Source organism: Azospirillum doebereinerae, assembly GCF_003989665.1.
In the GTDB taxonomy this organism is placed as follows: Bacteria; Pseudomonadota; Alphaproteobacteria; order Azospirillales; family Azospirillaceae; genus Azospirillum; species Azospirillum doebereinerae.
In genome coordinates this window covers 167754-616306 of sequence record NZ_RZIJ01000001.1, presented here as the reverse complement: position 1 = coordinate 616306, position 448553 = coordinate 167754, and the positions used below count along the sequence as shown (strand labels likewise).

Sequence of the window (448553 nt, the reverse complement as noted above, 5' to 3'; positions counted from 1 at the left end):
AACCCGGGGCTTGAGGTGCTGGACGTTCCCGCCGTCGCCGCCATCGCGCACGAGGCCGGGGTTCCGCTGCTGATCGATTCGACCTTCACGACGCCCTATCTGTGCCGGCCGCTGGCGCACGGCGCCGATCTGGTCATGCATTCCTGCACGAAATGGCTGGGCGGCCACGGCGTCGCCATCGGCGGCGTCATCATCGACGGCGGCACCTTCGACTGGGAGGCGTCGGGCAAGTTCCCGACCCTGACCGAGCCCTACGCCGGCTACCACGGCATCGATTTCGTCGAGGAATACGGCCCGTCCGCCTTCGTCATGCGCGCCCGCGCCGAGGGCCTGCGCGATTTCGGCGCCTGCCTCAGCCCGATGAACGCCTTCCAAATCCTCCAAGGCGTGGAAACCCTGCCGCTGCGCATGAAGGGCCACATCCACAACGCCCGCAAGGTGGTCGGCTTCCTGGAATCCGAACAGTATTCCGAGAAGGGCAGTGTCGCCTGGGTGTCCTACCCGGAGTTGGCGGACCACCCCGACCACGCGCTGGCCTCGAAGCTGCTGCCCAACGGGACCGGCTCGATGATCGCCTTCGGCATCAAGGGAGGGCGTGACGCCGGCCGCCGTTTCATCGAGGCGCTGTCGCTGTTCTCCCACCTCGCCAACGTCGGCGACGCCAAGTCGCTGGTCATCCACCCGGCCAGCACGACCCACGCGCAGCTCGACGCCGCCGCGCTCGCCGCATCCGGCGTGGGCGAGGACATGATCCGCCTGTCCATCGGGCTGGAGGATTGCGAGGACCTGATCGACGATCTGAAGCAGGCGCTGCGCGCCGCGACGAAGGGCTGAGCCGGACCATGGAACTGACCGTCAACGGACACGCCGTCTTCGCCCACACCGGCGGCCGGCCTTTCGACCCGGCGCGCCCAGCCGTCGTGCTGATCCACGGTGCCGGCATGGACCACACGGTGTGGAGCCTGCAAAGCCGCTTCCTGGCCCATCACGGCCGCTCGGTGCTGGCGGTCGACCTGCCGGGCCATGGCCGGTCGGGCGGCGGGCCGCTGGCCTCCGTCGCCGAACTGGCCGACTGGGTGCCGGCCCTGCTCGACGCCGCCGGGCTGCCCCGGGCGGCGCTGGTCGGCCATTCGATGGGCGCCCTGGTGGCGCTAGACACCGCCGCGCGACACCCGGACCGCGTCGAGTCCCTGGCCCTGCTGGGCGTCGCCGAGCGCATGCCGGTCCATCCCGACCTGCTGGCGGCGGCCGCCGCCGGGGAACCCTCGGCCGTCGAGCTGGTTGTCGGTTGGGGGCATGGTCCGCGCGGCCACACCGGCGGCAACCCGACTCCCGGGCTGGCGTTGATTCCCGGCAGCCGCCGTCTGATGCGGGGGGTGGCTCCAGGCGTGCTCGGCGTCGATCTCGCCGCCTGCAACGCCTACGTGCAGGGTGCGGCCTCGGCCGAGGCGGTAGTGTGCCCGGCATTGTTGCTGCTGGGGGCACTCGACCGCATGACGCCGGCCAAGGCCGGGCGGTCGTTGGCGGCGCGGATCAAGTCGTCACAAGTCGTCACACTTCCGGCGACAGGCCATATGGTGATGACCGAAGCTCCCGACGCCACGATCGACGCCTTGACGCCGTTTCTTGGTCTGCGGCGGGGTTGATTGCTTTTTGGGGGCGTTCGCGTGAGGGTCGATACAATCCGTTAATCTTTGCGATGTTAGCGTTGTCGTGACTCTTTCCGGGGGCGGCGGGTTGGCTGGAGTGCGGTGCCGCTTCGGAGGGTCGGGCCTTTTAGGTTGATCGTCCGGAGTGCGCTCGTGCAGGTCAACGAACGATCGATTCGCGCCTTGATGCGGAACGCCACCGACGTCGCGGCGGTGGTGTCGCCGGCCGGGATTCTGCTCTACGCCAGCGACGCGGCGGCCCAGGTGCTCGGCTACACCCCGGAGCAACTGGTCGGCCGCGCTCTGATCGACCACGCCCATCCGGACGAGCGCGCCGACGTGGAGCGGCGCATGGCGGCCCGGATGGCCGAACCGGACGGAAGCGCCGGCACCGCCATCTTCCGTTTCCGCCACGCCGACGGCCGCTGGCGCTGGCTGGAGGCCACCGCCCACAACCAGTTGGACGAGCCGTCCATCAAGGGGCTGGTGCTGAACATCCGCGACGTGACCACGCAGCTCGACACGGCGAACCGGCTGCGCGCCAGCGAGTCGCGCTACCAGAGCCTGGCCGAGTCGGCGCCGGTCGGCATCTTCCAGACCGACGCGGCCGGACGGATCGTCTTCGCCAACGCCCGCTTCGCGCTGATCGCCGGGCTGCCGCTGCCCCGTCTCCTGGGCGAGGGCTGGCTCGACGCCGTGCATCCGGAGGATCGCGCCAAGGTCGCGGCGGAATGGACGCAGGGGCTGGACGACGAGACTGCGGGCCGTCCCAACACGCCGCTGCTGCTCGATTTCCGTTTCCGCGCCACCGGCACCATGACCGACATGCCGGTGCTGTGCCAGCGGGTCCGGATGGCGGAGGGCGGCTTCACCGGCACGATCACCGACGTCAGCGAGTACGTCCACACCGTCAAGGCGCTGGCGGCGTCGCGGGCGCGGACCGAGGCCATCCTGGGCGCCGCCGCCGACGCGATCCTGACCATCGACGACAGCGGCATGATCCACAACTTCAACCGCGCGGCGGAGGCGATGTTCGGCGTGTCGTCCGGCGACGCGATGTGGCGGCCGGTCGATTCGCTGCTGCCGCAAGCCTGCCTGCGGGAGGAGGACGGGCAGCCGGTCGCCTTCGCGCCGGGGCAGACCACGGCGGTGATCGCCCGCTCCCGCGCCGCCGAGGTGCGCCGGGCCGACGGAAGCGTCTTTCCGGTGGAGATCTCGGTCAGCGCCAGCGAGGTCGAGGGGCGGCGGCTCTACACCGGCATCATCCGCGACGTCACCGAGCGCCAGCGGATCGAGCGCGAGATCATCGCCGCCAAGGAGGCGGCGGAGGCCACCGACCGCGCGAAGTCGATCTTCGTCGCGACGATGAGCCATGAGCTGCGCACTCCGCTGAACGCGGTCATCGGCTTCGCGCAGCTGATGGAAATGAAGATGCACGACCCGCGCGCGCTCGAACGCTGCATCGAATACGCCACCTCGATCCGCATGTCGGGCGAGCAGTTGCTGGCCATCATCGACGACATCCTGGACATGGCGCGGGTCGAGGCCGGACGGCTGGAGCTGTCCGAACAGCCGCTCGACCTGTCGGTGGTGCTGGCGCAGGCGGCCTCGCAGATGGACTTCCAGGCCTCCCGCATTCCGGTGACGGTCGCGATCCAGTTGGCTCCCGATTTGCCGCCGGTGCGCGGCGACGACCGGCGGCTGTGCCAGGCGCTGTGCAACCTGCTGTCCAACGCGATCAAGTTCAGCCCGGTGTCCGGCACCGTCATCGTGTCGGCCGGCGTCGCCGCCGACGGCTGGCTGGAGATCGCCGTGCGCGACACCGGCATCGGGTTGGAGCCCAACGACATTCCCAAGGCGATGACCGCCTTCGTCCAATTGGACCAGTCGATGACCCGGCGGTTCGAGGGTCTGGGTCTGGGGCTGCCGCTTTGCCGGCGGCTGGTCGAGGCGCATGGCGGCGTGCTGACGCTCGACAGCCGGCCGGGGGAGGGCTGCACCGCGACGATCCGCCTGCCGGCTTCGCGCATCCTGACGCTGGACGAGTTCCTGGCCGGGGTTTGAGGGCCGTCAAAACCCGGATTCCGCGCAACGAAAAACGGCGCCCCGATCTCTCGGGGCGCCGTTCTCGCTTTCAGACGGGTGTTACGCCGCCTGCTGGGTCAGGGCGGGGGCCGGTTCCGCGTCGATGCGGGCCGGGGTGCTTCGGGCCGCCTCGATCGGAATGCTGCGCGGCTTCATCGTTTCGGGTACCTCGCGCGCCAGCTCGATGTGCAGAAGACCGTTCAGAAGCGACGCGTTGGACACTTTGATGAAATCGGCCAACTGGAAGCGGCGCTCGAATGCGCGCCCGGCGATACCCCGGTAGAGGAATTGGCCCGAGGCCTCCTCCTTCTTAGCTTTTCCAGTAACGGTCAACGAGTTCTGATGGGCGGTGATGGTCAGGTCGTCCAGGCCGAAGCCGGCGACGGCCATCGTGATCCGGTAGGAGTCTTCGCTCATCTTCTCGATGTTGTATGGCGGGTAGGCCGCGGTCGCCTCGTCCCCGGTGGTCGCGGTCTCCAGCAGACGCGACAGGCGGTCGAAACCGACGGTGGAACGGAACAGCGGCGAAAGGTCGTAGCTACGCATGACATATCCTCCAAGAGAGCGATACAGCGGATGGGAACCACCGTCCTGGTCGGTCCCCGTTGCGGTCAATTCCGGCGAGCCCCGTCTGGGCGCCCGCCGGATGAGCGAGAGATAGCGGCGGGCTTTTGCGGTTCAAGAGGGCGGAGAAAAACTTCGCGCGGCCCGCTCAGGGTTGCACGCGGTGGCCGCTCACCCATTTTTAATCAGTTGCGGCAAGGCTCAAGTCCGGGCCGGATCGCCGCGGGAGGGGTATGGCTGTGATCGCTTCGCACACCTTCTTCTTCAATGGTCCGTATGACGAGACCATGGCGCTTCTCATCGAAGCCCGGAACTACATCGCCTATCACGACATGTCCGAGCATCGGAAACTGTCGCCCCAGGTGCGGTTGCAGATTTCCTACGAGTCGATGCGGGTGACCAGCCGGCTGACGCAGGTGATGGCGTGGCTTCTGGCGCAGAAGGCGGTCCACGCCGGCGAGATCTCGCGGGAACAGGCGGCGAGCGGCGATTTCTCGCTGTCCGGCGGCGAGATCTGCTCCGATCCCTCCGGCCCCGACAACCTGGATCTGCCGGCGGGCCTGCGCAGCCTTCTGGAGCGCAGCCACAGCCTCTACATGCGGGTCGAGCGGCTGGACACCATGGTGCGCCAGGACGTGGAACGCGCCGCCGAGGCTGAAGCGGCCGTCGGCTGATCCTGCAGGGGCGAGTGCCCCGTTTTTCGAACACGAAACGACGCCCCCCCGAACGCGAAAAGGGCGCCCGACAGCTTCGGGCGCCCTTTTCGTGTCGCGTCGAACAAGGCTTACTTCTTGAGGCCGAAACCGGCGAAGCGCTTGTTGAACTTGGCGATCTGCCCGCCGGTGTCCAGCAGCTTCTGAACGCCGGTCCACGCCGGGTGCGACTTCGGGTCGATGTCGAGGCGAATGGTGTCGCCCGGCTTGCCCATCGTGGAGCGGGTCTTGAACGAGGTGCCGTCGGTCATGACGACGTTGATCTCGTGGTAATCGGGGTGAATGTCAGTCTTCATGGCCGGGGTTCCTGCTAAACGAGCGGCGTCTATATCAAACCCCCCCCCGCGATGCAACCCCGATCCGGTCCTCCCCGCGCTTCGGGACCGCGCAATTCGGCGTGGTGTGGCTTGTTGAGGGGTAGGCCGCTTGCTATATGCCGGCGGTTCGCGTCCAATCCGCCGCCTGCCCCCATCGCTTCCTCGGGAAATCCGGTGTCTCGTCGATCCCCTCTCGATATCAACGACGCCGCGGCCGATGGCCGCCGGCGCGATCTCGGTCCCCTGCGCCGTCTGGTGCCCTTCCTGCTTCCCTACAAGTGGCGGATCGCCGGGGCCATGCTGGCGCTGACGGTCGCCGCCGGAACCGTGCTGGGGCTGGGGCAGGGCATGCGGGTGCTGGTCGACCAGGGCTTCGCGGCCGGCGACTCAGGCCTGCTCGACCGCGCGCTGCTGGTGCTGCTGGGCGTCATCGCGCTGATGGCGGCGGCCACCTACGGGCGCTTCTATCTGGTCAGCTGGATCGGCGAGCGGGTGGTCGCCGACATCCGCAGCGCCGTCTACGACCATGTGCTGACGCTGTCGCCCGGATTCTTCGAGACGACCAAGACCGGCGAGATCCTGTCGCGGCTGACCACCGACACCACGCTGCTGCAGGTGGTGGTGGGATCCTCGGCGTCGATTGCGCTGCGCAACACGCTGATGTTCCTGGGCGGGACCGGCATGCTGCTGGTGACCTCGCCCAAGCTGACCGGGCTGGTGGCGCTGGTGGTGCCGCTGGTCGTGGCCCCGATCGTCCTGTTCGGCCGCCGCGTCCGCAAGCTGTCGCGTGACAGCCAGGACCGCATCGCCGACATCGGCTCCTTCGTGGAGGAGACGCTGGCGGCGATCCGCACCGTGCAGGCCTACACCCACGAGGCCATCGACCGCACCCTGTTCGGTCGCCGGGTGGAGGACGCCTTCGACGTGGCGGTCGGCCGGGTGCGGGTGCGGGCGCTGATGACGGTGATCGTCATCGTGCTGGTCTTCGGCGCGGTCGGCATCATCCTGTGGATCGGTGGGCATGACGTGCTGTCCGGCCGGCTGACGCCGGGCGAGCTGTCGGCCTTCGTCATCTACGCCGTCGTCGTCGCCGGGTCGGTCGGCGCGATCAGCGAGGTGATCGGCGACCTGCAACGCGCGGCCGGCGCCACCGAGCGCCTGTTCGGTCTGCTCGCCGTCGAGTCGGAGATCCGCCCGCCGCTGTCCCCGGTGGCCCTGCCGGTTCCGGCGCGGGGCGACTTGGCCTTCGAGGGCGTGCGGTTCCACTACCCCTCGCGGCCCGATTGGGCGGCGCTGGAGGACTTCACGCTGAGCGTCCGTCCGGGCGAGCGGGTGGCGCTGGTCGGGCCGTCGGGCGCCGGCAAATCCACCGTCTTCCAATTGCTGCTGCGCTTCTACGACCCGCAGGCCGGCGGGATCCGGCTGGACGGGGTGGACGTGCGCGAGGCCGATCCGCTGGACGTGCGCCGCCGCCTGGGCCTCGTGGCGCAGGACCCGGTGATCTTCTCGGCCAACGCCTGGGAGAACATCCGCTACGGCCGACCCGACGCCAGCGACGCCGAGGTGCGCGCGGCGGCCCAAGCGGCGCACGCGCTGGAGTTCCTCGACGCGCTGCCCGAAGGCTTCGACACCTTCCTGGGCGAGAAGGGCGTCCGTCTGTCGGGCGGCCAGCGCCAGCGGCTGGCCATCGCGCGGGCGATCCTGCGCGACCCGCCGGTGCTGCTGCTGGACGAGGCGACCAGCGCGCTCGACGCCGAGAGCGAGCGCATGGTGCAGGACGCGCTCGACCGGCTGATGCACGGGCGCACCACGCTGATCGTGGCGCACCGTCTGGCGACCGTCCTGACCGCCGACCGCATCGTCGTCATGGACCACGGCCGGGTCGTGGAGACCGGCACCCACGCCGAGCTGGTGGCCCAAGGTGGCCTCTACGCCCGGCTCGCCGCGTTGCAGTTCGACCGGGCGGAGGCGTAGTCGGCGGACGCCGTCAGCGCGTCAGCCGCTTCATCAGGCTGGACGTGTCCAGCCGGTTGCCGCCCATGGCCTGGACGTCGCCATAGAACTGGTCGACCAGCGCGGTGACGGGCAACGTGGCGCCGTTGCGCCGGGCCTCGTCCAGCACGATGCCGAGATCCTTGCGCATCCAGTCCACCGCGAAGCCGAAGTCGAACTTGCCGTCCAGCATGGTGTGGGCGCGGTTCTCCATCTGCCAGGACTGGGCGGCGCCCTTGGAGATCACGTCCACCACCTTGTGGCCGTCCAGCCCGGCCTGCTGGGCGAAGCTCATCCCCTCGGCCAGCCCCTGCACCAGCCCGGCGATGCAGATCTGGTTGACCATCTTGGTCAACTGCCCGGCCCCCGACGGTCCCATGTGGACGACCGAGCGGCCATAGGCGGCCATCGCCGGCTCGGCGCGGGCGAAGGCGTCGGCGTCGCCGCCGACCATCACCGTCAGCACGCCCTTCTCCGCCCCGGCCTGACCGCCGGACACCGGCGCGTCGAGGAAGAAGACGCCGCGTTCGCGGGCCAGCGCGTCCATCTCGCGCGACACGGCGGCGGAGACGGTGGTGTGGTCGGCGACGATGGCGCCGGGGGCGACCGCCGCGATGGCCTCGCCCGCGACGGCGCGCAGGTCGTTGTCGTCGCCCACGCACAGGAAGACGATATCGGCGCCGGCCGACGCCTCCGCCACCGTGGCGGCGCTGCGGCCGCCGTAGGTCCCGACCCACGCCTCGGCCTTGGCGGCGGTGCGGTTGTAGACGGTGACGTCGTGGCCCGCCTTGGCGAGGTGGCCGGCCATCGGGAAGCCCATGGTGCCCAGCCCGAGGAAGGCGAGCTTGAGGGGGGCGGTGCTGAGGTCGGACATGATGCTCTTCTCGGAAGGTTGTTTATTGGGACGCGGCTTTTGTTTTGGCCTCCAGGGTAGGGCGCCCGCGCGTCCGGAGCAAATCCGGACTTAGCCGGAACGGAGTGCGCCAAAGGTCGCAAGCGGTTGTCGCGTCGGGATGTTTGTCGCGGACAGGCGATGTGCTAAACCAGGGAACCGGTGCGCCAAGCGCCGGCAAGGCCAGGGATCAAGACCAGGGGAAGGAACACCGCATGACGAACAAGTCGGGTTTTCAGGACGCGCCGCCGGATGACCGTTCGGAGCTGACCCCGGAACAGGAAAGCGCCATCCGCATCGTCGCCAACAACCTGCACCGCCTGAACGACGCCGTCGTCAAGGCGGTCGAGGCCGGCATCACGGTGGAGCTGATGCGCACCGCCCGGTACCACAACGAGGCCGGCAACTGGGGCGACCAGCTCACCCCGGTGATCCGCCCCGGCAAGTAACCCCGGCGCCTTAATCGTCCAGGATTGGACGGGATTGGGCGCCCAGGGTTTGGAAAAGGGCCTTCGTCCGGTCGGACGAGGGCCTTTTTTCGTATGCACGGGTTTTACGGAAGAGGCACTGGCGAAATCGGAGCGGCGGCACAAGCTTGATGGGGACAGCCCTGCACAGTGTCACCCCGCATTGCCAGCGAGAGGCCCGCCATGTCCGATCCGCGCAAGCCCGACGAGAACCAGCCCTCCGCCCGCGACGTGCAGGCGATGTGGAGCATGCACCGTCTCGAGGCGCCGACCTTCGACGATCTCACCAAGGGGCTGTGCCTGGGGCTGCTGTGGTGCATGGCGCTGTGGGCGCCGATGTTCCTCAGCGCTCTGACCTGACCGCCGCGGCCTTGGGCGAGGTCGGCGCCGGCGACGCCACGATCGACCGGATGCGCGCGGCGAGTTGGTCGGGCCGGAAGGGCTTGGCGAGCACGGCGGCGGTGTCGGCGCCCATGGTGGCGAGCGACTCCGGGCTGTAGCCGGACGCCAGCAACACGCGCAGATGGGGCCAGCGCTCCTTGATGCGACGCGCCAGATCGATTCCCGACACGCCATGGGGCATGACCACGTCCGACACCACGATGTCGAAGGCTTGGTCCTGCTCCAGCACCTCCAGCGCCGCGACGCCGTGGTCGGCGGTCTCCACGATGAAGCCCTCCTGCGTCAGCCCTTCCACCGTCGCCATCAGGACCAGCGCGTTGTCCTCCACCACCAGCACCCGCAGGGGCTTGGGCGCTTCGGCCGGTCTCTCGGACAGGGCGGGCGGCGGCGCGGCGGGGGCCTCCGGCGACAGGGGCAGGTCGATGCGGACGCGGGTGCCCTCGCCGGGACGGCTCTCGATGGTGGCGTTGCCGCCGGACTGGCGGGCGAAGCCGTAAACCATCGACAACCCCAGCCCGGTGCCCTTGCCGACCCCCTTGGTGGTGAAGAAGGGGTCGAAGGCGCGGGCCTGGACCTCCGGCGGCATGCCGGTCCCGGTGTCGGCGACCTCCAACCGGGCGTGACCGGCGACCGGGCTTGGCCGCACCGACAGACGGATGCGGCCGCCGCCCGGCATGGCGTCGCGGGCGTTGAGGACGAGGTTGAGGGTCGCCAGTTCCAACTGCACCGTGTCGACGGCGATGGGAAGCGGCACCGGGGCGACGTCCCATTCCAGCGCGATGTCGGCACGGATCGAACGTTCGAGCAGATCGCCCATCCGGTGCAGGCTGTCGCCGAGATCGACCACCGCCGGGTTGATGGCGTCCTGGCGCGAGAAGGACAGCAACTGCCGGGTCAGCTTCTCCGCCCGTTCCAGCGCGGTGTTGGCGCCGTTGAGGAAACGTTTGGCCTCTTCCGGCAAATGGCGGCCGAGCAGATGCAGGTTGGTCAGCGCGGCGGTCAGCAAATTGTTGAAGTCGTGGGCGACGCCGCCGGTCAGCTGGCCCAGCGCCTCCATCTTCTGGGATTGGCGCAGGGCCTCCTCCAGGCGCTGGCGGTTGCGCACCTCCTCGGCCCAGAGCCGCAGCGTCTGCGCCTCGGAACGGGCGCGGGCATAGGCCAGCCAAGCGATCAGCGCCAGCGCCAGCGTCGCCGGAGCGACGAAGGCGGCGTCGAGCGCCATGTTGCGCCACCACATGCCGGCGACCAGCGAGGCATCGACCGCGTAGACGACGTAGACCGGGAAATCGCCCACCTTCTTGTAGGCGTAGAAGCGCTCCGCCCCGTCGTTGTAGCTGGTGTTGAGGAAGACCCCTTCGTCGGGCCGGGTCTGGATGGCGAGGAGAAGGCCCCGGTTGGGGGGCAGCGTCAGCGCCTGGTTCTCGTCGCGGATCATCGGGTAGCGGACCAGCACCTGCCCGTCGCCGCGCACCAGGGTCACCGCTTCGCCCCGGTCGGCCAGGACCCGGTGGTAAAAGCTGGCGAAGTAATCGGGATCGACGGTGGCGTGGATGATGCCGTCGAAGGCGCCGTCCGGGCCGCCGGTGGCGGTGCGGCGGCGGCTGAGGCTGAAGCTGCGCCGGCCGGTCGCCTTGCTGACCATCGATTCGCCGATCAGCAGGCCGGCGTCCGCTTCCTGTTGGGTGCGGAAATAGGCACGGCCGCCGATGTAGGCGTTGCGGGCCGGGAAGACGTTGCTGGCGTTCCGGATCAGCCCTTGCGGGTCGGTGACGGCGAGGACGCCGATCTGGTTCAAATCCTCGTTCAGCGTCTTCAGGTAACGGTGCAGCGGTTCCGATCCGGCGATTTCGGGCCAGCCCATGCCGCGCGTGCGCTCGTCCACCCGGTCCAGCGTCATGGCCATGGTGTCGAAGACCTTCAGCACATGCTCGTGCAGGAGCAGTGCGGTCTTCCGGCTGTTGCGTTCGACCTCGGCCCAGGAATCGCGGTGCTCGCGCCAGCCGATCCCGGCGAACAGCACGAGCGGCAGCGCCACCGACACCACCAGCAGAAGGCGGAGGAGGCGCAGCGACCCGGTGCGGCCGGCGGCGAGGCTTTCAAGCTTGCGGGAGGGCATCACCGTCCGTGGATGAGGGTGGCGGGGCGGCGCGAAAGGCTTCGACGCCGGCCGCCGCCGAGTCTCTGGATCGCGATTCGGGAGACACCATGGACGATGGTGACGGCGCGGGGCAATTCAGACTTTCCGGGGGTGCGGACTCTTCAGGAGTCGCACCCGCAGGTCCGCGGCAGCCGACCCTCGGTCCAACGGCGGCGGCGGGTGTCGTCACCGTCCTCCTCGGCCGGGCGGGGCAGGCCGCAGGCCCCGGCCAGCAGGTCGCGCAGGTGGTCGAGATGGGCGGCGGTCAGGATCGCGACCCCCGCATAGAAGGGCTCGCGGCACCGCGTCGCCACCCGGCTGCAAAAGCCGGGAACCCAGCGCAGCGGGTGCTGGTCGAGGAACAGAGTCGCGTCGGCCGCCTGTCCATGCTCCAGCAAGGTCGCCAGCAGGTCCAGTTCGGACACCAGGTGGTCGGGCGCGGGGCCGGCCGCCAGCGGCGGTTCGTTCAGCGGGAGGTTGTCCGGCGGGAGGCCGTCCAAGGAAAGTCCGGCGCGCTGCCGCCAACGGCGGAGCGAGTCGGCCAGCCCGGCCACCGGCTTCCCTTCCCCGGTCATCCAGTCTCTCTCGGCGGGGTGGGCACGATAGCCCAGGCTGCGGTGGATGGCCGTGAAATCGGCGCGCAGCGGGGCGATGCACTCCTCCGTGAGCGGGTCGGGCAAGTCACTGACCACCTCGTCGACCAATGCGATGGCCTGGAGCGCGTCGTCGCGGTCGAGCATGAAGCCGAAGCCCCCGCGCAACGGCGCGGCGCGCAGCCCGGCCAGGAACTCCACCGTCGGCTCCGCACCGTGGAAGCCGGTCAGACGGCGCAGCCCGGCGGCGGCCGGCGCGAAGGGCGGGACCGGCGGGGTGACGCCGTCGAGACCGAAAGGGGGTTCGGCGGAGAGGCGTTCGGCGGTGCGCTCCAAGATCGATCCGTTCACGCTCTTCTCCCGGCGGCCGATCCGGGATCGGGCCGGGGTCGGACTGCATCAGAACGCCGCACGGCGTTGCCCGCCATGCTCTTTTTTTCCGCCGCCCGGCCGGCTGCGCCAAGGCGGTACCCGTAGGCGATCTTATCAAGCGCTTTTTCTACCAAAACGAGGGTGCTTCGGTCAACGTCGGCGGCGTCTACAGGCGCCGTTGCGCCAAGCCGTTGACGAGGTCGCTGCGCACGGTGAAGTGGGCGATGCTGCGGCCGTCCGGGATGTCCTCGCTGGAGATTCGCTCGATGCGGACCGCCACGTCCCAGCCTGCCCTTTCCCAGGCGGCGCGGATGCTGCGGGCGAGTTCGCGGGCGCCCTTCTCGGTGAAGCCGTTGACCTTGCCCCGGCAGGGGCCGGGGTAGAAGCGTGGATGGTGCTGGGGCATGCGGAGTTCCTTTGTGTCGCGCTGTGTGTCGCGAGACAAGGAATAATCCATTATGGATTTATAATCCAGAAAAACCCTATACCGAAGAGGTATCCCCTCAGGGTTCTTGAAGCCCGACCACGGTGTGGACGGTGTCGAGGTCCTCGTCGGCGACGGTGAACTCGCGGTCGTCCGGCTGGTATTCGCGCAGGACGACACCCTCGGGCGCGCGGCGCACGAACTCCTTCACCAGAACGGCCTTGCTGCGCTTCACGACGACAACCCCAGCCCCGGCCGCCGGTGGCTTGTGCGGGTTGACGTGGAGAAGCTGGGCCGGGCGGAAACGCGGCATCATCGACTCGCCCACCACATACATCGCGTAGGGATCGCGGGCGTTCTTCAGATAGTCCGGCTTGGCCACCCAGTCGATCGGGCCGTCCTCCAGGAACATCTCCTGGTCGACGCCGCCGCGCGCCGCCGCGCGCACCGGCATCGGTTCCGCCACATGGTTCGCCGCGGGCATCGCACGGAGCAGCGGAGGCGAGGAGGCGCGCGGACGCACGGGCGCGGGCGCGGGCGCGGCGTCCAGTCCCAGCAGCAAAGCCGGCTCGACCCCCAGCGGACGCGCCAGCTTGACCGCCCAATCGACGGTCATCTTGCGCTGGCCGGTTTCCAGCTTGTTGATCTGCGGCTGCGAGGTTCCCGCCAGCTCCGCCAGCTTCTCCTGGCTCAAGCCGGCGGCCTGCCGCAATTCGCGCATGGTGGACATGGGCCCTTTCATACCGGATCGGTTTGAAAAAGTCCAATACGCCGCACCCAATCCACTTGCGTGTAAAAACCGGATTGGGTTAAACCGTTACGGTATGACGCTCGACGATTGGCTCACCCGCACCGGCACCAAGGAAGACGCTTTCGCCGCCAGCATCGGCACCAGCCAGGCGGCGGTCAACCGGTACCGCCATGGCCTGCGGGTGCCGCGCCCCCCGGTGATGGCCCGCATCGCCCAGGCGACCGGCGGTGCCGTGACCGCCAACGATTTCCACGGCCTGAGCGGCTGATGGGGCGGGCCGGCGCTTTCCCCGGCCATCCTGCCGCCCTACCATGGCGGCGGATCGCCATTGGAGACCGTTGGAACGATGCCCACGCCCATGCCCTTGCTGCCCCAGGAGATCGCCCCGGTGACGCCGCAGCAGGCCGCCCTGACCGACCGCCACCTGACCAGCCGTGGCGACGCGCTGATGGCGTATTTCCTGGCGCTGCGGGCGGAGACCGACGCGGCGCTGGCGCCCCGGCTGCCGATGGCCGCCGGGCAGGCCTACCCCTATGGCCGGTGCGAGGAGATCACGCGCGACCTGTTCGCCCGGCTGGCGTCGCGCGTCGCGCGGCCGGTCACCGCGATGGACCGGGCCGTGCGCGAATTCGTTGCGGCCGGTGGCATGGTGCGCACCGTCTGGGGGGTGCTGCGCGAGCGCTACTTCCAGAACGCCATCCAGTTCGGTGGGCTGTACGTGGACGTCTCCAACGACACGGTGGTGGTGACCAAGCCGAAGGTGGAGATCCTGCCCATCGCGGAGTCCGGTCTGGTCTCCCCGCGCAGCCTCGCCCATTTCCGCGAGACGGCCGCGCTCTACTGGGGGGCGTCGGTCTACGCCAACCATCTGGCGCCGTCGCTGGCGCCGCTGCTGCCGATGGTCTCGGCCAGCCCTGGCAAGCTGCTGCCCGGCCTGCAATCGGCCTGCGACTACATGATCGGGCTGATGTGCTGCGACGCCTTCCAGGAGGCCGAGGCGTGGCTGCGCGACGGCCCGCCGCCGCCGCCGGACGTGGCGGAGGCCGTGCTGGCGACCATGCCGGAGGATTTGCGCGCCGCCGCCGATGGGCGGAGGGAGGCGGTGGCCGCCTGCACGCAGGCGCGGGAGGCCGGCTGCGCGACGGACAAGGCGTGGCGCGACGCGCGGGTGATGGATTACCTGCGGATGATGGACGCGCGCGGCCTGCCGGCGGAGGCGTCCGGCGCGCCGTAAGGTCGGAAACGCCGTTTTCTGGTCCGGGGCGGCGCCCCGGAAAGGCGGCCGGGGAAAAACGGACCCGGAAACGAAGAAGGGCTCCCAAGTTTCCTTGGAAGCCCTTCGTCTTGCTGGTCGGAGTGAGAGGATTCGAACCTCCGGCCCCTGCCTCCCGAAAGCAGTGCTCTACCAGGCTGAGCTACACTCCGTTCAGGTCACCGGCTGACTTGGTGATGTCCGCCGGTGGCCGGGGTTATAGGCGGTCCCGCTTGGGCGCGCAACGCAAAAAAGCGTCATGCGCCGAAAAAAGATGCGGGCCTCAGAAATCGCGGTCGATCACGAAATCAATGACTTCCAGAAGGGCGCGCTTGATCGGGCTGTCGGCGAACAGGCCCAGGCTGTCCCGCGCGATGGCGCCGTAGTGGCGGGCGCGCTCCACCGTGTCCTTCAGGGCGTTGTGGCGCGCCATCAGGGTCTGGGCGTGCTCCAGGTCGCCGTCCTTCTGGTCGAGCTCTTCCATGGTGCGGCGCCAGAAGGCCCGCTCCTCGTCGTTGCCGCGCCGGAAGGCCAGCACGACCGGCAGGGTGATCTTGCCCTCGCGGAAATCGTCGCCGACCGTCTTGCCCAGCTTCCCCTGCAGGGCCGAGTAGTCCAGCACGTCGTCCACCAGCTGGAAGGCGATGCCGAGATTCATGCCGTAGTCGTACAACGCCAGTTCTTCGGCCATGGGGCGTTCGGCGACGACGGCGCCGACGCGGCAGGCGGCGGCGAACAACTCGGCCGTCTTGCCCTTGATGACCTCCAGATAGGCCTGCTCGCTGGTCTCCGTGTCGTTGGTGGTGCGCAGTTGCAGCACCTCGCCCTCGGCGATGATGGCCGAGGCGCCCGACAGGATGCGCAGCACGTCGAGCGAGCCGACCTCCACCATCATCTCGAAGGAGCGGGAGAACAGGAAATCGCCGACCAGCACGCTGGCCTTGTTGCCGAACACCGCGTTGGCCGAGGCCAGCCCCCGACGCAGGTCGCTCTCGTCGACCACGTCGTCGTGCAGCAGGGTGGCGCTGTGGATGAACTCCACCACCGCCGCCAGCAGCTGGTGCTTGGTCCCGGAATAGCCGCACATGTTGGCGGCCGCCAGGGTCAGCACCGGGCGCAGGCGCTTGCCGCCGGCCGCGATCAGGTAGCCGGCGAGCTGCGGGATCATCTCCACCTGCGACTGCATGCGCTGGATGATGATCTCGTTGACGGCGCTGAGGTCTTCGGCCACCAGAGCGGTCAGGTCGTCGAGCGGGGAAGACTTGCGCCGTTTCGGCTCGAAGTTGGTAACGACCGCCAAGGTCGACTCCACAGGTGATTGACGCCAGGAATTGCGGTAGGGAGCATAACGGCCTAGCCTCTTCGGTCAAGTCCGCAGGGCCATGCTCTTTCGTTGAGTCCATGACAGAAATTCTCCGAACCACCGACCCTGTGCGGCTGTCCTGGCTGATCGCGCTGCTCGCCGACGCCGGAATCGACGCCGTGGTGCTCGACACCCACACCAGCGTGCTGGAGGGCTCCATCGGCGCCATCCCCCGCCGGCTGGTGGTCGCGGAGGAGGACGCCGCCCAGGCGCTGCGCGTGCTGAAAGAGGCGGGCGAGGCGTGAGCGGGCCGGCCGACCTGCCTCTGGATGAGGCCGCGCCGACCGATTTCCTGCTGGGCGGCCGGGTCCGTCTGCTTCAGCCCGAGGAAGGCTACCGGGCCGCCATCGACCCGGTGTTCCTGGCTGCCTTCACCGCCGCACGGGACGGTGAATCGGTGCTGGACGCTGGCACCGGCACCGGGGCTGCGGCGTTGTGCCTCGCCGCCCGGCTGCCGGGCGTGTCGGTGGTCGGGCTGGAGCAGCGCGCGGACGCCGCCGCTTTCGCCCGCCGCAACGCCGCGCTGAACGGGCTGGAGGCCCGCGTTTCGGTGGTGGAGGGCGATCTGCTGGCCCCGCCCGACGCCCTGCGTCCCAGCTCCTTCGACCGGGTGATGATGAACCCCCCCTACCTGCGCGCCGACGCCGCCAGCCCCCCGCCCGGCGCCTGGAAGGCCGCCGCCAATGTGGAGGGCCGGGCGCGGCTGCCCGACTGGCTGCGCTTCGCCGACGCCATGCTGAAGCCGCGCGGCATGGTGACGCTGGTCCACCGCGCCGACCGGCTGGACGACATCCTGGCGGCCCTGCGCGGCCGCTTCGGCGCCGTGGTGGTGGTTCCGCTGTGGCCGAGGGCCGGGCAGGAGGCCCGGCGGGTGCTGGTCGCCGCGCGCAAGGGGGTGCGTTCGCCGGCCCGGCTGACGGCGGGGGTGACGGTCCACGACGCGGACGGCCGCTACACCGCCGAGGCCGAGCGGATTCTGCGCGGGGCCGCCGCGCTGGAGCTTTGAAACGCTGGGGTTGCGTCCCCATCTGTCGCGGCATGAGCCTGCACTCCCTCCTCGCCAAACTCCCCTTCGGCCCCTGGCGCAACGCCGGGCCGGTGGTTTCCGTCGTCCGTCTGTCCGGCGTCATCGGCCAGGGGGGCGCCTTCCGCCCCGGCCTGACGCTGGCCGGGGTCGCCCCGCTGCTGGAACGCGCCTTCGCGCCGAAGGGGCAGGCGGCGGTGGCGCTGATCGTCAACTCGCCGGGCGGATCGCCGGTGCAATCGGCCCTGATCGCCAAGCGCATCCGCGATCTGGCCGAGGAGAAGAAGCTGCCGGTCCTGGCCTTCTGCGAGGACGCGGCGGCGTCCGGCGGCTATTGGCTGGCCTGCGCCGCCGACGAGATCTGGGCCGACGAGAGTTCCGTCGTCGGGTCGATCGGCGTGGTCTCGGCTGGGTTCGGCATGCACGAGTTGCTCGAACGCCACGGGATCGAGCGGCGGCTTTACACGGCCGGCGACAAGAAGGTGCTGCTCGACCCCTTCTCGCCGGAGCGCGAGGACGGGGTGGCTCATCTGAAATCCATCCAGGCCGACATCCACGACGCCTTCAAGGCGATGGTCCGAACCCGGCGCGGCGCCCGGCTGACCGGGCCGGAGGATCTGCTGTTCTCCGGCTCCTTCTGGGCCGGGCGCAAGGCCAAGGAGCTTGGGCTGGTCGACGGGTTGGGGGACCTGCGCGGCGTGCTGCGCGGACGCTTCGGCGACAAGGTCCGGCTGCGGGTGGTGCAGGCGGAGCGCGGTCTCATGCGCAAGCTGGGGATGCGCGCCGGCCTGGGCGGTCCGGCGCTGGATGTCTCGCTGGGCGCCCAATCCCTGGCCGAAGCCCTACCGGCCGCCGCCGTCGCGGCGGTGGAGGAGCGGGCGCTGTGGTCGCGGCTGGGGCTGTAGCGCGTCCGGCTTTCCGCTAGAGTGCCGCCCTTCGAGGACGGGGGCGGCGATGACCGGGGCGTTGATTTTTCTGGTTGGCGGCGCGCTGGGCGGGTTGATGCTGGGCGCGCTGGGCGTGGGAACGGCGTTGATCGCCGTGCCGCTGCTGACGCTGGTGCTGCCCTGGCTGGGCGTGCCGGCGGAATCGGCGCCGCTGACCGCGCTGGCGACCTCGATGGCGGTGGTGGCGGTGACCTCCGTGTCCTCCGTCCTGTCGCACCACCGGCTGGGCAACGTGGAATGGCCGGTCTTCCGCGTCACCATCCTGGCCAGTCTGGCGGGGGTCGCGCTGGGCAGCGCCGTCGCCACCCATCTGCCGGCGGCGGCCCTGCGGCTGGCGGTGGGCGGGTTCCTGCTCTACACGGCGTGGCGGATGGTCGTGGGCGGCAAGGCGAAAAGCAACATCCCATCCGCCGGGATGGCCGGGGCCGGGGCCTACCGGCTGGGCGGGGCGCTGATCGGCGTCGCGGGCAGCTTCATCGGAGCCGGCGGCGGTGTGCTGATGGTCCCGTTCCTCAGCGGCCGGGGGCACGCGATGACCCGCGCGGTGGCGACTTCGACCGCCATCGGCCTGCCGGTGACGGTGCTGGGCGCCATGCTCTACACCGGCCTTGGCCTGCGCGACGGTGTGCATCTGCCGGGGCAGATCGGCTATCTGCACCTTCCGGCCTTCCTGGAGATCGGCGTCGCCAGCGCGCTGACGGCCCCGTTCGGGGCGCGGCTGGCCTCGCGGATTCCGGCGGCGCTGCTCAAGCGGATCTTCGCCGTCCTGCTGGTGCCGCTGGCGTTGAAGATCGCGGTCGGCTGAGAGGCCGCGTCAGGTCCGATCAGCGATCCGGCAGGATCAGCGGCAGCGGCGGGCCGATGGCGAAGCCGGCGGGGGAGGGGTGGCGTTCCTGGATGCGCTTGCGGGCCTCGTCGGGCGTGTCCGCCACCAGGGCGTAATGCCTCACGCCGGTCCAGGGCGCCGTGTCGTCCTTGGCCTCGACCGCGACGTACCAGAGCGGCCCCTCGGAGCGCGGAACCCGGTCGGCGCAGTGGAAGACCATCGGGGCGTTGCCGTCGCCGGACTCGGCGTCGGCCTGCAGGGCCTTGACCTCCGCCTCGGCCACGGCGACCTGCTCGCGGAGTTTGGCCGCCGTCTCCTCCGACTCGATGCGGCGCAGCGCGGCGAGCTTGCCGTAATTGGCGTAGACGTCCAGCCGCTCGACCAGCGCCGTCAGCTTTTCAGACAGCCGGTTGGCGCGGAGGCGCAGATAGCGCTCCCCCAGGAGGCCCACGGCCATGGCGGAGGTCGCGATCAGCGACCACAGGATGACCATCATGACGCGAGCGTTCCCCGGCCGTCGCCCGCCCGACCGCCGGCTTCCCCCTCCGGCGCGCCGACGGTCACCCCGACGGCGTCGTTGAAGACGGTCCGGGTCAGCATCTGGGCGGCCGGGAAATCGGCGGCCCAGACCTCCACCCGGTTCTCGAAGGCCCAGATCGCGGGATGGACGACGGCCTTGGCGTCGGGGCGCTGGAGGAAGCCGGGTGCCATCGACAGGGAGAAGGCGAACAGGCTGCGCCCCGGCTCGCTACGGCCGATCTCGTGGGTGAAGCGGCGCGAGGTGTCGGTGCGCTTGCGGCCCCGGCGCCCGAGGATCAGCTTCTGCGTCGCCAGATCGGCCAGCGAGGCGCGCAGGCGGTCGATCTCGGCCTGGAGCGCTTCCAACTCATTGGCGCGCTGTTCCAGCTCCTCGCGTTCGGCCATCAGCGTCGCGCCGGCCTTCTTGACCTCGCGGTCCTTCATGTGGATCAGGGCGCGGCGCCCAGCCAGGAACAGGATCGCGCCGGCCACGCAGAGGACGGCCACGAGAAAAGCGAGACCGTCCCTGCCCATGCCCCCGAACCCCTCCGCCACGGCGGACCCATGGCGGAGCCCATCGCCAAACCCGCCCGAATGATGGGCGCAAACTAATACGGCGAGGGGCGGAACGGCGTTTCAGGAATTGCAACGAAATGCGACGCCCGGCCAGGGCGGGGACCAACAGGAAAGGCCGGGCGTCGCGCGCTCGTCGTCCGCTTACTTGCGGTTCGCGACGGCGGTTTCCGCCGACTTCACCAGATCGGGGCCGATCTGCTTGGCCCATTTGTCGTAGACGGCCTGGGTCGCCTTCTGGAACGCCTTCTGCTGGTCGGGGGTCAGCCGCACCAGATCGACGCCCTGTCCGGCGATCTCCTTGAGCAGGCTGTCGTCCTCGGCCGAGATGCCCTTGCGGGAGATGGCGACCTCCTCGGCGGCGGCCTGGACGGCGGCGGCGCGGACGGCCTCCTGGTCCTCCTTCGACCAGCTGTTCCAGACTTCCTTGCCGACCACGAAGATCAGCGGGTCGGCGACGTAGCCCCACAGGGTCAGGTGCTTCTGGCCCAGCGTCGGCAGCTTGGCGGCGGTGAAGATGGTCAGCGGGTTTTCCTGCCCGTCGACGGCGCCGGTGGACAGCGCCGGCTGCGCATCGGCCCAGCTCATCTGCGTCGGGTTGGCGCCCAGCGCGGTGAAGGTGTCGAGGTAGAGCGGCGAGCCGACGACGCGGATCTTCAGGCCCTTGAGATCCTCCGGCGCCTTGATCGAGCGCTTGGAGTTGGAGATCTCGCGGAAGCCGTTCTCGCCCCAGGCCAGCGGCACCACGTCCTTGGTGGCGAGCAGGTCGAACAGCTGCTTGCCGACCGCCCCTTGGGTCAGGGCGTCGAGCGCCTTGTGGTCGGGCATCAGGAAGGGCAGGGAGAAGAGGTTCAGCTCCTTCACCTGGGGCGACCAGTTGATGGTCGAGCCGACCGCCATGTCGATGGTGCCCTGGCGGAGCGCGGTGAACTCCTTGGTCTGGTCGCCGTTCACCAGGGAGGTGCCGGGGTACATCTTGACGACGATGCGGCCGTTGGTCTTCTCCTTGACCAGCTCGGCCCAGCGCTCGCCGCCGACGCCCCAGGGGAAGGGCTTGCCCAGAACGGTGGAAAGCTTGTACTCCGCCTTGTAGTCGGCGGCGCCCGCCGAACCCGGCAGCAGGGCCGGAAGCGCCAGAGCGGCCAGCGCGAGGCCGGTGAGCAGAGTCTTCAGCGATTTCATAGTTGTTTCCTCCCAAGCGCCCTATACGAAAGATACGGACCGGGATGGTACAGAGCCACGCACGGGACTTGCACGCGGAATTCGACGCAACCGTCAGCAAGACGGACAATGCGGCCATGCGCAAGCGGCTGTTCTCGTTCGCCGCCGGGCTGCTGGTCGCGCTGGCGTCCGCCGCCTCCGCGCAGACGGGAGCGGCCCAGAACGTTCCGCTCGGGCCGAACCCCAGCGAATGCGAGATCCAGGCGGCGCTTCTGGGGACCGTTGGCCCCGGCTGCCCCCCCTTGCGGATGCGCCGGCCCCCGGCCCCCGGACCGGACACGCCGGCCCTGGCCCCGGCGGCCCCGGCTGCCCCGGCTCCGCCGGTGGCGAAGCCCGACGCGGTCGCGCTTCCGGCGCTGACCCCGCCGGTGGACATCGCCAAGCCGGAGCTGCGGGCGGCCTTCCGGGTGGAGTTCGCGTTCAATTCCGCCGTCATCCGGGACGAATCGCGGGCGATCCTCGACCGGGTCGGGGCGGTGATGGCGGCGCCGGAGACCGGGGCGATGCGGTTCCGCATCATCGGCCACACCGACGCGGTCGGCGGCGACCGCGCGAACCTGACCCTGTCGGAACGGCGGGCGAAGGCGGTGGCCGCCTATCTGGTCGAGCACCACCGCATTGCGCCGGACCGGCTGGAGGCCTCCGGGCGCGGCATGCGGGAGCTTTTGCTGCCCGACCAGCCGAAGGCGGCGGCGAACCGGCGGGTGGAGATCGTCAATTTGGGGGAATAGGCGGGATCGTTTTGGCGGCTCAGGTGTTCGCTTCGGGATCGGCCAGCCGTGCGGCCACTGCGAACGGAGCCTCACCCATGCCCCAATCCGTCCTGCGCATCGACCGCAACCGGATCGCCGACGACGAAATCGGCAAGCCGGCGATGTTCGGCACCATCCTGTCCGGCGACCCGCGCGAGATCCACCGGAACCTCTACGATGGGGACGGCGGACGTTTCGCCTCGGGCGTCTGGCAATGCACGCCGGGGGTGGTGGCGATGAAGGATTGGCCCTACGACGAGTTCTGCATCCTGCTGTCCGGCCGCGTCGTCATCACGCCGGAGGGTGGGTTGCCGCAGGAATACCGGGCGGGCGACGCGCTGGTGCTGCCGATGGGCTTCACCGGCACCTGGGATATCAAGGAAACCGTGCGCAAGCACTACGCGGTGCAGAAACGCCAGACCGCGCTGGCCCGGCTGAAGACACGGGTGCGGGGCTGGCTGGGCAGCGGTGCGCGGAAGGGCGTTCCCGAAGCGGCGTTCTGAGGGGGCGTTTACCCCCACCCTAACCCTCCCCCGCTGGGCGAGGGAGGGGACTGCCGCCGAACGCCGAACAAGCATCCTGCCCCTCCCCCGCCCAGCGGGGGAGGATGGGTGGGGGCAAACGGGCCTGTACCCTCTAGGCACGGGCCCCGCTCGCCCTCACACCGCCCGGCTGTGGCGGCCGGCGCCGCTGGCGAGGTGGGTGTCGAAGCGGGCGGCGACGATCCGCATCAGCGGGCGGGCCGCCTCGGGCACCGACACGCGGCGGCCGTCGATGGCGGCGACGCCGTCGGCGACCAGATCGTCCATCGCCGCCAGATCGGCGTCGAAGGCGCTGGAGTCCAGCCCATGCGCGATGGCGACCTCCCCGGCGTCCACCGACAGGTCGCACATCAGCCGCATGATCAGGTCGCGGCGCAGGCGGTCGTCGTCGGTCAGCGCGATGCCCTTGGCGGTGGGCAGGCGGCCCTCCTCGATGGCGGTGGCGTAGTGGTCGAAGGGCACGGCGTTCTGCACGTAACCCTGCGGCAAGGCCCCGATGGAGGACGCGCCGAAGCCCAGCAGGGCGTCCGCGTCGTCGGTGGTGTAGCCCTGGAAGTTGCGGCCGAGCCGCCCCTCCTCCTGCTGGACCGCCAGCTCGTCGCCGGGGCGGGCGAAATGGTCGAGCCCGATGGCGCGGTAGCCGGCGTCGCCCAGCGTGTCGGCGATGGCGGCGAACTGCTCCCAGCGGCCCAGCGTGCCGGCCAGCACGGATTCGTCGATCTTCTTCTGATGGGTCTTCATCCACGGCACATGGGCGTAGCCGAAGACCGACAGGCGGTCGGGCGCCATCTCCAGCGCGATTTTGGCGGAGCGGGCGACGCTCTCCACCGACTGGTGCGGCAGGCCGTACATCAGGTCGAGGTTGACGTTGGCGATGCCAGCGTCGCGCAGCCAGCTCAAGGCCTGTTCGGTCACGGCGCGCGGCTGGACGCGGTTGATCGCCTCCTGCACCGTCGGGTCGAAATCCTGCACGCCCAGCGAGGCGCGGTTCACGCCCGACCGGCCGAGCGCCGCCGCCATCTGCGCCGTCAGGGTGCGAGGGTCGATCTCGATGGCGAGTTCGGCGTCGGCGGCCACGTCGAAGCGCGTGCGCAGCAGCGCGATCAGCGTCTCGAAATCGTCGGGCGCCATCATGGTGGGGGTGCCGCCGCCGAAATGGATGTGGCGCACCCGCAACCGGCCGGGGATGCGGTCGGCGACCATGCCGATCTCGCGCCGCAGATGGCCGAGATACTCGGCGATCGGAGCGTAGCGGGCCACGATCTTGGTGTGGCAGCCGCAGTACCAGCACATCTGGTGGCAGAAGGGGACGTGGAGGTAGAGCGACCCGGACCGCGTCAGGTCCATCGCCTCCAGCCAGCCGCCGTAGACCCCGGCATCGACGGCCGGGGTGAAGTGCGGCGCGGTCGGGTAGCTGGTGTAACGCGGCACCCGCAGCCCGTCGTATTTGGCGAGCAGGGCGGGATCGACGGAGGCCGTGCGGGACGGGGCTGCGGTCCGGGCGGCGGCGGGGGAAAGAGCGGGAGCGTCCATGGGCGACAGAGTGCCGCAGGGGGCGCCCTCCCGCCTTGATCCACGTCAAGCTGCCAAAGCGGGACTCAGCGGCCGGCGGAGGGCTGGCCGAGCCGGCCCTCCAGATGCTCGAACAGCAGGTCGACGTTCATCCGGTTGGCCTTGAAGGCGATGTCGAAGATCGTCCCCAGCACCGGGATCGAGCCGAACAGCCAATCCACCCCCACGTTGCCCACCATCCGCAGCAGCAGCGACTTGGGCAGGCCGAAGCGCGAGGCCTCCAGGATGATGTAGGCCGAGACGACGGCGGTGACCGTGTCGCCGGCCACCGGGACGATGCTGGCGATGCCGTCCAGCCCGATGGGGATGCGGGTGCCGGGGATGCGCCAGCGGGTGTCCATCAGGCGCGACAGCCGGCGCAGCCGTTCCAGCCGCTGGAAATCGATGGGGATGGGCGCGCCCGCGTCGGTGCGCGGCGGGGCGGCGGTGAAGGCACGGCGGCGTGTGCGGATGGCGTCCATCGTCGATGTCCCCCGAGGAGGCGGCGTCGCCCTTGTCCAAGGGGACGGTCCCGCCTGTGAACAACCCCGGGAACGAGCGGCGGTTCCTTCGCCGTGCGAGTCTTGACCCAAGGTCTAGGAGGCGACGGCGACCGGCCGGGTCCGGCGCCCCTCGGCCGCCCGCAGCAATGCGTAGCCGGCCAGCGCCGAGGCCAGCGATCCGGCCAGCACGCCAAGCCGCACGGCGACGGCGTGGGCGGGGTCGGGGAAGGCCAGCGTGCCGATGAACAGGCTCATGGTGAAGCCGATGCCGGTCAGCACCGCGACGCCGTGGACCTGCCGCCAGGACGCCCCCGCCGGCAACCCGACCAAGCCGAAGCGCACGGCCAGCCACACCGCCAAAAAGACGCCCGCCTGCTTGCCCACGAACAGGCCGAGCGCGATGCCGAGCGGCACCGGGGCCAGCAGGCTGGCCGGCGTGATCCCGGCCAGCGGCACGCCGGCGTTGGCCAGCGCGAAGATCGGCATGATGCCGAAGGCGACCCAGGGGTGCAGCGCGTGCTCCAGCCGGTGCAGCGGCGCCTCGTTCCGCTCGGCCTCGCCTTGTCCGCCGCGCAACGGGATGGCGAAGGCCAGCGCCACGCCGGCCAGCGTCGCGTGGATGCCCGATTTCAGCACGCACACCCACAGCACCAGCCCCAGCAGCAGATAGGGCGCCAGCGACCGTACCCCGGCCCGGTTCAGCAGCCACAGCCCGGCTCCGGCCAACGCCGCCAGCCCGAGCGCGGCGGGCGCCAGCCCATGGCTGTAGAAGACGGCGATGATCACGATGGCGCCGAGATCGTCCATGATGGCGAGCGCCAGCAGGAACACCCGCAGGCTCGGCGGCACCCGCCGGCCCAGCAGCGCCAGCACGCCGACCGCGAAGGCGATGTCGGTCGCCGCCGGGATGGCCCAGCCTCGCAGAGCCCCCGGTTCCGCCTGGGCGAAGGCGCAGTAGACCAGCGCCGGCACGACCATGCCGCCCAGCGCCGCGATGCCCGGCAGCATGGCCTTGGCGCGGCTGGACAGTTCGCCCTCCAACGCCTCGCGCTTGATCTCGAGCCCGACCAGCAGGAAGAAGACCGCCATCAGCCCGTCGTTGATCCACAGGATCAGCGCCTTGTCCAACCCGACCCCGCCGGCGGTGACGGCGACGGGCATCGCGAGCAGCGCGTCGTAAAGGGGCGCCGCCGGGGAGTTCGCCCAGATCAGCGCCGCTGCCGCCGCGATCATCAGGACCACGCCGCCGGCGCTTTCGGTCTTCAGGAAGCCGCCGAGACGGGTCAAAGCCATCGTTTCCACCTTTCGGGATGTTGGAGATCTGCCCAAAGGATGTAAGCGCTTGGGACTTCCGTTGAAAGCCGAAGCGGCCGGACGGGGCGGCGAAATGACGCGCCGGGACCGGAAAGTGGTTTCTTCCGCAATCGCTTGCTAAAAGAACGTTTCCAAGATTCTGACGCTGTTCAAGGGGGTATGCCTTTTTTCGTCTGGCGAAAATCGGTGAGTCTGTGGATAGTATCGGTCATCACAAAGAAGAGTGCCGGGACGACTTCGGTCCGCGAGCATGAAGAGCGGCTGCAATGAACGGCCAGCTCATAGGGAAGGATCAATCATGACCCCATTGTATTGCGCCTGCTGCGGGCGTCCCTTTGCGCGGACCTCGCCGCGTGGGCCGGCGCCGCTCTATTGCTCGCGCGATTGCCGGCTCCAGATCGCGACGCGCCGCCGCGTCTGGACGGAAGTCGAGCGGAAAAGCGTCCCGGACGAGCGGAAAGTTGGCCTGTGGGACCGCATGCGGGCCGAATGGACCCGTCCCGATCCGGGCTTCGCCCAGCCCTCGCCCTTGTGAATCAAGACGTTGAAGAAAGAGCGTCCCGCTGATTGTCGCTCGGCTGTGGTTTTATCGAAGAAACCGGCGGCCCCCCTCTACAACGGCAAGGCGCGCACCCCCATCTGGTAGGCTCCTTTGGCTCTGACGGCTGTTGCGATCATGAACGAGAACACCCGACCTACCACCATGCCGGCGAAAAGCACCACCCGCACCGCGACCGCCGTGGCGGTCGCCCTGATGATGGCCCTCTCCGCCGGCACGGCCGACGCCCGCGCCGGCAAGAGCAGTTCGTCGGGCAGCCGTGGCGCGCGCACCACCGAGGCTCCGGCCGCGACCTCCACCGCGCCCAACACGGCGATGCCGATGGAGCGGTCGGCCGCCCCGGCCGCGCAGCCGGGCATGCAGCGCCCCAACGCGGCCCCGGCGCAGGCCGGCGGCTTCTTCCGGGGCGGCGGTTTCATGACCGGCCTGATGGGCGGCCTGATCGGCGCCGGCATCGGCGCGATGCTGTTCGGCGGCGGCTTCTTCGAGGGGCTGGGCAGCTTCGCGGGCATCCTGGGCTTCCTGCTCCAGATCCTGCTGGTCGTCTTCCTCGTCCGTCTGGCGATGCGCTTCTTCCGCAACCGTTCGCAGCCCCAGCCGGCCTCCGCCTCGATGGGCGCGCCGCTCGGCACCGGTCCGAACCCGGCCTACGCCGGCGGCCCGCTGAACCGCGATTCGGCCGATCCCCGCCAGAACGGGTCGATGGGCGGTGGCGGACTGGGCGGCTTGGCCGGTGGCGCCAACCGCCGCCAGCAGCCTGATGAACTCGGCGTCCAACCCGCCGACTACGAGGCGTTCGAGCGTCTGCTGGTGACCGTCCAGACCGCCTACGGTCGTGAGGACGTCGAAACCCTGCGCGGGGTGACGACGCCGGAAATGCTGTCCTACTTCACCGGCGACCTGTCGGAGAACAGCAGCCGTGGCGTGGTCAACAAGGTGAGCGACGTCAAGCTGCTGCAGGGTGACCTGTCGGAAGCGTGGCGTGAGGGCAACGCCGAATACGCCACCGTCGCAATGCGTTTCTCGCTGGTCGACACCACGGTGGAACGCGCCAGCGGCCGGGTCGTGGAAGGCAACGCCAACCAGCCGGTCGAGGCCACGGAGCTGTGGACCTTCGTCCGTCCGCGCGGCGGCCAGTGGCAGCTGTCGGCGATCCAGCAGACCCGCTGACGCCTGTTCCCCTGCCTGTTGTACGACGAACGCCCCGGCCTTGCGGCCGGGGCGTTTTCGTTTGGGCGCCGGTTGCACGCAAGCCGTGCCGGCTCATATCGGCGGCGAACCGGCACGGTGCCGGGGACTGACTTCCGTATCGGGAGGAGGGCGAGGGAAGGGAGAGGGATGAGACTCCGGGCGCCGCGCAACCGCCGGGGCGGTTGGAGCGTGTCTTATGAGATCCGGTCCCCTAAGGAGCCGGTGCCCGGATCGGGGCCGGGAATCCACCGGCCAAAGACATGAGCGTTCGTTATGAAAAGCGGCGTGTCGGCCGCTGTCGGAGACCGGACAGCGGCCCGTGTCGCCTTTCGCTCAGTAGTCGGTGGCCCAATCGGGTTCGCGGCGGGCGAACGGAACGTCGTCCTCAGGATCGGTCATCCAACGCGGATCGTCGGCGTGCAGCGGCAGTTGCCGGGCGAATTCCGTGGTGTCCGCGTCGCGGCGTTGCTTCAGCAAGCGGTCGGCCAAATGTGCGGGCAGCATGGCAGGGGTCTCCTTCTGAGCGCCGGGAGGAAGTCGGGAACGGCCCTTTGGTCGTCCTTGGCTCCGCCCGTCCTGTTTGCCTGAAACCTATCACGCAAGTTCCAGGCCAGCCGTGAAACGCATCACACAAGGTCCATCACACACGATGAACCCTCTACAAAAGGTTTATACGCACGACGATGTCGTCGCCCGCGACGGCCGGTCTCGTCGTTTCGACCGGCCAGGAAGAGATGTGGTTCCCTTCCGCGCCGTTCCAACCCATATTCGCGGTTATCTCCGTTCAAGGATTGCGTACCTCCCATGCACAGCGCCACCCCTCCCGAGTCCTGCCCGACCTGCCTAAAACCTAATCACCTGTGCATTTGCGAGGCGGTGGAGCCGGTCAAGAACGGCGTCTTTTTGCTCATTCTCCAGCACCCGCAGGAAAAGCGCGAAAATTTGGGCACCGCACAGATCGCGCATCTCCAGTTCGCCAACTCGGCCCTGAAGGTCGGCCTAAGCTGGCCGAACCTGAAGCGCATCCTGGGCCGGGAGGTGGATTACAAACGCTGGGGCGTGTTGTATCTCGGCCCGGTGAAGGCCGACAATCCCGCCGCCAAGGCCGAGATCGCGGTCGTCGACCGCAACGGTGTTCCCCAGCAGGACAGCCGTCAGGTGCTGGCCGACCTGGAGGGCGTCATCGTGCTGGACGGCACCTGGAGCCAAGCCAAGACCCTGTGGTGGCGCAACGCGTGGCTGCTGAAATGCCGGCGCGTCGTCCTGCACCCGGAGTTCCAGTCGCTCTACGGGCAGGCGCGCAAGGAGCCGCGCCGCGAAAGCGTCTCGACGCTGGAGGCCAGCGCTTTCCTGCTGTCGCGGCTGGAACGCGACGCGGGCATCATGGATCGCGCGCTGAAGCCCTTCGCGCTGCTGCTGAAGAAGATCCGGACGCCACGCCCGCGCGCCGCCAAGCCCGGCGCGGAAGCCGGTGGCGCCGACGTGGAAATGGACGCCGGGGAGAACGGCGCGGAAGGCTGAGTCCGTTCGGCGCACCTCCTTCTTTTCCCCGTCCGATCGGGATCCGCGTGCAACCAACCGGCACCGGGGCCGTTGTTACAGGTGAGAGCGGCCGGACGAACCCCCCGGCCCACCGCCAACACAACGGAGGGAGCGCGTCATGAAAGGTATCCTGCTGTGGCTCGTCGGCTTGCCGATTCCCATCATCATCCTGCTCTACATCTTCAATGTGCTGTGACCGGATGATGTCATACGCGCACGGTTGACGAAGACGGGACGGGACGTGCCAAATGCGCCGGTCCGGGCGCGCTCGCGCCTCGGACCGACCTTTGGGAAGAGAGCATCATGGCCAGCGATTTCGTCCCCTTCGGCCTGACCGTCTGCGGCATCGAGGAACTCTGCGATTTCGGCGGAGGCAAGGTCAGCCACGTGCTGTCCATCCTCGACCCCGACCACCCGGAGCCGACCGCCTTCGGCGATTACGGCGAGCACGAACGGCTGGAGCTGCGCTTCCACGACATCATCGACCCGACGCGCGGCCAGATCGCCCCGCAGAAAGCCGACGTGGAGCGCATCCTCGCCTTCGGCCGCGACCTGCTGTCCGAGCCGGTGGATTGTCGGCATTTGCTGGTCCATTGCCACGCCGGTATTTCCCGCTCCACCGCCGCTTTGACCATGATCCTGGCGCAGGCCCGGCCCGAACGGCCGGCGGCCGACGCCATGGCCGCCGTGGCCGGCATCCGCGCCAAGGCGTGGCCCAACCTGCGCATGATCGAATTTGCCGACGACCTTCTGGGCCGCAAGGGCGATCTGGTCGAGGCCGCGCGCCAGCGCCATCACACGCTCGGCAGGCAGCGGCCGGAGCTGGTCCAGTTCATGATCGACAACGGCCGCATCCGCGAGGTCGAGGACCTGATCGACTGAGCCGGCCGCAACCGGCCGCCGGTTCAGCGCTCGGCAAGCGCCAGCTTCAGTCCGAGGGCGACCAGCGTCGCGCCCAACGTCCGGTCCAGCCACTGGCCCAGCCGGCGGCTGGACCGCAGCCTTGCGGACAGCCGGTCGCCGAGCAGCACTATGGGGGTCTCGATCAACGCCGCGACGGCGATGATCAGCACGCCGTGCAGCAACAGCTGCGCCCACACCGGGCCGGCACCCCCGACCACGAATTGCGGAAGGAAGGCGAGGAAGAAGATCGCCACCTTCGGATTCAGCAGGTCGATCAACGCACCCTGACGGAACACGGACCACGGATTGGGTTCCGCCGGCGCGTCGTCCGGCCGGAACCCGCCGCCGCGCGACCGCAACGCCTGCACGCCGATCCAGAGCAGATAGGCGACGCCCACCCATTTGACGGTGGAATAGGCGAGGGCGGACGCGGCGAGGATGGCGGAGAGGCCGGCGGCGGCGAGCAGGACGTGACCGAAGGCTCCGGCCCAGATCCCCAGCATCGCCGCCGTTCCCGCCCGCACCCCGCCCTTGACCGTCTGGCCGAGGATGAAGGCCATGTCCGGTCCGGGCGACAGGTTGAGCAGCACGGCCGCCGCCAGGAAGGCCGACCAATGCGCGGCGTCGTACAGCGGCACGCTGCCCCCCTCAGCGGATCGGCGCGGTGACGACGTCGGCGGCGGTTCCCACGGCGCTGGCGGTGACGCTCACCGCCGAGCCGGCGACGCTGGCCGCTCCGCTGACGACTCCGCAGCCGGCCAGCAGGGGCAGGGCGAGCGCGGCGGCGGACAACGCCAGGATCCAACGGTTCATGATCAAGACTCCACAAAAGGAAACGGTGGCGATTGGACCACGCCAATCGCCACCGTTTCGTTAATCGCCCCTCGCCGTTTTTTGGATGGCCGTTTCGGGGCGGCTCAGAATTCCTTCCAGTCGTCGTCGTCGCTGACGCTGTGGGTCAGCACGTTCCCGGCAACCTGGACAGGCGGGCGGGGCGCCGCCACCGGGCGCAGGGCCGGCTTCGCGGCCGTCTTGGCGGCGGCCTTCGCCGCCGAGGCGGGGCGGGTCGCGGCGACGGTCCGGCGCACCGGGGTCGCCGAGACGGCGTGGTTGGCCGCCATCCGCATCGGGGCCGCGTTGACGGTCTCCAGCTTGAAGAAGCCGATCAGGCCCTTGAGGTCGCCGGCCTGTCCGCTCATCGCCTGGGCGGCGGCGGTGGTCTCCTCGACCAGGGCGGCGTTCTTCTGGGTCATCTCGTCCATGCTGGCGACGGTCGCGTTGATCTCGTCCAGCGCGGTGGCCTGCTCGGCCGAGGCCGAGGCCATCTCGGCGATCAGCGTCGCCACCTGATGCACCCCCGACACGATGCCGTTGAGCGCGCCGCCGGCCTTCTTCACCAGATCGACGCCGTCCTTCACCTGGGCGTCGCTGTCCATGATCAGGCCCTTGATCTCCTTGGACGCCTGAGCCGAGCGCTGGGCCAGTTGACGGACCTCCTGCGCCACCACCGCGAAGCCGCGCCCGGCGTCGCCGGCCCGTGCCGCCTCCACCGCCGCGTTCAGCGCCAGCAGGTTGGTCTGGAAGGCGATCTCGTCGATCACCCCGATGATGTCGGTGATCTTACGGCTCGACTCCTCGATCCGGCGCATCGCGTCGATGGCCGAGCCGGTGACGCCGTTGCCCGATTCGGCGGCGGTGCGGGCCTCGGACGCCATGATGTTGGCGCGCTGGGCGTTGTCGGCGTTGGAGCGCACGGTGGCGCCCAGCTCCTCCATGCTGGCGGCGGTCTCCTCCAGCGAGGAGGCCTGCTGCTCGGTCCGGTCGGCGAGGTCGGAGGAGCCCAGCGACACCTCGGCGGCGGCCGACGCGATGGTGTCGGCGGCCTGGGTGATCTGGCCGACGATCTCCGCCAGCTTGACCGAGGTGGCGTTGACGTCGGTCTTCACCTGCTGGAAGGCGCCCTGGTAGTCGCGGGTGACGCGGCTGTTCAGGTCGCCCTGGGCCAGCGCGCTCAGCACCTCGCCCAGGTCGGCGATGACGCTTTCCACCGTGTCGGTCAGGCGGTTGATGCCGTCGGACATGGTCCGGTAGAAGCCTTCCTTGCCGTTCAGGTCGATGCGGCGCTCCAGGTCGCCCTTCGACACGGCGTCGATCAGGCCGGCGATCTCCTCGCCGATGGCCTGCTCGCGCTGGCGCTGGGCCTCGGCGGCACGGCGCTCGGCCTCCAGCCGGTCGCGCTCGGCCTCGTCCATGCGCTTCTTCTCGATGGCGTTTTCCTTGAAGACCTGGACGGCCTTGGCCATCTCGCCGATCTCGTCCTGGTTGGCCAGGGCGGGGACGGTGACGGTCAGGTTGCCGGCCGCCAGATCGGTCATGGTGCCGGTCATGCCGACCACCGGCTTCACGATGGAGCGCGCGGTCAGGTAGGCGATCAGCATGCCGATGACGAAGGCGCCAATCGCCAGCCCGGTGACCAGCGTCACCGTCTCGGACGTGTCCGACTTCATGGTGTTCTGGACCTGGAGCCGCGAGTCGTTCTGCGAGGCCACGGTCTTGTTGACGAGGTCGGCGAACTGCTCGGCCTCGTCGACCATGGTGGTGAAGGCCAGGGTCTGCGCCTCGGTCACCACGGTGGACAGGCTGTTGACGGTGTCGAGATAGCGGGCGCCGAGCTGCGCCGAGTCCTCCGCCAGCCGCTTGCGGGCCGGGTTGGCCTGGCGGTCGGCGAAGGCGGTGATCGCGGAGCGGAAGTCGGCGTTGCGCGTCTTGACCTCGTCCAGCGCCTTCGCCGAGGGGGTGGCGAGGAAGTGCAGCGCGCTGATCCGCGAGACCATCAGCTTTTCCATCACGACCCCGGCGCCGGAGGCCGACTCGAGGTCGCCATCGGCCATGCCGCTGGCCATGATCTGGCTGATGTTCTCACGCGCCTTGGAGCCGATCGGGAGCAACTCCTCCTCGTACAGCCGGTCGCGGCGCTCGCGGATGTCGGTCAACTTGGTGAAGTTGGCGGCGTAGCTGTCGAAGATCTGGATCATCCGGTCCAGGTTGGCGCGGCGGCCGGGGTCCTGCGTCGCCTCGCGGATGGAACGCAGGGTCTGGCCCAACTGCTTCTGCTGGGCGCGGGTCGGCTCGATCAGCGCGTTGTTGCCGGAGAAGGAGTAGTTCACCACGTTGCGCCGCATGTCCGACACGTCGCCGTCCAGCTCGCTCAGGCGCAGCGAGTTGTCGGAGATCGCGGCGTAGCGGTTGAACCCGGCTTCGACGCCGGTCAGCGCGCGGACGCCGAAGACCGCGACCAGCCCAAGCAGGGCGAGAATCAGCAGGAAGCCGAAGTGGATGCGGGTGCCCACCTTGAAACGGCCGGCGAAACTGGCGTTCTGCATGGTCGGAAATGCCTTGATCTGCGGTTCGGGTCGCGCTGCGGTACGGACACAGACTAAGGTAATATGGTTTCCAGTCCGTTGCCAAACGCTGCGGAAAAGCCGAATTGCCGCATATTCCGCCGATCAGCCCATGATCTTTCGGTGTCAAGCGGGAGCCAAATCGGCGGACGGCCCTTTGACGGCGGCGGCGCGGCTCCTAGGTTAGGCCCGTCCGGGTGTTGCCCGCCCCTTCCGTTTCCAGCCGCGATTGCCACGCCCATCATGCGCAGAACCCTGCCGTCCTCCGGCACTCCATCCCCCGAAGACACCGCCTTCCAGCCCCGTCCCGGCGGCGAGATGGCGGCGGTCCGCTCCCTGATCCCCTACATCTGGCCGCGCGACTCGGTGGAGACGCGGGTGCGCGTGGTCATCGCCATGCTGCTGCTGATCGGGGCCAAGGTCGCCAACGTCTACGTGCCGGTCTTCTACAAGCACGCCATCGACGCGCTGACCCCCGGCAACGTGCCCGGCGGGGTGCTGTCCATTCCGGTCGGGCTGATCCTGGCCTACGGCTTCGCCCGCGTCACCTCGCTGGTCTTCGCCGAACTGCGCGACGCGGTCTTCGCCACGGTGGCGCAACGCACCATCCGCCGGGTCGCCCTGTCGGTGTTCCGCCATCTGCACGCGCTGTCGCTGCGTTTCCATCTGGAGCGCCAGACCGGCGGGCTGACCCGATCGCTGGAGCGCGGCACCCGCGCCATCGAGGCGCTCCTGCGCTACGCCCTGTTCTCCATCGTGCCGACGCTGGTGGAGATCGCGCTGGTCTGCGTCGTGCTGTGGACGATGTTCAGCGGCTGGTTCGCGCTGGCCACCTTCGTCACGGTGGCGGGCTACATCCTCTACACCTTCTTCGTGTCGGAATGGCGCATCCAGTTCCGCCGCGTGATGAACGACACCGACAGCGTCGCCAACACCAAGGCGATCGACAGCCTGCTGAACTACGAGACCGTCAAGTATTTCGGCAACGAGGAGCACGAGGCCCGGCGCTACGACGGCGCGCTGCAATCCTATGAAAAGGCCGCGGTGCGCAGCCAGCAGAGCCTGTCGCTGCTGAACGTCGGGCAGTCGGCGATCATCTCCGCCGGTCTGGCGGTGGTGATGGGGATGGCGGCCAACGGCATCGTGCGCGGCACCATGTCTCTGGGCGACTTCGTGCTGGTGAACACCTATCTGTTGCAGCTCTACCAGCCGCTGAACTTCTTCGGCGTGGTCTACCGCGAGATCAAGCAGTCGCTGACCGACATCGAGGCGATGGTCAAGCTGCTGTCGGTCGGCCGCGAGGTCGCCGACGATGCGGACGCCAAGCCGCTGGCGGTCGACGGGGCCGAGCTGCGCTTCGAGGGGGTGGAGTTCGGCTACGATTCGCGGCGGCCGATCCTGAAGGGTGTTGGCTTCACGGTGCCGGCCGGCAAGACGGTCGCCATCGTCGGGCCGTCGGGGGCGGGGAAATCCACCATCAGCCGGCTGCTGTTCCGCTTCTACGACGTCAACGGCGGGCGCATCCTGATCGACGGGCAGGACATCCGCCGCGTCACCCAGTCCTCGCTGCGGGCATCCATCGGCATCGTCCCGCAGGACACGGTGCTGTTCAACGACACCGTCTTCTACAACATCGCCTACGGCCGCGCCGGGGCCAGCCCGGCCGAGGTCGAGCAGGCGGCGCGGCTCGCCCACATCCACGACTTCGTGATGGCGCTGCCCGACGGCTACCAGACCATGGTGGGGGAGCGCGGGCTGAAGCTGTCGGGCGGCGAGAAGCAGCGCGTCGCCATCGCCCGCACCATCCTGAAGAACCCGGCGATCCTGCTGTTCGACGAGGCGACCAGCGCGCTCGACACCCACACCGAGCGCGAGATACAAGCGAATCTGCGCGAGGTCAGCCGGGGCCGCACCACGCTGGTGATCGCGCACCGCCTGTCCACGGTGATCGACGCCGACGAGATCCTGGTGCTGGAAGCCGGCCGGGTGATCGAGCGCGGACGCCACCTCGAGCTTCTGGCGGCCGGCGGCGCCTACGCGTCGCTGTGGGCGCGGCAACAGGAGTCCAGCCAGGGCCCGGCACCGGTTCCCGGCGTCCTGGCCCCCACTTGAACCTTTCGGAGCGCATGAATGGGTCCGGCGAGGCAGGCGTTGCGCGAGGCGACGCACGACATCCACGAGCGTCTCGACAAGGCGGCTGTCCTCCAGCCGCTGGTCCGGCCGGACATCACGGCGGCGGAGTACCGCAAGGCTTTGAGTGTCCTCTACGGCTTCCACGCCCCGGTGGAGCGCGCGCTGGGCGGCGACGACGTTCGGCTGGGGCTGCTGCGCGACGATCTGACGGTGCTGGGCGCCGATCCGGACACTCTGCCGGAGATGACGGACCTGCCGCCGCTCGACAGCCCGGCGGCCCGGCTGGCGGCGCGTTACGTGCTGGACGGTTCGGCCCATGGCGGCCGGGCAATGCTGCCGGGGATCAGCCGCGCGCTGGGGCATGACGCGACGCGCGGGGCGCGGTTCCTGGCGTCGGACGGGCTGGACATGGTGGGGGCGTGGAAGGCGTTGATGGTTCGGCTGGAGGAGGAGCTGGCCGATCCGCAGCCGCGTGATGTCGCGTGCGGAACGGCGGTCGCGCTGTTCGGGGCGCTGGAGCGATGGGCGGCGGAGTACGGGCTGCCGGAGTGAGTGAAGGCAGGGGAGGGTTCGGTCCTGCGCCCCCCGCCCTCCAAACGCTTTATCCGATCCCCGCACCAAGTTAGGCTGGCGGGCATGACGACGATGACCATTCCGACCGCAGCCCCCGCCATGCCCGATCCCGTCCAACTCGCCGAGGCCGTGCGCGCCGGGGATCGCCGGGCGCTGGCCCGCGCCATCACGCTGATCGAATCGACGCGCGCCGACCACCGGGTCGTCGCCGATGCCCTGCTGGCGGCGCTGCTGCCGCACACGGGCCGTTCGGTGCGACTCGGGATCTCCGGCGTGCCGGGGGTTGGAAAGTCCACCTTCATCGAGGCGTTCGGGCTGCACGTCATCGGGCTGGGCCACAAGGTCGCCGTGCTGGCGGTCGATCCGTCGTCGCAGCGCACCGGCGGATCGATCCTGGGCGACAAGACGCGGATGGTCGATCTCTCGCGCGATCCGGGCGCCTTCATCCGGCCCTCGCCGGCCGGGGCCACGCTGGGCGGGGTCGCGCGGCGCACGCGGGAGGCCATGCTGATCTGCGAGGCCGCCGGCTTCGACGTCATCGTCGTCGAGACGGTGGGGGTGGGCCAGTCGGAGACCGCCGTGGCCGACATGGTGGATTTGTTCATGCTGCTGCTGCTGCCGGCCGGCGGCGACGAGTTGCAGGGCATCAAGAAGGGCATCGTCGAACTGGCCGACCTCGTGGTCGTCAACAAGGCCGACGGCGACCTCGCCGCCACCGCGCGCCACACCGTCGCCGATTACCGCCACGCCCTGACCCTGCTGCGCCACGGCGACTGGCGGGTGCCGGTGCTGAGCTGCTCGGCGGTTCACAAAAGGGGCATCGACGCGATCTGGGACACCATCGGCGAGCACAAGGCGATCACCGAGGGCAACGGCCAGCGCGCCACCCGCCGCGCCGAGCAGGCCCGCGCCTGGCTGTGGAGCGAGATTCGCGAAACGCTGATCGACCGATTCCGCGCCCACCCGGCGGTGCGCGCCGACCTTGCGCGAATCGAGGCGAGCGTGACCGAAGGCGCCACCATCCCGACCACGGCGGCGCACGCGCTGCTGGCGCGTTTCCTGGGCTGAGTCGCAGGGCGGAACGACAAGCGGAGCTTCGGGCGAATAGTCCGAACCGCTTATGCTGCACCGCAACAATCCTGTTGCGCCCCACCACCCATGCGGGTACTCTGGCGCGGGCGGGAAAGGAGCGTCTGTAAGACGCTTGGGCGACGGTTGCCCGCGGTCTCCTGGGGTTTGCCGGAGCGGCCTTTCCGTTTCCGCCAACCTGTGTTCGTCTACGGGAGACACGCCATGACCACCAATTTCCTCAATCTCTTCGCGCAGGCCGGCACGCTCGCCAAGTCCAACGCCGAGACCGGCGCCGCCAAGTCGGCCCGCGTCGCCGGGCTGGTCCAGGACGGCTACCGCCGCTGGTTCGACGGCGTCACCGCCTCGGTGAGCGACGCCAGCCGTCTGGCCGCCGGGCTGGGCAAGGCCCGCTCGCCGGCCGATCTGGCCGCGCTGCACCGCGAATGGCTGAGCACCACCCAGGCCCGCGTCACCGAAGGCGTGCAGGGCTTCCTGGACGTGTCGGCCAAGATCGCCGCCGAGGTGTCGGTCGTTCCGCTGCCCGTCAAGACCGCCGCCGCGCCGGTCCCGGCCCCCGTGCCGCCCGCCGTTCCGGCCTTGATCGCGGCCCCGGTTCCGGCTCCCGCTCCGGTCGAGGTCCCGGTCGAGGTCCCGGTCGAGGTCCCGGTCGAGGTCCCGGTCGAGGCTCCGGAACCGGCCCCAGTGGCCGAGTCCGCCCCGGTCGAAGCCGCCCCCGTCGTCGAGGCGGCGCCCGAGCCGGTGGTTGAGCCGGTGGCGGAAGCCGCTGCTCCGCAGTCGTCGATCATCGCCGCCGTCGTCGAGGATCTGGCGTCGGCCGCGCCGGCCGCGGTGAAGCCGCCCGAGACGGTGCTGGTGGCGCCGGCCGCGAAGGGGCCGCTGCGCCGTGGCCCCAAGACCACGGGGTCCAAGTCCGCGATCAAGGCCGCCTCCTCCGTCGAGTGAAGAGCGCCGCCGCGCCGTCTCTGCGTTCGCGCGAGAGACGGCGCGCGGTTCGACTCCGCGCCGACTCCGGTTCGCCGGGTTTGTTCTCGCGGATCCGTCCTTGACGGCTCCTCTTTTGTTCGACTATATAGCGGCCTCCTTCGGGCGGCTCTCCGTCCGTTACCGGGTTTCATTTGCTAAAGTAAAGGATTAGTCCGATGGCACGTCGGTGCTCCGTGACTGGCAAAGGCACGCAGTTTGGCAACAACGTCAGCCATGCCAACAACAAGAATCGCCGCCGCTTCCAGCCGAACCTCCAGGACACCTCGCTGCTGAGCGACGCCCTGGGCTCGCTGGTGCGTCTGCGCCTCTCGGTCCACGCGATCCGTTCGATCGAGCACAAGGGCGGCCTCGACGCCTTCCTGCTCGACGCGAAGGACGCGGTGCTGAGCGACGACGCCCGTCGCGCCAAGCGCCGCATCGCCAAGGCCACGGAGAAGGCCCAGGCCGCCGCGGCCTGACCCCATCCGCGTTTGGTGCGCTGACAAGGCGGGATGGTTCGCCGTCCCGCCGGCAGAGTTTTCAGGACGCCTACAGGACGAATCCGACTCCCGGTCGAGAGCGGCGCGCGACATCCGAAAGGGTGCCGCGCGTTTCGTCGTTTCCGGCTTTCTTTTTTGGCGCGGGGGAGCCTCACTCCTCCAGCAGGTCGTCCGGACTTTCGGCGTCCACGATGCGCCGGGCGATCTCGTAGCCGAATCCGGCGCGGCCCAGCGCCGCCATGTCCTTCTCGCGGTGCGCCGCCCGCGCTTCCGGCAACCGGTACACGCCCAGACGCCGCCGCTTGGCCAGCGCCAGCGCCGCCGCCAAATCCACATCCGGCCCGACGTCCTCGCGCAACGACTCCAGCGCCTTGTCGGTCTCGTCGCGGTCGATGCCCTTGGACGCCAGCTTCTGGGCGATGGCGCGGGTGGAGGAGCCCCGCCGATGCAGGCTCTCGGTCCGCATCCGCGCGTAGGTCTCGTCGTTCAGCAGGCCGCTGCGGACGTAACGTGCCAGCAGATCGTCGATCCAGCGCGCGCCCTCCTCGGGGTCGGTGCCGTGCGCCTGGGCGGAGAGCTTGACCTTGCGCATCAGCACGTTGCGCAGGTTGGCGGTGGAGCTGGCGAATCGCTCCAGGTAATGCAGCGCCGAGTTCTCCAGATACTGCGCGGTCACCAGCCGGACCGGCTTGGCCGCGCGCGGACCGGAAGATTTTTGGCCGGCGGGTCCTTGTCCGAAGGAGGAGCGGCGCGGCGGATCGTCACGGGTCATGGCTGTCCTTGTGGCGGCGGTGGTTGCCGGGCCGGGCGGAGGGCCGTAAAGTCCGCCGCCCCTATGTGAATCGTGAAGCGATGACCCATCCCCTTCCTCCCATGCCGCGCTCCGTCGGTTCCGTCAACTGGATCGGGCTGTGGACGCTCTACGCCCGCGAGGTGCGGCGCTTCGTCAAGGTCCACCAGCAGACCGTCTGGGCGCCGGTGGTGACGACGCTGCTGTACTACGCGGTCTTCGCCCTGTCGCTCGGATCGGCCGTGCGCATGATCGGTCCGGTGCCCTATCTGGAGTTCCTGGCGCCCGGCCTGATGATGATGGCGATGGTGCAGAACGCGTTCGCCAACACATCCTCCTCCGTGGTGATCGCCAAGGTCCAGGGCAACATCGTCGACATCCTGATGCCGCCGCTGTCGCCGATGGAACTGGTCAGCGGCTTCGTGCTGGGCGGCGTGACGCGCGGCCTCGTGGTCGGGCTGGTCACCGGTCTGGCGATCTGGGCCTTCGTGCCGCTGCACATGCCGCATCCCGGCTTCGTGCTGTTCCACGCGTTGATGGCCTCGATGCTGCTGTCGCTGCTGGGGCTGATCGGCGGCGTCTGGTCGGAGAAGTTCGACAACATCGCCGCCGTCACCAACTTCGTGGTGACGCCGCTGTCCTTCCTGTCGGGCACCTTCTATTCGCTGGATTCGCTGCCGGCCGCCTTCTGGTGGATCGCCCATTTCGACCCGTTCTTCTACATGATCGACGGCTTCCGCTACGGCTTCGTCGGCCAGACCGACGGCTCGCTGTGGCTGGGCGTGGTGGTCATGCTGGGGGTGAACGCGGCGCTGTGGTGGCTGGCGTGGCGCATGTTCAAGACCGGCTACCGGCTGAAAGCCTAAAGCCGAAGACGTCGCAGGACGTTCCGACCGCAATCCGTTGACAGGACCGGTCGTTCTCCGGATATTTGCCGCTTCCCGGCGGGCAGAAATGCCGCGCCGGGCTTTTCCGTTTTGGGAGGCCAGAGCCGTGATCCCCGTCGTTATGCCCACATACGCCCGCGCCGATGTCGTTTTCGAGCGTGGGGAAGGTCCGTACCTTTACGCGACCGACGGGCGACGATTCCTGGACTTCGCCGCCGGCGTCGCGGTGAACGCGCTGGGTCACGCGCATCCTTACCTGATCAAGGCGCTGACCGAGCAGGCGAACAAGCTCTGGCACACCTCCAACCTGTTCCGCGTCGCCGGGCAGGAAAGCCTCGCCAAGCGCCTGACCGAGGTGACCTTCGCCGACACCGTGTTCTTCACGAACTCGGGCGCCGAGGCGTGGGAATGCGGCGCCAAGACGATCCGCAAATACCATTACGAGAACGGCAACCCGCAGAAGACCCGGATCATCACCTTCGAGCAGGCCTTCCACGGCCGCACCATCGCGTCGATCTCCGCCGCCAAGCAGGAGAAGCTGGTGAAGGGCTTCGGCCCGCTGCTCGACGGCTTCGACCAGGTCGCCTTCGGGAACCTGAACGAGCTGCGCAACGCGATCACGCCGGAGACCGGCGGCATCTGCGTCGAGCCGATCCAGGGCGAGGGCGGCATCCGCACCGGCTCGGTCGAGTTCCTGCGCGGCTTGCGCGAAGTCTGCGACGAGTTCGGCCTGCTGCTGTTCTTCGACGAGATCCAGACCGGGGTGGGGCGCACCGGCAAGCTGTTCGCCCATGAATGGGCCGGCATCACGCCGGACGTCATGGCCATCGCCAAGGGCATCGGCGGCGGGTTCCCGCTCGGCGCCTGCCTGGCGACGGAGCGCGCGGCGTCGGGCATGACCGCCGGCACCCACGGCTCGACCTACGGCGGTAACCCGCTGGCGACCGCCGTCGGCAACGCCGTGTTGGATGTGGTGCTGGAACCGGGCTTCCTCGACGGCGTGCAGCGCATCGCGGGCGTCCTCCAGGGCCGCCTGAACGACCTGATCGCCAAGCATCCGGCCTTCTTCCTGGAACAGCGTGGCCAGGGCCTGCTGCTGGGCCTGAAGCTGGCGCCGCCGGTCGGCGAGGTCGTGGCGAAGCTGCGCGCCAACGGCCTGCTGTCGGTCCCGGCCGGCGACAACGTCGTGCGCCTGCTGCCGCCGCTGATCATCACCGAGCAGCAGGTGGAGGAGGCCGTCGCCATCCTCGACCAGACCGCGCGGGAGTGGACGGCATGAGCAACGTCCGGCATTTCCTCGACGTCGACCGGCTCGACACCGCGACCCTGCGGCGCATCCTCGACGGCGCCGTCACCATCAAGAAGAACCGGCCCGCCTACGCCAACCTGCTGGCGGGCAAGACGCTGGCCCTGATCTTCGAGAAGCCCTCGACCCGCACCCGCGTGTCGTTCGAGGTCGGCATGCGCCAGCTCGGCGGCAACGTTCTGGTGCTGAAGCCCGACGACATGCAGTTGGGCCGCGGCGAGACCATCGGCGACACCGCGCGCGTGCTGTCGCGCTACGTCGACGCGGTGATGGTGCGGACGACCGGCGAGGAGCGCGTCCACGAACTGGCCGCGCACGCCAGCATCCCCATCATCAACGGCCTGACCGACCAGACCCACCCCTGCCAGATCATGGCCGACCTGATGACCTTCGAGGAGCATCGCGGCCCGATCGAGGGGCGGGTGGTGGCCTGGACCGGAGACTGCAACAACGTCGCGGTCAGCTGGGCGCACGCCGCCGTGCGGTTCGGCTTCGAGATCCGTCTCGCCTGCCCGCCGCAATACGCCGCTCCGCCGGCCCTGCTCGCCTGGGCGAAGGCGGAAGGCAAGGGCCGCGTCGTCGTGACCGAGTCGCCCGAGGACGCGGTGCGTGGCGCCGAATGCGTCATCACCGACGCCTGGGCTTCCATGCACAACACCGACGACGTGGACGAGCGCACGGCCACCCTCGCGCCCTATCAGGTGAACGAGGCGCTGATGGGTCTGGCCCATCCCGAAGCCCTGTTCATGCACTGTCTGCCCGCCCATCGCGGGGAGGAGGTGACGGACGGCGTGATCGACGGCCGCCATTCGGTGGTGTGGGACGAGGCGGAAAACCGCCTGCACGCCCAGAAGGCGATCCTGGCCTGGTGCATGGACGCGCTGGTCTGAGGCTTTCCCTCTCCCGAGGCGGGAGAGGGCCTGATCCAGGGGGCAGGGACCATGCATGGGTGCCCTGCCTACCTTGATTCGGCGATGAGACGCCACGATCTTGCGCCTCACGCCCGTTCTATCCCTTGGTTTTGAGGAATCTTTCATGGACGATCCTTCCGTCCGTCCGCTCACCGACGATCTGGTGCTGCCCTTTCAGATCGAGGCGTCGCGCCTGCGCGGCCGTCTGGTCAAGCTCGGGCCGGCGCTGGACGAGATCCTGACGCGCCACGACTACCCGCCGACCATCGCCCGCTTCCTGGCGGAGATGACGACGTTGGCCGCCCTGCTCGCCAGCATGCTGAAATACGAGGGCATCTTCACGCTCCAGACCAAGGGCGAGGGCGCCGTCCGCATGATGGTGGCCGACGTCACCTCGGTCGGCGACATCCGCGCCTACGCCCAGTTCGACGAGGCCGAACTCGCCAAGGCGGAGCGCGACGTGGACATCGCCCCGGCCGCCGCGCTGCTCGGCAAGGGCTACATCGCCTTCACGGTCGACCAGGGTCCCGACACCGACCGCTACCAGGGCATCGTCGAGCTGTACGGCAAGACGCTGACCGATTGCGTCCAGCACTACTTCCGTCAGTCGGAGCAGATCGACACCGGCCTGTCGGTGTCGGTGGACCGCGCCGTCAACGCGGACGGCACGCCGGGCGCGTGGCGGGCCGGCGGGCTGATGGTGCAGCGCCTGCCGCAGGAACAGAACGTCCTGGCGTCCGACGATGAGGACGACTGGCGCCGCGCCATGGCGCTGATGGCCAGCGTCACCGGCGACGAGCTGCTGGACCGCGAGCTGCCGGCGGGCGATCTGCTCTACCGCCTGTTCCATGAGGACGGCGTGCGGATCTACCACGAGAACGCCCTGCGCTTCGGCTGCCGCTGCTCGCGCGAGCGGGTGGAGACGATGCTGGCCAGCCTGCCCCGAGAAGAGGTGCAGGAGTTGAAGATCGACGACGGCCGGGTCGAGGTGACCTGCCAGTTCTGCTCGACGCATTACCACTTCACCGACCAGGATCTCGACCGGGTCTATGGCGCCGGGGCGTAGGACCCGGCTTTTTCTCCCGCCGGGGCGCCTTTTCGGCGCTCCACTTTTGCGCAGTGTCCCCCCGGTGGCCTTTCGCGTGTCCTGACTGTTGGACGTTCGATCAGCAAAAGGCCGGACCGGGGAGACGCCATGAACACGCTCAGCCACCACGACGGGGCCCTGCGCTTCTCCTACGCGGGCGCGGACGGGTGCCGCGTTCATGGCCTGCACGACCCGGTCGAGGCTGTGCTGACGCTGCGGGTGACCGGTCCCGGCGGCCGGCTGATTCACGAGGACAATCTGCCCTGCGACGACGCCGGACGGCTGGTCGCGGCGCTCGCCGAATGGGGCGAGGTGCCGGAGCCGGTGCGCGCGGCGCTGACCGGCCTGGGCGGGAACGCCCTGCTGCTGGAAACGGCGTTTGGCGGCGCCGTGCGGGCGTCGGTGCGGCGGCACGGCCTGCGGGTTGGCGTCGTGTTCGTGGACGAGGCCGGCGCTCCTCTGGCTGAATTGCGGGCCGGCAGCCTCGACGCGCTGGAGCGCAAGGCCGGGCGCCTGCTGCGCCTGTCACGGACGGCGCGCCATGTGCTGGGCGGCTGGCTGTCGGCCGAGCCGCTGTGGCTGGCGGCGATGCTGCTCGGCGGGCCGTTCCTGGGGGCGCTGCTGACCAGCCTGCAAACGGGCGGGCTGCCGCCGGAGCAGATCCTCTTCACCGCCTACGCCGGGGCGGGCGGCGTGGTCGCGGCCTTTGAACTGCTGCGCGCCGGCTACGCCGAGTGGGTGCAGGCCCCGCCCGAAGGCTTCCCGCACGGGTGAGGCGGGGGGCCTACCGGACGCCCAGCAGATCCAGCGCGGCGGCGAACAGCGGCGTCGATGGGTCGGCCAGACGGTCCACCGCCGTGAAGTGATCGGCGTCGGGCTCGACCAACGTCCGGACCTCGTGGCCTCGTTGCATCCAGGCGGCGGCGTAGTCGGCCTGCTGGCGGTGCATCTCGGGGCTTTCCTCGCCGCCCAGCGCCAGGACCAGCGGCGGTGCCGTTCCCTCCGGCACGCGGTTCAGTGGGCTGAGGCGCTGCGCGGTCGGGCCGTCCAACTTGAGATCGACGTTGCCGCTGAACAGCCGCAGCGCCTCCAGATCGTAGATGCCGCTGAGGCAGAGGCCGCCGGCCAGACGGCTGTCCGACTCCGACGCCAACAAAGCCGTCAAATGGCCGCCGGCGGAGTGGCCGGAGAGAACGATGCGTGTCGGATCGACGCCGTGTTCGGCACCGTGCTCGAACAGCCAGTCCACCCCGCCCCGGACATGCCCGATCAGCGTCTCGAAGGTCACGTCGGGGCACAGGCCGTAGCCGATCAGCGCGACCGACACGCCGCGCGCGACGAAGGGGGCGGCGAGCACGGCGAAGATGTCCTTTGACAGCGCCCGCCAGTAGCCGCCGTGGACGAAGGCCAGCAGCGGGGCGCCGTCGCCGGCCGGGAACAGGTCGAGACGCTGGCGGGGGTGCGGGCCGGTCGGAATGTCGAGCAGGGCATTCGGGGAGCGGCGCGCGGCCGTGCTGTCCTCGGTCCAGCGAGCGATGACCGCGCCATGTCCGGGGACCATGGCGCGGAAATTGTACTGCCGCTCGATCTCGGCGGCGTCCATGCCGCGGTAGCGGGGCGCGTCAGACACCAAGATAGCGTTCCTTCAGGCTGGGGTCGGCCAGCAGCGCGGCGGAGTTGCCGCTCCAGGCCAGCCGGCCCTTTTCGATGACGTGATGCCGGTCGGCCAGACGCGCCAGCGCCGCCACCGTCTTGTCCACCACCAGAATCGCCTGCCCCTCGGCCTTGAGCTGGGCGAGGCAGGTCCAGATCTCGGCGCGGACCAACGGAGCCAGCCCTTCGGTCGCCTCGTCGAGGATCAGCAGCTTCGGGTTGGTCATCAAGGCGCGGCCGATGGCGAGCATCTGCTGCTCGCCGCCCGACAGGTTGCGGGCGAGGTTGCCGGCGCGCTCGGCCAAGCGGGGGAACAGGGCGTGGACGCGCTCGACCGTCCAGGGGTGCTTGCTGGCGTGGCGGTCGGCGGCGGTGGCGATCAGGTTCTCGCGCACGGTCAGGGTCGGGAAGACCTGCCGGCCCTCCGGCACCAGCGCGATGCCGGCCCGCGCGATGCGGTGCGGCGGCTGGCCGGACAGCTCCTTGTCCTCGAAGCGCAGGCTGCCGCCGGTCGGGCGCATCAGCCCCAGGATCGAGCGGATCGTCGTCGTCTTGCCCATGCCGTTGCGGCCCATCAGGGTAACGACCTCGCCGGCCCCGACCGATAGCTCCATCCCGAACAGCACTTGGCTCTGGCCGTAGGCGGCGGTCAGGTTCTCGATGCGCAGCAGGGTGGGCATCACACCGCCTCCAACTCGTCGCCGAGATAGGCCTTGCGGACGGCGGCGCTGGCGCGGATGGCGGCCGGTTCGCCGGTGGCGAGCGCCGCGCCGCGCACCAGCACGGTGATGCGGTCGGCCAGCGCGAAGACCGCGTCCATGTCGTGCTCCACCAGCAGGATGGTGACGCCGCCCTTCAACTCGCCCAGCAGTTCGACCATGCGGGCGGACTCCTCCGGCCCCATGCCGGCCATCGGCTCGTCGAGCAGCAGCAGCTTCGGCCCGGTGGCGAGCGCCATGGCGAGTTCCAGTTGCCGCTTCTCGCCATGCGCCAGGGCCGAAGCGAGGGTGTCGGCGCGCGGGCCGAGGCCGACCCGCTCCAGCACCGCGCGGGCCGGGTCGCTCAAAGCGCGGTCGCGGGCGGCGTCGCGCCAGAAGCGGAAGCTGTGCCCGGCGTGGGCCTGCACCGCCAGCGCCACGTTGTCGAGCGCGGAGAAGCTCGGGAAGACCGAGGTGATCTGGAAGCTGCGGGCGAGGCCGCGCTGCGAACGCTTGTGGACGGGCAGGGCGGTGACGTCGCGGCCGTCGAACAGGATGCGGCCTTCGTCGGGCATCAGCTCTCCGGAAAGCTGGCCGATCAGCGTGGTCTTCCCGGCGCCGTTGGGGCCGATCAGGGCGTGGAGTTCGCCCTTCGCCACGCTCAACGACAGGCGGTCGGTGGCGTTGAGGCCGCCGAACCGCTTCACCAGGGCGCGGGTTTCCAGAAGCGGGGGGGCGGTCATGGCGCGCGGCTCCCGGCGACGACGCCCCACAGGCCCTTGCGGGCGAACAGCACCAGCCCGAGCAGGATCGGGCCGAGGACGATCTTCCAGTGCTCGCCGAGACCGGCGTGGACAAGGTTCATCGCCTCCGGCACGAACTCCTCCAGCAGCAGCAGGGCGGCGGCGCCCAGCACCGGGCCGATCAGCGTGCCGATGCCGCCCAGCACGACCATCACGATCAGGTCCCCCGACCGGCTCCAATGCAGGTATTGCGGGCCGACGAACATGGTGGCGTTGGCGAGCAGCGCGCCGCCCAGCCCGGCGAGCGCCCCGGCGATGACGAAGGCGGCCAGCTTGTAGCGGGTGACCGGATAGCCCAGCGCCCGCATGCGCCGCTCGTTGTCCTTGGCGCCCCGGAGGACGCGGCCGAAGCGGGAGTTCACCACGCGCCAGCAGAGCAGCAGCGCGGCTATGAGCAGGCCGAGCGCCGTGTAGTAGAAAATCGTGTGGTCGGCGATGTCGGGGCCGCCAGGGAAGGTCGAGCGGCTCCACAGCGCCACGCCGTCGTCGCCGCCATACGTCTTGAGCCCGGTCATCAGGTAGAACAGCATCTGCGCGAAGGCGAGCGTGATCATGATGAAGGGCACGCCGGTGGTGCGCAGCGAGATCGCCCCGATCGGCAGCGCCGCCAGCGCCCCGGCCAGCATGGCGAGCGGCCAGACGATGAAGCCGTTGGTCGTGCCGGGCCAGCCGAACAGGGTCGATCCATCGGCCTGATGGGCGAACAGGATGCCGACGGCGTAGCCGCCGATCCCGACGAAGGCCGCATGTCCGAAGCTGACCATCCCGCCGAAGCCGAGGATCAGGTCGAGGCTGACGGCGGCCAGGGCGAAGACGAGGATGCGGGCGCCGAGCCGCAGATAGAACGGCTCGTCCATCCAGGCCGCGAAAGCGGGCAGGGCGAGGGCGGCGAGCAGCAGGACGATCAGGGCGATGCTGGGGCGGGTGGGGGGCATGGAGACTTGGGTGGGTGCGGCGGGGGGTAGGGTTTTTATTTGTCCACAGATGAACACAGATAAACACAGATTTTATTTGATTTTAAAGTCTGGGTTGAGGACACGTTGGATTCCGAGCTTCGGGGTTCCGAAATTCAGGATCAGGCCCTTGGGCAATCGGCTGGCCTTGAGGTAGTTCAGGGTTTGGCTGAGATGGGCGCCGGTGATCGACTCTGTGGCTTTCACTTCGACGATCACCGAATCGGCGACGACTAGATCGGCCACATAGCGTCCGACCAAAGCGTTCTTATAATGGATCCTATGCTCGACCTCCTCCCGGACGGAGAGGTTGCGCAGAGTCAACTCATGAGCCAGGGATTTCTTATAGACAGATTCCAGAAACCCATGGCCGAACGTGTTGGAAACGGCAAAGGCTGCGCCAATGATCTCCGCAGTCAACGGGTCGGATGGCGAGCCGGTGCGATCATCATAAATCATCTGTGTTTATCTGTGTTCATCTGTGGACAAACAAAAATGCTTTGCATATCTGCGAATTATCCAAGAATTATGAGATTCGTCTGCCCGCGAGAGCCAGCGAACACTATGAACGAGCAACAAGACAGTGGAAAGGGCAAGCGCGATGAAGGCCAAGAACGCGGTGGTGCTGGTCAGCGGGGGACTCGATTCGACCACGGTGCTCGCCATCGCCAAGCATGAGGGCTACCGGGTCAACGCGTTGAGCTTTCGCTACGGCCAGCGCCACGCCGTGGAACTGGAGGCCGCGCGGCGGGTGGTCGCGGCCATGGGAGTGGAGCGCCATGTCATCGCCGACATCGATCTGCGCGCGTTCGGCGGTTCCGCCCTGACCGACGCCATCGACGTGCCCAAGCACGATCACGCGAGCGATCTCGGTGGCGGCATCCCGGTCACCTATGTGCCGGCGCGCAACACGGTGTTCCTGTCCTTCGCGCTGGCCTGGGCGGAGACTCTTGGCGCGCAGGATCTGTTCATCGGGGTCAACGCGATGGACTACTCGGGCTATCCCGACTGTCGGCCCGAATACATCGCCGCCTTCGAGACTCTCGCCAACCTCGCCACCAAGGCCGGGGTGGAGGGCACCAGCCGGTTCACGATCCACGCGCCGCTGATGACGCTCGACAAGGCCGGGATCGTCCAGCGCGGGTTGGAACTGGGCGTGGACTACAGCCTGACGCATTCCTGCTACGACCCGGCGCCGGACGGCACCTCCTGCGGCGCCTGCGACAGTTGCCTGCTGCGCCTGCGGGGCTTCGCCGAGGCCGGGCTGGCCGACCCCATCGCCTACGCCAAGCGTTAAGCCGCCGGAAACAGCCCCTTGGGCCGCACCGCCAGCACCAGCGCCATCAGTACGTAGATCGCCATGGAGGCCGCCGCCGCGCCGGCGGCGTTGGCGCTGGCGGCGTCCATCACCAGACGGAAGGTCGCGGGCAGCAGCGCGCGGCCCAGCGTGTCCACCACGCCGACCAGCAGCGCCCCGGCGAAGGCGCCGCGGATCGAGCCGATGCCGCCGATCACGATGACGACGAAGGTCAGGATCAGGATCTGCTCGCCCATGCCGACCTGCACCGCCAGCACCGGCCCCGCCATCGCCCCGGCCAGCCCGGCCAGCCCGCAGCCCAGCGCGAAGACCAGCCCGAAGAGCAGCCGCACGTCGACGCCCAGCGCCATCACCATCTCACGGTTGGTGGCGCCGGCCCGGATCAGCATGCCGACCCGCGTCCGCGATATCAGCAGCCACAGACCGGCCGCCACCGCCAGCCCGGTGCCGAGGATCGCCAGCCGGAAGGCCGGGTATTTCAGCCCCCACAGATCGACGGTCCCGGCCAGCGCGGCGGGCGGGTTCAGGAAGATTGGCACCGGGCCGAACAGGATGCGGACCAGTTCGTTGAAGAACAGGATCAGCCCGAAGGTCGCCAGCACCTGATCGAGATGGTCGCGACGGTAGAGCGTGCGCAGCGCCACTACCTCCACCGCCAGCCCCAGCAGCGCGGTCAGCAGCACGGCGACGGCCAGCGCCGGCAGGAAACCGCCCAGCATCGGCACCAGCGCCGCCGTCAGATAGGCGCCCACCATGTAGAAGGAGCCGTGGGCGAGGTTGATCAGGTCCATGATGCCGAACACGAGCGTCAGCCCGGCCGCCATCAGGAACAGCATCACACCCAGTTGCAGCCCGTTCAGCCCCTGTTCGGCGAGAAGAAGGAAATCCATCATCGTTGGCCGGCGGCGCCATCCTCACTTCATCGCGCAGTCCTTGGCGTAGGCGTCGGCGTGGTCGGTGAAGACGGTGCCGGCCAGCTTGTTGGTGACGGCGCCGTCGGGGCCCTTCACCACCTCGCGCAGGTAGACGTTCTGGATTGGGAACTGGTTGTTGTTGAGGCGGACCGCGCCGCGCAGCCCGTCGAACTTGGCGGTCTTCATCGCGGCGCGCAGCGCGTCCTTGTCCTTCAGGTCGCCGTTGACGCCCTTGACCGCCGCGTCGATCAGCACCGCCGCGTCGTAGCCCTGGGCCGCGTACATCGACGGCAGGCGGTTGAACTTCGCCTTGAAGTCCTTGACGAACTTGGCGTTGGCCGGGGTTTCCAAGTCGGGGCTCCACTGCGCCGAGTTCTTGGCGCCCAGCGCCGACTCGCCGACCGCCGCCAGGATGTCCTGGTCGAAGGAGAAGCCGGGGCCGAACAGCGGTGTGGCGCCCTTCAGCCCGGCCTGCTCGAACTGCTTGATGAAGTTGATGCCCATGCCGCCGGGGTAGAAGGCGAACACCGCGTCCGGCGCCGCCGCCTTCAGCTGCGCCAACTCGGCGGCGTAGTCGAGCTGGCCGACCTGGGTGTAGACCTCGCCCGCGACCGCGCCCTTGTAGTAGCGCTTGAAGCCCGACAGCGAATCCTTGCCCGCCGGGTAGTTCGGCGCCAGCAGGTAGACCTTCTTGAATCCGGCGTCCTGGACATGCTTGCCCATCGCCTCGTGGATCGTGTCGTTCTGGTAGGCGACGTTGAAGAAATACGGGTTGCACTGCGACCCGGCCAGCTGCGACGGGCCGGCGTTGGGGCTGACGAACAGCGTCTTGCCCCCGGCCAGCGTGGGCATCATGGCGAGCGCCAGATTGGACCACACCACGCCGGTCACCACGTTGACCCGGTCGCGCTCCACCATGCGGCTGGCGAGGCCAACGGCGACGTCGGGCTTCTGCTGGTCGTCGGCCTCGACGATCTGCGTCTCCTGCCCGCCCAGCTTGCCGCCAAGATGCTCGGTCGCCAGCGCGAAGCCGTCACGGATGTCGATGCCCAGCCCGGCGCCTGGCCCCGACAGGGTGGTGATCATGCCGATCTTCAGCGGATCGGCGAGGACCGGGGAGGCCAGCAGCGCGAGGGCGGACGTCAGGGCGACAGACGTCAGGGCGAGAAGCGAGCGGGTCATCGGCGGTCCAGCCTCCAGGGTCGTGGGTGGGGTTGGGAAAAGGGCGGTATCACGCCGCCCGAAGACTCATGCGGCGCGGCGTCCGGTCTCGCGCCCGGTTTCCAGGCGGCGGGCCTGCTCGCGGTCCGTGCGGCGGGCGTCGGCCCAGGCGCGCGCGGTGGTCGGGCGGCCCTCGGCGTCGATCAGGCCGCGGGCGAACAGCTCCTCGGCGTGGCGGATGAAGAAGGCGGCGGTGCTCGGCCGCTCCCAATGCTCCATCCAGTTCTGCTCCAGGAAGGCCAGGATGCCGGGCTGGTCCAACTCGACCTCCCACAGCACGCCCAGCAGGGAGGTCTGCTGCTCCTCGTGCATGCAGTCCTCGAAGCACAGGCGCTTGTCGGCGCGCGCCTCCTTGCGGGCGGTGGTCTCCGGGCCGGGGCCGAGGCCGAAGTCGATCAGCGTGCGCCGCTCCGGGGCCGCGCACAGCCAGTGCGTCATCTCGTGGACGATGACGGTCGCCTCGACCTCGGTGCGGATGACCTTGCCGTCCCACATGAAGGAGCGGCTGGGCGGCTCGTCCAGCGTGTCGATGCCGTGGGCGTGGGCCAGCCGCACCGCCTCGGCGCGGTGCAGGGGCGTGTCGACGCCGCCGCCCTCCTCCTCGGCCGGGCGCACCGGCCAGGTTCCGGCGATCCGCCGGAAGGCGGCCAGCGCCTGCGCGTGGCCGTCCAGATGGGCCTCGAAGGCGGCGATGGCCTTCGGCATGTCGTCGGGGGCGATGGGGGTCAGGATCATGCCGCCTATGTGCCGAAAGGGCAGGGCCGGGCGCAAGCGGAATGTCGCCGGTTTGCAGGGTCTTTGCGGCTTCGCCTGGGAAGACGCCGATCCTGCGCTGCGGAATAAAGCGGAGCGGGGTGTGTTGGTGTCGGGAAGCGCCGAGGACGAGCGTTTGGCGGGTGTTTCACGGTGACCGTTTTTTGTGCCGATCCGATCACAAGAGAGGCGTTTTGAACATTCCCATGGATCGTGATATACGCCGAAGGGCGTGCCGGCCGGCCGGGGCCGCCGCCGATTCCCCGCCTTTCCGGTTCGCGACGCACTGACCCAACAGACGGCTGGCCATGTCCCTTTCCGACGCGCCCTCACCGGTCGCACCGGCCGCTCGCGGCGAACCTGCGCACAGGACGGGCCGTCCGTCGCGCACCCGCCTGTCGGTGGTCATTCCCTTCTACAACGAAGGCCCCAACATCGCTGCCCTGTTCGAGCGCCTGACCCCGGCGCTGGACGGGCTGGGGGTGGACTGGGAGGTCGTCTGCGTCAACGACGGCAGCCGCGACGACACGCTGGACCGCCTGCTGGACGCGCACGACCGCGACGGCCGGGTCAAGGTGGTGGATCTGTCGCGCAATTTCGGCAAGGAGCTGGCTCTGTCGGCCGGGCTGACCCACACCACCGGCGACGCCGTGGTGCCGATGGACGCCGACCTCCAGCACCCGCCCGAACTGCTGCCCGCCTTCCTGGAGAAGTGGCGCGAGGGCTACGACGTGGTCGTCGCCGTGCGCCACGCGCGGGTCGGGCAGAGCCTGCAGCACCGCCTGTTCGCCCGAATGTTCTATTGGATCTTCGACCATCTGTCGGAGGTCCGTCTGCCCCGCGAGGTCGGGGACTTCCGGCTGATGGACCGCAAGGTGGTGGAGGTCATCAACCGGATGCCGGAGCGCACGCGCTTCATGAAGGGCATCTTCGCCTGGGTCGGCTTCCGGCAGGCCGCCGTCCCCTACGAGCAGGGGGAGCGCGCCGGCGGCGACACCAAATGGGGCTTCCTCAAGCTGCTGCGCCTGTCGCTGGACGGGCTGACCGCCTTCTCCACCTTCCCGCTGCGGGTGTGGAGTCTGGTCGGCATGGCGCTGTCTGGGGTGGCCTTCGTCTACATCCTGATCCGCCTGCTGCGCACCCTGTTCTTCGGCATCGACGTGCCCGGCTATGAATCCCTGCTGGCGGCGGTGCTGTTCATGGGCGGCATCCAATTGATGACGCTGGGGATCATCGGCGACTATCTGGGCCGCGTCTTCGCCGAGGTGAAGGGGCGTCCGCTGTTCATCGTCCGCTCGGCCCATGGCTTCGAGGATGAGGACGGCGACGGGTTGGGTGGCGATTTGGGCGGGAACCGGCGGCGATGAATTATCAGGCGAAGCGGCCCCCCCTGCCGGATGCGGCGGCGACGGCGGCGGAGGTCCGGCCGCGCCGCGAGGGCGCGCTGTGGGACGATCTGACCCGCGCGCTGCTGCTCGGTCTGCTGATCCTGGCCTCGCTGACCTTCCTCAGCTACGGCATCAGCACCGACGAGGAGGTGCAGCACATCTACGGCAAGAAGCTGCTGTCCTACTACATGAGCGGCTTCCAGGACCGGTCCGCCTTCCATTTCAAGGATCTCTACCTCTACGGCGGGCTGTTCGACCTCGTGACGGCGGTGCTGGTCCCGGTCTCGCCCTTCGAGGAGTACGAGACGCGGCACCTGCTCTGCGCGCTGGTCGGCGTGCTGGGCATCGCCGGGACATGGCGCTACACCCGGCTGCTGGCGGGGCCGCGCGCCGGCTTCGTCGCGGCGGCGCTGCTGGCGCTGAGCGGCGTCTATTACGGCGCGATGTTCAACAACACCAAGGACGTGCCGTTTGCCGCCGGCATGGTGTGGACGCTGTATTTCGCCACCCGCATCCTGAACCAGCTTCCTAGGCCCAGCCTCAGCGCGGTCCTGAAATTCGGCCTCGTGCTGGGGCTGACGCTGTCGATCCGCATCGGCGGGGTGCTGGCCGGCTTCTACCTCGCGCTCGCCATGCTGCTGCATTTCGCGCTGGTGGCGCGGCAGGAGGGGCTGCGCTGGGTCCTGCACGACGCCCGGCTGGCCTTCGTGAAGCTGCTGCCGGCGATCCCGGTCGCCTACGCCATCATGGCCTTCTTCTGGCCCTGGGCGGTCCAGCGCCCGCTGAATCCGTTGGAGGCGCTGCGCGTCGTCTCGCATTTCCCCATCGACATCCAGACGCTGTTCATGGGCCAGATGGTCCATTCGAACGACCCGCCCGCGCTCTACCTGCCGGTCTATCTGGCGGTGAAGCTGCCGGAGGCGGTGCTGGTCGGCGTCGCCGCGGCCATCGTGATGGCCGCCGTCTGGCTGCTGCGCGGCGGCGCGGGGCGCACGGGGGCGTTCAAGCTGGTGCGCTATCTGCCCCTGGCGCTGGCGGGCTTCCTGCCGATCCTGCTGTTCATGCTGTTGCGCCCTTCGGTCTACAACGGCATCCGCCATTTCCTGTTCCTGGTGCCGCCGATGGTGGTGATGGCCGCCATCGCCGCCGACCGGCTGTGGACGCTGGCGGAGCGCGGCGGGCGGGCCTTCGGGCAGGGCTTCGCCTCGGCGCTGACGGTGGTGGCGGTGCTCTACGCGTGGCAGCTCGGCACCATGCACCCGAACCAGTACGTCTATTACAACCAGCTCGTCGGCGGGGTGCGCGGCGCCGACGGCCAGTACGAGCTGGATTACTGGGGCAACTCCCTGCACGAGGCGCTCCAGGAACTGATCGAGTATGTCGAGCGCGAGAACGACGGCCACCCGCCGCCGCGCCAGTACACGCTGACCGTCTGCGGCAACACGCTGGCGGTGCGGTTCGAGCTGCCGCCCTGGCTGCGGCTGGTCAACGGGATCGAGCCGGACTGGCGCAAGGCCGACTTCTTCCTGGCCTTCACCCAGGCCAAGCGCTGCCCCTCGCTGCTCGACGGCCACCCGATCTTCGAGATCGCCGCCGACGACGTGCCGCTCTCCATCGTCAAGGACCGCCGCCCGCCCCCGGCGGAGATTCCGACGGAATAAACGAACCTTACGGCGCCGCCCATGGCACCGGGGTTAATCCGATGCTGCGGCGCGGCGCCCCTTCGCCTGATCTCCGTCCGCACGCATACCGGCGGGCCGCTCCGCTTCCCACTCTCCGAACTCGGTCTTCCGGTGCGGAGGAAGAGGAATGCGGCGGCTGTCGGTCGAGCGGTTGAGGGGCAAGCGCTTCTGGGTCGGAATCCTGGCGGTTCTGGCGCTGTGGAGCGTCCCGCTCGGCCCCATCGAGGCGGTCGGTTACGACCCCCTGCGCGAGACCGTGTCGGCCCTGGTCGACGACCGGCTGGCGGCGGCCGGGCCGGGCGGGCTGGTGGTCGGGGTGATCCGCGACGGCCGCAGCCTCGTCGTCGGACGCGGCGACAGCGGCCGGCCGGACGGCGCGCCGCCCGACGGGCGCACCCTGTTCCAGATCGCCTCGCTGACCAAGCCGTTCACCGGCACCATCATGGCCGAGTTGATCCGCACCGGCCGCGTCGGGGCGTCGGACCCGCTGGAGCGCCACCTGACCCGCGCGTCGCATGTGCCCGATTTCGGCGGGCGCCCGATCCGCCTGCGCGATCTGGCGACCCACACCGCCGGCCTCCCCAACGTGCCGGAGACCGCGCGCTTCTCCTGGAGCCGTCTGGAGGACCCGCGCAACCCCTACAAGCCGCTGAGCCGCGACGAGGTGGCGTCCTGGCTGTCGGGCTACAGCCTGGCCGTGGCGCCGGGCACCCGGTTCCGCTACTCCAACGTCGGCATGGCGGTGCTGGGGGAGGCCCTGTCGGCGGCCTCCGGTCTCTCCTACGAGGCGTTGCTGAAGCGGGTGGTGACCGAGCGGTTCGGGATGAAGGACACCACCCTGCGCCTGTCCGCCGAGCAGCGCGCCCGCAAGGCCGTCGGCCACGCGCGCGGCCGGGCGGTTCCCGATTGGGAGGCGCCGGCGATGCAACCCTCCTTCGGGCTCTATTCGACCGCCGACGACCTGCTGCGCTGGCTGCACGCCAATCTGGGCGATTGCCGGACCGCGAGCGGAGACGCGTGCGACGCCGGGACGGAGGCGACGCTGGCGCTCGCCCAGTCGGTGCAGGTGGACGGGCGGACCCTGGTCGATCCGGGAGCGCTGGGGCCGGGGGCGATGGCGCTGGGCTGGTTCGTCGCCTGGGCCGACGATGGGTCGCCGATCCTCTGGCATTCGGGATCGACCGGCGGCTTCAACGCCTACATCGCCTTCTCGCGCGCCCATCGCTGGGCGGTGGTGGCGCTGACCAACAGCGACCCCGACCGCGTCACCGCCGACAGCGTCGTCACCGACATCGTCCGCCGTTTCGAAGCGCGCTCGGAGGTCGCGGCCATCGTTCAATAAGACATCCAGGAGGACGGCGCACCGGCCGGCCTGTGTTGCATCTCAGGCGGCCCGGACGTCGGCGAGGAAGGTCTCGACCTCGTGACGGAGGGTTTCCGCCTGCCGCGACAGCGCGTTCGAGGCGTCGAGAACCTGGGCCGCCGCGGTTCCGGTCTGGGTTGCCGCCTGATTCACCTGCGCGACGTTGGTGCTCACGTCCTGGGTGCCCTGCGCCGCCTGCTGAACGTTGCGGGCGATCTCCCCGGTGGTCGCGTTCTGCTCCTCGACGGCGGCGGCGATCGTCGAGGTGATCTGGTTGATCGTCGTGATGGTCTGGCCGATGCCGTCGATGGCCGACACGGTCGCCTGCGTCGCGCCCTGGACGCCGGCGATGTGCTGGGCGATCTCCTCCGTCGCCTTGGCGGTCTGGTTGGCGAGCTGCTTCACCTCGCTGGCCACCACCGCGAACCCCTTGCCGGCCTCCCCGGCGCGCGCGGCTTCGATGGTGGCGTTCAGCGCCAGCAGATTCGTTTGGCTGGCGATGTCCTGGATGAGCTTCACCACCTCGCCGATGCGGTCGGTGGCCAGCGCCAGCCCACGCACCTGTTCGGTCGTCTCCTGGGCCTGACGGGTGGCCTGGGTGGTGATGGCGGTGGATTGGGAAATCTGCCGGCCGATCTCCTGGATCGACGCCGCCATCTCCTCGGTGGCGGCGGCGACCGTCTGGACGTTGGCGGTCGTCTGCTCGGCGGCGGCGGCCGACGCGGTCGACTGGAGGTTGGTCCGTTCGGCCAGCGTCGCCATCGACCCGGCGGTGTGGCTCAGTTCGGTGGCGGAGGAGGCGACGTTGCCCAGCACGCGGCTCACCGTCGCGTCGAAGCCCTTGACGAGGCGATCCATCTCGGCCGTGCGCCGTTCCTTGACCGTCCGTTCCGCGTCCTGTTCGGCCTCGATGCGAAGGCGCTCGATGGCGTTGGCCTTGAAGACGACGACGGCGGCGGCCATCGCGCCGATCTCGTCCCGCCGGCCATGGGCCGGAACCTCGACCGTGGTGTCGCCGCCGGCGAGGCGCCCCATGGCATCGGTCATCGCGTTGACCGGGCGGGTGATGCCGCGGGTCAGGGCCAACGAGATGGCGGCGCCGATCGCCAGGGAAATCAGCGAGATGGCGATCATGGTCTGGCGGGTGGACACCACGTCCTCCATGGCGGCCGCGTGGGAGCCGGCCATGGCCTGCTCCTGGCTGGACCGGATGGCCGCGATGGTGTCCTGGATCAACTGGCGGTTCTCCGCCATGGCTTTGGTGTCGGCGATGCGCTGCGCGACCACCTTTTCGAGTGTCACGGTCGCCACGGTGTAGGTCGCGACGTCCGCCTCGATCGCGTGCAGCTTCTCCAGAAGTTGCGGCGCTTCCGTTTCAAGGCGCTCCAGCCGTTCGAGCGGCTCGCGCAGGGCGTCCAACTCGATGGCCGAGAGCATCATTTCCGACGCTTCGTTCGTCGTCAGGAACTTGTACACGTAGAGTTGCCCACGCAGCAGATGGTCCTGCGCGGCGGCGACGGCGGCGACGGACTCCTGGTGTCCGGCGGCCTGCATCTCGCCCACGATCTCGGTCAGCATCTGGCGGATGCGCGTGTCGGTCGGCGCCAGCACGTCGTTGATGATGCGCTCACGCTCCTTCAGGCCGGCGTCGACGCTCTGGACATAATTCGCGTATGTTTTTTCCGCGTCGACCACGGCGGCGAACAGCGTCGACCAGTCCGGGTCGGTGATCGCGCTCTTGGCGGTGTCGATCGACCGCCGCCAATCCTGGTTGATCTCCCGCAGCTTGTCCCTGGTCTCGTCGCTCTGGGCGATGATGACATCGCCGATGCGGATTCCGGATTCCTTGGCCTTGGTTTCCACGTCCCGGACGAGGAGGCTGGTGCTGTTGATCCGGGAGAATTCGCTGAAGCTCGTCTCGATCCCGTTCAGTTTGACCCACACCACCCCGATCAGGAGCAGAGACAGCAGGATGACGGAGGTGAAGCCAAGGGCGATACGCGGACCGATGCGCAGCGAGGTCAAGAAGGTCGGCATATCATGGCTCCTGTGTATCCCAAAGCGGCGCTTTGTCGGCCGCCTGCTCTTTCGGCGAGATGTTTTCGGATACAGCAAGTGAATTAAAAATTCCTAACGGCAGGCAGGAAAAATTATTCGCTAAATTTATCGAATTTTATAAGTTTATTCGATTTCCTCTTGGAGGATCTGAAAGAGACCTCACGCTGGAAAGGGCGCTTTGCACTGTTCGACCGGTGCGCGGAAGGCCCGCCACGTCGCCGGAGGACGCGGACCGTCACGCAGAGAGGCCTCGCGTCGAACAGGGGTCAGTGCAGGCGTCGGGGCGGGGCGTCGGGGCGTTCCACGTCGGCGCGGGTCTGGGCGATGGGGCCGGCCTGGTGGTGGACGAGACGCCAAGCCCCGTCCTCGCGCGCGAACAGGTTGGTCGCGGCCAGGGTGGCGCCGCCCAGCATCTCCTCGCAGAGCACCAGCGCGGTGTCGCCGTGCAGGGTCACCCGCTCGTTGCGGGCGTGCGCGGTCACGCCGGTCGGCGTGCGCAGCACGTCGCGCCAACTGGTCAGCACCGCGTCGCGGCCGAACAGGGCGGCCCAGCCGGGATGGATGCAGGACACGGGCAGCCGGTCCGCCCACAGCGATTCCATGGCGGCGATGTCGCGGTTCGTGAAGGCCCGGTAGAACGCTTGGTTGAGAGCCAGCAGGGTGTCGCGGTCGGTCATGACGGTGTCCCGTGGAGCGGATGGCCTCGCGCCCGCCGGAGCGTCGCCCTTTCGCTTGTAGAGAAGACCGACCGGCGCCGCAAGCGCCGGTCCGGTCTGGAACCACCCCGCTGCTGGGACAATCTCAGGCGGTGAGATCGACGCTCTGGGCCTTGGCGCCGGTGGCGGCGGCCGTGGCACCGGTGGAGGCGCTGGCCGTGGCGGCGGACTTGCCGTCGGTCAGGCCCGGAACCGGCACCGACATGTCGAGCTTCAGGTGGGTGACGCCGTCCTTGCCGGTGGTCGGTTTCAGCACCGCGAGGCCCTTAAGCCCGTCGCCGCCGGCCTTCGACGCCATGTCGTTCAGCTTGCCGAGGATGTTTTTGATCTCGTCGTCGCTGAAGCCTTCGGCGCGGACGATCATGCCGGTCGACTTGCCGGTCGCCGTCGTGGTGGAGGCGCTGAACCCCATGCCCTGTCCGCCGCCGGCCTGGAGCCGCGCCTCGTCCTTGCGGAAGTCCAGCGTCGACTTCGCGAAGGAGATCTGCACCTTGCGGTCGCCGTCCTGAATGCTCAGCTCGATGCCGTGCGATTCGATGGACCATTGCGACCGGGCGGTCTGCATGTCCACCGCCATGCCGCTGAAGTCCATGTCGCCCAGCTTCGACTTCATCGCGTCGCCGAAACCGGCGGTGGCGTCGTCGATGCGGTTCTGCGGCACGCCCAGCGAGCCCAGGATGTCGCCCAGCCCTTGCTTCATCGTGTCGATGGCGCTGCCGAACACATCGGCGAGGCCCTTGCCGTGATCGAGCGCGCTCTGCATCAGCCCCTGCGCCTCCTTGGCGCGGTCGAGGCTCTTGCCGGTGCCGCCGCCGCCCGCGTTCTTGGCGGCGTCCTTGGCGCCCTGGCCGGAGAGGCTGTCGAGCAGCGATTCCATCGATTCGCTGATCGTGTAGGCCGGCGCGTTGGAGAGGTTGCCGATCTTCTCGGCGACATCCGTCTTGGCGTCGCTTTTGGCCTCGGTCGAGGTCTTTTTCGCCGTACCGGTGGCAGCGGCGTTGGATAAAACGTTGGTTTTTCCGGTCGGCCCGGACAGCTCCGCGTAATACATGGAATGCCCCCGCATGAAGATATATCCCGCGTCCGACAGGTTGATACCGATAGCCTTTACCAGACGTTAATTTCGCAGAATTTTCGCAATCGCCAGTAGAGCTTAGTTTTAGAACGAATTAATTTGGGGGATGAGGGGGGTGTGGCTCTCGCGCCGTCGCCGCCGTTTGGGCGCGCAATGCGGCTTCCGGCCCTGGATGCCGCTGAGAGGCTTTATAAAAACGGTCTCGCCCCGGAAATCGACGCCATGGCCGAACGCCGTTTTATCGGCATCGCTTGATCCGGGTTGGCGATGCGCGTGCGGACGAAGGGAGGCGCTTTCCCTTCGCCCGCGATCGGCGTTTCAGCCCAGCGTCATGCGAATGATGATCGCGATCATGCTGAAGGCTCCCAACACGGCCGGCAGGACGATCCAGGTCGGGTGGAACAGGATCGCCAACGGCATGATCAGGATCAGGATCATCGCCGGAAACACGACATACGGAGAGTTTCCCCAGTTGCTCAGCAACCCGGCGGGGTTTTCGTCTTCTCCAAGGTAAGCATCGGCACTGACAGCTTGGTCCGTCATCTCATACACCCAAAGAATTTATGGTTTTCCCCTGGTCCCGCTCTGCGGCGGGACGAGGGTACATACGCCAGGGTGCTTTGGATGGCGAGTCTGGACTTGGGGCTGGTCTTTAAAAATTTAGACCCTTAAGCAGCTTCGGTGAGGGCCAGATGCGGGCGCCGCGCCGCCGACTGGATGGTGAAGGGAGCGCGGACGCCGCCGTTGAACAGCTCGGCGCATTCCAGGGCCTTCAACAGGCGTTCCTCCGGAGCCAGCCCGGCGGTGGAGGCGAGCGAGCCCAGCGCGTAGTCGGCGCCGCAGCCGATGGCGTGGTAGCCGCGCACCGCCTCGCCGACCTGATAATCGGACTGCACGGTGAACAGGCGGCCCTCGCAGCCGACCATGAAGGTGCCGCCGGTCTCGACCTCGTTGGAGCGGTGGGCGTAGCCGCCGTCCTTCAGGCAGCCGCGCACGGCATCGACGAAATCGACCACCATGTAGCGGAAGAGGTCGAGGTCCGGCTCGCGCGGCGGCGGCTCCAGCCGGTAATGCAGCAACTGGCCCATGCGGAAGGAACTGGTGAAGCCGATCAGGCAATCGCCGTTGCGAAACACCTTCGTGTCGGCGCGGACCGTGATGTCCAGCCCGTTCACCCCGGCGCTGTCGCCGCCCATCCACACACGATCGCCGTCCACCAAGCCCACAATGCAGGTCATCGCCACCCTCGTCTCAAGAAAAACGGAACTGAGGGCAAGGGTGGGCGAGGACGGTTAACGAACTCTTGCCAGCGCTTTGCGCAAGAAGAGGTAGATCTACCTCTTTCGATGCTTGGGCTTGACCGTCAGCGAGCCAGTGTGATCAGGGCCTTGACTGTATTTTCTGCTCCCTCGGCGATCTCGGCCAGAGTGGACTCCAGCATGTAGCAGGGGGAGGTCACCACCTTCAGCGCCTCGTCGATCACCACCTCGCCGGCGGCGGTGGCGCGGTGCCGGGCACCCAGCTTTTCCACGGCGGCGGCGGTCTCGGTGTCCTGGCCGATGGTCAATTCGACGCCCTGCTGGCCCAGCAGCGCCGCGAGGATAGTCGGTGCGATGCAGAGCGCGCCGATCGGCTTGCCGGCGGCGCGCAGGAGGGCCACCGCCGCGACGACCTCCGGGTTGACCGTGCAGTCCGCCCCCTTGAAGGCGAAGTCGCTGAGGTTCTTCGCAGCGCCGAAGCCGCCGGGGATGACCAGCGCGTCCACCGCCTCGGCGGTGAAGGCGGAGAGCGGCTGAATTTTGCCACGGGCGATGCGGGCGGATTCGACCAAGACGTTGCGGGTCTCGCCGCTCTCCTGGCCGGTCCGATGGTCGACGACGTGGGCCTGATCGATGTCGGGGGCGTAGCAGACGGCCTCCGCCCCGGCCCGGCTGATCGCCAGCAGGGTGCAGACGGCTTCGTGTATCTCGGATCCGTCATAGACGCCGCAGCCCGCCAGCACGACGCCGATGCGCATGGTCTTTCCGGTCATGGTCTCGCTTCCCAGTGAGTTGGAGTGTTGGGCGCAAAATACCCGATGGCCGGTTGTCCGCCTACGGGTCCTGCAACCCCTCTTCCTCCGCGTGGCTTTCGAAGCGTGGCGCGCCGTGCTAGGACTGGCCGCTTCCCCTTCCCAAGCGAGCCGATCCGTCCCATGTCCACCGCCGTCCGTTTCGCCCCCAGCCCGACCGGCCGCATCCACGTCGGCAACGTCCGTCTGGCGCTCGTGAACTGGCTGTTCGCGCGCAAGACCGGTGGAACCTTCCTGTTCCGGCTCGACGACACGGACGAGGAGCGCTCGACCCAGGAGTTCGCCGACGGCATCGCGCGGGATCTGACCTGGCTGGGTCTGGACTGGGACCGCTTCGCCCGTGAGAGCGACCGATACCCGCGCTATGACGAGGCCGCCGCCGCGTTGAAGGCCGCCGGCCGGCTCTACCCCTGCTACGAGACGCCGGAGGAGTTGAGCCTCAAGCGCGCCAGCTTGGTGTCGCAGGGCCGCCCGCCGCTCTACGACCGCGCCGCCCTGCGCCTGACCGACGCCGATCGCGCGCGGCTGGAGGGGGAGGGGCGCAAGCTGCACTGGCGCTTCAAGCTGACCGCGACCCCGGTCGAGTGGACCGACCTTGTGCGCGGCCCGGTGCGGTTCGATGGCGCGGCGCTGAGCGATCCCGTGCTGATCCGCGAGGACGGGCGCCCGCTCTACACGCTGACCAGCGTGGTGGACGACGCCGATTTCGCCATCACCCACATCATCCGGGGCGAGGACCACGTTGCCAACACGGCCGTGCAGATCCAGATCTTCGAGGCGCTGGGCGCCGCCGTCCCCGGCTTCGCCCACCTGCCGCTGCTGACCGACGCGGGCGGGCAGGGGCTGTCGAAGCGGCTGGGCAGCCTGTCCATCGGCAGCCTGCGCGACGACGACGGGATCGAGCCGATGGCGCTGTCGAGCCTGCTCGCCAAGCTCGGCACCTCGGACCCCGTCGAGGCGCGGTTGACCCTGGACGAACTGGTGGCGGAGTTCGACCTGTCCAAGGTCTCGCGCGCCACGCCGAAATTCGACCCCGAGGATCTCGCCCGCCTGAACGCCCGCCTCCTGCACCTGACGCCGTTCGAGCGGGTGGCGGACAAGCTGGCGGCGCTGGGGCTGGCCGGGGCCGACGCCGCCTTCTGGGAGGCGGTGCGCCCGAACCTCGCCCGGCTGGCGGACGCGGCCGACTGGTGGGCGGTGACCCACGCGCCGGTGACCCCGCTGGTCGAGGACGCCGCCTTCCTGGCCCAAGCCGCCGCGCTGCTGCCCGAGGAGCCGTGGGATCTCGGCACCTGGGGGGCGTGGACCGCCGCCGTGAAGGGGGCGACGGGACGCAAGGGCAAGGAGCTTTTCCTCCCTCTGCGCCGGGCGCTGACCGGCCGCGACCATGGACCGGAATTGAAGAACCTGCTACCCCTGATCGGGCGCGCGCGCGCCTTGCGCCGCCTAAATGGCGAGACCGCCTGAACCCCTGTCTTCGGAGATTTGCACCGTGCCGTTGGACCTCTACAACACGCTGACCCGCCGCAAGGAGCGCTTCGAGCCGCTTCGTCCGGACCATGTCGGCATGTATGTCTGTGGCCCGACCGTCTACGACACGGCGCACATCGGCAACGCCCGGCCGGTGGTGGTCTTCGACCTGCTGTTCCGGCTGCTGACGCGGCTCTACCCCTCGGTGACCTATGTCCGCAACATCACCGACGTGGACGACAAGATCATCGACCGCTCGCGCGACAGCGGGGAGTCGATCGACGATCTGACCCGGCGCACCACCGATCTGTTCCACGCCGACATGGACGCGCTGAACGCGTTGCGCCCGACCATCGAGCCGCGCGCGACGCACCACATCACCCACATGATCGCGCTGATCGCCACGCTGATCGAGCGCGGCAACGCCTACGCGGCCGAAGGGCATGCGTTGTTCTCGGTGCCGTCGATGCCGAGCTACGGGCAGCTCTCGCGCCGCTCGCTGGACGACATGATCGCCGGCGCGCGGGTCGAGGTGGCGCCCTACAAGCGCGACGCGGCCGACTTCGTCCTGTGGAAGCCCAGCGCCGACGACCAGCCGGGTTGGGACAGCCCGTGGGGCCGGGGCCGTCCGGGCTGGCACATCGAATGCTCCGCCATGGCCAAGGAGCATCTCGGCGTCACCTTCGACATCCACGGCGGCGGGCTGGATCTGATCTTCCCGCACCACGAGAACGAGATCGCCCAGAGCCGCTGCGCCCACGGCACCGACACGCTGGCCCGCACCTGGGTGCACAACGGCTTCGTGACCGTCGAGGGCGAGAAGATGTCGAAGTCGCTCGGCAACTTCTTCACCGTGCACGACCTGCTCGACGAGTTCCCCGGCGAGGCGATCCGCCTGACCCTGATGGGTGCCCAGTACCGCCAGCCGCTGGACTTCACCCGCGACGGCATCCGGCAGGCCAAGGGCACGCTGGACCGCTGGTATCAGGCGCTGCGCGGCGGGCCGGAGCCCTTGGCGTCGGATCTGCCGTTCGACGTCCTGGCCGCGCTGGAGGACGACCTCAACACGCCGCTGGCGATTTCCCACCTGCACGAGCTGGCGACCGCCGTGAACAAGGCGCAGAGCGACGCCGAAAAGGCGGCGGCCAAGGGCGCGCTGCTGGCTGGCGGCGCGCAGTTGGGTCTGTTGCAGCAAGACCCGGAGGCGTGGTTCCGCTGGGCGCCGAAGGGCGGGGCGGACGGGTTGTCGGACGCGGCGGTGGAGCAGCTGATCGCCGACCGCAAGGCGGCGCGGGCGGGCAAGAACTTCGCGGAAGCCGACCGCATCCGCAAGGAACTGGCCGACCAGGGCATCGTCCTGGAGGACGGCCCGCAGGGAACCACTTGGAAGCGGGCGTGACATAGCTGTCGCGGGAAACTGTCCATCGGCGCTCTTGACCGGCGCGCGGGATGGGGCAATATCGGGGGTGGGCGTACCGGGGGGCCTATTCCCCGATACGCCCGCCCGATCAGCGGTTCAGGTAGTCAAGGAATGCCTTGATCACCTGCAACAGCAGGATCAGGAGAGTGAGGATCTTTTCCATCCTCAGCACCTCCCAGTGTGCAGCGGCGGTGGCGGCCTACCCGCCACCGCGTCCGCGCCGCCAATCCATTAGATCCTGCGGTTGTGTGCAAGGGCTGGGCGTGTCCTGACCGTTGTCCCTGTTGTCGCGGGTGCGCCCGATTCGGCGAATCATTCCTTGAACGCGACCTCGCGCTGGCGGCGGAAGTTCGGCAGCAGGATCAGGGCCAGCAGCCCGGCGGCGACCGCCAGCAGCCCCGCGCTGATCGGCCGCGTCGCGAAGACCGTCACGTCGCCTTGCGACAGCAACATCGCGCGGCTGAGGTTCTCCTCCAGCAGGGGACCCAGCACGAAGCCCAGCAGCAGCGGCGCCGGCTCGCAGTCCAGCTTCTTCAGGACATAGCCGAACACCCCGAAACCGGCCATGGTGATGACGTCGAAGACGTCGTTCTTCAGGCTGTAGGTGCCGATGCAGCAGAAGACCAGGATCGCCGGGAACAGATAGGCGTAGGGCACCCGCAGCAGCCGCACCCACAGCCCGATCAGCGGCAGGTTCAGCACCACCAGCATCACGTTGCCGACCAGCATGCTGGCGACCATGCCCCAGAACAGCTCGGGCTGCTTGGTCATGATCTGCGGACCCGGCGTGATGCCGTGGATCATCATGGCGCCGATCATCAGCGCCATCACCGCGTTGGAGGGAATCCCGAGGCTGAGCATCGGGATGAAGCTGGCTTGGGCGCCTGCGTTGTTCGCCGCCTCCGGCCCGGCGACGCCCTGGATGGCGCCATGCCCGAAACGGCCGGGATCGCGCGCGACCTTCTTCTCCAGCGCGTAGGCGGCAAAGGCGCTGAGCGTCGCCCCGCCGCCCGGCAGGATGCCGAGGATCGTGCCGAGCGCCGTGCCGCGCACCGCCGCCGGCCATGCCTCGCGGAAGTCGGCCAGGCTGGGCCACAGCCGGGCGATCGGCGCCGGGGACACGCCGCGCCCTTCGGTCTCCTCCAGGTTGATGATGATCTCGGCCAACCCGAACAGCCCCATGGCGAGCGGCACGAAATCCAGACCGTCGTAGAGCTGCGGGATGTCGAAGGTGAAGCGCATCTGGCCGGAATTCACGTCGGTGCCGACCATCGCCAGCAGCAGTCCGACCAGGATCATGGCGATGGCCTTGACCACCGACCCGTGGGCCAGGATCACCGCGCCGATCAGGCCGACGAGCATCAGCGCCACATACTCCGCCGGCCCGAAGGCCAGCGCGATCCCGGCCAGCGGCGGCCCCGCCACCGCGATGACCAGCGTGGCGACCACCCCCGCGAACAGCGAGGCGAGCGCCGCCGTGGCCAGCGCCACCCCGGCCCGGCCCTGGCGCGCCATCGCGTGGCCGTCCAGGCAGGTCATGACCGAGGAGGACTCACCCGGCAGCTTCACCAGGATCGCCGTGGTCGATCCGCCGTACTGCGCGCCGTAGAAGATGCCGGCCAGCATGATCAGCGCGCCGACCGGCGGCAGGTAGAAGGTGATGGGCAGCAGCAGCGCCACCGTCGCCACCGGCCCGATGCCGGGCAACACCCCGATCAGCGTGCCGATCAACGTGCCGAGGAAGCAGTAGAACAGGTTCATCGGCATCAGCGACACGCCGAGGCCGAGCCAGAGATTCGCGAAGACGTCCATCACGGCCAGATCTGGAGCGGCAAGCCCAGCCCCCAGGAGAAGATTGCGACGCAGCCGGTCGCCAGACCGGCCCACAAGGCGGTGAAGGGGGCGGGGCGCAGCGGCCGGCCGGCGAAGCCGCCGATCCCGATCAGCGCCAGGATCGCCAGCACCAGACCCAGCCGGTCGAGCAGGACGGCGAAGGCCAGCACCGCCACGGTGATGGCGACCGAGGGCCGCCATGCCCAGCCAAAGGCGACCGGCCCGTCGGCGGTCACCGCGCGGACCATCGTCGCCAGCCCCATCGCGAGCAACAGGACGCAGACCAGGCGCGGGAAGAAGCCGGCCTGCATCGCCGCCAGCGTGCCGGCCTCCCAGCCGCGCGCCAGCCAGAATCCGCTCAGCGCGATGACGCTGATCAGGAGGCCGCCGGCGAGATCCTGGGGGGAGCGCAGCCTGTGTGCCATGGCGTTTCGTCCGTTCCGTTCCTGCGACGGGGTCATGCCGCGGTGATGCGGGTGATGAAGGCCTCGATCTCGTGGTCGAGGCGGTTGAAGCTGCGCGACAGCTCCTCCGTCGTGTTCTGCACCGCGCCGGCGGAATGGCCGGTGGTCTCGGCCGCCTGCTGGACCAGACGCATCTCCTGCATCACCGCCATGGTGTCGGAGGCGGCGCGCTGCGAGCGTTCGCTGATGTCGCGGGTCGCGGCGTCCTGCTCCTCCACCGCGGCGGCGACGGTGCCCAGCGATTCGTCGACCTGACGGATCGTGCCGACGATGGCGCGGATGGCGTTGACCGCCGCGTGGGTGGCGCCCTGGACGGCGGCGATCTCGGCGCCGATCTCCTCGGTCGCCTTGGCGGTCTGGTTGGCGAGGCTCTTGACCTCCTGGGCCACCACGGCGAAGCCCTTGCCGGCCTCGCCGGCGCGGGCCGCCTCGATGGTGGCGTTCAGGGCCAGCAGGTTGGTCTGGCCGGCGATCGACTGGATGAGGCCGACGACCTCCTCGATCTTGCGGCTGGCCTCGCTGAGGCCCTGGACGATGCCGTCGGTGCGCCCGGCCTCGTCCACCGCGCCGCGCGCCAGCTGCGCCGACTGGGTGATCGAGCGGGTGATCTCGTCGATGGAGGCGCGCAGCTGCTCGGCCCCGGCGGCGACGCTCTCGACCTCGCTGGTCGCCTCCTGCACGGAATGGGCGACGCTGTCGCTGTGGTGGCTGGTCTGCCGGGCGTTCTCCAGCATCGAGCTGGCCTCGTCGCGCACCGATCCGGCCGAGCGCACCAGCTCGCCCATCATGCCCTTGACCGACGCCTCCAGATCGTTGGCGAGCGAAGCCATGGCGGCGCGCCGCTCCTCCTCGTTGCGGCTGCGCATGGCGTCCTGCTCGTGCGACAGCTCCTGCACGCGGATGGCGTTCTCCTTGAACACCTGGACCGTGCGGGCCATCTGGCCGATCTCGTCGCCGCGCTCGGCGGCCGGAATCTCCGAATCGAGCTTGCCGTGGGCCAGTCGCTCCATCGCGCCGGTCAGCCGCACGATGGGCCGGGCGATGTTGAGGCCGATGAACAGGGCGACGCCCACCGTGATCGCCAGCGCCGCCACCGCGACGACGGAGAAGGCCTGGGTCGTGGTGTCGACCGACGCGCTGACGACGGTGTAGGCGTCGGTGGAGCGCTGGCGCTGGTAGGTCAGGTATTCGCGGCTGGTCGTGTGCAGCCGGGTGTAGGCGGCCTGCACCTCCTGGAGGAAGTCGAGCGGATCGACGCCCATCTTCAGCAGGTCGAGGAAGCTGCCGACCTTGGCGAGGTAGGTCGCCGTGTCGGCGCCGAACCGTTCCAGGAACTTGGCCTCGTCGCCGGTGTCGGCGCTGCTCTGTTTCAGCGTGTCGGCCTGCCCCTTCAGCTTGGCCAGGAAGCCGCTGAGCGACTTCATCTCCTCCTCCACCGCCTTGGGCGAGGCGTTCGCGTTGCTCAGGATGACCGTCCGGTACATCCCGGCATGCGCCACGGTCAGCGTGTCGGTCAGCCCCTGGATCTCCGCCTCGCGGGTGAAGGAGCGGTTGAACAGCGTGTCCAGCAGGCGCGACTGCTCGGTGATGGCCGACCAGCCCAGCAGCGCGATCACCAGCATGCCGATGATCGCCGTCGTCGCCGGGATCGCCATCTTGACGGGGATGTGGAAGTTGTTGAGGAGGGTCATGGGGCACCTGAGTCGGCGGACGGCCCGGTGATGGACCGCAAGGCGTCGCCTTGAAGCGGGGGGACGGGGAGTGGCGAGGGCAGGGCGCGAGGGTTGTGGCCGGCGTGCGGCGGAACCGGCTCCGCCGCCACGACGCCGCCAGCCGCCAGAACCGGGACGCTGAACCGCATGTCCGTCTCCCCTTCTCCTGATCGGCCGGTGTGATGCGCAGCGGACGCTTCACAATGGCTCGTCGATGGTGCCGTTGAAGGCCTTGCCCGTTGGGTATCTGAAACGGAAAGTATTTTCCAAAGATTAACGATTGGAAATTTTCTTTCGACAATGCGGTTACATAAAAATTTATCTTTTTAATTTAGCACATCGCCCGTCACCTCAAGTCATACTCCGATATTCATTTCAAAATGAAGATTATTACCTTGATTTGGCTTTTTGAAAAACGGAGAAGCCGCACCAAGAAAAAGGGAGAATTTGCCGGAAGCTTCTCCGCAAATCCTGAAGTCCCGGCGGCTTGATCGCATTAAGATAGAGGCTATCAGAACAATTTTCCCGCATCAATAGCAGAGCCATTCAAATTTCTGCTCTTCGCTGCGTGACGGCTTTTTCGATCCCGTTCAGGGGTGTGGATGCACTTGAAGTAAAGGGATGATCATTCGTATGATGACAAAATGCCGCGCCGGGGCGTCTCGGCGCGGTGGGCATGGAGGGCGGGTCAGCCGGTCGAAACCATGAAGGCGACGGAGATGGAGATCGGCGACAGCAGGGTCGAGATCAGCAGCGACATCGACACCACGTCGCGGCCGGCGTTGTAGCGCTCGGCGAAGACGTAGGCGTTGATGCCGATGGGCAGCGCCGCGGCGGTGACGGCCGGGGCGACCCATTCCGGGGGAAGCAGGAAGACCTTCGACGCCAGCAGCCAGGTCAGCAGCGGGTGCAGCCCGGTCTTGAGCAGCGCCACGACGGTGGCCGGCAGGATGGCGCCCGTCGCCGGGCTGAAGGCCAGCGAGGCGCCGAGCGTGAAGCAGGCGCAGGGCAGGACGGTCTGCGCCATCAGCGTGAAGCTCTTCATCGCCATCGCCGGAATCGGGATGTGCGCAAGGTTGGCGGCGAGCCCGAGGACGACCGACAGGACCAGCGGGCTGAGCAGCGTGGCCCTGGCCGCCGCCAGCGTCGCCCGCAGCGGTCGGCCGCCGGCCGAGCGCCGCGTCTCGGCCAGCATGGTCGCCGAGGTGAAGAGCAGCGGCGACTGGAAGACGATCAGCAGCAGCACCGGCACCGCCACCGCCGGCCCGTAGGCCTCCATGATGATCGGCGAACCGAGCAGCGCGATGTTGGAGAAGGACCCGGCCAGCCCGATGGAGGCGACATCGTCCCGCCGCCCCGCCAGATGCATCCACAGCCCGCCGGCCGCGAAGACCGCCAGGGCGGCGATGTAGAAGGACCCCAGCACCGCCCATTCCAGCGGATCGGGAATCTCCGCCCGCGCCATGCTCGAAAACAGGAGCGCCGGCAGGGCGTAGATGCCGAGAAAGCGGGACAGCCCCTGGACCATCGGATTGGTGAACCCGCGATAGCGCGCCGCCCAGTAGCCGAGCGCGATCAGCGCGAACATCGGCAGGACGATCTGAAGAATCAACGACATGGACGACGGACCGTGGGCAGGGGGAGGTGCTGGGCGTTCCTTGGCCTGACCCCCCGGTCAGACGCGCTCGCACTCGACGATTTCCAGCGGCGGCACGCCCAGCACCTCGACCAGCGTGTCGCCGGCCTCGATCCGCGCGGTCCACTGGCGCTCGCGCTCCAGCAGGGCGAGGCTCTGCTTCAGGGCCTCCTCCGCAAGGTAGAGCGGAACCACGACGACGCCGTCCTCGTCGCCCAGGATCACGTCGCCCGGATTGACCGGCACGTTGCCGACCGAGGCGGTGACGTCCATCTTGCCGCCGAAATTCTTGTGGGGGCCGCGCGACACCGCCCCCTTGGCGAAGACCGGGACGCCCAGGGTCCGGATCTCGTGCAGGTCGCGCACCGATCCGTCGACCACGAGGCCGCCCAGGTTGCGGCGCTTGGTGCAGCGCACGACCCATTCGCCGGCCAGCGCCACGTCGTCCAGCCCGCCGCCGGCCACGACGATCACCTCGCCCGGCTCGGCGAGGCTGACGGCGTGATGCACCATGCTGTTGTCGCCGGGCATCGACACGACCGTGCGCGCCTGCCCGCACAGCCGCATGCCGGGGACCATCGGCTTGATGCGCGAATCCATGCTCTGGCAGCGGTTCAGGGCGTCGGAGGCGACGCTGCTGGGAACGATCGCCCATTGGGCGAGCGTTTCGGCGGACAGCCGAGGGTAATCGACCAGATAACGTTGCATAGCCATGTTCGTGACCCTTTCGCGTTCGTGACGGAGCGAAGCGGATCGGCGGAAGGCGCCCGGCAGGCGGCACGCCGTCGAGGGCGGGCGCTGCCACGGTGAATGGACGGGCGTGCGTCCGTCCGTTATTCCCATTCATTCCATCATTCGAGAGGAGAACGTTTGGTGTTCCCATCCATGAAGCCGAATTTTTGGCGATACGCACAACCCTGAGAGCGCTTCGAGCGAAATGTTTCGATTTTGAAGTTTATCAATTCCGGCGTGCACCCGCAAGAGGATTGCCAAACGGTAAATTCGGCTTGGGAAAGCCGGAGGGTGGAAAAGAAGAAAATCCAGCGCGGTTTCTCACGCCGCGCGGGGCGGCGGCGGGGCGGTTTCGGGAATTTGTCCTGCGATTGCCCTGTGCGTTGGTTGCCGTGGGCGGCGATTCGCGGGCCGTCGGCCGCCTTCCATTCCGGGGCGACATCCATACGATTGCATGAGGGTGGGGCGGCATTGCCGAACGGCGGCGGGGGATGGGCGTCGTTCGGAAGGCAGGGCCGCGCGGCCCGGACAAGCGAAAGGCCGGCACCCGTGAAGGTCCGGCCTTTTGGTTCGCGGTCCAGCGCGCTGCGGAAGCGCCGGATAAATTTGGAGCGGGCGAAGGGATTCGAACCCTCGACCCCAACCTTGGCAAGGTTGTGCTCTACCCCTGAGCTACGCCCGCGCTCCGTATCCGCCGTTCGATCCGTGCCGTCCGCTGTCGCGTCGGCGACCGGTCCAACCGGCGGCGTGCGGCGGACTATACTCATCGCCGAACGCAATGCAAGCGTCCTGTTTGCGTTTTTGCGGCGTCTGGACGAATTTCCGCCCGCCCGGTAGAAACGGCGTCATGGACACCGCCCCGACCCACGACACGGCAGCGCCCCCGGAAGCCGAGGCCCCGTTGCCGACCACCCCGGAGCAGTTGCTGGCGCGGCTCGACGCGCTCGGCATCGCGACGGTCACCCATTCCCACCCGCCGCTGCATACGGTGGAGGAGAGCAAGGCCCTGCGCGGCGCGCTGCCCGGCGGCCATTGCAAGAACCTGTTCCTGAAGGACAAGAAGGACCAGCATTGGCTGGTGGTGGCGTTGGAGGACGCGCGGGTCGATTTGAACCGCCTGGACAAGGCCATCGGGTCGGCCCGGCTGTCCTTCGCCTCCCCCGACCGGCTGTGGCGCCATCTGGGGATCCGGCCCGGATCGGTGTCGCCCTTCGCGCTGGTCAACGACACCGGGCAGCGGGTGAGGGTGGTGCTGCAGGCGGCGATGATGAGCCACGACCCGCTGAACTACCACCCGCTGTTGAACGACCGCACCACGGCGATCCGGCCGGACGATCTGCTGCGCTTCATCCGCGCCTGCGGTCACGAGCCGGCCGTCGTCGCGTTCGGGGAGGCCGAATAGGCCACGACAGTGCTTGCTTGAGGCGGCGTGCACGCTCATCTATGACGGCAAGACCGACTTGACGTCACGAACGGGACCGATCGCCATCATGTTCTCAATTCCGCCCTCGAATCCGCCCTCGTCCGCCCCCAAATCCGCCGCCCCCGCCGCCGGTGCGGGTGACGTCGTCAAGGACAGCAGCGACCGCGCCTTCATGGTCGACGTCATCGAGGCGTCGCAGAGCGTGCCGGTCATCGTCGATTTCTGGGCGCCCTGGTGCGGCCCCTGCAAGCAGCTCGGCCCCGTCATCGAGAAGGTGGTCCGCGCCGCCAAGGGCGCCGTCCGGCTGGTGAAGATCGACACCGACAAGGATCCGATGATCGCCTCGCAGCTGCGCGTGCAGTCGATCCCGGCGGTCTTCGCCTTCTTCCAGGGCCGCCCGGTCGACGGCTTCATGGGCGCCAAACCCGAGTCGGAGCTGAAGGCCTTCGTCGAGAAGCTGGTGAAGCTGGCCAAGTCGGCCGGCGCCGGCGCCGACGACCCGCTGGAGGAGGCTCTGCTCCAGGCCAAGGAGATGGTGGAGGAGGGCGACCTCCAGGGCGCCATGGATCTGTACAGCCAGATCCTCCAGGCCGATCCGGAAAACGCCGCCGCCTATGCCGGTATCGTGCGCTGCTTCATCGCGGCGCAGGATCTGGAGAAGGCCCGGACCATGCTGGACCGCGCCCCCGAAGGCATCGCCAAGGACAAGGAACTGGCCAACGTCCGCGCCGAGCTGGACCTGTTGGAGCAGGCCGCCGACGCCGGCCCGATCGCCGAATTGCAGGAGGCGGTCGACGCCGCGCCCGACGACCACCAGGCGCGCTTCGACCTCGCCATGGCGCTGTTCGCCGCCGGCCGGCGCGAGGAGGCGGTGGACGCGCTGCTGCACATCGTGCGCCGCGACCGGACCTGGAACGAGGACGGCGCCCGCAAGCAACTGGTCAAGTTCTTCGAGGCCTTCGGCCCGACCGACCCGCTGACGGTGCAGACCCGCCGCAAGCTGTCGACCATCCTGTTCAGCTGAGGCCGGTCTGTTCGTCGGGCGAAGGGGTTCTATCTGATTGCTCATGAACCGGAACCCTTTCGACCCGACCTTCGACCGCCTGCCGCGGACCCTGCCGATCTTCCCGCTGGCCGGCGTGCTGCTGCTGCCCCGCGCGCGGCTGCCCCTGAACATCTTCGAGCCGCGCTATCTGGCGATGGTCGAGGACGCGCTGCGGGGAGAGCGCATGATCGGCATGGTCCAGCCGATCGACCCGGAGTGCCGCAAGCGCGATCCCGCCGTCTACGAAACTGGCTGCGCCGGGCGGATCACAAATTTCTCCGAGACCGAGGACGGGCGTTTCCTGATCACGCTGACCGGCGTGTCGCGCTTCGCCGTCCAGCGCGAGATCGAGGGGCAGCAGGGCTACCGGCGGGTCGCCCCGCGCTGGGACCGCTTCGCTGGCGATCTGGAGCCCGAAACCTGCGGCGAGATCGACCGTGGCCGCCTGCTCGCCGGGCTGAAGACCTATTTCCGCGTCCAGGGCCTGTCGGTCGATTGGCAGGCCATCGAAACGACGCTGGACGAACGGCTGGTCAACTCGCTGGCGATGATCTGTCCGTTCAGCGCCAGCGAGAAGCAGGCGTTGCTGGAGGCGCCCGACCTGCCCGAGCGCGGGAAGCTCTTGATCGGGCTGGTCGAGATGGCCATTCTCGACGGCCATGGCGGGGACGGCGCCATCCCCCGTCATTGATGCCCGCCGTTCTCCAACCCCATCCCTGATGCGAGACACCGACATGCCGACGCCCGACGACACCATCAGCGATTCAAAGGGCAGCGATTCCAAGGGCAGCGCCCGCGTCGATCCCAAGCTTCTGGAAATCCTGGTCTGCCCGCTGACCAAGGGGCCGCTGCGTTACGACGCCGAGCGCAGCGAACTGGTCAGCGAGCGCGCCAACCTGGCCTACCCGATCCGCGACGGCATTCCGATCATGCTGATCGACGAGGCCCGCAGCCTCGACAAGGGAGCCGCCTGATGACCGAGGAGCGGTTCGCGTCGGACCCGTTCGGCACCGTCCATTGGCCGCTGGAGATCCGCCTGAAGAGGGAGGAGAAGCGGTTGGAGGTCGATTTCGACGACGGCCGCTCCTTCTCCTACCCGGCGGAGTTCCTGCGGGTGGTCAGCCCCTCCGCCGAGGTGCAGGGCCACAACGCCAGCCAGAAGCAGACGGTGGCCGGGCGCCGCCATGTCGGCATCGTCGGGGTGGAGGCGGTGGGCAACTACGCCGTTCGCATCCTGTTCGACGATCTCCACGACAGCGGCATCTTCTCGTGGAAGTACCTGCACGAGATCGGCGAGGGGCAGGACCGGCTGTGGGACGAGTACCTCGCCGAACTGGCCGCGAAGGGGTTGAGCCGGGAGCCGAAGCGGCGCTGAGGTCCGTTGATAATGCGGCACGGCATGGCCCTCTCTTCGGGAGGAAGAGAGGGCCATGCCGTGCCGCTCAACGCCTTCCTCTTGCACATTCGCATAAAATTTTATATAAAAACTGATCGAATTGGAGCGGTTCGGGCGCGGAGGGCATCATGGCAGCGACCGGTTGGATCGGAGGGCGTCTGGAAGGCCGCCGCCAAGCCGCCCGTGCCCAAGCGATCCACCAGCACCGGGTCAACGCGAAGAAGCGGGCCTGGATGCGCGACCTCGCCCGGCTGATGCTGGTCGCCTCGATGCTGATCCTCGCGGTGCTCGCCGTCGAGATCGGGCGCAAGGCGGTCACCGTCCTCAACCACGCCAGCGCGCCCGGCAGTGTCTCCGCCATCGGTTGATCGGGCCGGCGGACGGTTTCGTCAGGACAGCACGACCACGTAGCGCTTGACCGTGGTGGCGACCACCGTCCAGCTTCCCTGGAATCCCGGCTCGATCACGAATCGATCGCCGGGCGTCAGGGTCCAGGACCGGCCGTCGTCGTGGGCGACGACGCTTTCGCCTTCCAGGATCTCGCAATACTCCCACTCGTCGTAGACGATGCGCCAAGCGCCGGGCGTGGACCGCCATGTGCCGGCGAAGCGCTTGCCGTCGGCCGACTCGTAGGCGTTCCAGGTGGTGAAGACCGGCGCGCCGGACAGCAGGCGGTCGGGGGCCGGGGCGCCGGTCTCGGGTGCCGCGTCGGCGGGCAGGGTGGACAGGGTGGTCATGGGTCGCTCTCTCCTCACCACGCCGCCAGCAGAGGCGGCAAATCCAGGACGCTGTCGATGCGGCGATAATGCTCGTCGGGCGGCTCGGCCTCCTCGTGCGCCCAGGTGATGGCGTAGGGCACATGGACGGCGTGGGCACCGATGGACAGCACCGGCAGGATGTCCGAGCGCACCGAGTTGCCGACCATCACGAAACGCGCCGGATCGACGCCGTGACGGGCGAGGACGCGGCGGTAGGTCGCCGGATCCTTCTCGCTGACGATCTCCACCGCGTCGAAGCGCTCAGCCAGCCCGGAGCGGGCGATCTTGCTCTCCTGGTCGAACAGGTCGCCCTTGGTGACCAGGATCAGGCGGTGGCGGGAGGACAGCGCCTCCACCACCTCGGCGACGCCGGGCAGAAGCTCCACCGGGTGATCCAGCATCGCCTTGCCGAACTCGATCAGGCTTTGCAGGTCGCGGGCGGGGACGCGCCCGTCGGTGACGGCGATGGCCGTCTCGATCATCGACAGGACGAAGCCTTTGATGCCGTAGCCGTAGACCCGCAGGTTCGCGCGCTCCGCCTCCAGCAGCCGGCGGTCGAGGTCGGCCGGGTCGGCGGCGTGGGCGAGCAGGGCGCGGAACCGCTCCTGCGTCATGGAGAACAGCGACTCGTTGTGCCAGAGCGTGTCGTCGCCGTCGAAGCCGATGGTGTCGATCATGGTGAAGCCATATGGTCCGTAAGCAAAACAAAGCATGACGCAAGACGGGCTACCCTGTCCAGCAAGTCGATTATTGTGGGTGGTACGGACGATAAGGGTCCGGAATGACAGTTCTGCCACAGCAAGGTGACATTCCTTAGCCAGTTACTCGCTGCCTGCAAAGCGGGCATGTTGCCGAAGGGGGTGGCAACATGCCTGATTAAAGCGTAATTATCTTTCCACACACAGAGGGCGTGATCGCCCTTCCGGCGGACCCCTCCGACAACAAGACAATAGGAATCACACCATGGCCACCTTCGCTCATACGGCTGACACCGCCCGCGGTTCTTCTTCCTTCGCCCATGTCGTGGAAACCGCGTCCAACATGCTGGGTCTGTGGCGCCAGCGCATCGTGACCCGCCGTGAACTCGGCCGTCTCGACGAGCGCATGCTGCAGGACATCGGCTTCAACCGTCTCGACGCCGACCAGGAAATGTCCAAGCCGTTCTGGCGCGAATGAACGCTTTCGCCAGCAAAAAGGGCCGCCTCCGATAAGGAGAGCGGCCCTTTTTCATGTCCGGACGCTGTGAAGTCTTGAAGCGTCCCTTCGATCCGCCGGCCGGGATGGAACGGCCGGCGGATCGTTGGACGCTGAACCAGCGGGGCCGAAGCCCCGCACAGATCAGATGCAGTAATGCTTGAGCGGCTCGAAGCCGTTGAAGCAGACGGCCGAGTAGGTCGTCGTGTAGGCGCCCGTGGCGTGGATGCGGACCCGGTCGCCGCACTTCAGATCCACCGGCATCTTGTAGTCGGCGCGCTCGTAGAGCACGTCGGCCGAATCGCAGGTCGGACCGGCCAGGATCACGGCCTCGCGGTCGCTTTCCAGATCGTCGCCCAGCACCTCGATCGGGTACTGGATCGCCTCGTCCATCGTCTCGGCCAGACCGCCGAACTTGCCGATGTCGAGGTAGACCCAGCGCTTGGGATCCTCGGCCGACTTGCGGGACACCAGCACGACCTCGCTCTCGATCACGCCGGCGCTGCCGACCATGCCGCGGCCGGGCTCGACGATGGTCTCGGGCAGGTGGTTGCCGAAATGGGTGCGCAGCGAGTCGAAGATCGCCTGACCGTAGGCGGTGCATTCCGGCACGTCGGTGCGGTAGCGGGTCGGGAAGCCGCCGCCCAGGTTGATCATGCCGAGGTCGACGCCCAGCACCTCAAGCTCGCGGAACAGCTGCGCCACCTGGAAGATGGCGTGGTCCCACTGCATCAGGTCCTTCTGCTGCGAGCCGACGTGGAACGACACGCCGTAGGGCTGGACGTCCATGTCGCGGGCCTTCAGCAGAAGCTGGCGGGCCATCGTCAGGTCGCAGCCGAACTTGCGCGACAGCGGCCATTCGGCGCCCTCGCCCGAGGTCAGGATGCGGCAGAAGACGCGGGCGCCGGGGGCGGCGCGCTCGATCTTCTCCAGTTCCGGCTCGCTATCGAAGGCGAACAGGCGCACGCCCAGCTCGAAGGCGCGGCGGACGTCGCTCTCCTTCTTGATGGTGTTGCCGAAGGAGATGCGGTCGGGCGAGGCGCCGGCGGCCAGCGCCATCTGGATTTCCGGGACGGAGGCGCAATCGAAGGCCGAGCCGAGGCGGGCCAGGAGAGCCAGGATTTCCGCGGCCGGATTCGCCTTCACCGCATAGAAGATGCGGGCGTCGGGAAGGGCGTCGTGCAGATCGTTGTAGTTCTGCTCGACGACGTCCAGATCGAGGACGAGGCACGGGGTCTGCGGGCGCTGCTCATCGAAAAAGCGCGCAATCTTCTGGTTCATCTCAGTCTCCTGGGACGCAAGATGATGGACGGGAAAAGGCGGAGTCGGGGAATCGGAGCGGCCCAGCGCTCGACCGATCAGCAGCGGTTTATCGCTGATCAGGCGCTCGGGCCGCCGATACTGGATTGCCCCGGACAGGACCGTGTCATGCCCGTACAGACCAGAGGTGTGAAATTTCGGAGACGGGTGAGCACGCGCCCACCCGCAACAACATGAACCATCGTAACCTCCAAGTCGCCGCCTTGTTTAAGGGACGGTCGGGGATCACGCGTTACGTCGTTGCATAACCACATCTCGGGAAATCGAGGGGCGGGCCAGCGGCACGTGCGCTTGCGAGTTCGCGTTACATAGAGCCATCGCCCCCGGAATCAAAGTGAAAAATGCGCAACGGGGCAAAAAATTGGCGGGCCTTGGAGAAGTCACAAAAAATGGAGTGTTTTCATGGGGTTGTCTGAAGTTTTGACGGCCGAGGAGATTGGTTTGCGCTTGCTGGCCGCCGCCTTCTGCGGGGCGCTTCTGGGGTTGGATCGCGAGATGCGCGGCAAGGCGGCGGGGTTGCGCACGCACACGCTGATCGCGATCAGCTCGGCGCTGACGACTCTGGTGGCGCTGGAGTTCTGGATGGCCCATCCGCAGGACGAGGGGCGCAGCGATCCGGTGCGCGTCATCCAGGGCGTCGCCCAGGCGGTCGGCTTCATCAGCGCCGGGGTGATGTTCCGCTCCGGCGACACCGTGCGCGGGGCGACCACGGCGGCGGTGATCTGGGTGGCGGGTGCGCTGGGGATCGCTTGCGGGGCCGGTTACTATCTGCTGGCCGGGATGGCGCTGGGGATGTGCCTGGTCGTCACGGTCGTCTTCACCCTGCTGATGCGCTGGTTCCCCGACATCGAGGAGGCCAAGGCCGCGAAGCGGGCGGCGCCGTTGCGGGTCAGGCGGGTCGCCCGTCGCCCGCGGGGGTGACCAGCAGGCGGTGCGCCAGCATCGCGCCCAGCGCGACGACGCCGATGGCGCCCATCATGGGAAGCTGGGTGCCGTCGTCCAGATGCCCGACCCCGATGCCGATGACGGCGGCGATGGCCATCTGCGCGAAGCCCAGCAGAGAGGAGGCCAGCCCCGCCATGGTCGGGTAGGGGCCGACCGCGTTGGCGGTGGCGTTGGGCAGGGTCAGCCCGCTGCCCAGGATGAAGAGGAAGACCGGGCCGACGATGGCGGCGATGTGCTCCACCCCGGCCAGCGCCAGCGCGCCGCCGGCCAAGCCCCCCGCCAGCGACACGGCGGTGCCGGTGCGGATCATCCGGGCGCCGCCGACCTTGCGGGTCAACCGCCCCGCCAGGAAGGACCCGACGATGTAGCCCAGCACCACCGCGCCGAAGCTGAGGCCGTACTGTGCCGGGGACAGGTGCATCCGCCCGATCAGCACGAAGGACGAGCCGGAGATGAAGGCGAAGATGCCGCTGTAGGAGAAGGCGACCACCAGCACGTAGCCGATGAAGACCCGGCTGCGCAGCAGCATCAGGTAGTTGGCGGCGAGCCGGCCGGGCTGGAGCGCGTCCTCGTCCCGGTGGGTGTTGGTCTCGGCCAGCAGGCTCCACACCGAGGCCAGGATGACGAGCGCGAAGATCACCAGCACGACGAAGTTGGCGCGCCAGCCGAACCACTCGGTGACCACCCCGCCGAGGATCGGCCCGACCGCCGGGGCCAGCGCCATCGCCATCGACATGTAGGCCAGCACCGTCGCCGCGCGGTCGCGCCCGAACACGTCGCGCACTACCGCGCGGGCCACCACCGGGCCGCAGCACGCCCCCAGCGCCTGGAAGAAGCGGGCGACGATCAGCCCGTGGATGTCCGAGGCCAGGGCGCAGGCGGCGCTGGCGGCCAGATAGATGGCGACCCCGACCAGCAGCGTCGGCCGCCGCCCGAACCGGTCCGACATCGGCCCGTAGACCAGTTGCGACACCGCGAAGCCGACCAGGAACACCGAGAGCGTGAGCTGCACGGTGGCGATGTCGGTGCCGAACACCCGCACCAGCGTCGGCAGCGACGGCAGATAGAGGTCGGTGGACATCGGACCGAAGGCGACCAACGCCGTCAGCAGGACGCGGATGACCAGGGAGTCGGAGCGGGGCATGACAACCGGCGGGCAGGGGGCGGGTAGGGCGGAGCGCGCCGGGGGGGCGGGACGGACAAGGCGCGGGACGCACTGTATCGGATGAAACATCCCGCGCCGCAACGGCGACGTGGCTTCAGCCGTAGCGCAGCAGGCGGGTGCCGTTTGCCTTCAGCCAAGCGCGCGGGGCCTCGACTCCGGCGGTCAGGCTGGCGCACAGCGCCCAGAAGCGGGCGGAGTGGTTCATCTCCCGCAGATGCGCCACCTCGTGACCGACCACATAGTCGAGCACCGGCTCCGGCGTCAGGATCAGCCGCCATGAGAAGGACAGTCGGCCGGTCGAGGAGCAGCTTCCCCAACGGCTCCGGGTGTCGCGGACGGTGACGGCGGCGACCCGTGCGCCGAGAAGGGCGGCCTTGTCCCGCGCGCGGGCCGCCAACTCGCGCTTGGCTTCCTGGATCAGGAAATCGCGGACCCGGCGGGGGACGTGCTCGGCCTGACCGCCGACGAGGATCGCGCCCGACTCGATTCGGGTGGCGCCGCGCAGTTCGGGGGTGTGGCGGATCGGGTGCTCGACGCCGAGATAGGGGACCGAGGCACCGTCCTGGAACGGCAGGGAGGGCGGCAGGGCTGCCATGCGCGCCCGCAGCCAGCCGTCGTGGCGGCCGATGAAGTGCCGGGCGTCGGCTTCGGACACGCCGACGGGGATGACCACCTGCACCAACCCCCGGCCGGGATCGACCCGCAACGTCATCCGGGTGGCGCGCGCGCTCTCCCGCAGCTCCAGCGGCACGGGCAGCCCGGCAACCTCCAGCGCGCGCGGCGGTTTCGGCGCCTGGGCGGGCGAGCGCCTGGAGCGGCGGAGGGGGGACGGGCGGCGGGACACCATGGCGTCTTATAATCCGCTTGGGGGGCGCGCGCCAATCCTTGGGACCATTTCCGGACCCGCCGCGCGGGAGGTGAGGCCTACGCCCTCCGACCTGTGGCCTATCAGCTTCGGCGCGCGCCTATCCCATGGGATGGACTCAGGTCACATTTGACACGAACGATTGAGGCACAAGATAAAGCAGAGGTAACGCGACGGTCTTTTCCGCGTGGCTCCCAAATCATCACCGAGTGTACGCCCATGCCTCTCAACGAAAGTCATACGACGAAGCGCGAGGATTGGTTGGATGCGCTGCTGTCGTCCAACGGCGCGCCGCACGCGTTGCTTGATGCTGGGGGGCGGTTGCTTGTGGTCAACCGCGCCTTTGCCGCCGCGCTCGGCCAACAGCCGGACGACGTCGAGGGCAAGAGCCTGGCCGAGGCCGGCATCCCGGCCGCCGCCGCGCAGACCGTCGAGGCGCAGCGCCGCCGGGTGGCCGCGACCGGCGCGCCGGTGACCTTATCCGGAATTATGCCCACTGGGATGCTGGCCGGCACGCTGACCCTGACTCCGGTGCGGGACGCCGACGGGACCGTCACCGCCGTGGCCGCGATCGGCGACGCCGACGCCGCCAAGCTGGCCGTCGCGCAGGCGGAGACCGCCCAGGCCCGCGCCGACGCCGAGCGGGCGCGCACCGCCAAGGGCAAGTTCCTGTCGGCGGCGAGCCACGATCTGCGCCAGCCCTTCCAGGCCATGCATCTGTTCCACCATCTGTTGATGGGACGGCTGACCGATCCGGCCAGCATCGAGCTGGGCAACAAGCTGGAGCAGTCGATCATCGGCGGCGAGACGCTGCTGCGCGCCCTGCTGGACGTGTCGGCGCTGGAGGCCGGTCTGGTCGTCCCGCAGCCGCGCGCCTTCCCCATCGACGAGACCCTGGCCCAGATGCTGGAGGAGTTCGGTCCGGAGGCGGAGGCCAAGGGCCTGCGGCTCAACGTCCGCCCGGCGGATGTCGAGGTGATGAGCGACCCGGTGCTGCTGGAGCGGCTGCTGCGGCCGATCCTGTCCAACGCGCTGCGCTACACCGAAAAGGGCGGGGTGCTGCTGGCGACGCGGCGCCGGGGGGGGCGCCTGCTGGTCGAGGTCTGGGACACCGGCGTCGGCATCGACCCCGCCAACCACGTGGCGATCTTCGAGGATTTCCACCAGCTCGGCAATCCGGGGCGCGACCGGCGCCAGGGGCTGGGGCTGGGGCTGGCCATCGTTCGGCGGCTGGCCGAGACGCTCGGCCATCCGGTGACGCTGCGCTCCAAGCCGGGGCGAGGGTCGGTCTTCGCGGTGGAGCTGCCGTTGGCCGAGACGTCCGGCGACGAGGACGACTCGGACGACGACGAGGCCGACACCGGGGCGGACGGGGACTCCTCGGCCGACAGCGGCACCGTTCTGGTGATCGAGGACGACGCCATGCAGTTGGAGGGCATCGGGCTGCTGCTGCGCGGCTGGGGCTACGACGTGGTTCCGGTGCGCGGCATCGACGAGGCCGTCGCCGGGTTGGACCGGATGGCGCCGCCGGACCTCGTGCTGTCCGACCTGCGCCTGTCGGGGCCGGAAAGCGGCATCGACGCCATCCAGGCCGTCCGCGCCCGCTGCGGGCGGCGGGTGCCGGGGGTGATCGTGACCGGCGACACCGACCCGGACCGGCTGCGCAGCGTCGACCGCTCGGGTTTCCGGCTGGTCCACAAGCCCTGCGACCCGGCGCTGCTGAAGGCGCTGCTGGCCCACACCCTGACCGCCGGACGCCGGCCGTTGGCGTAAGGGGGGAGGGCGGCGTGGATCGTCCAGAGTCGTGACAATCCACACGGCTGATTGACAAAATGCCGCCCCCACGCGCAGGGTGACCTTAACGGGAACCTCAAGGTCCCGAACAAAAGCATTGGGGAGGTTTCCGCCATGCCGGATCGGCCGCACGCCGGTTGGTTTTCCCGTCGTCATGCCCAGCCCTGCCCCGCGCCGTCCGGCGGCGGGGTGTTCGGCGCTGCCCCGGTCTGCCTATCCCCCGGCATACGCCCTTGTGCGCTTGCCATGGAAACTTCATGAAACCGTCGCGGGACGGCAACCCGTTGCCCTCATTCCAGACAACCGCGAAACCAAACCGGGACAGGGAGTATCACCGCATGTTGACCCGCCGCACGCTCGGCCTATCGACGGCCGCCTTCGCCCTTGCCGCCGGCCTGTCGGGGATGGCCCCGACGATGGCCCAGGCGCAGCAGAAGACCGTCGTCGAGTTCTGGCACGGCCTGCCCCAGCCGCTCGGCGGCCAGCTCGAAGAGGTCGTGAAGGGCTTCAACGCCAGCCAGGACAAGGTCCAGGTCAACGCCTCCTTCAAGGGCAGCTACCCGGAAGCGATGCAGGCCGCCATCGCCGCCTTCCGCGCCGGCAACGCGCCGCACATCGTGCAGATGTTCGAGGTCGGCACCGCGACGATGATGGCCGCCGGCCCGGCGATCAAGCCGGTCTACCAGCTGATGCAGGAGACGGGCGCCACGGTCGATCCCAAGGCCTACATTCCGGCGGTCAGCGGCTACTACTCGTCCAAGGACGGGAAGATGATGGCGCTGCCGTTCAACAGCTCCACCAACATCATGTTCTACAACAAGGACGCCTTCCAGAAGGCCGGGCTCGACCCGAACAAGCCGCCGGCGACCTGGCCGGAGCTGATCGCGGCGGCCAAGGCGCTGAAGGCGTCGGGGGCATCCTGCCCCTTCACTACCTCCTGGCCGACCTGGGCGCAGTTCGAGCAGCTGGGCGCCATCCACGACACCCCCTTCGCCTCGCAGGCCAACGGCTTCGGCGGGCTGAACGCCGAGCTGAAGGTCAACGCGCCGCTCTACGTCAAGCACGTCCAGACGCTGGTCGACATGCAGAAGGAGGGCACCTTCCGCTACGGTGGCCGCGACAACAAGCCGGACGGCCTGTTCCCGTCGGGCGAGTGCGCGATCATCCACGCCTCGTCGGGCCTGCGCAGCCGCATAGCCAAGGAGGCGACCTTCGCCTGGGGCGCCGCCCCTCTGCCCTACTGGCCGGACCAGATCAAGGGCGAGCCGAAGAACGGCATCATCGGCGGCGCGGCCTTCTGGGTCATGACCTCGCCCAAGCGGACGCCGGCCGAATACAAGGCGGTGTCGGAGTTCTTCACCTACCTCGCCAAGCCCGAGGTGGACGCCAAGTGGCACATGGACACCGGCTACGTCCCGGTGACCTTCAAGGGCTTCGAACTCGCCAAGGCGGAGGGCTTCTACGAGAAGAACCCCGGCGCCGACGTGCCCGCCGCGCAGCTGACCCGCACGCCGACCACCGAGAACACGATGGGCCTGCGCCTGGGCAACCTGCCGGAAATCCGCAACATCATCCAGGAAGAACTTGAGAAGGCCTTCCAGGGCCAGCAGCCGGTCCAGCAGGCGCTCGACACCGCCGTGCAGCGCGGCAACGTGGTCCTGCGCAACTTCGAGCGCGCGAACAAGAACTGACGATAAAACGCCCTCTCCCCCGGGCGGGAGAGGGCTGTTCCCAAAAAACGAGGCCGGATTTTGCAGCGTCGCGTGATCTTCGACAACAAGCTCCTCCCTTATCTGCTGCTCGCGCCGCAGGTGGCGGTGACTCTGGTCTTCTTCATCTGGCCGGCGGCGCAGGCGATCTGGCAGTCGGTCCACATCCAGGACGCCTTCGGCCTGCGCAGCGAGTTCGTCTGGTTCGAGAATTTCCAGGTTGTGCTGAGCGACCCGAACTACGTCGGCACCGTCAAGACCACGGCGATCTTCAGCGTCGCGGTCACAGCGCTGTCGCTGGGCGTGGCGCTGCTGCTGGCGGTGCTGGCCGATTCCAAGATCAAGGGGGCGCGTGCCTACAAGACGCTGCTGATCTGGCCCTACGCGCTGGCGCCCGCCGTGGCGGCGGTGCTGTGGATGTTCATCTTCAACCCCGAGATCGGGTCGCTCGGCCGGCTGCTGAACCGGCTGGGCTACGACTGGGACTACCGGCTGAACGGCGACCAGGCGTTGACCATGGTTGTCCTGGCTGCGAGCTGGAAGCAGGTCTCCTACAACTTCATCTTCTTCCTGGCGGGGCTCCAGGCCATCCCGCGCTCGGTCATGGAGGCGGCCAGCATCGATGGGGCCGGGCCGGCGCGGCGGTTCTGGTCGATCACCTTCCCGCTGCTGTCGCCGACCACCTTTTTCCTGCTGGTGGTCGACATGGTCTACGCCTTCTTCGAGACCTTCGGCACGATCCACGCCCTGACCCAGGGCGGTCCCGGCAAGGCGACGGAGACGCTGATCTTCCGCGTCTACCAGGACGGCGTGGTCAACAACGACCTGGGCGGCTCCTCGGCCCAATCGGTGATCCTGATGGTCATCGTCATCGCGCTGACCGCGGTGCAGTTCCGCTTCGTCGAGCGCAAGGTGCATTACGCATGACGACTTTATCGCAATCCGGGGGCCGCCGCCTGATCGACCTCGTGCCCCACATCGTGCTGATCGTGGGCGTGCTGATCTTCGCCTTCCCGATCTACGTGACGCTGATCGGATCGACCTGGGATTCGGCCACCATCGGGCGCGGCAACCTGCCGCTGACCCCCGGCGGCGAGGCGCTCGTCAACTACGGCCAGGCCTGGAGCGAGAGCCACGGCGCCCGCGCCTCCTACACGCCCGTGCGGGTGATGCTGCTGAACAGCCTGGTGATGGCGCTGACCATCGCGCTCGGCAAGATCGCCATCTCGATCATCTCGGCCTACGCGGTGGCGTTCTTCCGCTTCCCGTTCCGCATGGCCTTCTTCTGGATGATTTTCATCACGCTGATGCTGCCGGTCGAGGTGCGGATCATCCCGACCTACAAGGTCGTCGCCGATCTCGGCCTGATCGACAGCTACGCCGGGCTGACCATCCCGCTGATCGCGTCGGCCACCGCGACGCTGCTGTTCCGCCAGTTCTTCCTGACCATCCCGGACGAGCTGGTGGAGGCCGCCAAGATCGACGGGGCGGGGGCGTTGCGCTTCTTCGTGGACGTGGTGCTGCCGCTGTCGAAGACCAACATCGCGGCGCTGTTCGTCATCCTCTTCATCTACGGCTGGAACCAGTATCTCTGGCCGCTGCTGATCACCAACAGCGCGGACATGGAGACCATCGTCATCGGCATCACCAAGATGATCGGCACCGGCGAGGCCGCCAACGATTGGAACCTCATCATGGCGACGACCGTGCTGGCGATGCTGCCGCCGATCGCCGTGGTCGTCCTCATGCAACGCTGGTTCGTCAAGGGCTTGGTCGACAGCGAAAAATAGCGGACAGCGGGAAGTAAGAAGAACATGGCAACCGTAGACATCCGAAACGTTCGCAAATCCTATGGCCAAGTCGAGGCGATCAAGGGCATCGACGTCGCTGTCCGCGACGGCGAGTTCCTCGTCCTTCTGGGGCCGAGCGGCTGCGGAAAATCCACCCTGCTGCGCATGGTCGCCGGGCTGGAGAGCATCACCGGCGGCGAGATCGCCATCGGCGGGCGCGTGGTCAACGAGCTGGACCCCAAGGACCGCGACATCGCGATGGTGTTCCAGAACTACGCGCTCTACCCGCACATGACCGTCTTCGACAACATGGCCTACGGCCTGAAGATCCGGGGCATCCCCAAGCCGGAGATCCAGACGCGGGTGGCCAAGGCCGCCGAAATCCTGGAGCTCGGCCGTTTCCTCGACCGCCGGCCGAGCCAGCTCTCGGGCGGCCAGCGCCAGCGCGTCGCCATGGGCCGAGCCATCGTGCGCGAACCCTCGGCCTTCCTGTTCGACGAGCCGCTGTCCAACCTCGACGCCAAGCTGCGCACCCAGATGCGCGTCGAGATCAAGCGCTTGCAGGACCGGCTGGGCATCACCAGCCTCTACGTCACCCATGACCAGGTCGAGGCAATGACCTTGGCCGACCGCATCCTGGTGATGAACCATGGCGTCGCCGAGCAGATCGGCACGCCGCTGGAGGTCTACCAGCGGCCGGAAAGCCTGTTCGTCGCCGGCTTCATCGGCTCGCCGCCGATGAACGTGCTGGACGCCCGCTTCGACGCCGACGGGCGGGCCGTCGCCATGCCGGGCGGAGCCGTGCTGCCGCTGGACCGCCCGCGCCCGGCCGACGCCGGCCGCGCCGTCAAGCTGGGCATCCGGCCGGAGCATCTGGCGCTCGACGCCGCCCCCGGCGCGTCGTCCATCCTGGTGGAACTGGTCGAGGCGCTGGGCGCCGACACGGTGGTCTACGGGCGGCTGCCGGATGGGGAATCGCTGGTGATCCGCATGGCCGGCCTGCCGTCCTGCCGCGAAGGCGACCGTCTGGCGGTGGCACCGCAGCCGGGGGCGCTGCATTTCTTCGACGCCACGACCGGGCGGCGGCTGGGCGAGGCGGCGTGACGGGAAGGGCTGGTCCGGCGGGGCCGGGCGCGCTAGCTGTAGGGGCGTCGACCACCCTCATCCCCGTGGGAACACCAAGATCATGAAGCTCTACTACAAGCCCGGCGCCTGCTCGCTCTCGCCGCACATCGTCCTGCGCGAGGCCGGGCTGCCCTTCGACCTCGTGAAGGTCGATCTGGCGAAGAAAACCCTGGAGGACGGCAGCGATTTCCTGGCCGTGAACCCGAAAGGGCAGGTGCCGACGCTCGGCCTCGACGAGGGCGGAATCCTCACCGAGGCGGCGGTGACCGTGCAGTACATCGCCGACCAAGCGCCCGGCAGCGGCCTGATCCCGGCGGTCGGCACCATCGGGCGCTACCGCGTGCTGGAATGGCTGAACTTCGTGTCGAGCGAGCTGCACAAGACCTTCAGCCCGCTGTTCCGCCCCAACACGCCCGACGCCTACAAGGAGATCGCCAAGCAGACGCTGGCGGCGAAGTTCGGCGCGATGGACCGGCATCTGGAGGGCAAGCCCTACCTGACCGGCGAGACCTTCACGGTGGCCGACGCCTACGCCTTCGTCGTGCTGGGCTGGGCACCGCGCATCGGCATTCCGCTGACGCCTTGGCCGAATTTGGAGGCCTTCGCGGCGCGGGTCGGTGCCCGTCCGGCGGTGAAGCAGGCGCTGGCCGCCGAAGCGCAGGGCTGAGCGGAAGCCGGGTCATGAAAAAGGCCCCGTCTCGCGAGAGACGGGGCCTTTTTCTGTTGGTTCCTACGACGCGATCACGCCGCGCTGGTCTTCTTCTTCAGCGGGGTGTCGCCGCCGGTCGGGCGCGTGGCCGCGGCGTGGGCCTGCGGGCGCCGGTCGTGGCGGTTCTGCTGGGCGCCGGGCTTGGGCGTCTTGCTGGCCTGCGGGTGGCTGGCCGGCTTGGTGCCCTGGGGCGGCCGGGCCTGGGCGGGCTTGGGTTGCGCGGGCTTGGGCTGGGCCGCACGGGGCTGCGCCGGCTTGCCCGCCGGGGCGGCCGAACGGTTGGCCGCCGGCTGCTGCTGGCCGCGTCCGCCGCCCTGGTTCTGGTTGCGGTTGCTGCCGGGCGCCTTCGGGCGGGGCGGCGGCTTGGACGAGGCGTGGATCTGCGCCACCTCCACCGCGTGGAACGGGTGGGTGTTGTCGATCGGAATCGGCTGGCGGATCGTCTTCTCGATGTCCTTCAGGTAGCCGACCTCTTCATGGTCGCAGAAGGACACCGCGCTGCCGGTGGTGCCGGCCCGCGCGGTCCGGCCGATGCGGTGGACGTAGCTTTCCGGCTCGTTCGGCAGGTCGAAGTTGATGACGTGGCTGATGCCGTCCACGTCGATGCCGCGCGCCGCGATGTCGGTCGCCACCAGCGCCCGCAGTTCGCCGGCGCGGAAGGATTCCAGCGCGCGGACGCGGGCCGACTGCGACTTGTCGCCGTGGATCGCGTCGGCGGCGATGCCGGCCTTCTTCAGATGCTCGGCCACGCGGTCGGCGCCGTGCTTGGTGCGGGCGAACACGATGGTCCGCGCGACCTTGCTGTCGAGCAGCAGGTCGGCCAGCAGGCGGCGCTTGTCGGCGCGGTCCACGAACAGAACGCTCTGATTGATGCGCTCCACCGTGGTGGATTGCGGCGTGACCTCGATGCGCTCGGGGTTGGACAGGATGCTGTTCGCCAGCTCCGTCACCGCCTCGGGCATGGTGGCCGAGAACAGCAGCGTCTGGCGCTGCTTGTTCATGACCGCGACCACCTTGCGGACGTCGCGGATGAAGCCCATGTCGAGCATCCGGTCGGCCTCGTCGAGGACGAAGACCTCGATCGCGTCGAGCTTGCAGTGGTTCTGCGCCATCAGGTCGAGCAGCCGGCCCGGCGTGGCGATCAGCACCTCGACGCCGCGGGTCAGCGCGGCGATCTGCGGGCTCTGGCCGACACCGCCGTGGATCACGGTGCGGCGGATCGGCAGATGCTTGCCGTAGGTGGCGAAGCTGTCGCCGATCTGGAGGGCCAGCTCGCGAGTCGGGGTCAGGATCAGCGTGCGCGGCGCCTTGGCGGCGACGCGCTTCTTGTTCTCGAACAGGCGCTGGAGGATCGGCAGGGTGAAGGCGGCGGTCTTGCCGGTGCCGGTCTGGGCGAGGCCGAGAACGTCGCGGCCCTGCAGCAGCAGCGGGATGGTGCCGGCCTGGATCGGCGTGGCCGTGGTGTAGCCTTCCTCGGCGACGGCGCGCAGAAGAGGCTCGATCAGGCCGAGGCCGGAGAATTCAGTCATGGATAGGGATGGTCCTGGTCACCAGAATGGGGGCCGCGCCAATAGGGAGCGGCCGGGCTTGCGCGCTCCGCGGCGGGATGGCGCGGAGCCGTCGGGCGGCGGCGCACCGACAAGGGCGCGGTCCTGGTGCCATCCGACTCCGCACACATAGGGCGGACGGCTTGTTTTGGCAAGAAAACTCGGTGGGAGGCAGGCGTGCGCCGCTGGGACAAGGAAGGGCGGGCGGGGGTGCGGCCGGGTGGCGGCGCCTGTGTCGATTGGCCGCACCCCTTTGGCGTCAGCTCTTTTTGATGACGCCGCAGCCGATGCGGTCGCCGGAGTTGCCAGCGGGCTGGCTCAGATAATCGTCGGGCTGGGCGTGGACGACGATGGCGGTGCCGCCCTGCTTGAACAGGCCGTCGGCGCCGTCGGTCAGCGAGACCATGTGGGTGATCGCCTCGAACCCGGCCTTGCCGGCCTCGTTGGCCCAGATGTTGGGAAGCTCGCCGTAGTGGATCGCCTGCGCCTCCAGCCCGTGCTTGGACCCGGCCGCGCCGAAATGGCCGCCCGCCGCCGCGAAATTCGGGGTGCAGGCGCCGTTTTCGTGGATGTGCAGGCCGTGCCAGCCCGGCGTCAGGCCCTCCAACTGGCCGTGCACCACGATCCCATGGGGAAACTTGGTGAAGGTGACGGTGCCCAGCGCCTTGCCCTGCGCGTCGGCGACGGCGGCCTGCGCGGCGGGAGCCGGGGCCGGCTGGGCCGGCTGCTGGGCGGCGGCGGGCAGGGCCGCCAGGGTGGCGAGGGCGATCAGGGCCGGGGCGATGGCGTTGCGAATCATGTTCGTGCGTCCTCCATTCGATTGTTGCGACTTTCGCGTCGCGTCAACACCGCGCTGGGATTGCGAACGGTTTTCAGTATGATGGGGTTTCGGAAACCAAAGACCAAGGTATCGTTCCGATGACGTCGCGGCTGGAAGCGTTGTGTGTCGAAAAGGGATTGAAGATGACCGGGCAGCGCCGGGTCATCTCGCAGGTGCTGTCGGAGGCGGACGACCATCCCGACGTGGAGGAGGTTCATCGCCGCGCGGCGAGCATCGACCCGCGCATCTCCATCGCCACGGTCTACCGGACCATGCGGCTGCTGGAGGACGCGCAGGTGATCGAGCGCGTCGATCTCGGCGACGGGCGCGCCCGCTACGAGGAGGCGTCGGCCGACCACCACCACCACCTGATCGACACCCGCACCGGCCGGATCATCGAGTTCGCCAGCCCGGAGCTGGAGGCGATGAAGGAGCGCATCGCCCGCGAGCTCGGCTACAAGATCGTCGGGCACCGGCTGGAGATCTACGGCGTGCCCTTGGACGAGGAGGATGAGCGTCAATGACCGATCCCCGCTATCTCGGCGACGAGCCGCCTCCCTTCGACGCGCCGGCCTGCCGCGACGCGGTGCAGCGCTGCTACAGCGGCCTGTGCCGCTGCGGCCAGCCGGAACGCTACGCGCTGGAGGCGGCGGTCACCGTCTACCGCTACCACCACCCGGAAAGCTCGCCGGTCCAGGCCGAGACCATCGTCAGCCATTGGCTGGCGGGACCGGTCCGGCACTGAGGGCCGCCGCGCGTTTATGAAAATAGTCCTTGATCTGATGGGCTGAAAATCCTAAAACGGTTCCTGTCAAGGCGACGGGTCTCCCCCCCCTCAAGACCTTCCGCCTTCGACGCTTTGCCAACCTCCCCTCAAGCCTGTCCTGAAAAGGGCTGGCCGGACAACCGAAAGGCCCGGCCGGCCCTTTTCTTTTTCGCGTTCCGCCCGCGGCCGGTTGCGTTCCAAGCGACACCGACAACCGGGTGGCGGGACGACCTTTCCCCTGGACGGGATCCGCAGGAACGCGAAAGGAATCATCTCCCATGTCCACCACGATCGCCGAGGCGTTCGTCAAGCAGTTCGAGCGCGAGGTCCACGAGGCCTACCAGCGCATGGGCTCCAAGCTGCGCAACACGGTCCGCACGAAGAACAACGTGCAGGGCGCCTCCACCGTCTTCCAGAAGGTGGGCAAGGGCGTCGCCTCGACCAAGTCGCGCCACGGCGCCGTCCCGGTCATGAACCTGGACCACACACCGGTCGAATGCCCGCTCTACGACTTCTACGCCGGCGATTGGGTCGACCGGCTGGACGAGCTGAAGACCAACATCGACGAGCGCCAGATCATCGCCGGGGCCGGCGCCTACGCGCTGGGCCGCAAGACCGACGAACTGCTGCTGGCCGAGCTGAACACCTCGACCCGCTTCGCCGGCGGCGACACCGACGGGCTGACCCGCTCCAAGGTGCTGGAGGCCTTCGAGATCCTGGGCGAATCCGACGTGCCCGACGACGGCCAGCGCTTCGCGGTGGTCGGCTGGAAGCAGTGGAGCCAGCTTCTCGGGATCGAGGAGTTCGCCAGCAGCGACTATGTCGGGCCGGACGAACTGCCCTGGCGCGGCACCCAGGCCAAGCGCTGGCTCGGCACGCTGTGGATCCCGCATTCCGGGCTGAAGGCGACCGGCAACGTGCGGCTGTGCCACTGGTACCACAAGACGGCGGTCGCCCACGCGGCGGGCGCCGACGTGAAGACCGACATCAGCTGGCACGGCGACCGCGCCGCCCATTTCGTCAACAACATGATGAGCCAGGGCGCCGCGCTGATCGACACGGCCGGGGTCGTCACCCTGCGCTGCCTGGAGAGCTGAGGCGAAAGCTCAGTTTCGCGTGCCCCCTCCCCATCCCTCCCCCGCCTTCGGCGGGAGAGGGGGCAGGACGCTTGTCGGCGTTCGGCGGCAGTCCCCTCTCCCGCAACGCGGGGGAGGGTTAGGGAGGGGGGCAACCGCACCTGCGCCCGCACAGACTTGCCGACCCCACACCGATTCCCCTCTTTCCGGAGACACCATCCATGGCCTACGCGTCCAAGGATTTGAGCGTGCTCGCCTACGCCAACGGCTTCACCCTCTGGCACTACACCACGGCCGACCTCGCGGCCGACGTGGACACCACCGGCTATTTCAACGGCGCCAGCGACCTGCTGCGGGTCGGCGACATGGTGCTGGCCAACTGCGCGGTCGGCGGCTCGCCGTCCGGCGGCGTGCTGGTCGTCGCCACCAACGCGGCCGGGGTGGTGGATCTCGCCAACCTGACCCCCTTCGGCACCGCCAACAGCGACTGAGGACCACCCCATGAGCGTGCTCACCAGCGGATGCCGGGACAGCCACGCCGCCGACGGCGTCCGGGTCGCCTTCGCCTACGGGTTCCGCATCCTCGACGCCGCCCACCTGACGGTGACGCTGCGTTCGGCCGTGACCGGGGCGGAGACGGCGCAGGTGTTGAACACCCACTACACCGTCACCGGCGTGGGCGCGCCCGGCGGGGGCACGGTGGTCTTTCCAGCCCCGCCGCCGCCGGGGCACAGCGTGGTCATCGTCCGGACGATGGCGGCGGGCGATCACGGCTATCCGGGTGTGACGGCCGACCAGGCGTTCGACCGGCTGGCGCTGCTGGCCCAGCAGGCGCAGGACGCGGCCAACCGGTCGGTGCGCTTCCCGGAAGGCGATAGCCCGTCGCTGTCGGCCCGGCTGCCGAGCAGCCCGGAACGCGCGGGCAAGGCGCTGGCCTTTGACGCCAACGGCAACGTGGCGCTGGTGTCGCTGGCCTCGCCGACCTTCGACGCCGGCTTCGTGGAATGGGCGGAGATCCGCAACACGCCGCGCACGCTCTCCGGTTTCGGCATCCTCGACGGCACCCCGTCCTCCCATGCCGGGAGCGGCGGGGCGTCGCACGCGGTGGCCAGCGCCGGGGCCGACGGTTTCATGAGCGCCGCCGACAAGGCCAAGCTCGACCGCTTCGGCGCGCAGGGGCCGTTGCGCGGTTGCCTGCTGACGCTGGCCGAACCGCAAATGTTCGGTCCCGGCCTCGGCGATCCCAACGCCGGCGGCCGCATTGTGTGGAGCGCGGTGGTGTGGGACAGCGACGGCTGCTTCCGGCCGGAGACGCCGACGCGGGTGGTCACGCCGTCCTGGGCGCGCTTCGTCCGCCTGTCGGTGCAACTGGAGGTGTCGGCCGCGATGAACGGCCGCCGGGAGTTGACCATCCGCCGCAACGGCGGCGTGGAGTATCCGGGCCGGACGGTGATGCGGTGCTGCGGCAACGGCACGGACTGGAACGTCCTGCCCAACGCGATCACGCCCTGGCTGCCGGTGACGGCGGGCGACTGGTTCGACGCGCATCTCGGCCAAACCTCCAGCCTCGCCTTCGAGTTGCCGGCGTCCGGCGGCACCTGGATGCAGGCCGAGTTCGCCTGATTCCCCTTTCCACCCTTTCCGGAGATTTCCGCCATGGCCCTCACCGCCATCGGTCTGTGCGGCCGCGCGCTCATCAAGGTGGGCGCGACGGCCATCGCCTCCTTCGACGACGGCTCGGCCGAGGCGGAAGTCGCCTCGGCGCTCTACGGCCCGGCGCGGGATGGGCTGCTGTCCGCAAACGCCTGGAGCTTCGCCACCGTGCAGGCGAGCCTGCCGCGTCTGGCGGTCGAGCCCGTCGCCGACTACGCCAACGCCTTCCAGCTTCCCGCCGATTTCCTGCGGGCGCTGGGGGCGGGCGGCGACGGGCGGGGACGGGGCGTCGGCTACCGCATCCTCGGGCGGACGCTGCACTGCGATTCCGACCGCGTCACCCTGACCTACATCGGGCGCCCGGCAGAGGAGGATTTTCCCGCCTTCTTCGACCAGGCGCTGATCGCCCGGCTCGCCGCCGAATTCTGCATTCCCCTGACGGAAAGCAGCAGCCGGGCCGAGCTGCTCGCTTCGCTGGCCGAGGCCGAGTTCCGCCGCGCCCGCCAGATCGACGCCCAGCAGGACAACCAGCCGGGCTTCGAGGATTTCACCCTGATCGACGCCAGAAGCTGAGGGAAAGGAGGCTCCGATGGGACGGCTGCAACAGGTCAAGACCAACTTCACGGCCGGCGAGATCTCGCGCCGGCTGCTCGGGCGCGGCGATCTGCGGGCCTACGACAACGGGGCGCTGGCGCTGCGCAACCTGTTCATCGACCCGACCGGCGGGGTGACCCGGCGCTCCGGCCTCGCCTTCGCCGGGCTGGCGCGCGGCGACGGGCGGCTGGTCGCCTTCGAGTACAACACCGAGCAGACCTATCTGCTGGCCTTCTCGGCGGGAAGGATCGACATCCACAGCGGAGCCACGCGCGTCGCCACGGTGGAGTCGCCCTGGACCGCCGCGCAGCTGGCCCAGATCACCTGGACGCAGAGCGCCGACACCCTGCTGGTCTGCCACCCCGAGGTCCCGCCGCGCACGCTGACCCGCAGCGCCGGGGGCGCCTGGACGCTGTCGGACTGGGCCTATGCGGTTAAGGACGAGCTGGTCCGGCTGCCCTTCTACCGCTTCGGCGACCCGGCGGTGACGCTGACGCCTTCGGGGACCACGGGGGCGGTCACCGTCACCGCGTCCGCCCCGGTGTTCGACCAGCGCCACGACGGCACGCGCATCCGCATCAAGGACAAGCAGCTGCTGGTCACCGGCGTGGTCTCCGCCACCCAGGTTAACGCCACCGCGAAGGAGGCGCTGGCCGACACGGCGGCGACCACCGACTGGGAGGAGCAGTCCTTCTCGGCCCTGCGCGGCTGGCCGGTGTCGGCGGCCTTCCACCAGGACCGGCTGGTGATCGGCGGGTCGCGCGACCTGCCCAACCGGCTGTGGCTCTCGCGCTCCGCCGACATCTGGAACTTCGACCTCGGCACCGGGCTGGACGACGAAGCCATCGAATTCGGCATCCTGTCCGATCAGGTCAACGCCGTGCGCGCGGTGTTCTCCGGCCGGCATCTGCAGGTCTTCACCTCGGGCGCCGAGTACATGGTGACCGGCGACCCGCTGACCCCGCAGAACATCCAGGTCAACCGGCAGACCCGCATCGGCTCGCCGGTCGACCGCAACATCCCGCCGCGCGACGTGGATGGCGCCACGCTGTTCGTCCCGCGCAACCGGCGGGAAATCCGCGAATTCCTCTACACCGACACCGAGGCCGCCTATCAGGCCAACGATCTGGCGCTGCTGGCCCGCCATCTGGTGGTCAACCCGCGCGACCAGGATTACGACCAGACCCGCCGCCTGCTGTTCGTGGCGATGGAGGACGGCTCGCTCTGCACGCTGACCGTCTACCGGACCGAGGCGGTCACCGCCTGGACCCGGCTGGAGACGGACGGCGCGGTGCGCTCGGTCGCGGTGGTCGGCGACGAGGTCTATCTGCTGGTCGACCGCGCCGGGACCTGGACCATCGAGCGTTTCGACGACGCGCTCAACCTCGACGCGGCGGTGGTCGCCGACAGGACGGAGCCGACCGCCGTCTGGACCGGCCTCGGCCATCTGGAGGGACGGACGGTCGCCGTGCTGGCGGACGGCGTGGCCCGTCCGCCCGCCATGGTGCAGGCCGGCAGCGTCACCCTGTCGCCGCCGGCCCGCCACGTCGAGGCCGGGCTGCCCTACAGCCACCGCATCGTGCCCCTGCCGGCCAATCTGGTCGGGCAGGGGGCCGGGGCCGACCGGGTGCGGCTGGTCGCCGTGACCTTCCGGCTGGAGGACACGGCGGCGTTGCGCGTCGATCTCGGGCGCGGGCTTCAGGATTTGCCGCTGCACCGGCTGGGGCCGCAACCGGCCGACGGGGTGCCGCCGCGCGTGTCGGGAGACCGGCGCATCCGGGCGCTGGGCTGGCGGCGCGACATCGACGTGCCGCTGTGGCGCATCGAGCAGGACGCGCCGCTGCCCTTCACGTTGCTTTCCGTGACCATGGACATGAAGGTGAACGACTGATGGGTGGAATCACGCCCCTGGTGACGACGGCCCTGCCGCTGGCGGGGACGGTCCTCAACACCGTGCGCAGCGTGTCGGACAGCTCCGGCAGCGCCGCCGCGCAGCAGCAGGCGGCCGCCCAGGCCGCCGCCGAGCTGGAGTACAAACGCCAGCAGGACGCCGCGAAAGCCGCCGCCGCCGCGCAGGCCCTGGAGTACCAGCGCCAGCAGGAGGCCGCCGCCGCCGCCGCCGCCCAGGCCGCGCTCGACCGCAAGTACCAAGAGGAGGGCACCGCCGCCGAACGCAGCGCCGCGGCGGCGGCGGCGGCGCGCCAGCAGCAGGCGCAGTTGGAGGCTGAGGCACAGGCCCGCGAATGGGCGCGCCAGGATCTGCTGCGCCAGCAGGAGCAGGAGCTTCAGCGCCAGCAGGCCGAGGCCGCCCGCATCGCCGCCGAGCAGGCCCGCGCGCGGGAGATGGAGTCCTATCAGGCCAGCCAGGAACAAACCCTGGCCCAGTTACGGGCGAGCCAGGAGACCGCCTATCAGACGCAGGACAAGGACGCGCAGACCCAGCTTGCCCAGCTGACAGCGGCGGCGGACGCGGCAGAGAAGCGCCGGGTGGACGCCCTGCGCCAGTCGGTCGCCAAGACCCGCGCCAGCATGGGCGCGCGCGGCGTCAGTTCCGACGCCGGTTCCGGCGAGGCGATCCTGCTCGGCCTGACCAACGACACCGAGAGCGAGCGCAAGGACTCCCAAACCGTCGACCAGCTCAAGCGGCAGGCGATCCAGCAGACCCTCGACGCGGTGAAGCGTCGCAACCTGCTGGAACAGGCGCAGCTCGCCGACCGGCAGAAGCTGGAGTTCATGAGCAAGTTCTTCTGATCCCATCGCCTGACGGCGCCGGCAACGCGGAGCCACCGATGACCAGTTCCCTTTCCATCCCGCGCGGCACCCCGCGCGTGCAGTACGTCGCCGACGGGGCGCAACGCGTCTTCACCTACCCGTTCCCGATCTTCGCGGACGACGACCTTCAGGTGTTCCTCGGCGCCGCCTTGCAGAACACGGGCTACGCCGTGGCGGGGGCCGGCGCCTCGGCGGGCGGCTCCGTCACCTTCGCGCAGGCTCCCGAAAACGGCACGGCGGTGCTGCTGCGCCGCCGCCTGCCCATCGAGCGGACCAGCGGCTTCCTCGACAGCGGGCCGCTCCCGGCCTCCGCGTTGAACGGCGAGTTCGACCGGCTGACCGCCGGGTTGCAGCAGGTGGCCGGCGACCAGGACCTGATGCTGCGCTACGCCGACACCGACCTGCCGGCCTCGCCCCTGCTGCCAGGGCGCGCGATCCGCCAGGGCAAGCTGCTGGCCTTCGACGGCGCCGGCAACCCCACCGTCCGCCCGCCGGTGGACGAGGAGGCGCTGTCCACCTACGTCCCGCCGGGGACGGGCGCGGTCAGCCGCCCGGTGCGCGACAAGCTGTCCGACGTCGTGTCGGTCAAGGACTTCGGCGCGGTCGGCGACGGGGTGGTGGACGACACGGTGGCGATCCAGGCGGCGCTGACCTCGGCCAAGGCGGTGCACGTGCCGCCGGGAACCTACCGCATCACCAACACGCTGACGCTCGCCTATGGCAAGACGCTGAGCGGCACCGGCCAGACCTCGATCATCGCGGGATCCTCCGACGCCTTCGATCTGGTCCACATCCCGGACGGCTACGCGACGTTGTCCGGCCTGCGGCTGGAGAACGGCAAGGCCGGGGTGCGGCTGTTCGGGCGCGACGGCCCCTGCGTGCAGAACACGCTCAGCGACCTGACCCTGTGGGATCCGCAGGTCGGGCTGCTGTTCGACGGCTACACCGACCCGAACCTCCCCTGCTATTGGAACAACGTCGCGCGCGTGCTGGTGGCGCGGCCGTCGCGCCACGGGGTGTGGCTGACGCGGAGCGGGGCGGGCGACACGCCCAACGCCAACCGCTTCCACTGCGTGCGGGTCTATTCGCTGTCGGCGCCGATCTCCGGCAGCGGCTTCTTCGTCGAGGAGGGCCGCTACAACAACGCCTTCGTCGATTGCGAGGCCAATCTCTCGACCATGGCGCAGGCCTGCTTCCATGTCGGTGCCGTCACCGACAAGACGCTGATCCTCAACTTCTACGCCGAATCGCTGGGCGGCGTGCCCAACGTGCTGCTGGAGGCCGGCTCAGTCGAGACCTCGATCCTCAACCTGTTCTCGGCTTCGGCCGGGCCGGCGATCCAGGACCGCTCGGGCGGGCGCTACACCGCGCTGAACGCCGGCTATCCGGAAAAGAACCGGCTGGAGCACAGCCGCGTCACCCAGCTCACCGTCGAGGCCCTGCGCTTCGACACCGAGTATGTCGAGCCGCTCCAGGGCGGGCGCGTCGATCTTGACCTGACCAGCTCGGTCTACCTGATGAGCGCCTATGGCGGGCCGGTGGAGGCGCGGCTGCCCAACGCCGGGGCGGCGAACGGCCATTCGGTGACGATCAAGAAGACCGACGCCTCGGCCAACGTCCTGACGATCACCGAGACCGGCGGGCCGGGTCCGGACGGGCGGAGCGTGGCGCTCGGCAACCGCTACGATCTGGTGACGCTGGTGTCGAACGGGGCGAACTGGTGGATCGTCGCCGCCAACCGCCACCCCGGCAACGCGCGCTTCGTCGAGGCAAGCGGCCTGTTCGAGCCGGACCTGAACCAGTCGCTCTATCTGGTCAGCGCCTGGAGCGGCGCCGTCGAGGTCCGCCTGCCCAGCCCCGGCGCCGCCCATGCGGTCGGCCGCACGGTGACGGTCAAGAAATCCGACACCAGCGGGAACCGGGTCACCGTCACCGCCCAGGGCGGCGGCGGTCCCGACAGCGAGGCCATCGCGCTGACCGGCCAGGGTCACGCGGTGACGGCGATGTCGAACGGCGCCGGCTGGCACATCCTGGGACGGAACCCGTGATGGAGGAGGGCAAGGGATTCCACGCCTTCGTTCATGACTGGAACAGCCGGTCGGACCTGAAGACCCCCACCCACCACCGCGAGATGGCGGAATGGCTGGAGCGGGAAAGCCGGGGCGGCAACCGCCGCATGCTGCTGATGGCGTTTCGCGGCTCGGGCAAGTCGACGCTGGTCGGGCTGTTCGCGGCGTGGCTGCTCCACCGCGACCCCAACCGGCGGCTGCTGGTGCTGGCCGCCGACCTCAAGCTGGCGAAGAAGATGGTGCGCAACGTCAAGCGCATCCTGGAGCGCCACCCCGACACCAGGCACCTGAAGCCGCCTGCCCGCGACCGTGACCAATGGGCCGCCGACCAGTTCACCGTGGTCCGCCCGATGGAACTGCGCGACCCGTCGATGGCGGCGGCCGGCATCGGCGGCAACATCACCGGCAGCCGCGCCGACGTGGTGATCTGCGACGACGTGGAGGTGCCGCGCAACGCCGACAGCGCCGCCAAGCGCGCCGATCTGCGAAGCCGGCTGTCGGAGCTGGAGTATGTGCTGGTCCCGGGCGGCGCGCAGCTCTACGTCGGGACGCCGCACAGCTACTACACCATCTACGCCGACGAGGCGCGGGCCGAGGCCGGCGAGACCCGGCCCTTCCTCGACGGCTTCGCGCGCAAGGTGATTCCGGTCTACACCGAGGACGACGCAGGCCGGCGCCGCTACGCCTGGAAGGAGCGGTTCGGCGAGGCCCACGTCAACCGCATCCGCAAGGCCACCGGCCCGAACAAGTTCACCAGCCAGATGCTGCTGCGCCCGGTGAACGTCGCGGACGGCTTCCTCGACGTCGACAGGCTCGGCCGCTACGACGCCGAGCTGGACTACCGCGAGGCGCTGGGCCGCGCCGTGCTGACGCTGGACGGCGTGCGGATGGCGTCGGCGACCTGCTGGTGGGACCCGGCCTTCGCCCGCCCGGTGGGGGAGGGTGCGCCGCGGGGCGACGGCAGCGTGGTTGCCGCGCTGTTCGGCGGCGAGGACGGGCGCCTCTACCTGCACCGGGTGCTGTATCTGCGGGTCGATCCGACGGCCTGCGACAGCGAGGCCGACCAGCAATGCCGGCAGGTCGCGCGTTTCCTCGGCGACCATCACCTGCCGTCGATCCGGGTCGAGACCAACGGCATCGGCGGCTTCCTGCCCGGCCTGCTGCGTGAGCGGCTGCGCAAGGACAGGCTGGCGGCGTCCGTGATCGACCACGCCAGCCGCACGCCCAAGGCCCGGCGGATCCAGGAGGCGTTCGACGCCCTGCTGGCCGACCGCCGGCTGCTGGCCCACCGGCTGGTGTGGGACACGCCCTTGATCCGCGAGATGCGCGAATGGCGGCCGGATGGCTACACCGGTCCCGACGACGGCCTGGACGCGGTCGCAGGCTGCCTGACGGCCGAACCCCACCGGTTCGACCAAGTTGGCGGCTCTCCCGTTCGGCGCGCCGACTGGCGCGGTGCTGGCACCGTGGTGGCCCCGTCGGACTGGGAACTCTGATGGAGACGTGGCAGGAGGCTGCGGAGCGGAGGCAACGACGCCTCCAAACCCTCAATCCTCCAGATGGTCCCGCACCAGGATCTCCGCGATCTGCACCGCGTTCAACGCGGCGCCCTTGCGCAGATTGTCGGCCACGCACCAGAACGCCAGCCCGTTCTCGACCGTGATGTCCTCGCGGATGCGGCTGACGAAGACCGGGTTCTCGCCGGCCACCTCGACCGGGGTGATGTAGCCCTCGGCCGCGCGCTGGTCCAGCACCGACACGCCGGGGGCGGCGCGCAGGATCTCCGACGCCTCCTCCGCCGTGATCGGCTGCTCCGTCTCGACATGGACGGCCTCGCAGTCGCCGATGAACACCGGCACCCGCACGCAGGTCGCCGTCACCTTGATCCTGGGGTCGAGGATCTTCTTGGTCTCGACGTTCAGCCGCCATTCCTCGTTGGTGTAGCCGTCGTCGAGGAAGCGGTCGATCTGCGGGATGACGTTGAAGGCGACCTGCTTGGGGAAGACGCTCTTGACGACGGGGTCGTTGACGAAGATGGCGCGGGTCTGGGTGAACAGCTCGTCCATCGCCTCCTTGCCCTCGCTCGACACCGCCTGATAGGTGGAGACGACGGCGCGGGTCACCGTGAAGCGTTCGTGCAGCGGCTTCAGCGCCAGGGTCAGCTGGATGGTGGAGCCGGTGGGGTTGGCGACGATGTAGCGCTGCTTGTAGCCGGCCAGCACCGACGCGTTGACCTCCGGCACCACCAGCGGCACCTCGGGGTCCAGGGCGAAATGGCCGGACATGTCGATCACGACGCAGCCGGAGGTCGCCGCGCGCGGCGCGTACAGTGCCGACAGCTTCGGATCGACGGGTGAGAAGGCGACGTCCACGGTGGAGAAGTCGAATTTGGCGACGTCCAGCACCTTCAGGACGTCGTCCTCGCCATAGGAGACCTCGTGCCCGACCGCGCGGTCGGTGCCCAGCGCGATGACCTGGTCGGCCGGGAAGTTCCGCTCGGCCAGCGTTTGCAGGATCTCGCGCCCGACGTTGTCGGTGGCGCCAATGACCGCGACGGTGTAGCCCATGACGGCGGTGTCCTTCTGACAAAAGAAAAGGCGAAGCCAAGACGAAAGGAGCTAGGCGCTTTCAGTGCGAATTGCAACACGACCGCCCCGGCGGCCTCACGATGAATTGCGCGGCCGCCCGCGCTGTGACACGGTGGGATCCACCCTTCGCCCAACGACTCCGCAGCCTTTCCGCATGCCGCCCATCGAGGACATCATCGCCAAGGCGATCAAGGACGCCGACAAGTCCATCTTCAACGAGGACTACGCCAAGCAGGCGAAGGCCGTCACCGCCGCCCTGAAGAAGGCCGGCTACGAGGTGGCGCCGGTCAAGCCGCCCGAGGGTCTCGTCGAATGGGCCAAGGAAAACATACCCTTCGGCCGTCTGCGGCCTTCGGAACTGATCACCCAGATGTACTCGATGATGGTCGAGAACGTGCGGCGCTTCGACAAATAGCAATCTCCAGTCATCACGGCAGTCGTCCGACGGCGGAACTTGCTGGTAATACCACGGCTTGGGAAGCCCGTTTCTTTTCAGCCACTTCCCGTGCGGCCCAAAATTGCCGCAGCGCGGTGCCCCGCCGTTGACTCGGGTGCGGCGGGGGCGTAATTCAATGCGCCAACCAATCGGACGGACAACCGTCCCAATCAGGGCATGCACCACCCAGCCGCCGCGGCGAGGCAACCGTACCTGTTGAACCGCGACCGGCCGCCGAACAGAGGACGACGCAATGGCAAACGGCAGCGGTCGGCCGCTCTCCCCGCATCTTCAAGTCTACAAACTCCCGTTGACCGCCCTGATGTCCATCGCGCACCGCATCACGGGCGTGGGGCTGGGCGTCGGCACCCTGCTGCTGACGTGGTGGCTGGTGGCCGCCGCCGCCGGCCCGGAGGCCTTCGCGCGCGCCCAGGGCTTCATCGGGTCCTTCTTCGGCCTGCTGCTGCTGTTCGGCTGGTCGGCCGCGCTGTACTACCACCTGTGCAACGGCGTCCGCCATCTGGTCTGGGACGCCGGCAAGTCGTTCGAGCTGACCGACACCGCGCGCGCCAACCAGATCGTCCTCGGCGCTGCCGCCGTGCTGACCGTGCTGACGTGGATCGTCGGCTTGGCCGCGTGGTGAGGAGAGAGAGCATGGCATCCAACACCAAGACCCTCCGCTCGCCGCTGGCTCATGTCCGTGGCCTGGGTTCCGCCAAGCACGGCACCGAGCATTGGTGGGGCCAGCGGCTGACCGCCATCGCGTTGGTTCCGCTGACCGTCTGGTTCGTCTTCGGCGTGATCCGCCACCTCGGCGCCGACCACGCCGCCTTCCTCGCCTGGATGAAGTCGCCCTTCTCGGCGCTCATGATGATCCTCACGGCGGCGGTCACCTTCCACCACGCCCAGTCGGGCCTCCAGGTGGTGATCGAGGACTACATCCACGTCGAGTGGCAGAAGCTGGCGTTGCTGATCGCCGTCAAGTTCCTGTCCTTCGCGCTGGCGGCGGCCTGCGTGCTCGCCGTCGTCAAGATTTTCATCGGAGCCTGACGAGCATGGCGACCGCCTATCAAATCATCGACCACACCTATGACGTCGTCGTCGTCGGCGCCGGCGGCGCCGGTCTGCGCGCCACCTTCGGCATGGCCGAAAAGGGGCTGAAGACCGCCTGCATCACCAAGGTGTTCCCGACCCGCTCGCACACCGTGGCGGCCCAGGGCGGCATCTCGGCCGCGCTCGGCAACATGGGCGAGGACGACTGGCGCTACCACATGTACGACACCGTGAAGGGGTCGGACTGGCTGGGCGACCAGGACGCCATCGAGTACATGTGCCGCGAGGCCATCCCGGCGATCATCGAGCTGGAGCACTACGGCGTGCCCTTCTCGCGCACGCCCGAAGGCAAGATCTACCAGCGCGCCTTCGGCGGCATGACCGCGCAGTACGGCAAGACCCAGGCCTACCGGACCTGCGCCGCCGCCGACCGCACCGGCCACGCCATGCTGCACACGCTCTACCAGCAGTCGCTCAAGCACGAGGCGGAGTTCTTCGTCGAGTACTTCGCGCTCGACCTCATCATGGAGGACGGCGTCTGCAAGGGCGTGCTGGCCTGGAACCTCGACGACGGCACGATCCACCGCTTCCGCGGGCAGCTCGTGGTGCTGGCGACCGGCGGCTACGGCCGCGCCTACTTCTCGGCGACCTCGGCCCACACCTGTACCGGCGACGGCGGCGGCATGGTGCTGCGCGCCGGCCTGCCGTTGCAGGACATGGAGTTCGTGCAGTTCCACCCGACCGGCATCTACGGCTCGGGCTGCCTGATCACCGAGGGCGTGCGCGGCGAGGGCGGCTACCTGACCAACTCCAACGGCGAGCGCTTCATGGAGCGTTACGCGCCGTCGGCCAAGGATCTGGCGAGCCGTGACGTGGTCTCGCGCTCGATGACCATCGAGATCCGCGAGGGTCGCGGCGTCGGCGAGCACAAGGACCACATCCACCTGCACCTGGAGCATCTGCCGCCCGAGGTCATCCACCAGCGCCTGCCCGGCATCGCCGAGACGGCCAAGATCTTCGCGAACGTGGACGTCACCAAGGAACCGATCCCGGTCCTGCCGACCGTCCACTACAACATGGGCGGCATCCCGACCAACTTCCGTTGCGAGGTCGTCACCCCCACCGCCGAGAACCCCGACCAGGTCGTCCCCGGCCTGATGGCGATCGGCGAGGCGGCCTGCGTGTCGGTCCACGGCGCCAACCGCCTGGGCTCGAACTCGCTGCTCGATCTGGTGGTGTTCGGCCGCTCGGCCGCCATCCGCGCCGCCGAGATCGTCAAGCCGGGCCAGACCCCCTCGGTCAAGGACAGCAGCACCGACGCGGCGCTGGAGCGGTTCGACCGCATCCGCAACGCCAAGGGCTCGATCAAGTCGGCCGACCTGCGGCTGGAAATGCAGCGGACGATGCAGAACAACTGCGCCGTCTTCCGCACCGGCGAGGTGATGAGCGAGGGCGTCAAGCTGATCGACGCGACCTTCGCCAAGAAGAACGACATCTCCATCAGCGACCGCTCGCTGGTGTGGAATTCGGATCTGGTCGAGGCGCTGGAACTGGACAACCTGCTGTTCCAGGCCGTCGCCACGCTGCATTCGGCGGTCAACCGTCCGGAGAGCCGGGGCGCCCACGCGCGCGAGGACTACCCGAACCGCGACGACGTGGACTGGATGAAGCACACGGCGATCTGGGTGGGCGAGGATGGCAAGACGCGGTTCGACTACCGCCCGGTCCACCTCTACACCCTGACCGACGAAGTCCAGGTGTTCCCGCCCAAGGCCCGCGTGTACTAAGCACCGCTCAAGGCAAGGATAGCTAACATGGTCGAATTGAACCTGCCAGCCAACTCCCGGGTCGGTGTCGGCAAGACCATCAACGTCGCGAACGGCGCCAAGCGGGCGAAGACCTTCAAGATCTACCGCTGGAACCCGGACGACGGCCAGAACCCGCGCGTCGACACCTACATCGTCGATCTCGACAAGTTCGGGCCGATGATCCTCGACGCGATCATCTACATCAAGAACCAGGTCGACAGCACGCTGACCTTCCGGCGATCCTGCCGCGAGGGCATCTGCGGCTCCTGCGCGATGAACATCGACGGCACGAACACGCTGGCCTGCCTGAAGGCCATCGAGGACGTGAAGGGCGACGTCGCGATCTACCCGCTGCCGCACATGCCGGTGGTGAAGGATCTCGTCCCCGACCTGAAGCACATCTACGCGCAGCTCGCCTCGATCAAGCCGTGGCTGCAAAGCCAGTCCCCGGCGCCGAGCCGCGAGCGGCTGCAGTCGCCGGAGGACCGCGCCAAGCTGGACGGCCTCTACGAGTGCATCCTGTGCTTCTGCTGCTCGACCTCATGCCCCAGCTACTGGTGGAACGGCGACCGCTACCTCGGCCCGTCGATCCTCCTGCAGGCCTACCGCTGGATCGTCGACAGCCGCGACGAGATGACGGGCGAGCGCCTCGACAACCTCGAGGATCCGTTCCGTCTCTACCGTTGCCACACCATCATGAACTGCACCAAGGCGTGCCCGAAGGGTCTCAACCCCGCCAAGGCCATCGCCGAGATCAAGAAGCTGATGGTGGTCCGCCGCTGATTTTTCGTCAGCGACGCGATCCGGAGACACGGCGAGGCGCCCCGCAAGGGGCGCCTCGTTCGCGTTTGGAGGCGTGGCGTCAGCGGAAATCCGGATCCGTCGGCTGCGACGGCGGCAGGTCGCCGCCCGGCACCGGGGGCATGGTCGTGCCGGGGCCGCCCGGATCGGGCAGGTCGGGGTTGTCGGTCAGCGGCCCGTCGAAGTTCGGGACATCCTCGTTCGGACGCGGTTGAGGACGGGGAGGGGCGGCGCGCAATGGCTGCGGGCCGGGGGTGGGGGAAATCCAGGACATTGTGGCGGGGCTCCTACGGTTGGTGCGTGTCTCACCTCAACAACCGCCGGGCAGCCCGGACGCTCCCATCCGCATCGGTTGACCCGTGGCGATGAGGGGGTATCCTCTTCGGGGGAACGACCAAGAACGATTCACATCAAGCGAGGGAAGGAAACGGCATCATGGGCGGTACAACGGGTCAGGCGTGGAGCTGGGTGCAGGGCGAATGGATGGAGGGGAATCCCCCGATCGTCGGGCCGCTGTCGCACGCGCTCTGGCTGTCCTCGGTGATCTTCGACGGGGCGCGGTTCTTCCAGGGTGTCGCCCCCGACCTCGATCTGCACTGCGCGCGGTCGATCCGCTCGGCGCTCGCCATGGGGCTGGCGCCGATGGTGACGGCCGGCGAGATCGAGGAGCTGTGCTGGGACGGCATCCGTCGCTTCCCCAAGGACGCCGAACTCTACATCCGCCCGATGTTCTTCGCGGAGGAGGGCTTCGTCGCCCCGGATCCGGAGACGACCCGTTTCGTCCTGACCATCCACGAGGATCCCCTGCCGGCGCCGACCGGCTTCACCGCCTGCGTCTCCTCCCGCCGCCGCCCGCCGCCGTCGATGGCGCCGACCGAGGCCAAGGCGGCTTGCCTATACCCCAACGCCGCGCTGGCGTTGACCGAGGCGCGCAAGCGCGGCTTCCAGAACGCGGTCATGCTCGACGCCATCGGCAACGTCGCGGAGTTCGCGACCTCCAACCTGTTCGTCGCCAAGGACGGGGTGGTGCGGACGCCGGTGCCCAACGGCTGCTTCCTGAACGGCATCACCCGCCAGCGCGTCATCGCCCTGCTGCGGGCGGACGGCTTCACCGTCGAGGAATGCACCCTGACGCCGAACGACCTGTTCGACGCCGACGAGGTGTTCTCCACCGGCAACCACGCCAAATGCGTGCCGGTGACCAAGGTCGAGGACCGCGCCTTCGCCCCCGGACCGGCCTTCAAGCGGGCGCGGGCGCTCTATTGGGAATACGCGTTCCGCTGAGCCGCAGCGCGACGGCGGCGTGGCGGTGATGCGCCAGCGTGGCGGCCAGCCGGGCCAGCCACGCGTCGCTGGCGCTGTCCGCCCAGGACAGGAGTTCCCGGCGCCGGGCGACGCCCAGCCGGGCCTCGGCCGCCAGGGTGTCGTGCAGGGCGAGGATGGCGGAACGGCGCAGGGCATCGGCACGCGCGGTGCCGCCAAGCCGCGCCTTGCGCAACGCCCCGGCGGGGGCCGGGCCGTCGTAACGGCGATGCAGGGCGTCGAGGTCGGGTGTGGGCGCGTGATCCATGCGGCGGAGGGTAGCCCCAGCCGGGGCGAGTTTAAAGGATTATCATCCTAATTAAGATTGCCGGGGTGCGCCCCCGCTTGCCCCCACCCTGACCCTCCCTCGCTGGGCAGGGGAGGGGACTCGCGCTAAACACCGACAAGGTTCCTACCCCCTCCTCTGCGAAGCGGGGGAGGGATGGGGTGGGGGCAACCGTCACCGGATGCCCACAATCCTGCTTAGGACCCGACACCCTTTCCAGAAAACCGGAATCTTTATTGGCTGGCCCAGATGATCCGCGCCATCCAGGCGATCTCGGTGCGCGGGATGCTGCGGTCGGGGTGGGCGCGGTTGATCGACAGAAGCTCGATCTTCGTCGCGGTCTCGCGGAGCAGTTGCTTGGCCATCACCTCGCCGCCGCGCGTGCGGACGACGACGCGGTCGTTGCGGCGGATCTGCGCCGCCGGGGACACGATGATGGTGTCGCCGTCGCGGTAGACCGGCTCCATGCTGTCGCCGGCGATTTCCAGCGCGTAGGCCGACGGGTCGCCGAGGTCGGGGAACATCAGCTCGTCCCAGCCGCTGCCGGCCGGATAGCCGGCGTCGGTGAAGTAGCCGGCGCTGCCCGCCTGGGCGTAGCCGATCACCGGAACCCGCTGCAACGATCCCGGCCCGGCGCTCTCGCCGATCAGGCTGACGAACTCCGACAGGGAGGCGCCCGTCGCGTCCAGCACCTTGGAGATGCTTTCGGTCGAGGGCCAGCGCAGCTTGCCGTCGCCGGTGGTGCGCTTGCTCTTGTTGAAGGTCGTCGGATCCAGCCCGGCCCGCCGCGCCAGCCCCGATGCCGAGAGCTCATGCGTCGCCGCGAGGCGGTCGATGGCCCGCCAGATGTCCGTGTGTTTCAACATGGGACGATAATCTCATAATCCGAGTCGGCCGTCCCTAGGAACTTTTTCATAAAACCGTTGACCGAGGAATTTAATCGGAACATAAGGCGAACGCAAGCGCCACCAAACCGCGAGGGATCGGACCCCAAGGTCTGATTTCGCGAAACGCTGGTGGCCGGAAAAGCTTTCGCGCGCAAGCGCTCCTCAGCCAGGGAGACGACCATGCCGTCCCAGTTCGCCGCATTCTCCGCCGCTGCCTCCACCGTCGTCGGCACGGCCTCCACTCCCTACAGTGCAGAAGGCACTCCTTTCGACAGCGGTGAGGAGGCGTGGTTCTGGTCGGTCCAGGCGCAGGACGCCAAGACGGCGGGGGCGCGGGTCGTCGCCGGGCGCGGTCTGGTGCAGCGTCCCTGCGAGCCGGCCGACATCCTGCGCGTCGTCGACCGGCTCTACCGCAACCGCCAGCTCATCCGCGACCATCTGCACGTGCTGGTCCACTACGGCCGCCGCCTGAGCGCGCCCGACCCCGGACGCCACCGGGAGCAGCGCGCCCATCTGTTGTGGCGCGAGGCGTTCGACCGGGTCACCCCGGTGCTGCGCCAAAAAGGCATCGCACGATGAGCGAGGCCCCCGCTCCCGCCGGGCTTCCCGCCCCGGCGGCCTGGGTGGTGTTCCGGGGCGATGCGCCGCTGTGGTGGTTGCGGGCGCTGCGGCCGGGCTTCCGCCACTGCCTCGCCTTGCTGAACGACGGACGGCATTGGGTGGTGGTCGATCCGCTGGCGCCCTTCACCGACGTCGCCGTGCTCGACCTGCCCGCGTCCCACGACGTGCCGGGTTGGTACCGCGACCTCGGCCTGACGGTGGTCGCCGCCCCGGTGCGGCGCGGCCTGACCCGGCCGGCGCCCTGGGGACCGTTCACCTGCGTCGAGGCGGTCAAGCGCCTGCTCGGCCTGCACGCCCCTCTGGTGCTGACGCCCTGGCAACTGCACCGCCACCTGACCCGCTCCGATTCCAGCGTTTAATGGAGGCCGCCCCGATGCCCGATGCCACCGCCCCGAAACGCCGCCGGGGGGCCGAGCCGTCCGAACCGGAGGCTCTGCTCGACCGCTACCGCGCCGCGCGCGAACGCCGCTCCGTCTGGGAGAGCCATTGGCAGGAATGCTACGACCACGCGCTGCCTAACGGCCGGCCCTTCCGAGGCACCGGCACGCCGGGCGAGCGGCGGGTCGACCGCCTATTCGACGGCACCGCCCCCGACGCGGTGGAGCAACTCGCCGCCAGCCTTCTGTCGGAGCTGACGCCGCCCTGGTCGCGCTGGTTCGGCTTCCAGCCCGGCCCGGCCCTGACCGGCGCGGAGCGCGACCGCGTGGCGCCGATGCTCGACCGTGCCGCCGGGATCGTTCAGGCGCATGTCGACCGCTCCAACTTCGCGGTCGAGGTGCATCAGGCCTTCCTCGACCTCGTCACCGTCGGCACCGCCAGCCTGCTGATGGAGGAGGCCGCCCCCGGCTCGCCGTCGAGCTTGCGCTTCACCGCCGTGCCGCTGGCCGAGGCGGTGCTGGAGGAGGGGCCGGACGGTCGCCTCGACGGCACCTTCCGCCGCAGCGAGGCGACGCTGGCCCAGATCCTCCACCGCTTCCCCGCCGCCGATCTGCCCGGCGAACTGCGCGAGCGCGGCGCCGAGGAGCCGGACGCGCGCTTCCCCCTGGTCGAGGCGGTGCTGCCCGATGGCACCGCCTACCGCTGGGCGGTGGTGCTGGACAGCGGTCTGGCCGATCCGTCCTGGCTGGCGCAGGGGCGCTTCGCCCAGTCGCCCTTCGTCAACTTCCGCTGGCTGAAGGCGCCGGGCGAGACCTATGGCCGCTCCCCGGTGATGAAGGCTTTGCCCGACATCAAGACCGCCAACAAGGTGGTCGAGCTGGTGCTGAAGAACGCCTCCATCGCCGTCACCGGCATCTGGCAGGCCGACGACGACGGGGTGCTCAACCCGGCGACGATCCGGCTGGTGCCGGGGACAATCATCCCGAAGGCGGTCGGCTCGGCCGGGCTGACGCCGCTCGCCAACCCCGGCCGGTTCGACGTGTCGCAGCTGGTGCTCGACGATCTGCGCGGGCGCATCCGCCACGCCCTGCTGGTGGACCGGCTGGGCCCCATCGAGCAGGCCCGGATGACCGCCACCGAGGTTATGGAGCGCTCCGCCGAAATGGCCCGGCTGCTCGGCGCCACCTATGGACGCTTGCAGGCGGAAATGCTGACGCCGCTGCTGCTGCGCGCCGTCGCCATCCTGCGTCGTCGGGGCGAGATCCCGGACATCGCGGTGGACGGCCGGCTGGTCGAACTCCAGCACCGTTCCCCGCTGGCCCAGGCCCAGGCGCAGCGCGACGTGCAGGCGACCCTGCGCTGGCTCGACACCGCGCGGAAGCTGGGGCCGGAGGCCGCCGCGACGGTGGACGCCGCCGCGACCGCCCGCTGGCTGGGCGAGGCCTTTGGCGTTCCCGCCAAGCTGATCCGCGCCGAGGAGGACGCCGCACCGGCGATCAAACCGGTGCCCGTTTCCCCGCCCGCCGCTGCTCCCGCACCCACGCCGGTTCCGTCTCCGCTTCCCACCCCGCTGCCGGTGGAGACGCCCCATGGCTGACCCGATCGGCTGGGAGTGGCTGGACGGGACCGCCGCCGCTCCGACGAGCGGCGCGGACGACCCGTCCCCCAGCTTCGCCCGCTGCTTCGCCGGAACCGATGGGGCGCGGGTGCTGGCGACGCTGAAGGCAATGACGCTCGAACGGGCGCTTGGTCCCGACGCCAGCGACGCGGCGCTCCGCCATCTGGAGGGCCAGCGCCAACTCGTCGCCGCGATCCTCGCGCTGACGGCGCGCGGCCAGACCCGGTGAGCCTCCCCCAGCCTTTTCCCGTTCTTTTCTGCCTGCATGGAGTGCCCGATGGCCGACAATCTGCTGCTCTCCACCGTCCCCGCGTCCGGTGCCGCGCTTCCCGCGCCCCCACCGGTGCCGGAGAAGTTCCGCGACCCGCAGACCGGCGCCGTGCGCGTCGAGGCCCTGCTGAAATCCTATCTGGAGCTGGAACGCCGACTGTCCGCCGCTCCGGCTGCTTCTGAACCACAAGCCCCGGCACCGTTCGATCCCGCCGCGCTCGACCCGGTCCAACTGCGCCGCGCGCTGGGCGCGCCCGACACGCCGGAGGGGTATTGCGTCGCCTGCGACCATGGCCTGTTCGAACCCGACGCCGAGATCAACGGCCGCCTGTTCGAGGCTGGCTACACCCCCGCCCAGGCGCAGCTTCTCTACGATCTGGCGGCGGAGCGGATGATGCCGCTGATCCAGCACCTCGCCGCCGAGTTCCAGGCCGAGCGCGAGGTCGAACGGCTGGTGTCGCGCTTCGGCGGCGAGGAGAAATGGCGCGAGGTGTCCCGCCAACTGCTGTCCTGGGCGGGCAAGAACCTGCCCGCCGCCGCGGTGGAGGGGCTGTCGACCACCTACGAGGGCGTCATGGCGCTGCACTCCATGATGTCGGGCACCGAGCCGGCGGCGCTGTCGCTGCCGGCCGGACGCGCCTCGGGCGGCGACGGCGAGGCGGAGTTGCGGGCGCTGATGCGCGACCCGCGCTATTGGCGGGAGCGCGACCCGGCGGTGGTCGGCCGCGTCACCGAGGGCTTCCAGCGCCTCTACCCCAGCCGGGGCTGAGCCCGGCCGGCGCTTTGGGTGCGGCGCCTTGCGATTCCCGATTGCATTCCATTCACACATGCGGATGGAACGGGACCGCGAGGCAAAGCGCCGCACCCGCGCGTCGCAAGGCGGATCGGACCCGTTTATATTGCGTGCGCGAAGAAGAATGCGATTGCGCGGCAGACCTGAAAAAGCCAACTTGACCTGCTTGTAGGACACCGTCCGCGGAGCGGACGGGCAGGGGAGCGCCACCAAAGCCATGACGCTGCGCCGGAAGATGCGCTGGCTGACCTGGGTCGGTCTGATCGGCTGCCTGATGGCGGCGATCCCAGCGCTTTACCTGCTGCGCCACGGCCTGATCGCGGAACGCGAGCGGACGACCGGCGCGCTGGTGACCTCCTCCACCACCATGCTGCGGGAGCTGAACGCGGGCGTGGAGGCCGGGGCGGTCGCGCGCGACGACGCGCAGGCGCAGGCACGGCTGGCCCTGCGCGCGCTGGCCGGCGATCCGTTCCACGTTGCGGTCTTCACCGACGGGGTGGTCCCGCCCGGCTGGCCGCCGGTCGAGCACGCGGTCGTCGCCCAGGGGCGTTTCGAGCCGTGGGGATGGACCGTCGTGGCGGCGGGCAACCTGGACGATCTCGAACGCGCCTTCGTGACGGAGGCGCTGGCCTTCGGGCTGTTCCTGTCGGTCCTGCTGGTGGCGAGCTGGCCGCTGTCGGTCTTCCTGTCGCAGAACGTCGTCGGCCCCATCGAGGGGCTGTCCACCCGCATGCGGCTGCTGACCGAGGGGCGCACCGACGTCGACATTCCCGGCCGCGACCGCCGCGACGAGTTCGGGGCGATGGCCCGCGCCATGGAGTTCTTCCGCCGCTCCGCCGTCGCGCTGATCGAGCGCGACGAACGCATGGCCGGCATCATGAACAACGTCGGCGAGGCGATCCTGCTGCTCGACGCCGAGGGGCGGATCGAGCAGCACAACCCGGCGGCCGCCGCCCTGTTCGGCGTGCCGGCGGCGGGGCGGGCGGACGGGCTCGGCGGCCGGTCGCTGGCCGGTTTGTTCGCCGAGGCGGACCGCCCGCGCATCCAGTCCCTGATGACGGACGTGGACGCCCGCCCGGCGCGCGCCGAGGCGCTGGTGGTCGAGCGCCCCGGCGGGCGGATCGAGGCGTCGCTCGCGGTGTCGCCGCTGGTGGTGCGGGGCAAGCCGGGCTTCGTCTGCACGCTGACCGACGTGACGCAGCGGCTGCGGCACGAGCGCGAGCTGATGCGGCTGGCCACCCGCGACCGGCTGACCGGGCTGCCCAACCGCGCCATGGTCGAAACCCTGCTGGAAGCGGCGGTGCAGCGCGGACGCCGCACCGGGGGGCGTTTCGCCGTGCTCTGCCTGGACCTGTCGCGCTTCAAGCTGGTGACCGACACGCTGGGCCATCAGGCCGGCGAGGAACTGCTGCTGGAGGTGGCGCGGCGCATCGCGGCCTCGCTGGGACCCGCCGATCAGGTCGGGCGCATCGGCACCGACGATTTCGCCGTCATCCTGGAGCGGGTCGCCGACGATTCCGAGGCCGCAGCCGTCGCCGAGCGCATCCTGGCGGCCTTCGACACCCCGGTGACTCTGGTCGGCAGCGAGCATTACGTCCGCCCCTCCGTCGGCATCGCGCTGTTCCCCGACCACACGGAGGAGCCGCACGAGCTGATCCGATCCGCCGACACCGCGCTCTACGCCGCCAAGCGGCTGGGCGGCCGGCGCCACGCCTTCTTCCGCAAGGAACTGGCCGACCAAGCGCGCCGCCATCTGGCGCTGGACGGCGACCTGCGCTCGGCCCTGGCGCACGGGCAGTTCCGGCTGCACTACCAGCCGAAGGTCTCGCTGATCGACTTCGCGCTGGAGGGGTTCGAGGCCCTGTTGCGCTGGGAGAATCCGGGGCAGGGCATGATCTCCCCCGGCGAGTTCATCCCGGTGGCGGAGGAGACCGGCTTCATCGTCCCGCTCGGCGACTGGGTGCTGGACGAGGCGTGCCGGCAGCAGCGCGCGTGGCTGGACCAGGGGCTGGACCCGGTGCCGGTGGCGGTCAACATCTCGCCGCGCCATCTGCGCCACCGCACCGCCGAGGATTTTCGGCGCATCGTCGACCGCCACGGTCTGCCGCCGGGACTCATCGAGCTGGAGATCACCGAGGGCGCGGTGATGCAGGATCTCGACCACGCGCTGGCGGTGCTGGGCGCCTTGAAGGCGATGGGCATCCGCGTGGCGGTGGACGATTTCGGCACCGGCCATTCCTCGCTCAGCTATCTCAAGCGGCTGCCGATCACGACGCTGAAGATCGACCGCTCCTTCATCAACGGCGTTCCGCTGGAGCGCGAGGACGCCGGCATCGTCACCACCATCATCGCCATGGCCGACATGCTGGGGCTCGACGTGGTGGCGGAAGGCGTGGAGAAGACCGAGCAGGCCAATTTCCTGCGCCACCACAACTGCACCCTGGTCCAGGGCTGGCTGACCGGCCGCCCGGTTCCGGCCGACGCGGCACTGGATCTGCTGGCCAAGCGGCTCAGAGAGACGGCGTGACCGTCGTCGCTTCGCCCGCCGCCTTGCGTGGGCGGGGGGCGGTCAGTTCGGCCAGCGTGACCGGGCGGAAATTCCAGACATCGACGCCGACGTCGATCTGACGGGGCAACGGCTTCAACTGGCCGTGGCTGTGGCCGTGCAGGTTCAGGGACTTCCTGTGCATGCCGTTCCAGGTGCGGAACGGGTAGTGGCAGAGCACCAGATGCGTGCCGTCCAGCGTCAGCTCGGCGTAGTGCCGGACCTCGGCCCAGCCGGGCAGGGCCAGCGTGGCGGGGCCGTCGTTGTTGCCGGCGATCAGGCGCTTGACGCCGTTCAAGCCCTCCAGCCGTTCGGCCATCGCGTCCGGCGTCAGGTGCAGGGCGAAGTCGCCGAGGTGCCAGACTTCGTCTTCCGGCCCGACCACGGCGTTCCACCGCTCCGCCATCGCCGCGTCCATGGCGGCGGTCGTCTCGAAGGGGCGGCGGAAGCGGCCGCGCGCGCCGCCATGGCCGAAATGCGTGTCGCTGGTGAAGAAGACGGTCATCGGTTCGCCTCAACGCGCCGGAACGGACGATGTTCCAGCCCCGGCGCGTCGAGATCGTCCACTCAATGCTTGTGGTCGCCCGCCGCCGGGTCGAGGAAGCGGTGCATGTGGACGATGTAGTAGCGGATGTGGGCGTCGTCGATGGTCTGCCCGGTGGCGCCGCGCCACGCCTTGTAGGCTTCGTCGTAGCTCGGGAAGATGCCGACGATGTGCAGCTTGGACGGATCGACGAACTGGTCGGAATCCGGACGCACGAGTTCGCCGCCGAACACGAGGTGGAGAAGCTGTTTGTCGGGCATGGTCTCGGGATCCTTGAAGTCTGGGGGGCGGATGCGCTGCATTCTCATATCCGCCGCTCGGGCGCGGCATCAAGCCCGTTGACTCCCGGTTCGACCTTTGCCACCACCCAAAGGCGGGGTTTCCAGGACAAGCCCTGAAAAAATCCAGGTCCAGCCCCAGATGAAGGGCGCTCAAACACAGCGAGGAACCAGCCATGGCAAGTGGTCATACCGCGACTCGGGAGCAACGCACCCGCGAGGTCCCTGTCTGGGACCTGCCGACCCGGCTTTTTCATTGGTCGCTGGCGGTGCTGGTGGCGATCGCGGTGCTTTCCGCCAAGATGGATGTTCTGTGGGTGCATATGTTGGCAGGGGAAGCAATTCTGAGTCTTGTGCTTTTCCGTCTGGTCTGGGGCGTGGTCGGCAGCCAGACCGCCCGCTTCGCCGATTTCGTGAAGGGACCGCGCGCCATCCTCGCCTATCTCGGGCGGAAGGGAACGGGCGGCGCGGCGGCGGAGGGCGCCACCCTTGGACACAACCCGCTGGGCGCGCTGATGGTGGTGGCGCTGCTGCTGGCGCTGGGGATCCAGGCGGTCAGCGGGCTGTTCACCAGCGACGACGTTCTGATCGACGGGCCGCTGGTGCCGCTGGCCTCAAGCGCCGTCGTCGGCGCGCTCGGCACGCTGCACCGGTTGCTGTCCGACGGCATCCTGATCCTGACCGGGCTGCACGTGCTGGCGGTGTTCGCCTATCTGCTGGTCAGGAAGGACAACCTGATTCGCCCCATGGTGACCGGCCGCAAGACGGTGGCCACCCCGGTTCCGGCGCCGCGCCGCGCCTCGCCGGCCCTGGCGCTCGCCATCCTGGCGGCGTCGGCCGGGCTGGTCGCCTTTGTCGTGCGGGCGGCGGCCTGAGGAAATTTTCTTAAGCCGCATCGGCATAAAAAATCCCCCGGAGGTTGTCTGCGACAATGCGCGCGCCGTGGTTGCCGGACGACGAGCTTAGAATGGCTCCAGATTGCTCCGCTTCAACTAGGACGCAGCTTCGATTTCGGACCAATCGACCCTCACCCGGTCGAAACGCTGGGTTGTGGGTTCAATCGGCTGCGCCGGGGGACACCGACCATGACACACACACTCAAGGCCTTGGCCGTAGGCACCGTGTCGGCGATCGGCGCGTTGCTGGTCGCGGGGAGCGCGCTGGCCGCCGACCCGCTGATGGACCGTGCCCGCGACCTGTTCAAGCCGCTGCCCGCCTCGATTCCCGTGGTGAAGGACAACGCCGTCACCCGCGAGAAGATCGATCTCGGCAAGATGCTGTTCTTCGAGCCGCGCCTGTCGGCCAGCGGCATCTTCTCGTGCAACTCCTGTCACAACCTCGGCCTCGGCGGGGTGGACGGGCTTGAGACCTCGGTCGGCCACGGCTGGCAGAAGGGGCCGCGCAATTCGCCGACCGTGCTGAACGCGGTGCTGAACGTCGCCCAGTTCTGGGACGGCCGGGCCGAGGATTTGAAGGCCCAGGCCAAGGGGCCGATCCAGGCCGGCGTCGAGATGAACAGCACGCCCGACCGCGTGATGGCGGTGCTGACCAGCATCCCGACCTACAAGACCAAGTTCGCCGACGCCTTCCCGAACGAGAAGAATCCGGTCAGCTTCGACAACGTCGCCAAGGCGATCGAAGCCTTCGAGGCGACCCTGACCACCCCCGCCGCGCCCTTCGACCAGTTCCTGGAGGGCAAGGCCGACGCGCTGAACGACCAGCAGAAGGCCGGGCTGGCGCTGTTCATGGACAAGGGCTGCTCCGCCTGCCACAACGGCGTGAACATCGGCGGGCAGGACTACTTCCCCTTCGGCGTCATCGAGAAGCCGGGCGCCGACATCCTGCCGCCGGGCGACAAGGGCCGCTTCGCCGTCACCAAGACCGCCGACGACGAGTATGTGTTCCGCTCGCCGACCCTGCGCAACGTGGCGCTGACCGCGCCGTACTTCCATTCCGGCAAGGTGTGGGATCTGCGTCAGGCGGTGGCGGTGATGGGGTCGAGCCAACTCGGCGCCAAGCTCAACGAGACGGAGATCGACCAGATCACCGCCTTCCTGCATTCGCTGACGGGCCAGCAGCCGCGCGTCGAGTACCCGATCCTGCCGGCCAGCCTGCCGACCACCCCGCAGCCCATGCTGCGCTGAGGAGGCGCGCGCCGCTTGCCTCCTCCCTAACCCTCCCCCGCTTTCGCGGGAGAGGGAACTCCGCCGAACGCTGACAAGGATCCGGCCCCCTCTCCCGCAACGCGGGGGAGGGATGGGGAGGGGGCAAGCGGACGCAGGCGCTTTCTCAAGCGCGGGGCGCGTGCTTGTTCAGGATGCGCTGGAGCGTGCGGCGGTGCATCTTCAGGCGGCGGGCGGTCTCCGACACGTTGCGGTCGCACTGCTCGAAGACGCGTTGGATGTGTTCCCACCGCACGCGGTCGGCCGACATCGGGTTGTCGGGCGGCTGGGGCAGGGTGCGCCCGTCGGCCAGCAGCGCCGATTCCACCGCGTCGGCATCGGCCGGCTTGGGCAGGTAGTCGACCGCCCCCGCCTTCACCGCCGCCACCGCCGTGGCGATGTTGCCGTAGCCGGTCAGCATGACGATGCGGGCGTCGGGCCGCGCGTCGCGCAGCGCCGCCACCACGTCCAGCCCGCTGCCGTCGCCGAGCCGCAGGTCGACCACCGCGAAGGCGGGCGCCGATTCCTGCGCGACCTCGATCCCCAGATGCACGCTGTCCACGGCGACGACGTTGAAGCCGCGCTTTTCCATCGCGCGGGCCAGCCGCGTGCGGAAGGGGGCGTCGTCGTCCACGATCAGGAGGCTGCGGGTCACGTCGCCGGTGAAGGTGAGCTTGACGGCGTCTCCCGACAGCAACTCGTCGTTGGTCTTGGCGTTGTCCACCGCTAGTCCTCTTTCTTTGCGTTGATTGTGTTCCAGCGTACGGAAATCCGGGCGCCACCGCCCTTGTTGTTTCCGTACATGACGGACGCGCCGGTCTTCTCCAGCAGCGTCTGCGCGATGAAAATGCCCAGCCCCATGTGGCCGGACTGGCCGGACCGCTCGCCGCGAACCGACAGATAGGGTTCGCCGATCCGCCCCAGCAGATGGGCGGGAAAGCCCGGCCCGTCGTCCATCACCGTGACGGTGACGCTCTGCCGGTCCCACGCCGCCGCGACCGTCACCTGACGGCGCGCGAACTGGTGGGCGTTCTGGATGAAGTTGCCCAACCCGTGGATGACCTCCGGGCTGCGGCGCAGAACGGGTTCCTCGGCCTCGCCTTCGGGCTGCGGTTCGACCGTCAGGGTAATGTGGCCCAGCCGGTGCGGGGCGGCGGCGGCCTCGATCAGCGTGGTCAGCGGCAGCCGCTCGAACGGGTCGCCGCCGTCGGCCTCGGGCTTGCGCGCCAGATCGGCCAGGATCTCGCGGCAGCGCATCACCTGGCTCTGCAGCAGCTCGACATCCTCGCCGTAGGGGCTGTCGGGCGGCAGGTCGTGCGCCAGCTCCTTGGCGACCACGGCGATGGTGCCGAGCGGCGAGCCCAGCTCATGCGCGGCGGCGGCGGCGAGCGCGCCCAGCGACGACAGCCGCTGTTCCCGCGCCAGCGCCACCTGCGAGGCGGCGAGCGCGTCGGCGAAGCGCCGCGCCTCGGCGGCGACGCGGAAGACGTAGCCGGCGATGAACAGCGCCGACACCGACAGCGACAGCCACACCCCGAAGGCGTAGAGCGGCGCCATGCTGCGCACCGGCTCCTGCCACGGCAGCGGGAAGTGCCACAGCGCCATCGCGGTCAGGCAGATCAGGTTCAGCCCGGTCAGCAGCACCGTGCTGTAGCGCGACAGGATGGCGGCGCCCACGGTCATCGGCGCCAGCAGCAGGATGGCGAAGGGGTTGCTGAGGCCCCCGGTCAGGTAGAGCAGCAGCGTCAGCTGCAGCATGTCGTAGCTGAGATACAGGGCCGCGTCGCGGTCGGCCAGCCGCAGCCGTCCGCCGCGCTGGGACATGGCGACGACGTTCAGCAGCGCCGACGCGCTGACGGCGGCCAGCACCGGCCCCAGCGGCAGCGGGAAGGCCAGCACCAGATGGACGAAGGCGACCGTCGCCAGCTGCCCGAACACCGCGACCCAGCGGATCAGGATGAGGGTGCGCAGCGTGATCCGCCCGTCCGGGTGGGACCATTGCGGCGGCATCGGCACCGTGGCCGGCAGGCTGGAGACAAGAGCGATCAAGACGGCGTTCCCCCGGAATGTCCCGTTGCCGGCCGCGTGGACCGCGGCTCTGGCGTGTTTTTGGTGTTCGGCTTGCGGATGTCCGACCCGCCGGTATACGACCTAAGGGTGTTCAGCCCGCCCTGGCGTTTCGGCCGCGGGCGGCCATATCCTGTCCCCATGACTGAGCCCACCCCTTATCCCCGGCCCGCCGGGGCCGCTGAGGCCGCCCCGCCTTCCGTCGCTCCGGCGCCCGCCATCGCCGCGACGGCGCTGACCAAGCTGTTCCCGACGCCCGGCGGCGGCACGGTGACGGCGGTCGATTCCCTATCCTTCACCGTGGCGCGCGGCGGTGTGACCGGCCTGCTGGGCGGGAACGGGGCTGGAAAGACGACCACCATCTCCATGCTGCTGGGGGTGCTGCTGCCGACCTCGGGGCGCGTGGACATTCTCGGCGTCGACATGGCGCGCCATCGGCATGCCGTGCTTCCGCGCATGAACTTCTCCTCGCCCTACGTCGAACTGCCCCATCGGTTGACGGTGCGGGAGAACCTTACCGTCTATGCCCACCTCTACGGTTTGACCTGCGTCAAAAAGCGCGTCCAAGAGCTGGCGGAGCAGCTTGACCTGGCTCGATTTCTCAATCGTCCGTCTGGCGGACTGTCGGCCGGCCAGAAAACGCGGGTGGCCCTGGCGAAGGCCTTGCTGAACGATCCCGAGGTCCTGCTGCTCGACGAACCGACCGCCTCGCTCGATCCCGACACGGCGGATTGGATCCGCACCTATCTGGAGCGTTACCGCGCCCGCACCGGCGCGACGATCCTGCTGGCCTCGCACAACATGCTGGAGGTCGAGCGGCTGTGCGACGACGTGCTGATGATGCGGCAGGGGCGCATCGTGGACCGGGGCGCGCCGGCGGCCCTGCTGGCGCGCTACGGCCGGACCTCCCTGGAGGAGGTGTTCCTCGACATCGCCCGCGCGCGGACCACGGCCACCGGAGCGGACACCAAGGCGGAGGCCGACGCGGCGGAGTGACGGGACGGACCTCCGCCCCCGCCGCGACCGCGCCGGACGAACCAGAAGAAAGCAGCCCCGAAGCATGCCCCACGACGCCATCCCCCAGAGCGGCATCCACCCCGCCGCCGACTTCTCCCTCCGCCGGGTCGGCGCGATGGTGCTGCGCTACTGGTATCTGCTGCGCGGGTCCTGGCCGCGCATCCTGGAGCTGGCCTATTGGCCGACCATGCAGATGATCCTGTGGGGCTACATCAACCAATTCATGGCGTCCTCCAGCGGCTGGGTCGCGCAAGGGGCCGGCGTGCTGGTCAGCGCGGTGCTGCTGTGGGACGTGCTGTTCCGCGGGCAACTCGGCGTCTCGGTCTCCTTTCTGGAGGAGATGTGGTCGCGCAACCTCGGGCACCTGTTCGTCAGTCCGCTGCGTCCCACCGAATGGATCGCCTCACTGATGGTGATGAGCCTGCTGCGCACCCTGATCGGCGTGCTGCCGGCGGCGGCGCTGGCGATCCCCTTCTTCGGCTATTCGGTGTTCGGGCTCGGGTTCCCGCTGATCGCCTTCTTCGCCAACTTGATCGTGATGGGCTGGTCGCTGGGCCTGCTGATCGTCGCGCTGATCCTGCGCTACGGCATGGGGGCGGAGGGGCTGGCCTGGATCGTCGTCTTCATGCTGGCCCCGGTCAGCGCCGTCTACTACCCGGTCACCGTGCTGCCCGGCTGGCTGCAGACCGTCGCCTGGGGGCTGCCGTCCTCCCATGTCTTCGAGGGCATGCGGGGGCTGCTCTACGGCGGAACGCTGCGCTGGGACCACTTGGCCTGGGCGACCGGGCTGAACGCGCTCTACATGGTGCTGAGCGTCGGCGTGTTCCTCTACGGCTTCCACCGGGCGCGGGTGCGTGGCGCCTTGCTGCAGACCGGGGAGTGAGCCGGCCGTCCGGCCCGGCGCTCCAGTGCGCCGAACGTCTCGCCAGCCGGTGTGCGGCCGTGTTAGGGTCGCCGCCGTTTTTCGACCAAGCCCGGTGCCCGTCATGAAGCTGTCCGAGATCGCCGCCGCCCTGGATGCCCGCGTCGAGGGCGACGAGACCATCGTGATTCGGCGCGCCGTCCATCCCTCCGAGGCCGAGGGGCCGGAGGATCTGGCCCTCGCCATGGACAAGGACCTGCTGGCGCTGCTGCCCGGCAGCAAGGCCGTCGCCGCCGTGGTGGCGGAGGGCGCCGAACTGCCCGACTCCATCCGGGGCCGCATCGTGGTGAAGCGCCCGCGCTACGCCATGGCCGGGCTGCTCGACGTCTTCGAGAAGCCGGTGCACGCTGAGCCGGGCGTCCATCCGCAGGCCTACGTCGCCCCCGACGCGGTGGTGGCGGACGGCGTCTCCATCGCGCCTTTCGCCTACATCGGGCCGCGCGCCCGCATCGGCGCCGGGACCATCGTCCTGCCGCACGTCACGGTGAGCGCCGACGCGGTGATCGGCGAGGGCAGCCTGCTGCATCCCGGCGCCCGCATCGGCGAGCGGGTGGTTCTGGGCGCCCGCTGCATCATCCATCCCAACGCGGCGGTCGGCAACGACGGTTTCAGCTTCGTAACGCCCGAACCGGGCAGCGTCGAATCGGCCAAGACGACCGGCCGCGTCGTCGGCACCAACGTGCTGCTGCGTCGGGTCAACTCGATCGGCACGGTGATCCTGGGCGACGACGTGGAGATCGGCGCCGGGGCCACCATCGACCGGGGCACGGTGACGGCGACCCGCATCGGCAGCGGCACCAAGATCGACAACCTCGTGCAGATCGGCCACAACGTGCAGATCGGCACCAACTGCATGCTGTGCGGCCATGTCGGTGTCGCCGGCAGCACGACCATCGGCGACCGCGTGGTGCTGGCCGGCAAGGTCGGGGTGGCCGACCATGTGAAAATCGGCAGCGACGCGGTGGTCGCGGCCAATTCCGGCGTCGGCACCGACATCCCGGCCAAGCAGGTCTACATGGGCTATCCCGCCGTCCCCCGCGCCCGCGCCTTCGAGCAGTACAAGGGCCTTGCCCGGCTCAAGCGCCTGTTCGCCGAGGTTGCCGACCTGAAGAACCGCCTCCACGCGGTCGACGGGCAGGGCAAGGCCCCGGCGGCGCCCGCCGAGGCCGGGCAGGACTAGGCCCACCCCTTAATCTTTGCAACCCCATTCCTCACGCACCGCACCCGAACCCCCATGACCTCCGGCCAGAACCCGACCCTTCCCTCCGTCCTCGGCGGCCCCGCCGTCATCCTGGTCCAGCCGCAGATGGGCGAGAACATCGGCGCCTGCGCGCGGGCGATGCTGAACTGCGGGCTGACCGACCTGCGGCTGGTCCGCCCGCGCGACGGCTGGCCGAACGAGAAGGCCACCGCCAACGCGTCGGGCGCCGACCTCGTGATCGACAACGCGCGGATCTACGAGACCACGGCCGAGGCGGTCGCCGACCTGGAGGTCGTCTTCGCCACCACCGCGCGCGGCCGCGACATGATCCAGCGCTTCGTCACCCCCCGCGTCGCGGCGGAGGAGATGCGCGCCCGTCACAGCGCCGGCCACCGCGTCGGCGTGATGTTCGGGCCGGAGCGCACCGGGCTGGTCAACGACGACCTGACCTACGCCCAGACGCTGATCACCGTTCCGCTGAACCCCGCCTTCGCCTCGCTGAACCTCGCGCAGGCGGTGCTGCTGATCGGCTACGAGTGGTTCCAGACCGGCGATCTGCCGCCCGAGCGCTTCCTGCACACCGGCGCGACCCGCCCGGCGACCAAGGCCGAGCTGGTGAACTACTTCGAGCATCTGGAAGGGGCGCTCGACCGCACCGGCTTCTTCACCAGCCCGGCCAAGCGCCCCTCGATGGTTCGCACCCTGCGCAACGCCCTGGAGCGCATGGAGATGACCGAGCAGGAGGTCCGCACCTTCCACGGCGTCATCGCCGCGCTGACCGGCAAGCGGAAAGGCGCGCCCTAACCCGCGCGTCCGGCTATACTCGGCGTCCATGGACTATGCCTTGCAGAACATGGACGTCGGTTTGGTGCTGCTCGACACCGGGCGGCGGGTGCTGGCGATCAACCCGGCGGCGGCGCGCATGCTGGGAAATCGCGTCGGCGGCCCCCCGAACGGCCTCGTCGGCGCCTCGCTGCACGATCTGCACCCGCCTTCCCACCGCGCCAAGGTGGAACTGTTGCTGGCCGCCGCCAACGACCCGGCCGCCCCGGCCTCGGCCTGCTCGATGATGGTGGCGCTGCCGGACCGGGTGCTGGTGCTGAAGGCGTCGGCGCTGACGCCGGGGGATGGCGCCCCGGTGGATGGCGCCCTAGTGAACGGCGTCCCGGTCACCGCGCTGGTGCTGATGGAGACGACCCGGCTGGCCAACGCCGCGCCGCCGCCCACCGCCGTTCCCGTCGAGCCGTTGGTCAAGCTGCCGGTGGAGAAGGGGCAGGGGCTGGTGCTGCTCGACCCCGCCGACGCGGTCTACCTCCAGGCCGACGGCCATTACACCAAGGTCCACACCGCCGAAGGGAGCTTCCTCTGCACGCTGCCCCTGTCGGAGTTGGAGGCCCGGCTCGATCCGCGCGGCTTCGTGCGCACCCATCGCGGCTACATCGTCAACCTGCGCCACGCCCGCGCTGTGGAGCGCCGGGACGGCCGCGCCGTCTTCATCATGGCGGCCCCCGGCGCGCCGCGCGTCCCGGTCAGCCGAGCGCGGGCCGAGGCGTTGAAGAAACGGCTGGCGCTGTAACCGTTTCCGGCTTTCGTTTTCCTGGGCGCACCCGCCCGATCAACCCGCTTGCGGTGGCGGCGCGGCGCGGCCCATACTACGCCCAAAGTTGTAAAGCAAGACCGGGCGGGCAACGGCGATGATGGAAGCAACCTCGACCGTGGGAGAACCGGCGGCGTTTTCGCCGTCCCGGCTGCGGCCGATTCTGCTCGCCACCTTCGGGTTGATCGCGGTCTTCGGGATCGGGTTCTGGGGCGCCGTCACCTGGAGCGACCGGGCCGAGGCGCTGCACCACGCCGAGGAGCAGGCGCAGTCCTCCGCCCGCATTCTGCAGGAGCATGTGCGCCGTTCGGTCAACACCGGCGATCTCGCCTTGGCCCGCGTGCTGGACCAGGTCCGGTATTACGGCATGGACGGCCTCGCGACCAACCGCGAGATGTGGCAGTCGATGCACGAGATGGTGGACAATCTGCCGGAGATCGCGGCGGTGTGGGTCCATGGCGCTGACGGTCACAGCCTGATGACCAGCCGCCAATACCCGGCTCCAACGGTCGCCGTCTCCGACCGGGCCTATTTCCGCCTTCACGCGGCGGGCGCGGATTTCCAGGTCGGGGAGCGCATCGTCGGCCGCATGACCGGCCAGCCGTCCTTCGTCGTCAGCCGCCGGATCGCGGCGAACGGACGTTTTCTGGGCGTCGTTCACGCCAACGTCGAGATCGACTATTACCGGCATCTGTTCGAAAGCCTCGACCTGGGGGCCGGGGCCTCCATCGCGCTTTACCGCGCCGACGGAACGCCGGTCCTGCGCTTTCCGGACACCGAGCCGCTGGATGGCCAGGACGGGCGCGAGGCCGTGCGCCGCGCCATCCGTTCCGCCACCGAAACCTTCCCGGTCGCCGCCCCGGTTCCGGGCGGCGTGCGCATCGTCTCCTACCAGCGCGTCCCGGAGCTGCCGCTGGTCGCCGTGGTCGGCCTGTCCGAGGCCACCGAACTCGCCGCGTGGCGGGAGCGGGCGGTGCGCGGCGGCGTCTTCGTCGCGCTGGCGGTGTTGGCCTGCGCCGGGCTGGCCTTCGCCGCCGCCCGCAGCCTGGAGCGCGAGACCGTCGGCCGCCGCCGCTTGGCCGCGGCGAACACCGACCTCGACGCCACCGCCCGCCGGCTGGAGGAGGCCAACCGCGCCTTCGCCACCGCCAACCGGCGGATGAATCTGATCCTGCATTCGGCGTCGGACAGCATCTGCGGCGTCGACCGCGCCGGCCGCATCACCTTCGCCAACCCGGCGGCCTCGGCGCTGACCGGCTACGCCAACGACGAACTGCTCGGGCAGAGCCTGCACGCGCTGATCCACAACCGGCGCGCCGACGGCAGCCCCTACCCGGCGATCGAAAGCCCGGTGACCGAGGTGCTGCACAGCGGCGAGACCCGGCGCGGGCTGGAGGACACCTACTGGACCAGGGCGGGCGAGCCGCTGACGGTGGAATACACCGTGTCGCCGATGATGGAGGACGGCCGGGTCGAGGGGGCGGTCGTGGTCTTCCACGAGATCGCCGAGCGCAAGCGCGCCGAGGAGGCGATGCAGAGCGCCCGCCTCGCCGCCGAGGCCGCCAGCCGTTCCAAGAGCGAGTTCCTGGCCAACATGAGCCACGAGATCCGCACGCCGATGAACGCGATCCTCGGGCTGATCCACCTGCTCCAGCAGACCGAGCTGTCGCCGCGGCAGGGCGACTACGTCCGCAAGGTGCGGGTGTCGGCGCAGTCGCTGCTGGGCATCCTGAACGACATCCTCGACTTCTCGAAGGTCGAGGCCGGGAAGATGGAGTTGGAGCGGGTCGAGTTCCGGCTCGACGAGCTGTTGCAGACGCTGGCCGTCATCATCGGTTCGGCGGCGCAGGAAAAGGACATCGAGGTCCTGTTCGCGGTGGCGCCCGACGTGCCGCTCGACCTGATCGGCGACCCTCTGCGGCTCCAGCAGGTGCTCATCAATCTCGCCGGCAACGCCATCAAGTTCACCGAGGCGGGCGAGGTGGTGGTGACGGTGCGGGCGCGGGCGGTGGCGGACGACCACGCGGTGCTGGCCTTCTCGGTGCGCGACACCGGCGTCGGCATCACGCCCGAGCAGAAGGGGCGGTTGTTCCAGGCGTTCAGCCAGGGCGACAGCTCCACCACCCGGCGCTACGGCGGGACCGGGCTGGGGCTGGCGATCTGCACGCGGCTGATCGGGCTGATGGGTGGCGTCATGGACGTGGACAGCGTCGTGGGGCAGGGCAGCGACTTCCACTTCGACGCACGGTTCGGCCGTCCCGCCGCGCGCACGGCCCGCCCCGCCGCGCTGCGCCCGGTGCCGCGAGACCTGTCGGTGCTGGTGGTGGACGACAACCCGACCGCGCGCGAGGTGCTGACCGAGATCGCCCAGACCTTCGGCTGGTCGGTCACAGCCTGCCGCAACGGATTGGCCGCGCTGGAGGAACTGGAACGCGCGGCGGGCGCGGGGCGGCCCTACGATGTCGTGCTGATGGACTGGAAGATGCCCGAGATGGACGGCATGGAGGCGGCGCGCCGCATCCGCGCCGATGCCCGTGCCGGGGCGCCGATGATCATCGTCATCAGCGGCTATGGTCGCGAGCGGGTCGGGTCGCTGTTCGAGGAGATCGGGGTCGCCGGTTTCCTGGTGAAGCCGGTCACCGCCTCCACCCTGCTGGACGCGGTGACGGTGGCCTATTCCCAGAGTCCCGGCGCCTCCCTGCCGCGCGCCTTGCCTGATCCGATGGGGCCAGGTGCGGCCGGGTCAGCGCTGTGCGGAGCGAATTGGGACGTCAACCGCGCCCTGCGCGGACGCCGGCTGCTGCTGGCCGAGGACAACGTCATCAGCCAGGAGGTCGCCCGCGAGATCCTGGAGCGGGCCGGTGCCCGCGTCACCACCGCCAACGACGGGTGGCAGGCGGTGGAATGCGTGCGCCAGTCGTCGCAGCCCTTCGACGCCATCCTGATGGATGTGCAGATGCCGGGAATGGACGGGTTCGAGGCGACTGCGGCGATGCGCGCCTTGCCCGGTGGCGATTCCCTGCGGATCATCGCCATGACCGCCAGCGCCCTGCCGGTCGACCGCCAGCGCTGCCTCGACCATGGAATGAACGACCACGTGCCGAAGCCCTTCGACATCGCCCAGTTGTTCGAGGTGCTGACCCGCTGGATCGGACCGCCGCTTCTGGCGGTCGCCCGCTGCGGCGCGGCGCCGGTGGCGCCCGTGAAGGCCGCCGCCCGTGCCGACGGGCTGCCCGACCGGTTGCCCGGCATCGACCTCGCCGACGCGCTGAACCGGCTCGACGGCGACGCCGGGCTGCTCCGCCGCTTCGTCGCCGAGTTCGCGCGCGGCTATGGCGGGGTGGCCGACGGGATCGCCGCCGCGTTGGAGCAGGGTGACCTGCCGCGCGCCAAGGCGTTGAGCCACGAGTTGAAAAGCGTCGCCGGCAACATCGGCGCCCGCCGCCTGTCCGACGCCGCCGACGCGGTGCAGATCGCCGCTTACCGGGGGGATCCGGCGGCCGTCGGCCTGCAGGTCCCGGTGCTGCGCGAGGAGCTGGCGGCGATCATGAAATCGGCGGCCCTGCTGTCCGCCGCGCCGCTCGCCGCCAAGGCGCCGACGACGACCGGCCCGCTCGACCGCGCGGCGCTGGAGGCCGCCTTTCCGCCCTTCGTCACACTGTTGCGAGACAGCAACTTCGCAGCGGCGGAAGAGTTCGCTATTCTGGCGCCGTTGCTGGCGGACTGGGTCGATCCTTCCACGATGAAAGGTCTGACCGCCGCCATCGACAGCCTGGACTTCACCAAGGCGCTTGGGCTCGTGCAGCGGATTGCACGGGACCTCGGCCTTCCGACACCGACGGTCTGAACCCGCCCATGGCCGACCCGCGCCCGAAAATCCTGGTGGTGGATGACATCCCGTCCAACGTCCATGTGCTGAGCCGCATCCTCAAGGACGATTACGACATCTACTTCGCCACAGACGGCGAAAAGGCGCTGGAACTGGTGCAGCGGCGGCTGCCCGACCTCGTCCTGCTCGACATCATGATGCCGGGCATGGACGGTTACGAGGTGTGTTCCCGCATCAAGGCCGATCCGGCGACCAACGACATCCCGGTCATCTTCATCTCCGCCAAGAGCGAGGTGGAGGACGAGACGCGCGGTCTGGAGGTCGGCGCCATCGACTTCATCACCAAGCCGATCAGCCCGCCCATCGTGAAGGCGCGGGTGCGCAACCATCTTCTGCTGAAACGGCAGGCCGACCTGCTGCGCAGTCTGTCCTTCCTGGACGGGTTGACCGGCATCGCCAACCGCCGCCGTTTCGACGAGACGATGGAGCGGGAGTGGCGCCGTTGCGCCCGCATCCAGCAGCCGGTGTCGCTCGTCATCCTCGATGTCGACCATTTCAAGGCCTACAACGACCAGTACGGCCACCAGTCCGGGGACGAGTGTCTGCGCGCGGTGGCCGAGGTGCTGGCCGAGCGGATGAAGCGCCCCTGCGATCTCGTCGCGCGGTATGGCGGCGAGGAGTTCGTCTGTCTGCTGCCGGAGACGGAGAATCGCGGGGCGGCGCAGGTCGCGGAGTGGCTGCGCGCGGCGGTGGCCGATTGCGGCATCCCGCACGCCAACTCGCCGGTGGCGCCGCACGTCACCATCAGCCTGGGCGTCGCCACCATGGTTCCGGCGACCGGCCGTACGCCGGACCAGTTGGCGCAGGCGGCCGATCAACTGCTGTATCAGGCCAAGCGGGCGGGCCGGAATCGGGTGCAGGGCGCCACCGTTCCGGCGCTTTGAAGGCGGCTTCCGCCGCCCCGCCCGTGTCAGTGCGTGGTGGCGCCGGTCCCGCAGGAGCCGCCGCCGCACCCGCAACCGCCTTCGGGCGCCAGAACCCGGATGGCGCCGCCCGCCGTCGCCAGCACGGCGGCCAGCGGCAGGCCGGTCGCCTCGGCCACCGCGCCCAGACTGGCTTCGAGCGGCAGCCCGGCTTCGGGGCCGAAGGCCGGGTGCAGCATCGCCAGCCGTCGCCGCGCCACCGGATCATGCGCGTCCAGGTCGGCGAGGCTGGTGTCGGCGGTCACGTCGAGGCTCATGCTGGGCTTCCTTGATCTTTGCTCACGTCCTTTTGCCCCTCCCTGACCCTTCCCCGCTTCGCGGCAAAGGGACTGCCGCCACTCTCCCCTCCACCGTCATCGGCGGGGGAGGGGGCTCGCGCAAGCGGGTGGGAAGGGGGGCGGCGCGTTTATCGTCTTACCACGTCCCCGCCGGGCTGCGGTCGCCGTGGGCGCCAGCCGCCGGCTCGTGATGGGCCAGCCAGCGCTCGGCCTCCAGCGCGGCCATGCAGCCCATGCCGGCCGCGGTCACCGCCTGCCGGTAGACCTTGTCCTTCACGTCGCCCGCCGCGAAGACGCCGACGACGTCGGTCGCGGTCGAATCGGGGGTGGTGACGATGTAGCCGGCCTCGTCCATTGCGACCTTGCCCTTGAAGACCGCCGTCGCCGGCTCGTGGCCGATGGCGACGAAGACGCCGGCCGCCGGGATGACGCGGGGTTCGCCGGTCTTCACGTTCTTCACGCGCACGCCGGTGACGCCGCGCGGGTTGCCCAGGCTGCCATCACCCTCGCCGACGATCTCCTCGACCGCGCTGTCCCACACCACCTCGATCTTCGGGTGGCGGAACAGGCGGTCCTGCATGATGCGCTCGGCCCGGAAGCTGTCGCGGCGGTGGATGACCGTCACCTTGGTGGCGTGGTTTGTCAGGTACAGCGCCTCCTCGACGGCCGAGTTGCCGCCGCCGATCACCGCGACCTCCTTGCCCCGGAAGAAGAAGCCGTCGCAGGTGGCGCAGGCCGACACGCCGGCCCCGCGGTAGATCTCCTCGCTGGAGATCCCGAGCCAGCGCGCCTGGGCGCCGGTCGCGATGATGACGCTGTCGGCGGTGTAGGTGTCGCCGCTGTCGCCCTTGCAGACAAAGGGACGCTGGGTGAAATCGACCTCGGTGATCAGGTCGAAGACCATTTTCGTGCCGACGTGCTCGGCCTGCTTCTGCATCTGCTCCATCAGCCACGGACCCTGGATCGGGTCGGCGAAGCCGGGGTAGTTCTCCACGTCGGTGGTGATCATCAGCTGGCCGCCCGGCTGCATCCCCTGGACCATGAGCGGCTCCAGATTGGCTCTGGCGGCGTAGATCGCCGCCGTGTAGCCGGCCGGGCCGGCGCCGATGATGAGGACCTTGGTGTGATGGGTGCTGGGCATGGGCGTCGTCTCGGGCGAAGAGGGAACGGTCAGAAACCGAACATATGGTCGAGGCTGAAGGCGCTGTCACCGGCGGCAAGGCAGCCATGATAGCCGAACAGCCGGCAGGTCGTGTCGCGGATCAGCACATAGGCGTGGTCGCCCGCCGCCGACCGTTCCGCCTCCGTGAACGTCTCGCTGGCGCGCCAGTAGAGCGAGCCGCCGCAAGGGATCGCCACCTTCCGCCGGGCGATCTCGACGCCGTCGCGCCGGGTCAGCACCAGGCCGGTGTCGGAGGTGGCGTGCCAGGGCGTGGAGGCCGGGTAGACCAGATGGCAGAGCGTGTCCCACGGCGTGCCGAGCCGTAGGAACAGCCGGGTCGACAGGCCGGGCGGACGGCCGTGGTAGCTCTGCGGCTCGTCGCGATAGACCATCGCCATGTTGAACAGGTGGCTGCCGAAGCTGGTCTCCGCCACATGGCCGGTGTTCACGTCCTCGTAACGAACCAGCGCGTGCAGCCAGCCGTCGGCCATCGTTCCGGCTTCGAAATCATAGACCAGTTCGACATGCCCCCAGCCGCCGGGCAGGGCGGTTTTGCCCAGCATCGCGGTCACGTCCAGCGCCACGCTGTCCGTGCGCTTGAGGTTGCCGAAGCGGTGCTCGGCCAGGGCGGCGCCGTCGCGGTCGTAGACCACCGCCTTGACCGGCAGTTCGGTCTGCGCGGTGCTCATCGGCGTCGGCAGCAGGATGGTGCGCCAGCGCGCGACCGGCAGCAGCGGGGCTGGCAGGATGTGGCCCTTGCCGATGGCGCCGCCGGTCAGAACCGGCAACTTCGGGTCGGGCTTGAGGTCGGTGCGTTCGACGTTGGCGTGTGCGATGCGGCGGCGGCCGCTTTCGGCGAGGATCTCGTAACGGGGCCGGACGAAATGCTTGCCCGCCTGAATTTCGAACTGCAACGGCCAGCGCGCGTCGGGAAACAGGTCGCGGGTGTCGAGCGCCACGGTGGCGAAGGGCGGGATCTCGCGGTCGAAGGCGCGGACGTCGTCGGAGCCCATCGGGTTCAGCCCGACCGCGCCCGCCGGGATCGGCGTCGGGTGACTGTTCTGGATCCACAACGACACGCGCTCGTCCTCGCGCGGGGCGGGCAGGCCGGCGTAGAGTTCCGCCGGCCACGCGTTGGCGTCGTGGGTGCAGGACAGCACGGTCCCGTCGTCGCCGTAGGTGTCGAGCGCGTATTTCACCACGTCGTGCCCGGCGGCGCCGATGACGTGCAGGAACAGCGTGCCGCAGAAGTCGCCCAAGCCCAGCCGCTCGCGGACCTGCCGGCTGTCGATCACCACGGTGCCGTCGCTGGGCGGCATCGCCTCGGTCCATTCGGCCAGCGGGCGCCCGTCGCGGTCGAACAGGCAGGCCCACAGCCGGGTGCCCTTGGCGCCGTAGCGCGGCCAGTAATTGGCCGAAACGATGCGGGTGTGCTGGCCGTCCTCGTCGCGGAACCAAGCGAAGTTGGTCGCCCAGTTGTACTTGGACAGGTAGTGGCCGGGGTTGTTCAGCATGTCCTCGGGCACGCGCATGGCGTCCAGCGAGACGACGCCGACCTCCCTCGGGATCAGGTGGGCGATGTGACCTTCGCAGCGCTGGGAATCGAAGGCGACGACGAAGACGGTGCGGGCGCCGCTCTCGGGCAACTCCGTCACCGCCCGGGCGGCGTGGCCGAACACCTCGGTGCCGACCCGCTCGACGTTCTGCACGTAGACCCCGGCCACCGGGATCGCCGACAGGTCGTAGAACTCGGCCAGCCCCGACAGCAGGCCGAGCGGGTCGTAGAAGGCCACCGGGCCGAAGGAGGCCAACCGCGCCATCAGGATCGCCGCCTTGGGCGCCGCCAGCGGGTGGCCTACCGCCTTGAAGAAGCTGGAGCCGCCGGTGACGTTGGAAAAGGTCTCGATCCGAAGGGGCATTCTGACACACGCGCGAAAACGACCTGGGGCGTCGGTTATAGCCCATCGGTAAGGAGGCGGGACAGTGCTTTGTCCCGAAGGGGTGGGTGCGGCGCGTTCCTCGTTTTTCTCCTTGTCGAAGATGCAGTTTCGATATATCTAAGTTTCCGATATATCGAAACTGCATCAAGAGAGGGTCTCATGCTTCGTCATATGTTTCACGCCTGCGGGCGCCGTTTTTCCCGGCCGGACTTCGAGGATGAAGGCGGTCATGGCCATGGGCACGGCCGTGGCGGCCACGGCCGTGGCGGGCGGGGCGGCTTTGGTGGATGGGGCGGGCGCGAGCGCGGCGAGCGCCGTGTCTTCGACCAGGGCGACCTCCGCCTCGTCCTGCTCTGGCTGATCGAGGAGAAGCCGCATTCCGGCTACGACCTCATCAAGTCCATCGAGGATCTGGTGGGCGGCGCCTACAGCCCCAGCCCCGGAGTCGTCTACCCGACGCTGACCCTGCTGGAGGAGCAGGGCCACATCCGCGTGGCCTCCAGCGAGGGCAACAAGAAGCTCTACGCGATCACGGAGGAGGGCTCGGAAGCGCTCAAGGCCAGCGCCACGACCGTCGCGGCGATCCGCGAACGCATCGCCCACGCCCGCGCCCGCCATGGCGGGGAGCGGTCGCCCCAGATCGTCCGGGCGATCGAGAACTTCAAGCTGGCGCTGCGCCTGCGGCTGTCGCGCGGCGACCTGACGCCCGAGCAGACGCAGGCCGTCGCCGCCGCCATCGACGCCGCCGCGCTGGCGGTCGAACGGTCCTGAGCAACGCAACGCTTTACGAGTAGCGGAGAATCAGAGCATGGCCGCAACGACCACGCGCATCGCGACGACCAACGGGCGCCGCTACATGATCCAACTCTGCAAGCACTGGGCGCACAAGTTCGCGGTGACCCAGGAGGGCGACCAGGGCGTCGTGCCCTTTGCGGAGGACCGCCGTTGCCTGCTGGCGGCCGACGATGCCGGGCTGGGGATCACCATCGAGGCGGACGACGCCGATGCGCTGCCCCGGCTTCAGGAGGTGGTGATCGACCATCTCAAACGCTTCGCCTTCCGTGAGGAGCTTGGCGAGTCGGTTTGGACGCCGGTGGGGTGAGGGCCTTTGCCCCCTCCCTGGCCCTTCCCCGCTTGTCAGCGGGAGAGGGAACTGCCGCCGAGTGCCGACAAAGGTTCGGCCCCCTCTCCCGCGTAAGCGGGGGGGGGGATGGGGAGGGGGCCAGCCTGCCTACCGGCCGCCCGCCTTTAATACCCCTTCGACTCGACGCCGAAGACGCCCTTGGCCCAGGCGCCGATCCGGTGGCGCATCTGCTCGTGCCAGATGTAGACGCCGCCCTTGACCCAGTTCATCTGGATGGCGCGGCGCTGGCCCTCGAACGGGTAGTGGCCGTGCCAGGAGGTGTCGCTGCGGCGGAAGCACATCAGCGTGCCTTCCTCCGGCGGGACCTCGGCCGCGTAATCCTCCAGGTTCTGCGAGCGCAGGATGCGCAGCCGGCCGCCCGAGGCCTCCCAGGGCGGGTTCATGTAGATCAGCACGGTGATGACCTTGCTGGCCGAATCCGGGTGGATCTTGCCGTCCGTCGGGCGGCACATGCCGCGCGCGGTGAACATGGTCGGGTATTTCGACAGGTCGAGGTCGAACTTGTCGGAGAAGGCCTTGCAGACCTCCGGCCCCTTCAACTCCGCGATCATGGCGTCGAAGGCCGGCCCCTGCGGGAAGACGCCGAGCGGGATCGAGCCGGGCTTGTCCACCTTGGGGTAGTCGCGGTGCAGCGCCTCCAGATGCTCCTTCTTCACGAAGCCCGGAACGCACAGGAAGTCGTACGGGTCGTGCTGCAGGGGCGTGGCGCGGAACTTGTCCAGATCGAGCATGGACATCGCAGGAAATCTCCCAGGGGGCAGGTCGGTCAAGAGGACGCTATTAATCACGCAATGGGCTGGTCGGGGAAGCACAGCTCTTGCCGCGCCCGCCATTCCGGCGACACGTAGTTCACGATGATCGACTTGCGCACCCCGTCGATGGGCCGCTTGGCGAAACCGTGCCACGTGTCGGCGCCGGGGATGAAGATCAGCCCCTCGTTGAAGGCGTAGGGCGCTCGGGCGACGATTGTCCGCGTCGAGTCCAGCACGTCGGTGCCCCAGTCGGCGCAGTTCGGCCCCTTCGAGAGATAGACCAGCATCGTGTATTTCTTGACGCCGATGTCGGTGTGCGGCTCCAGCCAGAAGCCGTCGGTGTCCTGGCAGTATTCGATGCGCAGGCTGGTGCCCGACAGATCCACCGCGCAGGTCCGCTGGATGGCGTCGGTGACCGCGCGATCCTGGAAGGCCTGGGCGACGGCCTCGCAGACCGGGTGCTTGGCGCGGTTCTCCGCCCCGAAATAAGTACGCGAGGCGTTGTTGGTCTCGCGCTTGCCGTAGGTGTCGGACACGCGGGGCGGTCCCCAGGGCAGCGCCGCGATGGCGTCGGCGGCCTCCTCCGGCAGGGCGTCGGCGAGAAGCCAGTGGCGGTAGGGCTGCGCGAAGCTCCGGCTGCCGTCCAGGCAGCGCAGGAAGCTCTGGGAAACGGCGGCGGGCGTGGTCATGGGGCGGGTCATCCGGATCGGGACGGCAAGATTTTAGGCAAACCGGGCGCTTTTATGGCACGGAGCACGGCGACGGAGCGCCGCGAAATCGGTGACTTCGCGGGGTGCGCCGTTCGGTCGCGGGATCAATGCGTGTGGTGGCGCGCACGGTGCACCGCAAGGCGGTGGCGCAGCTCGTCGGCGACACCGCGGGTGTCGTCGAGCAGCGGGTGGTCCCAACGGTCGAGATTGCCGTCGAAGGGCCGGGTGATGCCGTCCTTGTACAATCCCTCGTGGAAGGCGCGGAATTTGGGCGACCCGCCCTCCAGCTCGATCACGTAGACCGGCTTCCCGGTGGAGCAGGCCTCCGAGGTCATCGACACGCTGTCGCAGGTCACCACCACCACATCGGCGAGGCCGAGATAGCCGAAATAGGGGTTCTCGCCGGTGCCGTCCCACACCTCCGCCGGCAGGCCGGACAGGCGGGCGCGCAGGATCGCCTCGTTGTCGGCCCCGGTGCGGCGTGACGGCGTCACCATCAGCCCGGCGCCATGGGTTCGCGTCAGCCCGGCGAGCTTTTCCGCCACCGCGCCGGTGATCGCCGGGGTCAGGCTGTAGACGCCGTTGTTGCCGCCGATCAGCACGGCGATGCGCGGGTGGGGCAGATGGGCCAGGCGCGGGGCGAAACGCGTCGCGGCGTCCGCCAGGATCGACGGGGTGACCCGGTGCAGTGCGCCGCGCGTCACCAGGACGTTGTCGCCGCGCAAGCGATCGTGGCGCGGGACGACGACGAGGTCGAAATGGCGCGGCGCGATCTGGGGATCCTGGATCTGCACCGTGAAGGTCCGCCCGCGCGACTGGCGGCGCGCGGTCAGCGACGGGGCGATGCTCTGCCGTCCGGTGGCGATCAGCAGGTCGGGCCAGGGCGGCTCGATGGGATCGCCCTTCGGCCCGGCGGCGAAGCGGTTGCCGACCCGCAGATAGGGGCTGAGCTGGCGCCACGGGCTGCGCAGCGACACGCGCTTGACGACGGGGGTCAGGCCCAGCGCCTCGGCCAGGCCGATGCACTGGTTTTCCATGCCCGGCTTGCCGTCGGACACCACCCAGCAGGTGAGGTGTTGCATCATGTCTCGGAATGTTGGGGAAGCGAAGGGAGAAGGCCAAAGCGCGGCATCAGGGTCGCGCGCCCTTGCGGGGGTTTCGGTCTTGGCGTAGACACCATCACCGTGTAATATCCTTTCTCCAAATCACCCCCGGAGCGACCGAGTAAACCATGCGGCGGGTCAAACTCGACCGAATTGACCGGCGTATTCTGCGCGATCTGCAGAACGACGGTCGGATGACCAACGTGGAGCTTGCCCGGCGTGCCGGCATCTCCGCTCCGCCCTGCCTTCGCCGCGTTCGCGCGCTGGAAGAGGCGGGATTCATTCGCGGCTACCACGCGGACGTCAACCCCGACGCGCTCGGGTTCGGCGTCACCGTGTTCGCCCAGGTGGGCCTGAGCAGCCAAGCCGAAGCGGACCTAAAGAAATTCGAGGAGCTCGTCAACAGCTGGCCGTTGGTGCGCGAGTGCAACATGCTGGCCGGCGAGTATGATTTCGTGCTGAAGATCGTCGCGGAGGACTGGGACGATTACCAGCGCTTCCTGACGCAGAAACTGACCTCGGCGCCCAACGTCGCCCATGTCAAGTCGGCGCTGTCGATCCGCACGTCCAAGCATGCGCCCGGCGTTCCCATCGACGTCGATTCGCCCGACATCCCCGAGGGGACCGAGGACGACGAGGACGAGGATTTCGTCGAGGAGGAGGCCCCCGCCCGCGCCACCCGGCGTTGAGCGGACCGGCCCCCATCCAAAGCGTTTTCTAAAGCGTGGCGGCGGCGAGAGTCTGGATCAGACCCGCCGCCGCACCCGCCAGCACCACCCAGTGGATCGCGATCCCCCGGCGGACCAGCGCGTAGAGCGCCGCCAGCATGATCGCCCAGGCTCCGGCATCGGCCTGCCCGCCCGGCAGCAGCACGGCCAGCCCCAGATAGACGCCCAGGTTCAGGATGACGCCGACCACCGCCGCCGCGATGGCCGCCAGCGTGCCCGCCGCCATGCGGTTGTGGATCAGCCGCTCCACATAGGGCGCCCCGGCGAAGATGAACAGGAAGCAGGGCAGGAAGGTGACGTGGGTCGTCAGCGCCGCGCCCAGCACCCCGGCCCACAGCGGGGACAGCGCGCCCGGATGGTTCCAGCCGGCGAAGAAGCCGACATACTGCGTCACCAGGATCAGCGGCCCCGGCGTGGTCTCGGCCAGCGCCAGACCGTCCACCATCGCGTGGGGCGACAGCCAGCCCCGGACCTCCACCGCCTGCTGCGCGATGTAGGGCAGCACGGCGTAGGCGCCGCCGAAGGTCACAAAGGCCGCCTTGGTGAACAGCGCCGCGATCCCCAGCCAGGGGTCGGACCCGAACACCAGCAGCACGGCACCGACCGGGACAGCCCACAGCAGGACGAACAGCAGCGCCAGCACCGGCAGACGCATCGGCTTGGGCTCTCGGTCCGTTGGGAGGGCGGCCATGCCGGCGGGGGCGTGCGGATGGGTGAACCAGTCCTTCCCGCGCCACGCGGCGGCCCCGCCGACCGCCGCCGCCGCGCCGATCACCAGCGGAAAGGGCAGGCCGAGCACGGACAGGCCGAGGAAGGCCGCCGCCGCCAGCGCCACGGCGGCCGGCCCCTTCAGCGTGCGCCGGCCCATCCGCCAGACGGCGGCGAGCACGATGGCGACCACCGCCGGCTTGATGCCGTCGAAGACCGCGCCGACCAGCCCGATGTCGCCATGCGCCGCCGCCAGCCAGGACAGACCCAGCAGGATCAGCGCGCCGGGCAGCACGAACAGCCCGCCGGCAACCACCCCGCCGCGCATCCCGTGCAGGCGCCAGCCGACATAGGTGGCCAGTTGCTGCGCCTCCGGCCCCGGCAGCAGCAGACAGAAGTTCAGGGCGTGCAGGAAACGGGTCTGGTCGATCCAGCGGCGGCGCTCCACCAGCTCGCTCTGCATCATGGCGATCTGCCCGGCCGGACCGCCGAAGCTGGTGAGGCCCAGGCGCAGCCAGTACAGGCAGAAGGCGCCGAAGGGGGGAGGGGTGTCGGTCATGGTGCGGTGTGTGCCCGGCGTCTGCGGAACGTGGACGCGACCATAGCGCGGGGCGCAAAATTCACCCAGCCCTCCGCTCGGGCTCCACGGCTCGGAGAGGTAGTTTTCCGCCGCAGGGGTGCTACACTATCGCAGTTGCGAGCGCCGCCGTCGGGGCCGGCGCCGGGTGCCGGGGACCTTCGAGGATGATGGCTTCTACCCTGCGTCGTGTGGCGGTGTTGGGGATGGCGGCGTGGGCGCTGGCCGCGTATGCGACGCCCGGAGCCGCCCACGCCGCGTCGGGCGTGCACGCCGAGGAGATCGTCCGCTTTCCCTCGCTGGACGGCGACCTGACCGGCGGGACACCGACCCGGCTGACCGGACGCCTGCTGCGCCCGGCCGGGACCGGACCGCACCCTTCGGTGGTGCTGCTGCACGGCTGCGGCGGGCTCTACGCCAAGACCGGGCGCGTGGCCCCGCGCCATGTCTGGTGGGCGACGACGCTTCAGCAGCAGGGCTACGAGGTGCTGATGGTCGACAGCTTCGGCCCGCGCGGGGTCTCCGACCTCTGCACCGCCAAGGAGCGCCCGGTCCGCGCCTCGGTCGAGCGCAAGCGCGACGCCTGGGCGGCGCTGGCCTATCTGCGCAACCGGCCGGAGGTGGATCACGGGCGCATCGCGCTGATGGGCTGGTCGCAGGGCGCCGGCACGGTGCTGGCCGCCTACGGCGCCGGCGAGGACGGTCCGGCGGGCGGCGAGAGCGGTGGCTTCCGCGCCGCCATCGCCTTCTACCCCGGCTGCAAGACTCCGTTGAGCGACGAGGACTGGCAGCCCGACGGGCCGCTGCTGATGCTGGTCGGCGAGAAGGACGACTGGAACCCGCCGGACAGCTGCGTCGATCTGGTCAAACGCGACGCGGTGAAGGAGCGGACGGAACTGGTCGTCTACCCCAACGCCTATCACGGCTTCGACGCGCCCGACGTGCCGGTGCGCAAGCGCCAGGATCTGGCGACGGCCCCCGGCGGGGCGGCGCATTTCGGCACCAACGAGGACGCGCGTAAGGACGCCATCGAGCGGGTGACCAATTTCCTGAACGAACGCCTGCGCGCCGGGGGATGACGTCGAGGCGGCGCGGCACACCGCCTCAGTCCCCGGCGTGCCTCAATCCAGCGAGAAGATCTTCGTCCCGACCCCGTTGTCGAGCAGCACGGTCGCGAACAGGGTCAGGATCGGGATCAGGAACATCAGCCCGATGACGCAACGGACCAGCAGGTCCTTGCGGCGGGCCGAACGGCACAGCGGGCAATCGTCGGGACCATGCCCATAGTCGGAACCGCAATAGGGGCAAGCGGTGGTGTCGCTCATGATGACTCGGGCTTTCGCAGGTGTCCTCACCCGCGAAAGCGGCAGAACGGCGGTCATTGTGGGGCAAGATCGCCGCAATTTGTCATGAAATCCCTGTCATCCGGTGCGATCCGGGTCGCTGGCGTGGCTCAGGCCGCCCGTTCCATCGGGACGAGTCCAGCGACCAGGCGGCGGAACTGCTCGGCGAAGCGTGGCTGCTCGGCGGCCGGGATGGTGAAGGTCAGATGCACCGTCCGGCTGTCGAGCGAACGGATCGTCGCGGCCACCCCGCCGTCCAGGCCGGGCAGCGCGAGGCGCACGCCGCCGCCGGGCGCCAGCCCGGCCAACAGCTCGGCCGGCAGTCCGCCGATCTGCGCCCCGCCTTCCGAGGCGTTCTCCACCGTGACGGCGGCGTCGCGCCCGGCGACGGACAGCCGACCGGGGCGGTTCAGCGCGTAGCGGGCGGAGTGGCGGCGGTTGACCTCCGGCGTCGCGGTGCGGATCACCTGGACCAGCGCGTGGCGCAGCTTGTCGACGCTGCTCGCCACCTGACCGGACAGGTCGTTGACCGCGCTGGCGCGCTCGCCGGTGGCGCTGGCCTCCGAGGACACGTCGGCGATGCGGGCGGCGACCTCCTGCGCGGCGCTGGAGGTCTGGGCGACGTTTCGGGCGATCTCGCCGGTCGCCGCCTCCTGCTCCTCGATGGCGGCGGCGATGGTGGTGGACACGCTCTCCACGTTGCGGACGCGGTCGGCGATGACGCGCACCGCCTTCACCGCCTCGGCCGTCGTCGACTGGATGGCGGCGATCTGCGATTCGATCTCGTCGGTCGCCCGCGCGGTCTGGCCGGCCAACGCCTTCACCTCCGACGCTACGACGGCGAAGCCCTTGCCCGCCTCGCCGGCGCGGGCGGCTTCGATGGTCGCGTTCAGCGCCAGCAGGTTGGTCTGCCCGGCCACGTCGTTGATCAGGGTCGTCACCTCGCCGATGCGGGTCACGGCCTCGGCGAGGCGCTTGATGGTCTCCTCGGCGCGGTCGGTGGCGCTGACGGCCTCGCCGGTCATCGTGGTGGCGGTGGTGATCTGGCTGGCGATCTCGCGGATCGAGGCGCTCAGCTCCTCGGACGCGGCGGCGACCGTCTGGGCGTTCGACAGCGCCTGGGCGGCGGCCTCGGCCACGGTCTGGCTGTTGCCGCTGACCGCGCGGGCCGACGAGGCCATGCCGGTGGCGTTGTCGGCCATCCGGCCGGTCTGGCTGGCGATGGCGTCGACGGCGCTGCCCGCCTCGCGCTCCACGGTTTCGGCCATGCGCTGGAGGGCGTTTTCCTTTTCCCGCTCGGCGCGGGTGCGGTCCTCGTCCTGCTGGCGGCGCAGGCGTTCGGCTTCCTGGGCGTTGTCCTTGAACACGCGGAGCGCGCGGGCCATGGCGCCGATCTCGTCGCGGCGCCCGTCGTCGGGGATGGCGACGCTCAGGTCGCCCCGCGCCAAGGTCTCCATGGTCCCGGTCAGCGCCGTCACCGGCCGCACCACCCGGCGCAGGATGCCCAGCACGCCCAGCACGATGACCGCCAGCACCACCGCCGACACCGTCCACACCGACGTCAGGAAGCGGTCCTCGCGGTCGGCGGCGTCGGCCTCGGTCGCCTCGTTGTAGCGGTTGGTCTCGGCGACGATCTCGTCCACCACCGCGCGGTGCTCGGCGTAGGCCTTGGCGATCAGCGCGTAGGAGGCGCGGGCCGCCGCGTCGTCGCGCTTGGCCAGCGCCGGCAGGAACTTGCCCTCGACCTCGTTCCAGAACCGCATCACCGGGGCGTGGGAGGTGACGATCAGCTTGTTGCGCAGCCGGTCCTCGAAGCTCTCCCTGACCCAATACTCGTGCCGCTCGTCGTAGTCCTTGCGCAGTTGGGCCAGCCGCTGCCGTCGCTGTTCGACCGAGGCCGGGTCGTTCAGCGCCAGCGTCGTTTCCAGATAGGCTTCGATCACGTATTCCGGCGGGGGCAGGATGTCGGCGATCAGGTCCTTGCCCAGCACGATGCGGTGGTAGATCGGCCCGCCGACCTTCAGCTCGTGGATGGCGAGCCCGCCAACGGCGACGGCGGCGAGGAAGCCCAGCGTGACCAGCATCCCGAACAGGTGGGTCAGCGCGGCGATCTTCAGGTTGTTGAGCATGTGGACGGACCCCGGCGAGAAAACGGCACGCCTCTCAACTCTCAGAGCGCGCGGGGGCCGGCAAGAGAAAAAGCTGTGGCAAAGGATTACAGGAAAGACATGCCGGTCCGGCGGACCGCACGCAACAAAGTCAACTTGGTGTTGATGCTTACCCGACGGGGGTGTGCTCCGGAGTTGCCGGTCGCGTCACATCATGATCCCGGCGCCGATCCAGCCGACCACGACCAGAACCACCAGCATGATCATCGCCGTTCCGATCACGGCGTTGGAGCGGCGGATCGCGCGGCAGTTCGGGCAGCCCGGCTCGTCGGCGGGGTAGGGCTTCTCGCAACGCTCGCAGCGGACGGTCGATTCCGTCATGGCGGTCCTCGTGGCAGGGTTGGGAAACGGCGCGGACCCTAGCACAGCGGCAGGGCGCTTCCCCAGCGACTTCCAAGGGGGAGCTCAGCCCGGCGGCACCACCCGCAGCTCCGCCGCCTGGAGCCGGCGCGGGCTGTGGTCGAGCGGCTCCAGCAGCGGCAGTTCGGTCCCCTCGGGCGCGGCGTGCAGGTCGCGGAAGCGCCGGGCGGTCACCAGCACGCGGGATTCCAGCGTGCCGACCGCCCCGTTGTAGCAGCCCACCGCCTTGTCGAGCTGCGATCCCAGCCGTTCCATGTGGTTGCCCAGGTCCGACAGCCGCTTGTACAGCTCGCCCCCCAGCGCGCTGATCTCGCGGGCGTTGTCGGCCAGCCGCTCCTGCCGCCAGCCATAGGCGACGGCGCGCAACAGGGCGATCAGGGTGGTCGGGGTGGACAAAATGACGCGGTGGTCGATGCCGGCCTCGATCAGCGCCGGGTCCTGTTCCAGCGCGGCGGAGAAGAAGTTCTCGCCGGGCAGGAACAGCACCACGAATTCCGGGCTGTCGTCGAACTGGTCCCAATAGCCCTTGGCGCCGAGCTGCTTCATGTGCTCGCGGACGTGGCGGGCGTGGCGGGCCATGCCGTCGCGGCGCCCGGCATCGTCGGCCGCCTGCACCGCGTCGAGATAGCCCTCCAGCGGGGTCTTGGCGTCGACCACGATGGTCTTGCCGCCGGGCAGGGTGACGACCAGATCGGGACGCAGCCGGCCATTGCCGGTGTCCACCGTCGCCTGCTCCAGGAAGTCGCAATGGTCGAGCATGCCGGCCATCTCGCAGACCCGGCGCAGTTGGATTTCCCCCCAGCGCCCGCGCGTCGCCGGGCTGCGGAGCGCCCGCACGAGATTGCCGGTTTCCGAGCGCAGTTGCGTCTGGCTCTCCACCAGCGACAACACCTGCTGGCGCAGCCCCTCGTAGGCGCCGGCGCGGGTGTTCTCCATGTCGCGGATCTGGCGGTCCATGGTCTCCAGCGACTGGCGCACCGGGTCGACGATGGCGGCGATGGCGGTCTGGCGCTTGTCGAGGTCGCCCTTCGCCTGTTCCTGGAAGCCGGACAGCGTCTCGCGCGCCAGATCCAGGAAGCTGCGGTTGTTGTGGCTCAGCGCGTCGGCCGACAGCGCCTTGAAGCTGTCGGACAGCGCCGCCTGCGCGCGTTCCAGCAGCGCCAGCTTCTCGGTGGAGGCGGTGCGCTCGGCCTCCAGCTTGGTCGCCAGATGGGCGTGGCGCTCGCGGGCGTCGGCGACCTCGTTCTGGAGGCGGGCGATCTGGTGGTCGCGGGCCTCGATCTCCTCGCGCAGGTCGTCCTCGACCCGTTCGGCGAGGTCCAACCGTGTGGCCAGTTCGGCGTGCAGGGCGGAGGCCGCCGCCGCGCTGCGGCCCGCCGCCGCGCCCAGGATCGCCCAGGTCAGTCCGCCCCCCAGGCACAGCCCGGCCAGCAGCCCCAGCGCCAGGGACACCGCGTCCACCGCGACCTGCATGAAACCTCTCCGGACAGGAACCAAGGCGTTTGGAACCGGCCCAGCCTACAGGAACGAATCGCGAATTGGAACGGGGCGCGAACGGAGGCGGAGCCTTGGGAACTGCGGCGTCTTCCCCGCTTGCCCAGCGGAGGCCCCCGCGCCATATCGGTGCGCATGTCCGACGATTCCAAACCCTGCGCCTCCACCCCTTGCGGCGGGCCACGCGTCCGCGCCATTCCGCCCGGCGAGGACCGGGAGCGGCTGACGTGTCCCGATTGCGGCTACATCGCCTACCAGAACCCACTGATCGTGGTCGGCTCGGTCGTCACCTGGGAGGACGGGCGCATCCTGCTGTGCCGCCGCGCCATCGAGCCGCGCAAGGGCTTCTGGACCCTGCCCGCCGGCTTCATGGAGGAGCGCGAGAGCACCGCCGAGGGCGCCGCCCGCGAGGCGTGGGAGGAGGCGCGGGCGCGCATCGCCGTCGGCCCGCTGCTGGCGCTCTACGACATCCCCCGCATCAGCCAAGTGCAGTTGATCTTCCGCGCCCGGCTGCTGTCCGACGACGTGTCCGCCGGTCCGGAAAGCGAGGAGGTCGCCCTGTTCGCCTGGGAGGACATCCCATGGGGCGAGCTGGCCTTCCCGACCGTCCATTGGGCCTTGCGCGAGCACCGCGACCGGCTGGGCCGCGACGACGGCGCCCCCGCCGTCAACCCGACGCCGGACGCGTTGGCCCGCTGGGACCGGATGCTCTGACCGCCCTTCACTCCGGTGCCGTTACTCCGCCGGGAATTTCGCCACGACCTCCTGGGTTCCCTCGCCCCGGCGCACGGTGATCGGCAGCCAGGTTCCCGGCGCCTGACGCTGGACGATGGCGGTGAGGTCGGCGGGGCGGCGGATCGGGTTGCCGGCGGCGGTCACCACACGGTCCCCGACGTTCAGCCCGGCGGCGGCGGCGACGCTGTTCTCCAGCACCGAGCCGATCCGCACCCCGTCCGCCGTCGGTTCCAACTGCACGCCCAGGCGTGGGCGCGCCGCTTCGGCTGGCTCCTGCGAGGGGCCGAGTCCGAACACGGAGTCGGCGACGCGGCCGTCCAACTCGGCGCAAGGGCGGTCGGCGTCCCAAGGCAGCAGCACCACCGATCCGGGGAGTCCCAGATCGTCGAGTTGGTGCGGCACGCCGTTGCGGTGGTCGGCGTGGCCCTCGCCCAGGATGGCGACCACGGCGCGGCCGGTCGTGCGGTGGGTCTCGGCGATGCGCTCGGCCATGGCGCGGTCCCAGACGGTCTGTGCCTCGATGAAACGCTGGGCCGTCTCGGGGGCTGAGTCGGGGCGGTTGTGGGCGGCCAGGGTCTCCAGCAGGCGCTCGCGGTAGGCGGCGAGCGGCGGGGCCGGGATGCCGACGCCCTCGCGCTCGGCCTCGGGGATCGACGCCCAACCCTCGCGCGCGACGCGGGAGATCAGGCCGCGCTCGACGTTCAGTGCGACCACGGGCAGCCGGTGCATCCGGGCGAAATGCAGGATCGGCAGGTAGAAGTTCGGGTCGAAGCCCCAGACGCTGCGCCATTCGCTTTCTGCCAGGAAGGTTGCCTCGCTCAACTCCCCGGCCACCCAGCGGTCGAGCGCCGGCTGGAGCCGGCGCGGCAGCATCTCCAGCCCCACCGCCAGATCGGGGTTCAGCGCGTGCAGCTTGGCTAGGGTCTGGAGCTGCCAGCGGTGGTGCTCGGCCTTGTCGTGCTGCTCGCCCAGCAGGACGACCGGCTGCTCGGCGGTCCGGCGCAGCAGCGGCGCCGGCTCCAGGCGCTTGCCGGTGCTGTCGGCCCAGGCGCCGGGCGCGACGCAGGCGGGGGCCGCGTCCTCCGCACGCAGTGGAAGAGCCGTCAGCAGAAGCAGGGCGAGCAGGGGAAAGCGGCGCACGGGGCAGCTCCGTCGTGAGGGCGTGAGCCCAAGGTTGGGCGTAGCCGGGGCGGCGTCAACGACGCCGTCGCTTTCACGACCGGGCATCGAAGCGGCGCCGCCGACCGCCGGGACCGGTCGGGCGACGCCGCTCCGGGCGGCAGGCTGCTACCAGCCGCCGGCTGCGAGCATCGCCGATCCTTGCGACAGCCGGGCGCTGACCGTGTAGCCGGCCAGATCCGTCCCGCTGCCGCCCATCAGCGCGTTCACCGTCAGGTAGTAGGTGCCGCTCTGCGTCGGTCTGTAGCGCAGGCTGTCCTGGCCCGTGGTGTAGTTCAAAAAGTCGAGGGTGGTCGTGCCGGAAACGGTTTTGCCCTGCGCGTCCTTGAGGAGGAGACCGGCACCGGCTCCTTCTCTTTGCAGATCGAAGTCGTAGCTCTTCCCGGCTTGCAACGACACGGCGAACCAGTCGCTGTCCTCATCCCCACCGCTGAGGGGGCGGTAATCGATGTGCCCCTTGGCGCTGCCGCCGATCGCCAGATTTGCGGTCGTGCCGGCGTTGCCGGCGATGTCGTCCACCATGCCGTTGTCCGTGGCCCGGATGGCGTAGGAACCGATATCGTAGCTCGTCACATCCATATAGAAGGTGCTGGTCGTGCCGGCGGTGTAATTGTAGATGAGATGGCCGTTGCTTTTCTCCGGCAAGCCCAGCCACGCCAGTTGGTCGAATGAGCTGCGGAGCATGAAATAGAAGTCGGAGCTGGTGGGGGTGACGTCGAACGTGTAGTTCCGGCCCTGCTGCAGCAATATGGCGATGTAATCCTCGTCTCCTTTCTTTTCGATGGAGCCGGTGATCGTCGAGTTCATGGTCGTGCGGCCGGCCGTGCCGGCGCTGTTGCCGTAGTCGTCGGAAAAGTCGAGGTTGGTCGCCACCCGCTCGGCCCGGACGGTGTAGGGGCCGAGCCCGTTGGCTTTGCCAGGCCCCGAGCTCGGGGTGGAGTCGTATTCCAGATAATAGACGCCGGTCGTTTCCACGGTGACCTGCGGCGTGCTGCCGAAGGTCAGCACGGACGGTTGATAGGAGCCCGTGGGCACCCGCTGGCCTTCCATGTCGTAAAGCCGGAGCCAGGGGATGGAGGCATAGGTGTCGACGGAGAAGCGATAGGTCGCCCCTTTCTCCAGGGTCACGGCGAACCAGTCCTTGTCGAAGGCCTTCTCGGTGACCCCGCTGGCGGTGCCGCCGATGGTCAACCGCCCGGTCGTCGCCGTGTTGTCGGCGAAATCGTCCTTGGAGCTCTCCCGGCTGTCTATGGAGAACTTACGGCCCTCGCGGTAGCCGTATGTGATGTAGTGCTGGCTGGCGGCGCTGGCGTTGGTGCCGAAGGCCGCCGCGAGGTCGGGGTTGGCGGCGAGATACGCCGCAGCGTCGAAAAGGTTGGTGCACCGCCCCTCGGACTGGCCGAAGTTCAGCCAATGCCGGGCGGCCTCCTCCTGGTCGGGGCCCAGCGCGGCGAGCAGGTCCGGGTTGGAGGTCAGGTAGCCGGTGGCGTCGAAGCCGGACTGGCTGCGCCCCTCGAAGCGGCCGTACCGGATCCAGTGCTGTTCGGCCGCCGCGGCATCGGTGCTGAAGGCGGCCGTAAGGTCCGAGTTGGACGCGAGGTATTGGAAGGGGCTGAAGGCGGTGCCGCTGCGTCCCTCGGCGATGCCGTGATCGGTGTAATGCCGGGCCGCCGCCTGCGTGTCGGTGCCGAAGGCGTCGGCGAGGTCCGTGTTGGAGGCGAGGTAGCGCAGTGGGTCGAAGCCGTTGGCCGTTAAGTCACTGTTGGGCGTTGAGGTCATGGTGCACCCGTTTTTGGTGTTTGCTCTGTATTTGCGATAATTACTAAAGCGGGATGGTTTGTGGATTAATGCATCCATTCGTAGCGTGCATGAAAATCCATTACGGTATCAAGGGCATTCCGTTTCGTGCGCAGATCGCATTTTGCGGTTCCGCGCGGGGTGGAGAGCCTCCCAAGGTTTTGGAAGCCCGCCTCCTTTCGCGTTGATAGTCCGCCGTTTGCAAGAAAAAGCCCATTTTCCGCTTCGGCTTTGAGAACCGGTAGGCTCTCAACGGCCGATCCCGTTTGCGCGCCGGATCGCTCGCGACTCTTTCGCAACCGCGTGAAGCGCGCTAGCATGGCGTTATGCCGCACCGTAAGACCGTCATCCTGACCGGCGCCAGCCGGGGTATCGGACACGCCACCGTCGCGCGTTTCAGCGCGGAGGGTTGGCGCGTGATCTCCTGCTCGCGCGAGGACGTTCCGGCGCATTGCCGGCGCGATCCCAACTGGACCCACCACATCCCGACCGACCTGTCGGACCCGGCCAGCCGCGCCGCCTTCGTCGAGGAGGCCAACCGGGCGCTCGACGGCGGGCCGCTCTACGCGCTGGTCAACAACGCCGGCATCTCGCCCAAGACGCCGATCAAGGAGCGGCTCGGCTGCCTGAACGGCTCGCTGGAGGGCTGGCACCGGGTGTTCGAGCTGAACTTCTTCGCGCCGCTGGTGCTGGCGCGTGGGTTCGCAGCGCCGCTGTCACGGGCGAAGGGGGCGATCGTCAACGTCACCTCCATCGCCGGCCACGCGGTGCATCCCTTCGCCGGGTCGGCCTATTCGACCTCCAAGGCGGCGCTGTCGGGGTTGACGCGCGAGATGGCGGTGGAGTTCGCCGAGATCAACGTTCGCGTCAACGCGGTGGCCCCCGGCGAGATCGAGACGGCGATGACCGGGCCGGAATACGACGTGCTGATCCCGCGCATCCCGCTCAAGCGCATGGGCACGCCGGAGGACGTGGCGGCCGTGGTCTTCTACCTGTGCGGCCCCGACTCGGGCTACGTGACGGGGACCGAGATCTTCATCACCGGCGGGCAGCACCTGTTCTGAGCCCGCCGGTTTCCGACCATGGCGGCCGTGCGCAAGAGGAGCTCCTCCTTTGGGGTTGCCTTGTCGGAACGGCGGGGAGCGCCGATATTCCGATCATGACCGCATCACCGTGGCTTCCCCTTCGCCGGCTCGTCCCCCTCGCCGCCCTGACGGCGCTGGCCGCCTGCGCGCCGTCCGAGTTCCGCGACGACGCGCCCGGTCGCGCCCAGGCCTTTCCGCCGGTGCGCACGCAGACCCTCACCCCCAGCGCTGGCACCCCCAGCGCCGCGCTCGACGCGCCGGGCCAGACCGGCCGCCGGACCTGGAGCCAGACGCAGGGCGTCCCGCCCAAGGCGGCGCCTTCACGCCCGAACGACGACGATCCGCAGCCCCGTCGCCGTCGCGGCAGTTCCTCACCGCCACCCGATCCGGCGGCGCTGCCCCAGCCGCCGCGCCCGGTGCCCCTGCCGCCGGTGCCCTCGACCCAGGCCGCCACCGACGCCTTCAAGCGCGACCTGATCCGCCCGGAGGTCGACCGCATGCGCACCGACGACGCGATGGGCCGCCTCGACCCTCTCGGCCAGCGCGACCTGATGCGGCGCGAGAACGACTTGCGTCAACTGGGCGACCCGCTGGCGCGCTAAACCTTGACCGTTCGCCCCCGCCCCGCCATACCCGCCCCGAAGCGAGAGCGAAGGGGGACAGGGCATGACGACGGTGACGGGCGCCTTCGGGACCGGGCTGACCGAACCGGTGTGGGTGCTGCAGCACCTGCTGGGTTTCCTCGCCATCGGGCTATGGGCCGGGCAGACCGGTGGGACCGCCGTCTGGCAGGTGCCGGTGGCCGCCGTCACCGCAGCGCTGGCCGCAGGGCTCGCGGCGCAGATGGGGGTTCGGTTGCCCTACGCCGGGCCGGGGCTGGCGGCGGCGCTGATCGTCATGGGCGGGCTGGTTGCGCTGGCGGTCAAGGCGCCGGTGGCGCTGGCGGTGCTGCTGGCCGCCGTCGCGGCGGTCTTCCACGGCCATCCGCACCAGGGATCGCCCCTGTTCTGGAGCGGCTTCGCCGCCGGGTCGCTGCTGGTGTCCTGCGCCGGGCTCGGCCTGTCGATGGCGGTGGCGCAAGCCGAGTCGGGCCGCGCCGTGCAAATATGTGGCGGTGCGGTAGCAGTCGGCGGCGTTCTCGACCTCGTCGGCGTGATTTAACCGTTCACGGCTTGAAAAGCCGCCGCTCTGCGGAGATCTTGGAAAGGACGATTTCCTTTCCCTCGTTCAAGAACGGGATGAGCCGTTGCCCCGCGCAGGAGACAAAGCCCGTTCCCCGGCCCCCGGCCTTCCGGCGGTCGCACCCTCGCGCCGCGCCGTCCTTGCCGGGACGGCGGCGCTGGGTCTGCTGCCGGTCCTGAAGGCCCCGGTGGCGGCGCAGGAGCTGCGCTATTTCCGGCTCGGCACCGGGACGACCTCGGGCACCTATTTCCCCATCGGCGGGCTGATCGCCAACGCCATCTCCAACCCGCCGGGGTCGCGCGCCTGCGACCGGGGCGGCAGCTGCGGGATTCCCGGCCTGATCGTGGTGGCGCAGGCGACCGTCGGCTCGGTCGAGAACATCGAGTTGCTGCGCTCGGGCGCGATCGAGGCCGGATTCGCCCAGGCCGACGTCGCCTATTGGGCCTACAGCGGCACAGGCAGCTTCACCGGCAAGCCGGCCTTCGAGGGGCTGCGCTCGCTGGGGATGCTGTACGCCGAGGCGATCCAGATCGTCGTCCGTTCCGACGGCTTCATCGACCGCATGGCCGATCTCAAGGGCCGGGCGGTGTCGCTGGGCGAGGAAGGCTCCGGCACGCTGGTGGAGGCGCGGCTGATCCTCGACGCCTACGGTCTGTCGGAGACCAGCATCACCCCGGCCTACCTGAAGCCCGGCACGGCGGCCGACCGGCTGGCGAAGGGCGAACTGGACGGCTTCTTCATGGTCGGCGGCTTTCCAGTGGCGGCGGTCAGCGACGTGGCGGCGCGCGTGCCGATCCGCCTCGTCCCCATCGACGGCGAGCCGGCCGAGCGCCTGCGCCGCACCCTGCGCTTCTACCTGGAAAGCGAGATCCCGCCCGAGGCCTATCCCGGCACCGCCCGCACCCCGACGCTGAGCCTGGGGGCCGAACTGCTGACCCGCGCCGACCGCGATCCCGAGCTGATCCACGGCGTGGTCAAGGCGCTGTGGCACGAGAACACCCGCCGCGTCCTGGCGGAGGGGCATCCCAAGGGCCGCAGTTTCGACCCGGCCAAGGCGGCGGTCAACGTGTCCATTCCGCTGCACCCCGGCGCGGAGCGCTACTACCGCGAGGCTGGGCTGCTCGGCAACGCGGCGAACGAGACCGACGCCCGCGCGCCCACTCTCGAACCGCCGGCCGCCAAGCCCTGATCCTGCTTCAGAGATCCAGCACCCAGGGTTCCTCCTTGGCGGCGGCGCTCCATTCCTGCATTGCCGGCAGGTCCAGCACCGCGCCCATATAGGCGCGCGTTCCGGGCTCCACCGCCACGCCGTAGGTGGCGAAGCGCCCGACCACCGGGGCGAACATCGCGTCGGCGATGGAAAAGCGGCCGAACAGGAACGGCCCGTCCTGCCCGAAGCGGGTGCGTGCATCGGCCCACAGGGCCTGGATGCGGGCGATGTCGGCAGCCGTTTCGGGCGTCAGCCCCTCGCCGGGGCGGTCGCGCTTGAGGTCCATCGTCATGGTGGTGCGCAGGGAGGCAAAGCCGGAATGCATCTCCGCCGACACCGAACGGGCGACGGCGCGGGCGTGTGCGTCGTCCGGCCACAGCCCGGCGGCCGGGGCCAGCTCCGCGATGTACTCGCAGATCGCCAGCGAATCCCAGACGACCCGCTCCCCGTCCATCAGGCAGGGCACCCTGCCGGAGGGCGAATGGGCGCGGATGCGCGCCGCCGTGTCGGGCTGGCGCAACGGCACAAGGATCTCGCGGAACGGCAGTCCCGCCTGCTTCAGCGCCAGCCAAGGGCGGAGCGACCAGGAGGAATAGGCCTTGTTCGCGATCAGCAGGGTCAACTCGGTCATGGCGGGCTCGGTTCTTGTGCGGAACAGGGGGGCCGAGCATGCCGGGCGGCCCACCCCGTTGCAAGCGCGGGGCGGATGGCGGGACCAAAAGAAAACGCCCTTCCCCCGCGAGAGGGAAGGGCGTTTCCGGTCTGGTTCGGATCGAAAACGGCCGCCTCAGCGGAACTCGACCGTCACGATCTCGTACAGCTTCGAGCCGCCGGGCGTGGAGACCTCCACGCTGTCGCCGACCGACTTGTTGATCAGCGCGCGGGCCAGCGGCGCCTGGATCGACAGCAGGCGTTGCTTGATGTCGCTCTCGTCCTGGCCGACGATCTGGTAGGTCGTCTCCTCGTCCGTGTCCTGGTCGGCCAGGGTCACGGTCGCGCCGAACTTCACGGTGTCGCCCGACAGCTTGCCGGGGTCGATGACCTCGGCCCGGCTGATCTTGTCCTCAAGCTCCAGAACGCGGCCTTCGATGAAGCTCTGGCGTTCGCGGGCGGCGTGATACTCGGCGTTTTCCGACAAGTCCCCATGCTCGCGCGCCTCGGCAATGGCCTTGATGACCGCCGGACGTTCGGAAATCTTAAGGTGCTTCAATTCCTCCTGGAGGCGGTTGAAGCCCGCCGCTGTCATCGGAACTTTTTCCATCTGTTCGGTCCATCACCGCTTGCAGTCGTTCGACCTGTCCAAAGCGACATCAAGGACAAAGACGGCGCGGAGGAGGTCCGCCGCGCCGTCGTCCGTCCTTAATACGATCCGCTAAGGTACGACTGCAACGGGGCGACTTCAAGGCTGCCGTTCCGGAGTGCGGCAATTGCTTCCACCGCCGCGCGCGCGCCGGCCACCGTGGTGTAGTACGGAACGTTGTAGGTCAGCGCGGTTCGCCGCAGGCTGAAGCTGTCCGACAGCGCCTGCGCGCCCTCGGTCGTGTTGATCACCAGATGGACGTCGCCGTTGATCATCGCGTCGACGATGTGCGGCTGGCCCTCGGCCACCTTGTTGATCGACTCGGCCGGAACGCCGGCATCGGCGAAGACCTTCGCGGTGCCGAGCGTGGCGAGAACGCGGAAACCCATCTCGTGCAGCTTCTTGGCGATCACCGCCAGGGCGGGCTTGTCGCGATCCTTGACCGACACGAACACCGTGCCCTTGACCGGCAGGTTGACGCCGGCGCCGAGCTGCGCCTTGGCGAAGGCCAGGGCGAAATTGTGGTCCAGCCCCATGACCTCGCCGGTCGACTTCATCTCCGGACCCAGCACGATGTCGACGCCGGGGAAGCGGGCGAAGGGGAACACGGCCTCCTTCACGGCGGTGTGCGGCGGGGTCGGGCCGTTCAGCTTGAAGGCCGACAGCTTCTCGCCGGCCATGACGCGGGCGGCGATCTTGGCGATGGCGGTGCCGGTGGCCTTGGCGACGAAGGGCACCGTGCGGCTGGCGCGCGGGTTGACCTCCAGGATGTAGACCATGCCGTCCTTGACCGCGAACTGGACGTTCATCAGCCCGACGACCTTGAGGGCGTGGGCCAGCGCGTCCGACTGGCGGTTGATCTCGGCGATGGTCTCGGCCGGCAGCGAATAGGGCGGCAGGGCGCAGGCGCTGTCGCCCGAATGGATGCCGGCCTCCTCGATGTGCTCCATCACGCCGGCAACGTAGACGTCGGTGCCGTCGCAGACCACGTCCACGTCCACCTCGATGGCGTCCTGGAGGTAGCTGTCGATCAGCACCGGGTTCTTGCCCGACGCCTGCACGGCGGTCGCCATGTAGCGCTGGAGCCCGGCGACGTCGTGGACGATCTCCATCGCCCGGCCGCCAAGCACGTAGGACGGGCGGATGACGACCGGGAAGCCGATGCGCGCGGCGACCAGCTCGGCCTCCTCCAGGGAGCGGGCGAGGCCGTTGGCCGGCTGCTTGAGGTTCAGCTCCTGCAGCAGGCGCTGGAAGCGCTCGCGGTCCTCGGCGAGGTCGATGGCGTCCGGCGAGGTGCCGAGGATCGGGATGCCGGCGGTCTCAAGGGCCTGCGCCAGCTTCAGCGGGGTCTGGCCGCCGAACTGCACGATGCAGCCCAGCACCGTGCCCTTGCGCTGCTCGACGCGGACCAGCTCGATCACGTCCTCGGCGGTCAGCGGCTCGAAATACAGACGGTCGGCGGTGTCGTAGTCGGTCGACACCGTCTCCGGGTTGCAGTTGACCATGATGGTCTCGATGCCGGCCTCCTGAAGGGCGTAGACGGCATGGACGCAGCAATAGTCGAACTCGATGCCCTGGCCGATGCGGTTGGGACCGCCGCCCAGGATGACGACCTTGCGCTTGTCGGTCGGATCCGATTCGCACTCCGCCTCGCCCGAGCCGTCGGTCTCGTAGGTCGAGTACATGTAGGGCGTGGCCGACGCGAACTCGGCGGCGCAGGTGTCGATGCGCTTGAAGACGGGCGTGACGCCGGCCATGCGGCGCGCGGCCGCGACCGCCAGCTCGGTGCTCTGCGCCAGCTCGGCCAGACGGGCGTCGGAGAAGCCCATCTGCTTGAGCGCCAGCCAGCCGGCCTTGGTCGAGGGCAGGCCGTTGGCGCGGATCGCCGCCTCGCGGTCGACGATGGCCTTGATCTGCTCCAGGAACCAGGGGTCGTACTTGGATGCGCTCTGGACCTCGGCGACGGTGAAGCCGTGGCGGAAGGCCTGGGCGATGACCAGCAGGCGGTCGGGCGTCGGCTTGGCCAGCGCGCCGCGGATGGTCGAGCGGTCGGGGTTGCCGTCGCCGATCTTCAGCTCGTTGAAGCCGGTCAGGCCGGTCTCCATCGAGCGCAGCGCCTTCTGCACCGATTCCTGGAAGGTGCGGCCGATCGACATCGCCTCGCCGACCGACTTCATCGAGGTGGTCAGCAGCGGCTCGGCGCCCTTGAACTTCTCGAAGGTGAAGCGCGGCATCTTGGTGACGACGTAGTCGATCGTCGGCTCGAAGCTGGCCGGCGTGGTGCCGGTGATGTCGTTGGTCAGCTCGTCCAGCCGGTAGCCGATCGCCAGCTTCGCCGCGATCTTGGCGATGGGGAAGCCGGTCGCCTTGGAGGCCAGGGCGGAGGAGCGCGAGACGCGCGGGTTCATCTCGATGACGATCAGGCGGCCGTTGGCCGGGTTGACGGCGAACTGCACGTTCGAGCCGCCGGTGTCGACGCCGATCTCGCGCAGCACCGCGATCGAGGCGTTGCGCATGATCTGGTATTCTTTGTCGGTCAGCGTCAGCGCCGGGGCGACGGTGATCGAATCGCCGGTGTGGACGCCCATCGGGTCGATGTTCTCGATGGCGCAGATGATGATGCAGTTGTCGGCGCCGTCGCGCACGACCTCCATCTCGTATTCCTTCCAGCCCAGCACCGATTCCTCGATCAGCACCTCGCCGACCGGGCTGGCGCGCAGGCCGCCGCGCACGATGTCCTCGAACTCCGCCCGGTTGTAGGCGATGCCGCCGCCGGTGCCGGCCAGCGTGAAGCTGGGACGGATGATGGCCGGCAGCCCGACCAGCTCCAGCGCGTCCATCGCTTCGTTCAGCGTCTTGACCATGCGCGACTTGGGCGATTCCAGGCCGAGCTTGTCCATGGCGTCGCGGAACAGGATGCGGTCCTCGGCCTTGGCGATGACGTCGCGCTTGGCGCCGATCATCTCCACGCCCAGCCGCTCCAGCGTGCCGTCGTCGGACAGCGCCATCGCCGTGTTCAGCGCGGTCTGGCCGCCCATCGTCGGCAGCAGGGCGTCGGGACGCTCCTTCTCCAGGATCTTGGCGACGACGGCCGGGGTGATCGGCTCGATGTAGGTGGCGTCGGCCAGACCGGGGTCGGTCATGATGGTGGCCGGGTTGCTGTTGACGAGGATGACCCGGTAGCCTTCCTCGCGCAGGGCCTTGCAGGCCTGGACGCCGGAATAGTCGAACTCGCAAGCCTGCCCGATGACGATCGGACCCGCGCCGATGATGCAGATGGATTTGATGTCGGTGCGTTTGGGCATGGGTCGATCCGGTTCCAGGCTGTGGTCAGCAGAAAACCCCCCAGACGCCGGAAGCCGGAGACGGGGAGCGGGGATGGGCGTGTCGTGCAAGGCCCCCTTATAGGGGGTTCGGGTCCGGGGGGGAAGGGGTGGCATGGATGCCACCATCGCATGACAGGATCTCAAGGACGCCCCGCCGCCCTTGAACCCTGCCCGAAAGGGGGGCATCAATTCAGGCTCGCCCTTTGGAGATACGACCCCCCATGAGCCACGCCTTCGCCAAGGACAGCCGCGCCTGCGCCGCCTGCGTCTCGTGGGGGGGGGAGCGTGTCCTGTCGGACGACAGCACGCTGGTCCGCGTCGCCCGCCACGGCGTGGAGGGGGAGTGCCGGACCGCCAGCAGCCAGGATTACCGGAAGGTCACCAAGGGCTATCACACCTGCGCCGCCTGGGCGCCGCTGCCGATGCTGAAGAAGCACGGCGGCCGGCTGGGCCACGCGCCCGTGACCGCCGCCGCCTCGGTCCCGCGCGCGGTGGTGACGCCGGTTGCCGCTGCCGTGAAAGCGTCGACGGCCGCCGCCGTGGCGGTTCTGGAGGCCGAGCCGCCGCCGCCCTGCCGGGCCGACCCGCTGGACGTGGACCAGACGCCGCAGGTCCGCGTGCTCTACACCCATTGGCTGCGGCTGCGGCGCAAGCGCGCCATCCCGCTGGCGACAGAGATCGACACCGCGCAGGTGCGCGAGACGGTGCCGCGCATCTGCCTGATGGAGCCGACCGCCGACGGATCGGATTTCGTCTACAAATCCTGCGGGCGGGCGTTGCAGCGCCGGCTCTCCATGCGGCCGACAACCCGGCGGGTGACGGAATGCCACCCGGAGCAGGCGGCGCAGCGCTGGCTGGGCGACCTGCGGGCCTGCCTGGACAGCGGCGAGCCGCGCTGCCTGATGGTGCGCGACGATCCGATGCTGCCGGGTATCCGCTTCGTGGAGTTGCTGCTGCCGCTGGCCGACGTCGAGGGTGGCCGGGCGACCCGCGTGCTGGCCTACCGCCACGTTCCCGGCGGCTGAGAGGGGCCGGGGCGATGACCGGGGATGGAGCGCGCGGGCCGGGACTGCCGGGGCCGGAGATCGGGCCCGAAATCGTCGGCGTCTGGCCGGCGGCGGTGTGGATCGCGGTCGGCACGCTGGTCTGGCTCGGCAATCCCGACCGCTTCGCCGGCTGGAAGGGCGGCGTCTACTACGTGCTGGGGACGGGGATCGTGGCGCTGGTCGGCGGGCTGGTCGGCCTGTCGGCGCGGCGCGCGGTTGGCGGCATCCAGGAACGCCTGCTGAAGGAGGTCCGCCATCGCGGGGATCTTGCGACCTGGGGCGTGGCGCTCGGGATGCGGCTGCTGGTCGGGCTGTTCGAGGCCGTCGCCGTGACCCTGTTGGCCCTGACGGCGGTGGACGTGCTGGGGTGATTTTCCCCTTCCCCACCTCGTTCCCCCTCTCCCACCCGGGGAGAGGGTTGGGGTGAGGGGGATGCACCGCAGAAACCTTCGGGATGTGCGAAGACCCTCACCCGGCTGCTGGCGCAGCCACCCTCTCCCGCAAGCGGGCGAGGGTTACCCCCTCACCCTGACCCTCTCCCCAGGGGGGAGAGGGAAAAGAAAGCGCCAGAGAGGGAGCAGGAACGCTCACTTCGCGCTGGTCTTCATGCTCCAGCCGGGATCGACGCCGTGCATGTCGGGCAGACGGTGGGCGATGCCCTTGTGGCAGTCGATGCAGGTGTTCTGCCCGGTGAACAGATAGGTCTGGTGCATGTTCGCCGCGCGCGGAGCCTGCCGGGTGATGTCCATCGATTCGGCGCTGTGGCAGTTGCGGCATTCCAGCGAGTTGTTCTCCTTCAACCGCTTCCACTCGTGCTCGGCCAGCTCGCGGCGCATCCCGACGAACTTCTCGCGGGTGTCGATGGTGCCGAAGATTTTGCCCCAGACTTCCTTGGACGCCTGCATCTTGCGGGCGATCTTGTCGGTCCAGTTGTGCGGGACGTGGCAGTCCGGGCAGGTCGCCCGCACGCCCGAGCGGTTGGTGAAGTGGATGGTCTGCTTCAACTCCTCATAGGGGTTGTCGCGCATCTCGTGGCAGCCGATGCAGAAGGCCTCCTTGTTGGTGGCCTCCAGGACGGTGTTGAAGCCGCCCCAGAACATCACACCGGCGACGAAGCCGCCCAGCGTCAGGAAGCCCAGGCTGAAATGCACGCTGGGCCGCGCGAAGACGCGCCAGCACAGCAGAAGGAAGTTCCGGAGCGCCGCCATGTCAGTGCCCGCCTTCCTTGCCCGCCGTCCCCAGCACCGCGTCGAAATCGCGGAAGCTGTTGCCGACGATGGGCTTGGCGTCGGTCTGCGGCACGTGGCACTGGGTGCAGAAATAGCGGCGCGCCGACACGGTGCCGAGCGTCTGCCCGTCGCGGTCCTGGAAATGCGTGACCGAGACCATCGGCGCCTGCGAGCCCTCGACGTTGCGGCGGTCGTGGCAGGTCAGGCACTTGTTGATGTTCAGGTCGATCTGGTAGTCGCGGATGGCGTGCGGGATCAGCGGCGGCTGGTCGGCGTAGTTCCGCACGCGCTTCACGTCGTCGACGATCTCGCGGGTCGTGCTCTCGGCCTGGACGTCGAGCGTGATGGGGTGCGGCCCGGAGGACACCTTGGGGCCTTGGTAAGCCGGGCCGGAGGCGGGGGGAGGACCGTCCGCCGCGATCACCCCGGTGACCAGGGCGGGGGCGGCGGCGAGGAACGCCAGGGCGGCGATCAGGAAGCGGGTCTTCATGACGGGTCTCCTCACGCGCTCAGGACGGGGGTGATCTTGACCGCGCATTTCTTGTAGTCGGTCTGCTTGCTGAGCGGGTCGGTGGCGTCCATCGTCACCTTGTTGATGAGCACGGTGTGGTCGAAGAAGGGCACGAAGATCAGGCCGCGCGGCGGCTTGTTGCGCCCGCGCGTCTCGACCCGGACCCGGACCTCGCCGCGCCGGGAGGTGACGCGCACCTCCTGCCCGCGCCGCACGTTCAACTGCTTGGCGTCGTCGGGGTGCATGTAGGCGACCGCGTTGGGGACGGCCTTGCGCAGTTCCGGCACGCGCAGGGTCATCGAACCGCTGTGCCAGTGCTCCAGCACCCGGCCGGTGCTGAGCCAGAACGGGTAGTCGGCGTCCGGCGCCTCGGCCGGCGGCTCGTAGGGCAGGGCGAAGACGTTGGCCTTGCCGTCCTTGTTGCCATAGAAGCGCATGCCCTCGCCGGCCTTCACGTAGGGGTCGGAGCCCTCGCGGTAGCGCCACTTGGTCTCCTTGCCGTCGACCACCGGCCAGCGCAGGCCGCGCTCCTGGTGATACTGGTCGAAGGACGCCAGATCATGGCCATGGCCGCGCCCGAAGGCGGCGTATTCCTCGAACAACCCCTTTTGGACGTAGAAGCCGGCCTGCTTGGCCTCGAAGTTCTCGTAGTTCGCGTCGAGGTCGGTCAGCGGGAAGCGGTCGACCTGCCCGTTGCGGAACAGCACGTCGTAGAGCGACTTGCCGCGCAGTTCCGGCTTCTTGTTCAGCAGCTCCTCGGGCCAGACCTCCTCGATCTGGAAGCGCTTGGAGAACTCCATCAACTGCCACAGGTCGGACCGCGCGCCGTCCGGCGCGTTGACCAACTGGTGCCACAGCTGCGTGCGGCGCTCGGCGTTGCCGTAGCCGCCCTCCTTCTCGACCCACATGGCGGTGGGCAGGATGAGGTCGGCGGCCAGCGCCGTCACGGTCGGGTAGGGATCGGAGACGACGACGAAGTTCTCCGGGTTGCGGTAGCCGGGGAAGGTCTCCTTCGCCGTGTTCGGCGCCGTCTGCATGTTGTTGGTGCACAGCACCCAATAGGCGTTGAGCTTACCGTCCTTCAGCATGCGGTCCTGCTGGACGGCGTGGTAGCCGACCTTGTCGGGGATCGTCCCCTCCGGCAGCTTCCAGATCTCCTCGGCGTGGTGGCGGTGTTCCGGGTTGGTCACCACCATGTCGGCGGGCAGCCGGTGCGAGAACACGCCGACCTCGCGCGCCGTGCCGCAGGCGGACGGCTGGCCGGTCAGCGAGAAGGGGCCGTTGCCGGGCTGCGAGATCTTACCCGTCAGCAGATGGATGTTGTAGACGAGGTTGTTGGCCCAGACCCCGCGCACATGCTGGTTGAAGCCCATGGTCCACAGCGACATGACCTTGGTCTTCGGGTCGGCGTACAGCTCGGCCAGCGCCTCCAGCCGGTTCTTCGGCACGCCCGACAGCTCGTGCGCCTTGTCCAGCGTGTAGGGTTCGACGAACTTCGCGAACTCCTCGAAGCTGATCGGGTCGGATTCGGTGGCTTTGGCGGCGTTCTTGGCCTTCTGCTCCAGCGCGTGCTCGGGGCGCAGGCCGTAGCCGATGTCGTCGCGGCCGCGCTTGAAGTTGCAGTGCTTGGCGATGAAGTCCTGGTTGACCCGGCCGGTCTTGATGATGTGGTTGGCGATGTAGTTCAGGATCGCCAGATCGGAGCCCGGCGTGAACACCATGCCGATGTCGGCGAGGTCGAAGCTGCGGTGCTCGAAGGTGGACAGCACCGCCACCTTGCAGCCGGGGTGGCTGAGGCGGCGGTCGGTGATGCGGGTCCACAGGATGGGGTGCATCTCCGCCATGTTGGAGCCCCACAGCACGAAGGCGTCGGCCTGCTCCATGTCGTCGTAGCAGCCCATCGGCTCGTCCATGCCGAAGGTCCGCATGAAGCCCACGACCGCCGACGCCATGCAGTGGCGCGCGTTGGGGTCGAGGTTGTTGGAGCGGAAGCCCGCCTTCATCAGCTTGGACGCCGCGTAACCCTCGTAGATGGTCCACTGGCCCGAGCCGAACATGCCGACGGCGGTCGGACCCTTCTTCTTCAGGGTCTCCTTCCACTTTTCGGCCATGATGTCGAAGGCGGCGTCCCAGGAGATCGGCTGGAACTCGCCGTCCTTGTCGAATTTGCCGTCCTTCATGCGCAGCAGCGGCTGGGTCAGCCGGTCCTCGCCGTACATGATCTTGGACAGGAAATAGCCCTTCACGCAGTTCAGACCCCGGTTGACCTCGGCCTTCACGTCGCCATGGGTGGCGACCACGCGCCCGTCCTTGACGCCGACCATCACGCCGCAGCCGGTGCCGCAGAAGCGGCAGGGAGCCTTGGACCAGTTCAGCTTGGCGCCTTCGCCGGTGAGCAGGGTGCCGGCCGAGGCCGGCAGGCTTATGCCGGCCGCCGCGGCGGCGGCAGCGGCGGCTTGCGCCTTCATGTAATCGCGGCGTGACAGCAGCATATGGGAAACTCCTGGGCCTTGAGGCTTTGCCTGGGCGTGGGTGGGGTTGGCCGGGGCGTGGACGGGGAGGCGCGCGGGCTTAACCCGCCGGCGCCTCGACCGCGTCCGCCGGCTCGTAATGGTGGAAGACCATGGTGGTGGTGTGGACGCCGGGAACGGCGTTCAGCGTCGCGATGTGGTCGAGGACCTCGTGCGCGCTGCCGGTGACCAGCGTCACCACGGCCTTGCCGTTCTCCGCCGCGCACCAGTCGAGCCCGGCGATGGCGGCGGCGGCCTCGCGGAGCGACTCGGTGCGGTCCGGGTTGTGCTGGATGACGAGGCTGGAGACGTGGATCTCTGGCGTGCGGGGCATGATCGGCACTCAGTGGGTCAGGATCTGGTACATCCAGATGGAAAAGCCGTAGGCGCCGACGCTGCCGATGGCGATGACCGGCCAGACGAGGACCGACAGCGCGAGGAACATCAGGGTTTCCGTGCGGCGCGTGGGACCGGAGGATGCGTTCGGTGTCGGGTTCGACATCATGGGCGTGCTCAATCCGTCAGGGTGGATCGGCCCCGAGGTATGAGGCCATATCGGTCCTTAGTATTGGTCCTTTGGCACCTTTTGAAATTGACCCAAGTCAAATGGGGGCATTCTCCGCCCATCGCGAAGGCGCGTCGTCCTGTCGCAGGATTTCGGTCAGGCCCTGTGGAATCGGCGGGCGTGGCTTGAAAAATCTGGTTTTTCCCATGCCCGTCATGGATTCTGAACGGGGCCTTGCCATCGTTCATCCGCTGGGCGAACGGATGGAGAAGAGTCCATTCCTCACGAGAGTTTAATAAAATCCTAGGGAACAGCGGCTATGTCAGCCCTGTAACAGCGACGGGAACGGGCATGGTCCGGACGGACGGACGACGGCGTGGATGGTGGAGGACGACGGCGGCAGCCGCGCTTCGTCTGGCCGCCGTTCTGCTGCTCGCCGTCCTGCTGCTGCCGGAATTCGGCACGGCCCGCGCCGATCCGGCCCCGCCGCTGCGTCTGACGCCCGAGACGCGGGGTCTCTCGCTGTCCGGGCATCTCAGCCGGCTGGTCGACCGTGACCGCGCCCTGTCCTTCGCCGACACGCTGGCGGCCGATGCCGAGGGACGATTCGTTCCGCGCCCCGACCTGCGGGGGGTCGGCCAGACCCGCGACATCCATTGGTACCGGCTGGATCTGCGCCGCGAACCGGGCGCGCCGGCCGACTGGATCCTGGAACTGGGCGAATCCTACATCGACCATCTCGATCTCCATGTGCCGCTCCAGGAGCGGGCGGTGGTCGAGTCGGACTTCCGCGTCATCCGCATGGGCGACTTCGTGCCCTACAGCCAGCGGCCGTTGCAGACCCGGCTGCACACGACGCCGCTGACCCTGCCGGAGGGGAGGACGGTCACCGTCTACCTGAAGGTCGATTCGGTCAGCGCGATGAACATGTCGGGGACGCTGTGGACGCCCGCCGCCTTCGTCGCGCGCCAGACCGAGGTGCTGCTGTTCCACGGCATGTTCTTCGGCGTGCTGGCGATCCTGGTGATCGCCTACACGGCGCTCGGCCTGATGCTTCAGGATTCGGGGCTGCTGGCCTACACCGGCTACGTCGCGACGGTCTTTTTCTACTATCTGTTCGCCAACGGCATCGCGGCGACGATCCTGCCCGACAGCCCCGGTTGGCTGATGAACCTGGAGGTCGGCGGCAGCGGCTTCCTCGGCGTGGCCGCCGCCATCGTCATGTGGGACCGGGTCCTCGACCTGAAGGCCAGCTTTCCCCGTCTGCACCGGGTCTTCCTGGCGGTGGCGGCGCTGGCGGTGGCGGCGATCCCGGCCACGGTGATGCCGTCGCTGTTCAGCACGGTCAACCCGCTGCTCAGCGTGGTCGGCAGCGTCCTGATGCTGATCAGCTTCGTGCTGATCGTCGTCCTGATCCGGCGCGACCGTCAGGACGTCATCCTGCGCTTCTACCTCGCCAGCACCCTCACCTCGGTGGTCGGTGTGTCGCTGGCGCAGTTGGCGATGCGCGGCGGCATCCCGGTGGACGCCCTGCCGATGGACCCCTACCAGCTCTCCTCGGTGGTGGCCGTGTCGATCCTCGGCGCCGGGATGACGCTGCGCCTGCGCCGCCTCCAGACCGAACGGCTGCGCGCCGAGCAGCAGACCGCCTTCGTCATCAAGCGCGCGGAGGAGCAGCGCAATTTCATCGCCATGCTGTCGCACGAGTTCCGCTCGCCGCTGGCCTCCATCGACAGCGCCGCGCAGATGATCGGGATGACCGGCGGCATCGCGGACCCGGCGACGCTCAAGCGGCTGGACCGGGTGCGCGCCACCACGCGGAAGCTGGTGGATCTGGTGGAGATGTTCCTGTCCTCCGACGCGCTCGACCAGGGCGCGCTGGCCTTGCGGCCGGAGCCGGTGCCGCTGGGGTCGGTGCTCGATTCGGCGCTCGACGGGCTGACGGCGGCGGAGGCCGAGACGCGGGTGACCCTGTCGGTCGAGGCGCCGGACCGTCCGGTGCGGGTCGACACGCAGTTCCTCGGCGTGGCCTTGAGCAACCTCGTGCAGAACGCGCTGCGCTACTCCGCGCCCGACACGCCGGTCGCGGTGACCGCGCGGGAGGAACCGGGCGGCGTCGCCATCAGCGTCACCGACCAGGGGCGCGGCATGACCCCGGAGGAGGTGGAGCGCATCGGCTCCATCTATTTCCGCGCCGCCTCGGCCAAGGGGACCAAGGGCTCGGGCGTCGGGCTCTACCTGACGCAGAAGATCGTCGCCGCCCATGGCGGGACGCTGGGGGTGGACAGCGTGATGGGGGCCGGCTCGGTCTTCACCATCCGCCTGCGCGACGACGGGCTGCCGCCGTCGCCGCAACTGGCCGAGTAGCTCAGTAGAGCGTCTTGGGAATGCGCTCGGCCAGGGAGCGCTCGTAGGCCTCGCCGCCCTCGCGCCCGGCGCTGGCCTCGGCCAGCAGCGCGCCGGTGGAGGGCAGGCTGGCGCGCGGCACCTGCACCGCCGGATCCCACAGGCGGGAGCGCAGCAGGGCGCGGGCGCATTGGAAGAACACCGACTCGACCGTGACCGCCAGCACCGACTTCGGCGGCTTGCCGTCGACGGCGAAGCTCTCGCACAGCGCCGGGTCCGCGTCGATGACGGCGCGGCCATTGACGCGCAGCGTCTCGTTCACCCCCGGCACCAGGAACAGCAGCCCGACGCGCGGGTCGGCCAGCACGTTGCGCAGGCTGTCGATGCGGTTGTTGCCGCGCCGATCCGGGATCAGCAGGGTCCGCTCATCCGCCACCCGGACGAAGCCCGGCCCGTCGCCGCGCGGCGAGGCGTCCAGTCCCCCCGGTCCGCTGGTGGCCAGAACGAAGAAGGGCGACGCCTCGATCAGCGCGCGGTAACCGGGGGTGAGCTGCGGCACCTCCTTGGCCAGCGAGGGAGCGCCGGGTTCGCCGTAGAGGGCCTCCAGCGTGGCGAGGTCGGTGATCGGTCGGGTCATGGCGCCTCAGCGGTCGAGCAGGAAATAGACGAAGTCGATGACCGGCGCCTTCAGCCCGAACTGGCTCAGCAGCGTGTGGGCCTGCCCCCGGTGATGGGTCTGATGATTGAAGACGTGGGTCAGCACCGGGGCGAAGGGCAGCTCGAACGGCGTGCCGGCGGTGTTGCGGTAGGCGAGAATCGTCTCGAACCGGTCGTCGGGCAGGGCCTGGACCATGCGGAGGATGCGCTCGTCCTCCGCCTCGCGCGCGGCGTGGAGGTCGTCGAGGCGGTCGTGCAGGATTTCGGCGAGCGAGGAGGGTTTCGGGCCGCTTCCCTCGATGCGTTCCAGCCAGATCCGGTCGGCGACCAGAATGTGGTTCAGCGTGCCGCACAGCGAGCCGAAGAAGGCGCCGCGATCCTCACGGAACTGCGCGTCGGTCAACGCCGAGGCGGTATCGTAGAGGCGCCGGTTGGCCCAGCGGTTGTAAAGGGCGAGGCGCTCGAAATGGGGTTTGGGGTGCATGGTGGGGTCCATCGGGTGCGGCCACGGTTGCCCCCACCCCATCCCTCCCCCGCTGGGCGGGGGAGGGGGCGGGAACTTTGCAAAAATCCGTCGGCAGTCACCTCCCCCTCCCAGCGGAGGAGGGTCAGGGTGGAGGCAGCCGCGGCTGGACTTAAACCCCCGCCCGCTTGGCTGACAGACCGGCCGACGACATGAGCACTTCGCGCTTGCCCTGGTGGTTGGCCGGGCCGACGACGCGCTCGGTCTCCATGCGCTCGACCAGCCGGGCGGCGCGGTTGTAGCCGATCTGTAGCTGGCGCTGGATGAAGCTGACCGACACCTTGCCCTCGCGCACCACGAGGTTGACCGCCTGCATGTAGAGATCGTCGCCCGACATCCCGCTGGAACCACCCTCGTCGTCTTCGACCGCCGAGGCTTCCTCCTCCTCCTCGGTGATGGCGGTGACGTAGTTCGGGGCGCCTTGCAGCTTGATGAAGTGGACGATCTCCTCGACCTCGGCGTCGGACACGAAGGGACCGTGGACGCGGGTGATGCGCCCGCCGCCCTGCATGTACAGCATGTCGCCCTGGCCCAGCAGTTGCTCCGCCCCAGCCTCGCCCAGGATGGTGCGGCTGTCGATCTTGCTGGTGACCTGGAAGCTGATGCGGGTCGGGAAGTTGGCTTTGATGGTGCCGGTGATGACGTCCACCGACGGGCGTTGCGTCGCCATGATCAGATGGATGCCGGCGGCGCGCGCCATCTGGGCCAGACGCTGGATCGCCGCCTCGATCTCCTTGCCGGCGACCAGCATCAGGTCGGCCATCTCGTCGACGATGACCACGATGTAGGGCAGCGGCGTCGGGTCCTGCGGCGTCATGTCGAAGACGTTTTCCGGCTCGCCGGGCGGGGTGGCGCGGCGCGGCATCTTCTCGCCGGCTGCGATCATCTCCGTCATGCGGGCGTTGTAGCCCTCGATGTTGCGCACGCCGAGCTTGGACATCGCCTCGTAGCGGCTTTCCATCTCGCGCACGGCCCATCGCAGGGCCACCACCGCCTTCTTGGGGTCGGTGACGACGGGGGTCAGCAGATGCGGGATGCCGTCGTAGACCGACAGCTCCAGCATCTTGGGATCGACCATGATGAAGCGGCAGCGCTCCGGCGGCAGCCGGTAGAGCAGCGACAGGATCATCGTGTTGATCGCCACCGACTTGCCCGACCCGGTCGTGCCGGCCACCAGCAGATGGGGCATGCGGGCGAGGTCGGCGACGATCGGCTCGCCGCTGATGTCCTTGCCGAGCCCGATGGCGAGCTGGGCCGTGGTGTTGCGGAAGGCGTCGTGGTCGAAGCTCTCGCGCAGGTACACCATTTCGCGCACCGGGTTCGGCAGCTCGACGCCGATGACGCTGCGGCCGGGCACGATGGCGATGCGGGCGGTGACCACGCTCATCGACCGCGCGATGTCGTCGGTCAGGTTGATGACGGTGGCCGATTTGGTGCCGGGCGCCGGCTCGAACTCGTAGAGCGTCACCACCGGGCCGGGGCGCACGTCCATGATTTCGCCGCGCACGCGGAAGTTCTTGAGGACGGTCTCCAGCATCCGCGCGTTGCGGGCCAGCAGGGCCTCGTCGTGCTGCTGCGGCGGTCGCGGCGGCGGATTCTGCAACAGCGTCACCGCCGGCAGCGAATAGACGGTCGGGTAATCCTCGTCGGACTCGTCCGCAACGCTGGGTGCGGCCTCCTCCTCGCCCTCCGCTTCGGGAACGGTGTCCTGTGCGCTTTCCGGCTCCGATTCCGCCTCGGCGGTCGGCGCCTCGACCGGAATCTCGACAGCAACCTCGGCCGGGGCGCAGGGCGCGGTCTCCTCGGCCTCGGCCTCGGCCGGTTGTTCGCGCGCCTCGTAGGCCCATTCGACCCCCGACAGGAAGGCGAAGCCGGCGACCACCGCAAGCGCCTCGTCGGCGAGGTTGGTCGAATAGACGGTGCCGGCGCGCGGCGTGCCCGGCAGAACCTCGACGTCCCACATCAGGCGGCCGTCGCCGCGCGCGTTGGGGATGAGGTTGAAGGGGCGCCCGTTTAGCGCGCACCACAGGTTGAACTCGTCGGCGGTGACCACGCCGGCCTGGGTCGGGGGGGCGGCGAGGTGCGGCATAGGCGGCGTCATGCCGAGGCTCCCGGCTTTTGAACGGTGATGGGCGACAGGGCGGGGGCGTAGCCGCCGCTGGGCTTGACGGTCAGCTCGTAGGTGGCGACCAGCAGCTTGTCGATGGTGACGCCGTCGCTCGACATCGGCAGGACCAGCCGCTCCCAGCTGCGCCGCCGCCCGTCGAAATCGGCGGTGTGGACGCGGGCGACGGGCAGCCGTTCCCGGCGCACCGATTCGTATTCGGGCTGGAGGATCGCGCGCTGGTCCGGCGGCAGCTCGTCCAGCGTGGCGCCCAACCGCGAATGGCCGAAAGCCGCCGCCAGCGCCTTGCCGTAATAGGAGTAGACGAAGGCGCCGGGCTCGTCGCCGTCGCTGTCGAACACCTCGAAGACGACGATGTTATCCTTCCACGGCCGCAGATCGGCCGGAGCGATGCTGCTGGGAGCCGGCGGGCGGCCGGAGGCGCATTTGGTGAGCCAGAAATCGAGCAGACCGCTGAGGTACGGCGTTGCCAGCTCGGTTCTTTTCTGTGTCATCGACAATCGCAGCAGGACGGGCGGCGCCCCGGGTGCGTGACGCCGCGGGAGCTTTCAAGGACCGCCCGAACCATACCCGGAAGCCAGCCCGCCGCGCAACCGCAAGGGCTTACCCCGGGCGGTCGGGGGCGGGGGCGGGGAGCGTCATCAGGCCGCGCAGCTCACGCCCGTGCCGCCCAGGCCGCAATAGCCGTTGGGGTTCTTGGCAAGATACTGCTGGTGATAGCCCTCGGCGTAGTAGAAGGGCGGCGCCGCGCGGATCTCGGTGGTGACCGGTCCATAGCCGGCCGCCTTCAGCCGCTCCTGGTAGGCGTCGCGCGTCGCCTTGGCGGTCTCCAACTGTTCGGCGGTGTGGGTGTAGACCGCCGAGCGGTACTGGGTTCCGACGTCGTTGCCCTGGCGCATGCCCTGGGTCGGGTCGTGGGCCTCCCAGAAGGCGCGCATCAGATCCTCGAAGCTCACCTTGGCCGGGTCGTAGACGACGCGCACCGCCTCGGTGTGACCGGTGCGGCCGGAGCAGACCTCCTCATAGGTCGGGTTGGGCGTGTGGCCGCCCTGGTAGCCGACCGCCGTCACCCAGACGCCGGGGATCTTCCAGAACTTGCGCTCCGCCCCCCAGAAGCAGCCCAGCCCGACGTCCACCATCTCCAGCCCGGCGGGGAAGGGCGGTTGCAGCGGGTTGCCGTTGACGTCGTGGCGGTCGGGAACCGGGATCGGCTCGCTCCGGCCCGGAAGCGCCTCGTCCGGTCCGGGCAGGGTCGTCGGCTTGCGCAGAAACTGCCCCAGCATGCTGGTCTCCGTTCTGATGATCGTCCGTTGGGATGACCCCTTATGTCGGGTCGTCGCACCCCGGAAGCAAGCCCGAGCGGAACGGTCGGGAACCCCACCCCGCCCCTCGTGTGTTCATTCAAGGAACGACCCTTAGAAGCATGGAGACGACGACCATGGCCACCGCTCAGCCCGCGACCGCCCAGCCTGCCACCGACGCGACCATCCAATCCCTGATCGATCAGGGCCGCCGTTCCGGCAACCGCCTGAGCGCCGAGGCGTTGGGCGCCAGCCTGCCCATCGAAACGATGACCCCGGAGGAGATCGCCGTCGTCGTCGAGCGCATCGAGACCGCCGGGGTCGAGGTGGAGTTGGACGACTCCCGCCTGATGCGCGGACGGGGCGCGGCGCCGGCCGGCGACTACCGGCGGGGCGACGGCGTGGTGGACATCGCCAACCCGGCGGCTCCGGCGGTGTCGGCCCCCGGCGCCGTGCCCTCGCGCCACGGCTGGGCCGACGACGCCGGCAGCCACGCGCACGCCGCGCACGGCCACGGCGCCGTCCCGACCTGGGTGCGCGGCGGCGTGGAGATGCTGCCCTTGGCGAGCATCGTCGGCGTGGCCGTCGTGCTGCTGTTGGCGGTCGGCGGCCACCACTGAGCGGGGCTTCACCCTCCGGCGGTTGCCAAACCGTGAATGAGGATGGCGGCGGTGGCGGCGACATTCAGCGACTGGACCCGGCCGTTGCCGGGGATCGTCAGCACCGTGTCGCAGGCGGCCAGCGTGGCGGGCGGGATGCCGTCCTCTTCGTTGCCCATCACCAGGGCGACCGGCTTCGGTCCACCCGTCAAGCCGCCGGCGTCGACGCTGGGCCGCTTGGGATCCAGCGCCGTGCCGAAGACCCGGTGGGTCGCCCGCAGACGCTTGAGCAGCACCGGCAGGTTCGCCGCCTGGTAAAGCTCGACCCATTCGAAGCCGCCCTCGGCGACGCGGTAGGCGGCTTCGGACGGGGCCGCCTGCCCCGGATGGTCGGACAGCACCACGCGCGGCAGCCCGAAGAAGGCGGCGGTCCGCAGGATGGCGCCCAGATTGTGCGGGTTGCCGACGCCGTCGAGGATCAGCAGAGGCTCGCTCCAGCGCTTGGCCGCCTCGGTGTCGAAGGCCGGCAGGACGCGCGGCGCCATCAGGGCCACGACGCCGCCGTGCAGCACGGTGCCGGCGACCTTCGCCAACTCCTCGCCCTCCACCATGCGGTAGGGCTTGCGCGCGGCGGCCATCGCCTTGCAGAAGCCGCCGACCGCCGGTTTCAGCCGCTCGTCGAAGAACAGCCGCTCGACCCGCTCCGGCTCATGCGCGAACAGGGCCGACACGGCGGAGAGGCCGGAGACGCGGAACAGCTTGGCGCGCGGCTCCTCCAGGTGGGAGGCGGGTTGGGGGACTGGCGGGCCGGGCGGCCGGGCGGCGGCTCGGGGGCGGTGGGGAAGGGGCGGGCGCCCGCGCGGGGGCATGTCGGTCCTGTCGGGTCGTTGCGACGTTCGGCCCGCGCTTTTCACCACGAAGGCCGGACGGACACAAAGACTTTCACGAGGAGGATGGCGGAGGCTACAGCAGCTTCACCACCAGGAACCCGCCGATCAGCGCGGCGGCGAAGACGCTGGTGACCAGGGTCAGCCGCTTCTCGATGAAGGCACGGATCGGTTCGCCGAAGAAGTACAGCAGCGCCGCGACCAGGAAGAAGCGCATCGAGCGCGAGATGACCGATGCCCCGATGAACACCCACAGGGGAAGGTGTGCCACCCCGGCGGTGATGGTCAGCAGCTTGTAGGGGATCGGCGTCATCCCTTTGATGATGAGGATCTCGGCGCCGTAATCGACGAAGGTCTGACGCAGCGCCTCGAACTTGTCGGTCAAATGGTAGAAGTCGATGACCCAGCGGCCGACCGTCTCGTACAGGAAGAAGCCGATCATGTAGCCGGCGATGCCGCCGACCACCGAGGCCAGCGTGCAGATCGCCGCCAGCTTCCACCATGCCCGCCGGTTGGCGATGACCATCGGCACGAGCAGCAGGTCCGGCGGCAACGGGAAGAACGAGCTCTCCGCGAAGGACACGGCGGCCAGCCACTTGGTCGAATCCTTCGAACCGGCCTTGGCCATGGTCCAATCGTACAGGCGCTTCAGCATGCGGGTCGCCGCCTTCGTCAGGTCTCGGGTCCGGTCAGGCCTCCGTTGTAGCCGCGCCGGCCCGGCCGCGCCAGATCCCAAAACGATCGTTCCCGGATGGGGATGGATCGTCGGAGGCGGTACCTCCTTCATCGGTGTGTGGGGAGCGTTTTCCGCAGCGGGCGGGCACATCGTCGCCCAACTTGCCGCCGCTGTCCGGGTTCGCGCGCGACTTCACGGTGTCGATTGGTTTTCGACGTCGGACCTATCGCCTGTGAGCGTTTCAAGAGGATGCGAAAAGGCGTGCCTTTAAAATTATTGGGATGTATGATTGATAATAATTTCTCTTTTTAGGAGGTTTAAAAGATTATGAAAGTTAAGAGAAGGGAATTTATTGTTGGTGTCTCCGCCCTTGCGGGCCTCTCCGCCTTTCCCGTTGCCCCGGTGCGTGCGGCTGCGGCAAAGCACACCCGCTACAACGTGACCAGCGAACAGGGCAAGGCGATGCTGAAAAGCTACGCCGTCGCCATCGAGAAGATGGTGAACCTGCCGCCCACGCATCCGCACAACTGGTTCCGCAACGCCTTCGTCCATTTCATGGACTGCCCGCACGGCAACTGGTGGTTCTACGTCTGGCACCGGGGATATGTGGGCTTCTTCGAACAGACGGTGCGATCGCTGAGCGGCAACCCGAACTTCGCCTTCCCGTACTGGGACTGGACGCAGACCCCGGAGATCCCCGAAGGCATGTTCGACGGCGTGCTGACGCCGGTGGACAAGGCGTTCCAGCCTTACACCAAGGATCTCGACACCTTCACCGCCTACATCAAGCCGACGATGCAGGCCTATTGGAACGGGCTGAGCAAGGCGCAACGCCAGCAACTCGACGCCCGTGGCTACACCGATTTCAATCTGCTGTGGAACGACGTCACCGGCTACGACCCCAGCACGGGCAAGATCGTGCCGGGCAACCAGGGCTTCGCCGCGACCGAACGGGCGCGCTATCTCAGCCGCGACAACCCCAAGCTCGACGACAAGACGGCGCACGCCTGTTCGCCGGACGTGATCCGGGCCGGGCTGGCGCCGACCCTGTTCCACAGCCCGGACGTGGCCGGCAGCTTCACCAGTTCCAAGACGCCGTCGCACAACACCATGCCCGGCAAAGGCACGAGCTTCTCGGTGCTGGAGGGGCAGCCGCACAATCTGGTGCACAACGGCATCGGCGGCGTCGGCCCCTGGAATCCGGGTCCTTATGGCAACATGACGAACTTCCTGTCGCCGGTCGATCCCGTCTTCTTCCTGCACCACGCCAACATGGACCGGCTGTGGAGCGTGTGGGAGGGCAAGCAGCGCAAGCAGGGCCTGCCGGTCCTGCCGACCGACAAGACGGAGCTGGACCAGTTGGTGCGGGAGCGGTTCCTGTTCTTCGTCCGGGCGGACGGAACCTTCGTCACCGACGGCAAGGCCGGGGACTATTTGAGCACCGACCGGTTTGAGTATGATTACGCGCCGGGATTCGGCGATGGGGAAGGGATGCAGGTCGCTGCGGCAACCGCCCGGAAGCCTGGCCGGCCGGTCAAGGGGACGGTGAAGGCAGGGGTCGGCTCGGTCACGCTGGCTGGCGCGCCGACGGGGCCGGTGGTCGCGGCGGTCACGGTGCCGCGCTCCGCCGACCCGACCGCCGCGCGCGAGTATGACGTGCTGGTCAACGCCCCGGCCGGTGTGACGGAGGCGGGGGCCGACAGCCCATACTACGCCGGGACGGTCGGCTTCTTCGGGCCGGCGATGCCGGGCATGGCGCACGACGCGACCTTCGCCGTACCCTTGCCGCAACGCCTTCAGGCCATGACGACGCTGAACCAGACGAACAAGCAGGCCTCTGCCACGTTGGAGTTCCGCCTTGTGCCCGCTTACGACAAGTCCGCCGCCGCGCCGGCCGTCAAAGCCGTTTCGGTGCACACGCTCTAGGATCTTGGCGTCGGTCGCCACGTCGGTCGCCGTCATGCTCGCGGTGCTGGCCTTCCTGGCCCGGCCTGCGGCGGCGGACGACGTGGTGACGATCGCCCTGCCGCAGGCCCTGCGTCCGGGCGAAACCGCGTTCGTGCAGGTGACGGTGGGCGTCATCGTCCGTGGCCAGGAGGTGGAGGTGACGACGGCCGACGGTCGCCCCATCGGGACCGTCTCCCCCTTCGGCATCCGCTCCGGTGGGGAGGCGGGCACCTACACGATGCCCGTGCCGGCCGACGAGATCCGCGACGGCAGACTGTCGTTGCGCTTGCTCATCACCCAATCGAACGGCCCGCCCCGTCCACCGACGGTGGACGAGGTCAAGGGCGTGACGCTCTCGGTCGTCGGCACGCGGCCTTGACGCGCGCAAGGCTTGCTTTGCACATCCAGCACGAGCCTTGGCATAAGCTATTGATTTCATTTAAAAAGATTGCCAAGGGCGCAGTCCGCCCGCTTGATCGCGATGGTTTTCGCGGACCGGGTGAAGGAATTCGTCGTCGCCCTGTCACATCGGATCGTCCCGTCTCGTCATGAAGGAGAGTGTGCGGCCGGTTTCGCGGGTTGGCCCAGCCAATCCGCGTTCTGGCCATCAACGCTCCTCCTGTTTTTCATCGTCAGGACGAGAGAATTCGAATGATCAGGACATTTTTGTGCGCGGCGGCGCTGACGGTCGCCTCCGCGACCATGGCGTTGGCCCATGACGCCCCCGGCGGTGCGTCGAAGGTGACGCTGGTCTACGAGCACGCGCTTCCCAACGTCCCCGGCAAAAGCATCAAGGGCGTGCTCGTCGAGTATCCGCCGGGTGGTTCGTCCCCGGCGCACATCCATGCGAAATCCGCCTTCATCTACGCGACGGTTCTGGAGGGCGCGGTCCGCAGCCAGGTCAACGACGGGCCGGCGACCGTCCACCGCGCCGGCGAGAGCTTTTCCGAGATGCCGGGAGATCGGCACGGCGTCAGCGAGAACGCAAGCCACAGCGAACCGGCCCGGCTGCTCGCCGTGTTCGTCGTCGACACCGACGACACGATCCTGACGACGCCCGACACCAGCAAATGACGCCGGAACGCTCCGCCTTGGGCGGCGCGTTCGCAAATCATGAATGGAGATGACGATGCCCCCGCGTTTGACGAACACATTCAAGGCCGCGCCCGAAGCGATCAAGGCGATGATGGCGGTCGAGGCCAGCATCCGGGCCAGCGGGCTGGAGTACAGCCTGCTCGAACTGGTGAAGATGCGCGCGTCGCAGATCAACGGCTGCGCCTTCTGCATCCACATGCACGCGACCGATGCACGGGCGCATGGCGAGACCGAGATGCGGCTCTACATGCTGAACGCTTGGCGTGAATCGACGCTGTACAACGCACGGGAGCGCGCGGCCCTGGCCTGGACGGAGGCGTTGACACGGGTGGCTGAAACGGGCGCGCCGGACGCGGATTACGATCTGGTCAAGGCCGTGTTCACGGAAAGCGAGCAGGTCAACCTGACCCTGGCGATCGGCTCCATCAACCTCTGGAACCGGCTGCAGATTGGCTTCCGCGCAGCCCATCCCGTGGATGCTGCCCGATAGGGCATCACCATCGTCGGGGTGCATCGGCTACGGCCGGTTCGCCCCGACGTGCGGTCGCCACCAAATCAAAGCGGATTCCGCCAGAATGCTCCAAGTCCTCGTCGAACCCGACGCGATGTGAAGCATCCAGCGTCTGGAAAGGTGCACTCTTGCGCGAAATTTACCAACTTTTGAGGGAATTTTCTCTGGATTTATACCCATCTCTGAATTATGGAATTTGGCGAACGGATGAAGGTGCCATGCCTATTGCGCCAAAAATCCCTCGGTGACGCCAACTTTTCAATTTCTGAAAGTGATGAGGGAGAAAGTTCCATGTCCGTGACGCTGTTGAAGAACGCCACGCTTGCCGTGACGCTTGTCTTGGGCTTGGCCGCCTGCAAGCAGGAGCGCCCGAACACCGCGCTCGATTCTACCCCCGTGGCGCAGGCGGCGACGCCGGTGTCGATCAACGCGGGCGCCATCAAGCTCAGGGCCACGGTCAGCCCCGAAGAGGTCATCCTGATCGACAACGGGCAGCAGCGGACGATGCAATACCTCACGCCGCAGATGCGCACCGCCGTGCGCGCGATGGGCTTCGGCGGCGTCGGGCAGTACGCGGTGCTGCGCGGCAAGCGCGCCACGCTGCGCCTCGCCGGCAAGCAGCCGCTGTTCGTGTTCGCCATTCCCAGCAACGCCCAGCCGGAGAGCTATTTCACCCTGGCGAGCTTCGCGGTGCGCGACAATGGAACCCGTGAAGTGATTGTCGGTGGGGGCTATATGAGCTATTCCACGGGCGTGCATCAGGATCGCATCGTTCCGACCTCGTCCCAGAAGCTGCCGGACCAGTCGAAGGCGCCCAAGGGCTATGTGCTGTACGCCGTGGCGCCCGAGGTGGCCATGAAGGACGGGGAATACGCGATGATCTTCTACAACAGCCAGGTTCGGGGTATTGGTTTCGCGTCGACCCTGGACAGCTATTTCGATTTCGGCGTGGGCAACTGACGACAGGGCCGGCCGGTGAGGGTGGGGGCGCCCGTGCCGGCCGACCGGGGCAATGCGAGGTGGCCGTGGGGGAAGGGCTGAGGATTCGGGTGGGTGCGTGGCGCGCCTGGGCGCCGGGGCGGGAAACGCCCGCGGCGTGGTCCGATTGGGCCAACGGCGGGACGGGCGGGGACGCCGCCGTCACGAGCGACTCCGCCGCCGCGCCGGCCGCGCTGCCCATGATCCTGCGCCGCCGCGCCACGCCGATCGGCCAGAAGCTGATCGGCGCGGCGCTGGCCTGCGGCGACGCCGCGCGCACGGCGCGCTACGTGCTGGCCTCCCGTCATGGCGAGATGACGCGCACCGTTGGCATCCTCGACGCCTTGACTCAAGGGGAACTGCCGTCTCCGGCGGAGTTCAGCATGTCCGTCCATCATGGGCTGGCCGGGCTGCTGTCCATCCACACCGGGAACCGCGCGGGGCACACGGCGCTCGCGGCCGGGGCGGACAGCTTCGGCTACGGCCTTCTGGAGGCCGCGCTTTCCCTGCACGAGCGGCCGAAGGAAGCGGTGCTGCTGCTCTACGGCGACGCGCCGCTGCCCGACGGCTACGCCGCTTTCGACGGGGCGGAGGAGCGGCGCCCCCTTCCGCTCGCGCTGGCCATCGCGCTGGGGCCGGCGGATGGCGGGACGGACACCATCACGGTCGGCACCGTGGCGCGCCCGGACACGGATGCGCAAGATCCGTCCGCGTCCACCGCTCTCGATTTCCTGCGCTTCCTGCTCTCCGGCGCGGCGTCGGCCACCTCCGTGGGGGCGCGGCGGACCTGGGCGTGGCGCCGTGGTGCTTGAGCGGCTGAACTTCCTGTGGCGGCTGGTGGTGACGGGCATCGCCTTCGCGGTCATCTTCGCGGGCGGCGCGCTGATGGCGCTCACCGTCTTTCCGCTGATCGGGCTGTTCACGCCGCCGGGTCCGGCGCGGCGCGACCGCAGCCAGCGCTTCATCCACCACGCCTTCGGCTTCTACGTGCGGATGCTCCACACGCTGGGGCTTCTCCATCTGGAGGTCGTGGGGGCGTCGAAGCTGCGGGATCCCGGTGGCCGGCTGATCGTCGCCAACCACCCGACGCTGCTCGACGTCGTGCTGCTGATGGCGCTGGTGCCGCGCGCGCAGTGCATCGTGAAGAAGGAGCTTTGGGACAGCCCGTATCTGGGGCGGGTGGTGCGCGGGGCCGGCTACATCCGCAACGACCTCGAGCCCGAGGCGCTGTTGGAGGCCTGCCGCGCCGTGCTGGACGAGGGCAACAGCCTGATCGTCTTCCCCGAGGGGACCCGCACCACCCCTGGAGAGGCGGTGCGGTTCCGCCGGGGCTTCGCCAACATCGCCACTCTGCTCGAAGTCGAGATCCAGCTCGTCACCATCACCTGTCGGCCGCCGACCCTGATCAAGGGCGAGAAGTGGTGGATGATCCCGCCGCACCGCCCGCGTTTCAAAGTTGACATAGGCCAACGCCTGGACGCCAAAGGTTGGTTCGGCTATGAGTACCGCTCGCTCGCAGCCAGGAAATTGGTTCGCCAAATCGAAGAGTATTACACGGAACAACTTGCCAATGGATGAGCTTGAGCTTGAGGTCAAGACGCTGATTGTAAACGCTCTTAACCTTGAAGACATCGAACCGGAAACGATCGACAGCCAGGAGCCGCTGTTCGGCGACGGCCTTGGCCTGGACTCCATTGACGCCTTGGAGCTGGGGGTTGCGCTTCGCAAGACCTTCGGCATCAAGATCGAATCGGTGAACGACGACGTGAAGGCGCATTTCGCCAACGTGCGCAGCCTTGCCCAATTCATCCGATCTCAGCGAGCGGAGTAACGTGATCATGCTGTCGCGCGAAGACGTCTATGAAAAGCTCACCGGCCTGATCCAGGAGATGTTCGAGGTGCCGGCCGAAAAGCTGTCCCTCGACGCCCGTCTGTTCGAGGATCTCGATCTCGACAGCATCGACGCCGTCGATCTGGTGGTGAAGCTCCAGGGGCTGACCGGCCGCAAGTTCAAGCCCGAGGAGTTCAAGAGCGTCCGCACCATCGGCGACGTGCTCGACCGCGTCCATGCGCTCTTGCAGGAATAAGCGCTTTCCGTTCGGCATGGCGGCGCTGGCCGCCATCGGTCTGGCCTATCCGGGGCTGGTCTACATCGGACGCTCGGCGCTGCCGCCGCTCGCTTTCGTCACCATCGCCCTGGGCCTGATCGGCCTGCGGCTGGCCTTGGCGCGGACGGCCCTGTGGCGGGCCTGGCGCCTGGCTCTGTGGGGAGCGGCCGTTCTTGTCGCCGTCCTCGCGTTGTTGGACCAGCACCTCGCGGCGAAGGCCTACCCGGTGGCGTTGAGCCTGGGGGCCATGGCCGTCTTCGCCGCCTCCCTGTACAGCCCGCCCAGCGTGATCGAGCGCTTCGCCCGCCTGACCGAACCCGATCTGCCGGCGGAAGGGCAGGCCTATTGCCGCGTGGTCACCATGGTGTGGACCGTCTGGCTATTCGTCAACGCCGTGGTGGCCGCCGGCCTCGCTCTGGCCGGCGAGGACCGGCTGTGGGCCGTGTGGACCGGCGTCGTCGCCTATGGTGTCATGGCGCTGCTGTTCGGCGGCGAGGTCGTGGTGCGCCGTTTCGTGCGCCAACGCCACGCGGGCGCCTCGTGATGCTCGATCTTTCGCGCCTTCTCGTGGCCCCCCCCGTCTCCGACCGCCCGGTCGCCGAGAGCGGCGGGCGGCTGATCGGCATGGGCCAATTCGCGGCCGACGTCGCGACCAACGCAGAACGGATCCGCGTTGCGGGGTGTCGGCGCGGGCTGCTGGTCACTCAGGATGCCTATTGGGGAGCGGTGGGGCTGTTCGCCCTGTTGCACGCCGGGGCAGAGGCGGTGCTGCCGCAGAACGGCCAGCCCGGCACGCTCGCCGCCTTGGCCGATGTCCGGGACCGCGTGATCGGCGACGCGGCGCTGGACGGGACGGGCGACGCCCTCCGGCTCGAACCGGGCGTGGCCCGGACGGCTCCCGCCCTGGCGCTGCTCGATCCCGAGGCGCCGTTGTGCTTCTTCACCTCCGGCTCCACTGGCCGGCCCAAGCCGGTGCGCAAAACCCTGGCTCTGCTGCAACGCGAGGCCGAGGCGATCGAGGCCCTGCTCGGTTCCGTTGTGCCGGCCGATGCCTGGGTCCACGCCACGGTTCCCCACCAGCACGTCTACGGCATGGCGTTTCGGCTGTGCTGGCCGCTGGCCACCGGGCGGCCCTTCTCCGGCACCGCGCACGCCCTTTGGGAAAGCGCTTTGGCGGCGCTGGACGGCGGCTCGGTCCTGGTCACCAGCCCGGCCCATCTCGCCCGGCTGGAGGGCATCGCGCCGTTGCCGCCCGGCCGCCGGCCGAGCCTCGTGCTGTCCGCCGGCGCGCCGCTGTCCGACGAGGCGGCGGACGCCGCCGCTCGCGTGCTGGGCACTGTCCCCACGGAAATCTTCGGCAGTTCCGAGACCGGCGCCGTCGCCCATCGCGCGCGCCGGCTTCCCGATCCCGCGTGGCGCCCGCTGCCGGGCGTGACGGTCGGGCGTACGGAGGACGGGCGCCTGCGGGTCCGTTCCCCGGCGGTTCCCGGCGACGGCGTCCATGTCGGCGGCGATTTGGTGGACCTGGACGGGGAGGGCGGCTTCCGCCTGCTCGGCCGGGCCGACCGGATCGTGAAGATCGAGGGCAAGCGCGTCAGCCTTCCCGAGATCGAGGAGCATCTGCGGCGCCAACCCTGGGTGGCCGACGCTGCCGCGCTGCCGGTTGGCGATATGGCCCCGCGTCTGGCCGCCGTCGTGGTGCCGAGCGCCGAAGGGCGGGCGCTGCTGTCGGAGATCGGCCCGTTCCGCTTCGGCCGTCTGTTGCGGCGGGAACTGGGCGCAACCCAGGAACCGGCCGGGCTGCCCCGCCATTGGCGCTTTGTCGATGCCCTGCCGCAGGGCGTGCTGGGCAAGCGGGTGCCGGGCGACCTGCTCAGGCTTTTCAAGGGAGACGGTGCCATGATGGCCGAAACGACCGACGCCCAAACGAGTGTCGCTGAAGCGCGCCCGCAACGGCCGACCGAGCCCGAGATCCGCGCGGTCCGCAGCGGCGGCGAGGGGGTGGAACTCGACCTTTACCTTCCCGGCGACCTCGCCCAGATCGACGGCCATTTCCCCGGCCTGCCCATCGTCCCCGGCGTCGCGCTGATCGACTGGGCGGTGACGCTGGGCGCGCGGCACGGCATCCCCGTCGCGGTGGCGCGGGACTTCCAGGTCAAGTTCCGCCGGGTGACGGTGCCGGACAGCGCGGTGACCCTGTCGCTGCGTCATCTGGCGGCGCGGCGCCGGCTGGCTTTCGAATACCGCGCCGGGGACGAGACGCTGACCTCGGGCACCATCGCCCTGGAGGATCCCCCCAAGGACGGAGGCGACCAAGCATGATTTCGGCGACGGTGGCGATCCAGCCCCAGTTCTATCACCTCGACCCGATGCAGGTGGTCTGGCACGGCAACTACGCGCAGTTCCTGGAGCAGGCGCGCTGCGCGCTGCTGGAACGCATCGGCTACAGCTACCCGGAGATGGCGGCGTCGGGCTACATGTGGCCGATCGTCGACATGCGGCTGAAATACGTCCGTCCGGTGCGGCTGGCCCAGACCATCCTGGTCGAGGCGACGCTGGTCGAATACGAGAACCGGATCAAGGTCGACTACCGCATCCGCGACGAGAAGACCGGCGAGCTGCTGAACAAGGCGCACACCGTCCAACTCGCCGTGTCGGTGGAGACGGGCGAGCTGTCCTTCGACTCCCCCCCGGTGCTGATCGAGAAGGTGAGGGCCTTGCTGTGACCCGTCTGTTCGCTCTGATCCTCGCCGGGCTGCTGACGGCCACGGCGCTCCCCACCCGCGCGGCGGAATCCCCCTCCAGCGGCATGTCCACCATCGTCGAGGGGCAGGTCCTGCGCGGGCGCTTCGTGCAGGAGCGCTTCCTCAAGGGCTTCCAGGCCCCGCTGAAGAGCGAGGGGCGTTTCCTGCTGGCGCCCGGCCGGGGTTTGGTCTGGCGGGCGGAGACCCCCTTCGCGGTGACCACGGTGATGAGCCCCGCCGGCCTGTTGCAGGAGGTCCGGGGTGCCGAGACGATGCGGCTGCCCGCCGGGCGGCTGCCCTTCATGTCGAAGCTGTACACCATGCTGGGCGGCGCGCTGACCGGCGACTGGAAGGCGCTGGAAAGCGCCTTCGCCGTCACGCGCGAGGGCGACGCCAAGGCGTGGCGGCTGATCCTCACGCCCCTGAAGGCCGAGGACCCGACGACGCCGATCCGGGAAATCCGGGTGAAGGGCGGACGCTTCGTCGAGGAGGTGGAGGTCGTCAAACCCGACGGCGACCGCGACCGCCTGATCTTCCTCGACCAGTCGCTCAGCACCGAGCCGCCGGCCGGTGAGGACGCGCAGTCGCTGAGCGCCGCGGGCCGGCTGTGAAACGGAACGCGCCCCGGATTGCGGCGCTCGTCTGGCTGCTGGTCGTCGCCGTCGCCGGGGTCTATCTGGCGGGCCGAGTCCACGCCGGTCTGTCCTTCCGCACCGATCTGCTGGCCCTGCTGCCGCGCGAGGAGGTCGATCCTGTCCTGCAACAGGCCAACGAGACGGTCACCCGCTCGCTGGCCCGGCGGGTCGTCGCGTTGGTCGGCCACGCTGGCCGCGACGAGGCCCGCGCCGCCGCGCGCCGCCTGACGGACGACCTGTCGGCCACCGGCCTTATCGAGACCGCCGGGGGCGGCTTCGACGGCGACCGCATGAAGCGGATCGGCACGCTGTACTTTCCCCATCGCCAGGGGCTGCTGTCGCCCGGCGACCGGGCCGCGCTGAAGGCCGGGCAGGGCGAGGAGGTGGCGATCCGGGCGTTGTCGCAGGCCTTCGGCTTCGTCGGTCTGGCCGACGCCGGGCTGCTGCGGACCGACCCCTTCCTGCTGCTGCCGTCCTTCTTCACCAGCCTGCCGTTCCCGCTGTCGCGGCTGACGCTGGACGAGGGCATGCTGACGGTGGTGGAAGGCGGGACGACCTGGATCCTGGTCAACGCCGTGCTGCGCCGCGACCCCTTCGAGCTGGCGGCGCAGGACGCGGTGGTCGGCGCCTTCGACCGCTCGGTCGCCGCGCTGCGGGCGCAGACGCCGGGGGTCGAGGTCAAGCGGTTGGGCGCGGTCTTCTTCGCCCACGCCGGGGCCAGCACGGGTATGCGCGAGGCGACCATCCTCACCACCCTGACCATCGTCGGGGCGGTGCTGATGATCGTCGCGGTGTTCCGCCGGGTCGCTCCGCTGCTGCACAACGTGTTGGCGCTGGGCGTCGGGCTGGGGTTCGGCATGGCCGGCAGCCTCGCTTTGTTCGGAGAGCTGCACGTCGCGACCCTGCTGTTCGGCAGCAGCCTGATCGGCGTCGCGGTCGATTACGGGCTCTATTACAGCGGCAGCCTGTTCGATCCGGCGCTGCGAACCCCGCGCGAGCGGCTGCGCAGCATCATGCCCGGCATCACGCTGGGGCTGGTCACCGCGCTCAGCGGCTACGCCTCGCTGATGCTGGCGCCCATGCCGGGGCTGCGGCAGATCGCCGCCTTCTCCATCCTCGGGCTGCTCGCGACCTACGCCACGGTGGTGCTGTGGCTGCCGCTGCTCGACCGCGCCCAGCCGGCCCGGCATGGGCGGGGGATGCTTTGGGCGGCCGGGCGGCTGGGAGCCTTCTGGGACGTCGTCCTGGGGGCGCAGCACCGCCGGACGCGCGTTGCGCTCGCGGCCTTGGTCGTCGCCGCCGGGGGGACCGGGCTTTTCCTGCTGCGCTCCGACGACGACGTGCGGCGCATGCAGTCGCTCTCGCCCGGGCTGGTCCGCCAGCAGGAAGAGGTCCAGCGGCTGATCGGTGCCGGCACGGCGTCGCAGTTCCTGCTGGTCCAGGCGCCCGACACCGAAACCGCGCTGCGCCGCGAGGAGGCCGTCGTCGCCACGCTGGAGCGGCTGAAGGGGGAGGGCGCGCTGGCCGGCTACCAGATGCCCGCTGCCTTCGTGCCCTCGGCGGAGCGGCAGCGGGAGAACCGCGCGCTGGTGCGCGACGTTCTGGAGCAGCCATTGCTGGAGCGCCAGCGCGCCCAGCTCGGCCTGCCCGCTCCCACGGAGCCGGCGGTGGCCTCCGACGCGCCGCTGACCCTTGACGCCGCCTTGGCGGGGGAGACGGTGCCCTTCCTGGGCGAACTGGTGCTGGCGCCGGGGCTGCATGTGGTGGCGCTCCAGGGACTGACCCGCCCTGACGCCGTGCGCGCGGCGCTGGCGGGGGCGGAGGGCGTGCGGCTGGTTGATCCGACCGCCGACTTCTCGGCGCTGCTGGCCAAGTACCGGCAGCGGGCGCTGCTGCTGACCGGGCTGGCGGCGCTGCTGATGGTGCCGGCGCTGGCGTGGCGCTACGGCTGGCGCGGGGCCGCCGGGATCATGGGGCCGCCGGTCGCCGCCGTGCTGCTGACGCCGGGGCTGCTGGGGCTGGCGGGGCAGGATTTCTCGTTCTTCCACGCCATGGCGCTGGTGCTGGTGTTGTCCATCGGCATGGATTACGCGGTGTTCTGCGCCGAGGGCGGGACGGCGCGCCGCCCGATCACGATCCTGTCGGTGTTCCTGGCCTCGCTGATGACGCAGCTGTCCTTCGGGCTGTTGAGCGTCAGCAGCGCCTTCGCGGTGCACGGCTTCGGCCTGACCATGCTGGTCGGCATCCTGCTGGCCTTCCTGATGGCGCCGCTGGCCGGGCGTTGCGGGCCGCGCCGGGCGCTGCGTTCTGATGCCAACGCATCCGTTTTGATGTAAAGGTCGGCCGCATTCGCGGTGCCGAGGATGGTGGGTAAAGGGTCATGACGTCGAAAAAAGGGCTTTTGGCCCTCCTGTTGCTGCTCGGCGGCTGCGCCGGCCTGCCGCCCGCCGCCGGGTCCGCCGCCGGGGACGACCCCCGCGCGCCGCTGGTTGCGCCCGACGCGCGGATCGCGCTGCCGCGCCCGGCCGACCTCGGCCGCAGCGTGGAGGTGGCGCAGCTCATCACGGTGCGGCGCGAGGGTCAGACCTTCGCGTTCGAAGGTCACATGAGCGTGACGCCGGAGGCGTTTACCCTGGTCGGTCTCGATGGCATGGGCCGGCGGACGATGACCCTGACCTGGACCGACGCGGGCATCCAATCCGAAAGCGCGCCCTGGCTGCCCGATGCGGTGCGGCCGGGCAGCATGCTGGCCGACATCGTCCTGCTCTACTGGCCCGACGCGGCGGTGCGCAAGGCGCTGGCCCCGGTGGGCGGCACGCTGGCGTCCGACGACCACACGCGCAGCATCCGCGTCGGCGGGCGCGACCTGATGGAGGCCAAGCACAGCTGGAGTTCCGGCGGGCCGTGGACCGGCACCCTGCACTATACCAACCGCGCCTGGGGCTACGAGATCGACGTGCAGTCGGTGGAGACGCCCCGGTGACGCGGGCAGCGTTCGGCATTCCGGCCATGGGGCTGGCGACGCCGCTCGGCAAGGACCGCGCGACGGTCGCGCGCGCCCTGTTCGCGGGGAGCCGCGACGGGCTGGTGCCGCGCGACGACCTGATCCCCGGCCGCACGGTCCGGGTCGGCGCGGTGGCCGATCCGCTGCCGCCGATCCCGGCGGCGCTGGAACCGCTGGGTTCCCGCAACAACCGCCTGATGCTGGCCGCGCTGGAGCCGATCGCCGACGCGGTCGGCGCGGCGGCGTCGCGCTTCGGCCGCGACCGGATCGGCGTGGTGCTCGGCACCAGCACCTCGGGCATCGCCGAGGGGGAGGAGGCCTTCGCCGCGCTGCGCCGCGACGGGTCCTGGCCGCCCGGCTTCCATTACCGCCGGCAGGAGACCGGCGCGCTGGCCGACTTCGTCGCCCGCGTCCTGGGCCTGACCGGCCCGGCCTACACGGTGGCGACCGCCTGCTCGTCGAGCGGCAAGGCCTTCGCCTCGGCGCGGCGGCTGATCGCGGCGGGCCTGTGCGACGCCGTCGTCGTCGGCGGGGCGGACACGCTGTGCCGCATGACGGTCGGCGGCTTCACCGCGCTGGAGGCGGTGTCGGCGGATCTCTGCCACCCGTTCAGCGCCAACCGGGACGGCATCACCGTCGGCGAGGCGGCGGCGGCCTTTTTGCTGACCCGCGAGCCGGCGCCGATCCAGCTTCTGGGCGTCGGCGAAAGCTCCGACGCGCACCACGTCAGCGCGCCCGACCCGGAGGGGCAGGGCGCGGAGCGGGCGATGCGCGCGGCGCTGGAGGATGCGGGGCTCGCGGCGTCGGACATCGCCTGGATCAACCTGCACGGTACCGGCACCGCGCTCAACGATTCGATGGAGGGCAAGGCGGTCCACCGGATCTTCGGCTCCACGACGCCCTGCGCCTCGACCAAGGGGATGACCGGCCACACGTTGGGGGCCGCCGGGGCCTGCGAGGCGGCCTTCCTGTGGCTCGCCCTGTCGGCGGAGGACAACCCAGACGGGCTGCTGCCGCCGCATGTGTGGGACGGCGTTGCCGATCCGGCGATCCCGCCGCTCGCCCTCACCGGACCGGGCGCCAGGCTGGATGGTCCTCTGGCCGACCCGCGCGCGCGGGCGGCGATGCTCAGCAACTCCTTCGCCTTCGGCGGCAGCAACGTGGCGCTGGTGCTGGCGCGGGGGGATTGGTCGTGACGGCGGAACTGGCGTTGGAACTCCTGCCCTGCCCCTGGCCGATGGAGCAACTGCTGCCCCACGCCCCGCCGATGATTTTGCTCGATCGGGTGCTGTCCCGCCACGCGGCGCGGCTGACGGCCGGCGTGACGGTGCGGCCGGACGCGCCCTTCTTCCGGGCCGGGCGCGGCATCGCCGCCCACATCGCCATCGAGTGGATGGCCCAGGCCTGCGGCGCCTTCGTCGGCGCCGTGGCGCTGGAGGCTGGCGGGCCGGTGCGGCTGGGCTTCCTGCTGGGAAGCCGCGACTTCCACGCGGCCCGGAACTGGTTCCCGGAGGGGGAGACGCTGACCGTCTCGGTCGCGCCGCACTACCAGGACGGCGAGATGGCGGTGTTCGACTGCGTCGTCGCGACGCAGGACGAAACCCCGGTGGCGACGGCGCAACTCACGCTGTACCAACCCGTGGATGCGGCGGCGTTGCTCGCCAGCCAGGGCGTGAGGATGAAGTGATGACGAAGACGATCCTGGTCACCGGCGCCAGCAAGGGCATCGGCCGCGCCGTGGCGGTCCGGCTGGCGCGCGACGGCTTCACCGTGGCGGTGCATTACGGCCGCGACGCCGAGGGCGCGGCGGACACGCTGGCGACGATCCAGGCGGCCGGCGGCGAGGGGCGGGTGCTCGGCTTCGACATCGCCGACCGAGCCGCCTGCTTGGCCGCGCTGGAGGCCGACATGGCGGCGCACGGCGTGCCCTACGGCGTGGTGCTGAACGCCGGCATCGCCCGCGACACCGCCTTTCCGGCGATGACGGACGAGGATTGGGATTCGGTGCTCGGCACCAACCTCGACGGCTTCTACAACGTGCTGCGGCCGCTGGTCATGCCGATGGTCTCGGCCCGGCGCGGCGGGCGGATCGTCACCTTGTCCTCGGTGTCGGGCCTGATGGGCAACCGCGGGCAGGTCAACTACAGCGCCGCCAAGGCCGGCATCATCGGCGCCACCAAGGCGCTGGCCATCGAGCTGGCCAAGCGGAACATCACGGTCAACTGCGTGGCGCCCGGCGTGATCGAGACGCAGATGACCGAGGACGCCCCGCTCGACGAGGCGCTGAAGCTGGTGCCGATGCGCCGCGTCGGCCGTCCGGAGGAGGTCGCGGGGGCGGTCTCCTTCCTGTGCTCGGACGACGCCGGCTATGTGACGCGGCAGGTGATTTCGGTGAACGGGGGAATGTTCTGATGCGTCGCGTGGTCGTCACGGGGATGGGCGGGATCACCGCCCTGGGGCAGGATTGGCCCACCATCCGCGCCCGCATGGAAAAGGGGGAGACGGCCGTCCGCAGCATGCCGGAATGGGACCGCTTCCACGGTATCAACACCCGGCTGGCGGCGCCCGTGCTGGACTTCGAGGCCGGGGGCCGCTACCCGCGCAAGAAGACCCGCACCATGGGGCCGGTCGCGCTGATGGCGGTCTACGCCGCCGAGCGCGCGCTGGCCGATTCCGGGCTGCTGGACAATCCGGTGGTCCGCTCGGGCCGCACCGGCATCGCCTTCGGCTCCTCCTTCGGCAGCCCGGCGCCGGTCATCGCCTTTGCCGAGCTGATGACGCAGGGGATGTCCAAGACCCTGAACGCCACCAGCTACATCCAGATGATGAGCCACACGGCGGCGGTGAACATCGGCCTGTTCTTCGGCGTCACCGGCCGCATCATCCCGACCTCCAGCGCCTGCACCTCGGGCAGCCAGGGCATCGGCTACGGCTACGAGGCGATCCGCTGGGGCAAGGCCGACGTGATGATCGCGGGCGGCGCCGACGAGCTGGACGTCACCGAATCGGCCGTGTTCGACACGCTCTACGCCACCTCGACCATGAACGACCAGCCGCATCGGTCGCCGCGCCCCTACGACCGCGACCGCGACGGGCTGGTGATCGGCGAGGGCGCCGCGACGCTGATCCTGGAGGAGCGCGAGCACGCCCTGGCGCGCGGCGCGCGCATCCACGCCGAGGTGGTCGGCTTCGCCTGCAACTCCGACGGCAACCACGTCACCCAGCCTCAGGCGGAGACGATGGAGATCGCGCTGCGCATGGCGCTGGAGGACGCGGGGCTGGGCGCCGAGGCCATCGGCTTCGTCAGCGGCCACGGCACGGCTACCGAATGGGGCGACATCGCCGAAACCAAGGCCACCCACGCGGTGTTCGGCGGCGGCACGCCGCTCCACTCGCTGAAGAGCTATTTCGGCCATTCTCTGGGCGCCTGCGGGGCGATGGAGGCTTGGCTCGGCATCGAGATGATGCGCGAGGGCTGGTTCCCGCACACCGCCAACCTCGACGTGGTGGACGAGCGCTGCGCCCCGCTGGACTACGTGATGGGCGAGGCGCGCCGGGTGGAGACCGATCACCTGATGTCCAACAACTTCGCCTTCGGCGGCATCAACACGTCGCTGATCTTCCGCCGGACGTGATGCCTTCTTTTCAAGCCGGGAATTGAAAATGACGCGATTTCAGACCATCGCCCTTTCCGCCACCCTGCTCACCGGTCTTTGTGCCGCCGTCCCCGCCTTGGCGCGGGACGAGCACAAGCTGTTCGGCATCCAGGACGCCCTGACCACGCCGGAGGCCCTCGAGCGTCTCGACAAGGGCGTTAAGCTCTATTTCGGCAAGCAGAAGACACCGAAGGTCGTCAAGACCATCGGCGAGTGGAAGACCAACAAGAAGACCAACGCCGTCGGCAAGTCCGACCAGAAAGCCTGCGAGTGGGTGTTCCTGAGCGCCGTGATCGCCCTGCAGGAGCGTGCCCGCCAGGAGGGCGGCAACGCGGTCGTGAACATCAAGAGCAACTACAAGAACGTCGAGCAGAGCAGCGACACCGAATACACCTGCGGGGCCGGGTCGATCATGGCCGGCGTCGCCCTGGTCGGCACGGTCGTCACGCTCGGCAAGTAAGCGGAAGCGGGAGGGAGCAGCTACGCTTGCCCCCTCCCTAACCCTCCCCCGCTTCGCGGGAGAGGGGACTGACGCCGAGCGCCGCCAAGCATCCGACCCCCTCTCCCGCCGAAGGCGGGGGAGGGATGGGGAGGGGGTAACCGCAGCAGGATTTCCGCAACTATGCTCAGGGCTTCTCCGGACCGGACGGCGCCCAGAAGTCGAAGAAGTTGAACCATTGCAGCGGCGCCTTGAGGCAGTGATGCTCGAACCGCGCCGCGTAGCGGGACGCCAGCTCGGTCAGCGCCTGGTCCTTGTTGCGGCGCGGCAACTCCACGCGGTCGGCGAACTTCTCGAAGCTCACGCGGTGGCCGTCGCCCTCGCGCAGGCAGAACATCAAATAGACCGGGCAGCCCATCAGGGCGGCCAGCACGTAGGGACCGTGCGAGAACGGGGCGTCCTCGCCCAGGAAGGGGACGCGGCTGGTGCGGCCCTGTCCGCCCACCGGGGTGCGGTCCCCGGCGATGGCGATCCATTCGCCCCGCTCGATCCGGTCCTTGAGGGCGATGGCGGTCTCCGGGCCGATCTCGGTGACCTGGATGGTGTGGTCGGCCACGTCGGGTCGGACCGAGCGCAGCAGGCGGTTGTAGTGCACGGCGTGCCGGGTGTGCAGCAGAACGTTGATGTTCTTGCGGAACTGATCGGCCAAGCGGGCGCGGGACAGCTCGGCGTTGCCGAGATGCGAGACGATCAGAAGCACGCCCTTGCCCTCGGCGGCGAGACGGTCGAGATCCTCGTCGCCCTCCACCGTGATCGGGCCGATGCGCTCCGGCGCCGACCACGCGATGAAGACGTTCAGCGCCTTGTCCGCGAAGCTCATATAATGGCGCAGCCCGTCCCGCCAGCGCGGCGGCGGCCGCCCGCTGCGCGCGTTCACCCGCGCCAGATAATCCAACGAACTGCGCCGCCCCTTGGAATCGCTCAGGTAGAAATAAGTGACGACCACGCCCAACAAAGCCATGCAGCCGGGGCGGCCGAACACCGCGTAGATCAGCTTGGCGAGTTGCATCCCCAGATAGGCGCCGCGCTCGCCGAGCGCCGCCCAGTGCCCGCTGCCCTCCCTCGCAAGAGCGGGCGGACGGTTGCGCAGGATGCTGGGGAGGCGCAGGAGCAGGGTCAGGCAGAGCCGCGTGTGCATCACGGTCAGCAGCCAGTTGTCGCGCAGCATCCGGAAGTTCGAGGTGTTGCCGGTCGGGTAGGCCACCTTGACCGGAACGTGGAGGGTGGGGACCCCCCGCCAGAACAGCCGCACCATGATTTCGGTGTCGAAGTCCATGCGCCGGCCAATGCGTTCGCGGTCGGCCACGTCCAGCGTCGCGGCCACCGGGTAGACGCGGAAGCCGCACATGCTGTCGGCGATGCGCAGCGACAGGGTCTCGACCCAGACCCAGACATGCGTCAGCCAGCGCCCGATCCGGCGGGCGCGGGGAACCGATTGGTCATAGACCGGGCGCCCGCTGATCAGCGCCTCCGGATGGGCACGGGCGGTGTCGAGCAGGCTGTCCAGGGCGTCGAGGTCGTGCTGGCCGTCGGCGTCGACCTGCACGGCGTGGCTGTAGCCCTGCGCGGCGGCGAGCCGCAGCCCGGCGACGACCGCCGCCCCCTTGCCCCCGTTGGTCGTCCGGCGCAGCACCTGGACGCCGTTGCCGGGGTCGTGGAACGCGGCGATGGCGGACTGCGACGGTTCGTCGCTTCCGTCGTCGACGACGATGACGGGCAGGCCATGGCCGCGCAGGGTCGCCAGGATCGCTCCCAGAACCGTGTGGTGGTTGCGGCTGGGCACCACGGCGCAGGGCTTGAAAGTCATGCTCACTCCGGAACGGGATCGGCGTTCGACGCCCCCGGACGGCGGGCAGCCCGTGGTAGCGCAGCCCCCACGGAGCGTCAAGGCGCCGGAGAAGCGCCGGGAGCGCGCAAATTCTGGTGTGGGCGCCCGGATGTGGTGTAGGAAAAACGCAGGCATCGATCTTTCGGTTTCACCGTCGCCCCGGACTCCATGCACAGCCTCCGCTCCTCCGGCCGCGCCTCCTCGGCTTGGCCCATGCCCGTGTTCGGACCCTGGCCGGCCGAGGACGACCGGCACCACGTCATCGTCGTCGGCGCCGGGATGGGCGGCCTGTCGGCGGCGGCCGTGCTTGCCCGTCGCGGGCTGAAGGTGCTGGTGGTCGAGGCGCACGACCGCCCCGGCGGGTTCTGCTCCTCCTGGGTCCGCAAGGTGCGCGGCCGGGACGGGGTTCCCGGACGCTACGTGTTCGACGCCGGGGTGCAGGACATCGGCGGCCTCGGCCCGCGCGGGCCGCTGCGGCGGCTGCTGGGCGAGTTGGAGCTGGACGGGTGCATCGACTGGCGCCGCGTGTCCCACCGCTACGTCCAGGGCGGGGTGCAACTCGACATTCCCGACGACCCGGCGGAACTGGTGCCGCGCCTCCGCGCCCTGTTCCCGGCGCAGGCCACCGGCATTGCCGGCTTCTTCGCCGAGATCGCCGCCGTCTACCGCGACCTCTACGCCGACGTGGACGAGACCGGCGGGGTGCCGACGCGCCCCACGACCTCGGCGGCCATGCTGTCCTGGCCGGCCCGCCACCCGCACGCCTGGCGCTGGATGCAGCGCTCCTACGGCGAGATGCTCGACTCCTTCCTCACCGACGACCGGTTGAAGGCGCTGCTGACGACCATCGCGGAATACGTCACCGACCGGCCGGACTGCCTGAGCGTCGCCGAGATGGCCCCGCTGTTCGGCTATTACCTGGAAGGCGGCTACTACCCGGCCGGTGGGTCGCAGCGGCTGCCCGACCTGCTGCGCGCGATCGTCGAGGAGCAGGGTGGGCGCGTGCGGCTGAAGACCCGCGTCACCGACATCCTGGTGGAGAACGGGCGCGTTGCCGGCGTCGCCACCGCCGGCGGCGTCATCCACCGCGCGCCGGTGGTGGTGGCGAACGCCGACGTGGTCGCCACCCTGACCGACCTGCTCGACCCCGGCCACCTGCCGGCCCGCCTCGCGCAACGGCTGCGCGGCCTGCGGCGCGGCCCCTCGGCGGTGCTGGTCAGCCTCGCGCTGGACACGCTGCCCGACCTGCCGCCGCGCGTCTTCCTGACCGCCCAGGGGCTGGAGTTCGGCATCGGCAACCCGAGCGTCATCGATCCGTCGCTCGCACCGCCGGGCCACGCTGCGCTCACCATGCTGCGCCTGCTGCCGGAGGACGAGGCGGCCGGCTGGTTCGGACAGAACACCGCCGACTACCGCGCCCGCAAGGAGGCGGTCACCGACCGCCTGATCGCTGCGGCGGAGACGGTCATTCCCGGCTTGCGTGGTCACATCCTCTACCGGCAGACGGCCAGCCCGACGACCTTCACCCGCTACGCGTCGACCCGCAACGGCAACATCTACGGGGCGGCGCGCGGCCAATGGTGCCCGCCGATCACGGCGCCGGTTCCGGGGCTGATGCTGGTGGGCGGCGGCGTCCAGAACGGGCCGGGGGTGGAGGCCGTGGTGATCTCCGGGATGACCGCCGCCAACCGCATCACCGGCGTTCTCGGCGAGGCCGGGAACGCGGAAGGCGCGTCCGCCCTGGAAATGGCCTCCTGACCGGAGCCTTTTCCGCTCAACGCTTCGCGGCGGTCCGGCCGAACGCGCAGCCCTTCGCCGGGGTCAGCAGCAGCTGCGGGCAGGCGCGGGCGCGCGCGTCCGCCCCGGAGGGCAGCGGGGCGTCGGGCGCCAGCACCCAGCTCGCGATGTCGGCGCTGACCCGGTCGCCGTTCAGCGACCGCATGAGCAGATGCCGCCCCCCCTCGTAGAAGGCGAGCTTGGGTCCCGGCGACGACTTCGTCGTCATGCGGCGCAGGAGCGCGGCGATGCCGTCGCGGGGCACATGCCCGTCGAGGTCGCCCAGCAGCAGCAGGGTCGGCAGCGTCACCTTGGCCGCTGATGCCTGCGCGTCGCGCATCAGGTCGACGATCCCGGCCAGCGTGTCGAAACGGGTCTGGTGGATGATCAGCTTGTCCTCGCGGATGCGCTTCAAGGCGACGGGGTCGTCGGTGGAGGCGTTCTTCGTGGATAGCGGCGGGGCGGTCCAGCCCGGCGCCAGGGCGCCCATCACCACCGAGGCGGCGCGGACCACGGCGGCCCGCGCGCCCACGCCCCAGATGGCCGGGGCCGACAGCACGAGGCCCGACAGCAGCCCCGGCTCCGCCCGCGCCGCCGCCAGCACGGCGACGGCCCCCCCCATGCTCTCGCCCAGGAGGAAGACCGGAATGCCGGGGTGCCGCGCCCGCGCCAGCCGGGCGAGCACGAGGGCATCGCCGGCCATGCGGTCGCCGCCGTACCAGCGGCCGCGCCGGACGGCTTGGCCGAACCCGCGCTGGTCGAGGGCGTAGGTGGTGATGCCGGCCTTCTCCCAGAGGCGCGCCGGCCGGTCGAAGACGTTGCCGTAGTCGTTCATGCCGTGCACCGCGACCACGACCGCCCGCACCGGTCCGTCGGCGGTCCAACTGTGGAGCGGCAGGCTCACCCCGTCGTCGGCCGTCAAGGTGTCGGCGCCCAGAGCGGCGCCCAGGATGTAGGGTGCGGCCGCCGGCGCGGCCGGTACGGCCGGCGCAGAGGCGGCGCTGGACGCGGGCGGTGACCTCGTCGGCACGCAGGCGGCGAGCGCCGCCAGCAACAGAACGGCAAAACCGGTCTTGAACACGCGACCAATCACCAAGCCCCGGCTCCCAATTCGGAAAACTCACGCTCAAGTGACGGTTGTTTCGCAAGGATCAACCCAGGCGTCATTCAGAATTTTGGCATAGACCGCTCCGTGGGAGCGGCGGGCGCGGTGTGGCATCCGCCTGGGAAAGAGAAATTCCGTGTGGATGCTCAAGTGAAGTTGTCCGAACAGGCAACACCAGGCCGAATGACGTAAGAGTATCGATGCGTGGCTCCTGTGAAGGGTTACAAATTCCCCGTCATGCGCGGCTTGCCCACGCGTCCCATCTTACATTCCCGGTCGAAAGGAGTACGATCGTATCTTGAACCGCCACTCATCGCCGCGAGAGCCTCATGCCAGCACAAACCGGAGATATTGTTTTCTTTCCAGGCAAGGCCGGCCACATCGGCATGTTCTATGATCGGGACCGAATCATCCACGCCACGAATTCCGAGAATTTCCATCTCGTCGACAATCTGGTGACGGATGGCGGCAAGATGGGCTACCGGACGAACAAGGCGTTCCGCCCCCCCTGGTCGAAGCTGGCGGCGGGGCAGGAGGAGATCCGCAAGGCCGAACTGCGGCGGATCGCCGACAAGATGAAGGACATCTCGACCTATGGCCTGTACCGCGCGTTCCGCCTCTTCGCCGGCAACAGCACCTTCGGTCCCGAGGCGGAAAAGCGGCTGAACAAGTACCGCGCGCGCCTCGACGGCACGGCCACCGACGCGGACCGCAAGTTCATCACGCACATCACCTGCTCGGAAGCGGTGATGCTGACCTACCAACTGGCGTTCCCCAACCGCGAAGCCCCGTTCTTCATCCTGCTGGACGCGGCGCACACCATGCCGTCCACGCTGGTCAACTGGCTGCAGAAGAACGGCTGGGAGGCGGTCAGCGTCTAGGGGGACGAGCTCGTTTGCCCCCACCCCGGCCCTCCCCCGCTGGGCAGGGGAGGGGGACAGGAGCTTTGTCGGGATGCTGCGGCAGTCCCCTCCCCCGCCCAGCGGGGGAGGGTTAGGGAGGGGGCAACCGTGGCCGCATTCACCCAATCCCGCTCAGGGAAGCTCCGCCATCGGCGCCAGCGTCTTCGCCAGCACCACGAGGTTGCGGTTCCCGTTCCGGCGGTAGGCGGCGTGGTCCATGGTCTTCCGGACCAGGAACACACCCAGCCCGCCGACGCGGCGCTCGTCGATGTCGGCGCTGAGGTCGGGCGGCGGCGCCTCCTCGAAGGGGTTGAAGGCTTCGCCGTCGTCCTCGACCTCGGCCCGCATCTCGGTGCCGTCGGTGCTCAGGCGCACATGGATGTCATGCGGGCCGCCGTCCTTGTAGCCGTAGGACACCGTGTTGGTGATCAGCTCGTCGAAGCAGAGGTTGAACGTGAAGGCGAGGCCGGGCGGCAGGTCGTTGCGCTCGATGAAGGCCTCGACCTCGGCGGCGAGCCTCTCCAGCTCGGCCAGATCGTTGACCAGCACCAGCTCGACCCGGTTCTCATTGCCTTCGCCCATGCCGCCGTTCCCTTCCGGTTGATCCCGAACCCCAAAGACCGCCGCAGCCCGGCTCCCCTCAATCCACCCCGGCCACGGCCCAGCGGCGCAACGCGCTCACGGCGATGCGCTCCACCTCGGTCCATCCCAGGCTGCCGGCCATCTCGGCCAGCGCGACCAGCCGGGGGCGGGCGCCGGTGTCGCCGACCGGCGCGTTGCCGAGATCGGCGGTGAGGCCGGCGACGAGACCGTAGAGCATGCTCGACAGCCCGCGCATCAGCGGCGCGCAATCCGCCGCCGTCAGCCGCGTCGCGAACAGGTAAAGCTGCCCGACGCCGCGCAGCCGGGCGGCGAAGCTGTCGGCGGAGCCGCCGCCGGCCGCCACCTCGCCGCGCAGTTCCTCCACCGACAGGGTGGCGAAGCGGCCGGCGGCGGCGATGAACTCGGCCACCGCGTCCTGCGGCAGGCCGCCGGTGGCGTGCGCTTGGCCGCCGGTCTCGAACAGGCGCTGGGCCATGACGATCAGCTCCTCGATGTTGGCGAGGATGATCGCCACGCCGAAGCGGGCCAGCCCGTCGTTGCCGTCGGTGCAGGCGCGCAGGATCTGGGTGACCTTACGAATGACCTGCACGGCGAACATCAGCATCGCGGTGCGGCTGTTGTTCAGCTCGGCGTCGGCCCCCAGCTCCTCCAGCGCGTGCTGGAGGATTTCCAGCCGCAGGAAGTCGAGCGAGAGCATCTGGATGTCCGGGTTGTCCCCGTCCATCAGCACCATGTTCAACTGGCCGGAATAGAGGAAGAAGCGGCCCGACAGGTCGAAGGCGATGCGCGCGGCCGACATCCGCGCCCGGTCGGCGGCCGGCGTCCCGGCCAGCGCGCGGGTCAGGGCCGCGAACAGGCGCACCATCGGCATCCAGTCGCGCCGCTGGGCCGAGGGCAGGGCGCGCGGGGCCGGGGTCGCGGCGACGATCAGCTCGGCCAGCGGCTCCACCCCGGCGCCGAGCAGGATCGACTGCCAGCGCGAATCGTCCCCCTGGCCGGCCGGCCAGTCGCGCAGCAGCGCCAGCAGATGGCCGAGACTCCGCTCGTCCAGCGGGGTGGCGGGGATCGCGCGCAGCGCCGCCTCCACCGCCGCCGCCAGCGTGTCGCGGTCGAGGCGGGGCGCGGCCGACGTCTCGGCGTTGAGCAGCGTCGCCTCGGGCGCGGCCTGCGCCACGCGGGCGGTCGTTCCGGCGATGGCGAGGGCGCGGCGCAGCGCGTCGGCGAACTCCCCGGCGCTGGCGTAGCGGTCGGCCGGCGCCTTGGCCAGCGCCTTGAGGATCAGCGCGTCGAAGGGCGGCGGCAGGTCCGGGTTGCCCTGCGAGGGCGGCGGTGGCTCGACGAACAGGATCTGCTGCATCACCGTGGCTATGGAGCCAGAGAAGGGCCGCCGCTGCGCCAGCAGGTAGTAGAGCACGATCCCGGCGGAGAACAGGTCGCTGCGGGCGTCGGCCTTCTCGCCGCGCAGCACCTCCGGCGCCATGTAGGCGGGGGTGCCCAGCAGTTCGCCCGTCTGCGTCAGGTCGGAGGAGGAGACCTGCGCGATGCCGAAATCGGCCAGCTTGGGCGTCAGGTCGTCCTGCACCACGATGTTGGCCGGCTTGATGTCGCGGTGGATGACGTTGCGGGCGTGGGCGAAGGCCAGCGCGTCCAGCACCGCCAGCATGACGGTGCCGGCCTCCCGCGTGGACAGGCTGCGGTCGCCGTCGAGAAAATGCTTCAGCTCGTTGCCGCGGATCAGGTCCATGGCAAGGTAGGGCGCGCCGCCCTGTGCCGCGTCCAGCGCGCCGTAATCGCGCACGCGGACGATGTTGGGGTGGTCCAGCTTCATGCCGATCTGCGCCTCCCGCCCGAAGCGGGTGAGCACGGCGTCGCGCTCGGCGGCGGCCAGCAGTTCGCCGCGCAGCAGCTTCAACGCCACCTCGGCGCCGTCGCGCCCGTCGACGGCGCGGTAGACGACGCTCATCGCCCCCTGGCCCAGCACGCCGGCGATCCGGTAGGGGCCGATCGGGCCGGGCAGGGCCAGGGTCACAGCGCCGTCGGGCATCGGAAGTTTTCCATCAGGTTTTTGCCGAAGGGATTGTTGACGCTGTCGGCGCGGATGGCGAACAGCGCCTTGCGGGTGCCGACCGTCACCGCGAAGGTGAAGCGGTCGGGCTGCGGCGTGGTCTCCAGCGTGCCGTCGGCGAGGAAGCGGAACAAGGCCCACGGACCCTGGCGCGACAGCCCGGCCGGCTCGCCCGGCAGCGGCGGGCCGAAGCCCAGCCGCAGGCTGCTGGTGCCCTCGGCACCGGGCCACTTCATCACCTGCGGGCGGGGCGGGCCGTGCTGGTAGATCAGCATCTGGCCGTCCACGTCGAGCGCCACCTGGGTCGCCTTGGCGTCCAGCTCCACGGGCGTGATCTCGAACACCACCTTGGGGGCGGTGGCGCCGGCCGGGAACAGGCTGTCGCGGATGCGGGCGGCGCGCTCGAACTGCTCCAGCACCACCGGCGCGATGCCGAGATCGACCTGATCGACCTTCTGCCACGCCCAGGGGGTGACCGTCATGTCGACGAAGGGCCGCAGGTTGGTGTTGAAGAACTGGTCGATCATGCCGCCGGGCGCGAAGAGCCGGGCGAAATCGGCGTTGGTGACGTCGACCGGGCTGGTCCGCACCATCGGGAAGCGGTTGTCGAGCGCCGCCTTGCAGAAGGGCAGGACGGTGGACTGCCACGCCTTGTTGATCTGCGCCCGAGCGCCACCGACGCTGACCGAGGCCGAGGACTGCGCGACCGTGGCGACCATGCCGTCGATGGGGGCGGGCAGGTCGCGGGTCAGGCCGCGCAGCTGGGCGATCACCGCGCCCCGGTCGCCGCCGGCGCCGCTGAGGCCCGCCAGCAGCGCGCCGTTCTGGTCGGGGGAATTGGCCGCCCGCGCGATCTGCTGGTAGAGATCGCCCATCAGCTTCAGGATCTCGTCCAGCTTGGGCGGCGCCCCGTTCTCGCCCTGCACCAGGGTGCGGAGCGGCTGGAAATGGTCGTTGATCGGCTGGCCCGGCGGCGGACCGGCCGGCTGCAGCGACACCCCGGCCAGCCGCGCCAGATAGGCCGCGTTGGTCCCCGAGGCGTCGAGCGCCTTCTCCGCCGCCTGGGCCTGCTGCGCGACTCCGGCCAGCGGACCGCCGGCCACCGGGGCGGCGGGGCCTCCGGCAGCGGTGCCCTTGTCCTGCGGGCCGGGGGCCAGCGTCGTCTCGCGCACCATGGCGGTCAGCCACAGCTTGAGCGGCGATTGCGGGCCGGACAGGCTGTTCAGCACGTCGGCGGCCTGGTTCAGCCCGCGCAAGGGCACGATCACCACGTCGCCCAGCACCTCGTCCCACTGCCGCGCGTAGCGGTCGAGGTAGACGGCGAGGATGCCCTTCTCCAGCGTCTGGGCGCTGGCGAGCGCCTGCGGGCCGCTGCTCGGCTGGCCCAGCACCCAGTTCTCCTCGACCAGCGCCTTGGCGACCTTGGGCAGGGCCGGGAGAACCGCCTTGTGGAAGCCGTCGTAGGTGTAGAGGCCCGGCACCCCGTCCGACAGCGGCTTGCCCGACGGGCGGATCAGCACCCGCCCGGCCAGCGGCCCGGCCTGATCGACCAGACGCCAGTCGGAAAGGGCCTGAATCTCCGGCCGGTCGCGCAGGATGGCGAAGCCGCGCTCGGCCAGTGGGTAGCGGGTCAGGCTGACGCGGGCCTGCTCGACCAGATCCTCGTCGGACGGCAGGGCGGAGAGCGGCGCCGCCAGCAGCGCGTCGAGATGAAGGCGGAGATCCCGCCGCGCCGTCTCGTAGGCCGGGCCGGGCAGCGTCGCCAGCCAGTCGAGCGCCATCCAGTCCGACACCAGCGCCTTGTCGAGCGGCCCTTTGCCGGCCAGCATCAGATAGACCTTGAGCGCCTGGAACAGGTATTCCGGCCGGCCGCGCTCGCGGCGCAGCTGCTCCTCCAGCCGCAGGAAGACGCGCGGCAGCAGGGCGGTGCGCAGGGCGCGGTCGTAGACGGTCCCGCTCTGCCGGCCGAGCCGACCGCCCTGGTAGAGGCCGCCGGTCATCTCCAGCGGTGGCGGATCGGCCCAGCCGGCGGGGATGGCGCGTAGCGTGTTCAGCGGCGGCACGATGGCGGTGAAGTCGGTGTCGTCCACCTTGGTCAGCGAGCGCGGCGCGGTGGTCAGCGGCTCCAGCTCGGCGGCGGCCTTGGCGGCGGCGGCGTCGACCCCGGCGACCAGCGCCGCGTTGTTGGTGAAGCTGTTGGCCCAGAAGCCGGCCAGCCCCAGCCCGACCAGCAGCATCGCCAGCATCGCGCCGCCGCGCAGCAGGCGCCGTCGCCGCTCCATCCCGCCGTCCAGCCCGACCAGCCCGGCCTCGGCGAACACCACGTCGCGCAGGGTGCGGGTGAGGAAGAAACTGCGCCCGCCGCTGCCCGCCGGCAGCACCGGCCGGTCCAGCCCGAAGGAGCCGGCGACCAGCTCGTTCAGCCGGTCCACCGGCTGGCCGTCCTGGGTGCCGCTGGTCAGGTAGACGCCGCGCAGCAGGGGGGAGGATTCGTAGCGGTTGGGCTCGAAGATGACGCCCAGCAGATCGGTCAGCGCCGGTTTCAGCGCCGCGATCTGGGCCGGGAACAACGTGTCGAGCGAGCGGCGTTGGATGTCCGATTCGGCGTGGACGCGGTCGAGCACGCGCCGCGCGATGCGGTTGGTCAGCAGGTCGAACTCGACGGCGAAGCGGTGGACCGGGGCGTCGCCGTCCTTGCCCTTGCCGTCGTCGAGCGGGAAGGTCACGCCCCAGACCTGCTCGCGCTCCTCGCGGCTGAGGTCGTCGAAGAACTCGGCGAAGCCGGCGATCAAATCGGCCTTGGTCAACAGGACATAGACCGGCACGCGGGCGCCGACCTGCCCCCGCAGCTCCTTCAGGCGCAGCTTGAGCTGTTCGGCGTGGCCCTTGCGCTCGGCCTCGCTCCAGACGGCGAGGTCGGACAGGCTGACCGCCAGCAGGATGCCGTTCACCGGTTGGCGCGGGCGGTGCCGCTTCAGCAGGCCGATGAAGTTCTTCCACACCTTGGCGTCGATGGTGGGCTGGCTGTCCTGGGTGACGTAGCGTCCGGCGGTGTCGATCAGCACCGCGTCGTCGGTGAACCACCAGTCGCAGTTGCGGGTGCCGCCGAAGTTGCGCAGCGCCGCCCGTCCCATCTCGGGCGCCAGCGGGAAGCGCAGGCCGGAATTGGCCAGCGCCGTCGTCTTGCCGGCCCCCGGCGCCCCGATCAGCAGGTACCAGGGCAGTTGGTAGAGATAGCGCTGGCCCCAGCCGCCGCCGAAGCGCGCCTTGCGCAGCTGCTCCAGCGCCTCGCGCAGGCCGCCGCGCAGTTGGTCGGTCTCCTGGCCCACCGCGTCGGCGTCGGGATCGGCCTTGTCGGCACGGCTGCCAGCGGTGGCCAGCGCCTTCACCATGCGGTCGTTGGCGCTGCGGTGGCGGTAGAGCGACCACTGCATGGCGAGCGCCCAGACCAGCAGGATGCCGAAGACCACGGCCAGCCGGATCGTCGGATCCTCCAGCGGGAAGGCCCCGGCGACGGCGACCAGCGGGCCGAGGAACCAGACGATGGCGGCGAGGCAGAGCGCGCCGACCAGCGTCAGGAACCAGCGGGAGGTGAGGACGGACAGGATCGTTTTCATGGGATCAGGGAGCCAGCACGATGTCGATGCGGCGGTTGGCCTGCCGGCCCTGCGGCGTCGTGTTGGGGGCGATGGGGTCGGCGTCGCCGCGCCCCTCGGCGCTCAGGCGGCCGGCGCCGCCCAGCTTCTCGGCCAGCAGCTGGCGCACGCCCTCGGCCCGCGCCTCCGACAGCTCCTGGTTGGAGGGGTAGCGCAGGGAGCGGATGGCGACGTTGTCGGTGTTGCCGATCACCTGGATGCGGCCGGATTCGGTGCGGAACGCCTCGGCGACCCGGCCGAAGACCTCGCGGTAGCGCGGATCCACCCGGTCGCTGCCCGACGCGAAGACGTTGAGGCGCGTGCGCACGATGACCCGCCCGTCGCTCTCGCCGCTCACCTCGACCAGACCGGCCTTGACGTCGGCGGCCAGGAAGGCGGCGACGCGCTGCACGACGGTGCGGCTGGGCGGCGGAGCGGGCAGGGTGGCGGGGGCGGTGACGCGGGCGATCTCCACCGGTTTGTCGGGCATCAGGGCGAGGAGCCGGCGTTGCGCGGCGTCGGACTGGTCGGCGAGCGCGAAGACGAACCACGCGTAGAGCATCGCCAGCAGCGCCGCGACCAGCAGCGCCGGCAGCCACAGCGGGATCGCGGCGGCCAGCGGGCGAAAGCCATCGGCCACGCCGCGCCAATGCACCGACAGGTCGCGGTCGGCGTCGCCGCGCTGCTTGCGGATCACCCGGTACAGGCGGTCGCGCAGCCGTCCCAGCTCGCTGTACCCGCGCGGCATGACGCGGTACTTGCCCTCGAAGCCCAGCGACAGGCAGAGGTAGAACAGCTCCAGCTCGATCAGATGGCGGTCGGGCTGGTTGGCCATCTGGTCGAGCAGGTCGAAGAAGCGCTCGCCGCCCCAGGTCTCCTTCTGGATGGTGGAGACCAGGCTCTTGTGCGCCCACAGGCTCTGCCCGCCCCAGGGGGTCGCCAGCACCACGTCGTCCACCGTCGCGCAGAGCGCGTAGCCGGCGTTGCGGATCTGGGCGGCGGACAGGCCGGCGCGGGTCGCGGCGGCCTCGAAGTTCTGCACCTCGGCGGCGACGCGCTCGCGCAGCGACTCCACGTCGCGGTGCTGGGTCAGGTCGCGCACCCGCACCACCACCGACAGGATCGGCGCCGCCGCCGTCACCAGCGGGTTGTCGCTGACGGCGGCCAGCGCGGTCAGCGTCGCGTCGTCCAATGGGCGGTAGGCGCCGCCGTAGGACAGCGGGGCGGAGGCTGGCGCGGTCGCCGGTGCCGGCTTGGGCGCCGTGGGGAAGGCCGAGGGCGCCGTGAAGGCGGAGGGTGCCGTGAACGCGGACGGGGCGGCGAAGGGGGCCGGGGTGTAGCTGGTCTGCGACACGCCACCCTGCCCGAAGGCGGGGGGCGCCAGACCGGCCGGGTTTGCGGGCGCGCCGGGCGGCGCCGCCGGGTCGGCCGGGCGGCGGAACGCCTGCATCGGCTGCATCACCGTGGCGTCGATGTCGTCCGGTTCCTCGAACGGGTTCTTGTCGGGCGGCGGCCGGGGATTCATTCCGTCGCTCCCCCGGTCTTGAAGGGCGAGGAGGGCTTCTCCTCCGGCTCGGCTTCGGGCGGGGTCAGCGTGACCTTGCGGGCCTGCACGTCCAGCCGCCACTGGTTCTTGGTGTTGGGCAGGATCGGGGCCATCGCCCGCCAGCCCGCCTCCTCGTAGGCGCGGAAGGCGGCGGCGACGGCGATGGTCCGGGCGTCGGGCTTGGGCGCGATGGCGATGGTCTGGCTGCTTTCGGGCGCGACCGCGATCTCCTGCCGGTCGAGCAGGGTGGGGCCGAGCGTCGCCTTGTCCTGGTCGATGATCTGGAAGAAGTCGGCGTTGGCGAAGGCGTCGCTGGGGCCGAGCTGGTAGACGCGCAGCATCACCGGCGACGGGCGGTCGTTGGGGTCGGGGTTGAGGTCCTTCGCGCCGGTCACCGTCAACTCGACCGTGGTCGGCGTCGGCGGGGGCGGCGCCGACCCGCAGGCCGACAGCGCCAGCGGCACGGCCAGCGCAAGAGGAACGCCCAGGGACAGGGAACGCGCCGCCGTCCGTCGCCAAGCCCAGCCGGCCATCCTGCCCATCACGTCCGTTTTCCCATCATACCAACGGGTATAACAGCGCGCGGACGGATGGTCACCCGGAACCAAAGGGGGTGCGGTGACAATTGCTTGGCCGGCGGCCTGTCCGGCGGCTCCGATCGCTTGGCGGTCCTCACCCGACACTCCTCACCCGATGACGCCCAGCTTGCGCCAGACCGGCAGGCTGTTGCGCAGGCACCAGCCCATGCTCTCGTCGATGGCGTTGCGGCTGGCGTCGTCGGCGTTCTCCGGCGCCGACAGCCGCTTCATCGCGTGGACGACCAGCGCGTCGACCTGTTCCGGCACGCCCTCGCACAGACCGTCGTAGAGCAGGGCCTCGACCACGCTGACGTGCAGCCCGGCTCCGCCGACCGAGGCCGCGAACGCGCTGCTCTTGCGCCCCTCGCTGGTCGCCAGCTCGGCGGCGGCGGCGCGGTTGTGCGCCAGCACGGACGGCAGCGGAGTCACGCGGTCCGCCGGTTCGAGCACCGGCAGCGCTTGGGCGGAGCCGGTCAGCATGCCGGCGATCTCCACCGCCGACAGCTTGCCGCCGGCCCGGCGCACCTCGGGCAACTCCATCAGCTCGCCGATCCGGCGCGGGCGTTCGGCCAGCGCGTCGAAGATCGGCTCATAGTGTTTGGCCTCCAGCGTCGCCTCGCCGAGAGGCACCTGGATCGTCGTGCGGGCGTCGGCACGGGGCACGATCAGCGCCATTCCCATGTCGGCCAGCAGCGCGTCGCGCTTGGCCACGCTGATGCGCCGGGCGCCGCGCACGAACACGTCGCGGCGGAAGGGGCGGCCGACGCAGTAGTCCTTGAAGGTCTCGCGCAGGCTGGGCACGCCGATTCCGTCGAGCGCCGTGCGCTGCTCGGCGGTGAGGGCCAACTCCGGGTAGTTCTCGAACAGGGTGGCGGAGCCGGCGTAGGTCAGCTTCGCCTCGCCCAGCTCGCGGGCGACGTCGACGTGGTAGAGCGGGTGCCAGCTTCCGTTCAGGTATTCGTGCGCCAGATAGACCGACTGGTCCGTGGCGCTCTGCGTCTTGCTCTCGCCGCGCAGCTTGGCGAACATCGCCTCGTCGCCCAGGATCTTGGCCCCGGCCTTGAAGAGCGATTCCGCGAAGTCCAGCCCGGCCTTGACCTGCCGGTCGCTGCGCTCGTGGACCAGCCCGGAATACTCGTAGAGCAGCCGTTGCAGCGGCATCATCGGCGTCCAGCCGGGCTGCGCGTTGTAGCTGACGTAGACGATGCCGCCGGGCTTGAGCTTCTTCGACAGGAAGCGCGCGATGGCGCCCCGGTTCATCGGGCTGACCCAGCTGTAGACGCCGTGCAAGGTGACGAAGTCGAACTCCGGCAACTCCGGCCCCGTGCCGTCGGCCAGATCGGCGAAGCTCGCCTCGTGGAAGGCGATGTTGGTCAGCCCGGCCTCGGCGGCGGCGTCGCGGGCGCGGGCGATGTGGGCCGGGTGGAAGTCCACCGCGTGGAAGCGCCCCTTCGGGTTGGCCGCCGCGAACAGCGCCACCGTTGTGCCGTGGCCGCAGCCCAGCTCGCAATAGTCGAAGCCGTTGGCGGTCGCGGGCGGGGCGATGCCGTTGATCAGGCAGCTCAGCGTCAGATGCGCCGGCCCCTGCTCGCGGTAGAAGCCCGGCAGATACTCGATGTCCGACACATAGCCGGCGCTCCAGTCGCTCATGGTGTCCTCGGTCCTTGCGGCGTCATGGCGGCGTTGCGCCCCCTTACAAATCCTGCATCGGAAACACGGCGTCGCTGCGCTCCACCGGGCTCGGCGCGTGCAGCACCCAGCCGTTCCAGCCCAGCCGCGTCGCGTCCTGGTCCTCCGAACCCGCCGCCAGTCGGGCGGCCGGCACATGCGGGGCGTCCAGCGTCACCTGCAGCTCGAAATCCAGCTCCGGCCCGACGTAGAGCCGCACCAGATCCTGCAGCTTCCGGAACTCGCGCCCCTCGGGCATGAAGTCCTGGAACTGGGCGCGGTTCAGCGGGCCGATGCGCAGGCGGAACTTGCCCTGGACGTCCCAGGCGCGGTCGCCGGCCAAGGCGTCGATGCCGAGCCGGCAATGCTGCCCCTGCGGGTCGCCCAAGGATGGCAGCCGGGTCTGCCCGTCCGGCGCCACCGGCAGCCAGCTTCCGACGAAGCAGTCCACCGCCACCGGGCGGCCCAGGAAATCCGACAGCAGCCCCTGCAAATCCGCCGCCGAGCGCGGCCCCCGCGCCATCAGGCCGGAGTAGTGCAGCAGCGTTTCGTCCTCGACCGCCAGCCGCTTGGTCAGCGACGGCGAGCCGATGCCGACGAAGCTGGACACGGCGGTGGTCACCGGGTCGGGATCGCGCCCGTCCAGCCCGCGCTCGAACGACACCGGCAGGCGGTACTTGGCCCAGGCGCGGTAGAACAGCGACAGCGAACGGTGATGGAAGACGTCGAAGAAGTCGCGCAGCGACCGGTTGCGCTCGCGCAAGGACCGGATCATCAACTCGGTGTAGTGCTGCGGCAGCACGCCGAGCGGCCCGACCAGCCCCATAAAGGCGCCGACGATCTGCGGCGGCTTGCCGTCCACCCCGGCCTCCGCCCCCGTCACTTGGTTGCCGGGGAAGGTCAGCGAGGTCTCGGCGCGCAGGCGCACAACCTCCTCGCGCGGGTCGTGGTCGTGGCCCACGGCGCGGCGCGGCGCCGTGCGGCGGTCCCGCGCGTCGCGCTTGGCCTGCCATTCCAGCACCCGCACCGCCTGGAAGAAATCGAAGCGGTGGGGGGTGCGGAACAGGCGCTCGACTACAGAAGCGGGCGGTTGCCGGCGCGGGCGGGCCATGTGCGCAGCACTCCGGTGCGTCCCTTCACCGTGGCGGTCAGCCGGGTGAAGGAGTTGATCGAGCAGTAAAGCCCCAGGAAATGGTCGAGGATCATGCCGAGCAGGAACATGCCGCTGCCGCTGAAGCGCTGCGGATCGAACTCGATGGTCACGTCGATGCCCCGGCACAGCGCGTCGCCCCAGGCGACGTCGCCCGGCCGTGAGGGCGCCCGTGCAGTGCCGCGCTTGGTCGACACCGACAGGATGCCGTCGGCGATGCCGCGCGTCTCCGCCGAATCGCGGAAGTCGTAGAGCCGCAGGATCTCGCGCAGCGCCTCGGTGCCCTCCTCGCCGCCCGAAAGCGACAGGTGATTCAGCAGCAGGTGCGAGATCAGCCGCCAGCGGTGCCCCTGCCGTTCGGCGATGCGCAGCGTCGCGGTCGGCGGGGTCAGGCAGGACACGCCGGCGACCGCCGCCATGCCTTCGGTCAGCTTCATGTAGGGGTGGCCGCCGCCGTAGGGCAGTTGCCCCGGCAGGTCACGGTTGAGGCAGGTGGTCTCCACCGACAGCACCGATTCGGCCGGGCTGGACGGGTCGAAATCGAGGTCGACCAGCGCCAGATGCACCTCGGTCCCCGGATCGCGCCCGCCGGCCGGGCGGCGGCTGGCGGTGTAGTAGGTGCGGGTCACCGATTCCACGCCGCCGTGGCGCAGCCCGTAGAAGGGCAGGAAGCGCCGCTGCTGGCCGGCCGGGTCGGTCGCCACCACGCCGTCCACCGAATGGACCTCCAGCGCGCCGGGGCGCCTTGCGTCGGCGACGACCCGGTGCTCGTGCTGGGTCTGGGTCAGCGCCACCGGCTCGGCCCGCTGGCGGAACAGGTTGACGACCGGGGTGCAGCCGAGCGCGATGTTGTCCTTCGACACCGCGCGCTCCAGGTCGCCGTCGGTGCGGTTCAGGTAGACGAAGATCTCCAGCCGGTTGCCGGCCCGCCGCAGCACCTTCGACGACAGGTCGAGGTCGAAGAAGAGGAACTTCTCCGGGAAGGCGAAATACTCGGTCAGCAGCCGGTAGCCCTGATGCGAGCGGGCGGGGTAGGGCAGCATCCCCTCGTCGTCGGCGAAACCGACCGGGCGGATCGCGTCCGGGCCGAGGATCACCGCGTCGGGATCGCGGGCGTCGTCGGCCAGCGCCACCGACAGCGCGTTGTTGAACAGCAGCTCGTGCAGCGCGTAGACCTGCTGCGGCTGGCCGCGCAGGAAGAAGCGCAAGGAGCCCGGTTGCAGGCCGGCGAAGGTCATGTCGGGCGCGCGGCAGCGCAGGGTCAGCCGCAGCGCCGCGACGGCGTCGGCGCCGCGCGGGTTGGGCGGGGCCACCAGCGGGCGTCCGGCCAGCGTCGCCTGTTCCAGCTCGATCGGCCAGAGCGTGGTCGGGTAGACGGTGCGGAAGCGGCAGGTCTCGCCGCGCAGGGGTTCCGAATCCAGCTCGGTCCCCTTCGGCACGGTGTAGGGGCCGGTCAGGTCGGGGCTGCCCTTCATCTGCACCACCGCCATCGACGGCACCGGCGCCAGATAATGCGGGTAGAGCACGTCGAGCAGCGTGTCGACCAGTTCCGGGTATTCGTCGTCCAGCTTGCGGCTGATGCGGGCGTTCAGGAAGGCGACGCCTTCGAGCAGCCGCGCGACGTGGGGATCCTCCACGGCGTCGGCGCTGAGCCGCAGCCGCCCGGCGATCTTCGGGTGCGCCTCCGAGAACTCCGCCGCCATGCGGCGCAGATAGGTCAGCTCGCGGTTGTAGTAAGGGAGAAGTTCGTCAGCCACGGGACTTGCTCGTCACGGAGACCATGTTGGAGGTCGGGTCGACCAGCGAATCGAAGACCATCGGCTGGGGCGCCGGGTCGGCGTGGATCAGCGCCTCGATCCGGAAGCGCAGCGTGCGGTCGGCCGGGTCGCTGTTCTCGACCATCGTCACCGACAGCCGGGCGAAGCGCGGTTCCCACCGGCGGATCGCCGCCTCGATCTGCGCCACCACCTCGCGGCGGCGGGCGTCGGTGGCGAGGTTCTCGCTCAGCAGATCCTGGCAGCCGTAGGCGAGGATCGAATCCGACAGCTCCGTCAGGTCGCCCGGCCAGCCCAGCACCCGCCGTCGGGTGTTCAGCAGGTTTTCGAGATCGCGCCGGATCGACGCCCGCAGATCGGCCAGCGTGTGCGGGCGCGGCGTGGCGGTTTCCGGCGAATCGTCGAGCAGGCGGTCGAGCACCGACAGGGTGATGGACTGGTTGCGATCCAAAGGCGGCGACCTTTTTGTGGCGGAGTGCTGGCGCTTGCCCCCTCCCCATCCCTCCCCCGCTGCGCGGGAGAGGGGGCAGGAGCTTTGCGGGAGTAAGGCGGCACTCCCCTCTCCCGCCGAAGGGGGGGGAGGGTTAGGGAGGGGGCAAAGGCGCCTTTACGACGCCCCCGTGAACTCCAGCGTGCCGAGCTGCATGATGGGAACGCTCTCCTCGCCGACCAGGAAGCAGCGCTGGCCGACGCCACGGATCGGCGCGCCGTCCGCCTCCAGCCAGTCGGTGGCGCGGCCCAGCTTCAGCGCGGTCTCGGCGTCCGCGGGCGCGCCGCCATAGACCGCCGGCAGGTAGACCTCGCCGTCCGGACCGCCGCGCACCACCATGTGGGCCGGTCGCCACAGCAGATCGCGGGCGCGTTCCGGGGCGCGGAACTCGACCAGCTCGACGCTCTCGGTGGGGATCCAGAAATACTTTCCGGTGCTGGTGTAGACCTCGAAGAAGCCGCCGGTCACGTCGTCGAGATCGCGGAAGTCGTCGAAGGCCGCGCCGTCGTGGCTGCCGGCGGCGGGCGGGCGCAGTTCCTCGGCCTGGGACAGCTTGGCCAGCGCCTCGGCGGAATCGCCGGCGCGCAACGCGACCAGGGCTTCCAGATGCAGGCGGAGATGGTCGGGCGGCGGCGCGTCGATGAACTCGGGCAGGCGGCCGTCGGCGAAGAGCTGGCGGCGGGCCTGGTCGGCGCGCACCAACTGGCGGAACAGCGCCATCGTCACGGCGATCTGCGGCTCCTGCGTGCCGATGGTGTCGAGCTGCAGGTCGGCGCGGTCGAGGTTCCCGGCGAAGCTCAGCAGTTCGGCCAGGAAGACGCGGTTGTCGATGTCTTTCGGCTTCTTCTTGAGTTCGCCGTTCAGGGCGGTGATCGCCTCGTCGAGACGGCCGGACTGGAAGAGTTGGGCTGCGGTTTCGCTCATCGTTGTCTCTCTCCCCCGATCAGGCGGGTCCGTTTTGAGCCAGCTCGGTCACCAGCTTGAAGGTCGAGAAGACCTGATCGAGCTGAAAATGCGGCCGAAGATGAATGACGCATTGGTAATTGCCGGGCTTGCCCGGCATGGGGCGAACCAGGATGCTGCCCTCGCGCAGCGGGTAACGGGCCTTCTGGTCCATGCTGGCGTCGTCGTTGCCCAGGCAATAGCCGTGCAGCCAGCGTTGCAGGTCGCGCTCGCACTCCTCGGGCGAGCCGAAGGAGCCGACGCGGTCGCGCACCATCACCTTCAGGAAATGGGCGAAGCGCGCGATGCAGAACATGTAGCGCAGCATGGCCGACAGCCGGGCGTTGGCGGTGGCGGCGCCGCTGGTGTACTGCCCGACCCGCTGGACCGACTGGTTGCCGTAGAAGACCAGATAGGGCGTGTCCTTGCAGCGGCTGACCGGGATGAAGCCGAGATCGTCGAGATCGCGCTCCAGATGGTCGGAGATCGCCACCTCCACCGCGAATTTCTGCGCCACCCCGGCGGCGTCGGTGCCGAAATCGGGGACCACCAGCTCGGTCGCCAGCCCGCCGCCGACCACGTCGCGCTGGGCGCCCCGGATGTCGGCGAACCAGCCGTGCTGGAGGAAGGAGCGGATCAGCACGGTGCCGAAGGCGTAGACCGCGTTGCCCCAGCAATGGTCCTCCAGCCGCATGCCGCCCTCGCCGCCGACCGATTCCTCGCGGAAGCGGAAGCCGTGGCGGGCGCGCGGGTCGTCGCCGTAGGGCTCGCGCATCAGCACGCGCGGCAGCGCGACGCCGAGGAAGCGCGAATCCTCCGTCTCCTGGAACCGTTGCCAGCGCTGGTACTCGGCCTGCCGCAGCACCGATTTCAGGTCGAGCGGCAGGCCCAGCTCGTGGAAGGTCTCCAGCCCGAACAACTCGGGCGCGGCGCCCAGGATGGCCGGCGCGAAGGCGGCGGCGGCGACCTGCGCCAGCCCCTTGAGGCCCGAGACGTCGTCGGTCGGGTGGTCCTTGGTCGGCCGGTGCTGCACCGCGTAGTCGCAGAGCAGCACGCCGAAGGGACGCCCGCCCGGCATGCCGAACTCGTCGCTGTAGATCTTGTTGAACAGGTGGCTCTGGTCGAACTCGATGGCCCGTTCCTGGTCGCGGCAGACCTCCGGCCAGGTGACGTTCAGCAGGCGGAGCACGACCGATTCGACCGATTCCGACTGGCGGACCAGCGCCTGCGCCCCGCGCCACGACGATTCCAGGGCCTGGAAGCGCTTGTGGTGGAGGATCGCGTTGACCTGCTCGCTCAGCAGCGCGTCGATGGCCGCGATGTCGCGGTCCAGGGCGGCGCGCAGCCGGTCGAGCGAATCCATGACCGCGAGCGTGGGGCCGAACCACAGCCACAGCGCGTCGCCGGACCCGCCCGCCGCCAGGAAGGCGTCGAGCGGGCCTGGATCGTCGCGCTGGAGCGCCATGTCGACGACGCGCAGGCGCAACGGCCGTTCGATGACCGTGGCGTCCGCGTCGTCCATTCCGGCGTCCGGCGTCACGTCGCCGCCGTCAGCCGGCCTGCGGGATGCGGGCGACCATGCGCATGGAGGTGGTCAGTTCCTCCATCTGCAGCCACGGGCGCATCCAGGCGACGGCGTTGTACGACCCCGGCTTGCCTGGGATCTCCTTCACCTGCACCTTGGCTTCGGCCAGCGGGTACTTCGCCTTCATCTCCTGACCGGCGGCCTCGTTGCCGTTGACGTAGTTCAGGATCCAGCGGTTCAGCCAGGCCTCGCAGTCGCTCGCCTCCATGAAGGAGCCGATCTTGTCGCGCGCCATGATCTTCAGGTAATGCGCGAAGCGCGAGGTCGCCATGATGTAGGGCAGGCGGGCGGAGATCGCGGCGTTCGCGGTCGCCTCCGGCCGGTCGTACTTCTTGGCCTTCTGCGTGGTCTGCGCGCCGAAGAAGACGGCGTAGTCCTGGTTCTTGTAGTGGCAGAGCGGCAGGAAGCCGAGCTTCGACAGCTCCGCCTCGCGGCGGTCGGTGATGCCGATCTCGGTCGGGCACTTGGCGTCGCTGTCGCCGTCGTCCGAGGTGAAGGTGTGGAAGGGCAGGTTCTCGACCTTGCCGCCGCCCTCGGCGCCGCGGATGGCGGTGCACCAGCCGTATTGCGAGAAGGCGTTGGTCAGGCGCTGGGCCGCCGCGTAGGACGAGTTCATCCAGCAATAGTCGTCGTGGCCCATCGACCGGGCGACGCCGCCCTCATACGGAGCCTCCTCGTACGAGAACTCCTCGATCGGCTTGGTGTTGGCGCCGTAGGGCAGGCGGGCGAGCACGCGCGGCATGGTCAGCGTCACGAAGCGGCTGTCCTCGCTCTCGCGGAAGCTGCGCCACTTGGTGTACTCGACGCTGTCGAAGATCTTCTCCAGGTCGCGCGGCTTGGACAGGTCGGTCATGCTCTCGAAGCCGAACAGCTTCGGGCTGGCGGCCGAGATGAAGGGCGCGAAGGCGGCGGCGGCGACGTTCGAGACGCCGCTCAGCAGCTCGATGTCGTCGGGGTGGTTGGTGAACTCGTAATCGCCGACCAGCGCGCCGTAGGGCTCGCCGCCGGCCATGCCGAACTCGTTCTCGTAGATCTTCTTGAACAGGCTGCTCTGGTCGAACTCGGCCGCCTTGGAGATGTCCTTGTACAGGTCCTTCTTGGAGGCGTTCATCACCCGAATCTTGAGATTCGAGCTGGTCTCCGAGTTCATCACCAGATAGTTCAGGCCGCGCCACGAGCCTTCCAGCTTCTGGAACTTCTCGTGGTGCATGATGGCGTTGAGCTGCTTGGAGATCTTGGCGTCGATCGCGTCGATCGCGCGGTTGATCGTCAGGCCCAGATTCTTGTTGAAGGTGACCGTTCCGGCCAGCGCTTCCTGGGTCAGCGTGCGCAGCAGCTCCTGCGCGCGGTCGGGCTCGGTCTGCTTGGTCGCGGCGATGGCCTGGTCGAGGATCGACAGGGCCGAACCTTCGGCGACGGAACCGGTCGCGCCGGCTCCCTGGGCGTGAGCGTCGCTCATGGGATCAACCCTCCTTCTTCTCGTCGGTGCCGAGCTGGCCGCTGAGCGCGCTCAACTCCTCGGTGTTCTGCAACACGCGCTCCAGCAGCCCTTCCAGCTCTTCCGAGCGGTCGGCCTTGCTCAGCAGGTCGCGGAGCTGGTTGCGGGTGTCGAGCAGCTTGCGCAGCGGCTCGACCTGCTGGACGACGCGGGCCGGCTCGAAATCCTCCATCGACTTGAAGGTCAGGTCGACGCCGAGCTGGCTGCCGTCCTCGGCCAGGGTGTTGTCCACCTTCAGCTTCAGGCCGGGCGTCATGCGGGCCATGACGTCGTTGAAGTTGTCGCGGTCGATCTGGATGAACTTGCGGTCCTTGAGCGGCTTCAGCGGCTCGGTCGGGTCGCCCGAGAAGTCGCCGAGCACGCCGACGACGAAGGGCAGTTCCTTGACGATCGCCGCGCCTTCGGTCTCGACATCGTAGGTGATGTGGACGCGGGGCTTGCGCACGCGATCCAGCTTCTGGTGGATACTCGCCATCTGATCCAATCTCCCTGCTCACGCCGTGTTAGGCGATGATCGTCAATACCCGGATTGCTCGGCCGGCGGCGGCGCCTTGGCGCCGGAGGCGACGAAGAACAGCCGCCGCGTCTCCTCGTCGGTGATGAGTTCCTGCAAGAGTTCCGGCAGCGTCATGCGGCCGCGCCGCACCACCTCCTCCAATGTGTAGGACATCGGGGAGTGGGGCTCCGTCTTGCGGAAGAAATCGGCGATCTGCAAGAGGGCGCGGAAGGCGTCGTCGCGTGTTGTGACAACGCCGCCGATCGCGGCCTTGGCCGTGGCGGCCACCGCACCGCCCGCCGCGCCGCCGTCCCCGCCGGACGGACCGGCGGCGGCCTCGGCCAGGGGCGCGTCGTCGGTCAGCGTCGCCAGACGGTCGCGGGCGGCGTAGTTCACCGCGTCCAGCGCCGCGCTCAGCACGTTGCGGATGTTGCCGGCGGGCGGCGCGTCGTAGCCGGCCTTGTCGTAGAGCGCCTTGCCCAGCGCCTCGAACTCGTCGATGGCGCCCTGGATGTCCTCGACCAGCGTGCGGAACTCCGAGGCCGGGGTCTCGCGCACGCTCTGCTCGAACTGCTCCCAGGTCACCGCGCCGTTGTCGATCCGCGCCTGGCGGCGGTTCTCGTCGGTGATCTTGGACAGCTCGATGGCTTGTTCGTAGTGCCACAGCGCGTAGGGCGTGTCGCCCAGCGTCAGCGGCACCTTGCGGATCGGCTGGATCAGCGTGCCGTCGGCGGATTCACCGTTCAGGCCGGTCAGCGGGCCGACGCGGGTCTCGATCCCGTCCTCGTCCGGCGCGGGGTAGAGGTTGTCCCAGAACTTCTCGACCAGACCGCGCGCCAGGGCGAAGCCGTCGCGCAGGCCCGCGAAACCCTGGGCGCGCAGCAGCGCCTCGATGAACCAGGCGGTGACTTCGAGGTCCTTGGCCTGGGTGCGCAGGATGAGGGGCGAGACGTCGAGGATCGTGCGCCATTCCGGCAGCAGGGCGCCGGTGTCGTCCTCCACGTCCATCGAGCGCTCGGCGGCGCGGGCGGCGCTGCGGGCGTCCTTGACGGCGTAATAATCGGTGGATGCGTTCTCGCGGAGGTCGATCCCCGTGTCGGGATCTCCCTCAATGGCTGCGAGCAGTTCCTCGATGTCGAAAAGCTGCGGTGTCGGCATGAAGGAAGGCACCCTTTCCGCATTCGTATGAAGAAAGTAAGGGCTTTGGCAGCAGGGCTCCGAAGAGACGGAGCAGCCGCTTCCGCAAAATTGATAGCGTTACTATTCTCGGATACACAAGGTGAATCGTTCGGACAAGGGCATCCGTAAGAAATATTGCATTTGCGTAACAAGCCAGCGGTTTGGGTACCTCGACGGGCTTGACGAATCGATATTGCGCAGGGATGCTAACCCTCAACGCCTCCGGCCAAAACCCGTTCGGGACGCCCCATTCCATGACTCACGCCGTGACGATCGAAAAGCGGGATGCCTCCGGGCGTCTGATCGCCCGTTTGGCCATGGCTGGCGGCACGCTGAACGGGCCTTGCGTCTTCTTCGCCGAGGATGGGGAGACGGTGCTGTCCACGGCGGTCTTCCGCGACGGGCGGCCGGTCCTTCCCGACCCGTTGCCCGGTCCGACGCCCTCCGCGCTGCCGCCCCGGCCGCCGGTGGCGGCGGGCGATCTCCTGTTCTGACCCGACCGGAGACCCGACGATGCCTCCCGCCGCCCGCCTCGGCGACATGATCAAGCAGGACGCGCCGCACTGCCACGCGCCCATCCACCCGCCGGCCCTGGTGCCGGCGCCGGCCCCGCATCCGGGGCTGCCGCTGGCGATCATGCTGGGCAGCCCGACCGTGCTGATCGGCAAGATGCCGGCGGCGCGCGTCACCGACATCTCGGCGCCCTGCATGCTGCCGGGCTGCGTGCCGGCCGGGCCGGGGATGATCGCCAAGGGATCGGCGACGGTGCTGATCAACAATCTGCCCGCCGCCCGGATCAACGACATGACGGCCCATGTCAGCTGCGTCGCCCCGATCCCCGGTCCGGTGGGCAAGGTGCTGCCGCCCGGCTGTCCCACCGTGATCATCGGCGGCTGACGGCATGCGGCTTGGCCATTTCGAACGCCTCAACCCCGTCTGCCCGCACTGCCTGTGGACGCGCGGCACCGCCGTGCCGCTGGCGCTGGGCGTGGTGGAGGCGGAAGTGGCCGGCCCCGAGGGTGGCGACGTGCGCTGGGGCACGCTGCTCTGCACCGATCCGGGCTGCGCGATGGAGTATCCCATCGTCGACGGCGCCCCGGTCCTGGTGCCCGACCCGCGCGGCTGGATGGCGGCGAACGGCCATCTGCTGACCACCCGCGCCGACATCCCGCCGGTGATGGAAGGGGTGCTGGGCGACGCCTTCGGCCCCGACAGCGCCTTCAACGCCACGCGCCAGCATCTGTCGAGCTACGGCTGGGACCATTACGGCGACCGCGACCGCCAGCCGGGCGGCGAGGCGGAGGCCGCCGGGTCGGTGGTGCGCTGCCTGTCGGCGGGGCTGGGGCGGCTGGGGCCGCTGCCCGCCGGTCCGATCCTCGATCTGGGCTGCGCCGCCGGGCGCACCAGCTTCGAGCTGGCCGGGCGGACCGACGATCTCGTGTTGGGGCTGGACCTGCACTGGCCGCTGCTGGCGCTGGCGCGCCACGTGCTCGACACCGGCGAGGCGGTCTATCCGTTGCGCCGCTCGGGCATCGTCTACGAGCGCCGCCGCGCCGAGGCGCGCTTTCCGGGCGCCGAGCGGGTGGATTTCTGGATCGGCGACGCCCTGGCGCCGCCCTTCGCGCCGGGGAGCTTCGCGCTGGTCACGGCGATGAACCTGCTCGACTGCGTCGCCTCGCCGCCGGCCCTGTTGCACGCCATCGACCGCGCCGTGGCCGAGGGCGGCGGCGCCCTGCTGGCGACACCCTTCGACTGGGCGACCCAGGCGACGCCGGTGGAGGCGTGGCTGGGCGGCCATTCCCAGCGCGGCGACGACGCCGGCCGCTGCGAGGCGGTGCTGGCCCGGCTGCTGACGCCGGGCGCCCACGCGCAGTCGGTGACGCGGCTGCGGCTGGACGGCGAGCCGCTGGAGGTTCCCTGGACGGTCCGCATGCACGACCGCGCCCGGATGCAGTACGCGGCGCATCTCGTGGCGCTGCGGGCATGAGCATGACGGAATTTGAACGCAAGTCCCGCCGGCCCATCGGCCGGACGGATCGGACACACACACGCACACGCGTGAACGAGGGGGTGGAGTGATGGTGGCGGTCGATCTCCAAAGCATGATTTCGCGGCTGAATCCGCTGTGCCGGCGCACGCTGGAGGCGGCGGTCGGGCAGACTCTGTCGCGCACGCATTACAACTGCGAGATCGAGCATTGGCTCCTTCAGTTGGTCGGCGCCACCGACGGCGACGTTTCCGCCGTGCTGCGCAACTACGAGATCGACGCCGGGCGCCTGTCGGCCGACCTGACCCGCGTGCTCGACAAGCTGAAGACCGGCAACAGCCGGGCGCCGGCCCTGTCGCCCAACCTCGTGCAGCTGATGCGCGAGGCGTGGGTGCTGGCCTCGCTGCAATACGGCGAGGGGGCGGTGCGCTCGGGCCATCTGCTGGCGGCGCTGCTGTCCGATGAATCGCTGGCGGCCCAGGCGCGCGACATGTCGGGCCAGTTCGCCCGCATCACCGCCGACGTGCTGCGCCGCGACCTGCCCAAGATCGCCGCCGAAACGGCCGAGGCGCGGACCTCCGCCCCGGTGGCGGCGGCCGGCGGTGGCGGCGCCCCCGCGGCCGGCGGACCGAAGGTGGGCGGGGCGACGCCCAACCTCGACCAGTACACCATCGACCTGACCGCCCGCGCCAAGGAGGGCAAGATCGACCCGGTGCTCGGCCGCGACGCCGAGATCCGCCAGATCATCGACGTGCTGACCCGCCGCCGCCAGAACAACCCGATCCTCACCGGCGAGGCCGGCGTCGGCAAGACGGCGGTGGTGGAGGGCTTCGCGCTGCGCATCGCGGCCGGCGACGTGCCGCCCGACCTGCGCAACGTCCGCCTGATGTCGCTCGACCTCGGCCTGCTCCAGGCCGGCGCCGGCATGAAGGGCGAGTTCGAGAACCGCCTGAAGGGCGTGATCGACGAGGTGAAGGGCTCGACCCAGCCCATCATCATGTTCATCGACGAGGCGCACACCCTGATCGGCGCCGGCGGGCAGGCCGGGCAGAACGACGCCGCCAACCTGTTGAAGCCGGCGCTGGCGCGCGGCGAGATGCGCACCATCGCCGCCACCACCTGGGCCGAGTACAAGAAGTACTTCGAGAAGGACCCGGCGCTGACCCGCCGCTTCCAGGTGGTGAAGGTGGAGGAGCCGACCGAGCCGGTCGCCATCGACATGATGCGCGGCCTGACCGCGACGCTGGAAAGGCACCACAAGGTCCGCATCGTCACCGAGGGGCTGATCGAATCGGTCCGCCTGTCTAGCCGCTACATCCCGGCCCGCCAGCTTCCCGACAAGGCGGTCAGCCTGCTCGATACCGCCTGCGCCCGCGTGGCGATGAGCCAGACGGCGACCCCGCCGGCCATCGAGGACCGCCGCCGCACCATCCAGCTCACCGAGACGGAGCTGGCGATCCTGGAGCGCGAGCAGGCCATCGGCATCGAGCACGCCGAGCAGGTGGGCGAGCTGAAGGCCCGCGTCGCCACCGTCACCGCCGATCTGGCGGTGCTGGAGGAACGCTGGGCCAAAGAGCTGCAACTGGTCCGCGCCATCAACGAGGCCCGCGACCAGTTGTTCGAGGCGCATGAGCAGGCCAAGGCCGCCGCCGCTCCCGAGGCCGGCGCCGCGCCGGAGATCTCGCCGGCCGCCGCCGAGGCGGAAGAGCAGAGCCTCAACGCCCGTCTGGCGGCGTTGCAGGAGGAGCTGACCACGCTCCAGGGCGAGGACCCGCTGGTCAAGGTCGCGGTCGACGGGCAGGCGGTGGCCGAGGTGGTCGCCAACTGGACCGGCGTGCCGGTCGGCCGCATGGTCTCCAACGAGATCAAGACGGTGCTGTCGCTGGCCGACCGCATGAAGGAGCGCATCATCGGCCAGGACCACGCGCTGGACGCCATCGCCCAGGCGATGTGGACCAGCCGGGCCAAGCTGACCGACCCGCGCAAGCCGATCGGCGTCTTCCTGATGGTCGGCACGTCGGGTGTCGGCAAGACCGAGACGGCGCTGACGCTGGCCGACCTGATCTACGGCGGCGAGCAGAACGTCACCACCATCAACATGACCGAGTACAAGGAGGAGCATAAGGTCTCGCTCCTGCTGGGCTCGCCTCCGGGCTATGTCGGCTTCGGCGAGGGCGGCGTGCTGACCGAGGCGGTGCGCCGCCGGCCCTACAGCGTCGTCCTGCTCGACGAGCTGGAGAAGGCCCATCCCGGCGTGCAGGACATCTTCTTCCAGGTGTTCGACAAGGGGACGATCAAGGACGGCGAGGGCCGCGACATCGACTTCAAGAACACCGTCATCATCATGACGTCGAACGCCGGCACCGACCTGATCCACAAGCTCTGCGCCGATCCGGAGACCGCGCCGGACGCGGAAGGGCTGCTGGAGGCGCTGCGGCCCGAGCTGCAGAAGAGCTTCAAGCCGGCCTTCCTCGGACGCTGCACGGTGGTGCCGTATTTCCAGCTCTCCGACGAGAACCTGTCGAAGATCGTCGGCCTCCAACTCAACCGCATCCGCAAGCGCGTGGTGCAGAACTACAAGGCGGAGTTCACCTATTCCGACGAACTGATCCAGAGCATCGTCGGCCGCTGCCAGGAGGTCGAGAGCGGCGCCCGCAACATCGAGACCATCCTGAACCGCACCCTTCTGCCGGAGATCTCGTCCCGCATCCTCGCCCGCATGGGCGAGGGCGAGCCGATCGCCCGCATCCATGTTTCGGTCGATGCCGGAGACCGTTTCGTCTACGACATCGCCTGATCGCCCCGGGGATCCGCGCAAATAACGGCGGGCGGTGACGCCCGTCACAGCGCAGGTCCCGGTATCTTTCGTAAGAAAACACCACCAACGAAATCGTCACCCAACACACCCGAGGAGACTTTCATGGCGATCTACATCAAGTACGACGGCATCGACGGCGAAGCGACCCACGACACCCACAAGAAGTGGCTGGACGTCGGTTCCCTCCAGTGGGGTGTCGGCCGCGCCATCAGCACCCCGTCGGGCGCCACCACCAACCGCGAAGCGTCGGAGCCGTCGGTCAGCGAAGTCACCATCACCAAGCTGATGGACTCGTCCTCGCCGAAGTTCTTCGTCGAGTCCTGCACGGGCGCGGCCGGCAAGAAGGTGCAGATCCACCTCGTCACCACCGGCAGCCCGGGCAACACCTACGCCGAATACACCCTGACCAACGCCCTGGTCTCGGCCTACTCGATGTCCAGCGGCGGCGACCGTCCGTCGGAGTCGATCTCCATCAGCTTCACGAAGATGGAGTACAAGTTCATCCCCTACGACGACAAGAACAAGGCCGGCACGCCGATCTCGGTCTCCTACGACCTGTCGACGACCAAGAGCGCCTGATAACGGGCGGGTTCGCCCCCCCCGTCCCCGCCACGGCCTTCGCCCTTCCCTGGGCGGAGCGGGGGCGGGCCGGGGACGAATCCCCCGTGGGCGCTGATTTAGCCCCTCTCCCCTTGCGGGAGAGGGGTTGGGGTGAGGGGTACGCAAACCTCTTCTTCGCCTTTGGCGAACACCCCTCATCCCAACCCTTCTCCCGCAAGGGGAGAAGGGCTTAAATCAGTTCTTGTCAGGCGTACACCTCCCCACCGCATCACTTCGAAGGACCGTGGATCGCATGTCGGACGTGCCAACCATCTCGCAGGCCGGCCGGCTTCTGTCGCTGGCGTCGCCGCTGGGCACGGATGTCCTGATCCCCGTCGCCGTCGAGGGCGAGGAGGGGCTGTCGAGCCTCTTCCACTACACGATCAGCCTGATCTCGTCGGATGTGGCGATCGCGCCGGGCGACATCCTCGGCAAGTCGTTGACGCTGTCCATCGCGCGCAAGGGCGGCGAGCCCCGGATCATCAACGGCATCGTCAAAACCTTTGCCGCCGGCCCGATGGCGCTGCGCGGCTACCGCCGCTACACGGCCGAGATCGTGCCGACCCTGTGGCTGACCACGCTGCGCTCCGACTGCCAGGTGTTCCAGGACAAGAGCGTCGTGCAGATCGTCGACGCCGTGCTGGCCGATTCCGGCGTGACCGAGGTCAAGAAGCAGGGGCTGTCCGGCACCCACAACCCGCGCCCGGTCTGCGTGCAGTACCGCGAGACGCATTTCGACTTCATCGCCCGCCTGCTCCAGGACGAGGGCATCTACTTCTATTTCCAGCACGAGGCTGGGAAGCACACGCTGGTGCTGAGCGATTCCGCCGCCGGCTACACCGACTGCCTCGACAAGGACGTCATCCACGCGGCGGCGACCCAGGCCAACACCCTGCTGATCGACGGCTGGTCGCACGGCCAGTCCTACGAGACCGGCAAGTGGACGCTCAAGGACTACAATTTCGAGACGCCGAGCACCGACCTGACCGCGACCACCACCACCGTGCTGAGCGTCGCCGCCTTCAAGTCGCACGAGCGCTTCGACTATCCGGGCGGGTACACGCTGAAGGCCGACGGCACCGCGCTCTCCCGCCTGCGGATGGAGGAGACCGAGACCGGCTACGACCGGGTCGAGGGCAGCGGCACCTACCGGGGCTTCCTGGCCGGCGGCAAGATCGAGATGACCAGCCACGCCGTGGCGTCCGAGATCGGCCAGGGCTATGTGCTGACCTCCGTCGCGCTCTCCGCCCAGGACGAGAGCCATCTCGGCAACAGCGGCGCCGCGCCCCAGTTCTCCAACCGCTTCACCGCGATCCCCGACAGCGTCGTGTTCCGCCCGCCGCCGGTGCCGCGCCCGCGCACCCACGGGCCGGACACCGCCACCGTGGTCGGCCCCAGCGGCGAGGAGATCTACTGCGACAAATACGGCCGCGTCCGGGTCCAGTTCCATTGGGACCGCAAGGGCGCCAACGACGAGACCAGCTTCGTCTGGATCCGCGTCGCCCAGACCATGGCCGGCAAGAACTGGGGCACCATCTTCACCCCGCGCGTCGGCATGGAGGTGGTGGTCGATTATCTCGGCGGCGATCCCGACCGGCCGCTGATCACCGGCTGCGTCTACAACGCCGAGAACATGCCGCCTTACACGCTGCCCGACAACAAGACCCAGAGCGGCATGAAGACCCGCTCCAGCAAGGGCGGCAGCGCCGAGACGTTCAACGAACTGCGCTTCGAGGACAAGAAGGACGCGGAGGAGATCTACGTCCACGCCCAGAAGGACTTCAAGCGGATGGTGGAGAACGACGACAGTCTCCAGGTCGATCACGACCAGACCATCACCGTGAAGAACGACCGCACCGAAACGGTGTCGGAAGGCAACGAGAAGGTCACCATCACCAAGGGCAACCGCACCGTCACCGTGTCGGAGGGCAACGACACCCACGAGGTGACCAAGGGCAACCAGTCGCTGACGGTGGGGGAGGGCAACCGGACGGTTACCGTCTCCAAGGGCAACGACACCCACACGGTCAGCAAGGGCAACCGGGCGGCCACCGTGTCCCAGGGGAACGAGACGCTGACGGTGTCCCAGGGCAACGTCACCCAGGACGTCAAGCAGGGCGATTATTCGCTGAAGCTCGGGATGGGCGACGCGTCGATCAAATGCACCGCCGGGTCGGTCAAAATAGAGGCCGGGACGGCGATCGAGTTGAAGGTCGGTGCCAACAGCCTCAAGATCGACCAGATGGGCGTCACCATCAAAGGGTCCATGGTCAAGCTCACCGGCGACATGCAGGTGCAGATCAAGGGGGCGATGACGCAGGTCAACGGCGACGCCATGGTGCAGATCAAGGGCGGGGTCGTCACCATCAACTGATGGCCGGTCAGGGTTGGTGTCCGGTCACGACGCAACGGTGGTTTTTCGAGCGGGGTTCGGTCAGGTGGACATCGGGTTGTTGCCGAAATTGCGGTTCGCCCACGCGGCCCAGGCGGTCGCGGGGCTGGAGCTGTCGCCCGAGGCGACGGCGCTGATGGCGCCGAACGTCGGGACGGCGCCCTTCCTCAAGGCGCTGATCGAGGCCGAACTGTTCGTGGACGCCATCCGTCTGCTGGGCATGGCCCTGCCGCGCCGCGAGGCGGTGTGGTGGGGCTGCCTCGCCGCGCGCGGCGCCCTGGCCCCCGACGCGGCGCCGGCCGACGTCGCGGCGCTGGAGGCGGCGGAGGCCTGGGTCTACCGCCCGACGGAGGAGAACCGCCGCGCCACCTTCGCCCCGGCCGAGGCGGCGAACTTCCAGACCGCCTGCGCCTACGCGGCGATGGCCGCCTTCTGGTCGGGCGGTAGCCTCGCGCCCCCCGACGCGGCGGTGGTGATCCCGCCGGGCGACGGGCTGACCGGCACGGCCGCCGCCGCCGCCGTGCTGATGGCCGCCGCCGCCGTGCCCAAGGAGGCGCCGGCCCGCCAGCGCGCGACGCTGGTCCAGGCGCTCGACATCGCCAACGGCGGCAGCGGCAAGGTGGGGGCGTGACGCCATGAAGCTTCGACTGACCCTGATCCAAGGCCCACCCTCTCAGGGCGGCGATCTGACACGCGATCTCGGCACCGGGCGGCTGGTCATCGGGCGCGGCGTCGAGTGCGACTGGGCGTTGAGCGATCCGGAACGGGCGCTGTCCAAGACCCACTGCATGGTCGAGTTCAAGGGTGGCGTCTACGTCGTCATCGACAGCTCGACCAACGGCGTCTTCCTGAACGACGCCGGAGCGCCGATCGGACGCGGCAATTCGGCGGTGATCGGCGACGGCGACCGGCTGCGGCTGGGCGGCTACGTCATCCGCGCCGGCTTCGCCGCCGACGAGGCGCCGCCCGCCAACGACCCCTTCCTGGCCGTGCTGCGTTCCGGCGACACGCCCGCCGCCTCCGGTGGCTTCGGCGGTCCCCCGGCGGCGGACGACCCCTTCGCGCCGTCCTACGGGCGCGGCGCCGTGCCGATGATGCCGATCCCCGAGGACGACGACCTGTTCGGCGAACGCGCGCCGCGCGCCGACGGCGGCTGGGACAGCGGCGGTGGCGGCAGCGGCTGGGGCGTGGGCGGGGGAGGCGGCTCCTGGCAGCCGACCGCCGCCGGCAACGAGGCGGAGGCGTCCTGGCCCAAGGCCGGTCAGGTGGATTTCGCCCCCGACGACCTCGGCACGATGCGGGTGGCGACCGACAGCTCCGGCATTCCCGACGACTGGCTCGACGAGCCGCTGAGCCCCGCCGATTTGCCGTCGTCCCAGGCTCCATCCCCGTTCCAGGCGCCGCCGCCCGCTCCGGCAGCCTCCGCGCTGCCCGACGACTGGGACGACGAGCCGCTGGTGCCGCCGGCCTTCGGCCGCGCGCCCGCGCCGACGCCGTTCCCCGCCGCCCCGGCCACCACCCCGACCGCCGACCAGACGGCGCTGACCCGCGCGCTGGTCGACGTGGTGATGGGCCTCGTCCGCCGGCAGGCGGCGCTGGAGGCAATGCTCGGCCTCGACCCCGACGACACGCTGGCGCAGGGCGATTCCCCGCTGCGCCGGGCCGTCGGCGCCGACGACGCGCTGGCCCGCCTGAGCGCGCTTCCCGCCGGGGAGGCCGAGGCGCTGCTGCGCGCGGTCACCGACGACGGCGCGGCGCACCAGTCGGCGCTGCTGGCCGCCATCCGCGAGCTGGCCGGCGAGACCACCGACGGTGACGCGCGCTTGGCGGCGCTCTACCGGCGCCTGCTGCCGATCCACCGGCAGGTGCTGGGCGGATGAGCGGCGCCCGGACTCCGACACCGAACCCGACACCGATTCCCCGTTCGTACAAAGGAACGCGCCCATGAGCTGGGACGACAAGGTCATCTGGTCCGAGGGGATGTTCCTGCGGGCGCAGCATTTCCAGCAGCAGGACCGCTACGTCGAGCGGCTGGTGCGCGGCCGCGTCGGCGGCATCCGGCCCTTCGCCTGGGGCATCACCGAGCTGACCATCAACCGGGAGCTTCTGGCCGTCGGCAAGTTCGCCGTGCTGCGCTGCAAGGGCATCCTGGAGGACGGCACCCCGATCAACATCCCCGAGGACGACGACCCGCCGCCCCCGCTCGACCTGCCCGAGACGCTGGGGTCGAGCATCGTCTACCTCGCCTTGCCGGTCCGCCAGCGCGGCGGCGTCGAGTTCGAGGTGGGCGAGAGCGCCGATTCCGCCACCCGCTACGTCGGGCAGGAGGGAGAGACGGTGGACGCCGTCGCCAATTCCGCCAGCGTGTCGCGCATCCGCACCGGCAAGCTGCGTCTGCGCTACCGGCTGGAGCGGCAGGAGCGCGCCGGCTACCACTGCCTGGGCCTCGCCCGCATCCAGGAGGTGCGGTCCGACCGCCACGCCACGCTCGACGAGCGCTACATCCCGCCGGCCCTCAACGTCGCGGCGCTGGTGCCGCTGTCCGGCTACGTCACCGAGATCCAGGGCCTGCTGGGCAGCCGGGGCGAGGCGCTGGCCGCCCGCGTTTCCGGCTCTGGCGCGCGGGGGGCGGCGGAGATCGCCGACTTCCTGATGCTCCAGGTCGTCAACCGGATGGAGCCGGTCGTCGCCAACCTCGCCCGCATGCCCGACATCCACCCGGAGCGCCTGCACGGCTTGGCGCTGGGGCTGGCCGGCGAACTGGCGACCTTCACCGCCGCCAACAAGCGCCCGCCCTCCTTCCCGCCCTACCGCCACGACGACCTCCAGGGCACGCTGGAGCCGGTGATCGCCGAGATCCGCCGCTCGCTCAGCGCCGTCCTGGAGCAGACCGCGATCCCCATCGAGCTGCAGGAGCGCAAATACGGCATCCGCGTCGGCACCATCGCCGACCGCACGCTCATCACCACGGCCAGCTTCGTCCTGGCGGTGCGCGCCGACATGCCCGGCGAGGCGCTGCGCCGCAACTTCCCGGCCTTGGTGAAGATCGGCTCGGTCGAACAAATCCGTGAACTCGTCAATGTCCAATTGCCCGGAATTCGAGTAAGGCCATTGCCCGTCGCGCCCCGCCAGCTGCCTTATCATGCCGGTGCTGTGTATTTTGAGCTGGAACGGGGTAGCCCGATTTGGAAACAGCTTGCAACCTCGGGCGGAATCGCGGTTCATCTGGCGGGTGACTTTCCCCAAGTGGCGATGGAGCTTTGGGCGATCCGTGGCTGATCCAGCGCGACATTCCGGAGTGGCAGGTTCATGAGGGTTGGCGGTGTCCTGGCGCTGCGCACCGGCGCGGTCATCGCGGCCACGGTCGCGCTGGCCGTCCTGCTGTCGGTGGTCCTGTCCGCGCTGAAGTTCGAGCAGAAACTGCGTGACGTCACCAGCTCCCGCCTGCTGGTCGTCGCCGACGAGATGCGGCGGCGGGTCGAGTACGGGCTGACGCTCGGTCTCGACCTGTCGGAGTTGGTGGATCTCCAGGCCCAGGTGGAGCGCGCCGCGTCCGGCGAGGAGATCCTCGGCGTCGAGGTGGTGGACGACCGCGACACGATCCTGTTCGCCGGCGACCGCGCCGCCATCGGCCAGCCCAACCCGGTGCGCTGGGAGGACGGGCTGGCGCTCTCCGGCGGCACCCGCCAGCAGATCGTCGGCGACGCCCTGATCCTCGGCGTCGGCGTCCGCAACAGCTTCGGCCAGACGGTGGGGGAGGTCGTGCTGCGCTCCTCGCTGGGCGGCTTGCGCGGGCGCATCGCCAAGGTCGAGAGCGACCTCGCCGCCGGAATCCTGCTTCTCGTCGCGGTCGCGGCCGTGGTCACCCTCGTCGCCGTCTTCCTGGTCGTCCGCCAGGGCGGCGGGCGGCGCGGGCTGGCGGCCGGCGCGGCGCCGCTGGGCGCGGTGCGCCAGCGTCTCGACCACGCCATCGGCGAGGCCGACCGGGCGATGGACTCTTTCGAACACGAACTGGAGTCCGTGGCTCCGCGCGGAGCGGTCCGATGAGCGGCGCCGAAAAGACGAAGAGCGTGCGTGACCCCATCGGCGCGCTGGTGCTGCGCCTGACCATCGTCACGGTCGCGGTGCTGCTGCTGGCCGCCGGGGCGGCCTCCTGGCTGTCGCTGCGCGGCTTCGATCCGCTGTTCCAGCCCGAGCTGGCCCGCAAGGCGCAGACCGTCGGCGGTCTGCTCGCCTCCCAGGTCAACCGGGGGCTGGAGGCGCGCATCCCGCTGAACAGGATGCCGGGCCTCGACGCCCTGTTCGCGGCCGAAGTGGGGCGGCACGCCGACATCGCCTACGTCGCGATCACCGATTCCTCGGGCCGCATCGTCGCGGCGTCCGGCAAGCCGCTGGAGGGCCTGTCCACGCTGGATCCAAGCCGTCTGGCCGGCGGCGCCGACGGCCGGCTGGCGCGCGGCTTCATCGACAACGACCAGATCCTGGGCGATCCGACCGGTCCGGCCGGTCGCCTGCACGTCGGCGTCGACAGCGCCTTCCTCGCCAAGGCGTCCACCGATCTGGCGCTCGACGTGCTGTCGGTCGTCATCGTCTCGGTGCTGCTGATCTTCGAGGTGCTGCAACTGGTCGTGAACCTCGCCATGCGGCGGGTGCTGACCCTGCGCCTGCTGGCCGACGGGGCGCAGGAGGGCGACTTCCGCGCCACCCAGCCGGCCACGGCCGGTCAGGACGGCGACGACAGCGGCGTCCGCAAGGCGCTGGACGCGGTGAACGCCCGCTACGCCGCGCTGGCCGCGCGGGTCGGGGAGCTGCGTCGCTCGCTCGAGCCCGGCGATCCGCGCATCGTCCGGGCCGAATCCGGGCTGGCGGATCTCGCCCGCCGCTTCCGCTTCCGCGACCCGGCCTCCACCGCCGCGCCGCCGCCGCCGCTCAACCTCGTCTTCCTACGGCTGCCGGTCTTCCTGTTCTGCCTGTCGGAGGAACTGTCGCGGCCCTTCCTGCCGGCCTACGCCAAGTCCTTCGCGACCGAGGTGCCGTGGTTGACGCCCGACCTCGTGGTCAGCCTGCCGATCACGATGTTCATGCTGATCTGGGCGCTGTCGCAGCCGGGCGGCGCGCGCTTCTCCGAACGCTGGGGCCGTTCGCGCTCCTTCCTGGCCGGGGCGCTGCTCGGGTCTTTCGGGCTCGCCATGACGGCCTTCTCGACCTCGCTGCTCGACCTGATGCTGTGGCGCTGCTTGACGGCGCTGGGCTACGGGCTGGTGCTGATCACCGCGCAGGGCATCGTCATCGACCACACCACGCCGCGCAACCGGGCCGGCGGCATGGCGATGTTCATCGGCGCGCTGCTGGCCGCCGGAGTCTGCGGGCCGGTCAGCGGCGGCATCATCGCCGACCAAGCGGGCTTCCGCGCCACCTTCCTGCTGGGCGCGGTGCTGGCGCTGGGCGCCGGGCTGTCGGTCAGCGTTCTGCTGCTGCGCGGCCGCGAGGCGGGCACCGGCGTGGCCCGCCCGCCGATGGGCAGCGTCGGTCCGCTGTTCCGCAACCTCCGCTTCTCGGCGCTGATGCTGCTCAGCGCCATCCCGACCAAGATCGCCTCCACCGCCTTCCTGTTCTGCCTGATCCCGCTGCTGCTGACCGCCGACGGCGCCAGCAAGTCCGAGGTCGGGCGGGTGCAGATGATGTATTTCGTCGCCTTCATCCTGGTGTCGCCGCTGGCCGCTAGCCTGTCCGACCGCTGGCAGGCCCGGCGCGGCTTCATCGCGCTGGGCGGCATCGGCACGCTGGCGAGCTGCCTGCCGATCCTGGCGACCCAGTCCTTGTGGGGACCGCCGCTGGCCATCGCGCTGTTCGGCCTGTCGCAGGCGCTGGTCGGCGCCCCGCAGCTGACCCTGGTCTCGCAGATCGCCCGCGAGGGTGGGTTGTCCGAGACCTCGGCCATCGGCTGGTACCGGCTGATCGAGCGGCTGGGCGGAGCGCTCGGCCCCGTCGCGGCGATGGCGGTGGCGGTCGTCACCTCCTACCGCGAGGCGATGCTGGGCATCGGCCTGCTGTGCGGGGCGAGCGCGCTTCTCTTCTGGATCCTGTTCCGCACCGGACGGCCCCCGGCCCCCGCCGCCCGCCCGCAGGAGGCTTGAGCGTCATGCATTCCGACGATTCCTTCCGTCTCGACCGCCGCCGCCTGCTGAAGCTGGCCGCCGCCGGTAGCCTCGCCCTGCCGGGGGCCTCGCTCGCCGGCGGCGCGCTCGCCGCGACGGTGCCCGACAAGACCTTCCGCATCACCATGGTGCTGGGCCGGGGCGAGAGCGACAACGAATTCGGCTTCAAGGATTATCTGGCCCGGCGCGGCATGAAGACGGAGTTCACCATCCGCAACACCGGCGGCGACATGTCCAAGCTCCCCGCCATCATGGAGGAGATCAAGGACACCAAGCCGGACCTGATCTACAGCTGGGGTACGCCGCAGACCCGCGCCCTGGTCGGCCCCTATGACGGCGCCGACCCACGCCAGCACATCACCGACATCCCGGTCGTCTTCACCTTCGTCGCCGCCCCGCTGGACGCCAGGATCGTGCCCGATCTGGCCAAGCCGGGGCGCAACGTGACGGGGACGATCCACATCGCGCCCATCGCGGTGCAGATCAACACCATCCTGGCCTACCGCCCGCTCAAGCGCATCGGCGTCGTCTACAACCCCAAGGAACGCAACTCGATCCTGACGCTCGAAGGCTTGCGCGCCGAATGCGGACCGCGCGGGCTGGAACTGATCGAGGAGGCGGTGCCGCTCGACGGCCGGGGCGAGCCGATCTCGGCGGCGGTGCCCGACGCGCTGGCCCGCGTCGCGGCGCGCGGGGCGGAGATCCTCTACATCGGCCCCGACACCTTCATCGCCTTCCACAACCGGACCGTCGTGGCGGCGGAGGCCCTGCGCCACCGCCTGCCGACCTTCTCGGTCACCGAGCTGATCGTGCGCACCGACAAGGCGATGCTGGCGCTGGCCAGCAGCGCCTACGGCATCGGCCGCTTCACCGCCTTCAAGGCGGCGCAAATCCTGTTGGACGGAGTCAGTCCCAGCGCGATCCCGGTCGAAACTTTGAAACGATTCTCGGTCATCATCAACATGCCGACGGTGCGCGCGCTGGAATACTACCCGCCCATCGGCCTTCTGAACTTCGCGGAGATCATCGAGACATGAGCGGCCGGAGCTGCGCCTCAACCCTCCTCGCGCCCGTTGTGATGCCGCGGGGCGACGCGGCGCGCGCCGTGGCCGGCGCCCGGCTCGCCGGGCTGGCCCGGGGGCTGCCGGATGGGCTGACCGTCCGCATGATGGATCTGGACGATTCCAAGCGGCTGGGCGATTTCCGCGTCCGCGTGGTGGCAACGTTGGAAGATCCCGACCATTACCGCATGGCGGGCGAGGTCGGGGACTTCGTGGCCGATCATCTCGGCGACAAGGGCGTCACCGCCGGTATCTTCCGCGACGGCCGGCTGGTCGCCTACGGCGCCCTGGGGCTGCCGGGACCGAAGGATCCCAACCGGGGCCGTGACCTCGATCTGCCGGAGGAGGAGCTGTCGCTGGTGGCGCACATGTCCTCCGCGATGGTCGATCCGGCGGAGCGCGGGCGCGGCCTGCACCACCGTCTGATCGACTGGCGGCTGGAGGTGGCGGAGGCGCTGGGCTGCCGGCATCTGGTGACCACCGTCAGCACGCGCAACCACCGCAGTTGGGGGCATCTCGCCGGGCATGGCGTCTACCCGAAGCGGATGCTGCGGGTCGGCGGCGATCTGGTGCGGCTGCTGGTCCACCGCGATTTCCAGAGCACCCCGGTCTTCGACACCGCCACCGCCGGGCTGGTCGCCATCGAGGCGCTGGCGGGCCGCTGGGACGTGTTCGAGCGCGGCCATGTCTGGGGCCGCGTCTCGCTGGGCGAGGGCAACGACCGGCGCTGGTACGCCCTGCACGGGCGGGCGCGCTGATGCAAAGCCCCTCTCCCCTTGCGGGAGAGGGGCTTGACAGAGGTTCAGGATTCGACGGGGAAGGGAACGGCCGGGATGGGATCGGGAAGCTTCGGGTCGCGCTTGGCGGCGCTTGTGGCGGTGGCGGTCTTCGTCGCCGCCCTGTCCGCCGTCGCGCTGTGGACGCGCGAGCAGGCCCGCCGGCTGGACGACGCCGTGACCTCCCAGGTCAACTTCGTGCTGAGCGAGACCAAGGCGGCGCTGGAGGTGCAGTTCAACCTCGGGCTGGCGCTGGCCGACCTGCCGCAGGTCGACGGGCTGCTGGCGCGCGCGCGGGCCGCGTTGCCGGCGATCCGCTCCGTCGCCGTGCTGGACGAAACCGGGACCGTCCTGTTCTCCACCAACGCGGTGGAGGTGGGGGAGGAGATCGGCGCGCCCGCGCCGTCGGACGGACCCGGCGGCAACCCCTTCTGGTCGCAGGAGCGCGAGGGGGAGAGGGTCTACGGCGTCGGCCTGACCACCAGCTTCGACACCGTCGCCGGCACCATCCTGCTGCGCCTGCCCGCCGGGGCGATGGCCGAGCCGATGCGCCATTACGCCCTGACCCTGTCGATCGGTGCGCTGCTGATCGCGGTGCCCATCGCCTTCTTCGGTTGGCTCGCCGGCCTGCGCCTCGCCCGCGGGCCGCGCCGCGCCCTGTCCGACCTCGCCGTCGTGCTGGAGGGGCTGGGCGACAACGCGGCGGCCAGACCGCTGCCGGAGCCGTCGCGCTCGCCGGGGGGCCTGTTGGGGGGCTCGCTGGGCCTGCCGGCCGGCGCCTTCGCCGAGGCGGTGCGCAAACGCCTCACCATTCTCGATGGGGCGGAGCGGGAAGTCGCCCGCCTGGATGAACTCGCATGACCGCCGCCGTCCTTCGTTCCCACCGCCGCTTCACGCTGGGTCTGCCGGCGGTGATCCTTCTGGCCGCGCTGCTGGCGATGGCCGGGGTCGGGTTGCTCGGCACCCTGCTGGCGCAGGAGCAGTTGGGCGAGGCGCGCGCCGCCAAGGCCGCCGCCGTCGCCGAGGCGGTGCAGCACGATCTGGAGCGCGCCATCGGCTACGGCATCCCACTGGAGCGCATCCAGGGGGTGGAGGCCTATCTCCAGGGCATCGCCGGGCGCAACCCGGACCTCGGATTCCTGGCCGTCACCGGCACCGGCGGGGCGCGGCTCTACGGCGCGCCGGTGGCCGACGCCGCGCGGCTCGACGCGCTCGCCGCCTCGCTGCGCGGCGAGGCCACCCCGGCGACCCGCGCCGCCACCCTGCAACCCATCGCCCGCGACGGCTTCCTCATCGTCCGGGTGCCGGTCCGCATCGGCCGGGGGGCCGCCGAGGGCGGCGGCGCCGAGACCGTGCGGCCCAATGCCGGCCATGTGCTGGTGGGCGTGCAGCCCCGGCAGGTGCGCGGCCAGATCCTCGGCGAGCTGGTGGCGGTGGCCTGCGGCGCGCTGGCGGTGCTGGTCCTGCTGGCCGAGGTGGCGGGGGCGCTGTCCCGCGCCAGCTTCCGCGCCCCGCTGGTCCGGCTGGCGCGGGTGATGGAGGAAGCCGCCGGCGGCCGCTTCACCACGCTGATCGGCCGGCGCCCGCGCGATCAGGTCGGGCGGGTGCTGTTCGCCTTCAACGCCGCCGTCTATGGGCTGCACGACCGTCGCCAGCGCTTCGCCGCCCACGCCGAGGAGGTGCGCAGCGCCGTCTTCGACCCCGAGGTGGCCGGCGCCGTGGAGCGCGCCCGCGCCGACGCCCTGGCGGCGCTCGGTTCGGGACTGGAGGTAGCGCCCCGCCGCGTGGTCGACGCCCGCAGCGACGACGCCCGTCCCTACGCCGCCCTGGCCGCCACCGCCGCCACCCTGGCGGCGACCGCCGGGCTGGTCGTGGCCGGGCCGCTGGGCGGCCCCATCACGACGGTGGCCGGGCTGCTGGCCGCCGCGCTGGTCGGCGGCTTTGCCGGCTTCGCGGTGCCGGCGTACTGGCGCCGCTGGGCGGCCCTGCTGGCGGTGGTCGGCGCCGCGCTGGCCGCCGGGCTGCTGCTGCGCGGCGGGCCTTGGCCGGGTTTGCTGCTGGGCGCGCTGTGCGGCGGCGTGTCCACCGGTCTCGCCGTCGCCTACGCCCGCCGTCAGGTGGGGGAGGGGACGCCGCTCATCGTTCGCGCCGCCGCCGCCGGTCTGTTGGCCGCCGGGCTGTGGGGGGAGGCGGTCGGCTGGGACGCCACGGCGCTCGCCGCCTCGGCCTTCCTTCCCGTCCTGCTGGCCGCGCTGATGGCCCGCTCCCTCGTCGTTCCGCGGACCTGAAAGGCCGAAAATGCTGCTTCAGACCCGCATCATCCTGCTCGTCCTCGCCACCGTCGCGGTGGTGGCCGGGCTGCTCCTGGGCTTCGCCGGCCTGCGCGAGGACGCCGCCGAGCAGCGCGCCCGCGACCTCGAACTGGCGCGCCTCGGCACCTCCTGGCAACTGGCCGTGGCGGAGGCGGCGGGCCGCATCGACCAGAGCCTGGGCCGGCTGGTCGGCGATCCCGAGATCGCGCGGGGGCTGGAGGCCGACGACCGCAACGCGCTCGACCGCCGCATGGCGGCGCTGCCGCCCAGCGGCGGCACCGGCAACGCCATCACCGACCTGAACCTGCTGTCCGACGGCGGTGACCTGCTCTACAGCTCCGACCCCGCGTTGAACCCGGCGCCGCTGCTGAACCGCGCCACGCTCGACACCATCCTGTCCGGCCAGCGTCTGGCGCGCGGCGTCCGCATGGTGGACGGGGAGCGGCTGATCGTGGTGGCCGGGGCGCCGATCTACGCGGGCGCCGGGGCCGGCGGGGCGACCAACGGCAGCGGTGCCGTCGGCGCGGCGGTGGCCGGCATGGACTTCTCGGCGGCGCTCGACGTGCTGCGCCGGACCACCGGAGCGCGGATCTTCGCGGTGGCGCGCAACGGCGCACCGCTCGACGGCACGACCGACCCGCTGTGGCCGGCGGTGCGCCCGCTGGTCCGTCCGGCGGACCGGGCGATGGAGACGTTCTCCAGCGCCGGGCGCCATTACGCGCTGGCCAGCCTGCCGGTCGCCGATCTGGCGGGCGGGCGCGTCGCCACCGTGCTGATCGCCACAGACGTCACCCAGGCGGTGGAGGAGCGCACCCTGTGGTCCATCGCCTACGTCGCGGCGGTCGGGCTGGTGCTGTTGACCGCGCTGGGGCTGCTCTACGGCTATCTGCGGCGCAACTTCGCCGTGCTCGACAGCGCGGTCGGGGCCTTGCAGGAGCTGGCGCGCGGCCGGGCCATGGGCTACGTCGAGCTTCCCGGCGGCAACGACGAGATCGGCCGCATCGCCGGGGCGGTGGACGTCTTCCGTGGCGTGATGCGCGAGATCGAGCGCACCGCCGGCCAGCGCGAACGCCGCCTGCGCCGCCAGCAGCGCTTCATCCGCCGCCAGATGGAGGCGCTGGCCGTGACGCTGGAGGAGGAGGCCCGCCAGAGCCTGCTCGACGAGTTGAGCCAGATCGAGGCGGAGACCCACGATTCGCAATCCTCCCAGTCCAAGGGCGTCGGTGACGAGCTGGGGCTGCTGGCTCTGGGCTTCTCGCGGCTGGCCACGCGGGTCAGCACCCAGCAGGTGCAGTTGACCCAGATGGTGCGCGACCTGCGCGACGCGCTGGCCGACAAGCGGCGGCTCATCAGCCTTCAGCAGGAGCTTGAGATCGCCCGCACCATGCAGCTGACCATCCTGCCCCAGGTCTTCCCCGATCTGGCGGAGCTGGACATCGCCGCGCGGATGATCCCGGCCAAGGAGGTCGGCGGCGACTTCTACGACTTCTTCCCGATCTCGGAGACCAAGGTCGCCTTCGTCATCGCCGACGTGTCGGGCAAGGGCATCCCGGCGGCCTTCTTCATGCTGATCACCCGCACCATGCTGCGCGCCATCGCCGAGTCCGGCGTCGGCCCGGCCGAAACCATGCGCCGGGTCAACAACCTGCTGGCCGCCGAGAACGAGCAGATGATGTTCGTGACGGTCTTCTACGGCGAGCTGGACCTGACGACGGGCGAGTTGGCCTTCTCCAACGGCGGCCACAACCCGCCGCTGCGCATGACGGGGACCGGCACGGTGGCCGAACTGCAACGGGTTCCCGGCATGGCGCTGGCCGCCATGCCCGACATGCCCTACGCCGAGAAGTCGCTGATCCTAGAGACCGGCGACATGGTGGTGCTGTTCACCGACGGCGTGACCGAGGCGTTCAACGACTCCGACGTCATGTACGGCGACGCCCGGCTGGTCCAGGCGGTGGGGCGCCTGACCGCGGCCACGGCCCGCGACGGGCTGGACGGCGTGCTGTCCGACGTCGCCCGCTTCACCGCCGGGGCGCCGCAATCCGACGACATCACCTGCCTGGTCCTGCGCTGGCGCGGCACCGCCGCCGCCCTGGCCGCGCCGGCGGAAGCCGAAGCGGCGGTCTGACGGCGCCTCCTTCGAAGGGGGTGGGCGGACGGGCGAGTGATGACCGACACAGACACCGGCCGCGTGCTTTCCGTATGCATGCGGCCACGTCCATTCCAGCCTCTGTATGGAGCACCGCAGATGGGACTGATCAGCTTTCTCAAGCAGGCCGCCGCCGGCCACACCGCCGGCCAGACCCAGGCGCGCTACGACCGCGCCAACGCCCGCGCCAACGACTACATGGAAGTGGCCCAATGGTTCGCCGAGGAGGGCGAGGGCAATCCGCCCCTCCTCCAGAACTATCAGCAGCTTGCCGCCCTGCCGTTCCGCCAGGGCCACGCCGCCAAGCTGGTCGGCTACCGCAACGACATCGAGCGCAAGCTTGGCCACGCCAAGCACATCGGCACCAAGCAGAACCCCTGGATCGCCGCCTACCAGCGCCCGTCCGACGGCACCGTCTACTGCGCCTATGTCCTGCTGCGCGACAACAACCAGCAATTCGCGCTGATGAAGCCCTACTGGTTCCTGTCCTCGGGCGAGACCGAGGCCAGCTACCGCCGTTCGGTGACCGGAGTCATCTGAAGCCGGGCCGCAGCGCCCGAACAACCAGCGCCCGAACGACCAGCACCCGTTCCGATGGAGAGCGACCGTTGCCGAACATCGCCGATCTCGTGTCCAACCCGGACAGCTTCCTCAAGAACAACCTGATCCTGGTCCAGTACCAAGCCTACCAGTCGGGCTACCGCATCGCCGGGGTCAAGGACTTCACCCTCAGCAACGACGGCTTCACCTGCGAGCGCAAGGGCACGGGCATGATCTCGCGCTTCAAGACCAAGCCGGTGGAGGTCTGGTCGCTGCGCAACCAGGGCGGGGCGGGAAGCTGGAGTGCCTACTGGTTGCCCTACGACCAGGATTTCAAGCATCTGGTCGTGCTCGACAAGGAGGCCGACGTGATGTTCACGCCGGCCATGGACGGCTGTTCCTTCGGGTTCAGCGACCATGGCGGGGGCACCTTCTCGGCCTCCCACGGCAACCTCCAGACCGCCGACGGCCGCATCGACGAGGCGGGCCTGCGGCAGGGCATGCGCATGCACGCCACCACCCTGCACAAGTCCCAGTACATGACCGCGCCGGGCGCCACCGACAACATCAAGGTGACGCTGGTCGGCGTCCGCAACGGCAAGAAGTGGCGCTTCTTCTACCAGCAATACCTCGACAACATGGGCAGTTTCTATCTGCTCAACGTGTCCGAGGTGAAGCGCTGATCCCGAGCGGTTGAGACCAAGTCCAAACGACTCCCAAGCCCTGACGCGTTTCCTGCGCCAAGGTTTTTGCTTTGAACCGTAAAACCCCTGGGCGGATTGCCGAGGGACTATGGCTGGCGAACATATCGCGCTTGGGATCGCCCTGTTGGAGCCGGTTGCTCCGTTTACGATTATTGGATTTCCCTGATGTCGCTGATGGGCCGCTTGGGAGTGATCCTGGAAACCAACCCGACGCCCATCCCCTACCTGCCGCCATCCGGCGCCGTGCGGTCGTGGAACTCGCTCATCCCGGTATCGGGGACATTGAGAGCGGGCTGGTGTGGGCGGGAGACCCCCGTCTCGGGCGCGCTGCCGACCGAAGGATGGACCTGCGGAGAAGCGTGGCCCTGAGCCAATTCGCCCCGTTGTTCCGCATACCCGGGCTGTCTTGGGTGAGCCTGCAAAAGGGGTTGGCATCCAGCTAGGCGGAGACCCCGCCGGCTGGGATGGAACTCCTCGACCCCATGGGCGGGGTTCAGGATTACGCCGATACCGCCGCGATCATAGCGGGGCTCGATCTGGTGATCGGGGGTGGACACCTCCGTCGTCCATCTGGCCGGTGCGTTGGGGAAGCCGGTGTGGGTGCTTTCCCGTTTCGACGGTTGCTGGCGCTGGCTTCTCGACCGCGAGGACAGCCCTTGGTACCCGACCCTGCGCCTCTTCCGCCAGGAGCGGCCGGGTGACTGGCGCGCCGTTGTCGAGCGCGTGGCGCATGAACTGTCATCCGTGGTGGAGGGGGATCGCCGCCGATTGCTGCCGGTGTGAGGAAGCTGACCGATGGGTTGCCTCACTCCGGTCGACCCCTCCCTCTTGGGTCGGGTGCCTCTTCAATCTGATCAGGTCGGGCGAACGCTGAGGCCCGGTGGGCCACCTTATATCCGCAGGAGAGGCACAGGCCGGAAGGCCGGTCGAGGACGGTGGTCCGCAACAAGCCCGTGCCACAAACGGAAAAACCGGCCCCCGAGGGAGCCGGTTTTTCTGTCGGGTCAATTGCTTGACCGGATTTGGTGGAGCCAAGGAGGATCGAACTCCTGACCTCTACAATGCCATTGTAGCGCTCTCCCAGCTGAGCTATGGCCCCGAAACCCTGGGTGCTGGTCGTTTCCGACCGGCGTTGGTGGAGCGGGATATTAGCCAGGAACCGAGGCGATGCAAGCGAAAAAATCGTTCCATCACCGCTTTTTTCCAACCACCCCGCCGCCACCGGGAAAAGCCGCGTCAGCGCTCTTCCTCGTCCTCGCCTTCGACGTCGACGACCTCGTCCATGTCGTCCTCGCCCAACTCCGAGGTGTCCTCGATCAGGACGTCGTCCTCGTCCTCGGCCGGGTCCTCAGCCTCCTCGATGTCGTCGACCGACACGCCGTCCTCGGCCTCGTCGAGCTCCGCGGTCTCGCTCTCCTCGGTCTCGACCTCCGCGTCCTCGTCCTCGGCGACCACGGCCTTCTTCGTGTCGTCGACCGGGGCGGGGCGGGCCTTGCGCGACTTCAGCAAGGCTTCGGGATCGAACTGCGCGTTGCAGCTCGGGCAGACCGGCGGGTCCTTGCGCATGTCGTAATAACGAGCGCCGCAGCTCGGGCAAATGCGCTTGACGCCCCATTCGGGTTTGGCCACGCCACGTCCTCCGTCACAGATTCCAGGGATTATTAAGTCGCGCCCTTTGCCATGGCAGCGAGCGCTTGTCAAAAAAAACATTGAGGCCCTCCTGCGAAGGGCGGAAACGCCCGGAAGCCGAAGCGAAACCGCCGCTCCAGGGAGGCCGCTTTCCCAAGCCTGCGCCAAGGGGTTATCCCGTTCCGACAGGAGTTGCCTTCACCGCTCATTAACCATAAGTCGCTAGAACGGGTCTTGCACACGGTGCAACTCCTCCATTTGGTTTCCTCCCAGACCTCGGGCCGCCTTCGGGCGGCCTTTTTCTTTTCCCTTGCGGTCCTTTCGTCCCGCCTGGGCGGCATCCCTCGCATCGCGCGCGGCCCTGTGGTAGGTACTCCGGCCGAACCCGTTTCATGTCCGAGGGCCTCATTCCATGTCGCAGGCAAAGCCGCTGCGCTCGTCGTCCACCGGTGCGCTCAAGGGCACCATCCGTGTGCCGGGCGACAAGTCGATCTCGCACCGGTCCCTGATGCTGGGCGCCGTCGCCGTGGGCGAAACCGTGATCCACGGCCTGCTGGAAGGCGAGGACGTGCTGCACACCGCCGCGGCCATGCGCCTGTTGGGCGCCCAGGCGGAGCGCGACGCCGACGGCGTCTGGCGCGTGCGCGGCGTCGGGCTTGGCGCGCTGGCGGAGCCGGCGCAGGTGCTGGACATGGGCAACAGCGGCACCGCCGCGCGGCTGCTGATGGGGCTGGTCGCGGCGCACCCGATCACCTGCGTCTTCACCGGCGACGCCTCCCTGAACAAGCGGCCGATGGCCCGCGTCACCACGCCGCTGGCGCAGATGGGCGCGCGCTTCGTCGGGCGGTCGGGCGGCCGGCTGCCGCTGACCGTGGTCGGCGGCGAATCGATGATCCCCATCACCTACCGCTTGCCGGTCGCCTCGGCCCAGGTGAAGTCGGCGATCATCCTCGCCGGGCTCAACACCCCCGGCGCCACCACGGTGATCGAGACCGAGCCGACCCGCGATCACACCGAACTGATGCTGCGCCACTTCGGCGCCACCGTGACCACCGAGCGGCTGGAGGACGGCGCGCTGGCCGTCACCGTCGTCGGCCAGCCGGAGCTGACCGGTCGCACCATCCACGTGCCCTCCGATCCCAGCTCCGCCGCCTTCCCGGCGGTGGCGGCCCTGCTGCGGCCGGGTTCGGAGGTGCTGCTGAACGACGTCGGCATGAACCCGCGCCGCACCGGCCTGTTCGACACGCTGGTCGAGATGGGTGGCGACATCGCCTTCGAGAACCGCCGCGACCAGGCCGGCGAGCCGGTGGCCGATTTGCGGATCCGCCACAGCCGCCTGAAGGGCGTCGTGGTGCCCGCCGACCGGGCGCCCAGCATGATCGACGAATACCCGGTGCTGGCCGCCGCCGCCGCCTGCGCCGAGGGCACCACGGTGATGCTCGGCCTCAAGGAACTGCGGGTGAAGGAGAGCGACCGTCTCGCCATGGTCGCCGAGGGGCTGACCCGCTGCGGCGTGTCGGTCGAGGTCGGGGCCGACGACAGCCTCATCGTTCATGGCACGGGGAGCGCGCCGAAGGGCGGGGCGACCGTCGCCACCGCGATGGACCACCGCATCGCCATGAGCTTCCTGGTGCTGGGCACGGCGTCGGCCGAGCCGGTCCAGGTCGACGACGGCGCCTTCATCGAGACCAGCTTCCCCGGTTTCGTCGCGCTGATGAACGGGTTGGGCGCCACCATCGACGAGGTTTGAGGCCATGACCCCCATCGTCGTCGCCATCGACGGCCCGGCCGCCAGCGGCAAGGGCACGCTGTCCCAGCGCATCGCCGACGCCTTCGGCTTCGCCCATCTCGACACCGGGGTGCTCTACCGCGCCGTCGGCGTCGCGGTGCTGCGCGAGGGCGGCGACCCGGCGGACAACGCGGCCGCCGCCAAGGCCGCCTACGCGCTCGACCCCGACCACCCGATCCTGCGCGAGGTCGCGCTGCGCACCGACGAGGCGGCGCAGGCGGCCAGCAAGGTCGCCGCCGTGCCGGAGGTACGGGCGGCGCTGCTCGACTTCCAGCGCCGCTTCACCCAGCACCCGCCGGGCGGCGCGCCGGGGGCCGTGCTGGACGGGCGCGACATCGGAACGGTGGTCTGCCCCGAGGCCGACGCGAAGCTGTTCGTTACCGCTTCCGTCGAGGTCCGCGCCGAACGCCGACTGAGGGAGTTGCGGAATCGGGGGATTCCCGCTATACCGTCCGACGTCCTGGAGGACATGAAGGCTCGTGATGCGCGTGACAGCCAGAGAGCGGTGGCCCCGCTCCGTCCGGCTGTCGACGCTTTTGTGCTTGATACCTCCGCTCTCGACGCCGACGAGGTGTTCGCACGGGCGGTCGCTCACATCGGCTCGAAGACCGGATTGCGGCCCACGGCGTAAGCGCCGGCAAGGGCCGCTTCGGAGCGGGCGGGTCTGAAACCCTCCACGGAAAACCATCAACCAAGTCGCCGGGCGTGGTGCCCGGCGCGGCGGTTCGGTCGAGGTCCCACCCGTATTGCCGCGGACGGGACCGGAACGGAATTGCTTTTGCGCCACCTTTAGGAGTTTCAATGGCACAAGCACTGGCTCGCACGGTCGAAAAGGAAAGCTTCGCGGCTCTGTTGGACGAGTCGTTGGGCGCGGCCGAGTCGCTCGAAGGCACGGTCGTCAAGGGACGCGTCGTCGCCGTCGAGAACGACATGGTCACCATCGACGTCGGCCTGAAGTCGGAAGGTCGCGTCGCGCTGAAGGAATTCGCCGTCGCCGGCCAGCCGCCCGAGCTGAAGGCGGGTGACACCGTCGAAGTCTACCTCGAGCGGATGGAAGACAAGAACGGCGAGGCGATGCTGAGCCGTGAGAAGGCGAAGCGGGAAGAAGCCTGGGCGCTGCTGGAGAAGTCCTTCACCGACCAGAGCCGCGTCACCGGCGTCATCTTCGGCCGCGTCAAGGGCGGCTTCACGGTCGACCTGTCGGGCGCCGTGGCCTTCCTGCCCGGTTCGCAGGTCGACATCCGTCCGGTTCGCGACATCTCGCCGCTGCTCGGCACGCCGCAGCCCTTCCAGATCCTGAAGATGGACCGCTCGCGCGGCAACATCGTCGTGTCGCGCCGCGCCGTGCTCGAAGAGAGCCGCGCCGAGGCCCGTTCGGAGCTGGTGGCCAACCTCAAGGAAGGCCAGATCCTCCAGGGCGTCGTCAAGAACATCACCGACTACGGCGCGTTCGTGGATCTGGGTGGCGTCGACGGCCTGCTGCACGTCACCGACATCGCGTGGCGCCGCATCAACCACCCGTCGGAAGCCCTGCAGATCGGCCAGACCGTCACGGTCCAGGTCATCCGCTTCAACCCGGAAACCCAGCGCATCAGCCTCGGCATGAAGCAGCTGGAAGCCGATCCGTGGGAAGGCGTCGAAGCCAAGTACCCGGTCAGCTCCCGGTTCAAGGGCCGCGTCACCAACATCACCGACTACGGCGCCTTCGTGGAGCTGGAGCCGGGGATCGAGGGCTTGGTCCACGTGTCGGAAATGTCCTGGACCAAGAAGAACGTCCATCCGGGCAAGATCGTGTCGACGTCTCAGGAAGTCGAGGTCATGGTCCTGGACGTCGATCCGCAGAAGCGCCGCATCAGCCTGGGACTCAAGCAGTGCCTGGACAACCCGTGGGAGACCTTCACCGACAAGTTCGGTCAGGGCACGGAGCTGGAAGGCGAGGTCAAGAACATCACCGAGTTCGGTCTGTTCGTCGGCCTGCCGGGCGACATCGACGGCATGGTCCACATGTCGGATCTCGACTGGAACAAGTCGGGTGAAGAGGCGATCGCCGAGTACAAGAAGGGCGACCGCGTCAAGGTCAAGGTTCTCGACGTCGACGTCGAGAAGGAGCGCATCAGCCTCGGCATCAAGCAGCTGGCCAGCGATCCCTTCGAGTCGGCCACGGCCGGCCTGAAGAAGAACGAGGTCGTGACCTGCACCGTGACGCAGGTGACGGACGGCGGCATCGAAGTCACCGTCGGCGAGGGCTACACCGGCTTCATCCGCAAGTCGGACCTGTCCCGCGAGCGTTCCGAGCAGCGCCCCGAGCGTTTCGCCGTCGGCGAAAAGGTCGATGCGAAGGTCACCCAGATCGACCGCGGCTCCCGCCGCATCTCGCTGTCCATCAAGGCCCGCGAGATGGAAGAGGAGAAGGCGGCGATGGCCGAGTACGGTTCGTCGGACTCGGGCGCCTCGCTGGGCGACATCCTGGGCGCCGCGCTGAAGCGCAAGCAGCAGCACGACGAGTGATCGGACGGCGCCTGTCCGTTCTCCGCCTTGCGCGGAGGGCGGCCGGGGGCCTTCGATGACCGGGTGAGAGTATAGGGCAGGGCCGCTTCCCACCGGGGAGCGGCCCTTTCCGTTTTCGGGCCGTTCCTCCAACGAGAGAGCGGTGGGGATGCGGCCCTTTGGCGCGCGGCACCGCTCATACGGAGCGCCGTCATCGGTTGAAAGAGTTGTCTGCTGCGCGTATTTTAATCCCGAACGTCGTGTTTTCGCGCAACCATCGGGATCGGCATGCCTCACAACGACGTCCGGCCGGACAACGCCGGTTCCACCCCGCCCAAGCCGCCGTTCAAGATCCTGATCGTCGACGGCGATCCCGCCCTGCTGGCGACGGTGCGCGAGGCGCTGGCCGGTGTGAGCGTCGACGGCGCGGCGGTCCAGCCGATGGGCGCGGCCACGGCGGCCGAGGCGCGCGAGGCGCTGTACGACCATCCGGGCATCGCCCTGGTCCTGCTGGAGGTGGCGCTGGAAACCTCGCGCGCCGGGCTGGACCTCGTGACCCACATCCGCGACGTCCTGGGCAACCAGCGCACCCGTCTGGTCCTCTGCCCCGCCGATCCCGGCGCGGTGAGCGAGGCGGAGGTGACCGCCGGTTCCGACATCGGCGACTGCCGCGCCAAGGCGGAGCTGACCGCCCGTGCCCTGCGCATTCTGGTGGTCGGGCAACTGCGCGTCTTCGCCAGCCTCCAGGCGCTGGCGGCGGGGCGCAAGGGCTTGGCCCGCATGCTGGTGGCGACCACCGGCCTGCTGGAGTTGCGCACGCCCGACACCCTGTTCCCCAACATCCTACCGCGCGTCGTCGGTCTGCTCGGCATCGGGCACCACGCCCTGCTGTGCATTCAGGGCGACACGCTGCCGCGCGACCGCAAGATCCGCGTGCGCGCCTCCACCGGCCGCTTCTCCGCCTGGAGGGACGTGGAGGTCGAGGCGCTGGGCGAGGCGCGGGTGGAGGCGGCGCTGGCGCGCCTGACCCCCGCCAGCGAGACCATCGTCGAGCCGGACTTCTGTGCGCTCCGCCTGCGCGCCAACGGCGGCATCACCGGCATGATCTACGTCGAGGGGCGCAACGACGGCACGGCGCGCGAGTGGCAGCTGCTGGAGCTGTTCCGCAACAAATGCTCCATCGCCTTCGAGAACGCCCTGCTGTTCGAGGAGCTGAACACCTCGCAGAAGGCGACGGTGCTCGCCATGGGGTCGCTCGCCGAATACAAGGACAACGCGGCGTCCGGTCATCTCCAGCGTGTCGAAAAGCTGGTCGGCGCCATCGCGCGCGAGCTGCTGCAACGCGGCCAGTTCGGCGACGAGTTGGACGCGGATTATGTCGAGAAGGTCGGTCTTGCGGCGCTGCTGCACGACGTGGGCATGCTCAGCGTGTCGGACGAGACGCTCGGCATGCCGGGCGAGCTTGCGACCGACGACATGCAGGCGATCCGCCGCCACACCGAGATCGGCCACCGCATCCTGTCGGAGGCGGCGTTGGCCCTGCGCGGGCGCTCGCTGCTGTCCATCGCGGCGGAGATCGCGCGCTATCATCACGAGCGCTACGACGGCACGGGCTATCTGGAGGGGCTGAAGGGCGACGCGATCCCCATCGGCGCCCGCATCATGGCGGTGGCCGACGTGTTCGACGCGCTGATCACCAGCCGGCAATACCGGGGCGCCGTTCCGGTGGAGCAGGCGCTGGGCTGGATCGTGGAGCGGTCGGGGCGCGATTTCGACCCGCGCGTGGTCGATGCCTTCGTCACCGTGGTGCGCCGGCTCCAGGCCGAGGATCCCGGCTGGTTCCCCAAATCCGGCGGTCAGCACGGCATGCTGGGAGGCCTGATCGGGCGCAAGCTGCGCGCCCTGTTCGGCGGGCGGGCCGAGGCGCTGTGATCCGGTCTGCATGGATATGCTTGCGGTTGCCCCCTTCCCAATGCCGCTTCGCGCCTTTCCCGCCGATTTCCACAGAAACCTTTATCCCCCCGCTTCAACCGCTCGGTCCGATCTGTTAGGACAGGCGGCTTCGGGGCGCTCGCATTCACGCGGGTCTGCTCCGGTCATCGGCGCCCGTATTGCCGCGGGCCGCTTCCGGAGGAACTGGGATCATGATCTGGCTCGCCGCCTACATTGGCAGCATCCTTGCCATCAACTACGCCTTCAGCCTGTTCCCGCATCTGGACCTCGTCTGGTCCTGCTGGGTCGGGCTGGTCTTCGTCCTGCGCGACATGGTGCAGGTCCGCTTCGGCCATTGGGCGCTGGCCGCCATGCTGGGCGGAACGGTGCTGTCCTACCTGCTGGCCGACCCCTTCGTCGCCACCGCGAGCGTCGCGGCCTTCGCCGTGTCGGAACTGATCGACTGGGCGGTCTTCACCGTCACCAAGCGTCCCCTGCGCGACCGCCTGTGGCTGAGCGCCAGCCTGTCCGTGCCGGTGGACACGGCGCTGTTCTTCGGCATGCTCGACATCTGGGAGCCGGGCGTCTGGGCCGCGAGCCTCGCCTCGAAGCTGTTGGGCGTGTCGGCGGTCTGGCTGCTGATGCGCGCCCGCGACGGCCGGACGCCCGTGGTGGCGTGAACGCCTTCGGGCAAATGCGTTGACGGTGTTTGGCTTCCTCCTCCCCGCGAAACCGTCGCGGGGAGGAAGGAAAGCGACGATGCCGGCGTCAAGCCATGGCATCACGCGCCGTGAGGCGCGGATCCCGCGGGAAAAGCGCGGGACCGGAAACGAAACTCAGTGCGCGGCGTCCAGGCGGTCGTAATGACGGCCGATGGCCGAGAAGATGTAGGCCACGCAGCCCAGGAACACCAGCAGCCCGCCCACGGCGAAGGCGCTGTCGGCCGCGCGCGACGAGGCGAGAAGGCCGACGAAGGCCATGATGCCGGCGAGGACGGGCGACACCCAGCTAGCGATTGCTTTCACGTCACGGATTCCTTTCGAAAACGAGGCTGCGCGAAGCGCTCGGGGCTATTCCGAATGGGATAGGACTAACGCTTCCGGTTTGCCGGGACTTTGCGGCAGTGCAGCGCAGAAATCAATGCGACACAAACGACCTTTGCGTTGCAGAAGACGCATCGCTGGCAGCACCTGCTGGCAGGTCGAGGGCGAAGACACTGCCCCGGGCGGTGCTTTCCACCAGCCGCAGATCGCCGCCATGGGCGCGCAGAACCTCGCGTGCGATCGTCAGCCCCAGTCCGACGCCCCCCGCCCGTGCCGACCCGGCGAAGGGCTCGAACAAATGGTCGCGTGCCCGTGGCGGCAGGCCCGGTCCGTTGTCGGTCACGGTCACGGTCAGGATCGCGCCATCCGGCCCGCTCCGGCGCTCTGCGGCGACCGCGACCCGGTCGGCCCCGGCCTGGATGGCGTTGCGGCCGAGGTTGACCAGCGCCCGTGTCAACTGCGCGGCGTCGGCGGCGATGACGATCCCTTCCGGGATGCCGTTGCTCCAGCAGGCCTCGACCCGCGCGCCGTCGGGGCGCACGGTATCGAGTGCCTGCGCGCCGCTGTCCTCGACCAGCGCCCGCAAATCGACGGAGGTCCGGCGCAGGGGCAGGGCGCCGTCGCGCGTGAAGGACAGGGTCTGCCCGCACAGTTCGACCGCCCGGTCCAGCGAGGCCATCAGGCGCGGCGTCACCCGCCGCACCTCCGGGTCGGCGCTCTCGGTCAACCGCTCGGACAGCAGGGAGGCGGTGGACAGGATGCCGCGCAGGTCGTGGTTGATCTTAGCGACGGCGGTGCCCAGCGCCGCCAACCGTTCGCGCTGGCGGAGCGCGGCGCGCACGGTGTCCTGCATCGCCGCCAGCTCGCGCCCGGCGACGCCGATCTCGTCGCCGCGCGTCTCCGGCACCATCGGCGGGGCGCCGTCGGGGTCGCGGCGGAAGGCGACCACCCCGGCCGTCAGCCGCCGCATCGGGCGCACCAGCAGGGCGTGCAGGGTCACGAAGACCAGCCCCGCCGCGATCAGCGAGATTGCCACCGACACCGCCAGGATGCTGCGCGAGAAATCCAGCATCGCGTCGATCATCGGCCGCTCGTCCATCGTCACCTCGACCCGCTGGGCCCGGTCCTTGGGCGAGCGGTCGATGACGCGGATCACCCGGTCGCGCGGTTGGGTCAGCGCGCGGAAGGCGTCGGCGATCAGGGCCCAATTTCCGGCGGCGCGCAGGTCGAAGACCTCGTCCACCTCGGGCGGCATCGGGCGGGACAGCATGTAGACCCGTGCGTCGGGCTGGATCAGGTCGATGACGTGGGTCCCGGCATAGGCCAGCAGCTTGGCCTGAAGCTGCTTGGTCACCATGAAGTCGGGCGCGGCCTCGACCGACAGCGCGGCGATGTGGGCGGCGGCCAACCGCTCCTCCAGGTAGCTCATGCGGAAGCGCGCGATGGAGGGCGTGTAGATCAGCACCTCGGCCAGCAGCACGAACAGGATCGTGAGCACCAGAAGCTTGGCCGACAGGCTGGTCGCGATGGAGGGCAGGCGCATGGGGCGGAGGACGGCTCGGCGGCTCTGTGGCGAACCGCCGCATCCTACGCTTGGGCGCCCGCCGCGTCATCAGCCGGTGCTGGCGTCCGCTCCTGCGGATTGGTATGACAAGGGCCATGAGCGACCTTGTCCGTCACATCGACACCCTGTCCCGCGCCAACGTGCTGTGCCTTGGCGACGTGATGCTCGACCGTTTCGTCTATGGTTCGGTGGATCGGGTGTCGCCCGAAGCGCCGATCCCCGTGCTGCGCATCGAGCGCGAACTGCCCAAGCTCGGTGGCGCCGGCAACGTGGCGGCCAACCTCGTGGCGCTGGACGCGGCCTGCCGCTTCGTGTCGGTGGTCGGCGGGGACCCGGTCGGGATCGACCTGCTGGCGCTGCTCAAGCGCGAGGGCGTCAGCGATGGCGAGTCCATCGTCGTCGAGGCCGGGCGCCAGACCACGGTGAAGACCCGCTTCATCGCCGGCCAGCAGCAGCTTCTGCGCACCGACGCCGAGACGGTCGTCCCCATCACCGCCGCCGACCGCGTGCTGGAGCAGGTGCGGCGCGCGCTGCCCGAGGTTGGCGGGGTCATCCTGTCCGATTACGGCAAGGGCGTGCTGACCGACGCGTTGGTCGTCCAGGTCATCGCCGCCGCGAACGAGGCCGGCAAGCCGGTCGTCGTCGATCCCAAGGGGCGCGACTACCGCCGCTACCGTGGCGCCGGCATCGTCACGCCCAACCGCAAGGAGCTGACCGAGGCCACCGGCCTGCCGGTCCGCACCGACGCGGAGGTCGTGGCCGCCTGCCGCCACCTGATCGAGACCTGCGGCATCGGCGCCGTCGTCGCCACCCGCAGCGAGCAGGGGCTGTCGGTCGTCACCCGCGACGACGCGACCCATCTGCCGGCCGAGGCGCGCGAGGTGTTCGACGTGTCGGGCGCCGGCGACACGGTGGTGGCGACGCTGACCGCCGCCTTGTCGGTGGGTGTGGAGCTGACCGACGCGGCGCGGCTCGCCAACCTCGCGGCCGGGATCGTGGTGGGGAAGGTCGGCACCGCCGTCGTCCGCACGTCCGAAATGCTGTCGGCCCTGCACGAGCAGGAATGGCGCCACGGCGAGGAGAAGGTCGCGACCCGCGACGAGGCGGCGGAGCGGGCGGAGCGGTGGCGGCTGCGCGGCAAGCGGGTGGGGTTCACCAACGGCTGCTTCGACCTGCTGCATCCCGGCCACATCTCGCTGCTGAAACAGGCGCGCGCGGCCTGCGACGTGCTGGTGGTGGGCTTGAACAGCGATGATTCGGTGAAGCGCCTGAAGGGCGAAAGCCGGCCGGTGCAGAACGAGACGGCGCGTGCCACGGTGCTGGCGTCGTTGGGCTGTGTCGATCTGGTGGTGATCTTCGGCGAGGACACGCCGGAAACGCTGATCCGCGCGCTCCGTCCCGATACGCTGGTCAAGGGCGCCGACTACACCGTCGCGACGGTGGTGGGGGCGGATTTCGTGATGAGCTACGGCGGCAAGGTGGTGTTGGCCGAGCTGATCCAGGGACAGAGCACGACCAACACCATCAAGCGCCTGAAGGGCTGAGACGCCCGTAGGCGGGCGCCGTCTCATCGCGCCGCATCAGCCTGGCGGTCCGCTCGATCTGCGGAACCAGCGCGGCCTGCCGTTTCCCGACTCGGCGCGGAGCGGCACCGCGCGCTGGTAGACGATCGGTCGGCGCGGCTCGTTCGCGATCGAGAATTGCCGCGCCTCAGGGGGCGGCGTGCGGCGGAGCGCCCGCGGGAGTTGAGCAAAACTCCAAAACCGCCGCCTTGCTGCTTGCCGTCTCACTTCTTGCCCCGCAAGCGAATGGGGTAGGGGGCGCCGGTCGCCAAACGGATTTCCGCAAGATCGGGCCTGCATGGGGTGTCGGCGGATTGTCCGGCCGTTTCCGGTCAGCGCCTGCGCCGTCCCCCTCGGCGGTCGTCGTCGTCGAACAACTCGGCCAGCTTGTTCATCATCGTGCCGCCGAGTTGCTCGGCGTCCACGATGGTGACGGCGCGGCGGTAGTAGCGGGTCACGTCGTGGCCGATGCCGATCGCCACCAGTTCCACCGGGGAGCGGGTCTCGATGTGCTCGATCACCTGCCGCAGATGGCGTTCCAAGTAGTTGCCGGCGTTGACCGACAGCGTCGAATCGTCCACCGGCGCGCCGTCGGAGATCACCATCAGGATGCGGCGCTGCTCCGGTCGGCCGAGCAGCCGGGTGTAGGCCCATTGCAGGGCCTCGCCGTCGATGTTCTCCTTGAGGATGCCCTCGCGCAGCATCAGGCCCAGATTCTTGCGGGCGCGGCGCCACGGCATGTCCGCCGCCTTGTAGACGATGTGGCGCAGGTCGTTCAGGCGGCCGGGGTTGGCCGGCTTGCCCGACGCCACCCAATGCTCGCGCGCTTGCCCGCCCTTCCAGGCGCGGGTGGTGAAGCCCAGAACCTCCACCTTCACCGCGCAGCGTTCCAGCGTGCGGGCGAGGATGTCGGCGCTGATCGCCGCGATGGAGATCGGCCGCCCGCGCATCGAGCCGGAGTTGTCGATCAGCAGCGACACCACCGTGTCGCGGAAATCGGTCTCCTTCTCCGCCTTGAAGGACAGCGGCAGGACCGGGTTCGCCACGACGCGGGCCAGACGGGCGGCGTCGAGGATGCCCTCCTCCAGGTCGAAGCTCCAGGAGCGCTGCTGCTTGGCCATCAGCCGGCGCTGCAGCCGGTTGGCGAGCTTCGAGATCACTCCCTGGAGGTGCTGAAGCTGCTGGTCCAGCAGGTGGCGCAGCCGTTCCAGCTCGGCGGGATCGCAGAGGTCGGCGGCGTCGACCACCTCGTCGAACTGGGTGGTGAAGGCCTTGTAGGCGTTGGGATCGGCCTCGTTGCGGCGGTTGACGTCGTTGCGCCAGGGTTGGCCGGGGCCGGCGGGTTCCTCCGCCCCCTCGCCCTCGCCCATCTCCATGTCGCCTTCCTCGCCGGCGCCCTCCTCGGCGCCCTCGCCCATCTCGGAGCTGTCCTGCATCTCCGAGGAGGCCATCGATTCCGACTCGCTGTCGTCCTCGTCCTGACCGCGGGTCTGGCCGTGCTCGGGCGATTCGGAGCTTTCGGCGGAATCCTTGGACTCCTGCTCCTCTTCCTCCTGCTCGGCCTCCTGGCCGACCTCCATGTCGAGGTCGGTCAGCAGCCGGCGCACGGCGCGGGCGTAGGAATCCTGGTCGGGGACGTGCTGGGCGAGGCCGCGCAGATCCTTGCCCAGCTTCTCCTCGATCCACGGGCGCCAGAGGTCGACGGCGTGGGCGGCGGCGGGCGGCGGCGGGGCGCCGGTCATCGCCTCGCGCGCGATCATGCGCAGCGCCTCGGCGAGCGGGACCTGCCCGCGGTCCTCGAAGCGGTCGAAGCCCTGGCGGGTGTATTTGTCGTCGAGCGCCGCTTCCAGATTGCGGGCGACGCCGGTCATGTGCTGGGCGCCCAGCGCCTCGCAGCGGGCCTGCTCCATGGCGTCGAAGGCGAGGCGGGCGGCGTCGCCCAGCGGCAGGCGGTGGGCGTGGACCAGCGGGTCGTGGTGGCGCAGCCGCAGCGACACGGCGTCGGCCGCCCCGCGCAGTTTGGCCACGTCGGCCGGGTTGAGGTCGCGCGCCGGAAGCGGCACCCGCACCCGCTGGCCGGCGAGGCCCGGCGGGTCGGAGGAGAAGCCCACCTGCACCTCCGCCCGGTGGGACATGGCGCGCACCGTGGCGGCGGTGGACCGCTTGAAGGCCTCGACGGGGTTGTCGTTCTGCTGGGTCATCGCGGGGGTCTTCAGGGTTGGAGCTTTGCGGTGGTCAAACGGTGGCGGGCAAGGCTCACCTCAGTCCGCGAAATCCGTGTTGATCCTTGCGCGCGATGCCACGACTTCCCAACACAAGGGAAAGCCGCGGCGATTGCGTCAGGACAACCCGGATCAGACGAAGTTCGCCTGGACCCCCGTCTCCGGCAGCTCGACGCCGAAGCAGCGCTGGTAGTATTCGGCGACCGTCGGGCGTTCCACCTCGTCGCACTTGTTGAGGAAGGTGATGCGGAAGGCGAAGGCCACGTCGTTGAAGATGCGCGCGTTCTCGGCCCAGGTGATGACCGTGCGCGGGCTCATCACGGTGGAGATGTCGCCGTTGATGAAGCCGGCCCGCGTGAGGTCGGCCAGACGCACCATCGCAGCCACCAGCTCGCGGCCCTTGACGTCGCCGTAATCCTTCACCTTGGCGGCGACGATCCCGACCTCGGCCTCGACCGGCAGGTAGTTCAGCGTCGCGACGATGTTCCAGCGGTCCATCTGGCCCTGGTTGATCTGCTGCGTGCCGTGGTAGAGGCCGGTCGTGTCGCCCAGACCCACCGTGTTGGCGGTGGAGAACAGACGGAAGGCCGGGTGCGGGCGGATGACGCGGTTCTGGTCGAGCAGCGTCAGCTTGCCCTCGACCTCAAGCACGCGCTGGATCACGAACATCACGTCGGGACGGCCGGCGTCGTACTCGTCGAACACCAGGGCGCAGGCGTGCTGCAGGGCCCAGGGCAGGATGCCCTCGCGGTATTCGGTGACCTGCACGCCGTCGCGCAGGACGATGGCGTCCTTGCCCATCAGGTCGATGCGGCTGATGTGGCTGTCCAGGTTGACGCGGATGCAGGGCCAGTTCAGGCGGGCGGCGACCTGCTCGATGTGCGTCGATTTGCCGGTGCCGTGATAGCCCTGGACCATGACGCGACGGTTGAACGCGAAGCCGGCGAGGATCGCCAGCGTCGTGTCGCGGTCGAAGCGGTACGCCTCGTCGACGTCGGGCACATGCTCGGTGCGCTGGCTGAAGGCCGGCACCTGCATGTTGCTGTCGATTCCGAAGACGTCGCGCACCGAGACGGTCGTGTCGGGCTTGTGGTCGAACAGGGCCGAACTGGCCTGCGTGGCTCCTTGGGAAGGCATGGGTTGGCTTCTTACGTTCCAGCGAGTGTCGGTTGTCCGGCGGCCACGGGGAAACCCCGGCCCGCCATCGGTGGGTCACCCAGCATAACAGGCTTTCAGCGTGTTGTAGGCCAGATTGATCTCTTTCAATTTTTCTTCCGCCGCCTTGTCGCCGCCGTTGGCGTCGGGGTGGTAGCGCTTCGCCAGCGCGCGGTAGCGCGTCTTGATCGCGGGGAAATCGACCGGCGGGGCCAGATCGAGCACCGCCAGCGCCTCCTCCTCCACCGTGCGGGCGTGGTGGCGGCGGTGCGCCTTCTCCTCGTCGCGGCTCTTGCCGGGGTCGGGACCGAACTCGAAGCTGAAGCCGTGCAGCACGCGGTCGCGCAGATATTTCTCCTGCGCCGCCCATTTGCCCATCGGCCAGCTCGGCCGCTGCCACGTGGTGTCGCGGCGGACCTCGGCCTCGATCTGGTCGGTGGACATGCCGGCGTAATAGTCCCAGGCGCGGTTGTACTCCCGCACGTGGTCGAGGCAGAACCACCAGTATTCGTTGAGGGTCCCGCGGCTCTTCGGCGCACGGTGCTCGCCGGCCGCGACGCATTCGGGATGGTCGCAGACGCGCGTCGCCCCGCGCGGAGCGGCGTGGCTGTCGTAGGCGGATCGGGCGCGGTGCTTGCTCATCGGGCAAGTATGGGAACAGGCGCCCGCTCTGGCAAGCGCGCCGGAGAGGCGTTCCGGTATCCGCAAAGAGTACGCGCGGCGTCTTGACAGGGGGCGGCCGGCGCACTCACCTGTGGGGGGACGCCGGCCCCGGTTCCGCCGCCGCCGCGTCCCCTCCGACCCCTTCGAGGACTCCATGGAATACGCCGCCCGCATCCGCCAGAAGCTGACCGAGAACCTCGCGCCCGAGGTGCTGGAGGTCGTCGACGAGTCGGACCGCCACGCCGGCCACGCCGGGGCCGACGCCAAGGGCGAGACGCATTTCCACGTCACCATCGTGTCGTCCGCCTTCACCGGTCGGTCGCGGGTGGAGCGCCAGCGGCTGGTCTACGCCCTGCTGGCCGACGAACTGGCCGAGCGGGTCCACGCGCTGGGCCTGACCACCCGCACCCCCGCCGAAGCCGGGTCCTGAACAGAAAATCCCGAACAAGAGTTCGGACGGGCCGCCTCTGAGAAATAGCATACATAGGCGTGCAACTGGCGGTAGATATATTACGCCTTCGGAACAAATCGTTGCGCGAGCGTGGTTGCAATTCTCGCTGTGTTTAGTAAAGTGCCGCCTATGCAACCATTTATCGCGCCGGGGCGGACGCAGACTTCGCGTGTCCGCCGGTGGCTTCGTGGAAGGGGCTGCGAATGGCGAAGCGTGGGCCGAAGAAAAAGCGGGTGGACTCCGCCAAGCATGGGGTCGAGCCGTTGAAGAGCCAGAACATCATGATCGGCGGACACCGCACGAGCATGCGGCTGGAGCCGTCCATGTGGGACGCTCTCGAGGACATCGGCCGTCGGGAGGCGTTGTCGGTCAACAAGCTCTGCACCACGATCAAGGAACGGATCGAGGAGCAGGCGCGGCGCCGTGGCATAGCGACCGACGAAAGCGACGTGACGCTGACCTCGGCGGTGCGCGTGTTCATCGCGGCCTATTACCGGCGGGCCTGCACCGAGGACGGGCATGTCCGCGCCGGCCATGGCGGCAGCGACCCCTTCATCGGCACGCCCTTCGAGCTTCCCGCCGAAGAGCCGGAACCGGCGCCGGACGCCTCGGGCGATCCGGGGTTTCCGGCGTCCGGCGGCAAGAGCGCGCTCGGCGGGTTGCCGCTGGCGGAGGCGTGAGCGGCGTGGCGTCCGCCACGTTTCGCCGCGCTCACTCCGCCGCTTCGTTTCCCTGCGGTGCCGGCTCGCGGTCCGTGCCGGTGTAATGCTCGGGCCAGTTCTTGCGGGCCACGTCGCCGTCGCTCGACAGGATGTGGCACATGTTCAGCAGGACCGGGCGTTCCTTGCCGTCATGGGCGGGGCGGCCCTCCTGCTTTGCCTTCGCCGCCTTCTCGCGGGCGAGGATGGGGAAGACGGTTTGGAAGGCGGTGGTCGCCATCGGTCCCAGCAACTCCACCAGATGGGTGCAGCCCTTCGGCCCGCCCAGCCGCTGCTTGACCGCCTGGGTCCAGCCGGCGGCGATGCGCAACCCGACCAGCGTCTGGAAAGCCGGGGTGATCGAGCCACAGGCCAGATAGGGGCTGTCGTCGGTCACCGCCTCGATGGCCCGCACGACCAGTTGGTCGTCCACCGTCATGCGCATCCACATCTGGTGGATGGGGTCGCCGGGGGACAGCCGCCCGCGCTCCTCGGTGTGGAAGCCGTAGCTCTTGACGTCGGTCAGGTGGCCTTCGATGTCCCACAGCCCATCGGCGCGGCGGAAGCCCTGGCAGGTGACGCGGCGGGTGTGGATGTGTTCGCGGTCGGCGGGGGCGGACAGGGGCATCGGGACTCTCGGTTCATCCGGTCGAGCGGCGGAGCCGCCTTGCGACCGTAGGAACTATCGGTGGGGGCAGCCCTTTGGTCAAGCCGACCCCACCGCAATGCAGCATTACCGATGCGTCAATGGACTGTTCGCGAGCCCCGCTAAACCGCCGCTTCGGCGGAGTAGCCCGAACCGAAGATGAAAGCCTCGCGGTCGCGGATCTCGTCCTCCAGATGGGCGCGGACCACCGCGAACAGATCGCGGATCGACACCATGCCGACCACCTCGCCGTCCACCGTGACGGGCAGGTGGCGGTAATGGTGCCGTTCCATCAACTCCATCGCGGCCAGCGCCGCCGCCGAAGGTTCCAGCGTGTCGGGATCGGCGGTCATCACAGCCGACAGGGGCGTCGTCTGCGGGTCCAGCCCGGCCGAGACCACGCGGACGGTGATGTCACGCTCGGTGACGATGCCTTTCAGCGTCCGGCCCTCGGTGACCAGCACGGCGGCGATTCGCCGTTCCGCCATCAGCAGGGCGGCGTCCCGCACGGTGGCGGTCGCCGGCAGGCAGGACAGCTCCTGCTTCTTGATCACATCCGGCATCAGTTTCCGGGTCGGCATGTGTCCGTCTCCCTCGGTGGTAGGCTTTGTGGACAAACTGCACCGCGCCGCGAGGCGGCATCACGGAGAGGCAATCCTGACAGTTGATGGAATTGACAGTCAATATACCGAATTGATGCTATTACCTATGATACCGCAGTCTCGCTGAACGGGGGCGTGCGGCCCTATTGGCCGGTCAGGCTCTTGCGCAGGCCATCGAAGCCGCTGGTGTAGATTCCGGCGATGGTCTTGCGCGCCTGCGCGTCGGAGGCGCCCTTGGCGGTGAAGTGGGACGACCAGACGATGCGGGTGGTGTTGGCGTCGACGGCGGTCAGCCGGATGGTGGAGACGTAGTCCTTGACCGGCAGCGGCCCGGCGACCAGCCCGTAGCGGAGCCAGTGCTTGGCGGGGGAGCTGGCCTGCAAGCGCTCCTCGATGGACCCGCCGCCCTTCAGGGCCAGTTCGCGTTCGGTGGCCTTGCCGTTCTGGCGCAGGGTGCAGCCCTCCACCGCCGGGTGCCAAGCGCCCAGCGCGCAGAAGGCGCCGACCTGCTCCCACACCCGCTCGATGGGGGCGGCGATCCGCGCCGACTCCCGCACATCCAGCGCCAAGGCCGGCTGCGCCGCCAGCGTCAGCCCTGCCAGGGTCAATACCGCCGTGGCCGAAAGCGTCTTCATCGCCGTGTTCCTCCCCCGATCGTTGATACCGCCGGAGTCCCGGCGATCGTCGGCGGAGTATGGAAAGGGAAGGGGAGGCGCCGCAATGATACGATAGGCGGATGATCGGCGTCGCCCCGTACCCCTCAGGCGGGGCTGACGGACTCCTCCAGCACGGCGCGCACCGAAGCGGCGTCCACGTCGCGTCGGGTGAAGGCCTTGCCGATGCCGTTGGCCAGGATGAAGGTGATGCGGCCGTCCTGCACCTTCTTGTCCTTGGCCATGGAGCGCACCAGCCCGTCCACGTCCCAGGTCACGCCGGCCACGTCGGCGGCGCGGACCGGCAGCCCCACCCCGGCCAGATGGGCGCGGGCGCGCCGGGCGTCCTCGGCCGGGCACAGGCCGAGCCTCACCGACAGGTCGAAGGCCATGACCATGCCGATGGCGACGCCCTCGCCGTGCAGCAGGGTCTGGCCGAAGCCGGTCGCCGCCTCCAGCGCGTGGCCGAAGGTGTGGCCGAGGTTCAGCAGGGCGCGGTCGCCGCTCTCGCGCTCGTCCACGCCGACGATGTCGGCCTTGGCGCGGCAGCTGACGGTGACGGCGTGGCGGCGGGCGGCGCTGTCGCCGTCCACCACGCGGCGGCCGTTCTCCTCCAGCCAGGCGAAGAAGTCCGGCAGGCGGATCAGCCCGTATTTGGCGACCTCGGCGTAGCCCGCCAGCACCTCGCGCCGGGGCAGGGTGTCGAGCGTGGCGGTGTCGGCGATGACGAGGCGCGGCTGGTGGAAGGCGCCGATCAGGTTCTTGCCGTGCGGGCTGTTGATGCCGGTCTTGCCGCCGACCGAGCTGTCCACTTGGCTCAGCAGCGTCGTCGGCACCTGGATGAAGTCGATGCCGCGCAGCGCCGAGGCGGCGGCGAAGCCGGTGATGTCGCCGATCACCCCGCCGCCCAGCGCCAGCAGCACGGTGGACCGCTCGATCCCGCGCCCAAGGATCTCGTTCATCAGGGATTGGAAGTGGCCGAAGTCCTTGGTCTTCTCGCCGGCCGGCAGGGTGATGGCGGGGGAGGGGGCGATGCCGGCCTCCACCATCGCGGCGTTCAGCGAATCGAGGTGCAGCGGGCCGACGTTGGCGTCCGTCACCACGATGGGCGCGCGGCCCCGCGTGACCGCTGCGATGCGCTCGCCCGCGTCGGAGAGCACGCCGTCGCCGACCAGGATGTCGTAGCTCCGCGGTCCGAGGTCGAGGCGGACGGTGTCGAGGGTGGCGGTCATCGGCTCTTCTCGGCGTTTTTCGAAGGGGTGGTCTTCTGGGAGGCGGTCTTGGTCGGAATGGTCTTGGCGGGAACGGCCTTCTGGGGGGCGTGGTGGTGCGGCGTGCGGTGCGGCAGGCGCAGGCCGAAATGCGCCTCCAGCGCGTCGATGACCAACTCCACGGTGGTGTCGGGGGGACGTTCGTCGCTGACCACGGTCAGGTCGGCCTCGGCGTAGATGGGGTAGCGCAGAGCCATCAGCCGGCCCAGCACGTCGCGCGGGTCGCCCTGGTTCAGCAGCGGCCGGTGGGTGCGACGCGCGGTGCGGGCGATCAGCACGTCCAGCTCCGCCCGCAGCCACACCGAGAGGCCGTGGTCGTGGATGGTGGCGCGGGTCTCGGCGTCCATGAAGGCGCCGCCGCCGGTGGCCAGGATGTGCGGCGGCTCCTCGGTCAGCAGGCGGGCGATGATCTTGCGCTCCACCGCGCGGAACACCGGCTCGCCGTCGCGGGCGAAGATCTCGGCGATGGTGCAGCCGGCGGCCGCCTCGATCTCGGTGTCGGCGTCGCGGAAGGGCAGGTTGAGGCGCGTCGCCAGCCGGCGCCCGATGGCGCTCTTGCCGGCACCCATCAGCCCGACCAGCACCACGGTGCGGGGCAGCATCGGCGACGCGATCTCCGCTTGGTCCGGAAGCTGGGCGGTCATCGCCTTGCGCAGTCCCATCTCACCCCACCCATCATCCCGAGTCCCGTCGCCGAACCGTCATACCCAACCCAACCACCCGGACACAAGCACAGGCACATGCGACGCCCGCAGAACAGTCGCCCGGACCGCACAGTTGCCCAAGCTACACAGTTGCTTGGGCCACGTGTTGCGCGGCGGCGCGTCCTGCGTCTACACTGCGCGCCAGCCAATGGCGGCCCCACGGCCGGCGGTGACCGGACAAACGGCCGATGCTTTAGCAGAAAAGCCTTTCCTTGTCCCAACCCGCGCGGTCGCAGGCCGTGATAGCCCGCACGCCTCGCCCTTTCCCGTACACAACACGTCCTTGGTGCCATGAGCCGGTTTGTTTCCGTTCTCGTCGTCCTGCTGCTTCTGATCATCGGTGGCGGCATGGCGTTCCTTGCGTCCTGGGACATGCCGGCCCCGTCGAAGGCGGTGGAAAAGGTCCTGCCGGATGAGCGCTTCCCGCGCTGAGCCACCGTCCCATGCTGCCGGGCGGGCGGTCGCGCTCGCCTTGACGCTGGCTGCCCTCGGCTGGACCCTTCCCGCCGGGGCGCAGGGCGTCGGCGCGCCGATCCGCCTGTTCCCGCCCGGCGCGGGCTCGCCCGCCATGGCGCCCCCGGCGGTCGCGACGCCATCCCTCCCGGTGCCGTCCCCCGCGCCTGCCGCCGCGCCGTCCGTGGAGCCGCCGACGGTCGTTCCGGAGGCCGCCGCCCCAGTTGCCGCCAACCCGCCCGCCGTGGCGCCGCCGTCGATGGCGGTGGTCCCGACCGTTCCGCCGCCCGCCGTCATCCGGGGCGAGGCGCTCGGCCCCCCCGACCCGGACGGCGCCGGCCTGCTGGACGGCGTGCAGGGGCTTGGCGGCGACCCGTGGCGCGGCATCGGCCGGGCGGAGCTGCTGCCGCTGATCGCGGCGCTTCCCGTCAACGCCCCGTCGCCCGCCGCCAAGGCGTTGGCCCGCCGCCTTCTGCTCAGCGCCGGATCGCCGGCCGTCCAAGCCGACGAGCCGCCCCCCGCCCGCCGTTTCGGCGCGCTGCGGATCGAAAAGCTGGCGCGGCTGGGCGACCCGCGCGGCGCGGCCGACCTCGCCGCCCGTCTTCCCGGCGTGCTGGCCGCCGACGAGGCCGCCGCCCGCGCCCTGACCGACTCGGAGCTGTTGGCCGGCTCCATCGACTGCGGCAAGGCGCAGGAGCGCGGCCGGGGCTTCGACGACCTCTACTGGCGCAAGCTGGAACTGTTCTGCCGGGTGCGGACCGGCGACCGGGCGGGCGCCGAGCTGACGCTCGCCCTGCTGCGCGAGAAGGCCCCCCACACCGACCCCTTCCTTCCCGTCGCCGAGGCGCTGATCGGCGGCGCCCCGCCGCCGGCGCGGAACATCAGGGACAGCGCGCCGCTGACGCTGGCCGCCCTGCGCACCGCCCGTGTCGGCGTGCCGCCGGACCGGCTGGCCCTGACCGATCCGGCGGTCCTGGCGGCGGTCGCGACCAATTCCTCGACCGACCCGGCCACCCGCGTCGCGGCGGGCGAGCGGGCGGCGGCGGCGCTGTTCCTCGACACCCGGCAACTGCTCGACCTCTACGGCGTGGTCCCGGCGCGCGGCGACGAACTCCTGCGGGTCAAGGACATCGCGGAGCGCGACCGCACCGCCCGCACCCGCGCGCTGGTCCATCAGGCGATGGCGGCGGCGATGGACGGAACCCGCCGGGTCGCTCTGGCCGCGCTGGCGGTCGATCTGGTCGAGCCGCGCTTGCGCGCCGGCCCGGTCGGCAACGCGGCGGCGGGATTGCTCGACAGCGTGTCGCCCACCGCCGACGCGGCGGCGCTGGCCCCAGCGGCGGCGCGGCTCTACCACGCGCTCGGCCGGCTGGACGCGGCGAAGCGCTGGCAGGATCTGGCCCTGCGCGGCGCGCGGATGGCCGACGTCGCGTGGCTGTGGCCGCTGGCCACGGTGGCGACCGGCAGCGGCCCGTCTTCGCTCGGCCTGCGCGCGTGGCTGGACGAGGCGTTGCGCGGCGCCGATGCCCCCGCCCGCGCCCGGATCGCCGGACAGTTGGCGCTGCTCCAGGCGGTGGGGGTGACAGTGCCCGATGAGGCGTGGCTGGCGGCGACCGACGGCGCCGGTCCACCGGCCGGTGGGGACGGGGCCGATCCGGCGCTGTGGCAGCGCCTGGGCGACGCGGCGAACGGCGGCCGGATCGGCGAGACCGTGGTGACGGCCCTGCTTCTGCTGGGCGATGGCGGCCCTGCCGCCGTGTCGCCCCTGGTGACGGCGCGGGTGGCGGCCAATCTGCGGGCGGTCGGGCTGGGTCCGGACGGCCGCGCCCTGGCCCGCGAGGCCATGGCGGCGCTGGCCGGTCCCACCGGGCCGGCTGGGGCGGGGCTTGTTCCGGCAACGCCGGTTGCGACGACGGGACCATGACGGCATGAGCGAACCCAAGCGTCGCGGACGCCCGTGCAAGCCGCGCTCCCTGGCGGCCTCGCCGCATGTGGACGCCTTTCTCGACATGCTGACGGCCGAGCGCGGCGCGGCGGTGAACACGCGCCTCGCCTACGAGCGCGACCTCGCCGACCTCGGCCGCTGGCTGGCCCAACGCAGCCTGCCGCTGGAAACCGCCGGGACGGAGGATCTGCGCGCCTACCTTGCTTTCCAAGGGCAGGGCGTGGGGCAGGAGTTCCCGGCCCCGCGCACCATCGCGCGGCGCCTGTCGGCGATGCGGCAGTTCTACCGCTTCCTGGTGTCGGAGGGGCGGCGGGCCGACGACCCGGCCTCGGCGCTCGACAACCCCAAGCAGGGGCGTTCCCTGCCGAAGATCCTGACCGAGGCCGAGGTCTCCGCCATGATCGCCACCGCCGAGGCGCGGGGCGGGCCGGAAGGCCTGCGTCTGGTGGCGCTGCTGGAGGTGCTCTACGCCACCGGCCTGCGCGTGTCGGAACTGGTCGGTCTGCCGATGACGGCGATCCTGCGCGACGGGCGCGGCCTGATCGTGCGCGGCAAGGGCGGCAAGGAGCGCATGGTCCCGCTCTCCGATCCGGCCGTGGCGGCGCTGGCGGCCTACCTGCCCTTGCGCGGCCATTTCGTCGTGCCGGGGCGCGAACTGGCGCAGACTCCCTTCCTGTTCCCGTCACGCAGTTCGCTGGACGGCCATCTGACGCGGCAGCGCTTCGCCCAGATTCTGAAGGCGCTGGCGCTGGAGTCCAACATCGACCCCGAGAAGGTCAGCCCCCACGTCCTGCGCCACGCCTTCGCGACGCATTTGCTGGACCATGGCGCCGACCTGCGTTCCGTCCAGAAGATGCTGGGGCATGCAGACATCGCGACGACCCAGATCTACACGCATGTGGTAACGGAGCGGCTGAAGAAGGTCATGCATGACCACCACCCGCTGGCACGGCGGAAGACAGTGGAACCATCGTCGTGACGGGGGTGATGAGGGTTTTTATTTTTGACACAGATGAACACAGATAGACACAGATGAATTAAGATTGAAAATATGAGCGCGGTTTAGAGCGTTAGGAAGAGTTTTCACTTGTTTTGTTCATCTGTGTCTATCTGTGTCAAAATAAACAAACGCTCCTCCCGCACTGCGACGTTCGGCCGTCTCCGGATCGTTCGCGGGTCGTGCTATACCGCTTCCTCAACCGCCGCAGAGCGGTCCATCGCGATAGGGGAAGGGGAGCACCGCATGTCCACCATCACGTCCGGCCTGGAGATCACGGGTCCGCTCGCCCCCGGCTTCGACGCCATCCTGACGCCCGAGGCGCTCGCCTTCGTGGCCGAGCTGGAGGGACGCTTCGGGGCGGAACGGCTGCGGCTGCTGGACGTGCGCGTCAAGCGTCAAGCGCTCCTCGACCAAGGCGTGAAGCCTGATTTCCTGCCGGAAACCCGCGCCATCCGCGAGGCCGACTGGACCATCGCGCCGCTGCCGGTCGACCTGCTCGACCGCCGGGTGGAGATCACCGGGCCGGTGGACCGTAAAATGGTCATCAACGCGCTGAACTCCGGCGCGAAGGTGTTCATGGCGGATTTCGAGGACGCCAACTGCCCGAGTTGGACCAACCTGATCGAGGGCCAGATCAACCTGCGCGACGCGGCCCGCCGAACCATCGCCCACACCGATCCGGCGACGGGCAACCGCTACCGCCTGAACGACACCGCCGCCGTGCTGAAGGTGCGCCCGCGCGGCTGGCATCTGGAGGAGCGCCATGTCCGGATGGACGGCGAGCCGATCTCCGCCGCGCTGTTCGATTTCGGCCTGTTCGTCTTCCACAACGCCAAGGAACTGCTGGCGCGCGGCAGCGGCCCGTATTTTTACCTACCCAAGCTGGAAAGCCATTTCGAGGCCCGGCTGTGGCGCGAGGTCTTCACGGTCGCCGAGGAATACCTGCACCTGCCGCACGGCAGCATCAAGGCGACGGTGCTGATCGAGACGATCCTCGCCGCCTTCGAGATGGACGAGATCCTCTACGAGCTGCGCGATTATTCGGCCGGGCTGAACTGCGGGCGCTGGGACTACATCTTCAGCGTCATCAAGCGGTTCCGCAACGACCCCGCCGCCGTCCTGCCCGACCGGGGCGCGGTGACGATGGCGACGCCCTTCCTGTCCGCCTACAGCCAGCTCGCGGTGAAGACCGGACACCGGCGCAACGCGCCGGCCATCGGGGGCATGGCCGCCTTCATCCCGGTGAAGGGCGATCCGGCCGCCAACGAGACCGCTTTCTCCAGCGTCCGCGCCGACAAGGAGCGCGAGGCGTCGAACGGCCATGACGGCACCTGGGTGGCGCATCCGGGGCTGGTCCCGGTGGCGCAGGCGGTGTTCGACACCTACATGCCCACCCCCAACCAGATCGCCCGCAAGCGGTCCGACGTGACTGTGACCGCCACCGACCTGCTGGCGGTCCCGGCGGGGCCGAAGACCGAGGCGGGGCTGCGCAACAACGTCGCGGTCGGCATCGGCTACATCGAGGCGTGGCTGCGTGGCCTCGGCTGCGTCCCGCTGTTCAACCTGATGGAGGACGCGGCGACCGCCGAGATCAGCCGCGCCCAGGTCTGGCAGTGGCTCCGCCATGGCGCGACGCTGGACGACGGACGCGCGGTGACGCTCGACCTCGTCGATTCCGTGATCGCCGAGGAACTGGCGGCCTGGGAGGCCCGGCTGGGGGCGGAGCGCCACGCCGCCGGCCGCCACGCCGAGGCGGCGGCGCTGTTCCGCGATCTGGTGGCGGACTCCGATTTCGTGGAGTTCCTGACCCTGCCGGCCTACGACCGCCTGATCGCGGAGGAAGCGCCAACAAAGCCCTAAGCCGTGCCGGGGCCTTGCGCGCGCCGCACGGGTGCGTTGCGGGGCGCCGGGCTGGCGTTCCGGCGCGGATCGGTCGATGTCTGTTCCCTCCTCGACCTGTCCCGCCGTGCCGGAGCGTTCCCATGTCCGTGTCGTCCCCGGTCCTCGCGCCATCCCGCCGATGGGAGCCGCTGGCCCTGCTGCTCGCCACCGGCGGGTTGATCGGCACGCTGTTTCCCATCACCAAGCTGGCCCAGTCCGCCGGGGTGGCGCCGCTGCCCTGGGCGCTGTCGATGATGGTCGGGGCCGGGGCGATCCTCGCCGCGCTGACCCGCGCGAAGGGCGCGCCGCTGCCGCTCGGCGGGCGGTATTTGCGCTACTACGCGGTATCGGGCTTCCTGTCGATGGCGCTGTCCAACGTCGTCATCTTCCTGGTCATGCCCCGGCTGGGGGCCGGGCTGACGGCCGTCGTCTACACGCTACCGCCGATCCTGACCCTGCTGATGGCGACGGCCATCCGCATCGAGCGGCCCGACCGGCGGCGAACGGTGGGAATCGGGATCGGGCTGCTCGGCGCGCTGATGATCGTCGGGCCGCGCGGCAGCCTGCCGTCGCCGGATCTCGCCGGCTGGATGCTCTTCGCCTTCCTGGCCCCGCTCTCGGTCGCCGCCGGCAACGTCTACCGCACGCGGGCGTGGCCGCCCGGCGCCCATCCGCTGGCGCTCGCCACCGGCACCATGTTCGGCGGGGCGGCCTGGGTGGCGTTGGCGCTGCTGGTCTCGGGCGGGTTCGGCGATCTCGCCGGGCTGGCCCTGGCGCCGGGGTTGGCGCTGCTCCAGATCCTGCTGACGGCCTTCACCTATGTGCTGTATTTCCGGCTCCAGGTGGTGGCCGGGCCGGTCTATCTCAGCCAGATCGGCTACGTCGCCACGGCGGTGGGGCTGGCGAGCGGCGCGCTGGCCTTCGGCGAAACCTATTCGCCCTGGGTCTGGGGCGGGGCCGCCGTGATCGTGTCGGGCGTGCTGCTGGTCAGCGCCGGGCGCCGCAGGGCGGGGTAGCGTCACCGCGCCGCGCCGATCCCCCCTTGGCGGTGGCGGCTCTTTAAGCAGTGGCTTGTCCGCCCCGAGCGTGCTAACCAAGCCCGCGCCTATCTAGAGAAAACACCGTGTCCGGCATGCAGACCTTTCTGGAATTCGAAAAGCCGATCGCCGAGCTTGAAGGCAAGATCGAGGAATTGCGGCACCTGACCAACGCCGGCGACATCAACATCGCCGACGAGGTCGCCAAGCTGCAGGCCAAGGTCGACAAGCTCCTGCGGCAGACCTACGCCAAGCTCACGCCCGCGCAGAAGGTTCAGGTGGCCCGCCACCCGAACCGCCCGCATTGCCTGGACTACGTCCAGGGGCTGATCGAGGACTTCACGCCGCTGGCCGGCGACCGCTTCTTCGCCGAGGACCGCGCGATCATCGGCGGGCTCGGGCGCTTCCGTGGCCGCTCGGTGGTGGTCATCGGCCAGGAGAAGGGCCATGACACCGAGTCGCGCGTCCGTCACAATTTCGGCATGGCCAAGCCCGAGGGCTACCGCAAGGCCCAGCGCCTGATGGATCTGGCCGACCGCTTCAACCTGCCGGTGATCTCGCTGGTCGACACCGCCGGCGCCTTCCCCGGCGTCCAGGCGGAAGAGCGCGGGCAGGCCGAGGCCATCGCGTCGAGCATCGCCCGCTGCCTGCGGCTGAACGTGCCGATGATCGCCTCGGTCATCGGCGAGGGCGGTTCGGGCGGCGCCATCGCCATCGCCACCGCCGACAAGGTGCTGATGCTGGAGCACGCCATCTATTCGGTGATCTCGCCGGAAGGATGCGCGTCGATCCTGTGGCGCAGCTCCGACATGGCGGGCGAGGCGGCCATCGCGCTGCGCCTCATCAGCCAGGACCTGAAGGAACTCGGCGTCATTGACCGCGTTGTCGGTGAGCCGATCGGCGGCGCCCACCGTGACCCGGCCGGCATGGTCAAGGCGCTTGGCGACTGCATCGAGCTGTCGCTGGGCGAGCTCGACGGGCTGGACGGGGCGGCGCTTCGCGCCAAGCGCCGCGAGAAGTTCCTGGAGATGGGCCAGAAGGGCCTGGGCTGAACCAACCGGAGGTCTTCGCCATGGCCGGACGCGATCCATCCCTGATGGTGCGGGCGGCCGTGGTGAATCTGGGGGCGGCGGCGGTGACGCTGCTGCTCTTCGCATTTCTGGTCTCGGTGGCGGCGGCGCCGGTGGGCATCGCCGATCCGGGCGCCCGCATGGCTTTCTGGGGGCGGCTGGCGCTGTGGCCGGCGCTGGTGCTGTTCGCCATGGCCGTCGGGGTGATGGCGGCCCGCGTGCCGACCCAGGCGTTCAACCCCATCGACGACCCCGAATCGCGCGTTCAGCGCGTCAGCCAGCGGGTGCTGGCCAACAGCGTCGAGCAGACGCTGATCTTCGTTCCGGCGCTGGCCGCCCTTGTGGCGTCGCTGCCCTTGCCCGATCTGGGCGTGCCGGTGGTGGCGACCGGGCTGTTCGTGCTCGGCCGGCTGCTGTTCTGGGGTGGCTACCTGATCCATCCCTTTTTGCGCGCGCCCGGCATGGCGATGACGCTGTCGGTCAATCTGGTCGTGCTGGGCTGGGCGGTGCTCCGGGCGGTGGCGTGACGCCCCCTCCCTAACCCTCCCCCGCTTTCGCGGGAGAGGGGACTGCCGCCGAACTTAGGCGAGCATCCGGCCCCCTCTCCCGCGAAGCGGGGGAGGGATGGGGAGGGGGCACGGCTTGTGCGGGGGCCGCGCTTGCCGGTGCCGCCGTTCGCGACAGCTCCAACCAACGCCGATAGGCCGCCTCGCTCACCGGCGCGCGGTGCTTCAGCCCGATGCGCAGGATCGACGGCAGCGCCGCCAGCACCTTCAAATCCGTCCAGCGCGGCCCGTGCCGCAAATTCTTCCAACTGTTGCCGATCCAGCTCCGCGCGAATCGCTGGGGCAGCAACTTCGCCGGGCAGCGGGCGATCTCGCGGATCAGATCGTTGCGGTGGTTGTAGAACCGCTCCAGCCCCGGCTTGCGGCCCTTCTCGCTCTTGTCGTGGTAGACCATGACGTCGGGCAGGGCGACCACCCGGTGCCCGGCGCCGATCAGGCGCAGGCAGCGGTCCTTCTCCTCGCCCTGGCGGTAGAGTTCCGGCATGTAGAGCCCGACCGCCGCCACCGCGCTGCGCCGCAGCAGATGGCCGCAGCCGACATACCAGGGCGCGTCGAAGGGCGCGGCCCCCTTGGGGAAATAGACCAGCCCGTCGCGCGTCTCGATGTTGCAGGCGACGGCGGCGACCTCCGGGTGGGCCTCCAGATGCGCGACGCAGCGGGCCAGCCCATCCGGCTCGACGAACCAGCTGTCGTCGTCCACCGACAGCACGCAATCCCCCGTCGTGTTCACGAAGCCGAAGTTCCGCGCCAGGATCAGCCCGCCATTGTGCGGCTGGCGGACGTAGCGGATCGTCGGGCAGCGGGCGGGCGCGAACTCCGTCCGCATCATGGCGTCGGTGCCGTCGCTGGAGCCGTCGTCCACCACCAGGATCTCCACCGGCGGCGTGGTCTGCGCCATCAGCCGGGTGAGCGCGACGCGCAGCTCGGGCGCGCGGTTGTAGCTGGCGATGACCGCGCTGACGGTGAGCGTCATGGGTGCGTCCTCAAACGTCGGAGGCCAGCTTCGACGGCGCGCCCGGCCGCAGCGGGTCGTCGTCCAGAATGCCCCAGGCCCGCAAGGCGCGGGTCAGCCCGATCCACAGCAGGATCGGCAGCAGCGAGAAGAAGCCGAACTTCACGATGGTGATGTTGCCGTCGCGGAACCATTGCAGCGACAGCGGCAGGAAGGCGCAATAGAACAGCACGGCGTAGCGGTTGGTGAAGCCGCTCGTCCAGAACCAGCGGTGCAGCCGCCCGAGGATCAGCCCGACCACCACCATGGTGACGATCATTCCGATCCACCCGCCGCTCATCCAGCCGTCGCCGGGCAGCGAGGTGGTGAGGTTGGCGAAATTCCCGTAATCGTGCAGCGAGACCCATTTCAGCGGGTCGCCGACCGGCTTGTCGGGCCACAGCACGCGGGGGATCGGCTCGGTGAAGAGCTGCAGGTATTGGGTGAACCACGTGTAGGTCCCCGACTGTCCCGGCACCGCCCAGAGGATGAAGGACAGGAAGTCGAAGTTGGCGAGATCCTGGTTGGCCAGCGCGTCGATGGCGCGGCTGCCGTCGCCGGCGGTGGTGCGGAACAGGCTGGACCAGCCGGCGTCGCCGGCCAGGATGTCGCGCAGCGCCCCGCGGTTGTTGCCCAGGATGTTGAACAGCGCCAGCACCGGCAGGGCGGCGGCGGCGTACCACAGCCGGAACCACCGGGTCCGCGTCCGGTACAGCACCAGCAGCACCAGTCCCAGGATGCCCATGATGATCGCCCAGCGCCCCCAGCCCAGATAGGCGCGGTAGGCGACGAAGGCGCCGAAGGGGATGAAGGACAGCGGGTGGAAGCGGCAGACCCAGATCACCCCCAGCGTCAGCGGCAGGCCCATGGAATGCGCCTCGGCGATGTAGCCGGTGGTGTTGGTGTAGATGGGCTGGCCGGTCATCGGGTCGCGCTCCATCTGCACGTCGCCGCTGCCGGTGAAGCTGGCGCCGGCCTGCCGCTGGATCGCCGAATAGACCGCGAGCGGGGCCAGCAGCACCGCCGTGGTGACGAAGGCGGCGATGTCCACCTTGTCGAAGCGGAAGTCGGGCACCCGCGACAGGTCGGGCCGGACGTTACCGGCCCAGCCGCAGGCCAGCGCGAAGGCGACCAGCGCCACCGAGCTGACCATCAGCGTGAAGACGAACTGCTGGGCGTCGGGCCAGAAGCCGATGAACAGCCAGACCTGATCGAACCCCGCCTCGTGGACCAGGATCGGCCGCAGGACGAAAACCAGCGCGTGGAAGACCAGGTAGAGCGTCAGCGGGTGGAACATCGACGCGCTGCCGGTGCTGAGAAAGGCCACGGCGACCAGAACCAGCACGAGGGTTTGCGCGATCAACGCGATTTCGATCATGGCCGGTTCGGTCCTTGGCGGGGCAGGGGGGGACGGCGGGACGGTCCGGATAGGATGAACGGCCAGCCTATACGCCGAGGTCCGGAGGGGGAGCGGGGCAGAGGGTGTGCGCCCTTCGCACCCGTGTCACTCCCTTCGCGCTTTTGCGTGCCTTCGGGAGGATGGTCCAGTCTCTCCCCTCCTTGCCGCCCATTCTTTGCTGTTCGGGAGAGGTCCCATGGCGCCTCGGCTGTTTCTGGCGCTGGCCGCGCTGCTCTGGCTGGCCGCTCCGGTCCACGCGGCGGAGCCGGAAAGCTACGTCTCGCCGCAGGGCAGCGACCGCTGGTCGGGCCGGCTGGCCGATCCGGCGCCGGACGGGCGCGACGGCCCCTTCGCCACCCCGGCCCGCGCGCTGGACGAGGCGCGGCGCGGCGGGCCGAAGACGATTCGGCTGCGCGGCGGGACCTACCGGCTGGACGAGACCTTGGTCGTCGGCTCGGGCCTGTCCGGCCTGCGCATCGCCGCCTACCAGCGGGAAGAGCCGGTGCTGTCGGGCGGCGAGGCGGTCGGCGGCGCTTCGGTGGACGGCTCGGGCGTGCTGTCGGCGCCGCTGGCGCGCGATCCGGGATTGGACGTGGCGCTGGCCGGAGCGCGGCTCGACGCCGCGCGCAGCGGTCCCTTCGACCCCGCCGACCCTGTGCGCAGCGGCTGGTTCCTGGCGCGGGCGGTCAAGGACGGCCCCGATAGCCCCGGCAGCAAGCGCCGCCTCGCCTTGCCGCCCGGCACGCTGCGCCCCGAGTGGGCCGGGCCGGGGGTGCGCGCCCAGGCGCTCGACCGCGAGCGGCTGTCGGACGACCTGCTCGGCGTGGCCTCCGCCGACCCGCGCGGCGTGCTGACCTTCGACCGGGACGGGCAGTATCCCTACCGCGACGGCTCGACCGTGCGGCTGCTCGGACATCCCGATTTCCTGAAACGTTCCGGCCAGTTCGCCTGGGACGCCAAGGCCAAGCGGCTGCTGGTCCGCCCCCCGGCGGGACGCGAGGACGGGCGGGGCGAATTGGTGGTGGCGCGGCTCGGCACGCTGATTCGCGCCGATGGAGCCACGAACCTGACCGTGGAGGGGGTAGGCTTCGCCGACGTGCCGCAGGACGGCACGGCTATCCTACTGAAGGACGGCGGCGGGCACCGGATCGCCGGGAACCGCTTCGCGCTGGTGGGCACGGCCATCACGCTGGATGGGGCGGACCGCAGCGAGGTTTCCGGCAACCGGATGGACCATCTCGGCCGCTCCGGGGTGACGCTGATGCCCAGCAGCGACGGCAACCGCATCCTCGGCAACCGGATCATGAACATCGGCGAGGTGCGTTTCTTCGGCGGCGGGGTGATGGCGGCGGGGGTGAAAAACACCCTGATCGCCCACAACGACATCCGCCACGCCGCGCGCTACGCCATCTCGATCAAGAACTGGAACCCGCAGACCCAGAACAGCGACAACACCATCGAGTACAACCGCATCCGCGACACCGCCCGCCAGACCGCCGACGCCGGCGCCATCGAGACGCTGGGGCGCAGCGACATCGACACGCGCACGGCCATCCGCTTCAACGACATCCGCGACACCGGCGGCGTCGCCACCGACGCGTCCGGCAAATGGTTGACGCGCTACAAGGGGTTCGGCATCTACCTCGACGACCTGACCAACGGGGTGACGGTGGAGGGCAACGCGCTGGAGAACACCGGCATGGCCGCGATCTTCCTGCATGGCGGCGACGGCAACCGGGTGCGCAACAACATCGCCGTGCTGACCGACCCGAAGGACCGCTTCCTGCGGCTGGAATGGGTGCCCAACGCCGGCAAGGCCGGGCAGATGCGCGACAATCTGGCGAGCGGCAACCTCGTCGAGGGGGTGACCGGCAAGGACCAAGTCGTCAACAGCCTGTCCGGAGGGGAGTATCGGGTCGAGGGCACGGTGACGGAACGGGCTGGCGGGTCGCTGATGGACGCCCCCAAGGGGGATTTCCGGCTGCGGGCGGATTCGGCGGCGCGGCGCCAGGGGATTCCCGACCTGCCGTGGGAGCGGATCGGGCCGGAGGGGTTGCGGTGAGGAGTGTGGGGAGGTGTTGCTGTGGTTGCCCCCACCCCGGCTGGGCAGGGGAGGGGGACAGGAGCTTTGACGGCGTTCAGCGACAATCTCCTCCTCCGCCCCGCGGGGGAAGATTAGGGTGGGGGCAATCCGGAGCGAACCCTCATCCCGCCACCCGGCGCTTTGCCCGGACGGCCGCCGCCGGGACCGGAAGCGGTCCGGCGATACGGTCCAGCAGCGCGTCCAACCCCGAACGCCCGGCCTCGAAGGCGACGCGGGCGCGGGTCAGCGCCTGTTCGGACGCTTCCTTCAACGCCGCGCGATCAGCGTCCCAGGCGCTCAGGATCGGCAGCGCCGCCGCGACGAAATCGCCGTCCTGCGTCACCAGACCGTCGCGCGGGATGTCGGAGCCGATGCAGCCCCGTTCATGCGCCACGACCGGCACACCGGCCGCCATCGCCTCGAACAGGACCAAAGGCTGCGCCTCGTTGCGGTAGCGGGTGGGGAATACAAAGACGTCGATGTCGCGGTAGAAGACCGCCTTGTCGGCTCCGCTGACCGGGCCGCGATACTCGACGGCGCCGTCGAAGGCCATCAGCCCGGCGGCGATCATCGCATTGTCGCGTTGGTCCAGCCCCGGCCCAGCCAGCACCAGCTTGGCGTCGACTCCGGCCAACTGGAGGTGGCGCAGCAGGGTGAACAGCGTGCCGAGCCCCTTGTCGTCGCACAGGTTCGACAGATGGCCGATCCGCAGCGGTCCGCCGTGCGACGGACGGGGCTCCGAGGCTGGGGGCGTGAAGATGGCGTTGGACATGGTCATGCAGGTCCGCGCCGCCGGGTAGGTGCGCTGGAAGCGCAGTTGCATGGCCGGGCAGAGCAGCACGTGGGTGCAATCCGCCCCGGCGATCCGGGTCAGCAGCCGCATCCGCCACGTCGGCTTGGCGATGGGGGCGAAGGAGTGATGGTGCAGGGTCCGCTCGTAGCCGAACAGGCGAGCCGTCCCGGCCAAGGCCGCCGTGTACAAAGCGCCCCAGCCGGCGTCGACCGGCATGTAGAAACGCCGGTCCGCACGCCGGAGCCCGCCGGCCAGCCGCCCCATGGCGCCCAGCACCCGGCCGATCTTGCGCCGGTGATAGCCGAAGCCGCCGCCGTTCCAGCCCGGCGACAGATCGGCGACCTCGACGCCGCCGCGTCCGCGCAGCCGTTCGGTCAGCCGGTCGAGCACCAGGGCGGTGACCCGGCTCATGCCGTCCACGGGCGGCGGCAGCCGGCCCGACACGACCACGTGGGGGAGGCGATTGCGGTCCATCACCCTTGACTCCCGCTGAGCGCCCGGTCGGAAGGCGGGGCTTGGCGTTCGCGTTCGGTCACGATTTCGCTTTTGGGACCGCCCAGCGCGGCCACCGCCTTTTCCACCGACTCCGCGAAGAAGCTCGCGTCGGCCAAGGCTTGGAAAGGACGCCCGTTCAGGCTCAGCCGTCGCCATTCCCCTTCGTCGGACGCGACCGACAGCATGTAGCGGGCCAACCCCTCCGGGTTGTCGGGTTCGACGATGTGGCCGTTGAGGCCGCTGCGGATCAGCACGTCGCGGGCGCCGCACTGGTCGGACAATATGGTCGGCACGCCCATCGCCAGCGCCTCGTTGACCACCAGCCCGAACTGCTCCTCCAGCGAGGGCAGCAGCAGGCAGAGCGTGGAACCCAGCGTCTCGGCGATGCCCTTTTCCTGAAGGAAGCCCCGGAAGACGATCAGTTCGTCCAGCCCGCGCTTGGTCACCTCGGCGCGCAGTTCGGCCTCCAGCGGGCCGGAGCCGCACAGGTGCAGCGGGCGTGCCGCGTCGCCGGCCAGACGGCGGTAGGTGTCGTAGGCCTCGACCGCGCGGAACAGGTTCTTCTTGGGCACGAAGCGGGCGATGATGGTGAAATGGCGCTCGGCGAAAGGCACGCCGCCCGGCGCCGGCTCCATGCCGGACAGGCGGCGGATGCGGTCGAGCGACAGCGTGTCGTAGCCGATGAACAGCCGGTCCTTGGGCAGACCCAGCAGGCGGAAATAGTCCACCGTGCGGTGGCTGCCGCCGATGCCGGCCTGATAAGGAGCGTAGAAGACGCTCTTGACCAGCTCCCGCCATAGGACGCGTGGCTTGTCGTCGTATTTGGACGCGTTCATGTTGATGACCTTGCGGCCCATCAGGCGCATCGTCGTCGCCAGCGCCAGCACGTCCGGATCCTCGTAATGGCAGAGGAAGACGTAACGCGCGTCCACCTCGCGGCAGGCCCGCAGCAGGGCGCGGTAGACCGTCAGCTTCGACAGGTCGGCCTTGGACTGGCCGGGGAACAGCGTGATCTTGCGGAAATTCTGCCCGCTGCCGGTCGAATCCCAGGCGTAGGTGTGCGACTTCGACCCGACCTCCAGCCCGACCACGTCGTAGAGGTGGCCGAGCCGGCGGCCGACCGCCTCCAGCCGGTCCATGTGGTAGGGACCGAACATTTCCCAACTGAAGACGAGTGCGGGCTTCGTCATGACTCAATCTCCGGTGAGAAGGGTTGCGTAGCGGTCGAGCGCCACCGAGCGGGTGGCGTTGCCCTCGACCCAGGCGCGGCCCCGGCGGCCCATCGCGGTGGCGCGGGCCGGATCGGCGAGCAGCCGGGCCACGCCCTGCGCCATTGCCATCGGGTCCTCGGGCGGCGTGCAGAGGAACGCACCGATCTCCGCCTCCAGCACCGCCAGGGCGGAGCCGGGCAGGCAGGTGCTGACGAAGGGGCGGCCGGCGGCCAGGATCGTCACCGCCTTGCCGGGCATGGCGAAGGCCGCGCCCTCCGGCCGCTGGGGCACGAGGTGGACGTCGCCCTCGGCCAGCGCCTCGTTCAGCCGCTCCTTGGGGGCCAGGGGTGAGAACTGGACGTTGGTCAGGGCCATGGCCTGGGCCTGCGCCTTCAGCTCCTCCTCCAGCCCGCCCTGGCCGCGCAGCAGGACGCGGGCGTCCGGCATCAGCCCCGCCAGATGGCGGGCCATCACCAGCACCTGCTCCAGCCCCTGCTTGCGGGCGAAGGCGCCGCTGTAGAGCGCCGTCGGCGGCTGGTCGGGGCGGGGCAGGGGGTGCACCGCGTCGGCGTCGACGTGCGGCGGGATGACGGTGATCGGGCGGGTGACGCCCAGGTTGCGCAGCACCGCGCGCATCGGCTCCGACAGCACGACGATGGCGTCGGCGCGGTTCAGCGCCGCGCGCTCCATGGCGCGGATCGCCCGCACCGCCGCCTTGCCGCCCATGCCGAGCGCCCCGGCCAAGCCGGACTGGATGTCGTGGACGATGGCAACGTGCCGCCCGCCGGGGGCGGTGAAGCGGTCGGCCATGGCGACGCTGAGGATCGACGGGCAGAGCGACAGCACCGCCGCGTGTTTGCCGACCCGGCCGCGCGCCAGCGCCGAGGCGAAGCCGGCGTGCAGCACCCCCTCGTGCAGCAGCCGCGCCTTCAGTCCGCCGCCGGCCGGCGGGATGGTGGTCAGCCGCTCGATCCGCACCCCATCCACGACGGTTCGGTCTTGTTCGCCGCCTTCGTAGCCGTCGTAGACGCGGCTGCCCGGATAGTTGGGCCGGGCGGTCAGCACCGTGGTGTCGCAGCCCGCCGCCGCGAAGGCGGTGGCGAGGTCGGTCATCATCGGCGCGCTGCCCGCCGGTTCCGGCCAGTAGCTCTGGGCGACCAGCAACAGCTTGGGCGGCACCGCCGCCGCGGTGTGGCGCGGTGCGCGGAGGAGGGACGAATCGTCGGGCATGGTGTCACTCCGCCGCGTGGCTGATGGGCTGGGCCGGGGCGGGCTGAGCGGGTGCGGGCGGCGCGGCGTTCTTCAGGAACCACTCGTAGGTCCGTTGCAGCCCCTCGGGCAGCCCGATTTTGGGGCGCCAGCCGGTCGCGAAGAGGCGCGACACGTCCATCAGCTTGCGCGGGTGGCCGTCGGGCTTGTCCAGGTCGTGGCCGAGCGTGCCGGGATAACCGACCGTCTCGCGGATCATGCCGGCCAGATCGCCGATGGCGATGTCCTCGCCGGGGCCGACGTTGACGATGTCCTCGCCGTCGTAACGCTCCATCAGGTGCAGACAGGCGTCGGCCATGTCGTCGACGTAGAGGAACTCGCGGCGCGGCGTGCCGGTGCCCCACAGCGTCACCGTCGGGTCGCCCGCCATCTTGGCGTCGTGGAAGCGGCGGATCATGCCGGGCAGGGCGTGCGAGGTCTCCGGCTCGAAATGGTCGCCGGGGCCGTAGAGGTTCGACGGCATCGCGCAGATCGCGTTGAAGCCGTACTGCTTGCGGTAGGCTTGGCACATGGTGATGCCGGCGATCTTGGCGACGGCGTAGGGCTTGTTGCTCGGCTCCATCGGGCCGGACAGCAGCGCCTCCTCCTTGATCGGCTGCTCGGCGTGCTTGGGATAGAGGCAGGAGGAGCCGAGGAACAGCAGCTTCTTGACGCCCGCCCGCCACGCGGCGTCGATGACGTTGGTCTGGATCAGCAGGTTGTCGCGGATGAAGTCCGCCCCGCAACGTTCGTTGGCGAGGATGCCGCCGACCTTCGCGGCGGCGATGATGACGTAGGCGATCTCCTCGCGGTCGAAGAAGGCGCGCACGGCGGCTTGGTCGGTGAGGTCGAGCTGCGAGCGGTCGCGGAGCACGAGGTCGGTGTACCCCGTCTCCGCCAGTTGCCGCACGATGGCCGAGCCGACGAGGCCCCGATGGCCGGCGACGAAAATGCGGCTGTTGCGGTCCATGCGCGCCGTCTCCTGTATGCGTGTGTTGGTGCTTTGGTGGATGAGCGTCCGGGCCCCCTCCCTAACCCTCCCCCGCTGCGCGGGAGAGGGAACTCCGCCGAACCCCGTCAAGGATCCGGCCTCCTCTCCCGCCGGAGGCGGAGGAGGGATGGGGAGGGGGCAGCGGTCCGCCTACTCCGCCGCCTGCCCGAAGCGCCCGGCATCCGCCCTCGTCCGCGCGGCGTACCAGTCGACCACCCCCGGCAGCCCCTGCGCCAACGGTATGCGCGGCGCGAAGCCCAGCGCGGTCAGCTTGGCGATGTCGGGGCTGCGCCGGTCGGTGCCGCCGGGAGCGGCCGGGCCGGGGACAATCTCCGCCTCGCGGCCGAGGCAGGCCAGCGTCCGCCGGGCGAGGTCGGCGATGGAGACCTCCTCCGGGTTGCCGATGTGGTAGATGCCCAGATGCGCGCCGCGCTCGATCACCGCGACGATGCCGTCGACGGCGTCGTCGATGTGGACGAAGGCGCGGGTCTGGCGGCCGTCGCCCTGGATCGGGAAGGCGATCCGCCCGTTGCCGGGGCTGGCGTCCACCGCCTCCACCCCGCGCCGGACGAATTCGGGAATGACGTGGTCCCATCCCATGTCGGCGCCGTAGACGTTGTGCGGCCGGAAGATCGCCACCCGGTCGAAGCCGGTGCGGCCCCAGTTGACCGCCAGCAGCTCCGAGATCAGCTTCGAGCCGCCGTAGCTGTAGCGCGCGTTCAGCACGTCGGGCACGACCAGCGGCACCTCCTCGGGCGTCGGCACGGCCGGCGGAGTCTGGTAGGCCTCGGACGAGGAGGCGACGACCAGATCGCCGACCCCGTTGGCCCGGCAGGCGTCCAGCACGTTCAGCATGCCGCGCACGCCGACGTCCAGCACGACCTCCGGCTTCTGGTAGAAATGCTTGGTGCCGTTGACGGCGGCCAGATGCAGCACGCCGTCCACGCCCCGCACCGCGTCGTTCACCGCGCCCCCGTCGCGGATGTCGCCCTGGACGAACTCCACGTCGTCGAGCACGCCTTCGAGCCGCCCGGTGTGGCCGCGCGAGTTGTCGTCGAGCACGCGGACCTTGTGGCCGTCCTTGACCAGCCGCTGGACCAGCGCCGCGCCGATGAAGCCGCTGCCGCCGGTGACGAGATAGTGTTTCATGCCGTTCCCCTCAGGCCACATGCGCGTAGCGCGCGGCGCCATGGCTGCCCAGCGCGACGTAGGCGGTGCCTTCCGGCAGGTCGACGTCGCGGCTGTTGAAGTTGTTCCAGAAGTCGTAGATCACCCCCGGCCGGTCCATCCGCCCCGCCAGATCGGGCAGCGGCATGGAGGTGAAGACCGGGTGGTTGTTCAGGATGACGGCGAGGTTGGCGCCCTTCACGGCCTCGGCCATGTTGGCCGCCGGCTCCAGCCCGAAGCTGCGGATGTCGTCGGGGCGCACCACCGCGTCGAAGCCGCGCAGCCGGGCGGTGGGGAAGCGCTGGCGCAACTCCTCCAGCATCGGCTTGGCCATGGTGCCGCGCAGGTCGTCGGTCGCCGGGCGGCCCTTGAAGGCGAGGCCCATCAGGCTGATGGTCGGTTCGGCCGGGAAGCCTTGCATGGACTTCGCCAACTGCCCGAGGAAATCGGCGACCTCGACGGGCTGCGCCTCGTTGACGCGGCGGCCGGCGGCGGTGATCGCCATCTCGACCCCGGCCTCGCGCGCCGCCTCGATCAGGATGTGGGGGTCCTTCTCCAGGCAGGGACCGCCGACCGGGCCGGGCAGCGGCAGGTTGGTGCGCGGGTAGCCCAGCTTGCCGGCGCGCGACACCTCGACCGCCGAGATCTCCATGGCGTTGCACAGCTTGGCGATCTCGTTGGAGAAGGCGAAGGTCACGTCGCGGTAGGTGTTGTCCACCAGCTTGATCAGCTCCGCCGTCTCCAGCGTCGAGACCTTGACCGTCGTCGGCGTCAGGAAGCCGAAGATCTGCGCGGCGCGGGTCGCCACGTCCAGGCTCTCCGCCCCGATGATCTGCGGCAGCTGGTTCAGCTCGATCAGCGCCTGCCCCTCCAGCGTGCGCTCGGGGCAGAAGGCGATGTCGAACTGCTTGCCGGTGGCGCGCAGGATCGGCGCCACGACGTTGCGGGTGGTCCCCAGCTTCACGGTGGAGCGCAGGATCACGAGGTCGCCGTCGTGCAGGCAGGCGGCGACCTGCCGGGTCGCGGCCTCGATCATGTCGGTGCGGACCCGGCCGTCCTTGGCCAGCGGCGTGCCGACCGTGATGATGAAGACGCTGGCCTTCCCGCAATCGGCGTGGGTCTGGCTGAAGGTGAAGCGGCCGCGCGCCACGACGTGGCGCAGCTTCTCGGTCAGGCCGGGTTCGTGGAAATGCGGGTCGCCCTGGCCCAGCTTGTCGAGCACGTCGCGGCGCACCTCGACCCCGTGCACCTGGAACCCGGCGTCCGCCATCGCCACGGCGAGCGTCAGCCCGACATAGCCGAGTCCGAGGACGCAGACGTTGCGGTCGGAGAAAGTCTTGGGAAGCATCGTGGCTCCTGCCGTTGCTGGAGGGCCCGCCATTGCGGGAAACCGAATTCGGGGAAGAAAAGGCGTGGCTTGTCGAAATCGTTTGGGGCCGGCGCTCCGCCATTCGGTCGAAGCCATCCCTCATCGAACATTGCGCCGAGCAAAGTGTTCCAGAAATCGTAGTGACCTGAAAAGCCTATGATTGCTGCACTGCGGGGGTTTATTGGGGTTACTCCCCGCAACGCACGAATGAATGCTTGGGATGACGAAGCGTTACGATCGAACGGGGAGTTCCGGGTCAAACGGTGACTCCCGTCAGGCGGCGTAATCGCGTTGGTCGCACCAGCCCGGTCAGCAGCGTCGCCGCCGCGAACACGCCGACCACCGCGACGCTTCCGCTCAGGAAATCGGCGATGGCCGGGGCCTTGTTCAGCAGCGGCGCCGCGACCCTGTGCAGGATCAGCCCCGCGGCGACGGCCAGCCCGCCGCACAGCACGGCCTTCGCGGCGAGCCCGCCGTACAGCTCGCCCACCACCCGCCGGTGGAGCCAGGCGATGGCCAGCGTGGCGGCCAGCTCGGCGGTCAACGTCGCCATGGCGGCGCCCTGGATGCCGTAGCGGGGAATCCACCAGACGTTCAGCAGCGCGTTCAGCACGCCGCCCGACAGCATGGCGATCATGTAGCCGGTCTGCCGGTGCCAGACGAGCAGCGGGTTGCCGAGGATCATGTTCGCGTAGACGACGGCCGAGGCCACCATCAGGATGCGCAGTGGCAGCGCCGCCGGGTCGTAGGCGTCGCCGAACAGCGTCGCCAGGATCGCCGGTGCCAGCGCCACCCCGCCCGCCACCACCAGCGCGCCGACGGTCAGCATCACGGTGGCGTAGGCGCGCATCCGCTCGCGCATCTGGTCGAGGTCGCCGTAGGCGGCGGCGAGCTGCGGCAGGAAGGCGTTCATCACGATGTTGCCGGCGAGGTTGGCCAGCGTCTGGATCTTGACCGCCGCGCTGTACCAGCCGACCTCCGTGTGCGGCGCCATGAAGCCCAGCATTACGACGTCGAGATGGGTGAAGATCGCCCAGGCGAAGACGCCGACCGCCATCGGGGCGGCGGCGGTCAGGATCTCGCGCCAGATTTTCAAGTCGATGCGCGGGCGCAAGGATCCGAAGTCGCGGCGGAAGCGGCCGATCATGACCAGCGCGTTGACGGTGATCGACCCGCCGGTGATGGCGGCGGCGAGGATCGCGTCCTCGGGCCCGCGCACCAGCAGGAAGACCAGCAGCATGGAGCCGATGGAGGTGCCGATCTCGCGCGTCGCGATGACGCCCATCCGCTCGGTCGCCTGATAGACGAAGTCGAGCACCAGCGCGTTGCCGAGCAGCTGGACCGCCTGCATCAGCAGCACCGCCTTGACCGCCATCGGCTTGTCGAGCGCCAGCACGAAGGCGGCGTAGAGCGCGCCGACGATCACCGCCAGCACGGTGCGCAGCGTCAGCACATGCTCGGACAGCGGCCCGGCCTGCTCGCGGTCGCGCGCGATCTCGCGGATCGCGTAGGTGGAGAGGCCGAGGTTCACGAACAGCGCCGCGTAGGCCATCAGCGAGGTGCCGAAACCCAGCACCCCAAAGCTGTCCGGTCCCAGCACGCGGGCGGTCCAGGCGGCGGTGACGAGTCCGCTCGCCATCGTCGCGGCCTTGGCGGCGGCCAACGCCCGGATGTTCTGGAAAATGCGGCGTCCAGCGGTCATGCGAGGGCTTTCGGGTGGTGAAGCCAAGGCCCTCTCCCGCCCCGGGAGAGGGAGGGGACCCGCGAAGCGGAGAGGGTGAGGGGCTAACGGGCGTGGTACGAATCCGTGCCCCGATAGCCCCTCACCCTTCCCATGCTGGCGCATGGGCCCCTTCCCTCTCCCGGGGCGGGAGAGGGAAAGTCAGTTCGCGTAGTAGCGGCGGTAGCCGTGGTAGCGCCCGCTGTCGGGGAACTCGTACTGGGCGTGGCGGCGGGTATCGACCTGGCTGAACAGCACGCCGACCACCTCGCCTCCCGCCTCGACCAGCTCCTTCAGCCCGGCCATCGCGGTTCCCCGCTTGGTCTGGCCCCACCGGACGATGAACACCGTCTGGTCGGCGAGCGCCGCCAGCAGCTTGCCTTCCGACACCGCCAGCACCGGCGGCGAGTCGAGCACCACGCGGTCGTACTCCCGCGACAGCCGCGCCAACAACTGATGCATACGCGACGAGCCCAGCATGTCCTGCGGCAGGGTGGTGCCGTGACCCCCGGCAATAAAGGCCAACCCCGTCCGGGGATCCGTCTGGATGACCTCGTCGGGGGTGCAGGTGCCGGCCAGCACCTCCGACAGGCCGCGCGCGTTGGTCAGGCCCAGCATGTCGTGCAGGCTTTTGCGCCGCAGATCGCAGTCGATCAGGATGGTGCGCTGGCCGGCGTTGGCACAGGTGCGGGCGAAGGCGGCAGCCACCGAACTTTTGCCCTCGCCGGGCACCGAGGAGCTGAACAGAATCACCCGCTGGTGCCCGTCCGGGTTGGCGAGCAGCAGCGAGGTGCGCAGGTTCTGCATCGATTCGGCGAAGGCCGACACCGGCTTGTCCACCGCGTAGGAGGCCGGCGAGCCGCCGAAGCGCGGGATGCGCGGGACGATGCCGAGGCTGCGGATGCCGGTCGCCGTCTCGAACTGGTGCGGGCTGCGGAAGCCGCCGTCCGACCGCTCGCGCAGCATCGCCAGCAGCACGCCCAGCGTGCCCGACGCGATCAGCGCCAGCAGCACGATGATCTTGCGGTTGGGCTGCGAGGGGTCGAGCGGGATGCCCGCCTGCGACACCACCCGCGCGTCGGGCTGCTGGATGTTCCCCTGCGAGGCGATCTCCTGCGAGCGGGTCAGCAGCGCCTCGTACATCGCCTGGGCGGTGCTGGCGTCGCGTTCCAGCGTGCGCAGGCCGACGGTGGACTGCTGCTGCTCGTTCTGCTTGGCCTCCAGCTGGTCGAGGCTGCTCTTCAGCCCGGCCTCGCGGCTCTTGGCCAGTTCCACCTCGTTGCCGAGGTTTGCGACGACCTTGGCGACGTCGGCCTTCATCTGGCTCTGGAGGTCGCGCAGCTCGCTGTTCAGCGATTGCAGGGCCGGGTGGCGGGAGCCGTAGCGGTTGGCCGCGTCGGCGATGCGCCGTTGCAGCTCGACCTCCTGCTGGCGCAGTGCCTGGATCAGCGGCGACCCCAGCACCTCGCCGACCGCCGACACGCCGCGTGGAGAGGCGGCCAGCGCCGTCACCTCGCGCAGGCGCGCCTCGGCCTCCTGCCGCTTGGTGCGGGCCAGCATGTAATCGGTGTTGAGCGCGCCCAACTGCTGCGACACCACGGTGTTCTCGCCGCTCGACGCGGTCAGACCGCTCTGCGCGCGGTACTTCTCGACCGCGTCGCCGGTGGTCTGGGCCTCGCGCCGCAGCTCGCCGATGCGCTCCTCCAGCCAGGCGGTGGCGCGCTTGGACGCCTTGAACTTCTCGTCGAGCTGGTCGACGAGGTACAGCTCCGCCATGGTGTTGGCGACCAGCGAGGCCTTGCGCGGGTCCTCGCTGTCGAAGCTGACGGCAATCACGTAGGAGCGCCCCTGCGGCCGCACCGCGACGTTGTCCAGCACGGCGTTGACCACGGCGGTGGTCTGGTTGCGGGCGGTCTCCTCCGGCGACAGCGGCAGGTCGCTGCGGGTGCCGCGCAGGGACTCCATCCACGAGGCGGGAATCCAGTTGCGCGGGTTGAGCGCGGCCCAGAAGCCGGTCGGCTCCGGGCGCAGGGTGGCGTTGAACTCGGGGTCGTTCATCAGGCCCAGGCGGGCGACGACCTTTTCGGCGAAGGCCGGCGATTTCAGGATCGCCACCTCGCTTTGCAGGGCGCTGATGTCGGGGGTCATCTCGGACATCACCTCCTGGAAGTTCAGGACGGTGTTCTTGCGATGCTCCACCATGATGAGCGTCTCGGCGGTGTAGAGCGGGGTCATCCGCATCGCCACCAGCCCGGCCAGCCCGGTGCCCAGCACGACCACCGTCCCGATCAGCAGCTTGTGCCGCCGGAACAGGCCGGTGGTGCGCCGCACCGCGCTGGCGGCGCTGGCGGACAGGTCGTAGGAGACGGGACCGACGCTGCGCCGCCCGCCCTTGTGAGGTGGCTGTTCCTGGATTTCCTGGGTCGCCAACGGGATCCTCCTCGCGTATCGGCCAACGGGCGCGGCAACGGATGGGACGAGGCGGGGCCATAGCATCGGCCATTCGCCCGACGCCCTGCGGACAGGGTCGGCGGTTCGTCCGGTTGCCTGAAACGCAGTGTTAGGCCAGCCGTTGCATAGGCCGCTCAGTGCATGAGGTGAGCAACGAGCGCGGCTAGGGTAGCCTTCCTGCCCCGGTCGGGTGCGGACTGGCCGTTTCGTCTGTCCATGGCGCGAAGGGGTATGTCCGGACGGACAGGGGCGTTACCCGCTCGAAAGTAGGGAGGGGCGGGGCGGACAGAATCATGGCCGGGACAAGGCCCGGCCATGAGATGGAATGATCGTCGGATCGAGGCGCGATGCCGCGATCAGTCCGCGCGGTAGCGCTGGTGGCAGGCCTTGCAGGCGTCGGCGAGCGCCGCGAAGGCTTGGCCGGTGGCGGCCTTGTCGCCGGTCGCGGCGGCGTCGGCCAGCGCCTTGCCGGCGGTCTCCGCGCCCTTGGCCTTGATGGTGAAGTCGGAGAAGTTGGCCCAGATGACTTCCTTGGCGCCGGTCTTGCCCTTGTCGGAGCCGGGCGGGAACAGGCCGGGGATCTTGGCGGCGAAAGCCTCGATGCGCTGGCCGACCGGGACGATGGCGGCGAGCTGGTCCTTGCCCAGCGCGTCCTTGATCTCGCCCATCGCCTTCTTGTAGTCGCTGAAGCCGTCCTGGCGGGCCTTGATGACGTCCTGCTGCGCCAAGGCGACGCCGCCGGTCAGAACGAGCGCGGCGGTCGCCGCGATCACGATGCGGGAAAGCATGTCGGTTCCTGAACCCCTCTTTTGGTGAAGCCCCCGGCGGGGACGTTACACATGGGGCCGCGCTCTCTGTCAACAAACCCCGGTTTGGCGAAACGAATCCGCCTTTTTTTATTTTCACGGGAAACGAACAGGTGACTGGTGCCTGGAAATTGTTCCGCCACCGCTCCGCGCCGGCACCGGAGGTGGCGGGACCGGGCGTGGCCGTGGCGCTCCACCCTGCGGAAAGCGGCCCTCTCGGTCTTGCAACGCCGATGGAGCGGAAGTAAGGTCCCGCGTCTCGCGCGCAACCCTGCGCGCCGGGCGTCCATCCGTCACGCCACCACTGCCCTGAGGGGGCCCATCGCCATGTCGATCATCGCGTCCCGCCTGTCCCGCATCAAGCCGTCGCCGACCATCGCCGTGACCAACAAAGCCCGCGAGCTGAAAGCGGCCGGTCGCGACGTCATCGGCCTGGGTGCCGGCGAGCCGGACTTCGACACCCCCGACAACATCAAGGCCGCCGCGATCAAGGCGATCGAGAGCGGCGACACCAAATACACCGCCGTCGACGGCACGCCCGCGCTGAAGAAGGCGATCTGCGCCAAGTTCGAGCGCGAGAACGGCCTGACCTACACGCCCGACCAGATCACGGTCGGCGTCGGCGGCAAGCAGGTGCTGTACAACGCCCTGATGGCGACGTTGAACCCCGGCGACGAGGTCATCATCCCGGCCCCCTACTGGGTCAGCTACCCGGACATGGTCGAATTGGCGGAAGGCACCCCGGTGTCGGTCTCCTGCCCGGCCGAGCAGGGCTTCAAGCTGCAGCCTGCCGACCTGGAGAAGGCGATCACGCCGAAGACCAAGTGGCTGATCCTGAACTCGCCGTCGAACCCGTCGGGCGCCGCCTACACGCGCGCCGAGATGAAGGCGCTGACCGACGTGCTGGTGAAGCACCCGCATGTCTGGGTCATGACCGACGATATGTACGAGCACCTGCTGTACGACGGCCTGGAGTTCGTCACCCCGGCCCAGGTCGAGCCGTCGCTGTACGACCGCACGCTGACGGTGAACGGTGTGTCGAAGTCCTACGCGATGACCGGCTGGCGCATCGGCTACGCCGGTGGTCCGAAGGATCTGATCAAGGCCATCGGCGTGATCCAGAGCCAGTCGACCTCCAACCCGACCTCCATCGCCCAGGCCGCCGCCGTCGAGGCGCTGAACGGTCCGCAGGACTTCATCAAGGAGCGCGCGGAGGTCTTCCGTGGCCGCCGCGATCTGGTCGTGTCGATGCTGAACCAGGCCAAGGGCCTGAGCTGCCCGAAGCCGGAAGGCGCCTTCTACGTGTACCCGTCCTGCGCGGGCACGATCGGCAAGACGACTCCGGACGGCAAGGTGATCGGGAGCGACGAGGATTTCGTCACCTACCTGCTGGAGTCGGAAGGCGTCGCGGTCGTCCAGGGTTCGGCCTTCGGCCTCGCCCCGCATTTCCGCATCTCCTACGCGACCTCGACGGAAGCCCTGGAAGAAGCCTGCAAGCGCATCCAGCGCGCCTGCGGCAACCTGCGGGACTGACCGTCCGGCGGTTTCGCTGACGGGAAAAGAGAAGGGCCGGCGTGCTGAGCGCCGGCCCTTTTTCCGTTTGCGCTCATCGCGTGAGGATGCGGCCTTACTTGCCGATCAGCACGTCCGACGCCTTGACGATGGCGGTGACGCTGTCGCCGACGGCCAGACCCAGTTCATCGACGGTCTCCGAGGTGACGGTCGAGGTGATGATGGTGCCGCCGCCCACGTCGATCTTCACCTTGGACGACACCGGCCCTTTCTCCACGGCGGTGACGGTACCCTTCAGCTGGTTGCGGGCGCTGAGCTTCATGATTGTTTTTCCTCTGGAAATCGGGATGCGTTGAGCCGCGGGAAGGCGGCCGGAGTAGAATAACCATAATTTCTTTATGTATAAACGGGAATAGCGCCCAGCGCCGTCCTTGCCCGTGTCGCGGGCAAGGACGGGGGCGGATTTTCACTGCGCGGCCAGGACCTCGCGGCGGATCTCGACGGCGCGGTCGGCGGCCTTGCCGGCGACCTCCTGCAAGCGCTCGAACTCCCAGGTGTAGGTGCCGACTCCCAGCGACAGCGACCGCAGCTCCACGATCAGGTCCTGCATCTCGGCCTGGGGCAGCAGGGCCTTCACCTCGTCCCAGCCGGCCCAGCCAGGGCGCGCGTCGAAGCCCAGCAACTGGCCGCGCCGCCCTGTGACCAGACGCTGGACCTTCGGCGTGAACTCAGCCGGCACCGCGACGGTCACCGTCAGGATCGGCTCCAGCAGCACCGGCTCGCAGGCGGGCAGGGCGTCGGCCATCGCCTGACGGGCCACCGTCTTGAACGCCATGTCGGAGCTGTCCACCGCGTGGAACTGCCCGCCGGTCAGCGTCACCGCGAAATCCACCACCGGGAAGCCCAGCGGCCCGCGCGCCGCCGCCTCGCGGATGCCGGCCTCGACCGCCGGGATGTACTGGCGCGGGATCGCGCCGCCGACCACCGCGTCCTCGAAGCGGATGCCCTCGCCGCGCGGCAGCGGGCGGATCTCCACCTGGATGTCGGCGAACTGGCCGTGGCCGCCGGTCTGGCGCTTGTGGCGGGCGTGGTGGGTGGTGGCGCGGCGGATGGTCTCCTGGTAGGGCACCTGCGGCGCCCTCCCCTTGACCGCGACGTTGAACTTGCTGCGCAGCCGGTCCATGGCGATGCGCAGATGGATGTCGCCCTGGCCCCACAGCACCAGCTCGCCGGTGTCGGGCGCGGCGTCGAGCGTCAGGGCCGGATCCTCCTCCATCAGCTTCTGCATGGCGGCGGAGAGCTTCACCTCGTCGTTGCGGTTCTCGGCGTGCAGCGCCAGCCCATGGACCGGAGCGGGACGCTCCGGCCAGCCGGCGGGGCGGCCGAGGTTGGCCTTCTCGGTCAAGCGGTCGCCGGTCGCCGCCCGGTCGAGCCGGCCCAGCGCCACCAGATCGCCGGCCGAGGCCTGGGGCAGCTTGGTCTGCTCGTGCCCGAACAGGCGGAAGATGCCGGACACCCGCTCGCCGCCCAGCGCCATGCCGTCGGTCACGGTGCCGCGCCACACCCGCGCGAGGCTCAGCTTGCCGGCGTGGGATCCGGTCTGCGTCTTGATCACCTGCACCGCGACCGCCGCATCCGGTGGGATGTCGGCACGGGCGGCGGTCACCGTCACCTCCGGCCCCTCGTGGCGCAGGGCCTTCAGCAGCCGGCGCACCCCGTTGTCGTTCTCCGCCGAGCCGAAGAGGACCGGGACGATCAGGTCGTCGGCCAACTCCCGCACCATGGTGTCGTAGACCTCGCCGCTGTCGGGGGCGACGTCCTCCAGCAGCGTCTCCAGCAGCCCGTCGTCGAAATCGGCCACCGATTCCAGCAGCGCCTGCCGCGCCTCGGCTTCGTGGTCGCGCAAGGACTCGGGCAGGGCCACGAGGTTGGCGGGCTTGTGCGGGTTGAAGCGGTAGGCGCGCTCGCTGACCAGATCGACCAGCCCGGTGACCACGCCCTTCTCGCGGATCGGCACCGCGCGCAGCACCAGCTTCCGGGCCGAGACCGCCTGATAGGCGGTGACCACATCGCGCACCCGCTGCTCGCCCAGCGTGTCGATCTTGTTGATGAACAGGAGGTGCGGGATGCGGTGGTCGTCGAGCATCTTGAACAGCGGGGCCAGCAGCACCGCCTTCTCCGGCGCCGCCTCCGCCACCACGACGGCGAGGTCGGCGGCCATCAGCGCGTTCCAGCTCTCGCAGGCCAACTCCACCGAGCCGGGGCAGTCGAGGATCGACCAGCGTTCGCCCAGATACTCGAAGGAGGCGGCGTTGACCTCCGTGCTCATCTTGCGGGCCTTGGCCTCGGGCGCGGTGTCGCCGACGGCGTTGCCGTCGCGCACGCTTCCCTTGCGGGCGATGGTGCCCGTGGCGGACAGCAGGCTTTCCAGCAGCGTCGTCTTGCCGGAGAGATAGGGGCCGACCAGCGCAGCGCAGCGTGCGGTCCGGATTTGGCTGTGGGGCATGCAACACCTCCCGTTTTGCGTTTCTGCCCCCGCGCGCCGCCGGATCGGGCCGTTCTGGACGGAAATCCGCAGGCGGTGGCCGCGCGGCGGCCCGTTTCGTCGTGTCGTCGACGCGAATGATCGGGCGGGCTCTGGCGGCGGCGGGGGAAGGGCCGGAAAGCGGCCGTTCCGGGGCCGGAGGAAGGCCCGCATGCCCTTGATGCTCCTCCCGAACCGATTTCGTGTCGATGGGAAAAAAGGCGGCAGGATGCCGCGCGGTGGGGGATGACGCATCGCAGGGTTGCGACGTTCGGTCGCTGCGCGCCGGCTTGACCGGGGCTGCCGGTGTCTTCCAGCGCAAACGTCTTGATTCCGTGGATTTTTCGTCAAATGCGCCGGACGGGTACGTGTTGTCGGAGTGCAATGCAGCGTGACGGTTCCGAAATGCGCGCGACAAAATCCTGAAACCTTCTGGTAGTAAAGATTGTCGGAATTAATCTTTCCCGCTGCGGCGCGAGACGGAAATCAACAAGAGCGGGCGTCGGACCGATTCGGGATCGCGCCGCGAAATTTGGGGAAAAGCACTGATGCGTCGATGGATCCGTTTGCTGCTGGCCGGCCTTTTCACCGTTGGGATCGCCGGAGCCGTCTTGGCCCAGACCGCAAAGCCGACCCAGGAAGAGGCCAAGGCGATCACCCTCAAGGCCGCCGAGCTGATCGCCGCCAAGGGGTTGGACGAGGCCGCCACCAGCTTCAACGCCGAGGGCGAGTACAAGCGCGGCGAACTCTACGTCAACGTCGTCGATTTCGCCGGGGTGTGGAAGGTCTACCCGCCGCGTCCGGCCGGGGTCGGGCAGAGCGTCATCAACGTGAAGGACCCGGACGGCCGCTTCGTGGTTCAGGACGTGCTGGCCGTCGCCAAGGGCGCGGGCGAGGGCTGGGTCGAGTACCGCTGGCTGAACCCGGCGACCAACAAGATCGAACCGAAGGTCACCTACGTGAAGCGGGTTCCCGGTCAGGATCTCGTCGCCTACGTCGGCATCTACAAGTAACGGCCCATCCGGCCGGCAACATGGGGGTGGTGATGAGCGGTGGTGTCTTCGCGCGCCTGACCGGCGCGTCGGTGGCGGCGCGTGTGTTCGTGGCGCCCCTGATGGGGATCGTGCTGACCGTGGCGGCGCTGGCGCTGGCCGACCGCCAGTCGGAGCGGGCGGTGACGGCGGTGGACGGGATCCACCGCTCCGCCGCCGAGCGGCGCGAGCGGATCGACCGGCTGGTCGCCGTCGCCTCGGCGATCCACAGCGACGTGTCGCGCCATCTGGCGCTGTCGGGATCGGGCATCGAGGACGCCAAGCTCCAGGCGATGCGCGACTCGATTGCCGCCAATCTGGCGGTCGGGCGCGGGCTGATCGGCGACCTGCGGGCGATGCCGCTGACCGACGCCGAGCGCGGCATGCTCGACGACGTGACCGCGCGGGTCGACGCCTACGCCAAGGCGGTGGACGAGATGAACCAGATGGCCGCCATCGACCGGTTGATCGGCATCCCGATGATGGCCCACACCGACGAGCGGTTCAAAGCGCTGACCGACCGCATCGCCGCCGTCCAGCAGGCCATCGCCGGCTCGACCGCCGAGGCGACCCAGGCGACCCGCGACGCGGCGGCCGATGCCAGGCTGCGCTTCGCGGCGGTGATGGCGCTGCTGCTGCTGGGCATGATGGCGGGCGGGCTGGTGTTGGCGCGTTCGATCACGCGGCCGTTGCAGCGGTTGACGCGGACCACCACCGACCTCGCCGCCGGGCAACTGCACGGCGCGGTCGAGGGCGGCTGGATGCGGAACGAGATCGGCGCCATGGCCCGCGCCCTGGAGGTCTTCCAGACCAACGCCCGCGAGGTCGAGCGCCTGACCGCCGACCAAGCCCGCCAGAAGGCCGAGGCCGAGGCGGAGAAGCGCCGCGCCATCCACGAACTGGCCGACCTGTTCGAGGCCCGCGTGTCCGAGGTGGTGCAACGGGTCGGGGCCGGCGCCCATCAGGTGCGCGGCAACGCCGCCGGCATGCTGGAGCGCGCCGACAGCGCCACCCGGCAGGCCGCCACCGTCGCCGCCGCCAGCCAGCAGGCCGGCATGAGCGTGCAGACCGCCGCCGCCGCGACGGATCAGATGTCGTCCTCCATCGCGGAGATCGGCGCCCAGGTCCGCCGTTCCTTCGAGATGGTGCGGGACGCCGTGCGGGCGGTGGAAGAGACCAACGGCCACGTCGTCGGCCTGTCCGACGCGGCCGGACGGATCGGCGAGATCGTCGGGCTGATCAACTCCATCGCGGCCCAGACCAACCTGCTGGCGCTCAACGCCACCATCGAGGCGGCGCGGGCGGGGGAGGCCGGCAAGGGCTTCGCCGTGGTGGCGTCGGAGGTGAAGAACCTCGCCACCCAGACCGCCAAGGCCACCGAGGACATCGGCGCCCAGATCGCCGCCATGCAGCAGGTGACCGGGTCGGCGGTGACGGCGATCAAGGGGGTGGGCGAGACGGTGGTGACCATCGACGAGATCGTCGGCTCCATCGCCGGCTCGATGGCGCAGCAGGCTTCCGCCACCCAGGACATCGCCCGCAACGTGCAGGAGGCCGCCGCCGGGACGGCCGAGGTCTCGCACACCATCGCCGACGTTTCGGCCAGCGCCGGGGAAACCGGGGCCGCCGCCGGCGCGGTGCTGCGCGCCGCCGAGTTGCTGGACGGTCAGGCCGCCGTCCTGAGCCAGGAGGTGAAGAGCTTCATCGGGCGCCTGCGTCAAGGCTGATCCGCGTGCGAACATCCGTCGCAGACGCTTGAAACCGGCCGAGCCTACGCCCAAGCTCTTGTCCCGGGACAACAGGCCCGGGACGATCATCCCGGAGCGACAAGAAGGATCTCAACCCATGAAGATCGACATCGGGATTTCTGACGCCGACCGCAAGGCGATCACCGAAGGGCTGAACAAGGTTCTGGCCGACACCTTCGCGCTCTATCTGAAGACCCATTCGTTCCACTGGAACGTGACGGGTCCCATGTTCAACACCCTCCACACCATGTTCATGACGCAGTACACCGAGCTGTGGACCGCGCTGGACGAGATCGCGGAGCGCATCCGCGCGCTGGGCCACCCGGCGCCGGGCAGCTTCTCGCAGTTCGCCGAACTGGCCTCGATCAAGGAAGAGGCGGGCGTTCCCAAGGCGAACGACATGATCCGTCAATTGGTCGAGGGGCACGAGGCCGCCGCCCGCACCATCCGCGCCGTGTTCCCGGCCGCCGAGAAGGCCGCCGACGAGCCGACCGCCGATCTGCTGACCCAGCGCCTGCAGATCCACGAGAAGACCGCCTGGATGCTGCGCAGCCTGCTGGAATAGCCTGAAGCTTCGTCGGCTCCGCGCCGGCCGCCGGAGCCTCCACCGGGGACACCGTCCTTCGCCCGACCGGGCGCAGGGAAGGGTGCCCCTTGTGGTGTTTTCGGCGTTGCCGGACGGGTCGAGCCGGCCTTTCCTCTGGTCTCGTTTCCTCGACTCAGCGTTCCGCATCCCCGTTTCGCGCCACGGAGTTTTCATGCCGCCCCGCCGTCTCGTTCTCGCCGCCGGTCTGGCCGTCTTCGCCCTGTCCGCCTGCCAGAGCACGCCGCCGCGCCCGGCCCCCCGGCCCATCGACTTTTCCAATTTCGGCCCGATCGTGCTGAACGCCGGCAGCGTCGACGTGGTGAACGCTTACCGTCCGCTGGGCGGGACCCATGTCGAGGACCGTTCCGCCGTCCCGCCCGCCGAGGCGGTGCGGCGCTGGGCGTCGGAACGGCTCCAGGCGGCGGGCGGCTCCGGCCGCGTGCGCGTCACCATCAAAGACGCCAGCATCGTCGAGGTGCCGCTGCCCAAGACGCAGGGCGTGAAGGGCTATTTCACCACCGATCAGGCCCAGCGCTACGACGGCCGCATCGAGGTCGAGGTGACGGGCGACGTTCCCGACGCCGGGGTGGGCACCGCCGCGTTCCGGGGGATGACCAAGGCGACCGTCACCTATTCGACGACCGTGCCGGAAAACATCGCGCTGGGCGAGCGCGAGGCGACCTTCCTCGACATCACCCGCCGGATGGTGGAAGACCTGAACGCGCGGTTGGACGCGGGCATCCGCAAGGATCTGGCGCCGATGGTCCGGCGGTAGGAAAGGCGCTTTTCCCCATCCTGCCTCCCCCGCCGGGCGGAGGAGGGGAGCGCCCTTGAACCCCGACAAAGCTCCTGTCCCCCTTCCCCCGACCCGCGGGGGAAGGCCGGGATGGGGGCAAACGCCCCCGCTACTCCGCCGCTGCCACCGCTTCCCGCCGCTGCCGCCCCATCAGCCGGGTCAGCAGGACCAGCGCCGGCAGCGATCCCGCCATCGACAGCAGGAAGAAGCTGACCCAGTCCATCTTGTCGGCCAGCCAGCCCGACGACGCGCCGAACACATCGCCGCCCAGCTTGTAGAAGCTCGACAGGAGCGCGTATTGCGTCGCGGTGTAGGCGGCGTTGCACAGCCCCGACAGATAGGCGACGAAGGCCGCCGTGGCGACGCCGCCGCAGGCGTTGTCGACCGCCACCGTGACCGCCAGCATCGTCAAATCGTGCCCGGTCCAGGCCAGCGCGACGTAGCCGAGGTTGGACACCATCTGCAACACCCCGCCGATCATCAGGCCACGCAGCACCCCGACCCGCCCGACCAGCAGCCCGCCGAGCAGGCCCCCGGCGATCGTCGCCCACAGTCCGAACAGCTTGGTGACCGTCGCGATCTCGCTCTTGGTGAAGCCGAGATCGACGTAGAAGGGCGCCGACATCACACCGGCCAGCACCTCGCCCAGCTTGTAGGTGGCGATGAAGCCCAGGATCAGGATCCAGCCCCGACGGCCCATGAACTGCGCGAAGGGCGCCACCACCGCGCCGTAAAGCCAGGACAGCAGCCTTGCCATGCGGCCGGACAGATGGGGGCGGGCGGCCAGCCAGTCGGCGACGCGCCGCTCGTGCGCGGCGGAGTCCGCCGATTCGACCGTCTTGGGCTCGCGGTTCAGCAGGATCGTCACCATGCCGACCAGCACCAGCGCCGCCATGGCCTCGTAAGCGGCGCGCCAGCCGTAAAAATCCGCGATGTAGAGCGCCCCCGCCCCCGCCGCCAGCATGCCGAAGCGGTAGCCCAGCACCAGCACCGCCGCGCCAGCCGCCTGCCGGCTCTCGTCCAGCACCTCGACGCGGAAGGCATCGACGACGATGTCCTGGCTGGCCGAGCAGAAGGCGACGATCACGGCGAGCAGGGCGGTCCACCACAGCTCGATCCCCGGATCGGTGCCGCCCAGGCCCAGCAGCGCCGCCGCCAGCGCCGCTTGCGCCGTCAGCGCCCAGCCACGCCGCCGCCCGAACACGCGCGTCATCACCGGCAACCGCATCCGGTCGATCAGCGGCGCCCACAGGAATTTCAGCGCGTAGGGCATGGTGACCAGCGCGAACAGACCAATGCCGGTCTTGCTGACGCCTTCCTCGCGCAGCCAGACGTTCAGCGTCGCCCCCGTCAGCGCCAGCGGCAACCCTTCGGAGAAGCCAAGGAACAGGATCGCCAGCACCCGTCGGTCGAAATAGACCGACGCCGCCTCACGCCAGGACGACAGCCAAGAGGATGGTTTCATTGGCGATGGCCTTCCGGATGCCCTGCATACCGGCGTGTATAGGACGGGCGGCCGCACCGTGCCAGTGGGCTTTTTTTGGCTGCCGACACGCGAAGCATTGCCAGGACGCCCCCCGAAACTGTGGAAAAGTTGCTGCGAATCGGGCTATAGAGGGGGTCCGTTGGGACGGGCCATGGTTCGATGGCCCAATCGCCATTCTATTCATTCGGCAAGGAAGAGCAGGGGCGTCATGGTCGAGCGTTGGACACCCGCCAGTTGGAGAGCGAAACCGGCCAAGCAGTTGCCGACCTACCCCGACCCCGCGAAGGTCGAGGCGGTCGAGCAGCGACTCTCCGCCTATCCGCCGCTGGTCTTCGCCGGCGAGGCCCGCCGGCTGAAGGCCAAGCTGGCCGACGCCGCCGCCGGCAACGCCTTCCTGTTGCAGGGCGGCGACTGCGCCGAGAGCTTCGCCGAGTTCCACCCCAACAACATCCGCGACACCTTCCGCGTGCTGTTGCAGATGGCGGTCGTGCTGACCTTCGGCGCCGGCATCCCGGTGGTCAAGGTCGGCCGCATGGCCGGGCAGTTCGCCAAGCCGCGCTCGGCCGACATGGAGGAGATCGACGGCGTCGAGCTGCCCTCCTACCGGGGTGACATCGTCAACGGCTTCGACTTCACGCCCGACGCCCGCGTTCCCGATCCCGAACGCATGATGCAGGCCTACACCCAGGCGGCGTCCACGCTGAACCTGCTGCGCGCCTTCGCCCAGGGCGGCTACGCCGATCTGCACAAGGTCCACCAGTGGACGCTGGGCTTCGTCGAGCGCTCCCCGGCCGGCGAGCATTTCCAGGAACTCGCCAACCGCCTGGACGAGACGCTGGCCTTCATGGCCGCCTGCGGCATCACGGCGGAGACGACTCCGCAGATCCGCGAGACCGACTTCTTCACCAGCCACGAGGCTCTGCTGCTGCCCTTCGAGCAGGCGCTGACCCGCGTCGACAGCACCAGCGGTGACTGGTACGACGTGTCGGCCCACATGCTGTGGATCGGCGACCGCACCCGCCAGCTCGACGGCGCGCATGTCGAGTTCCTGCGCGGGGTGAAGAATCCGATCGGCCTGAAATGCGGCCCGACCACCGACCCGGACGAGCTGATCCGCCTGATCGACATCCTGAATCCGACCAACGAGGCCGGACGCCTGACCCTGATCGTCCGCATGGGCGCGGAGAAGGTGGCGGACAGGTTCCCGCCGCTGCTGCGCAAGGTCCAGCGCGAGGGCCGCACGGTGGTGTGGTCCTGCGACCCGATGCACGGCAACACGATCAAGTCGACCACCGGCTACAAAACCCGTCCGGTGGAGAAGGTGCTGGCCGAGGCGCGCGGCTTCTTCGACGTGCACCAGGCCGAGGGCACGCATGCCGGTGGCGTCCATTTCGAGCTGACCGGCCAGGACGTGACGGAGTGCACCGGCGGCGCCCAAGCGATCACCGACCACAAGCTGGCGCAGCGCTACCACACCGCCTGCGACCCGCGCCTGAACGCCAGCCAGTCGCTGGAGCTGGCGTTCCTGCTGGCCGGCGAGCTGAAGCGCGCCCGCAACACCCGTGACGGTCAGCGCCGCGCGAGCGCCGCGGCGGAATGAGACCGGGGTCGGGCAGGGTGCACCCAAGGCGCTGAGCTGCCCTTCTCCCCAGGTGATTTTGAGGTCTTTGAGGAAAGACAGGATGAAAATCCTGTCTTTCCTTGTTTTGGCCCGACCCTGCGGCTTGAGGACCGCTTGGCGCAAGTCGCCGACGGGGGCGAGGCGACCTGCGTGTCGGGCCGCATCCTGTTCCATCGCGGATGCCGCGCTTCTTCAGCCACCGCCCGGCGCGCTGGTCCAGGACGCCGCTTTCCAAAGCCCGGACCGGACGGTCCGCCAAACCTCAGCGGACCGCACCCCTGAACCCGCTTGGAAACCCCTTACTTCTTCAGCGCCGCGACGCCCGGCAGTTCCTTGCCTTCCAGCCATTCCAGGAAGGCGCCGCCGGCGGCCGACACGTAGGTGAACTTCTCCTCGGCCCCGGCGTGGGCCAGCGCCGCGACCGTGTCGCCGCCGCCGGCCACCGACAGCAGACCGCCCGCCTCGGTGCGCGCGGCGACGAGCCCGGCCACGGCGTTGGTGCCGGCGTCGAAGGGCGCGATCTCGAAGGCGCCGAGCGGACCGTTCCACACGATGGTCTTGGCGCCCTGGAGCTTCAGCCCCAGGAACTCCACCGTCGCCGGGCCAACGTCCAGCGCCATCTCATCCGACCCGATGGCGTCGAAGGCGACCACGCGGTTCTCGGCGCCGGCCTTGAACTCCTTGGCAACCACGAAGTCCTTGGGCAGCAGGATCTCGCAGTTGCTTTCCTTGGCCGTCGCCATGATGGCGCGGGCTTGGTCGGCCATCTCCTTCTCGCACAGCGAGGCGCCGACATCGACGCCCTGCGCGAACAGGAAGGTGTTGGCCATGCCGCCGCCCAGCGCCAGCAGATCCACCTTGCGGACCATGTTGCCGAGCAGTTCCAGCTTGGTCGAGATCTTGGCCCCGCCGACGACGGCGGCCACCGGGCGCTCCGGCTTCTCCAGCGCCAGCGTCAGCGCCTTCAACTCGGCTTCCATCAGGCGGCCGGCGGCGCTGGGCAGCAGGCGGGCGACGCCCTCGGTCGAGGCGTGGGCGCGGTGCGCGGCGGAGAAGGCGTCGTTCACGTAGACATCGCCCAGTTCGGCGATCCGTTTCGCGAAGGCCGGGTCGTTCTTTTCCTCTTCCGCGTGGAAGCGGGTGTTCTCCAGCAGGACGATGGCGCCCTCGTGCACCTTGGCGATGGCGTCCTTGGCGGGCTGGCCGACGCAATCCTCGGCGAAGGCGACCGTCTGGCCAACGGCGGCGCTCAGCGCGTCCAGCACGTTGCGCAGCGAGTTCTTGGCGTCCGGACCGTTCTTCGGGCGGCCGAAATGCGACAGCACGACGACCTTGGCGCCCTTCTGCGACAGTTCCTTCAGGGTCGGGGCCAGACGGTCGATGCGGGTGGTGTCCGACACCTTGCCGTCCTGCATCGGCACGTTCAGGTCGGCGCGCACCAGCACCGTCTTCCCGCTCACCTCAAGGTCGTCGATCGTGTTGAAATCGGTCATCGTCGCGCTTCCCCAATGTTTGACAAGCCAATGTTCGGCAAGGGTGTGGAGGTTTTGCGCGCACCCAAGCACAGCGGGTGACGCTTTGCAACGCCGCCAACGGATGGCGCCGAAGGGCGAATCGTCCCGGTGCGGCGCCTCGGGCTTTCACAACCGCCGGGATTGTATTTTTACCGTAACTTGACCCTAACAAGAGCCTGTGCAAACACCCATCTGGTAGGCCGACATGGCCGTGGAACGGGGTTCGAGGCGCAAGCGATGGCTGAAGCGGACAACAACCGCGAGACGGAACTGAAGCTGGCCGCGCGGCCCGAGGATTTGGAAGCCCTGCGCGCCGCTCCCGCCATCGCGTCACGGGCCACCGGCCCGGCGGCGACGCGGACCCTGGAAAGCACCTATTACGACACGGAGGACCGGCGCCTGTCCGGCCGCCGCGTCACCTTGCGGGTGCGCCGGACCGGCGACGGCTTCGTCCAGACCGTGAAGTCGGCGCCGGACGGCGACGGTCTCGGCCGGGACGAGTGGGAATGCGCGGTGACCGGCGCCGAGCCCGACCTGACGCTGATCACCGACGAAGAGGCTCTGGACCTTCTCGGCCCGCTCGGCGAGGCGGAACTGCGCCCGGTCTTCACCTCGGTCATCGAGCGCACGACGGTGGACGTCACGCTGGGCGAGGGCGACGAGTCCTCTTGGATCGAAATCGCCTTCGACCGGGGCGAGGTGCGGCTGCCCGACGGCTCCGCCACCCCGGTGTCGGAGGTCGAACTCGAATTGAAGAGCGGATCGCCGGCCGCGCTCTACGATCTGGCGCTGGAGTTGGCGAAGGCCGCGCCCTTGCGGCTGGAGACGCGGACCAAGGCGGCGCGCGGCTATGCGCTGGCGGCCGGGGAGGCCGACAAGGCGGCGAAGGCCGACAAGCTGATGCTCGACACCGACACCACGGTCGAGGGCGCCGTCGCCCGCATCGTGCGCGCCTGCGTCGCCCATCTCGCGGCCAACGAGGCGGTGACCCTGCACGGCGACGACCCGGAGGGCGTCCACCAGATGCGGGTGGCGCTGCGCCGCCTGCGCTCGGCCATCGCGCTGTTCCGGCCCTTCGTGCCGGCGCCGCAATACCTCTGGCTGGTGGGCGAGATCAAATGGCTGGCCGGCAGTCTCGGCCCGGCGCGCGATTGGGACGTCTTCGCGACGGAACTGCTGGCCCCGGTGCGCGACGCCTTCCACCGCGCCGACGGGCACGGCCGATCGGCGGTCGAGGACATCGACGCGCTGGCCGCCGCCGCCGAGGCGCGCCGCCTGCGCGCCTACGAAACGGTGCGCGCCGCCGTCGGGTCGGACCGCTACACCGCCTTCCTGCTGGGCCTGGGCGCCTGGGTTGAGAAGCGCGGCTGGCGCGACCAGCCCGTCAGCGAGGAGTCGATCCGACTGTTCGGCCCGGTCACCGGTCTGGCCGACCATTTGCTGAACAAGCGCCATAAGAAGGCCAAACGGGCCGGGCACGGCTTCGCGCATCTGCCGGTGGCGCAGCGGCACCAGCTCCGCATCGCGCTCAAGAAGCTGCGCTACGCCGCCGAGTTCTTCCGCAGCCTCTACGACGACAAGCCGGTGCGCCGTTACCTGAACGAGCTGTCGGCCTTCCAAGACGCGCTCGGCCATCTGAACGACGTGGCGACGGCGACCCGCCTGCTGCACGAGCTGCACGAGGACGGCAGCCGCTCGGCCCCCGGCGAGCCGCGCGCCGCCGGCATCGTCATCGGTTGGCACGCGCGGGGCGTGTCCGACACCGAGGCGGATCTCGTCGCCCTGTGGCATGATTTCCTCGACGCCAAGCGCTTCTGGTCGAAGCCGGACGCCGAGGAGTAAGCTCCCGGCCATGCTCACGATCCTCGTCGCCAACATCAAGGGCGGCTGCGGCAAGACGACCGTCGCCACCCACCTCGCCGCCGCGTCCGCCGCCGCCGGCCTTCCCACCGCTCTGGCCGACGTGGACCGCCAGCGCTCCTCGCTCGGCTGGCTGGAACGGCGGCCGGAGAAGGCGCCGGCCCTGGTCGGGTTGGACTGGGCGAAGGACGTCAGCGACGCGCCGCGCGGCACCAAGCGTCTGGTGATCGACGCGCCCGCCGCCTTGAAGACCAAGCAGATCGAGGATCTGGTGAAGATGGCGGACGTGATCGTCCTGCCGGTGCTTCCCGGCGCCTTCGACGAGCAGGCGACCCAGCGCTTCCTCGGCAAGCTGGAAGAGTTGAAGTCCATCGCCAAGCACAGGAAGTCGGTGGCGGTGGTCGGCAACCGCATGCGCGCCCGCACCAAGGCCGCCGACCGGCTGGACCAGTTTCTCGGCGGCATCGGGCACAAGGTGGTGACGCGGCTGCGCGACAGCCAGATCTACGCCGATTCGGCGGCCTCCGGCCTCAGCCTGTTCGACATGCCCGGCAAGCGCGCCGCCGAGCATCGCGGCGACTGGGGGCCGCTGCTGGCCTACATCGACGCGGTCTGATCGGGACGCCAGCGCTCCCGGTCGGCGAGCCCCGCACGCTCTGGCGGGGCCGTTCTTCATCATGCACCGCTCCATGGTTCCGAAGACCCGTGCCATCGGGCCGGCGCGGTTCCGAGTCCTGCCCGCAGCTCACCGTTTCGACCAAGGCCGAACGCTTGCTCACAAACATAAAGATATCTTTATGCTTGCGGACCCTGTTTTGCGCTGCTACACCCGTGCCCAGCATCATCCCACCCCGTTAGGAGAGCCTGCATGGCCGCCGCCGACTTCACCGACTACAAGGTCAAGGACATCAGCCTCGCCCAGTGGGGCCGCAAGGAAATCAACATCGCCGAGACGGAGATGCCCGGCCTGATGGCTCTGCGCGCGGAGTTCGGCGCGTCCAAGCCGCTGGCCGGCGCCCGCATCGTCGGCTGCCTGCACATGACCATCCAGACCGCCGTGCTGATCGAGACGCTGACCGCGCTCGGCGCCACCGTGCGCTGGTCGTCCTGCAACATCTTCTCGACCCAGGACCAGGCCGCCGCCGCCATCGCCGCAGCCGGCATTCCGGTCTTCGCCTGGAAGGGCGAGACCGAGGAGGAGTTCTGGGAGTGCATCGAGGCCACGCTGCGCGGCCCCGACGGCTGGACCCCGAACATGATCCTGGACGACGGCGGCGACGTCACCCAGATCATGCACGACAAGTATCCGGCGATGCTGGACGAGGTCCGTGGCCTGTCGGAAGAGACGACGACCGGCGTGCACCGCCTGTACGAGATGATGAAGAAGGGCACGCTGAAGGTTCCGGCCATCAACGTGAACGACAGCGTCACCAAGTCGAAGTTCGACAACCTGTACGGCTGCCGTGAGTCGCTGGTCGACGGCATCAAGCGCGCCACCGACGTGATGATGGCCGGCAAGGTCGCCGTCGTCGCCGGTTACGGCGACGTGGGCAAGGGCTCGGCCGCCTCGCTGCGCAGCCAAGGCGCCCGCGTCATGGTGACGGAGATCGACCCGATCAACGCGCTCCAGGCCGCGATGGAAGGCTATCAGGTCGTCACGATGGACGAGGCCGCCTCGCTCGGCGACATCTTCGTCACCGCGACCGGCAATGTGGACGTCATCACGCTGGACCACATGCGCCAGATGAAGGACCGCGCCATCGTCTGCAACATCGGCCACTTCGACAGCGAGATCCAGATCGACTCCCTGCGCAACTACGTGTGGGAAGAGGTCAAGCCGCAGGTCGACGAGGTCGTGTTCCCCGACGGCAAGCGCCTGATCGTCCTGGCCCAGGGCCGTCTGGTCAACCTCGGCTGCGCCACCGGCCACCCGAGCTTCGTGATGAGCGCCAGCTTCACCAACCAGGTGCTGGCCCAGATCGAGCTGTGGACCAACGCCGCCGCCTACGAGCGCAAGGTCTACGTGCTGCCCAAGCACCTGGACGAGAAGGTCGCACGCCTGCATCTGGACAAGATCGGCGCCAAGCTGACCACCCTGACCGACAAGCAGGCCGAATACATCAGCGTCCCGGCCGCCGGCCCGTACAAGCCGGACCACTACCGCTACTAAGCGGTCGGGGGTTCCTGGATAAGGAAAAGGGCCGTCCGGTTGGGCGGCCCTTTTTCTTTGGGTAATGATTGAGTGGAATCGGGTGGGTGCGGCCATGTTTGCCCCCTCCCTAACCCTCCCCCGCTGCGCGGGAGAGGGGACTGCCGCCGAACGCTGGCAAGCGTCCAGCCCCCTCTCCCGCGGAAGGCGGGGGAGGGATGGGGAGGGGGCGGCGTGGCCGGACGTTACACCCCTATCGAATCACGCCTTGGTCTTGCTCTTCGTCGTCTTGCCGGCGCCCGGCCCGGCGCCGAGATCGGCACCGGTCGTCGGGTCCGACGCCGGGTTGGATTGGGTCCGCGCGGCGACCGCGTTGATCGCCTTCAGTTCCTTGGCGGCCAGCTTCACCGAGGGGTTGCCGTCGCCGCCGTTGACCGGCCCGTCGGCCGGGTTGAGCGTGACGTACTCCCACTGCTCACCCTGGTTCCATGGGCCCCGCGAGTCGCCCTCGCCCTGGCTCATGTTGTAGTACTTGTCGGCGTATTCCGGCATGGCCGGCAGCTTGCCCGGCGGGAAGTTGTTCTCAATGGAGTAGAGCGCCTTCTCGAAGCTCTTCTGGTGCGCCACTTCGCGCGTCATCAGGAAGCCCAGAGCGTCCTTCACACCGGGGTCGGTGGTGATGTTGATCAGGCGCTCATAGACGATCTTGGCGCGGGATTCGGCGGCGATGTTGGACCGCAGGTCGCAGGTCGGGTCGCCGATGCTGTCGATGTAGCCGGCGTTCCACAACTGCCCCGACGAGTTCACCAGCGCCGGCCCGCCGCCGTAGAGCAGCGAGAGCGTGTGGCTGCCGGACCCCTGCGTGATGGTGGCGTAGAGGTCGGCGGTCTCTTCCGAGGCCTCGGCCAGCTTGCCCTTCACGCCCTTGGTCAACATGGCGACGATGGAGCCGATGATCTCGAGATGGCTCAGCTCCTCCGTGGCGATGTCGATCAGCAGATCCTTGCGGCCGGGATCCTCGTCGGCCAGCCCCTGCTGGAAATAGCGCATGGCGGCGGCGAGTTCGCCCTGCGGCCCGCCGAACTGCTCCAGCATCAGGCTGGCGAGCTGCGGATTCGGCTCCGAAACGCGCACCGTGTACATCAGGTTCTTGTTGTGCATGAACATGCGAGGAATCCTCACGCTCGTGGGTGTCGCGGGTGCGGAGGATCCGGGCCGGGCCGAAAATTGGGTGGCTGGTCGGGGACGGACCGTCCCGGATGCGCTTCCGTGAGGCCAACAACACGGCCTGTTTAGAAGCGTTCCAGGAAAACGGTCCGTCCCGACGCCTTATACCGAATGGGTCGTCAGAGCGTCTTGCTCTCCGGGGCCTTCTCCCGCATCAGCACGAACTCCTCGGCGGTGGAGGGGTGCAGCGCGATGGTGCGGTCGAAGTCGCGCTTGGTGGCGCCGCAGTTCAGGGCGATGCCCAGCGCCTGCATCATCTCCGGCGCGTCCATGCCCATCATGTGGCAGCCCAGCACGCGCTGGCTCTCGCCGTCGACCACCAGCTTCATCAGCACGCGCTCGTCGCGCCCCGACATGGTGTGCTTCATCGGGCGGAAACCCGCCTTGTAGATGTCGACCTTGGCGAATTTGGCGCGGGCTTGCGTCTCGGTCAGACCGACGGTGCCGAGCGGCGGGATGGAGAACACCGCGGTCGGTACGTTGTCGTAGCTGATGGTGGTCGGGTTGTCGTTGAACAGCGTCTCGGCCAGGGCGCGGCCCTCGGCGATGGCGATGGGGGTCAGGGCCATGCGGTCGGTGACGTCGCCGATGGCGTAGATGTTGTCCACCGAGGTGCGCGACCACTCGTTCACCGGAATGGCGCCTTTGTCGTCCAGCGCGATGCCGACCGACTCCAGCCCGAGGCCCTTGGTGTTCGGCCGGCGGCCGGTGGCGGCCAGCACGAGGCCGGCGGAATGCTCGCGCCCCATGTGGTCGGTGACGGTGTAGCCGCCGGGTCCCTGGACGATCTTCTCCGGCTTGCAACGCGAGATGATGGTGATGCCGCGCTTGGTCATCTCCTTGGCCAGCTCGATGCGGATGTCGTCGTCGAAGCCGTTCAGCAGGTCGTCGCCGCGGATCATCAGTGTGACCTCGGCGCCGAGCCCCCGGAAGATGCCGGCGAACTCGACCGCGATGTAGCCGCCGCCCAGGATCAGCACCGAATGCGGCAGCGAGGGCAGGTGCAGCGCCTCGTTCGAGGTCGCCGCGTGCTCGATGCCCTCGATGGGCGGCAGCGACGGCCAGCCGCCGGTGGCGATCAGGATGGTGCGGGCGGTGTGACGCTGGCCCGCCACCTCGACCGTGTGGGCGTCGATGATCCGGCCGTTGCCCTCGAACAGGGTGACGCCGGAGTTCTTCAGCATGGTGATGTAGATGCCGTTGAGCCGGTCGATCTCCTTGTCCTTGCGGGCGATCAGGGTCTCCCAGTCGAAGGCCGGCGTGTGCGAGGCCCAGCCGTAGCCGGCGGAATCCTCGAAGCCGTCGCGGAACTGGGCGGCGTAGACCAGCAGCTTCTTGGGCACGCAGCCACGGATCACGCAGGTGCCGCCGACCCGGCTGCCCTCGCAGATCGCCACCTTCGCGCCGAACGACGCCGCGCGGCGGCTGGCCGCCACGCCCCCCGAACCCGCTCCGATGGTGAACAGGTCGAAATCGTACTCGGCCACGGCCGTCTCCTTCCGCTCCGCAAAAATCCGTTGCCCCGAACCGTCGCCTGGGCGGGTGCGGGCGGAGTGTTCCGCATTCCGCCGGACCTGTCGAGGGGGGCGGGACGAGATATGGGGGAGGGGAGGCGGGAATGCGATGCGGCGTCAGCGCAGCAGCATGTCCTGAACCAGGACTTGACGCACCTTCAACGGGCGCATGGCCTTGTTGGCGGCGAATCGCAGCGCGTCCTTGACGTACAGCGTGCCGTCCTGGCCGCGCAGTTCGTTGGGATCGACCTCCATCATGCGCAGCGTCATGGCGTCGGCGATGCGCGGCAGATAGGGTTTGACGGTGTCCAGCGGCACTGACGGGTCGAGTTCCAGCACGGCACGGACGCGCAGCTCGCGCAGGCGGTCGCCATCGTTCAGGGTGAGGTTCAGCGTCGGCAGCGCGGCGTAGGTGGCGACCGCCGCCCCCACCTCGGCGCGGGCCGGGGCGCGGCCGGTCGACGCCGTGGCGGGTTTCAGCATCAGGACGCCGCCGGCCCCGGCCCCGGCCAGCGTCAGCATCAGGGCGAAGAGGGCAAGGATGATCTTGTTGCCGGCCCGCTCGGGGATTGGAACCGCCGCCCCGCCGGGCAGCGCCGCCGCCTTCACCATGATGCCCGCCACCGGCTCGTCGCCATCATTACCACCATCGTTTGTATGACTGTAGGGGGAGGCCGGAAGGGCGTCAAATATCGGTATTTTACGGGGTTTTGACGCGCAGTTCCGCTTTCCACCGCTCGATGGCCGGGCGTTCCGAAAGGGGCTGCACTCCCGCCGCTGGCGCAACCCTGCCATCCGTCGACGGTCGTTTGCCGGCGGTTGTTTGGGGCGGAAGCCTCTTCCACAGCGGGGCCGGGCCGTATAATGCTGGCGGTCCAATCGGTTCGGCGGTCGCCCGCATGCGATGCGGACGGCGCCGGGGTCACACGGTGACGGCAGGGCGGAAGGCGAGGGCATCGGGTATGAGCGACACCAGCAAGCGGCCTTTGGCCATCGATCCCCCGGCGGCGGCAATCGGTGACTGGACCGACACCTATTTTCGGCGCACCAAGGAAGCCGTCGGCAAGTTCGGCGACAAGAAGGTCACCTACGCGATCTTCATGCGCCGCCCGGTGGTCTGCGCCCCCCGGCTGGCGGTGGAGTGGCTGGAGGCGGTGGCCCGCGAGCGCGGCTTCGAGGTCGACATCCAACTGAACTACCCGGAGGGCAAGTGGATCGGCGCCGGCGAGCCGATCCTCTACGTCACCGGCTCCTTCTACCATCTGGTCGACACCGAGACGATCCTGCTGCAGAAGCTGGGTCCGGCCTGCGTCGCCGCCTACAACGCCTTCACCATGTGCGCGGATCTGCCGAAGGTCGCCTTCCTCGCCATGGACGCCCGCCACTGCGCCGGGACCGAGATGGCCGAGATGATGGCCTACGCCGCCTCGGTCGGCTCGGACCGGGCCAAGCGGAAGGTCGGGGCCAAGGGCTTCGTCGGCAACGCCACCGACGCGACCGCCCATTTCTTCGGGCAGGCCAAGGGCATGGGCACCATGCCGCACGCGCTGATCGGCTACGCCGGCTCGACCGTGCGCGCGGCCGAGATGTTCAACGAGACCTTCCCCGAACTGCCGCTGACCGTGCTGGTCGATTACTTCGGCCGTGAGATCACCGACGGGCTGGAGGTCTGCCGCCGCTTTCCCGAACTGGCCGCCCAGGGCAAGCTGACCCTGCGGCTCGACACGCCGGGCGGCCGCTTCGTCGAGGGGCTGGACCCGCCCGGTTCCTACGCGGTGCTGGAGCGCCACGCGCCGCATTCCATCCGTGGTTACCGCGACGAGACGCAACTGCGTTACCTGATCGGCACCGGCGTGTCGGCCGCCGCGATCCATTACGTGCGCGAACGCCTGGACGAGGCCGGCTTCCCGGCGGTGAAGATCGTCGCCAGCAGCGGCTTCGGCCCGGCCAAGTGCCGCCTGATGGCCGAGGCCAACGCCCCGGTCGATGTGATCGGCACCGGCAGCTATCTGCCCGAACGCTGGACCGAGACCTACGCCACCGCCGACATCATCGAGTACGACGGCGAGAAGCGCGTGAAGGTCGGCCGCGAGTTCCTGTTCCGCCGGTGACGTGTTCTCCCTCTCCCACCCCCAAGCGGGAGAGGGACCGTCCCGTCAGCGGCTCAGCACCATGACCAGCCGTTCGACCGGCTCGTTGTTGATCAAGTGCTGCTCGACGATCTCGTCGATGTCCTCGGGCGTTTCCGGCCGGTACCAGATCCCCTCCGGATAGACCACCATCAGCGGCCCGGCGGAGCAGAAGCCCAGGCAGCCGGTCATCGCCATGCCGACGTCCAGCAGCCCCTTGGCCTGGACCTTCTGGTCCAGCCGTTGCCACAGCGGGTGCGCGTTCTTCGCCCCGCAGCTTCCGCGCGGATGGCCGGGCGGGCGCTGCTGGGCGCAGCAGAAGACGTGGTGACGGAAGGTCTGCGGAAGGTCGAGCGGCATCGGGCTTGCTCCATAGCCATAATATTTTTATGGATAATGCCTGATTGCTGCGGCGCGGCAAGACATTTGTAAGCGTTCCAAAAAGCGGGGGTGGAGGCTGGGCGGCCGGGCCGGCTTGGAACAGCCCCCTGGACGCGGTTGCAATCTTTTCCCCCCTTGTGAGATGCATGCTCCGGCGGCCTTAGGGGGCGGAGCGGATGCGGCGGGGGGCCGGGACGATGACCACACTGTGTGTGACCGGCTGCGACGCCCGGTATTTCCTCACCACCCTGGCGTTCCTGGAGGGGCTGGGCGACCGTTTTCCCAGGGCGTCGGTCCGTGTCTGCGACTTCGGCCTGACCGACGGGCAACGGGAGTATCTGCGCGCGGCCGGGGTGCTGCTCGACCGTCCGGCGATCCTGCCACCGGGCGCGCACCCCTATCTGTGCAAGGGGCATCTGTCGGAATACTGCTCCGGCGAGGCGTGGGACACTCTGCTCTGGCTGGACAGCGACATGCTGCTGGGGGCGTTGGACCTTGCGGTCGTGGAGGCGGCGGCCGACGGGCTGCGAAAGGCCGGCAAGGCTCTGGCCGCCACCGGCACCATCGACCGCTTCACCATTGCCCAGACGATGGCCGAACTTCGTGCCAACGGCCATCACGTGGCCCCGGCCGAGGATCTGCTGCGGGAGCGCGCCGTCGATCAGTCCCAACCCTACATCAGCTCCGGCCTGATGCTGTGGGTGTCGCGAGGGCCGCTGGCTTATTGGGCGACGGTCTGCCGTTCCGCGCCCCCGCAGGCGCTGCTCGAACAGAACGTGCTGAACGCGCTGGTGATGCGGAATCCGGCGATGGTGGAAGTGCTGGACGCCCGGCTGTGGCAGGTCTACGACGCGCCATTGGCCGAAATCCGCATGCCCGACCCGCAGGCTCCCCACCACCTGACGCTGGACGGACGGCCGGTGATGACGGTCCACGCCTCGTCCCGGAAGGGCCATCACCTGGACGCCAATCTGGACATGAACTTCGGCGAGCATGCGTTGAAGGGCTATCTGCGCCTGTTCGTCAACCCGGTGCTCCAGCAGCGCCAACTGCGCAACCTCGTGGACGCGGTCACCCGAGACCGCGCGGCGCTGGCCGCCATCGGCGTGCTGGAGCCCCGCTGAAGCCGGATCGCGCTACGCGTCCTCCGCCAGCCGGAACCCGGTGAAGGACAGGCGCGAGTCCGGCCGCAGGTAATGCCGCGTCCACGGCCCGGCGTGGTCGAAGGGCGTGACGCAGCTTCCGCCGCGCAGGACCATGCGGTTGCTCATGAAGCGCCCGTGCACCGCCTCGTCGAGCCCGTCCGGCTGGCGGTAGCCGGGGTAGGGGCCGAAGGCGCTGCGCGTCCATTCCCACACGTCGCCGCACATCTGCCACGGCCCGGCGCCCCGGTAGGTCCCGGCGCGCGGGTGGCGGTAGCCGGTGCCGAGCAGATTGCCGACGCTGTCGCAGCGCGCGGCGATGGTTTCCCATTCGGCCTCGGCCGGCAGGCGCTTGCCGGCCCAGCGGGCGAAGGCGTCGGCCTCGTACCAGCTGACGTGGCAGACCGGCTCGTCGGGATTCAGCGGCTGGCTTCCATAGAGGGTGAAGACCCGCCAAGCGCCCTCGCGCTTCTCCCAGTAGAGCGGGGCGGTCCAGCCCTCGGCGCGCAACGCCTCCCAGCCGTCGGCCATCCAAAGGGCGCGCTCGCCATAGCCGCCAGCCTCGACGAAGGCGCGGAACTCGCCGCAGGAGACCGGGCGGGCGGCCAGCCGGAAGGGGGCCAGGAACACGCGGTGGCGCGGTCCCTCGTGGTCGAAGCCGGGCTGCGGCTCTTCGCGACCGACCTCGACCAGCCCGCCGTCATGCGCGACCCAGTCGTCGGGCGGCGGCGTGGTGGCCGGCAGCTCCGGCGGCGATTCGTAGGCCGGGCGCAGCGGGTTGCTCCAGAAGGCGTGCTTTATGTGGGTCAGCAGCCGTTCCTGGTGGCGGCGTTCGTGGGCGATGGCGATGCCCAGATGCTCGGCGAGGATGTCCAGCTCGCCGTCGGTCGCCTGGTCGATCAAGTGGAGAACGGCACCGTTCACATGGTCGCGGTAGCGCAGGATGTCGGCGGTCGAGGGGCGCGACAGCAGCCGAAGGACGGGGCCGTCGATGCGCCCCTCGGCCGAGGCGGCGCGCGCCTTGAACAACTCCAGGAAGCAGGGGTCGTGCGGGCGGTAGCCTTGGCTGAACGGGATCAGGACCGTCGTCTCGAACAACCAAGTTGTGTGGGCAAGGTGCCATTTGGCCGGCGCGCCGTCGGGCACCGACTGGATCATCAGATCCTCCGGCGACAGCGGACCGACCAGCTCGGCGGTGCGGCCGCGCGCCTTCTGGAACCGGGTGACGAGCGACCGGCGACGGTCGCCCTCGGTGTCGAGCGCGGCGAGATGGGTGTCGGGCACGGGCGGATCCCTCCAGGATCGAAGCGTTTCCCCACAGTGTGCCGCAACGGCACACTGTGGAAACGCACGCTTCGGGGGAGGGCGCTACACCGGAATTGGGCGAAGCCGCCCGCCCCTCAGACCCGTTCGCGCACCGCCGGCCCGGCGCCCTCCACGGTCAGAGCGCGGGGCAGCTTGAACACGATGTTTTCGGTCGCCGTGCGCAGCTCCTCCACCGTCACGTCGAAGCGGGCGCGGGCGGCGTCGAGCACCTCCTCCACCAGCACCTCCGGGGCGGACGCGCCGGCGGTGATGCCCAGCCGCCCGACGCCGTCGAGCGCCGACCAGTCGATGTCGGCGGCGCGCTGGACCAGCTGCGCCCTGGGGCAACCATGGGTCTTGGCGACCTCGACCAGCCGCTTGGAGTTGGACGAGTTCGGCGCGCCCAGCACCAGCAGCGCGTCCACCTTCGGCGCGATGGCCTTCACCGCCGCCTGCCGGTTGGTGGTGGCGTAGCAGATGTCCTCCTTCTTCGGCCCGGCGATGGCCGGGAAGCGCGCCTGGAGCGCCGCCAGGATCTCCGAGGTCTCATCGACCGACAGGGTGGTCTGGGTCGCGAAGGCGAGGTTTTCCGGGTCGGCGACCTCCATCGCGTCGACGTCGGCCACCGTCTCGACCAGCACGACGGCGCCCTCGGGCAGCTGGCCCATGGTGCCGATCACCTCCGGATGGCCGGCGTGGCCGATCAGGACGATCTGCTTGCCCTCGTCGAAATGGCGCTCGGCCTCGCGGTGGACCTTGCTGACCAGCGGGCAGGTGGCGTCGAGGTAGAACAGCCCGCGCGCCTCGGCCGCCTGCGGCACCGATTTGGGCACGCCATGGGCCGAGAACACCACCGGCACGCCGTCCGGCACCTCGGTCAACTCGTCGACGAAGACGGCGCCCTTGGCCTCCAGGCTTTCGACGACGAAGCGGTTGTGGACGATCTCGTGCCGGACGTAGACGGGGGCGCCGTAGCGCGCGAGGGCCGTCTCGACGATCTGGATCGCGCGGTCCACCCCGGCGCAGAAGCCGCGCGGCGCGGCGAGAAGGATCGTCAAGGGTGCTGGGATGGTCATCCGGACTCCGCCCGTGCGTTGATCGGTCATGCGCTCATCGGCCACAGGAAACAAAGCCGCCGCGCGGCCTTGTGCCCGTTCCGCTGGTTCTCTACAGTCGCGGCAACTTTCGATCCAACCGATCAGGCCGAACCGATGGACCGCCGCCGCGACCGTAATATAGGTACCCCCCTTCCGAAAAGCCCGGCCTGGAAAAAGCCGTCGGCGCTGGCCGCGCTCGCGCTGGCCTCCGTGGGGCTGGCCGGGTGCGGCGGCTGGATGGGACCGACCAACCCGGCGGAGGCGTCGCTCGCCTGCCCGAAGGTGTCCATCGTCCGCGACCTGTCGGAGGTGACGGCGTTCCGCGCGGGCGGTCGCGACCTGACCGATCTGGAATCGCGCGCCGCCCTGGTCGATTTCGCCGGCAACTGCGATTACGCCAGCGACGGCGTGACGGTGAACGTCAACGTCTATCTGATGGCGGAGCGCGGCCCAGCGCTGCGCGGCGACACGGCGAAGTACACGTATTTCGTGGCGCTGGCCAAGCCGGACGACAGCGTCGTGTCCAAGGCGTTCTTCGACACCGACGTGACCTTCCCCGCCGGCCAGCCCCGCGCCGGCAGCCGGGAGGAACTGGCGCCGAAGATCCCGCTGCCCAAGGACGTGAACGCCAAGGACTGGAAGGTCTATCTGGGCTTCCAGCTGACGCCGGAGCAGCTGGCGTTCAACCGGAGCCAGATGATCAAGCGCTGATGGGTGCCGTTTCTTTGAATAAACGGCTTCCAATCGATGGAGAAAGCGCCTCTTGAACAAAGCGTGAGGAAAGCGGGAGGGGAATGGATCCCCTCCCTCTGTGTTGTCAGGCGGTGTATGCGGCGCTAAACCAAGATGACGTCATTTGGCCACTGATGTAGTTGCCGGTACCGTTGTTGTAATAGCCATAAAGCTCAAGATAATCGGTTGTCCCGTTAAGTTGGATCACGCTGCTGACATGCGCGGCGACGCTGCCGCCATGTGCAATCACATGATTGTTTGAGTGTGGTGCGCCATTCTTGAAAATCACGGCGGTACACATTCCGCCGGCCGCCATGTTCCAATAGTGGAGCTGCCCATTCACTTGATAGAGCCCCGGGCGGTTGGGTTTGAAGCGGTGTGTTTCCGGATCGAAGGCATCACCGATGTTGAAAGCTTGGCTGGAAGTGACATTCATCGGAACAAGGGTGGTCACGCCCGCCGCAATCGTCATGTTGACCCCGTTCAAATCAGCGCGAAAGCCGATTGCGTTTGCAGCGGGCGGGCTGAACGTGGCGGCAATGACCCGCTCATCGACAATAATGTCGTTGGTGATGGTCAAGGTCGTGCTTTGGAAATGAAGCTGCGCTGCAGGGAACGTCCCCATGGGGATGGTCGGCGGGGTCACGGTGTTCGCGGCGCCCGTGACGATGCTCGCGACACCGGTCGAACGGTCGATCACCACGCGGTCGATGCGGAAGCCCGAGGTCGGCGGAACGAAGGGGCCGACGCTCTGCGCGTTGACCTCGGTCAGAGTGGTGCCGCTCAGCAGGTAGCCCGGATCCAGCGCCACGGTCAGGTTCGGCGTCACCTGCGCATGGGGCGCGAAGGGGCCGACGATGCGCTGGGCCACCGCCCAGTTGGCGGTGGACTGCGACAGGTCGGTCGGGTTGAAGGTCTGGACGGCCATGAACGAGTCTCCGCTTCATCGGTGATTTGAGAGAACGCGAGGGACGAAGGCCGGCCGGCTCTGCGAAACGCGTGAAGGGACGTTCTTCCATCCACGCTTCCGCGTAAAGAAAAAAATCCTAAAAACAGGAATGAAGGCCGTTCGCGCAAATCCGCCGACGCTCACGCTGGCAAACCCGATCCACCGATTGACAATCGCCCGTGCCCGCGACAGTGTGGGCCATCACGCCGATGATCCCTCGCGGGAGAGATCGCCATGGGCCTCCCCTGAAAAGGCGAACGGTCCAGTGGCGGCGCCGAAGGAGCAACCGCCCCCGGAAACTCTCAGGCAAAAGGACCGCAAGGGGATAAGGCAACTCTGGAAAGCAGCCTCGGCGCGTCCGCGCCGCGACTCACCGAAGGAGTAAACCGGCCCCACGGCTCTGCCGCCGGGCGGTGAATCTCTCAGGTCCAAGACAGAGGGGGCAAGCCCTCGCGCCGATCCCGGCGCGGGTGTGGACCCTATGTCGGAGGACCCGCGTGACCGAGGCGAACCAGTCGATCAAAACCACCCCGCTGCACGCTCTGCACGTCGAACTCGGCGCCCGCATGGTGCCGTTCGCCGGCTACGACATGCCGGTGCAGTACCCGCTGGGCATCCTGAAGGAGCACCAGCACACCCGCGAGAAGGCCGGGCTGTTCGACGTCTCCCACATGGGGCAGGTGCGTCTCACCGGCGAGGACCCGGCGGCGGCGCTGGAGACCCTGGTCCCCGGCGACATCAAGGGGCTGGCGCGCGGCCGCATGCGCTACACGCTGTTCCTGAACGAGCAGGGCGGCATCCTCGACGACCTGATGGTGACCAACGCGGGCGACCACCTGTTCCTGGTGGTCAACGCCGCCTGCAAGGAGCAGGACGTCGCCCATCTGCGCGAAAAGCTGGCCGGCAAGGCCGAGGTGGAACTGCTCGACGATCTGGCGCTGCTGGCCCTGCAAGGCCCGATGGCCGCCGCGGTGATGGCCCGCTTCGTGCCCGAGGCCGCCACCATGAAGTTCATGAGCTACCTGCCCGCCACCTTCAACGGCGTGCCGGTGGTGCTGACCCGCTCCGGCTACACCGGCGAGGACGGCTACGAGATCTCCTGCGCCAACGCCGACGCCGAGGCCATCGCCCGCGCCCTGCTGGCCGAATCCGAAGTCGAGGCCATCGGGCTCGGTGCCCGCGACTCGCTGCGGCTGGAGGCGGGGCTGTGCCTCTACGGGCACGACATCGACACGACCACCACCCCGGTCGAGGCCGCGCTGGAATGGACGCTTCCGAAGCGCCGCCGCGCCGAGGGCGGGTTCCCCGGCCATGAGATCATCGCCAAGCAGCTCGCCGAGGGCACCACGCGCCGCCGCGTCGGCATCCAGCCGGACGGCCGCCAGCCGGCCCGCGAGCACACCGACATCGTGGACGCGGACGGCGCCAAGATCGGCGAGATCACCAGCGGCGGCTTCGGCCCGACCGCCGGGGCGCCGGTCGCCATGGGTTACGTGGACAGCGCCCACGCCGCGCTCGACACGCCGGTGAGCCTGCTGGTGCGCGGCAAGCCGCTGCCCGCCCGCGTCGCCGCGACTCCCTTCGTCGCGCAGCGTTATTACCGGGGCTGAAGCCTCGGGTCCGTCAAGAAACTCCATCATCGAACAGGGGACGATCATGACCGTCAAATACACCAAGGACCATGAGTGGGTGCGCGTCGAGGGCGACGTCGGCACCGTCGGCGTGTCCGACTTCGCGCAGCACCAACTGGGCGACGTGGTCTTCGTCGAGCTGCCGGACGTTGGCCGCACGCTGGAAAAGGGCAAGGAAGCCGCTGTCGTCGAGTCGGTCAAGGCCGCCAGCGACGTCTTCTCGCCGGTGTCGGGCGAGGTGATCGAGGTCAACCACGATCTGGAGAACGAGCCGGCCCGCGTCAACACCGGCGCCCAGACCGAGGGCTGGTTCTTCAAGCTGCGCCTGTCCAACCCGTCCGAGCTGGACGGGCTGATGGACGAGGCGGCCTACAAGGCCTTCGTCGAGGAATCGAACTGAGATGCGCTACCTGCCCCTGACCGAGGCCGACCGGCAGTCGATGCTGGCGGCCATCGCCGCGCCGTCGGTGGACGCGTTGTTCCGCGACGTGCCCGAGGCGGCCCATTTGTCCGGCCCGATCGGGGGCCTGTCCAACCATCTGGGCGAGCTTGAGGTCGAGCGGCTGCTGGGCGCCATGGCGGCGAAGAGCATCCCCGCCGGCTCGGTGCCGAGCTTCCTCGGTGCCGGCGCCTACCGCCACCATGTGCCGGCGACGGTGGACCATCTGGTCCAGCGCGGCGAGTTCTTGACCGCCTACACGCCGTACCAGCCGGAAGTCAGCCAGGGCACGCTCCAGGTCCTGTTCGAGTTCCAGACCCAGGTCGCCCTGCTGACCGGCATGGACGTGGCGAACGCCTCGATGTACGACGGCGCCACCGCCTGCGCGGAGGCCGTGATGATGGCGAACCGCGTCACCCGCAAGAAGAAGGCCATCCTGTCGGGCGGGCTGCACCCGCATTACCGCGACACGACGACGACCGACGCGCGCTTCATCGGCTTCGACGCCGTGGCGCTGCCGGCCGATCCGGAAGGCGTCGAGGATCTGGCGGCGCGGATCGACGACAAGACGTCCTGCGTCGTCGTGCAGAACCCCAGCGTCTTCGGTCAGGTGCGCGACTACTCCGACCTCGCCAAGGCCTGCCAGGCCAAGGGCGCGCTGCTGATCGTCGTGGTGACCGAGGCGCTGTCGCTGGGCCTGCTGCCGCCGCCGGGCGAGATGGGCGCCGACATCGTCGCGGCGGAGGGCCAGTCCTTCGGCAACGCGCTGAACTTCGGCGGCCCGTATGTCGGGCTGTTCGCGGTGAAGGACAAGTATGTCCGCCAGATGCCGGGCCGCCTGTGCGGCGAGACGGTGGACGCCGACGGCCGGCGCGGCTTCGTGCTGACGCTCTCCACCCGCGAGCAGCACATCCGCCGCGAGAAGGCGACGTCGAACATCTGCACCAACGCCGGGCTCTGCGCGCTGGCCTTCTCGATCCACCTCAGCCTGCTGGGCGAGGAGGGTGTCACGCAGTTGGCGAAACTGAACCACGCCAAGGCGGTGCAACTGGCCGACAAGCTGGCGGCGGTGCCGGGCGTCTCGGTCGTCAACGACGGCTTCTTCAACGAGTTCACGGTGAAGCTGCCCAAGCCGGCGGCCGGCGTGGTCGAGGCGCTGGCCCAGCGCCGCATCCTGGGCGGCGTTCCGGTGTCGCGCCTCTATCCGGGCGAGATGGACGACCTTCTTCTGGTCGCCGTCACCGAGACCAACACCGAATCCGACATGGACGCCTTCGCCAAGGCGCTCACCGAGGTGCTGTCATGAGCATGAATTCGCAGGGCCGTCCCTCGGCCATCCCGGCGGCGAGCGGCACGGACGCCGTCACCGGCACCTTCACCGGCAACCGCGGCCTCCAGATCGAGGAGCCGCTGATCTTCGAACAGGACAGCGCCGGCCGTTGCGGCGTCGACCTGCCCGAAGCGCCCAAGGTGGCCTCGCGCCTGGGCGGGGTGAAGCCGCGCGCCAAGGTCGGTCTGCCCGGCTTGGCCGAGCCGCAGGTGGTCCGTCACTACACCCGCCTGTCGCAGAAGAACTACGCCATCGACAGCGGGCTGTACCCGCTCGGCTCCTGCACGATGAAGCACAACCCGCGCCTGAACGAGAAGATGGCACGGCTGCCGGGCTTCGCCGACGTGCACCCGCTCCAGCCGGAAAGCACCGTGCAGGGCGCGCTGGAGCTGATGGACACGCTGGCCCACTGGCTGAAGACGCTGACCGGCATGGCGGCGGTGACGCTGGCCCCGGCCGCCGGCGCGCATGGCGAGATGTGCGGCATCATGGCGATCCGCTCGGCGCATGAGGCCAAGGGCGACACGGGCCGCACCAAGATCCTGGTGCCGGAAAGCGCCCACGGCACCAACCCGGCGACCGCCGCCGCCTGCGGCTACACCGTGGAGTCGATCCCGGCGACCGCCGACGGCCGCGTCGATCTCGACGCGCTGAAGGCGAAGCTCGGCCCCGACGTGGCCGGGCTGATGCTGACCAACCCCAACACCTGCGGCCTGTTCGAGCGCGAGATCCTCGCCATCGCCGAGGCGGTCCACGGGGCGGGCGCCTATTTCTACTGCGACGGCGCCAACTTCAACGCCATCGTCGGGCGGGTTCGTCCGGCCGACCTCGGCATCGACGTGATGCACATCAACCTGCACAAGACCTTCTCCACCCCGCATGGCGGCGGCGGTCCGGGTTCGGGTCCGGTGGTGTTCGCGGAGTCGCTGGCGCCCTACGTGCCGGTTCCCTACGTGGTCCATGGGGCGGACGGCTTCCAACTGGTCGAGACCGCCGGCGAGGGTCCGGCCTTCGGCCGCATGAAGGCGTTCCACGGCCAGATGGGCATGTTCACCCGCGCGCTGTCCTACATGCTGAGCCACGGCGCCGACGGTCTGTGGCAGGCGTCGGGCGACGCGGTGCTGAACGCCAACTACGTGATGGCGCGGTTGCAGGACGTGATGACGGCCTCCTTCGAGGGGCCATGCATGCACGAGTGCCTGTTCGACGACCGGTTCCTGAAGGGGACGGGCGTGACCACGCTCGACATCGCCAAGGCGCTGATCGACGAGGGCTTCCACCCGATGACCATGTATTTCCCGCTGGTCGTCCACGGCGCCCTGCTGATCGAGCCGACCGAGACGGAAAGCAAGGCCGGGCTCGACCAGTTCATCGACGCTTTGCGGTCGCTGGCCGAACGCGCCAAGTCCGGTGACGTGGCCTATTTCCAGGGAGCGCCGCGCCTGACCCCGCGCCGCCGCCTGGACGAGACCGCCGCCGCCCGCAAGCCGGTCCTGCGCTGGGTTCCGCCGGTTCCGGCGGAGGCGCTGGCGGCGGAGTGAGCGTGATCGAGTAAAGGGCGCTGTTGGCCCCCTCCCTAACCCTCCCCCGCCTTTGGCGGGAGAGGGGACCGTTCTCCCCTCCACCGCTGCCAAGCGGGGGAGGGTGCCCGCGAAGCGGGTGGGAGGGGGCAAAGCAAGCTCATAAGAAAAGGCCCGCCTCCATCGGAGGACGGGCCTTTCCCTTGTCTGAAACCGACTGACGCTCAGTTCACCTTGCGCAGCACCGTTTCCAACCGGCCCTTGCCGGCCTTGTCCAGCCACGTCGCGGCGACCCGGCCGTCCGGGCGCAGGCGGTAGCGCAGGACGTTGCGGCCCTTCTCGTCGAAGACCAGCTCGCCGTCCTCGATCCGGCCCTTGCGGCGAACCCGCTCGAAGGGCTGGTCGGCCTCCATGCCGGCGCCCAGCACGTAATCGGCGTAGACCGTGTCGCCTTCGGCCTTCTCGACCGCCAAGGCGACCTCGCGGCCGTTGATGTAGCTGCCGTACCACAGCCCGGTGTAGGAGCGTGCCGGCGAAGCGGCGTCCGCGGCACCCGTGGCCGATCCGGTCGCCGACCCCGAGGCGGCGCTGGGCACCGCCGCCTGCATCAGCTCGGCGCTGGGGGTGCGGCCCCAGGAGTCGTCGCAAGGAGGATCGTTGGGCGAGGTCGGGGCCTCGGCGAAGCGGACGATGCAGCCGGCGAAGCGGCGCACGAACAGCCCGGTGTTGGCGGCGCCATGGCCGGTCAGCAGCGCCGGCTGGTCGATCACCAGATGGTTCAGCCCGCGCTGCGCCAGCGTGCTGCGCGCCGGCTCGCCGCGCCCGCCCGGATCGAAGTCGTCGCCGTGGAAGAAGAACAGCATCACCCGCGACTGCCGCACGTTGCGCAGGATCGGCCAGAGCTGCGCGGCGTTCTCGCGGTAGCTGTCGTAAGCCTCGGTGAAGTTTCCGTAGGCCGCCGGGGCGGTGCCGATCACGGCGTCCACCCGGTCGGTCTGCCCGGCCGCCATGAGCGAGATGAAGGCGCCGAAGGACTGGCCGGTGAGCACCACCTGACGGTAGCCCTTGCTCTTCAGGCTGTCGGCGTAGCCGGCCAGCGCGCGCGCGCTGTTGGGCAGCGTGTCGCTGACCCGCATGCGGTCCATCCGGTAGACGTCCCAGCCGGCCTCGCGCAGCGACTTCATGTAGAGCGGGGTGGGGGATTCCGAATCCTCGCTCTCGACCGAGCGTCCGTGGCTCCACACCACGGCGCCGCGCGCCTTGCCGGCGCCCAGCATCGACGCTTCGCCATAGGCGGGTTTCAGGACGATCTGCGCGGTCGCCGGCTGGGCGGCGGCCATCAGCCCTCCCACCGTGGCGATCAACCCGAACATGGCGTTTCGAAGCGTCCGCATCATCCGTCCCGGTCCCCTTGCTGCGTGCCGGTCCAGAATTTGCCCCAGGGGGTTAACGCCTCCTTTCCACGGCCGCGCGCCCGTTTTTTGTCACGGCTTCGCGGTCATGCAACTGCGAATTACTCGCAAATGAGAGAAGGCTGTGGTAGGCTCCTCGCCTCAGCCAAGCGTAGGAGCGACAAGGCATGTGCGAAACGGTGGGAGAGGGGCGTCCGTCGCCCTGGACGGTGTCGGACCTGACGGCTCCCGAGCGGGCGCTGCTGACCGGCGTGCGTCAGTGGTTCCGCGCCGGCACGGCGGGGGCCATGGCCTCGATGCGCATCGGGCTGAACGTGGCGGGGGTGCCCAACACGGCGCTGCTGCCGCTGTTCGCCCTGCTGGGAACCTTCGCGGTCGCCAACGCCCGCAAGCCGGAAATCCGCTGCCCGGCCTGCTCCCGCGTCAGCGCCGATGAGGCGGCCCTGCTCGACGCGCTGGCCGCCATCCAGAGCGGCGAGGCGGAGGTCGCGGCCCAGTTGTTCGACCGTTGGCTGCCGCTGGTGGCGCTGTGCATGGCGACCGACGCGATGCGCGAGCTGGCCGGGATCCTCGACACCGCGCGCATTTACCTGCCGCGCCGCCGCCCGGCCCGCCTGCTGGCGATGGCCGCCGAATGAACGGCTAGCCGGCCGCCTCCAGCGCGGCCTTGGCCAACTCCAGGAGCTTCGCTTCGACCTCCTCGGCGTCGTAGCCGGGGTTGTCGGCGAGGGAATCGCGCAGCCGCATGGTGACGAGCTCGCCGGTGTGGTGCTTCTCGTAGAGCCGCACATCGCCCAGGGCGTCGGCAACGCGCTTCAGCCGTTCCGAAGTCATCGGGTTTCTCCTGTCGTTTCCAGTCGCTTGGAAACGGGAAACAGGCGCGCCCGCCGATCCTCACCAATCCGTCCCCGGTGCCAAGCGCGGTAAGGCGGGTGGATGCGGGAACGAACCGGCGCTCCGGCGCGTCCTACTTCCATGACCACGACAAGGCCGCTGCGGCTGGACAGGGGAGGGGAGCATGGACCCGGGAAGCGATCAAAGGCGGGAACTCCTGGCCCGCGTGCGTCTGGTCGTCGAGCATTACGAACGCAACAGCGTGGCCGGCGCCTCGATCATGCGCGGCGTGCGCTACGATCTGGCCGTGCGGGCGACCGACCTGAACGGCGACGAGTGCCTGTTCCCGGCCTGCGGCTGCAACAAGGCCGACTGCTCCGGCCGCGCCTCCTGCACCCCGCCCGACACCGGGGCGTGGATCAAGTAAGGCCGCCGGTCCTTCCGGTGATGTGTGGGCATGAAAAGGGCCCCTTGGGAAAACCCAAGGGGCCTTTTTGCCGACCGGCGCACCGGCCCGCCGTCCCGTTCCTGACGGAGGGACGGCGGGCTCGGCAGCGAAACCGAATCAGACCGAGTAGTACATCTTGGATTAGGTGTCCCACCGCCCGAAACGAGCGATAGCAAGGTTTTCAGCCGTCTCAATGGGTTAACCGGCGTTCCTGTACCACCAGCCTGTACCACCGGGCTGTACCACCAGGACGCCCCATTGAGGGGGCTTGCGTGCAACACGCGTTTCGGCGGGGAGATGTCTACTGGTGGCGGCGGAAGGTGCCCGTCAAGCTTCGTTCACGGTTCGTTAGACCGGAGCTTGCACTATCTCTCCGAACTCCTGACCGCTTTGTTGCGGGGTGTCGCGCACGGGAGTTCTCCTCCACCGCTGATCGTCTGTTTGAGACCGCTATGACCGACCTAACCCTGACAAATGCTGATCTTGATGAGCTTGCGCGGCGCTGGTTCGCGAAGGTCATGGAGGGGTGGGAGAACCACAACATGCTCCTCTCCAAGGGCCAGGGTATCTACCAGAAAGGTGATACTTCCCTTGCCGATCCCGTAGCGCATGATAAGGCCATCCTCGCGGGGTTTGTAGGGCGCGCACAGAAGGCATTGGCGAACAATGACTTCCTGCCCGTAGAAAACATAGCCGATGGTGTCTTGCGGGATGCCGGCCTTGCGCTCGACCCGAAGAGCACAGCTTATGTCCGCCTGTGTCGGGGACTTCTACGGGCACAGGTGGAATACTTCCGGTTGGCTGAAGCGTGGCGTGGCGGGGACTTCTCTGTCACCCCGGCTGACCCGCTGTTCGCTCAGCCTGTAACTCCCGCGCGTCCTGTCCGGGAGGAACCGAAGGAGAACCCGCGTACCAAGTCCATGCCGCTGTCGGAACTGGTTGAGACATTCATAGCGACAAAGATTAGGGATGGCGTGTGGAAGGAGGCGACGCAGAGAAATAGCCCTCGAAAGCTTCGTCTGTTTGCCGAAACGCTCAACAACAAGCCTGTCGATCTAGTTACCCGTGATGACATCCGTGATTGGCGAGATACATTAGATGATCTTGACCTTGCCTCTAATACCATGCGGCAGCATTTCAGTGTTATCGGCTCCCTGTTCAATTGGGCCAAGCAAGAGGGGAAGGCTAGTGTTGAAAATCCGACGAAAGGGCTTGCGCCCAAGGGCGAGAAGGGTACGCGCGAGGCGTTCACCCCGGATGACCTGAAGACTCTTTTCCATTCCCCCCTCTATACCGGACATTGGCGGGCCGACCGGAGAGACCGGCCCGGAACGGAACTGGTTAAGGATCACAAGTTCTGGCTCCCGCTGGTGGCGCTGCACTCCGGGCTTCGTGTTGAGGAAGCCGCCAAGCTGACCCTTGCCGATCTTCGGGAGGTCGATGGTGTGTGGTGCTTCTGTGTGGCAAAGGCCAAGACGGACGCAGGTAACCGCATCGTTCCGGTGCATCCCCGCTTGGTCCGCCTAGGGCTTCTGGAACACAGGGCTGAAGTGGAGCGGAGCAAGGGAACACAGCTATGGCCCGAACTCAGGAAGGGAAGCGAGGGCCGGTTTAGTCAAAGCTTCGTTCAATGGTGGTCTCAATTCCGCCATCTGGTCGGCCTTGATCGGGATGGGTTGGTCTTCCACTCCTTTCGGCACACGTTCATTTCAACGCTGCTGAATGCCGGGGTGGCTTACACGACTGTTCAGCAACTTGCGGGCCATGCCCTGTCGGGTGTCACAGGCGGAACCTATGGCGGCAAACTTCTCACCCCCGCTGACCGACTTGAAGCATTCCGAGAGTTGGACTTCGGTGTTGATCTGAGTCATCTAGCTTCATCTTAGACGCATCAGCAATGGGTTATGCCTCCGTGCTGGATGATAAAGTTGTCATCCTGAGCAATGATAGTGAGAGGCTGCGACGCAATGGCAATTCCTGTTTGCTTCTGATAGATTTTGCGCAACGGTAATCCATCTCATTGCGTTGCAGCACAGCGCTAGATGGCATTCTGTTAAAAGATGGTGTGGGTATGGGGGCGGCTGTGAATTACAAAATGACTTGGCTCGCAGTGATAGTGATGGCCCTGTTAACGATGCCAGGGTTCATAATTGGTCGCTTCGGAGCTATGGTGTATATGTTTTTTATTGGCGGGATGTTATCTGATAACCTCTTTAACTGGGTATCCGGCGGATGGTTTGAGAGAGCTGCATTCTCTGTCATGCCAAGTGCTATTCAGGGTGCTATCGGTGGTGCATTTGCTATATGGGCTTGTTCTAAAATTCTTAAGAGTGCGAACTATGAAGCAGCTTCCTACGCGGTTTCAGCTATATGTATTGTGTTTACTGTAATTGGAGTGCTCGGTGTTCTTTCGCAACAGGGGATGAGCTTAGACGCTATCGAGATGGTGTCTAGCACCGGCGCTATGGTTGCTGTGATTTTTGCTATGTTGCCAGATGTTAAGCGTACGCAAGAGCGCACTACTGTTTCTTCTGTGAAGGTTGAGCCGTCATTCAGGTGAGCATATGAAAGACAGTGGGGCTGATATAGTGGATGTACTCTAGGACTGATCTTGGAGCCTTCCTAATCCATTTTCTCCCGCTTGCTCTACTACGCCGGTCGCTCCGGAGGCTTACCAAAGTCATGGCAGAGCTTTCGCAATCCGAAAACTAAGCGCTCACCCTTCTCAGTCAGTCGTGCAGCCTTATAGCGTTTGTCCTCAGGTATATCATAAGTCTTCATGATACCGTTATCCATGAACCAAGCCATGGTTCGCGCTGTAGTGCTTTTGGAAACCCCAAGCTTCCTCATTACATCTACGTAAGGTATGTCGGGCTCGTTCATAACAATGGCGAGCATATGCGCATAATTGAGCGGCTTATCACCAACTATCTTTTCAAGCTCCATCATAATATAAACCAGCTTCGGGCATTCCCCACGCAGCATTGCGCAATCTCCTATGATTGAGAGCGTTGCGCATATGGGCACTGCAATAATGTTGCTGTCAATACTTATGGTTGTCACAGAAAAGACTATGTATCTTATTATGTGACATGAGGGGCTGGGTATGATTTTGGCAAAAATTTCTGAAACCCTAATTCAGTAAGAGCCGCGACCTAACTCCCCCCGTTGCCTCACCGGCGACCCTGCATCGCACCGGCTGCCCCACCCACTCCCTGCCTATGCCGCCACCCCATAGCCCGCTTCCGTGGCGCTGTGTATCGCGTCTGAGGATGCAGAGGCATCCCACACCCTACCTGATACCTGAGACCGCCACGCCTGAGGCAACTGAGGGGCACCTGTTGCCGGGCGTGAGGACCAACGTCAGGGATGACATGGGCCATACGCACTCCGCCGCTGCGGTGCCAACTGAGAGGGGTTCAAAGAGGGCCGGGGGAAGAGGCATATCCGTCAAACAAGTTCGTCGTCTGTGATCGACGCTGGCAACAAGGATTTGCTCTTCATCTCCTGATTGATGGCAGCTCGTCCATATGCCATGGCGTTGTCAATGGACTTAACTCGCCCGTTGCGCCCAAACCAGCAAAGGTTCGCAGAGCCAGTGTAGATGTTGTATTCTATCACGTCAGCCCAGCGAGATACTGGCCTATCAATTGAGGTTTCGTAATCAGTTGACCACCACCTGTTTAGAACGAAACAAGAGCATCGCGGTGGCGTTCTCTTCATTTCGTTATATTGTGTTCTCAAAAAGAAAGCGGTTGCCCACTCGACGATATCAAGGTGTGGCTCTATTTTCTTTCGGCGGCGCCCTGGTACACCATAGGAAGCAACCTCCCCCAACCAAATGGAGGCGATTTCAATATTTCCTCTTAAGCCGATTTTGTGGTGAGTCTCTGTTAATCTGCCGCCTAGATTTTCTGCAATGCCAATGTACTGAAGCGTTGGGCGCCCTCTGTATTGGTTTGGTGAACGACCTTCAATTTTCGACCAACCAATAGCTGCATACAACCCGCCACCGAAGTCCTGCCTTGCAACAGTTCGTGCATCTTTCAGCGATCTATATGGACCAAACCAATCCACTACGCTCGAAATCTCAGCCATAGCCCCTCACCACATTCGGAAGTGGTAGTTTCGGCTATGCACTCTAGCCACGTCAACGGTGGCCCGCTCTGCCTATGCCGTATCCCGGTAAGAGGTAGACGCAGCGAGTTACCCAGTCTTTGCCTTATTTATGTATACCCAAGAGAGGCGTTCCAACGAGACACCCAAGCTTAGGCTTTCCGTGTCTCATTTGGGTTGACTTAAATTTCAAGACTCGGCATCAAGGGAGGGTCTAGAGCCAAACGAGACAGAAGGCAGGGAGCTATGTCGGTCTACGGATATGCACGGGTCAGCACTACCGATCAGAACCTTACTGTTCAGGAGGTGGCGCTTCGAGCCGCTGGCTGTGACGTGATCCGTACGGAGAAGGTCAGCGGCACCACACGCAATGGCCGGGCCGAACTGGAAACCCTCCTTCAGTTCCTCCGCCCTGGCGACACGCTGATGGTTACCCGCGTTGACCGCCTTGCCCGCTCCATCGCTGACCTTCAAGACATTGTACGGGAACTGAAGGCGAAGGGCGTCTCGCTGAAGGCGACCGAACAGCCCATCGACACCAGCACCGCAGCCGGGAAAGCCTTCCTCGATATGCTCGGCGTGTTCGCGGAGTTTGAAGCGAACATCCGTAAGGAGCGGCAGATGGAAGGGATAGCCAAGGCCAAGGCCGAAGGGGTTTATAAGGGACGCAAGCCATCCATCGACGCCGAAGAGGTGAAAGCCCTTGCCACTGAGGGGGTGGGCGCAACGGAGATTGCCAACCGGCTGGGGATTGGCAGGGCCAGCGTCTACCGCATCCTCGGTGAACGCACCCAAGCCGCCACCGCAGTAGCCACATAGCCGCCACTCCACGTATCCCGTTCCGAACCCCTCGGAAACCGCTGCGGTAAGCCCGTGGATGCTTTCTGAGGGGCGCCGCCCTCCCCACCTAGCCGCCAAGCTCAGGGTGCATCAGAGAAGCCACCGCAGCGGCAAAATCGACCCACAACTGGAACGGTAGTATTTCTACTACTATTGCGCTAATTTGTTGCATTTCGGTTGGCTCCGGTGATACTCCTTTCGTGGCAACTCGAAAGGACATCTGATGCGCCTCAATATCGGCCCTCTGAAGTTCAAGGCTGAAGCCTACCGCCGGAACTTCATCGTCAGCATTCGCAACCGCGCGTTATGGATCGGTTGGTTCTCTCATCATTCGCCCCCTATTAACCACCCTACGGGCAAAGCGTGGGGACTGTGGAAAGAGGATGGAGAATGGTTCTCCCTCTGCGGACCGCTTCTGATGACACTTGGTCGAGTATAGTGACTACACCTGTGGCGGGGCGGTGACTGCATTGGTCCTGCTCTGCCTATTTCCCCACACCCTAACTCCGGGCTGAAGATGCATGTTGAAGTGGAAACTATAGTAGTAATCAAAGTGACATCTTAAGTTACCATCTTTCTTCATCATCACAGGAGGCATCTTCTGATGGAGGAACCTGTTCTTCCCGCCTGTCCTGCTTAGATGATCGACCGATGCCACCAACGTTCATCGTTGACGTATTGCCGTGGCGGTCGGTGTAGGTGCGCTGTTGTGGTTCTTCTGACTGGGGATTTTCCCCAGTGAGCTTACTTCTGAGGCTGGACACTGTTTTGTGATCGACACCCGTCCTTCGCCCTATCTCGCGATCACTCCAGTTCTTCCACTCTTCATCCTCAAGCAACCGCATCACTGCCCGGCGCTTGTCTGCATTGGTTCTTCTCAGGCCGTGAGTTGCTATTTCTCTGCACCCTAACTACGTACCATTTCCCTACACTTTAAATATATCGAACCTAAAACACATGCTGGTGATTCGTTTTCCGCGTTTGTGCCCTACCATCCGTTTTAAGAAAGTTGCTATCGACATGAAAGAACTGCCTAAGAAAGCCATCATGAAGGGAGACACCCGAAGAACCACCTTCGGTCTCTCTTCATCCGACTTCGCTTCTCTCCGAACAATCAAGCATCGCTATCATACTGATCTTGGCTTTAACGTTTCTTCCTCAATCATCGTCTCCCTTGCTTTGCAAAGGCTCCTTCGAGAAACGACCGCTGGTCATCTGCCGCGCCACCCGAGCATGGTTCTTTCCCGGCCCTGGTAAGGCACCGGGGAGAAAACGGGTGTAGTCGCTATACTTATCCGACCTCCCATCTTTCCATCAAACCGCTGATTTCCGAAAGGCCGTCCTGTGAGTTTCATGCTGCGGGAGGAAAGCACGCGCCCGCTGCCTTCCACCGTAAAGACCATGCCCGAATATCAGCGAAGGCTCGCTATGGCGACCGCCATTGTTGACCGTATGAAGCTGGAACGAATAATCGACACCCTGTTTCGAGAAGACAGGGAAGAGGTCGAAGAGTTCTATCACGACATAAAGTATCAACGCAGCTATATGGACCCTTCTTCATCCTATGGTGCGTTGAAGGAGAGATTTAAGAGGCGGATATCAAGAAACAGAGTAGGTATGACGTTGAGAGAAATATCTGAATATAAATCCATGCGCCGTTCCACTCTTGTCTCACTTCTCGTCTCTCATGGCTTCCTTGAGCTTGTTCCCTATGGTGGAACGCAGAACAGGATGATGGTTACCGATGAAGCCTTTGACGGAGAATTCGGGCACAACGTCTCACCCGACAACCGGATAGGGCACCTTGAGGGATTCAACCGATCCTGTGTCTTTCCCGTCTTCTATCCCGAGAAGCTGACAGACATTCTTTGGTGTCTTGACTATGAGGGAATCAAGACGGAGGTGTTGAGACAGAGTGGGAAGAAGGCAAAGCTATCTTGGCTTCTCAAGCACCACCCCTATCTCCCCAATGAAGAACTGGCGGAACTCGCTGGCTATAGCCTAAGCGGCATCGAGAAAATCCGCTTCAGGGTGTCTGCATCTTCTTAACTTACGACCCTACTTTCTTTGCTACCGCCTACTTTCCTTGCTCCCGGTCTTCCACCTCAGTTTCCCTTCTATAACTTACGGCCGTACTTTTTGCCCCGTCCGTCCGTTTCCCTCGGTGTAGTCACTATACTGACCGCGCGGAACCCCTTCGGTCGCTCCCAAGGAACTCCCTGAAAACATGCTGTCTGCCACCTTGATCGGCTCCAACCGGGCCGAAATGCCCGCGCTTGCCCTCTCCGTCACTGTCGGGGAGCGGGGAAGCCCCGTTCTTGACCTCTGCCGTGAACTGGTCAGGCTAGGCCATGGCGATGAATCCCTGACCGTCTACCGGGACACGGTTCCCGCCCTGGTCATCCCGTCCGTCCATCGAGCGGCCAAGCTGTCGGTTCATGAGCGGAACTGTGGTGGCCCCGCTTTCGTGCCCCACCGTCCATGGTCGGGCTGCAAACCTCTAGGCCACTGAAGCCCCATCCTCGGGAATGTCGTTTCCGCTGCTGCGGTGGCGTCGCCTGTGTCCCTCAAGGCGAATCCATGGGGAAGAGACAGGGCGACCGTCTGTCGCTTTCCTCGGCGCCACCGCAGCAAGTCCCGTCCGCTTCCTTCACTTCATCCCGTCGCCCTCCCCAACGTTCCCGTCAGCACGGCGGGAGGCGACGCACACGCACGCTCAGGAACATTAGACAATGATGAAAAATGAATCCCTCATGCCCGATGATGAGGCGGCGCTTCTGGATGCCGTCCGCGTCGCTCAGCAGAACGACACCTCGGATCAAGCGCTCACCACCGACCCTGAGGAGCTTGCGCTTCTCCAGGCCGTTCAAGCGGCGCACGCCACAGAAGCACCACAGCAGGGTGGCATCCTCGACACTGCCGGTTCCGTCCTCTCCGACATCGGGACGGGCATCGCCGAAGCCCCCCGCGCCATCGCGAAGGGTGTCACCAGCGCCGTCAACAACGTGTCCGATGCGGCCTTCTCGGCGGCGCAATACATGGAAAGCAAGGTGCCGCTGGGGTCGATCCACTTCGGTGGACCGGACGGGATCGTCTCCTATCACCCCGACACTATGCCCGAGGGCAACAGCCTGAAGGTCTGGGACACCCTTGCGGACCCCACGTCCACCACCGGCAATCTGGTGAAAGACGTGTCGCGGTTCCTAACGGGGTTCGTCGGTGGGATGCGACTGGTCACCGGGGTACGGGCGGCGGGAGAGGCGGCTGTCCTCGGCAACACCGCTCTGTCCACCCTCGGGACCGCCGGGAAGTTCGCCACGGCGGCGGGCGCTGGTGCCCTCTCGGATGCTTTCGCGGCTGACCCCTATGAGGACCGGCTGTCGAACCTGCGGGAGAGCTATCCGCTCCTCGACAACACCGTCACCCGCTACCTGTCCGCCAAGCCCGAGGATGGGGAAGCAGAAGGGCGCTTCAAGAACGCCCTGGAGGGCCTGATGCTGGGCACCGCTGCGGAAGGTGTCTTCCTCATGGCGAAAGCCGTGAAGGCCCTCCGCGCGGGTGACACAGCGACGGCTGAAGCGGTTGCCCGTGAGGCCGAGCAGGTTGCTCCGAAGTTGGAGCTTGAGGCCACACAGCTTGAACTCCCGTTGGACGGCGGTGGCCCGAGGGCGGACAGCATCCATGAACAGGTTCGGCCGAAGGTGGACACCGACGCGGGCACCGCCGGTCCCACCGACGCGACCAAGGAAGGTATAGCGACTACACCCAAGGCCACGGCCAAGCCGCCGGTCTTCATGGATGACACCGCCGTGTCCCGCTTCCGTGAACGCCTCGGGTATCTTGAGGAGAACATGGGGCCGAACTCGCGGCCGGGCTTTGAACCCGATGACTTCATGGAGGGCATCGACTTCAATTTCAACGCCCTGGACAGTGAGGACAAGGTTAAGGCGGCGGTCAACTCTATGTCCTCCGTCATCCAAGAGCAGACCTTGAAGGTGAAGGGCGGAAATGCCGAGGGTGTCCGCTCGCTGGCGAACGTGCGGAGGAACGCGGAACGACTCGCGGACATCACCGGGGACGATCCGAACATCCTCATGCGGCGGCTTCAGGATCAAAGCATGGACTTGAAGCATCTGGACAGCACGGTGACCGCCTATCGGATGTTCCTCACCACCCTCTCCGATAAGACCTATCGGCTCGCTCAGTTGGTGGACAACGGCGTGCCTGGGCAGTTCGGCTCGATGGCAACCGCCGAGGCCGAGATGGTCCGTCATGCCCAACTCTTCGGTGAAGTTCAGGCTATGTACAAGGGCGTGCAGACCAACATTGCGCGTGCCTTGAACTCGATGCGCCTCCCCGTGGGGGTGGATGAGAATATGGTCCGCAACATCGCTCAGTTGGGCGATCCTGCGGCTAGCGATGCGGCTCGTAAGCTGGCTTCCCGGTTGATCCTCGCGGGTGGCGACCCTGGAAAGCTGGCGGCCTTGGCCCGTGGGTCCATGGTCGGGAAGCTCATCGACGCCCACAACGAGTATTGGATCAACGCCATCCTCTCGGGACCGAAGACGCTCATGGTCAACACCATGGGCAATCTTGCAACGGCCCTTGCCAACCCCGCCGAGAGGGCCTTTGCCGGGGCCATTCACGGGGACCGGGCAATGATGATGGATGGGGTGCGGGTCTATTCCGGCATGGCCCAAAGCCTGTTCGATAGCCTGGAGATGGCGGCGGCAGCCCTGAAGAACGGGAGGAACATCCTCGATCCAGCGAATGAGGTGATCGAAGGCAGCCGCTACGCCATCTCTTCCCGCAACCTCGGGATCGAGAACGAAATGGCCGCTGCGGTGACCGATGGGCTTGGAACGATGGTCCGTCTCCCGTCGCGCCTGATGCTGTCCACCGATGAGTTCTTCAAGCAGGTGGCCTATCGGGGGAACGTCTACTCGACGCTCATGCGGCAGGGGATCGACCAAGGCAAGAGCGGCGATGCCTTGAAGGCGTGGGTTGCGAAGGAGTTCAAACGGGCCTTCAATCCAACCGGCGCGGCGACCAACCGGGAAGCCCTCCAGGCGGCCCGTGAGGTGACGTTCTCGCAAGACCTTCTTCCCGGCACCTTCGGCAGCAGTGTTAGCCGAGTCGTCAACAACCATCCGCTGCTACGCCCGATCCTGCCATTTGTTCGTACACCAACAAATATCATGCGGTATGTCTGGCAGAGAACGCCGGGGATCAATCTCCTTCAGGCGCAGTACATGCAGGACATGCGGGCGGGAGGACAGCGGGCGGCCCTGGCTCGGGCGAAGATGCTGACCGGAGGTGGGCTATGGTCGGCGGCCTACATGCTGACGGTGGAGGGGCGGTTGACCGGCGGTGGCCCGGCCGACTCGGATCTTCGGAAACGGAAGCTGGAAACGGGGTGGCAGCCGTACAGCGTCGTCACCGTCGATGAGAAGGGGATTGCCCACTACACCTCGTTCAAGCGCCTCGACCCCTTCAGCACCTTCCTTGGTATCGCTGCGGACTTCGCAGAGGTTGCCGGGCAGGTTGGCGAGCGGGACCTTGAAGAGACGGCCATGGCGGCAACCGTGGCCCTGGCCGACAACCTGAACCCCAAGTCCTACCTTCAGGGGCTTGTGAACGCCCTCAACGCCTTCGCCCAGCCGGACAGGAAGGTGGAGCGCTGGTGGTTCAATCAGGCGGGGTCCTACGTCCCCAGCGTGGTCAACACCTTCAAGGGCGATGCCTACATGCGGGAGGTGCGCTCCACCCTCGACGCCATCAAGGCGCGTCTGCCGGGGCACTCGGAAAACCTCGACCCACAGCGGAACCTCCTCGGGGAGAAGATCGAGGTTCCCACTTCGCTTGGTCCTAATTGGCTGTCACCCTTCGCCTTCTCATCGTGGAAGGCCGATGGTGTCGCTGACGAGATTGCGCGGGTGACGCAGATCAACAGGTCTGCCTTCCGCCCTCCCAACAGGACGTGGGGAGATTTCGACCTTACGGACTACAAGGTGAACGGGAAGCAATCCGCCTATGACCGGCTTCAGGAACTCTCGGGAACGCTCAAGATACAGGGGATGACCCTGAAGGAGCGGCTTGAGGATTTGGTTCAGTCTCCGGCTTACCTGAAGGCCACGGACGGAAACGCGGACTATGATGGGAGCCGCATCACGCTCATCCGTGGCTTGATCGGTGCCTACCGCAAGGCCGCAGAGGGGGAAATGGTGAGGGAGCATGAGAGTCTTTGGGACCACTATGTTCAACACCAGCGGAACCGCCTGGAGGCGTTGAGGGAGTAAAGGAAGTGGACCCCGGTGTGAAAGCCGGGGTCTGAAAGAAGTTCGGCATGGCTTTGTGTAGAGTTTATCATTATTCCAAAACAATAATTATTATTCTAGGAATTCAATTGCTCTTCCGTAGTTGTAAAGTTTAGTCAAAACATAGTTAGCAATTTCCGCGCGACTTGTTCTTGATCTCCACATTAACTCTATGCGGATGGCTCCCGAAGGGGTCGGGCAATAGATGTCGGTGCGGCGCTTAAGCCCTTTCCCAAGATCTTTTTCAACTTCATAGGAAGATATATATTTTGCAGATAGTAGCGCTTCGGCAACGGCTCTGTTGATGGCAGTGTCGGAGGATTGCGCTATTGAAACTAGTTTCTTAAATGCTTGCTCAGTATTTGAGCCTGGTTTTCCCCCGGGGCTCATTGTTCCTTGGGCACCAGAATTCATCACGCGTGCAAGGTCTGTGTTTTCCAAACGCTCAAGAGCTTTGCAATTTGGCGTGGCACGATCCGCAAGATTTGCCTGTTGCATACGAGATCGCAAGTCAGTGTTGGCGAATTGCCTCGCAATATCTAGTGCGGTTAACATTGGCAGATGGAATATTTTTGCATCAAGAACCATGCCAAGTATTCCAAGTCTATCAGGGTAAGCCTTGAGATCTTGGACGATGTTGGCATCTGTCGATGACATTAGACGTTCAATATCAATTGCAGCATATTGCCCTCTTGTAAGAGCTGCCACATCTCGGTCTGGATCGTTTCCGGCGGCTACAATGATCCAAAGTTTGCATTGTTCTTTAGCAAGTAGTGATTCAACATTCCCTCTCTTTCGAAATATTTCATTACGCAAATGACCTAGTAAGGTCCCGACTGTTCCTGATTTGATAATTAGATTATCTATATCGCTATCTGATATGCCTAGATCTGCAAGTGAAGCGCCTTCATTTAGCACTGCGACAGTGCGTTCTGCTATGCGCCGGAATTGATCTTTTCGCGGGCCGGAGAAATGAAATACCGGCTCTCCAATGCCTAGGAGAGCATCAGCCCCGATTTGGTATGCCTGCTCAACAATGCGGGCTTGAAGTTCCTCCGTGTTGCACGGCCAAACGATTAGGCAGCGCTCTCCATGCGTTGACCGAATGAAGCCATTTATTGCATGAAGATCTCTTTCAAGCTCTTGTACGGAAATATCCCGCAGCGCTTCTCGCTCTTCCAGAACTATAATTCGTAGAGCAGCATTTGAAGCGGGAAGGTTATGTAAAGTTTCCCGAACGTTTGCTCGGGGGTCAATTGACATTGACTCTACGCTTTCTCGAAACATTCCAACAGTATGGAGGAATGTCGATTTTCCCGCGCCAGATGCACCTCGTAGAAGTAAAAAGCCACCCCGGTCAGAAGCGCGCATATCCCTGAATAGCGCGTCGATGCGCTGAAGCCCTTCGTCAACGGGTTCGATGATCGAATTTAATTGATGCGGGGCTCTTTTTCGCAGCCCTTCAAATCTATCTGGGACAACAAGTTCTAAAGATAATTGAGTGGTCACGATGTTGATCTGCCAATGAGGTTGGGGTTCGATCCTAGCGCGATGGTTAGCTTAGGTCTACTCCCCGAAGAAAACGCACGGTGGATTTCTACAACTTCTCCATGGATGGAGAAGGCGTATCTTCCTGTGTTAAATCAGAAAACGGACACGACAAAAGCCACCCCCAGGTTCCCCCGAGGGTGGCTCTTGACTGTACCACCGGGCTGTCACACCATCGCTAGGACGACGGCTGAAAGCCCAGCAGAATCAACGCTCCGATCAAACGCTGTAGTACATCTTGTACTCCTCTTCGACCTTGAACGCATTGAATTCACTTGGTTTTGGAGCAGAAAAAGTCTAACGCGTTAGACTTTCTTGTTCCGGCGACGTTCCGCCTTCTCCCACTTTTTGATGGCCGCCCGAGCCATCGCGCCCGTGCGTGGCAGGTACGTCTCGAGGATTTGCCGCGTCGTCTGGATGTTGTGTCCGGATACGGCGCTGATCTGTGTCTCGGTTGCTCCAGCCTCGGCCATGCGCACGCAGGCCGTACGCCGCAGGTCGCGCGCCTGCAGCCCGGAGTCGGCGAGGCCGGCCTTGGCCAGGATCTCCCGGAAGGCAGCGTTGAACGCCGGGTAGCTCACCGACTTGCTGTTGTACGCGACGATGGTGGTGGCCGTTGGCCGGAGGTTCTCCAGGTGCGCGGCCAGCGCCGAGTGACACGGCACTTCGACCAGCTTGTTGGTTTTTTGCTGGCGGACGAGGGCGGCGCCCGACCGCAGATGCGACCAACCCATCTTGAGCATGTCGATTGGGCGCTGGGCGACGTAGTGCAGCAGATGGAACGCGGTGATCATGGCCTCGCCGCGCGGGTGCGACGCCGCGGCCTTGAGCCAGGCGGCGATCTCCTCTTCGGACCAGATGCGCTCGCGGGCCGCCGGCGCCGAGAGATCGAGTTTGGAAGCGTGGTTGTCCGGGACGATCCGCCAGTACTGCGCCGTTTTGAACAGGTTGCGGAGCACGGCGGCGACCTTCCGGTCATCGCCGATTCCCTCATAGGTTTCGATGAAGTCGAGGACCATGCGGCGGTCGAACACCTCGAACGGCAGGCCGGGACCGAGTTCGCATATGTCGTCCAGAAAGCGATTGTAGTACTTCAGCGTGCCCGCCGACAGCTTACCGTAGGATTTGCTCTCCTTATACTTGCCGATGACCCATGCGATGCTACCCTCCGCCACCACCTGCACGCCAGCGGCAGCGCGGTCAGCTTGTGCGTTGAGCTGCTCGGCCCGTGCGAACCGCTTCACCGGGTCGTCCGGCAATCGGCACAGCGGATGGCCATCGCGATCCCAATACCACCTTGACGTGCCGTTGGCGTTACGCCGCTCGGTTACGTAGCGCAGCCTTACGCGCATTGATGGACTCCGTGAGCTTCGTCTTGGCGTGCGATGCGGTCCCAGCGGAATCTTTGCTCAGTCCGCTGAGTCCGTCGAGGGCGTGATCGAGCGCTCGAAGGTCCCAGACGTTTCGCGCGATTCCGGCTCGGTTGAGCGGGAGCGGAGGCGGGTAGAGCCCGGCCTGGATCGCCCTCTCAAAGGAGGGTGCGGACAGACCGACGTACTCGGCGGCCTCATCGATCGTGAGGCATCGTTTCGAGATGTTGGTCGGCAGCACCTTTCGCATCGCATCACCTTGGATGTGACGGCACCATCGCCGCCGGGGCGTATTTCGGTCCGGCGATTTCGGGCGTCCCTCAGATCGCAGGAAAAGTGCGGGAATTTGGTGCTGAATCTTCTATGCGCCAGTGATCTCTCGCTCCGGTCCCATTCGGCGTCTGGAGGTGACGCGGTGTCCGGCCGTGGCGGTGCCGTTGGATGTCCGGTCCACGAGGTCGCCCCCCGCCGCGCTCGGCGGGTACTTCCAGTCGAGCCAACGCTCATGCGCGTCGCGTGCGTCCTGATGGTTGCGCGCGATCTCGCGGGTCAGGAAGGTCTGGACCTGTTCCGCGCCCTCGCCGACGCCGGCCGGTGTCGTCGCGCTCCTCTGACCGCGGAGTCATTCGCGAAAACCGCCATGGGTTCTTCGGGGAAAACTGGTTCCCACGCTGGGGGAAAGGCTGAACCGAGATTCCATCGATTCTCCAGAATTCAGGAATCGAATAAAAAGATCGAAGAAACAGCGAGGATCATCTCATGAACACCATCGCGAATTCGTACTTCGATCAGTACACTTGGTCCAAGCGCCTGCCGCACTACTATTGCTCCGCGCGTCGTGGTGTCGAGCGGTGGATTGATCTTCATGGGCGTGGGGTGCCGTCCGGGATTTCCATCCATCGGGGAGATGGCGACTACCAGCTCACCGCCCCCGATCCCTTCTTTGGCTCCCTGACGGTCAGGGAGGACGCCCTGTGTCGCGCGGAGACCTTCAGATACAACGCTATGCATGACTGGACGGTGGTTCAGCGCGCCATCCACCTCGTTCGCCGGGAGGTCAAGCGCCCCGAGCGAGTGCTGGCGGCCTTGGTGTTTCTGCAATCTGAGGCTGAAGTTGCTCGAGACTATGTTCGCCGCAAACGGCTTCCCAGCCGGATGCAGGAAGCCGTCCTCGACCTCGCCCAGAGAAACGACTTGACGGTCACGATGCACCACAGGGCGGCGCTTGCGCGGGTGTTCACTCGTCCGAAGAAAACGCCGTAGCAACGCGGACTTGGGGTGCGACCCAACCCGACCTCCTGCCGACGACGGCTATTCTCCTCCCTCAGACGACGTCATGGCGCCAGACGCTGCGGAAGCGATCGCGGCTGGCCGCGCGCAGCCTCTGCAAGCCGGCGTCGCGGGGCATGGGATGGCGTCCTCGCCCGTGATCCCCTCGTCCTTCACGGCTCTCGCCAGGGCAGCCAGCTCCGGCCAGGCGACGGAAGGGCGGCCAACTGGCCTGACCCATGCCGGCGGGCCAGGGTGACGACGCGGTCGCGGATCTTGGAATCGGCGCGAAGCTTTGGCGTACCACACACGTTTTCCAGGACGCGACCGATCCTTGATCCCGCGCGGCTCTACGCCGGCCAGTAGAGCCGCTTCAGCGCCAATAGCCGCTTCGCCTCGACGTCCAGCGCGTCGTAGTGCTCGAGCGCGAGCGCCACGAGGTCGTCGAGGTCAAGCAGCGACAGCGGAACGGCTGCGCGGTCGGCCTCGTACTTCGCATCGCGGGCGAAGCCGCCGGTCGACACGTAGAGACAGCGGTCACCCGGCCGCCGGCCGCCGAGAAAGGACCGGACCGTCGGCGCGCCGATCGCGCCGCTGCGGTGCTTCACCTCCACGAAGATGCGGGGATCCTGCCGCCCCAGCCAAACCTCATACGCCTTACCGGAATTCAAGGATCTCGCACGCTTCAGCGCCCGCGCCCCGCGCGGTGTGACACATTGCTGTGACACATCGACGTCCCTCCGGCGCCTGGGAGCTCGGCGATGGCCCGTCACCCTCATCTCGTCCGCCGCGACGGCGTGTTCTATTGGCGCCGGCGGGTGCCGCATGATCTGCGCGATCAGGTTGGCCGGACCCAGCTCGTTAAGTCCCTTTTCACCAGCGATCGACATCATGCTTGCCAGCTGTCCCGACGGCTCGACGTCGCGATGGACAGGGTTTTCAGCATGGCAAGAACGATGCAGTTGACGGCCGAACAGCTCCAGGCGCTCACCAACGACATGATTCGGCTCGAGCGCGAGCAACTCGAACACGAGCGGATCGATTTCCCGGACCTCACGATCGAGAAGTCCCGTCTGGCATCGACCTTCAGCACCGACATGAGCGCCGCGATGAAAACGCATCTCATGTCGAACGACTTCAGCTCGATCGAGCCGCTCATGTGCGAGGTTCTCGATCGGCACAAGCTCGACGTCCCGGTCGGAAGCTACGGCTGGAAGCAGCTCGGTCGCCATGCCCTGCGCGGCCTCACCCAAGTCTACAACGACGACTCCATGCGCTGGCTGGGCGAGTACGAAGAGGATGAACGCGTTCCACTGCCGACAGCCGCGGCGTGGACATCGGCCTCCCCAGCTCCTCCTCAGGTTGTAGATTCCCCGTCCAGCCCCGCGCCGACGCCGACCACCTCCAAGACCGAGAAGACCGTCTCGGCTTATATCGAGCAGTACGTGGAGGAGGCCCGGCACACCGGCCAATGGACCAACCAGACGGAAGCCCAGAACCGGAACTCGATCGATCTGCTGACCCGGATCTGTGGCGACAAGCTCCCATCTACGTACACGCGCGACGATGCCGCCACCTTGCGGCGTCGGCTCGAGATGATCCCGGAGAATTATGGGAAATCTCCGCGGCACAAGGCCATGACCATTGACGAGGTCATCGCTGCCAAGAAGCCAGAAACCAAGACCCTTTCGGAAGGCACGCTGAACCAGCATTGGAACAGCATCACCGGATACTTCCGCTGGCTCAATCGCCAGAATGGGGTCCCGGACCTGTCCCTTGAACGCGTTTGGGGCGGATTCCGCTGGGGAGCGAACATTCCGACCAGCGAGAAGCGCCTTCCGTGGGACATTCCGTCCCTCGAAAAGCTGTTCGTCTCACCCATCTGGACCGGATGCGAGGAGCATCCGACGAAGCGGCACTGGCGGCATCGGCCGGGGACAACTATCATCAGGGATGAGTACTTTTGGCTGCCGATTCTCGCGCTTTTCGGTGGCGGCCGATGCGACGAGAATGCCCAATTGACTGGGCGCGACATCTTTCAGGTAGGCGGTATTTGGGCCATGCACTTCCGTGGCCCGCATCTCAAGACGGACGCATCGGAGCGCATTGTTCCGGTGCACTCCACCTTGATTGCTCTCGGCTTCCTGGACTTGGCGAGGAAAGCTGGAGAGGGTCGTCTATTCCCGAAGATGATACCTGGAGGACGCGATCAGAAATTCAGCCACTTCTATTCCGAGGGATTCACTGATTATCGCCGTAGAATCGGTGTATACAAAGAACTTATGGACTATCATTCCTTCCGAACGAGCGCGACTTCGGCGATGATACATGAAAATGTACCTCTTCTCATCGCCGATGAAATCACCGGCCACGATAGTGCTGGGAGAAAGGACGCCAAGGAAACGCAGACCGTCACGCTACAATACGTCTCGCCTTTTCCTATGAATAAGCTGAAGGACGCGATCGAAACCATCAAGTATCCGCCAATTGACTGGTCACACCTGGCTTCCAAGTCCCAGAGTTAATCGCGCCGAGCCAGACGTATAGGCGGTAAATTCAGCCCCCCACGCCAAGCCCGGCGCCCCGAGAACAGGCACCGGACCATCAGGCTATTGCCACCAACGGTATGAGAAATTCGGTTATTTTCAGATTCACAATACTGCCTTCGCGATAGCTCGTTTATCAATTCCCAATCAAGCCTTCTTATTTGCGAAATCTGAACGAGCCGCTTTTCCGTATGGCATTTTTTCCATCCATAAACGAGATATCGCAGTCGGTACGATTGTTGAGGAATGTCTCAGCAAAGTATTTGAGAAGCCGCGAGTCACGCATTACCTCAAGATCGCCAGGAAGATGATTGATGACTTCCTGGCTTGCCAGCACCACGAGCTTAGCGCGGGGGCGCGAGGCCATGACGTTAAAGCGATTGAGCGACAGGAGGAACTCGTCTTCGTCAGCGATTGCGTCGGGGTCGCCGAGGGCGTAGCTGGCAATGATCACGTCCCGCTGTTGGCCCTGGAAGCGCTCCACGGTGTTCACCGCGTCGCGGATGAGCCTACCGTCATCGCCGAGCGGTTCGAACAGTGCCTGCAGCTTGGATACCACCAGAGCCTTGTGTGCGCGGTGTGGCGTCACTACGCCGACGGCGTACTTCCAGAAGCTGGCCGAGTCATGCAGCCCTGTCCCGGCCGCACGAGGGTCGGCATCGAGGCCGGCGCCAAGATGACCCCGAAGCATCCACAGCAGCGCCGCCACGGTCTGGGCCTCGAAGTCGTTCCACTGGCTGCTACGTCCTTCCGGATAGATGAAAGCCGAGATGGGCTGGCTAGGCTCGAGCAGATGGGCCAGCTCAGGGCTGAATGCGAGACTTCCAGGCCAGTTCGCCGGCGCTGCCGCAGGGAGCGGCGTCTCCAGCCGCATGCGCAGAGCCGGGAATTGGGCGATAAGACCGGCGGGATAGCCGGCGAAGCGCCCGAGCCCGACGATCGTGCTGTTCGAACGGTAGTTCTTGAGCAGATTCTGCGAGGGCACCCCGCGGTGGTCCGCGACAAAATCGTAGACGGACCCGACGAGCTTCTCGAGACCGAGTGGTGCTTGCACCGCCTGGATTGGCGGCAGCTGCTTCGGATCGCCGACGACAATCGTGGCACCGCCTTCGGCCAGGGGCGCCAGCGCGAGCACGGCGTTCGCCATGTCCATCTGGGACGCCTCGTCGATCAGGACCACGTCGAAGAGCGGCGACGCAAAGTCGCCCTTCAGACCGGCGAACTTCGTCACCTGCTGCGGCGGGGCCGACACAATCGCGGAAGTCGTATCGGCGGTCAGCAGATCGTGCAGGTCGCGGATATCCGGCGAGTCCGTGTCGTTAAGAAGGTTGACGCCTACCGGTAGGTTCGGAGCATCTTCCTTCGCACCGGAACGAAGACGGGCCAGCCGCACCTTACCGGTCGTTGCCTCTCCGAGCGCGACGATCTGGCGGAAGGTGTCCAGCACGACGTTGTCGGTCGCGTCGTAGGTATTTCCCGTCACGAGGATCCGGATCGCCTTGCCGGCGGCGTTGGCTTCCAGCAACAGCCCGAGCAGGATGCTGCGTAGCGTCTGCGACTTTCCAGTTCCTGGCGGCCCCCAGATGAGGGCGAGGCGCTTCTCCATTGCCTCCGACCACGCATCCCATTGGCTGTCGTTGAGTTCAGTGCCAAGCGCCTCCAGAGTCGCCCGGGTTTTGGTAGCATCCCTGCCGGTAGAGGCGAGCGCCGTCTTTTTCGTATCCCAGAGCACGTCCGCCACGGGGACATGGGCAGTTACCGTCTTTGGAGCTGCCTTCCCGATGACCTTGGCCGTCGGCGTGCCGGCGCTGATCGCCAGTGGTGGATTGCCGATAGCTTTGAGAGCTTTCTCCAGCCTTCCCGTCAGGAAGTCCTGGACCCGACGATCGAGGACCACATCACGACGTAGGTCTAGCGTCGACTCGATTTGTCTCAAATATGCGTCGACCTCAGGTGAGAAGTATACGGCGATGAGACAGGCGTCGCGGTCTATGGCAATCACCTGCATACCCGTCAGGGTTGCCGGGGAGCCGAATTCGTTGATCCAGCCCGGTAGGTTGGAAGCAAGCGGCACGCCGCCTGTGAAGTCGCTGATCCGGCGCGAATAGAAGTCCGGGACGGAAGTGGGGGAAAGCGAACAAAGGAAATCTCCCTCCTCGAACTTGGCTTCCCGGGATCCTTCGGCAAGTGTGTAGATCCGCACCCCGGGGCGCAGCATGACGTCGAGCCTCGAGGCGGCGACGGCCAGTTTAGTTCCCGTCAGTTCTACCTCCAGCCGCGCAGCAAGATACTTCGCTTCCCGTTCATGGACCGGCATGGCCAGGGAGATGCTATGCTCTAGGCTGACAACCTGAGCATTGAGGCGGGCGAAAGCGTACCAGACCTGTCCGTCGGCGCTTACCCTCTGCAGCGATGCCGGCGGCTTGATGTCCGTAATCTTGGGTGCGCGGCTGCGCAGCTGTCCCTTAAGGTCGAGGCTCAGTCGCCACAAGACGGAATGAAGAGCACGCAGCTTCGTTGTCACTGTTGAACGCAGCTGGGTGACCTGTTGGCTCCAGGGGCGTGGATGACCCATGCGGGTCCAGATCTCATGCGCTCGTTCCGACGGGACCTGATCGGATAGCGGATCCTCGAAGATCGCGGGCACACGAAATTCGAATGGGGTCATCCCGGCTTTCAGTGGAGGCGCATAGGCTCGCGCTAGGCCGAGCAGCGAGTAGTAGTGGGGGATCGGTGCCGCCACCAGCGCCTGGACCGCGTTGCGGACGATCGTGATCGGCGCATTCGCCGAGCGCAGCTTGGCGTTCTCGATGATCTCCTCCGGCGGGAACAGCCATGCGAGTTTCTTGAGGCTACCATCGGCCAGGACGTGCTGGAGATTACGGCCGATCACGCGCAGCATGTGCTCGTAGGTGACGCTGTCCCAGATGTAGATCTGGACCGTCGCGTCGGATTTCACCTTGGTCGCATCGGAGAGCGTCTTCTCGACATAGGCGAGGAAGCTCATCAGTTCGCGGGTTTCGCTTTCGACGCTGCGGGTGTCGTTGACGAAGATCTGTGCTTCGACTTTCTCCCGGTGGCCGCTCGCGTTCGAGTATCCGCCGACGCCAAAGGCCAGGGTCAGGCCGCTCCCGACGTCGAAGTCGGCCGAAAGATAGAGATTGAGGTCCGCCCAGTTCGGAATGACGGCCGACGTGCCGGAGCCGGCGGGGATGTCGCTGCTCCCAGACGCCAGCGACTGGGCACGCCCCGCCACTACTGTCCGCGTAGCACGCAACTTGGGGTGGCAGTCGAACGCGGCGTCGTCAGCCTTCAGCGGCGCCAGGGAGGCGGTAGTACGGATGTGACGGTCACCGAGCGCACGCCGCGCGCCGCGGGGCAGGAAGGCGATGGAGCTGAGATGTCCCTGCGCCTTCGCCATGGGCATGCAATGATCCGGGTGCTCCTTGGTCGTCGTATTCCACACGTAGCCAAGATACTCGCACCCGCTGCAGCCGGTGCCCACGTGCCAGTCGAGATCCTTCCAGGGGCTGGCTAGCGCGCCGGCGAGCTCCACGACGAAGAAATGCCTGAGGCGCGGCGAGAAGACGTCGATCTCGAGCGTCTCGATATCCTCGTTCAGGGCGGCGGCAAGTTCGTCTGCCGTCGCCGTGGTGCCCGCCTTGCGCCGATCCGCCTGGAGCCGGACGATCGCCGCGGCGTCGTGCGATCCCGGCCAGATGGCCGCCTCCGCAACGACGGCATAGCGGTCGGCGTAGCCGTTGTCGTGAAGCCATCCAGCCAACGCGAGCGAGTAGTAGGTGATTTCGGCAAAGTACGACGCGCTTGGCTCCGCGGTCATCTTAATATCGATGACACGCAGGCCGATCCGGCCGTCCGTGTCATACACCGAGCCGTCCGCCTCCACGATCCGGCCCACGTCCGCGGGGGCAAGCACCTGGATCAGATCGGGCACCAGCCTAGCGAAGCCAAGCGAGTGAGTAGCCACCAGCAAGTCGATGCCGATCGCCTTCTGGAAGCCTGAACCGACATCAAACTCGGGCCTCACCAAGAACACGCCCGGCTGCGCGCGGGACATCACGTTCTGGAGCTTTTGGTTCTGGAACTCCTTCCCAGTCACGGTGCCGATGACCGACGTGCCACCGAAGGTATCCTGAAGATCCTTCAGCTTGTCTTGCTCCCAGCGGCTGCCTTCTTGGGTCAGTGCGGCCATTCCAGCGCGGGCGACCGTCTTCGGCGGCATGCTCTGCACATCGCGCTCCGGCTGATACTCTTTGTTTTCCGGCGAGAGGAGCAGACGAAGCTGGCGAAGACAGTCGGTCCGGAAGTAGTTGCTGACGACACGCTTACTGAGATACGGCACCGCTCACCCCCGATCAATTCAGGGTAGTCTAATTTCAGCGCAGCGCGCTCTCAAGCGCGATCCATTCCGACCATCCCTGTTTTCGCTTCGAGGCCAGCGCCTTGCCCACCAGCGCAGCTCTCCGCAACGCGGCGGCGTCGATGGCGTTGAAGGGCAGCGCCAATTCACCGTATCGGTCGAGCCACGCCGCAACCTCGGCTTCGGCCTCGGCGACCTCCTGCTCGCTGACCTGCAGGATAGGCGTAGGCCCGACGCCATGACGAAGGATGAAGACCGCGTCCCAGAGTCCGCGCTCGCCTTGCGCATGCAGGCCGCTGCCGGCCTCGCCGGGCATCGGAAGAACGCTCGTGATCCGCAGATCAGTGCGAGCAATGGCCTCTGCGAGCGCCTGCCAGGCGGGGGCGTCGGTGTGCCGGTAGGAAAACGCGACGATGCCGTTGCGCTTCAGCACCCGGGCGATCTCCTCGAAGGCCTGACCCAGACCCTCGGTGTAGCGTTCGACACTCCCGGCACGTGATCTGTTGGCGACGAGGCTGTTGGCCAGAATGTCCTGCTGCTCACGTGTGTCGAGCACTTTGAGGCACTTCAACCAGGGCCCGAAGAAGCGCGCGAGTTCGGAATAGGCGATGTTGTCGAAATAGGGCGGATCCGTCATGACAATATCGATCGATCCGCTCGCGAGAAAGGCGAGATTACCCGCCGTTCCCATGTGAATCAGGTTCTTCCGCCGACGAGCCCGCGTTGGCACATCAACGAAGGCCTTCGCGCCAATCGGTTCCTTGGGGCTGCGCGCGTAGGCAGCTGCGGCAGTGAGCTTGCGGATGGCGTTCGGAAACGTGCCGCGCCCCGCACGCTCGATCCATGGATTGAGCTCGACCGGGCGCTGGATGTGCCGGAACGCCCGTAGGGAGAAGAGCGGCGTGAGCCGCCGCCAGCCGCCGGCGTAGGAGGCCATCATGCAGTTCGTGGTCAGATGGTCGCTGAACGCCATCGCGACCGCGCTGCGCAAGGGGGGGGCGAGAAGCGAGATCTCCTTGGCCAGCAAGCCGAGGTGTAGCAGCTGACGGGCGTTGAAGAGGTCGCGCCAGCGGCCATAGCCATAAGCGCTCAGCCGCTCGTCCGACCAGCCCGACGTGTCAATTTCGTCGTTTGGGATCAATATCTCTCCGGCCAGTTCTGCCTTCACGAGCGCTGCTTTCGCGCGATCGTACTGGCGGACGTCTTCATCCGTGGCCTTCCGAAACGTACGCTCCGACATGGGGACCACGCGCGCACCATCGCCGCGCGCAATGGTTTCTACCGCGAACAGTCGCCAGCGCGGGGTGCCGTTGCGCCGCCCGTATTCGATCAGCTGGTCGCCATGCTCACAGTGTGGGCATTTGGCCCGGCCGCGCAGGACAGTTCCGCGATCACAGTCGTTATGGTGCCCGCAGCTACTGCACTCGAATGATGCGGTACCCGCCGGCAGTTCATGGATCGTGCTGCAGGCGGAGCAGAAGGCGTGGCGGGTGGTGCCGTCGTCGGCGAGGACGTAATTGGGATGCGCGTCGAAATGGCTTCCGCAACCTGCGCACTCGACGACCTGCACCCAGAAGTGATGCAGTACCAGGTCGTCGTCCCGGACGTGAAACTCGGCCAAGCGGCTTCCGACCTTCGACTTCAGCTCGACGAGGGTCGGTCCCAGATCCGGCAGGTCGGCGGCTCCGAGTTCCAAGCGACTAACGGCGCAGGCAACGGGATCCACGTCGCAGCCGTATGCCGTCGCACCGAGTCTCGACGCTTCAAACACCGAGGTGCCACCGCCTACGAAGGGGTCCAACACCTTCAGACCGGTTAGATCCGCACCGCCGTAGTACAATTCTTCAAAGTTGTCGCCAGGCTTTGACGCAACGCCAATGAGCAAGCTGCGAAAGACTGACCCTAGTCTGCGGGCAAACCATTTGTGCGCAGTGTAGATCGGACGAGGCCGGCGCCCTTCGCGAACGGCAAACGCGACGAGTTGTTCGATCGGAAGCTGCCCAGCCTCAACGAGAGATTGCCGATAAACCCGAGCGCTTCTCCGCGCCTTTTTTTCTTTCTGCTTCAGGGTCGTCGACATTTCCTCTCCTCTTGGACCGATCGATCCTCCAAGCCTCTAGCAAAAATTGGAATGTAACGGGGGGACTCGTTTACGTCTAGCCGGGCCTCGTGAGAAAACGATCAATACCATCACGCCCGGCAGCCGGTTCAACTTCGGCGCCCTCGGGCAGTTCGAGCGCGACCTCATCCGGGAGCGGACCCGCGCCGGCCTCGACGCCGCCGCGGCTCGCGGCTGCCGGGGCGGGCGGAGGCCGGTGGTGACGGAGGAGAAGCTCCGCCGGGCCAGAACGCTGATCTCTCAGGGCCTTACCGTTCGCGAAGTCGCGGCACGAATCAAGGTGGGAAAGACCGCCCTGTACGCGGCGCTCGGCGCCGGGGCCGAGAACGCTCCGGATTGCTCGACCTGAAGGATTCCACCGACGCGGACAATCGGATCAGGTCCGTCTCGTGCCGCCACAGGAAATTCATCGTCGCTGGGCTGGGCGCCCCACATCCGCTTCCGTGATCCGTCGGGAAAGGGAGGCTGAGGTGGAAGGCAAGACGAGGACGCTGGGGCGGTCGCCGCTGCCGGAGGAGGAGCGGCAGACGCGAGCGGAACGATCACGCCGGCGCAGCGCCACGATGAATGTCGCGGGCCTGATCGACGCCAGGGCGATTGTCCGCGCGGCCGACGTCGCGCGGCTCCGGCACGTTGCCGAACTCCTGTCGCTGGGCGAGTTCAAGACCGCCCGGCTGGCGAAGCTGCTGCCCTGGGCGCCCGAGGCACCCGCCCCACGCCGGACGCCCTTCGAGAAGGCGGTCACCCACGCCCGCCGTCGCGACGCGGGGCTGGCCTACTCGCTCTCCGGGGAGGGCGGCGGCGCCGTCGGCGCGCCATGAGTCGAGCGACGTTGACGGCGCACCAGCTGGCCGCGCTGGCCGCAGCCGCAGCCGTCCAGCACACCGACCGGCCGGTGGGTGACCTGCTTCACCTCTTCTTGGCCGGCGGCGCACACCACGACCTTGGCGGGCTTGAGGAGATGGGCACGTTGCCTGGTGCGTGGGAACCCCTGGCCCTGCGGCGTGATCCGGTGAACCCGTATGACCGCAACGCCGTGGAGGTTTGGTGGCCGGCGGGCCCGTGGATGATTGGCTTCGTCCCCCACAGGGACGCGGTGCATTTGGCGCCGCTGATGGACGCCGGCGTGGTGCCCCGCTGCTGGGCCTACGGCGCCAATAGGAACGGCCGGGCGCTCTGGTGGCGAGATCGGCTGCTGATCGACCTGCCCACCGGCACCGTGCGTCCGTTCCGAAGTCAAGCCGAGTACCAGGAAGGCGCGCTTGAGGAGCTGTGGAAGGAGTATCCGTCAGGCGAATGGCCGCAGTTCCCGCAGCCATTGAACGCGGCGCTGAGCATCGAGGCCGAGCAAGCGTTCACCCGCGCCAGGCGGCCGCGGACACGCCGGCGGGTCGTCCTTGAGCGCTATGCCCGGTGGTGGCAGTCCGCTCAGCCAGCGCCGCCCCAACGGGTTCGGACGGGGAACTCCGTCCGCGACGACGACGACTTTTGGGGCTGAATTGAGGTCGGCGCCAGCCATATGATGGCGTCACTCGACGTCCGGGGCGGGAGGAGAATGCCCCTGACCGCGGCCGTCCCGACGCATGATCCGGGCCGGCCGTCTTCACACGGACGTCACGCGCTCCCGACCGGACCGCCGGCAGAGCCGAACGGCAGCGGCGGGTGACTGTCCTCCACGGCTATGGCAGCGTCGACGGCGTCGACACCCCGCTCCTTGGCAGCGGCCGGCGCGGGTGGGCGAACCTTGCCGGTACCACTCTTCCGGGGTCTTGGAGCCGGGTCGCGGGCGGGCCGTTCCTTGGCGGCGGCCCGCATCTCGTTCAGCTCATCGGCGAGACGGGTGGCGTTGGCCTCGGCCAGGACGGCGCGGGTCAGGCAGGCGCGGGCCTCGGCCGTGACTTGCTCCAGATCGTCCGCGCGCTGCTCGAAGCGACCCCGCAGTTCGGCGGCGTCGGCCTGGGCGCGCAGCAGGTCCATCTTGATCTCGTTCACCAGGTTGCGTTCGACGTCCAACGAGGCGGTCAGTTCGTCGCCCAGGGCGTTGGCGCGATCGAGGGCGACCTCCATCTCCCGGCGTTCCGCGTCCTTCGCCTCGAGGACCTCCTGGAGGGCCTCCTGCTCGGCGCCGGCCTCCGCGAGTTGGCCCCTCATCTCGGCGCGCAACGTCGAGAGGTCATTGATCTGACCCTGCAGAACCTTGGCGCGGGCTTCCCCGGCCGAGCGCTCGGATTCCAGAGCGGCCCGATGAACCTCCCGCTCGGCATCCCGTTCCTGGCGGGCGCGCTCCCGTTCATGGCGGATGGTCGCGGTCAGGGTATCGGCCACGGACACCATCAGGGCTTCCACATGGGTGACAACCGCAGCCGGCAGTCCGGCCGGCGTATCCGCCGACGCGTCGATGATGGCCGGCTCGCCCACGCTGGGTTGGGGCGCCTCGTGGTGGCTGTTCTCCTCGACGCTGATGTCGCTCAGGACGGCGTTGATCGTCGCCCGTGTTCCGCCGATCAACCCCTGGATCGCGGTCGCGGACACGCTGCGCCCCTGCGCCTTGAGCGCTTGGATCGCCTCATCGACCGCTTCCCGGGTCACCACTTTCCTGTTTGCCATGATCGCCTCCTCGGTCTGTGTTCAGGATCGGAGTTGGGGCCGTTCCCGGAGCTGTCCACAACATTCCCAAAGCTGCCCGTCACATTCGCAATGTTGCGAATGTACGGAACATTGCGAATGTGATGGGCAGCGGTCCGCACCCGCCGAAAGCGGTCCGTCCGGAACGAGCCCCGGCGACCGAACCGGCCGAGCCATCAGGTGTTCTCCCCAGCCCTGCGTCAGCGGACCCGATCGTCGCGGTTGCGGCCGGGAAACGGGATGACCCTGGCGGGGCCGGGCGGCTCCGGAACGGTGAGCTCGCCGTTCCGGACGAGGTTGGAAAGCGCCCGCGCCCGCAGCCACTCCGGGAGCGTGAGCCAGTCCGGCCCACGCCCGGTCAGTTCGCCGGCGGCCATGGCGGCGACGATCGCCTTGGCCTGCTCCGCCTCCTCGCGGCGCTTGACGAGACGCTCCCACAGCCAGCGGGCGATGGTGGCGGCGCGCCGGCGCATCCGGCGCGCGCCCTCGGTCAGGCCCCGGCGGTAGGCGGTGCGCCGCACGGCGTCGATGATCTGGGCGACGCGGGCGGGAAGCGGGACCGAGTCCGGGATGCGGACGTCCTCCCTCGCCTCGACGCCGGCCATCGCGGTGTCGATCTCGTCGAGGAGGCCCCGCGCGTGGGCCAGACGCGCCCTGAGCCGCTCGCTTCGTTCCCGCTGGGACGACTCCCGCCGCCGGGCGGCCGCCATGTCGGCGCGCGCGGCCTCAAGCCCCGCTTCCGCGGCGGTGGCGCGTGTCGCCGCCGCGGCCTCCCGGGCGTCGGCCGCGGCGCGGGCGGTGGCCTCGTCGGCGGCGCGGCTTTCGGCGTCGGCAAGGGCCTCCCGCTCGTCCTCGAGCGTACGGCGCAGCCGGCTGGCGGTGCGGCTCGCCTCCTCGGCCAACCGCCCGCGCTCCAGCGCCTCCGCCTCCCAGCCGTCGGCCCGCGCGGCCTCCCTGCTGGCGCAGGTGGTCGCCTTGGCGACCCGGTCGGCGGCCTTGGTTCCGGCCTTCCTGGCGCCGGCCGCGTAGGAGGCGCGGGCGGTCGCCAGCACCTTGGCGGCCAGCGGGTCGGTCAGCCGGAGGGGCGCCGCCACCGCCGTGGCGACCGGCGCGAGCGCCGCCTCGGTGTCGCGCAGGATGGCCTCCGCACGGGCGGCGCGGGCGGCCAGGGCGTCCTTCGCCGCACGCTCCCGCTCGGCCCGGGCCTCGGCTTCCGCGCGGGATTGCCGCTCGCGTTCCGCCGTGGTCTCGGCGGCGGCGGCGCGCCGTTCGGCATCCTGGATGCTGGCGGTCCGGGTCGCCTCCGCGGCGAGGACCGCGTTGGCGCGGGCGGCAAGGGCATTGGCGCGCATGGGTTCCATCCTCGGGTCGATGTGAATGATGTCGGCGGCCGCCGCAGGCCCCTCGGCCGCGTGGACCTTCGCGACGAGGGCGCGGCGTTTCGGCCCCTCATGGGCCGTCGGGAGGCGGGCGATCCCGCGGGCCTCCAGGCTGCGACGGTCGATGCGCGCGGGCGCGCCGAGATCCTCGAGGAAGCGGTTGGCGACCGCTTCCCAGATCTCCCGGATGCGCTCCACGGCATCCTTCTCGGACAGCCTGAAGACGTCGCGCTGCCGGACGCGCTGCGCTCCGGAGGCCTTGGCCCGCCGGCGCGCCGCGGCCTTCGGCTCCTTGCCGTCCATCAGGGCGAGGTGGGCGTGCGGGTTCGCCGGGTCGCCGTGGATGGCGGCAAAGGCGACCGCCTCCCCGAGGCCGGCCACGGTGTCGACGCCGGCGAGCTCCAGGATGAAGGCGCGCAGCAGCTCGCCGCGGCGGGCGTCGGGGACCTCGTAGGGGATCGCGACGACGATCTTGTCGATGACGCGGGCGTTGCTCCGGCTGGCCGCCTTGCGGTCGATCTCCGCCTTGGCGAAGGCGCGCAACCGACCGACCGGCGCCCCGTCCTCCGGGACCGCGCCGACGGCGACGATCTCCGTCAGCGCGGACGCGCGGGTGATGTAGTCGATGTGCGCCTTGGCGACACCGACGGCGGCGTCGCCGTGACCCTCCTTGCCGATGAAGGAGGCCGAGCAGGTGAAGGGCGCTTCGGCCCGCGGCTCGGTCATCCTTCCCCTCCCCCAACTGTGAGCGGCGCGGGCTGCGGCGGACGGGGGGATTAGGAGCCGGGCGCAGCACGGCGTCCCGCAGGGACTAATCCCACAAGTGCGCCTTACCCCCTCCGCCGCGGCCCGCTCTGGGTCGGGGAGATGGCGGCGGCCGATTCCTTCGCAACGGGCGAGGATGGGCGGGCGTGGATGTCAGCGTGTGACGGTGGTGCCATTCCGGTCCCGGGATGGGCCGGTCGAACCGGGCGCCGCAGCCGATCTGGAATGGGGCGGGGGGACACCCCCCGCCACCCCCCGGCCGGAGCCGGAGTGCCGGCGGCACGCGCGGCGGGGCTCGAGACCGGCGGCGTGATCGCTCCGCGCCAAGCCCAGGCACTGCCGGCGGGAGGGCATCCAGAGCGTGGCGTCGCATCGGCGCCGGCCCCAACGCCAAGGGCATCTGGTCGATCACCCGTCGCCCCGCCGGCGAGGCGGAGCGATCGGCTGCGGACGGGAGTCCGATGGACGGCTACGCGGCGGAAATCCGCGGGCGGAGCCGGGCGCCGCCGTTGGATCCAGCACCGGTGCGGCCGGCGCCGGCGTTGGCGTCCGGGAAGGGAACGACGATCCCGCCGACGGCGGGCAGATGGGCATGCGGCTCCGGCGCACCCGCCGGATCCTCTGGAACGGCCTCCACCGTGACCGGACGGGCAACCTGAAGGCCCGTGATCGCCCCGCCGTGGAGCGCCTCCAGCGCCGCCGTGATCTCAGCGTCCGTCAGGCCGGCGAGGACCTTGGCGGCGCTCGGCAGGCCGCGCACCCCGGCCCGCCGGTAGGTCGCGTCCACCGCCAGGGTCTTCGCCGCGCCGCAATTGGGGGACAAAGCTCTCTGTATAAGTTCCCACAGGGGATTGTCCCCCAATTGGCCCGTTCGCTGGCCGTCCTTCTTGGCAGCGTCCGCGCTGGCCCAGAGGTCCGGGAACGCGGCGGCGCGCAGGCCCGCGTTCGCCGGCAGAACGCCCCCGCGCACCAGGGCGGACACGGCGCGCGACGGCGTCAGGTCGGACCATGGCAGGACGGCGTCGTACGTGAGGTCCAGCACGACGGAGGAAGCGACGATCACCAGGGCGGGGCGGTCCCGGTGAATCAGGCGGAGGCGGTCGAGCACCTGCTCCAGCTCGCGCTCCCGGCACTGCTCGAGGACGGCCTGGATGCGGGGGTCGGGGTGGGCTTCGACCAGGGCCACAGAGTCGGAATCATCCCGCATGCGGCGCCGGCGCTCCACCTTCGGCAGACGGTTCGCCCCCAGGAAGGCCAGCGGCGTGTCCGCGTCGAAGTACAGGGCCCGGGCGATGTTCTCGACGGCGAGGACGGTCGCCTGCAGGCGGCCGGCAACGATGACGGCGGCGTAAGCGCGGTAGGCATCCGAGCCGCGCAGGCCGCCCAGATGCCCGAGGGCGGAGCCCTTGGCGACGGCGCGGGCGACGGTGTCGGCCGTGTCCTCGTGATCCCGCAGAGTCGGAAGAATGGCCTTGTACGTCGCCAGCAGCGTCGGCCCGGCGGTCGCGCTGACGACCTCGAACAGGGCGGCCAGGGCGCGCCGGTTGTTGCGGGCGAACGTCCGGCCGGCGGCGGAGCCGCCGTCCTCGTTGGCGAGCTCTACCAGGGACGATCGACCCAGGGCGCGGTCGGCCAGACCGACGACGCAGGCCTTGCGCTCGACGTCGAGCCAGACGATGCGGATGGTCGGGAACCAGAGGCTGACGATCTCCGGGTCCATCGAGGCGTCCAGCAGCAGGACCGGGGCCTCGGCCGGGACGCCGCGCAGGTCGGATCGCTTGAACCAGGCGATGACGGTCCGGCGGGCATTGGCGGGACCGGCCTTGCCCAGGGTCACGGAGTGGAGCGCGGGGCGGGCGGTCTTGATCTCCATGGCGAGGGCGCGCCACAGGCCGGCGAGGCGGGAGGCCGGCGTGGGGGTATGGGCCGCCAGGACGGCGCCGATGGCGGTGTCCGCCATCGCCGGGTCGATGGCCGGCGTGGCGCTTTCACCCTCCAGCCGCGCGGCCCGTCGGCAGTCGTCGGCCGTCAGGCCGTGGCGAGGCCAGTCGGCCGGGGCGGTGCCGGCGAGCATGAGCTGGTGGGCGAGGCCGGCGCGCCTGACCAGCCAGGCACGGGCTGGTCCGAGGGTGACGTCGTCCTCGTCGACGGGAGCGTCGCCCAGCCAGACCCGGTCGGCCAGCCAGTCATCAAGGGTGATGCTGCGCTCCTTGATGGCGACCTGCCACCAGCTTTCGTCGATGATGACCGCGTCGGGCTTCCGCTGCCCGCTGGGCGCCGGCATCGTCAGGTAGGCGTGCGGCGCGAAGAACAGGCCCGGCCGGATGTCGTTCGACTGGTCATAGTGGGCGCAGCGGTGCGCGATCGGGCAGCGGAGGGTGATCGGCGCCCCGTCCTGAACGGCAACGCGCTCGCACAGATTGCGGTAGGCGGACAGGCCTTTCCCATGGAGCGCCTTGACGAGGGCGGCCCGGCCGCAGACCGCCGCGCCAGCGTCGTCGATCGCCTCCCGTCCGCGCAGGACGCCGACGGGCGGCAGGGGTGCCGGCGGTTCCCAGAACGCCAACGGGTCGGAATCCCCACGTTCGGCCGCGCCGACGGCCTCGAGGTTGGCGAGGGTCTTCTCGGCCAGCTCGGTCCCGAGGTTGTGACGTGGGACGAAGAACGCCACCCGGAGGCCGGCGCGCAGCAGCGGCAGGACGGCCTCGAGCAGGGTTGTCGATTTTCCCAGGCCGGCGGCCCCCCGGATGCCGATCACGGTCCGGGCGCTCCCGGACGGGCCGGCGAGAGCCGCGCCGGCCCAGACGGCGGCCTCCTGCCGCAGGATCGCCTGCGCCTCGGTCGGCAGCAGGGCGTCGACGGTGTAGTGCGGTTGGGGCGGCGCGCTGGCGCCGTGGCCGGATTCCTTGAGATCAGCCATGCATCCCCGCCCGGACCGGGAACCGCGGCAACGCGGATCGTCCCATGTGCCCTCTCCTCGGGCCAATTCCGGGCTTGTCGACGACAGGCACGGGCCTATCTCGTCGATTGGATCGTGCCGGACGTGGCGCAACACGTTTCGACCGATGGAGCGCCCGGGTCCGACCCCGGGCGCTTCGCATTTCGGCCCCGGCGACGCCGGAGCGCCCCCGAGATAGACACCGGCCCCCACCCCACAAGGCTCCGGTCGGGAAGCCTCGGCCGAGCGTCGATCACGAACTCCACGACTCCGGGGACGGCGCCTGTGTCGGCACCGCCGTCCGGTGCACTCCACCTTGCCGCGTCGGTCCTACGGACCAGCCGCCTTGGGCTTGCCCACAGCGACGAGAGCGAGGCGCCAGAGGATGCCCGCTTGGTCCTGGGGCGTCAGGAAATTGAAGTCGGAACTCCGGTGGGCAGCGCAGATGGCGGCGCACGCCTCCTCGCGCGTCGGTGGGCGGTCGAGCAACTCGCTGGAGTCGAAGAGCCCGTCCGCCGTGTAGCGGCTGATGAGCACCACGCTGCGCTCGAGCGACACGGCGACCGTCTTCGCAGAGCGGGGGCCGTCGAGATGGATCAGGATGTGGCGGTTCGGCTTCATGGGAGGAACTCCGAAGCGGGGATCAGTCGGCGTTGCCCAGGCACTCGGCGAGGCCGGCGGTGGGCCGGAGAGCGCGGGGGACAGCCCGACTCTCGCGGCGGACGCGCATGACCGTGCCGGCAGACAACCCGACGGTCGCGGCGATCTCCCGAACCAGGACGCCGGCCGCGGAGAGGGCGAGGATCTCGGCGACGCGTGCCGGGGTTGCGCGGCCGTAGGGACGACTCCCCGGACGCGCCGGCGGCGGCGCCTCGCCGCTGTCCGGCAGGGGCTTGAGGAGTTCGGCGACCCGCAGGATGGCGGCGCCGTCCAGGCCGTCCCGCAGGATGAAGACCCGAACCCCGGCCTCCGACGCGCGGCGCAGCGACGCCAGCGCCGCGCGGGCGGTGGCTCCGAGATGGCCGAGGTCCGGGACCAGGAGATCGTCGCCATCGTCGAGGAGGGCCAGCAGGGTGCTGAGGCCGACCCGGTCGACGCTGGTGTCCTGCACGATCCGGGCGCCGGCGATCGCGGCGGCATCCCCATCCGTCAGGTCGGCGGTTGTGGAATGGATGTAGACGACTCGCATGGAAAGCCTCCTGTCGTGACGACGGCGGCCGATCGGTGGATCGGCGCGGTCAAGCAGGGGCTGACGATCATATGGGGTCGCATGCGCGGGATGGTTTCGTTCGTTCTTCGGAAAACATGACGACGCCGGAACGCGCTGCCGCCGCGCGGCGGGATGGCGATCCGCCGGGACGATCCGGCACAACGACGGCATCGGCGGCCATCCCGCCCTCCTTGCCCCACCGCCGGCATCGTGCCGGCCGGAGGCCTGGAGACCACCATGCTTCACTCCGCCGCCCTCACCCACACCGCCGCGTATGCTTCCGCCCGCCACCGGCGCGGGTCCCTCGTCGGCGACGCCCTGACCCTGCTGTGCGATCCGGGCATCCTCGGGATCTGGCTGCATGCCAACCGCCTCGCCGAGCTGCTGGCCAGCGCCCACGCCCCACACCGTGCCGGGAAGCGGACACAGCAGATCGCCAATGAGTTGCGCGCCAAGCTGCTGCCGCCGGCCCGGTCGGGGGTCTATCCCGACCTCGAGGTGCGGCCCGGCTCGTTCATCCGCGCGGTCAGCCTCGCGGGCACCGGCGCGCCGATGGCCGTTCCCGGCACTCCCCGCCCCCTGTCGCGGCATGAGCGCCTTCAGGGGCTGCTGGCCGGCACCCACCTGCTGATGGGCGACGGCGTCTATCTCCCGGCGGGCGACCGCAACCGGCATCCCGATCTCCGGGACCGGCTGACCCTGACACTCCCCAGCCTCGGCGACGACGCGGCCGATCGGAGTCTCGCCCAGGTCGACGTCGTCGTCCTGCGCGACGGCCGGCTCCATCGGCTCTACGAAGTCGAGAGCAACGCCGGCAAGGCCGCCAAGGCTCTGCTCCGCCTCGGTGATGTCCTGGCGACCGCCGGAACGTCGCCGGGAATCGTCACCGCGGTCCCCGATGCGCAGATCGACCGTCTCAAGCTGGAACTCGAGAGGCCGACCCTGCGCGCGTTGCGCGGTGTCTGCCGGATCCTGCCCTTTTCCGAGATCGAGGATCCCTTCGGTCCCTGACCGGTACGGGTCGGGGCCGGCTTCGTCGGATGGCTCGCCGTCCCGCGTCCGGCATGCTGGGGTCGGCGGCACCACGCCGCTGGGTTACCGGACCGGGACGGACGCGTGGCGGCGTGGAGGACGTTCACGGGTCCGGCATCGCCACCACCCACGGCGGAGGGATGCCGGACGGCGGCGGACCCATATTCTCGCTGGCACCCGGATCCGCCCTTGCCTGTGACACAGGGCTGTTGCACAGTGGATGGCGTGGGTGATGAAAGCGTCCGTGTTTCAATGCCTTCCGGGAGCGGTCGCGACCGCAGCTGAGGCTCCTCAAGCCCCACCCCATCCGGCGAGGCGAAGATGTCGCGGCCGCGGTCAGGGCCGACCGGCGACACGCGCGTCTTGTAGCCCATGGCGCGCAGCAGCCCGGCGACGAACAGTTCCATGTCGCGGGCGCTCAGCTTCGCCAGCCGGTCCTTGATGAACTCCAGAGCCTTGGCTTCCAGATCCTCGAACAGCTCCTGCTCGGCGGCCGCCTCCGCGGCGGAGTCGACCAGGGTGGCGGAGGATGCCGGCCCGACGGCGAGATCCCCTCCCGCGTCGCTTCGTGCATGGACCGTCGCGGCAAGTTCCACGGGCGCGCGGTCTCCCGGAGCGGCGAGCAGCGCGTCGAGTTCCGCCGCCGTGTCGGCTGGCACCTGGAACACGGTGGTGACCGAACCCAGCGAGTTTTTGGCGGCGACGGTCAGCGCGTCGCGCGGCACCGTGCCGATCCAGGCCACGGGGCGGACGTTCGGGTAGTCTGGGTCGAAGGCCGGCTCGAAAGCGTAGCCACCGCCGACCGAGCCGACATGGTAGACGCGGCCCTCGGGGTCGTAGGAGATGACCCGGTCGCCGGCCTGGATCTCCGACCGGAAGCGATGAAGCTGGCCGGCGTTGTTCCCGACCTCGTAGGCATTCCAATCCGGCCACTGCGTCCGCACCAGGGCGACCATCGCCGGCCGGTCCGCGACCGCGGCCAGCGAGCCGAGATCGGCCCAGCCGATCGCCACCCGCTTGGCGGCCAGGAAGCGGTCGATCTGCGCGCCGCGCTTGCCGGCGCGGACCATCCAAGTCTTGGGGGGCATGTCAGTCCTCTTGCGGGCGGGCCGGCTCGACCATGGTCATCAGACCGCGCCGGGCGTCCCAGCCGATGGCGCGGCCAGTGAAGAGATCGACCACGGTCAGCGAACGGCTCATGACGCCCAACTGGTCGCCGAGGTCGCGGTGGATGGTCGTGATGTCCCGCGTGGTGCCGACCAGCCAGACGGTGTCCGACAGCGGCACGATCCAGCGGGACAGCCGGCGGAGATCCGCGATGAAGGCGTCATAGACAGACGCCCCGGAAGGGTCGGGAAGGCTCAGGCCCGGAATCGCCTGGTCCCAGGCGATCAGGACATTGCCGGCCACGCGGGTGCAGGGAGCGACCCAATCGGGCACGCCGTCGGCGTCGGTGATCGCCAGCGCATAGGGCATGCTCGTCGCCGGCTCGGCGACGCCCAGGGCGATCGCGGGGGTGTAGGGGGACTTCGCCGCTTCGGCTTTCCAACGCGCCAATACATCCCGTTGGCTGACCGGCGGCGATGGTGGGGGCGGGGGCGACGGGGCGGGCCTGTGGCGTCTCCATCCGAACATGCGACTCCTTCACCCCTCGGTCGGAGGTTCGCGCCGTGGCACGGTGTCGGTGGCTGCGCGCCGGGCGCCGCCATCCGGCGCCTCGCGACGGTCGTCGAACCAGGGGTCGGACAGGACGGCGGTCGGCAATTCGTCCGGTTCGCACCTGTTCGCATTCGCCCACTGGTCCGGGTCGAACCCGTCGTGAAGGAAGGTCCAGAGCGCGTCCTTGAACCGCCGCGCCAGATCGTCGGTGTCGACCACGGCCTGGAGGTGGACGGTTTCCTCATAGAGTTCGGTGATCGTGAACAGCGCCTTCCCCGGCTGATCGGTGCCGAGCAGTTCGAGCCGCCTGATCGGGCCTTCCTCATCGATTTCCAGCGCGACCTGGGTTTCTCCGGCGTCGATCCGCTTCGCCCATGCGACGACGTCGGCGAAGGGCGGGCGGGAATCCGTGCATTCGATGCGGACGGTCCGCCCGTTGGCCGTGATGTCGAGCCAGATGGTGTAGTAGCCGCTGAACCGGAGGGCGACGGACAGCTCGGCATCCGGCAGGTCGGGCCGCAGGGTGAAATGGTCGGCGAGGCGCAGTTCCGGCACCGTGACCGACAGCCGCGTTCCCCATTCTTCCAGCCATGGGCCGATCCCGGCGGCGCGCGCGAACACCAGCGTCGTGGACAGATGCGACCACGGAAAGGGCCGGTCGTCGAAGGGGGCGTGATACCACTCCAGCGCCTCGCCATAGCTGCGCCAGGGAAAGGGCTCGGTCGCCAGGACCTCGACACGTCCTGCGGGATCGTCGCGCAGCCGGGTCACATGGTCGAAGCAGCGGTGCAGGGTTCCGAACAGGGCCGGCTTGCGGGCGAGGCCCAGGAAGCCGGCGGTGTCGCCATCCTGGAGCAGGGTGAAGCCGCCGCCGGCGGCGTCCAGCAGGGTTTGGGCCTCGCGCCGACGTTCCGCCCGCTTGCGGCCGTCCTGCGCCTCGAAGAGTCGAACGGTGTCCTCCAGCGCCGTGCGCACCGCCGGGTCGCGGCAGGACGACAGGGGAAGGATCAGTCCGGCGTAGGTGCCGGCGGATATCGACGGCGACAGATCGGCGATGCCGAACAGGCCGCGCCGCTCGTTTCCGGGGCCGCCATCCTTGAACCGCCCCCGCCACGGCCCGCGTTCGGCCACCAGAAGGAAGGGGAACAACGCGTCCAGACGGCCGTCGAGCGCCCCCCACTCCAACTCGACCGGACCGCCCCGTAAGGGCCGTCCCCGCCTGGGGATGCTCATGCCGACGCCTTTCCCCTGCCGCGCCGTCCGCGCCGGGGCGCGACGCCCGCCGCTGCGCGCTCGGCGCGGATGCGCTCCAGCAGGACGGAGGCCGGCTCGTCGTTCGGGTCCTGCGGAACCAGTTTGCCCCGGAACGCCTTGGCGAGGATGGATTGGTCGAGGGTGGCGAGGCGGTCTCGCGCCACTGTGGCTTCAACTCTGAATGCTTCAATCTTGGTCAACGCAGAATCAACGCACGCAACAATCTTCAACATTTTCTCAGTGTTTTGTGGAAGAGGGATTGTGGTCGATAGTACATCGCCTTGGTTGATGCTAGCCTGATTGACTGCCCACTTTGCATTGCTCAGAAGTGCTCTGCGACCTTGAGGTGATTTTAAGAAATATGCAATGTAACGCGCGGGAATATCGTCCCTTACGCGCAGTCGCATCATATTGCTTTCAAAAACAGCGGGAAGATGTTGTTCCGAAACAACCATACACTTACCAAGATGTGATGGCGCGTTGACGCGATTGATGACAAGGTCTTCATCTACGAGATGGTAGTTTTCCTGTTCCTCAGGCGTTAGCTCTACCTTTTTGAAATTGGCGCTGGAGTCGCTCGAGTAATCTTGAAAGTTGTCAATCCTGAGAATCGGATGGCCTGACCCGTACTTTGTCTTAGGTAGGTACAAGCCATTTTGTGGTCCGGACGTCACGAGTGCTCGCATGTCCATCCATTCCCAATCATGAGGGATCGGATGAGGACCATTCTTCTGAGTTAGTTGCGGTGCGTCATTTCCCCAAACGTCTTCCGTCAGGTCACCGCGGAAGGCGGCGGCGAGGATCGATTGGCGGTAGCGGTCGATCAGCGTCGGCAGGGAGTCCAGCGCCTCACGTGCCCGGCGCGACCGGGCCGTCAGCGCCTCGATCTTCTCGACGATGCGGCGCTGTTCGGGGAGGGGAGGGAGTGTGATCGGAGCGGATTCGACATCCACGTCGCGGATTGCCGGATACAAAGATCCGTCCATTGAGCGCCCGACCTCTTGTGTGAAGTCGTCGGAAAGCACCCAATGGCGGAGATAGCTTGGAGACACAGCAGAAGATGGCCGCAATACGGCTATGCCTGTAGAGGTAAGGGCTCCATCAAAATTTTGCGGTACTTGAGCAATGTTCTTTAGGTACGGCCTTACAGTTGAATAAAGTAAATCATTTCTGGCAACCACCCTTCTGGCCCGTGATGGGGCGTCACGACCCAGGATAATTTTTGGATTCTCAATGTGATTCGTAATATTATTGATTGATCCGATATCGATATACGTAAAGGTCTCATTCGGCGATTGGGTCGGATCAATTGATTGATATGGAAGGATAACATCTCCAATCGTGGCTTCTTCCCACCCCGTCGGCAACTCCCGCCCGCTCATTCCGCAGCCTCCGCCACGGCGTCGCCCGCCGCCTCGTCGGTTCGCAGCAGGTCGGACAGCGCCTCCATCTCCTCCAGGGCGGTGCGGAGCGCGTCCATGATCTCGGCGGCGATCACGTCTGGTTCGGGCAACTCCGTCTCGGCGCTCTCGTCGCGCAGCCACGCGATGTCCAGGTTGTCGTTGCGCGCGGCGATCTGCTCGCGGGTGAAGCGGCGGAAGCGGCCCTGCTCGCCCTCGTCCGTGCGCGGCGCCTTGCCCAGCGGGTCGGCGCCATAGGCGGCCTCGAACGCGGCGAAGTGGTCGCGGGTCAGGGGGCGGGTCTTGCCGAACTGCGGCATGTTGGAGCGCAGGTCGTAGATCCAGACCTCCCGCGTGTTGCCCCGGTCGGTGTGGCCGCGCGTGAAGAACAGGACGTTGGTCTTGACGCCCTGGCTGTAGAAGATGCCGGTCGGCAGGCGGATGATGGTGTGCAGGTCGCACTTGTCCATCAGGTCGCGGCGGATGTCGCGGCCGGCGTTGTCCTCGAACAGCACGTTGTCGGGCAGCACCACCGCCGCCCGTCCGCCGGGGCGCAGGCCCCGGTAGATGTGCTGGAGGAAGGCCAACTGCTTGTTGGAGGTGGGGTAGGTGAAGTCGTCGCGGCTGGGCAGACCGCCGCCCTTCTTCGTCCCGAAGGGCGGGTTGGTCAGGATGACGCGCGCCTTCGGCAGCCGGGTCCCCTGCTCCGACAGCGCGTCGCCGAGCTGGAGGTCGCCGGTGACGTCGTGCAGCATCAGGTTCATCAGCCCCAACCGATGGGCGTCGGGCACCAACTCCATCCCGCAGAAGGCGGTGTGGCGCTGGAAGTACTGTTCTGCCTCCGTCAGGTCCCACAGGTTGTTGGTGTGGGCCTTGATCCAGCGGTCGGCGGCGATCAGGAAGCCGCCGGTGCCCGCCGCCGGGTCCTGGACGTACTCGCCGGCCTTCGGCTGCATCAGCGCGACCATGCTGTCGATCAGCGGGCGTGGCGTGAAGTACTGGCCGGCGCCCGACTTCTTCTCCGTCGCGTTGCGCTCCAGCAGCCCCTCATACATGTTGCCGAGGCCCTCTTCCCGCGCCGAGTACCAGTCCAGCCCGTCGATCGCCTCGACCAGCGCCTTGAGGATGCGCGGCTGGCGCAGGCTGGTCTGCGCGTTCTGGAAGATCGCCTGCACCTGCGACGACCCGTAGGTGCCCAGGTGGATCAGCATCTCCTTGTAGAAGGTGAGCTGTTCCAGCCCCTGGCGCCGGCTGACGTCGGTCCAGCGATAGCCGTCCGGCAACTGCTCTTCCGCCCCCGTCTCCGCCGCCATCTTCAGGAAGATCAGATAGGTCAGTTCCGTGACGTACTGATGGTAGGTGATGCCGTCATCCCGCAGGATGTGGCACAGGCCCCAGAGCTTGGAGACGATGTCGGTGGTGGATGTCATTTTAGTTGCCATTCAAGATTAATTTCTCGGAGGGGTTGATAGTTTAAGGGCATCCCCTCTTTCTTTGGCTACATATGTTATGAACACAATTGCGTCTGATAAATCCAGGAGCGTTGATGCAGCATTCTCGTCTGGTGAGTACCCCCTATGCATTACCGCATGCCCCATTTCAATCATACTGTCCAGAAATTCCTTCTGACTCTCACTGATGTGTTTATTATTCACCATAGCGTCTAGATTCTTTTTGAAACTGCCATTATCTCCAACTTTATCAATCATAACTCGTTCAATCAAAGATCGTGCACCCATGGTGCAAAGTCTAAAAAATCCACACTGATGAGCTCTGTTGATTTCTTCGTAGATTTTACAAACTTCATTGGGGAGTTTCTCAAGCCAATTCGGTATTTTACGAAGCACCCTGGGCGGGAACATATCGAAAGAAAGAACTTCTTCGCCTGAATCATTCCCATCGGGACGACGTCGAATTGACTTTTTGATAAAAGAGCGCGTTTCACAGCCACCACAAATAACAACAAAGAACTCATCAAACTCAAAAAAACCTTCCCGATACACACCGTCAGAGCGATCTGTAAACATGATGTGATGCTTGTTGGCGCGCATACATTCGTTGCAGCGACACAGCAATGTGCTCGATACACCTAGAGGTTGATTTCTGCCAGTCATAATATTGATTTCCTCTAATCGAACAGAAATTAATATCAATTAAGCGGTCAAATCCCAAGTATAAATTGAAAAACTGTTTAAGATCTCATCTAGGTGCCCGTCGAACACGCGATCCAGCCGCGCGAATCCGCCGCCCTGCTGGCGGAACTCGCCCTGGTCCAGCACTTCGCGGTCAACGATAACTTCCTTCTTCATCTGCCGCCCGATCCGCTCCAGCCAGTCGCGTTGCGCCTTCGTCCAGGGCTGGCTGGATAGCACCCGGCGCATCGCCCGGTCCACACGCTCGTCGTAGGGGATGAGCGGATCGCCCAGCGCGGCCTGCCGGATGTAGCCGATGACCGACGCCGCGATGTCGGCGTTCGTCGCGTCACGGAAGGCGGCGCGCAACTCCGCCTCGCCGAAGCCGTCGCGCTCCAGCAGCAGGCGAACTTCCCGGAGTTGGGCGCGAGTCAACTCGCGGGGGCGGTTGGCGACGGCGTTCAGCGCCGGGACCCGGTTCAGGTTCTCCGCTAGATAGCGGCGGAAGCTGGCAAGGTAGTCCTCGGGCCGGGTGATGTTCGGGCCGTAGCCGGTCTCCTCGTGCTGGAACTCGTCGGCTCCGCCGTAGAGCGGCACATGGATGGGGTCGTCGGCGATGCGGGTGTCAAGCAACTCCATCAGGGCGCGGTGCTCGATGAGGGTGCGGGCCGCCTCCTCGGGCGGCGCGTCCTTCACGCGGCGGACGAAGCTGTCCGGGTCGGTGCCGGCCAGTTCACGGAACCGGCGCTCGCCGGCCTCCGACAGGCGGCGGCGCTTGCGGTGCAGCTTGGCGACGATCTGGCCGACCAGCCAGCGCGCCTGCTGCGCGCGGCGCTCGGCGGCCTCCGGGGCCAGTCCGGATGACTCGGGGGGCGGCCCCTCGAACGGAGCCTGTTCCTCTTCGGCGAAGCCGGGCGGCGGCAGCGCCGGGGCGGGGGCGGGAAGGGGTGTGCCGGTGGCCTCGGCCAACTCCTCCATCAGCGCCGCGAAGGTGATGTTCGGGTTGGCGACGACCGGGCGCATCTCCGTCAGGTCCTGCATCGCGGCGTAGAGGCCGACCGCGTCGAAGATGCGGAAGGCGGTCTTGTGCTGGCCGGGGCCGAACAGGTCCTCGCACAGGCGGGTGCCGCGGCCGATCATCTGCTCGTACAGGATGCGGCTGTTGACCCGGCGGATGAAGACGAGGTTGACGATCTTCGGCACGTCGATGCCGGTGGTCAGCAGGTCCACGGTGACCGCGACCTTGGGGAGTTCCTCGTTCTTGAAGCGGCGGATCTGCCGCATCGGGTCGTCGGACCGCCCGGTGATCTTGGCGACCGCGTCATTCTCGACGGCGCCGTAGCGGGCGGAGAAGGCGGCGCGCAGGGCGGCGACCACCATGTCGGCGTGCAGGTCGGTGGCGCAGAACACCAGCGTCTTGCCCGGAAGGCCGGGGTCGATGTGGCCGGCGAGCCATTCGGCGATGACGCGGTTGAAGTCGGGCGTCAGGACTCTGCGGTTGAAGTCCTGGACGTCGAACCGGACCTCGTCGTCCAGATGGATGAGGTCGAGCTGTCCGGTCCGGGTGTCGAGGACGTCCACCCGCTCCCCGGCGTCCCAGTGGATGCCTTCCTGGCTGAGTGCGGTGTGGGCGCGCAGCGGCGGGTCGTGATCGACCAGCCAGCCATCGACCACCGCTTCCTGATAGGTGTAGCGGACGACGGGTTCGCCGAAAATCTCCACGGTGTGCAGGGCTGGCGTCGCCGTCAGCCCGATTTTCACCGCGTCGAAGCGGTCGAGCACGCGGCGGTATTTGGAGACGTAGTCGTCCTGGCTGCGGAAGCTCAGCTCCTCGTCGCCCATCTCGCGGTCGAGCAGGTAGCCGCGATGGCACTCGTCCACGACGATGCAGTCGTACTGGTCGATCGCCGGCGGCTCCTCGCCGTAGAGGACGCGCTTGACCAGGGACTGGACGGTGGCGATGTGCAGCTTAGTCTCGGGGTCGGGAAGGATGTCGCCCAACTCCTTCACCGCGAAGATGTCGGCGAAGACCTGATGGTGTTCCATCCGCGTTTCCTTGAACGCGTTGCCGGCCTGCTCGCCGAGCGCCGTCCGGTCCACGAGGAACAGGATGCGGCGGAACCGCTGTGCCTTCAGCAGGCGGTAGACCAGCGCGATGCAGGTCTTGGTCTTGCCGGTTCCCGTCGCCATGGCGACCAGGATCTCGCGCCGGCCGGCGGAGATCGCCTCCTCGACGGCGCGGATGGCCCTCTGCTGGTAGTCGCGCAAGGGGAAGTTGAAGGCGAACGGGTCGCGGGACAGCCGGGCATCGGCGGCGCGCGGGTCGTTGCGCAATGCCTCGAGGAGGCCGGCGGGGGTGTACCAGCCGTCCAGCGCCTTGGCGAGGTTCTGCGGGTGGCGGCCGTCGCGGAACCAGATGCCGGACAGCGCCTCGAACTGGCGCAGGAAGGGGCGCCCATTCGTCGAGAACAGGAAGGGCACGCGCAGGTCGCCCCACGGCCCCTCGGATGGCGGCTGATCGTCGCCGCGCGGGACGTAGCCGCGGCTGTAGCGCTCCGCCCGGTTGATGAACTCCGACACGTTGGCGTTGGCGCGCTTGGCCTCGACCATGCCGACGATGGCCAGGCCGGCGAACAGCGCGTAGTCGGCGACGCCGTCGGCGGTGGGCCATTCGGCGATCGCCAGATTGCGCCCCTTCTGCGGGCGGGCGCCGGCGGCGTGGGTGAGCACCTCGCTGTCCGCCTCCCAGCCCGCGTCGCGGAGCTGGGCGTCGATCAGGCGGCGGGTCTCGCGCTCGTCGAGGTCGATGCCCTGGCCGATGGCATAGGCCACCTCGACGCGATCCTGGATGGCTTCCGCGGGCTCGCTCGCCGCCTGGGCCTGGGCGGCTGTCAGCTCGGCCTCGAGTCGCACACGGTCGGCGTCGGCCTCCTGGGCGAGCCGCTCCCAGGACTGGCGCTCGGCTTCAGCGCGGGCGGCGCGCTCCTCGGCGGACAGCCGGCGGTCAGCCTCGGCCTGGGCCGCCGCCTGCGCCTCTGCCGCCATGCGCTCGTGCGCCGACTGCCGTTCGGCGAGTTCACCTCGCAGCCGTTCCAGTTCGGCCTTCAAGGCGGCGCCTTCGGCGCGCGGGTCGGATGGAGGGATGAACGGGCTGGGCGCGAAGGCCCGGTCGCCGGTGACGGTCCGGTGGAACCAGACCCCCAACGTCCGGGCGTTCTTCAGGCAGGACAGCGCCATCCGATGATCGCCGTCGAGATCGTGCGCGGCGTCGTTCCTGGCCTTGCGGAGAAAGTGGAAGAGGTCGCCGACCTCGCGGGTCAGCACGCCGCGATCGCGCAGGCGGCGCAGCAGGTCGGCCTGCTTTTCCTCCGGGGATGTCCACATCCCGAGCTTGGCCGCCGTCAACTGCGCTAGCAGTTCAGCGAACTGTCCGGTCTTGATGATGGATGTGTTCGCGTCCTCGGCGAAGAAGCGCTCGGCCAGGGCACCCAGCCGTTCGAGCTGGACATCATACCGTGCCAGGAACCCGAAATTGGACGAACGCGCCAAAAGAATTCTCCCGTCGGTAGAAAATTCTACACGCGGGTGCGGCCGCTGTCATCAGGTTCGATCACGCTAGGGTTGGGGAAGTCATGCCCATGAGGAAGGCGAAGTGTTGACCGCGTCATGCTCCCAAAACGAGAAACGGGCCGGCAAGCCGACCCGTTTCCACGTTAGACATCCGAGACGGTGGCTGTTGATTTTCCTTGGGTTTCTTTGCGCCAAATCTGGAGCAAAAATCCAACGACCCCCAATGAAATCAACAACTTACATCAAACGGAGTAATACATCTTGTACTCGATCGGGTGCGGCATGGTCTCGAAGGCCATCATCTCTTCCGTGCGGAGGTCGATGTAGCCGTCGATCATGTCCTGCGAGAAGACGTCGCCCTTGCGCAGGTACTCGTTGTCCTCGCGCAGCGAGGTGAGGGCCTCACGCAGCGAGCCGCAAACCGTCGGAACCTTGGCCAGTTCTTCCGGCGGCAGGTCATACAGGTTCTTGTCCATCGCGTCGCCGGGGTGGATCTTGTTCTGGATGCCGTCCAGGCCGGCCATCAGCATGGCGGCGAAGGCCAGATACGGGTTGGCCGACGGATCGGGGAAGCGGACCTCGACGCGCTTGCCCTTGGGCGAGGCGACGTAGGGGATGCGGCAGGACGCCGAACGGTTGCGGGCCGAATAGGCCAGCAGCACCGGGGCCTCGTAGCCCGGGACCAGGCGCTTGTAGCTGTTGGTCGACGGGTTGGTGAAGGCGTTCAGCGACTTGGCGTGCTTGATGATGCCGCCGATGTAGTACAGCGCCAGCTCCGACAGGTCGGCGTACTGGTTGCCGGCGAACAGCGGCTGGCCGTCCTTCCAGATCGACTGGTGGCAGTGCATGCCCGAGCCGTTGTCGCCGAACACCGGCTTCGGCATGAAGGTGGCCGACTTGCCGTAGGCGTGGGCGACGTTGTGCACCACGTACTTGTAGTACTGCATGTTGTCGCCGGTGCGGACCAGCGTGTCGAACTTGATGCCCAGCTCGTGCTGGGCGGCGGCCACCTCGTGGTGGTGCTTCTCGACCGGAACGCCCATCTCGGCCAGGACGCTCAGCATCTCGGCGCGCAGGTCGTTGGCGCTGTCCACCGGAGCGGTCGGGAAGTAGCCGCCCTTGGTGCCCGGACGGTGGCCCAGGTTGCCGTCCTCATACTCCTTGTCCGACGAATAGGAGCCTTCGTCCGACGCGAACTGGTAGGAGACCTTGTTCATCTCGACGGTGTACTTGACGTCGTCGAAGACGAAGAACTCGGCTTCCGGACCGAAATAGATGGTGTCGCCGATGCCGGCCGAGGCGGTGTAGCGCTCGGCGGCCTTGGCGATGCCGCGCGGGCAGCGCTCGTAGGCCTGGCCGGTGCCCGGATCGAACACGTCGCAGAGGATGTTCAGCGTCGGCTGGGCGGCGAACGGATCCATCACGGCGGTGGTCGGGTCGAGCTGGAGGATCATGTCCGACTCTTCGATGCCCTTCCAGCCGGCGATCGACGAACCGTCGAACATGATGCCGTCCTCGAACACGTCCTCGTCGATGGTCGAGACGTGCTGGGCGGTGTGGTGGAGCTTGCCGCGCGGGTCGGTGAAGCGCAGGTCCACGTACTTGACGTCGTGTTCCTTGATCAGGTCGAAGACCTTGCTGATGTCGGACATATCTCTTTTTCCACGCTTAAGAGGTTTGGATCCCGCTGCGTCAAGCCACCTTCGGGTCACGAGGGCGGAAAAACGGCGCTCGCGGCGGACGTTATGTCACGCCTTTCCGGCCCACACAACGCGCCAGCCGAAAAAGTCGCACCTTCGCCCTACGGCCATCGGCCGAGGAACAGCAAGGCACGGCGTGGAACGGCCGGGCGGGGGGACGGGTGAGGCGCATGTTGGCGACGTCTGGCTGGTAGGGGCGGGCTCGGCGCGATCAGATCGCGTCCGGACCCTTTTCGCCGGTCCGGATGCGGACCACTTCTTCCACGGGCGTGACGAAGATCTTGCCGTCGCCGATGCGGCCGGTGTGGGCCGCCTGCTGGATCGCCTCGATCGCCCGTTCCACCAGCGTGTCTTCCATCACCACCTCGATCTTCACCTTCGGCAGGAAGTCGACGACGTATTCCGCACCGCGGTACAGTTCGGTGTGGCCCTTCTGGCGGCCGAAGCCCTTGGCCTCGGTGACGGTGATCCCCTTGATCCCGACTTCGTGAAGGGCTTCCTTCACCTCGTCGAGTTTGAACGGCTTGATGATGGCTTCGATCTTCTTCATGGGTCTCTCGTGTACGAGGTGCCAACGTCGGCAGGCACCGTCCACGGCTCTGCCGACACGACGACTTAAAGCATGGAGCGTGCCAAAAACGGGTACTCCGATCCGGCTGCGTGAAACCACGACGAAAGGCGGTGGGCTGCCGTTGGTTGTGGCATCGCGTTGCCGAAAGATGCGGCGTATTGAACGTTATTTGTGCAAAACCCGCAAGCGTTCCGCACGAAATCGTGCGCATCGGGTAAAAACGGCTTTTTTCGCGGTCACGGAAAAAATCGCTTGACCGACCGGCTCGGCTGGGGCAAATAAGCGCTCCCAACGACGGCGGTGGTAGCTCAGTTGGTAGAGCTCTCGGTTGTGGTCCGAGTGGTCGCGGGTTCGAGTCCCGTCCATCGCCCCATCTTCTTTCCTGCAAAAATGTCTCCTCCGGGAGATTTTGCAAGAATCGATCCAGAAAAATCGATGCATTGACACCCGCGCGGCTGGCTGGCCGCACAGCGGGTGTTTATGCTTGCCCGGTTGAAGGACGGCGCCCCACTCTGGGCCCCGTCGCCTTGATCGAGGGGAGGAGTGGTGGACGAGCTTCTGTCCGTCGCGGAGATGCACCGGGCCGATACGATGAGCATCGCGGCCGGCGTGCCGGGAGAGCTCCTGATGGAGGCGGCGGGGGCCGCCGTGGTCCGCGCCGTGTGCGCCCGCTGGGCGCCGCACCCGACGGCGGTGCTGTGCGGGCCGGGCAACAACGGCGGCGACGGCTTCGTCATCGCGCGGCTGCTGCTGGAGGCCGGATGGCCGGTGCGCCTCGCGCTGCTCGGCACCCGCTCGGCCCTGGTTGGCGACGCGGCGCTGGCGGCGGAGCGCTGGCCGGGTCCCATCGAGGCGGCCGATCCTTATATTCTCAAGGGCAACCCGCTCGTCATCGACGCGCTGTTCGGCGCCGGGCTGTCCCGCCCGCTGGAGGGCGTCGCCAAGGCCATCGTCGAGGCGATGGAGGGCCGCACCGTCGTCGCGGTGGACGTGCCGAGCGGCCTGCACGGCGACAGCGGGCGCGTTCTGGGCGTGGCGCCCCACGCGGCGCTGACGGTCACCTTCTTCCGGCGCAAGCCGGGCCATGTGCTGCTGCCGGGGCGCACGCTGTGCGGCGAGGTGCTGGTCGCCGACATCGGCATCTCCGACCGGGTGCTCGACGGCATCGTGCCGCAGACCGCCGTCAACGGCCCCGATCTTTGGCGTCACCTGTTTCCATGGCCGATGCTGGACGGCCACAAATACGCGCGCGGCCACGCGGTGGTGCTGGGCGGTGCGCGGATGACCGGCGCGGCACGGCTGGCCTCGGTCGCGGCGCTGCGGGCGGGGGCCGGGCTGGTGACGGTGGCCTGCCCGCAGGAAGCCTTCACGGTCTACGCCAGCGGGTCGCCCAGCGTGATCGTGGAGCCGATGGCCGGCGATTCCGAGTTTGCCCAAATTTTGGGCGACGACCGCAAGAACGCCGTGCTGCTGGGGCCGGGGGCCGGGGTCGGCGCCCGCACCCGCGCCCACGTCGCCGCGGCTCTGGCGGCGGACAAGGCCTGCGTGCTCGACGCCGACGCCTTGACCAGCTTCGCCGAGACCTCCGACGACCTGCTGGACCATCTGAACGCGCGCTGCGTGCTGACCCCGCACGAGGGGGAGTTCGCGCGGCTGTTCGGGTCCTCGGTGGGCATGGACAGCGACAAGCTGTCGCGAACCCGCGCGGCGGCCTCGCGCTCGGGCGCCGTGGTGCTGCTGAAGGGGGCCGACACGGTGATCGCGGCGCCCGACGGCCGGGCGGTCATCAACATCAACGCCCCGGCGGAATTGGCGACGGCCGGCTCGGGCGACGTGCTCGCCGGCATCGTGCTCGGGCTGATCGCCCAGGGCATGGAGGCGTTCGAAGCGGCCTGCGCGGCGGTGTGGCTGCACGGCGAAGCGGCCTACACGATCGGGCCGGGGCTGATTTCCGAGGACTTGCCGAACGCCTTGCCGGGAGTGCTGCGCGCGCTGAAGGGCTGACCGCCCGGTACGGGACTCCTCGTCATTGGCCGGTGGCTTGTCAGTAGTACCTCCGGCGGGTGTCCGCGCGCGTCCCCTTGCCGAAACGGGCGGCAGAGGTCAGACTCCGGGGCATGAGCGATGCACCCGATACCGACACCGCCAAGGCCACCGCCCCCAAGGCCACCGCCACGGTGACCCCCGACCCGACGGCCCCGGCCTCCGCCGCCCCGCCGGGTTTCTTCGACCGTGCGCTGGACAATCTGCGCACCCACTGGCGTGAGATCGCCGCCTCGGCCCGTGGCGTGGTCGGTGCCGCGCCGCGCACGCATCTGCCCAAGGAAGACGCCGAGCGCCTCAAGGAGCAGATCGAAGCCTGCCTGGAGGCGCGCGGCGGCGAGGTGTCGGCGCGGGCGCGGGCGGCGCAGCTCGGCCGCACCTATCTGGCGCTGGACCCGCAGGGGCGGCGCAACTTCCTAATGATGCTCGCGCGCGACTTCGACGTCGAGCGGGCCGCCGTGGACGAGGCGATGGCGACCTTCCAGGCGGCGACCGACCCCGTGGCGCGTGGCCACGCCGAGCGCGCCCTGCGCCGCGCCCTGGAGCCGCCGCGCGTGCGGCTGCTGACCCAGTTCAACGCCCTGCCGGAAGGCGTCAAGTTCCTGGTCGACCTGCGCACCGAACTGATGGAGATGGCGCGCGGCGAGCCGCTGCTCCAGGCGCTGGAGGACGACCTCAAGAACCTGCTGCGCTCCTGGTTCGACGTCGGCTTCCTGGAGATGCACCGCATCACCTGGGACAGCCCGGCCTCGCTGCTGGAGAAGCTGATCAAATACGAGGCGGTGCACGAGATCAGCGGCTGGCAGGATCTGAAGGACCGGCTCGATTCGGACCGGCGCTGCTTCGCCTTCTTCCACCCGCGCATGCCCAACGAGCCGCTGATCTTCGTCGAGGTCGCGCTGGTCCAGGGCATGTCCGACAACGTGCAGGCGCTGCTCGATCCCTCGGCGCCGGTCTGCGACCCGAAGAGCGCCGACAGCGCCATCTTCTACTCGATCTCCAACGCGCAGAGCGGGCTGGCCGGCATCAGCTTCGGCAACTTCCTGATCAAGCGGGTGGTGGACGGGCTGACCGGCGAGTTCCCCAACATCAAGTGCTTCGCCACTCTGTCGCCGATCCCCGGCTTCCGCCGCTGGTTCGACCGCACGCTGGACCGCGACGGCGACGCCCTGCTGACCAACGCCGAGGCCGAGCGCATCGCCGAGCGCTTGGCCGAACGTCTGTCCGAGGGGGGCGAGACCCCGCCCGAGTCGGGCGAGGACGTTCCGATCCTGGCCCGCGCGCTGGCGATTCCCGGCTGGCAGGAGGACGAGGAGCTGCAAAAACGCCTGCGCGGGCCGTTGATGCGGATCGCCGTGCACTATCTGACCACGGCGCGGGCGTCCGACCGGCGCGCCGAGCGTCCGGGCGGCGCGCAGGCCCGCGCGCTGGATCCGGTGGCGCATTTCCACCTGACCAACGGCGCCCGGATGGAACGGTTGAACTGGTTGGCGGACCGCTCGCGCAAGGGGTTGAAGCAATCCATGGGGCTGATGATCAACTACCGCTACCGGCTGGGCGAGATCGACGCCAACCACGAATCCTACAGCGGCGACGGCAGGATCATCACCTCCTCGGCGATCCGTTCGCTGGGCAAGGCGGGCGGGTAGGGCGGACCGGTCGGGCGAAGGGGGCGGAATCGGCGGCGTTCCCGACCGAACCCGCCCCAATTTGCCTGTTTGCAACGGGGCCGCTGTGCTATAGACCGGACTTCGCCGGCGGTCCGGCGGGTGTCGCGGCACCCGTCGCGGCTGCCTTTTGCCATGGAAACGCGGGCGTGGCGGAATTGGTAGACGCGCTGGATTTAGGTTCCAGTGACTTCGGTCGTATGGGTTCAAGTCCCTTCGCCCGCACCATGGCAAAACACGGACCGCATGGATAACACGGTTTCGGGCCGCCCGGACGGGCGCCGCCGGGCCGGAACAACGAGATAGGCTTTCGTTCCGATGAACATCACCGAGACCAGCACCGACGGCCTCAAGCGCGAATTTCAGGTCGTCATCTCCGCCACGGACATCGAAGGGAAGGTGAACGGCAAGCTGGAAGAGCTGCGCCGCACCGTCCAGCTGCCGGGCTTCCGTCCGGGCAAGGTTCCGGTGAGCGTGATCAAGCAGCGCTACCACGGCGGCGTGCTGTCCGAGGTGCTGGAGGACGCCATCTCCGACAGCTCGCGCCAGGCGCTGAGCGAGCGGGGCCTGCGCGTGGCGCTCCAGCCGAAGATCGAGGTCGAGAAGTACGAAGAGAACGGCGACCTCACCTACAAGATGGCCGTCGAGCTGCTGCCCGACGTCGAGCCGGGCGAGTTCGGCGCGATCGAGCTGGAGAAGCCGGTCGCCGAGGTGACCGACGAGTCGGTGGAGGAGGCCCTGGCCAAGCTGGCCAGCGCGCATTCGACCCAGGCCCCGGTCACCGAGGACCGTGGCGCCGAGACCGGCGACATCGCGCTGATCGACTTCGCCGGTTCGGTGGACGGTGAGGCCCTGCCGGGCATGGACGGCAAGGACTATCCCCTGGAGCTGGGCGCCGGCCGCTTCGTGCCGGGCTTCGAGGAGCAGCTGGTCGGCGCCAAGGCCGGCGAGCACCGGACCATCAGCGTCACCTTCCCCGAGGACTACCCGCACGAGCGCCTGAAGGGCGCCGCCACGGTGTTCGAGGTGGACGTCAAGGAGCTCCGCAAGAACGTCCCGGCCGAGGTCAACGACGACCTCGCCAAGGAGTTCGGCATGGAGAGCCTGGAGAAGATGCGCGAAGCCGTCCGCGACCGCATCAAGGGCGAATACGCCAAGCTGTCGCGCCTGCGCGTGAAGCGCCAGCTGCTCGACAAGCTGGCCGAGGGCCACTCCTTCGAGGTGCCGGCCGGCATGGTCGACATCGAGTTCGAGGGCATCTGGGCCCGCCTGCAGGAAGAGCTGAAGAACGGCAACGCCGGTGAGGACGCCGACAAGTCCGAGGACGAGCTGAAGACCGAATACCGCGCCATCGCCGAGCGCCGCGTCCGCTTGGGCCTGCTGCTGTCCGAGGTGGGCCGCCGCAACAACATCCAGGTCACCCAGGACGAGGTGAACCGCGCGCTGATCGAGGAGGCTCGCCGCTTCCCCGGCCAGGAGCGTCAGGTGTTCGAGTTCTTCAAGCAGAACCAGCAGGCGCTGGAAAACCTGCGCGCGCCCATCTTCGAGGACAAGGTCGTCGACCACATCCTCGAGCTGGCCAAGGTCACCGAGACGACGGTCACCGTCGACGAACTGACCAAGGACGAGGACGAAGAGAGCGCCGAGGCGTAACAAACTCCCAAAAGGAGTGGGGGTGGGCTTCCGCCCGCCCCCGGCGGCGCCTATATGTGGTTTCGTGCCGGGAACGAACACCGGTCCAGCCAACTGCGGGGGCAGGGAAGAACACATGTACGACTTCGAGCCGAAGATGAATGCTCTGGTCCCGATGGTCATCGAACAGACCAACCGGGGTGAGCGCGCGTACGACATCTATTCGCGCCTGCTGAAGGAGCGGATCATCTTCCTGATCGGCGGAGTCAACGACGCCGTCGCCAGCCTGATCTGCTCGCAGCTGCTGTTCCTCGAATCGGAAAACCCGACGAAGGACATCGCGCTCTACATCAATTCTCCGGGCGGCTACGTTTCCGCCGGCCTCGCCATCTACGACACCATGCAGTACATCCGTCCGCAGGTGTCCACCGTGTGCATGGGCCAGGCGGCGTCGATGGGCTCGCTGCTGCTGACCGCCGGCGCGCCGGGCAAGCGCTTCTCGCTGCCCAACAGCCGCATCATGATCCACCAGCCCTCGGGCGGCGCCCAGGGCCAGGCCTCGGACATCGAGATCCAGGCGCAGGAGATCCTGAAGCTGCGGTCGCGGCTCAACGACATCTACGTCAAGCACACCGGCCAGACGCTCGACACCATCGAAAACGCCATGGAACGCGACAAGTTCATGTCGCCGGAAGAGGCCAAGGAATTCGGCCTGATCGACGAGGTGGTGGAAAAGCGGCCGGGCGGCGACATCCGCGCGTCGTAAGGCGGATCGAACAAAGGGTTGATCGGGCCGTTTCGCTGTTGTTGAATGCACGGAGGAACGGCTCGACACTGGGCTGAATCGAGATGTGGCCTTGTCAGGGGCGTCGCCCGTGACAACCTCTGAATGGACCGGCGTCGGGGGGCGCCGCGAACGGGTATGGTCCTCGGGCCACGCCCCCCGCGAGATGACGGAGTACCGATGAGCAAGTCCAGCAGCGGCGATTCGAAGAATACGCTCTACTGCTCCTTCTGCGGCAAGAGCCAGCACGAGGTCCGCAAGCTGATTGCCGGTCCGACGGTGTTCATCTGCGATGAATGCGTCGAGCTGTGCATGGATATCATTCGCGAGGAGAACAAGACCACCCTCGTGAAGTCCCGCGATGGGGTTCCGACTCCGCGCGACATCCAAGCGGTGCTCGATGATTATGTGATCGGCCAGATCTACGCCAAGCGCGTTCTCTCGGTCGCGGTCCACAATCATTACAAGCGGCTGGCGCACGGAACGAAGCACAACGACGTCGAACTCGCCAAGTCGAACATCCTGCTGATCGGTCCGACGGGGTGCGGCAAGACGCTGCTCGCCCAGACGCTGGCGCGGATCATCGACGTGCCCTTCACGATGGCCGACGCCACGACGCTGACCGAGGCCGGTTACGTCGGCGAGGACGTCGAGAACATCATCCTCAAGCTGCTCCAGGCCGCCGACTACAACGTCGAGCGGGCGCAGCGCGGCATCGTCTACATCGACGAGGTCGACAAGATCAGCCGCAAGTCCGACAACCCGTCGATCACCCGCGACGTGTCGGGCGAGGGCGTCCAGCAGGCCCTGCTGAAGATCATGGAGGGCACCGTCGCCTCCGTGCCGCCGCAGGGCGGGCGCAAGCACCCGCAGCAGGAATTCCTGCAGGTCGACACCAGCAACATCCTGTTCATCTGCGGCGGCGCCTTCGCCGGGCTGGACAAGATCATCGCCCAGCGCGGCAAGGGCACCAGCATCGGCTTCGGCGCCGACGTGCGCGGCCCCGACGAGCGGACGACCGGCGACATCCTGCACGAGGTCGAGCCCGAGGATCTGCTGAAGTTCGGCCTGATCCCCGAGTTCATCGGCCGCCTGCCGGTGTTGGCCACCCTGTCCGACCTGGACGAGCCGGCGCTGGTCGAGATCCTGAGCAAGCCGAAGAACGCGCTGGTCAAGCAGTACCAGCGCCTGTTCGAGATGGAGGACGTGCACCTCGAATTCTCCGAGGACGCGCTGAGGGCCATTTCGCACAAGGCGATCGCCCGCAAGACCGGCGCGCGCGGCCTGCGCTCCATCATGGAGGCGATCCTGCTCGACCCGATGTTCGACCTTCCCGGCCTGTCGGGAATCGAGAGCATCCTGGTCAACAAGGAGGTCGTCGAGGGGCGGGCCAAGCCGCTCTACGTCCATGCAGAGCGCCGCAGCGAGGCTCCGGGGGCCTGACGATTTTCGGCCTTTCCGGTCTGTACGATGAAAAAGGGCGCTTCGGCGCCCTTTTTTGTTTCCGGATGGAAACCCTTATTCCATGACGTGAGGTATTTCTGCGAATTGTTCGTGCGTGATATGCTCACCGCCAAGAACTGATTGGAAAAAAGATTGGTGGGGTTCGAAACAAATCCTTCCCGTCATTATCCAACGAAGCTGAATAACAATGCATCGGCGAGCGTGACATGAAAATACGCAGCTTCCTCTATATATGTCTGGCGAGTGTTGGAATTGTTGCGGCGGTCCCGGCCTGCTGGCTGGCGGTGCAGGAAACCCGCTCGGCCGGCCGGGCGTCCGACGCGCGGGCCATCGTCGACGTGCTGGGCAGCGCCGCGGCCTTGAACGAGGCGCTGGCGCTGGAGCGTGGCGTCATCAACCTGCCGCTGGCGGCCGGCGTGGCGGCGGACGCGGCGACGCGGGATTCGCTGACCAAGGCCCGCGCCCAGGCCGACGGCGCGCGCGAGCGGCTGATGGCCAGCGCCATGGCCTTCGGCGACGCCAGGGCGCTGTCCGAGTTGTCCGGGCTGGCGGGAAAGCTGGCGGAGGTCCGCCGCACGGTCGACGGCTGGCTGCCCCTGGACCGCGCCGGCCGGCCGGCCGACGCGCCGGCCCGCTTCTTCGCGGCGATGGTCGGGGTAACGTCGGCGGTGAGCGCGACGACGAACGGGCTCGGGCACCGGCTGACCGACCTTGACGCCACCGCCGGCGACCGCGCCGACGTCGCCGGGCGGGCGGCGGCGATGCGCGAGGTGGCGGGCCAGCAATCGGTCCTCTTCCTGCGGACGCTGGGCTCCGGCAAGCCCTTCACGCCCGAGGCGGAGCGCGAGGCGCTGCTGCTGGAGGGGCGCATCCAGGAAAGCTGGGCCTCGGTCGAGGACGACATCGTCGCCGGCGACATGGGAGCCGGCCTGCGGGCGGCGCTGGAGGTCGCGCGCAAGGGCTATGTGCAGGGGTTCGGCGCTTACAAGGCGCGGGTTCTCGACGCCTCGCGCAAGGGGGCGGCCTATGATCTGGACAGCGCCGAATGGCGCCGCTCGGCCTCGCCGCTGCTGCAGAATCTGCTGGCGATCCGCGACGCTGGTTTCCTGAGCGCCCGTGACCTGACGGAGACCCACCACGCGTTGGCGATTCGTCATCTGGTGATGGCGCTCGCCGTGCTGGGGCTCGCGGTGATCGCGCTGGCGGCGGTCGGCGTCGCCATCACCCGCCGCGCCATCCGGCCGATCGTCGAGCTGGCCGGGGTGGTCGGCGCCATCGCCGGCGGGCGGCGCGACCTCGACGTGCCGCATGGCGGGCGTCGGGACGAGATCGGCGAGATGGCCTCGGCCATCGGCGTGCTGCAGGACCGCGCCCGCGCCGCCGACGAGGCCGAGACCCGGCGCAACGCCGAGCGGGAGCAGCGCGAGGCGCGGCGCCAGGAGACGGAACGGGCGACGCAGGAGTTCGTGGGCCAGCTCGAATCGGTGGTTCGCCACCTGTCGAGCACGGCGGAAAGCGTGCGCGGCAGTTCCGAGCGCCTCTCCGACGCCGCGGAAAGCACCTCGTCGCGCTCCAACGCGGTGGCCTCCGCCTCGGCCGACGCCACCGGCAACATCCAGACCGTCGCCGCCGCCTCCGAGCAACTCCAGGCGTCGAGCGGCGAGATCGGCCGGCGCATCGACGACGCGGCGCGCATCGCCCAGGACGCGGTGCGCGAGGCCGGCACCACCGCCGGGATCGTGGCGACCCTGGCCGAACGCGCGGCGGGGATCGGGTCGGTGGTCGACATAATCAACTCGATCGCCTCGCAGACCAACCTGCTGGCGCTGAACGCCACCATCGAGGCGGCGCGCGCGGGCGAGGCCGGAAAAGGATTCGCGGTGGTCGCCAGCGAGGTCAAGAGCCTCGCCGGCCAAACGGCGAAAGCGACCGAGGACATCCAGCTCCGCGTCGGCGAGATCCGCGACGTCAGCGGCAGCGCGGTGAACGCCATCGGCGCGATCAGCCGCACCGTCGCCGCGATCAGCGAGGCCGCCGCCGCGGTCGCCGCTGCGGTGGAGGAGCAGAACGCCGCGACGCGGGAGATCGCCCGCAACATTCAGGCGGCCGCGCAAGGCACCAGCGAAGTGTCCGGCACCATCGGGCAGGTCGCCGCCACCGCGGAAAGCACGCGGATCGCCTCGGGCGAGCTGCTGGCGGCGTCGCGCGGGCTCACCGATGAGGCCGGAACGCTGCGCACGACCGTCGATGGCTACGTCCAACGGCTTGCCGCGGCCTGAATCATCGAAGAACGGTGATGAAAGGGGAGGGAGAGGCCGTTTTCCGCCGCGTCGCGGCGAGGAAACGGCCCGCCGCCGCCGTCAACCCCTTGAAGGGCACCGGGGCGTGTGCCACGTTAGTCAACGTGCCGTTTCCGATCCCCGCGCTTGTTGCGTAAGGCGGGGGCCGCGTCAGGCCCATTCCGGGCTGGCGGCGATCCTTTCACTGAGGCCCTGCCGATGATCGAACTCTCCCGTGGTGACCTCTACCCCGTCCTCCCGCTGCGCGACATCGTGGTGTTCCCCCACATGATCGTGCCGCTGTTCGTCGGGCGCGAGAAGTCCGTGCGCGCGTTGGAAGACGTGATGAAGGATGACAAGCAGATCCTGCTGGTCACCCAGAAGAACGCCGCGCAGGACGATCCGACCCCGGCGGATATCTACAGCGTCGGCACCATCGGGACCGTGTTGCAGCTTCTCAAGCTGCCGGACGGCACCGTCAAGGTGCTGGTGGAGGGCGGCCAGCGCGCCGCCATCACCAAGTTCGCCGACAACGAGGAGTTCTTCCAGGCCCAGGCCGAACTGATCGAGGAGAAGACTGGCGAGAACCAGGAGCTCGAAGCCCTGAGCCGCGCCGTCGTCTCGCAGTTCGAGCAGTACATCAAGCTGAACAAGAAGATCCCGCCGGAGGTCCTGGTCTCGATCAACCAGATCGAGGAATCGGGCAAGCTGGCCGACACCGTCGCCTCGCACCTCGCGCTGAAGATTCCGGAGAAGCAGCAGCTTCTGGAATGCGCCACGGTGTCCGAACGGCTGGAACGGGTCTATGCCTTCATGGAAGGCGAGATCGGCGTGCTTCAGGTGGAAAAGCGCATCCGCAACCGCGTCAAGCGGCAGATGGAGAAGACCCAGCGCGAGTATTACCTGAACGAGCAGCTCAAGGCGATCCAGAAGGAACTCGGCGAGACCGAGGACGGCCGCGACGAGTCGGCCGAGCTGGAAGAGAAGATCAACAAGACCCGTTTCCCCAAGGAAGCCCGCGACAAGGCCCTGGCGGAGCTGAAGAAGCTGCGCTCGATGAGCCCGATGTCGGCTGAGGCGACCGTGGTGCGCAACTACTTGGACTGGATGCTGTCCATTCCGTGGAAGAAGCGCACCAAGGTGAAGCGCGACCTGAAGCTGGCGCAGAAGGTTCTGGACGCCGACCATTACGGCCTGGACAAGGTCAAGGAGCGCATCCTTGAATACCTCGCCGTCCAGAACCGCATGAACAAGGTGAAGGGGCCGATCCTCTGCCTCGTCGGCCCGCCCGGCGTCGGCAAGACCTCGCTCGGCAAGTCGATCGCCAAGTCCACGGGCCGCAACTTCGTCCGCATGTCGCTGGGCGGCGTGCGCGACGAGGCCGAAGTGCGCGGCCACCGCCGGACCTACATCGGCTCGATGCCCGGCAAGGTCATCCAGGGCATGAAGAAGGCCAAGTCGTCCAACCCGCTGTTCCTTCTCGACGAGATCGACAAGCTGGGCGCCGACTGGCGCGGCGACCCGTCCTCGGCGCTGCTGGAGGTCTTGGATCCCGAGCAGAACGGCACCTTCAACGACCATTACCTGGAGGTCGACTACGACCTGTCCGACGTGATGTTCGTCTGCACGGCCAACACCATGCGCATGCCGCAGCCGCTGCTGGACCGCATGGAGATCATCCGCGTCGCCGGCTACACCGAGGACGAGAAGGTCGAGATCTCCAAGCGACACCTGATCGAGAAGCAGATCGAGGCGAACGGCCTGAAGAAGGGCGAGTTCTCGATCTCCGACGACGCGATGAAGGACCTGATCCGCTACTACACGCGGGAGGCCGGCGTCCGCAGCCTGGAGCGCGAGATCGCCAACCTGTGCCGCAAGGCGGTCAAGGAAATCCTGATGAAGCCGTCGGGCGCCGGCAAGGTCGCCGTGACCCGCCGCAACCTCGACAAGTATGCCGGCGTCCGCCGCTTCCACTATGGCGAGGCGGAGCTTGAGGATCTGGTGGGCGTGACCACCGGTCTGGCCTGGACCGAGGTGGGTGGCGAGTTGCTGTCGATCGAGGCGGTGGGCCTGCCCGGCAAGGGCCGCGTCACCACCACCGGCAAACTCGGCGACGTGATGAAGGAATCGGTCCAAGCGGCCGAGAGCTACGTCAAGTCGCGCGCCGTTGCCTTCGGCATCAAGCCGACGCTGTTCGAGAAGAAGGACATCCACGTCCACGTTCCCGAAGGCGCGACGCCGAAGGACGGCCCGTCCGCCGGCGTCGCCATGGCCACCTCCATCGTCTCGGTGCTGACCGGCATTCCGGTGCGCAAGGACGTGGCGATGACCGGTGAGATCACGCTGCGCGGCCGTGTGCTCCCCATCGGCGGCCTGAAGGAGAAGCTGCTGGCGGCCCTGCGGGGCGGCATCAAGCATGTGCTGATCCCGAAGGACAACGAAAAGGATCTGGCGGACATCCCCGACAACGTGAAGCGCGGGCTGGAGATCATCCCGGTCGGCACGGTGGACGAGGTTCTGCGCAACGCGCTGACCCGTCCGGTCGAGCCGATCGAGTGGACCGAGGCCGATATGGACGCGGCCACCGTGAAGGCCGCCGACAAGACCGCGGGCGACAAGGGTGACTCCCTGCGCCACTGATCGATCCGGGTTGAGGTGTTTCCGAAGGTGCAACGCCTGAGGGAGCGTCTCAGAGAATGCCCCAGAGAATGCCTGGGTGTGCATGGCATTGCCCGCTCGTCTCCAATTGACGGGCGGGTGACGCTGTGATTATCCTTTGCCCCCGAAAAGTCGTGGGGCGGCTTTTTGGTGTTGAGTATTTGATGACTTCGGAAGGGGGATTGCGTGAATAAGAACGATCTCGTGGCGCATGTGGCCGATGCGTCTGGTTTGTCTAAAACCGACGCGACCAAGGCGGTCGATGCAGTGTTCGACGGCATCGCCGACTCGCTGAAGAAGGGCGACGAGGTCCGCTTGGTCGGCTTCGGCACCTTCGCGGTCGCCGAGCGTGCCGCCAGCGAGGGGCGCAACCCGCGCACCGGCGAGAAGATCGACATCCCGGCGTCCAAGCAGCCGAAGTTCAAGGCCGGCAAGACGCTGAAGGATGCCTTGAACTGAGCTCTGCGTTCAGGGCATAGTGCGGCCGGCCGGGCGTTTGTCCGGCCGGATTCGTTTGGGGCGATTAGCTCAGCGGTAGAGCGTCTCGTTTACACCGAGAATGTCGGGGGTTCGATCCCCTCATCGCCCACCAACGATCTCAACGAGTTAAGTGCTGTTCCAAGGCCCCTTCGCAGGGGCCTTTGTCGTTTTTAGGCAAATCGGTAGACCGGGGGCTATTGCCGTTCAGACCATGGTCTGTGAAGCCAGATGGACGCCCAAGGCCAGCAGGCCCAGGAAGAAGCACCGCCGGAAGGTCGCTTGGCGCACACGGTGCCGCAGCCATTGGCCGACCATCATGCCGGCTAGGGCCGGAGCCAAGGCCAGCAGGGACACTCCCATGAGCGGGCCGGCGAACACGCCATGTTGGGCAAGCCCGGCGGCAAGCGCCACGGTGGATACCGTGAAGGACAAGCCCAAGGCCTGCACCAATTCTTCCTTTTCGAGGGCGAGCGCCTGGAGATAGGGGACGGCGGGAAGGACGAAGACCCCGGTGGCGGCGGTCACCAGCCCCGTGGCCAGTCCGACCGATGGCGCCATCCATGGTTCGGCCCGAGGCGATACGCGCAGGCGCATCGAGGACAGGCCCAGGATCGCGTACAGCACCAAGGCGATCCCCAGCGCCGTGGTGGCGAAACCCGATGACCCGCCGGCCAGGAAGCCCGCGCCGACCCACGTCCCCAGGCAGACGCCCGCCATCATCGGCCACAGACGCTCCAAGAGAGGACCAAATCCGGGACCGTTCGCCAACTGCCAAACATTCGTCACGAACGAAGGCACGATCAGCAAAGAGGCCGCTTCGGCCGGAGGCATGACGAGACCGAGCATGCCCATGGCGATTGTGGGAAGTCCCAGCCCGATCATGCCCTTCACGGCGCCCGCGAGCAGAAAGGTGACGGCGATTATGGTAATGATGGAGAGCGGTTGGTGCATCATGAGGCCGATGTAGCCTCGGTCCCCAAAGCGGGACAATGCGGATGATTTGGAGCCTGCCTCAGCGATACGCGAAGGCAGGTTTCTCCAAGCGGCCTCCCGGCCTGCCGTTAGTTCGTTTCCAGCCCCATCAGGGACTTGGCGAAGGCCTCCGCGTCGAACGGGCGCAAATCATAGACGCCCTCGCCGACGCCGATGGCGTGGACCGGCAGCTTGAACTTTTCGGCCAGCGAGACCAGCACGCCACCGCGCGCCGAGCCGTCCAGCTTGGTCAGGATCAGGCCGTTGACGCTGACCATGTCGCGGAAAATCTCGACCTGCGAATGGGCGTTCTGGCCGGTGGTGGCGTCCAGGGTCAGCAGGGTGGTGTGGGGGGCGGTCTCGTCCACCTTCTTGATGACGCGGACGATCTTGCGTAACTCGTCCATAAGCCCGGCCTTGTTCTGCAGGCGGCCGGCGGTGTCGATCAGCAGGACGTCCACGGCTTCGGCCCGCGCCCGCTCCACGGCGTCGTAGGCGAGGCCGGCGGCGTCCGCCCCGGTGTCGCGCGAGACGACCGGGCAACCGGTGCGCTCGCCCCAGATCTTCAACTGGCTGACGGCGGCGGCGCGGAAGGTGTCGCCGGCGGCCAGCATCACCGTCTTGCCCTCGGCGCGGAACTGGCGGGCCAGCTTGCCGATGGTCGTCGTCTTGCCGGTGCCGTTGACGCCGACCACCAGGATGACGTGCGGCTTGAGCGCCGGGTCGATCACCAGGGGCTTGGCCACCGGGCCGACGATCTTCGTCACCTCGGCGGCCAGCGTGGCCTTGACCTCCTCGGGGGAAACTTCCTTGCCGAAGCGGGTGCGCGCCAGCTCCGCCGTGACCTTGGCCGCCGTGGCGGGGCCGAGGTCGGCGGTGATCAGCAGATCCTCCAACTCCTCCAGCGCCTCGTCGTCCAACTTGCGCTTGGTGAAGATGCCGGTGATGCCGTCGGTCAGCTTGGACGAGGATTTCGCCAAGCCTTCCTTGAGGCGGGAGAACCAGCCCTTCTTGGTCGGCGGCGCCTCTTCCAGCGCCGGCAGCGGTTCGGCATCCTCGGCCTCCGGCTCCGGTTCCAGGGTGGCGATGGGCTCGCCGGCCGGTTCAGCCACAGGCGGCGGTTCGGGCGTCGGTTCCGGAATGACGGGGTCTGGCGCGGGTGCGGCAGTCTCCGGCGGCACCGGAGCGGGTTCCGTTTCCGGCGGGAGAGCGTCCTCCTTGCGGGGCTCCTCGGTCTTCGTCAGCCCTTCCGTGAAGCGGGAGAACCAGCCCTTTTTGACGGGTTCCTCAGGCGACGCGGGGTCGGCGGCCGGCGGCTCGGCGTCCGGTTCCGGCTGGGGCGTGAGCGCGTCCGGTTCCGGGCTGGGCTGGGGCGCGGGGTTGAGGGCCTCGTCCTGGCGGGAGTCCTCTTCGGGCTTCTTGCGGCCGAACCAACGCAGGATCATGGGATGTCCGATTTTTTAAAGAGGGGTGCCGACGAGCTTGCCGTCCACAATTCCGGTGATCGCGGTGCGCACCAGCGAGCCGGGCGGGTGCACCGCGCCCAGACGGATTTCGGCGAAATGCTCGGTGCGGCCGAGATCATCCTTCTCGACCAGCACGCTCGCGGTGCGGCCGATCAGGGAGGCCAGGGTGCGGGCCTCCGCCTCGGCGCCGACCGCGCGCAGACGGGCGGCGCGCTCCTTGCGGACGGAACCGTCGATCTGCGGCATGCGGGCGGCGGGCGTGCCGGGGCGCGGGCTGTAGGGGAAGACGTGCAGCCAGGTCAGGCCGCACTCCTCGACCAGCCGCAGGGTGTTCTCGAACATCTCCTCGGTCTCCGTCGGGAAACCGGCGATGAAATCGGCGCCGAACACCACGTCGGGGCGCAGAGCCCGCACCCGTCGGCAGAAGGCGACGGCGTCGGCGCGGCCGTGGCGGCGCTTCATGCGCTTGAGGATCATGTCGTCGCCGGCCTGGAGCGACAGGTGCAGGTGCGGCATCAGCCGCGGCTCGGTCTCGATCAGGCGCCAGAGATCCTCATCCATCTCGATGCAGTCGAGCGAGGACAGGCGCAGGCGCGGCAGCTCCGGCACGCAGGCCAGCAGACGGCGCACCATCTGCCCGAGTGAGGGATTGCCCGGCAGGTCGGGGCCGTAGCTGGTGATGTCGACGCCGGACAGCACGACCTCGTTGTAGCCGGCCTTGACCAGGGCCTGGACCTGCTCCACCACCCCGCCCATTGGGACGGAGCGCGAAGGCCCGCGCCCGTAGGGGATGATGCAGAAGGTGCAGCGGTGGTCGCAGCCCTGCTGGACCTGGACGAAGGCGCGGGCGCGGTCCTCGAAGCCGCCGATCAGGTGACCGGCGGTCTCCTTGACCGACATGATGTCGTTGACCAGCACCTTCTCGGCCGGGGCGAGGCCCCAGCTTTCCGGCTGGAGCTTTTCCTGGTTGCCGATGACCTGATCGACCTCGGGCATCGCCGCGAAGCGCTGCGGGTCGATCTGGGCGGCGCAGCCGGTGACGACGATGCGGGCGCCGGGCCGCTCGCGCCGCAGCTTGCGGATGGTCTGGCGGGCCTGCCGCTCGGCTTCCGAGGTGACGGCGCAGGTGTTGACGATGACGACGTCGTCCAGCCCGGCGTTGCGGGCGTGGTTGCGCATCACCTCGGATTCGTAGGTGTTCAGCCGGCAGCCGAAGGTGACGATCTCCGGCTCGGCGGCCTTCAGACGCAGATCATCGGGCATGGCGGATCCCTTCGCCGGGCAGGGGAGAACCGGTCACAATCCCGCGACCATCTCGGCTGACAGCCGGCCGCTGAAGCTCAGCGCCACCGGGCCGGTCATCAGGACGCGGTCGTCCTCGGTCCACTCGATGGTCAGGGTGCCGCCGTCGAGGAGGATGTCGGCCTTGCGCGCGGTCAGGCCGCGCCGCACCGCCGCGACCAGCGTCGCGCAGGAGCCGCTGCCGCAGGCCTGGGTGACGCCCGCCCCGCGCTCCCACACCCGCATTCGGATGGCGGTGGGCGAGAGCACCTGGGCGAACTCGATGTTCGCGCGCTCGGGGAAGGCGGGGTGGTTCTCGAACACCGGGCCGACCTCGTCGAGCGGCACGGCCTCGGCGTCGTCCACGAAGAAGACGGCGTGCGGGTTGCCCATGTTGACGGCGACCGGACCGGCGAAGCCGGCGTGCTCAACCGCCGCGACCCGCAGCGTGTCGGCGGGCGCGGCCAGCGGGATCGCGTCCCAATCCAGGCGCGGCGGCCCCATGTCCACGGTGATGCGGCCATGGTCGGCGCGCGACGCGTGGAGCAGGCCGGCGGCGGTCTCGAAGCTGGCGCGATCGGCGCCGGATTCCTCCAGCAGCAGCCAGCCGATGCAGCGGGACGCGTTGCCGCAGGCCCCGGCCTCGCTGCCGTCGGCGTTGCGGATGCGCATGAACCCGGCGGCGCCCGGAAGTTTCGACGGCTCCAGCACGATGAACTGGTCGCAGCCCACGCCGGTGCGGCGGTCGGCGATGGCGCGCACCTCGGCGGCGGCCGGGGAGTACGGCGTGGAGCGGGCGTCGATCACGACGAAGTCGTTGCCGAGCCCGTGCATCTTCAGGAATTCGCGGGTCATGATCGCCGTTATATGGCGAGACGGCCACCCAAGTCCAGACGGCCGGCGTGCAGACCAGCCCTCCTCTTCGTCCTGTTCTACGCGCCTTTGAAGACCAGATGCTTGGACGCCGCGAAGTTGAACAGCATCCCGGCGATGGAGCCAGCGGCCACGGCCAGGAACGGGTGGGCGCCGACCACGCCGACGTTGGCCTCCAGCCCGACCGAGACGGCGTAATTCACCACCCCGCCGAAGGCGTTGGCGGCGATGAACTTGGCCCATTGCCGGTGCAGCGGCTCGTCCGCCGCGCCCTTGAAGGTGAAGGCCCGGTTCAGCGCCCAGGTCGTCGTCGCGGCGGCGAGGAAGGACGGGATGCGGGCGGCGAAGAACTCCAGCCCGAGCGCCAGCCCGGCGTAGAGCACCGCCATGTCGACGAGCAATCCGACGATCCCGACGAGTCCGAACTTGCCGAACTGCACCCCCAGCCGGCCGAGCCGGCTGTCCAGCAGGCCGACCGTCACGGACGGCCGCCGGCCAGCGGCGGGTGGTTGCCCGGCGCCGGGATCGACAGGTAGCGCATGCGCTTGGCCTCGCGCCGGCCGAGCGTCACCGTGTCGAGGATCAGCCCGCAGGTCAGGCTGAGGAAGCCCAGCAGCATCAGCCCGGTGGACAGCAGCGCGGTGGGGAAGCGCGGCACCAGCCCGGTCTGGACGTAGGTCGCCAGCACCGGCCAGGCCAGGATCACCGCCGCCGCCGCCAGCGCCGCGAAGATGGCGAAGAAGAAGGGCATCGGCCGCTCCTCCTTCACCAGGATGAGGATGGTCTTCAGGATGCGGACACCGTCGCGGATGGTGTTGAGCTTGCTGTGCGAGCCGGGCGGGCGGTCCTTGTAGGGGGTCTTGATCTCGGTGATCGGCATGCGCAGTTCCAGCGCGTGGACGGTCAGCTCGGTTTCCGTTTCGAAGCCGCTGGACAGCGCCGGGAAGGACTTCACGAATCGCCGCGAGAACACCCGGTAGCCCGACAGCATGTCCTGGATGCGGCTGCCGAAGATGTTGGCGACCATGCCGGTCAGCAGCAGGTTGCCGAAGCGGTGGCCGGGGCGGTAGGCGGCGACGATGTCGGTCACCCGCGCTCCGTTGACCATGTCGAGCTGGTCCTCCCACAACCGCTTCACCAGCAGCGGGGCCGAGGCCGCGTGGTAGGTGTCGTCGCCGTCGACCAGCACGTAGACATCGGCCTCGATGTCCGAGAACATCCGGCGCATCACGTTGCCCTTGCCCTGCAACGGCTCGTGGCGGACGATGGCGCCGGCGGCGCGCGCCGCCTCGACCGTGCGGTCGGACGAGTTGTTGTCGTAGACGTAGACCGTCGCGTCGGGCAGCGCCGCGCGGAAGTCGCGGACGACGGCGCCGATGGCCGCCTCCTCGTTGTAGCAAGGGATCAGCACCGCCACGGCCGGCGCGGCGTTGGCCATGGGGGTGGCCAAGGCGCCGGTGTCGGCGGCGCTGTCGGCGACGGGGCGGTCGATGGTCGTGACGGTCATGGCGGGGTGCTTTGCGCGGTGTCGATGCCGGGATAAACAGCACAAAGCCCGCGTTTATTCCATCGCCGTGCGTTCGACCGCGCAGAGGTTCAGGGTTTCCCCCAGATTGTTGGGAATCGGCCGGCAGGAGGTCGTGTCCAGCCGCAAGTCCAGCAGCGCCGCCGCCGTCGCGGCCCCGGCGGTGTCGGGAATGGTGCTGAGCATCAGGAAGCCGCCGCGATGGGCCGCCACCTTGTCCTTCAGGATGGCGAGATAGCCGTTCCCGACCGAATCCGGCTGCAGGAAATTCGACTGGATGCGCACCACCGGCATGCGTGGCGGCAGGGACGGCACGACGTGGGCGATCGCCCAGTAACCGGCCATCAGCACCATGGTGTTGTCGGGATCGGCGATGGGCGGCACCTCGGCGGTCACCCAGCGGTCGGCCCAGGAGACGCGGCCCCAATCGGCCGGCTGGGCGGTCAGTTGCAGCAGCACCAGCAGCCCGGCGGCGAGGCCGATGCGCAGCCGCCGGGCCAGCGGCAGCAGCCCGACCGCCATGACCAGCGCCAGCGGGGCCAGCATCTCCACCGGCACGAGGTAGCGGTAGATGCAGAACATCGCCACCCACAGCGCGTAGGTGACCGACAGCGCGACCAGCAGGTAGCGCGTCGCCGGGGCCTCGGTCAGCCAGTCGTTGCGCGGGCGTGACGACCGCGTGGCGAGGGCGGCCAAGGCTCCGACCGGAACCAGAACGAACAGCGCCAGCACCCGCGCGTCGAAGAAATCCACCTCGCCCACGGTCAGGGGGATGAAGGTGAAGACGAAGGGGAAGAACACCCGTGCCACTTTGGACGGCGGAAAGAAGCTGACGTTCACATAGTCGGAGATCGCGGCGAAGGGCGATTTGAAGACGTGGTTCATGTGGGGGAAGATCGGATTCCCGTACTCGACCCACAGATGGGCCATCCAGAAGCCGCCGCACAGCGCCAGCCCGCCCAGCACGCCGATCCCGAAGAAGAAGGCCAGCCACAGCCGCCGCCATGGCCGCGCCGGCAGCGCCAGGAAGGCAAGGCAGAGGCCGACCGCGTAGATCACCGTCGGGTTTTTCATCCCCATCGCCGCCCCGGCCAGCAACCCGGCCGCCGCGACCCGGCCGAAGGCGGGCAGGGGCCGCCCGTCGAGGATCCCCGGCAGCCCGCGCGCCACGACGACCAGGGCTCCCAGCACGCCCAGGCTGACGAGGTTGTCGTGGAAGGTCGTGCCGATCAGCCCCAGCGTCCCGCCACCCAAGCTCCCCATCGCCGCCAGCGCCACGGCCATCAGGGTCCGTTGCAAGGCCGGAGCGTTCTGAAGGCAGGACGAGGCCAGCAGGAACAGCAGCGACAGGTTGACGCCCTGGAGCGATCCCCAGACAAAGCCCGCCACCCGCGCCGGCAGCCGGTCGGCCAGCAGGAAGAACGGCACGTCGAGCAGCGGGTTGTAGAAGGTCGGCATCTGCGCCGGCAGCAGGTCGAAGCCGATCCGCCCGGTCAGCAGCGCGTAGCCGTTGTACCAGTGGTAGTTTCGCAGGTCCCAGTTGGCGTCCATGCCGAATCCCAGCGTCAGCGCGCCGTAGGCGAACGGGGCCAGCAGCAGGAAGGCCCAGCCCAGGCGGCGGGCGGTGCGGTCGGCCTGGAGGCCGGTGGGGAAGGGCGGCATGACGCGGACCATGGATGCGGCGGGAGCCCCCTTGGTAGGGGAGCTCGCCCGCCGCATCAAGCGTGGCGGGCCTTCACAAGGGGGCGCTGCCCGGTTGAACGACGATGCTCGATCCGGCGAAAGCGTCGCCGACCGGCTCCGCCCGGCCGCCGAGATGGCGGGCGAGGAAGGCCTCGGCGACGGCGTGGAAGGCCAGCCGGTTCTCCGGCCGGGCCAGCCAATGCCCCTCGTCCGGGAACAGCAGGTAGGTCGCCGGCAGGCCGCGCTCCCGCATGGCCGCGAAGATCCGGTCGGACTCGTCGCGATTGACCCGGACGTCGTTGGCGCCCTGCGCGATCAGCAGCGGCCGGCGGATCGCGTCCACCCGCGACAGCGGCGAACGCGCCCACAGGAACGCACGCCCGTCCTCCGTCGCCGGATCGCCGCCGACCCGCCGCAGCAGCACGGGGCGCCAGGACATCCAGTTGGGAGGAGCGGTTTCCAGCAAGGTGATCAGGTTGGCCGGGCCGACCAGATCGACCGCGCAGGCGAAGACCTCCGGGGTGAAGGTCAGCCCGGCCAGCGCCGCGTAGCCGCCGTAGCTGGCGCCGAAGATGGCGACCCGCGCCGGGTCGGCGATGCCCTCGGCGACGGCCCAGTCCACGGCGTCGATCAGGTCGTCGTGCATCGCCGCGCCCCATTCGCCGTCGGCGGCGTTGAGAAAGGCCTTGCCGAAGCCGGTGGAGCCCCGGAAATTGACGCTGAGCACGGCGTAGCCCCGGTCGGCCAGCCATTGGAGGATGGGGTGAAACCCCCAGGACTGCCGCCCCCAGGGGCCGCCATGGACGTGCAGCACCATGGGAAGCGGTTCGGCGGGGCGCCCCGCTGCGCGTTCCGCCACGCCCGACGGCAGGATCAGGCCGTTGACCAGGGGCAAGCCGTCGCGCGCTGTCATCCGCTCGATCCGCATCGGCGGCAGGCTGTGGGCCTGCAACGCCTCGCGTTGCGGGAACAGCTGGCGGAGCCGGCGGGACGGCCGGTCGAACAGCCAGTAATGCCCGCGCCCGTCGTCGCGGTCGGCGAAGACCGCCATGCGGGAGAGGTCGGTGCTGTGCCCGGCGATCCAGGGTTCGCCGCCGATCCGTTCGGCCAGCCACGCGTGGTCGGCGCCGAGTTCCGCATCGAAGAAGGTCCACGCGCGCCGGTCGGGTTCGGCGATGACGGCCAGCGGCGGGCCGCCGTCCGCATCGGGCCACAGGTCGATGACGTCGGCGGTCTCATGGGCGAACAGCAGGGTGCGGGCGCCGGTCCGCAGATCGAGGCTCTGGAGCGCCCGCGTGTCGCGGCCGGTCGAATCGAGGACGTGGACGAGCGTCTTGTCCCGCGTTCCGGCGAAGAGGGCGAAGCCCTCGGTATCCTCGTGCTCGACGCGGGCGAAGGGCGTCCAGCCGCCGTCCCCATCCCCGGCCCCGTCGCGGCGCAGCAGTTCCATCGTGCCGTCGCCGAGCATGCGGGCGGCGACGCGGGGGCGCAGGTCCAGGTCGTACCAGACGTTGGAGAACCCGAACTCGTTCCGCACCAGCTCCCGGCTTTCCCCGGTCCGCACGTCGACCAGGTGATTGTCGTACCAGCGCGGGTCGCGGGCGTTGTGCGCGACGATGGCCGCGTCGGGGTGCCGGGGGTTGCAGGTCTCCAGGGACATCTCGATCAGCCCGCTGGCGCCCGGCGGCGACAGGGCGCGCTCCGCGCCGGTCTCCCGGTCCACCGCGACCACCACCCAGTTCTCGTCGCCGTTCCGGTCGGCGAGGTAGAGGATGGTCCGGCTGTTGCCCGCCCAATGCAGCAGCCAGCCCGACGCGCCCCGCCCGGTCAGGGTGGTGAGCGGCCGCGCCGCCTCCGGCTCGTCCGCCGGGGCGATCCAGACGTTGCAGGCGCCTTGGTGGGGGCCGTGCCACGCCAGCCAGCGGCCGTCCGGGGACAGGCGGACGGTCGCGCGTTCCGGGACCCCGAACAGGGTGGCGCGGGGGATAAGGGGATGCTCGGCGGCCATGCGGGAACTCCGCTCGGGAGAGGACTCGCGAGGATGAACAACCGAGCGGTGTCCCGCCATGCGCGGCGATGACGCATGCGGGCAAGGGGGCGTCGGATAGGGGTTCCACCGCTGATCGGGAAAGCTTGCCGCGCAACAATCCTGCGTCGTGCTGTGCCCGCGCATGCCGTTTCTCTCGTTCCGCGTGGTGGGAAAGGCAAGCTTCCTCTGGCAAAGGCTGGGCCGGTCTGCTATTCACCGACACTCCTCATGCGCAACCCTTGCGCCTCTTTGCGCGACAGGATTTCTGGCGATGGAAAAGTTTACGGTTCTCTCCGGCGTCGCGGCGCCGCTGCCGATGATCAACATCGACACCGATATGATCATCCCCAAGCAGTTCCTGAAGACCATCAAGCGGACCGGTCTGGGCAAGCATCTGTTCGACGAGATGCGCTACACCACCGACGGTGGGGAGATCCCCGACTTCGTCCTCAACAAGCCGGCCTACCGCGGCGCCAAGATCCTCGTGGCGGGCGAGAATTTCGGCTGCGGCTCCTCGCGGGAGCACGCGCCGTGGGCGCTGGCCGATTTCGGCATCCGCTGCATCATCGCGCCCAGCTTCGCCGACATCTTCTACAACAACTGCTTCAAGAACGGCATCCTGCCGATCAAGCTGCCCAAGGAGCAGGTGGACCTGCTGCTCGACGACGCGTCGCGCGGGTCCAACGCCGTGGTCACGGTCGATCTGGAAAACCAGACGATCACCGGCCCGGACGGCGGCTCGATCACCTTCGAGCTGGATCCGTTCCGCAAGCACTGCCTGCTCAACGGCCTCGACGACATCGGCCTGACCCTCCAGAAGGTCGGCACCATCGACGCGTTCGAGGCCAAGCGCGGCGTCGAGCAGCCCTGGCTGGCCGCCTGACCGCCGGTCGTCCGCTCCGGTTCCGTTTTCGCCTGTTTCACGACGTCTGTATTTGGGAGTGCGTGCGCCATGCCCGCCAACAAGAAGCTTCTGTTCCTTCCCGGTGACGGCATCGGTCCGGAGGTCATGCGCCAGGTGCGCCGGGTCATCGACTGGATGGACCGCAAGCGCGGCATGACCTTCGACGTATCGGAAGGCTTGGTCGGCGGCGCGGCCATCGACGCCTACGGCGTGCCCCTGAACGACGCCACCCTGGCCGAGGCGATGGCGGCGGACGCCGTGCTGCTGGGCGCCGTGGGCGGCCCGAAATGGGACAACCCGACCGACTACACCAAGCGCCCGGAAGCCGGCCTGCTGGCGCTGCGCAAGGAACTCGGCCTGTTCGCCAACCTGCGCCCGGCGGTGGTGTTCGACGCGCTGGTCGACGCCTCGACCCTCAAGGCCGACGTCATCCGCGGCCTCGACATCCTGATCGTGCGCGAGCTGACCGGCGGCGTCTATTTCGGTGAGCCGCGCGGCATCACCGACATCGGCAACGGCGAGCGCCGCGGCGTGAACACCCAGGTCTACACGACCTCGGAAATCCGCCGCGTCGCCCGCGTGGCGTTCGAGCTGGCGCGCAAGCGCGGCAACAAGCTCCACTCGATGGAGAAGGCGAACGTCATGGAATCCGGCCTGCTGTGGCGCCAGGAAGTGACCAAGCTGCACGAGGAGGAGTTCTCGGACGTCGAGCTGCACCACATGTACGCCGACAACGGCGCCATGCAGCTGCTCAAGAACCCCAAGCAGTTCGACGTGATCGTCACCGACAACCTGTTCGGCGACATCCTGTCGGACGAGGCGGCGATGATGACCGGGTCGCTCGGCATGCTGCCCTCGGCCTCGCTGGGCGCGCCGGACGCCAACGGCAACCGCAAGGCGCTGTATGAGCCGGTGCACGGCTCCGCCCCGGACATCGCCGGCCGCGACCTCGCCAACCCCTGCGCGACGCTGCTGTCCTTCGCGATGTGCCTGCGCTACTCCTTCGGCATGGACACCGAGGCGGGGTTGATCGAAAAGGCCATCCAGAACGTGCTCGGCGGCGGCATGCGCACCGCCGACATCATGGCGCCGGGCATGGCCCGCTGCTCCACGACGGTGATGGGCGATTCGATCCTGCGCGAGTTGGACAAGGCCGCCGCTGTCTGACCGGCACGGCCATCGGAACGCGGGACTGAAGAAAACCCCCGCCCTCGAACGAGGGCGGGGGTTTTTCGTTTGGGCCGTGCGTTTCTGTCCCGGATCAGTCGGCGCCGTCCGGCCGGTCGGCCGGACGACCGCCGTGGCTCGCCTGCCCCCCCTTGCGCCCGGCTTCCGCCGCCAGCGAGGGGTTGCGGGAGAAGCTGCGCGAGGATGCGGGCACGCTGCGCCCGCCCTTGCGCCCAGCCTCGGCGGCGAGTTCCGGATTCTTGGAAAAGCTGCGCTTGTCGGCCGGAACGCTTTCACCGCCCTTGCTGGCGATCTGTCGTTGCCGGTCGGGGTCCATCGACGCGAACCCGCGCCCTGACGTGCTACGGCTGCTCTCTTTCGAGGCCATCTTCAACCTCCACCTTTGCCTTTTTTCGACAACCGGGCGGGGCGGAGGTTGGTTCCGGGGCGGGCGCAGAATCTCGGAGTCGCGGCGGGAAAAAGCGGCGGGGGGCGCTACCGGCCGGCGGAGTCCAGCGCCGCGATGGCCTCGCCGAGCGCGACCAGCCGGCGGGCGTTCTCGACGTGCAGGTTCTCCACCAGCTTGCCGTCCACCAGCACGACGCCCTTGCCCTGCGCCGCCGCCTCTCCATGGGCCTCGATGATGCGGCGCGCCTGGGCGATCTCGTCGGCGCTTGGCGCGAAGGCGTCGTTGCAGGCGGCGATGGTCTTGGGATGGATCAGCGTCTTGCCGTCGAAGCCCAACTCGCGGCCCTGGCGGCAGGAGAAGGCGAAGCCCTCGTCGTCGTTGAGGTCCAGATGCACCCCGTCGAGCACCGCCAATCCGTAGACCCGCGCGGCCAGCAGGCACAGCCCCAAGCTGGTGATCATCGGCAGCCGGTCGCGCGTGTGGGCGGCGTGCAGGTCCTTGGCAAGGTCCGAGGTGCCCAGCACCAGCCCGCCCAGCGCGGGCGAGGCCCCGGCGATCTCCCTGGCGTTCAGGACGCCGAGCGGGGTCTCCATCATGCACCAGATCCGCAGCGTCTCCGGCGCCCCGGCGGCGCGCAGCACCGCCTCGGCCTGGCGGACGCCGTCGGGGCTCTCCACCTTGGGTAGCAGCACGGCGTCGGCGCCGCTGGTGGCGGCCATGCGCAGGTCGTCGTAGCCCCAGGGGGAGCTCAGCCCGTTGGTGCGGACGATCAGTTCACGCCCGCCGTAGCCGCCGGCCGCGATGGCCTCGCGGATGGTGTCGCGCGCCGGGGCCTTGGCGTCCGGGGCGACGGCGTCCTCCAGGTCGAGGATCAGCCCGTCGGCGGGCAGGCTGCGCCCCTTCTCCAGCGCGCGGGCGTTCGACCCCGGCATGTAGAGGACGCTGCGGCGCGGGCGGACGGTCATGGCCATGGAAGATCCCCGGATGGAACAAACGGTCCGGGCAGCATTACCGCCGGCCTCCGGCGAAGTCCATGCGGCAGGGCACGCCGCGCGCGGCCGGCATGGCTGCCATGCGCCTTTCCAGCCGTCACCCGCAGGAGTCGATGGGTTTACCGCCCGCCACGGGTCGCATAGGCTTTCGCTCATGAAGACCGTCCTGACCATCCAATCGCACGTCGCTTACGGCTATGTCGGCAACCGGGCCGCGGTGTTTCCGCTGCAACGGCTGGGGATCGACGCCGTCGCCGTGAACACCGTCCAGTTCTCCAACCACACCGGCTACGGCGCCTGGACCGGGCAGGTCTTCACGGCCGAGCACATCGCCGACATCATCGACGGCATCGCCGCGCGCGACGCGCTGCCGCGCTGCGACGCGGTGCTGTCCGGCTACATGGGCGACGTCGGGCTGGGCGGGGTGATCGTCCAGGCGGCGGCGCGGGTCAAGGCGGCCAACCCCAAGGCGATCTACTGCTGCGATCCGGTGATGGGCGACGTCGGGCGCGGCTTCTTCGTGCGGCCCGGCCTGCCGGAGTTCATCAGGGACCACGCGGTCCCAGCCGCCGACCTGATGACCCCCAACCAATTCGAGCTGGAATACCTGACCGACCGCAAGGTCGCCACGCTGGATGACGCGCTGTCGGCCACGGCGTCGCTGCGCGCGCGCGGTCCGGGCTTGGTGCTGGTCACCAGCCTGACCCGGGACGAGGCGCCCGCCGACAGCATCGAGATGCTGGTGGACACCGCCGACGGGGCGTGGCTGGTGGCGACGCCGCGTCTGGCGCTGGACCCGGCGCCCAACGGGTCGGGCGACGCGGTGGCGGCGCTGTTCCTGGCCCATTACCTGAAGAACTTCGACCCCGCCGCCGCGCTGGAGCAGGCGTCCGCCGCCATTTACGCCATCTTCGAGACCACCGGCCGGATGGGCACGCGCGAGCTTCAGCTGATCGCCGCGCAGGACGACTTCGTCAACCCGCCCCGGCGCTTCGCGGCGACCCGCCTACGCTGAGGGGGCATTCCCCGCCACCGGCCCGCCTCCGTTCAGCACGCGGGCGGCGGGAAGGTGCAGGGTCATGGCCGTGCCGGCGCCGAGCACGCTGCGGCAGCTCAGCGTCCCGCCGTGCAAATCCATGAAGTTCTTGGAGATCGACAGGCCGAGCCCGGTCCCCTCGTAGCGCCGGCTGGCCGAATTCTCCGCCTGGCGGAAGGGCTGGAACAGCTCGCCCATGAACTCCGCCGGGATGCCGATGCCAGTGTCGGCCACCGTCAGCCGGAAGCCGCCTGCCGCGTCGGACTCGGCCGTGATGGTGACGCTGCCGCCGCGCGGCGTGAACTTCACCGCGTTGGACAGCAGGTTCAGAATCACCTGCTTGAAGGCCCGGCGGTCCACCCACAGCGTCGCGGCGATGCCGGCCGTGCCGTCGCGCACCTCCACCCCGCCGCTGGCGGCGCGGTCGCGCAGCATGATCAGGCATTGGCCCAGCGCCTCGTGCAGTTCCACCGCCTCCTCGTGCAGTTCGTACTGGCCGGCGTCGACCTTCGACATGTCGAGCACGGCGTTGACGATCTCCAGCAGATGCTCGCCGCTGTCGTGGATGTCCCGCGCGCAGGCCATCTGCCGGTCGTCCAGCGCGCCGAAGAACTCGCTGGTCAGGATTTCCGCGAAGCCGATGATGGCGTTCAGCGGGGTGCGCAGCTCGTGGCTCATGTTCGCCAGGAACTCGCTCTTGGCGCGGTTGGCGAGTTCGGCCTGGGTCTTGGAGGCCACCAGCTCGGCCTCCTGTTGCTTGCGGCGGGTCATGTCGCGGATCACGCCGACGAAGACGCGCTGGGCGTCCGCTGGTGCCTCCGCCTTCGCGTCCGACCGCCGGCCCAGCCGCAACTCGCTGACCGTGAAGCCGACCGGGAAGGCGTGGCCGTCGTGGCGACGGGCCATCAGGTCGCGGTCGTCGGCGTGGCCGCCGCCCTCGGGGATCAGCGCGTCGATCGGCTGGCCGACCATGGCGGTCTCCGCCACGCCGAACATGCTCTCGGCCGCGCGGTTGAAGGTGGCGATGCGGCCGGAATCGTCGAAGGTCACCACCGCGTCCAGCATCGAATCGAGGATGCCCCGGATGCGGCGCGACGCGGCCGCCAGCCGGGCCTGGTCCTGCTCGCGCCGCACGTGCTGGCGGACGACGAAGGCGGTCAGCAGGGTGATGGCCAGCGTCATCGCGGCGCCGATGGCGGTCCACGCCGCTGTGTCCCGCCGCCAATCGGCCAGCGCGTCGGCGGAGGGCAGGGAGGCCGCCACGACCAGCGGGTAGCCCTGGACCCGCCGCACGCTGATCAGGTTTTCCGGACCATCGGGGGCGGCGTCGCGGATGGTGGCCTCGCTGTGCCCCTCCAGCGCCCGCGCCACCGCCGGCCATTGCGACAGCGTGAGCAGAGGATCGCGATGGGTCGGTCGGGGGCGCTCCAGCAGCACGGGGCCGTCGGCCAGCGCCAGGACGACGCTGCCCTCCTGGTCGATGCGCATCGATTCCAGCGTGGTGGCCAGCCGGGACGGATCGACCATGGCGACGACGGCGCCGCCGAACGCCTCGCCGCCGGTCTCCGCCGGCACGGACCAGCGCCGGCTGAACGGAATCACCTGGGTGCCCTGCACGACCCGGCTCGTCGTGATGCCCCCGATGTGGAGGCGGCCTTCCAACCCGGCCCGCTCGTCGCGCGGCGCCGTGAAGAAACCGCGATCGGTCAAGCGGAAGGGAGGGACCGGCGTGTCGGCGGTGTGGTGCAGCACCTCGCCGTCACGGCCGACCACCACCAGCCCAGCGACCTGCGGGAAGGCGTTGCGGCGCTGGACCAGATGCTCGTGGATGGCGGGGCTGTCGGGCAGCCGTCCTTCCGCGTGGGTGTTCAGCGCGAAGGCCAGATCCGCCAGGAGCTGGTCGACCGCGAAGACGGTGCGCAGCGCCTGCGCCTCCAGCATGCGGGCGAGGTCGCGGGTGGCGCGTTCCCCGGCGTCGAGCGCCTCGTGGCGGCGCTGGACGATGCCGTAGCCGATCAGCCCGTTGACGACGAGGACGAAGGCCAGCCCCGATGCCATCATCAGGTAGCGCACCGACCCCAGCATGCCGCCCGTCGTTTCCGATGGCGGCCCTGATGGCGGGGCAGGCGCGCGAAGCGGTGCGTCGGTCGGACCGGAGGCGTCCATCGGCGTCGAGGTTCCCCCAAGTCGGCATGCAGGGCGTACGAACGGAAACCTTCAATAAAGGAGCGGCGCGCGCAGGGAAAGCTTAACCTTATCGATTGAGGGGCATAGCAGCCGTCCGGCCCGTCCCGAGACGCCCGGCGTTGCCCCGCGTGCCGCCATCCGCTAGGTAAGGGGGTGTTCCCAGCCGAAGGCCGCGCGACTCTCATGACCGAAGGACCGCTTTCGCTCTACCGTGCCCGCCGTGGCCAGGGCACGATCCGCCCCGATCCGGACCAGGCGCTGGCCGCCGAGAAGTTCCAGAGCCTCTACCAGGCTTTGAAGGGCTACCGCCCGCAGCCGGCGGGGGAGGCGAAGGCGTCGGCGGGCGGCTGGCTCGACCGCTTCGGGCTGGGGCGCTTGCGGGCATCGCCGCCGCCCGACGTGGCGTCGACCGCGCCGCAGGGGCTCTACCTCTACGGCGGGGTGGGGCGGGGCAAATCCATGCTGATGGATCTGTTCTTCGAGACCGCTCCCGTGGAGCACAAGCGCCGCGTCCATTTCCACGAGTTCATGCTGGAGGTCCACCAGCGCATCCACGATCACCGCCAGTCGGGCAAGGTCAAGGCCGGCGGCGCCGACGACAGCCTGCCCGAACTGGCCCGCGCGCTGGCCGGGGAGGCGTGGCTGCTCTGCTTCGACGAGTTCCACGTCACCAACGTCGTGGACGCGATGATCCTGGGCCGGCTGTTCACCCACCTGTTCGACCTGGGCGTGGTGGTGGTGGCGACGTCGAACTGGCCGCCGGACATGCTCTACAAGGACGGCCTGCAGCGCGACCTGTTCCTGCCCTTCATCGCGCTGCTCAAGGAGAAGCTGGACGTCCTGTCGCTGGACGGCCCCACCGACTACCGGCTGGACCGGATGAGGGGCATGCCGATCTACCACCACCCGCTGGGGCCGGCGTCGGACGCGGCGATGAAGGAGGCCTTCGCGGCGCTGACCGGCGGGGCGGCCGGGGAGGCGACGCATCTGCTGGTGCAGGGCCGCCGGGTCGAGATCGAGCGCGCGGCCAAGGGCGTCGCCTGGGTCGATTTCTGGGATCTCTGCGGCAAGCCCTTCGGCGCCGCCGATTACCTGGCGATCGCCACGCATTTCCAGACCGTGCTGATCGACGATGTGCCGACGATGAAGGACGATCTGCGCAACGAGGCCAAGCGCTTCATGACGCTGATCGACGCGCTGTACGAGCACAAGGTCAACATCGTGGTCGCCGCCGCCGGTCCGCCGGAACGGCTCTACCCGGAGGGGACTCACGCTTTCGAGTTCGAACGCACGGTCAGCCGCTTGATGGAAATGCAGAGCGAGGACTATCTGAAAAGCCCTCACCTGCCATGAAGCTGCAATGTAAGGGTGATAGGCTGCGGCGAGGTGTCAGCCGCCGCGCGCGGTGCGCTGTGTCTTCGGTCATAGGTGGTGGCCCGCGCGTTCAGGACATTTGCACACCCCCGCATCATGCTCCATAAACGAGGGCGTTGCCGCTGGGAGCGTCGGCTTTGCGTATTCTGATCGTTGACGATTCACCGCATCATCAGAACATGATGGTGTACGAGCTGAACAAGCTCGGCTACAGCACGAGTCTGGCGGTCAACGGTGCCGAGGCCATGGAGGCCGTGGCGCGCGAGCGGTTCGACGTGGTCATGGCCGACATCAAGCTCAAGGACATGACCGGCCTGGAACTGTGCTGGCATCTGCGCACCGCCCAGGGGTTGCGCCACCTCTACCTGATCCTGATGATCCCCGGCAGCATGACCGAGCAGTTCCACGAGCTGGTGGAGGCCGGGGCCGACGAGTTCCTGCGCAAGCCGCTGGACTGGAAATGGACGGCGGCCCGCCTGCTGGCCGCGTCGCGCGTCGTCGCCATGCAGCGTGACCTCGAACGGCTGGCGACCACCGACGCGCTGACCGGCGCGCTCAATCGCCGCCGCTTCCTGGAAAGGGGGGCTGAAGAGTTCACCCGCTCGCGACGATACGAGCGGCCGCTGTCGGTGGTGATGCTGGACATCGACCACTTCAAGCGGGTCAACGACACTCACGGCCACGCCACCGGCGACGAGGCCATCCGCATGACGGTTCGCTGCTGCAAGAGCGCGCTGCGCGGCTGCGACCTGATCGGCCGGCTGGGCGGTGAGGAGTTCGCCGTGGTCATGCCGGAAACCCCGCCGGTCAACGCCTTCACCGCCGCCCAGCGGGTTCGCGAACGCATCGCCGAGACCGCCCTGCCGCTGGAGGCCGGCGGCGAGCTGCGGCTGACGGTCAGCATCGGTCTGGCCTGGATGGCGGCGGCCGACCGCGACATCGAACAATTGCTGGCCCGCGCCGACGCCGCGCTCTACCGCGCCAAGCACGGCGGCCGCAACCGGGTGGAGATGGAGCCGCAGATCGCCCTGCCGAAATCTTTGGCGGGCTGACGGGACCTCAGCGCAGCCGTTCGGACAGGAAGCGGTCGAGGTCGGCCTGAACCGCCCGCGCGGCGTCCGGGTTGCCGCCGACCGTGGCGCCGAATCCGGTGGCGCTGTGCCGGTTCAGCGCGCGCGGCAGATAGGTCAGCGGCCGGTCCAGATTGTCGAAGGAATGCGCGGTGTCCGGGTAGACGTGAAGGTCGACCGGCGGCGTCGCCCGGCGGTTGGCCGCCAAGGCCCGGCAATCGTCCGTCGGCGTCCAGTCGTCGTCGGCCCCCACCGCGATGAAGGTGGGGACCGACCGCGCGCTGTCCCGGCGTTCGCGGGCTCCGCAGGGCGGGTACAGGGCCAAGGCCGCTTGGAAGCGCGGCGCCTGGGCCGCTCGTTTATCCAGCCGGAACGAGGATGTGACGTCCAGCGCGATCCCTCCGCCATGGGAGAAGCCCATGACCAGGATCGAGTCGCGCCGGATGGTCGGCTGGCGGGCCAGATGCTCCAGCGCGCCGAACGCGTCGGCGGCGCGCATCTTCCAGGTGACCAGACCGCTCGTGTTGCAGATTTCCTTGACGTGGCGGGAGCCGAAGCTGTCCACCGCCAGTGTGACGAAGCCCCGCTCGGTGAAAAAGCGTTGCCACAACGCGGTGTTGGGACGAAGCCCGCCGCAGCCGTGGAGCAGGACCACGGCCGGAAACGGCCCCGGCCCGTCCGGCGTGCTGAGGATTCCCGCCAGCGCCAGCCGCTCGGCCGATCCAAGATTGGCCGCGCTGTCGATGGTGACGGCGGTGGTTTCAGCCGCCCGGCCAAGCGACGGCGACGCCAGGAGGAGAAAGGCGGTCAGAACGGCTTTCGGGAGACGCAAGGCTTGTTCCTTTCGAAGCATCCTCGCTTGCACAGGCTGTCAGCATAGGATGCCCGAACGAAGGCCGCCGCAACAAAATGCGATGTTGGCAAGGGTTTCACAACCCTGCCGGAACCCGCCGGGTGTCGGCCGTTCGCGTGGTCTCCTGATCGATCAGGGGTTGCAGGGCCGGGGCGATGCTTTTCAGCAACTGGGCGGGCAGGGCGCTGGTGAAGCGGTAGTTGTCGGCTTCCGGCCCGTGCACGAAGGCCGTCATCGTCCCAAAGAAACGGTCGCCGATGTAGAAGGCAAAGGTCGCGGTGCGGTTCACCGCCTTCGATTCCAGCAGCACGCCGCCCGGCCCCCAGCGGTCCAGCCGGTGGTCGCCGGTGCCGGTCTTGCCGCCCATCGGGATCGGCGCGCCGTTGGCGTCCTTGAACACCCCCCAGACGCGCTTGGCCGTCCCGTTCTGCGCCACGTCCATCAGGGCGCGGCGGACCGTGGCGCAGACCTCCGGGCGCAGCACCCGCTTGCCCTCCAGCGGCCCCAGCCCGAGCTTCGCCTCGTAGGGGGTGTCGGCGGCGAAGTGCAGCGCCTTCACCCGCACGGTCGGCTGGCGCACGCCGTCGTTCAGCACCAGCCCGACCAGCTCCGCCAGCGCCGCCGGGCGGTCGGCCGAGCTGCCGATGGCGGTCGCCAGCGACGGGACCAGCGTCTCGAACGGGTAGCCGACGCTGCGCCACTGCTCGGTGATGCGCTGGAAGGCCTCCTCCTCCAGCCCGATGCGGATGCGGGTGTTCTGCGCCGCCTTTCCCTTCTTGAACAGCCACCGGTAGCTGTCCTGGCGCACCTGGGCGCTGGCCTCCAGAACCTCGGCGCGCTTGGCGTCGGGGTGCTTCTGGAGATGCGCCACCAGCCACAGCTCCAGCGGGTGGACGCGGGCGAGGTAGCCGAGGTCGTTCAGCGGGAACTTGTCCGGCCCGTATTTCGAATAGAGGATTCCGATCTCGCGGTCGTCGAGCTTGGCGCCGGCCGGCTGCGCCCGCAGGAAGGCGGCGAACTCGGCCAGCCCGGCGGTGGGACGGGTGTTGCGGAAGATCACCGCCAGCCGGTGCGGCACCGGGCGCGAGCGGCTTGCGAGCCGGGCCAGCGCCTCGTCGGGGGTGCGCTTGCGGTAGTCGTTGTAGAAGCGGTTGAGGAAGTCCGTCCCCTCCTTGTCGGCGAAGCGGGCGAGGTAGGCCTGCCGCGCCGGGTGGTCGGGGTCGTCCAGGATGTCGTGGCTGTCGTCGCCGCCATCGGCCATGTAGAACTGCACGACGTCGCGCATCAGCCGGATGAAGGGCAGGTTGACGCTGTTCCGCAACGCCTCCTGGATCGTCATGATCCGGCCGTTGTCATCCTTGTTGAAGTTCACGAAGGCGTGCTGCCCGCCGCCGGTAAAGAAGGTTTCGCCGGGGTTGGCGGAGTAGCGCCGCTCCATCGCCGCGCCCAGCATGGCCGGCAGGCCCCGGTCCGGCGCCGCCGCCAGCCACTCCGCCGACCAGCGGGTCAGGTTGTCCGACGCCTCCTCGGCCACGTCGGCAAGGAATTCGCGGGGCAGATGGGCGTAGCGCCCGTGCAGTTCGGCGACGATCTCCAGATAGGTGACCAGCGTGCGCAGCTTGGCGGTGGAGCCGAGGTCGAGCTTCGCCCCCTCGTTGATGTCGAGCGGCTGGTCGAGGTTGTCGGCCTGGACGCGTAGGTAGTTGGCCTCCGGCCCGCGCTCGTAGAGCGTGACGGAGTAGACGATCTTCGACAGGTCGCTGGTGCGGGCGTCGAGCAGCCGCTCGCCGGTCAGCCCCAGCGACTGGGCGTAGGCGGGATCGTTCAGCTTTCCCAGCACCTCGACCACCCGCTGCTGCGCCGGCGCGTCGAGCGTCGATTGCGCGGTCAGGTCGAGCCGGTCGAGCTGGTAGAGGCTGGGCACGGTCAGCATCGACAGCAGCCGGGCGCGGATGGCGTTGGTCGCCTTCTGCTCGACGAAGGAGGTCGCGGGGGCGGAGGGTGGATCCTCGGCGAAGCTCAGCGGCAGGGCGAGCGCCGCGTCGCGCAGCGGCTCGTCGATGACGCCGGCTGCCGCCAGCACGCGCAGATGGCTGTCGGCCAGCCGGTCGAGCGCCGCGCGGTCCTGGATCAGGTAATGGGAGGGCCGCCGCTGGGCCAGCAGCAGGGCGAGGACCTGCTTGTAGGCCAGCGCCTTCAGCTTCAGGGCGCGCGCGTCGGTCGCCGGTTCGCCGAGGACCCGCTCGGCGATGGCGAGGTCGGTGCCGAACCACGCCCACAGCCCGTCGCCCAGCCCGTTGACCTCGCCGAAGCCGGCCCGCGCGGTCAGCGGCGTCGAGTTCAGGTAATCGACCAGGATGCGGCGGCGGGCCTGGGTCGTGTCCTCACCGTCGCGGTAGGCGCGGATGCTGGCCGACGCCATCTGGCGCAGCTTCTCCAGCCCGCCGGTGGTCTGGCCGTCTGGGGAATGGCGGTACTTCTCGGTCTGAGTCGCCAGCGTCGAGCCGCCGGGCGAGCGCTGACCCGGCCGGATCACCTGGAGCGGCAGCATGGCGACGGCGCCGAGGAAGCGCTCCCATTCCACCGCCGGGTTGCGGCGGGGCTCGTCGGCGTTCAGCAACTCGCGGTTCTCGATGAACAGCAAGGTGTCGGCCACCAGCGGCGGCACGTCCTCGAAGCGGGCGAAGACGCGCTCCGGGTAGCGCGCGGAATACATCGTGTGGCCGTTGCGGTCGAGCAGGGTCAGCCCGGCCTGGGTCTTCTCGCGGTAGATCGGGAAGCCGCCCCCGGCCATGAAGCGGTCGAGCGCCGGGGACAGCACCGCCTGCGCCTCGACGCTGTAGAGGTCGCCGGTCAGGGCCTTGAGCTGGTCGGGCAGGGCGGAATAGCCGAAACGCTCGTTGTAGGGTCCCTGCGCGGGGTAGCGGGCGGCCGGGTTCGGACCTTCCTTCAGTGTGACGGTCATGCTCTGGGCGTAGGCCGAGAGCAGGCGGGCCTGGAGCCGCGACGTGCGCATCTCCTCCCGCGCGGCGAATCCGACCCCGGCGGCGGTCGCCAGCAGCGCCGCCCCGATCACCGTCCGCTTAGCCCACACCTTAGCGCCAGCCTGCGCCATGCCGTTTCCGCACCTCTTGCCGTTCGGACGGAGCCGTCTAGTGCTCCGAGGATAACGCGGGACGGTAATGGGTTCGTGGTAAAGAAAGGTTAACGGGCTGGCCGCCACCCCACAGCTTCGGCCCAGGCCCGCGACCGGTCGCGGTAGGCGGCGAAATCGGCTGGCGGACGACCGCCTTCGGCCATGACCGCCTCCTGCTGACGCTGCCGGTCTTCCTGGAAAGGCGGCAAGCCGAGGACCGCCCGGCGCCGGTCTACCCCGGCGGGGTCGGCCAGATCGCAGGACAGTTCTCCGTCGGCGGTCCAGTCCAACACGACGCCGTGGATCTGCGGCTTGCCCTCGTTGAAGAGGACACGGTCGGCGAGGAAGGCGGGTTGCTTGGATGGAACGTCGCCCTTGTCGGCTGCCGCGCGCATCAGGGCGAGGAATTTCCGCTGCAAGCCGGGGGTGACGTTGGCGTGCTGGGCGATGCGCCACGCCATGCGGGAGCCCTCCAGCCCGACCAGCGACAGGCCCGGCCAGCCATGGCGTTCGGCGATGGCATCGAGCGCTTCGGCGTTTTCCCGATGCACCGCCTGCATGGCGTCGTCGTACCGGCCGTAGAGGCTGCCTTCGGCCAGCAGCCTTTGGCGGGTTTGGTCGTCCCGCTTCAGGAGGGCGGCGAGTTCGTTCAGCACGGCGGTGTTCATCGTCGGCCCTCCCAACACGCTTGCCTCTGAAAGCCCCTCTCCCACCGGGGGAGAAGGGCTCCGAACATCACCCCTCCAGCAGCGCCTTTGTCCGCGCCGCCAGTTCGGCCAGCGGCACCTCGACCTGCTCGCCCCGGAGCAGATGCTTCAGCGTCGCGGTGCCGCGCGCCTTCTCGTCCGAGCCCATCAGCAGGACGACCGGAACGCCGGTGCGGTCGGCGTGCTTCATCTGCTTGGCGAGCTTGCCGCCGTCCAACTGGATCTCGGTGTTGATCCCCGCCGCCCGCAGCTCCGAGGCGATGCGGAAGTAGTCGGCCGACAGGGACGGGTCCATCTGGGTCACCAGGACCTGCGCGGTCGGCGCACCGTCCTTGATCAGGCCGGCTTCCATCAACTGGTAGAACAGCCGGGTTGCGCCGATGGATATGCCCACGCCCGGCAGCTTCGACTTGGTGTAGTGGCTCGCCAGATTGTCGTAGCGCCCGCCCGAGCAGACCGAGCCGATGCCGGGGTGGTCGTTCAGGAAGGTCTCGTAGACGGTGCCGGTGTAGTAATCCAGGCCCCGCGCGATGGCGAGGTTGATGCGCACCGCGTCGTCGGGCACTTGGAAGGCGCGCAGGCCGTCGATGACGGTGGTCAGTTCGCCGACGCCCTGGCGGAAGGTCTCGTTCTCGATGTCGAGCGCGCCCAGCGCCGCCAGGGTCTCGGCGTTGGTGCCCTTGGCGTCGATCAGCGACAGGATGGTGTCGGCGGCGGTGTCCGCCATGCCGAGGCCGGTCAGGTTGTCGCGCACCTTGTCGCGGCCGATCTTGTCGAGCTTGTCGATCTCGCGCAGCACCAGCACGCGCGTTTCGGCCTCCTCCACGCCCAGCCCGTCGAGCAGCCCCAGCAGGACCTTGCGGTTGTTCACGTTGATGGTGAAGCCGCCGAAATCCAGCTCGGTGAAGACGTGGTGGATGACGGCCGGGATCTCGGCGTCGTACTGGGCGGACAGGCTGTCCTTGCCGATCACGTCGATGTCGCACTGGTAGAACTCGCGGAAGCGCCCGCGCTGCGCCCGCTCGCCGCGATAGACCCTCTGGATCTGGTAGCGCCGGAAGGGGAAGGCGAGATCGCGCTCGTGCTCCGCGACGTAGCGGGCGAGCGGCACCGTCAGGTCGAAGCGCAGCGCCAACTCGGGCTTGTTGCCCTGCTGGATGGCGCCGGTCGACTGCACGAAATAGACCTGCTTCTCGGTCTCGCCGCCCGACTTGGTCAGCAGCGTGTCCACCGTCTCGAACACCGGGGTCTCGACGGGGACGAAGCCGAACCGTTCGTAGCCGCGCCGGATGACGTCCAGCATGCGCTGGAAGGCCACCTGATGGCGCGGCAGCAGTTCCATCGTTCCGGGCGGGGTGCGGGGCGTGATCAGGCTCATCGAAATAGGTCCGGCTGGATGGGAAAAGCGCGTTTTTTCTAGACCCTTTCGCAGGCCCCGTCACCTGCGGCGGAAATTTTTCAGGCTTGTCGTTTTTTTCGGAAGGGGCGTGGAATGGAGACCGGGGCCGCCGCGTTCATCTGAGTGCGACCCCGAAACGCGGGTCGCTCACCAAACGGGAGAAATCATATGTCCGGCACCGTCTTTGGGTCGCGTATCCGTTCGTCCGTTTCCACCTTTGCGGTCGCCGCCCTGCTGGCCGCCGCCCCGGCGCTGGTCGTCGGCTCCGCCTCCGCCGCGACGACCGAACCGACCGCGCCCTCCGCGACCGTGACCACGGCCCCCGCGCCGAAGGTCGAGCAGAAAGCCGAGACCGCCACCAAGGCCCCCGCCAAGAGCGACGTCCAGGGTCCGGCCCAGACCTCCGTCCAGGCGCCGGCGAAGCCCACCCACGTCCAGGTGTCCAACGCCCCGAAGGTCGAGGTGACCAAGACCCAGGCCGACGCCGTCGCCAAGGAGCTGGGCGCCAAGCCGACCGACACCCTGGCCGTCCAGCTCGGCCAGTACCACGAGAAGATCGAGGCCGCCAACGCGCTGAAGGACAGCGCCGCCCGCACCAAGGCCGTGACCGAGGCACGCCAGCAGTTGACCGCCATCGGCGGCAAGCCGGTGACGCCGGAGCAGGCCACCAAGATCGACGGCATCCTGGGCATCAAGACCGCCCCCGCCACCGTCCAGTAACGGTCCCCGACCGTCCGTAATCGGCCGTCCCGCTCCCCCTCACGCCGGCAAGGGGGGCGGGCCGTCCGCCCCGCTGTCTGTCCGTATGGTTCCAATCCGAACACCCTTCCGGGCGTTGAGCCGGGAGCGCGATGGCGATAGAACGTCATTCGACGTCCCCCTCCCACAGCCATCGCCGGGAACCGCCATGCCGTTCGACCGTCTCGTCATCCGCCGTCCCGACGACTGGCACGTCCACCTGCGCGACGGGGCCATGCTGAAGGCGGTGCTTCCCTTCACCGCCCGCCAGTTCGGCCGCGCCATCGTCATGCCGAACCTGAAGCCGCCGGTCGCCGTCGCCGCCGACGCCGTCGCCTACCGCGACCGCATCCTGGCGGCTCTGCCGGACGGCGTCGCCTTCACGCCGCTGATGACGGCCTACCTGACCGACGGCACCGACCCCGCCGACCTCGCGCGCGGCTTCGAGGACGGCGTCTTCGCCGCCGCCAAGCTCTACCCCGCCAACGCCACGACCAACAGCGCCCATGGCGTCACCGACATCGCCCGCATCGCCCCGGTGCTGGAGCGCATGGCGGAAATCGGCATGCCCCTGCTGATCCACGGCGAGGTGACCGACCAGACGGTGGACATCTTCGACCGCGAGGCGGTGTTCATCGACACCATCCTCGCCCCCCTGCTGGAGCGCTACCCGACCCTGCGCGTCGTGCTGGAGCATGTGACGACCGCCGACGCGGTGGCCTTCGTCCGCGCCCACGCGGACAGCGGGCGGATCGGCGCGACGATCACGGCGCATCACCTGCTGATCAACCGCAGCCATCTCTTCCAGGGCGGCATCCGCCCGCACCTCTACTGCCTGCCCATCGCGAAGCGCGAGACGCACCGCGTCGCGCTGGTCGAGGCCGCGACCTCGGGCGAGGCGCCCTTCTTCCTGGGCACCGACACCGCGCCGCACACGGTGACGGCGAAGGAAACGGCCTGCGGCTGCGCCGGTTGCTTCACGGCGGCCAACGCGCTGGAACTCTACGCCGAGGCCTTCGACGAGGCGGGCGCGCTGGACAAGCTGGAAGCCTTCGCCAGCCTGAACGGCCCGCGCTTCTACGGCCTGCCGCCCGCCGAGGAGCGGGTGATGTTGGAGCGCCGCCCCTCGGTGACGCCGGACGTGGTGCTGATCAGCGAGGGCGACGTGGTGCTGCCCTTCCGCAGCGGCGAGACCCTGCGCTGGAGCTACGCCGGAGCGGCGTGACAGCCTCGGCTCAACCGGCCGGCGTGAACAGCGGCGGGGCGGGCGCCCGCGCCTTCGCGTCGGACCGGAAGACGAGGACCGTGAAGAGGCCGATGGCCGCCAGCACGATCAGCGATGCCAGGGCGGCCACCGGCTCGAACGCGGCGTAGCCGAGATGCAGTCCGGCCACGGCGACCGTCAGCACCACCGTTCCCAGCGCCCACAGCCCGACCTGGATCATGGCCAGCCGGGTGCCGTCCAGAGCGGGGTGGAGGCGGTAGTAGATGCCGAACAGGAACAGCGAGACCCAGCCCAGCAGGTTGAGGTGGGCGTGGGCGGGCATCACCGCGTGGTTCTGCGAGGCGGCCATGGCGATGCCCATGCCGATCCCGGCGATGGCGAACAGGCACGCGGCCTTGAAGCTGGTGGACGATGCGGTCATGGGAATCCCTCTCTCCGTTCCGGATCTTCCCGATCCGGCAGGACAACAGGCTATTCCCGATAATTTCGAAAACCGAAGACGGAATCCGACGTAGACGGTCGGTTATAGGGATGGCTCCAAAGGCCCGGAAGATGGTGCGGCACCACCGTCTTGTGGCGGTGCCGCACCCCGTATCGGTGCCGATTACCCGAGCGTTTTGGTCAGCGCCTGATCGAGGTCGGCGATGATGTCCTCGACGCTTTCCAGCCCGATGGACAGGCGGATGACGTCCGGACCGGCCCCGGCCGTCGCCTGCCCCTCCGCCGAGAGCTGGCGGTGGGTGGTGGAGGACGGGTGGATGATCAGCGAGCGGCTGTCCCCGATGTTGGCGAGGTGGCTGAACAGCTCCACGCCCTCCACCAGCTTGACGCCCGCGTCGTAGCCGCCCTTGACGCCGAAGGTCAGCACGGCGCCGGCCCCCTTGGGCAGGTACTTCTTCGCCAGCGCGTGGTACTTGGACGAGTCCAGCCCGGCGTAGCTGACCCAGCCGACCGCCGGATGGCTCTCCAGGAATTCCGCGACCTTCTGGGCGTTCTCGACGTGGCGCTGCATGCGCAACGGCAGCGTCTCGATGCCGTTCAGCGTCAGGAAGGCGTTCAGCGGCGCCTGGCTCGGCCCCAGGTCGCGCAGGCCCACCGCGTGGCCGTGGATGGTGAAGGCCAGATGCCCGAAGGTCTCGTGGAAGCGCAGACCGTGATAGCCGGCGTCCGGCTCGCTCAGCGCCGGGTATTTGCCCGACTTCGACCAGTCGAAGGTGCCGCTGTCGATCACCGCGCCGCCGACCGAGGTGCCGTTGCCCGACAGGAACTTGGTGGTCGAGTGCACGACCAGCGTGGCGCCCCATTGGATCGGGTTGATCAGGTAGGGGGTCGCCAGCGTGTTGTCGACGATCAGCGGGATGCCGGCGTCGTCGGCGATGCGGGCGATGGCCTCAATGTCGGTGACCACGCCGCCGGGGTTGGCGAGGCTCTCCACGAAGATCGCCTTGGTCTTTTCGGTGATCGCGGCGCGGACGTTCTCGGGATTGTCGGTGTCGACGAAGGTCGGCTGCCAGCCGAAGGCGCGCGGGAAGCTGCTGCCGATCTGGTTGATCGAGCCGCCGTAGAGCTTCTGCGAGGCGACGACCCCGTCGCCCGGCGCCATCAGCGGGAACAGCGCCAGCAACTGGGCCGCGTGGCCCGAGGAGGTGGCGGTCGCCCCGGCGCCGCCCTCCAGGTTGGCCAGCCGCTCCTCCAGCACCGCGACCGTCGGGTTGGTCAGGCGGGAGTAGATGAAGCCGACCTTCTGCAGGTTGAACAGCGAGGCGGCATCGTCCACGTCCTCGAAGACGAAGCTGGTGGTCTGGTAGATCGGAGTCTGCCGGGCACCCGTCGCCGGGTCGGGCGCGGCGCCGGCGTGGATGGCGCGGGTCTCGAACCCGAAGCTCTTGCGTTCCGTCATGGCGGTTCCTCTCAGATCAGTTTCTTGAACGATTTCTTCAGCGGCTGCTTCTTGGTGACCAGCACGCCGGAATTGACGCCGATGCGGCCGATCTCGCCGTAGAGGCGCTGGATCTCCATCTTCGGGCAGCGGTTCATCACCACGGTCAGCCCGGCGGCCTCGGCGCGCGCGGCGGCCTCCTCGTTGACGACGCCCAACTGCATCCACACCACCTTGGCGCCGATGGCGATGGCTTCGTCGGTGACGCCCCCGGCGGCGGCGGAATTGCGGAAGACGTCCACCATGTCCGGCGGTTCCGGCAACTCGGCGAGGCTGCCGTAGACGGTCTGTCCCAGGATGCTCTGCCCGGCCATCTTCGGGTTGACCGGGAAAACCCGGTAACCGGCGTCGCGCAGGTATTTCACCACGAAATAGCTGGCCTTCACCGGATCGGCGCTGGCGCCGACGACGGCGATGCTCTTGGTCCGGTCCAGCACGTCGCGCAGGAAGGCGTCGGAGTAGTGGCTGTGGTCGGTACCGTTCCCCCCGGCGCTCATTGACCGCACCACACCGGCGCGCGCTTGCCGATGAAGGCGTCGATGCCCTCGGCGGCGTCGCGGGCCATCATGTTCTCGGTCATCACGCGGGCGGCGTAGGCGTAGGCGGCCTCCACGTCCAGGTCGATCTGGCGGTAGAAGGCTTCCTTGCCGACCGCCAGGGTCAACGGCGACTTCGACGCGATCTTGCCGGCGACCCCGTCCACCACCTCGTCCAACTGGTCGATCGGCACCGCGCGGTTGACCAGTCCGATGCGCTCGGCTTCCTCGGCGTCGATCATGTCGCCCAGCAGCAGCATCTCCATCGCCGCCTTGCGCCCGACCGCGCGGGTCAGCGCCACCATCGGGGTCGAGCAGAACAGCCCGATGTTCACCCCCGGCGTCGCGAAGCGCGCGTTGTCCGCGCAATAGGCCAGATCGCAGGTCGCCACCAGCTGGCAGCCGGCGGCGGTCGCGATGCCGTGAACCTTGGCGATCACCGGCTGGCGTACACGGCTGATCGTCAGCATCAGCTTCGCGCATTGCGCGAACAGCGCCTCATGCGACGCCTCGGTCGGATTCGCGCGGATTTCCTTCAGGTCGTGCCCGGCGCAGAAGCCCGGCCCCGCCCCGGCCAGCACCACCGCGCGCACCGAGCGGTCCTCGTGCACTGTCTCCAGCGCGTCCTGGAGCGCGCCCATCAGCCCGACCGACAGGGCGTTGCGGGCGTGGGGCCGGTTCAGCGTCAGCGTGGCGACCCCGTCGCGGTCGTCGCGCAGCACCAAGGGGGCGTTGGCATCGTGGCTTGGCGAAGCGGCGCTCATGGTCGGCATCCTCCCGTATCGATTGATCATAGCGATGGACGTGCGCGGCAGCTTACCGCGCGGTCCCCCCAAAGCGAATACGGGAAGCTGGGGACGGCGCCATGAGAGACCGCCCCATCCTGGATTTCAACAGGAATGTTCGTTCTTGAGCTGATTAAATCTACTTTTCCCATAGCCTTTCTCAGGCTTTTTCACCTTCCGCAATTTCGGTGGAGTTGTCACCCGATTGCGCCCATCATCGGGAAAAGACGGCCCGCAGCCCCGCACCGGGCGGGCGTCGCGGGAGGGAGACCGGGCATGGTGCGTGCCGAAGCCATCGATTGGCGCGCGGCCTTCGTCGCCAGCCCCGCACCGGCCTGCGTCGTCGGTGGACGTGGCATCATCATCGACGCGAACCCGGCCTTCGCCGCCCTGCTCGGCGCCGACCCCGACGCGCTGGCCGACCAGCCGCTCGACGCCTGCCTGATTCTGGACGGCGCCCGCTGGCCGGCGGAGGAGACGGTCCGCGAGCGGCGCGGCGTGGCCTTCCTCACCTCCGGCGACGGGCGGACGATCCCCTACGGCTTGGCGCCGCTCCCCGGCGGGAACGGCCTGCTGTCGCTGAGCGACGCGGTCGACGAGCATTGCTACGTCTGCAAGGTGTTCTCCAGCCGCGACAAGTTCCGCACCGCCATCGACGACCAGTCGGAGGTGATCGTCCGCGTCGCGCCGGACCTGAGGGTCACGCTGGTCAACCGCGAGTTCGCCACCCTGTTCGGGGTGGCGCCGCGCGTCCTGATCGACCGCAGCCTGCGCGACCTGATGCCGCCGGATTCGGCCGACGCGGTGGCCGTTCTGGTCGCCCGCGCCACGCCCGACGATCCGGCCTCGGCGTCGGAGGAGCGGTGGCCCTGCCGCGACGGGCACGAGCGCTGGTTCAGTTGGCGCCGCTACGCGGTGTTCGACGCCCAGGGCCGGCTGTCGGCGGTGCAGGCGGTCGGCCGCGACACCACCCGCCGCCGCATGGCCGAGGAGGAGCGGCGCCGTCTGGCCGCGATGATCGGGCGCAGCCCGGTGATCGGGCTCGGCTGGCGCACCGGGGGGCGGATGCCCATCGACTACGCGACCGGGAACGTCGACCGGCTGGGGCTGGACCGCGACGTTCTGCTGGAAAGCGGCGCCGGGCTGCTCGACCTCGTCCACCCGGACGACGCGCCGGCGCTGCGCGCCTGGGTCGCCGCCGGATCGCCGACCGAGACGGGCCGCGCCGCCGAAGCGCCGCCGCTCAGCTTCCGCCTTCCGGTGGCCGGCGGCGAGCGCTGGCTGACGCTGAGCGGCTGGCCCGCCGCCCCCGGCCGGATGGAGGGCGTGCTGCTCGACGTGACGGAGCGGCGCGACGCCGCGCTGGCGTTGCGCGAGCGCGAGCGCCGCTTCCAGGCCGTCATCAACAGCGCGACCGACTTCATCGGCCTGCTGACTCCCGACGGCGTTCTGATCGAGATCAACGAATCCGCCCTGCGCTTCGCCCAGGTGGAGGCGGCGGCCGTGTGTGGCCGCCCCGTCTGGGACACGCCGTGGTGGACCGACGCGCCCGGCCAAGCCCTGCTGCGCGAGGGTGTCGCGGGGGTGGCGCAGGGCGGGACCGCTCGGTTCGAGACCACCCACGCCTCCCCCGACGGCGCGGTGATCCACGTCGACGTCAGCCTGCGCCCGATGCGCGACGCGTCCGGCGCCGTGACCTTCCTGGTCGTCGAGGAGCGCGAGATCACGCGCTTCAAGATGACGGAGGCCGAGCTTCTGTCGGCCAAGCGGCTGGCCGAGGCGGCGAACCGCTCCAAGACCCAGTTCCTGGCGGTGATGAGCCACGAACTGCGCACCCCGCTGAACGCGGTGCTGGGCTATTCGGAGGTGATGCAGCGCGGCCTGTTCGGCCCCATCGGCAGCGACCGCTACGCCGGCTACGTCGACGCGATCCACGCGTCGGGCCAGCATCTTCTCGACATCATCGACGAGATTCTGGAGATCTCGCGCATCGAGCTCGGCGTGGTCGATCTGGTCGAGGAGGTCGCCGCTGTGTACGACCTGATCCACCGTTCCGCCCAGCTTCTGGCGACCCGCGCGATGGAAGCGGGGGTGGAGTTGCGGCTGGAGGTCCAGCCCGGCCTGCCGGGCTTGCGTTGCGACTCGCGTCGGGTTGTCCAGATCCTGGTGAACGTCGGGGCCAACGCGATCAAGTTCACGCCGTCGTCCGGCACCGTCCGCCTGGAGGCGCGCGCCGCCCGTCCGGACGAGGGGGAGGGCGGGTTGGTCTTCGTCGTGCAGGACACCGGAACGGGAATCCCGCCGGGGGACCTGCACAAGGTGTGGGAGCCCTTCGGTCAGGCCGGCAACGCCCACATCAGCGGGGCCGGCGGCGTCGGGCTCGGGCTCGCCATCACCAAGGCCCTGGTCGAGGCCCATGGCGGCACCGCCCGCCTGGACAGCGCGCCGGGACGGGGCACCACGGTGACTCTGCGCTTTCCGGCGGAGCGGAGCGTGGCGGGGTAGGGCGCGGCTTTTCGCGCAGCTTCCATATCCGCGCACAAAAAATTGAACCTTATGGATGAAAACATCCTCTGGCCTGTTCACACAGGAGCCGACTAAGCGGCCGCTTGAGTGAGGAGGTTCGAATGCGCCTGATCGTTGCGTCCATCGTCGCCATCGCTTTCGTTTCGACCGCAGCCTTTGCGGAGACGCGCGCCTTGCGTGACAGCTCCGGAGCGAGCACGGGATCGATGCAGAGCGACGGCCGTGGCGGATTCGATCTGAAAAACAGTTCCGGTGCGACCACGGGCTATATGAAGAGCGATGGGCGTGGCGGTTACGATCTGAAGAACAGTGCTGGCGGAACGACCGGTTACCTGAAAAACGATGGGCGTGGTGGCTTTACCAAGCTGGACAGTTCCGGGGCGACGATAGGGACCGTCGGGGCGCCGCAGTAAGGGCGCGTTTGCCGCCGATCCTCGAACGGTTCAATCGGTACAGCCCGGAGAATTCCGAAAAGACGGAATTCGGCAAGAGTGTCTAGCCCGCTCTTCGCTGACGCAGCTCACGCGTTCAAAAATGATTTGGCCGCCGGATCGCGGGCGGCATCCAGGAATCCTGACATCGCTGCGCTGAAATCTTGCCGGTCACGCTCCGGCAAAGCGCTCTTTCCTTGCCAAAAATGGGGGGCACGCATCATGAAGACGTTTTTGAAAGCAGGCGTCGGCGTTCTGATCCTGATTGCGGTGGGCGCCGCAATCGCCGGAGGCGGCAAGGCCAAACCGGTTTCGGCCTCCAACGCTTCTCCCGTGGCGGCGGCCGGCGCGCCGGTCGTGAGTCCGCCGCCTCTTTCCTCGGCTCCGGCGATGCCGGCCGATCAGGCGGCGTTCCTGGTGCTCATCGAGGATGCGCGCGCCCAGTACAACGGCGCCGCCAACGACATGGCCGCCGGTGGGTTGCGCGCGGCACGGCGCGACGCCTTGTGCCGGATGTTCGCCAACGGCTACGCCGTGCGGAATTGGGTCGGGCAGATCACGACGCTCAGTTCCAACAGCGATGGGAAAGGGGTGCTCGCCGTTCAGGTCGCCAAGGACGTCGAACTGAAGACCTGGAACAACGCCCTCTCCGACATTTCGGACCACACGCTCCTCGATCCGTCCTCGCCCCTCTTCGCCAAGCTGTCGCAGATGAGCAAGAACGCGACGGTGACGGTCTCGGGCCGTTTTCTGAAGGGGAAGACGGATTGCCTAGCCGAAAGCAGCCTGTCGCAGGCCGGGTCGATGCGGTCGCCCGAATTCATCTTCGTTTTTTCCGACGTCCAGCGTCTGTGAGCGTGGCCGAACCGGATCGCCCGCGACGCGCGTCTCGGGCGATCCGGTTCGGCGCTCATCGCCCGGTGTGAAGGCGCAACCTTTCAGAGCGGCTTTGCTTCCATTCTTGCGGGAACTCCGCTCCGTTGAGCGAAGTGTTCATTAGGCCGAAAGGAAGATATTAGGTCGTTCGATTGTTTAAAAACCCTAGAAACAATGTTCTCTCCCGGTTGCGGTTGAAAAACTGCGTAATATTTCATGTCTCCAAAATTTAATCCAATTTAGACATGTCTGCGTAATATGGTCAGACGGATGCCTCAAACAAAGAGAGAGGGTCATGCAGATCGATAGCCGTAAAGATTATGTGGGTGATGACGCCGATGCCATGCGGTTCAAGATCTTCCAGATCACGCCGGATGATCTTGCGCTCGTGCGCCAACTCGCCCCCTTTGCGCGCGAGAAGCTGCCCCGTCTGCTTCAGGAATGGCTCTGCCGCTTCGATGCCTGGCCGGAGATGCGCAAGGCGCTGTCGCATCCGGACGTCCACGCCATCCGCGTCCAGCATTGGGTGCGGGCCGTGTCCGGCCAGATCGACGGGGAGTTCACCGCTTCGGCCAAGCGGCTGGCCCGCGCCTTCTACGACAACAACGTGCCGGGTTACGCCGTCGCGATCTGCCACAACACGGTGATGAACGGGATCGTCGAGGAACTCGGTCTCGCGGTCAAACCGAACGGCATCCAATCCCTGCTGAGCCGGGCCGAGGAGCGCCGGAAGGACGCGCTGCGGGTCGCGCTCACCAAGCTGACCTGGCTCGATCTCGAACTGCTGCTGGAAACCTACGCCGAGGCCGAGCGCGAAAGCCGGCAGAACGCCCTGGAGGCGATGGCCGACACGGTGGAGCGCGAGGCGCGGGACGCCGTGTCGCGCGTGGCCAGCCACACCACCGCGATGGCTGGCGACGCGGAGAGCATGGCCAGTTCGGCCCTGCGCGTCGGCGTCAATTCGCGCGACGTGTCCGCCGCCGCCGATCAGGCGCTGAACAACGCGCAGACGGTGGCCGCCGCCACCGAAGAGCTGGCGGCCTCCATCCGCGACATCCTGCAACGGGTCGGGCATTCGGGGCAGGTCACCCGCCGCGCCGTCGAAAGCGGCAACCGCACGCAGGCGACCATCCGCTCGCTGTCCGAGGCGGTCGGCAAGATCGGCGAGGTCGCGCGGCTGATCGGCGCCATCGCCGGCCAGACCAACCTGCTGGCGCTCAACGCCACCATCGAGGCGGCGCGGGCGGGGGAGGCCGGCAAGGGCTTCGCCGTCGTCGCCCAGGAGGTCAAGAACCTCGCCAACCAGACCGCCCGCTCGACCGACGAGATCGCGCGCCAGATCGGCGAGATCGAGAGCGTCACCGCCGCCGCTGTCACGGCGGTGGAGGAGATCGGCGTCACCATCGACGAGATCGACCGGGTGTCCGGCGACATCGCGGCGGCGATGGAGCAGCAGGCCGAGGCGACGCAGGAGATCAGCCGCAGCCTGATCGAGACGTCCAACGCCGCGCGCGAGGTGTCCGACCGCATCGGCGCCGTGTCGAGCGAGGCGGTGCAGACCGGCACGCAGGCCGCCCAGGTCCAGAACAACGCGCACGAGGTCGCGGCCAGCATCGAGGCGCTGCGCCGCGTCCTGGTGCGGGTGGTGCGCACCTCGACCGACGAGGCGGACCGCCGCCAGTTCGAGCGCTTCGACGTGGACGAGCCTTGCGTCTTCGAGAGCGGCAGCCGCCGCCGCGAGGGGCGCATCGTCAACATCTCGGCCGGCGGCGCCCGGATCGCCGGGGCGAGCGGGATCGGCGTCGGCGACACCGGCGTCGTCACGCTGGGCCGGCACCAACTGCGCGTCCGCGCCACGGTGTTGGGCCTGGAGGACGACTGCGTCCATGTGACCTTCGAGCCCGCCACGGCGAAGGACAGCGCCTTCACCGCGGCGCTGGCGGCGATGCACCGGGTGTCGCGGATGGCGCGGGTCGCGTGATTTGGCGCCGGGTTTGCCCCCTCCCTAACCCTCCCCCGCTGACGGGGGAGAGGGAACGACCGCTGGACCTTTGCAAAGCTCCTGCCCCCTCTCCCGCCAAAGGCGGGGGAGGGATGGGGAGGGGGCACGCAGCCATCTCCCCCTAAACCTGCGCCTCGCCGACAGCCGACTCCACCGGCACCGCGTTTTTGGGCTGATGGGCCGTGACGCAGGACAGCACGCTCGCGATCACGAAGCCGATGGCGGCGACTTCCGCCATGCTCGGCATGCGCTGCTCCCACAGAAATCCGTAGAGCAGCGCGAACAGCGTCTCGAACAGGATCATCTGGCCGGTCAGGGTGAGCGGCAGCAGCCGGCTCATCCGGTTCCAGAAGGCGTTGCCGACGATGGAGGCGAGGATCGCCACCCCGCCCGCGATGGCGCAGAAGCGCAGCCACTCGGGCGCGCCGTGATCGGCCGCCCCGATCAGGAAGGCGGGGACCGCCAGCAGCAGGGCCTGGGCGCCGGTGACCACCCCGGTCAGCAAGCTCCATTCATGGGCGGAGACATGGTCGAGCCGGCCGAGCCAGCGGCTGTTGCCCACGGCGTAGGTGGTCCAGGACACCAGCGCCCCCACCGCGCAGACCAGCCCCGTCGCCTGCACCGTGGCCGACCCGGTCCCGGCGGCGCCCAGCGTCTGCCAGCCGATGCACAGGATTCCGGCGGCGCTGAGGACGAGGGAGGGGATCAGCGCGCGCAGCGGGACGGCGTCGCGGTCCCGGCTGCCCACCAGCGTGACGGCGACCGGCAGGAAGCCGATGACCAGCGAGGTCATCGCCATGCCGCCCAACTGCACCGCCGAGGCGAGCAGCACGTAGTACAGGATGTTGCCGAGCAGGCTCAGCCAGACCAGCGCCCACCATTCCCCCCGCCCAAGCGTTGCCGCCAGCGTCCGCCAGCGCGGCGCGACGAGGACGGCGGCGAAGAGGCCGTAGGCGAGGTAGCGCCCGGCGGAAAGCTGGAGCGGCGTGAACTCCCGCACCAGTTCCGGGGCGAGGAACACCACCCCCCACAGCGCCCCGGCGACGATGCCGCAGACGATCCCGACTCCTGTCCTGCCCAATCCGCCCAATCCGCCCAATCCCATGATGACGCACAGCCTCTCGCGATGATCGCGCGACCATGCCACGGGACGGGGGCGGGGTCTTGGGCCTGTCTTGGGCTTGGTCTACGGAATTTTGTGCGTGGTCTCCTGCGCGGCCGCCCGGCTCTGGCGGCGGTAAGCGGCGGGCGTCAGGCCGGTCGCCTGCCGCATCGCGCGGGTCAGCGCGCTCTGGTCGGCGTAGCCGGCGCGGTAGGCCAGCTCGGCGATGGACCGCTCCGACCGCGCGAGCCACTCCCGCACCCGCTTCAGCCGGACGTCGGAGAGCCAAGCGTGCGGCGTGGTGCCGAACTCGCTGCGGAACAGCGTGTGGAGCCGGCTGACGCTGACCCCGGCGCGTTCGGCCATCGTCGCCGTGGTCCAGGCCAGCCCCGGCTCGGCCTCGATCCCGGCCAGCAGGGCGGCGAGCCGCGACGGCGGCTTGGGCGCCACCTGCGCCAGCGTGTCGAGCAACAGGGGAACCCACAGCCGCAGCGTCGACGCGGAGATTTGGCCGCTTCCCGCCAGCAGGCCCATGTAGTCGACCAGCTTGTTGGCGGCCGGGGTGAGTTGCACGAAGGGCGCTCGGGTCAGCCGCTCGGCGATCTCCGGGTCCAGCCCGGCGGGGTCGAGGTCGAGAATCAGCGAGCGGTTCGGCCGGTCGCTGGTCTGCGAATGGGGGGCGCCGGTGTCGACGAAGGCCGCGCGCGATGGATCGAGCCCGCTTTCCCGCCCGGCGATGTCCATGAGCAGCGTGCCGCTGAGCGGCAGGACCAGCTGCGCGAAATCATGCCGGTCAGCGCCCCGGTCCTCGCCGTAGCTGCGGATGTCGATGCTGAAATGCGGGTGCGCGGGCATGCCGCGTTTATAGCGGATGCCGGCCGGCTTGCCCATCGCGCAACGGGAGGCGTCCTACTCCGCCGGCGGGGGCGGCGGCGCCATCCAGGGCGTTCCGGCCGAGGCGCGCAGCTGCTCGACGCGATCCAGCGCGGCCTTGAAGCCGGCCATCGGGAAGCGGATCTCGGTCTTGGCCCCCGTGGGCGACTGGCCGACGACCGAGATCTCCGGGGCGTCGGCCATGCGCTCCACCAGCGCGCGGTTGGTGGCCGGGTCGGTGACGGCGCAGGTGTTTGTCTCGAAGGGGAAGGGCTTGCACGGGAATTCCGGGCGGAACAGCGCCTTGCCGGTCCAGACGCGCACCGGCCTGGACAGGTCCAGCGCCTCGGCGTCGGCGCGGAAGCGCAGGCCGTCCAGCCAGCGTTCGGTGGAGCGCAGCCAGACCAGACGCGCGCCGCGGTCGTTCACGCCGCGCGCCGACAGGTCGCATTCGACGCGGCGGTCGGCCGGCCAGACGCGGCAGTAGAGCTTCCAGCTCTTGACCGCCTCGTCATACTCCAGAAAGTCGCGGCCGGGCGGCGGAGCGGGCAGGGGCTCGGCGGCCATGGCTGGGGGCATCGCCCAACCGGCCAGCATCACCGCCAAGCCCCATCGCCGCATGCGCGCCCGCATCGCCAAGCTCCCGCCGCTCAGTCGCGGCGTTCGGCGCGGCGGCGCAGCAGATGGTCGGCCAGCACGCAGGCCATCATCGCCTCGCCCACCGGCACGGCGCGGATGCCGACGCAGGGGTCGTGGCGACCCTTGGTCAGGATGTCGGTCTCCTGGCCGTGGATGTCGACCGTCTGGCGCGGCGTCAGGATCGAGCTGGTCGGCTTCACGGCGAAGCGCAGGACCACGTCCTGCCCCGTGGAAATCCCGCCCAGGATGCCGCCCGCGTTGTTCGACTGGAAGACCGGCTTGCCGTCGGCGCCCATGCGCATCTCGTCGGCGTTGGTCTCGCCGGTCAGTTCCGCCGCCTCGAAGCCGTTGCCGATCTCGACGCCCTTCACGGCGTTGATCGTCATCATCGCGCGGGCCAGATCGCTGTCCAGCTTGTCGTAGAGCGGATCGCCCAGGCCCACCGGCACGCCGGACGCCACCAGCTCCACCACGGCGCCGACCGACGAGCCGCTCTTGCGGATGCCGTCGAGGTAGTCCGCCCATTGCGTGGCCATCACCGGGTCGGGGCAGAAGAAGGGGTTGTTGTCGATCTCCGCCCAATCCCAGCGGGAACGGTCGATCTTGTGCGGGCCGATCTGCACCAGGGCGCCGCGCACGGCGATGCCGGCCCCCAGCGCCTTGCGCGCCACCGCGCCCGCCGCGACCCGGCAGGCGGTTTCCCGCGCCGAGGAGCGCCCGCCGCCGCGATAGTCGCGGATGCCGTATTTTTCCCAATAGGTGTAGTCGGCGTGGCCGGGGCGGAATTTGGCCGCGATCTCGCTGTAGTCCTTGGAGCGCTGGTCGGTGTTCTCGATCATCAACGAGATCGGCGTGCCGGTGGTCTTCCCCTCGAACACGCCGGACAGGATCTTCACCTGATCGGGTTCCTGGCGTTGGGTGGTGTAGCGCGACTGGCCGGGACGGCGCTTGTCCATCCAGGGCTGGATGTCGGCCTCGGTCAGGTCGAGGAGCGACGGGCAGCCGTCCACCACCACGCCGATGGCGGGGCCGTGGCTCTCGCCCCAGGTGGTGAAGCGGAAAAGCGTGCCGAAGCTGTTGCCGGCCATGATGACATTCTCCCCAAACGCGGCCCTGAACGAACGGGGCGTTTCTTGCGGCCTTTCGCGGGCGGCGTCAAGGAGGCGATGTGGTGCGGGGAAGAATGGGGGATGGTGCTGCCAGAGAGGATTGAACTCTCGACCTCTCCCTTACCAAGGGAGTGCTCTACCACTGAGCTACGGCAGCGCCGATGCGAGGCGCGTTCGGTTCAGAACCGGTCGTTCCGGAAGAATGGTGCTGCCAGAGAGGATTGAACTCTCGACCTCTCCCTTACCAAGGGAGTGCTCTACCACTGAGCTACGGCAGCGCCGGAAACGGAAACTCTTGAACCGACACACTCGCGAGGGGCGTCCAGGCTGGCCGCCCCCTCAAGTGGCGCGGGTTATGCCACACGGACCGGGGGGATGCAAGCGGGGAAAACACTTCCCCGCGTTCTTTTCTCAAGCCCGCGTTCCGGTCGGCGGCAGGACGGCTTCGGCGCGGAAATCCGGCACGATGTTGCCCAGGATCGTCAGCACCCGCTCGCCGTCGCCGGCCTTGGCCGCGCCCTCCAACTCGCCCAGCGCGCGGTTGACCAGCGCGTAGTCGATCAGCCGGGGCGAGGCCAGGAAGACCCCGTCCGCCTCGGTGCGGGACGGCGCCTCGGCGGCGGTCAGGATCTCCTCGAACAGCTTTTCGCCGGGGCGAAGGCCGGTGTAGGCGATCTCGATGTCGACGCCGGGCCGGTAGCCGGCCAGCCGGATCATCTGGCGCGCGAGGTCGGCGATCTTCACCGGCTCGCCCATGTCCAGCACCAGCACCTTGCCGCGGTCCTCGGCTCGGGCGACGCCGTGGGCCGAGGCCTGGAGCACCAGCTCCACCGCCTCGCGCACCGTCATGAAGTAGCGGCGCATGTCGGGGTGGGTGACGGTCAGCGGGCCTCCCTTGGCGAGCTGGCGGGTGAACAGCGGCACCACCGAGCCCGAGGAGCCCAGCACGTTGCCGAAGCGCACGGTCATGTAGCGGGTGGCGTGGTCAGCCCCGTCGCGCGGCGGCAGCACGTCGAGCGCCTGGCAGTAGGTCTCGGCGAAGCGCTTGGCGGCGCCCATGACGCTGGTCGGGCGGATCGCCTTGTCGGTCGAGATCAGCACCATGGCGAGGCAGCCCGCCGCCCGCGCGGCGTCGGCGACGTTGCGGGTGCCGACCACGTTGGTCAGCGCGCCCTCGCACGGGTTGGCCTCGACCAGCGGCACGTGCTTGAGCGCGGCGGCGTGGAAGACCATCGCCGGGCGCTCCTCCTGGAACAGGCGCATGACGCGGTCGCGGTCGCGCACGTCGGCGATGACGGCGCGGGTGTCGAGATCGGGGAAGCGCTCCCGCACCTCCATCTCGATGCTGTAGAGGTTGAACTCCCCGGCATCGACCAGGATCAGGCGTTCGGGTTTCAGCGCGGCGATCTGGCGCACCAGCTCGCTGCCGATGGTGCCGCCGGCCCCCGTCACCACGACGCGCCGCCCGCCGACCAGCCCGGCGATGGCGCCCCGGTCGAGCACCGCCTGCGGGCGGCCCAGCAGATCCTCCAGCGCGATGGGGCGGACCTCGATGCCCTTGCCCTCGCCCAGCGCCGACTTGAACTCGGTCAGGCTGGGCAGGCGCGACAGGATCAGGCCCAGCGCCTCGGCCTGATCGAGCAGGGTGCGGAGCGTGGCGCCGGGGATCTCGTTCGAGCCCTTGGTGACGATCAGCCGCTGCGGGCGGTCGCCCTTGCGGTCGAGGTTTTCGACCACGCGGGCCAGATCGTCGGGACCGCCCAGCACCTTCACGCCGCGCACGGCGTGGCCGACGCGGCGGCCCTTCTCGTCGAGGATGCCGACGACGCGGTAGGCGGCCTGCCCCGACTGGTCGAGCGAGCGGATGAACAGCTCCGCCGCGTCGCCGACGCCCAGCAGCAGCACGGGGATGCGCGGCACGCCCGTGGCCACGTCGCCGAAGCTCAGACGGCGGTCCTTGAACAGGCGGTAGGCGAAACGCGGCCCCCCGAGCAGCACGATCTGGACCAGCCACAGGATGGGCGGCAGCGAGCGGGGCAGGGATTCCAGCCGGGTCAGCAGGAACATCGCCAGCACGAAGCACAGCACCCCCACCGTGACGGCGCGGATCACCTGCACCAGATCGGGGACCGACGCGTAGCGCCAGATGCCACGATAGAGCCCGAACAGCACGAAGACCACGGCGGAGATGCCGACCAGCATCGGCAGCGCCGTGACCAGCGCGTCGCTGTAGAACTCGAAGGACGGGCCGCCGACCCGCAGATACAACGCGACCGCCAAGGCGGCGCCGGTCATGGTCAGGTCGTGGAGAAAGACGAGAAATGCCCGTGGGGACGGGATGCGCATGCCGCTTGCCCTGCTGTCGTTCGGCCGTATTTCGGACGCCCTGTCCGGTCAGCCGCGTGAAGCTTTGAACCATTCCGCCGTGGCGCGCAACCCGGACGCGGGGGCGTGCGGGGGGCGCCAGCCCAGCCGTTCGCGCAGGGGGCGGTCGTCCACGGTCAGGGATCCGGCGATGCGGTCGTACACCGCCCGCTTGCCGACCAGTCCGGCGCCGAGCGCCATCAGCCCGGCGGGGACCGGCAGCAGGCGGGCCGGTGTCCCGAGCGCCGTGCCGATGGCGCGCACCAGCTCCGCCGTGGACAGGGGCTGCCCGTCGTGGATCAGGAAGGTGCCGTCGGGCGCCTGCGGGTGGGTGAGGCAGAGCGCCGCCGCGTCGGCGAGGTTGCCGACGAAGACCAAGCTGCGGCGGTTGTCGAGCGCGCCGAAGGGCAGGGGGAGGCCGCTCGCCACCAGCTTCAGCAGGCTGCGGAAGTTGCCGCCGACGCCGGGGCCGTAGACCAGCGGCGGGCGGATCGTCGCGACCTCCAGCCCGGTGCGGGCGGCGATGCCGGCGAGCGCGCGCTCGGCCTCCAGCTTGGAGACGCCGTAGGGGGAGTGTGGGTTGGCCGGCGTCGCGTCGTCGAGCGGGCGGGGCTGGCTCTCGTCCACCAGCGCCTTGACGCTGCTGAGATAAACGAAACGCCGCACCCCGGCCGAGGCGGCGGATTCGGCAAGCCGGCGCGTGCCCTCGGTGTTGACGGCACGGAAGGCGGCGAGCGGGTCGGCGGCGGTGTCCCGCATGACGTGGACGCGGGCGGCCAGATGCACCACCGCGTCGATGCCGTCCAGCGCGCGGGCCCAATCGGTGTCCGGGCCGATGTCGCCGACGCCGACCGTCTCGGCGGCGGCCGGAACGGCGGTACCGGAATTGCGGATGGCGGCGCGCACCCAATGGCCACGCTCGGCCAGCAGCGGCACCAGCGCCCGCCCGACGAAGCCGTTGGCTCCGGTGACGAGGACGCGCATCAGGCGGCCACCCGCGCCGGGCGGGCCAGCGCCGCCAGCAGCAGGACCACCGCCGCCGCGCCCGGCAGCAGCACCGGCCAGCCCAGGCTCAGCGACGCCGCCGCCAGCGCGACCAGCGCGGCGTTCAGCGCCAGCACCATGCGGACGACCTGCGCGTGGTTGCGTCCGCGCTGGGTGGCCTTCTGGTAGAAATGCTCGCGATGGGCCTGCCAGACCTTCTTGCGCTCGGCCAGCCGGCGCAGCAGCGTAAAGGTCGCGTCGGCCAGGAAATAGGCGGGGAGCAGCAGCGCCGCCGGCCAGAAGCCCGCCGCCGCGACGCTCAGCAGCAGCCAGCCGAGCGCGAAGCCCAGCGGCACGCTGCCGACATCGCCCATGAACAGCTTGGCCGGGTGCCAGTTCCACATCAGGAAGCCCAGCGCCGCCCCCGCCGCCGCCACCCCGTAGAGGCCCAGCGCCGGAGACAGCCCGGCCAGCGCCGCGACCAGCGCCAGCCCGGCCCCGATGGTGGCGGTCTCGGACCCGGCCAAGCCGTCGATGCCGTCCATGAAGTTGAAGAGGTTGACGAACCACAGCCAGCCGATGGCGGCGACCAGCCGGTCGGCCCAGAAGGGCAGCACCCCCTGGAACACCAGCCCGTCGCCCGGCAGCGCGGCCAAGCCTCCGGCGACGGCGGCGATCTGGATCAGGAAGCGCGGCGCCGGGCCGAGGCCGCGCCGGTCGTCCATCCAGGAGACCGCCATCAGCGCCGCGATCCCGACCAGGATCGGCAAGGCGTGGCCGATGTCGCCGGTCGCGGCGCCGATCAGGATCCAGGCCGGCAGCAAAGTCAGCATCACCCCCCAGCCGCCGCCGCGCGGCGTCGGGATGGAATGGCTTGACCGGTCGTTGGGATGGTCGAGGATCGCCCGGCCCCGCAGATAGGCCAACACCCGGCCGGTCAGGGCCCAGGAGGCCAGCCAGCACAGCCCCAATACGATGAGCATCGTCGCGACGCCGTTCATGACGCCTCCGCCGGCACGGCCGAGGGATGCACGTTGGTCAGCAGGCTGCGGTACAGCTCGACGGTCCGGGCGCCGACCCGGTCGGCGGCCATGTCGGATTCGACCAGCCGGCGGCTGGCCTCTCCGAAGCGGGCGCGCAGGCCTGAGTCGCGGACCAAGGTCTCCAGCGCCCCGGCCAGGGCGTTGGCGTCGTCCGGCGGCACCAGCAGCGCGTTCTCCCCGGCGTGGGCGACCTCGCGGCAGCCGGGCACGTCGGTCGCCACGATGGCGCGGCCGCAGGCGGCGGCCTCCAGCAGGCTCTTCGGCAGCCCCTCGCGGCGCGAGGCCAGCACGGCGACGTGGCAGCGCGACCAGACGGCGCGGACGTCGGCGACATGCCCGGCCAACTCCACGCCGGGCATGGCCGCCCAGCGGTCGAGATCGGCCTGCGGGATCGAGGTCGGGTTCTCCGGGTCGGGCGTGCCGGCCAGCAGCAGGCGCACGTCCAGCCCCTTGGCGCGCAGGGCCTGCTGCGCCTCGACCAGCGGAGCCACGCCCTTGTCGGCGAGCAGGCGGGCGACGCAGCCGACGGTGACCGGCGGCTCGGGCGGTTCCGGCAGCGCCTTGTAATGGGTGGTGTCGATGCCCGACCCTCGGACGATCCAGGCGCGGTCGGCGTCGAGCAGTCCGGCCTCGACCAGCGTGCGGCGGTCGTCGGCGTTCTGGAGGATGGCAAGGCTGTTCGGGCGGCTCAGCACGGCGCGCAGCAGCGGCCGCGCCACCGCTCCGGCCACGCGCGACTTCAACCCGCCGCTGCCGATGAAGGCGGAACCCAGCCCGGTCAGCGCGTTGACCACCGCCGGAACCCGCGCCGCCATCGACGCCAGACCGCCGAGCAGCACCGGCTTCATGGCAACGTGATGGACGATGTCGGGCGCCTCGCGCCGGTAGAGCGCCGCGATCTCCCGGACGGCACCGAGCGCCCCCAGCGGGTTGACGCTGCGCCGCTGCCAGGCCAGCGGCAGCACCCGGAAGCCTTCCGCCGCGATGCGCTCGCCGTGCTTGTCGACGCGGGCGGCGACCGTCACGTCGAAGCCGGCGTCGCGCGCGGCGCGCGCCATGGGCAGGCGGTGGGACCAGAAATACCAGTCCTCCGTCACAAGGTAGAGCAGCTTCGGGCGGCGTTGTGCGGTGATGGGGGCGGTCATGATGGGTCAGGCGATCTTGTGACAGTCCTTAATGCCATTGCAATTGACGCAAAAGCATAGGGATTTCAATGTATTCATAGCTTCGCTGAGAGCAATGCGTCAAAAGGCTCTACCATGCGACGCCAATCAGATCCAAGACTCCGCCCACCCTGTCACCTCCTCGAATCGCAATGGAGCAACCCAAATATTGCGTGATGAGATTTGGTGCGTGGTGGTGTAAATTGGCTTCTTGTTCGAGAAAATGACAGGAAGCTACGTATTAATGAGCGGTTTCAAGGAAGTGGGTTTCGGTGATCGGCGAAGCGCCGCCACTGCTGCAAAAAAGGCCCAAGTGGAGAAATACCGCGAAAGCTCTGTCCTGGACGATGCGGCTTTTGCCGCACGACAGAGCGAGCTCCTCGCCGTTCGCGTCGCTCGCGAGGCGCGCGCTGCCGAGCGCAAGGCGGACCGCGAAGCCGCAGAGGCCAAGGCCGCTGCCGAGAAACTTGCTGCCGAGGCCCAAGCCGTCCAGGACGCCGCTGCGCGCGCGGCAAACGATCAGAGCTTGCTGGCTGAACAGAAAGCGGCGCGCGATGCCCGCTACGCTGCCCGCAAGGCCCGGAAATAACCGTCAGCGTCGGCGGTCTTAACTCACGGCCTTTCCAGAGCCCCGCGACAGGCATGACGGCCTTTCGCGGGGTTTTGCTTTCCATGGTTCGCGCGCATCGGGTCGTGCGTCTTTAACCCTACCAACTCGGCAAGGTGCTTCCCGGTCTCCACCAAGCGTCGAAACAGCGTCGGCACTTCCGTTAAGTCATTGAGACATATGAGATGCCAAGCGATCCTGTGCTCAGGCGATCTTGTGATAGTCCTTGTACCACGCGACGAAGCGCGGCAGCCCGACTTCGATCGGAGTCTTCGGTTCGAAGCCCAGGTCGCGGCGGCTGACCTCGATGTCGGCGGCGGTCTCCGGCACGTCGCCGGCCTGGAGCGGCTCCATGATCTTCACCGCCTCGCGGCCCAGCGACTCTTCGAGGATGCCGATGAAGCGCATCAGATCCTCGCAGCGATTGTTGCCGAGGTTGTAGACGCGGTGCGGCGCGTTGGTCTCGACGTTCATCGGCGCCGGGTGATCGAGCGCCGCCAGCACGCCGGCCGCGATGTCCTCGACGAAGGTGAAGTCGCGCTTCATCTTCCCGCCGTTGAAGACGCGGATCGGCCGCCCGGCGATGATCGCGTCGGCGAACAGGTAGGCCGCCATGTCCGGGCGCCCCCAGGGGCCGTAGACGGTGAAGAAGCGCAGCCCCGTCGCCGGCATCTTGTAAAGGTGGCTGTAGGAGAAGGCCATCATCTCCGCCGCCTTCTTGGTCGCGGCGTAGATCGACATCGGGCTGTCCACCCGGTCCTCGACCGAGAAGGGCATCTTCCTGTTGGTGCCGTAGACCGAGGAGGTCGAGGCGTAGACGAAATGCGCCAGCTTGGGCATGCGCCGCGCCGCTTCCAGCAGGGCGACTTGGCCCGTCACGTTGGCGTCGATGTAGGCGTAGGGGTTCTCCAGCGAGTAGCGCACACCGGCCTGGGCGGCCAGATGCACCACCCCGGTGACGTCTTGGAACCGCGGCCACAGCCCCTCGACCGTCGCGCGGTCGGCGATGTCGGCCTTGACGAAGCGGAAGCCGGGCCGCGCCTGGAGCCGGGCCAGCCGCGCCTCCTTCAGCGCCACCGAGTAATAGTCGTTCAGGTTGTCGAGGCCGAGAACCTCCTCCCCCCGGTCCAGCAAGGCCGCCGTGACGTGCGAACCGATGAATCCGGCGGCGCCGGTGACGAGGATGGTCATGATCGTGTGCCTCTTGCGACAACGGGGGCTTGCGTCCGGAGGCGCCGCCCCGCACCCGTGGGTCTTATGCCCGAGCGGCGGGGGATGCGCCAGTCTTCAACGCCGGGGTCCTTCAACGCCGGGTCGCGCGGCTTGACAGCGGCTCCGCCATGCCGGTCTACTGCGCCGACTGTCAGACCAAAGGACCGATGGGAACCACGATGGCCCCCAAGAAGAACCCGCTGAACCTGAATCCGTTGCAGCTCCGCACCCTGACCCTGTTGCAGGAGATCGCCCGGCTGGAGAACAAGCCCGTCGACGGCGAGGAGGGCGCGTTCGCCATCACCGGCCTGCCGCACGCGCACGGCAACCACTTCCACCTCGGCCACGCGGTCGTCGCGGCCAAGGACGCCACCGGCCTCCAGAACGACGCGGTCTGGACCATCCTGGAGCGCAAAGGCATCGTGAAGCGCGAGCCGGGGCAGGCGATCCTGACCGCCGCCGGCGTCGGCTACGACACCGGCCTGCGCGACGAGATCCTGCACCACTCCGACCACTGAGCGTAAGAGGGCGGCGCCTTGTGCGGCTTCTGCGGTTTCCTTCTTGAATCCGAGGGGCGCTCGACCGCCGCCGTGAGCGCGGCCGGCGGCTTCGAGGCGGTGCTGCGCCGGATGAACGACCGCATCGCCCATCGCGGCCCCGACGGCGACGGTCTGTGGACCGACGAGGCCGCCGGGGTGGCGCTGGGCCACCGGCGGCTCGCCATCGTGGAGCTGTCGCCGCTCGGCCGGCAGCCGATGGAGTCCGCCGACGGGCGCTTCGTCGTCGTCTACAACGGCGAAATCTACAATTTCCAGGATCTGCGCGGCGAACTCGAAGCCGCCGGTCACCAATTCTGCGGGCACTCCGACACCGAGGTGCTGCTGGAAGCCTGCGCCGCCTGGGGTGTCGAGCGCGCCGTGACGCGGCTGGTCGGCATCTTCGCCTTCGCGCTGTGGGACCGGCGCGACCGCGTGCTGTCGCTGGTCCGCGACCATCTCGGCGTCAAGCCGCTCTACTGGACGCGGCAGAACGGCGCGCTGCTGTTCGGCTCGCAGCCCAAGGCGTTGCGGGCGCACCCGGCCTTCGCCGCCGGGCTGGACCGCGACGCGCTGGCCGCCTATCTGCGCCTCAGCTACGTCCCGGCGCCGCACAGCATCTTCCAGGGCGTCCGCAAATTGGAGCCGGGGCGCATCCTGACCGTCCGTCCGGGCCGCGAGCTGGAGGAGACCGTCTATTGGGACGCCGAGGCCGCCGCGCGCGACGGTCTGGCGAATCCGCTGAATCTGTCGGACACGGACGCGACCGACACGCTGGAGGAATTGCTGTCCGACGCGGTCGGGCGCCAGATGATGGCCGACGTGCCGCTGGGCGCCTTCCTGTCGGGCGGGGTGGACAGCTCCACCGTGGTGGCGCTGATGCGCCGGCACAGCGACCGCCCGGTGCGCACCTTCACCATTGGCTTCCGCGAGGGCGGCTACGACGAGGCCGACGCCGCGCGCGCCGTGGCCCGGCATCTCGGCACCGACCACACCGAACTGACGGTCGAGCCGCGCCACGCGCTCGACACCATCCCGAATTTGCCGGAGTGGTACGACGAGCCCTTCGCCGATTCGTCGCAGATCCCGACCGTGCTGGTCTCGCAGTTGACCCGGCAATCGGTGACGGTCGCGCTGTCGGGCGACGGCGGGGACGAGCTGTTTGCCGGCTACAACCGCTATCTCTGGGGCGACCGGGTGTGGCGGCGCATGGCGCCCCTACCGAGGGGCTTGCGCCGCGCCGCCGCCGGTGCGGTCCGCGCCATTCGGCCGGGCGGCTGGGACGCTCTGTTCGGTCTGCTGCCGGAGGGCCGGCGGCCGCGCCAGCCGGGCGACAAACTGCACAAGCTGGCCGGCGTGCTGGCGTCGCCGGGTCCGGACGCGCTGTACCGGCGGCTGGTGTCGCAATGGAACGATCCCGAGGCGGCGGTGCGCGGCGGCGTTGAGCCGAAGGACGGGGCGCTGTGGGACGCCGGTCTGGCGGAGCGCCTGCCGGGCTTCGTCGAGCGCATGCAGCATCTCGACACCGTGACCTATCTGCCCGACGACATCCTCGCCAAGGTGGACCGCGCCAGCATGGGCGTCGGGCTGGAGGCGCGGGTGCCGCTGCTCGACCACCGGGTGCTGGAATTCGCGTGGCGGGTGCCGCTGGCGCAGAAGATCCGGGACGGGCAGGGCAAATGGCTGCTGCGGCAGGTCCTCTACCGCCATGTTCCCAAGGACCTGATCGAGCGGCCGAAATCCGGCTTCGCCGTGCCCATCGACGCTTGGCTGCGCGGCCCCTTGCGCGACTGGGCGGAGGATCTGCTGAGCGAATCGGCGCTGCGCTCGGAGGGTTGGTTCGACCCGGCGGTGATCCGCGCCTGCTGGGCCGAGCATCTGTCGGGCACCCGCAACAACCAGCACCGGCTGTGGAGCGTCCTGATGTTCCAGGCCTGGACCCGCCACTGGGCGCGCGCCGACGCCGCGACTCCTCTAGCCGCCTGATGCCAGCGATGACCGAAGAGACCCAGGACCCGTCGGAGCCACCGGACACCATCGTTCGTCCGCCCAAGACCATGCCCAGCGACGACCGTCTGGCCGAGCGGCTGCGCGAGAACCTGCGCAAGCGCAAGGAGCAGGCCCGGCAGCGGGACAAGGGGGAGTAGGACTCCCTCTCCCAAGGCGGGAGAGGGCAGAAGCCCGCGTCATCCCAGCGTCTTGCGGAACCAGATCTGCTTGTGGCCCTCGGGATAGCCCTCCATCTCGGCCCAGACCTCGTAACCGCGTTTCGGGTAGAAGCCCGGCGCCTGGAAATCGTAGGTGTAGAGCCGCGACCAGCGGCAGCCCCGCGCCTTCGCCTCGGCCTCCGCCGCGTCCAGCAGGCGCGAGCCCAGCCCGCCGCGCCGCCCGCCCTCGCCGACCCACAGATGGTCGACGTACAGCCACTCCCACAGGGTGTAGCCGGTCAGGCCGCCCAGCAGCGTGCCCTCGGCGTCGTGGGCCAGCACCGTGACGTCGCGGCGGTCGAAGGCGCGCTCGACGGAGGCTTCGTTGTAGGTCTTCAAGCCCTGGAGGACGCGCTCGGCGTCGGTGGGGCTGGCGCTGTCCGTGACGGACAGCGTGATGGATTGGTCGCTCATGCCGAGGACATATACCAGGGTGCCGTTGCGGGTGGCTCCATTTCCTTGAGCCGGCCGTCCCGCTCCGCTACAAACCGGGGACGACCAATCCCCCACACTTTCGATACGCCAAGGAGTTCCCCGATGGGCATCATGCCGGACAGCTGGATCCGCGAGATGGCCGAGACCAAGGGCATGATCGAGCCCTTCGTCGAGACGCAGAAGCGCGAGGGGGTGATCTCCTACGGCGTGTCGTCCTACGGCTACGACGCGCGGGTCGCCGACGAGTTCAAGATCTTCACCAACGTCGACAACGCGCTGGTCGATCCCAAGAAGTTCGACGACAGCAGCTTCGTCGACCGCAAAACCGACGTCTGCATCATCCCGCCCAACAGCTTCGCGCTGGCCCGCACGGTGGAGTATTTCCGCATCCCGCGTGACGTGCTGGTGATCTGCCTGGGCAAGAGCACCTACGCGCGCTGCGGCCTGATCGTCAACGTGACCCCGCTGGAACCCGAATGGGAAGGCCACGTCACGCTGGAGATCTCCAACACCACGCCGCTGCCGGCCAAGGTCTACGCCAACGAGGGCCTCTGCCAGTTCCTGTTCCTCAAGGGGGACAGCGTCTGCGAGGTGTCCTACGCCGACAAGGCCGGCAAATACATGGGGCAGAAGGGCGTCACGCTGCCCCGGCTCTGACCGGTCTTCCCGGCTTTCCCCCTTCCGCTAAGGTACAGGTCCCATGGACAAGATCCGCATTCGCGGCGGCCGCCCGCTGAACGGCTCCATCACCGTCGGCGGGGCCAAGAACGCGGCCCTGCCGCTGATGACCGCGGCGCTGCTCTCCGACGAGACGCTGACGCTCACCAACCTGCCGATCCTGGCGGACATCAACACGCTGTGCAATCTGCTGTTGCAGCACGGCGTCGCGATCCACATGGCGGGGGCGGGCGGCGACTGCGCGGGCCGGGCGGTGGACTTCACCGCGCGCGACATCACCAACACCACCGCGCCCTACGATCTGGTCCGCAAGATGCGCGCCAGCGTGCTGGTGCTGGGGCCGCTGCTCGCCCGCTGCGGCGAGGCCAAGGTGTCGCTGCCCGGCGGCTGCGCCATCGGCGCGCGTCCGGTGGACCTGCACATTAAGGGCCTGGAAGCGATGGGCGCCGACATCCGGATCGAGGGCGGCTACATCGTGGCCAAGGCCCCGGCCGGCGGTCTGCGCGGCGCGGAGTACGTCTTCCCCAAGGTGTCGGTCGGCGCCACCGAGAACCTGCTGATGGCGGCGACGCTGGCGAAGGGGACCACCATCCTGGTCAACGCCGCGCGCGAGCCGGAGGTGATCGACCTCGCCGACTGCCTCGTCAAGATGGGCGCGAAGATCGCCGGCATCGGCACCGACCGGCTGGTGATCGAGGGCGTGGACCGGTTGCACGGCGCTCGTCACATGGTGGTGGCCGACCGCATCGAGACTGGCACCTACGCGATGGCGGCGGCGATGACCGGCGGCCGTCTTGACATCCTGAACACGCGTCTCGATCTGATCAAGGCGGCGGTCAAGGCGCTTGCCCCCGCCGGTGTCGCCTTCGAGGAGATCGAGAACGGAATCCGCGTGTCCCGCGCCAACGGCGAACTGCACGGCGTCGACGTGATGACCGAGCCGTTCCCCGGCTTCCCCACCGACCTCCAGGCCCAGATGATGGCCCTGATGTCCGTGGCGTCCGGCGCGGCGATGATCACGGAGACCATCTTCGAGAACCGCTTCATGCACGCCCCGGAGCTGACGCGCATGGGTGCCCGGATCACGGTGCACGGCTCGTCCGCCTTGGTGCGCGGCGTGGAGCGGCTGACCGGCGCGCCCGTCATGGCGACGGATCTGCGCGCGTCGGTCTCGCTGGTGCTCGCCGGTCTGGCGGCGAAGGGGGAGACGGTGATCAGCCGTGTCTACCACCTCGACCGTGGTTACGAGCGGGTGGAGGAGAAGCTCGCCGCCTGCGGAGCCGACATCGAACGCATTCACGGCGGCGAGGACTGACCCCTCCCGCCCAACCGAGAGGTGCCATGACCGCTGCCCCGATCCGCCTGCGCGCGGAGGACGACGAGGATCTGAAGATCGTCTCCGCCTGCCTCCAGGACGCCATCCTGCCCATCGGCGACATGGGGTTCCTGCCGGATGAGAAGCGCTTCGTCATGGTGGTCAACCGCTTCCGCTGGGAAAGCGCCGACCAGCCGCGTCCCGGCCCCAAGGCCGACGACGACGACGAGGCGCCCTTCGAGCGCGTCCATTGCGGCGTGCGGGTGGAAGGCGTGACCGGCGTCAAGCTGCGCGGCATCGACGTGAAGGATCGTGGCCAGATCCTGGAACTTCTGTCGCTGGAGACGGTGGAGGGCGGCGGCGTCGCCTTGCATTTCGCCGGTGGCGGCTGTGTCCGGCTGGACGGCGCAGGGTGGCGTCTTCTGGTGGAGGATTTGGGCGAGCCCTGGCCGACGGGGTGCAAGCCCTGCCACACGCTGGAGGATTGAGGGGAGATTTGCGGCCCCCTCCCTGACCCTCCCCCGCCTTCGGCGGGAGAGGGGACTGCCGCTGTGTCTTTGCGAGGCTCCGGCCCCCCTCTCCCGCGAAGCGGGGGAGGGATGGGGAGGGGGCAAGCGCTTCTAACGCCCCGCGACCTCCGTGTCGTTGCGGATCAGCCGCAGCACGTCGGCGGCGGTCGCCTTGGCGGTCACCGTGTCCTCGTCCTCGCCGGGGCTGAGTTGCGAGCGGTGCAGGGTGAAATAGCGGTGACCGACGTCCAGCATGCCGCTGGCCTCGACCAGAACGGTGGCGTCCCTCCCGTTTGTCGCGTCCGAGACCGACGCGATTTGTCCCAGCTCCTCACCCAGAAGTCCGGTGACCTCCAGGCCGGTCAGGTCGTGGCTCCGCGCCGGATCGGCGGCGTGAGCCGATCCCGGAACCGCGAAGGGAAAAACGGCGGCTATGACGATGGCCGAAAAAGCAAGGCGGAATCGCATGGTTCGGCGCTCCCGGCGGTGAGTGTGATCCTTATGCAACGTTCAACATGGGAATGAGCGGTCCGTTCCATGGGAACGATCCAGAGGTAAGCCGGTTGTCGCGGTCGTGAGACCAACAACACAGGAGGTCCCCGATGGCTCGAAACCTGACTGGCAAGACCGTGGCCGTGCTGGCCACCGACGGCTTCGAACAGGTGGAATTGACGGAACCGGTGAAGGCCCTGCGCGACGCGGGCGCCACCGTTCACGTCGTCGCCCCGAAATCCAGCCAGATCCAAGGCTGGAACCACCACGACAAGGGCGACATGGTGACGGTCGACGCCGCGCTCGACCAAGCCGACGCCACGCGCTACGACGCGCTGATGCTGCCGGGCGGCGTGATCAACCCCGACGCCCTGCGGCTGGAGCCGAAGGCCATCGCCTTCATCCAAAGCTTTGTGCAGACAGGCAAGCCGATCGCCGCGATTTGTCACGGCCCCTGGACGCTGATCGACGCGGGCGGCGTGCGGGGCCGCAAGGTGACGTCCTGGCCCTCGCTGAAGACCGACCTGACCAACGCCGGCGCCGATTGGGTGGACGAGGCTGTGGTCACCGACCGTGGCCTCGTCACCTCGCGCAAGCCGGACGATCTCACGGCCTTCTGCCCGAAGATGATCGAGGAATTCGCCGAGGGCCGTCACCTCGGCCATCGCCACGCGGCGGAGTGATTGGTCGCCGCGCCGGCGGATGATCCATGACGAAAGGGCGCCGGCATCCCCGGCGCCCCTTTTGTTGCAGGCTCAAGCGGTGGCGAGCGGCGACAGCCCGTTCTGGATCGCCCACACCGCCGCCTGGGTGCGGTTCTGGGCGTTGATCTTCCGCATCACGTTCTTGAAATGCATCTTCACCGTCGACTCGGTGATGTGCAGGTTGCGCGCGATGGCCTTGTTCGACTGCCCGGCCAGCAGGCAGCGCAGGATTTGCACCTCGCGCTTCGACAGGTCGCTGCTGGGGGCGGCGCTGGGCGGCGGCGGGGCCGGGCGCTCGTTCGCGGCAGCCATCAGCAGGCTCGCCACATGGGTCGGGTAGACCACCTCGCCCAGCATCACCAGTTGCAGGGCGCGCAGCAGCGATTCGCTCGACATGCCCTTGTTCAGATAGGCGTCGGCGCCGGCCTTCAGCGACAGCGACAGGGTGCGGTCGGCGATGGTGTCGGCCAGCACGACGATGCGGGCCTGGGTGGCACCGCGCAATCGTCTGATCCCGGCGATCTCCTCGGCCAGCCCGTCCTGAAGCGCCAGCACGATCAGATCCGGCTCCGCGCCCCCGGCGATGATGTCCAGCGCGTCATCGGCGCTCGATGCTAAATTGCCCGCCCGGAACGGACCGCTGCCGATCAGCGTGGCCAGCGCCGCCGAAAACAGCCGGTCGTGATCGACCAGCATGACGTTCCACGTCTTCATCGATGCTCCTCCGCAAGGCGCCGTCCCGACCGGGAGCGCCCCTGAAATTCCCGCTGGCCTCGTCTCTTTTCCAGAAAGGAAAAATACAGATAATATTGTCTGGAAAAAGCGGGCTTTACGCTGGTTGACCCGATGATTTATACGGATGTCCGTTGAATGACGCAAGGCGCGACGGCAAAACCGACGATAGTGGATCTGAATTTGTCGGAAATCCGCGCCAGCTGGACTGTACGATCTTTCGGAGTATTCGGGTGGAGCGGCGCCTCGGAAGAGGGGCTTCCGGTTTCCGACCATTCGTCGTCTTTGGCCGGTCTGGAAAACGACCCGATGCGAGGTGGGGATACAATGGAGATTCAGCTGCAAACGCGCGGCTTGGAACGTGTCGGCAAGGCGACGCCGACGTTTCTGGTGGTGGACGACCACCCTCTCGTCCGTCACGGTTTCGCGCTCTCCGTCGGGGAGATCCATCCGGACGCCCGCGTGCTGGAGGCCGGTTCCCTGGACGAGGCGGTGACGCTGGTCCGCCGCACCCCCGGCCTGACCTTGGTGCTGTTCGACCTCGGCCTCGGCCGAAGCGATCCGGAGCGGTCCGCCGTCGAGCGGTCCGCCGGCGAACCGGTCCATCCCGGCATCCGGCGGATGATGGACGCGCTGGCGGGCGTGCCGCTGTTGGTGATCTCCGGGTCGGACGAGGTGGCCGACATCGTCGACAGCGTCCGGCTGGGCGCGCGCGGCTATATCCTGAAGACCAGTTCCGCCGAGGTTCTGGAGCACGCGATCTCGCTGGCGCTGAGCGGCGAGACCTTTCTGCCGCTGCCGCGCGCGGTGCTGAACGGCAGCGTCACGGCCGACACCGCGGGGCCGGCGGCCGGCATCCTCGACCGGCTGACCGACCGGCAGCGCGACGTGTTCCAGCTTCTGCTGGCCGGCAACTCCAACAAGGAGATCGCGCGGGGGCTGGGCGTGCTGGAAGGCACGGTGAAGGTGCATGTCCGCGCCATCATGCAAAAGCTCGGCGTGCGCAACCGCACCCAGGTGGCGGTGGTCGCGGCGCGCAGTGGCTGTTTCCCCGAAGACGCGTAACGCGGTTTAGACCTTCGTCATATTGTGCGAATCGCCGATGGAAGGTAATTTTCAAAGACTATGAGCAGGGAAAACGAAACAACAAACCCTTTCGTGTGCAATCGACCGACTTGAAACCTCCAAGAAGGACAAGCGCATGCCCAACCGCCCCATCCGCACGATCATCCGCAACCAGCGGATCCACACGGTTCCGGTCTCCGCGACGGTCCGCACCGCCGCGCACATGATGAAGGAATACCGCATCGGCGCCCTGATGGTGGTGGAGGGCCAGCGCCTGCTGGGCATCTTCACCGAGCGCGACGCGCTGTTCCGCGTGCTGGCCGCCGGGCTCGACCCCGACCGCACCGTGGTCGGCGACGTGATGACCGGCGATCCGACCACGGTCTCGCCCGACCGGCCGATCCTGCACGCGCTGCACCTGATGCACGACGGCGGCTTCCGCCACATGCCGGTGACCGAGCGCGGCGTCCCGGTCGGCATGGTGTCGATCCGCGACGCCATGGGGCTGGAGCTGGCGCGCTTCGAACAGGAACTCCACGAGCGCGACGCCATCGCCGAAATCCTGGCCTGAGACCCGAACCCCTGAGCCACGCCCGTTGCGCCGCTCCGCCCCTTTCCGGCAGACTGCCGGCGGGAACAGGGAGAGCGAGGCGCAGTGCTTCAGGCAATCGAGACGCGGACCGCCGGGACGACTCCCGACGAGCGGCGTGAGGAAAAGAAGGTCGCGGTGCACGGCGCCGCGACCGTTCGGTTCGAGCACCGGCACGGCGACACCCGGCTGGCCACCCTCTACCACCACGACCCCCTGCGCGTGCTGCTGCCGACGCCGCGCCGCGACGACCTGCCCATCGCGGTGCTGGCGACGACCTCGGGCGGCATGGTCGGCGGCGACCGCATGGACATCGACCTGTCGGTGGGGCCGGGCGCGCGGGCGCTGGTGACGACCCAGGCGGCCGAGAAGGTCTACCGCTCCACCGGCGAGGATTGCCGCATCGACACCCGCGTGACGGTCGAGGCCGGCGGCTGGCTGGAATGGCTGCCGCAGGAGGCCATCGTCTTCGAGGGCTCGCGCCTGCGCCGCCTCACCCGGATCGACGTGGCGCCGGACGCCCGGCTGATCGCCGGCGAGATGCTGGTGTTCGGCCGCGCCGCCTTCGGCGAGACGGTGACGCGCGGCCTGATCCGCGACGCCTGGGAGGTCTTCCGCGACGGCCGCGCCCTGTGGGCCGACGCGCTGCATCTGGATGGCGACATCGCCGAAACCCTGAACCACCCGGCCGGCTTCGGCGGGGCCGCCGCCTGCGCGACCCTGCTGCACGCCGCCCCCGACGCGCTGCGCCACCGCGACGCGCTCCGGGCGCTGGCGGAGGCGGCGGAAGGGGCGCGGGTGGGGGTGACGGGTTTCGACGGGCTGCTGGTCGTCCGCATCCTGGGCGGCGACGCCCGCGCGGTGCGCCGGACCTACGCTGCCCTGTGGTCGGGCCTGCGCGCCGAGGCCGCCGGCCTGCCGACCCGCCTTCCGCGCCTGTGGGAGGTGTGAAGCCAACCGCTTGAAACAGCTACGTCATACGACGCACTTGGCGTCGGGCGGCAACGTGGCATAATCGCCGCCAACGAACAGGGCGGCAAAAGGGCAATTCCCCCATGAACCTGACAGGGCGCGAGAAGGACAAGCTGCTCGTCGCGATGGCGGCGATGGTCGCGCGGCGGCGGCTGGAACGCGGCGTGAAGCTGAACCATCCGGAAGCCATCGCCCTCATCACCGACTACGTGGTGGAAGGCGCCCGCGACGGCCGCAGCGTCGCCGAGCTGATGCGCGACGGCGCCACCGTGATCACCCGCGACCAGGTGATGGACGGCATCGCCGAGATGATCCACGACATCCAGGTCGAGGCGACCTTCCCCGACGGGACCAAGCTCGTCACCGTCCACCAGCCGATCCGTTGAGGGGAGCCCCAGCCCATGAAACCCGCATTCAAGCCGGGGGAGATTATCCCGGCGTCTGGCGAGATCGTGCTGAACGCCGGCCGCGCGACGCTGGACTTGGACGTGTCCAACGCGGGCGACCGGCCGATCCAGGTCGGTTCGCACTATCACTTCTACGAGACCAACGCCGCGCTCAGCTTCGACCGCGAACCGACGCGCGGCTTCCGGCTGGACATCCCGGCCGGAACGGCGGTGCGCTTCGAGCCGGGACAGACCCGTCGCGTCTCGCTGGTCGCCTACGACGGCGACCGGGTGGTGATCGGCTTCAACCGCAAGGTCAACGGCGCCCTCTGACGGGCCTTTCCAGACAAAGGGCGATCCTGACATGGCGTTCCGCATCGACCGGGCCGAATACGCGGCCCTCTACGGTCCCACCACCGGCGACCGCGTCCGGCTGGCCGACACCGACCTGATCGTCGAGGTCGAGCACGACCACACCGTCTACGGCGAGGAGGTCAAGTTCGGCGGCGGCAAGGTGATCCGCGACGGCATGGGCCAGTCGCAGCGCTCGCGCCACCAGGGCGCGGTGGACACGGTGATCACCAACGCGCTGATCATCGACCATTGGGGCATCGTCAAGGCCGACATCGGCATCACCGGCGGCCGCATCGCCGCCATCGGCAAGGCCGGCAACCCCGACGTCCAGCCCGGCGTCACCATAATCGTCGGCCCCGGCACCGAGGTGATCGCGGGCGAGGGCAAGATCGTCACCGCCGGCGGCATCGACGCCCACATCCACTTCATCTGCCCCCAGCAGGTCGACGAGGCGCTGAACAGCGGCGTCACCACCATGCTGGGCGGCGGCACCGGCCCGGCGGCCGGCACCTCGGCCACCACCTGCACGCCGGGGCCGTGGCACATGGAGCGGATGCTCCAGGCGGCGGAGGGGCTGCCGATCAACCTCGGCTTCTTCGGCAAGGGCAACGCCAGCCGCCCCGACGCGCTGATCGAGCAGGTCGCCGCCGGGGCCTGCGGCCTGAAGCTGCACGAGGACTGGGGCACCACACCGGATTCCATCGACACCTGCCTGTCGGTCGCCGACCAGCTCGACGTGCAGGTGGCGATCCACACCGACACGCTGAACGAGTCGGGCTTCGTCGAGGACACCATCGCCGCCTTCGCCGGCCGCACCATCCACGCCTTCCACACGGAAGGGGCGGGCGGCGGCCACGCGCCGGACATCATCAAGGTGGCCGGGCTGCCGAACGTGCTGCCCAGCTCGACCAACCCGACGCGGCCCTTCACCGTCAACACGGTGGACGAGCACCTCGACATGCTGATGGTCTGCCACCACCTCAGCCCGCGCATTCCCGAGGACGTCGCCTTCGCCGAGAGCCGCATCCGCCGCGAGACCATCGCGGCGGAGGACATTCTGCACGATCTGGGCGTCTTCTCGATGATCAGCTCGGACAGCCAGGCGATGGGCCGGCTGGGCGAGGTGGTGATCCGGACGTGGCAGACCGCGCACAAGATGAAGGTCCAGCGCGGACGCCTGCCGCAGGAGAGCGGCGAGAACGACAATTTCCGGGTCAAGCGCTACATCGCCAAATACACCATCAACCCGGCGCTGTCTCACGGCATCGGGCATGTGGTCGGCTCGGTGGAGGTCGGCAAGCTCGCCGATCTGGTGGTGTGGTCGCCGGCCTTCTTCGGGGTGAAGCCGGACATGGTGCTGAAATGCGGCACCATCGCGGCGGCGCTGATGGGCGATCCCAACGCCTCGATCCCGACGCCGCAGCCGGTGCATTACCGCCGCATGTTCGGGTCCTTCGGGCGGTCCTTGCAGGCCAGCAGCGTGACCTTCGTCAGCGGCAAGGCGCTGGAGTTGGAGGTCGGCCGCCAGCTCGGCCTGCACCGCGAACTGATCGCGGTGCAGGGCACCCGCACGGTCGGCAAGAAGGACATGATCCACAACGCCGAGATGCCGCACATCGAGGTGGACCCCGAAACCTACGAGGTGCGGGCCGACGGGCAACTGCTGACCTGCGAACCGGCGGCGGTCCTGCCGATGGCGCAGCGGTATTTCCTGTTCTGAGGTTTCCCATTCTCTTTTATCCCCTCTCCCCCCTGGGGAGAGGGTTAGGGTGAGGGGGATGCGTTTGCCGGATGAATTTCGGCTGCGCCGAACCCCCTCATCCCAGCCTTTTCCCCAGGGGGGAGAAGGAGCCAAACCAAGCAGGGTTTTCCATTCGTGATCGGTGTCTTTGATTCAGGCCACGGCGGGTTGACGGTGCTGCGCGCGCTGGTGGACGCCGCCCCCGACCGGCCCTTCGTCTATCTCGGCGACCACGCCGCCGCTCCCTACGGCTCGCGCGGCGAGGACGACATCTACCGCCTGACCATTCGGGGGATGGAGCATCTCTTCGCCCAGGGCTGCGGGCTGGTCGTCATCGCCTGCAACACCGCTGCCGCCGTCGCCCTGCGGCGGTTGCAGCAGACGTGGCTGCCCGGCGCGTACCCCGGCCGCAACGTGCTGGGCGTGCTGGTACCGATGGTCGAGGCGATCACGCGGGTCCCCTGGATGATCGACACTGTGCCGCCCGACCATCTGGCCGAGCCGCGCACCGTCGGCGTCTTCGCCACCCAGGCGACGGTCAACTCCGGCTCCTTCCCGCGCGAGATCGGCAAGCGGGCGCCCTCGGTGCGCGTCGTGCAGCAGGCCTGCCCGGATCTCGTCCCGCTGATCGAGCGCGGCGCGCCGGACGGCGACCTCGCCCCCGTCGTGGCGGGCTACGTCGCGGCGCTGCTGGCGCAGTTGAACGGCCAGCCGCTCGACGCCGTGGTGCTGGGCTGCACCCATTACCCGCTGGTCGCGCGTCTCTTCGAGCGGGCGCTGCCGCCGGGGGTGGAGGTGCTGTGCCAGCCGACCCTGACCGCGCGCTCGCTCGACCAATACCTGGAGCGCCACCCCGAATACCGCCCGGCGCCGGGCGAGGGCGGCGTCCGCTTCTTCACCACCGGATCGGCGCCGCTGGTCAGCGAACTGGCCGGGCGCTTCTTCGGCCATCCGACCCCTTTCGAACGGCTGTCCCCATGACCGAGCCCTACCGCCGCGCCACCCGAGTCCACGCCCGCGGCCATTGGCCGGCGGAGAACGCGGCCGGCACCGTGACGCTGGCCTTCGACGACCGCCACCGCCGCCGCATGGCGATGACCGACGACGGCGGCGGCGCCTTCCTGCTCGACCTGCCGCGCGCGGTGGCGCTGGACGAGGGCGACGGGCTGGAACTGAGCGACGGCGGCTTCCTGCGCATCGTCGCGGCGCCAGAGGAACTGATGGAGGTCCGCGTGTCCGGCCCGGCGGAGGCCTTCGCGCGGATCGCGTGGCATCTCGGCAACCGGCACCTGCCGGTGCAGATCGTCGGCGACACCATCCGCCTGCGCCGCGACCACGTGATCGAGGACATGCTGCGCGGCCTCGGCGCCGAGGTGCGCGACGTGCGCATGCCGTTCATGCCGGAGGGTGGCGCCTATGGCGGGCATGCCCATGGCGGCGGGCATGGGCATTCGCATGAGCATTGATGAGGCCGGCGCCTCTCTCCTTCTCCCCCCCGGGGAGAAGGCCGGGATGAGGGGGGTCGGCGCAGCCGAAACCAGCCACGAAGCGGATCCCCCTCACCCCACCCCTCTCCCCGGGGGGGAGAGGGGGAAACCCCCGGAGGGAATCACCACTCACGCCCTGACCCGCCTCCTCGCGTGGCTCTCGCCCTCCTTCCCCGTGGGCGGCTTCTCCTACAGCCACGGCATCGAGGCGGCGGTGGAGCAGGGGCTGGTGCGCGACCGCGCCTCGCTGACGCGGTGGCTCGACGGCATCCTGCGCCACGGCGCCGGGCGGACCGACGGCATGCTGTTCGCCGCCGTCCACCGGGCGGTGTTGGCCGGCGACGAGGCCGCCTTCGCCTGGGCGGTGGAGCGCGCCGACATTCTGCGCGCCTCCTCCGAGACCGCGCTGGAATCCCGCGCCCAGGGGCAGGCCTTCCTGCTGGCGATCCGCGCCGCGTGGCCGCTCGACGGCTTGACGCGCTGGGACGCCGCGCTGGCCGCCACCGGACGCCCGCCGGCCTACGCGGTGGCCGTGGCGCTGGTCTCCGCGCTGATCGGCGTCGCCGAGGGGCCGGCGCTCGCCGCCTATCTGCACGCCTTCGCCGCCAACCTCGTCTCGGCCGGGGTGCGGTTGGTGCCGCTCGGCCAGACCGACGGGCAGCGGACGCTGGCGGCGCTCGACCCGATCACCCACGCGGCGGCCGACGCGGTCCTCGCCACGCCGCTCGACGATCTGGGCGGGCGGGCGATGGCCGTCGACTGGACCTCGATGATCCACGAAACCCAATACACGAGGCTTTTCCGCTCATGAGCACGCTCCCCGCTATCGAGAAGAGCCACGCCGGTCCGTTGCGCGTCGGCATCGGCGGTCCCGTCGGTTCCGGCAAGACGGCGCTGACCGACGCGCTGTGCAAGCGCATGCGCGACGATTGGGAAGTCGCCGCCATCACCAACGACATCTACACCAAGGAGGACGCCGAGTTCCTCACCCGCTCCGGCGCGCTCAAGCCCGAGCGGATCATGGGGGTGGAGACCGGCGGCTGCCCGCACACGGCGATCCGCGAGGACGCCTCGATCAACCTCGCCGCCGTCGACACGATGAACGCGACCTTCCCCAACCTCGACCTGATCTTCATCGAATCGGGCGGCGACAACCTCGCGGCGACCTTCTCGCCGGAGCTGGCGGATCTCACCATCTACGTCATCGACGTGTCGGCCGGCGACAAGATCCCGCGCAAGGGCGGGCCGGGCATCACCCGCTCCGACCTGCTGGTGATCAACAAGATCGACCTCGCTCCGATGGTCGGCGCCAGCCTGGAGGTGATGGACCGCGACGCCCGCAAGATGCGCGGCGACCGGCCCTTCGTGTTTTCCAACATCAAGACGGGCGAGGGGCTGGACGCCATCCAGTCCTTCATCGTCCAGCGCGGCGGGCTGCCCCTGCCGGGCTGAGTCCGCTTGCCGATCCCGCTTGATTCTCGGCCCGGATCGGGTTGACAATCGCACAGGGTTCTGCAAGCCCATACGGAACCTCCGGCTTGGCCGTGCTGTTCATTCAGCACGCGACGACCCGAGCCGGAGGATTTTTCGATGACACGCCCGCTGTTCGGCGCGGCCCTGATGATGGGCGCGCTGGCAACCCTCTCCCTGGCGACGCCGGCCCTGGCGGTCGACGCTTGCACGGACGGGCTCGACCGGCTGAACCAGCAGGCGGCGGCGCTGGAAGCCGCCGGGCCGGGCACCCCGGCCCCGGTCACGCCCCAGGAGATCGCCCAACTCCGCGCGCTTCAGCAAAGCGCCCAGCGGGTGGCCCAGAGCGGCAACGCCCCCGGCTGCCTCGCCATCCTGGCCGAGGCCGACGGACTGCAACGCTCCATCGCGCGCCCCTCCGCCGTCGCCGCCGACGATCTGGCCAAGGCCAAGCTGCACGGCGCCGACGGGGCCGAGCTCGGCAAGATCTCCGAGCTGGTGGTCGATCCGATCACCGGCCGGGTCGCCTACGCGGTCGTCGAGATGGGCGGCTTCCTCGGCATCGGCGACGCCCATGTGCCGGTGCCGTGGGCGCTGTTCCAGCCCGCCGCCAACAACGACGGCTACGTCCTGAACGTTCCCAAGGACCGGCTGACCGGAGCGCCGCGCTTCGCCGGCTCCAACCGCCCGGACATGGGCGACCGGCAATGGGCGATGGCGGTGCACACCTATTACGGCGTGCCGCCCTATTGGATGCGGGACTCCGCCACGCTGGCGGCGGCCGGCGGCGGCGCAAGCACTCCGGCGGCGGCGCAGCAGCAGGAGGTGCAGCGCCTCTCGCAGGAGGTCGCCCGCCTGACCGGCGAACTGGCCCAGGCCCGCGCCGCCGGCGCGACCGGCGCCGTGCCCGACGCCACCGGCCAGAGCGGTGCGCCGCAGCCGCCGGCCGCCAACCAGTGATGCGGACCCGCACAAACGGAGGAGGACCCAGAATGGCACTCTCGACCATCACCGACAGCTTCGACCACAGGGTCAACAGCGGTCACGGCATCAACGTCGGGCACAACGAACGGCTGGCCTCGCTGGTCGGCGGCGGGCTGCTGGCCGTGCTTGGGCTGCGCCGCGCCGACGTGGCGGGCGCCGCGCTGGCGCTGGCCGGCGGCGCGCTGGTGGCGCGCGGCCTGACCGGCTACTGCCCGGTCAAGAACCTGCTCGCCGACTGGGAGCACGCCAAGGCCCGCGCCATCCCGGCCCAGGACATCGACGAGGGGCGCAACCAATTCTCGCGCCACCCCGGCGATATCTATGAGACCGACGACGACAAGGAAACGTTGGACGAGGCGCTGGAGCAATCCTTCCCGGCCAGCGATCCGCCTCCGATCAACCCCGGCGTTGCGCGCTGATTTCAGGAATTTTCAAGAAGCGGCGCTCCGGCATTTCGTCGGGATGCCGCTTTTTGACATGGATCAATGAAAGTCATCGTTCCGTCATACCGCGATTTATTTTACGGTAGTGAAGTGGTGTGCGCCGATCATTGTGAACATCAAGCTTTTTGCATAAGAACTCGTTGCCCGCGCTGTTTTCCTGGTTTATGGTGCAACGCACAAGGGGAGGACGCGCAACTTCCGGGATTGGCCGCGGTCCGTGGCCGGCACAGGGGTTGGACCGCCACCGGTTTCCTCCCGCCACCCTGAACTCCAGGACTGCCCGCATGACCACGATCATTCCCGCCATCGCCACGCTGGAAGGCAAGAAGGGACTCGTTCTCGGGATCGCCAACGACCAGTCGATCGCTTGGGGCTGTGCCCGCGCCTTCCGCGCGATGGGCGCCGATCTGGCGATCAGCTACCTGAACGAGAAGGCCAAGAAGCACGTCGAGCCGCTGGCCCAGCAGGTCGAGGCGCACATCTTCGAGCCGGTCGACGTCACCGGCGAGGGTCAACTGAAGGCGATCTTCGAGAAGATCGGCGACACCTGGGGCCGCCTGGACTTCGCCCTGCACTCCATCGCCTTCGCGCCGAAGGAGGATCTGCACGGTCGCGTCACCGACTGCTCGCGCGAGGGCTTCCAGCAGGCGATGGACGTGTCCTGCCACTCCTTCATCCGCATGGCGAAATACGCCGAGCCGCTGATGACCAATGGCGGGTCGCTGTTCACCATGTCGTATTTCGGCGCCAACCGCGTCATCGACAACTACGGCGTCATGGGGCCGGTGAAGGCGGCGCTGGAAGCCAGCGTGCGCTATCTGGCGTCCGAGCTCGGCCCCAAGGGCATCCGCGTCCACGCCATCTCGCCGGGTCCGATCAAGACCCGCGCCGCGTCGGGCATCGCCCATTTCGACGAGCTGATGGACAAGGCGGCGGAACGCACCCCGGAGCACCGTCTGGTGACCATCGAGGAGGTCGGCTACACGACCGCCTTCCTCGCCACCGACGGCGCCAAGGGCATCACCGGCGACACGACCTACGTCGATTGCGGCTATTCGATCATCGGCTGACGATCACGGGCTGATTGATCAACGAAACGGGCGGGGGCAGGGATGCTCCCGCCCGTTTCGTGTTCACCCGTTCCACGTTTTGGGTGCGTCAAATTGCCGTGTGACCCTGGCGTGTGTTTGGTTCGCGCGCGTACCCCACCATAATCGAAAAGGGTGGAAAGCTGGGCACCGCCGCGAGAATCCGGCGGACCGGCAAGGGGGAGGCCGAGGAAAGCATGAGCGCCATAGCGTGGCGACGGCAATTGAGCGTCGGGCAACCGGCCATCGACGACGATCACAAGCATCTGATCGCTTACCTGAACGAACTCGACGCCGCGCTGGCGGCGCCGCAATTCCAGCCGGTGCGCGTCGCCAAGATCCTGGTCAAGCTGCTGGAATACACCAAGGAGCATTTCGCCCGCGAAGAGCACATGATGCAGGTCGTGCGCTACCCGAAATTCGAGGAGCACGCCAAACGGCACCGCGACGCCGTGCGGGCGGTGAGCGAACTGTCGCACGACTTCTCGCTCGAACCGACGCACGAGAACGCGGCGAAGCTGTACAAGTTCACCGCCGACTGGCTGGTCCGCCACATCATCATGGAGGACACCCAGCTGACGCCCTACGTGCGCGGCGTCTGGACCTGACCGAACGGCCGGTCAGGCGGCCGATTTGAGCGCGCGGGCTTCCCACACCGCCACCACGACCAGCGCCGCCGTGGTCGCCGCCCCAAGGGCGAGCGCCGACAGCCCGGCGGACAGGAGGTAGAGCAGCGCCATCAGGCCCAGCCCGACCAGATGCGACAGGGGCGGCAGGACGCGGTCGTAGGCGACCCACTTGAACAGCGCGGTGCCCAACACGTAGAGCGCCGGCCCGCCGACGATCACGGCGGCGGCGGTCGGGCCGTCCGGTCCGTGGGGATGGGCCAGCATCATCTCGTCGCCGACCGCGCCGACGATGATGCCGGCGACGATGGGCAGATGCAGGTAGGTGTAGGCGATGCGGGCCATCCGGCCAGGGTCGGCGGAGCCGGCGATGCGCTGGGTGGCGTGCTCGGCCCCCTTGTCGAAGTAGATCCACCACAGCGCGACGCTGCCGATGAAGGCGACGGCGAAGGCCAGCAGCCCTTCCAGGCTCCGCTCGTGCCCGGCGTAGGTGGCGCCGGTCACCAGGATGGATTCGCCCAGCGCGATTATGATGAACAAGGCGCAGCGCTCGGCCATGTGGGCGCCCTCGACGGTCCAGTCGGCGGTGGACGACCGGCCGAGGCCCGGCGTGCGGAAGCCGGCGGCCGGCGCGGCGTATTCGACGGCCAGCGCGCAAGCCCACAGCCCCAGCCGCCACGGCCCCTCGGCCAGCCCCCCGGCGATCCACAGCAGCGCCGTGGCCGACAGCCAAGCGGTGATGCGCTGGAAGTTGCGGTAATTGCCGGGGGAATGGCCCCTCAGCACCCACAGCATGAACAGGCTGCGCCCCACCTGCATGACCGCGTAGGACAGGGCGAAGACCAGTCCGCCGTCCCCGAAGGCGCCGGGCAGCGAGGCCGACAGCATCAGCCCGGCGAACATCAGCCCAAGCAGCAGGAAGCGCACCGGCGTGCGCTCCGGGTCCACCCAGTTGGTGACCCAGGAGGTGAAGATCCACACCCACCAGACCGCCAGCAGCAGCAGCCCGGTCTGCACCGCGCCCGCGAGCGTCGGATGCCCGGCCAGCGAATGCGACAGCTGGGTGATGGCGAAGACGAAGACCAGATCGAAGAACAGCTCGACGAAGGTGACGCGCTCGTGGCCTTGGCGCTGGCGCAGCAGGCTGGCGCGCCGGGTCTCGCTGATCATGCTTGGCCTCGCGGGGTGGTTTACGGCTGCGGGGTGGGGAATTCGCTGCGGAACTCGGTGACCCGGTAGCCCTGCGCGTAGAGCAGCGCGGTCAGGTCGCCGTGATCGACCCGCGCGCGGGCTTCCGCCGCGACCGTGGGCTTGGCATGGTAGGCGACGCCGAGACCGGCGGCCAGCAGCATCGGCAGGTCGTTGGCGCCGTCGCCGACCGCCATCGTCTCGGCCATCGGCACGCGGTGCTCGCCGGCGTAGGCCAGCAGCGCCTCCAGCTTGCTGTCCTTGTCGAGGATCGGCTCCAGCGCCCGCCCGGTCAGCACGCCATTGGCGATCTCCAGCGCGTTGCCCCGGTCGTCGTCGAAGCCGAGCCACGCGCGTACCCGGCCGGTGAAGCAATGGAAGCCGCCCGACACCAGCACGCAGACCGCCCCGTTCGCCCGCATCGTCGCGACCAGCTCCGCCGCGCCGGGCATCAGGGTGGCGCGCTGCCACACCTCGTCGATGACCTCCTCCTTGAGGCCCTTGAGCAGGGCGACGCGCTCGTGCAGCGCGGCCTTGAAGTCGATCTCGCCGTTCATGGCGCGGGCGGTGATGCCGGCGATGCGGTCCTTCAGCCCGACGTAATCGCCCAGCTCGTCCAGCATCTCCTGCTCGATGATGGTTGATTCCATGTCGGCGACCAGCAGCCGCTTGCGCCGGGTGGCGGCGGGCTGGGCGACGACGTCCAGCGCGGCGCCGGCCAGGGCGTGGCGGATCGCCGCCTCGGCCTGCTCGGGCGCGAGGTTGCCGAAGGGCAGGTCGCAGGCGGTGCCGGGGGCCAGCCAGTCGGGCGCGCCGGCGTCGGCGCCCAGCGCCACCAGCGCCGCGCGGGCGGACAGAACGGCGCTCTCGTCCAGGACGGTCGAGCGGGGGGCGATCAGCGTGGCGACGGCGTTCATGGCGTGGTGTCCCGGAAAAACAAGGGGCCTTACTCGTTCCGCTGCCTATCACAGCCGGGGAGGCGGATCCAACGAAGCTTCGGCGGAGCGGCGCCTTCGTGTCGGTCAACCGTCTTCCATCTCTATATTTTTCTTTGTATCGCGTCGTTCCAATGCTGACTCTGCGCCATGGACAGGAAAATGAGCGAACACACGGACGTCGTCGTCATCGGCGGGCCGACCGCGTCGGGGAAATCGGGACTGGCGCTGGACGTGGCCGAGGCGTTCGGCGGCACGGTGATCAACGCCGACAGCATGCAGCTCTACGCCGAGTTGGACGTCGTCACCGCCCGCCCGCCGGCCGGGGATTTGGCCCGCGCCCCGCACCGGCTCTACGGCGTGCTGCCGGCGGCCGAGCGCGGGTCGGCGGCGCGCTGGCGCGCGATGGTGCTGGCGGAGATCGCCGAGGCCAAGGCCGCCGGGCGCCTGCCCATCGTCGTCGGCGGCACCGGCCTCTACCTGCGCGCCCTGATGCAGGGGTTGAGCGAGGTGCCACCCATCCCGGACGCCGTGCGCGCCGCCGCCCATGCCCGGCTGGAGGCGTTGGGTGGCGAGGCGTTCCGCGCCGCGCTGGTCGAGCGCGATCCCGATTCCGCCAAGCTGAACCCCGGCGACACCACCCGCCTGACCCGCGCCTGGGAGGTGCTGGAGGCCACCGGCCACACGCTGACGCATTGGCAGACCCAGACCGGGCAGGGCGCGCCGGAGGGGATGCGCTTCGCGGTCGTCGTGCTCGACCCGCCGCGCGCCGACCTCTACGCGCTGTGCGACCGCCGCTTCCTTCTCATGATGGAGCAGGGCGCGCTGGAGGAAGTGCGGCGCTTCGACCGGATCGTCGAAAGCCAAGCGCTTGCCCCCGACCTGCCGGCGCTGAAGGCGCTCGGCGTGCCGGAACTGCGCCGCCATCTGCGGGGCGAACTTGCGCTCGACGAGGCCATCGCCCTTGCCCAGCAATCGACCCGGCGCTATGCCAAGCGGCAGGTGACGTGGTTCCGCCACCAACTGGCGGAGCGACCGCCCCATACGGCGCCGCATGGCTGCCATACGGTCGATTCGCTCTGTTCATTGGCCCAGCGGAGTGCAATTCTCGCCCACCTAAGGACGATCTTGGACCGTTAAATTTTTGTTTGGGAGAATCGACGTGTCGGTTGATTGGGGCCATGTGTTCGCGGGCCGCGTGGGCGGCATGACGGCGTCCGAAATCCGGGAGCTGCTGAAGCTGATCGACCGTCCGGAGATCATCTCCTTCGCCGGTGGCATTCCCGACCCGGACTTCTTCCCCAGCGCCGCCATCGCGCGGGCCTACGAGAAGATTTTCCAGTCCAACAGCGGCGCCGGCAGCGCCCTGCAATACACCCTGACCGAGGGCTTCACCCCGCTGCGCGAGTGGATCTCCGCCTATATGGGCCGCAACGGCGTCAACGTCGGGCTGGACGGCGTTCTGATCACCAACGGCTCGCAGCAGGTGCTCGAGTTCGTCGGCAAGCTGCTGATCGGGCCGGGCGACAAGATCCTCGTGACGCGGCCGACTTATCTGGGCGCGCTCCAGGCCTTCTCGCCCTACGAGCCGGTTTACATCTCCATCCCGATGGAAGCGGAAGGCCCCGATCTGGCGGCGCTGGAAGCCGGGCTGGCCGAGAAGCCGAAGTTCTTCTACCTCGTTCCCGATTTCCAGAACCCGAACGGCACCACCATCTCGCTGGCGAGGCGCGAGGCCATCCTGGACCTGTGCGCCGCCGCCGGCGTGCCGGTGATCGAGGACACCGCCTATTCCGAGCTGCGCTACGACGGCGAGCAACTGCCCCTGATGGCGGCGCTGGACTGCGCCCGCAACGGCGGCAAGCTGACCAACGTCATCTACTGCGGCACCTTCTCCAAGACCATCGTCCCGGCGCTGCGCGTGGGCTGGGTCAACGCGGCGCCGGAGGTCATCAACCGATTGGTGCTGATGAAGCAGGCGGCCGACCTGCACACCAGCACGATCAACCAGATCGTCATGCACGACGTGGTGTCGCAGCTGTTCGACAGCCACATCAAGCATCTGAAGACCCAGTACAAGGAACGCCGCGACGCCATGCTGAACGCGCTGGAGGAGTTCGCTCCGCCGGGCGTCACCTGGACCAAGCCCGAGGGCGGGTTGTTCGTCTGGGTCGAGGCCCAGGAGGGCGTCGACGGCACCGCCCTGCTGGCGCGCGCGATCCAGGAGGCCAACATCGCCTTCGTCCCCGGCTCGGCCTTCCACGCCGATCGGTCGGGCAAGAACACGCTGCGTCTGGCCTTCTCGGTCACCAAGCCGGAGCGCATCCGCGAAGGCATCCGCCGCCTGTGCGGCCTGCTGGCGTAACGGTCCCGGCCCATCCAGCCGTCGCTTAAAGCCCCTCTCCCCTTGAGGGAGAGGGGTTGGGGTGAGGGGTTGCAAATCCTTCCGCCTTCGGCGGAATACCCCTCATCCCAACCCTTCTCCCTCAAGGGGAGAAGGGCTTTCAACAGTGCCTTCAGGAAGGGTGGACGGGAAGTTCAGGCGTTGCGGCCGCTCTCACCAGCGGCTACCGTTTTCGTTTGGCCTCAGCGAACGCCCAGCCCGGCCAGCAGCGGCTGGCGCCGGAAGGCGAAGGCGCGGTGTCGGCTCGCCAGTTCGGCGAGGTTCTCCTCCGCGCCGTCGAAGCGCCGCCCGTCGCGGCCGAGCGCGATGCCGTCCGCCGACAGATGGCGCCACGCCAGCGCCGCCGCATCCTCGCCGCGCCGCGCGGCCAGCAGGAACAGCCCCTCGATCCGCGACACCGCCACGCCCGATCCCAGAAGCGGGGAGGCGAGGTGACCCGGCGTGTCGCCGCTGCGGTGGCGCTCCAGCACCGCGCCGTTGAAGCGGTCGGCCTGGGCCTGACGGTCTTCCATGCCGTCCTCGCCGGGGATGGGGGCGGCGAAGCCCAGGCTGGTCAGCAGGACCAGCGCCCGCACCACCGCGTCCTCCCCTTGCGCGGCCAGCGCCGGTTTGGCGAGCAGCGCCCCCAGGCTGTGCGGGCCGCCGCTCAGCGCCTCGCCCAGCGGCGCGTGCAGCGCGCGGGGGAAGGGCAGGCGGCCGACCGGGGTGGAGGCGCTTTCCGGCAGATCGTCGGGCGGCACCAGCAGGGCGAAGCGGGTGGCGCGCAGCAGGGCGGAACGCTCCGCCCCGGTCAGCCGCTCGCCGCCCTTCACGAACAGGTCGCGGCGGAAGCTGCGGTTGGTCAGGACGTCGCGCAGGGTTTCGGCGACGGCGGGATCCTGGGCTTCGGCCGCCAGCGCCTGGGCGGCGGGGGATAGGGTCAGATCGTCGAGCTGTTCCATCGGCACGGCGGCCCCGGCGAAATCCAGCTTGGCGGCGGCCAGCTCGCGCGCCACGTCGGCGTGGTAGAAGGCGGTCCAGTCGCCGTTCAGGTATTCGTGCGCGATGTAGTTGGGCGATTTGTGGCGCAGGGATTCGATGCGCTCCGGCACGCCGTCGGCCCCGGCGAACCAGCCCCCGCCCAGCGCCGCGAGGCGGGAGGCGAAGTCCACCGCCTGCTCGATGCGGGCGGGCAGGGGGCCGCTGCCGGCGGCGGTCTGTTCGACCAGGATGCGGCGCAGCGGCATGTGGGCCAGCGTGCCGGGCAGCGCGTTGTAGCTGACGAAGGCCACCCCGCCGGGCCGCAGCCGGCGGCGCAGCAGGTCGACCAGGATGGCGCGGTTCTCCGCGCTGACCCAGGACCAGACGCCGTGCAGCGCCGCCACGTCCAGTTCCGGCCCGTTGCGGCGGGCGTGGTCGGCGAAGCTCTCCTCCAGGAAGTCGGCGTTGGCGAGGCCGCCGTCGCCGGCCAGCCGGCGGGCGCCTGCGATGTGGGACGGGTTGAAGTCCATCGCCTCGAAGCGCGCCTGTGGGTTGGCGCCGGCCAGCACCGCCGTGGTGACGCCGTGGCCGCAGCCCAGCTCCGCCATGGTGAAGGCGCCGCTTCGCAAGGCCTCGGGCGGTCGCCAGCCGCGCAGCGTCAGCGCGAAGGACAGCAGCGCCGGCGACCAATCGCGGTAGAAGGCGCGGATGTAGTCGATTCCGCCCACATAGCCTTCCGTCCAGCCGTTCATGCCGTGCCCTCCGTCGTCCTTGCCCGTCCGCCGTGGTGTAGCGGGCGGGGGTGCGGGCCGCTTCACAAAAAATGCATCCGAATGGGTATTTTGCTATCGACAGCCTTCGGAGCCTTCGCTATAAACCGCGCCACACCGGCCGGGCAACGGCGTGGCCGGCACGATGAACAGTCTGCGGTGCGAACCGCGACGACGCATCGGTCAAGAGATGGGCGCATAGCTCAGTTGGTAGAGCAGCTGACTCTTAATCAGCGGGTCGTAGGTTCGAGCCCTACTGCGCCCACCATCTCTTGAACATCTCGGGTCCGGATGGGCGCATAGCTCAGTTGGTAGAGCAGCTGACTCTTAATCAGCGGGTCGTAGGTTCGAGCCCTACTGCGCCCACCATCCGGTTCGAACACTGCGACGATTACGAAAAGCCGGTCTCCGTTGGAGCCGGCTTTCGTCGTTTTTGGGGTTTGGTGTCGCTGTGGATTTGCCCCCTCCCCATCCCTCCCCCGCTGTGCGGGAGAGGGGGCAGGAGTTTTGCCGGATACAGCGGAGGTTCCCTCTCCCGCGCAGCGGGGGAGGGGTAGGGAGGGGGCAAACGCCTCACCCAACCCTCACTCCGCGTTCGCCAGAAACGCCGCCGTCACCCGATCCATCGTCGCCAAGTGATTGTGGAACCAGTCCGGGAAGCCGTAGCGCAGATAGTACCGCGCGCGATCCTCCGCCCCGGTCGCCAGCTCCGCCTCGATCGCGGCGATGCCCGTCAGGACGCGGGCGTGCTCGTCGCTGTGGCAGTGCAGGGCGAAGAAGCCCTTTTCCTTCATCAGCCCCTCTTCCCGCGCGAAATGCTCGCGCAGATGGTTGGCGAAGGCGGCGAAGGGACCGGCGAGCGCGCCGGCCGGCGCGGCCTTGGCGGCCTGCCAGAGATCCAGGGAGTCGGCGTGGTCGCGGTCCATGACCGCGTAACCCAGGGCGATGTCGTCGAGCGCGAGCATGCGGGTATCCCGAAAAGAAGATGGCCTTCGGAGGAACGCTCCGAAGGCCACGATACCCACAATCGAATCAGGGGAAATTGACGAACGTCAAGCCGCCTCCAACTCGTCGACGAAGCCGCGGATGACGTTCAGCCCTTTCTGCCAGAAGGCCGGGTCCGACG

General features: G+C 68.7%; 413 protein-coding genes, 10 tRNA genes, 1 pseudogene and 1 riboswitch (2 of these 425 cut by a window edge). Of the genes and pseudogenes, 229 read left to right on the top strand and 195 right to left on the bottom strand.

The annotated features are described in order from the left end of the window. The 3 genes from EJ913_RS02835 to EJ913_RS02825 all read left to right on the top strand — a co-directional run. Window positions 1-834 carry the 3' portion of an O-acetylhomoserine aminocarboxypropyltransferase gene (locus tag EJ913_RS02835; RefSeq protein ID WP_126994550.1) on the top strand. The gene continues 477 nt to the left of window position 1, outside the view, so 834 of the gene's 1311 nt are visible here — the last part of the coding sequence; its start codon lies beyond the left edge, outside the window; the stop codon is at window positions 832-834. Between the two features lie 8 nt (window positions 835-842). Further along, window positions 843-1646 (top strand): alpha/beta fold hydrolase, encoded by an 804-nt coding sequence (locus EJ913_RS02830; RefSeq protein ID WP_126994548.1) that lies wholly within the window; start codon window positions 843-845, stop codon window positions 1644-1646. Window positions 1647-1751: 105 nt separating this feature from the next. Continuing rightward, on the top strand, window positions 1752-3713 hold the full coding sequence (locus EJ913_RS02825) for a sensor histidine kinase (protein WP_338019065.1): 1962 nt from the start codon (window positions 1752-1754) through the stop codon (window positions 3711-3713). 81 nt (window positions 3714-3794) lie between these two features. On the opposite strand, the gene EJ913_RS02820 is transcribed toward EJ913_RS02825, so the two are convergent. Then, the gene (locus tag EJ913_RS02820; RefSeq protein WP_126994544.1) at window positions 3795-4280 is read right to left on the bottom strand and encodes an Hsp20 family protein; all 486 of its coding nucleotides are present in this window, start codon (window positions 4278-4280) and stop codon (window positions 3795-3797) included. Window positions 4281-4531: 251 nt separating this feature from the next. On the opposite strand from EJ913_RS02820, the gene EJ913_RS02815 reads away from it, so the two are divergent. Further along, on the top strand, window positions 4532-4972 hold the full coding sequence (locus EJ913_RS02815) for a DUF1465 family protein (protein WP_342353702.1): 441 nt from the start codon (window positions 4532-4534) through the stop codon (window positions 4970-4972). 110 nt (window positions 4973-5082) lie between these two features. Here the strand turns inward: EJ913_RS02815 and rpmE are convergent, their stop codons facing one another. Beyond that, on the bottom strand, window positions 5083-5307 hold the full coding sequence (gene rpmE, locus EJ913_RS02810) for a 50S ribosomal protein L31 (RefSeq protein ID WP_119832120.1): 225 nt from the start codon (window positions 5305-5307) through the stop codon (window positions 5083-5085). A 195-nt stretch (window positions 5308-5502) separates the two neighbouring features. Between rpmE and EJ913_RS02805 the strand changes: the two genes are divergently transcribed. Further along, complete coding sequence (locus tag EJ913_RS02805) at window positions 5503-7302, top strand: ABC transporter transmembrane domain-containing protein (RefSeq protein ID WP_126994542.1); 1800 nt, start codon at window positions 5503-5505, stop codon at window positions 7300-7302. A 13-nt stretch (window positions 7303-7315) separates the two neighbouring features. Here EJ913_RS02805 and EJ913_RS02800 read toward each other — a convergent pair whose 3' ends face one another. Further along, complete coding sequence (locus EJ913_RS02800) at window positions 7316-8194, bottom strand: NAD(P)-dependent oxidoreductase (RefSeq protein WP_126994540.1); 879 nt, start codon at window positions 8192-8194, stop codon at window positions 7316-7318. 233 nt (window positions 8195-8427) lie between these two features. Here EJ913_RS02800 and EJ913_RS02795 point away from each other — a divergent pair, with 233 nt between their 5' ends. Continuing rightward, the gene (locus tag EJ913_RS02795; RefSeq protein WP_126994538.1) at window positions 8428-8661 is read left to right on the top strand and encodes an SMc00767 family acetate metabolism repressor; all 234 of its coding nucleotides are present in this window, start codon (window positions 8428-8430) and stop codon (window positions 8659-8661) included. A 201-nt stretch (window positions 8662-8862) separates the two neighbouring features. Next, entirely contained in the window at window positions 8863-9039 is a 177-nt protein-coding gene (locus EJ913_RS31495; RefSeq protein WP_185909661.1) for a hypothetical protein, read from the top strand. Here the strand turns inward: EJ913_RS31495 and EJ913_RS02790 are convergent. The 4 genes from EJ913_RS02790 to EJ913_RS02775 form a co-directional block, all read right to left on the bottom strand. Then, window positions 9023-11197, bottom strand: a complete 2175-nt coding sequence (locus EJ913_RS02790; protein WP_126994536.1) for a hybrid sensor histidine kinase/response regulator family protein — start codon at window positions 11195-11197, stop codon at window positions 9023-9025. The two genes, EJ913_RS31495 and EJ913_RS02790, sit on opposite strands and share 17 nt — an antisense overlap. A 143-nt stretch (window positions 11198-11340) precedes the next feature. Further along, window positions 11341-12162, bottom strand: a complete 822-nt coding sequence (locus EJ913_RS02785) for a TorD/DmsD family molecular chaperone (RefSeq protein ID WP_244939214.1) — start codon at window positions 12160-12162, stop codon at window positions 11341-11343. 187 nt (window positions 12163-12349) lie between these two features. Continuing rightward, complete coding sequence (locus tag EJ913_RS02780) at window positions 12350-12589, bottom strand: hypothetical protein (RefSeq protein WP_126994534.1); 240 nt, start codon at window positions 12587-12589, stop codon at window positions 12350-12352. Between the two features lie 97 nt (window positions 12590-12686). After that, window positions 12687-13337, bottom strand: coding sequence for a LexA family transcriptional regulator (locus tag EJ913_RS02775; protein WP_126994532.1), 651 nt, complete (start codon window positions 13335-13337; stop codon window positions 12687-12689). A gap of 94 nt (window positions 13338-13431) precedes the next feature. Here EJ913_RS02775 and EJ913_RS02770 point away from each other — a divergent pair, with 94 nt between their 5' ends. Continuing rightward, window positions 13432-13626 (top strand): helix-turn-helix domain-containing protein, encoded by a 195-nt coding sequence (locus tag EJ913_RS02770; protein ID WP_126994530.1) that lies wholly within the window; start codon window positions 13432-13434, stop codon window positions 13624-13626. A 90-nt stretch (window positions 13627-13716) separates the two neighbouring features. Beyond that, window positions 13717-14592 (top strand): hypothetical protein, encoded by an 876-nt coding sequence (locus EJ913_RS02765; protein WP_244939213.1) that lies wholly within the window; start codon window positions 13717-13719, stop codon window positions 14590-14592. A gap of 114 nt (window positions 14593-14706) precedes the next feature. On the opposite strand, the gene EJ913_RS02760 is transcribed toward EJ913_RS02765, so the two are convergent. Both EJ913_RS02760 and EJ913_RS02755 read right to left on the bottom strand, forming a co-directional pair. Beyond that, window positions 14707-14783: transfer RNA gene (locus tag EJ913_RS02760), tRNA-Pro, on the bottom strand. A 110-nt stretch (window positions 14784-14893) separates the two neighbouring features. Continuing rightward, on the bottom strand, window positions 14894-15910 hold the full coding sequence (locus EJ913_RS02755) for a polyprenyl synthetase family protein (protein WP_126994526.1): 1017 nt from the start codon (window positions 15908-15910) through the stop codon (window positions 14894-14896). A gap of 101 nt (window positions 15911-16011) precedes the next feature. On the opposite strand from EJ913_RS02755, the gene EJ913_RS02750 reads away from it, so the two are divergent. The 4 genes from EJ913_RS02750 to EJ913_RS02735 are packed head-to-tail and all read left to right on the top strand — an operon-like array spanning window position 16012 to window position 18749. Continuing rightward, entirely contained in the window at window positions 16012-16218 is a 207-nt protein-coding gene (locus tag EJ913_RS02750; RefSeq protein ID WP_126994524.1) for a putative signal transducing protein, read from the top strand. Next, a complete protein-coding gene (locus EJ913_RS02745) occupies window positions 16215-16979 on the top strand; it encodes a tRNA1(Val) (adenine(37)-N6)-methyltransferase (protein ID WP_244939212.1) in 765 nt (254 codons plus the stop codon). The genes EJ913_RS02750 and EJ913_RS02745 overlap by 4 nt, the downstream gene beginning before the upstream one ends. Before the next feature lie 32 nt (window positions 16980-17011). Continuing rightward, entirely contained in the window at window positions 17012-17902 is an 891-nt protein-coding gene (locus EJ913_RS02740; RefSeq protein ID WP_126994522.1) for a S49 family peptidase, read from the top strand. Between the two features lie 49 nt (window positions 17903-17951). Beyond that, the gene (locus EJ913_RS02735) at window positions 17952-18749 is read left to right on the top strand and encodes a sulfite exporter TauE/SafE family protein (protein WP_126994520.1); all 798 of its coding nucleotides are present in this window, start codon (window positions 17952-17954) and stop codon (window positions 18747-18749) included. Between the two features lie 19 nt (window positions 18750-18768). Here the strand turns inward: EJ913_RS02735 and EJ913_RS02730 are convergent, their stop codons facing one another. The 3 genes from EJ913_RS02730 to EJ913_RS02720 all read right to left on the bottom strand — a co-directional run bounded on the left by EJ913_RS02730 (window position 18769) and on the right by EJ913_RS02720 (window position 21044). Further along, window positions 18769-19266, bottom strand: a complete 498-nt coding sequence (locus EJ913_RS02730) for a hypothetical protein (protein ID WP_238520563.1) — start codon at window positions 19264-19266, stop codon at window positions 18769-18771. Next, window positions 19263-19823, bottom strand: coding sequence for a hypothetical protein (locus EJ913_RS02725; RefSeq protein WP_126994518.1), 561 nt, complete (start codon window positions 19821-19823; stop codon window positions 19263-19265). Before EJ913_RS02725 ends, EJ913_RS02730 begins: the two co-directional genes overlap by 4 nt. A 183-nt stretch (window positions 19824-20006) precedes the next feature. Beyond that, entirely contained in the window at window positions 20007-21044 is a 1038-nt protein-coding gene (locus EJ913_RS02720) for a DctP family TRAP transporter solute-binding subunit (protein ID WP_185909660.1), read from the bottom strand. A 116-nt stretch (window positions 21045-21160) separates the two neighbouring features. Between EJ913_RS02720 and EJ913_RS02715 the strand changes: the two genes are divergently transcribed. Together EJ913_RS02715 and EJ913_RS02710 are read left to right on the top strand one after the other, a co-directional pair. Beyond that, complete coding sequence (locus EJ913_RS02715) at window positions 21161-21814, top strand: OmpA family protein (RefSeq protein WP_238520561.1); 654 nt, start codon at window positions 21161-21163, stop codon at window positions 21812-21814. A 77-nt stretch (window positions 21815-21891) separates the two neighbouring features. Beyond that, complete coding sequence (locus EJ913_RS02710; protein WP_126994514.1) at window positions 21892-22338, top strand: cupin domain-containing protein; 447 nt, start codon at window positions 21892-21894, stop codon at window positions 22336-22338. A gap of 156 nt (window positions 22339-22494) precedes the next feature. Here EJ913_RS02710 and hemN read toward each other — a convergent pair whose 3' ends face one another. From hemN to nhaA, 3 genes are all read right to left on the bottom strand, one after another. Next, complete coding sequence (gene hemN, locus EJ913_RS02705; protein WP_126994512.1) at window positions 22495-23910, bottom strand: oxygen-independent coproporphyrinogen III oxidase; 1416 nt, start codon at window positions 23908-23910, stop codon at window positions 22495-22497. A 65-nt stretch (window positions 23911-23975) separates the two neighbouring features. Further along, window positions 23976-24410, bottom strand: coding sequence for a DUF4112 domain-containing protein (locus EJ913_RS02700; RefSeq protein ID WP_126994510.1), 435 nt, complete (start codon window positions 24408-24410; stop codon window positions 23976-23978). Window positions 24411-24524: 114 nt separating this feature from the next. Next, window positions 24525-25724 (bottom strand): Na+/H+ antiporter NhaA, encoded by a 1200-nt coding sequence (gene nhaA, locus EJ913_RS02695; RefSeq protein WP_126994508.1) that lies wholly within the window; start codon window positions 25722-25724, stop codon window positions 24525-24527. 319 nt (window positions 25725-26043) lie between these two features. Between nhaA and EJ913_RS02690 the strand changes: the two genes are divergently transcribed. Both EJ913_RS02690 and EJ913_RS02685 read left to right on the top strand, forming a co-directional pair. Next, a complete protein-coding gene (locus EJ913_RS02690) occupies window positions 26044-26280 on the top strand; it encodes a hypothetical protein (protein ID WP_126994506.1) in 237 nt (78 codons plus the stop codon). Window positions 26281-26421: 141 nt separating this feature from the next. After that, complete coding sequence (locus EJ913_RS02685) at window positions 26422-27474, top strand: Tim44 domain-containing protein (protein ID WP_126994504.1); 1053 nt, start codon at window positions 26422-26424, stop codon at window positions 27472-27474. Between the two features lie 354 nt (window positions 27475-27828). Here the strand turns inward: EJ913_RS02685 and EJ913_RS31490 are convergent, their stop codons facing one another. Beyond that, window positions 27829-27999: a hypothetical protein gene (locus EJ913_RS31490; RefSeq protein ID WP_185909659.1), complete on the bottom strand. Its 171-nt coding sequence runs from the start codon at window positions 27997-27999 to the stop codon at window positions 27829-27831. 300 nt (window positions 28000-28299) lie between these two features. On the opposite strand from EJ913_RS31490, the gene EJ913_RS02680 reads away from it, so the two are divergent. Then, window positions 28300-29016, top strand: a complete 717-nt coding sequence (locus tag EJ913_RS02680) for a tRNA-uridine aminocarboxypropyltransferase (protein WP_126994502.1) — start codon at window positions 28300-28302, stop codon at window positions 29014-29016. 324 nt (window positions 29017-29340) lie between these two features. After that, the gene (locus tag EJ913_RS02675) at window positions 29341-29919 is read left to right on the top strand and encodes a tyrosine phosphatase family protein (protein WP_126994500.1); all 579 of its coding nucleotides are present in this window, start codon (window positions 29341-29343) and stop codon (window positions 29917-29919) included. A 23-nt stretch (window positions 29920-29942) separates the two neighbouring features. On the opposite strand, the gene EJ913_RS02670 is transcribed toward EJ913_RS02675, so the two are convergent. The 3 genes from EJ913_RS02670 to EJ913_RS02665 all read right to left on the bottom strand — a co-directional run bounded on the left by EJ913_RS02670 (window position 29943) and on the right by EJ913_RS02665 (window position 33323). Beyond that, window positions 29943-30578: a LysE family translocator gene (locus EJ913_RS02670; RefSeq protein WP_126994498.1), complete on the bottom strand. Its 636-nt coding sequence runs from the start codon at window positions 30576-30578 to the stop codon at window positions 29943-29945. A gap of 10 nt (window positions 30579-30588) precedes the next feature. Then, window positions 30589-30753 (bottom strand): hypothetical protein, encoded by a 165-nt coding sequence (locus EJ913_RS31485; protein ID WP_185909658.1) that lies wholly within the window; start codon window positions 30751-30753, stop codon window positions 30589-30591. 104 nt (window positions 30754-30857) lie between these two features. Continuing rightward, entirely contained in the window at window positions 30858-33323 is a 2466-nt protein-coding gene (locus EJ913_RS02665) for a methyl-accepting chemotaxis protein (RefSeq protein WP_126994496.1), read from the bottom strand. 261 nt (window positions 33324-33584) lie between these two features. Between EJ913_RS02665 and EJ913_RS02660 the strand changes: the two genes are divergently transcribed. The 5 genes from EJ913_RS02660 (at window position 33585) to rpmB (ending at window position 38581) form a co-directional block, all read left to right on the top strand. After that, window positions 33585-35453, top strand: coding sequence for an ABCB family ABC transporter ATP-binding protein/permease (locus EJ913_RS02660; protein WP_126994494.1), 1869 nt, complete (start codon window positions 33585-33587; stop codon window positions 35451-35453). A gap of 18 nt (window positions 35454-35471) precedes the next feature. Further along, the gene (locus EJ913_RS02655) at window positions 35472-36026 is read left to right on the top strand and encodes a biliverdin-producing heme oxygenase (RefSeq protein WP_126994492.1); all 555 of its coding nucleotides are present in this window, start codon (window positions 35472-35474) and stop codon (window positions 36024-36026) included. Between the two features lie 93 nt (window positions 36027-36119). Then, a complete protein-coding gene (gene meaB / locus EJ913_RS02650; protein ID WP_126994733.1) occupies window positions 36120-37115 on the top strand; it encodes a methylmalonyl Co-A mutase-associated GTPase MeaB in 996 nt (331 codons plus the stop codon). Window positions 37116-37340: 225 nt separating this feature from the next. Beyond that, a complete protein-coding gene (locus EJ913_RS02645; RefSeq protein WP_126994490.1) occupies window positions 37341-38081 on the top strand; it encodes a hypothetical protein in 741 nt (246 codons plus the stop codon). Window positions 38082-38278: 197 nt separating this feature from the next. After that, window positions 38279-38581 carry a 50S ribosomal protein L28 gene (gene rpmB / locus EJ913_RS02640; RefSeq protein WP_126994488.1) on the top strand — a complete coding sequence of 101 codons (303 nt, stop codon included), beginning with the start codon at window positions 38279-38281 and terminating at the stop codon, window positions 38579-38581. A 172-nt stretch (window positions 38582-38753) separates the two neighbouring features. Here the strand turns inward: rpmB and EJ913_RS02635 are convergent, their stop codons facing one another. Next, on the bottom strand, window positions 38754-39374 hold the full coding sequence (locus EJ913_RS02635) for a regulatory protein RecX (protein WP_126994486.1): 621 nt from the start codon (window positions 39372-39374) through the stop codon (window positions 38754-38756). Between the two features lie 80 nt (window positions 39375-39454). On the opposite strand from EJ913_RS02635, the gene EJ913_RS02630 reads away from it, so the two are divergent. The 5 genes from EJ913_RS02630 to EJ913_RS02610 all read left to right on the top strand — a co-directional run bounded on the left by EJ913_RS02630 (window position 39455) and on the right by EJ913_RS02610 (window position 44357). After that, entirely contained in the window at window positions 39455-40258 is an 804-nt protein-coding gene (locus EJ913_RS02630) for an ABC transporter permease (protein WP_126994484.1), read from the top strand. A gap of 127 nt (window positions 40259-40385) precedes the next feature. Next, a complete protein-coding gene (locus EJ913_RS02625; protein ID WP_238520551.1) occupies window positions 40386-41558 on the top strand; it encodes an aspartate aminotransferase family protein in 1173 nt (390 codons plus the stop codon). Next, the gene (gene argF / locus EJ913_RS02620) at window positions 41555-42475 is read left to right on the top strand and encodes an ornithine carbamoyltransferase (RefSeq protein WP_126994482.1); all 921 of its coding nucleotides are present in this window, start codon (window positions 41555-41557) and stop codon (window positions 42473-42475) included. Before EJ913_RS02625 ends, argF begins: the two co-directional genes overlap by 4 nt. Window positions 42476-42620: 145 nt before the next feature. Then, window positions 42621-43562, top strand: coding sequence for an Hsp33 family molecular chaperone (locus tag EJ913_RS02615; RefSeq protein WP_126994480.1), 942 nt, complete (start codon window positions 42621-42623; stop codon window positions 43560-43562). Between the two features lie 129 nt (window positions 43563-43691). Continuing rightward, window positions 43692-44357 carry a hypothetical protein gene (locus EJ913_RS02610; RefSeq protein WP_126994478.1) on the top strand — a complete coding sequence of 222 codons (666 nt, stop codon included), beginning with the start codon at window positions 43692-43694 and terminating at the stop codon, window positions 44355-44357. A gap of 10 nt (window positions 44358-44367) precedes the next feature. Here EJ913_RS02610 and EJ913_RS02605 read toward each other — a convergent pair whose 3' ends face one another. The 5 genes from EJ913_RS02605 to EJ913_RS02585 form a co-directional block, all read right to left on the bottom strand. Beyond that, window positions 44368-45213, bottom strand: coding sequence for an alpha/beta hydrolase (locus EJ913_RS02605; protein ID WP_126994476.1), 846 nt, complete (start codon window positions 45211-45213; stop codon window positions 44368-44370). Beyond that, window positions 45206-45907, bottom strand: a complete 702-nt coding sequence (locus EJ913_RS02600) for an ABC transporter ATP-binding protein (RefSeq protein ID WP_211098863.1) — start codon at window positions 45905-45907, stop codon at window positions 45206-45208. Before EJ913_RS02600 ends, EJ913_RS02605 begins: the two co-directional genes overlap by 8 nt. Window positions 45908-45915: 8 nt before the next feature. Beyond that, entirely contained in the window at window positions 45916-46677 is a 762-nt protein-coding gene (locus EJ913_RS02595) for an ABC transporter ATP-binding protein (RefSeq protein WP_126994473.1), read from the bottom strand. Then, entirely contained in the window at window positions 46674-47672 is a 999-nt protein-coding gene (locus tag EJ913_RS02590; protein ID WP_126994471.1) for a branched-chain amino acid ABC transporter permease, read from the bottom strand. Before EJ913_RS02590 ends, EJ913_RS02595 begins: the two co-directional genes overlap by 4 nt. A 72-nt stretch (window positions 47673-47744) precedes the next feature. Continuing rightward, window positions 47745-48149, bottom strand: coding sequence for a GxxExxY protein (locus tag EJ913_RS02585; RefSeq protein ID WP_126994469.1), 405 nt, complete (start codon window positions 48147-48149; stop codon window positions 47745-47747). Window positions 48150-48291: 142 nt separating this feature from the next. Here EJ913_RS02585 and queC point away from each other — a divergent pair, with 142 nt between their 5' ends. Continuing rightward, window positions 48292-48987, top strand: a complete 696-nt coding sequence (queC, locus tag EJ913_RS02580) for a 7-cyano-7-deazaguanine synthase QueC (protein ID WP_126994467.1) — start codon at window positions 48292-48294, stop codon at window positions 48985-48987. On the opposite strand, the gene EJ913_RS02575 is transcribed toward queC, so the two are convergent. From EJ913_RS02575 to EJ913_RS02565, 3 genes are all read right to left on the bottom strand, one after another. Continuing rightward, entirely contained in the window at window positions 48984-49898 is a 915-nt protein-coding gene (locus EJ913_RS02575; protein ID WP_126994729.1) for a branched-chain amino acid ABC transporter permease, read from the bottom strand. The genes queC and EJ913_RS02575 overlap by 4 nt on opposite strands. Before the next feature lie 24 nt (window positions 49899-49922). After that, complete coding sequence (locus tag EJ913_RS02570) at window positions 49923-51104, bottom strand: ABC transporter substrate-binding protein (RefSeq protein ID WP_126994465.1); 1182 nt, start codon at window positions 51102-51104, stop codon at window positions 49923-49925. A 66-nt stretch (window positions 51105-51170) separates the two neighbouring features. After that, complete coding sequence (locus EJ913_RS02565; RefSeq protein WP_126994463.1) at window positions 51171-51878, bottom strand: hypothetical protein; 708 nt, start codon at window positions 51876-51878, stop codon at window positions 51171-51173. Window positions 51879-52204: 326 nt separating this feature from the next. Between EJ913_RS02565 and EJ913_RS02560 the strand changes: the two genes are divergently transcribed. From EJ913_RS02560 to EJ913_RS02550, 3 genes are all read left to right on the top strand, one after another. Next, window positions 52205-53263, top strand: coding sequence for a glycosyltransferase family 2 protein (locus EJ913_RS02560; RefSeq protein ID WP_126994461.1), 1059 nt, complete (start codon window positions 52205-52207; stop codon window positions 53261-53263). Next, window positions 53260-54945, top strand: a complete 1686-nt coding sequence (locus EJ913_RS02555; RefSeq protein ID WP_126994459.1) for a glycosyltransferase family 39 protein — start codon at window positions 53260-53262, stop codon at window positions 54943-54945. Before EJ913_RS02560 ends, EJ913_RS02555 begins: the two co-directional genes overlap by 4 nt. Window positions 54946-55093: 148 nt before the next feature. Beyond that, a complete protein-coding gene (locus EJ913_RS02550) occupies window positions 55094-56308 on the top strand; it encodes a serine hydrolase domain-containing protein (RefSeq protein ID WP_126994457.1) in 1215 nt (404 codons plus the stop codon). Window positions 56309-56350: 42 nt separating this feature from the next. Here EJ913_RS02550 and EJ913_RS02545 read toward each other — a convergent pair whose 3' ends face one another. The 3 genes from EJ913_RS02545 to EJ913_RS02535 form a co-directional block, all read right to left on the bottom strand. Further along, a complete protein-coding gene (locus EJ913_RS02545) occupies window positions 56351-58366 on the bottom strand; it encodes a methyl-accepting chemotaxis protein (protein WP_244939211.1) in 2016 nt (671 codons plus the stop codon). A 287-nt stretch (window positions 58367-58653) separates the two neighbouring features. Next, entirely contained in the window at window positions 58654-59064 is a 411-nt protein-coding gene (locus EJ913_RS02540; RefSeq protein WP_126994453.1) for a nuclear transport factor 2 family protein, read from the bottom strand. 124 nt (window positions 59065-59188) lie between these two features. Next, window positions 59189-60169, bottom strand: a complete 981-nt coding sequence (locus tag EJ913_RS02535; RefSeq protein ID WP_238520542.1) for a hypothetical protein — start codon at window positions 60167-60169, stop codon at window positions 59189-59191. Window positions 60170-60295: 126 nt separating this feature from the next. Here EJ913_RS02535 and EJ913_RS31480 point away from each other — a divergent pair, with 126 nt between their 5' ends. Beyond that, entirely contained in the window at window positions 60296-60433 is a 138-nt protein-coding gene (locus tag EJ913_RS31480) for a hypothetical protein (RefSeq protein ID WP_185909657.1), read from the top strand. 63 nt (window positions 60434-60496) lie between these two features. On the opposite strand, the gene EJ913_RS02530 is transcribed toward EJ913_RS31480, so the two are convergent. The 3 genes from EJ913_RS02530 to elbB form a co-directional block, all read right to left on the bottom strand. Further along, window positions 60497-60721, bottom strand: coding sequence for a hypothetical protein (locus EJ913_RS02530; RefSeq protein ID WP_126994451.1), 225 nt, complete (start codon window positions 60719-60721; stop codon window positions 60497-60499). Between the two features lie 125 nt (window positions 60722-60846). Beyond that, a complete protein-coding gene (locus EJ913_RS02525; protein WP_126994449.1) occupies window positions 60847-61416 on the bottom strand; it encodes a hypothetical protein in 570 nt (189 codons plus the stop codon). A gap of 125 nt (window positions 61417-61541) precedes the next feature. Beyond that, window positions 61542-62210 (bottom strand): isoprenoid biosynthesis glyoxalase ElbB, encoded by a 669-nt coding sequence (gene elbB, locus EJ913_RS02520; RefSeq protein WP_126994447.1) that lies wholly within the window; start codon window positions 62208-62210, stop codon window positions 61542-61544. A 162-nt stretch (window positions 62211-62372) separates the two neighbouring features. Here elbB and gltX point away from each other — a divergent pair, with 162 nt between their 5' ends. Next, window positions 62373-63716, top strand: coding sequence for a glutamate--tRNA ligase (gltX, locus tag EJ913_RS02515; protein ID WP_126994445.1), 1344 nt, complete (start codon window positions 62373-62375; stop codon window positions 63714-63716). 25 nt (window positions 63717-63741) lie between these two features. Continuing rightward, window positions 63742-65118, top strand: a complete 1377-nt coding sequence (gene cysS, locus EJ913_RS02510; RefSeq protein WP_126994443.1) for a cysteine--tRNA ligase — start codon at window positions 63742-63744, stop codon at window positions 65116-65118. A gap of 333 nt (window positions 65119-65451) precedes the next feature. Here cysS and EJ913_RS02505 read toward each other — a convergent pair whose 3' ends face one another. The 7 genes from EJ913_RS02505 to EJ913_RS02475 all read right to left on the bottom strand — a co-directional run bounded on the left by EJ913_RS02505 (window position 65452) and on the right by EJ913_RS02475 (window position 72198). After that, a complete protein-coding gene (locus EJ913_RS02505) occupies window positions 65452-66951 on the bottom strand; it encodes a tripartite tricarboxylate transporter permease (RefSeq protein WP_185909656.1) in 1500 nt (499 codons plus the stop codon). After that, window positions 66951-67397 carry a tripartite tricarboxylate transporter TctB family protein gene (locus EJ913_RS02500; protein WP_238520537.1) on the bottom strand — a complete coding sequence of 149 codons (447 nt, stop codon included), beginning with the start codon at window positions 67395-67397 and terminating at the stop codon, window positions 66951-66953. Before EJ913_RS02500 ends, EJ913_RS02505 begins: the two co-directional genes overlap by 1 nt. A gap of 32 nt (window positions 67398-67429) precedes the next feature. After that, window positions 67430-69127 (bottom strand): methyl-accepting chemotaxis protein, encoded by a 1698-nt coding sequence (locus EJ913_RS02495; RefSeq protein WP_126994437.1) that lies wholly within the window; start codon window positions 69125-69127, stop codon window positions 67430-67432. A gap of 709 nt (window positions 69128-69836) precedes the next feature. Then, a complete protein-coding gene (locus EJ913_RS02490; RefSeq protein ID WP_126994435.1) occupies window positions 69837-70766 on the bottom strand; it encodes an AEC family transporter in 930 nt (309 codons plus the stop codon). A 57-nt stretch (window positions 70767-70823) separates the two neighbouring features. After that, on the bottom strand, window positions 70824-71498 hold the full coding sequence (locus EJ913_RS02485; RefSeq protein ID WP_126994433.1) for an RraA family protein: 675 nt from the start codon (window positions 71496-71498) through the stop codon (window positions 70824-70826). Between the two features lie 137 nt (window positions 71499-71635). Beyond that, complete coding sequence (locus EJ913_RS02480) at window positions 71636-71962, bottom strand: hypothetical protein (protein ID WP_126994431.1); 327 nt, start codon at window positions 71960-71962, stop codon at window positions 71636-71638. Window positions 71963-72123: 161 nt separating this feature from the next. Then, a tRNA-Gly gene (locus EJ913_RS02475) sits at window positions 72124-72198 on the bottom strand. Between the two features lie 165 nt (window positions 72199-72363). On the opposite strand from EJ913_RS02475, the gene EJ913_RS02470 reads away from it, so the two are divergent. The 6 genes from EJ913_RS02470 (at window position 72364) to EJ913_RS02445 (ending at window position 75748) form a co-directional block, all read left to right on the top strand. After that, a complete protein-coding gene (locus EJ913_RS02470) occupies window positions 72364-72918 on the top strand; it encodes a prolyl-tRNA synthetase associated domain-containing protein (protein ID WP_185909655.1) in 555 nt (184 codons plus the stop codon). An 88-nt stretch (window positions 72919-73006) separates the two neighbouring features. Next, window positions 73007-73963, top strand: coding sequence for a thioredoxin family protein (locus tag EJ913_RS02465; protein WP_126994427.1), 957 nt, complete (start codon window positions 73007-73009; stop codon window positions 73961-73963). Window positions 73964-74006: 43 nt separating this feature from the next. Continuing rightward, window positions 74007-74675 (top strand): LON peptidase substrate-binding domain-containing protein, encoded by a 669-nt coding sequence (locus EJ913_RS02460; protein WP_126994425.1) that lies wholly within the window; start codon window positions 74007-74009, stop codon window positions 74673-74675. 43 nt (window positions 74676-74718) lie between these two features. Beyond that, on the top strand, window positions 74719-74958 hold the full coding sequence (locus tag EJ913_RS02455; RefSeq protein WP_126994423.1) for a Trm112 family protein: 240 nt from the start codon (window positions 74719-74721) through the stop codon (window positions 74956-74958). Continuing rightward, window positions 74958-75359, top strand: a complete 402-nt coding sequence (locus tag EJ913_RS02450) for a gamma-butyrobetaine hydroxylase family protein (protein WP_126994421.1) — start codon at window positions 74958-74960, stop codon at window positions 75357-75359. The genes EJ913_RS02455 and EJ913_RS02450 overlap by 1 nt, the downstream gene beginning before the upstream one ends. Before the next feature lie 149 nt (window positions 75360-75508). Then, window positions 75509-75748, top strand: a complete 240-nt coding sequence (locus EJ913_RS02445; RefSeq protein WP_126994419.1) for a hypothetical protein — start codon at window positions 75509-75511, stop codon at window positions 75746-75748. Between the two features lie 21 nt (window positions 75749-75769). Here EJ913_RS02445 and EJ913_RS02440 read toward each other — a convergent pair whose 3' ends face one another. After that, entirely contained in the window at window positions 75770-76117 is a 348-nt protein-coding gene (locus EJ913_RS02440; protein WP_126994417.1) for a cupin domain-containing protein, read from the bottom strand. Window positions 76118-76131: 14 nt separating this feature from the next. Further along, window positions 76132-76815, bottom strand: coding sequence for an HAD family hydrolase (locus EJ913_RS02435; RefSeq protein ID WP_126994415.1), 684 nt, complete (start codon window positions 76813-76815; stop codon window positions 76132-76134). 286 nt (window positions 76816-77101) lie between these two features. Between EJ913_RS02435 and EJ913_RS02430 the strand changes: the two genes are divergently transcribed. Then, the gene (locus EJ913_RS02430) at window positions 77102-77314 is read left to right on the top strand and encodes a DUF1127 domain-containing protein (protein WP_126994413.1); all 213 of its coding nucleotides are present in this window, start codon (window positions 77102-77104) and stop codon (window positions 77312-77314) included. Between the two features lie 162 nt (window positions 77315-77476). Here EJ913_RS02430 and EJ913_RS02425 read toward each other — a convergent pair whose 3' ends face one another. After that, a complete protein-coding gene (locus EJ913_RS02425) occupies window positions 77477-78613 on the bottom strand; it encodes a type III PLP-dependent enzyme (protein WP_126994412.1) in 1137 nt (378 codons plus the stop codon). A gap of 441 nt (window positions 78614-79054) precedes the next feature. Here EJ913_RS02425 and EJ913_RS02420 point away from each other — a divergent pair, with 441 nt between their 5' ends. Continuing rightward, the gene (locus EJ913_RS02420) at window positions 79055-79573 is read left to right on the top strand and encodes an MgtC/SapB family protein (RefSeq protein ID WP_126994410.1); all 519 of its coding nucleotides are present in this window, start codon (window positions 79055-79057) and stop codon (window positions 79571-79573) included. Here EJ913_RS02420 and EJ913_RS02415 read toward each other — a convergent pair. Together EJ913_RS02415 and EJ913_RS02410 are read right to left on the bottom strand one after the other, a co-directional pair. Continuing rightward, window positions 79542-80741, bottom strand: coding sequence for a multidrug effflux MFS transporter (locus tag EJ913_RS02415; protein WP_126994408.1), 1200 nt, complete (start codon window positions 80739-80741; stop codon window positions 79542-79544). The genes EJ913_RS02420 and EJ913_RS02415 overlap by 32 nt on opposite strands. Before the next feature lie 115 nt (window positions 80742-80856). After that, a complete protein-coding gene (locus EJ913_RS02410) occupies window positions 80857-81609 on the bottom strand; it encodes a M48 family metallopeptidase (RefSeq protein ID WP_126994406.1) in 753 nt (250 codons plus the stop codon). 237 nt (window positions 81610-81846) lie between these two features. On the opposite strand from EJ913_RS02410, the gene EJ913_RS02405 reads away from it, so the two are divergent. The 6 genes from EJ913_RS02405 to gstA all read left to right on the top strand — a co-directional run bounded on the left by EJ913_RS02405 (window position 81847) and on the right by gstA (window position 88712). Beyond that, window positions 81847-83400, top strand: coding sequence for a hybrid sensor histidine kinase/response regulator (locus EJ913_RS02405; protein ID WP_126994404.1), 1554 nt, complete (start codon window positions 81847-81849; stop codon window positions 83398-83400). A 359-nt stretch (window positions 83401-83759) separates the two neighbouring features. After that, complete coding sequence (gene ugpB / locus EJ913_RS02400; RefSeq protein ID WP_126994402.1) at window positions 83760-85112, top strand: sn-glycerol-3-phosphate ABC transporter substrate-binding protein UgpB; 1353 nt, start codon at window positions 83760-83762, stop codon at window positions 85110-85112. 60 nt (window positions 85113-85172) lie between these two features. Then, a complete protein-coding gene (gene ugpA, locus EJ913_RS02395) occupies window positions 85173-86057 on the top strand; it encodes a sn-glycerol-3-phosphate ABC transporter permease UgpA (RefSeq protein WP_126994400.1) in 885 nt (294 codons plus the stop codon). Further along, the gene (gene ugpE / locus EJ913_RS02390; protein WP_126994398.1) at window positions 86054-86920 is read left to right on the top strand and encodes a sn-glycerol-3-phosphate ABC transporter permease UgpE; all 867 of its coding nucleotides are present in this window, start codon (window positions 86054-86056) and stop codon (window positions 86918-86920) included. The genes ugpA and ugpE overlap by 4 nt, the downstream gene beginning before the upstream one ends. A gap of 24 nt (window positions 86921-86944) precedes the next feature. Continuing rightward, complete coding sequence (locus EJ913_RS02385; protein ID WP_126994396.1) at window positions 86945-88024, top strand: sn-glycerol-3-phosphate import ATP-binding protein UgpC; 1080 nt, start codon at window positions 86945-86947, stop codon at window positions 88022-88024. Between the two features lie 82 nt (window positions 88025-88106). Beyond that, entirely contained in the window at window positions 88107-88712 is a 606-nt protein-coding gene (gstA, locus tag EJ913_RS02380; protein WP_126994394.1) for a glutathione transferase GstA, read from the top strand. A gap of 74 nt (window positions 88713-88786) precedes the next feature. Here the strand turns inward: gstA and EJ913_RS02375 are convergent, their stop codons facing one another. Then, window positions 88787-90283, bottom strand: a complete 1497-nt coding sequence (locus tag EJ913_RS02375; protein WP_126994392.1) for a DEAD/DEAH box helicase — start codon at window positions 90281-90283, stop codon at window positions 88787-88789. A 277-nt stretch (window positions 90284-90560) separates the two neighbouring features. Then, on the bottom strand, window positions 90561-91100 hold the full coding sequence (locus EJ913_RS02370) for a superoxide dismutase family protein (RefSeq protein ID WP_126994390.1): 540 nt from the start codon (window positions 91098-91100) through the stop codon (window positions 90561-90563). Window positions 91101-91219: 119 nt separating this feature from the next. Here EJ913_RS02370 and EJ913_RS02365 point away from each other — a divergent pair, with 119 nt between their 5' ends. The 10 genes from EJ913_RS02365 to terL all read left to right on the top strand — a co-directional run bounded on the left by EJ913_RS02365 (window position 91220) and on the right by terL (window position 101547). Then, window positions 91220-91645 (top strand): Fur family transcriptional regulator, encoded by a 426-nt coding sequence (locus tag EJ913_RS02365; protein ID WP_126994388.1) that lies wholly within the window; start codon window positions 91220-91222, stop codon window positions 91643-91645. Beyond that, the gene (locus EJ913_RS02360) at window positions 91642-91866 is read left to right on the top strand and encodes a hypothetical protein (RefSeq protein WP_126994387.1); all 225 of its coding nucleotides are present in this window, start codon (window positions 91642-91644) and stop codon (window positions 91864-91866) included. Before EJ913_RS02365 ends, EJ913_RS02360 begins: the two co-directional genes overlap by 4 nt. 299 nt (window positions 91867-92165) lie before the next feature. Further along, complete coding sequence (locus EJ913_RS02355) at window positions 92166-92984, top strand: phage capsid protein (protein WP_126994385.1); 819 nt, start codon at window positions 92166-92168, stop codon at window positions 92982-92984. Window positions 92985-93184: 200 nt separating this feature from the next. Next, entirely contained in the window at window positions 93185-93454 is a 270-nt protein-coding gene (locus tag EJ913_RS02350) for a hypothetical protein (RefSeq protein ID WP_126994383.1), read from the top strand. A 10-nt stretch (window positions 93455-93464) separates the two neighbouring features. Beyond that, complete coding sequence (locus EJ913_RS02345; protein ID WP_126994381.1) at window positions 93465-94586, top strand: hypothetical protein; 1122 nt, start codon at window positions 93465-93467, stop codon at window positions 94584-94586. A gap of 33 nt (window positions 94587-94619) precedes the next feature. Beyond that, window positions 94620-95189: a phage connector family protein gene (locus EJ913_RS02340; protein ID WP_126994379.1), complete on the top strand. Its 570-nt coding sequence runs from the start codon at window positions 94620-94622 to the stop codon at window positions 95187-95189. A 16-nt stretch (window positions 95190-95205) separates the two neighbouring features. Next, window positions 95206-97101 (top strand): phage tail protein, encoded by a 1896-nt coding sequence (locus EJ913_RS02335; protein ID WP_126994376.1) that lies wholly within the window; start codon window positions 95206-95208, stop codon window positions 97099-97101. Then, complete coding sequence (locus tag EJ913_RS02330; protein WP_126994374.1) at window positions 97101-97961, top strand: hypothetical protein; 861 nt, start codon at window positions 97101-97103, stop codon at window positions 97959-97961. The genes EJ913_RS02335 and EJ913_RS02330 overlap by 1 nt, the downstream gene beginning before the upstream one ends. Window positions 97962-97999: 38 nt before the next feature. Beyond that, window positions 98000-100030 (top strand): glycosyl hydrolase family 28-related protein, encoded by a 2031-nt coding sequence (locus tag EJ913_RS02325; protein WP_126994372.1) that lies wholly within the window; start codon window positions 98000-98002, stop codon window positions 100028-100030. Next, window positions 100030-101547 (top strand): phage terminase large subunit, encoded by a 1518-nt coding sequence (terL, locus tag EJ913_RS02320; RefSeq protein WP_126994370.1) that lies wholly within the window; start codon window positions 100030-100032, stop codon window positions 101545-101547. Before EJ913_RS02325 ends, terL begins: the two co-directional genes overlap by 1 nt. A 51-nt stretch (window positions 101548-101598) precedes the next feature. Here terL and EJ913_RS02315 read toward each other — a convergent pair whose 3' ends face one another. Further along, complete coding sequence (locus tag EJ913_RS02315; RefSeq protein WP_126994368.1) at window positions 101599-102618, bottom strand: aspartate-semialdehyde dehydrogenase; 1020 nt, start codon at window positions 102616-102618, stop codon at window positions 101599-101601. Window positions 102619-102793: 175 nt separating this feature from the next. Between EJ913_RS02315 and EJ913_RS02310 the strand changes: the two genes are divergently transcribed. The 5 genes from EJ913_RS02310 (at window position 102794) to EJ913_RS02290 (ending at window position 106719) form a co-directional block, all read left to right on the top strand. Continuing rightward, window positions 102794-103054, top strand: a complete 261-nt coding sequence (locus EJ913_RS02310; protein WP_126994366.1) for a hypothetical protein — start codon at window positions 102794-102796, stop codon at window positions 103052-103054. 274 nt (window positions 103055-103328) lie between these two features. After that, window positions 103329-103718, top strand: a complete 390-nt coding sequence (gene sdhC / locus EJ913_RS02305) for a succinate dehydrogenase, cytochrome b556 subunit (protein ID WP_126994364.1) — start codon at window positions 103329-103331, stop codon at window positions 103716-103718. A gap of 11 nt (window positions 103719-103729) precedes the next feature. Next, window positions 103730-104125 (top strand): succinate dehydrogenase, hydrophobic membrane anchor protein, encoded by a 396-nt coding sequence (sdhD, locus tag EJ913_RS02300; RefSeq protein ID WP_126994362.1) that lies wholly within the window; start codon window positions 103730-103732, stop codon window positions 104123-104125. 5 nt (window positions 104126-104130) lie between these two features. Then, on the top strand, window positions 104131-105915 hold the full coding sequence (gene sdhA, locus EJ913_RS02295) for a succinate dehydrogenase flavoprotein subunit (protein ID WP_126994360.1): 1785 nt from the start codon (window positions 104131-104133) through the stop codon (window positions 105913-105915). A 27-nt stretch (window positions 105916-105942) separates the two neighbouring features. Further along, window positions 105943-106719: a succinate dehydrogenase iron-sulfur subunit gene (locus tag EJ913_RS02290; RefSeq protein WP_126994358.1), complete on the top strand. Its 777-nt coding sequence runs from the start codon at window positions 105943-105945 to the stop codon at window positions 106717-106719. Window positions 106720-106798: 79 nt separating this feature from the next. On the opposite strand, the gene EJ913_RS02285 is transcribed toward EJ913_RS02290, so the two are convergent. Beyond that, on the bottom strand, window positions 106799-107011 hold the full coding sequence (locus EJ913_RS02285; RefSeq protein WP_126994356.1) for a hypothetical protein: 213 nt from the start codon (window positions 107009-107011) through the stop codon (window positions 106799-106801). 161 nt (window positions 107012-107172) lie between these two features. On the opposite strand from EJ913_RS02285, the gene EJ913_RS02280 reads away from it, so the two are divergent. Continuing rightward, entirely contained in the window at window positions 107173-108021 is an 849-nt protein-coding gene (locus EJ913_RS02280; protein ID WP_126994354.1) for a branched-chain amino acid aminotransferase, read from the top strand. Here the strand turns inward: EJ913_RS02280 and EJ913_RS02275 are convergent. Together EJ913_RS02275 and EJ913_RS02270 are read right to left on the bottom strand one after the other, a co-directional pair. Then, a complete protein-coding gene (locus EJ913_RS02275; protein ID WP_238520005.1) occupies window positions 107978-108307 on the bottom strand; it encodes a hypothetical protein in 330 nt (109 codons plus the stop codon). The two genes, EJ913_RS02280 and EJ913_RS02275, sit on opposite strands and share 44 nt — an antisense overlap. A 251-nt stretch (window positions 108308-108558) precedes the next feature. Then, window positions 108559-109191 (bottom strand): S24 family peptidase, encoded by a 633-nt coding sequence (locus EJ913_RS02270; RefSeq protein ID WP_126994352.1) that lies wholly within the window; start codon window positions 109189-109191, stop codon window positions 108559-108561. 201 nt (window positions 109192-109392) lie between these two features. Between EJ913_RS02270 and EJ913_RS02265 the strand changes: the two genes are divergently transcribed. The 6 genes from EJ913_RS02265 to EJ913_RS02240 all read left to right on the top strand — a co-directional run bounded on the left by EJ913_RS02265 (window position 109393) and on the right by EJ913_RS02240 (window position 115419). Then, window positions 109393-109791 carry a hypothetical protein gene (locus EJ913_RS02265; protein ID WP_238520006.1) on the top strand — a complete coding sequence of 133 codons (399 nt, stop codon included), beginning with the start codon at window positions 109393-109395 and terminating at the stop codon, window positions 109789-109791. Next, window positions 109788-110192: a hypothetical protein gene (locus EJ913_RS02260; protein ID WP_126994350.1), complete on the top strand. Its 405-nt coding sequence runs from the start codon at window positions 109788-109790 to the stop codon at window positions 110190-110192. Before EJ913_RS02265 ends, EJ913_RS02260 begins: the two co-directional genes overlap by 4 nt. A gap of 14 nt (window positions 110193-110206) precedes the next feature. Further along, window positions 110207-111808 carry a portal protein gene (locus tag EJ913_RS02255; protein ID WP_126994348.1) on the top strand — a complete coding sequence of 534 codons (1602 nt, stop codon included), beginning with the start codon at window positions 110207-110209 and terminating at the stop codon, window positions 111806-111808. Then, window positions 111801-112058 (top strand): Bbp19 family protein, encoded by a 258-nt coding sequence (locus EJ913_RS02250; protein ID WP_126994346.1) that lies wholly within the window; start codon window positions 111801-111803, stop codon window positions 112056-112058. Before EJ913_RS02255 ends, EJ913_RS02250 begins: the two co-directional genes overlap by 8 nt. 48 nt (window positions 112059-112106) lie before the next feature. Beyond that, on the top strand, window positions 112107-112868 hold the full coding sequence (locus EJ913_RS02245; RefSeq protein WP_126994344.1) for a capsid assembly protein: 762 nt from the start codon (window positions 112107-112109) through the stop codon (window positions 112866-112868). Between the two features lie 241 nt (window positions 112869-113109). Further along, the gene (locus EJ913_RS02240) at window positions 113110-115419 is read left to right on the top strand and encodes a putative bifunctional diguanylate cyclase/phosphodiesterase (protein WP_126994342.1); all 2310 of its coding nucleotides are present in this window, start codon (window positions 113110-113112) and stop codon (window positions 115417-115419) included. Here EJ913_RS02240 and EJ913_RS02235 read toward each other — a convergent pair. Next, window positions 115403-115942 carry a metallophosphoesterase family protein gene (locus tag EJ913_RS02235; RefSeq protein WP_126994340.1) on the bottom strand — a complete coding sequence of 180 codons (540 nt, stop codon included), beginning with the start codon at window positions 115940-115942 and terminating at the stop codon, window positions 115403-115405. The genes EJ913_RS02240 and EJ913_RS02235 overlap by 17 nt on opposite strands. 62 nt (window positions 115943-116004) lie before the next feature. After that, complete coding sequence (locus EJ913_RS02230; protein WP_126994338.1) at window positions 116005-116241, bottom strand: DUF4170 domain-containing protein; 237 nt, start codon at window positions 116239-116241, stop codon at window positions 116005-116007. Between the two features lie 194 nt (window positions 116242-116435). On the opposite strand from EJ913_RS02230, the gene EJ913_RS02225 reads away from it, so the two are divergent. After that, window positions 116436-117134 (top strand): cytochrome b/b6 domain-containing protein, encoded by a 699-nt coding sequence (locus tag EJ913_RS02225; RefSeq protein ID WP_126994336.1) that lies wholly within the window; start codon window positions 116436-116438, stop codon window positions 117132-117134. Between the two features lie 210 nt (window positions 117135-117344). Beyond that, a complete protein-coding gene (locus EJ913_RS02220; protein ID WP_126994335.1) occupies window positions 117345-118403 on the top strand; it encodes a cytochrome-c peroxidase in 1059 nt (352 codons plus the stop codon). 145 nt (window positions 118404-118548) lie between these two features. Here EJ913_RS02220 and EJ913_RS02215 read toward each other — a convergent pair whose 3' ends face one another. Continuing rightward, window positions 118549-119145, bottom strand: a complete 597-nt coding sequence (locus tag EJ913_RS02215; protein WP_425321103.1) for an ActR/PrrA/RegA family redox response regulator transcription factor — start codon at window positions 119143-119145, stop codon at window positions 118549-118551. A 2-nt stretch (window positions 119146-119147) separates the two neighbouring features. Then, complete coding sequence (locus EJ913_RS02210; protein ID WP_244939210.1) at window positions 119148-120470, bottom strand: ActS/PrrB/RegB family redox-sensitive histidine kinase; 1323 nt, start codon at window positions 120468-120470, stop codon at window positions 119148-119150. A 159-nt stretch (window positions 120471-120629) separates the two neighbouring features. Between EJ913_RS02210 and EJ913_RS02205 the strand changes: the two genes are divergently transcribed. The 7 genes from EJ913_RS02205 to EJ913_RS02175 all read left to right on the top strand — a co-directional run bounded on the left by EJ913_RS02205 (window position 120630) and on the right by EJ913_RS02175 (window position 129998). After that, entirely contained in the window at window positions 120630-121484 is an 855-nt protein-coding gene (locus EJ913_RS02205; RefSeq protein ID WP_126994334.1) for an ABC transporter ATP-binding protein, read from the top strand. A gap of 64 nt (window positions 121485-121548) precedes the next feature. Continuing rightward, window positions 121549-122388, top strand: a complete 840-nt coding sequence (locus EJ913_RS02200; protein ID WP_126994333.1) for an ABC transporter permease — start codon at window positions 121549-121551, stop codon at window positions 122386-122388. Between the two features lie 103 nt (window positions 122389-122491). After that, entirely contained in the window at window positions 122492-123607 is a 1116-nt protein-coding gene (lpxD, locus tag EJ913_RS02195; RefSeq protein WP_126994332.1) for a UDP-3-O-(3-hydroxymyristoyl)glucosamine N-acyltransferase, read from the top strand. 54 nt (window positions 123608-123661) lie between these two features. Then, window positions 123662-124432 carry an RNA methyltransferase gene (locus tag EJ913_RS02190; RefSeq protein WP_126994331.1) on the top strand — a complete coding sequence of 257 codons (771 nt, stop codon included), beginning with the start codon at window positions 123662-123664 and terminating at the stop codon, window positions 124430-124432. Between the two features lie 49 nt (window positions 124433-124481). Further along, window positions 124482-125204 carry a LytTR family transcriptional regulator DNA-binding domain-containing protein gene (locus EJ913_RS02185; RefSeq protein WP_244939221.1) on the top strand — a complete coding sequence of 241 codons (723 nt, stop codon included), beginning with the start codon at window positions 124482-124484 and terminating at the stop codon, window positions 125202-125204. Window positions 125205-125322: 118 nt separating this feature from the next. After that, complete coding sequence (locus EJ913_RS02180; RefSeq protein ID WP_126994329.1) at window positions 125323-129072, top strand: response regulator; 3750 nt, start codon at window positions 125323-125325, stop codon at window positions 129070-129072. Between the two features lie 8 nt (window positions 129073-129080). Then, window positions 129081-129998: a diguanylate cyclase domain-containing protein gene (locus EJ913_RS02175; RefSeq protein WP_126994328.1), complete on the top strand. Its 918-nt coding sequence runs from the start codon at window positions 129081-129083 to the stop codon at window positions 129996-129998. Between the two features lie 26 nt (window positions 129999-130024). Here EJ913_RS02175 and EJ913_RS02170 read toward each other — a convergent pair whose 3' ends face one another. The 3 genes from EJ913_RS02170 to EJ913_RS02160 form a co-directional block, all read right to left on the bottom strand. Continuing rightward, entirely contained in the window at window positions 130025-130294 is a 270-nt protein-coding gene (locus EJ913_RS02170; protein ID WP_126994327.1) for a hypothetical protein, read from the bottom strand. A 157-nt stretch (window positions 130295-130451) separates the two neighbouring features. Continuing rightward, window positions 130452-131456 (bottom strand): thioredoxin-disulfide reductase, encoded by a 1005-nt coding sequence (trxB, locus tag EJ913_RS02165; RefSeq protein WP_126994326.1) that lies wholly within the window; start codon window positions 131454-131456, stop codon window positions 130452-130454. 29 nt (window positions 131457-131485) lie between these two features. After that, window positions 131486-133396 (bottom strand): hypothetical protein, encoded by a 1911-nt coding sequence (locus EJ913_RS02160; RefSeq protein ID WP_126994325.1) that lies wholly within the window; start codon window positions 133394-133396, stop codon window positions 131486-131488. Between the two features lie 180 nt (window positions 133397-133576). On the opposite strand from EJ913_RS02160, the gene EJ913_RS02155 reads away from it, so the two are divergent. Further along, window positions 133577-134188, top strand: a complete 612-nt coding sequence (locus tag EJ913_RS02155) for a PadR family transcriptional regulator (RefSeq protein ID WP_126994324.1) — start codon at window positions 133577-133579, stop codon at window positions 134186-134188. 37 nt (window positions 134189-134225) lie between these two features. Next, complete coding sequence (locus EJ913_RS02150; RefSeq protein ID WP_126994323.1) at window positions 134226-134519, top strand: DUF2218 domain-containing protein; 294 nt, start codon at window positions 134226-134228, stop codon at window positions 134517-134519. 146 nt (window positions 134520-134665) lie between these two features. On the opposite strand, the gene EJ913_RS02145 is transcribed toward EJ913_RS02150, so the two are convergent. The 3 genes from EJ913_RS02145 to EJ913_RS02135 form a co-directional block, all read right to left on the bottom strand. Beyond that, window positions 134666-135298 carry a 2OG-Fe(II) oxygenase gene (locus EJ913_RS02145; RefSeq protein WP_126994322.1) on the bottom strand — a complete coding sequence of 211 codons (633 nt, stop codon included), beginning with the start codon at window positions 135296-135298 and terminating at the stop codon, window positions 134666-134668. A 47-nt stretch (window positions 135299-135345) separates the two neighbouring features. Beyond that, a complete protein-coding gene (locus EJ913_RS02140; RefSeq protein ID WP_126994321.1) occupies window positions 135346-136002 on the bottom strand; it encodes a 2OG-Fe(II) oxygenase in 657 nt (218 codons plus the stop codon). A gap of 125 nt (window positions 136003-136127) precedes the next feature. After that, window positions 136128-137108 carry a mitochondrial fission ELM1 family protein gene (locus EJ913_RS02135; protein WP_126994320.1) on the bottom strand — a complete coding sequence of 327 codons (981 nt, stop codon included), beginning with the start codon at window positions 137106-137108 and terminating at the stop codon, window positions 136128-136130. Window positions 137109-137254: 146 nt separating this feature from the next. On the opposite strand from EJ913_RS02135, the gene EJ913_RS02130 reads away from it, so the two are divergent. Beyond that, a complete protein-coding gene (locus EJ913_RS02130; protein ID WP_126994319.1) occupies window positions 137255-137815 on the top strand; it encodes an Lrp/AsnC family transcriptional regulator in 561 nt (186 codons plus the stop codon). A gap of 28 nt (window positions 137816-137843) precedes the next feature. Here the strand turns inward: EJ913_RS02130 and chrA are convergent, their stop codons facing one another. Beyond that, window positions 137844-139121 (bottom strand): chromate efflux transporter, encoded by a 1278-nt coding sequence (gene chrA / locus EJ913_RS02125; RefSeq protein ID WP_126994318.1) that lies wholly within the window; start codon window positions 139119-139121, stop codon window positions 137844-137846. 185 nt (window positions 139122-139306) lie between these two features. Between chrA and EJ913_RS02120 the strand changes: the two genes are divergently transcribed. Beyond that, entirely contained in the window at window positions 139307-140218 is a 912-nt protein-coding gene (locus EJ913_RS02120) for a dienelactone hydrolase family protein (RefSeq protein WP_126994317.1), read from the top strand. A gap of 42 nt (window positions 140219-140260) precedes the next feature. Here EJ913_RS02120 and EJ913_RS02115 read toward each other — a convergent pair whose 3' ends face one another. The 4 genes from EJ913_RS02115 to EJ913_RS02105 form a co-directional block, all read right to left on the bottom strand. Then, on the bottom strand, window positions 140261-140464 hold the full coding sequence (locus tag EJ913_RS02115; protein WP_126994316.1) for a hypothetical protein: 204 nt from the start codon (window positions 140462-140464) through the stop codon (window positions 140261-140263). 128 nt (window positions 140465-140592) lie between these two features. After that, complete coding sequence (locus EJ913_RS02110; protein ID WP_126994315.1) at window positions 140593-142611, bottom strand: methyl-accepting chemotaxis protein; 2019 nt, start codon at window positions 142609-142611, stop codon at window positions 140593-140595. A 186-nt stretch (window positions 142612-142797) separates the two neighbouring features. After that, window positions 142798-142971, bottom strand: coding sequence for a hypothetical protein (locus tag EJ913_RS31475; protein WP_185909654.1), 174 nt, complete (start codon window positions 142969-142971; stop codon window positions 142798-142800). A gap of 84 nt (window positions 142972-143055) precedes the next feature. Beyond that, complete coding sequence (locus EJ913_RS02105) at window positions 143056-144483, bottom strand: DNA recombination protein RmuC (protein ID WP_126994314.1); 1428 nt, start codon at window positions 144481-144483, stop codon at window positions 143056-143058. Window positions 144484-144639: 156 nt separating this feature from the next. Here EJ913_RS02105 and EJ913_RS02100 point away from each other — a divergent pair, with 156 nt between their 5' ends. Further along, complete coding sequence (locus EJ913_RS02100) at window positions 144640-145218, top strand: NUDIX hydrolase (RefSeq protein ID WP_126994313.1); 579 nt, start codon at window positions 144640-144642, stop codon at window positions 145216-145218. A 21-nt stretch (window positions 145219-145239) separates the two neighbouring features. On the opposite strand, the gene EJ913_RS02095 is transcribed toward EJ913_RS02100, so the two are convergent. Together EJ913_RS02095 and EJ913_RS02090 are read right to left on the bottom strand one after the other, a co-directional pair. Further along, the gene (locus EJ913_RS02095) at window positions 145240-146379 is read right to left on the bottom strand and encodes a ChaN family lipoprotein (protein ID WP_244939209.1); all 1140 of its coding nucleotides are present in this window, start codon (window positions 146377-146379) and stop codon (window positions 145240-145242) included. A gap of 147 nt (window positions 146380-146526) precedes the next feature. Beyond that, window positions 146527-148197, bottom strand: a complete 1671-nt coding sequence (locus EJ913_RS02090) for a PPC domain-containing protein (protein ID WP_126994311.1) — start codon at window positions 148195-148197, stop codon at window positions 146527-146529. A gap of 344 nt (window positions 148198-148541) precedes the next feature. On the opposite strand from EJ913_RS02090, the gene EJ913_RS02085 reads away from it, so the two are divergent. The 4 genes from EJ913_RS02085 to EJ913_RS02070 all read left to right on the top strand — a co-directional run bounded on the left by EJ913_RS02085 (window position 148542) and on the right by EJ913_RS02070 (window position 151671). After that, window positions 148542-149279, top strand: coding sequence for an SDR family NAD(P)-dependent oxidoreductase (locus EJ913_RS02085; protein WP_126994310.1), 738 nt, complete (start codon window positions 148542-148544; stop codon window positions 149277-149279). Window positions 149280-149374: 95 nt separating this feature from the next. Further along, window positions 149375-149902, top strand: a complete 528-nt coding sequence (locus tag EJ913_RS02080; protein WP_126994309.1) for a hypothetical protein — start codon at window positions 149375-149377, stop codon at window positions 149900-149902. Window positions 149903-149966: 64 nt separating this feature from the next. Beyond that, entirely contained in the window at window positions 149967-150461 is a 495-nt protein-coding gene (locus EJ913_RS02075; RefSeq protein WP_126994308.1) for a HupE/UreJ family protein, read from the top strand. An 85-nt stretch (window positions 150462-150546) separates the two neighbouring features. Then, complete coding sequence (locus tag EJ913_RS02070) at window positions 150547-151671, top strand: TAXI family TRAP transporter solute-binding subunit (protein ID WP_126994307.1); 1125 nt, start codon at window positions 150547-150549, stop codon at window positions 151669-151671. 7 nt (window positions 151672-151678) lie between these two features. Here EJ913_RS02070 and EJ913_RS02065 read toward each other — a convergent pair whose 3' ends face one another. The 3 genes from EJ913_RS02065 to carB form a co-directional block, all read right to left on the bottom strand. Further along, a complete protein-coding gene (locus EJ913_RS02065; RefSeq protein WP_126994306.1) occupies window positions 151679-152323 on the bottom strand; it encodes a glutathione S-transferase family protein in 645 nt (214 codons plus the stop codon). 156 nt (window positions 152324-152479) lie between these two features. Then, window positions 152480-152953: a transcription elongation factor GreA gene (greA, locus tag EJ913_RS02060; RefSeq protein WP_126994305.1), complete on the bottom strand. Its 474-nt coding sequence runs from the start codon at window positions 152951-152953 to the stop codon at window positions 152480-152482. A 98-nt stretch (window positions 152954-153051) separates the two neighbouring features. Further along, window positions 153052-156297: a carbamoyl-phosphate synthase large subunit gene (gene carB / locus EJ913_RS02055; RefSeq protein ID WP_126994304.1), complete on the bottom strand. Its 3246-nt coding sequence runs from the start codon at window positions 156295-156297 to the stop codon at window positions 153052-153054. Window positions 156298-156539: 242 nt separating this feature from the next. Between carB and EJ913_RS02050 the strand changes: the two genes are divergently transcribed. Together EJ913_RS02050 and EJ913_RS02045 are read left to right on the top strand one after the other, a co-directional pair. Next, window positions 156540-157343: a PAS domain-containing protein gene (locus tag EJ913_RS02050; RefSeq protein ID WP_126994303.1), complete on the top strand. Its 804-nt coding sequence runs from the start codon at window positions 156540-156542 to the stop codon at window positions 157341-157343. Window positions 157344-157357: 14 nt separating this feature from the next. Continuing rightward, a complete protein-coding gene (locus EJ913_RS02045; RefSeq protein ID WP_126994302.1) occupies window positions 157358-157735 on the top strand; it encodes a hypothetical protein in 378 nt (125 codons plus the stop codon). A 216-nt stretch (window positions 157736-157951) separates the two neighbouring features. Here the strand turns inward: EJ913_RS02045 and EJ913_RS02040 are convergent, their stop codons facing one another. The 5 genes from EJ913_RS02040 to EJ913_RS32915 form a co-directional block, all read right to left on the bottom strand. Continuing rightward, window positions 157952-158572, bottom strand: coding sequence for a NapC/NirT family cytochrome c (locus tag EJ913_RS02040; protein ID WP_126994301.1), 621 nt, complete (start codon window positions 158570-158572; stop codon window positions 157952-157954). A 1-nt stretch (window position 158573) separates the two neighbouring features. Then, entirely contained in the window at window positions 158574-159083 is a 510-nt protein-coding gene (locus tag EJ913_RS02035; RefSeq protein ID WP_126994300.1) for a nitrate reductase cytochrome c-type subunit, read from the bottom strand. Window positions 159084-159094: 11 nt separating this feature from the next. After that, window positions 159095-161596: a nitrate reductase catalytic subunit NapA gene (gene napA / locus EJ913_RS02030; protein ID WP_126994299.1), complete on the bottom strand. Its 2502-nt coding sequence runs from the start codon at window positions 161594-161596 to the stop codon at window positions 159095-159097. 79 nt (window positions 161597-161675) lie between these two features. Continuing rightward, window positions 161676-161948, bottom strand: coding sequence for a chaperone NapD (locus EJ913_RS02025; protein WP_126994298.1), 273 nt, complete (start codon window positions 161946-161948; stop codon window positions 161676-161678). A gap of 9 nt (window positions 161949-161957) precedes the next feature. Next, window positions 161958-162116, bottom strand: coding sequence for a periplasmic nitrate reductase, NapE protein (locus tag EJ913_RS32915; protein WP_126994719.1), 159 nt, complete (start codon window positions 162114-162116; stop codon window positions 161958-161960). A 354-nt stretch (window positions 162117-162470) separates the two neighbouring features. Here EJ913_RS32915 and EJ913_RS02015 point away from each other — a divergent pair, with 354 nt between their 5' ends. Beyond that, the gene (locus tag EJ913_RS02015; protein WP_126994297.1) at window positions 162471-164486 is read left to right on the top strand and encodes a sensor histidine kinase; all 2016 of its coding nucleotides are present in this window, start codon (window positions 162471-162473) and stop codon (window positions 164484-164486) included. Between the two features lies 1 nt (window position 164487). On the opposite strand, the gene EJ913_RS02010 is transcribed toward EJ913_RS02015, so the two are convergent. From EJ913_RS02010 to msrA, 5 genes are all read right to left on the bottom strand, one after another. After that, the gene (locus EJ913_RS02010; protein ID WP_126994296.1) at window positions 164488-165102 is read right to left on the bottom strand and encodes a pyridoxamine 5'-phosphate oxidase family protein; all 615 of its coding nucleotides are present in this window, start codon (window positions 165100-165102) and stop codon (window positions 164488-164490) included. 6 nt (window positions 165103-165108) lie between these two features. Beyond that, window positions 165109-165606 carry a DinB family protein gene (locus tag EJ913_RS02005; protein WP_126994295.1) on the bottom strand — a complete coding sequence of 166 codons (498 nt, stop codon included), beginning with the start codon at window positions 165604-165606 and terminating at the stop codon, window positions 165109-165111. 151 nt (window positions 165607-165757) lie between these two features. Next, window positions 165758-167746 (bottom strand): DNA translocase FtsK, encoded by a 1989-nt coding sequence (locus EJ913_RS02000; protein ID WP_126994294.1) that lies wholly within the window; start codon window positions 167744-167746, stop codon window positions 165758-165760. Then, window positions 167743-168264: a PAS domain-containing protein gene (locus EJ913_RS01995; RefSeq protein ID WP_126994293.1), complete on the bottom strand. Its 522-nt coding sequence runs from the start codon at window positions 168262-168264 to the stop codon at window positions 167743-167745. Before EJ913_RS01995 ends, EJ913_RS02000 begins: the two co-directional genes overlap by 4 nt. Window positions 168265-168411: 147 nt before the next feature. Continuing rightward, the gene (msrA, locus tag EJ913_RS01990; protein WP_126994292.1) at window positions 168412-169053 is read right to left on the bottom strand and encodes a peptide-methionine (S)-S-oxide reductase MsrA; all 642 of its coding nucleotides are present in this window, start codon (window positions 169051-169053) and stop codon (window positions 168412-168414) included. Window positions 169054-169208: 155 nt separating this feature from the next. On the opposite strand from msrA, the gene EJ913_RS01985 reads away from it, so the two are divergent. Next, window positions 169209-169691 carry an RNA polymerase sigma factor region1.1 domain-containing protein gene (locus EJ913_RS01985; protein ID WP_126994291.1) on the top strand — a complete coding sequence of 161 codons (483 nt, stop codon included), beginning with the start codon at window positions 169209-169211 and terminating at the stop codon, window positions 169689-169691. Between the two features lie 8 nt (window positions 169692-169699). Here the strand turns inward: EJ913_RS01985 and EJ913_RS01980 are convergent, their stop codons facing one another. After that, on the bottom strand, window positions 169700-170539 hold the full coding sequence (locus EJ913_RS01980; RefSeq protein WP_126994290.1) for a TrmH family RNA methyltransferase: 840 nt from the start codon (window positions 170537-170539) through the stop codon (window positions 169700-169702). 94 nt (window positions 170540-170633) lie between these two features. Next, entirely contained in the window at window positions 170634-171212 is a 579-nt protein-coding gene (locus EJ913_RS01975) for a YqaA family protein (RefSeq protein ID WP_126994289.1), read from the bottom strand. Between the two features lie 459 nt (window positions 171213-171671). Here EJ913_RS01975 and EJ913_RS01970 point away from each other — a divergent pair, with 459 nt between their 5' ends. The 20 genes from EJ913_RS01970 (at window position 171672) to EJ913_RS01875 (ending at window position 188371) form a co-directional block, all read left to right on the top strand. Further along, entirely contained in the window at window positions 171672-173159 is a 1488-nt protein-coding gene (locus EJ913_RS01970; protein WP_211098857.1) for a tyrosinase family protein, read from the top strand. A 4-nt stretch (window positions 173160-173163) separates the two neighbouring features. Beyond that, window positions 173164-173559: a hypothetical protein gene (locus EJ913_RS01965; protein WP_211098856.1), complete on the top strand. Its 396-nt coding sequence runs from the start codon at window positions 173164-173166 to the stop codon at window positions 173557-173559. 272 nt (window positions 173560-173831) lie between these two features. Next, window positions 173832-174254: a cupin domain-containing protein gene (locus tag EJ913_RS01960; protein ID WP_126994287.1), complete on the top strand. Its 423-nt coding sequence runs from the start codon at window positions 173832-173834 to the stop codon at window positions 174252-174254. Between the two features lie 55 nt (window positions 174255-174309). Further along, window positions 174310-174765: a carboxymuconolactone decarboxylase family protein gene (locus EJ913_RS01955; protein ID WP_126994286.1), complete on the top strand. Its 456-nt coding sequence runs from the start codon at window positions 174310-174312 to the stop codon at window positions 174763-174765. A 312-nt stretch (window positions 174766-175077) separates the two neighbouring features. Next, window positions 175078-175746: a hypothetical protein gene (locus EJ913_RS01950; protein ID WP_126994285.1), complete on the top strand. Its 669-nt coding sequence runs from the start codon at window positions 175078-175080 to the stop codon at window positions 175744-175746. A gap of 89 nt (window positions 175747-175835) precedes the next feature. Then, window positions 175836-176576, top strand: a complete 741-nt coding sequence (locus EJ913_RS01945; protein ID WP_185909652.1) for a beta-ketoacyl synthase chain length factor — start codon at window positions 175836-175838, stop codon at window positions 176574-176576. After that, window positions 176566-177342, top strand: a complete 777-nt coding sequence (locus tag EJ913_RS01940; protein ID WP_185909651.1) for a lysophospholipid acyltransferase family protein — start codon at window positions 176566-176568, stop codon at window positions 177340-177342. Before EJ913_RS01945 ends, EJ913_RS01940 begins: the two co-directional genes overlap by 11 nt. Beyond that, window positions 177335-177595 carry a phosphopantetheine-binding protein gene (locus EJ913_RS01935; protein ID WP_126994282.1) on the top strand — a complete coding sequence of 87 codons (261 nt, stop codon included), beginning with the start codon at window positions 177335-177337 and terminating at the stop codon, window positions 177593-177595. The genes EJ913_RS01940 and EJ913_RS01935 overlap by 8 nt, the downstream gene beginning before the upstream one ends. 7 nt (window positions 177596-177602) lie before the next feature. Beyond that, the gene (locus EJ913_RS01930) at window positions 177603-177851 is read left to right on the top strand and encodes an acyl carrier protein (protein ID WP_185909650.1); all 249 of its coding nucleotides are present in this window, start codon (window positions 177603-177605) and stop codon (window positions 177849-177851) included. A 16-nt stretch (window positions 177852-177867) separates the two neighbouring features. Further along, window positions 177868-178416: a COG4648 family protein gene (locus EJ913_RS01925; RefSeq protein ID WP_126994281.1), complete on the top strand. Its 549-nt coding sequence runs from the start codon at window positions 177868-177870 to the stop codon at window positions 178414-178416. Continuing rightward, window positions 178416-180194, top strand: coding sequence for an ApeI family dehydratase (locus EJ913_RS01920; protein ID WP_126994280.1), 1779 nt, complete (start codon window positions 178416-178418; stop codon window positions 180192-180194). The genes EJ913_RS01925 and EJ913_RS01920 overlap by 1 nt, the downstream gene beginning before the upstream one ends. Then, window positions 180191-180598, top strand: coding sequence for an acyl-CoA thioesterase (locus tag EJ913_RS01915; RefSeq protein WP_126994279.1), 408 nt, complete (start codon window positions 180191-180193; stop codon window positions 180596-180598). Before EJ913_RS01920 ends, EJ913_RS01915 begins: the two co-directional genes overlap by 4 nt. After that, complete coding sequence (locus tag EJ913_RS01910; protein ID WP_126994278.1) at window positions 180595-181227, top strand: LolA family protein; 633 nt, start codon at window positions 180595-180597, stop codon at window positions 181225-181227. Before EJ913_RS01915 ends, EJ913_RS01910 begins: the two co-directional genes overlap by 4 nt. Further along, window positions 181224-183587, top strand: a complete 2364-nt coding sequence (locus tag EJ913_RS01905) for an MMPL family transporter (protein WP_126994277.1) — start codon at window positions 181224-181226, stop codon at window positions 183585-183587. Before EJ913_RS01910 ends, EJ913_RS01905 begins: the two co-directional genes overlap by 4 nt. 44 nt (window positions 183588-183631) lie before the next feature. Further along, the gene (locus EJ913_RS01900) at window positions 183632-184234 is read left to right on the top strand and encodes a DUF3261 domain-containing protein (protein ID WP_126994276.1); all 603 of its coding nucleotides are present in this window, start codon (window positions 183632-183634) and stop codon (window positions 184232-184234) included. Continuing rightward, window positions 184231-185451 carry a beta-ketoacyl-[acyl-carrier-protein] synthase family protein gene (locus tag EJ913_RS01895; RefSeq protein WP_244939208.1) on the top strand — a complete coding sequence of 407 codons (1221 nt, stop codon included), beginning with the start codon at window positions 184231-184233 and terminating at the stop codon, window positions 185449-185451. Before EJ913_RS01900 ends, EJ913_RS01895 begins: the two co-directional genes overlap by 4 nt. Beyond that, window positions 185448-185942 carry a hotdog family protein gene (locus EJ913_RS01890; protein ID WP_126994275.1) on the top strand — a complete coding sequence of 165 codons (495 nt, stop codon included), beginning with the start codon at window positions 185448-185450 and terminating at the stop codon, window positions 185940-185942. The genes EJ913_RS01895 and EJ913_RS01890 overlap by 4 nt, the downstream gene beginning before the upstream one ends. Then, entirely contained in the window at window positions 185942-186667 is a 726-nt protein-coding gene (locus EJ913_RS01885) for a 3-ketoacyl-ACP reductase FabG2 (protein ID WP_126994274.1), read from the top strand. Before EJ913_RS01890 ends, EJ913_RS01885 begins: the two co-directional genes overlap by 1 nt. Beyond that, on the top strand, window positions 186667-187890 hold the full coding sequence (locus tag EJ913_RS01880) for a beta-ketoacyl-ACP synthase (RefSeq protein WP_126994273.1): 1224 nt from the start codon (window positions 186667-186669) through the stop codon (window positions 187888-187890). The genes EJ913_RS01885 and EJ913_RS01880 overlap by 1 nt, the downstream gene beginning before the upstream one ends. 28 nt (window positions 187891-187918) lie before the next feature. After that, a complete protein-coding gene (locus EJ913_RS01875) occupies window positions 187919-188371 on the top strand; it encodes a beta clamp domain-containing protein (RefSeq protein WP_126994272.1) in 453 nt (150 codons plus the stop codon). A gap of 166 nt (window positions 188372-188537) precedes the next feature. Here the strand turns inward: EJ913_RS01875 and EJ913_RS01870 are convergent, their stop codons facing one another. Beyond that, window positions 188538-190217, bottom strand: a complete 1680-nt coding sequence (locus tag EJ913_RS01870) for a glycosyltransferase family 2 protein (protein ID WP_185909649.1) — start codon at window positions 190215-190217, stop codon at window positions 188538-188540. Between the two features lie 234 nt (window positions 190218-190451). Here EJ913_RS01870 and EJ913_RS01865 point away from each other — a divergent pair, with 234 nt between their 5' ends. Next, window positions 190452-191996, top strand: a complete 1545-nt coding sequence (locus tag EJ913_RS01865; protein WP_185909648.1) for a phytoene desaturase family protein — start codon at window positions 190452-190454, stop codon at window positions 191994-191996. A gap of 16 nt (window positions 191997-192012) precedes the next feature. Here EJ913_RS01865 and EJ913_RS01860 read toward each other — a convergent pair whose 3' ends face one another. Continuing rightward, the gene (locus EJ913_RS01860) at window positions 192013-193107 is read right to left on the bottom strand and encodes an alpha/beta fold hydrolase (protein WP_244939220.1); all 1095 of its coding nucleotides are present in this window, start codon (window positions 193105-193107) and stop codon (window positions 192013-192015) included. 398 nt (window positions 193108-193505) lie between these two features. Between EJ913_RS01860 and EJ913_RS01855 the strand changes: the two genes are divergently transcribed. Beyond that, window positions 193506-194000 (top strand): hypothetical protein, encoded by a 495-nt coding sequence (locus EJ913_RS01855; RefSeq protein ID WP_126994268.1) that lies wholly within the window; start codon window positions 193506-193508, stop codon window positions 193998-194000. A 153-nt stretch (window positions 194001-194153) separates the two neighbouring features. Here the strand turns inward: EJ913_RS01855 and EJ913_RS01850 are convergent, their stop codons facing one another. The 14 genes from EJ913_RS01850 to tssA form a co-directional block, all read right to left on the bottom strand. After that, complete coding sequence (locus EJ913_RS01850; protein WP_126994267.1) at window positions 194154-194603, bottom strand: ATP-binding protein; 450 nt, start codon at window positions 194601-194603, stop codon at window positions 194154-194156. A 58-nt stretch (window positions 194604-194661) separates the two neighbouring features. Then, entirely contained in the window at window positions 194662-196668 is a 2007-nt protein-coding gene (locus tag EJ913_RS01845) for a serine/threonine-protein kinase (RefSeq protein WP_126994266.1), read from the bottom strand. Next, window positions 196650-200306, bottom strand: a complete 3657-nt coding sequence (gene tssM / locus EJ913_RS01840) for a type VI secretion system membrane subunit TssM (RefSeq protein WP_126994265.1) — start codon at window positions 200304-200306, stop codon at window positions 196650-196652. The genes EJ913_RS01845 and tssM overlap by 19 nt, the downstream gene beginning before the upstream one ends. Before the next feature lie 4 nt (window positions 200307-200310). Then, window positions 200311-201849, bottom strand: a complete 1539-nt coding sequence (gene icmH / locus EJ913_RS01835) for a type IVB secretion system protein IcmH/DotU (RefSeq protein WP_126994264.1) — start codon at window positions 201847-201849, stop codon at window positions 200311-200313. Beyond that, a complete protein-coding gene (gene tssJ, locus EJ913_RS01830; protein WP_244939219.1) occupies window positions 201846-202412 on the bottom strand; it encodes a type VI secretion system lipoprotein TssJ in 567 nt (188 codons plus the stop codon). The genes icmH and tssJ overlap by 4 nt, the downstream gene beginning before the upstream one ends. 144 nt (window positions 202413-202556) lie before the next feature. Further along, on the bottom strand, window positions 202557-204098 hold the full coding sequence (locus EJ913_RS01825) for a methyltransferase regulatory domain-containing protein (protein WP_126994263.1): 1542 nt from the start codon (window positions 204096-204098) through the stop codon (window positions 202557-202559). Between the two features lie 43 nt (window positions 204099-204141). Next, entirely contained in the window at window positions 204142-205227 is a 1086-nt protein-coding gene (gene tssG, locus EJ913_RS01820) for a type VI secretion system baseplate subunit TssG (protein WP_126994262.1), read from the bottom strand. Continuing rightward, a complete protein-coding gene (gene tssF, locus EJ913_RS01815) occupies window positions 205191-207023 on the bottom strand; it encodes a type VI secretion system baseplate subunit TssF (RefSeq protein WP_126994260.1) in 1833 nt (610 codons plus the stop codon). Before tssF ends, tssG begins: the two co-directional genes overlap by 37 nt. Then, window positions 207016-207492 (bottom strand): type VI secretion system baseplate subunit TssE, encoded by a 477-nt coding sequence (gene tssE, locus EJ913_RS01810; protein ID WP_126994258.1) that lies wholly within the window; start codon window positions 207490-207492, stop codon window positions 207016-207018. The genes tssF and tssE overlap by 8 nt, the downstream gene beginning before the upstream one ends. Before the next feature lie 156 nt (window positions 207493-207648). After that, complete coding sequence (locus tag EJ913_RS01805; protein ID WP_126994256.1) at window positions 207649-208455, bottom strand: type VI secretion system accessory protein TagJ; 807 nt, start codon at window positions 208453-208455, stop codon at window positions 207649-207651. Between the two features lie 19 nt (window positions 208456-208474). Next, window positions 208475-209995, bottom strand: coding sequence for a type VI secretion system contractile sheath large subunit (gene tssC / locus EJ913_RS01800; protein WP_126994254.1), 1521 nt, complete (start codon window positions 209993-209995; stop codon window positions 208475-208477). A 28-nt stretch (window positions 209996-210023) separates the two neighbouring features. Next, window positions 210024-211517, bottom strand: coding sequence for a type VI secretion system contractile sheath large subunit (tssC, locus tag EJ913_RS01795; RefSeq protein WP_126994252.1), 1494 nt, complete (start codon window positions 211515-211517; stop codon window positions 210024-210026). 4 nt (window positions 211518-211521) lie between these two features. Further along, the gene (gene tssB / locus EJ913_RS01790; RefSeq protein WP_126994250.1) at window positions 211522-212031 is read right to left on the bottom strand and encodes a type VI secretion system contractile sheath small subunit; all 510 of its coding nucleotides are present in this window, start codon (window positions 212029-212031) and stop codon (window positions 211522-211524) included. 42 nt (window positions 212032-212073) lie between these two features. Further along, on the bottom strand, window positions 212074-213210 hold the full coding sequence (gene tssA / locus EJ913_RS01785; protein ID WP_126994248.1) for a type VI secretion system protein TssA: 1137 nt from the start codon (window positions 213208-213210) through the stop codon (window positions 212074-212076). Between the two features lie 275 nt (window positions 213211-213485). On the opposite strand from tssA, the gene EJ913_RS01780 reads away from it, so the two are divergent. The 19 genes from EJ913_RS01780 to EJ913_RS31470 all read left to right on the top strand — a co-directional run bounded on the left by EJ913_RS01780 (window position 213486) and on the right by EJ913_RS31470 (window position 235511). Next, a complete protein-coding gene (locus EJ913_RS01780) occupies window positions 213486-213725 on the top strand; it encodes a hypothetical protein (RefSeq protein ID WP_126994246.1) in 240 nt (79 codons plus the stop codon). A 19-nt stretch (window positions 213726-213744) separates the two neighbouring features. Further along, on the top strand, window positions 213745-214128 hold the full coding sequence (locus EJ913_RS01775; RefSeq protein WP_126994244.1) for a PAAR domain-containing protein: 384 nt from the start codon (window positions 213745-213747) through the stop codon (window positions 214126-214128). Between the two features lie 4 nt (window positions 214129-214132). Further along, the gene (locus EJ913_RS01770) at window positions 214133-215218 is read left to right on the top strand and encodes a methyltransferase domain-containing protein (RefSeq protein WP_126994242.1); all 1086 of its coding nucleotides are present in this window, start codon (window positions 214133-214135) and stop codon (window positions 215216-215218) included. 115 nt (window positions 215219-215333) lie between these two features. After that, window positions 215334-218015, top strand: a complete 2682-nt coding sequence (gene tssH / locus EJ913_RS01765) for a type VI secretion system ATPase TssH (RefSeq protein ID WP_425321102.1) — start codon at window positions 215334-215336, stop codon at window positions 218013-218015. A 123-nt stretch (window positions 218016-218138) separates the two neighbouring features. Then, window positions 218139-218615, top strand: coding sequence for an Hcp family type VI secretion system effector (locus EJ913_RS01760; protein WP_126994238.1), 477 nt, complete (start codon window positions 218139-218141; stop codon window positions 218613-218615). A gap of 274 nt (window positions 218616-218889) precedes the next feature. Then, window positions 218890-221010, top strand: coding sequence for a type VI secretion system Vgr family protein (locus tag EJ913_RS01750; RefSeq protein ID WP_126994234.1), 2121 nt, complete (start codon window positions 218890-218892; stop codon window positions 221008-221010). Between the two features lie 79 nt (window positions 221011-221089). After that, entirely contained in the window at window positions 221090-221659 is a 570-nt protein-coding gene (locus tag EJ913_RS01745) for a DUF6931 family protein (RefSeq protein WP_244939207.1), read from the top strand. 4 nt (window positions 221660-221663) lie between these two features. After that, the gene (tagH, locus tag EJ913_RS01740) at window positions 221664-222908 is read left to right on the top strand and encodes a type VI secretion system-associated FHA domain protein TagH (protein ID WP_126994230.1); all 1245 of its coding nucleotides are present in this window, start codon (window positions 221664-221666) and stop codon (window positions 222906-222908) included. Between the two features lie 64 nt (window positions 222909-222972). Next, a complete protein-coding gene (gene tssK, locus EJ913_RS01735) occupies window positions 222973-224307 on the top strand; it encodes a type VI secretion system baseplate subunit TssK (RefSeq protein ID WP_126994228.1) in 1335 nt (444 codons plus the stop codon). 30 nt (window positions 224308-224337) lie between these two features. Continuing rightward, the gene (locus EJ913_RS01730) at window positions 224338-225075 is read left to right on the top strand and encodes a hypothetical protein (RefSeq protein WP_126994226.1); all 738 of its coding nucleotides are present in this window, start codon (window positions 224338-224340) and stop codon (window positions 225073-225075) included. Next, complete coding sequence (locus EJ913_RS01725) at window positions 225072-227165, top strand: MFS transporter (protein ID WP_126994224.1); 2094 nt, start codon at window positions 225072-225074, stop codon at window positions 227163-227165. The genes EJ913_RS01730 and EJ913_RS01725 overlap by 4 nt, the downstream gene beginning before the upstream one ends. A 5-nt stretch (window positions 227166-227170) precedes the next feature. Continuing rightward, window positions 227171-228223 (top strand): ABC transporter substrate-binding protein, encoded by a 1053-nt coding sequence (locus EJ913_RS01720; protein WP_126994222.1) that lies wholly within the window; start codon window positions 227171-227173, stop codon window positions 228221-228223. Between the two features lie 41 nt (window positions 228224-228264). Beyond that, the gene (locus EJ913_RS01715; protein WP_126994220.1) at window positions 228265-229005 is read left to right on the top strand and encodes a GNAT family N-acetyltransferase; all 741 of its coding nucleotides are present in this window, start codon (window positions 228265-228267) and stop codon (window positions 229003-229005) included. A gap of 75 nt (window positions 229006-229080) precedes the next feature. Further along, the gene (locus EJ913_RS01710) at window positions 229081-229884 is read left to right on the top strand and encodes a hypothetical protein (protein ID WP_126994218.1); all 804 of its coding nucleotides are present in this window, start codon (window positions 229081-229083) and stop codon (window positions 229882-229884) included. Next, on the top strand, window positions 229881-231311 hold the full coding sequence (locus EJ913_RS01705; RefSeq protein ID WP_126994216.1) for a hypothetical protein: 1431 nt from the start codon (window positions 229881-229883) through the stop codon (window positions 231309-231311). Before EJ913_RS01710 ends, EJ913_RS01705 begins: the two co-directional genes overlap by 4 nt. A 10-nt stretch (window positions 231312-231321) precedes the next feature. Continuing rightward, on the top strand, window positions 231322-233463 hold the full coding sequence (locus EJ913_RS01700) for a PP2C family protein-serine/threonine phosphatase (RefSeq protein WP_126994214.1): 2142 nt from the start codon (window positions 231322-231324) through the stop codon (window positions 233461-233463). A gap of 120 nt (window positions 233464-233583) precedes the next feature. After that, a complete protein-coding gene (locus EJ913_RS01695; protein ID WP_126994212.1) occupies window positions 233584-234024 on the top strand; it encodes a hypothetical protein in 441 nt (146 codons plus the stop codon). Between the two features lie 68 nt (window positions 234025-234092). Continuing rightward, a complete protein-coding gene (locus tag EJ913_RS01690) occupies window positions 234093-234707 on the top strand; it encodes a hypothetical protein (protein ID WP_126994210.1) in 615 nt (204 codons plus the stop codon). Window positions 234708-235277: 570 nt separating this feature from the next. Further along, a complete protein-coding gene (locus EJ913_RS31470) occupies window positions 235278-235511 on the top strand; it encodes a glycosyltransferase family protein (RefSeq protein WP_185909646.1) in 234 nt (77 codons plus the stop codon). A gap of 240 nt (window positions 235512-235751) precedes the next feature. On the opposite strand, the gene EJ913_RS01680 is transcribed toward EJ913_RS31470, so the two are convergent. Both EJ913_RS01680 and EJ913_RS01675 read right to left on the bottom strand, forming a co-directional pair. Beyond that, window positions 235752-235827, bottom strand: a tRNA-Ala gene (locus EJ913_RS01680). 137 nt (window positions 235828-235964) lie between these two features. Then, complete coding sequence (locus EJ913_RS01675) at window positions 235965-236357, bottom strand: TIGR02300 family protein (RefSeq protein WP_126994206.1); 393 nt, start codon at window positions 236355-236357, stop codon at window positions 235965-235967. Window positions 236358-236769: 412 nt separating this feature from the next. Here EJ913_RS01675 and aroA point away from each other — a divergent pair, with 412 nt between their 5' ends. From aroA to EJ913_RS01650, 5 genes are all read left to right on the top strand, one after another. After that, window positions 236770-238107 carry a 3-phosphoshikimate 1-carboxyvinyltransferase gene (aroA, locus tag EJ913_RS01670; protein WP_126994204.1) on the top strand — a complete coding sequence of 446 codons (1338 nt, stop codon included), beginning with the start codon at window positions 236770-236772 and terminating at the stop codon, window positions 238105-238107. Between the two features lie 13 nt (window positions 238108-238120). Beyond that, window positions 238121-238777 carry a (d)CMP kinase gene (cmk, locus tag EJ913_RS01665; protein ID WP_185909670.1) on the top strand — a complete coding sequence of 219 codons (657 nt, stop codon included), beginning with the start codon at window positions 238121-238123 and terminating at the stop codon, window positions 238775-238777. Between the two features lie 170 nt (window positions 238778-238947). Further along, window positions 238948-240654: a 30S ribosomal protein S1 gene (gene rpsA, locus EJ913_RS01660; RefSeq protein ID WP_126994200.1), complete on the top strand. Its 1707-nt coding sequence runs from the start codon at window positions 238948-238950 to the stop codon at window positions 240652-240654. A gap of 267 nt (window positions 240655-240921) precedes the next feature. Continuing rightward, window positions 240922-242565: an HD-GYP domain-containing protein gene (locus tag EJ913_RS01655; RefSeq protein WP_126994198.1), complete on the top strand. Its 1644-nt coding sequence runs from the start codon at window positions 240922-240924 to the stop codon at window positions 242563-242565. A 212-nt stretch (window positions 242566-242777) separates the two neighbouring features. After that, complete coding sequence (locus EJ913_RS01650) at window positions 242778-243245, top strand: preQ0 transporter (protein WP_126994196.1); 468 nt, start codon at window positions 242778-242780, stop codon at window positions 243243-243245. A 156-nt stretch (window positions 243246-243401) separates the two neighbouring features. Here EJ913_RS01650 and EJ913_RS01645 read toward each other — a convergent pair whose 3' ends face one another. Both EJ913_RS01645 and EJ913_RS01640 read right to left on the bottom strand, forming a co-directional pair. Then, window positions 243402-243590 (bottom strand): hypothetical protein, encoded by a 189-nt coding sequence (locus EJ913_RS01645; protein WP_126994194.1) that lies wholly within the window; start codon window positions 243588-243590, stop codon window positions 243402-243404. Between the two features lie 112 nt (window positions 243591-243702). Continuing rightward, on the bottom strand, window positions 243703-245151 hold the full coding sequence (locus EJ913_RS01640) for a sensor histidine kinase (RefSeq protein WP_126994192.1): 1449 nt from the start codon (window positions 245149-245151) through the stop codon (window positions 243703-243705). Window positions 245152-245267: 116 nt separating this feature from the next. Between EJ913_RS01640 and rfaE1 the strand changes: the two genes are divergently transcribed. Beyond that, entirely contained in the window at window positions 245268-246716 is a 1449-nt protein-coding gene (gene rfaE1, locus EJ913_RS01635; protein ID WP_126994190.1) for a D-glycero-beta-D-manno-heptose-7-phosphate kinase, read from the top strand. Between the two features lie 350 nt (window positions 246717-247066). Here the strand turns inward: rfaE1 and cobT are convergent, their stop codons facing one another. From cobT to EJ913_RS32910, 3 genes are all read right to left on the bottom strand, one after another. After that, complete coding sequence (gene cobT / locus EJ913_RS01630) at window positions 247067-248935, bottom strand: cobaltochelatase subunit CobT (RefSeq protein ID WP_126994188.1); 1869 nt, start codon at window positions 248933-248935, stop codon at window positions 247067-247069. 153 nt (window positions 248936-249088) lie between these two features. After that, on the bottom strand, window positions 249089-250093 hold the full coding sequence (cobS, locus tag EJ913_RS01625; RefSeq protein WP_126994186.1) for a cobaltochelatase subunit CobS: 1005 nt from the start codon (window positions 250091-250093) through the stop codon (window positions 249089-249091). A gap of 75 nt (window positions 250094-250168) precedes the next feature. After that, window positions 250169-250753 (bottom strand): J domain-containing protein, encoded by a 585-nt coding sequence (locus EJ913_RS32910; protein WP_126994184.1) that lies wholly within the window; start codon window positions 250751-250753, stop codon window positions 250169-250171. Window positions 250754-250928: 175 nt separating this feature from the next. Here EJ913_RS32910 and EJ913_RS01615 point away from each other — a divergent pair, with 175 nt between their 5' ends. After that, complete coding sequence (locus tag EJ913_RS01615; RefSeq protein WP_126994182.1) at window positions 250929-251204, top strand: BolA family protein; 276 nt, start codon at window positions 250929-250931, stop codon at window positions 251202-251204. 224 nt (window positions 251205-251428) lie between these two features. After that, window positions 251429-251905: a ribbon-helix-helix domain-containing protein gene (locus EJ913_RS32305; RefSeq protein WP_238521899.1), complete on the top strand. Its 477-nt coding sequence runs from the start codon at window positions 251429-251431 to the stop codon at window positions 251903-251905. A gap of 31 nt (window positions 251906-251936) precedes the next feature. On the opposite strand, the gene EJ913_RS01605 is transcribed toward EJ913_RS32305, so the two are convergent. The 5 genes from EJ913_RS01605 to EJ913_RS01585 all read right to left on the bottom strand — a co-directional run bounded on the left by EJ913_RS01605 (window position 251937) and on the right by EJ913_RS01585 (window position 255739). Further along, complete coding sequence (locus tag EJ913_RS01605) at window positions 251937-252551, bottom strand: DUF2889 domain-containing protein (RefSeq protein WP_126994180.1); 615 nt, start codon at window positions 252549-252551, stop codon at window positions 251937-251939. Between the two features lie 140 nt (window positions 252552-252691). After that, window positions 252692-253150: a CBS domain-containing protein gene (locus EJ913_RS01600; RefSeq protein WP_126994178.1), complete on the bottom strand. Its 459-nt coding sequence runs from the start codon at window positions 253148-253150 to the stop codon at window positions 252692-252694. Window positions 253151-253314: 164 nt separating this feature from the next. Continuing rightward, on the bottom strand, window positions 253315-253806 hold the full coding sequence (locus EJ913_RS01595; protein ID WP_126994176.1) for an SRPBCC family protein: 492 nt from the start codon (window positions 253804-253806) through the stop codon (window positions 253315-253317). Between the two features lie 125 nt (window positions 253807-253931). Beyond that, window positions 253932-255056, bottom strand: a complete 1125-nt coding sequence (gene aroB / locus EJ913_RS01590; RefSeq protein WP_126994174.1) for a 3-dehydroquinate synthase — start codon at window positions 255054-255056, stop codon at window positions 253932-253934. Further along, window positions 255053-255739 (bottom strand): shikimate kinase, encoded by a 687-nt coding sequence (locus tag EJ913_RS01585; RefSeq protein WP_185909669.1) that lies wholly within the window; start codon window positions 255737-255739, stop codon window positions 255053-255055. The genes aroB and EJ913_RS01585 overlap by 4 nt, the downstream gene beginning before the upstream one ends. A gap of 351 nt (window positions 255740-256090) precedes the next feature. On the opposite strand from EJ913_RS01585, the gene EJ913_RS31465 reads away from it, so the two are divergent. The 7 genes from EJ913_RS31465 (at window position 256091) to EJ913_RS01555 (ending at window position 263712) form a co-directional block, all read left to right on the top strand. Then, window positions 256091-256231, top strand: coding sequence for a hypothetical protein (locus tag EJ913_RS31465; RefSeq protein ID WP_185909644.1), 141 nt, complete (start codon window positions 256091-256093; stop codon window positions 256229-256231). Then, window positions 256212-258176: an amino acid adenylation domain-containing protein gene (locus EJ913_RS01580; RefSeq protein ID WP_126994170.1), complete on the top strand. Its 1965-nt coding sequence runs from the start codon at window positions 256212-256214 to the stop codon at window positions 258174-258176. Before EJ913_RS31465 ends, EJ913_RS01580 begins: the two co-directional genes overlap by 20 nt. Before the next feature lie 4 nt (window positions 258177-258180). Next, the gene (locus tag EJ913_RS01575; RefSeq protein WP_126994168.1) at window positions 258181-259176 is read left to right on the top strand and encodes a site-specific tyrosine recombinase XerD; all 996 of its coding nucleotides are present in this window, start codon (window positions 258181-258183) and stop codon (window positions 259174-259176) included. A 264-nt stretch (window positions 259177-259440) separates the two neighbouring features. Next, window positions 259441-261057: a malate synthase A gene (gene aceB, locus EJ913_RS01570; RefSeq protein ID WP_126994166.1), complete on the top strand. Its 1617-nt coding sequence runs from the start codon at window positions 259441-259443 to the stop codon at window positions 261055-261057. Window positions 261058-261179: 122 nt separating this feature from the next. After that, window positions 261180-262094 carry a DMT family transporter gene (locus EJ913_RS01565; protein WP_126994164.1) on the top strand — a complete coding sequence of 305 codons (915 nt, stop codon included), beginning with the start codon at window positions 261180-261182 and terminating at the stop codon, window positions 262092-262094. 116 nt (window positions 262095-262210) lie between these two features. Continuing rightward, window positions 262211-263167, top strand: a complete 957-nt coding sequence (locus EJ913_RS01560) for an acetyl-CoA carboxylase carboxyltransferase subunit alpha (protein ID WP_126994162.1) — start codon at window positions 262211-262213, stop codon at window positions 263165-263167. A gap of 20 nt (window positions 263168-263187) precedes the next feature. Next, on the top strand, window positions 263188-263712 hold the full coding sequence (locus EJ913_RS01555) for an MAPEG family protein (RefSeq protein ID WP_126994160.1): 525 nt from the start codon (window positions 263188-263190) through the stop codon (window positions 263710-263712). Window positions 263713-263722: 10 nt separating this feature from the next. On the opposite strand, the gene EJ913_RS01550 is transcribed toward EJ913_RS01555, so the two are convergent. Next, window positions 263723-264724: a glycosyltransferase family 2 protein gene (locus EJ913_RS01550; RefSeq protein ID WP_126994158.1), complete on the bottom strand. Its 1002-nt coding sequence runs from the start codon at window positions 264722-264724 to the stop codon at window positions 263723-263725. A gap of 10 nt (window positions 264725-264734) precedes the next feature. Next, window positions 264735-266120 (bottom strand): hypothetical protein, encoded by a 1386-nt coding sequence (locus EJ913_RS01545; RefSeq protein ID WP_126994156.1) that lies wholly within the window; start codon window positions 266118-266120, stop codon window positions 264735-264737. Window positions 266121-266337: 217 nt separating this feature from the next. Between EJ913_RS01545 and EJ913_RS01540 the strand changes: the two genes are divergently transcribed. Beyond that, window positions 266338-268203 carry a right-handed parallel beta-helix repeat-containing protein gene (locus tag EJ913_RS01540; RefSeq protein ID WP_126994154.1) on the top strand — a complete coding sequence of 622 codons (1866 nt, stop codon included), beginning with the start codon at window positions 266338-266340 and terminating at the stop codon, window positions 268201-268203. A gap of 142 nt (window positions 268204-268345) precedes the next feature. Here EJ913_RS01540 and EJ913_RS01535 read toward each other — a convergent pair whose 3' ends face one another. The 9 genes from EJ913_RS01535 to EJ913_RS01495 all read right to left on the bottom strand — a co-directional run bounded on the left by EJ913_RS01535 (window position 268346) and on the right by EJ913_RS01495 (window position 280457). Further along, window positions 268346-269491, bottom strand: a complete 1146-nt coding sequence (locus tag EJ913_RS01535) for a glycosyltransferase family 4 protein (protein WP_126994152.1) — start codon at window positions 269489-269491, stop codon at window positions 268346-268348. Next, window positions 269491-270702 (bottom strand): glycosyltransferase, encoded by a 1212-nt coding sequence (locus EJ913_RS01530; protein WP_126994150.1) that lies wholly within the window; start codon window positions 270700-270702, stop codon window positions 269491-269493. The genes EJ913_RS01535 and EJ913_RS01530 overlap by 1 nt, the downstream gene beginning before the upstream one ends. A 3-nt stretch (window positions 270703-270705) precedes the next feature. After that, window positions 270706-271953, bottom strand: a complete 1248-nt coding sequence (locus tag EJ913_RS01525; RefSeq protein WP_126994148.1) for a glycosyltransferase family 4 protein — start codon at window positions 271951-271953, stop codon at window positions 270706-270708. 4 nt (window positions 271954-271957) lie between these two features. After that, window positions 271958-272941: a GDP-L-fucose synthase family protein gene (locus EJ913_RS01520; RefSeq protein WP_126994146.1), complete on the bottom strand. Its 984-nt coding sequence runs from the start codon at window positions 272939-272941 to the stop codon at window positions 271958-271960. 171 nt (window positions 272942-273112) lie between these two features. Continuing rightward, window positions 273113-274111 (bottom strand): NAD-dependent epimerase/dehydratase family protein, encoded by a 999-nt coding sequence (locus EJ913_RS01515; RefSeq protein WP_126994144.1) that lies wholly within the window; start codon window positions 274109-274111, stop codon window positions 273113-273115. 10 nt (window positions 274112-274121) lie between these two features. Continuing rightward, window positions 274122-275477, bottom strand: coding sequence for a nucleotide sugar dehydrogenase (locus EJ913_RS01510; protein WP_126994142.1), 1356 nt, complete (start codon window positions 275475-275477; stop codon window positions 274122-274124). 277 nt (window positions 275478-275754) lie between these two features. Further along, on the bottom strand, window positions 275755-277200 hold the full coding sequence (locus EJ913_RS01505; RefSeq protein WP_126994140.1) for a flippase: 1446 nt from the start codon (window positions 277198-277200) through the stop codon (window positions 275755-275757). A gap of 180 nt (window positions 277201-277380) precedes the next feature. Further along, window positions 277381-279648: a GumC family protein gene (locus EJ913_RS01500; RefSeq protein WP_126994138.1), complete on the bottom strand. Its 2268-nt coding sequence runs from the start codon at window positions 279646-279648 to the stop codon at window positions 277381-277383. A 377-nt stretch (window positions 279649-280025) separates the two neighbouring features. Further along, a complete protein-coding gene (locus EJ913_RS01495) occupies window positions 280026-280457 on the bottom strand; it encodes a c-type cytochrome (RefSeq protein ID WP_126994136.1) in 432 nt (143 codons plus the stop codon). A gap of 345 nt (window positions 280458-280802) precedes the next feature. On the opposite strand from EJ913_RS01495, the gene EJ913_RS01490 reads away from it, so the two are divergent. Beyond that, window positions 280803-282008, top strand: a complete 1206-nt coding sequence (locus EJ913_RS01490) for an aspartate transaminase (RefSeq protein WP_126994134.1) — start codon at window positions 280803-280805, stop codon at window positions 282006-282008. A 94-nt stretch (window positions 282009-282102) separates the two neighbouring features. Here the strand turns inward: EJ913_RS01490 and EJ913_RS01485 are convergent, their stop codons facing one another. Continuing rightward, the gene (locus EJ913_RS01485; RefSeq protein WP_126994132.1) at window positions 282103-282309 is read right to left on the bottom strand and encodes a TOBE domain-containing protein; all 207 of its coding nucleotides are present in this window, start codon (window positions 282307-282309) and stop codon (window positions 282103-282105) included. A 144-nt stretch (window positions 282310-282453) separates the two neighbouring features. Continuing rightward, window positions 282454-284493: an elongation factor G gene (locus tag EJ913_RS01480; protein ID WP_126994130.1), complete on the bottom strand. Its 2040-nt coding sequence runs from the start codon at window positions 284491-284493 to the stop codon at window positions 282454-282456. 566 nt (window positions 284494-285059) lie between these two features. Here EJ913_RS01480 and EJ913_RS01475 point away from each other — a divergent pair. The 4 genes from EJ913_RS01475 to EJ913_RS01460 all read left to right on the top strand — a co-directional run bounded on the left by EJ913_RS01475 (window position 285060) and on the right by EJ913_RS01460 (window position 288651). Next, a complete protein-coding gene (locus EJ913_RS01475) occupies window positions 285060-285524 on the top strand; it encodes a cache domain-containing protein (RefSeq protein ID WP_126994128.1) in 465 nt (154 codons plus the stop codon). A 32-nt stretch (window positions 285525-285556) separates the two neighbouring features. Beyond that, window positions 285557-287269: a methyl-accepting chemotaxis protein gene (locus EJ913_RS01470; protein WP_126994126.1), complete on the top strand. Its 1713-nt coding sequence runs from the start codon at window positions 285557-285559 to the stop codon at window positions 287267-287269. 118 nt (window positions 287270-287387) lie between these two features. After that, entirely contained in the window at window positions 287388-287855 is a 468-nt protein-coding gene (locus EJ913_RS01465; RefSeq protein ID WP_126994124.1) for a Dps family protein, read from the top strand. Window positions 287856-288048: 193 nt separating this feature from the next. Beyond that, window positions 288049-288651: a hypothetical protein gene (locus tag EJ913_RS01460; RefSeq protein WP_126994122.1), complete on the top strand. Its 603-nt coding sequence runs from the start codon at window positions 288049-288051 to the stop codon at window positions 288649-288651. 130 nt (window positions 288652-288781) lie between these two features. Here the strand turns inward: EJ913_RS01460 and EJ913_RS01455 are convergent, their stop codons facing one another. Then, window positions 288782-290137 (bottom strand): AmpG family muropeptide MFS transporter, encoded by a 1356-nt coding sequence (locus EJ913_RS01455; RefSeq protein WP_126994120.1) that lies wholly within the window; start codon window positions 290135-290137, stop codon window positions 288782-288784. A 229-nt stretch (window positions 290138-290366) separates the two neighbouring features. On the opposite strand from EJ913_RS01455, the gene EJ913_RS01450 reads away from it, so the two are divergent. Further along, the gene (locus EJ913_RS01450) at window positions 290367-291758 is read left to right on the top strand and encodes a class II 3-deoxy-7-phosphoheptulonate synthase (RefSeq protein WP_126994118.1); all 1392 of its coding nucleotides are present in this window, start codon (window positions 290367-290369) and stop codon (window positions 291756-291758) included. 320 nt (window positions 291759-292078) lie between these two features. On the opposite strand, the gene EJ913_RS01445 is transcribed toward EJ913_RS01450, so the two are convergent. Continuing rightward, window positions 292079-293272: a phosphoglycerate kinase gene (locus EJ913_RS01445; RefSeq protein ID WP_126994116.1), complete on the bottom strand. Its 1194-nt coding sequence runs from the start codon at window positions 293270-293272 to the stop codon at window positions 292079-292081. Window positions 293273-293530: 258 nt separating this feature from the next. On the opposite strand from EJ913_RS01445, the gene EJ913_RS01440 reads away from it, so the two are divergent. The 3 genes from EJ913_RS01440 to ahcY all read left to right on the top strand — a co-directional run bounded on the left by EJ913_RS01440 (window position 293531) and on the right by ahcY (window position 297323). After that, on the top strand, window positions 293531-295135 hold the full coding sequence (locus EJ913_RS01440; RefSeq protein WP_126994114.1) for a CYTH and CHAD domain-containing protein: 1605 nt from the start codon (window positions 293531-293533) through the stop codon (window positions 295133-295135). Window positions 295136-295145: 10 nt separating this feature from the next. Continuing rightward, window positions 295146-295769 (top strand): nucleotide-binding protein, encoded by a 624-nt coding sequence (locus EJ913_RS01435; RefSeq protein ID WP_126994112.1) that lies wholly within the window; start codon window positions 295146-295148, stop codon window positions 295767-295769. Between the two features lie 252 nt (window positions 295770-296021). Continuing rightward, a complete protein-coding gene (gene ahcY / locus EJ913_RS01430; RefSeq protein ID WP_126994110.1) occupies window positions 296022-297323 on the top strand; it encodes an adenosylhomocysteinase in 1302 nt (433 codons plus the stop codon). Window positions 297324-297563: 240 nt separating this feature from the next. On the opposite strand, the gene EJ913_RS01425 is transcribed toward ahcY, so the two are convergent. The 3 genes from EJ913_RS01425 to EJ913_RS01415 all read right to left on the bottom strand — a co-directional run bounded on the left by EJ913_RS01425 (window position 297564) and on the right by EJ913_RS01415 (window position 300667). Beyond that, entirely contained in the window at window positions 297564-298469 is a 906-nt protein-coding gene (locus EJ913_RS01425) for a manganese catalase family protein (RefSeq protein WP_126994109.1), read from the bottom strand. A 179-nt stretch (window positions 298470-298648) separates the two neighbouring features. Next, entirely contained in the window at window positions 298649-300016 is a 1368-nt protein-coding gene (gene gor, locus EJ913_RS01420; RefSeq protein ID WP_126994108.1) for a glutathione-disulfide reductase, read from the bottom strand. A gap of 144 nt (window positions 300017-300160) precedes the next feature. Beyond that, window positions 300161-300667 (bottom strand): flagellar basal body-associated FliL family protein, encoded by a 507-nt coding sequence (locus EJ913_RS01415; protein WP_244939206.1) that lies wholly within the window; start codon window positions 300665-300667, stop codon window positions 300161-300163. Between the two features lie 338 nt (window positions 300668-301005). Here EJ913_RS01415 and EJ913_RS01410 point away from each other — a divergent pair, with 338 nt between their 5' ends. After that, entirely contained in the window at window positions 301006-302154 is a 1149-nt protein-coding gene (locus EJ913_RS01410) for a nicotinate phosphoribosyltransferase (RefSeq protein ID WP_126994107.1), read from the top strand. 45 nt (window positions 302155-302199) lie between these two features. Here the strand turns inward: EJ913_RS01410 and EJ913_RS01405 are convergent, their stop codons facing one another. Then, the gene (locus EJ913_RS01405; protein ID WP_126994106.1) at window positions 302200-302532 is read right to left on the bottom strand and encodes a (2Fe-2S) ferredoxin domain-containing protein; all 333 of its coding nucleotides are present in this window, start codon (window positions 302530-302532) and stop codon (window positions 302200-302202) included. A gap of 218 nt (window positions 302533-302750) precedes the next feature. Between EJ913_RS01405 and EJ913_RS01400 the strand changes: the two genes are divergently transcribed. Beyond that, on the top strand, window positions 302751-303677 hold the full coding sequence (locus EJ913_RS01400; protein WP_126994105.1) for a hypothetical protein: 927 nt from the start codon (window positions 302751-302753) through the stop codon (window positions 303675-303677). A 12-nt stretch (window positions 303678-303689) separates the two neighbouring features. Here the strand turns inward: EJ913_RS01400 and egtB are convergent, their stop codons facing one another. Further along, the gene (gene egtB / locus EJ913_RS01395; RefSeq protein ID WP_126994104.1) at window positions 303690-304979 is read right to left on the bottom strand and encodes an ergothioneine biosynthesis protein EgtB; all 1290 of its coding nucleotides are present in this window, start codon (window positions 304977-304979) and stop codon (window positions 303690-303692) included. 116 nt (window positions 304980-305095) lie between these two features. Next, window positions 305096-306076, bottom strand: coding sequence for a 4-hydroxy-3-methylbut-2-enyl diphosphate reductase (gene ispH, locus EJ913_RS01390; RefSeq protein WP_126994708.1), 981 nt, complete (start codon window positions 306074-306076; stop codon window positions 305096-305098). Between the two features lie 135 nt (window positions 306077-306211). Between ispH and EJ913_RS01385 the strand changes: the two genes are divergently transcribed. Further along, window positions 306212-306808: a hypothetical protein gene (locus tag EJ913_RS01385; RefSeq protein ID WP_126994103.1), complete on the top strand. Its 597-nt coding sequence runs from the start codon at window positions 306212-306214 to the stop codon at window positions 306806-306808. Between the two features lie 106 nt (window positions 306809-306914). Here EJ913_RS01385 and EJ913_RS01380 read toward each other — a convergent pair whose 3' ends face one another. Further along, window positions 306915-307757, bottom strand: a complete 843-nt coding sequence (locus EJ913_RS01380) for a hypothetical protein (protein WP_126994101.1) — start codon at window positions 307755-307757, stop codon at window positions 306915-306917. Window positions 307758-307988: 231 nt separating this feature from the next. Next, a riboswitch (glycine riboswitch) is annotated at window positions 307989-308106 on the top strand. 169 nt (window positions 308107-308275) lie between these two features. Here EJ913_RS01380 and gcvT point away from each other — a divergent pair. From gcvT to gcvPB, 4 genes are read left to right on the top strand one after another with little or no spacing between them, the layout of a single operon-like run. Further along, on the top strand, window positions 308276-309388 hold the full coding sequence (gcvT, locus tag EJ913_RS01375; protein ID WP_126994099.1) for a glycine cleavage system aminomethyltransferase GcvT: 1113 nt from the start codon (window positions 308276-308278) through the stop codon (window positions 309386-309388). 46 nt (window positions 309389-309434) lie between these two features. After that, the gene (gene gcvH / locus EJ913_RS01370; RefSeq protein ID WP_126994097.1) at window positions 309435-309809 is read left to right on the top strand and encodes a glycine cleavage system protein GcvH; all 375 of its coding nucleotides are present in this window, start codon (window positions 309435-309437) and stop codon (window positions 309807-309809) included. Between the two features lies 1 nt (window position 309810). Further along, window positions 309811-311154: an aminomethyl-transferring glycine dehydrogenase subunit GcvPA gene (gcvPA, locus tag EJ913_RS01365; protein WP_126994095.1), complete on the top strand. Its 1344-nt coding sequence runs from the start codon at window positions 309811-309813 to the stop codon at window positions 311152-311154. After that, window positions 311151-312719 carry an aminomethyl-transferring glycine dehydrogenase subunit GcvPB gene (gcvPB, locus tag EJ913_RS01360; RefSeq protein WP_126994093.1) on the top strand — a complete coding sequence of 523 codons (1569 nt, stop codon included), beginning with the start codon at window positions 311151-311153 and terminating at the stop codon, window positions 312717-312719. Before gcvPA ends, gcvPB begins: the two co-directional genes overlap by 4 nt. A 203-nt stretch (window positions 312720-312922) precedes the next feature. Here the strand turns inward: gcvPB and EJ913_RS01355 are convergent, their stop codons facing one another. Next, a complete protein-coding gene (locus EJ913_RS01355) occupies window positions 312923-314095 on the bottom strand; it encodes an alpha/beta hydrolase (protein ID WP_126994091.1) in 1173 nt (390 codons plus the stop codon). Between the two features lie 182 nt (window positions 314096-314277). Here EJ913_RS01355 and EJ913_RS01350 point away from each other — a divergent pair, with 182 nt between their 5' ends. Beyond that, window positions 314278-314748: a hypothetical protein gene (locus EJ913_RS01350; RefSeq protein WP_126994089.1), complete on the top strand. Its 471-nt coding sequence runs from the start codon at window positions 314278-314280 to the stop codon at window positions 314746-314748. 4 nt (window positions 314749-314752) lie between these two features. Here EJ913_RS01350 and EJ913_RS01345 read toward each other — a convergent pair whose 3' ends face one another. Then, window positions 314753-314944, bottom strand: coding sequence for a hypothetical protein (locus EJ913_RS01345; RefSeq protein ID WP_126994087.1), 192 nt, complete (start codon window positions 314942-314944; stop codon window positions 314753-314755). A 184-nt stretch (window positions 314945-315128) separates the two neighbouring features. Here EJ913_RS01345 and EJ913_RS01340 point away from each other — a divergent pair, with 184 nt between their 5' ends. The 4 genes and pseudogenes from EJ913_RS01340 (at window position 315129) to EJ913_RS01330 (ending at window position 317952) form a co-directional block, all read left to right on the top strand. Then, a complete protein-coding gene (locus EJ913_RS01340) occupies window positions 315129-315371 on the top strand; it encodes a hypothetical protein (protein ID WP_126994085.1) in 243 nt (80 codons plus the stop codon). Between the two features lie 293 nt (window positions 315372-315664). Beyond that, a pseudogene (locus tag EJ913_RS33200) lies at window positions 315665-315832 on the top strand (DUF6538 domain-containing protein); the annotation flags it as partial. Window positions 315833-315844: 12 nt separating this feature from the next. Further along, on the top strand, window positions 315845-317278 hold the full coding sequence (locus tag EJ913_RS01335) for a site-specific integrase (RefSeq protein WP_126994083.1): 1434 nt from the start codon (window positions 315845-315847) through the stop codon (window positions 317276-317278). A 209-nt stretch (window positions 317279-317487) separates the two neighbouring features. Further along, entirely contained in the window at window positions 317488-317952 is a 465-nt protein-coding gene (locus EJ913_RS01330; RefSeq protein ID WP_126994081.1) for a hypothetical protein, read from the top strand. A gap of 89 nt (window positions 317953-318041) precedes the next feature. Here EJ913_RS01330 and EJ913_RS01325 read toward each other — a convergent pair whose 3' ends face one another. Together EJ913_RS01325 and EJ913_RS01320 are read right to left on the bottom strand one after the other, a co-directional pair. Further along, entirely contained in the window at window positions 318042-318377 is a 336-nt protein-coding gene (locus EJ913_RS01325) for a MarR family winged helix-turn-helix transcriptional regulator (protein ID WP_126994079.1), read from the bottom strand. A gap of 465 nt (window positions 318378-318842) precedes the next feature. After that, a complete protein-coding gene (locus EJ913_RS01320; RefSeq protein ID WP_126994077.1) occupies window positions 318843-319490 on the bottom strand; it encodes a GIY-YIG nuclease family protein in 648 nt (215 codons plus the stop codon). 264 nt (window positions 319491-319754) lie between these two features. On the opposite strand from EJ913_RS01320, the gene EJ913_RS01315 reads away from it, so the two are divergent. The 4 genes from EJ913_RS01315 to EJ913_RS01295 all read left to right on the top strand — a co-directional run bounded on the left by EJ913_RS01315 (window position 319755) and on the right by EJ913_RS01295 (window position 326647). Next, window positions 319755-320327 carry a recombinase family protein gene (locus EJ913_RS01315; protein ID WP_126994075.1) on the top strand — a complete coding sequence of 191 codons (573 nt, stop codon included), beginning with the start codon at window positions 319755-319757 and terminating at the stop codon, window positions 320325-320327. A 978-nt stretch (window positions 320328-321305) separates the two neighbouring features. Next, entirely contained in the window at window positions 321306-321605 is a 300-nt protein-coding gene (locus tag EJ913_RS01305) for a hypothetical protein (protein WP_126994073.1), read from the top strand. Window positions 321606-321776: 171 nt separating this feature from the next. Beyond that, a complete protein-coding gene (locus EJ913_RS01300) occupies window positions 321777-322397 on the top strand; it encodes a hypothetical protein (protein ID WP_126994072.1) in 621 nt (206 codons plus the stop codon). Between the two features lie 704 nt (window positions 322398-323101). Next, complete coding sequence (locus EJ913_RS01295) at window positions 323102-326647, top strand: hypothetical protein (RefSeq protein WP_126994070.1); 3546 nt, start codon at window positions 323102-323104, stop codon at window positions 326645-326647. Window positions 326648-326737: 90 nt separating this feature from the next. On the opposite strand, the gene EJ913_RS01290 is transcribed toward EJ913_RS01295, so the two are convergent. Together EJ913_RS01290 and EJ913_RS01285 are read right to left on the bottom strand one after the other, a co-directional pair. Further along, the gene (locus EJ913_RS01290; RefSeq protein WP_126994068.1) at window positions 326738-328174 is read right to left on the bottom strand and encodes a hypothetical protein; all 1437 of its coding nucleotides are present in this window, start codon (window positions 328172-328174) and stop codon (window positions 326738-326740) included. 344 nt (window positions 328175-328518) lie between these two features. Further along, window positions 328519-329565, bottom strand: a complete 1047-nt coding sequence (locus EJ913_RS01285; protein ID WP_126994067.1) for a tyrosine-type recombinase/integrase — start codon at window positions 329563-329565, stop codon at window positions 328519-328521. Window positions 329566-330342: 777 nt separating this feature from the next. Here EJ913_RS01285 and EJ913_RS01275 point away from each other — a divergent pair. After that, window positions 330343-330846, top strand: coding sequence for a hypothetical protein (locus EJ913_RS01275; RefSeq protein ID WP_126994066.1), 504 nt, complete (start codon window positions 330343-330345; stop codon window positions 330844-330846). Window positions 330847-331202: 356 nt separating this feature from the next. Here EJ913_RS01275 and EJ913_RS32080 read toward each other — a convergent pair whose 3' ends face one another. Next, the gene (locus EJ913_RS32080; RefSeq protein WP_211098855.1) at window positions 331203-331523 is read right to left on the bottom strand and encodes a restriction endonuclease; all 321 of its coding nucleotides are present in this window, start codon (window positions 331521-331523) and stop codon (window positions 331203-331205) included. Window positions 331524-331613: 90 nt separating this feature from the next. Between EJ913_RS32080 and EJ913_RS01265 the strand changes: the two genes are divergently transcribed. Further along, a complete protein-coding gene (locus EJ913_RS01265; protein ID WP_211098854.1) occupies window positions 331614-333377 on the top strand; it encodes a site-specific integrase in 1764 nt (587 codons plus the stop codon). Between the two features lie 178 nt (window positions 333378-333555). Here EJ913_RS01265 and EJ913_RS01260 read toward each other — a convergent pair whose 3' ends face one another. Together EJ913_RS01260 and EJ913_RS01255 are read right to left on the bottom strand one after the other, a co-directional pair. Then, window positions 333556-337761 carry a DEAD/DEAH box helicase gene (locus EJ913_RS01260; protein ID WP_126994060.1) on the bottom strand — a complete coding sequence of 1402 codons (4206 nt, stop codon included), beginning with the start codon at window positions 337759-337761 and terminating at the stop codon, window positions 333556-333558. A 34-nt stretch (window positions 337762-337795) separates the two neighbouring features. Further along, on the bottom strand, window positions 337796-339859 hold the full coding sequence (locus tag EJ913_RS01255) for a DUF1156 domain-containing protein (RefSeq protein ID WP_126994058.1): 2064 nt from the start codon (window positions 339857-339859) through the stop codon (window positions 337796-337798). 46 nt (window positions 339860-339905) lie between these two features. Here EJ913_RS01255 and EJ913_RS32905 point away from each other — a divergent pair, with 46 nt between their 5' ends. The 3 genes from EJ913_RS32905 to EJ913_RS01240 all read left to right on the top strand — a co-directional run bounded on the left by EJ913_RS32905 (window position 339906) and on the right by EJ913_RS01240 (window position 341396). After that, complete coding sequence (locus EJ913_RS32905; RefSeq protein WP_211098853.1) at window positions 339906-340247, top strand: helix-turn-helix domain-containing protein; 342 nt, start codon at window positions 339906-339908, stop codon at window positions 340245-340247. Window positions 340248-340368: 121 nt separating this feature from the next. Further along, a complete protein-coding gene (locus tag EJ913_RS01245; protein WP_126994056.1) occupies window positions 340369-340719 on the top strand; it encodes a hypothetical protein in 351 nt (116 codons plus the stop codon). Window positions 340720-340730: 11 nt separating this feature from the next. Next, window positions 340731-341396, top strand: coding sequence for an HIRAN domain-containing protein (locus EJ913_RS01240; RefSeq protein ID WP_185909642.1), 666 nt, complete (start codon window positions 340731-340733; stop codon window positions 341394-341396). 116 nt (window positions 341397-341512) lie between these two features. On the opposite strand, the gene EJ913_RS01235 is transcribed toward EJ913_RS01240, so the two are convergent. From EJ913_RS01235 to EJ913_RS01170, 14 genes are all read right to left on the bottom strand, one after another. Continuing rightward, on the bottom strand, window positions 341513-342505 hold the full coding sequence (locus tag EJ913_RS01235) for a DNA-binding protein (protein WP_126994052.1): 993 nt from the start codon (window positions 342503-342505) through the stop codon (window positions 341513-341515). Between the two features lie 218 nt (window positions 342506-342723). Continuing rightward, window positions 342724-344628 (bottom strand): MobA/MobL family protein, encoded by a 1905-nt coding sequence (locus EJ913_RS01230; RefSeq protein ID WP_126994050.1) that lies wholly within the window; start codon window positions 344626-344628, stop codon window positions 342724-342726. 508 nt (window positions 344629-345136) lie between these two features. Next, complete coding sequence (locus EJ913_RS32075) at window positions 345137-347587, bottom strand: hypothetical protein (protein WP_211098852.1); 2451 nt, start codon at window positions 347585-347587, stop codon at window positions 345137-345139. 348 nt (window positions 347588-347935) lie between these two features. After that, the gene (locus EJ913_RS01220) at window positions 347936-348226 is read right to left on the bottom strand and encodes a hypothetical protein (RefSeq protein WP_126994048.1); all 291 of its coding nucleotides are present in this window, start codon (window positions 348224-348226) and stop codon (window positions 347936-347938) included. A gap of 22 nt (window positions 348227-348248) precedes the next feature. Beyond that, window positions 348249-348794 carry a hypothetical protein gene (locus EJ913_RS01215; RefSeq protein ID WP_126994046.1) on the bottom strand — a complete coding sequence of 182 codons (546 nt, stop codon included), beginning with the start codon at window positions 348792-348794 and terminating at the stop codon, window positions 348249-348251. An 812-nt stretch (window positions 348795-349606) separates the two neighbouring features. Further along, a complete protein-coding gene (locus tag EJ913_RS01210; protein ID WP_126994044.1) occupies window positions 349607-350935 on the bottom strand; it encodes a DUF8426 domain-containing protein in 1329 nt (442 codons plus the stop codon). 1 nt (window position 350936) lies between these two features. Then, complete coding sequence (locus EJ913_RS01205) at window positions 350937-351404, bottom strand: hypothetical protein (RefSeq protein WP_126994042.1); 468 nt, start codon at window positions 351402-351404, stop codon at window positions 350937-350939. Window positions 351405-351491: 87 nt separating this feature from the next. Continuing rightward, a complete protein-coding gene (locus tag EJ913_RS01200; RefSeq protein WP_126994040.1) occupies window positions 351492-352739 on the bottom strand; it encodes a hypothetical protein in 1248 nt (415 codons plus the stop codon). Beyond that, complete coding sequence (locus tag EJ913_RS01195) at window positions 352736-354142, bottom strand: restriction endonuclease subunit S (RefSeq protein ID WP_126994038.1); 1407 nt, start codon at window positions 354140-354142, stop codon at window positions 352736-352738. Before EJ913_RS01195 ends, EJ913_RS01200 begins: the two co-directional genes overlap by 4 nt. After that, window positions 354139-355590 (bottom strand): class I SAM-dependent DNA methyltransferase, encoded by a 1452-nt coding sequence (locus EJ913_RS01190; RefSeq protein WP_126994036.1) that lies wholly within the window; start codon window positions 355588-355590, stop codon window positions 354139-354141. Before EJ913_RS01190 ends, EJ913_RS01195 begins: the two co-directional genes overlap by 4 nt. An 18-nt stretch (window positions 355591-355608) precedes the next feature. After that, the gene (locus EJ913_RS01185) at window positions 355609-356211 is read right to left on the bottom strand and encodes a DUF4145 domain-containing protein (RefSeq protein WP_185909641.1); all 603 of its coding nucleotides are present in this window, start codon (window positions 356209-356211) and stop codon (window positions 355609-355611) included. 102 nt (window positions 356212-356313) lie between these two features. After that, on the bottom strand, window positions 356314-359841 hold the full coding sequence (gene hsdR, locus EJ913_RS01180; RefSeq protein WP_126994032.1) for a type I restriction-modification system endonuclease: 3528 nt from the start codon (window positions 359839-359841) through the stop codon (window positions 356314-356316). Between the two features lie 263 nt (window positions 359842-360104). After that, window positions 360105-361514: a type I glutamate--ammonia ligase gene (glnA, locus tag EJ913_RS01175; RefSeq protein WP_126994030.1), complete on the bottom strand. Its 1410-nt coding sequence runs from the start codon at window positions 361512-361514 to the stop codon at window positions 360105-360107. 259 nt (window positions 361515-361773) lie between these two features. Further along, window positions 361774-362112, bottom strand: a complete 339-nt coding sequence (locus EJ913_RS01170; RefSeq protein ID WP_126994028.1) for a P-II family nitrogen regulator — start codon at window positions 362110-362112, stop codon at window positions 361774-361776. Between the two features lie 318 nt (window positions 362113-362430). Here EJ913_RS01170 and EJ913_RS01165 point away from each other — a divergent pair. The 11 genes from EJ913_RS01165 (at window position 362431) to EJ913_RS01115 (ending at window position 375252) form a co-directional block, all read left to right on the top strand. Next, window positions 362431-362506, top strand: a tRNA-His gene (locus tag EJ913_RS01165). Window positions 362507-362679: 173 nt separating this feature from the next. Beyond that, window positions 362680-364137: an NAD(P)H-hydrate dehydratase gene (locus EJ913_RS01160; protein ID WP_126994026.1), complete on the top strand. Its 1458-nt coding sequence runs from the start codon at window positions 362680-362682 to the stop codon at window positions 364135-364137. Between the two features lie 113 nt (window positions 364138-364250). Next, window positions 364251-365825 (top strand): malonyl-CoA decarboxylase, encoded by a 1575-nt coding sequence (locus EJ913_RS01155; protein WP_126994024.1) that lies wholly within the window; start codon window positions 364251-364253, stop codon window positions 365823-365825. A gap of 161 nt (window positions 365826-365986) precedes the next feature. Beyond that, window positions 365987-366071 (top strand) — tRNA-Leu (locus EJ913_RS01150). A 90-nt stretch (window positions 366072-366161) separates the two neighbouring features. Continuing rightward, complete coding sequence (tig, locus tag EJ913_RS01145) at window positions 366162-367496, top strand: trigger factor (protein ID WP_126994022.1); 1335 nt, start codon at window positions 366162-366164, stop codon at window positions 367494-367496. 115 nt (window positions 367497-367611) lie between these two features. After that, window positions 367612-368241, top strand: a complete 630-nt coding sequence (clpP, locus tag EJ913_RS01140) for an ATP-dependent Clp endopeptidase proteolytic subunit ClpP (RefSeq protein WP_126994020.1) — start codon at window positions 367612-367614, stop codon at window positions 368239-368241. A 198-nt stretch (window positions 368242-368439) separates the two neighbouring features. Continuing rightward, window positions 368440-369702 carry an ATP-dependent Clp protease ATP-binding subunit ClpX gene (gene clpX / locus EJ913_RS01135; protein WP_126994018.1) on the top strand — a complete coding sequence of 421 codons (1263 nt, stop codon included), beginning with the start codon at window positions 368440-368442 and terminating at the stop codon, window positions 369700-369702. Between the two features lie 227 nt (window positions 369703-369929). Then, the gene (locus EJ913_RS01130) at window positions 369930-372002 is read left to right on the top strand and encodes a methyl-accepting chemotaxis protein (RefSeq protein ID WP_126994016.1); all 2073 of its coding nucleotides are present in this window, start codon (window positions 369930-369932) and stop codon (window positions 372000-372002) included. A 219-nt stretch (window positions 372003-372221) separates the two neighbouring features. After that, window positions 372222-374642 (top strand): endopeptidase La, encoded by a 2421-nt coding sequence (gene lon / locus EJ913_RS01125; protein ID WP_126994014.1) that lies wholly within the window; start codon window positions 372222-372224, stop codon window positions 374640-374642. A gap of 204 nt (window positions 374643-374846) precedes the next feature. Beyond that, the gene (locus EJ913_RS01120) at window positions 374847-375119 is read left to right on the top strand and encodes an HU family DNA-binding protein (protein ID WP_119829687.1); all 273 of its coding nucleotides are present in this window, start codon (window positions 374847-374849) and stop codon (window positions 375117-375119) included. Window positions 375120-375177: 58 nt separating this feature from the next. Next, window positions 375178-375252 (top strand) — tRNA-Val (locus EJ913_RS01115). A 92-nt stretch (window positions 375253-375344) separates the two neighbouring features. Here EJ913_RS01115 and EJ913_RS01110 read toward each other — a convergent pair. The 8 genes from EJ913_RS01110 to EJ913_RS01075 all read right to left on the bottom strand — a co-directional run bounded on the left by EJ913_RS01110 (window position 375345) and on the right by EJ913_RS01075 (window position 384948). Next, entirely contained in the window at window positions 375345-376094 is a 750-nt protein-coding gene (locus EJ913_RS01110; protein ID WP_126994012.1) for a sulfite exporter TauE/SafE family protein, read from the bottom strand. Window positions 376095-376201: 107 nt separating this feature from the next. Beyond that, a complete protein-coding gene (gene ftsY, locus EJ913_RS01105) occupies window positions 376202-377557 on the bottom strand; it encodes a signal recognition particle-docking protein FtsY (protein ID WP_185909640.1) in 1356 nt (451 codons plus the stop codon). A gap of 15 nt (window positions 377558-377572) precedes the next feature. Beyond that, window positions 377573-378841 (bottom strand): tRNA (N(6)-L-threonylcarbamoyladenosine(37)-C(2))-methylthiotransferase MtaB, encoded by a 1269-nt coding sequence (gene mtaB / locus EJ913_RS01100; protein WP_126994010.1) that lies wholly within the window; start codon window positions 378839-378841, stop codon window positions 377573-377575. A 33-nt stretch (window positions 378842-378874) separates the two neighbouring features. Beyond that, the gene (gene dapF, locus EJ913_RS01095) at window positions 378875-379714 is read right to left on the bottom strand and encodes a diaminopimelate epimerase (RefSeq protein ID WP_126994008.1); all 840 of its coding nucleotides are present in this window, start codon (window positions 379712-379714) and stop codon (window positions 378875-378877) included. Between the two features lie 77 nt (window positions 379715-379791). Continuing rightward, entirely contained in the window at window positions 379792-380214 is a 423-nt protein-coding gene (locus tag EJ913_RS01090; protein WP_126994006.1) for a GtrA family protein, read from the bottom strand. Then, window positions 380211-381239 carry a glycosyltransferase family 2 protein gene (locus EJ913_RS01085; protein ID WP_126994004.1) on the bottom strand — a complete coding sequence of 343 codons (1029 nt, stop codon included), beginning with the start codon at window positions 381237-381239 and terminating at the stop codon, window positions 380211-380213. Before EJ913_RS01085 ends, EJ913_RS01090 begins: the two co-directional genes overlap by 4 nt. A gap of 54 nt (window positions 381240-381293) precedes the next feature. After that, on the bottom strand, window positions 381294-382919 hold the full coding sequence (locus EJ913_RS01080; protein WP_126994002.1) for a hypothetical protein: 1626 nt from the start codon (window positions 382917-382919) through the stop codon (window positions 381294-381296). A 73-nt stretch (window positions 382920-382992) separates the two neighbouring features. Continuing rightward, the gene (locus EJ913_RS01075; protein ID WP_126994000.1) at window positions 382993-384948 is read right to left on the bottom strand and encodes a S9 family peptidase; all 1956 of its coding nucleotides are present in this window, start codon (window positions 384946-384948) and stop codon (window positions 382993-382995) included. 292 nt (window positions 384949-385240) lie between these two features. Between EJ913_RS01075 and leuD the strand changes: the two genes are divergently transcribed. Beyond that, window positions 385241-385852 (top strand): 3-isopropylmalate dehydratase small subunit, encoded by a 612-nt coding sequence (gene leuD, locus EJ913_RS01070; protein WP_126993998.1) that lies wholly within the window; start codon window positions 385241-385243, stop codon window positions 385850-385852. Window positions 385853-385921: 69 nt separating this feature from the next. Then, a complete protein-coding gene (leuB, locus tag EJ913_RS01065; RefSeq protein WP_126993996.1) occupies window positions 385922-387040 on the top strand; it encodes a 3-isopropylmalate dehydrogenase in 1119 nt (372 codons plus the stop codon). A gap of 94 nt (window positions 387041-387134) precedes the next feature. On the opposite strand, the gene EJ913_RS01060 is transcribed toward leuB, so the two are convergent. Both EJ913_RS01060 and EJ913_RS01055 read right to left on the bottom strand, forming a co-directional pair. Further along, a complete protein-coding gene (locus tag EJ913_RS01060; protein ID WP_126993994.1) occupies window positions 387135-387428 on the bottom strand; it encodes a con-10 family general stress protein in 294 nt (97 codons plus the stop codon). A 107-nt stretch (window positions 387429-387535) separates the two neighbouring features. Next, complete coding sequence (locus tag EJ913_RS01055; protein WP_126993992.1) at window positions 387536-388420, bottom strand: HpcH/HpaI aldolase/citrate lyase family protein; 885 nt, start codon at window positions 388418-388420, stop codon at window positions 387536-387538. Window positions 388421-388595: 175 nt separating this feature from the next. On the opposite strand from EJ913_RS01055, the gene pdxY reads away from it, so the two are divergent. Then, the gene (gene pdxY / locus EJ913_RS01050) at window positions 388596-389456 is read left to right on the top strand and encodes a pyridoxal kinase PdxY (protein ID WP_126993990.1); all 861 of its coding nucleotides are present in this window, start codon (window positions 388596-388598) and stop codon (window positions 389454-389456) included. Here the strand turns inward: pdxY and EJ913_RS01045 are convergent. After that, window positions 389448-391562 (bottom strand): sensor histidine kinase, encoded by a 2115-nt coding sequence (locus EJ913_RS01045; protein ID WP_238519404.1) that lies wholly within the window; start codon window positions 391560-391562, stop codon window positions 389448-389450. The genes pdxY and EJ913_RS01045 overlap by 9 nt on opposite strands. A gap of 285 nt (window positions 391563-391847) precedes the next feature. On the opposite strand from EJ913_RS01045, the gene zapE reads away from it, so the two are divergent. Both zapE and EJ913_RS01035 read left to right on the top strand, forming a co-directional pair. Further along, window positions 391848-393017, top strand: coding sequence for a cell division protein ZapE (gene zapE, locus EJ913_RS01040; RefSeq protein WP_126993986.1), 1170 nt, complete (start codon window positions 391848-391850; stop codon window positions 393015-393017). Between the two features lie 137 nt (window positions 393018-393154). Next, window positions 393155-394090: a GGDEF domain-containing response regulator gene (locus EJ913_RS01035; RefSeq protein ID WP_342353701.1), complete on the top strand. Its 936-nt coding sequence runs from the start codon at window positions 393155-393157 to the stop codon at window positions 394088-394090. Between the two features lie 7 nt (window positions 394091-394097). Here EJ913_RS01035 and EJ913_RS01030 read toward each other — a convergent pair whose 3' ends face one another. The 4 genes from EJ913_RS01030 to hisS form a co-directional block, all read right to left on the bottom strand. Then, window positions 394098-394940: a dienelactone hydrolase family protein gene (locus EJ913_RS01030; RefSeq protein WP_185909639.1), complete on the bottom strand. Its 843-nt coding sequence runs from the start codon at window positions 394938-394940 to the stop codon at window positions 394098-394100. Window positions 394941-395037: 97 nt separating this feature from the next. Continuing rightward, entirely contained in the window at window positions 395038-398076 is a 3039-nt protein-coding gene (locus EJ913_RS01025) for a transglycosylase domain-containing protein (protein ID WP_126993981.1), read from the bottom strand. A gap of 89 nt (window positions 398077-398165) precedes the next feature. Then, window positions 398166-398765, bottom strand: a complete 600-nt coding sequence (locus tag EJ913_RS01020) for a DUF6624 domain-containing protein (RefSeq protein WP_126993979.1) — start codon at window positions 398763-398765, stop codon at window positions 398166-398168. A 67-nt stretch (window positions 398766-398832) separates the two neighbouring features. Then, the gene (gene hisS / locus EJ913_RS01015) at window positions 398833-400182 is read right to left on the bottom strand and encodes a histidine--tRNA ligase (protein WP_126993977.1); all 1350 of its coding nucleotides are present in this window, start codon (window positions 400180-400182) and stop codon (window positions 398833-398835) included. A gap of 189 nt (window positions 400183-400371) precedes the next feature. Between hisS and EJ913_RS01010 the strand changes: the two genes are divergently transcribed. Together EJ913_RS01010 and pyrC are read left to right on the top strand one after the other, a co-directional pair. Further along, entirely contained in the window at window positions 400372-400923 is a 552-nt protein-coding gene (locus tag EJ913_RS01010) for a hypothetical protein (RefSeq protein ID WP_126993975.1), read from the top strand. A gap of 187 nt (window positions 400924-401110) precedes the next feature. Continuing rightward, on the top strand, window positions 401111-402166 hold the full coding sequence (pyrC, locus tag EJ913_RS01005) for a dihydroorotase (protein WP_126993973.1): 1056 nt from the start codon (window positions 401111-401113) through the stop codon (window positions 402164-402166). 10 nt (window positions 402167-402176) lie between these two features. On the opposite strand, the gene EJ913_RS01000 is transcribed toward pyrC, so the two are convergent. The 4 genes from EJ913_RS01000 to EJ913_RS00985 form a co-directional block, all read right to left on the bottom strand. Beyond that, complete coding sequence (locus tag EJ913_RS01000; protein WP_126993971.1) at window positions 402177-402587, bottom strand: hypothetical protein; 411 nt, start codon at window positions 402585-402587, stop codon at window positions 402177-402179. Window positions 402588-402770: 183 nt separating this feature from the next. Beyond that, entirely contained in the window at window positions 402771-404066 is a 1296-nt protein-coding gene (locus EJ913_RS00995; RefSeq protein ID WP_126993969.1) for an O-acetylhomoserine aminocarboxypropyltransferase, read from the bottom strand. 11 nt (window positions 404067-404077) lie between these two features. After that, a complete protein-coding gene (locus EJ913_RS00990; RefSeq protein WP_126993967.1) occupies window positions 404078-404602 on the bottom strand; it encodes a CoA-binding protein in 525 nt (174 codons plus the stop codon). Then, complete coding sequence (locus EJ913_RS00985) at window positions 404599-405405, bottom strand: enoyl-CoA hydratase (protein ID WP_126993965.1); 807 nt, start codon at window positions 405403-405405, stop codon at window positions 404599-404601. The genes EJ913_RS00990 and EJ913_RS00985 overlap by 4 nt, the downstream gene beginning before the upstream one ends. A 297-nt stretch (window positions 405406-405702) precedes the next feature. Here EJ913_RS00985 and EJ913_RS00980 point away from each other — a divergent pair, with 297 nt between their 5' ends. From EJ913_RS00980 to EJ913_RS00965, 4 genes are all read left to right on the top strand, one after another. Then, window positions 405703-407931: a PAS domain-containing sensor histidine kinase gene (locus tag EJ913_RS00980; RefSeq protein ID WP_185909638.1), complete on the top strand. Its 2229-nt coding sequence runs from the start codon at window positions 405703-405705 to the stop codon at window positions 407929-407931. A 122-nt stretch (window positions 407932-408053) separates the two neighbouring features. Continuing rightward, entirely contained in the window at window positions 408054-408365 is a 312-nt protein-coding gene (locus tag EJ913_RS00975; RefSeq protein ID WP_126993961.1) for a hypothetical protein, read from the top strand. 78 nt (window positions 408366-408443) lie between these two features. Then, window positions 408444-409238, top strand: coding sequence for a hypothetical protein (locus tag EJ913_RS00970; protein ID WP_126993959.1), 795 nt, complete (start codon window positions 408444-408446; stop codon window positions 409236-409238). Between the two features lie 316 nt (window positions 409239-409554). Further along, window positions 409555-411240, top strand: a complete 1686-nt coding sequence (locus EJ913_RS00965) for a methyl-accepting chemotaxis protein (RefSeq protein ID WP_126993957.1) — start codon at window positions 409555-409557, stop codon at window positions 411238-411240. 142 nt (window positions 411241-411382) lie between these two features. Here EJ913_RS00965 and EJ913_RS00960 read toward each other — a convergent pair whose 3' ends face one another. The 10 genes from EJ913_RS00960 to EJ913_RS00915 form a co-directional block, all read right to left on the bottom strand. Beyond that, a complete protein-coding gene (locus EJ913_RS00960) occupies window positions 411383-412342 on the bottom strand; it encodes a DMT family transporter (protein WP_244939204.1) in 960 nt (319 codons plus the stop codon). A 105-nt stretch (window positions 412343-412447) separates the two neighbouring features. After that, window positions 412448-413218, bottom strand: a complete 771-nt coding sequence (locus EJ913_RS00955) for a helix-turn-helix transcriptional regulator (RefSeq protein ID WP_126993953.1) — start codon at window positions 413216-413218, stop codon at window positions 412448-412450. Between the two features lie 54 nt (window positions 413219-413272). Continuing rightward, window positions 413273-413869: a hypothetical protein gene (locus tag EJ913_RS00950; protein ID WP_126993951.1), complete on the bottom strand. Its 597-nt coding sequence runs from the start codon at window positions 413867-413869 to the stop codon at window positions 413273-413275. A 17-nt stretch (window positions 413870-413886) separates the two neighbouring features. After that, window positions 413887-414963, bottom strand: a complete 1077-nt coding sequence (gene aroC, locus EJ913_RS00945) for a chorismate synthase (protein WP_126993949.1) — start codon at window positions 414961-414963, stop codon at window positions 413887-413889. A 103-nt stretch (window positions 414964-415066) separates the two neighbouring features. Next, window positions 415067-415141: transfer RNA gene (locus EJ913_RS00940), tRNA-Thr, on the bottom strand. 46 nt (window positions 415142-415187) lie between these two features. Beyond that, window positions 415188-415262: transfer RNA gene (locus EJ913_RS00935), tRNA-Thr, on the bottom strand. Window positions 415263-415395: 133 nt separating this feature from the next. Next, window positions 415396-417330 (bottom strand): polysaccharide biosynthesis protein, encoded by a 1935-nt coding sequence (locus tag EJ913_RS00930; RefSeq protein ID WP_126993947.1) that lies wholly within the window; start codon window positions 417328-417330, stop codon window positions 415396-415398. A gap of 48 nt (window positions 417331-417378) precedes the next feature. After that, on the bottom strand, window positions 417379-418332 hold the full coding sequence (locus tag EJ913_RS00925; protein ID WP_126993944.1) for a UDP-glucose 4-epimerase family protein: 954 nt from the start codon (window positions 418330-418332) through the stop codon (window positions 417379-417381). After that, a complete protein-coding gene (locus tag EJ913_RS00920; protein ID WP_126993942.1) occupies window positions 418332-419333 on the bottom strand; it encodes an MraY family glycosyltransferase in 1002 nt (333 codons plus the stop codon). Before EJ913_RS00920 ends, EJ913_RS00925 begins: the two co-directional genes overlap by 1 nt. Beyond that, window positions 419330-420520 (bottom strand): glycosyltransferase family 4 protein, encoded by a 1191-nt coding sequence (locus EJ913_RS00915; RefSeq protein ID WP_244939203.1) that lies wholly within the window; start codon window positions 420518-420520, stop codon window positions 419330-419332. Before EJ913_RS00915 ends, EJ913_RS00920 begins: the two co-directional genes overlap by 4 nt. A gap of 262 nt (window positions 420521-420782) precedes the next feature. Between EJ913_RS00915 and EJ913_RS00910 the strand changes: the two genes are divergently transcribed. Continuing rightward, a complete protein-coding gene (locus tag EJ913_RS00910) occupies window positions 420783-421127 on the top strand; it encodes a DUF6481 family protein (protein ID WP_126993940.1) in 345 nt (114 codons plus the stop codon). Between the two features lie 222 nt (window positions 421128-421349). Here EJ913_RS00910 and EJ913_RS00905 read toward each other — a convergent pair whose 3' ends face one another. Next, window positions 421350-422336 carry an SDR family NAD(P)-dependent oxidoreductase gene (locus tag EJ913_RS00905; RefSeq protein ID WP_126993937.1) on the bottom strand — a complete coding sequence of 329 codons (987 nt, stop codon included), beginning with the start codon at window positions 422334-422336 and terminating at the stop codon, window positions 421350-421352. A gap of 200 nt (window positions 422337-422536) precedes the next feature. On the opposite strand from EJ913_RS00905, the gene EJ913_RS00900 reads away from it, so the two are divergent. The 3 genes from EJ913_RS00900 (at window position 422537) to EJ913_RS31460 (ending at window position 425040) form a co-directional block, all read left to right on the top strand. Continuing rightward, the gene (locus EJ913_RS00900; RefSeq protein WP_126993935.1) at window positions 422537-422875 is read left to right on the top strand and encodes a hypothetical protein; all 339 of its coding nucleotides are present in this window, start codon (window positions 422537-422539) and stop codon (window positions 422873-422875) included. Window positions 422876-422947: 72 nt separating this feature from the next. Beyond that, window positions 422948-424879 carry an asparagine synthase (glutamine-hydrolyzing) gene (gene asnB, locus EJ913_RS00895; protein ID WP_244939202.1) on the top strand — a complete coding sequence of 644 codons (1932 nt, stop codon included), beginning with the start codon at window positions 422948-422950 and terminating at the stop codon, window positions 424877-424879. 8 nt (window positions 424880-424887) lie between these two features. After that, on the top strand, window positions 424888-425040 hold the full coding sequence (locus EJ913_RS31460; protein ID WP_185909637.1) for a hypothetical protein: 153 nt from the start codon (window positions 424888-424890) through the stop codon (window positions 425038-425040). 39 nt (window positions 425041-425079) lie between these two features. On the opposite strand, the gene EJ913_RS00890 is transcribed toward EJ913_RS31460, so the two are convergent. Further along, window positions 425080-425514, bottom strand: a complete 435-nt coding sequence (locus EJ913_RS00890) for a GNAT family N-acetyltransferase (protein WP_126993933.1) — start codon at window positions 425512-425514, stop codon at window positions 425080-425082. 123 nt (window positions 425515-425637) lie between these two features. Between EJ913_RS00890 and dcd the strand changes: the two genes are divergently transcribed. Genes dcd through EJ913_RS00875 form a run of 3 tightly spaced genes read left to right on the top strand, consistent with a single transcriptional unit; the run spans window position 425638 to window position 428016 of the window. Next, entirely contained in the window at window positions 425638-426192 is a 555-nt protein-coding gene (dcd, locus tag EJ913_RS00885; protein WP_126993931.1) for a dCTP deaminase, read from the top strand. Between the two features lie 43 nt (window positions 426193-426235). Continuing rightward, the gene (gene murA / locus EJ913_RS00880; protein WP_126993929.1) at window positions 426236-427528 is read left to right on the top strand and encodes a UDP-N-acetylglucosamine 1-carboxyvinyltransferase; all 1293 of its coding nucleotides are present in this window, start codon (window positions 426236-426238) and stop codon (window positions 427526-427528) included. Window positions 427529-427554: 26 nt separating this feature from the next. Next, window positions 427555-428016, top strand: coding sequence for a DUF2948 family protein (locus EJ913_RS00875; protein ID WP_126993927.1), 462 nt, complete (start codon window positions 427555-427557; stop codon window positions 428014-428016). A gap of 132 nt (window positions 428017-428148) precedes the next feature. Here EJ913_RS00875 and EJ913_RS00870 read toward each other — a convergent pair whose 3' ends face one another. Next, window positions 428149-428505, bottom strand: a complete 357-nt coding sequence (locus EJ913_RS00870) for a hypothetical protein (protein ID WP_126993925.1) — start codon at window positions 428503-428505, stop codon at window positions 428149-428151. Window positions 428506-428639: 134 nt separating this feature from the next. Between EJ913_RS00870 and EJ913_RS00865 the strand changes: the two genes are divergently transcribed. Next, entirely contained in the window at window positions 428640-429212 is a 573-nt protein-coding gene (locus EJ913_RS00865; RefSeq protein WP_126993923.1) for a type 1 glutamine amidotransferase domain-containing protein, read from the top strand. Window positions 429213-429284: 72 nt separating this feature from the next. Here EJ913_RS00865 and EJ913_RS00860 read toward each other — a convergent pair whose 3' ends face one another. After that, entirely contained in the window at window positions 429285-429947 is a 663-nt protein-coding gene (locus EJ913_RS00860; protein WP_126993921.1) for a LuxR C-terminal-related transcriptional regulator, read from the bottom strand. Window positions 429948-430292: 345 nt separating this feature from the next. Here EJ913_RS00860 and EJ913_RS32070 point away from each other — a divergent pair, with 345 nt between their 5' ends. The 14 genes from EJ913_RS32070 (at window position 430293) to EJ913_RS00785 (ending at window position 441152) form a co-directional block, all read left to right on the top strand. Continuing rightward, window positions 430293-431030, top strand: a complete 738-nt coding sequence (locus EJ913_RS32070) for a LuxR C-terminal-related transcriptional regulator (RefSeq protein ID WP_126993919.1) — start codon at window positions 430293-430295, stop codon at window positions 431028-431030. A gap of 136 nt (window positions 431031-431166) precedes the next feature. Then, entirely contained in the window at window positions 431167-431601 is a 435-nt protein-coding gene (locus EJ913_RS00850) for a CBS domain-containing protein (protein WP_126993917.1), read from the top strand. Window positions 431602-431685: 84 nt separating this feature from the next. Next, window positions 431686-432570, top strand: coding sequence for an urease accessory protein UreD (locus EJ913_RS00845; protein ID WP_244939201.1), 885 nt, complete (start codon window positions 431686-431688; stop codon window positions 432568-432570). A gap of 104 nt (window positions 432571-432674) precedes the next feature. Then, window positions 432675-432977 (top strand): urease subunit gamma, encoded by a 303-nt coding sequence (locus EJ913_RS00840; protein ID WP_126993915.1) that lies wholly within the window; start codon window positions 432675-432677, stop codon window positions 432975-432977. A gap of 15 nt (window positions 432978-432992) precedes the next feature. After that, window positions 432993-433310 (top strand): urease subunit beta, encoded by a 318-nt coding sequence (locus EJ913_RS00835; protein WP_126993913.1) that lies wholly within the window; start codon window positions 432993-432995, stop codon window positions 433308-433310. A 31-nt stretch (window positions 433311-433341) separates the two neighbouring features. Next, on the top strand, window positions 433342-435051 hold the full coding sequence (gene ureC / locus EJ913_RS00830; RefSeq protein WP_126993911.1) for an urease subunit alpha: 1710 nt from the start codon (window positions 433342-433344) through the stop codon (window positions 435049-435051). Window positions 435052-435207: 156 nt separating this feature from the next. Next, the gene (gene murI, locus EJ913_RS00825; protein WP_126993909.1) at window positions 435208-436053 is read left to right on the top strand and encodes a glutamate racemase; all 846 of its coding nucleotides are present in this window, start codon (window positions 435208-435210) and stop codon (window positions 436051-436053) included. Beyond that, window positions 436050-436538, top strand: a complete 489-nt coding sequence (locus tag EJ913_RS00820) for an urease accessory protein UreE (protein WP_126993907.1) — start codon at window positions 436050-436052, stop codon at window positions 436536-436538. Before murI ends, EJ913_RS00820 begins: the two co-directional genes overlap by 4 nt. Window positions 436539-436734: 196 nt before the next feature. Continuing rightward, window positions 436735-437370, top strand: a complete 636-nt coding sequence (locus tag EJ913_RS00810) for an urease accessory protein UreF (RefSeq protein WP_238519423.1) — start codon at window positions 436735-436737, stop codon at window positions 437368-437370. Next, window positions 437367-438011, top strand: a complete 645-nt coding sequence (ureG, locus tag EJ913_RS00805) for an urease accessory protein UreG (protein WP_126993902.1) — start codon at window positions 437367-437369, stop codon at window positions 438009-438011. The genes EJ913_RS00810 and ureG overlap by 4 nt, the downstream gene beginning before the upstream one ends. A gap of 138 nt (window positions 438012-438149) precedes the next feature. Beyond that, window positions 438150-438989, top strand: coding sequence for a PRC-barrel domain-containing protein (locus EJ913_RS00800; RefSeq protein ID WP_126993900.1), 840 nt, complete (start codon window positions 438150-438152; stop codon window positions 438987-438989). A gap of 32 nt (window positions 438990-439021) precedes the next feature. After that, window positions 439022-439432, top strand: coding sequence for a YgaP-like transmembrane domain (locus EJ913_RS00795; protein ID WP_126993898.1), 411 nt, complete (start codon window positions 439022-439024; stop codon window positions 439430-439432). 308 nt (window positions 439433-439740) lie between these two features. Beyond that, on the top strand, window positions 439741-440526 hold the full coding sequence (gene fabI / locus EJ913_RS00790) for an enoyl-ACP reductase FabI (protein ID WP_126993894.1): 786 nt from the start codon (window positions 439741-439743) through the stop codon (window positions 440524-440526). Between the two features lie 215 nt (window positions 440527-440741). Next, on the top strand, window positions 440742-441152 hold the full coding sequence (locus EJ913_RS00785) for a bacteriohemerythrin (RefSeq protein WP_126993892.1): 411 nt from the start codon (window positions 440742-440744) through the stop codon (window positions 441150-441152). Window positions 441153-441164: 12 nt separating this feature from the next. On the opposite strand, the gene EJ913_RS00780 is transcribed toward EJ913_RS00785, so the two are convergent. Both EJ913_RS00780 and serB read right to left on the bottom strand, forming a co-directional pair. Continuing rightward, window positions 441165-442340 carry a low temperature requirement protein A gene (locus tag EJ913_RS00780; RefSeq protein ID WP_126993890.1) on the bottom strand — a complete coding sequence of 392 codons (1176 nt, stop codon included), beginning with the start codon at window positions 442338-442340 and terminating at the stop codon, window positions 441165-441167. 20 nt (window positions 442341-442360) lie between these two features. Beyond that, window positions 442361-443275, bottom strand: a complete 915-nt coding sequence (serB, locus tag EJ913_RS00775; protein ID WP_126993888.1) for a phosphoserine phosphatase SerB — start codon at window positions 443273-443275, stop codon at window positions 442361-442363. 180 nt (window positions 443276-443455) lie between these two features. Between serB and miaA the strand changes: the two genes are divergently transcribed. Beyond that, entirely contained in the window at window positions 443456-444433 is a 978-nt protein-coding gene (gene miaA, locus EJ913_RS00770; protein WP_244939200.1) for a tRNA (adenosine(37)-N6)-dimethylallyltransferase MiaA, read from the top strand. A 22-nt stretch (window positions 444434-444455) separates the two neighbouring features. Further along, window positions 444456-445658 carry an aminotransferase-like domain-containing protein gene (locus tag EJ913_RS00765; RefSeq protein ID WP_126993884.1) on the top strand — a complete coding sequence of 401 codons (1203 nt, stop codon included), beginning with the start codon at window positions 444456-444458 and terminating at the stop codon, window positions 445656-445658. A 221-nt stretch (window positions 445659-445879) separates the two neighbouring features. Here the strand turns inward: EJ913_RS00765 and EJ913_RS00760 are convergent, their stop codons facing one another. Next, window positions 445880-447409: a class I SAM-dependent methyltransferase gene (locus EJ913_RS00760; protein ID WP_126993882.1), complete on the bottom strand. Its 1530-nt coding sequence runs from the start codon at window positions 447407-447409 to the stop codon at window positions 445880-445882. 210 nt (window positions 447410-447619) lie between these two features. Here EJ913_RS00760 and EJ913_RS00755 point away from each other — a divergent pair. Both EJ913_RS00755 and EJ913_RS00750 read left to right on the top strand, forming a co-directional pair. Further along, window positions 447620-447695, top strand: a tRNA-Lys gene (locus EJ913_RS00755). Between the two features lie 25 nt (window positions 447696-447720). Then, window positions 447721-447796 (top strand) — tRNA-Lys (locus EJ913_RS00750). A 215-nt stretch (window positions 447797-448011) separates the two neighbouring features. Here the strand turns inward: EJ913_RS00750 and EJ913_RS00745 are convergent. Together EJ913_RS00745 and EJ913_RS00740 are read right to left on the bottom strand one after the other, a co-directional pair. Beyond that, window positions 448012-448392: a bacteriohemerythrin gene (locus EJ913_RS00745; RefSeq protein ID WP_126993880.1), complete on the bottom strand. Its 381-nt coding sequence runs from the start codon at window positions 448390-448392 to the stop codon at window positions 448012-448014. An 87-nt stretch (window positions 448393-448479) separates the two neighbouring features. Next, a protein-coding gene (locus EJ913_RS00740; protein ID WP_126993878.1) for a M3 family oligoendopeptidase crosses the window boundary here: on the bottom strand, window positions 448480-448553 show its final stretch. It continues 1729 nt past the right edge of the window; only the last 74 of its 1803 coding nucleotides appear in the window; its start codon lies off the right edge, out of view — the gene reads right to left on this strand; it ends in the stop codon at window positions 448480-448482.

Bases quoted from the DNA above. Each gene is read 5' to 3' on its own strand.
- EJ913_RS01450 (WP_126994118.1), top strand. From the start codon at position 290,367: ATGGTCGAGCGTTGGACACCCGCCAGTTGGAGAGCGAAACCGGCCAAG.
- EJ913_RS02700 (WP_126994510.1), bottom strand. From the start codon at position 24,410: ATGGACGCCATCCGCACACGCCGCCGTGCCTTCACCGCCGCCCCGCCG.
- EJ913_RS02455 (WP_126994423.1), top strand. From the start codon at position 74,719: ATGCCGACGCCCGACGACACCATCAGCGATTCAAAGGGCAGCGATTCC.
- EJ913_RS00990 (WP_126993967.1), bottom strand. From the start codon at position 404,602: ATGAGCGCCGGGGGGAACGGTACCGACCACAGCCACTACTCCGACGCC.
- glnA (WP_126994030.1), bottom strand. From the start codon at position 361,514: ATGTCCGACATCAGCAAGGTCTTCGACCTGATCAAGGAACACGACGTC.
- EJ913_RS02610 (WP_126994478.1), top strand. From the start codon at position 43,692: ATGAACACGCTCAGCCACCACGACGGGGCCCTGCGCTTCTCCTACGCG.
- EJ913_RS02270 (WP_126994352.1), bottom strand. From the start codon at position 109,191: ATGTTGAAACACACGGACATCTGGCGGGCCATCGACCGCCTCGCGGCG.
- EJ913_RS02100 (WP_126994313.1), top strand. From the start codon at position 144,640: ATGTCCGACGATTCCAAACCCTGCGCCTCCACCCCTTGCGGCGGGCCA.
- EJ913_RS01320 (WP_126994077.1), bottom strand. From the start codon at position 319,490: ATGGCTGAGATTTCGAGCGTAGTGGATTGGTTTGGTCCATATAGATCG.
- EJ913_RS01540 (WP_126994154.1), top strand. From the start codon at position 266,338: ATGGCGCCTCGGCTGTTTCTGGCGCTGGCCGCGCTGCTCTGGCTGGCC.
- EJ913_RS02490 (WP_126994435.1), bottom strand. From the start codon at position 70,766: ATGTCGTTGATTCTTCAGATCGTCCTGCCGATGTTCGCGCTGATCGCG.
- EJ913_RS02235 (WP_126994340.1), bottom strand. From the start codon at position 115,942: ATGACCGTCTTCTTCACCAGCGACACGCATTTCGGCCATGGCGGCGCG.
- tssB (WP_126994250.1), bottom strand. From the start codon at position 212,031: ATGGCGAGTATCCACCAGAAGCTGGATCGCGTGCGCAAGCCCCGCGTC.
- EJ913_RS01495 (WP_126994136.1), bottom strand. From the start codon at position 280,457: ATGCTTTCCCGCATCGTGATCGCGGCGACCGCCGCGCTCGTTCTGACC.
- EJ913_RS02590 (WP_126994471.1), bottom strand. From the start codon at position 47,672: ATGCCCCCCACCCGCCCCAGCATCGCCCTGATCGTCCTGCTGCTCGCC.
- EJ913_RS01300 (WP_126994072.1), top strand. From the start codon at position 321,777: ATGGCGACCGCCATTGTTGACCGTATGAAGCTGGAACGAATAATCGAC.
- trxB (WP_126994326.1), bottom strand. From the start codon at position 131,456: ATGCCCAGCACCCATCACACCAAGGTCCTCATCATCGGCGCCGGCCCG.
- EJ913_RS02780 (WP_126994534.1), bottom strand. From the start codon at position 12,589: ATGCCCCAGCACCATCCACGCTTCTACCCCGGCCCCTGCCGGGGCAAG.
- EJ913_RS01780 (WP_126994246.1), top strand. From the start codon at position 213,486: ATGACTCACGCCGTGACGATCGAAAAGCGGGATGCCTCCGGGCGTCTG.
- EJ913_RS01705 (WP_126994216.1), top strand. From the start codon at position 229,881: ATGACCGCCGCCGTCCTTCGTTCCCACCGCCGCTTCACGCTGGGTCTG.
- EJ913_RS01850 (WP_126994267.1), bottom strand. From the start codon at position 194,603: ATGGGCGAAGGCAATGAGAACCGGGTCGAGCTGGTGCTGGTCAACGAT.
- EJ913_RS02585 (WP_126994469.1), bottom strand. From the start codon at position 48,149: ATGATTTATGATGATCGCACCGGCTCGCCATCCGACCCGTTGACTGCG.
- EJ913_RS00920 (WP_126993942.1), bottom strand. From the start codon at position 419,333: ATGAACGGCGTCGCGACGATGCTCATCGTATTGGGGCTGTGCTGGCTG.
- EJ913_RS01440 (WP_126994114.1), top strand. From the start codon at position 293,531: ATGGCTGAAGCGGACAACAACCGCGAGACGGAACTGAAGCTGGCCGCG.
- EJ913_RS01650 (WP_126994196.1), top strand. From the start codon at position 242,778: ATGATCTGGCTCGCCGCCTACATTGGCAGCATCCTTGCCATCAACTAC.
- EJ913_RS01995 (WP_126994293.1), bottom strand. From the start codon at position 168,264: ATGACACAGAAAAGAACCGAGCTGGCAACGCCGTACCTCAGCGGTCTG.
- EJ913_RS00865 (WP_126993923.1), top strand. From the start codon at position 428,640: ATGGCTCGAAACCTGACTGGCAAGACCGTGGCCGTGCTGGCCACCGAC.
- ispH (WP_126994708.1), bottom strand. From the start codon at position 306,076: ATGACCATCCCAGCACCCTTGACGATCCTTCTCGCCGCGCCGCGCGGC.
- EJ913_RS01080 (WP_126994002.1), bottom strand. From the start codon at position 382,919: ATGCCGCCCTTCCCCACCGGCCTCCAGGCCGACCGCACCGCCCGCCGC.
- EJ913_RS01700 (WP_126994214.1), top strand. From the start codon at position 231,322: ATGCTGCTTCAGACCCGCATCATCCTGCTCGTCCTCGCCACCGTCGCG.
- EJ913_RS01720 (WP_126994222.1), top strand. From the start codon at position 227,171: ATGCATTCCGACGATTCCTTCCGTCTCGACCGCCGCCGCCTGCTGAAG.
- EJ913_RS02035 (WP_126994300.1), bottom strand. From the start codon at position 159,083: ATGAAGACCCGCTTCCTGATCGCCGCCCTGGCGTTCCTCGCCGCCGCC.
- EJ913_RS00860 (WP_126993921.1), bottom strand. From the start codon at position 429,947: ATGAAGACGTGGAACGTCATGCTGGTCGATCACGACCGGCTGTTTTCG.
- EJ913_RS02575 (WP_126994729.1), bottom strand. From the start codon at position 49,898: ATGGATTTCCTTCTTCTCGCCGAACAGGGGCTGAACGGGCTGCAACTG.
- fabI (WP_126993894.1), top strand. From the start codon at position 439,741: ATGACCACGATCATTCCCGCCATCGCCACGCTGGAAGGCAAGAAGGGA.
- EJ913_RS02530 (WP_126994451.1), bottom strand. From the start codon at position 60,721: ATGACGGACCAAGCTGTCAGTGCCGATGCTTACCTTGGAGAAGACGAA.
- EJ913_RS01530 (WP_126994150.1), bottom strand. From the start codon at position 270,702: ATGACGAAGCCCGCACTCGTCTTCAGTTGGGAAATGTTCGGTCCCTAC.
- EJ913_RS01335 (WP_126994083.1), top strand. From the start codon at position 315,845: ATGACCGACCTAACCCTGACAAATGCTGATCTTGATGAGCTTGCGCGG.
- EJ913_RS02715 (WP_238520561.1), top strand. From the start codon at position 21,161: ATGCGCAAGCGGCTGTTCTCGTTCGCCGCCGGGCTGCTGGTCGCGCTG.
- EJ913_RS01715 (WP_126994220.1), top strand. From the start codon at position 228,265: ATGCCGCGGGGCGACGCGGCGCGCGCCGTGGCCGGCGCCCGGCTCGCC.
- EJ913_RS02690 (WP_126994506.1), top strand. From the start codon at position 26,044: ATGACCCCATTGTATTGCGCCTGCTGCGGGCGTCCCTTTGCGCGGACC.
- EJ913_RS02010 (WP_126994296.1), bottom strand. From the start codon at position 165,102: ATGACCCGACCGATCACCGACCTCGCCACGCTGGAGGCCCTCTACGGC.
- EJ913_RS02555 (WP_126994459.1), top strand. From the start codon at position 53,260: ATGAATTATCAGGCGAAGCGGCCCCCCCTGCCGGATGCGGCGGCGACG.
- EJ913_RS01595 (WP_126994176.1), bottom strand. From the start codon at position 253,806: ATGAAGACGCTTTCGGCCACGGCGGTATTGACCCTGGCAGGGCTGACG.
- terL (WP_126994370.1), top strand. From the start codon at position 100,030: ATGGAGGAGGGCAAGGGATTCCACGCCTTCGTTCATGACTGGAACAGC.
- EJ913_RS01760 (WP_126994238.1), top strand. From the start codon at position 218,139: ATGGCGATCTACATCAAGTACGACGGCATCGACGGCGAAGCGACCCAC.
- EJ913_RS01580 (WP_126994170.1), top strand. From the start codon at position 256,212: ATGAGCGCTTCCCGCGCTGAGCCACCGTCCCATGCTGCCGGGCGGGCG.
- EJ913_RS02180 (WP_126994329.1), top strand. From the start codon at position 125,323: ATGATGGAAGCAACCTCGACCGTGGGAGAACCGGCGGCGTTTTCGCCG.
- EJ913_RS02225 (WP_126994336.1), top strand. From the start codon at position 116,436: ATGGCAAGTGGTCATACCGCGACTCGGGAGCAACGCACCCGCGAGGTC.
- EJ913_RS01960 (WP_126994287.1), top strand. From the start codon at position 173,832: ATGATCAGGACATTTTTGTGCGCGGCGGCGCTGACGGTCGCCTCCGCG.
- EJ913_RS02630 (WP_126994484.1), top strand. From the start codon at position 39,455: ATGACCCATCCCCTTCCTCCCATGCCGCGCTCCGTCGGTTCCGTCAAC.
- EJ913_RS01710 (WP_126994218.1), top strand. From the start codon at position 229,081: ATGGGATCGGGAAGCTTCGGGTCGCGCTTGGCGGCGCTTGTGGCGGTG.
- EJ913_RS02440 (WP_126994417.1), bottom strand. From the start codon at position 76,117: ATGACCACCCTGTCCACCCTGCCCGCCGACGCGGCACCCGAGACCGGC.
- EJ913_RS01655 (WP_126994198.1), top strand. From the start codon at position 240,922: ATGCCTCACAACGACGTCCGGCCGGACAACGCCGGTTCCACCCCGCCC.
- EJ913_RS02365 (WP_126994388.1), top strand. From the start codon at position 91,220: ATGACGTCGCGGCTGGAAGCGTTGTGTGTCGAAAAGGGATTGAAGATG.
- EJ913_RS02085 (WP_126994310.1), top strand. From the start codon at position 148,542: ATGCCGCACCGTAAGACCGTCATCCTGACCGGCGCCAGCCGGGGTATC.
- EJ913_RS01825 (WP_126994263.1), bottom strand. From the start codon at position 204,098: ATGAGCGACTGGAGCGCCGGCTATGTGTCGGACATCGAGTATCTGCCG.
- EJ913_RS02255 (WP_126994348.1), top strand. From the start codon at position 110,207: ATGCCCGATGCCACCGCCCCGAAACGCCGCCGGGGGGCCGAGCCGTCC.
- EJ913_RS01350 (WP_126994089.1), top strand. From the start codon at position 314,278: ATGTGCGAAACGGTGGGAGAGGGGCGTCCGTCGCCCTGGACGGTGTCG.
- EJ913_RS00950 (WP_126993951.1), bottom strand. From the start codon at position 413,869: ATGCGGGCGCGCATGCGGCGATGGGGCTTGGCGGTGATGCTGGCCGGT.
- EJ913_RS02680 (WP_126994502.1), top strand. From the start codon at position 28,300: ATGCACAGCGCCACCCCTCCCGAGTCCTGCCCGACCTGCCTAAAACCT.
- EJ913_RS01155 (WP_126994024.1), top strand. From the start codon at position 364,251: ATGAGCGATGCACCCGATACCGACACCGCCAAGGCCACCGCCCCCAAG.
- EJ913_RS00820 (WP_126993907.1), top strand. From the start codon at position 436,050: ATGACCGAGCCCTACCGCCGCGCCACCCGAGTCCACGCCCGCGGCCAT.
- EJ913_RS02740 (WP_126994522.1), top strand. From the start codon at position 17,012: ATGAGCCTGCACTCCCTCCTCGCCAAACTCCCCTTCGGCCCCTGGCGC.
- EJ913_RS01170 (WP_126994028.1), bottom strand. From the start codon at position 362,112: ATGAAGAAGATCGAAGCCATCATCAAGCCGTTCAAACTCGACGAGGTG.
- gltX (WP_126994445.1), top strand. From the start codon at position 62,373: ATGTCCACCGCCGTCCGTTTCGCCCCCAGCCCGACCGGCCGCATCCAC.
- EJ913_RS02385 (WP_126994396.1), top strand. From the start codon at position 86,945: ATGGCAACCGTAGACATCCGAAACGTTCGCAAATCCTATGGCCAAGTC.
- EJ913_RS02525 (WP_126994449.1), bottom strand. From the start codon at position 61,416: ATGACCTGCATTGTGGGCTTGGTGGACGGCGATCGTGTGTGGATGGGC.
- EJ913_RS01425 (WP_126994109.1), bottom strand. From the start codon at position 298,469: ATGTTCATGCACAACAAGAACCTGATGTACACGGTGCGCGTTTCGGAG.
- aroB (WP_126994174.1), bottom strand. From the start codon at position 255,056: ATGACCGCCACCCTCGACACCGTCCGCCTCGACCTCGGACCGCGGAGC.
- EJ913_RS02430 (WP_126994413.1), top strand. From the start codon at position 77,102: ATGGCCACCTTCGCTCATACGGCTGACACCGCCCGCGGTTCTTCTTCC.
- EJ913_RS00905 (WP_126993937.1), bottom strand. From the start codon at position 422,336: ATGACCATCCTCGTCACCGGCGCCGCCGGATTCATCGGTTCGCACGTC.
- EJ913_RS02425 (WP_126994412.1), bottom strand. From the start codon at position 78,613: ATGAACCAGAAGATTGCGCGCTTTTTCGATGAGCAGCGCCCGCAGACC.
- EJ913_RS01305 (WP_126994073.1), top strand. From the start codon at position 321,306: ATGCTGGTGATTCGTTTTCCGCGTTTGTGCCCTACCATCCGTTTTAAG.
- EJ913_RS01925 (WP_126994281.1), top strand. From the start codon at position 177,868: ATGGCGGCGCTGGCCGCCATCGGTCTGGCCTATCCGGGGCTGGTCTAC.
- EJ913_RS02665 (WP_126994496.1), bottom strand. From the start codon at position 33,323: ATGCAGAACGCCAGTTTCGCCGGCCGTTTCAAGGTGGGCACCCGCATC.
- EJ913_RS00980 (WP_185909638.1), top strand. From the start codon at position 405,703: ATGGTGCGTGCCGAAGCCATCGATTGGCGCGCGGCCTTCGTCGCCAGC.
- EJ913_RS02090 (WP_126994311.1), bottom strand. From the start codon at position 148,197: ATGACCTCAACGCCCAACAGTGACTTAACGGCCAACGGCTTCGACCCA.
- EJ913_RS02335 (WP_126994376.1), top strand. From the start codon at position 95,206: ATGGGACGGCTGCAACAGGTCAAGACCAACTTCACGGCCGGCGAGATC.
- EJ913_RS02040 (WP_126994301.1), bottom strand. From the start codon at position 158,572: ATGGCGGCGCTCCGGAACTTCCTTCTGCTGTGCTGGCGCGTCTTCGCG.
- EJ913_RS02790 (WP_126994536.1), bottom strand. From the start codon at position 11,197: ATGCCCTCCCGCAAGCTTGAAAGCCTCGCCGCCGGCCGCACCGGGTCG.
- EJ913_RS02500 (WP_238520537.1), bottom strand. From the start codon at position 67,397: ATGGCACACAGGCTGCGCTCCCCCCAGGATCTCGCCGGCGGCCTCCTG.
- leuB (WP_126993996.1), top strand. From the start codon at position 385,922: ATGCCCGCCAACAAGAAGCTTCTGTTCCTTCCCGGTGACGGCATCGGT.
- EJ913_RS02445 (WP_126994419.1), top strand. From the start codon at position 75,509: ATGGCAGCGACCGGTTGGATCGGAGGGCGTCTGGAAGGCCGCCGCCAA.
- EJ913_RS01600 (WP_126994178.1), bottom strand. From the start codon at position 253,150: ATGCCGACCCGGAAACTGATGCCGGATGTGATCAAGAAGCAGGAGCTG.
- EJ913_RS00915 (WP_244939203.1), bottom strand. From the start codon at position 420,520: ATGACCGCCCCCATCACCGCACAACGCCGCCCGAAGCTGCTCTACCTT.
- EJ913_RS01060 (WP_126993994.1), bottom strand. From the start codon at position 387,428: ATGGCCTCGAAAGAGAGCAGCCGTAGCACGTCAGGGCGCGGGTTCGCG.
- EJ913_RS02415 (WP_126994408.1), bottom strand. From the start codon at position 80,741: ATGCCCCGCTCCGACTCCCTGGTCATCCGCGTCCTGCTGACGGCGTTG.
- aroC (WP_126993949.1), bottom strand. From the start codon at position 414,963: ATGGCCGGCAACAGCTTCGGCACGCTTTTCCGCTTCACCACCTGGGGC.
- EJ913_RS01265 (WP_211098854.1), top strand. From the start codon at position 331,614: ATGGCCCGTCACCCTCATCTCGTCCGCCGCGACGGCGTGTTCTATTGG.
- EJ913_RS01560 (WP_126994162.1), top strand. From the start codon at position 262,211: ATGCAGACCTTTCTGGAATTCGAAAAGCCGATCGCCGAGCTTGAAGGC.
- EJ913_RS01340 (WP_126994085.1), top strand. From the start codon at position 315,129: ATGGACCCGGGAAGCGATCAAAGGCGGGAACTCCTGGCCCGCGTGCGT.
- EJ913_RS00785 (WP_126993892.1), top strand. From the start codon at position 440,742: ATGAGCGCCATAGCGTGGCGACGGCAATTGAGCGTCGGGCAACCGGCC.
- EJ913_RS32910 (WP_126994184.1), bottom strand. From the start codon at position 250,753: ATGAGCAAGCACCGCGCCCGATCCGCCTACGACAGCCACGCCGCTCCG.
- rpsA (WP_126994200.1), top strand. From the start codon at position 238,948: ATGGCACAAGCACTGGCTCGCACGGTCGAAAAGGAAAGCTTCGCGGCT.
- carB (WP_126994304.1), bottom strand. From the start codon at position 156,297: ATGCCCAAACGCACCGACATCAAATCCATCTGCATCATCGGCGCGGGT.
- EJ913_RS00955 (WP_126993953.1), bottom strand. From the start codon at position 413,218: ATGCCCGCGCACCCGCATTTCAGCATCGACATCCGCAGCTACGGCGAG.
- EJ913_RS02200 (WP_126994333.1), top strand. From the start codon at position 121,549: ATGCCCCACGACGCCATCCCCCAGAGCGGCATCCACCCCGCCGCCGAC.
- EJ913_RS02135 (WP_126994320.1), bottom strand. From the start codon at position 137,108: ATGATGCAACACCTCACCTGCTGGGTGGTGTCCGACGGCAAGCCGGGC.
- cobT (WP_126994188.1), bottom strand. From the start codon at position 248,935: ATGACCCAGCAGAACGACAACCCCGTCGAGGCCTTCAAGCGGTCCACC.
- EJ913_RS02770 (WP_126994530.1), top strand. From the start codon at position 13,432: ATGACGCTCGACGATTGGCTCACCCGCACCGGCACCAAGGAAGACGCT.
- EJ913_RS02000 (WP_126994294.1), bottom strand. From the start codon at position 167,746: ATGACGCCGCCTATGCCGCACCTCGCCGCCCCCCCGACCCAGGCCGGC.
- EJ913_RS01190 (WP_126994036.1), bottom strand. From the start codon at position 355,590: ATGACATCCACCACCGACATCGTCTCCAAGCTCTGGGGCCTGTGCCAC.
- ugpB (WP_126994402.1), top strand. From the start codon at position 83,760: ATGTTGACCCGCCGCACGCTCGGCCTATCGACGGCCGCCTTCGCCCTT.
- rpmB (WP_126994488.1), top strand. From the start codon at position 38,279: ATGGCACGTCGGTGCTCCGTGACTGGCAAAGGCACGCAGTTTGGCAAC.
- EJ913_RS01870 (WP_185909649.1), bottom strand. From the start codon at position 190,217: ATGACTTTCAAGCCCTGCGCCGTGGTGCCCAGCCGCAACCACCACACG.
- EJ913_RS32075 (WP_211098852.1), bottom strand. From the start codon at position 347,587: ATGGCTGATCTCAAGGAATCCGGCCACGGCGCCAGCGCGCCGCCCCAA.
- EJ913_RS02635 (WP_126994486.1), bottom strand. From the start codon at position 39,374: ATGACCCGTGACGATCCGCCGCGCCGCTCCTCCTTCGGACAAGGACCC.
- EJ913_RS02110 (WP_126994315.1), bottom strand. From the start codon at position 142,611: ATGCTCAACAACCTGAAGATCGCCGCGCTGACCCACCTGTTCGGGATG.
- EJ913_RS02315 (WP_126994368.1), bottom strand. From the start codon at position 102,618: ATGGGCTACACCGTCGCGGTCATTGGCGCCACCGACAACGTCGGGCGC.
- EJ913_RS02045 (WP_126994302.1), top strand. From the start codon at position 157,358: ATGACCGGGGATGGAGCGCGCGGGCCGGGACTGCCGGGGCCGGAGATC.
- tssA (WP_126994248.1), bottom strand. From the start codon at position 213,210: ATGCCGACACCGCAGCTTTTCGACATCGAGGAACTGCTCGCAGCCATT.
- gcvH (WP_126994097.1), top strand. From the start codon at position 309,435: ATGACCGTCAAATACACCAAGGACCATGAGTGGGTGCGCGTCGAGGGC.
- EJ913_RS02565 (WP_126994463.1), bottom strand. From the start codon at position 51,878: ATGATCCTGACCCCCATCGCCCCCGACGACATGCCGAAGGCCATCGCC.
- EJ913_RS02495 (WP_126994437.1), bottom strand. From the start codon at position 69,127: ATGACCCTCCTCAACAACTTCCACATCCCCGTCAAGATGGCGATCCCG.
- EJ913_RS00965 (WP_126993957.1), top strand. From the start codon at position 409,555: ATGCAGATCGATAGCCGTAAAGATTATGTGGGTGATGACGCCGATGCC.
- EJ913_RS01515 (WP_126994144.1), bottom strand. From the start codon at position 274,111: ATGAAACACTATCTCGTCACCGGCGGCAGCGGCTTCATCGGCGCGGCG.
- pyrC (WP_126993973.1), top strand. From the start codon at position 401,111: ATGCCGTTCGACCGTCTCGTCATCCGCCGTCCCGACGACTGGCACGTC.
- tagH (WP_126994230.1), top strand. From the start codon at position 221,664: ATGAAGCTTCGACTGACCCTGATCCAAGGCCCACCCTCTCAGGGCGGC.
- EJ913_RS01585 (WP_185909669.1), bottom strand. From the start codon at position 255,739: ATGACCGCCCAGCTTCCGGACCAAGCGGAGATCGCGTCGCCGATGCTG.
- EJ913_RS02465 (WP_126994427.1), top strand. From the start codon at position 73,007: ATGTTCTCAATTCCGCCCTCGAATCCGCCCTCGTCCGCCCCCAAATCC.
- nhaA (WP_126994508.1), bottom strand. From the start codon at position 25,724: ATGGCTTTGACCCGTCTCGGCGGCTTCCTGAAGACCGAAAGCGCCGGC.
- EJ913_RS02345 (WP_126994381.1), top strand. From the start codon at position 93,465: ATGAGCGTGCTCACCAGCGGATGCCGGGACAGCCACGCCGCCGACGGC.
- sdhD (WP_126994362.1), top strand. From the start codon at position 103,730: ATGGCATCCAACACCAAGACCCTCCGCTCGCCGCTGGCTCATGTCCGT.
- tssC (WP_126994254.1), bottom strand. From the start codon at position 209,995: ATGGACGACGCGGACGCCACGGTCATCGAACGGCCGTTGCGCCTGCGC.
- EJ913_RS01400 (WP_126994105.1), top strand. From the start codon at position 302,751: ATGACCACACTGTGTGTGACCGGCTGCGACGCCCGGTATTTCCTCACC.
- EJ913_RS00780 (WP_126993890.1), bottom strand. From the start codon at position 442,340: ATGATCAGCGAGACCCGGCGCGCCAGCCTGCTGCGCCAGCGCCAAGGC.
- EJ913_RS02160 (WP_126994325.1), bottom strand. From the start codon at position 133,396: ATGCCCCTTCGGATCGAGACCTTTTCCAACGTCACCGGCGGCTCCAGC.
- ugpE (WP_126994398.1), top strand. From the start codon at position 86,054: ATGACGACTTTATCGCAATCCGGGGGCCGCCGCCTGATCGACCTCGTG.
- EJ913_RS02130 (WP_126994319.1), top strand. From the start codon at position 137,255: ATGCGGCGGGTCAAACTCGACCGAATTGACCGGCGTATTCTGCGCGAT.
- EJ913_RS02105 (WP_126994314.1), bottom strand. From the start codon at position 144,483: ATGCAGGTCGCGGTGGACGCGGTGTCCCTGGCGCTGGGGCTGCTGGCC.
- tssG (WP_126994262.1), bottom strand. From the start codon at position 205,227: ATGGCCCGCCCGCGCCGGCAACCGCCCGCTTCTGTAGTCGAGCGCCTG.
- EJ913_RS02405 (WP_126994404.1), top strand. From the start codon at position 81,847: ATGCCTCTCAACGAAAGTCATACGACGAAGCGCGAGGATTGGTTGGAT.
- EJ913_RS01475 (WP_126994128.1), top strand. From the start codon at position 285,060: ATGCGTCGATGGATCCGTTTGCTGCTGGCCGGCCTTTTCACCGTTGGG.
- EJ913_RS01865 (WP_185909648.1), top strand. From the start codon at position 190,452: ATGCCCGTGTTCGGACCCTGGCCGGCCGAGGACGACCGGCACCACGTC.
- EJ913_RS01460 (WP_126994122.1), top strand. From the start codon at position 288,049: ATGCCGCCCCGCCGTCTCGTTCTCGCCGCCGGTCTGGCCGTCTTCGCC.
- EJ913_RS01535 (WP_126994152.1), bottom strand. From the start codon at position 269,491: ATGGACCGCAATCGCCTCCCCCACGTGGTCGTGTCGGGCCGGCTGCCG.
- EJ913_RS00900 (WP_126993935.1), top strand. From the start codon at position 422,537: ATGGCCCCCAAGAAGAACCCGCTGAACCTGAATCCGTTGCAGCTCCGC.
- EJ913_RS00995 (WP_126993969.1), bottom strand. From the start codon at position 404,066: ATGACGGAACGCAAGAGCTTCGGGTTCGAGACCCGCGCCATCCACGCC.
- EJ913_RS02145 (WP_126994322.1), bottom strand. From the start codon at position 135,298: ATGTCCATGCTCGATCTGGACAAGTTCCGCGCCACGCCCCTGCAGCAC.
- clpP (WP_126994020.1), top strand. From the start codon at position 367,612: ATGTACGACTTCGAGCCGAAGATGAATGCTCTGGTCCCGATGGTCATC.
- EJ913_RS01315 (WP_126994075.1), top strand. From the start codon at position 319,755: ATGTCGGTCTACGGATATGCACGGGTCAGCACTACCGATCAGAACCTT.
- EJ913_RS01730 (WP_126994226.1), top strand. From the start codon at position 224,338: ATGAGGGTTGGCGGTGTCCTGGCGCTGCGCACCGGCGCGGTCATCGCG.
- EJ913_RS01465 (WP_126994124.1), top strand. From the start codon at position 287,388: ATGAAGATCGACATCGGGATTTCTGACGCCGACCGCAAGGCGATCACC.
- EJ913_RS00800 (WP_126993900.1), top strand. From the start codon at position 438,150: ATGACACGCCCGCTGTTCGGCGCGGCCCTGATGATGGGCGCGCTGGCA.
- EJ913_RS01550 (WP_126994158.1), bottom strand. From the start codon at position 264,724: ATGACGCTCACCGTCAGCGCGGTCATCGCCAGCTACAACCGCGCGCCC.
- EJ913_RS02765 (WP_244939213.1), top strand. From the start codon at position 13,717: ATGCCCTTGCTGCCCCAGGAGATCGCCCCGGTGACGCCGCAGCAGGCC.
- EJ913_RS01775 (WP_126994244.1), top strand. From the start codon at position 213,745: ATGCCTCCCGCCGCCCGCCTCGGCGACATGATCAAGCAGGACGCGCCG.
- EJ913_RS01235 (WP_126994052.1), bottom strand. From the start codon at position 342,505: ATGGCAAACAGGAAAGTGGTGACCCGGGAAGCGGTCGATGAGGCGATC.
- EJ913_RS31460 (WP_185909637.1), top strand. From the start codon at position 424,888: ATGACCGAAGAGACCCAGGACCCGTCGGAGCCACCGGACACCATCGTT.
- EJ913_RS01805 (WP_126994256.1), bottom strand. From the start codon at position 208,455: ATGAGCGAAACCGCAGCCCAACTCTTCCAGTCCGGCCGTCTCGACGAG.
- chrA (WP_126994318.1), bottom strand. From the start codon at position 139,121: ATGACCGACACCCCTCCCCCCTTCGGCGCCTTCTGCCTGTACTGGCTG.
- icmH (WP_126994264.1), bottom strand. From the start codon at position 201,849: ATGAATCCCCGGCCGCCGCCCGACAAGAACCCGTTCGAGGAACCGGAC.
- EJ913_RS01950 (WP_126994285.1), top strand. From the start codon at position 175,078: ATGTCCGTGACGCTGTTGAAGAACGCCACGCTTGCCGTGACGCTTGTC.
- EJ913_RS02250 (WP_126994346.1), top strand. From the start codon at position 111,801: ATGGCTGACCCGATCGGCTGGGAGTGGCTGGACGGGACCGCCGCCGCT.
- EJ913_RS01565 (WP_126994164.1), top strand. From the start codon at position 261,180: ATGTCCGTGTCGTCCCCGGTCCTCGCGCCATCCCGCCGATGGGAGCCG.
- EJ913_RS01575 (WP_126994168.1), top strand. From the start codon at position 258,181: ATGAGCGAACCCAAGCGTCGCGGACGCCCGTGCAAGCCGCGCTCCCTG.
- zapE (WP_126993986.1), top strand. From the start codon at position 391,848: ATGACCGAAGGACCGCTTTCGCTCTACCGTGCCCGCCGTGGCCAGGGC.
- EJ913_RS01275 (WP_126994066.1), top strand. From the start codon at position 330,343: ATGAACACCATCGCGAATTCGTACTTCGATCAGTACACTTGGTCCAAG.
- EJ913_RS01605 (WP_126994180.1), bottom strand. From the start codon at position 252,551: ATGCCCCTGTCCGCCCCCGCCGACCGCGAACACATCCACACCCGCCGC.
- EJ913_RS02360 (WP_126994387.1), top strand. From the start codon at position 91,642: ATGACCGATCCCCGCTATCTCGGCGACGAGCCGCCTCCCTTCGACGCG.
- EJ913_RS02460 (WP_126994425.1), top strand. From the start codon at position 74,007: ATGAACCGGAACCCTTTCGACCCGACCTTCGACCGCCTGCCGCGGACC.
- EJ913_RS02005 (WP_126994295.1), bottom strand. From the start codon at position 165,606: ATGCACCCCAAACCCCATTTCGAGCGCCTCGCCCTTTACAACCGCTGG.
- EJ913_RS00985 (WP_126993965.1), bottom strand. From the start codon at position 405,405: ATGAGCGCCGCTTCGCCAAGCCACGATGCCAACGCCCCCTTGGTGCTG.
- mtaB (WP_126994010.1), bottom strand. From the start codon at position 378,841: ATGCCCGATGATCTGCGTCTGAAGGCCGCCGAGCCGGAGATCGTCACC.
- EJ913_RS01380 (WP_126994101.1), bottom strand. From the start codon at position 307,757: ATGGCCGTCCAGACCTTCAACCCGACCGACCTGTCGCAGTCCACCGCC.
- EJ913_RS01025 (WP_126993981.1), bottom strand. From the start codon at position 398,076: ATGGCGCAGGCTGGCGCTAAGGTGTGGGCTAAGCGGACGGTGATCGGG.
- EJ913_RS02420 (WP_126994410.1), top strand. From the start codon at position 79,055: ATGGGGTTGTCTGAAGTTTTGACGGCCGAGGAGATTGGTTTGCGCTTG.
- EJ913_RS02815 (WP_342353702.1), top strand. From the start codon at position 4,532: ATGGCTGTGATCGCTTCGCACACCTTCTTCTTCAATGGTCCGTATGAC.
- EJ913_RS01930 (WP_185909650.1), top strand. From the start codon at position 177,603: ATGCTGTCGCGCGAAGACGTCTATGAAAAGCTCACCGGCCTGATCCAG.
- EJ913_RS02775 (WP_126994532.1), bottom strand. From the start codon at position 13,337: ATGTCCACCATGCGCGAATTGCGGCAGGCCGCCGGCTTGAGCCAGGAG.
- lpxD (WP_126994332.1), top strand. From the start codon at position 122,492: ATGAAGCTGTCCGAGATCGCCGCCGCCCTGGATGCCCGCGTCGAGGGC.
- EJ913_RS31465 (WP_185909644.1), top strand. From the start codon at position 256,091: ATGAGCCGGTTTGTTTCCGTTCTCGTCGTCCTGCTGCTTCTGATCATC.
- EJ913_RS02245 (WP_126994344.1), top strand. From the start codon at position 112,107: ATGGCCGACAATCTGCTGCTCTCCACCGTCCCCGCGTCCGGTGCCGCG.
- EJ913_RS02435 (WP_126994415.1), bottom strand. From the start codon at position 76,815: ATGATCGACACCATCGGCTTCGACGGCGACGACACGCTCTGGCACAAC.
- ahcY (WP_126994110.1), top strand. From the start codon at position 296,022: ATGGCCGCCGCCGACTTCACCGACTACAAGGTCAAGGACATCAGCCTC.
- hemN (WP_126994512.1), bottom strand. From the start codon at position 23,910: ATGGACGCTCCCGCTCTTTCCCCCGCCGCCGCCCGGACCGCAGCCCCG.
- EJ913_RS02830 (WP_126994548.1), top strand. From the start codon at position 843: ATGGAACTGACCGTCAACGGACACGCCGTCTTCGCCCACACCGGCGGC.
- dcd (WP_126993931.1), top strand. From the start codon at position 425,638: ATGGGCATCATGCCGGACAGCTGGATCCGCGAGATGGCCGAGACCAAG.
- EJ913_RS01525 (WP_126994148.1), bottom strand. From the start codon at position 271,953: ATGCCCGACGATTCGTCCCTCCTCCGCGCACCGCGCCACACCGCGGCG.
- EJ913_RS01295 (WP_126994070.1), top strand. From the start codon at position 323,102: ATGCCCGATGATGAGGCGGCGCTTCTGGATGCCGTCCGCGTCGCTCAG.
- EJ913_RS01490 (WP_126994134.1), top strand. From the start codon at position 280,803: ATGTCGATCATCGCGTCCCGCCTGTCCCGCATCAAGCCGTCGCCGACC.
- EJ913_RS01885 (WP_126994274.1), top strand. From the start codon at position 185,942: ATGACGAAGACGATCCTGGTCACCGGCGCCAGCAAGGGCATCGGCCGC.
- EJ913_RS01640 (WP_126994192.1), bottom strand. From the start codon at position 245,151: ATGCGCCTGCCCTCCATCGCGACCAGCCTGTCGGCCAAGCTTCTGGTG.
- EJ913_RS02505 (WP_185909656.1), bottom strand. From the start codon at position 66,951: ATGGACGTCTTCGCGAATCTCTGGCTCGGCCTCGGCGTGTCGCTGATG.
- EJ913_RS02795 (WP_126994538.1), top strand. From the start codon at position 8,428: ATGACGAACAAGTCGGGTTTTCAGGACGCGCCGCCGGATGACCGTTCG.
- EJ913_RS00930 (WP_126993947.1), bottom strand. From the start codon at position 417,330: ATGCGCATCCCGTCCCCACGGGCATTTCTCGTCTTTCTCCACGACCTG.
- EJ913_RS02660 (WP_126994494.1), top strand. From the start codon at position 33,585: ATGCGCAGAACCCTGCCGTCCTCCGGCACTCCATCCCCCGAAGACACC.
- EJ913_RS01355 (WP_126994091.1), bottom strand. From the start codon at position 314,095: ATGATGCGGACGCTTCGAAACGCCATGTTCGGGTTGATCGCCACGGTG.
- tssM (WP_126994265.1), bottom strand. From the start codon at position 200,306: ATGAAAACGATCCTGTCCGTCCTCACCTCCCGCTGGTTCCTGACGCTG.
- tssK (WP_126994228.1), top strand. From the start codon at position 222,973: ATGAGCTGGGACGACAAGGTCATCTGGTCCGAGGGGATGTTCCTGCGG.
- EJ913_RS01130 (WP_126994016.1), top strand. From the start codon at position 369,930: ATGAAAATACGCAGCTTCCTCTATATATGTCTGGCGAGTGTTGGAATT.
- EJ913_RS01935 (WP_126994282.1), top strand. From the start codon at position 177,335: ATGGATGAGCTTGAGCTTGAGGTCAAGACGCTGATTGTAAACGCTCTT.
- sdhC (WP_126994364.1), top strand. From the start codon at position 103,329: ATGGCAAACGGCAGCGGTCGGCCGCTCTCCCCGCATCTTCAAGTCTAC.
- EJ913_RS02080 (WP_126994309.1), top strand. From the start codon at position 149,375: ATGACCGCATCACCGTGGCTTCCCCTTCGCCGGCTCGTCCCCCTCGCC.
- EJ913_RS01750 (WP_126994234.1), top strand. From the start codon at position 218,890: ATGTCGGACGTGCCAACCATCTCGCAGGCCGGCCGGCTTCTGTCGCTG.
- EJ913_RS01285 (WP_126994067.1), bottom strand. From the start codon at position 329,565: ATGCGCGTAAGGCTGCGCTACGTAACCGAGCGGCGTAACGCCAACGGC.
- EJ913_RS01215 (WP_126994046.1), bottom strand. From the start codon at position 348,794: ATGCGAGTCGTCTACATCCATTCCACAACCGCCGACCTGACGGATGGG.
- EJ913_RS02355 (WP_126994385.1), top strand. From the start codon at position 92,166: ATGTCCACCACGATCGCCGAGGCGTTCGTCAAGCAGTTCGAGCGCGAG.
- EJ913_RS02230 (WP_126994338.1), bottom strand. From the start codon at position 116,241: ATGCCCGACAAACAGCTTCTCCACCTCGTGTTCGGCGGCGAACTCGTG.
- EJ913_RS00835 (WP_126993913.1), top strand. From the start codon at position 432,993: ATGAAACCCGCATTCAAGCCGGGGGAGATTATCCCGGCGTCTGGCGAG.
- EJ913_RS01195 (WP_126994038.1), bottom strand. From the start codon at position 354,142: ATGAGCGGGCGGGAGTTGCCGACGGGGTGGGAAGAAGCCACGATTGGA.
- EJ913_RS32305 (WP_238521899.1), top strand. From the start codon at position 251,429: ATGGCGAAGCGTGGGCCGAAGAAAAAGCGGGTGGACTCCGCCAAGCAT.
- EJ913_RS01770 (WP_126994242.1), top strand. From the start codon at position 214,133: ATGCGGCTTGGCCATTTCGAACGCCTCAACCCCGTCTGCCCGCACTGC.
- EJ913_RS02190 (WP_126994331.1), top strand. From the start codon at position 123,662: ATGACCTCCGGCCAGAACCCGACCCTTCCCTCCGTCCTCGGCGGCCCC.
- EJ913_RS02350 (WP_126994383.1), top strand. From the start codon at position 93,185: ATGGCCTACGCGTCCAAGGATTTGAGCGTGCTCGCCTACGCCAACGGC.
- EJ913_RS01405 (WP_126994106.1), bottom strand. From the start codon at position 302,532: ATGCCGCTCGACCTTCCGCAGACCTTCCGTCACCACGTCTTCTGCTGC.
- EJ913_RS01985 (WP_126994291.1), top strand. From the start codon at position 169,209: ATGGCCACCGCTCAGCCCGCGACCGCCCAGCCTGCCACCGACGCGACC.
- EJ913_RS02290 (WP_126994358.1), top strand. From the start codon at position 105,943: ATGGTCGAATTGAACCTGCCAGCCAACTCCCGGGTCGGTGTCGGCAAG.
- EJ913_RS01485 (WP_126994132.1), bottom strand. From the start codon at position 282,309: ATGAAGCTCAGCGCCCGCAACCAGCTGAAGGGTACCGTCACCGCCGTG.
- EJ913_RS02185 (WP_244939221.1), top strand. From the start codon at position 124,482: ATGGACGTCGGTTTGGTGCTGCTCGACACCGGGCGGCGGGTGCTGGCG.
- tssC (WP_126994252.1), bottom strand. From the start codon at position 211,517: ATGAGCGACGCTCACGCCCAGGGAGCCGGCGCGACCGGTTCCGTCGCC.
- serB (WP_126993888.1), bottom strand. From the start codon at position 443,275: ATGAACGCCGTCGCCACGCTGATCGCCCCCCGCTCGACCGTCCTGGAC.
- EJ913_RS02560 (WP_126994461.1), top strand. From the start codon at position 52,205: ATGTCCCTTTCCGACGCGCCCTCACCGGTCGCACCGGCCGCTCGCGGC.
- EJ913_RS02280 (WP_126994354.1), top strand. From the start codon at position 107,173: ATGGGCGGTACAACGGGTCAGGCGTGGAGCTGGGTGCAGGGCGAATGG.
- EJ913_RS00925 (WP_126993944.1), bottom strand. From the start codon at position 418,332: ATGCGCGTCCTCGTCACCGGAGCCAACGGCTTCGTCGGGCGGGCGCTG.
- EJ913_RS02450 (WP_126994421.1), top strand. From the start codon at position 74,958: ATGACCGAGGAGCGGTTCGCGTCGGACCCGTTCGGCACCGTCCATTGG.
- EJ913_RS01470 (WP_126994126.1), top strand. From the start codon at position 285,557: ATGAGCGGTGGTGTCTTCGCGCGCCTGACCGGCGCGTCGGTGGCGGCG.
- EJ913_RS02120 (WP_126994317.1), top strand. From the start codon at position 139,307: ATGATGGCTTCTACCCTGCGTCGTGTGGCGGTGTTGGGGATGGCGGCG.
- EJ913_RS01385 (WP_126994103.1), top strand. From the start codon at position 306,212: ATGGACCGCCGCCGCGACCGTAATATAGGTACCCCCCTTCCGAAAAGC.
- EJ913_RS00975 (WP_126993961.1), top strand. From the start codon at position 408,054: ATGCGCCTGATCGTTGCGTCCATCGTCGCCATCGCTTTCGTTTCGACC.
- clpX (WP_126994018.1), top strand. From the start codon at position 368,440: ATGAGCAAGTCCAGCAGCGGCGATTCGAAGAATACGCTCTACTGCTCC.
- EJ913_RS02545 (WP_244939211.1), bottom strand. From the start codon at position 58,366: ATGCCGACCTTCTTGACCTCGCTGCGCATCGGTCCGCGTATCGCCCTT.
- EJ913_RS02340 (WP_126994379.1), top strand. From the start codon at position 94,620: ATGGCCCTCACCGCCATCGGTCTGTGCGGCCGCGCGCTCATCAAGGTG.
- EJ913_RS01055 (WP_126993992.1), bottom strand. From the start codon at position 388,420: ATGGCCATGACCGTCCGCCCGCGCCGCAGCGTCCTCTACATGCCGGGG.
- EJ913_RS02025 (WP_126994298.1), bottom strand. From the start codon at position 161,948: ATGCCCCGCACGCCAGAGATCCACGTCTCCAGCCTCGTCATCCAGCAC.
- EJ913_RS02150 (WP_126994323.1), top strand. From the start codon at position 134,226: ATGGCCGCAACGACCACGCGCATCGCGACGACCAACGGGCGCCGCTAC.
- hisS (WP_126993977.1), bottom strand. From the start codon at position 400,182: ATGAGCCTGATCACGCCCCGCACCCCGCCCGGAACGATGGAACTGCTG.
- EJ913_RS02325 (WP_126994372.1), top strand. From the start codon at position 98,000: ATGACCAGTTCCCTTTCCATCCCGCGCGGCACCCCGCGCGTGCAGTAC.
- EJ913_RS02535 (WP_238520542.1), bottom strand. From the start codon at position 60,169: ATGCGGGGGCATTCCATGTATTACGCGGAGCTGTCCGGGCCGACCGGA.
- miaA (WP_244939200.1), top strand. From the start codon at position 443,456: ATGAGCGAACACACGGACGTCGTCGTCATCGGCGGGCCGACCGCGTCG.
- sdhA (WP_126994360.1), top strand. From the start codon at position 104,131: ATGGCGACCGCCTATCAAATCATCGACCACACCTATGACGTCGTCGTC.
- EJ913_RS01410 (WP_126994107.1), top strand. From the start codon at position 301,006: ATGAGCGACACCAGCAAGCGGCCTTTGGCCATCGATCCCCCGGCGGCG.
- lon (WP_126994014.1), top strand. From the start codon at position 372,222: ATGATCGAACTCTCCCGTGGTGACCTCTACCCCGTCCTCCCGCTGCGC.
- EJ913_RS02485 (WP_126994433.1), bottom strand. From the start codon at position 71,498: ATGGCTATGCAACGTTATCTGGTCGATTACCCTCGGCTGTCCGCCGAA.
- EJ913_RS01505 (WP_126994140.1), bottom strand. From the start codon at position 277,200: ATGACCGCTGGACGCCGCATTTTCCAGAACATCCGGGCGTTGGCCGCC.
- EJ913_RS01435 (WP_126994112.1), top strand. From the start codon at position 295,146: ATGCTCACGATCCTCGTCGCCAACATCAAGGGCGGCTGCGGCAAGACG.
- EJ913_RS01980 (WP_126994290.1), bottom strand. From the start codon at position 170,539: ATGCCCCCGCGCGGGCGCCCGCCCCTTCCCCACCGCCCCCGAGCCGCC.
- EJ913_RS02170 (WP_126994327.1), bottom strand. From the start codon at position 130,294: ATGAGCCTCGACGTGACCGCCGACACCAGCCTCGCCGACCTGGACGCG.
- EJ913_RS01000 (WP_126993971.1), bottom strand. From the start codon at position 402,587: ATGACCGCATCGTCCACCAGCTTCAAGGCCGCGTGCCTGTTCGCCATC.
- meaB (WP_126994733.1), top strand. From the start codon at position 36,120: ATGACCATTCCGACCGCAGCCCCCGCCATGCCCGATCCCGTCCAACTC.
- EJ913_RS02075 (WP_126994308.1), top strand. From the start codon at position 149,967: ATGACGACGGTGACGGGCGCCTTCGGGACCGGGCTGACCGAACCGGTG.
- EJ913_RS02065 (WP_126994306.1), bottom strand. From the start codon at position 152,323: ATGACCGAGTTGACCCTGCTGATCGCGAACAAGGCCTATTCCTCCTGG.
- dapF (WP_126994008.1), bottom strand. From the start codon at position 379,714: ATGACCCGCGAATTCCTGAAGATGCACGGGCTCGGCAACGACTTCGTC.
- EJ913_RS02375 (WP_126994392.1), bottom strand. From the start codon at position 90,283: ATGACTGAATTCTCCGGCCTCGGCCTGATCGAGCCTCTTCTGCGCGCC.
- EJ913_RS02750 (WP_126994524.1), top strand. From the start codon at position 16,012: ATGACAGAAATTCTCCGAACCACCGACCCTGTGCGGCTGTCCTGGCTG.
- EJ913_RS01510 (WP_126994142.1), bottom strand. From the start codon at position 275,477: ATGCTTCCCAAGACTTTCTCCGACCGCAACGTCTGCGTCCTCGGACTC.
- EJ913_RS00910 (WP_126993940.1), top strand. From the start codon at position 420,783: ATGAGCGGTTTCAAGGAAGTGGGTTTCGGTGATCGGCGAAGCGCCGCC.
- EJ913_RS31490 (WP_185909659.1), bottom strand. From the start codon at position 27,999: ATGCTGCCCGCACATTTGGCCGACCGCTTGCTGAAGCAACGCCGCGAC.
- EJ913_RS02540 (WP_126994453.1), bottom strand. From the start codon at position 59,064: ATGACCGACCGCGACACCCTGCTGGCTCTCAACCAAGCGTTCTACCGG.
- gstA (WP_126994394.1), top strand. From the start codon at position 88,107: ATGAAGCTCTACTACAAGCCCGGCGCCTGCTCGCTCTCGCCGCACATC.
- tssJ (WP_244939219.1), bottom strand. From the start codon at position 202,412: ATGGGCAGGATGGCCGGCTGGGCTTGGCGACGGACGGCGGCGCGTTCC.
- EJ913_RS01920 (WP_126994280.1), top strand. From the start codon at position 178,416: ATGCTCGATCTTTCGCGCCTTCTCGTGGCCCCCCCCGTCTCCGACCGC.
- EJ913_RS31495 (WP_185909661.1), top strand. From the start codon at position 8,863: ATGTCCGATCCGCGCAAGCCCGACGAGAACCAGCCCTCCGCCCGCGAC.
- EJ913_RS01345 (WP_126994087.1), bottom strand. From the start codon at position 314,944: ATGACTTCGGAACGGCTGAAGCGCGTTGCCGACGCCCTGGGCGATGTG.
- EJ913_RS02265 (WP_238520006.1), top strand. From the start codon at position 109,393: ATGCCGTCCCAGTTCGCCGCATTCTCCGCCGCTGCCTCCACCGTCGTC.
- EJ913_RS01220 (WP_126994048.1), bottom strand. From the start codon at position 348,226: ATGAAGCCGAACCGCCACATCCTGATCCATCTCGACGGCCCCCGCTCT.
- EJ913_RS00795 (WP_126993898.1), top strand. From the start codon at position 439,022: ATGGCACTCTCGACCATCACCGACAGCTTCGACCACAGGGTCAACAGC.
- EJ913_RS01330 (WP_126994081.1), top strand. From the start codon at position 317,488: ATGACTTGGCTCGCAGTGATAGTGATGGCCCTGTTAACGATGCCAGGG.
- EJ913_RS02370 (WP_126994390.1), bottom strand. From the start codon at position 91,100: ATGATTCGCAACGCCATCGCCCCGGCCCTGATCGCCCTCGCCACCCTG.
- EJ913_RS01230 (WP_126994050.1), bottom strand. From the start codon at position 344,628: ATGACCGAGCCGCGGGCCGAAGCGCCCTTCACCTGCTCGGCCTCCTTC.
- EJ913_RS01915 (WP_126994279.1), top strand. From the start codon at position 180,191: ATGATTTCGGCGACGGTGGCGATCCAGCCCCAGTTCTATCACCTCGAC.
- EJ913_RS01110 (WP_126994012.1), bottom strand. From the start codon at position 376,094: ATGATGCACCAACCGCTCTCCATCATTACCATAATCGCCGTCACCTTT.
- EJ913_RS01900 (WP_126994276.1), top strand. From the start codon at position 183,632: ATGACGTCGAAAAAAGGGCTTTTGGCCCTCCTGTTGCTGCTCGGCGGC.
- EJ913_RS02310 (WP_126994366.1), top strand. From the start codon at position 102,794: ATGCCGCCCATCGAGGACATCATCGCCAAGGCGATCAAGGACGCCGAC.
- EJ913_RS02410 (WP_126994406.1), bottom strand. From the start codon at position 81,609: ATGGTGTCCCGCCGCCCGTCCCCCCTCCGCCGCTCCAGGCGCTCGCCC.
- EJ913_RS01725 (WP_126994224.1), top strand. From the start codon at position 225,072: ATGAGCGGCGCCGAAAAGACGAAGAGCGTGCGTGACCCCATCGGCGCG.
- ureC (WP_126993911.1), top strand. From the start codon at position 433,342: ATGGCGTTCCGCATCGACCGGGCCGAATACGCGGCCCTCTACGGTCCC.
- aceB (WP_126994166.1), top strand. From the start codon at position 259,441: ATGTCCACCATCACGTCCGGCCTGGAGATCACGGGTCCGCTCGCCCCC.
- queC (WP_126994467.1), top strand. From the start codon at position 48,292: ATGAAGGCCAAGAACGCGGTGGTGCTGGTCAGCGGGGGACTCGATTCG.
- EJ913_RS01455 (WP_126994120.1), bottom strand. From the start codon at position 290,137: ATGAAACCATCCTCTTGGCTGTCGTCCTGGCGTGAGGCGGCGTCGGTC.
- elbB (WP_126994447.1), bottom strand. From the start codon at position 62,210: ATGACCGGAAAGACCATGCGCATCGGCGTCGTGCTGGCGGGCTGCGGC.
- EJ913_RS01545 (WP_126994156.1), bottom strand. From the start codon at position 266,120: ATGATCGAAATCGCGTTGATCGCGCAAACCCTCGTGCTGGTTCTGGTC.
- cobS (WP_126994186.1), bottom strand. From the start codon at position 250,093: ATGCCTTCCCAAGGAGCCACGCAGGCCAGTTCGGCCCTGTTCGACCAC.
- EJ913_RS01445 (WP_126994116.1), bottom strand. From the start codon at position 293,272: ATGACCGATTTCAACACGATCGACGACCTTGAGGTGAGCGGGAAGACG.
- EJ913_RS02050 (WP_126994303.1), top strand. From the start codon at position 156,540: ATGAGCCACGCCTTCGCCAAGGACAGCCGCGCCTGCGCCGCCTGCGTC.
- EJ913_RS02155 (WP_126994324.1), top strand. From the start codon at position 133,577: ATGCTTCGTCATATGTTTCACGCCTGCGGGCGCCGTTTTTCCCGGCCG.
- murA (WP_126993929.1), top strand. From the start codon at position 426,236: ATGGACAAGATCCGCATTCGCGGCGGCCGCCCGCTGAACGGCTCCATC.
- EJ913_RS02655 (WP_126994492.1), top strand. From the start codon at position 35,472: ATGGGTCCGGCGAGGCAGGCGTTGCGCGAGGCGACGCACGACATCCAC.
- EJ913_RS00875 (WP_126993927.1), top strand. From the start codon at position 427,555: ATGACCGCTGCCCCGATCCGCCTGCGCGCGGAGGACGACGAGGATCTG.
- gcvPB (WP_126994093.1), top strand. From the start codon at position 311,151: ATGAGCATGAATTCGCAGGGCCGTCCCTCGGCCATCCCGGCGGCGAGC.
- ureG (WP_126993902.1), top strand. From the start codon at position 437,367: ATGAGCACGCTCCCCGCTATCGAGAAGAGCCACGCCGGTCCGTTGCGC.
- EJ913_RS02470 (WP_185909655.1), top strand. From the start codon at position 72,364: ATGGACACCGCCCCGACCCACGACACGGCAGCGCCCCCGGAAGCCGAG.
- EJ913_RS02595 (WP_126994473.1), bottom strand. From the start codon at position 46,677: ATGACCGCCCCCCCGCTTCTGGAAACCCGCGCCCTGGTGAAGCGGTTC.
- EJ913_RS01210 (WP_126994044.1), bottom strand. From the start codon at position 350,935: ATGCCCCCCAAGACTTGGATGGTCCGCGCCGGCAAGCGCGGCGCGCAG.
- EJ913_RS01975 (WP_126994289.1), bottom strand. From the start codon at position 171,212: ATGCTGAAGCGCCTGTACGATTGGACCATGGCCAAGGCCGGTTCGAAG.
- EJ913_RS01520 (WP_126994146.1), bottom strand. From the start codon at position 272,941: ATGGACCGCAACAGCCGCATTTTCGTCGCCGGCCATCGGGGCCTCGTC.
- EJ913_RS00890 (WP_126993933.1), bottom strand. From the start codon at position 425,514: ATGAGCGACCAATCCATCACGCTGTCCGTCACGGACAGCGCCAGCCCC.
- EJ913_RS01255 (WP_126994058.1), bottom strand. From the start codon at position 339,859: ATGTCGACGACCCTGAAGCAGAAAGAAAAAAAGGCGCGGAGAAGCGCT.
- EJ913_RS02480 (WP_126994431.1), bottom strand. From the start codon at position 71,962: ATGGATGTCGCCCCGGAATGGAAGGCGGCCGACGGCCCGCGAATCGCC.
- aroA (WP_126994204.1), top strand. From the start codon at position 236,770: ATGTCGCAGGCAAAGCCGCTGCGCTCGTCGTCCACCGGTGCGCTCAAG.
- EJ913_RS00745 (WP_126993880.1), bottom strand. From the start codon at position 448,392: ATGCTCGCGCTCGACGACATCGCCCTGGGTTACGCGGTCATGGACCGC.
- EJ913_RS01075 (WP_126994000.1), bottom strand. From the start codon at position 384,948: ATGGCCGCCGAGCATCCCCTTATCCCCCGCGCCACCCTGTTCGGGGTC.
- EJ913_RS01045 (WP_238519404.1), bottom strand. From the start codon at position 391,562: ATGCTGGGGTCGGTGCGCTACCTGATGATGGCATCGGGGCTGGCCTTC.
- EJ913_RS01020 (WP_126993979.1), bottom strand. From the start codon at position 398,765: ATGAACACCGCCGTGCTGAACGAACTCGCCGCCCTCCTGAAGCGGGAC.
- EJ913_RS02710 (WP_126994514.1), top strand. From the start codon at position 21,892: ATGCCCCAATCCGTCCTGCGCATCGACCGCAACCGGATCGCCGACGAC.
- EJ913_RS02330 (WP_126994374.1), top strand. From the start codon at position 97,101: ATGGGTGGAATCACGCCCCTGGTGACGACGGCCCTGCCGCTGGCGGGG.
- rpmE (WP_119832120.1), bottom strand. From the start codon at position 5,307: ATGAAGACTGACATTCACCCCGATTACCACGAGATCAACGTCGTCATG.
- EJ913_RS02220 (WP_126994335.1), top strand. From the start codon at position 117,345: ATGACACACACACTCAAGGCCTTGGCCGTAGGCACCGTGTCGGCGATC.
- EJ913_RS01185 (WP_185909641.1), bottom strand. From the start codon at position 356,211: ATGCGCGCCAACAAGCATCACATCATGTTTACAGATCGCTCTGACGGT.
- leuD (WP_126993998.1), top strand. From the start codon at position 385,241: ATGGAAAAGTTTACGGTTCTCTCCGGCGTCGCGGCGCCGCTGCCGATG.
- EJ913_RS31485 (WP_185909658.1), bottom strand. From the start codon at position 30,753: ATGAACCGTTGGATCCTGGCGTTGTCCGCCGCCGCGCTCGCCCTGCCC.
- EJ913_RS01845 (WP_126994266.1), bottom strand. From the start codon at position 196,668: ATGCCCGACGGCGCTGTGACCCTGGCCCTGCCCGGCCCGATCGGCCCC.
- EJ913_RS01480 (WP_126994130.1), bottom strand. From the start codon at position 284,493: ATGCCCCACAGCCAAATCCGGACCGCACGCTGCGCTGCGCTGGTCGGC.
- rfaE1 (WP_126994190.1), top strand. From the start codon at position 245,268: ATGAGCGACCTTGTCCGTCACATCGACACCCTGTCCCGCGCCAACGTG.
- napA (WP_126994299.1), bottom strand. From the start codon at position 161,596: ATGCTGCTGTCACGCCGCGATTACATGAAGGCGCAAGCCGCCGCTGCC.
- EJ913_RS02275 (WP_238520005.1), bottom strand. From the start codon at position 108,307: ATGGATCACGCGCCCACACCCGACCTCGACGCCCTGCATCGCCGTTAC.
- argF (WP_126994482.1), top strand. From the start codon at position 41,555: ATGAGCAACGTCCGGCATTTCCTCGACGTCGACCGGCTCGACACCGCG.
- pdxY (WP_126993990.1), top strand. From the start codon at position 388,596: ATGAAGACCGTCCTGACCATCCAATCGCACGTCGCTTACGGCTATGTC.
- EJ913_RS02140 (WP_126994321.1), bottom strand. From the start codon at position 136,002: ATGACCACGCCCGCCGCCGTTTCCCAGAGCTTCCTGCGCTGCCTGGAC.
- EJ913_RS02550 (WP_126994457.1), top strand. From the start codon at position 55,094: ATGCGGCGGCTGTCGGTCGAGCGGTTGAGGGGCAAGCGCTTCTGGGTC.
- EJ913_RS02685 (WP_126994504.1), top strand. From the start codon at position 26,422: ATGAACGAGAACACCCGACCTACCACCATGCCGGCGAAAAGCACCACC.
- EJ913_RS32070 (WP_126993919.1), top strand. From the start codon at position 430,293: ATGGAGATTCAGCTGCAAACGCGCGGCTTGGAACGTGTCGGCAAGGCG.
- EJ913_RS02015 (WP_126994297.1), top strand. From the start codon at position 162,471: ATGGTCCGGACGGACGGACGACGGCGTGGATGGTGGAGGACGACGGCG.
- EJ913_RS02115 (WP_126994316.1), bottom strand. From the start codon at position 140,464: ATGAGCGACACCACCGCTTGCCCCTATTGCGGTTCCGACTATGGGCAT.
- EJ913_RS02175 (WP_126994328.1), top strand. From the start codon at position 129,081: ATGGCCGACCCGCGCCCGAAAATCCTGGTGGTGGATGACATCCCGTCC.
- EJ913_RS02205 (WP_126994334.1), top strand. From the start codon at position 120,630: ATGACTGAGCCCACCCCTTATCCCCGGCCCGCCGGGGCCGCTGAGGCC.
- EJ913_RS02675 (WP_126994500.1), top strand. From the start codon at position 29,341: ATGGCCAGCGATTTCGTCCCCTTCGGCCTGACCGTCTGCGGCATCGAG.
- EJ913_RS31475 (WP_185909654.1), bottom strand. From the start codon at position 142,971: ATGACGGAATCGACCGTCCGCTGCGAGCGTTGCGAGAAGCCCTACCCC.
- EJ913_RS02570 (WP_126994465.1), bottom strand. From the start codon at position 51,104: ATGACCCGCTCGCTTCTCGCCCTGACGTCTGTCGCCCTGACGTCCGCC.
- EJ913_RS01615 (WP_126994182.1), top strand. From the start codon at position 250,929: ATGGAATACGCCGCCCGCATCCGCCAGAAGCTGACCGAGAACCTCGCG.
- EJ913_RS02285 (WP_126994356.1), bottom strand. From the start codon at position 107,011: ATGTCCTGGATTTCCCCCACCCCCGGCCCGCAGCCATTGCGCGCCGCC.
- EJ913_RS01200 (WP_126994040.1), bottom strand. From the start codon at position 352,739: ATGAGCATCCCCAGGCGGGGACGGCCCTTACGGGGCGGTCCGGTCGAG.
- EJ913_RS01955 (WP_126994286.1), top strand. From the start codon at position 174,310: ATGCCCCCGCGTTTGACGAACACATTCAAGGCCGCGCCCGAAGCGATC.
- EJ913_RS01325 (WP_126994079.1), bottom strand. From the start codon at position 318,377: ATGCTGCGTGGGGAATGCCCGAAGCTGGTTTATATTATGATGGAGCTT.
- EJ913_RS02260 (WP_126994350.1), top strand. From the start codon at position 109,788: ATGAGCGAGGCCCCCGCTCCCGCCGGGCTTCCCGCCCCGGCGGCCTGG.
- EJ913_RS00870 (WP_126993925.1), bottom strand. From the start codon at position 428,505: ATGCGATTCCGCCTTGCTTTTTCGGCCATCGTCATAGCCGCCGTTTTT.
- EJ913_RS02730 (WP_238520563.1), bottom strand. From the start codon at position 19,266: ATGATGGTCATCCTGTGGTCGCTGATCGCGACCTCCGCCATGGCCGTG.
- EJ913_RS02615 (WP_126994480.1), top strand. From the start codon at position 42,621: ATGGACGATCCTTCCGTCCGTCCGCTCACCGACGATCTGGTGCTGCCC.
- EJ913_RS02735 (WP_126994520.1), top strand. From the start codon at position 17,952: ATGACCGGGGCGTTGATTTTTCTGGTTGGCGGCGCGCTGGGCGGGTTG.
- EJ913_RS02645 (WP_126994490.1), top strand. From the start codon at position 37,341: ATGACCACCAATTTCCTCAATCTCTTCGCGCAGGCCGGCACGCTCGCC.
- EJ913_RS02800 (WP_126994540.1), bottom strand. From the start codon at position 8,194: ATGTCCGACCTCAGCACCGCCCCCCTCAAGCTCGCCTTCCTCGGGCTG.
- EJ913_RS00840 (WP_126993915.1), top strand. From the start codon at position 432,675: ATGAACCTGACAGGGCGCGAGAAGGACAAGCTGCTCGTCGCGATGGCG.
- EJ913_RS01855 (WP_126994268.1), top strand. From the start codon at position 193,506: ATGTTCTATGATCGGGACCGAATCATCCACGCCACGAATTCCGAGAAT.
- EJ913_RS01555 (WP_126994160.1), top strand. From the start codon at position 263,188: ATGGCCGGACGCGATCCATCCCTGATGGTGCGGGCGGCCGTGGTGAAT.
- EJ913_RS00760 (WP_126993882.1), bottom strand. From the start codon at position 447,409: ATGAACGGCTGGACGGAAGGCTATGTGGGCGGAATCGACTACATCCGC.
- EJ913_RS01010 (WP_126993975.1), top strand. From the start codon at position 400,372: ATGTCCGGCACCGTCTTTGGGTCGCGTATCCGTTCGTCCGTTTCCACC.
- gcvPA (WP_126994095.1), top strand. From the start codon at position 309,811: ATGCGCTACCTGCCCCTGACCGAGGCCGACCGGCAGTCGATGCTGGCG.
- EJ913_RS01085 (WP_126994004.1), bottom strand. From the start codon at position 381,239: ATGACCGTCACGACCATCGACCGCCCCGTCGCCGACAGCGCCGCCGAC.
- EJ913_RS02720 (WP_185909660.1), bottom strand. From the start codon at position 21,044: ATGAAATCGCTGAAGACTCTGCTCACCGGCCTCGCGCTGGCCGCTCTG.
- EJ913_RS02820 (WP_126994544.1), bottom strand. From the start codon at position 4,280: ATGCGTAGCTACGACCTTTCGCCGCTGTTCCGTTCCACCGTCGGTTTC.
- msrA (WP_126994292.1), bottom strand. From the start codon at position 169,053: ATGCTGGGGCAGTTTCTGCGCAAGCCGACGACCCTGCCCGGACCGGAC.
- EJ913_RS01880 (WP_126994273.1), top strand. From the start codon at position 186,667: ATGCGTCGCGTGGTCGTCACGGGGATGGGCGGGATCACCGCCCTGGGG.
- EJ913_RS02725 (WP_126994518.1), bottom strand. From the start codon at position 19,823: ATGGGCAGGGACGGTCTCGCTTTTCTCGTGGCCGTCCTCTGCGTGGCC.
- tssH (WP_425321102.1), top strand. From the start codon at position 215,334: ATGATTTCGCGGCTGAATCCGCTGTGCCGGCGCACGCTGGAGGCGGCG.
- ftsY (WP_185909640.1), bottom strand. From the start codon at position 377,557: ATGATCCTGCGTTGGTTCGGCCGCAAGAAGCCCGAAGAGGACTCCCGC.
- EJ913_RS02240 (WP_126994342.1), top strand. From the start codon at position 113,110: ATGACGCTGCGCCGGAAGATGCGCTGGCTGACCTGGGTCGGTCTGATC.
- greA (WP_126994305.1), bottom strand. From the start codon at position 152,953: ATGGAAAAAGTTCCGATGACAGCGGCGGGCTTCAACCGCCTCCAGGAG.
- tig (WP_126994022.1), top strand. From the start codon at position 366,162: ATGAACATCACCGAGACCAGCACCGACGGCCTCAAGCGCGAATTTCAG.
- EJ913_RS01875 (WP_126994272.1), top strand. From the start codon at position 187,919: ATGACGCGATTTCAGACCATCGCCCTTTCCGCCACCCTGCTCACCGGT.
- EJ913_RS00850 (WP_126993917.1), top strand. From the start codon at position 431,167: ATGCCCAACCGCCCCATCCGCACGATCATCCGCAACCAGCGGATCCAC.
- EJ913_RS32915 (WP_126994719.1), bottom strand. From the start codon at position 162,116: ATGTCGAACCCGACACCGAACGCATCCTCCGGTCCCACGCGCCGCACG.
- EJ913_RS01695 (WP_126994212.1), top strand. From the start codon at position 233,584: ATGGGACTGATCAGCTTTCTCAAGCAGGCCGCCGCCGGCCACACCGCC.